Annotated in this window: 437 protein-coding genes, 1 tRNA gene, 2 pseudogenes and 1 riboswitch (1 of these 441 cut by a window edge); of the genes and pseudogenes, 246 read left to right on the plus strand and 194 right to left on the minus strand. The window is 65.4% G+C overall.

Features of this window, described 5'->3' with window-relative positions; all coding sequences use genetic code 11:
- The 3 genes from LKE06_RS04395 to LKE06_RS04405 all read right to left on the minus strand — a co-directional run.
- Positions 1–31, minus strand: partial view of a hypothetical protein gene (locus LKE06_RS04395; protein ID WP_227997321.1) — the 5' end (the start) only. Its footprint begins 254 nt before the window's first position; 31 of the gene's 285 nt are visible here — the first part of the coding sequence; it begins with the start codon at positions 29–31; its stop codon lies beyond the left edge, outside the window.
- Between the two features lie 27 nt (positions 32–58).
- Complete coding sequence (locus LKE06_RS04400; RefSeq protein WP_227997322.1) at positions 59–1,435, minus strand: inorganic phosphate transporter; 1,377 nt, start codon at positions 1,433–1,435, stop codon at positions 59–61.
- A gap of 120 nt (positions 1,436–1,555) precedes the next feature.
- Entirely contained in the window at positions 1,556–3,067 is a 1,512-nt protein-coding gene (locus LKE06_RS04405; protein ID WP_227997323.1) for an ATP-dependent DNA ligase, read from the minus strand.
- A gap of 93 nt (positions 3,068–3,160) precedes the next feature.
- Here LKE06_RS04405 and ramB point away from each other — a divergent pair, with 93 nt between their 5' ends.
- Positions 3,161–4,567, plus strand: coding sequence for an acetate metabolism transcriptional regulator RamB (gene ramB / locus LKE06_RS04410; RefSeq protein ID WP_227997324.1), 1,407 nt, complete (start codon positions 3,161–3,163; stop codon positions 4,565–4,567).
- Positions 4,568–4,605: 38 nt separating this feature from the next.
- Here ramB and LKE06_RS04415 read toward each other — a convergent pair whose 3' ends face one another.
- A complete protein-coding gene (locus tag LKE06_RS04415; protein ID WP_227997325.1) occupies positions 4,606–5,577 on the minus strand; it encodes a helix-turn-helix transcriptional regulator in 972 nt (323 codons plus the stop codon).
- A gap of 135 nt (positions 5,578–5,712) precedes the next feature.
- On the opposite strand from LKE06_RS04415, the gene LKE06_RS04420 reads away from it, so the two are divergent.
- Positions 5,713–6,108: a RidA family protein gene (locus LKE06_RS04420; RefSeq protein ID WP_227999277.1), complete on the plus strand. Its 396-nt coding sequence runs from the start codon at positions 5,713–5,715 to the stop codon at positions 6,106–6,108.
- A gap of 188 nt (positions 6,109–6,296) precedes the next feature.
- On the opposite strand, the gene LKE06_RS04425 is transcribed toward LKE06_RS04420, so the two are convergent.
- A complete protein-coding gene (locus LKE06_RS04425) occupies positions 6,297–8,126 on the minus strand; it encodes an acyl-CoA dehydrogenase (RefSeq protein ID WP_227997326.1) in 1,830 nt (609 codons plus the stop codon).
- A gap of 266 nt (positions 8,127–8,392) precedes the next feature.
- Positions 8,393–9,280, minus strand: coding sequence for a nuclease-related domain-containing protein (locus LKE06_RS04430; protein WP_227997327.1), 888 nt, complete (start codon positions 9,278–9,280; stop codon positions 8,393–8,395).
- 174 nt (positions 9,281–9,454) lie between these two features.
- On the opposite strand from LKE06_RS04430, the gene LKE06_RS04435 reads away from it, so the two are divergent.
- The 3 genes from LKE06_RS04435 to LKE06_RS04445 all read left to right on the plus strand — a co-directional run bounded on the left by LKE06_RS04435 (position 9,455) and on the right by LKE06_RS04445 (position 11,152).
- Positions 9,455–9,988 (plus strand): carboxymuconolactone decarboxylase family protein, encoded by a 534-nt coding sequence (locus tag LKE06_RS04435; RefSeq protein WP_227999278.1) that lies wholly within the window; start codon positions 9,455–9,457, stop codon positions 9,986–9,988.
- 66 nt (positions 9,989–10,054) lie between these two features.
- Complete coding sequence (locus LKE06_RS04440) at positions 10,055–10,471, plus strand: PPOX class F420-dependent oxidoreductase (RefSeq protein ID WP_227997328.1); 417 nt, start codon at positions 10,055–10,057, stop codon at positions 10,469–10,471.
- Positions 10,472–10,555: 84 nt separating this feature from the next.
- Entirely contained in the window at positions 10,556–11,152 is a 597-nt protein-coding gene (locus LKE06_RS04445; protein ID WP_227997329.1) for a Uma2 family endonuclease, read from the plus strand.
- Between the two features lie 106 nt (positions 11,153–11,258).
- Here LKE06_RS04445 and LKE06_RS04450 read toward each other — a convergent pair whose 3' ends face one another.
- From LKE06_RS04450 to LKE06_RS04460, 3 genes are all read right to left on the minus strand, one after another.
- Positions 11,259–11,966, minus strand: coding sequence for a polysaccharide deacetylase family protein (locus LKE06_RS04450; protein WP_227997330.1), 708 nt, complete (start codon positions 11,964–11,966; stop codon positions 11,259–11,261).
- 225 nt (positions 11,967–12,191) lie between these two features.
- Entirely contained in the window at positions 12,192–13,595 is a 1,404-nt protein-coding gene (lpdA, locus tag LKE06_RS04455; protein WP_227997331.1) for a dihydrolipoyl dehydrogenase, read from the minus strand.
- 489 nt (positions 13,596–14,084) lie between these two features.
- Positions 14,085–15,059, minus strand: coding sequence for a dipeptidase (locus LKE06_RS04460; protein ID WP_227997332.1), 975 nt, complete (start codon positions 15,057–15,059; stop codon positions 14,085–14,087).
- Between the two features lie 84 nt (positions 15,060–15,143).
- Between LKE06_RS04460 and LKE06_RS04465 the strand changes: the two genes are divergently transcribed.
- A complete protein-coding gene (locus tag LKE06_RS04465; protein WP_227997333.1) occupies positions 15,144–17,207 on the plus strand; it encodes a prolyl oligopeptidase family serine peptidase in 2,064 nt (687 codons plus the stop codon).
- Between the two features lie 3 nt (positions 17,208–17,210).
- On the opposite strand, the gene LKE06_RS04470 is transcribed toward LKE06_RS04465, so the two are convergent.
- Both LKE06_RS04470 and LKE06_RS04475 read right to left on the minus strand, forming a co-directional pair.
- Entirely contained in the window at positions 17,211–18,071 is an 861-nt protein-coding gene (locus tag LKE06_RS04470; protein WP_227997334.1) for an alpha/beta hydrolase family protein, read from the minus strand.
- Between the two features lie 876 nt (positions 18,072–18,947).
- The gene (locus LKE06_RS04475) at positions 18,948–19,580 is read right to left on the minus strand and encodes a TetR/AcrR family transcriptional regulator (protein WP_227997335.1); all 633 of its coding nucleotides are present in this window, start codon (positions 19,578–19,580) and stop codon (positions 18,948–18,950) included.
- Positions 19,581–19,687: 107 nt separating this feature from the next.
- On the opposite strand from LKE06_RS04475, the gene LKE06_RS04480 reads away from it, so the two are divergent.
- The 3 genes from LKE06_RS04480 to LKE06_RS04490 all read left to right on the plus strand — a co-directional run bounded on the left by LKE06_RS04480 (position 19,688) and on the right by LKE06_RS04490 (position 22,433).
- Positions 19,688–19,975, plus strand: coding sequence for a hypothetical protein (locus LKE06_RS04480; protein WP_227997336.1), 288 nt, complete (start codon positions 19,688–19,690; stop codon positions 19,973–19,975).
- A gap of 134 nt (positions 19,976–20,109) precedes the next feature.
- Entirely contained in the window at positions 20,110–21,426 is a 1,317-nt protein-coding gene (locus tag LKE06_RS04485; protein ID WP_227997337.1) for a PepSY-associated TM helix domain-containing protein, read from the plus strand.
- Positions 21,427–21,506: 80 nt separating this feature from the next.
- Positions 21,507–22,433 (plus strand): DUF6585 family protein, encoded by a 927-nt coding sequence (locus LKE06_RS04490; protein ID WP_227997338.1) that lies wholly within the window; start codon positions 21,507–21,509, stop codon positions 22,431–22,433.
- Positions 22,434–22,517: 84 nt separating this feature from the next.
- Here LKE06_RS04490 and groL read toward each other — a convergent pair whose 3' ends face one another.
- Positions 22,518–24,143: a chaperonin GroEL gene (gene groL, locus LKE06_RS04495; protein ID WP_227997339.1), complete on the minus strand. Its 1,626-nt coding sequence runs from the start codon at positions 24,141–24,143 to the stop codon at positions 22,518–22,520.
- Between the two features lie 209 nt (positions 24,144–24,352).
- Complete coding sequence (locus LKE06_RS04500; protein WP_227997340.1) at positions 24,353–24,646, minus strand: hypothetical protein; 294 nt, start codon at positions 24,644–24,646, stop codon at positions 24,353–24,355.
- A 250-nt stretch (positions 24,647–24,896) separates the two neighbouring features.
- Between LKE06_RS04500 and LKE06_RS04505 the strand changes: the two genes are divergently transcribed.
- The gene (locus tag LKE06_RS04505) at positions 24,897–26,957 is read left to right on the plus strand and encodes an NAD(+) synthase (protein ID WP_227997341.1); all 2,061 of its coding nucleotides are present in this window, start codon (positions 24,897–24,899) and stop codon (positions 26,955–26,957) included.
- Positions 26,958–26,967: 10 nt separating this feature from the next.
- Here LKE06_RS04505 and LKE06_RS04510 read toward each other — a convergent pair whose 3' ends face one another.
- The 4 genes from LKE06_RS04510 to LKE06_RS04525 form a co-directional block, all read right to left on the minus strand.
- The gene (locus LKE06_RS04510; protein ID WP_227997342.1) at positions 26,968–27,690 is read right to left on the minus strand and encodes a Clp protease N-terminal domain-containing protein; all 723 of its coding nucleotides are present in this window, start codon (positions 27,688–27,690) and stop codon (positions 26,968–26,970) included.
- A 203-nt stretch (positions 27,691–27,893) separates the two neighbouring features.
- Positions 27,894–28,796: a CDP-alcohol phosphatidyltransferase family protein gene (locus LKE06_RS04515; RefSeq protein ID WP_372477346.1), complete on the minus strand. Its 903-nt coding sequence runs from the start codon at positions 28,794–28,796 to the stop codon at positions 27,894–27,896.
- Positions 28,796–29,527 (minus strand): phosphatidylserine decarboxylase, encoded by a 732-nt coding sequence (locus LKE06_RS04520; protein WP_227997344.1) that lies wholly within the window; start codon positions 29,525–29,527, stop codon positions 28,796–28,798. The genes LKE06_RS04515 and LKE06_RS04520 overlap by 1 nt, the downstream gene beginning before the upstream one ends.
- A 169-nt stretch (positions 29,528–29,696) precedes the next feature.
- Positions 29,697–29,969 carry a GlsB/YeaQ/YmgE family stress response membrane protein gene (locus LKE06_RS04525; RefSeq protein ID WP_227999279.1) on the minus strand — a complete coding sequence of 91 codons (273 nt, stop codon included), beginning with the start codon at positions 29,967–29,969 and terminating at the stop codon, positions 29,697–29,699.
- Positions 29,970–30,193: 224 nt separating this feature from the next.
- On the opposite strand from LKE06_RS04525, the gene LKE06_RS04530 reads away from it, so the two are divergent.
- On the plus strand, positions 30,194–31,222 hold the full coding sequence (locus LKE06_RS04530; protein WP_227997345.1) for a beta-ketoacyl-ACP synthase III: 1,029 nt from the start codon (positions 30,194–30,196) through the stop codon (positions 31,220–31,222).
- Positions 31,223–31,237: 15 nt separating this feature from the next.
- Here LKE06_RS04530 and LKE06_RS04535 read toward each other — a convergent pair whose 3' ends face one another.
- Both LKE06_RS04535 and LKE06_RS04540 read right to left on the minus strand, forming a co-directional pair.
- Entirely contained in the window at positions 31,238–31,945 is a 708-nt protein-coding gene (locus LKE06_RS04535; RefSeq protein WP_227997346.1) for an SIMPL domain-containing protein, read from the minus strand.
- A 5-nt stretch (positions 31,946–31,950) separates the two neighbouring features.
- The gene (locus tag LKE06_RS04540; protein ID WP_227997347.1) at positions 31,951–32,406 is read right to left on the minus strand and encodes an SRPBCC family protein; all 456 of its coding nucleotides are present in this window, start codon (positions 32,404–32,406) and stop codon (positions 31,951–31,953) included.
- 217 nt (positions 32,407–32,623) lie between these two features.
- Here LKE06_RS04540 and LKE06_RS04545 point away from each other — a divergent pair, with 217 nt between their 5' ends.
- From LKE06_RS04545 to mnhG, 13 genes are all read left to right on the plus strand, one after another.
- A complete protein-coding gene (locus LKE06_RS04545) occupies positions 32,624–32,836 on the plus strand; it encodes a hypothetical protein (protein WP_227997348.1) in 213 nt (70 codons plus the stop codon).
- Positions 32,837–32,888: 52 nt separating this feature from the next.
- A complete protein-coding gene (locus tag LKE06_RS04550; RefSeq protein WP_227997349.1) occupies positions 32,889–34,556 on the plus strand; it encodes an NAD(P)/FAD-dependent oxidoreductase in 1,668 nt (555 codons plus the stop codon).
- 13 nt (positions 34,557–34,569) lie between these two features.
- Positions 34,570–36,093 carry an ATP-binding protein gene (locus LKE06_RS04555; RefSeq protein ID WP_227997350.1) on the plus strand — a complete coding sequence of 508 codons (1,524 nt, stop codon included), beginning with the start codon at positions 34,570–34,572 and terminating at the stop codon, positions 36,091–36,093.
- Positions 36,090–36,443, plus strand: coding sequence for a UBP-type zinc finger domain-containing protein (locus LKE06_RS04560; RefSeq protein WP_227997351.1), 354 nt, complete (start codon positions 36,090–36,092; stop codon positions 36,441–36,443). The genes LKE06_RS04555 and LKE06_RS04560 overlap by 4 nt, the downstream gene beginning before the upstream one ends.
- A 98-nt stretch (positions 36,444–36,541) precedes the next feature.
- On the plus strand, positions 36,542–37,015 hold the full coding sequence (locus LKE06_RS04565; RefSeq protein ID WP_227997352.1) for a hypothetical protein: 474 nt from the start codon (positions 36,542–36,544) through the stop codon (positions 37,013–37,015).
- 29 nt (positions 37,016–37,044) lie between these two features.
- A complete protein-coding gene (locus LKE06_RS04570; protein WP_227997353.1) occupies positions 37,045–39,282 on the plus strand; it encodes an AAA family ATPase in 2,238 nt (745 codons plus the stop codon).
- 148 nt (positions 39,283–39,430) lie between these two features.
- Entirely contained in the window at positions 39,431–40,738 is a 1,308-nt protein-coding gene (locus LKE06_RS04575) for a hypothetical protein (RefSeq protein WP_227997354.1), read from the plus strand.
- Between the two features lie 112 nt (positions 40,739–40,850).
- The gene (locus LKE06_RS04580) at positions 40,851–43,694 is read left to right on the plus strand and encodes a Na+/H+ antiporter subunit A (RefSeq protein WP_227997355.1); all 2,844 of its coding nucleotides are present in this window, start codon (positions 40,851–40,853) and stop codon (positions 43,692–43,694) included.
- On the plus strand, positions 43,691–44,074 hold the full coding sequence (locus LKE06_RS04585; RefSeq protein WP_227997356.1) for a Na(+)/H(+) antiporter subunit C: 384 nt from the start codon (positions 43,691–43,693) through the stop codon (positions 44,072–44,074). The genes LKE06_RS04580 and LKE06_RS04585 overlap by 4 nt, the downstream gene beginning before the upstream one ends.
- Entirely contained in the window at positions 44,071–45,687 is a 1,617-nt protein-coding gene (locus LKE06_RS04590) for a Na+/H+ antiporter subunit D (protein WP_227997357.1), read from the plus strand. Before LKE06_RS04585 ends, LKE06_RS04590 begins: the two co-directional genes overlap by 4 nt.
- A complete protein-coding gene (locus tag LKE06_RS04595) occupies positions 45,684–46,223 on the plus strand; it encodes a Na+/H+ antiporter subunit E (protein WP_227997358.1) in 540 nt (179 codons plus the stop codon). Before LKE06_RS04590 ends, LKE06_RS04595 begins: the two co-directional genes overlap by 4 nt.
- Positions 46,220–46,480, plus strand: a complete 261-nt coding sequence (locus LKE06_RS04600) for a monovalent cation/H+ antiporter complex subunit F (RefSeq protein WP_227997359.1) — start codon at positions 46,220–46,222, stop codon at positions 46,478–46,480. The genes LKE06_RS04595 and LKE06_RS04600 overlap by 4 nt, the downstream gene beginning before the upstream one ends.
- Positions 46,477–46,809: a monovalent cation/H(+) antiporter subunit G gene (gene mnhG, locus LKE06_RS04605; RefSeq protein WP_227997360.1), complete on the plus strand. Its 333-nt coding sequence runs from the start codon at positions 46,477–46,479 to the stop codon at positions 46,807–46,809. The genes LKE06_RS04600 and mnhG overlap by 4 nt, the downstream gene beginning before the upstream one ends.
- 3 nt (positions 46,810–46,812) lie before the next feature.
- Here mnhG and LKE06_RS04610 read toward each other — a convergent pair whose 3' ends face one another.
- The 5 genes from LKE06_RS04610 to napA all read right to left on the minus strand — a co-directional run bounded on the left by LKE06_RS04610 (position 46,813) and on the right by napA (position 51,148).
- The gene (locus tag LKE06_RS04610; protein WP_372477281.1) at positions 46,813–48,174 is read right to left on the minus strand and encodes a phosphatase PAP2 family protein; all 1,362 of its coding nucleotides are present in this window, start codon (positions 48,172–48,174) and stop codon (positions 46,813–46,815) included.
- 68 nt (positions 48,175–48,242) lie between these two features.
- Positions 48,243–49,388 (minus strand): glutamate--cysteine ligase, encoded by a 1,146-nt coding sequence (locus LKE06_RS04615; RefSeq protein ID WP_227997361.1) that lies wholly within the window; start codon positions 49,386–49,388, stop codon positions 48,243–48,245.
- Between the two features lie 13 nt (positions 49,389–49,401).
- Positions 49,402–50,085 (minus strand): superoxide dismutase[Cu-Zn], encoded by a 684-nt coding sequence (gene sodC, locus LKE06_RS04620; RefSeq protein WP_227997362.1) that lies wholly within the window; start codon positions 50,083–50,085, stop codon positions 49,402–49,404.
- Between the two features lie 129 nt (positions 50,086–50,214).
- A complete protein-coding gene (locus tag LKE06_RS04625) occupies positions 50,215–50,757 on the minus strand; it encodes a LytR C-terminal domain-containing protein (protein ID WP_227997363.1) in 543 nt (180 codons plus the stop codon).
- Positions 50,758–50,791: 34 nt separating this feature from the next.
- Positions 50,792–51,148, minus strand: coding sequence for a nucleoid-associated protein NapA (napA, locus tag LKE06_RS04630; RefSeq protein WP_227997364.1), 357 nt, complete (start codon positions 51,146–51,148; stop codon positions 50,792–50,794).
- 186 nt (positions 51,149–51,334) lie between these two features.
- Between napA and LKE06_RS04635 the strand changes: the two genes are divergently transcribed.
- The 6 genes from LKE06_RS04635 to thiC all read left to right on the plus strand — a co-directional run bounded on the left by LKE06_RS04635 (position 51,335) and on the right by thiC (position 57,150).
- Positions 51,335–51,925, plus strand: a complete 591-nt coding sequence (locus LKE06_RS04635) for a peptide deformylase (RefSeq protein ID WP_227997365.1) — start codon at positions 51,335–51,337, stop codon at positions 51,923–51,925.
- Entirely contained in the window at positions 51,915–52,922 is a 1,008-nt protein-coding gene (locus LKE06_RS04640; protein WP_227997366.1) for an N-acetylglutamate synthase, CG3035 family, read from the plus strand. Before LKE06_RS04635 ends, LKE06_RS04640 begins: the two co-directional genes overlap by 11 nt.
- 51 nt (positions 52,923–52,973) lie before the next feature.
- Positions 52,974–53,789 carry an exodeoxyribonuclease III gene (locus tag LKE06_RS04645; RefSeq protein ID WP_227997367.1) on the plus strand — a complete coding sequence of 272 codons (816 nt, stop codon included), beginning with the start codon at positions 52,974–52,976 and terminating at the stop codon, positions 53,787–53,789.
- Positions 53,790–53,917: 128 nt separating this feature from the next.
- Entirely contained in the window at positions 53,918–54,544 is a 627-nt protein-coding gene (locus LKE06_RS04650; RefSeq protein ID WP_227997368.1) for a TetR/AcrR family transcriptional regulator, read from the plus strand.
- 211 nt (positions 54,545–54,755) lie between these two features.
- Positions 54,756–55,238, plus strand: coding sequence for a VOC family protein (locus tag LKE06_RS04655; protein WP_227997369.1), 483 nt, complete (start codon positions 54,756–54,758; stop codon positions 55,236–55,238).
- Positions 55,239–55,521: 283 nt separating this feature from the next.
- Positions 55,522–57,150, plus strand: a complete 1,629-nt coding sequence (gene thiC / locus LKE06_RS04660; protein ID WP_227997370.1) for a phosphomethylpyrimidine synthase ThiC — start codon at positions 55,522–55,524, stop codon at positions 57,148–57,150.
- 67 nt (positions 57,151–57,217) lie between these two features.
- Here thiC and LKE06_RS04665 read toward each other — a convergent pair whose 3' ends face one another.
- Positions 57,218–57,775 carry a TetR/AcrR family transcriptional regulator gene (locus LKE06_RS04665; RefSeq protein WP_227997371.1) on the minus strand — a complete coding sequence of 186 codons (558 nt, stop codon included), beginning with the start codon at positions 57,773–57,775 and terminating at the stop codon, positions 57,218–57,220.
- Positions 57,776–57,847: 72 nt separating this feature from the next.
- On the opposite strand from LKE06_RS04665, the gene LKE06_RS04670 reads away from it, so the two are divergent.
- Positions 57,848–59,077 carry a KasA/KasB family beta-ketoacyl-ACP synthase gene (locus LKE06_RS04670; RefSeq protein ID WP_227997372.1) on the plus strand — a complete coding sequence of 410 codons (1,230 nt, stop codon included), beginning with the start codon at positions 57,848–57,850 and terminating at the stop codon, positions 59,075–59,077.
- A gap of 38 nt (positions 59,078–59,115) precedes the next feature.
- Positions 59,116–59,913, plus strand: a complete 798-nt coding sequence (locus LKE06_RS04675) for a thioesterase family protein (protein WP_227997373.1) — start codon at positions 59,116–59,118, stop codon at positions 59,911–59,913.
- Between the two features lie 107 nt (positions 59,914–60,020).
- On the opposite strand, the gene LKE06_RS04680 is transcribed toward LKE06_RS04675, so the two are convergent.
- Positions 60,021–61,169, minus strand: coding sequence for a GTP-binding protein (locus LKE06_RS04680; RefSeq protein WP_227997374.1), 1,149 nt, complete (start codon positions 61,167–61,169; stop codon positions 60,021–60,023).
- Positions 61,170–61,257: 88 nt separating this feature from the next.
- Here LKE06_RS04680 and thiD point away from each other — a divergent pair, with 88 nt between their 5' ends.
- Entirely contained in the window at positions 61,258–62,109 is an 852-nt protein-coding gene (thiD, locus tag LKE06_RS04685) for a bifunctional hydroxymethylpyrimidine kinase/phosphomethylpyrimidine kinase (protein ID WP_227997375.1), read from the plus strand.
- 196 nt (positions 62,110–62,305) lie between these two features.
- On the opposite strand, the gene LKE06_RS04690 is transcribed toward thiD, so the two are convergent.
- Positions 62,306–63,031 carry a TetR/AcrR family transcriptional regulator gene (locus tag LKE06_RS04690; protein WP_372477282.1) on the minus strand — a complete coding sequence of 242 codons (726 nt, stop codon included), beginning with the start codon at positions 63,029–63,031 and terminating at the stop codon, positions 62,306–62,308.
- A 67-nt stretch (positions 63,032–63,098) separates the two neighbouring features.
- Positions 63,099–63,854 (minus strand): SDR family oxidoreductase, encoded by a 756-nt coding sequence (locus LKE06_RS04695; protein ID WP_227997376.1) that lies wholly within the window; start codon positions 63,852–63,854, stop codon positions 63,099–63,101.
- A 190-nt stretch (positions 63,855–64,044) separates the two neighbouring features.
- Here LKE06_RS04695 and LKE06_RS04700 point away from each other — a divergent pair, with 190 nt between their 5' ends.
- The 4 genes from LKE06_RS04700 to LKE06_RS04715 all read left to right on the plus strand — a co-directional run bounded on the left by LKE06_RS04700 (position 64,045) and on the right by LKE06_RS04715 (position 69,051).
- Positions 64,045–64,698 (plus strand): SAM-dependent methyltransferase, encoded by a 654-nt coding sequence (locus LKE06_RS04700; protein ID WP_227997377.1) that lies wholly within the window; start codon positions 64,045–64,047, stop codon positions 64,696–64,698.
- 74 nt (positions 64,699–64,772) lie between these two features.
- Complete coding sequence (locus LKE06_RS04705; RefSeq protein ID WP_227997378.1) at positions 64,773–66,017, plus strand: bifunctional glycosyltransferase family 2/GtrA family protein; 1,245 nt, start codon at positions 64,773–64,775, stop codon at positions 66,015–66,017.
- The gene (locus tag LKE06_RS04710) at positions 66,014–67,984 is read left to right on the plus strand and encodes a glycosyltransferase family 39 protein (protein ID WP_227997379.1); all 1,971 of its coding nucleotides are present in this window, start codon (positions 66,014–66,016) and stop codon (positions 67,982–67,984) included. The genes LKE06_RS04705 and LKE06_RS04710 overlap by 4 nt, the downstream gene beginning before the upstream one ends.
- A gap of 191 nt (positions 67,985–68,175) precedes the next feature.
- Positions 68,176–69,051 (plus strand): glycosyltransferase family 2 protein, encoded by an 876-nt coding sequence (locus LKE06_RS04715; protein WP_227997380.1) that lies wholly within the window; start codon positions 68,176–68,178, stop codon positions 69,049–69,051.
- An 88-nt stretch (positions 69,052–69,139) separates the two neighbouring features.
- Here the strand turns inward: LKE06_RS04715 and LKE06_RS04720 are convergent, their stop codons facing one another.
- Together LKE06_RS04720 and LKE06_RS04725 are read right to left on the minus strand one after the other, a co-directional pair.
- On the minus strand, positions 69,140–69,565 hold the full coding sequence (locus LKE06_RS04720) for a GNAT family N-acetyltransferase (RefSeq protein ID WP_227997381.1): 426 nt from the start codon (positions 69,563–69,565) through the stop codon (positions 69,140–69,142).
- Positions 69,566–69,651: 86 nt separating this feature from the next.
- Positions 69,652–69,921, minus strand: a complete 270-nt coding sequence (locus tag LKE06_RS04725; RefSeq protein ID WP_227997382.1) for a type II toxin-antitoxin system TacA family antitoxin — start codon at positions 69,919–69,921, stop codon at positions 69,652–69,654.
- A 399-nt stretch (positions 69,922–70,320) separates the two neighbouring features.
- Between LKE06_RS04725 and LKE06_RS04730 the strand changes: the two genes are divergently transcribed.
- Positions 70,321–71,349: a hypothetical protein gene (locus LKE06_RS04730; RefSeq protein WP_227997383.1), complete on the plus strand. Its 1,029-nt coding sequence runs from the start codon at positions 70,321–70,323 to the stop codon at positions 71,347–71,349.
- 10 nt (positions 71,350–71,359) lie between these two features.
- Here LKE06_RS04730 and LKE06_RS04735 read toward each other — a convergent pair whose 3' ends face one another.
- The 7 genes from LKE06_RS04735 to LKE06_RS04765 form a co-directional block, all read right to left on the minus strand.
- Entirely contained in the window at positions 71,360–71,974 is a 615-nt protein-coding gene (locus LKE06_RS04735; RefSeq protein ID WP_227997384.1) for a TetR/AcrR family transcriptional regulator, read from the minus strand.
- A 5-nt stretch (positions 71,975–71,979) separates the two neighbouring features.
- The gene (locus LKE06_RS04740) at positions 71,980–72,762 is read right to left on the minus strand and encodes an enoyl-CoA hydratase family protein (protein WP_227997385.1); all 783 of its coding nucleotides are present in this window, start codon (positions 72,760–72,762) and stop codon (positions 71,980–71,982) included.
- A gap of 125 nt (positions 72,763–72,887) precedes the next feature.
- Positions 72,888–74,048, minus strand: a complete 1,161-nt coding sequence (locus tag LKE06_RS04745) for an acyl-CoA dehydrogenase family protein (RefSeq protein ID WP_227997386.1) — start codon at positions 74,046–74,048, stop codon at positions 72,888–72,890.
- Entirely contained in the window at positions 74,045–76,159 is a 2,115-nt protein-coding gene (locus LKE06_RS04750) for an acetyl/propionyl/methylcrotonyl-CoA carboxylase subunit alpha (protein WP_227997387.1), read from the minus strand. Before LKE06_RS04750 ends, LKE06_RS04745 begins: the two co-directional genes overlap by 4 nt.
- Before the next feature lie 8 nt (positions 76,160–76,167).
- Entirely contained in the window at positions 76,168–77,766 is a 1,599-nt protein-coding gene (locus LKE06_RS04755) for an acyl-CoA carboxylase subunit beta (protein ID WP_227997388.1), read from the minus strand.
- The gene (locus tag LKE06_RS04760; RefSeq protein ID WP_227999282.1) at positions 77,763–78,911 is read right to left on the minus strand and encodes an acyl-CoA dehydrogenase family protein; all 1,149 of its coding nucleotides are present in this window, start codon (positions 78,909–78,911) and stop codon (positions 77,763–77,765) included. The genes LKE06_RS04755 and LKE06_RS04760 overlap by 4 nt, the downstream gene beginning before the upstream one ends.
- Before the next feature lie 97 nt (positions 78,912–79,008).
- Positions 79,009–80,724 carry an acyclic terpene utilization AtuA family protein gene (locus tag LKE06_RS04765; RefSeq protein WP_227999283.1) on the minus strand — a complete coding sequence of 572 codons (1,716 nt, stop codon included), beginning with the start codon at positions 80,722–80,724 and terminating at the stop codon, positions 79,009–79,011.
- A gap of 177 nt (positions 80,725–80,901) precedes the next feature.
- Between LKE06_RS04765 and LKE06_RS33505 the strand changes: the two genes are divergently transcribed.
- Positions 80,902–81,045, plus strand: a complete 144-nt coding sequence (locus tag LKE06_RS33505; RefSeq protein WP_504787100.1) for a CG2302 family histidine operon protein — start codon at positions 80,902–80,904, stop codon at positions 81,043–81,045.
- Between the two features lie 384 nt (positions 81,046–81,429).
- On the opposite strand, the gene LKE06_RS04770 is transcribed toward LKE06_RS33505, so the two are convergent.
- The 5 genes from LKE06_RS04770 to thiO all read right to left on the minus strand — a co-directional run bounded on the left by LKE06_RS04770 (position 81,430) and on the right by thiO (position 85,433).
- Positions 81,430–82,191 (minus strand): ABC transporter permease, encoded by a 762-nt coding sequence (locus LKE06_RS04770; protein WP_227997389.1) that lies wholly within the window; start codon positions 82,189–82,191, stop codon positions 81,430–81,432.
- The gene (locus LKE06_RS04775) at positions 82,191–83,198 is read right to left on the minus strand and encodes an ABC transporter ATP-binding protein (protein WP_227997390.1); all 1,008 of its coding nucleotides are present in this window, start codon (positions 83,196–83,198) and stop codon (positions 82,191–82,193) included. Before LKE06_RS04775 ends, LKE06_RS04770 begins: the two co-directional genes overlap by 1 nt.
- A 144-nt stretch (positions 83,199–83,342) precedes the next feature.
- Entirely contained in the window at positions 83,343–84,098 is a 756-nt protein-coding gene (locus LKE06_RS04780) for a thiazole synthase (protein ID WP_227997391.1), read from the minus strand.
- Positions 84,091–84,309: a sulfur carrier protein ThiS gene (thiS, locus tag LKE06_RS04785; RefSeq protein ID WP_227997392.1), complete on the minus strand. Its 219-nt coding sequence runs from the start codon at positions 84,307–84,309 to the stop codon at positions 84,091–84,093. Before thiS ends, LKE06_RS04780 begins: the two co-directional genes overlap by 8 nt.
- Entirely contained in the window at positions 84,306–85,433 is a 1,128-nt protein-coding gene (gene thiO, locus LKE06_RS04790; RefSeq protein ID WP_227997393.1) for a glycine oxidase ThiO, read from the minus strand. Before thiO ends, thiS begins: the two co-directional genes overlap by 4 nt.
- Before the next feature lie 30 nt (positions 85,434–85,463).
- On the opposite strand from thiO, the gene thiE reads away from it, so the two are divergent.
- A complete protein-coding gene (thiE, locus tag LKE06_RS04795) occupies positions 85,464–86,162 on the plus strand; it encodes a thiamine phosphate synthase (RefSeq protein WP_227997394.1) in 699 nt (232 codons plus the stop codon).
- A gap of 41 nt (positions 86,163–86,203) precedes the next feature.
- Here the strand turns inward: thiE and LKE06_RS04800 are convergent, their stop codons facing one another.
- A complete protein-coding gene (locus LKE06_RS04800) occupies positions 86,204–86,974 on the minus strand; it encodes an NUDIX hydrolase (protein WP_227997395.1) in 771 nt (256 codons plus the stop codon).
- A 116-nt stretch (positions 86,975–87,090) separates the two neighbouring features.
- Here LKE06_RS04800 and LKE06_RS04805 point away from each other — a divergent pair, with 116 nt between their 5' ends.
- From LKE06_RS04805 to LKE06_RS04815, 3 genes are read left to right on the plus strand one after another with little or no spacing between them, the layout of a single operon-like run.
- Positions 87,091–88,461, plus strand: coding sequence for a GlnX family signal transduction membrane protein (locus tag LKE06_RS04805; protein WP_227997396.1), 1,371 nt, complete (start codon positions 87,091–87,093; stop codon positions 88,459–88,461).
- Positions 88,458–89,426: a glutamate ABC transporter substrate-binding protein gene (locus LKE06_RS04810; RefSeq protein ID WP_227997397.1), complete on the plus strand. Its 969-nt coding sequence runs from the start codon at positions 88,458–88,460 to the stop codon at positions 89,424–89,426. The genes LKE06_RS04805 and LKE06_RS04810 overlap by 4 nt, the downstream gene beginning before the upstream one ends.
- Positions 89,427–89,432: 6 nt before the next feature.
- Complete coding sequence (locus LKE06_RS04815; RefSeq protein WP_227997398.1) at positions 89,433–91,802, plus strand: serine/threonine-protein kinase PknG; 2,370 nt, start codon at positions 89,433–89,435, stop codon at positions 91,800–91,802.
- A gap of 42 nt (positions 91,803–91,844) precedes the next feature.
- On the opposite strand, the gene LKE06_RS04820 is transcribed toward LKE06_RS04815, so the two are convergent.
- Both LKE06_RS04820 and pta read right to left on the minus strand, forming a co-directional pair.
- Positions 91,845–93,056 (minus strand): acetate kinase, encoded by a 1,212-nt coding sequence (locus LKE06_RS04820; protein WP_227997399.1) that lies wholly within the window; start codon positions 93,054–93,056, stop codon positions 91,845–91,847.
- 29 nt (positions 93,057–93,085) lie between these two features.
- Positions 93,086–95,158, minus strand: a complete 2,073-nt coding sequence (pta, locus tag LKE06_RS04825) for a phosphate acetyltransferase (protein WP_227997400.1) — start codon at positions 95,156–95,158, stop codon at positions 93,086–93,088.
- A gap of 142 nt (positions 95,159–95,300) precedes the next feature.
- Here pta and LKE06_RS04830 point away from each other — a divergent pair, with 142 nt between their 5' ends.
- The gene (locus LKE06_RS04830) at positions 95,301–95,807 is read left to right on the plus strand and encodes a nitroreductase family deazaflavin-dependent oxidoreductase (RefSeq protein WP_227997401.1); all 507 of its coding nucleotides are present in this window, start codon (positions 95,301–95,303) and stop codon (positions 95,805–95,807) included.
- A gap of 31 nt (positions 95,808–95,838) precedes the next feature.
- Here the strand turns inward: LKE06_RS04830 and fgd are convergent, their stop codons facing one another.
- The gene (gene fgd, locus LKE06_RS04835; protein WP_227997402.1) at positions 95,839–96,849 is read right to left on the minus strand and encodes a glucose-6-phosphate dehydrogenase (coenzyme-F420); all 1,011 of its coding nucleotides are present in this window, start codon (positions 96,847–96,849) and stop codon (positions 95,839–95,841) included.
- 278 nt (positions 96,850–97,127) lie between these two features.
- On the opposite strand from fgd, the gene LKE06_RS04840 reads away from it, so the two are divergent.
- Positions 97,128–97,883 (plus strand): HAD-IIA family hydrolase, encoded by a 756-nt coding sequence (locus tag LKE06_RS04840; protein ID WP_255648816.1) that lies wholly within the window; start codon positions 97,128–97,130, stop codon positions 97,881–97,883.
- Positions 97,884–98,014: 131 nt separating this feature from the next.
- Here the strand turns inward: LKE06_RS04840 and LKE06_RS04845 are convergent, their stop codons facing one another.
- The 4 genes from LKE06_RS04845 to LKE06_RS04860 all read right to left on the minus strand — a co-directional run bounded on the left by LKE06_RS04845 (position 98,015) and on the right by LKE06_RS04860 (position 100,841).
- Positions 98,015–98,461: an RpiB/LacA/LacB family sugar-phosphate isomerase gene (locus LKE06_RS04845; protein ID WP_227997404.1), complete on the minus strand. Its 447-nt coding sequence runs from the start codon at positions 98,459–98,461 to the stop codon at positions 98,015–98,017.
- 113 nt (positions 98,462–98,574) lie between these two features.
- Entirely contained in the window at positions 98,575–99,789 is a 1,215-nt protein-coding gene (locus LKE06_RS04850) for an O-succinylhomoserine sulfhydrylase (RefSeq protein WP_227997405.1), read from the minus strand.
- Positions 99,786–100,202, minus strand: a complete 417-nt coding sequence (locus LKE06_RS04855) for a rhodanese-like domain-containing protein (protein WP_227997406.1) — start codon at positions 100,200–100,202, stop codon at positions 99,786–99,788. The genes LKE06_RS04850 and LKE06_RS04855 overlap by 4 nt, the downstream gene beginning before the upstream one ends.
- A 14-nt stretch (positions 100,203–100,216) precedes the next feature.
- A riboswitch (SAM riboswitch) is annotated at positions 100,217–100,333 on the minus strand.
- A 52-nt stretch (positions 100,334–100,385) separates the two neighbouring features.
- Complete coding sequence (locus LKE06_RS04860; protein ID WP_227997407.1) at positions 100,386–100,841, minus strand: Rv0361 family membrane protein; 456 nt, start codon at positions 100,839–100,841, stop codon at positions 100,386–100,388.
- 310 nt (positions 100,842–101,151) lie between these two features.
- Between LKE06_RS04860 and LKE06_RS04865 the strand changes: the two genes are divergently transcribed.
- The 3 genes from LKE06_RS04865 (at position 101,152) to LKE06_RS04875 (ending at position 105,204) form a co-directional block, all read left to right on the plus strand.
- Positions 101,152–102,567, plus strand: coding sequence for an FAD-dependent oxidoreductase (locus LKE06_RS04865; protein WP_227997408.1), 1,416 nt, complete (start codon positions 101,152–101,154; stop codon positions 102,565–102,567).
- 67 nt (positions 102,568–102,634) lie between these two features.
- A complete protein-coding gene (locus LKE06_RS04870) occupies positions 102,635–103,507 on the plus strand; it encodes an amidohydrolase family protein (RefSeq protein ID WP_227997409.1) in 873 nt (290 codons plus the stop codon).
- 707 nt (positions 103,508–104,214) lie between these two features.
- The gene (locus tag LKE06_RS04875) at positions 104,215–105,204 is read left to right on the plus strand and encodes an alpha/beta hydrolase (protein ID WP_227997410.1); all 990 of its coding nucleotides are present in this window, start codon (positions 104,215–104,217) and stop codon (positions 105,202–105,204) included.
- Positions 105,205–105,217: 13 nt separating this feature from the next.
- Here the strand turns inward: LKE06_RS04875 and LKE06_RS04880 are convergent, their stop codons facing one another.
- Positions 105,218–106,678: a wax ester/triacylglycerol synthase family O-acyltransferase gene (locus tag LKE06_RS04880; protein WP_227997411.1), complete on the minus strand. Its 1,461-nt coding sequence runs from the start codon at positions 106,676–106,678 to the stop codon at positions 105,218–105,220.
- A gap of 532 nt (positions 106,679–107,210) precedes the next feature.
- On the opposite strand from LKE06_RS04880, the gene LKE06_RS04885 reads away from it, so the two are divergent.
- From LKE06_RS04885 to LKE06_RS04905, 5 genes are all read left to right on the plus strand, one after another.
- Positions 107,211–107,444, plus strand: a complete 234-nt coding sequence (locus LKE06_RS04885; RefSeq protein ID WP_227997412.1) for a hypothetical protein — start codon at positions 107,211–107,213, stop codon at positions 107,442–107,444.
- A gap of 2 nt (positions 107,445–107,446) precedes the next feature.
- Positions 107,447–107,929, plus strand: a complete 483-nt coding sequence (locus LKE06_RS04890; RefSeq protein ID WP_227997413.1) for a Clp protease N-terminal domain-containing protein — start codon at positions 107,447–107,449, stop codon at positions 107,927–107,929.
- Positions 107,930–107,972: 43 nt separating this feature from the next.
- Positions 107,973–108,896, plus strand: coding sequence for an ABC transporter ATP-binding protein (locus LKE06_RS04895; RefSeq protein ID WP_227997414.1), 924 nt, complete (start codon positions 107,973–107,975; stop codon positions 108,894–108,896).
- A complete protein-coding gene (locus LKE06_RS04900; RefSeq protein ID WP_227997415.1) occupies positions 108,893–109,741 on the plus strand; it encodes an ABC transporter permease in 849 nt (282 codons plus the stop codon). The genes LKE06_RS04895 and LKE06_RS04900 overlap by 4 nt, the downstream gene beginning before the upstream one ends.
- A 380-nt stretch (positions 109,742–110,121) precedes the next feature.
- Positions 110,122–110,679, plus strand: coding sequence for a hypothetical protein (locus tag LKE06_RS04905; protein WP_227997416.1), 558 nt, complete (start codon positions 110,122–110,124; stop codon positions 110,677–110,679).
- Positions 110,680–110,720: 41 nt separating this feature from the next.
- Here the strand turns inward: LKE06_RS04905 and LKE06_RS04910 are convergent, their stop codons facing one another.
- Positions 110,721–111,458 carry a hypothetical protein gene (locus tag LKE06_RS04910; RefSeq protein ID WP_227997417.1) on the minus strand — a complete coding sequence of 246 codons (738 nt, stop codon included), beginning with the start codon at positions 111,456–111,458 and terminating at the stop codon, positions 110,721–110,723.
- 423 nt (positions 111,459–111,881) lie between these two features.
- Between LKE06_RS04910 and rsgA the strand changes: the two genes are divergently transcribed.
- The 4 genes from rsgA (at position 111,882) to LKE06_RS04930 (ending at position 115,280) form a co-directional block, all read left to right on the plus strand.
- Positions 111,882–112,958: a ribosome small subunit-dependent GTPase A gene (gene rsgA / locus LKE06_RS04915; protein WP_227997418.1), complete on the plus strand. Its 1,077-nt coding sequence runs from the start codon at positions 111,882–111,884 to the stop codon at positions 112,956–112,958.
- 114 nt (positions 112,959–113,072) lie between these two features.
- The gene (locus LKE06_RS04920) at positions 113,073–113,600 is read left to right on the plus strand and encodes a GNAT family N-acetyltransferase (protein ID WP_227997419.1); all 528 of its coding nucleotides are present in this window, start codon (positions 113,073–113,075) and stop codon (positions 113,598–113,600) included.
- Positions 113,601–113,709: 109 nt separating this feature from the next.
- A complete protein-coding gene (locus LKE06_RS04925) occupies positions 113,710–114,489 on the plus strand; it encodes a class I SAM-dependent methyltransferase (protein ID WP_227997420.1) in 780 nt (259 codons plus the stop codon).
- 212 nt (positions 114,490–114,701) lie between these two features.
- On the plus strand, positions 114,702–115,280 hold the full coding sequence (locus LKE06_RS04930; protein ID WP_227997421.1) for a recombinase family protein: 579 nt from the start codon (positions 114,702–114,704) through the stop codon (positions 115,278–115,280).
- Between the two features lie 33 nt (positions 115,281–115,313).
- Here LKE06_RS04930 and LKE06_RS04935 read toward each other — a convergent pair whose 3' ends face one another.
- Entirely contained in the window at positions 115,314–115,634 is a 321-nt protein-coding gene (locus tag LKE06_RS04935) for a hypothetical protein (protein ID WP_227997422.1), read from the minus strand.
- Between the two features lie 119 nt (positions 115,635–115,753).
- On the opposite strand from LKE06_RS04935, the gene LKE06_RS32465 reads away from it, so the two are divergent.
- Entirely contained in the window at positions 115,754–115,885 is a 132-nt protein-coding gene (locus tag LKE06_RS32465) for a hypothetical protein (RefSeq protein WP_255648427.1), read from the plus strand.
- 177 nt (positions 115,886–116,062) lie between these two features.
- On the opposite strand, the gene LKE06_RS04940 is transcribed toward LKE06_RS32465, so the two are convergent.
- Entirely contained in the window at positions 116,063–116,290 is a 228-nt protein-coding gene (locus LKE06_RS04940; protein ID WP_227997423.1) for a hypothetical protein, read from the minus strand.
- 74 nt (positions 116,291–116,364) lie between these two features.
- Between LKE06_RS04940 and LKE06_RS04945 the strand changes: the two genes are divergently transcribed.
- From LKE06_RS04945 to LKE06_RS04955, 3 genes are all read left to right on the plus strand, one after another.
- Positions 116,365–116,961, plus strand: coding sequence for a TetR/AcrR family transcriptional regulator (locus LKE06_RS04945; protein ID WP_227997424.1), 597 nt, complete (start codon positions 116,365–116,367; stop codon positions 116,959–116,961).
- A 339-nt stretch (positions 116,962–117,300) separates the two neighbouring features.
- Complete coding sequence (locus LKE06_RS04950) at positions 117,301–117,876, plus strand: DUF3558 domain-containing protein (RefSeq protein WP_227997425.1); 576 nt, start codon at positions 117,301–117,303, stop codon at positions 117,874–117,876.
- A gap of 25 nt (positions 117,877–117,901) precedes the next feature.
- Positions 117,902–118,375, plus strand: a complete 474-nt coding sequence (locus LKE06_RS04955) for a hypothetical protein (RefSeq protein ID WP_227997426.1) — start codon at positions 117,902–117,904, stop codon at positions 118,373–118,375.
- Positions 118,376–118,541: 166 nt separating this feature from the next.
- On the opposite strand, the gene LKE06_RS04960 is transcribed toward LKE06_RS04955, so the two are convergent.
- Entirely contained in the window at positions 118,542–118,745 is a 204-nt protein-coding gene (locus LKE06_RS04960; RefSeq protein ID WP_227997427.1) for a DUF397 domain-containing protein, read from the minus strand.
- Complete coding sequence (locus LKE06_RS04965) at positions 118,742–119,629, minus strand: Scr1 family TA system antitoxin-like transcriptional regulator (RefSeq protein ID WP_227997428.1); 888 nt, start codon at positions 119,627–119,629, stop codon at positions 118,742–118,744. Before LKE06_RS04965 ends, LKE06_RS04960 begins: the two co-directional genes overlap by 4 nt.
- A 214-nt stretch (positions 119,630–119,843) precedes the next feature.
- Between LKE06_RS04965 and LKE06_RS04970 the strand changes: the two genes are divergently transcribed.
- The 11 genes from LKE06_RS04970 to LKE06_RS05020 all read left to right on the plus strand — a co-directional run bounded on the left by LKE06_RS04970 (position 119,844) and on the right by LKE06_RS05020 (position 127,550).
- Entirely contained in the window at positions 119,844–120,227 is a 384-nt protein-coding gene (locus LKE06_RS04970; protein WP_227997429.1) for a hypothetical protein, read from the plus strand.
- On the plus strand, positions 120,227–120,562 hold the full coding sequence (locus LKE06_RS04975) for a hypothetical protein (protein WP_227997430.1): 336 nt from the start codon (positions 120,227–120,229) through the stop codon (positions 120,560–120,562). Before LKE06_RS04970 ends, LKE06_RS04975 begins: the two co-directional genes overlap by 1 nt.
- Before the next feature lie 7 nt (positions 120,563–120,569).
- On the plus strand, positions 120,570–120,905 hold the full coding sequence (locus LKE06_RS04980; RefSeq protein ID WP_227997431.1) for a hypothetical protein: 336 nt from the start codon (positions 120,570–120,572) through the stop codon (positions 120,903–120,905).
- 47 nt (positions 120,906–120,952) lie between these two features.
- Positions 120,953–121,663 (plus strand): ESX secretion-associated protein EspG, encoded by a 711-nt coding sequence (locus tag LKE06_RS04985; RefSeq protein WP_227997432.1) that lies wholly within the window; start codon positions 120,953–120,955, stop codon positions 121,661–121,663.
- Positions 121,664–121,995: 332 nt separating this feature from the next.
- Entirely contained in the window at positions 121,996–122,949 is a 954-nt protein-coding gene (locus LKE06_RS04990; protein ID WP_227997433.1) for a pentapeptide repeat-containing protein, read from the plus strand.
- Between the two features lie 29 nt (positions 122,950–122,978).
- On the plus strand, positions 122,979–123,218 hold the full coding sequence (locus LKE06_RS04995) for a tyrosine-type recombinase/integrase (RefSeq protein ID WP_227997434.1): 240 nt from the start codon (positions 122,979–122,981) through the stop codon (positions 123,216–123,218).
- A gap of 30 nt (positions 123,219–123,248) precedes the next feature.
- Positions 123,249–123,851, plus strand: a complete 603-nt coding sequence (locus LKE06_RS05000) for a hypothetical protein (RefSeq protein WP_227997435.1) — start codon at positions 123,249–123,251, stop codon at positions 123,849–123,851.
- A 271-nt stretch (positions 123,852–124,122) separates the two neighbouring features.
- Entirely contained in the window at positions 124,123–124,725 is a 603-nt protein-coding gene (locus LKE06_RS05005; protein WP_227997436.1) for a TetR/AcrR family transcriptional regulator, read from the plus strand.
- A gap of 77 nt (positions 124,726–124,802) precedes the next feature.
- A complete protein-coding gene (locus LKE06_RS05010) occupies positions 124,803–126,044 on the plus strand; it encodes an MFS transporter (protein ID WP_227997437.1) in 1,242 nt (413 codons plus the stop codon).
- 12 nt (positions 126,045–126,056) lie between these two features.
- Positions 126,057–126,299, plus strand: coding sequence for a hypothetical protein (locus tag LKE06_RS05015; RefSeq protein ID WP_227997438.1), 243 nt, complete (start codon positions 126,057–126,059; stop codon positions 126,297–126,299).
- A 150-nt stretch (positions 126,300–126,449) separates the two neighbouring features.
- Positions 126,450–127,550, plus strand: coding sequence for a CaiB/BaiF CoA transferase family protein (locus LKE06_RS05020; RefSeq protein WP_227997439.1), 1,101 nt, complete (start codon positions 126,450–126,452; stop codon positions 127,548–127,550).
- A 158-nt stretch (positions 127,551–127,708) separates the two neighbouring features.
- On the opposite strand, the gene LKE06_RS05025 is transcribed toward LKE06_RS05020, so the two are convergent.
- The gene (locus LKE06_RS05025; RefSeq protein WP_227997440.1) at positions 127,709–128,542 is read right to left on the minus strand and encodes an SDR family NAD(P)-dependent oxidoreductase; all 834 of its coding nucleotides are present in this window, start codon (positions 128,540–128,542) and stop codon (positions 127,709–127,711) included.
- Between the two features lie 135 nt (positions 128,543–128,677).
- On the opposite strand from LKE06_RS05025, the gene LKE06_RS05030 reads away from it, so the two are divergent.
- Positions 128,678–129,262 carry a TetR/AcrR family transcriptional regulator gene (locus LKE06_RS05030; protein WP_227997441.1) on the plus strand — a complete coding sequence of 195 codons (585 nt, stop codon included), beginning with the start codon at positions 128,678–128,680 and terminating at the stop codon, positions 129,260–129,262.
- 123 nt (positions 129,263–129,385) lie between these two features.
- Here LKE06_RS05030 and yczR read toward each other — a convergent pair whose 3' ends face one another.
- Positions 129,386–130,888 (minus strand): MocR-like transcription factor YczR, encoded by a 1,503-nt coding sequence (gene yczR / locus LKE06_RS05035; RefSeq protein ID WP_227997442.1) that lies wholly within the window; start codon positions 130,886–130,888, stop codon positions 129,386–129,388.
- Positions 130,889–130,950: 62 nt separating this feature from the next.
- On the opposite strand from yczR, the gene LKE06_RS05040 reads away from it, so the two are divergent.
- From LKE06_RS05040 to LKE06_RS05050, 3 genes are all read left to right on the plus strand, one after another.
- Positions 130,951–131,301, plus strand: coding sequence for a hypothetical protein (locus tag LKE06_RS05040; RefSeq protein ID WP_227997443.1), 351 nt, complete (start codon positions 130,951–130,953; stop codon positions 131,299–131,301).
- Positions 131,298–131,870 carry a methylated-DNA--[protein]-cysteine S-methyltransferase gene (locus tag LKE06_RS05045; RefSeq protein ID WP_227997444.1) on the plus strand — a complete coding sequence of 191 codons (573 nt, stop codon included), beginning with the start codon at positions 131,298–131,300 and terminating at the stop codon, positions 131,868–131,870. Before LKE06_RS05040 ends, LKE06_RS05045 begins: the two co-directional genes overlap by 4 nt.
- An 85-nt stretch (positions 131,871–131,955) precedes the next feature.
- Positions 131,956–132,789 (plus strand): alpha/beta fold hydrolase, encoded by an 834-nt coding sequence (locus tag LKE06_RS05050; protein WP_227997445.1) that lies wholly within the window; start codon positions 131,956–131,958, stop codon positions 132,787–132,789.
- Between the two features lie 38 nt (positions 132,790–132,827).
- Here the strand turns inward: LKE06_RS05050 and LKE06_RS05055 are convergent, their stop codons facing one another.
- Positions 132,828–135,431 (minus strand): helix-turn-helix transcriptional regulator, encoded by a 2,604-nt coding sequence (locus LKE06_RS05055; protein ID WP_227997446.1) that lies wholly within the window; start codon positions 135,429–135,431, stop codon positions 132,828–132,830.
- A gap of 73 nt (positions 135,432–135,504) precedes the next feature.
- Positions 135,505–136,794, minus strand: coding sequence for an adenylosuccinate synthase (locus tag LKE06_RS05060; protein ID WP_227997448.1), 1,290 nt, complete (start codon positions 136,792–136,794; stop codon positions 135,505–135,507).
- A 282-nt stretch (positions 136,795–137,076) separates the two neighbouring features.
- Here LKE06_RS05060 and LKE06_RS05065 point away from each other — a divergent pair, with 282 nt between their 5' ends.
- The 3 genes from LKE06_RS05065 to LKE06_RS05075 all read left to right on the plus strand — a co-directional run bounded on the left by LKE06_RS05065 (position 137,077) and on the right by LKE06_RS05075 (position 139,655).
- Positions 137,077–137,736: a hypothetical protein gene (locus tag LKE06_RS05065; RefSeq protein WP_227997449.1), complete on the plus strand. Its 660-nt coding sequence runs from the start codon at positions 137,077–137,079 to the stop codon at positions 137,734–137,736.
- On the plus strand, positions 137,733–138,521 hold the full coding sequence (locus LKE06_RS05070; RefSeq protein ID WP_227997450.1) for a site-2 protease family protein: 789 nt from the start codon (positions 137,733–137,735) through the stop codon (positions 138,519–138,521). Before LKE06_RS05065 ends, LKE06_RS05070 begins: the two co-directional genes overlap by 4 nt.
- A gap of 279 nt (positions 138,522–138,800) precedes the next feature.
- Complete coding sequence (locus LKE06_RS05075) at positions 138,801–139,655, plus strand: glycosyltransferase family 2 protein (protein WP_227997451.1); 855 nt, start codon at positions 138,801–138,803, stop codon at positions 139,653–139,655.
- A gap of 270 nt (positions 139,656–139,925) precedes the next feature.
- On the opposite strand, the gene LKE06_RS05080 is transcribed toward LKE06_RS05075, so the two are convergent.
- Both LKE06_RS05080 and LKE06_RS05085 read right to left on the minus strand, forming a co-directional pair.
- Positions 139,926–141,032 (minus strand): FUSC family protein, encoded by a 1,107-nt coding sequence (locus tag LKE06_RS05080; protein ID WP_227999284.1) that lies wholly within the window; start codon positions 141,030–141,032, stop codon positions 139,926–139,928.
- A gap of 116 nt (positions 141,033–141,148) precedes the next feature.
- Positions 141,149–141,598, minus strand: a complete 450-nt coding sequence (locus tag LKE06_RS05085) for a DUF3151 domain-containing protein (protein WP_227997452.1) — start codon at positions 141,596–141,598, stop codon at positions 141,149–141,151.
- 187 nt (positions 141,599–141,785) lie between these two features.
- Between LKE06_RS05085 and LKE06_RS05090 the strand changes: the two genes are divergently transcribed.
- Positions 141,786–143,891, plus strand: a complete 2,106-nt coding sequence (locus tag LKE06_RS05090) for an Rv0361 family membrane protein (protein ID WP_227997453.1) — start codon at positions 141,786–141,788, stop codon at positions 143,889–143,891.
- Between the two features lie 77 nt (positions 143,892–143,968).
- Positions 143,969–145,030: a fused (3R)-hydroxyacyl-ACP dehydratase subunits HadA/HadB gene (locus LKE06_RS05095; protein WP_227997454.1), complete on the plus strand. Its 1,062-nt coding sequence runs from the start codon at positions 143,969–143,971 to the stop codon at positions 145,028–145,030.
- 7 nt (positions 145,031–145,037) lie between these two features.
- On the opposite strand, the gene LKE06_RS05100 is transcribed toward LKE06_RS05095, so the two are convergent.
- Positions 145,038–146,516, minus strand: coding sequence for a glycoside hydrolase family 183 protein (locus LKE06_RS05100; RefSeq protein WP_227997455.1), 1,479 nt, complete (start codon positions 146,514–146,516; stop codon positions 145,038–145,040).
- Between the two features lie 131 nt (positions 146,517–146,647).
- Here LKE06_RS05100 and LKE06_RS32865 point away from each other — a divergent pair, with 131 nt between their 5' ends.
- Positions 146,648–146,977 carry an excalibur calcium-binding domain-containing protein gene (locus LKE06_RS32865; RefSeq protein ID WP_308188298.1) on the plus strand — a complete coding sequence of 110 codons (330 nt, stop codon included), beginning with the start codon at positions 146,648–146,650 and terminating at the stop codon, positions 146,975–146,977.
- Here the strand turns inward: LKE06_RS32865 and LKE06_RS05110 are convergent.
- Positions 146,971–148,089: a BTAD domain-containing putative transcriptional regulator gene (locus LKE06_RS05110; protein ID WP_227997456.1), complete on the minus strand. Its 1,119-nt coding sequence runs from the start codon at positions 148,087–148,089 to the stop codon at positions 146,971–146,973. The two genes, LKE06_RS32865 and LKE06_RS05110, sit on opposite strands and share 7 nt — an antisense overlap.
- A gap of 31 nt (positions 148,090–148,120) precedes the next feature.
- The gene (gene fbaA, locus LKE06_RS05115; protein WP_227999285.1) at positions 148,121–149,155 is read right to left on the minus strand and encodes a class II fructose-bisphosphate aldolase; all 1,035 of its coding nucleotides are present in this window, start codon (positions 149,153–149,155) and stop codon (positions 148,121–148,123) included.
- A 372-nt stretch (positions 149,156–149,527) separates the two neighbouring features.
- Here fbaA and LKE06_RS05120 point away from each other — a divergent pair, with 372 nt between their 5' ends.
- Positions 149,528–150,193: a DedA family protein gene (locus LKE06_RS05120; protein WP_227999286.1), complete on the plus strand. Its 666-nt coding sequence runs from the start codon at positions 149,528–149,530 to the stop codon at positions 150,191–150,193.
- Positions 150,194–150,197: 4 nt separating this feature from the next.
- Positions 150,198–150,896 (plus strand): DedA family protein, encoded by a 699-nt coding sequence (locus LKE06_RS05125; protein WP_227997457.1) that lies wholly within the window; start codon positions 150,198–150,200, stop codon positions 150,894–150,896.
- Positions 150,897–150,955: 59 nt separating this feature from the next.
- Here the strand turns inward: LKE06_RS05125 and LKE06_RS05130 are convergent, their stop codons facing one another.
- From LKE06_RS05130 to LKE06_RS05140, 3 genes are all read right to left on the minus strand, one after another.
- Complete coding sequence (locus LKE06_RS05130; RefSeq protein ID WP_308188363.1) at positions 150,956–152,041, minus strand: glycoside hydrolase family 76 protein; 1,086 nt, start codon at positions 152,039–152,041, stop codon at positions 150,956–150,958.
- A gap of 116 nt (positions 152,042–152,157) precedes the next feature.
- Positions 152,158–152,832 carry a TrmH family RNA methyltransferase gene (locus LKE06_RS05135; protein ID WP_227997459.1) on the minus strand — a complete coding sequence of 225 codons (675 nt, stop codon included), beginning with the start codon at positions 152,830–152,832 and terminating at the stop codon, positions 152,158–152,160.
- Positions 152,833–152,891: 59 nt separating this feature from the next.
- Positions 152,892–153,221 carry a DUF4190 domain-containing protein gene (locus LKE06_RS05140; protein ID WP_227997460.1) on the minus strand — a complete coding sequence of 110 codons (330 nt, stop codon included), beginning with the start codon at positions 153,219–153,221 and terminating at the stop codon, positions 152,892–152,894.
- A 93-nt stretch (positions 153,222–153,314) separates the two neighbouring features.
- Here LKE06_RS05140 and LKE06_RS05145 point away from each other — a divergent pair, with 93 nt between their 5' ends.
- The 3 genes from LKE06_RS05145 (at position 153,315) to LKE06_RS05155 (ending at position 156,015) form a co-directional block, all read left to right on the plus strand.
- Positions 153,315–154,688 carry a sensor histidine kinase gene (locus LKE06_RS05145; protein ID WP_227997461.1) on the plus strand — a complete coding sequence of 458 codons (1,374 nt, stop codon included), beginning with the start codon at positions 153,315–153,317 and terminating at the stop codon, positions 154,686–154,688.
- Positions 154,685–155,365: a LuxR C-terminal-related transcriptional regulator gene (locus LKE06_RS05150; RefSeq protein ID WP_227997462.1), complete on the plus strand. Its 681-nt coding sequence runs from the start codon at positions 154,685–154,687 to the stop codon at positions 155,363–155,365. Before LKE06_RS05145 ends, LKE06_RS05150 begins: the two co-directional genes overlap by 4 nt.
- Before the next feature lie 203 nt (positions 155,366–155,568).
- Positions 155,569–156,015, plus strand: coding sequence for a hypothetical protein (locus LKE06_RS05155; protein WP_227997463.1), 447 nt, complete (start codon positions 155,569–155,571; stop codon positions 156,013–156,015).
- 49 nt (positions 156,016–156,064) lie between these two features.
- On the opposite strand, the gene LKE06_RS05160 is transcribed toward LKE06_RS05155, so the two are convergent.
- The 8 genes from LKE06_RS05160 to clpB all read right to left on the minus strand — a co-directional run bounded on the left by LKE06_RS05160 (position 156,065) and on the right by clpB (position 164,857).
- Positions 156,065–156,448, minus strand: a complete 384-nt coding sequence (locus LKE06_RS05160; RefSeq protein WP_227997464.1) for an excalibur calcium-binding domain-containing protein — start codon at positions 156,446–156,448, stop codon at positions 156,065–156,067.
- Between the two features lie 283 nt (positions 156,449–156,731).
- A complete protein-coding gene (locus LKE06_RS05165; protein ID WP_227997465.1) occupies positions 156,732–157,451 on the minus strand; it encodes a lysoplasmalogenase in 720 nt (239 codons plus the stop codon).
- The gene (locus LKE06_RS05170) at positions 157,451–158,509 is read right to left on the minus strand and encodes a beta-ketoacyl-ACP synthase 3 (RefSeq protein ID WP_227997466.1); all 1,059 of its coding nucleotides are present in this window, start codon (positions 158,507–158,509) and stop codon (positions 157,451–157,453) included. The genes LKE06_RS05165 and LKE06_RS05170 overlap by 1 nt, the downstream gene beginning before the upstream one ends.
- A 287-nt stretch (positions 158,510–158,796) precedes the next feature.
- Positions 158,797–159,345, minus strand: a complete 549-nt coding sequence (gene pyrE / locus LKE06_RS05175) for an orotate phosphoribosyltransferase (protein WP_227997468.1) — start codon at positions 159,343–159,345, stop codon at positions 158,797–158,799.
- A gap of 2 nt (positions 159,346–159,347) precedes the next feature.
- A complete protein-coding gene (locus LKE06_RS05180) occupies positions 159,348–160,160 on the minus strand; it encodes an SDR family NAD(P)-dependent oxidoreductase (RefSeq protein ID WP_227997469.1) in 813 nt (270 codons plus the stop codon).
- Between the two features lie 46 nt (positions 160,161–160,206).
- Positions 160,207–161,391, minus strand: a complete 1,185-nt coding sequence (locus tag LKE06_RS05185) for a TtfA family protein (protein ID WP_227997471.1) — start codon at positions 161,389–161,391, stop codon at positions 160,207–160,209.
- Positions 161,392–161,459: 68 nt separating this feature from the next.
- Positions 161,460–162,269 (minus strand): DUF5666 domain-containing protein, encoded by an 810-nt coding sequence (locus LKE06_RS05190; RefSeq protein WP_227997473.1) that lies wholly within the window; start codon positions 162,267–162,269, stop codon positions 161,460–161,462.
- A 32-nt stretch (positions 162,270–162,301) separates the two neighbouring features.
- Positions 162,302–164,857 carry an ATP-dependent chaperone ClpB gene (clpB, locus tag LKE06_RS05195; RefSeq protein ID WP_227997474.1) on the minus strand — a complete coding sequence of 852 codons (2,556 nt, stop codon included), beginning with the start codon at positions 164,855–164,857 and terminating at the stop codon, positions 162,302–162,304.
- Positions 164,858–165,132: 275 nt separating this feature from the next.
- Between clpB and LKE06_RS05200 the strand changes: the two genes are divergently transcribed.
- The 4 genes from LKE06_RS05200 to LKE06_RS05215 all read left to right on the plus strand — a co-directional run bounded on the left by LKE06_RS05200 (position 165,133) and on the right by LKE06_RS05215 (position 169,087).
- Entirely contained in the window at positions 165,133–166,068 is a 936-nt protein-coding gene (locus LKE06_RS05200; RefSeq protein WP_227997476.1) for an NADP-dependent oxidoreductase, read from the plus strand.
- A 6-nt stretch (positions 166,069–166,074) separates the two neighbouring features.
- Positions 166,075–166,953 (plus strand): LLM class flavin-dependent oxidoreductase, encoded by an 879-nt coding sequence (locus tag LKE06_RS05205; RefSeq protein ID WP_227997477.1) that lies wholly within the window; start codon positions 166,075–166,077, stop codon positions 166,951–166,953.
- 188 nt (positions 166,954–167,141) lie between these two features.
- Positions 167,142–168,299 (plus strand): globin domain-containing protein, encoded by a 1,158-nt coding sequence (locus LKE06_RS05210; RefSeq protein WP_227997478.1) that lies wholly within the window; start codon positions 167,142–167,144, stop codon positions 168,297–168,299.
- Between the two features lie 14 nt (positions 168,300–168,313).
- Positions 168,314–169,087, plus strand: a complete 774-nt coding sequence (locus LKE06_RS05215) for an FAD-binding oxidoreductase (RefSeq protein ID WP_227997479.1) — start codon at positions 168,314–168,316, stop codon at positions 169,085–169,087.
- A 106-nt stretch (positions 169,088–169,193) separates the two neighbouring features.
- Here LKE06_RS05215 and LKE06_RS05220 read toward each other — a convergent pair whose 3' ends face one another.
- The 7 genes from LKE06_RS05220 to LKE06_RS05250 all read right to left on the minus strand — a co-directional run bounded on the left by LKE06_RS05220 (position 169,194) and on the right by LKE06_RS05250 (position 176,416).
- Positions 169,194–169,610, minus strand: coding sequence for a heat shock protein transcriptional repressor HspR (locus tag LKE06_RS05220; RefSeq protein ID WP_227997480.1), 417 nt, complete (start codon positions 169,608–169,610; stop codon positions 169,194–169,196).
- The gene (gene dnaJ, locus LKE06_RS05225) at positions 169,610–170,797 is read right to left on the minus strand and encodes a molecular chaperone DnaJ (RefSeq protein ID WP_227997481.1); all 1,188 of its coding nucleotides are present in this window, start codon (positions 170,795–170,797) and stop codon (positions 169,610–169,612) included. The genes LKE06_RS05220 and dnaJ overlap by 1 nt, the downstream gene beginning before the upstream one ends.
- Positions 170,798–170,875: 78 nt before the next feature.
- Complete coding sequence (grpE, locus tag LKE06_RS05230) at positions 170,876–171,538, minus strand: nucleotide exchange factor GrpE (protein WP_227997482.1); 663 nt, start codon at positions 171,536–171,538, stop codon at positions 170,876–170,878.
- A complete protein-coding gene (gene dnaK / locus LKE06_RS05235; RefSeq protein ID WP_227997483.1) occupies positions 171,535–173,385 on the minus strand; it encodes a molecular chaperone DnaK in 1,851 nt (616 codons plus the stop codon). The genes grpE and dnaK overlap by 4 nt, the downstream gene beginning before the upstream one ends.
- 558 nt (positions 173,386–173,943) lie before the next feature.
- The gene (locus LKE06_RS05240; RefSeq protein ID WP_227997484.1) at positions 173,944–174,477 is read right to left on the minus strand and encodes an NUDIX domain-containing protein; all 534 of its coding nucleotides are present in this window, start codon (positions 174,475–174,477) and stop codon (positions 173,944–173,946) included.
- Between the two features lie 185 nt (positions 174,478–174,662).
- The gene (locus LKE06_RS05245) at positions 174,663–175,313 is read right to left on the minus strand and encodes an endonuclease (protein ID WP_227997485.1); all 651 of its coding nucleotides are present in this window, start codon (positions 175,311–175,313) and stop codon (positions 174,663–174,665) included.
- 809 nt (positions 175,314–176,122) lie between these two features.
- The gene (locus LKE06_RS05250; RefSeq protein WP_227997486.1) at positions 176,123–176,416 is read right to left on the minus strand and encodes an IniB N-terminal domain-containing protein; all 294 of its coding nucleotides are present in this window, start codon (positions 176,414–176,416) and stop codon (positions 176,123–176,125) included.
- 125 nt (positions 176,417–176,541) lie between these two features.
- Between LKE06_RS05250 and LKE06_RS05255 the strand changes: the two genes are divergently transcribed.
- From LKE06_RS05255 to LKE06_RS05280, 6 genes are all read left to right on the plus strand, one after another.
- Entirely contained in the window at positions 176,542–177,192 is a 651-nt protein-coding gene (locus LKE06_RS05255) for a hypothetical protein (RefSeq protein ID WP_227997487.1), read from the plus strand.
- Positions 177,185–179,752 carry a LuxR C-terminal-related transcriptional regulator gene (locus tag LKE06_RS05260; protein WP_227997488.1) on the plus strand — a complete coding sequence of 856 codons (2,568 nt, stop codon included), beginning with the start codon at positions 177,185–177,187 and terminating at the stop codon, positions 179,750–179,752. The genes LKE06_RS05255 and LKE06_RS05260 overlap by 8 nt, the downstream gene beginning before the upstream one ends.
- Before the next feature lie 35 nt (positions 179,753–179,787).
- Positions 179,788–180,915 carry an Hsp70 family protein gene (locus LKE06_RS05265; protein ID WP_227997489.1) on the plus strand — a complete coding sequence of 376 codons (1,128 nt, stop codon included), beginning with the start codon at positions 179,788–179,790 and terminating at the stop codon, positions 180,913–180,915.
- Between the two features lie 181 nt (positions 180,916–181,096).
- The gene (locus LKE06_RS05270; protein ID WP_227997490.1) at positions 181,097–182,461 is read left to right on the plus strand and encodes a S1 family peptidase; all 1,365 of its coding nucleotides are present in this window, start codon (positions 181,097–181,099) and stop codon (positions 182,459–182,461) included.
- Between the two features lie 189 nt (positions 182,462–182,650).
- Entirely contained in the window at positions 182,651–183,895 is a 1,245-nt protein-coding gene (locus LKE06_RS05275) for a S1 family peptidase (RefSeq protein WP_227997491.1), read from the plus strand.
- Between the two features lie 129 nt (positions 183,896–184,024).
- Positions 184,025–184,909, plus strand: a complete 885-nt coding sequence (locus LKE06_RS05280) for an NRDE family protein (protein ID WP_227997492.1) — start codon at positions 184,025–184,027, stop codon at positions 184,907–184,909.
- Positions 184,910–184,974: 65 nt separating this feature from the next.
- Here the strand turns inward: LKE06_RS05280 and LKE06_RS05285 are convergent, their stop codons facing one another.
- Positions 184,975–185,658, minus strand: a complete 684-nt coding sequence (locus LKE06_RS05285; protein WP_227997493.1) for a DUF8020 domain-containing protein — start codon at positions 185,656–185,658, stop codon at positions 184,975–184,977.
- Between the two features lie 486 nt (positions 185,659–186,144).
- On the opposite strand from LKE06_RS05285, the gene LKE06_RS05290 reads away from it, so the two are divergent.
- Positions 186,145–189,213, plus strand: a complete 3,069-nt coding sequence (locus tag LKE06_RS05290; protein ID WP_227997494.1) for a heterodisulfide reductase-related iron-sulfur binding cluster — start codon at positions 186,145–186,147, stop codon at positions 189,211–189,213.
- 122 nt (positions 189,214–189,335) lie between these two features.
- Here the strand turns inward: LKE06_RS05290 and LKE06_RS05295 are convergent, their stop codons facing one another.
- The gene (locus tag LKE06_RS05295; protein ID WP_227997496.1) at positions 189,336–189,872 is read right to left on the minus strand and encodes a YdcF family protein; all 537 of its coding nucleotides are present in this window, start codon (positions 189,870–189,872) and stop codon (positions 189,336–189,338) included.
- Between the two features lie 148 nt (positions 189,873–190,020).
- Here LKE06_RS05295 and LKE06_RS05300 point away from each other — a divergent pair, with 148 nt between their 5' ends.
- Both LKE06_RS05300 and LKE06_RS05305 read left to right on the plus strand, forming a co-directional pair.
- Positions 190,021–191,343 carry a UDP-glucose dehydrogenase family protein gene (locus LKE06_RS05300; RefSeq protein ID WP_227997498.1) on the plus strand — a complete coding sequence of 441 codons (1,323 nt, stop codon included), beginning with the start codon at positions 190,021–190,023 and terminating at the stop codon, positions 191,341–191,343.
- Between the two features lie 242 nt (positions 191,344–191,585).
- On the plus strand, positions 191,586–192,902 hold the full coding sequence (locus LKE06_RS05305) for a DUF7159 family protein (RefSeq protein WP_227997499.1): 1,317 nt from the start codon (positions 191,586–191,588) through the stop codon (positions 192,900–192,902).
- A 15-nt stretch (positions 192,903–192,917) separates the two neighbouring features.
- Here the strand turns inward: LKE06_RS05305 and LKE06_RS05310 are convergent, their stop codons facing one another.
- The 3 genes from LKE06_RS05310 to LKE06_RS05320 form a co-directional block, all read right to left on the minus strand.
- Positions 192,918–194,192, minus strand: a complete 1,275-nt coding sequence (locus LKE06_RS05310) for a YibE/F family protein (RefSeq protein ID WP_227997500.1) — start codon at positions 194,190–194,192, stop codon at positions 192,918–192,920.
- Positions 194,193–194,555: 363 nt separating this feature from the next.
- Entirely contained in the window at positions 194,556–195,812 is a 1,257-nt protein-coding gene (locus LKE06_RS05315; protein ID WP_227997501.1) for a pyridoxal phosphate-dependent aminotransferase, read from the minus strand.
- A gap of 41 nt (positions 195,813–195,853) precedes the next feature.
- Positions 195,854–197,209 carry an NsdA family TPR-like regulatory protein gene (locus LKE06_RS05320; RefSeq protein WP_227997502.1) on the minus strand — a complete coding sequence of 452 codons (1,356 nt, stop codon included), beginning with the start codon at positions 197,207–197,209 and terminating at the stop codon, positions 195,854–195,856.
- A 389-nt stretch (positions 197,210–197,598) separates the two neighbouring features.
- Here LKE06_RS05320 and LKE06_RS05325 point away from each other — a divergent pair, with 389 nt between their 5' ends.
- Positions 197,599–198,042: a hypothetical protein gene (locus LKE06_RS05325; protein ID WP_227997503.1), complete on the plus strand. Its 444-nt coding sequence runs from the start codon at positions 197,599–197,601 to the stop codon at positions 198,040–198,042.
- A gap of 468 nt (positions 198,043–198,510) precedes the next feature.
- Here LKE06_RS05325 and dcd read toward each other — a convergent pair whose 3' ends face one another.
- The 3 genes from dcd to LKE06_RS05340 all read right to left on the minus strand — a co-directional run bounded on the left by dcd (position 198,511) and on the right by LKE06_RS05340 (position 200,871).
- Positions 198,511–199,086, minus strand: coding sequence for a dCTP deaminase (dcd, locus tag LKE06_RS05330; protein ID WP_227997504.1), 576 nt, complete (start codon positions 199,084–199,086; stop codon positions 198,511–198,513).
- A gap of 327 nt (positions 199,087–199,413) precedes the next feature.
- A complete protein-coding gene (locus tag LKE06_RS05335; RefSeq protein ID WP_227997505.1) occupies positions 199,414–200,208 on the minus strand; it encodes a thioesterase family protein in 795 nt (264 codons plus the stop codon).
- 69 nt (positions 200,209–200,277) lie between these two features.
- Entirely contained in the window at positions 200,278–200,871 is a 594-nt protein-coding gene (locus LKE06_RS05340; protein ID WP_227997506.1) for a TetR/AcrR family transcriptional regulator, read from the minus strand.
- A 143-nt stretch (positions 200,872–201,014) separates the two neighbouring features.
- Between LKE06_RS05340 and LKE06_RS05345 the strand changes: the two genes are divergently transcribed.
- Positions 201,015–201,716, plus strand: coding sequence for an SDR family oxidoreductase (locus LKE06_RS05345; RefSeq protein WP_227997507.1), 702 nt, complete (start codon positions 201,015–201,017; stop codon positions 201,714–201,716).
- A 27-nt stretch (positions 201,717–201,743) separates the two neighbouring features.
- Positions 201,744–202,166, plus strand: coding sequence for a tautomerase family protein (locus LKE06_RS05350; RefSeq protein WP_227997508.1), 423 nt, complete (start codon positions 201,744–201,746; stop codon positions 202,164–202,166).
- A gap of 187 nt (positions 202,167–202,353) precedes the next feature.
- On the opposite strand, the gene LKE06_RS05355 is transcribed toward LKE06_RS05350, so the two are convergent.
- Positions 202,354–203,154, minus strand: a complete 801-nt coding sequence (locus LKE06_RS05355) for a hypothetical protein (RefSeq protein WP_227997509.1) — start codon at positions 203,152–203,154, stop codon at positions 202,354–202,356.
- Between the two features lie 87 nt (positions 203,155–203,241).
- Entirely contained in the window at positions 203,242–203,496 is a 255-nt protein-coding gene (locus tag LKE06_RS05360; protein WP_227997510.1) for a hypothetical protein, read from the minus strand.
- A gap of 138 nt (positions 203,497–203,634) precedes the next feature.
- On the opposite strand from LKE06_RS05360, the gene LKE06_RS05365 reads away from it, so the two are divergent.
- From LKE06_RS05365 to LKE06_RS05395, 7 genes are all read left to right on the plus strand, one after another.
- Entirely contained in the window at positions 203,635–204,858 is a 1,224-nt protein-coding gene (locus LKE06_RS05365; RefSeq protein WP_227997511.1) for an acetyl-CoA C-acetyltransferase, read from the plus strand.
- The gene (pcaD, locus tag LKE06_RS05370; RefSeq protein WP_227997512.1) at positions 204,855–205,625 is read left to right on the plus strand and encodes a 3-oxoadipate enol-lactonase; all 771 of its coding nucleotides are present in this window, start codon (positions 204,855–204,857) and stop codon (positions 205,623–205,625) included. The genes LKE06_RS05365 and pcaD overlap by 4 nt, the downstream gene beginning before the upstream one ends.
- Complete coding sequence (locus LKE06_RS05375; protein WP_227997513.1) at positions 205,622–206,410, plus strand: CoA transferase subunit A; 789 nt, start codon at positions 205,622–205,624, stop codon at positions 206,408–206,410. Before pcaD ends, LKE06_RS05375 begins: the two co-directional genes overlap by 4 nt.
- A 9-nt stretch (positions 206,411–206,419) precedes the next feature.
- Positions 206,420–207,064 (plus strand): 3-oxoacid CoA-transferase subunit B, encoded by a 645-nt coding sequence (locus LKE06_RS05380; protein WP_227997514.1) that lies wholly within the window; start codon positions 206,420–206,422, stop codon positions 207,062–207,064.
- Positions 207,065–207,229: 165 nt separating this feature from the next.
- Positions 207,230–208,108, plus strand: coding sequence for a LysR substrate-binding domain-containing protein (locus tag LKE06_RS05385; protein WP_227997515.1), 879 nt, complete (start codon positions 207,230–207,232; stop codon positions 208,106–208,108).
- A gap of 144 nt (positions 208,109–208,252) precedes the next feature.
- Positions 208,253–208,909: a HEAT repeat domain-containing protein gene (locus tag LKE06_RS05390; protein WP_227997516.1), complete on the plus strand. Its 657-nt coding sequence runs from the start codon at positions 208,253–208,255 to the stop codon at positions 208,907–208,909.
- A gap of 15 nt (positions 208,910–208,924) precedes the next feature.
- Positions 208,925–209,959, plus strand: coding sequence for a MerR family transcriptional regulator (locus LKE06_RS05395; RefSeq protein ID WP_227997517.1), 1,035 nt, complete (start codon positions 208,925–208,927; stop codon positions 209,957–209,959).
- A 630-nt stretch (positions 209,960–210,589) separates the two neighbouring features.
- On the opposite strand, the gene LKE06_RS05400 is transcribed toward LKE06_RS05395, so the two are convergent.
- The 4 genes from LKE06_RS05400 to LKE06_RS05415 form a co-directional block, all read right to left on the minus strand.
- Positions 210,590–211,060, minus strand: coding sequence for a nucleotidyl transferase AbiEii/AbiGii toxin family protein (locus LKE06_RS05400; RefSeq protein WP_227997518.1), 471 nt, complete (start codon positions 211,058–211,060; stop codon positions 210,590–210,592).
- A gap of 160 nt (positions 211,061–211,220) precedes the next feature.
- Complete coding sequence (locus LKE06_RS05405; protein WP_227997519.1) at positions 211,221–211,550, minus strand: hypothetical protein; 330 nt, start codon at positions 211,548–211,550, stop codon at positions 211,221–211,223.
- Positions 211,551–211,719: 169 nt separating this feature from the next.
- The gene (locus LKE06_RS05410; RefSeq protein WP_227997520.1) at positions 211,720–211,953 is read right to left on the minus strand and encodes a metallothionein; all 234 of its coding nucleotides are present in this window, start codon (positions 211,951–211,953) and stop codon (positions 211,720–211,722) included.
- Between the two features lie 49 nt (positions 211,954–212,002).
- Positions 212,003–212,278: a hypothetical protein gene (locus LKE06_RS05415; protein WP_227997521.1), complete on the minus strand. Its 276-nt coding sequence runs from the start codon at positions 212,276–212,278 to the stop codon at positions 212,003–212,005.
- 119 nt (positions 212,279–212,397) lie between these two features.
- Here LKE06_RS05415 and LKE06_RS05420 point away from each other — a divergent pair, with 119 nt between their 5' ends.
- From LKE06_RS05420 to LKE06_RS05440, 5 genes are all read left to right on the plus strand, one after another.
- Positions 212,398–212,634 carry a hypothetical protein gene (locus tag LKE06_RS05420; protein WP_227997522.1) on the plus strand — a complete coding sequence of 79 codons (237 nt, stop codon included), beginning with the start codon at positions 212,398–212,400 and terminating at the stop codon, positions 212,632–212,634.
- A gap of 148 nt (positions 212,635–212,782) precedes the next feature.
- The gene (locus LKE06_RS05425) at positions 212,783–213,022 is read left to right on the plus strand and encodes a hypothetical protein (RefSeq protein WP_227997523.1); all 240 of its coding nucleotides are present in this window, start codon (positions 212,783–212,785) and stop codon (positions 213,020–213,022) included.
- A 184-nt stretch (positions 213,023–213,206) separates the two neighbouring features.
- Positions 213,207–213,476 (plus strand): hypothetical protein, encoded by a 270-nt coding sequence (locus tag LKE06_RS05430; protein WP_227997524.1) that lies wholly within the window; start codon positions 213,207–213,209, stop codon positions 213,474–213,476.
- 266 nt (positions 213,477–213,742) lie between these two features.
- Entirely contained in the window at positions 213,743–214,093 is a 351-nt protein-coding gene (locus LKE06_RS05435; RefSeq protein ID WP_227997525.1) for a hypothetical protein, read from the plus strand.
- Positions 214,094–214,249: 156 nt separating this feature from the next.
- Positions 214,250–215,089, plus strand: coding sequence for a hypothetical protein (locus LKE06_RS05440; RefSeq protein ID WP_227997526.1), 840 nt, complete (start codon positions 214,250–214,252; stop codon positions 215,087–215,089).
- Between the two features lie 85 nt (positions 215,090–215,174).
- Here the strand turns inward: LKE06_RS05440 and LKE06_RS05445 are convergent, their stop codons facing one another.
- Positions 215,175–215,540 (minus strand): DUF397 domain-containing protein, encoded by a 366-nt coding sequence (locus tag LKE06_RS05445; RefSeq protein ID WP_227997527.1) that lies wholly within the window; start codon positions 215,538–215,540, stop codon positions 215,175–215,177.
- Positions 215,541–215,676: 136 nt separating this feature from the next.
- Between LKE06_RS05445 and LKE06_RS05450 the strand changes: the two genes are divergently transcribed.
- The 5 genes from LKE06_RS05450 (at position 215,677) to LKE06_RS32475 (ending at position 218,440) form a co-directional block, all read left to right on the plus strand.
- Entirely contained in the window at positions 215,677–215,961 is a 285-nt protein-coding gene (locus LKE06_RS05450) for a DUF4254 domain-containing protein (RefSeq protein WP_227997528.1), read from the plus strand.
- 142 nt (positions 215,962–216,103) lie between these two features.
- On the plus strand, positions 216,104–216,451 hold the full coding sequence (locus LKE06_RS05455) for a hypothetical protein (RefSeq protein ID WP_227997529.1): 348 nt from the start codon (positions 216,104–216,106) through the stop codon (positions 216,449–216,451).
- 221 nt (positions 216,452–216,672) lie between these two features.
- Positions 216,673–216,795, plus strand: coding sequence for a hypothetical protein (locus tag LKE06_RS32470; protein ID WP_255648438.1), 123 nt, complete (start codon positions 216,673–216,675; stop codon positions 216,793–216,795).
- Positions 216,796–216,950: 155 nt separating this feature from the next.
- The gene (locus tag LKE06_RS05460; RefSeq protein WP_227997530.1) at positions 216,951–218,267 is read left to right on the plus strand and encodes a WXG100 family type VII secretion target; all 1,317 of its coding nucleotides are present in this window, start codon (positions 216,951–216,953) and stop codon (positions 218,265–218,267) included.
- Between the two features lie 38 nt (positions 218,268–218,305).
- Complete coding sequence (locus LKE06_RS32475; RefSeq protein ID WP_255648439.1) at positions 218,306–218,440, plus strand: hypothetical protein; 135 nt, start codon at positions 218,306–218,308, stop codon at positions 218,438–218,440.
- A 396-nt stretch (positions 218,441–218,836) separates the two neighbouring features.
- Here LKE06_RS32475 and LKE06_RS05465 read toward each other — a convergent pair whose 3' ends face one another.
- Together LKE06_RS05465 and LKE06_RS05470 are read right to left on the minus strand one after the other, a co-directional pair.
- Positions 218,837–220,378 carry a multicopper oxidase family protein gene (locus tag LKE06_RS05465; protein WP_227997531.1) on the minus strand — a complete coding sequence of 514 codons (1,542 nt, stop codon included), beginning with the start codon at positions 220,376–220,378 and terminating at the stop codon, positions 218,837–218,839.
- A 165-nt stretch (positions 220,379–220,543) separates the two neighbouring features.
- On the minus strand, positions 220,544–220,717 hold the full coding sequence (locus LKE06_RS05470; RefSeq protein WP_227997532.1) for a hypothetical protein: 174 nt from the start codon (positions 220,715–220,717) through the stop codon (positions 220,544–220,546).
- A gap of 281 nt (positions 220,718–220,998) precedes the next feature.
- Here LKE06_RS05470 and LKE06_RS05475 point away from each other — a divergent pair, with 281 nt between their 5' ends.
- A complete protein-coding gene (locus LKE06_RS05475) occupies positions 220,999–221,250 on the plus strand; it encodes a hypothetical protein (RefSeq protein ID WP_227997533.1) in 252 nt (83 codons plus the stop codon).
- Between the two features lie 64 nt (positions 221,251–221,314).
- Positions 221,315–223,687, plus strand: a complete 2,373-nt coding sequence (locus LKE06_RS05480) for a heavy metal translocating P-type ATPase (protein ID WP_227997534.1) — start codon at positions 221,315–221,317, stop codon at positions 223,685–223,687.
- A 51-nt stretch (positions 223,688–223,738) separates the two neighbouring features.
- On the opposite strand, the gene LKE06_RS05485 is transcribed toward LKE06_RS05480, so the two are convergent.
- From LKE06_RS05485 to LKE06_RS05505, 5 genes are read right to left on the minus strand one after another with little or no spacing between them, the layout of a single operon-like run.
- Entirely contained in the window at positions 223,739–224,020 is a 282-nt protein-coding gene (locus tag LKE06_RS05485; RefSeq protein WP_227997535.1) for a methyltransferase family protein, read from the minus strand.
- Positions 224,004–224,582, minus strand: a complete 579-nt coding sequence (gene pspAB / locus LKE06_RS05490) for a PspA-associated protein PspAB (protein ID WP_227997536.1) — start codon at positions 224,580–224,582, stop codon at positions 224,004–224,006. Before pspAB ends, LKE06_RS05485 begins: the two co-directional genes overlap by 17 nt.
- A gap of 6 nt (positions 224,583–224,588) precedes the next feature.
- A complete protein-coding gene (htpX, locus tag LKE06_RS05495) occupies positions 224,589–225,497 on the minus strand; it encodes a zinc metalloprotease HtpX (protein ID WP_227997537.1) in 909 nt (302 codons plus the stop codon).
- Between the two features lie 3 nt (positions 225,498–225,500).
- Positions 225,501–225,779, minus strand: coding sequence for a PspA-associated protein PspAA (gene pspAA / locus LKE06_RS05500; RefSeq protein ID WP_227997538.1), 279 nt, complete (start codon positions 225,777–225,779; stop codon positions 225,501–225,503).
- The gene (locus tag LKE06_RS05505; RefSeq protein WP_227997539.1) at positions 225,776–226,510 is read right to left on the minus strand and encodes a PspA/IM30 family protein; all 735 of its coding nucleotides are present in this window, start codon (positions 226,508–226,510) and stop codon (positions 225,776–225,778) included. Before LKE06_RS05505 ends, pspAA begins: the two co-directional genes overlap by 4 nt.
- Before the next feature lie 389 nt (positions 226,511–226,899).
- Between LKE06_RS05505 and LKE06_RS05510 the strand changes: the two genes are divergently transcribed.
- The 7 genes from LKE06_RS05510 (at position 226,900) to LKE06_RS05540 (ending at position 232,782) form a co-directional block, all read left to right on the plus strand.
- Positions 226,900–227,244 (plus strand): site-specific integrase, encoded by a 345-nt coding sequence (locus LKE06_RS05510; RefSeq protein ID WP_227997540.1) that lies wholly within the window; start codon positions 226,900–226,902, stop codon positions 227,242–227,244.
- Positions 227,245–227,364: 120 nt separating this feature from the next.
- Positions 227,365–227,438 (plus strand) — tRNA-Gly (locus LKE06_RS05515).
- A gap of 480 nt (positions 227,439–227,918) precedes the next feature.
- Positions 227,919–228,455, plus strand: a complete 537-nt coding sequence (locus LKE06_RS05520) for an NUDIX domain-containing protein (protein WP_227997541.1) — start codon at positions 227,919–227,921, stop codon at positions 228,453–228,455.
- Positions 228,456–228,882: 427 nt separating this feature from the next.
- The gene (locus tag LKE06_RS05525; RefSeq protein WP_227997542.1) at positions 228,883–229,044 is read left to right on the plus strand and encodes a hypothetical protein; all 162 of its coding nucleotides are present in this window, start codon (positions 228,883–228,885) and stop codon (positions 229,042–229,044) included.
- Positions 229,045–229,540: 496 nt separating this feature from the next.
- Complete coding sequence (locus LKE06_RS05530; protein WP_227997543.1) at positions 229,541–230,866, plus strand: IS630 family transposase; 1,326 nt, start codon at positions 229,541–229,543, stop codon at positions 230,864–230,866.
- Positions 230,867–230,937: 71 nt separating this feature from the next.
- The gene (locus LKE06_RS05535) at positions 230,938–232,362 is read left to right on the plus strand and encodes an alpha/beta hydrolase (RefSeq protein ID WP_227997544.1); all 1,425 of its coding nucleotides are present in this window, start codon (positions 230,938–230,940) and stop codon (positions 232,360–232,362) included.
- Between the two features lie 114 nt (positions 232,363–232,476).
- On the plus strand, positions 232,477–232,782 hold the full coding sequence (locus LKE06_RS05540; protein ID WP_227997545.1) for a DUF1905 domain-containing protein: 306 nt from the start codon (positions 232,477–232,479) through the stop codon (positions 232,780–232,782).
- Between the two features lie 9 nt (positions 232,783–232,791).
- Here LKE06_RS05540 and LKE06_RS05545 read toward each other — a convergent pair whose 3' ends face one another.
- A complete protein-coding gene (locus LKE06_RS05545; protein WP_227997546.1) occupies positions 232,792–233,118 on the minus strand; it encodes a hypothetical protein in 327 nt (108 codons plus the stop codon).
- A 450-nt stretch (positions 233,119–233,568) separates the two neighbouring features.
- Here LKE06_RS05545 and LKE06_RS05550 point away from each other — a divergent pair, with 450 nt between their 5' ends.
- Positions 233,569–234,360 (plus strand): alpha/beta fold hydrolase, encoded by a 792-nt coding sequence (locus LKE06_RS05550; protein WP_227997547.1) that lies wholly within the window; start codon positions 233,569–233,571, stop codon positions 234,358–234,360.
- 19 nt (positions 234,361–234,379) lie between these two features.
- Here LKE06_RS05550 and LKE06_RS05555 read toward each other — a convergent pair whose 3' ends face one another.
- The 3 genes and pseudogenes from LKE06_RS05555 to LKE06_RS05565 form a co-directional block, all read right to left on the minus strand.
- Complete coding sequence (locus LKE06_RS05555) at positions 234,380–235,021, minus strand: TetR/AcrR family transcriptional regulator (RefSeq protein ID WP_227997548.1); 642 nt, start codon at positions 235,019–235,021, stop codon at positions 234,380–234,382.
- 4 nt (positions 235,022–235,025) lie between these two features.
- On the minus strand, positions 235,026–235,790 hold the full coding sequence (locus tag LKE06_RS05560; protein WP_227997549.1) for a crotonase/enoyl-CoA hydratase family protein: 765 nt from the start codon (positions 235,788–235,790) through the stop codon (positions 235,026–235,028).
- A pseudogene (locus tag LKE06_RS05565) lies at positions 235,787–236,062 on the minus strand (hypothetical protein); the annotation flags it as partial. The gene LKE06_RS05560 and the pseudogene LKE06_RS05565, both read right to left, overlap by 4 nt.
- A 121-nt stretch (positions 236,063–236,183) precedes the next feature.
- Between LKE06_RS05565 and LKE06_RS05570 the strand changes: the two are divergent.
- The 4 genes from LKE06_RS05570 to LKE06_RS05585 all read left to right on the plus strand — a co-directional run bounded on the left by LKE06_RS05570 (position 236,184) and on the right by LKE06_RS05585 (position 240,519).
- On the plus strand, positions 236,184–236,945 hold the full coding sequence (locus LKE06_RS05570; RefSeq protein ID WP_227997551.1) for a crotonase/enoyl-CoA hydratase family protein: 762 nt from the start codon (positions 236,184–236,186) through the stop codon (positions 236,943–236,945).
- Between the two features lie 161 nt (positions 236,946–237,106).
- The gene (locus LKE06_RS05575; RefSeq protein WP_227997552.1) at positions 237,107–238,213 is read left to right on the plus strand and encodes a glycoside hydrolase family 183 protein; all 1,107 of its coding nucleotides are present in this window, start codon (positions 237,107–237,109) and stop codon (positions 238,211–238,213) included.
- A gap of 151 nt (positions 238,214–238,364) precedes the next feature.
- Complete coding sequence (locus LKE06_RS05580) at positions 238,365–239,630, plus strand: erythromycin esterase family protein (protein WP_227997553.1); 1,266 nt, start codon at positions 238,365–238,367, stop codon at positions 239,628–239,630.
- A 187-nt stretch (positions 239,631–239,817) separates the two neighbouring features.
- Complete coding sequence (locus tag LKE06_RS05585) at positions 239,818–240,519, plus strand: class I SAM-dependent methyltransferase (protein ID WP_227997554.1); 702 nt, start codon at positions 239,818–239,820, stop codon at positions 240,517–240,519.
- A 7-nt stretch (positions 240,520–240,526) separates the two neighbouring features.
- Here the strand turns inward: LKE06_RS05585 and LKE06_RS05590 are convergent, their stop codons facing one another.
- Entirely contained in the window at positions 240,527–241,132 is a 606-nt protein-coding gene (locus LKE06_RS05590) for an alpha/beta hydrolase family protein (protein ID WP_227997555.1), read from the minus strand.
- Between the two features lie 296 nt (positions 241,133–241,428).
- Between LKE06_RS05590 and LKE06_RS05595 the strand changes: the two genes are divergently transcribed.
- The gene (locus LKE06_RS05595; protein ID WP_227997556.1) at positions 241,429–243,264 is read left to right on the plus strand and encodes an acyl-CoA dehydrogenase; all 1,836 of its coding nucleotides are present in this window, start codon (positions 241,429–241,431) and stop codon (positions 243,262–243,264) included.
- A 112-nt stretch (positions 243,265–243,376) separates the two neighbouring features.
- Here LKE06_RS05595 and LKE06_RS05600 read toward each other — a convergent pair whose 3' ends face one another.
- Complete coding sequence (locus tag LKE06_RS05600; RefSeq protein WP_227997557.1) at positions 243,377–245,341, minus strand: VanW family protein; 1,965 nt, start codon at positions 245,339–245,341, stop codon at positions 243,377–243,379.
- Between the two features lie 330 nt (positions 245,342–245,671).
- Between LKE06_RS05600 and gnd the strand changes: the two genes are divergently transcribed.
- Positions 245,672–246,703 (plus strand): phosphogluconate dehydrogenase (NAD(+)-dependent, decarboxylating), encoded by a 1,032-nt coding sequence (gene gnd, locus LKE06_RS05605; RefSeq protein WP_227999287.1) that lies wholly within the window; start codon positions 245,672–245,674, stop codon positions 246,701–246,703.
- A gap of 111 nt (positions 246,704–246,814) precedes the next feature.
- Here the strand turns inward: gnd and LKE06_RS05610 are convergent, their stop codons facing one another.
- Both LKE06_RS05610 and LKE06_RS05615 read right to left on the minus strand, forming a co-directional pair.
- Positions 246,815–247,054 carry a glycine zipper domain-containing protein gene (locus tag LKE06_RS05610; RefSeq protein WP_227997558.1) on the minus strand — a complete coding sequence of 80 codons (240 nt, stop codon included), beginning with the start codon at positions 247,052–247,054 and terminating at the stop codon, positions 246,815–246,817.
- A 91-nt stretch (positions 247,055–247,145) separates the two neighbouring features.
- Positions 247,146–248,462 (minus strand): acetyl-CoA C-acetyltransferase, encoded by a 1,317-nt coding sequence (locus LKE06_RS05615; RefSeq protein WP_227997559.1) that lies wholly within the window; start codon positions 248,460–248,462, stop codon positions 247,146–247,148.
- Positions 248,463–248,703: 241 nt separating this feature from the next.
- On the opposite strand from LKE06_RS05615, the gene LKE06_RS05620 reads away from it, so the two are divergent.
- Both LKE06_RS05620 and LKE06_RS05625 read left to right on the plus strand, forming a co-directional pair.
- On the plus strand, positions 248,704–250,062 hold the full coding sequence (locus LKE06_RS05620; RefSeq protein ID WP_227997560.1) for a 3-oxoacyl-ACP reductase: 1,359 nt from the start codon (positions 248,704–248,706) through the stop codon (positions 250,060–250,062).
- Entirely contained in the window at positions 250,059–250,928 is an 870-nt protein-coding gene (locus LKE06_RS05625) for a MaoC/PaaZ C-terminal domain-containing protein (protein ID WP_227997561.1), read from the plus strand. Before LKE06_RS05620 ends, LKE06_RS05625 begins: the two co-directional genes overlap by 4 nt.
- A 189-nt stretch (positions 250,929–251,117) precedes the next feature.
- Here the strand turns inward: LKE06_RS05625 and LKE06_RS05630 are convergent, their stop codons facing one another.
- The 3 genes from LKE06_RS05630 to LKE06_RS05640 all read right to left on the minus strand — a co-directional run bounded on the left by LKE06_RS05630 (position 251,118) and on the right by LKE06_RS05640 (position 254,461).
- Positions 251,118–252,284 carry a DUF5685 family protein gene (locus LKE06_RS05630; protein ID WP_227997562.1) on the minus strand — a complete coding sequence of 389 codons (1,167 nt, stop codon included), beginning with the start codon at positions 252,282–252,284 and terminating at the stop codon, positions 251,118–251,120.
- Positions 252,285–252,331: 47 nt separating this feature from the next.
- Positions 252,332–252,931 (minus strand): TetR/AcrR family transcriptional regulator, encoded by a 600-nt coding sequence (locus LKE06_RS05635; RefSeq protein WP_227997563.1) that lies wholly within the window; start codon positions 252,929–252,931, stop codon positions 252,332–252,334.
- 351 nt (positions 252,932–253,282) lie between these two features.
- Entirely contained in the window at positions 253,283–254,461 is a 1,179-nt protein-coding gene (locus LKE06_RS05640) for a glycoside hydrolase family 3 N-terminal domain-containing protein (RefSeq protein ID WP_227997564.1), read from the minus strand.
- Positions 254,462–254,613: 152 nt separating this feature from the next.
- Between LKE06_RS05640 and LKE06_RS05645 the strand changes: the two genes are divergently transcribed.
- The 4 genes from LKE06_RS05645 to LKE06_RS05660 all read left to right on the plus strand — a co-directional run bounded on the left by LKE06_RS05645 (position 254,614) and on the right by LKE06_RS05660 (position 261,654).
- Positions 254,614–255,093 (plus strand): universal stress protein, encoded by a 480-nt coding sequence (locus LKE06_RS05645; protein WP_227997565.1) that lies wholly within the window; start codon positions 254,614–254,616, stop codon positions 255,091–255,093.
- A 788-nt stretch (positions 255,094–255,881) separates the two neighbouring features.
- The gene (locus LKE06_RS05650; RefSeq protein ID WP_227997566.1) at positions 255,882–256,970 is read left to right on the plus strand and encodes an isochorismate synthase; all 1,089 of its coding nucleotides are present in this window, start codon (positions 255,882–255,884) and stop codon (positions 256,968–256,970) included.
- Between the two features lie 93 nt (positions 256,971–257,063).
- Positions 257,064–257,234 carry a DUF2613 domain-containing protein gene (locus tag LKE06_RS05655; protein WP_227997567.1) on the plus strand — a complete coding sequence of 57 codons (171 nt, stop codon included), beginning with the start codon at positions 257,064–257,066 and terminating at the stop codon, positions 257,232–257,234.
- Positions 257,235–257,304: 70 nt separating this feature from the next.
- A complete protein-coding gene (locus LKE06_RS05660) occupies positions 257,305–261,654 on the plus strand; it encodes an alpha-(1->3)-arabinofuranosyltransferase (protein WP_227999288.1) in 4,350 nt (1,449 codons plus the stop codon).
- A gap of 625 nt (positions 261,655–262,279) precedes the next feature.
- On the opposite strand, the gene LKE06_RS05665 is transcribed toward LKE06_RS05660, so the two are convergent.
- A complete protein-coding gene (locus LKE06_RS05665; protein WP_227997568.1) occupies positions 262,280–263,458 on the minus strand; it encodes an acyltransferase family protein in 1,179 nt (392 codons plus the stop codon).
- 205 nt (positions 263,459–263,663) lie between these two features.
- On the opposite strand from LKE06_RS05665, the gene pgfA reads away from it, so the two are divergent.
- Positions 263,664–264,803: a cell envelope lipid trafficking protein PgfA gene (gene pgfA, locus LKE06_RS05670; RefSeq protein ID WP_227997569.1), complete on the plus strand. Its 1,140-nt coding sequence runs from the start codon at positions 263,664–263,666 to the stop codon at positions 264,801–264,803.
- An 84-nt stretch (positions 264,804–264,887) separates the two neighbouring features.
- On the opposite strand, the gene LKE06_RS05675 is transcribed toward pgfA, so the two are convergent.
- Together LKE06_RS05675 and LKE06_RS05680 are read right to left on the minus strand one after the other, a co-directional pair.
- A complete protein-coding gene (locus LKE06_RS05675) occupies positions 264,888–265,253 on the minus strand; it encodes a VOC family protein (protein ID WP_227997570.1) in 366 nt (121 codons plus the stop codon).
- A gap of 58 nt (positions 265,254–265,311) precedes the next feature.
- Positions 265,312–266,601 (minus strand): polysaccharide biosynthesis protein, encoded by a 1,290-nt coding sequence (locus LKE06_RS05680; RefSeq protein WP_227999289.1) that lies wholly within the window; start codon positions 266,599–266,601, stop codon positions 265,312–265,314.
- Between the two features lie 136 nt (positions 266,602–266,737).
- Between LKE06_RS05680 and LKE06_RS05685 the strand changes: the two genes are divergently transcribed.
- Together LKE06_RS05685 and LKE06_RS05690 are read left to right on the plus strand one after the other, a co-directional pair.
- Positions 266,738–266,893, plus strand: coding sequence for a hypothetical protein (locus LKE06_RS05685; protein WP_227997571.1), 156 nt, complete (start codon positions 266,738–266,740; stop codon positions 266,891–266,893).
- 179 nt (positions 266,894–267,072) lie between these two features.
- Positions 267,073–269,286 carry an MmpA family trehalose lipid delivery protein gene (locus tag LKE06_RS05690; protein WP_372477283.1) on the plus strand — a complete coding sequence of 738 codons (2,214 nt, stop codon included), beginning with the start codon at positions 267,073–267,075 and terminating at the stop codon, positions 269,284–269,286.
- A gap of 3 nt (positions 269,287–269,289) precedes the next feature.
- Here the strand turns inward: LKE06_RS05690 and LKE06_RS05695 are convergent, their stop codons facing one another.
- Positions 269,290–270,534 carry a glycosyltransferase family 4 protein gene (locus LKE06_RS05695; protein ID WP_227999291.1) on the minus strand — a complete coding sequence of 415 codons (1,245 nt, stop codon included), beginning with the start codon at positions 270,532–270,534 and terminating at the stop codon, positions 269,290–269,292.
- A 272-nt stretch (positions 270,535–270,806) separates the two neighbouring features.
- On the opposite strand from LKE06_RS05695, the gene LKE06_RS05700 reads away from it, so the two are divergent.
- Entirely contained in the window at positions 270,807–271,520 is a 714-nt protein-coding gene (locus tag LKE06_RS05700) for a class I SAM-dependent methyltransferase (RefSeq protein WP_227997572.1), read from the plus strand.
- Between the two features lie 2 nt (positions 271,521–271,522).
- Here LKE06_RS05700 and LKE06_RS05705 read toward each other — a convergent pair whose 3' ends face one another.
- Positions 271,523–271,816 (minus strand): hypothetical protein, encoded by a 294-nt coding sequence (locus LKE06_RS05705; protein ID WP_227997573.1) that lies wholly within the window; start codon positions 271,814–271,816, stop codon positions 271,523–271,525.
- 208 nt (positions 271,817–272,024) lie between these two features.
- Here LKE06_RS05705 and LKE06_RS05710 point away from each other — a divergent pair, with 208 nt between their 5' ends.
- A complete protein-coding gene (locus LKE06_RS05710; RefSeq protein ID WP_227997574.1) occupies positions 272,025–273,470 on the plus strand; it encodes an aldehyde dehydrogenase in 1,446 nt (481 codons plus the stop codon).
- On the opposite strand, the gene LKE06_RS05715 is transcribed toward LKE06_RS05710, so the two are convergent.
- Positions 273,471–273,665: a hypothetical protein gene (locus LKE06_RS05715; RefSeq protein ID WP_227997575.1), complete on the minus strand. Its 195-nt coding sequence runs from the start codon at positions 273,663–273,665 to the stop codon at positions 273,471–273,473.
- 194 nt (positions 273,666–273,859) lie between these two features.
- Positions 273,860–274,810 (minus strand): GlxA family transcriptional regulator, encoded by a 951-nt coding sequence (locus tag LKE06_RS05720; protein WP_227997576.1) that lies wholly within the window; start codon positions 274,808–274,810, stop codon positions 273,860–273,862.
- A gap of 112 nt (positions 274,811–274,922) precedes the next feature.
- On the opposite strand from LKE06_RS05720, the gene LKE06_RS05725 reads away from it, so the two are divergent.
- Entirely contained in the window at positions 274,923–275,675 is a 753-nt protein-coding gene (locus LKE06_RS05725; RefSeq protein ID WP_227997577.1) for an HD domain-containing protein, read from the plus strand.
- 148 nt (positions 275,676–275,823) lie between these two features.
- Here LKE06_RS05725 and LKE06_RS05730 read toward each other — a convergent pair whose 3' ends face one another.
- Both LKE06_RS05730 and LKE06_RS05735 read right to left on the minus strand, forming a co-directional pair.
- On the minus strand, positions 275,824–277,656 hold the full coding sequence (locus tag LKE06_RS05730; protein ID WP_227997578.1) for a phosphoenolpyruvate carboxykinase (GTP): 1,833 nt from the start codon (positions 277,654–277,656) through the stop codon (positions 275,824–275,826).
- 241 nt (positions 277,657–277,897) lie between these two features.
- Positions 277,898–279,289 carry a hypothetical protein gene (locus LKE06_RS05735; RefSeq protein ID WP_227997579.1) on the minus strand — a complete coding sequence of 464 codons (1,392 nt, stop codon included), beginning with the start codon at positions 279,287–279,289 and terminating at the stop codon, positions 277,898–277,900.
- Here LKE06_RS05735 and LKE06_RS05740 point away from each other — a divergent pair.
- Positions 279,261–279,737 carry a hypothetical protein gene (locus LKE06_RS05740; protein WP_227997580.1) on the plus strand — a complete coding sequence of 159 codons (477 nt, stop codon included), beginning with the start codon at positions 279,261–279,263 and terminating at the stop codon, positions 279,735–279,737. The two genes, LKE06_RS05735 and LKE06_RS05740, sit on opposite strands and share 29 nt — an antisense overlap.
- On the opposite strand, the gene LKE06_RS05745 is transcribed toward LKE06_RS05740, so the two are convergent.
- A complete protein-coding gene (locus tag LKE06_RS05745) occupies positions 279,738–280,901 on the minus strand; it encodes a hypothetical protein (RefSeq protein WP_227997581.1) in 1,164 nt (387 codons plus the stop codon).
- A gap of 66 nt (positions 280,902–280,967) precedes the next feature.
- Positions 280,968–281,750 (minus strand): SDR family oxidoreductase, encoded by a 783-nt coding sequence (locus tag LKE06_RS05750; protein WP_227997582.1) that lies wholly within the window; start codon positions 281,748–281,750, stop codon positions 280,968–280,970.
- 346 nt (positions 281,751–282,096) lie between these two features.
- On the opposite strand from LKE06_RS05750, the gene trmB reads away from it, so the two are divergent.
- From trmB to LKE06_RS05765, 3 genes are read left to right on the plus strand one after another with little or no spacing between them, the layout of a single operon-like run.
- Complete coding sequence (gene trmB, locus LKE06_RS05755; protein WP_227997583.1) at positions 282,097–282,906, plus strand: tRNA (guanosine(46)-N7)-methyltransferase TrmB; 810 nt, start codon at positions 282,097–282,099, stop codon at positions 282,904–282,906.
- Positions 282,906–283,634 carry an NYN domain-containing protein gene (locus tag LKE06_RS05760; RefSeq protein WP_227997584.1) on the plus strand — a complete coding sequence of 243 codons (729 nt, stop codon included), beginning with the start codon at positions 282,906–282,908 and terminating at the stop codon, positions 283,632–283,634. Before trmB ends, LKE06_RS05760 begins: the two co-directional genes overlap by 1 nt.
- Positions 283,634–286,615: an MMPL family transporter gene (locus LKE06_RS05765; RefSeq protein WP_227997585.1), complete on the plus strand. Its 2,982-nt coding sequence runs from the start codon at positions 283,634–283,636 to the stop codon at positions 286,613–286,615. Before LKE06_RS05760 ends, LKE06_RS05765 begins: the two co-directional genes overlap by 1 nt.
- 131 nt (positions 286,616–286,746) lie before the next feature.
- On the opposite strand, the gene LKE06_RS05770 is transcribed toward LKE06_RS05765, so the two are convergent.
- From LKE06_RS05770 to LKE06_RS05790, 5 genes are all read right to left on the minus strand, one after another.
- Entirely contained in the window at positions 286,747–288,657 is a 1,911-nt protein-coding gene (locus tag LKE06_RS05770) for a DUF2339 domain-containing protein (RefSeq protein WP_227997586.1), read from the minus strand.
- 138 nt (positions 288,658–288,795) lie between these two features.
- Complete coding sequence (locus tag LKE06_RS05775; protein ID WP_227997587.1) at positions 288,796–289,494, minus strand: DUF1707 SHOCT-like domain-containing protein; 699 nt, start codon at positions 289,492–289,494, stop codon at positions 288,796–288,798.
- Between the two features lie 135 nt (positions 289,495–289,629).
- Positions 289,630–290,262, minus strand: a complete 633-nt coding sequence (locus tag LKE06_RS05780) for a response regulator (protein ID WP_255648851.1) — start codon at positions 290,260–290,262, stop codon at positions 289,630–289,632.
- Between the two features lie 82 nt (positions 290,263–290,344).
- The gene (gene macS, locus LKE06_RS05785) at positions 290,345–291,523 is read right to left on the minus strand and encodes a MacS family sensor histidine kinase (RefSeq protein ID WP_227997589.1); all 1,179 of its coding nucleotides are present in this window, start codon (positions 291,521–291,523) and stop codon (positions 290,345–290,347) included.
- Positions 291,501–292,778, minus strand: a complete 1,278-nt coding sequence (locus LKE06_RS05790; protein ID WP_372477284.1) for an AI-2E family transporter — start codon at positions 292,776–292,778, stop codon at positions 291,501–291,503. Before LKE06_RS05790 ends, macS begins: the two co-directional genes overlap by 23 nt.
- Before the next feature lie 139 nt (positions 292,779–292,917).
- Here LKE06_RS05790 and LKE06_RS05795 point away from each other — a divergent pair, with 139 nt between their 5' ends.
- From LKE06_RS05795 to LKE06_RS05805, 3 genes are read left to right on the plus strand one after another with little or no spacing between them, the layout of a single operon-like run.
- Positions 292,918–294,438: an adenylate/guanylate cyclase domain-containing protein gene (locus tag LKE06_RS05795; RefSeq protein WP_227999293.1), complete on the plus strand. Its 1,521-nt coding sequence runs from the start codon at positions 292,918–292,920 to the stop codon at positions 294,436–294,438.
- Positions 294,439–294,442: 4 nt separating this feature from the next.
- On the plus strand, positions 294,443–295,537 hold the full coding sequence (locus tag LKE06_RS05800) for a lysylphosphatidylglycerol synthase transmembrane domain-containing protein (protein ID WP_227997590.1): 1,095 nt from the start codon (positions 294,443–294,445) through the stop codon (positions 295,535–295,537).
- Between the two features lie 47 nt (positions 295,538–295,584).
- Positions 295,585–295,956: a DUF3054 domain-containing protein gene (locus LKE06_RS05805; protein ID WP_227997591.1), complete on the plus strand. Its 372-nt coding sequence runs from the start codon at positions 295,585–295,587 to the stop codon at positions 295,954–295,956.
- Between the two features lie 10 nt (positions 295,957–295,966).
- Here LKE06_RS05805 and LKE06_RS05810 read toward each other — a convergent pair whose 3' ends face one another.
- Complete coding sequence (locus LKE06_RS05810) at positions 295,967–297,646, minus strand: NTF2-like N-terminal transpeptidase domain-containing protein (protein ID WP_227997592.1); 1,680 nt, start codon at positions 297,644–297,646, stop codon at positions 295,967–295,969.
- A 394-nt stretch (positions 297,647–298,040) separates the two neighbouring features.
- Between LKE06_RS05810 and abmR the strand changes: the two genes are divergently transcribed.
- Together abmR and aroQ are read left to right on the plus strand one after the other, a co-directional pair.
- Complete coding sequence (abmR, locus tag LKE06_RS05815; RefSeq protein WP_227997593.1) at positions 298,041–298,646, plus strand: ATP-binding transcription factor AbmR; 606 nt, start codon at positions 298,041–298,043, stop codon at positions 298,644–298,646.
- A 24-nt stretch (positions 298,647–298,670) separates the two neighbouring features.
- A complete protein-coding gene (aroQ, locus tag LKE06_RS05820; protein WP_227997594.1) occupies positions 298,671–299,108 on the plus strand; it encodes a type II 3-dehydroquinate dehydratase in 438 nt (145 codons plus the stop codon).
- Positions 299,109–299,165: 57 nt separating this feature from the next.
- Here aroQ and LKE06_RS05825 read toward each other — a convergent pair whose 3' ends face one another.
- Complete coding sequence (locus LKE06_RS05825) at positions 299,166–299,612, minus strand: nitroreductase/quinone reductase family protein (RefSeq protein ID WP_227997595.1); 447 nt, start codon at positions 299,610–299,612, stop codon at positions 299,166–299,168.
- A gap of 229 nt (positions 299,613–299,841) precedes the next feature.
- On the opposite strand from LKE06_RS05825, the gene LKE06_RS05830 reads away from it, so the two are divergent.
- Positions 299,842–300,177: a YnfA family protein gene (locus LKE06_RS05830; protein ID WP_227997596.1), complete on the plus strand. Its 336-nt coding sequence runs from the start codon at positions 299,842–299,844 to the stop codon at positions 300,175–300,177.
- 149 nt (positions 300,178–300,326) lie between these two features.
- On the plus strand, positions 300,327–300,746 hold the full coding sequence (locus tag LKE06_RS05835; protein WP_227997597.1) for a hypothetical protein: 420 nt from the start codon (positions 300,327–300,329) through the stop codon (positions 300,744–300,746).
- Between the two features lie 299 nt (positions 300,747–301,045).
- On the opposite strand, the gene LKE06_RS05840 is transcribed toward LKE06_RS05835, so the two are convergent.
- Positions 301,046–301,924: an NAD(P)-dependent oxidoreductase gene (locus tag LKE06_RS05840; RefSeq protein WP_227997598.1), complete on the minus strand. Its 879-nt coding sequence runs from the start codon at positions 301,922–301,924 to the stop codon at positions 301,046–301,048.
- A gap of 144 nt (positions 301,925–302,068) precedes the next feature.
- On the opposite strand from LKE06_RS05840, the gene LKE06_RS05845 reads away from it, so the two are divergent.
- On the plus strand, positions 302,069–302,419 hold the full coding sequence (locus LKE06_RS05845; protein ID WP_227997599.1) for a winged helix-turn-helix transcriptional regulator: 351 nt from the start codon (positions 302,069–302,071) through the stop codon (positions 302,417–302,419).
- Positions 302,420–302,483: 64 nt separating this feature from the next.
- Here LKE06_RS05845 and LKE06_RS05850 read toward each other — a convergent pair whose 3' ends face one another.
- The gene (locus LKE06_RS05850) at positions 302,484–303,599 is read right to left on the minus strand and encodes a glycerate kinase (protein ID WP_227997600.1); all 1,116 of its coding nucleotides are present in this window, start codon (positions 303,597–303,599) and stop codon (positions 302,484–302,486) included.
- A gap of 189 nt (positions 303,600–303,788) precedes the next feature.
- Positions 303,789–305,375, minus strand: coding sequence for an alpha/beta hydrolase (locus LKE06_RS05855; RefSeq protein WP_227997601.1), 1,587 nt, complete (start codon positions 305,373–305,375; stop codon positions 303,789–303,791).
- A gap of 161 nt (positions 305,376–305,536) precedes the next feature.
- On the opposite strand from LKE06_RS05855, the gene LKE06_RS05860 reads away from it, so the two are divergent.
- Positions 305,537–305,848 (plus strand): GNAT family N-acetyltransferase, encoded by a 312-nt coding sequence (locus tag LKE06_RS05860; RefSeq protein WP_227997602.1) that lies wholly within the window; start codon positions 305,537–305,539, stop codon positions 305,846–305,848.
- 16 nt (positions 305,849–305,864) lie between these two features.
- On the opposite strand, the gene LKE06_RS05865 is transcribed toward LKE06_RS05860, so the two are convergent.
- Positions 305,865–306,626 (minus strand): lysophospholipid acyltransferase family protein, encoded by a 762-nt coding sequence (locus LKE06_RS05865; protein WP_227997603.1) that lies wholly within the window; start codon positions 306,624–306,626, stop codon positions 305,865–305,867.
- A gap of 115 nt (positions 306,627–306,741) precedes the next feature.
- Here LKE06_RS05865 and LKE06_RS05870 point away from each other — a divergent pair, with 115 nt between their 5' ends.
- The 3 genes from LKE06_RS05870 (at position 306,742) to LKE06_RS05880 (ending at position 308,694) form a co-directional block, all read left to right on the plus strand.
- Positions 306,742–307,386 (plus strand): YqgE/AlgH family protein, encoded by a 645-nt coding sequence (locus LKE06_RS05870; RefSeq protein ID WP_227997604.1) that lies wholly within the window; start codon positions 306,742–306,744, stop codon positions 307,384–307,386.
- A gap of 64 nt (positions 307,387–307,450) precedes the next feature.
- Positions 307,451–307,984, plus strand: a complete 534-nt coding sequence (locus tag LKE06_RS05875; protein WP_227997605.1) for a sigma-70 family RNA polymerase sigma factor — start codon at positions 307,451–307,453, stop codon at positions 307,982–307,984.
- Positions 307,981–308,694, plus strand: a complete 714-nt coding sequence (locus LKE06_RS05880) for a zf-HC2 domain-containing protein (protein WP_227997606.1) — start codon at positions 307,981–307,983, stop codon at positions 308,692–308,694. Before LKE06_RS05875 ends, LKE06_RS05880 begins: the two co-directional genes overlap by 4 nt.
- Before the next feature lie 53 nt (positions 308,695–308,747).
- On the opposite strand, the gene LKE06_RS05885 is transcribed toward LKE06_RS05880, so the two are convergent.
- The 3 genes from LKE06_RS05885 to LKE06_RS05895 all read right to left on the minus strand — a co-directional run bounded on the left by LKE06_RS05885 (position 308,748) and on the right by LKE06_RS05895 (position 311,133).
- The gene (locus LKE06_RS05885) at positions 308,748–309,518 is read right to left on the minus strand and encodes an ABC transporter permease (RefSeq protein ID WP_227997607.1); all 771 of its coding nucleotides are present in this window, start codon (positions 309,516–309,518) and stop codon (positions 308,748–308,750) included.
- Positions 309,515–310,495, minus strand: coding sequence for an ATP-binding cassette domain-containing protein (locus LKE06_RS05890; protein ID WP_227997608.1), 981 nt, complete (start codon positions 310,493–310,495; stop codon positions 309,515–309,517). The genes LKE06_RS05885 and LKE06_RS05890 overlap by 4 nt, the downstream gene beginning before the upstream one ends.
- Before the next feature lie 119 nt (positions 310,496–310,614).
- Positions 310,615–311,133 carry an EXLDI protein gene (locus tag LKE06_RS05895; RefSeq protein WP_227997609.1) on the minus strand — a complete coding sequence of 173 codons (519 nt, stop codon included), beginning with the start codon at positions 311,131–311,133 and terminating at the stop codon, positions 310,615–310,617.
- Positions 311,134–311,288: 155 nt separating this feature from the next.
- Here LKE06_RS05895 and LKE06_RS05900 point away from each other — a divergent pair, with 155 nt between their 5' ends.
- From LKE06_RS05900 to LKE06_RS05915, 4 genes are read left to right on the plus strand one after another with little or no spacing between them, the layout of a single operon-like run.
- Complete coding sequence (locus tag LKE06_RS05900; protein WP_227997610.1) at positions 311,289–312,980, plus strand: thiamine pyrophosphate-binding protein; 1,692 nt, start codon at positions 311,289–311,291, stop codon at positions 312,978–312,980.
- On the plus strand, positions 312,977–313,639 hold the full coding sequence (locus tag LKE06_RS05905; protein WP_227997611.1) for an SRPBCC family protein: 663 nt from the start codon (positions 312,977–312,979) through the stop codon (positions 313,637–313,639). The genes LKE06_RS05900 and LKE06_RS05905 overlap by 4 nt, the downstream gene beginning before the upstream one ends.
- A gap of 10 nt (positions 313,640–313,649) precedes the next feature.
- Entirely contained in the window at positions 313,650–314,684 is a 1,035-nt protein-coding gene (locus LKE06_RS05910; RefSeq protein WP_227997612.1) for a 3-oxoacyl-ACP synthase III family protein, read from the plus strand.
- Positions 314,681–315,715 carry an aminotransferase class I/II-fold pyridoxal phosphate-dependent enzyme gene (locus LKE06_RS05915; RefSeq protein WP_227997613.1) on the plus strand — a complete coding sequence of 345 codons (1,035 nt, stop codon included), beginning with the start codon at positions 314,681–314,683 and terminating at the stop codon, positions 315,713–315,715. The genes LKE06_RS05910 and LKE06_RS05915 overlap by 4 nt, the downstream gene beginning before the upstream one ends.
- Before the next feature lie 28 nt (positions 315,716–315,743).
- Here LKE06_RS05915 and LKE06_RS05920 read toward each other — a convergent pair whose 3' ends face one another.
- Positions 315,744–316,151 (minus strand): SdpI family protein, encoded by a 408-nt coding sequence (locus LKE06_RS05920; protein ID WP_227997614.1) that lies wholly within the window; start codon positions 316,149–316,151, stop codon positions 315,744–315,746.
- A gap of 197 nt (positions 316,152–316,348) precedes the next feature.
- On the opposite strand from LKE06_RS05920, the gene leuS reads away from it, so the two are divergent.
- Positions 316,349–319,195 (plus strand): leucine--tRNA ligase, encoded by a 2,847-nt coding sequence (gene leuS / locus LKE06_RS05925; RefSeq protein WP_227997615.1) that lies wholly within the window; start codon positions 316,349–316,351, stop codon positions 319,193–319,195.
- A 34-nt stretch (positions 319,196–319,229) separates the two neighbouring features.
- On the opposite strand, the gene LKE06_RS05930 is transcribed toward leuS, so the two are convergent.
- Positions 319,230–319,928 carry an SDR family oxidoreductase gene (locus tag LKE06_RS05930; RefSeq protein ID WP_227997616.1) on the minus strand — a complete coding sequence of 233 codons (699 nt, stop codon included), beginning with the start codon at positions 319,926–319,928 and terminating at the stop codon, positions 319,230–319,232.
- A 95-nt stretch (positions 319,929–320,023) separates the two neighbouring features.
- On the opposite strand from LKE06_RS05930, the gene ggh reads away from it, so the two are divergent.
- Positions 320,024–321,361, plus strand: coding sequence for a glucosylglycerate hydrolase (gene ggh, locus LKE06_RS05935; protein WP_227997617.1), 1,338 nt, complete (start codon positions 320,024–320,026; stop codon positions 321,359–321,361).
- A 138-nt stretch (positions 321,362–321,499) separates the two neighbouring features.
- Entirely contained in the window at positions 321,500–322,246 is a 747-nt protein-coding gene (locus LKE06_RS05940) for a glycoside hydrolase family 25 protein (protein WP_227997618.1), read from the plus strand.
- Between the two features lie 78 nt (positions 322,247–322,324).
- On the opposite strand, the gene LKE06_RS05945 is transcribed toward LKE06_RS05940, so the two are convergent.
- From LKE06_RS05945 to LKE06_RS05960, 4 genes are all read right to left on the minus strand, one after another.
- Positions 322,325–324,388, minus strand: a complete 2,064-nt coding sequence (locus LKE06_RS05945; RefSeq protein ID WP_372477285.1) for a PhoX family protein — start codon at positions 324,386–324,388, stop codon at positions 322,325–322,327.
- A gap of 94 nt (positions 324,389–324,482) precedes the next feature.
- On the minus strand, positions 324,483–325,940 hold the full coding sequence (locus tag LKE06_RS05950; protein WP_227997619.1) for an NF041680 family putative transposase: 1,458 nt from the start codon (positions 325,938–325,940) through the stop codon (positions 324,483–324,485).
- A gap of 254 nt (positions 325,941–326,194) precedes the next feature.
- Positions 326,195–327,607: a sugar porter family MFS transporter gene (locus LKE06_RS05955; RefSeq protein ID WP_227997620.1), complete on the minus strand. Its 1,413-nt coding sequence runs from the start codon at positions 327,605–327,607 to the stop codon at positions 326,195–326,197.
- Positions 327,604–327,846 carry a hypothetical protein gene (locus LKE06_RS05960; protein ID WP_227997621.1) on the minus strand — a complete coding sequence of 81 codons (243 nt, stop codon included), beginning with the start codon at positions 327,844–327,846 and terminating at the stop codon, positions 327,604–327,606. Before LKE06_RS05960 ends, LKE06_RS05955 begins: the two co-directional genes overlap by 4 nt.
- A gap of 256 nt (positions 327,847–328,102) precedes the next feature.
- Between LKE06_RS05960 and LKE06_RS05965 the strand changes: the two genes are divergently transcribed.
- The 7 genes from LKE06_RS05965 (at position 328,103) to LKE06_RS05995 (ending at position 335,657) form a co-directional block, all read left to right on the plus strand.
- Complete coding sequence (locus LKE06_RS05965; RefSeq protein ID WP_227997622.1) at positions 328,103–329,182, plus strand: alcohol dehydrogenase catalytic domain-containing protein; 1,080 nt, start codon at positions 328,103–328,105, stop codon at positions 329,180–329,182.
- Positions 329,179–329,970, plus strand: coding sequence for an SDR family NAD(P)-dependent oxidoreductase (locus LKE06_RS05970; protein WP_227997623.1), 792 nt, complete (start codon positions 329,179–329,181; stop codon positions 329,968–329,970). The genes LKE06_RS05965 and LKE06_RS05970 overlap by 4 nt, the downstream gene beginning before the upstream one ends.
- A gap of 206 nt (positions 329,971–330,176) precedes the next feature.
- The gene (locus LKE06_RS05975; RefSeq protein WP_227997624.1) at positions 330,177–331,016 is read left to right on the plus strand and encodes a FadR/GntR family transcriptional regulator; all 840 of its coding nucleotides are present in this window, start codon (positions 330,177–330,179) and stop codon (positions 331,014–331,016) included.
- A gap of 158 nt (positions 331,017–331,174) precedes the next feature.
- Entirely contained in the window at positions 331,175–332,374 is a 1,200-nt protein-coding gene (locus tag LKE06_RS05980) for a mandelate racemase/muconate lactonizing enzyme family protein (protein WP_227997625.1), read from the plus strand.
- 31 nt (positions 332,375–332,405) lie between these two features.
- Positions 332,406–333,281: a fumarylacetoacetate hydrolase family protein gene (locus LKE06_RS05985; protein ID WP_227997626.1), complete on the plus strand. Its 876-nt coding sequence runs from the start codon at positions 332,406–332,408 to the stop codon at positions 333,279–333,281.
- Entirely contained in the window at positions 333,278–334,801 is a 1,524-nt protein-coding gene (locus tag LKE06_RS05990) for an aldehyde dehydrogenase (NADP(+)) (protein WP_227997627.1), read from the plus strand. The genes LKE06_RS05985 and LKE06_RS05990 overlap by 4 nt, the downstream gene beginning before the upstream one ends.
- Before the next feature lie 4 nt (positions 334,802–334,805).
- Entirely contained in the window at positions 334,806–335,657 is an 852-nt protein-coding gene (locus LKE06_RS05995; RefSeq protein WP_227997628.1) for an SMP-30/gluconolactonase/LRE family protein, read from the plus strand.
- Positions 335,658–335,960: 303 nt separating this feature from the next.
- On the opposite strand, the gene LKE06_RS06000 is transcribed toward LKE06_RS05995, so the two are convergent.
- Together LKE06_RS06000 and LKE06_RS06005 are read right to left on the minus strand one after the other, a co-directional pair.
- Positions 335,961–336,764: a hypothetical protein gene (locus LKE06_RS06000; protein ID WP_227997629.1), complete on the minus strand. Its 804-nt coding sequence runs from the start codon at positions 336,762–336,764 to the stop codon at positions 335,961–335,963.
- 114 nt (positions 336,765–336,878) lie between these two features.
- Positions 336,879–337,436 carry a lipoprotein LpqH gene (locus LKE06_RS06005; protein WP_227997630.1) on the minus strand — a complete coding sequence of 186 codons (558 nt, stop codon included), beginning with the start codon at positions 337,434–337,436 and terminating at the stop codon, positions 336,879–336,881.
- A gap of 127 nt (positions 337,437–337,563) precedes the next feature.
- On the opposite strand from LKE06_RS06005, the gene LKE06_RS06010 reads away from it, so the two are divergent.
- The 4 genes from LKE06_RS06010 to LKE06_RS06025 all read left to right on the plus strand — a co-directional run bounded on the left by LKE06_RS06010 (position 337,564) and on the right by LKE06_RS06025 (position 343,117).
- The gene (locus LKE06_RS06010; RefSeq protein ID WP_227997631.1) at positions 337,564–339,102 is read left to right on the plus strand and encodes a hypothetical protein; all 1,539 of its coding nucleotides are present in this window, start codon (positions 337,564–337,566) and stop codon (positions 339,100–339,102) included.
- Positions 339,102–340,181, plus strand: a complete 1,080-nt coding sequence (locus LKE06_RS06015; RefSeq protein ID WP_227997632.1) for a proline dehydrogenase family protein — start codon at positions 339,102–339,104, stop codon at positions 340,179–340,181. The genes LKE06_RS06010 and LKE06_RS06015 overlap by 1 nt, the downstream gene beginning before the upstream one ends.
- A 1-nt stretch (position 340,182) precedes the next feature.
- Positions 340,183–341,751 (plus strand): tetratricopeptide repeat protein, encoded by a 1,569-nt coding sequence (locus LKE06_RS06020; RefSeq protein WP_227997633.1) that lies wholly within the window; start codon positions 340,183–340,185, stop codon positions 341,749–341,751.
- Positions 341,752–341,854: 103 nt separating this feature from the next.
- A complete protein-coding gene (locus LKE06_RS06025) occupies positions 341,855–343,117 on the plus strand; it encodes a CHAT domain-containing protein (protein ID WP_227997634.1) in 1,263 nt (420 codons plus the stop codon).
- A gap of 72 nt (positions 343,118–343,189) precedes the next feature.
- On the opposite strand, the gene LKE06_RS06030 is transcribed toward LKE06_RS06025, so the two are convergent.
- The 5 genes from LKE06_RS06030 to LKE06_RS06050 all read right to left on the minus strand — a co-directional run bounded on the left by LKE06_RS06030 (position 343,190) and on the right by LKE06_RS06050 (position 348,809).
- Positions 343,190–344,029, minus strand: coding sequence for an alpha/beta fold hydrolase (locus LKE06_RS06030; protein ID WP_227997635.1), 840 nt, complete (start codon positions 344,027–344,029; stop codon positions 343,190–343,192).
- A gap of 101 nt (positions 344,030–344,130) precedes the next feature.
- Positions 344,131–344,856, minus strand: a complete 726-nt coding sequence (locus LKE06_RS06035) for an amino acid ABC transporter ATP-binding protein (RefSeq protein WP_227997636.1) — start codon at positions 344,854–344,856, stop codon at positions 344,131–344,133.
- 85 nt (positions 344,857–344,941) lie between these two features.
- A complete protein-coding gene (locus tag LKE06_RS06040; protein WP_227997637.1) occupies positions 344,942–346,732 on the minus strand; it encodes an ABC transporter substrate-binding protein/permease in 1,791 nt (596 codons plus the stop codon).
- Between the two features lie 263 nt (positions 346,733–346,995).
- Positions 346,996–347,790, minus strand: a complete 795-nt coding sequence (locus tag LKE06_RS06045; protein ID WP_227997638.1) for an LLM class F420-dependent oxidoreductase — start codon at positions 347,788–347,790, stop codon at positions 346,996–346,998.
- 71 nt (positions 347,791–347,861) lie between these two features.
- Positions 347,862–348,809: a helix-turn-helix transcriptional regulator gene (locus LKE06_RS06050; RefSeq protein WP_227997639.1), complete on the minus strand. Its 948-nt coding sequence runs from the start codon at positions 348,807–348,809 to the stop codon at positions 347,862–347,864.
- A 358-nt stretch (positions 348,810–349,167) separates the two neighbouring features.
- Between LKE06_RS06050 and LKE06_RS06055 the strand changes: the two genes are divergently transcribed.
- Positions 349,168–350,340 (plus strand): histidinol-phosphate transaminase, encoded by a 1,173-nt coding sequence (locus LKE06_RS06055; RefSeq protein ID WP_227997640.1) that lies wholly within the window; start codon positions 349,168–349,170, stop codon positions 350,338–350,340.
- A gap of 65 nt (positions 350,341–350,405) precedes the next feature.
- On the plus strand, positions 350,406–351,479 hold the full coding sequence (locus LKE06_RS06060; RefSeq protein WP_227997641.1) for an ABC transporter ATP-binding protein: 1,074 nt from the start codon (positions 350,406–350,408) through the stop codon (positions 351,477–351,479).
- Positions 351,480–351,605: 126 nt separating this feature from the next.
- Here the strand turns inward: LKE06_RS06060 and LKE06_RS33075 are convergent.
- The 4 genes and pseudogenes from LKE06_RS33075 to LKE06_RS06080 form a co-directional block, all read right to left on the minus strand.
- Positions 351,606–351,779: pseudogene (locus LKE06_RS33075) on the minus strand (DUF397 domain-containing protein); the annotation flags it as partial.
- Between the two features lie 211 nt (positions 351,780–351,990).
- Complete coding sequence (locus LKE06_RS06070) at positions 351,991–353,142, minus strand: alkane 1-monooxygenase (protein WP_227997642.1); 1,152 nt, start codon at positions 353,140–353,142, stop codon at positions 351,991–351,993.
- Between the two features lie 255 nt (positions 353,143–353,397).
- On the minus strand, positions 353,398–354,588 hold the full coding sequence (locus LKE06_RS06075; protein WP_227997643.1) for a lipase family protein: 1,191 nt from the start codon (positions 354,586–354,588) through the stop codon (positions 353,398–353,400).
- A 395-nt stretch (positions 354,589–354,983) separates the two neighbouring features.
- Complete coding sequence (locus LKE06_RS06080; protein WP_227997644.1) at positions 354,984–355,178, minus strand: hypothetical protein; 195 nt, start codon at positions 355,176–355,178, stop codon at positions 354,984–354,986.
- A gap of 24 nt (positions 355,179–355,202) precedes the next feature.
- Between LKE06_RS06080 and LKE06_RS06085 the strand changes: the two genes are divergently transcribed.
- On the plus strand, positions 355,203–356,201 hold the full coding sequence (locus LKE06_RS06085) for an o-succinylbenzoate synthase (RefSeq protein ID WP_227999295.1): 999 nt from the start codon (positions 355,203–355,205) through the stop codon (positions 356,199–356,201).
- A gap of 160 nt (positions 356,202–356,361) precedes the next feature.
- Here the strand turns inward: LKE06_RS06085 and LKE06_RS06090 are convergent, their stop codons facing one another.
- Both LKE06_RS06090 and LKE06_RS06095 read right to left on the minus strand, forming a co-directional pair.
- On the minus strand, positions 356,362–356,874 hold the full coding sequence (locus tag LKE06_RS06090; protein ID WP_227997645.1) for a TIGR04338 family metallohydrolase: 513 nt from the start codon (positions 356,872–356,874) through the stop codon (positions 356,362–356,364).
- Positions 356,871–357,716, minus strand: a complete 846-nt coding sequence (locus LKE06_RS06095) for a DUF2786 domain-containing protein (RefSeq protein WP_227997646.1) — start codon at positions 357,714–357,716, stop codon at positions 356,871–356,873. The genes LKE06_RS06090 and LKE06_RS06095 overlap by 4 nt, the downstream gene beginning before the upstream one ends.
- A 123-nt stretch (positions 357,717–357,839) precedes the next feature.
- Between LKE06_RS06095 and LKE06_RS06100 the strand changes: the two genes are divergently transcribed.
- The 7 genes from LKE06_RS06100 to LKE06_RS06130 all read left to right on the plus strand — a co-directional run bounded on the left by LKE06_RS06100 (position 357,840) and on the right by LKE06_RS06130 (position 365,762).
- Entirely contained in the window at positions 357,840–359,141 is a 1,302-nt protein-coding gene (locus tag LKE06_RS06100; RefSeq protein WP_227997647.1) for an ABC transporter substrate-binding protein, read from the plus strand.
- A 44-nt stretch (positions 359,142–359,185) separates the two neighbouring features.
- Entirely contained in the window at positions 359,186–360,229 is a 1,044-nt protein-coding gene (locus tag LKE06_RS06105; protein ID WP_372477286.1) for a carbohydrate ABC transporter permease, read from the plus strand.
- Positions 360,229–361,107, plus strand: a complete 879-nt coding sequence (locus LKE06_RS06110) for a carbohydrate ABC transporter permease (RefSeq protein ID WP_227997648.1) — start codon at positions 360,229–360,231, stop codon at positions 361,105–361,107. The genes LKE06_RS06105 and LKE06_RS06110 overlap by 1 nt, the downstream gene beginning before the upstream one ends.
- Before the next feature lie 152 nt (positions 361,108–361,259).
- Positions 361,260–363,632: a transglycosylase domain-containing protein gene (locus LKE06_RS06115; RefSeq protein ID WP_227997649.1), complete on the plus strand. Its 2,373-nt coding sequence runs from the start codon at positions 361,260–361,262 to the stop codon at positions 363,630–363,632.
- A gap of 237 nt (positions 363,633–363,869) precedes the next feature.
- Positions 363,870–364,328 (plus strand): GyrI-like domain-containing protein, encoded by a 459-nt coding sequence (locus tag LKE06_RS06120; protein ID WP_227997650.1) that lies wholly within the window; start codon positions 363,870–363,872, stop codon positions 364,326–364,328.
- A 9-nt stretch (positions 364,329–364,337) separates the two neighbouring features.
- On the plus strand, positions 364,338–364,763 hold the full coding sequence (locus LKE06_RS06125; protein ID WP_227997651.1) for a GyrI-like domain-containing protein: 426 nt from the start codon (positions 364,338–364,340) through the stop codon (positions 364,761–364,763).
- A gap of 162 nt (positions 364,764–364,925) precedes the next feature.
- On the plus strand, positions 364,926–365,762 hold the full coding sequence (locus LKE06_RS06130; RefSeq protein WP_227997652.1) for a hypothetical protein: 837 nt from the start codon (positions 364,926–364,928) through the stop codon (positions 365,760–365,762).
- Between the two features lie 33 nt (positions 365,763–365,795).
- Here LKE06_RS06130 and LKE06_RS06135 read toward each other — a convergent pair whose 3' ends face one another.
- From LKE06_RS06135 to LKE06_RS06155, 5 genes are all read right to left on the minus strand, one after another.
- A complete protein-coding gene (locus tag LKE06_RS06135; RefSeq protein WP_227997653.1) occupies positions 365,796–366,020 on the minus strand; it encodes a hypothetical protein in 225 nt (74 codons plus the stop codon).
- Between the two features lie 305 nt (positions 366,021–366,325).
- Positions 366,326–367,417 carry an inositol-3-phosphate synthase gene (locus LKE06_RS06140; RefSeq protein ID WP_227997654.1) on the minus strand — a complete coding sequence of 364 codons (1,092 nt, stop codon included), beginning with the start codon at positions 367,415–367,417 and terminating at the stop codon, positions 366,326–366,328.
- Positions 367,410–367,967 carry a PadR family transcriptional regulator gene (locus LKE06_RS06145; RefSeq protein ID WP_227997655.1) on the minus strand — a complete coding sequence of 186 codons (558 nt, stop codon included), beginning with the start codon at positions 367,965–367,967 and terminating at the stop codon, positions 367,410–367,412. The genes LKE06_RS06140 and LKE06_RS06145 overlap by 8 nt, the downstream gene beginning before the upstream one ends.
- A gap of 125 nt (positions 367,968–368,092) precedes the next feature.
- Positions 368,093–368,926, minus strand: a complete 834-nt coding sequence (locus tag LKE06_RS06150) for a DUF1707 SHOCT-like domain-containing protein (RefSeq protein WP_227997656.1) — start codon at positions 368,924–368,926, stop codon at positions 368,093–368,095.
- A 7-nt stretch (positions 368,927–368,933) separates the two neighbouring features.
- On the minus strand, positions 368,934–370,067 hold the full coding sequence (locus LKE06_RS06155; RefSeq protein ID WP_372477287.1) for a DUF1707 SHOCT-like domain-containing protein: 1,134 nt from the start codon (positions 370,065–370,067) through the stop codon (positions 368,934–368,936).
- A 111-nt stretch (positions 370,068–370,178) separates the two neighbouring features.
- Between LKE06_RS06155 and LKE06_RS06165 the strand changes: the two genes are divergently transcribed.
- The 3 genes from LKE06_RS06165 (at position 370,179) to LKE06_RS06175 (ending at position 375,233) form a co-directional block, all read left to right on the plus strand.
- Complete coding sequence (locus LKE06_RS06165) at positions 370,179–370,598, plus strand: DUF5318 domain-containing protein (RefSeq protein ID WP_227997657.1); 420 nt, start codon at positions 370,179–370,181, stop codon at positions 370,596–370,598.
- 691 nt (positions 370,599–371,289) lie between these two features.
- A complete protein-coding gene (locus tag LKE06_RS06170) occupies positions 371,290–373,494 on the plus strand; it encodes a transglycosylase domain-containing protein (RefSeq protein WP_227999298.1) in 2,205 nt (734 codons plus the stop codon).
- A 29-nt stretch (positions 373,495–373,523) separates the two neighbouring features.
- The gene (locus tag LKE06_RS06175; protein WP_372477347.1) at positions 373,524–375,233 is read left to right on the plus strand and encodes a glycosyltransferase family 87 protein; all 1,710 of its coding nucleotides are present in this window, start codon (positions 373,524–373,526) and stop codon (positions 375,231–375,233) included.
- 6 nt (positions 375,234–375,239) lie between these two features.
- Here LKE06_RS06175 and LKE06_RS06180 read toward each other — a convergent pair whose 3' ends face one another.
- Both LKE06_RS06180 and LKE06_RS06185 read right to left on the minus strand, forming a co-directional pair.
- Positions 375,240–376,862, minus strand: coding sequence for a TerD family protein (locus tag LKE06_RS06180; RefSeq protein ID WP_227997658.1), 1,623 nt, complete (start codon positions 376,860–376,862; stop codon positions 375,240–375,242).
- Positions 376,863–376,892: 30 nt separating this feature from the next.
- On the minus strand, positions 376,893–378,242 hold the full coding sequence (locus tag LKE06_RS06185; protein ID WP_227997659.1) for a TerD family protein: 1,350 nt from the start codon (positions 378,240–378,242) through the stop codon (positions 376,893–376,895).
- A 171-nt stretch (positions 378,243–378,413) separates the two neighbouring features.
- Between LKE06_RS06185 and LKE06_RS06190 the strand changes: the two genes are divergently transcribed.
- From LKE06_RS06190 to LKE06_RS06200, 3 genes are read left to right on the plus strand one after another with little or no spacing between them, the layout of a single operon-like run.
- Complete coding sequence (locus LKE06_RS06190) at positions 378,414–379,040, plus strand: AIM24 family protein (RefSeq protein ID WP_227997660.1); 627 nt, start codon at positions 378,414–378,416, stop codon at positions 379,038–379,040.
- A 10-nt stretch (positions 379,041–379,050) separates the two neighbouring features.
- The gene (locus LKE06_RS06195; RefSeq protein WP_227997661.1) at positions 379,051–379,746 is read left to right on the plus strand and encodes an AIM24 family protein; all 696 of its coding nucleotides are present in this window, start codon (positions 379,051–379,053) and stop codon (positions 379,744–379,746) included.
- A 3-nt stretch (positions 379,747–379,749) separates the two neighbouring features.
- Positions 379,750–380,514 (plus strand): AIM24 family protein, encoded by a 765-nt coding sequence (locus LKE06_RS06200; protein ID WP_227997662.1) that lies wholly within the window; start codon positions 379,750–379,752, stop codon positions 380,512–380,514.
- 98 nt (positions 380,515–380,612) lie between these two features.
- On the opposite strand, the gene LKE06_RS06205 is transcribed toward LKE06_RS06200, so the two are convergent.
- Complete coding sequence (locus LKE06_RS06205; protein WP_227997663.1) at positions 380,613–381,362, minus strand: IclR family transcriptional regulator; 750 nt, start codon at positions 381,360–381,362, stop codon at positions 380,613–380,615.
- 116 nt (positions 381,363–381,478) lie between these two features.
- On the opposite strand from LKE06_RS06205, the gene LKE06_RS06210 reads away from it, so the two are divergent.
- From LKE06_RS06210 to ptsP, 4 genes are read left to right on the plus strand one after another with little or no spacing between them, the layout of a single operon-like run.
- The gene (locus LKE06_RS06210) at positions 381,479–382,228 is read left to right on the plus strand and encodes an MIP/aquaporin family protein (protein ID WP_227997664.1); all 750 of its coding nucleotides are present in this window, start codon (positions 381,479–381,481) and stop codon (positions 382,226–382,228) included.
- 11 nt (positions 382,229–382,239) lie between these two features.
- Positions 382,240–383,241 (plus strand): dihydroxyacetone kinase subunit DhaK, encoded by a 1,002-nt coding sequence (gene dhaK / locus LKE06_RS06215; RefSeq protein ID WP_227997665.1) that lies wholly within the window; start codon positions 382,240–382,242, stop codon positions 383,239–383,241.
- A 2-nt stretch (positions 383,242–383,243) separates the two neighbouring features.
- Positions 383,244–383,858 carry a dihydroxyacetone kinase subunit DhaL gene (gene dhaL, locus LKE06_RS06220; RefSeq protein ID WP_227997666.1) on the plus strand — a complete coding sequence of 205 codons (615 nt, stop codon included), beginning with the start codon at positions 383,244–383,246 and terminating at the stop codon, positions 383,856–383,858.
- A complete protein-coding gene (gene ptsP, locus LKE06_RS06225; RefSeq protein WP_227997667.1) occupies positions 383,855–386,569 on the plus strand; it encodes a phosphoenolpyruvate--protein phosphotransferase in 2,715 nt (904 codons plus the stop codon). The genes dhaL and ptsP overlap by 4 nt, the downstream gene beginning before the upstream one ends.
- 84 nt (positions 386,570–386,653) lie before the next feature.
- Here the strand turns inward: ptsP and LKE06_RS06230 are convergent, their stop codons facing one another.
- Genes LKE06_RS06230 through LKE06_RS06245 form a run of 4 tightly spaced genes read right to left on the minus strand, consistent with a single transcriptional unit; the run spans position 386,654 to position 392,606 of the window.
- Positions 386,654–387,442 carry an HAD family hydrolase gene (locus tag LKE06_RS06230; protein WP_227999300.1) on the minus strand — a complete coding sequence of 263 codons (789 nt, stop codon included), beginning with the start codon at positions 387,440–387,442 and terminating at the stop codon, positions 386,654–386,656.
- A 47-nt stretch (positions 387,443–387,489) separates the two neighbouring features.
- Entirely contained in the window at positions 387,490–390,117 is a 2,628-nt protein-coding gene (locus LKE06_RS06235) for a phosphoribosyltransferase (protein ID WP_227997668.1), read from the minus strand.
- 46 nt (positions 390,118–390,163) lie between these two features.
- A complete protein-coding gene (locus tag LKE06_RS06240) occupies positions 390,164–391,375 on the minus strand; it encodes an HpcH/HpaI aldolase/citrate lyase family protein (RefSeq protein WP_372477288.1) in 1,212 nt (403 codons plus the stop codon).
- 19 nt (positions 391,376–391,394) lie between these two features.
- Positions 391,395–392,606, minus strand: coding sequence for a hypothetical protein (locus LKE06_RS06245; RefSeq protein WP_227997669.1), 1,212 nt, complete (start codon positions 392,604–392,606; stop codon positions 391,395–391,397).
- 206 nt (positions 392,607–392,812) lie between these two features.
- On the opposite strand from LKE06_RS06245, the gene LKE06_RS06250 reads away from it, so the two are divergent.
- The 3 genes from LKE06_RS06250 (at position 392,813) to LKE06_RS06260 (ending at position 395,397) form a co-directional block, all read left to right on the plus strand.
- Positions 392,813–393,388: a TerD family protein gene (locus tag LKE06_RS06250; RefSeq protein ID WP_227997670.1), complete on the plus strand. Its 576-nt coding sequence runs from the start codon at positions 392,813–392,815 to the stop codon at positions 393,386–393,388.
- Positions 393,389–393,574: 186 nt separating this feature from the next.
- Positions 393,575–394,681 (plus strand): DUF475 domain-containing protein, encoded by a 1,107-nt coding sequence (locus tag LKE06_RS06255; RefSeq protein WP_227997671.1) that lies wholly within the window; start codon positions 393,575–393,577, stop codon positions 394,679–394,681.
- A gap of 95 nt (positions 394,682–394,776) precedes the next feature.
- Positions 394,777–395,397, plus strand: a complete 621-nt coding sequence (locus tag LKE06_RS06260) for a TerD family protein (RefSeq protein WP_227997672.1) — start codon at positions 394,777–394,779, stop codon at positions 395,395–395,397.
- A 75-nt stretch (positions 395,398–395,472) separates the two neighbouring features.
- Here LKE06_RS06260 and LKE06_RS06265 read toward each other — a convergent pair whose 3' ends face one another.
- Positions 395,473–396,867 carry a glycosyltransferase family 87 protein gene (locus LKE06_RS06265; protein ID WP_227997673.1) on the minus strand — a complete coding sequence of 465 codons (1,395 nt, stop codon included), beginning with the start codon at positions 396,865–396,867 and terminating at the stop codon, positions 395,473–395,475.
- 169 nt (positions 396,868–397,036) lie between these two features.
- Between LKE06_RS06265 and rpsF the strand changes: the two genes are divergently transcribed.
- The 4 genes from rpsF to rplI all read left to right on the plus strand — a co-directional run bounded on the left by rpsF (position 397,037) and on the right by rplI (position 398,741).
- Entirely contained in the window at positions 397,037–397,324 is a 288-nt protein-coding gene (rpsF, locus tag LKE06_RS06270; RefSeq protein ID WP_227997674.1) for a 30S ribosomal protein S6, read from the plus strand.
- Between the two features lie 84 nt (positions 397,325–397,408).
- Positions 397,409–397,960 carry a single-stranded DNA-binding protein gene (locus tag LKE06_RS06275; RefSeq protein WP_227997675.1) on the plus strand — a complete coding sequence of 184 codons (552 nt, stop codon included), beginning with the start codon at positions 397,409–397,411 and terminating at the stop codon, positions 397,958–397,960.
- A gap of 60 nt (positions 397,961–398,020) precedes the next feature.
- Positions 398,021–398,272 carry a 30S ribosomal protein S18 gene (gene rpsR, locus LKE06_RS06280; protein ID WP_227997676.1) on the plus strand — a complete coding sequence of 84 codons (252 nt, stop codon included), beginning with the start codon at positions 398,021–398,023 and terminating at the stop codon, positions 398,270–398,272.
- Between the two features lie 16 nt (positions 398,273–398,288).
- Positions 398,289–398,741, plus strand: a complete 453-nt coding sequence (gene rplI, locus LKE06_RS06285) for a 50S ribosomal protein L9 (protein WP_227997677.1) — start codon at positions 398,289–398,291, stop codon at positions 398,739–398,741.
- A gap of 181 nt (positions 398,742–398,922) precedes the next feature.
- Here the strand turns inward: rplI and LKE06_RS06290 are convergent, their stop codons facing one another.
- A complete protein-coding gene (locus LKE06_RS06290; RefSeq protein ID WP_372477348.1) occupies positions 398,923–399,693 on the minus strand; it encodes an IclR family transcriptional regulator in 771 nt (256 codons plus the stop codon).
- A 182-nt stretch (positions 399,694–399,875) separates the two neighbouring features.
- Here LKE06_RS06290 and LKE06_RS06295 point away from each other — a divergent pair, with 182 nt between their 5' ends.
- From LKE06_RS06295 to LKE06_RS06335, 9 genes are all read left to right on the plus strand, one after another.
- Complete coding sequence (locus LKE06_RS06295; protein ID WP_227997679.1) at positions 399,876–400,625, plus strand: CoA transferase subunit A; 750 nt, start codon at positions 399,876–399,878, stop codon at positions 400,623–400,625.
- Positions 400,622–401,266: a CoA transferase subunit B gene (locus LKE06_RS06300; RefSeq protein WP_227997680.1), complete on the plus strand. Its 645-nt coding sequence runs from the start codon at positions 400,622–400,624 to the stop codon at positions 401,264–401,266. The genes LKE06_RS06295 and LKE06_RS06300 overlap by 4 nt, the downstream gene beginning before the upstream one ends.
- Positions 401,267–402,469 (plus strand): acetyl-CoA C-acetyltransferase, encoded by a 1,203-nt coding sequence (locus LKE06_RS06305; RefSeq protein ID WP_227997681.1) that lies wholly within the window; start codon positions 401,267–401,269, stop codon positions 402,467–402,469. It abuts the gene before it with no gap.
- 990 nt (positions 402,470–403,459) lie between these two features.
- Complete coding sequence (dnaB, locus tag LKE06_RS06310) at positions 403,460–404,839, plus strand: replicative DNA helicase (protein ID WP_227997682.1); 1,380 nt, start codon at positions 403,460–403,462, stop codon at positions 404,837–404,839.
- Positions 404,840–405,240: 401 nt separating this feature from the next.
- Positions 405,241–405,876 (plus strand): DUF3558 domain-containing protein, encoded by a 636-nt coding sequence (locus tag LKE06_RS06315; protein ID WP_227997683.1) that lies wholly within the window; start codon positions 405,241–405,243, stop codon positions 405,874–405,876.
- Between the two features lie 116 nt (positions 405,877–405,992).
- A complete protein-coding gene (locus LKE06_RS06320) occupies positions 405,993–407,255 on the plus strand; it encodes a hypothetical protein (RefSeq protein ID WP_227997684.1) in 1,263 nt (420 codons plus the stop codon).
- Positions 407,252–407,737, plus strand: a complete 486-nt coding sequence (locus tag LKE06_RS06325) for a hypothetical protein (protein ID WP_227997685.1) — start codon at positions 407,252–407,254, stop codon at positions 407,735–407,737. Before LKE06_RS06320 ends, LKE06_RS06325 begins: the two co-directional genes overlap by 4 nt.
- Positions 407,738–407,817: 80 nt before the next feature.
- Positions 407,818–408,348, plus strand: a complete 531-nt coding sequence (locus LKE06_RS06330; RefSeq protein ID WP_227997686.1) for a hypothetical protein — start codon at positions 407,818–407,820, stop codon at positions 408,346–408,348.
- Between the two features lie 163 nt (positions 408,349–408,511).
- Complete coding sequence (locus tag LKE06_RS06335; RefSeq protein ID WP_227997687.1) at positions 408,512–408,751, plus strand: hypothetical protein; 240 nt, start codon at positions 408,512–408,514, stop codon at positions 408,749–408,751.
- A 242-nt stretch (positions 408,752–408,993) separates the two neighbouring features.
- Here LKE06_RS06335 and LKE06_RS06340 read toward each other — a convergent pair whose 3' ends face one another.
- On the minus strand, positions 408,994–409,962 hold the full coding sequence (locus LKE06_RS06340; protein WP_227997688.1) for an esterase/lipase family protein: 969 nt from the start codon (positions 409,960–409,962) through the stop codon (positions 408,994–408,996).
- Positions 409,963–410,187: 225 nt separating this feature from the next.
- On the opposite strand from LKE06_RS06340, the gene LKE06_RS06345 reads away from it, so the two are divergent.
- The 5 genes from LKE06_RS06345 (at position 410,188) to LKE06_RS06365 (ending at position 415,999) form a co-directional block, all read left to right on the plus strand.
- The gene (locus LKE06_RS06345; RefSeq protein ID WP_227997689.1) at positions 410,188–411,867 is read left to right on the plus strand and encodes a cutinase family protein; all 1,680 of its coding nucleotides are present in this window, start codon (positions 410,188–410,190) and stop codon (positions 411,865–411,867) included.
- 944 nt (positions 411,868–412,811) lie between these two features.
- Positions 412,812–413,708, plus strand: a complete 897-nt coding sequence (locus LKE06_RS06350; RefSeq protein WP_227997690.1) for a DMT family transporter — start codon at positions 412,812–412,814, stop codon at positions 413,706–413,708.
- A 7-nt stretch (positions 413,709–413,715) separates the two neighbouring features.
- Positions 413,716–414,363, plus strand: coding sequence for a class I SAM-dependent methyltransferase (locus tag LKE06_RS06355; RefSeq protein ID WP_227997691.1), 648 nt, complete (start codon positions 413,716–413,718; stop codon positions 414,361–414,363).
- Between the two features lie 216 nt (positions 414,364–414,579).
- Positions 414,580–414,699, plus strand: a complete 120-nt coding sequence (locus tag LKE06_RS32480) for a hypothetical protein (RefSeq protein ID WP_372477349.1) — start codon at positions 414,580–414,582, stop codon at positions 414,697–414,699.
- Positions 414,700–414,880: 181 nt separating this feature from the next.
- Complete coding sequence (locus tag LKE06_RS06365) at positions 414,881–415,999, plus strand: nitronate monooxygenase (RefSeq protein ID WP_227997692.1); 1,119 nt, start codon at positions 414,881–414,883, stop codon at positions 415,997–415,999.
- Here LKE06_RS06365 and LKE06_RS06370 read toward each other — a convergent pair.
- Positions 415,989–416,960 carry a DUF5996 family protein gene (locus tag LKE06_RS06370; RefSeq protein WP_227997693.1) on the minus strand — a complete coding sequence of 324 codons (972 nt, stop codon included), beginning with the start codon at positions 416,958–416,960 and terminating at the stop codon, positions 415,989–415,991. The genes LKE06_RS06365 and LKE06_RS06370 overlap by 11 nt on opposite strands.
- A gap of 98 nt (positions 416,961–417,058) precedes the next feature.
- Positions 417,059–417,832 carry a GntR family transcriptional regulator gene (locus LKE06_RS06375; RefSeq protein WP_227997694.1) on the minus strand — a complete coding sequence of 258 codons (774 nt, stop codon included), beginning with the start codon at positions 417,830–417,832 and terminating at the stop codon, positions 417,059–417,061.
- A 211-nt stretch (positions 417,833–418,043) separates the two neighbouring features.
- Between LKE06_RS06375 and LKE06_RS06380 the strand changes: the two genes are divergently transcribed.
- The 3 genes from LKE06_RS06380 (at position 418,044) to LKE06_RS06390 (ending at position 420,154) form a co-directional block, all read left to right on the plus strand.
- On the plus strand, positions 418,044–418,358 hold the full coding sequence (locus LKE06_RS06380) for a hypothetical protein (protein ID WP_227997695.1): 315 nt from the start codon (positions 418,044–418,046) through the stop codon (positions 418,356–418,358).
- Positions 418,359–418,608: 250 nt separating this feature from the next.
- Entirely contained in the window at positions 418,609–419,394 is a 786-nt protein-coding gene (locus tag LKE06_RS06385; RefSeq protein WP_227997696.1) for a 2OG-Fe(II) oxygenase family protein, read from the plus strand.
- Positions 419,381–420,154: an SDR family NAD(P)-dependent oxidoreductase gene (locus tag LKE06_RS06390; protein WP_227997697.1), complete on the plus strand. Its 774-nt coding sequence runs from the start codon at positions 419,381–419,383 to the stop codon at positions 420,152–420,154. The genes LKE06_RS06385 and LKE06_RS06390 overlap by 14 nt, the downstream gene beginning before the upstream one ends.
- 11 nt (positions 420,155–420,165) lie before the next feature.
- Here LKE06_RS06390 and LKE06_RS06395 read toward each other — a convergent pair whose 3' ends face one another.
- Positions 420,166–421,029, minus strand: a complete 864-nt coding sequence (locus tag LKE06_RS06395) for an SDR family NAD(P)-dependent oxidoreductase (RefSeq protein ID WP_227997698.1) — start codon at positions 421,027–421,029, stop codon at positions 420,166–420,168.
- A 461-nt stretch (positions 421,030–421,490) separates the two neighbouring features.
- Here LKE06_RS06395 and LKE06_RS06400 point away from each other — a divergent pair, with 461 nt between their 5' ends.
- Positions 421,491–423,863, plus strand: a complete 2,373-nt coding sequence (locus tag LKE06_RS06400; protein WP_227997699.1) for a lysylphosphatidylglycerol synthase transmembrane domain-containing protein — start codon at positions 421,491–421,493, stop codon at positions 423,861–423,863.
- A gap of 5 nt (positions 423,864–423,868) precedes the next feature.
- Here LKE06_RS06400 and LKE06_RS06405 read toward each other — a convergent pair whose 3' ends face one another.
- Positions 423,869–424,579 (minus strand): methyltransferase domain-containing protein, encoded by a 711-nt coding sequence (locus LKE06_RS06405; protein ID WP_227997700.1) that lies wholly within the window; start codon positions 424,577–424,579, stop codon positions 423,869–423,871.
- A gap of 133 nt (positions 424,580–424,712) precedes the next feature.
- On the opposite strand from LKE06_RS06405, the gene LKE06_RS06410 reads away from it, so the two are divergent.
- Positions 424,713–425,276, plus strand: a complete 564-nt coding sequence (locus LKE06_RS06410) for a TetR/AcrR family transcriptional regulator (RefSeq protein ID WP_227997701.1) — start codon at positions 424,713–424,715, stop codon at positions 425,274–425,276.
- Between the two features lie 23 nt (positions 425,277–425,299).
- Here LKE06_RS06410 and LKE06_RS06415 read toward each other — a convergent pair whose 3' ends face one another.
- From LKE06_RS06415 to LKE06_RS06425, 3 genes are all read right to left on the minus strand, one after another.
- Positions 425,300–426,139, minus strand: coding sequence for a hypothetical protein (locus LKE06_RS06415; protein WP_227997702.1), 840 nt, complete (start codon positions 426,137–426,139; stop codon positions 425,300–425,302).
- Between the two features lie 152 nt (positions 426,140–426,291).
- Complete coding sequence (fadD5, locus tag LKE06_RS06420) at positions 426,292–427,863, minus strand: fatty-acid--CoA ligase FadD5 (RefSeq protein WP_227997703.1); 1,572 nt, start codon at positions 427,861–427,863, stop codon at positions 426,292–426,294.
- A 331-nt stretch (positions 427,864–428,194) separates the two neighbouring features.
- Positions 428,195–429,145, minus strand: a complete 951-nt coding sequence (locus tag LKE06_RS06425) for an MBL fold metallo-hydrolase (protein WP_227997704.1) — start codon at positions 429,143–429,145, stop codon at positions 428,195–428,197.
- A gap of 160 nt (positions 429,146–429,305) precedes the next feature.
- Here LKE06_RS06425 and LKE06_RS06430 point away from each other — a divergent pair, with 160 nt between their 5' ends.
- From LKE06_RS06430 to LKE06_RS06450, 5 genes are all read left to right on the plus strand, one after another.
- Positions 429,306–429,548: an acyl carrier protein gene (locus LKE06_RS06430; RefSeq protein WP_227997705.1), complete on the plus strand. Its 243-nt coding sequence runs from the start codon at positions 429,306–429,308 to the stop codon at positions 429,546–429,548.
- Positions 429,545–435,439 carry a type I polyketide synthase gene (locus tag LKE06_RS06435; RefSeq protein ID WP_227997706.1) on the plus strand — a complete coding sequence of 1,965 codons (5,895 nt, stop codon included), beginning with the start codon at positions 429,545–429,547 and terminating at the stop codon, positions 435,437–435,439. The genes LKE06_RS06430 and LKE06_RS06435 overlap by 4 nt, the downstream gene beginning before the upstream one ends.
- 67 nt (positions 435,440–435,506) lie before the next feature.
- Entirely contained in the window at positions 435,507–437,249 is a 1,743-nt protein-coding gene (locus LKE06_RS06440; protein WP_227997707.1) for a fatty acyl-AMP ligase, read from the plus strand.
- A 112-nt stretch (positions 437,250–437,361) separates the two neighbouring features.
- Complete coding sequence (locus LKE06_RS06445; RefSeq protein ID WP_227997708.1) at positions 437,362–437,751, plus strand: hypothetical protein; 390 nt, start codon at positions 437,362–437,364, stop codon at positions 437,749–437,751.
- Positions 437,748–438,890 (plus strand): cation:proton antiporter, encoded by a 1,143-nt coding sequence (locus LKE06_RS06450; protein ID WP_227997709.1) that lies wholly within the window; start codon positions 437,748–437,750, stop codon positions 438,888–438,890. The genes LKE06_RS06445 and LKE06_RS06450 overlap by 4 nt, the downstream gene beginning before the upstream one ends.
- 11 nt (positions 438,891–438,901) lie before the next feature.
- On the opposite strand, the gene LKE06_RS06455 is transcribed toward LKE06_RS06450, so the two are convergent.
- The 3 genes from LKE06_RS06455 to LKE06_RS06465 form a co-directional block, all read right to left on the minus strand.
- Positions 438,902–439,306 carry an RNA-binding S4 domain-containing protein gene (locus LKE06_RS06455; RefSeq protein ID WP_227997710.1) on the minus strand — a complete coding sequence of 135 codons (405 nt, stop codon included), beginning with the start codon at positions 439,304–439,306 and terminating at the stop codon, positions 438,902–438,904.
- Between the two features lie 20 nt (positions 439,307–439,326).
- A complete protein-coding gene (locus tag LKE06_RS06460; protein ID WP_227999302.1) occupies positions 439,327–439,911 on the minus strand; it encodes a C40 family peptidase in 585 nt (194 codons plus the stop codon).
- A 441-nt stretch (positions 439,912–440,352) separates the two neighbouring features.
- Positions 440,353–440,637: a hypothetical protein gene (locus LKE06_RS06465; protein ID WP_227997711.1), complete on the minus strand. Its 285-nt coding sequence runs from the start codon at positions 440,635–440,637 to the stop codon at positions 440,353–440,355.
- Between the two features lie 74 nt (positions 440,638–440,711).
- Between LKE06_RS06465 and LKE06_RS06470 the strand changes: the two genes are divergently transcribed.
- The 8 genes from LKE06_RS06470 (at position 440,712) to LKE06_RS06505 (ending at position 449,858) form a co-directional block, all read left to right on the plus strand.
- A complete protein-coding gene (locus LKE06_RS06470) occupies positions 440,712–441,893 on the plus strand; it encodes an ATP-binding protein (RefSeq protein ID WP_227997712.1) in 1,182 nt (393 codons plus the stop codon).
- A 130-nt stretch (positions 441,894–442,023) separates the two neighbouring features.
- Positions 442,024–443,985, plus strand: coding sequence for an acyl-CoA dehydrogenase family protein (locus LKE06_RS06475; RefSeq protein ID WP_227997713.1), 1,962 nt, complete (start codon positions 442,024–442,026; stop codon positions 443,983–443,985).
- Between the two features lie 267 nt (positions 443,986–444,252).
- On the plus strand, positions 444,253–445,218 hold the full coding sequence (locus tag LKE06_RS06480; RefSeq protein WP_227997714.1) for an alpha/beta fold hydrolase: 966 nt from the start codon (positions 444,253–444,255) through the stop codon (positions 445,216–445,218).
- 205 nt (positions 445,219–445,423) lie between these two features.
- Complete coding sequence (locus LKE06_RS06485) at positions 445,424–445,711, plus strand: Rv0250c family protein (RefSeq protein WP_227997715.1); 288 nt, start codon at positions 445,424–445,426, stop codon at positions 445,709–445,711.
- Between the two features lie 102 nt (positions 445,712–445,813).
- On the plus strand, positions 445,814–446,182 hold the full coding sequence (locus tag LKE06_RS06490) for a hypothetical protein (RefSeq protein WP_227997716.1): 369 nt from the start codon (positions 445,814–445,816) through the stop codon (positions 446,180–446,182).
- Between the two features lie 139 nt (positions 446,183–446,321).
- Positions 446,322–447,152: a succinate dehydrogenase subunit SdhC gene (sdhC, locus tag LKE06_RS06495; protein WP_227997717.1), complete on the plus strand. Its 831-nt coding sequence runs from the start codon at positions 446,322–446,324 to the stop codon at positions 447,150–447,152.
- A gap of 16 nt (positions 447,153–447,168) precedes the next feature.
- The gene (locus LKE06_RS06500; RefSeq protein ID WP_227997718.1) at positions 447,169–449,109 is read left to right on the plus strand and encodes a fumarate reductase/succinate dehydrogenase flavoprotein subunit; all 1,941 of its coding nucleotides are present in this window, start codon (positions 447,169–447,171) and stop codon (positions 449,107–449,109) included.
- 2 nt (positions 449,110–449,111) lie between these two features.
- Positions 449,112–449,858 carry a succinate dehydrogenase/fumarate reductase iron-sulfur subunit gene (locus LKE06_RS06505; protein ID WP_227997719.1) on the plus strand — a complete coding sequence of 249 codons (747 nt, stop codon included), beginning with the start codon at positions 449,112–449,114 and terminating at the stop codon, positions 449,856–449,858.
- Between the two features lie 64 nt (positions 449,859–449,922).
- Here LKE06_RS06505 and LKE06_RS06510 read toward each other — a convergent pair whose 3' ends face one another.
- The 4 genes from LKE06_RS06510 to LKE06_RS06525 form a co-directional block, all read right to left on the minus strand.
- Positions 449,923–450,060: a hypothetical protein gene (locus LKE06_RS06510; protein WP_227997720.1), complete on the minus strand. Its 138-nt coding sequence runs from the start codon at positions 450,058–450,060 to the stop codon at positions 449,923–449,925.
- Positions 450,061–450,242: 182 nt separating this feature from the next.
- The gene (locus LKE06_RS06515) at positions 450,243–450,467 is read right to left on the minus strand and encodes a DUF397 domain-containing protein (RefSeq protein WP_227997721.1); all 225 of its coding nucleotides are present in this window, start codon (positions 450,465–450,467) and stop codon (positions 450,243–450,245) included.
- A gap of 50 nt (positions 450,468–450,517) precedes the next feature.
- Positions 450,518–450,676: a DUF397 domain-containing protein gene (locus LKE06_RS06520; protein ID WP_308188306.1), complete on the minus strand. Its 159-nt coding sequence runs from the start codon at positions 450,674–450,676 to the stop codon at positions 450,518–450,520.
- Complete coding sequence (locus tag LKE06_RS06525; protein ID WP_227997722.1) at positions 450,673–451,581, minus strand: helix-turn-helix domain-containing protein; 909 nt, start codon at positions 451,579–451,581, stop codon at positions 450,673–450,675. Before LKE06_RS06525 ends, LKE06_RS06520 begins: the two co-directional genes overlap by 4 nt.
- 341 nt (positions 451,582–451,922) lie before the next feature.
- Between LKE06_RS06525 and LKE06_RS06530 the strand changes: the two genes are divergently transcribed.
- Positions 451,923–452,216, plus strand: coding sequence for a hypothetical protein (locus LKE06_RS06530; protein ID WP_308188307.1), 294 nt, complete (start codon positions 451,923–451,925; stop codon positions 452,214–452,216).
- On the plus strand, positions 452,216–452,422 hold the full coding sequence (locus tag LKE06_RS06535; RefSeq protein ID WP_227997724.1) for a hypothetical protein: 207 nt from the start codon (positions 452,216–452,218) through the stop codon (positions 452,420–452,422). Before LKE06_RS06530 ends, LKE06_RS06535 begins: the two co-directional genes overlap by 1 nt.
- Before the next feature lie 67 nt (positions 452,423–452,489).
- On the opposite strand, the gene LKE06_RS06540 is transcribed toward LKE06_RS06535, so the two are convergent.
- Positions 452,490–453,425 (minus strand): DNA-3-methyladenine glycosylase family protein, encoded by a 936-nt coding sequence (locus LKE06_RS06540; RefSeq protein WP_227999303.1) that lies wholly within the window; start codon positions 453,423–453,425, stop codon positions 452,490–452,492.
- Positions 453,426–453,945: 520 nt separating this feature from the next.
- A complete protein-coding gene (locus tag LKE06_RS06545; protein ID WP_227997725.1) occupies positions 453,946–456,804 on the minus strand; it encodes an FAD-binding and (Fe-S)-binding domain-containing protein in 2,859 nt (952 codons plus the stop codon).
- 435 nt (positions 456,805–457,239) lie between these two features.
- Between LKE06_RS06545 and LKE06_RS06550 the strand changes: the two genes are divergently transcribed.
- Positions 457,240–459,090, plus strand: coding sequence for an ABC transporter ATP-binding protein (locus LKE06_RS06550; protein ID WP_255648881.1), 1,851 nt, complete (start codon positions 457,240–457,242; stop codon positions 459,088–459,090).
- Positions 459,091–459,110: 20 nt separating this feature from the next.
- Here LKE06_RS06550 and LKE06_RS06555 read toward each other — a convergent pair whose 3' ends face one another.
- The 3 genes from LKE06_RS06555 to LKE06_RS06565 all read right to left on the minus strand — a co-directional run bounded on the left by LKE06_RS06555 (position 459,111) and on the right by LKE06_RS06565 (position 460,023).
- Positions 459,111–459,413, minus strand: coding sequence for a hypothetical protein (locus LKE06_RS06555; protein WP_227997727.1), 303 nt, complete (start codon positions 459,411–459,413; stop codon positions 459,111–459,113).
- 101 nt (positions 459,414–459,514) lie between these two features.
- Positions 459,515–459,826, minus strand: a complete 312-nt coding sequence (locus LKE06_RS06560; RefSeq protein ID WP_227997728.1) for a hypothetical protein — start codon at positions 459,824–459,826, stop codon at positions 459,515–459,517.
- Positions 459,823–460,023, minus strand: coding sequence for a hypothetical protein (locus tag LKE06_RS06565; protein WP_227997729.1), 201 nt, complete (start codon positions 460,021–460,023; stop codon positions 459,823–459,825). Before LKE06_RS06565 ends, LKE06_RS06560 begins: the two co-directional genes overlap by 4 nt.
- Positions 460,024–460,277: 254 nt before the next feature.
- Here LKE06_RS06565 and LKE06_RS06570 point away from each other — a divergent pair, with 254 nt between their 5' ends.
- Positions 460,278–461,159, plus strand: a complete 882-nt coding sequence (locus tag LKE06_RS06570) for a helix-turn-helix domain-containing protein (RefSeq protein ID WP_227997730.1) — start codon at positions 460,278–460,280, stop codon at positions 461,157–461,159.
- A 2-nt stretch (positions 461,160–461,161) separates the two neighbouring features.
- Positions 461,162–461,362 (plus strand): DUF397 domain-containing protein, encoded by a 201-nt coding sequence (locus LKE06_RS06575; protein WP_372477350.1) that lies wholly within the window; start codon positions 461,162–461,164, stop codon positions 461,360–461,362.
- The last annotated feature ends 11 nt before the right edge of the window (positions 461,363–461,373 follow it).

The raw sequence follows: 461,373 nt of genomic DNA on the forward strand, positions 1-461,373 counted from the left end.
GCGAGTTGAGATTCGTGATCAGAGTGTGCACGAGTGCTCCTCCTAGAGCCTGTCGAGGCTATCTGTTGAGCGAGTTGTTCCGCGTATCGTGCGTGTCGGTCGCGGCGGACCCCGCGGCCACGTCTCCGGGCGGCGACAGCCCGACGGTCCGCACACCGTCCCGTGTCTGCGAGGTGGTCGAACCCAGCACGCGGTCGTTGTTCGCCGAGCCGGGCGCGCCCACGGCATTCCTCGGTGGTCCGGCCCCATCCTGCGCAGGCGTACCCACCCCCGTCTCGCGCGCATCCCTCGTGGGTGGTGTCGTACCCGGCCATTCGTTGACGTTGCTGGTGTCCACCGGATCACGCCGTGACCGCAGATACATCACCGACGACAACACCACCAGGATCGCGAACACCACGAGCACCCCGGGCAGGCCACCGATGACGTGTGCGATCGCCCAGCACAGGGCGCCGGCCACGGCCGCCAACGGCAGCGTCAGCAGCCAGGCAACGCACATGCGGCCCATTACATTCCAGCGCACCTCCGCGCCCTTACCGAGACCGGTACCGAGAATCGAGCCGGTCGCCGTCTGCGTGGTCGACAGCGGTAGTCCGAAATGCGCGGAGGTGAGAATGATGGCGGCCGATGAGGATTCGGCGGCCAGCCCCTGGGGCGAATCGATCTCGACCAAGCCCTTGCCGAGTGTGCGAATAATCCGCCATCCGCCGAGGTAGGTGCCCGCCGCGATGGCGACGGCACAGGCCGCCATCACCCACAGCGGCATATCGTCGTTCTTGGTGAGGGTGCCGTGCGCGACCAGCGCCAAGAAGATGACGCCCATCGTTTTCTGTGCGTCATTGGTGCCGTGTGCCAGCGAGACCAGCGAGGCCGAGCCGATCTGCCCCCAGCGAAACCCGCCCTCGACCTTGTCCGGGTCCGACTTTCGGGTGATCCGGTAGACCGCCCAGGTGCCGATTGCCGAAATCAGCGCGGCCACGATCGGCGCGAGCACCGCGGGCAACACGATCTTGGTCAGCACACCGTCGGAACCCGACGCCCAGATCACGCCGCCCCAGCCGAGCGCGGCGATGGTGGCGCCGATCAGACCGCCGAACAATGCGTGCGAGGAACTCGACGGCAAGCCGAGCAGCCAGGTCAGCAGGTTCCACAGGATGCCGCCGACGAGGCCCGCGAACACGATGATCAACAGGTCTTGGCCGTGCACCGCATCGAGCTGGACGATGCCTTTGGCCACAGTGGCGGCAACGGCCACGGACAGAAACGCGCCAACAAGATTCAGCACCGCTGACAGCGCGACCGCGACCCGCGGTCTCAGCGCGCCGGTGGCAATGGAGGTCGCCATAGCGTTCGCGGTGTCGTGAAAGCCGTTGGTGAAATCAAATGCGAGTGCCGTCACGATGACGATCAAGAGAACCAATAATTCGACGGTCACCCCAATAGTGTGCGGCACCGGGGGCACGCATTTGCCAACTGGTTGTCGATTTCCAGACAACAATTCGGATGGGTTACCGTGGATCCTGCCGTCTATCCACCGTGGTATGCCCGCATCGACTCAGGGCAGCAGTGCGCGCACAGCGTCAATAGTGTCGGCGTCAGCAGGTTCCTTATCGGAACGGTAGCGCACGACGCGGGCGAAACGCAGCGCGACACCACCCGGGTAGCGGGTGCTCACTTGCACACCATCCAGCGCGATCTCTACGACGAGCTCCGGCCACAAGTACACGGCGCTCTGGTCGCGTGAGCGCTCATGGCGCGGGAATTCGGCGGTCTGCCAGTTCAATAACGCGTCGGTGAGGCCCTTGAAGGTCTTGCCGACCATGACCGGCTCGCCGGTTTCGGGATCGCGGGCGCCGAGGTGCAGGTTCGACAGGTAGCCGGTGCGGCGGCCGTATCCCCATTCGGCACCGAGCACCAATAGGTCGAGAGTGTGCGTCGGCTTGATCTTCTGCCAGGAGCGACCGCGTCGTCCAGCGGCGTAGGGCGCGGTCAGCGATTTGATCACCACACCCTCGTGTCCAGCGGCGAGCGCGCCGTCGAAGTATTCGGCGGCGGCTTCTTCGCCGGGCCGGATGAGGGCGGGAATCCTGTGTTCGGCAGCAACTTTCGTCAATGCGGTGCGGCGTTCTCGCAACGGGGCGTCGAGCAGGTCATGACCGTCCAGATGCAGGCAGTCGAAAAAGTACGGGTGCAGCATCAGCTCCCTGGTGGCGGACACCTCCGCGAAGCGGCTCATCGTCTCTTGGAACGGTCGCGGTCGCCCCGTATCGGTCAATGCCAGGGTTTCGCCGTCGAGCACCACGCTGGTGCATGGCAGGCCCGCGACCAGCTCCACCAATTCCGGCACACCGGCCGTGATGTCGCGCAGCGTCCTGGTGAACACCCACACCCGCGGCCCGTCCCGATGCACCTGGATACGGGCGCCGTCCAGCTTGTGCTCGACGCTCACCTCGCCGTCGAACTCGGCCATCGCCTCCTCCAGTGACGCGCCGGGCGAGGCGAGCATGGGCTGGATCGGGCGCCCCACCTCGAGACGGAACGCGCGTAGCGCGTCCGCTCCGCCGGTCCGGGCGGCGACCGCGGTGACGGGCAGCTGCCCGGACAGCATGTAGGCCCGACGCACCACCTCCACCGGCACATCGGCCGCCACCGCGACCGCCTCCACCACGATCGCGGTCAATGCTCCCTGTCGTAGCTCGCCGGTCAGCAGGCGGAGCAGAAAGGCCTGTTCGGCAGTGGTCGCAGCGGCCCACAGGGTCGAGAGCAGCTCTTTGCGCCGGTTTGCCGAACCGGCCCCCGAGACGGCCGCCAGCTCGGTCAGCGCATCGTCCACTGTCGAAACTTTCAGTGTTGCAACTGTATTCGGCACGTGTTCCATCGAAGACAGGGTGCGCCAGCCGGTACCTATACGCCCTTGCCGCAGCTCGCCGGAGGCCCACGCGACAACCGGCGCGAGCTCATCCGGCGCGGCGGCGGCCAGCAGCGCGGCCAGTTCGACGACCTTCGCCTTGCGGGACCGCGTCGCGCCGACCGCCGCCGAGGCGGTGACGACATCCGAGAACAACACCATCAAACGGTAACCCGAGGGTGTGACACATCACTCAGCACTGCTGCTAATCCCCCATTGGCATGGTTGCGAAATCACTCCTAAGCTGGGCGCATGGCCAAGACTTACGTCGGCGCGCGGCTTCGTCAGCTGCGAACCGAACGAGGACTGAGCCAGATCTCACTTGCCCAGAAGCTGGAGATCTCGGCGAGTTACCTCAATCAGATCGAACACGACGTGCGCCCGCTCACCGTGCCGGTATTGCTGCGGATCAGCGATGTATTCGGCGTCGACGCCACCTTCTTTTCCTCCCAAGACGACACTCGGCTCATCGCTGAGCTCCAAGAGGTCGTGCTCGACCAGGAGCTCGGCATCGAGGCCGACACCCACGAGATCGCGGACATGGTCTCCGCGCACCCGAGCATGGCGCGCGCACTGGTGAATATGCACAACCGCTACCGCAATACCTCCGCGCAGCTGGCAGCCGCGACCGAGGATCGGTTCGCCGACGGTTCCGGTAGCGCGACAATCAGCAAGCCGCACGAGGAAGTACGTGACTTCTTCTACCAGCGACAGAACTACATCCACGAATTAGACACTGCCGCAGAAGAACTCACTGCCCGTATTCGTTTCCACGGCGGCAATGTGAACAGCGAGATCGCGCGCAGGCTGCGCTCCTACGATGTACATATCGTCGAACGGATCGATCTCGGCGAAGGCGTATTGCACCGCTACGACGCCGAGACCCAACGCCTGGAAATCGCCCCGCACCTGTCGGGCGGACAGCGCACCTTCAAACTCGCCGCCGAGCTCGCCTACTTCGAATGCGGCGATCTGCTCGAAAGGCTCGTCGAAGAAGGCAATTTCACGTCCGAGGACGCACGGAAGCTCGCCATGCTCGGCCTGGCGAATTACTTCGCTGCGGCAACTGTATTGCCCTACACGCACTTTCACGAGGTCGCCGAGGATTTCCGCTACGACATCGAGCGCCTGTCCGCCTTTTTCACGCAGAGCTACGAAACCATCTGCCACCGGCTTTCGACACTCCAACGCCCCGAACTGCGCGGCGTATCGTTCTCCTTCGTCCGCGTCGATCGAGCGGGCAATATGTCGAAACGCCAGTCCGCCACCGGTTTTCACTTCTCGGCAAGCGGCGGCACCTGCCCACTGTGGAATGTCTACGAGACCTTCGCCTACCCCGGCAAGATCATGACCCAGATCGCCCAGATGCCCGACGGCCGCAAATACCTGTGGGTGGCCCGCACTGTAGAACGCCGCGCGACCCGATATGGCCAGCCCAGCAAGACATTCGCCATCGGACTCGGCTGCGAACTACGCCACGCGGGCCGCGTCGTCTACGCCGATGGCATCGACCTCAGCGAAGTAACCGCCACCCCCATCGGCGCAGGCTGCCGAGTATGCGAACGCGCCAACTGCCCCCAACGCGCCTTCCCACCCCTCGGCAAGGTCCTCGACATCAGCGAACACCGCAGCTCGGTGTCGCCGTACGTCCTCAAGTAGCGGCGTATCCGCCAACGCCCGCAGCAGGCGACCAACTTTCAGGATGAGTCTCCGTAGCGGGTGGCAATCGCGGCGGCGCGGTCGCGCAGGGAGGTGCGCAACGACTGCGGGGCCAGGGCTTCCGCGTCCGTGCTGAGCTGCCACAGCGCCCATTCGGCGTGTCGCAAATCTTGGAACGTCACCTCCAGCCGCAGCCAGCCGTCTGCGTCGGGTTCCTCTGCGCGGACGGCCACCGCGGTGCTCAGCAGGTTCTCCCGTTGCGTCGGGTTCACCCGCACCAGCACGGCGAAATGGTCGCTGGACAGAAACTGCGCGCAGCGTTCCCCCCAGACCCGGTCCAGATCGACCCGGTTTGGTCGATGTGCCGGTTCGGGGAGTTCCTCGGCTGCCAACACTCGCGACAGCCGGTAGGTGCGGTCCGCGCCCGATCTCGCGGCCAGCAAGTAGCCCCGGTCGCGTACGGTGACCAGGCCGATCGGGTCCACCGTGCGCCACTGTGGTGTCTGGCCCGTGGCCGCGTAGTGGATGCGGAGCCGGTGTCCGGTGAGCACCGCGCGCCGGACCTCGATCATTGTGGTGTCGGGCACCTCCTTTGTGACAAGCCGGCGTGAGAGCAGGTCGGTCTCCGGGTCGACGAGAAATCGCTGGGCCGCGTCGCTCGCGGTGGCCTGATGGCTTTCGGGCAGCGCGTCGACCACCTTGCGCATGGCCGAAGCGAGCGCCGAGCCGAGGCCGAATACCTGCTCGCCGCGCCCCGATCCGGCGGTAATCAAAGCAAGGGCCTCGTCGTGGTTCAGTCCGGTGAGCTCGGTCCGGAAACCGGGCAACAACGCGAAACCGCCATGCCGACCGCGTTCGGCGTAGACCGGGACACCGGCCGCGGACAGCGCCTCGATGTCGCGCAGCACGGTGCGGGTGGATACCTCCAGCTCGCGGGCGAGCGTGTCCGCAGTCAGCTGACCGCGCTGGCGCAGCAGCAGCACCAGCGAGACCAACCGGTCGGCGCGCATACGAGAAATCTATCTGAATACATGACCAAGGATGTCGTGATTTGTTGGGAGGCTCGTTGCCACGACGTCAGAGATGCGGCTACCGAGCCGATGGACGTACGTGGTCTCGATGAATCGAATGGAGCTGATGTGGCAGTGGAACGAACGGCAGTCAACCCGGTGACGTGGTCGGTGGAGATGGGATTCAATCAGGGTGAGGTCGTCTCCGGGCACACCCGGACCCTGTACTGCTCCGGGCAGACCGCGATGAGCGACGACGGCAAGCCCCAGCATGACGGTGACATGGCGGCGCAGTTGGCGCTGAGCCTCGACAACCTGGAGGGTGTGCTCGGCGCGGCCGGCATGTCCCTCTCGAACCTCGTCCGGCTCAACGTCTACACCACCGACATTGATCTACTGTTCCCGCACTACGGCGTGCTGGCGTCGCGGTTGGGTGCCGCCGGGGTGGCGCCGACCACCACGATGCTCGGGGTGACACGGCTGGCGCTCCCGGGCCAGATGGTCGAGCTCGAGGGGACCGCCGTCGCGTAATGCGACCTCGTCTCTGCTACTCGTGCAGGTTGAACCGGCACGAGTAGCAGCCGATGGGTGATTTTCGGTGCTCAGAACGGTGACAATCGGCATCTATGGCTTCGACGGCGAACCTTTCCGGCAACGACTGGTGCTCGAGCTGCTCGCCGACTGATACTCCGGCAACGACCGAGCTCGGCCATCGGAAATCAGAATGCCGCCTCGTCCATTTTCATGATGTCGGTATCGAGTGCGGCGATGACCGCCCGGACAGCAGTCAATTCCGGCAGCACATTCTTCGCGAAGAAGCTTGCGACAGCGACCTTTCCGGCATAGAAGGCCGCGTCCTTCTCGGGCGCTCCGGAAGCCGTTGCGGCGGCTGCGATCTCGGCCTGCGCCAGCAGTCGCCAGCCGATGAGCAGATCGCCGACGGCCAGTAGGAAGCGCACCGAACCGAGGCCGACCTTGTACAGCTCGGCCGGTTCTTCCTGCGCGGACATCAGATATCCGGTCAGCGACGCGGCCATCGCGCGCACGTCCGACAGCGCCGTGCGCAGCAACTCCCGCTCGACCTCGAAATGCCCGGTCTTCGCGTCGAGGAATGCGTCGATCTGCCCGGTGACGTGCCCGATTGCCACCCCCTTGTCGCGAATGATCTTACGGAAGAAGAAGTCCTGCGCCTGGACGGCAGTTGTGCCCTCGTAGAGCGAGTCGATCTTGGAGTCACGAATGTACTGCTCGATCGGATAGTCCTGCAGATACCCAGAGCCACCCAGCGTTTGCAGCGATTCCGTCAGCAGTTGGTAGGCCCGCTCGGAACCGACGCCCTTGACGATCGGCAGCAGCAAATCGTCTACCCGGTGGGCCAATTCGGCGTCTGCTCCCGAAACCAGTTGCGCCACATCAGGATTCTGATGCGCCGCTGTGTAGAGGTACACCGCGCGCAGCCCCTCGGCGTACGCCTTCTGCAATGCCAGCGAGCGCCGCACATCCGGGTGATGGGTAATGGTGACCCGTGGCGCGGCCTTGTCCGACATCCGGGTCAGGTCCGCCCCCTGGACTCGCTGCTTGGCGTAGTCCAGCACGTTCAGGTAGCCGGTGGACAGCGTGCCGGTGGACTTGATACCGACCACCATGCGCGCGTTCTCGATAACCCGGAACATCTGCGCGATCCCATTGTGCACCGCACCGACCAGCCAGCCCTTGGCCGGGATATCGGTGCCACCGAAGGTCAATTCACAGGTGGGCGAGGATTTCAGGCCCATTTTGTGCTCGACACCGGTCACGAACACGCCATTGCGGTCGCCCAGCTCGAGCGTCTCGTGATCGAAAAGGAACTTGGGCACATAGAACAGCGAAAGCCCCTTGGTGCCCGGTCCGGCGCCTTCCGGGCGGGCCAGCACGAGGTGGAAGACATTCTCGGCCGTCTCACCGACGTCACCGCCGGAGATGAACCGTTTGACGCCTTCGATATGCCAGGAGCCGTCCTCCTGCTCGATGGCCTTGGTACGGCCCGCACCCACATCGGAGCCGGCATCCGGTTCGGTCAGCACCATGGTGCCCGCCCAGCCGCGATCGTAACCTTTTGTGGCCCAGTCCTTCTGCTCATCAGTGCCGACGTTGTAGAGCACCGAGGCCAGCGCCGGGCCCATATTGAAGAAGCTGGCTGCGGGATTGGCGCAGGTAACCATTTCGTTGACCGCCCACACCACTGCGGCGGGCGCACGGGTGCCGCCCATACCCTCCGGCATACCGAGCCTGCTCCAGTCGGCCTCGCGCACCGCCGCCACGGTCCCACGCAGCGGCGCCGGTACCGAGATGGTGCAGGTGGCCGGGTCGTAGACGACCGGATCGCGGTCGGCCGCGACGAACGATTCCGCGATCGGCCCCTCGGCCAGCCGTTTCACCTCGGACAGAATCTCGCGCACAGTATCGGAGTCGAGGTCACCATAGGCGCCCGTGTCCAGGAGCTTGTCCAGCTGCAATACCTCGAACAGATTGAACTCGATATCCCGAACGTTCGCCTTGTAGTGTCCCACCGTGGTCCTCCTCGACTGTCAACTCCGCGGCCGGGTGCACCACGGGATCGGCTATCCGACGATGTACAGACCGAGCCTGCCGCACCGGATCGACGCTACGCAACCGTAGGCGGCGCAACACCGCGAGCAGTGTTCACTCAACGGTAACCACATAGGTTCACATCGCGGAAACATAGACAACGGCAGCCCCAGGGCCTACGCCCGCACGCCCGCCAGGCCCTCGATCTCACCGAACTCGCTCGCGCCGTGCGCGATTGACAATCGGCTCAGCAGTTCGGCTGGAACGGCCAGCATTCGACCGGTCGGTAGGACTTGGGCGAGGGGTCGACGCTGGTCGTCTGGGTGCCATTCGAACCGGGGTCCGGATGCCGCACGTCGTGCACAACGGCATCGACGATCACGCCGAGAATGAGCAGCAGCCCGATAATGGCGATGGCGAGAACCGTCCACGACGCGATGTTCTGCCGGCTGGACGGCGCACCGGGCATCGGCGCGACCTGTGGCTTGGGCTCCGGAGGTTGCGGCATATGTGGTTCCGGCCGCACGGCATCGAACCCGTCGGCGATGAGTTCAGCTCGGGAGGGCCCACTGGTTACGCCGAGTGCCTCGCAGGCGCCGAAGACGCGATCCGCGGTCCAACTGCGCGGTCCGGCCGAGAAGCTCTCCAGGTAGATGCGCAGTTCGGTGGCGTCGCGGGTGTTGGCGACCACGACGTCGATACCGGGACGCAGGTTGGTGCGAGCCGGCCGCACCACGGCGCCACGGAAGGGCAATAGCGCCACCGCGCCACACACATGGCCCGGATCGAGTAGACCGCGCTCCAGCCTGCTCTTGACCGCGTAGACCGCGTGTTCCAGCTGATCCACCGGGCCGACGCTACCCTCGTCATCGAAATCCACCGCCGCGTCGCTGATGGTCCACGGCCCGTCGGCAGGGACATCGAGTATCCCACTCTGACGCCGCCGGAAGCCCTTGACCTCGATGACCGTAATGCCGCGCGGTGTAATGAGCACCGCGTCGACCTGTCGAGATCCATTGTCGCTCACCGCCAGATCGACCAGTGCCAGACAGGTTGTCGGGAACAACCGCAGGCACTCGACGAACTCATGTTCCGCACCGGAAAGACTCGCTCCGGCCTCGATCTTCACCAGCATTGTGCGTTTCCCTGCCCGCCTGTTCCGGATCCAGCGCGGCCCGTCCCACCGCATAACCGCGCAGCTATTGATGATGACGCGCTATCGGTGCGAAAACCACCGGAAGCCGAGAAGGGCAGTGGGCTAGTACGCTCGGATCCCGGCGGAGAAGGAGGCGTAAGCATGGTTTCGGCGTTGCGACCACGTATTTCGCCCGGACGGTTCCGGGAGCTCGGGCCCATCAATTGGGTTGTCTGGCAAGTGCTTTCCCGCGCTGCGGGCACCGATGACGCGCACCTGTTCAGCACGCTCGGCCGCACCAGGGGCCTGTTCCGCGGCTGGCTGCACTTCTCGGGCAGGCTCATGCCGGGCGGACGGCTGCCCCGTCACGAATCGGAACTGGTGATCCTGCGCGTCGCGCACCTGCGCGACTGCGAGTACGAGATGGACCACCACATTCGCCTCGGCAAACGAGCCGGGGTCACCACCGAGATCCTCGACCGGGTCCGCAGCGGTCCGACCGCACCCGACTGGTCGGCCAAGCACCGCGCCCTGCTCACCGCCGTCGACCAACTCGTCGGGACCCGCGATATCGACGACACCGCATGGACCGCGCTCACCGCACACTACGACGAGCGCAGCCTCATCGAGATCGTCCTGCTCGCCAACCAATACGAGGGCCTGGCCTCCACCATCACCGCCCTGCGCATCCAACGCGACGGTGTCTGAGGCGCAGTCCCCCTACCACCGCGCCTAGTCGGGAACGCCCGGCGCCGGTGACCGGTTGAATAGGTCATGGAACTTTCCGCCGCAATCGATTTCGCCCGCACCACGCAGCGATCCGTCCTCACCACGATCCGCCGCAACGGCCGCCCCCAACTGTCCAATGTGCTGCACGTGATCGGCGACGACGGCGTCATCCGCATCTCCATCACCGCCGACCGCGCCAAGTACCGCAATCTGGTGCGTGACCCGTGGGCCGCCGTCCACGTCACCCGCGAAGACTTCTTCGCCTACGCCGTCCTCGAGGGCACCGTCGAGCTGACCCCCGTCGCCACCGCCCCCGACGACCCCACCGTCGAGGAACTCATCGCCTACTATCGCGCGGGCTCCGGCGAACACCCCGACTGGGACGACTACCGCAACGCCATGGTCCGAGACCGCCGCGCCCTCATCCGCCTCACTCCAACCCACGCCTACGGCATGCTCTGAACGATCGCGGCCGCTACTACCACCGACGGACGGAGCCATCAGCATACGATTGGTTCGACTGTTCCCCACGAGACCGAGGTGATTATGAGCGCGCTGCCTGCCTGGGCCGCCGACCCGGAGACATTGCTCATCACTGAGGAAGGGTATGACGCACTGCCCGTGGAGGTACAAAAGCAGATCGAGGTGCTGGACGGCCGAGTGATCTTCTGCCGCAGCGGCAGCGTCGAGCACAATATCGTCGCGCGGCGCTTGGCGAATGGTTTCGACGCCGCGCGTCCCGCCGAACCGTGCACCCAGGTCGTCACCGATTTCGAGATGCACTACCACAAGGTGCGTCCGCGAAGCCCCGGGTTCTCGTTCCGGCGACCCGACGTCGTCGTCCATCGCTGCTTCCCACGCGGACAGAAACTGACGACCGCGGACGCACTTCTGGTGGTCGAGGTCATTTCTCCCGGTTCCGAATACATCGACACGGTCGACAAGCGTGCGGAGTACGCGGGCGAGGGGATCCCGACCTACCTTGTGGTCCATCTCGATGGCGAACTCCGCGTAAAAATCGTGCAGGAATACCGGCTCGACTGGGCCAGTGGGAACTACCGCCTCGCGGAAACCCACCAGGAAGCCCTTGTCCTCAAAGACCCCTTCCCAGTCGAAATCTCCTTCGCCGACCTCGACGGCTGACAGCGACGTTCAGCTGGGCCGCAGTGACGAAGTAAGGCGGCCGACCGGCTGGATCACTCAGGCCGGAACCGGTCACCCACGCCAGACCGATAAGCGGCGGCGGTGATCAGTGGGACAGCAGATCAGTGACCGTGACGAAACGGTAACCCGCGCTGCGGAGTTCGGTGACGATGCGAGGGATAGCCGCCAGGGCGGTCGTGCCGGATTCGTGCATGACGTGCAGCAGAATGATGGAACCGGGGCGGACCTGGTAAACGGCATCGGCCACCAGCGAGTCGGTGGTGGCGTTCGCGGTCGAGTCGGGTTCCACGTCCCACATCACGGTGGTGCGGTCGTGGTCGGACAGGTACCTGGGTAGGCCGAACAGCTTCTTTCCGTAGGGCGGACGGAAGGTGATCGGGCCCTGGTAGCCGGTTTTCGCGATCTCGGCGTCGGTGCGTTCTATTTCGTCACCGATCGTGTCGGATGAAACCAAGATCATGCGGCGGTGACTGTAGGTATGGTTGCCGATCTCGTGGCCCGCCTCGGCAATCGCCCTACCCTCGACGGGGTGGGCGGCGAGATCGCGGCCGTTCAAGAAGAATGTTGCCGGAATATCCGCGTCCGCAAGCGCTTTCAGCACTTCGGGAGTTCGCCCCGTCGGCCCGTCGTCCAAGGTGAGCGCGACTACCTTATCGGCCGTCTCGACCCGATCCACCAACCGCCCGGCGACCTGGAACGACCGTGAGTTCATCAGGTAGTAACCGCCGACGGCAAGTGCGAGCACCACGACGAGCACCAGTGCCCCACTGAGCAACCATCTGCGTCGATTCATCGCGCCATCATCCGATCATCGAGAAACCACCAAGCGTCCGGCCGCCGCAGTCGACATGAAAAGCCTTGTCGCGCTGATGTTTACCGGAAAACACTGGTCAATGGTGACGCACCCGGGCTGTCGTGCGGAAAACAGTTCCGGCACTGCGCGCCCAGTCGCCGAAACGACGAAGGTGGCGGCGGATTCGCGCGAACGAACCTGCCGCCACCTTCGCGAGCGGTCGGATCAGAAGTTGATCATGTGGCCGGCCAGGCCGTGGAACGCCTCCTGCAACGCCTCGCTGAGCGTCGGGTGCGTGTGCACATTGCGGGTCAGCTCGTTGACCGTGAGGTCCCACTTCTGGGCCAACGTCAGCTCGGGGAGCAGCTCGGAGACGTCGGGGCCGATCAGGTGGCCGCCGAGCAGCTCGCCGTACTTGGCGTCGGCGATCAACTTGACGAAGCCGGTCGGGTCGCCGAGGCCGTGCGCCTTGCCGTTGGCGGTGAACGGGAAGTTGGCCACCTTCACGTCGTAGCCCTCGTCCCTGGCCTGCTGTTCGGTCAGCCCGAAGCTGGCGACCTGCGGCTGGCAGAAGGTGGCACGCGGCTGCATCCGGTAGTCCCCGAGGGTCACCGTCGGCGCACCGGCGATGGTCTCGGCGGCGACCACACCCTGTGCCTCCGCGACATGGGCGAGCTGCAGCTTCGCGGTGACGTCGCCGATGGCGTAGATGCTCGGCACGTTGGTGCGCATGTTGTCGTCGATCGCGATGGCGCCGCGGTCGGTCAACTGGACGCCGGTGTTCTCCAGACCGTAGCCCTCGACGCGGGGCGCGAAGCCGACGGCCTGTAGCACCTTGTCGACGGTGACGGTCTCGACCGAGCCGGACTTATTGTCCTTGATCGAGACGGTGACCTTGGTTCCGTTGTCATCGATGGACTGCACGGCGGCACCGGTGCTGATGGTGATGCCGAGCTTCTTATACGCCTTGGTGATTTCCTTGGAGACGTCGGCGTCCTCGTTCGGCAGGGCGCGGTCCAGGAACTCCACGATGCGCACGTCGACGCCGTAGTTCTTCAGGACGTAGCCGAACTCCATGCCGATCGCGCCCGCACCGACGATCAGGATCGAGCCGGGCAGGTCGCGGGTGAGGATCTGCTCCTCGTAGGTGACCACATTGGCGCTGAGCGCGGTGCCGGGCAGCAGCTTGGTGACGGCGCCGGTGGCGATGATCGCGTTGTCGAACGTGATCGACTCGGTTCCGCCCTTGGTCAGCTCGACCGACAGGGCGTTCGGGCCGGTGAAGGAGCCCTTACCGTCGAATTCATCGATCTTGTTCTTTTTCATCAGGAAGTGGACGCCCTTGACCCGGCCGTCCGCGACCTTGCGGCTGCGGTCGAACGCCGCGCCGAAATCGAAGTTCACCTCACCGGAGATACCGAAGGTCTTGGCCTCCTTGGTGAAGATGTGGGCCAGTTCGGCGTTGCGCAGCAGAGCCTTGGAAGGGATGCAGCCGACGTTGAGGCACACCCCGCCCCAATACTTCTGCTCGACGATCGCGGTTCGGAGGCCTAGCTGTGCCGCGCGGATGGCGGCGACGTAACCGCCTGGGCCGGCACCGAGAACGACAACGTCGTAATGGGAAGTCACGCCATCGAGCCTAACGCCGCCGCCCAGCCTTCCCCCACGGTCCCCCGCAATACCGAGCCGTAGGTCACACCGTGGGCGAGAGTTACCGAGTCAGCGGTCCGGCACCGGGGCGTCCACAACCCACCCGTCTCCGCGGAACCGCTCGCCGAACGCGAACCCGCTACCAGCGCTCTCGCTGACGATGAGGCCGCAAATCCCACGATCACCGCAGTTCACAACGGGCCTTCGACTCGCGTGATGCGTCCGTGCCGGGGAGGCGCACCTCGGCACCGAACAAAATGAACAGTCACGTCCGGTCGTTCCCATCGACGGGAAGCACTCTGTGTGAACACCGGCGGCGCCGCCCTCGTCCACTCATTTCCGATGGGCAGGTGACAGCCTGCGGACCGGGCACCACCGATCCACGCCCGCCACGAGGGCTGTGGGCAGGCAGTTAGCCGACCACCCGCGCCAAGTCGCGCCGAACCCGCTCGCCCTGGCACATCCGGCTCAATCGCGCCAGACCCGTTCGGCCGCTCGGGCGAAGTTGCCGCCGAATACCGCGGCTCGCTCGGCCGCGCTGAATCCCCGGCCCGCCAGCACCGCGTCGAGGCTGGGGACTTCGCCGAGCCCGAGTAGATCCTCGGGCGGAACCCATTGCAATGGGCCCCATTTCGTATACGCGTCGGAAAAGGCGGCCGGGTCATCGAGGAGCATGTGATTGAAGTCGGCGGCGTCGAAGGAATAGTCCGAGCCGATGCCGATATGGTCGATACCGACCAACTCGACGCCGTATTCGATGTGCGCGGCCATTGCCATCACCCGTTCGGCACGCGCACCGGGATTGTTGTGGCCGAGGAAGATTCCCACACCATTGATGCCGATCACGCCGCCGGTGGCAGCGCAAGCCAGCGCCTGTTCGTCGCTGATATTGCGTGGGTGATCCCAGAGCGCGGCGAAATTGGCGTGACTGTAGATCATCGGGACCCTGGTGTGCGCGGCCAGGTCGAGACCGGTACGGCGGGAGCAGTGCGCGCCGTCTACGAAAACGCCGATGTCGTTGAGTGCGCGGACCAGGTCACGGCCGTAGCCGGTCAGGCCGGTGTCCTCGGCGTCGAGACAGCCGCAGCCGGCCTGGTTGGCATGGTTATAGGTAGGCAGCAGTGAACGCAGACCGAGCTCGTGGAAACGTTCGACATTGTTCAGATCACCTCCCAGCGGCCCCGCGTCTTCGAGATCGAAGGCCAGCGCTATCGCGTCGTCGCCGCCGATATCGGCGAAACGCCGCACCAGACGGAATCGGCCATCCGCCAAGGCGTCCCGGCGAAACTGACGAGCCAATGCCAGCGAATCCGCGGTCGACTGCCGCGAATAGCCGATATTCACCGACAGATAAGACCCGAGCGGATATCGAGCCAACTCGGTGATATCCGCCGATGGCAACAGCGGCAGACAGCAATGCTGTTCCCACAGAAAGGGAGACACATTGAACTCCGTTCGGTCGGGCCGAAAGGCCGATACTACGGAGCCCGGGCGCCGCGGCCACCACTGCTCGGCAACAATATTGCTATGAGCGGCGTTGAACAGAACGTGACCGATCCTTACCTCTGGCTCGAAGAAGTGACAGGCGAGCGGGCCCTTGACTTCGCCCGCGCGCACAATGACCTGGTCGTGGCACGTTTCGCGTCGTCGGAGCGATTCAGCGACCTCGAACGCCGCATCCTCGACATGCTCGACACCGACACCAAGATCGCCTATCCGGGCCGGCGCGGGCCCTGGCTCTACAACTACTGGCGCGACGCCGAGCATCCGCGCGGGCTGTGGCGGCGCACCACCTTCACCGAATATGCCAAGGACGCGCCCGACTGGGACGTGCTGATCGATCTGGACGCGCTGGCCACCGCCGAGGACGAGAACTGGGTGTGGGGCGGCGCCGCGGTGTTGCGGCCGGAGCAATCACGCGCACTCATCAGCCTCTCGCGTGGCGGTGCCGACGCCAAGGTCGTGCGCGAATTCGATATCGAGAAGCGGGAATTCATCGAATCGGCGGACGGCGGTTTCTATCTGCCGGAAGCGAAGTCGGAGATCCGCTGGATCAATATCGATACGGTCTATGTCGGCACCGATTTCGGCCCCGGCGCACTGACCGACTCCGGCTACCCGCGTATCGCCAAGCGCTGGCGGCGCGGTACCGCGCTCACCGAGGCCGAGACGGTCTTCGAGGGCGAGGCAGGCGATGTCGCGGTGTCGGCGGGCTACGACCGAACACCGGGCTATGAACGGCATTTCATCGGCCGGGCCACCGACTTCTTCAACGAAGATGTGTATCTGATCGAGGCGGACGGCAGCCTGCGTTATCTCGACGTGCCCACCGATGCCAGCGAATCCTGGTACAAGGATTGGTTGCTGATCCGGCTCAAGTCGCCGTGGGAGTTGGGCGACACCACCTACCCCTCAGGTGCGTTGCTTGCCATCGACTTCGAGAAATTCCTTTCCGGCGCACGGGAATTCGAGGTGATATTCACCCCCGACGCGCACACCTCGCTGCACGGTTACGGCTGGACCGAGAACCATCTACTACTGATCACCCTCGAGGACGTCCAGACCAAGTTGTACGTGCTCACCCCGGGAGCCGACGGCTGGCGCACCGAGCCGCTGGCCGACACCCCGCCGATGGCCACCACCAGCGTGATGAACCTGGACCCGCTCGAGGGCGGTGACGAATTCATGTTGACCACAAGCGGATTCACCAATCCCGCGACGCTATTGGCCAGCGCGGTCGGTGGCCGGACCGAACAGCTCAAGCAGGAACCGGGATTCTTCGACGCCGATGGCATCGAGACCGAGCAGTTCTTCGCCGAATCCGAGGACGGAACCTCGGTGCCGTACTTCGTGATCCGCCATCGTGACCACAAGGGCGCTCCCGCTCCGACGGTGATGTCCGGCTACGGCGGCTTCGAGGTGTCGCGCACCCCCGCCTACAGTGGCGCGTCGGGCATGGGATGGCTGGAACGCGGCGGCACCTGGGTGATGACCAATATTCGCGGCGGCGGCGAGTACGGGCCCGAATGGCACACCTCCGTGCAGAAAGCCAACCGGCACAAGGCGTATGAGGACTTCGCCGCCATCGCCGAGGACCTCGTCGCGCGCGGCATCACCACCGCCGATCAACTCGGCGCGGTCGGTGGCAGCAATGGCGGCCTGCTCATGGGCGTCATGCTGACCCGGTATCCGGAACTGTTCGGCGCGATTGTCTGCCAGGTGCCGCTGCTGGATATGAAGCGCTACCACCTGCTGCTGGCCGGAGCGTCATGGATGGCCGAATACGGCGACCCGGACAAGCCGGAAGAATGGGAGTACATCAGCAAGTACTCGCCATACCAGAACGTTCGCGCCGAGCGCGACTACCCGCCGATCCTGCTGACCACCTCGACCCGCGACGATCGCGTCCATCCCGGTCACGCTCGCAAAATGGCCGCGCTGCTGGAGGAGCAGGGTCATAGGTTCTGGTATCACGAGAACATCGAGGGCGGCCATGGCGGCGCCGCCGACAATAGGCAATCGGCGTTCCAGGCGGGCCTCATCTACGAGTTCTTCACCCAGATGCTGATCGAGCGCAACACCTCCGGCTAGTCCCTATCGATCGCGCAGCCACTTCTCGATCCGATCGACGGTGCTGTGATAGCGGAGGATCCAGCCGTTGTGCCCCAACGGCTGCGGCTGGATCCAGGTCGTGAGTTCGGCCATGGGCATTTTCTCCAGCAGATGCTCGGCCGAGGAGGTGGGGGCGATGTCGTCGTCGGTCATGGTGATCGACAGCACCGGCAGTTTCAGCCGGGCGATCCGCTCCTCATAGTCGATGTCCGCACCGAACGGCACGAACCGGCCGGTGCGCGACAGTCGTGCCCAATCCGAGACCAGCACCTTCGACTGTCTGCCGAACCCGCCCACCGTGACTCGGTCACCGGGCCAGAATCCGGCGAGGTTGGCGGCCACCGAGATCGCCGCAGTGCCCATGAGCATGCCCGGACCCGAAAGTCCCCGGAAGCCACGGTAATACGGGGTTCCCGAGGCGATCAGGATGAGCCCGCCGAGCCTGCCGCGAATCCGCGAGGCATACAGCACCGCGAGCTGGCCGCCCATGCTGTGGCCGAGCAGATATGGCGTGCTTTCCGGGAAGCGGTCGCGCACCACCTGGAAGATCGCCGGGAAGTCCACAGAAACCAGCTCGTGGTAGCCATAATTGCTCGCGGAGCTCGGCCGTGGCCTGCTGTCGCCCTGGCCGCGCAGCTCACCGATCGCCACATCGAATCCGCGGGCCGCGAGTCCATCGGCGAACAGTTCGTAGTAGCCGCCGGGCACACCGAGCCCGGGCACCATCACCACGACCGGCCGGGGTGCGTCCGGGGTCACCGGATGGTTGTGCGCACCGCTGGCCGGAATCAGCCGCACCGGAACGGTACTGCCGTCAGGCATCTGGATCGGAACGGTCTCCATACTGCGAACGCTACCGGGCCAGCGCGGCCCGCGGCAGGAACAGCGAAGCCAACGCGGCGCACAACCCCAAACTACTCAGCACCGAACGGATACAGAAGCAGTCGGAGCCCCACCAGCCCCCGACGTGCCCACTCGCCACAACACCAACTTCCGAGCGAAGCGAGACCGGCCCTAAAGTTCGCAACACCAACGGCCAATAAACACCGCACCAAACCGGACTACCGCACTCCGGGTCCCACACCACCCCACATACGCACCCACTCGCCACGACACCAGTTTTCGAGCGAAGCGAGACCGAGCCCCCAACCGCCAAACCACGGCACCTATCTGTGTACAGAAACAGTCGGTGCCGCACGAGCCCACATGCGCACCCACTGGGCACGACACCAGTTTTCGAGCGAAGCGAGATCGAGCCCTAAAGTTCGCGGCCGGCTCGCGTCCGAGGGGCAAATACGATGCGACGAAGGAGCAAGTATTTGCCCCTCGGACGCGAGCCATAGGGGGCCGCGAACACGCCGCGCCAGCGGCCAATAAACACAGCAAACCTCACTGGACTACCCAAACCCCGAGTCCCCCGCAACCCCACCCACGCCCCACGCCACAACACAGTCTCGCAGCAAGATCCAGCCCCCTCAGCTACCGAACACAGGCACCCAACCGGGCACAGAAGCAGCCGGCGCCGCACCAACCCCCATACGCACCCACTCGCCACAACCACAGGTTCCGAGCGAAGCGAGACCGAGCACTAAAGTTCGCGGCCGGCTCACGTCCGAGGGGCAAATACGACGCGACGCAGGAGCAAGTATTTGCCCCTCGGACGCGAGCCAGAGGGGCCGCGAACACGCCGCACCAGCGGCCAAAAACACAGCCAAAAACTCAGGCGCCGACTGCTCCCATGATCACCCGGCTGAGCACCCGGATCACATCGTCGCGCGGCGGACGCGGGTCGGACCCGCTCCAGGAATCCACCACATAGTTCACGGCGCCGATGATCGCCAGGACGCGCATCTCGTAGTCACCTGTGGGGATTTCGCCTTGCATGGCCGCGTTCTCGGCGGCGCTCGCCAGCAGCGAGCCCCAGACCTTGCGCAACTCGAGCCGGAACTTCTCCACCTTCGGCCCCGCGCCAACCACCTCGACCAGCGCGACGCGCGCCTTTCGCGGATCGGACCCGATGGCTTCGACATACGCGCGCACGGCCGCATCGATAGTCTCGAGCGCGGACGCGTCGGAGCGTTTTTCGAGCGCGGCGGTGACCGCGTCGCGCGACTCGTTGTCGATCTGCTGATAGAGCTCGAGTAGGAGCGACTCGCGGCCGGTGAACTCCTCGTAGAACTGCCGCGAGGAGAGTCCGGCGTCCTTGCAGATAGCACCGACCGAGCTATTGGCGTAGCCGTCGCGTGTGAAGACCGTTAGGCCCGATTCCAGAAAACGCGCACGCCGCTGACGCTGCCGGTCCTCGACGGGTTGCCCGGCATACATTCGTCCCGTATTCGCATCCTGTGACATTGGGGCAGACAATACCCAAGGGCCCGATCCCCTCGTCATAGATCGGGCCCTTAGCTGAAACCTTCAGCCGAGCGAGGGTTAGCCGAAAGTTGGCGACCCTTTGCCGAATGGATAGATCGCTCGACGATTCGGTAGCAATTGCCTATCAACACATAGGTCACTGGCTGTTTGCCGAAACAGACGTTACCGAGCACGCAGCAGCAATTGAAGAGTTTTACAGGAATTTTCTAGAGTATTTACCGCCGGCCCGTCGCCACGATATCGATGCCTTCAGCTATCGCCGCGCGGTCGGCGGATCACGCCGAATGTCCGGCGTGCGAAGTTTCGGGTTCGCCGTGGCCGAGCATGAGCCGATGGCCCACGAGAACTACGCCGACGCGAGAACCAGATCGTGAATTTCGACCTCGATGGGCCGAGGTCGCGCGGCCGCTCGACTGGGTCCCGGACCCCCTCCTGTTCGCAGTCGTCCGGGTCGTTGGAATCTGAACCGACTAGCCACAAATAGATCATTTAGGTTAGCCTGCCCTTCATGACTAGCCTGGCTTCGAGCGAGGCGAGTGCGGTACCCGATGATGAACCGACCCGCTCGCCGGCAGGTCGCGACCCGAAGTCGCCACCCCGCGCCGCCCGCCGCCGCAATCGCAGGCCGATCCGGCGGGCGACGATCGTCGTCCACCGCTGGTCCGCACTGGTTCTGGGGTCGCTGCTCGTACTCCAGTGCACCTCGGGCGCGATCCTGCTCTACCACGGGGAGCTCTTCCGCATGAGCCACCGATCGTTCTATCAGCAGACCGCGAGCACGCCGGTAGTGACGACCGAACAAGCCGTCGACATCGTCCGCGCCGCGGACCCCGACTTCGATATCGGCTGGGTCGGCTCCGACGGTGGTGTCATTGCTGTCGGAGACCGCGGCTTCAGCACCGCCTACTCGGTGGACCCCGGTACCGGCCGCGTCAACGGCGAGGCCGGACTCACCGACGGCGCCCTCGGCTGGCTGGTCAACCTGCATGACTGCGCGTTGGGCTGCCCGCGCTACGTCGGCACGCTGTCCGCGCTCAATGAGCACGTGCCGGTCTTCGGTGTCACCTGGGCGCACCTGATACTCGGCACACTGGGATTGCTACTGGTACTGCTGGCCGTATCCGGCGCGGTCGTGTGGTGGCCGTCGCTGAAGCGTTGGCGCCACGGCTTTCGTGTCCGGACGAAGAAGGGCCGCTTCGCCCGCGACCGCGATCTGCACAACGTCATCGGCATCGTCTCCGTTCCTTTTCTGTTGATGTGGGGAATCACCGGCGCCGCCTTCGAATTCCCCGCAGTAGAACAGGCTTGGCTCGCCCTCACCGGCGGCAAGACCGTGACCGCGATGCCCGAGGACACCTTCACGCCGCGGTCGGCCGCGTCCCCGCGTGCACCGGTATCCATCGGTGACGCGAGTGCTATTGCGCAACAACAAGTCCAGGGTCGGCTTGCGTACCTGATGCTGCCCAGCGAGAATGCCGACTACTACCGAGCCGCGATGGCGGGCAGGTATTCGCCCCATGACAACCGCGCTTTCTACAGCGGCGATGTCTACGTTTACATCAACGCCGCCGACGGTTCCGACGTCAAAGTGGTGGACTCGAGTCATGACCGCCCGTTGGCGAACACCTTCTACGACAAAGTCTTCCAGCCCGCCCATTTCGGCTGGATGGTCAATGGCTGGTGGCGAATTCTCTGGCTGCTGCTCGGTCTGACACCATTGGCACTCGCGGTTACCGGCTTATCCACCTGGCTCACCAAGAATCGGACAAAACGAAACGCCCGCCGCGTACGCACGACATCGGCGGCCGACCCGGTCGACCGGTAGGTAGCCGCTGCTGGAGTGGCGACCTTCGGTCGAGTGGCATACGCTTCGCCGCGGAGGAAACCGCCTCATGGAGGGACAATTTGACCACTCCGAGCACGGTGACGCGTGGTGATTACGCACTGCCACAGCTGATCCACTTGATGGCCGAATACCAGAAGCTCGGCTCGCACCGCCAGAGTTTTCCGTCCGCACCCGCGAGCGATACCGTCGTACGCGGCTGCGAAATCGCCGCGGGCGGACTCGTCGCCGTCGGCGTCATCTGCGTGCTGGTCGGCGCATACCCCGGTGGGATCGCGGTCGGGCTGCTCGCCCTGATTCCGGCGGCGGTGGCGTTTTTCTGGACCCGCCGCAATCGGCGCAACCGCGCGGCCCGCCTCGATCTCTTCGAATTCGGCATGACGGTATACCGGTCTGGAGAAAAGGTTGCCGGATTCCGCTGGGACAGCGCCGAAGTGCGCCAGCAGGTGATTCCATTCCAGAACACCGTTACCACCGACTACGCCCTCGCCATGACCGGCCCCGACGGCACCCACAGCGCATTCGACAACACCCTGTTCATCGACGCGCGAGAATGGGGCAGGGCAATTCAGTCGGCGATCACCGCGACCCAGCTGTCGCGGGCGGTCACCGCCATCGATGCCGGTGAGACAGTGCGTTTCGGCGATATCGCCCTGCATCTGGACGCACTTACTTACGGCGGCAAGATATTTGCCTGGGAGCAAGTCCAATTGATCGACGCCCGTAGCGGTTTGGTCCGGATGAAGGTCGACGGCAACTGGGAATCCCTTACCCCGGTCGGCACCATCCCGAACTTCTATATCTTCAACGAACTCGCCGAGCGATTGCGAGTAGCCGCCGCCGATGAATTCACGGTCGAGCCGACGAATGTGCTGACGCCGCAACAAGAATCCGATGCGGCGAGCAGTGACGCGGCGACCGATCCACAGCGTGCCGTCACATGGCTGGAGCGGGCACGTCACACGACGACAGGCGCCTGGCAGGCATAGCGCCGCCCCAACCGAACGCCGAAGGCCGGCCCACCTGGCGGTGGACCGGCCTTCGATTCGAAACAGGTTGCCTGGTGGCAGGACTCAGAAGTCCATGCCGCCCATGCCACCGGTCGGGTCGCCGGCGGGAGCGGCGGTCTTCTCCGGCTTGTCGGCGACGACGGCCTCGGTGGTCAGGAACAGGGCCGCGATGGACGCCGCGTTCTGCAGCGCCGAGCGGGTGACCTTGACCGGGTCGGCAACGCCGGCGACCAGCAGATCCTCGTACACGCCCGAATCGGCGTTGAGGCCGTGGCCGGCCGGAAGGCTGGAGACCTTCTCGGCGACAACGCCCGGCTCGAGGCCGGCGTTGAAGGCGATCTGCTTCAGCGGAGCCGACAGCGCGACGCGCACGATGTTCGCGCCGGTCGCCTCGTCACCGGTGAGCGACAGGTCCTCCAGTGCCGGAGCCGACTGCAGCAGAGCCACGCCACCACCGGCGACAATGCCCTCTTCGACAGCGGCCTTGGCGTTGCGCACGGCATCTTCGATGCGGTGCTTGCGCTCCTTGAGCTCGACCTCGGTCGCGGCACCGGCCTTGATGACCGCAACACCGCCGGCCAGCTTGGCCAGACGCTCCTGCAGCTTCTCACGGTCGTAATCCGAGTCCGAGTTCTCGATCTCGGTGCGGATCTGCGCAACGCGGCCCTTGATGGCCTCCGCGTCGCCCGCGCCCTCGACGATGGTGGTCTCATCCTTGGTGATGACGACCTTGCGGGCCTGGCCGAGCAGCTCGATGCCCGCGGTCTCCAGCGAGAGGCCGACCTCTTCGCTGATGACCTCGCCACCGGTGAGGATGGCGATGTCGGCCAGCTGAGCCTTGCGGCGGTCACCGAAGCCGGGCGCCTTGACGGCGACGGACTTGAAGGTGCCGCGGATCTTGTTGACCACCAGGGTCGAGAGGGCTTCGCCCTCGACGTCCTCGGCGATGATCAGCAGCGGCTTGCCGGCCTGGATGACCTTCTCCAGCAGCGGAAGCAGGTCCTTGACGGTCGAGATCTTCGAGCCGACCAGCAGCAGGTAGGGATCCTCGAGGACCGCTTCCTGACGCTCCGGGTCGGTGACGAAGTAACCCGAGATGTAGCCCTTGTCGAAGCGCATACCCTCGGTGAGCTCCAGCTGGAGCCCGAAGGTGTTGCTCTCCTCGACGGTGATGACGCCTTCCTTGCCGACCTTGTCCATGGCCTCGGCGATCAGCTCACCGATGGACGAGTCGCCCGCAGAGATGCCCGCGGTAGCAGCGATCTGCTCCTTGGTGTCGATCTCCTTGGCGGTGTCGAGCAGCTTGGCGGTGACGGCCTCGACGGCCTTCTCGATGCCACGCTTCAGGCCGAGGGGGTTCGCACCGGCCGCGACGTTGCGCAGGCCCTCGCGCACCAGCGCCTGGGCGAGCACGGTGGCGGTGGTGGTGCCGTCGCCTGCGACGTCATCCGTCTTCTTGGCGACTTCCTTGACCAGCTCGGCGCCGATCTTCTCGTACGGGTCCTCCAGCTCGATCTCCTTGGCGATGGACACACCATCGTTGGTGATCGTGGGGGCGCCCCACTTCTTCTCCAGGACAACGTTGCGACCCTTCGGGCCCAGCGTCACCTTGACCGCGTCGGCGAGGGCGTTCAGACCCCGCTCGAGGCCGCGGCGAGCCTCTTCGTCGTACGCAATTGTCTTGGCCATGGCGTTGTTGAGATCCTCCATGTATATGGCTGACACACGAGACGACCGCAGGTTGGATCGCCCCATTACGCTGGCCAGGTTCGGTGCCCGCGACGGACGACCGAGGGTGTCGATGGAACCCGGTCTCACCGTCCCGACCTGGCACTCACCTATGGAGAGTGCCAATGCCCTTTTTAGCACTCGAGGATGCCGAGTGCAAGGTTCCTCGGTTACAGCCGATCATCGACACGCAGCACCAATGCCACGAAAGCATCGGTACGACGCTCCTCCGGCGTGCGCGGCTCACCGCCCTCGACCGTCACCAACTCTGCGTCGTGCAGCAACAGCTCCGCCTCCACCCGCATGACCGCCCGGATGAATGGCGGTGCCACCTCCGGGGGAAGGTCGCCATGGACGATGTACTCACCGTCCGGCCCCGACTCGGTGGACACAAACGACAGCGCGTGCATCAGGTCAGCGCGTCGTTCCCCTGCCACTAGGTCGGAATCCGCGTCATCCGCCATTGCTACAGCGTACCGGTCGGCGATCTTGACAGCCGTGCAGCGCGCCGCGCCGATAGGGCCCGCGAACGGGGGGTTCGCGAACCGATTCACGAAGGCCGCCAAATCCTTCCGAATCACACGGGCCACACCATCACGGCGAATGGGCCGATCGCCGCCGAGCACACCGATTCGACCGCGTTGGGGTGGTGGGCCGCACGGCCGGGAATAGCATGATCGAAAGTTCGATTCGACCGGCGAAGGAGAACGAACCGTGCCCGACCTGGCGTTCGATTCGCTCTATCGGCACGGGTTCGCGCGGGTAGCGGTCGCGGTCCCACGGGTCCGGGTCGCCGATCCCGCCTATAACGTCGAGGAAACGCTGCTGCTGGCGCGGCAGGCAGCGGCGGCCGGCGCAGTGCTGACGGTTTTCCCTGAGCTCGGACTGTCCAGCTACACCGCGGATGATCTCTTCCACCAGGACGCCCTGGACGATGCGGTGGACGCGGCGCTCGCGCAGCTCATCGCCGCGAGCGCGGAGATCGGCACCGTGCTGGTAGTCGGCGCGCCGGTGCGCACCCAGGGCAGGCTGTTCAACTGCGCGATCGTGGTGAACAACGGTGTGGTGCTCGGTGCCGCGCCGAAGAGCTATCTGCCCAACTATCGCGAATTCTATGAGAAGCGGCAGTTCGCGGCGGCACGGGAGAACCTCGCGGACCACATCACGATCGCCGGACAACAGGTACCCTTCGGCGCCGACCTGCTGTTCACCGCGGCCAACCTCGATGGGTTCGTCTTCCACGTGGAGATCTGTGAGGATGGCTGGGTTCCGTTGCCGCCCAGTGGATACGCCGCGCTGGCCGGGGCGACGGTGCTGGTCAACCTGTCGGCGAGCAATATCGTGATCGGCAAGGCCGACTACCGGCGCACGCTTTGCACCTCACATTCGTCACGCTATCTCGCCGCATACCTGTATTCCGCTGCGGGACACGGTGAATCGACCACCGATATGGCCTGGGACGGCCAGGCGCTGGTGTGCGAGAACGGCGATCTACTCGCCGAGGGCGCGCGCTTCGCCGATCATCCACAGTTGGTCACCGCCGATATCGACCTACAACGATTGGCGGCGGATCGGCTGCGCACCACCAGCTTCGCCGATAACGTGCACGATCATCGCGACCGACTGGTCCGGCTGCGCCGCGTCACCGTCGAACTGCCGGTACCCGCCACCACGGTAGTTCTGCAACGCGAAATATCCCGTTTCCCTTACGTTCCCGCCGATCCAGCGGCCCGCAACGAACGCTGCGCCGAGGTGCATCACATCCAGGTGGAGGGTCTGAGCACGCGACTGCGGGCAACCGGAATCGAACGTGTGGTCATCGGCGTCTCCGGCGGGCTCGACTCCACCCAGGCGCTGATCGTCGCGGCCAAGACGATGGACCGGCTCGGGCTGCCGCGAACAAATGTGCTGGCTTACACCATGCCCGGCTTCGCCACCGGCGCCAGGACCCGCACCGACGCGCACCGACTGATGCGCGCGCTCGGGGTGAGCGCACAGGAGATCGACATTCGCCCCTCGGCGACCCAGCTGCTGCGCGACCTGAATCACCCAGCCGCCGACGGTATTCCGCAATACGACGTCACCTACGAAAATGTGCAGGCAGGCGAGCGGACCTCACATCTTTTCCGGCTGGCCAACCAGCACGGCGCGCTCGTGGTCGGCACCGGTGATCTGAGCGAACTCGCTTTGGGCTGGTGCACTTTCGGCGTCGGTGACCACATGGCGCACTACAGCGTGAACGCCTCGGTGCCGAAGACGCTGATCAAGTATCTGATCGCCTGGGCGGTCGACACCGGTCAGTTCGGCGACGACGCCGGTAGCGTGCTGTCATCGATACTGCGGACCGAGATCTCGCCGGAGTTGGTGCCCGGCAACGAGTCCGACGCCACCGGCCCCGGCCAGAGTTCCGAAGCCACCGTGGGACCGTACGAGCTACAGGATCTGCACCTCTACTACCTGCTGCGCTTCGGATATCGCCCGAGCCGCATCGCCTACCTGGCCCGGCACGCCTGGTCGGATAAGACCACGGGCAGCTGGCCCGGCCTGCTGCCCGAGGACCAGCGCAATGCCTACGACCTACCGGCCATCAAGCACTGGCTCGGGGTATTCCTGCGCCGCTATATCCAGAGCCAGTTCAAACGCTCGACCCTGCCCAACGCGCCCAAGGTCGGCTCCGGCGGTTCGCTGTCCCCGCGCGGCGACTGGCGAGCCCCGAGCGATGCCTCTGCCGCGGCCTGGCTCGACGAACTCGCCCGCAACGTCCCCGACACCTGAGCGGTCAGAACTACTTGGCGACGATCGAGGCAAGCAATTCGACCAGATGGGCTTCGGCGGCCGACTTGTCGACGCCGAGACCCGAAAGCAGTCCGGAGCCGTTCTCCTGTTCGAGCAGGGCAAGCAGAATGTGTTCGGTCCCGATGTAGTTGTGGCCCAACCGAAGTGCCTCGCGGAAAGTCAGTTCGAGCGCCTTCTTGGCATCCGGGCCGAACGGGATGAGAGCGGGGATCTCGCCCTCGTCCGGCGTGATCCCCGCCGCCACGGCGGCACGGATCGCTTCCGGAGTTGCCCCCTGGGCGAGGAGTTCCTTCGCGGCGAGACCATCCGGCTCCGACAGCAGTCCGAGCACCAGGTGCCCGACCCCGATCTGCGCGTTACCCGTCGTGCGCGCGGCTTCCTGTGAAGCCATGACCACCGCACGAGCTCGCGGGGTGTACTTCGCGAATCCGGCGTTGGGGTCCATTGCCGTCGCATCGCCCGGCTCACCGGGCGCCTTCGGCACGAACCGCTTCTGGGCGGCCTGTTTGGAGACGCCCATGCTGGTGCCGATATCGGTCCACGAGGCGCCGGAACGACGGGCCTGGTCAACGAAGTGGCCGATCAGATGATCGGCCACTTCCCCGAGGTGACCCGCGGCGACCACCGCGTCGGACAGTTGGTCGAGTACGTCGTCGGGCCGGGCTTTTTTGATGGCGACGATCAGATCGTCGAGGCGGTACGAAGAAGTCATACGTCAACCATAGGTTGACGATTCGCTCGCGTCAACCACAGGTTGACGCTGAATCGAACGAGCGATCTTCCGTCCGCCCGCCGACCCGAAACCTGTGTGCCACCACAGGGATTCAGGGTCGGCTTCCCTGCCCGCCGCGCACGATCTGCGGAACCGGACCGCCCGCACCCACGCCGCACGGCCGGAACCGGGGCGGAGTACGGCTAGCGGGCCTGTAGATCGTCCGGTTGACGCCTGGCACCCGGCCTGCGCAGCCGCAACCGTGCCCCGCCGCGAATCGCCGGACGGCGAATCCCGGGACGGCGGCGTTGCGCGCGACGCTGAGCACGGCGTTCAGCAGGTTTGTGTTCCCAGGTTTCGGGGCGTGCCGCGACCCAGCGCCGCGAATACCAGGCAAATGGAATGTGGCCGATATACAGCCCGACCAGCACAAGCAGCAGCACGATCGGGTAGGTGACCAATGCCGCGGCCGCCACCGCGACCAGCACAAGCAGCCCGGCCGCGGCCTGCGGAGCCACCGACACCGACTTCATGGCCAGCGTCGGAATGGTGCTCACCGCGAGCGCGGCGGCGAACAGCGTCCACAGCGCGACCGCGTAGAAACTGACCCACCAGCCATCACCGAACTGCACATACAACGCGATCGGCACCAGCCCGATGAGCGCACTGGCCGGGGCGGGCACGCCGACGAAGTACTCCCGCGACCAATCCGGGCGGGTGTCGTCGTCCATCAGCGTGTTGAACCGAGCCAGTCGTAGCACGATGCTCACCGCGTATATCAGCGCGATGATCCAGCCCACGCTATTGCTGTCCAGCAACGCGATATAGAGCACCAGCGCGGGAGCGACACCGAAAGAGATTGCGTCCGAAAGCGAATCGAGCTCCGCGCCCATTTTGGTCGTCGCGGCGAGCATTCTGGCGAGACGACCGTCGAGGGTGTCGAGCACGGCCGCCGCACCGACCATCGCGAGCGAAATGTCGAGCATGCCGTCCAGAGCGAACTTCACCGCTGACAGTCCGGCGCACAGCGCCAGGATCGTCACAATGCTCGGCAGCAGTCGGATCGTCCGGCCACGCCGCTGCGGTGGGGATACGGCGTGCTCCATCATGACTCGGCGGTCGATGAGCCCAACACCGCAAGGACGGTTTCTGCCCCGATGGTGCGTTGTCCCGGCTCGACGAGCAGTTCGGTGCCCGCCGGGAAATACGTGTCGACGCGGGAGCCGAATCGAATCAGCCCATAGGTGTCACCGATGGTCAGCACATCGCCGACCTGGGCGTCGCAGACAATGCGGCGCGCGAGCAGCCCAGCGATCTGGACGACGACCAACCGCTGCCCGTTCTGGGTTTCCAAGACCATGCTGTTGCGTTCGTTCACCGCGCTGGCCTCGGGCAGATCCGCCGAGCGGAATTTGCCCGACTGATGCGAAACGGCAAGAACGGTGCCCGATACCGGTGTGCGCTGCACATGCACGTCGAGCACCGAAAGAAAAATGCTCACCCGCGGTAGCGGCTGGTCACCGAGGCCCAATTCCGGTGGCGGGCAAGCGGTGTCGACGAGCGCGACCTCGCCGTCGGCGGGGGCGACCACGACGCCTGCCCGATTCGGCGGTACTCGCTTCGGGTGACGGAAGAAAGTCGCGCAGGCCGCTGCGGCCAGCAATCCGCTCCGGCGCACCCATTTGCGGCGACCGCCGACTACCGCGACCGCGAGCGGTGCCGCGACAAACGGCAGGCCGGCGGGGTGCAGCGGGGGGATCGCGGCCCGAACCAGGTCGACGACATGGCCGATTCCGGTGGTTTCGGGCGTGCCGGGCGGGGTGGGACGGCGTGCCACAGGCTCCTCTTTCGTGCTCGGTGCATTGGATCGCGCCTCTCAACGATAGGACCGGGCGCGAGCGATCACACCTTAGTCGAAGCAGCCGGACACCGTCCGCCCTCAGACGCGCCGGGCGGAGCGAAGGCGAGGCAACCGCTTACGCGAAGCGGACTTGCGGCACTTATCGTCAGCGACCGGCTCGGCTACCGGTGAACAGTTTCACCAGGAACAACAGAATCACCGCTCCACCGAGACAGGTGAAGAAGCTGAACCAGAGGCCGCCGCCCTTGACATCGACACCGAGTAAGTTCAGCAGGAATCCGCCCAGAAAACCACCGATGATGCCGACCACGACATTGAGAATGATGCCTTGCTGAGCATCGGTTTTCATGAACTTGCTGGCGATCCAGCCGGCAAGTCCTCCGATGATGATCCATCCGATAATCCCGAGACCGAGCATGGCGTCCCTCACATCACTAGTTGGGTGCCCGCCGGCAAACATCCGGCGCGCTAGGAGGGGTATACCCGGCCAAAGTAGGAATACGCACGCGCACACGCCGACACAGGGGCTAATATGAGGGGGCCTCATGTCTACGGAAACGTAGGTGGTGGCGATGAGGGACTCATTGAGATGCTTCGGGGTACAACCCGGCGGCGCCGCCGCAGGTACATAGGAGACGCAAAATGGCTGCTCGAATCGCCCAGACAACAGGGGCAGAGCACACGGCGATCCTCGGGCTCGGCGTTTACCGCCCGGCGCGGATCGTCACGAACGACGAAGTAGCCGGTCCGATCGACTCGAGCGACGAGTGGATCAGGACCAGGTCGGGAATAAAGACCCGGCGATTCGCCTCGGACACGGAAACGATCCAGAGCATGAGCGTCGCGGCCGCGCGGGGAGCGCTCGAATCCGCGAGGATCGCGGTCGACCAGGTCGACTGTGTCATCGTCGCCACATCGACGCACCTGTTGCTCACGCCCGCGGCCGCACCGCGCATTGCCACCGAACTGGGTATGAACGACTCGGCGGCCTTCGATATCTCCGCCGGTTGCGCGGGCTTCTGCCACGCGCTCACGGTGGCATCGGATCTGGTGCGCGCCGGAACGGCCACCCACGTGCTGGTGATCGGCGTCGAGAAACTCACTGACACCGTCAACCCGACCGACCGCTCGACCGCTTTCCTATTCGCCGACGGCGCGGGCGCCGTGGTCGTCGGACCGTCGGACGAGGTCGGTATCGGGCCGACGGTGTGGGGTTCGGACGGCACCCAGCACCACGCGATCCGGCAGGACAAGAACTGGGTCGAGTTCTTCGCCGAGATCGAGGAGAAGGGGCTCGACGCGGTCCGCCCCTACCTCGCGATGGAGGGCACCGCGGTGTTCCGTTGGGCCGCACATTCTTTGGAGAAGGTCTGCCGCGACGCCATCGACCGGGCCGGGCTGTCCATCGAAGACATGGACGCTATGATCCCGCACCAGGCCAACGGCCGGATCATCGAGGTCATGGCCCGGGTGCTGAAACTCCCGGAAAGCTGCGCGCTGGCCAACGACATCGAGGAGACCGGCAATACATCGGCCGCCTCGATTCCGCTTGCCATGGAGGCACTGCTGCGCAACGGCGAGTCGAAGCCGGGTGACACCGCGCTACTCATCGCCTTCGGCGCGGGCCTCTCCTACGCCGCGCAGGTGGTTATCCTGCCGAACTGGCAATAATCGGTTCCAGCCCCGTCAGCCCAGACCCCAGGTGGCTTTCACAGTGAAAGTCACCGTCTGGGTGCCGGGTTCGAGCGCGAAGGAATCGGCGGCAGCCTCACGCGTCGAGTTCTTCGGATTCTCGTCACGGCTGCTCGCCTCGTTGATGGTGATGACATCGGTCAGCTTCGCCCCGGCCAGCACCGCGTACTGATCGGCGCGCGATCTGGCATCGGCGAAAGCGCGGGCGCGGGCGTCGGCGAGCAGTTGGGAATCGTCTTCGAGCGCGAACCGCACGCCGCGCAGCCTGGTCTCATTGCCACCGGCTTTGACCGCGCTGTCCAGGATTGCCGATGCCTTCGACAGGTCGCGCACCACCGCATGCACGGTGTTGGTGGCCTGGTAGCCGATAATGGCGCGGCCACCGGCGTCGGACGCGTACTGCGGCTGGATGGAGATATCGGTGGTGCGCACATCCTCGCGGGTGAGTCCGGCCGCGACCATGGCATCGGTCATCGCCTTGGACTTTTCGTTGGCGCCCGATATCGCCATAGACACGTTGTCGGCGTTCACCTCCACGCCCAGATCCGCATTCAGCGTGTCCGGGGCACCACGCACCTGACCGGTGCCGACGACCGTGACCTCGCGCCCGGTCGTCGAATCCGATTTGCCACAGCCCGCGAGCAGTCCCGTTGTTCCCGCGATGGCAGCGATTGCCACGACAGCACGCATAATTCGTCGCATATCTTCTATGCGCTCGCCTCGACTGCGGTCTTGACCTTGCCGAGGGTCTCGTTCATCCCGCGCACGAGCAACTCCTCGAACAGCTGCTCGCCGCCGAGCGCGGCGTCGATGCCCTTGCGGGAGATCCAGGTGGTGCCATTGGGGACGTCACGGCGCTCGGTCAGCCGGGTACCGGTCTCAGTCGGCTCCAGGGTGTAGCTCCACACGCTACGATTCTCGTTTATGCGGAACGCGAATGCCTGGTTGGGCTCGTACCGCACGATGCGCGAGGTGGTCGGCCAGTACTTCTTGCCGTCACGGTTCACGTTGATCGTCCAGGTGCCCGCCTTCGGCGTGCCGATCGGCTGCATGCGCACGCACTGCGGGCTGAACTCGGACATTCGCTTCAGATCAGAGATCACCGCCCAAACCTGTTCCGGCGGCGCGGATATATCGATCGCGACTTCTAGGGTTTTCGGCAACACTGCCTCCGGAGAACTGTGGCGGACGGACGCATTTCGGTCCGACTAGCACGATTTGACGATGACCCCACATCCTAGTCGGCGACAGTTGGAAGACAAACGCGTCACATTTTCGTGTTTTGTTTGCCGGGCCGTGTAATAGCCGGCGCACAATGATTGATAGACGAAGCATGAGCCACAGCCAACAGCATTTCCGTCCATCGTGAGGTGATCGGCCGTGAAACTGCGCTCCCTCCTACACCGTCGGCAAGCGGATCGGCTTCCCCTTCTTCCCACCACCGAATCCCCCGATACCACCAGCGAACCCGTCGCTGGCCAATTGGCAGGCACGTATTCCCCGCGTACCGCACGTCTCGTCGCACAGGAAGAACAGCTGGAGCGCCTGCTCACGCCCAGTGAACTGGATCTGGTGCGCGAGCATCGCGTGTGAGCGGAAACAAGCACCCACGACAGATGTCGTGCCGAAGACCCATACTCTGTAGGTGACTTCCCCCGCTGCTACGAAGCCGGCAATCCTCAGCGTGGACGACGATCCAGGGGTTTCCCGGGCCGTTGTTCGCGATCTGCGCCGCCGCTATGGCGCCGACTACCGGATTCTGCGCGCGGAATCGGGCGCTGCCGCGCTCGACGCACTTCGTGAGATGAAATTGCGTGGCCAGCCGGTCGCGGTCCTGATCGCCGATTATCGGATGCCGGGTATGGACGGCGTCGAATTCCTCGAGCAGGCAATGGACCTGCACCCCTTTGCTCGCCGTGTGCTGTTGACCGCTTACGCAGATACCAATGCGGCAATAGACGCCATCAATGTGGTCGACCTGGACCACTATCTGCTCAAGCCGTGGGATCCGCCGGAGGAAAAGCTGTATCCGGTGCTCGACGGACTGCTTGATGCCTGGCGCGGCAGCGAACACCGGCCGGTGACCGAAACCAAAGTGATCGGCAACCGCTGGTCGCCGCGGTCTTCGGCAGTGCGCGAGTTCCTCGCCCGCAACCAACTGCCCTATCGCTGGTACCTCGCAGACGAGCCGGAGGGCGCACGATTGCTCGAGGCCGCGGGCGCCGATCCGGAACGCTGCCCGGTGGTGATCACCGAGGCCGGGCACACCCTGGTGCAGCCCTCGGACGGTGAGCTGGCCCAGAGCGTCGGACTCAATACCGACCCGGCGGGTGATTTCTACGACCTCATCGTCGTCGGTGGTGGTCCGGCCGGTCTCGGTGCCGCGGTTTATGGCGCGTCCGAGGGACTTCGCACGGTCCTCGTCGAGCGCACGGCGACCGGTGGTCAGGCCGGACAGAGTTCGCGCATCGAGAACTACCTCGGGTTCCCGGACGGGCTCTCCGGTGCGCAGCTGGCCGATCGGGCCCGCCGCCAGGCCGCGAAATTCGGCGCCGAGGTGATCACTACCCGCGAGGTGGTCGGCCTGGAGGTGAACGGGTCCGCGCGCACAGTGCGTTTCGCCGACGGTGGCCGGCTGTGCGCGCACACCGTGATCATCGCGACCGGTGTCGACTATCGTCGCCATCCCGCGTCCGGAATCGACGATTTCACCGGACGCGGCGTGTATTACGGCTCGGCCATGACCGAGGCATCCGAGTGCGCCGACCACGACGTCTACATTGTCGGCGGCGCCAATTCGGCGGGTCAGGCGGCGATGTTCCTGTCCAGGAATGCCCGCACCGTGCATCTGGTGGTCCGCGCGGACTCGCTGGAGAAGTCCATGTCGCACTACTTGATCCAGCAGATCGCCGCGGTACCGAATATCGTCGTGCACACCCGTACCGAGGTGGTCGCCGCCGCCGGTGACGATCATCTGCAGCAGATCGTGCTGCGTGACAACGAGACAGGTGCCGAGGAGAAGACCGAGACAGAGCGGCTGTTCCTGTTCATCGGCGCGGCACCACAGACCGACTGGCTCGACGGCGTGGTCACCAGGGATGACGGCGGTTACGTGCTGGCCGGACCCGATCTGCTGATTGACGGCGTCCGCCCGCCGGGCTGGGAATTACCGAGGCCACCACACCACTTGGAAACGAGTGTGCCCGGGGTTTTCGTCGCCGGGGACGTGCACGCCGAGTCTGCCAAACGCGTGGCCTCGGCAGTCGGTGAAGGTGCCATGGCCGTCATGCTCGTGCACCGCTATCTCGCGTAATCAGGAGGCCGGAATGACTATCGATGGCACAGCCGCCCGCAGCGGCCGGTTGGTCTGCGACCCCGCGGAACTGCGCACCCTGTTCCTCTTCGAGAAGCTCACCGACGAGCAGCTCGACTGGCTGTGCGCCGATGGCCGGGTCGAGACGATAGACCCGGGCGTCGTCTACCGCGAAGGCGATCCCGCGACCCGCTTCTACGTGCTGATGGACGGCGAAGTGGTGTTGACCAAGCTCTCCGGCGGCGTCGATATCGAGATGGCGCGCACCGATCAGAAGGGCGTATACGCCGGCGCCTGGATGGCGTATCTGGGCGATAAGGCCGAGCAGAACTACAACGGATCGATGTCGGTGACGCGCAAGTCGCGGTTCTTCGTGCTGGATGAGGCCACTTTCGCCAGGATGATGCACGAATGGTTCCCGATGGCGGTGCACCTGCTGGAGGGCGCGTTCTTCGGCACTCGCAATTCTCACGAACGCATCGCCCAGCGCCAGCGCCTGCTCGCGCTCGGCTCGCTGTCCGCGGGGCTGACCCATGAGCTGAACAATCCCGCGGCCGCGGCGGTGCGCGCCACCGCCGGTTTGCGTGAGCGGATCGCGGGCATGCGGCACAAGCTGGCGATGATGGCCGAGGGCGAATTCGACACCGAATCCCTTGTCGCGTTAGTGCGGTTGCAGGAGGAGGCGGCAGCGCAGGTCGCGAAGGCGCCGGAACTGACCCCGATGGAGGCGGCCGACCGCGAGGACCTGCTCGGGGCATGGTTGGAGGAGCATGGCATCGCGGACGCCTGGAATCTGGCGCCGAACTATGTGCAGGCCGGCTTCGATGTCGACTGGCTCGAGCGCGTAGCGGCGACCCTCGATCGGTGCCCGGATCAGGTATTCGAGGGGGCGATCCGGTGGCTGAACTACACCATCGAGACCGAACTGCTGATGAACGAGATCGCCGACTCGACCACCCGCATCTCCTCACTTGTCGGTGCCGCCAAACAGTATTCGCAGATGGACCGGGCACCATTCCAGGTGATCGACATCCACGAGCTGCTCGACAGCACCCTGGTGATGCTCAACCGTAAAATCGGCGACGGCGTGCGGGTGGTCAAGGACTACGATCGAACCCTCCCCGAGGTCCCCTGCTACGCGGCGGAATTGAATCAGGTGTGGACGAACCTGATCGACAACGCGGTCTACGCGATGAACGGCCAGGGCACCCTGACGATTCGCACCCGGCACGAAAACGATTGCGCGGTAGTCGAAATCGGTGACACCGGGCCCGGCGTTCCGGCCGATGCGCGCAGCCGCATCTTCGAACCCTTCTTCACCACCAAACCAGTCGGCGATGGCACCGGCCTCGGCCTGGACATCTCGTTCCGGATCGTGGTGAACAAACACGGCGGTGACATTCAGTTCGACTCCGAACCGGGTGACACCCGGTTCACCGTGTGGCTACCGCTGCATCGTCCCGAACAAGATCAACCCGAAAGCGCGCCCGTCGACAATCAGATCACCCCGGAACCGACCCAGGAGAGTCAACGATGACACAGGAACTGGAAGGTATCGATCCCGCCGCCACCCCCACCGGATCGGGCTGCGCGGAATGCGAAGCGGCACAGGGCTGGTGGGTGCATCTGCGCCGGTGCGCCCAATGCGGACACGTCGGCTGCTGCGACACCTCACCCGAGCAGCACGCCTCCAAACACGCCACCGACAGCGGCCACCCGTTCATCCAGAGTTTCGAACCGGGCGAGGATTGGTTCTACGACTTCCGCTCCGAAGAGATGTACAGCGGCGGACCGGATTTGGCCCCGCCGACCAGTCATCCCGCCGACCAGCCGGTACCGGGTCCACGCGGCCGCGTGCCCGCCGATTGGCAGACCCGCATCCACTGACGTTGCGCGATCGATTGGGCAACGGCAACTCGCCCATCGCACAGTGGGTCGAGCAGTGCCGGCACCGAGCAGGCGCACGATCCACGGCGGAGCCTCCCATGAAGACATACCGATCCCACCCGGTACGCTGCACCGAACGCGCCGGAGGCTCCGGCGCCTCGACCCACCAGGAAAACCACGTGATGAAGCGAACGTCCACCGTCGCCCTGGCCGTAGGGGCGGCGGCTTTGCTGCTGACAGGCTGCGGCGGGTCGGATGAATCCACCGACGCGAACGACCTACGCGAGGGCAATACCGGCGCGAGCACCAGTGCCGCGCCGACCACACCCGCGAATACGGGTGGCGGCGGCAACGGCGGTGCCGTGTCGCAAACTACCTGCGCGCAGTGGCAGGCGCTCGACAGCAACGCGCAGATGACGCTGATCAACCAGATACTCGCGGAGAATCCGGACAGCCCATTCGCGGGTAGCCCGAATGTCGCGCTCGGCACCGCGAAGCTCGTCTGCTTGGCCCCGAATAACGCCGACAAGACGGTGGTCGAAGCCGCCGGAATCACCGAACAGGTGAAGTAGCCGTCACCACGCGCGGGCAGAATGGCACGGTGGCCGAACTAGCTCTCACCGCTCGACTGAATCCCTCCGCGGCCGACGCCCGCCGCGGCGTCGTCCGGCTACATCCGGAGGCGCTGACCGCGCTCGGATTGCGCGAATGGGATGGGATCGCACTGGTCGGATCGCGACGCACGGCGGCGGTCGTCGGGGTCGCACCGGCGGCCACACCCGCCGGGGTGGCCCTGCTGGATGACGTGACGCTGTCCAATGCCGGTTTGCGCGAGGACGCGACCGTGGTGGTGGCTCCCGCGACGGTATATGGCGCCAGGCAGATTTCGGTGAGCGGCTCGGTGCACGCGACCCGAACCATTCCGGCGGCGACGCTGCGCCAGGCGCTGCTCGGCAAGGTCGTCACCGTCGGCGACGCGGTCTCGCTGCTACCGCGCGACCTTGGACCCGATATCAGTTCTTCCGCTGCCACCCAAGCACTTTCACGGACCTTCGGTATCGCGTGGACCACTGAGTTACTCACCGTGACCGCCACCGACCCGAGCCAGGGACCGGTGAGCGTGCAACCGAACACCGCCGTGGAGTGGGGCGCGGGCGTGGTGGCTGCCCGTGATGCCGCCGATCGCGCGGCGGCCGGGGCGCCGAACTCCTCGCAACCGGTGGAGGCCATGCTCGCGACGAACGGTACGACCGGCGGACGCGTCGCGGCGGCCGATACACCCGCGATCCCGGTGGAAGATCTCGCCGGGGCGCACGGGCAGGCCGCGAAGCTCACCGAATGGCTGAGCCTCGCACTCGACGAACCGGAGTTGCTGAAGACGCTGGGCGCCACACCACATCTCGGAGTGCTGATCACTGGACCCGCAGGGGTCGGCAAGGCCGCTCTCGCGCGGGCGGTGACGGCGCCGCGGCGAATGGTCGAACTGGATGGTCCGACGGTCGGCGCGGCCGAGAGCGGCGCCCGACTGCGCGAGGTCGCCACCGCGGTGGCCGAGGTGAGTTCCGGTCGGGGCGGGATCCTGCTCATCACCGACATCGACGCCCTCCTGCCCGCCCAGGCCGAACCCGTGGCCACGCTGATCCTCGATCAACTGCGGGGAGCGGTCGCCGAACCGTGCGTGGCCTTCCTCGCGACCACCGCACATCCGGCCGGTATCGATGCGCGGCTGCGCGCGCCCGATCTGTGCGACCGCGAGCTCGCACTTGCGCTGCCGACCGCGACCGTGCGCAAGGCGCTGCTGGAGCAGTTACTGCGTAAGGTGCCGACCCATGAGTTGAAGCTCGACGACATCGGTGCCAGGACACCAGGTTTCGTGGTTTCCGATCTGGCATCGCTGTGCCGGGAGGCGGCACTGCGCGCGGCATCGCGTGCCAGCAAACAACATTCGGATCCACAGCTGACGCAGGAGGATCTGCTCGGCGCATTGGAGGTGATCCGTCCGCTATCGCGTTCCGGGATGGAGGAACTCACCGTCGGTAGCCTGAGCCTCGACGATGTCGGCGATATGGTCGAGACCAAGCAGGCGCTGACCGAGACCGTGCTCTGGCCGCTGCGCCATCCGGATTCCTTTGCTCGCTTGGGCGTCGAACCGCCGCGCGGCGTGCTGCTCTACGGCCCGCCCGGTTGCGGCAAGACCTATTTGGTGCGCGCGCTGGCCGGCACCGGACAACTCAGCGTGCACGCGGTGAAGGGCGCCGAGTTGATGGACAAGTGGGTCGGCGCATCCGAGCGCGCGGTGCGCGAATTGTTCCAGCGCGCACGCGATTCCGCGCCGTCGCTGATCTTCCTCGACGAGGTGGACGCGCTGGCGCCACGACGGGGGCAGAGCACCGACTCCGGTGTCGGCGATCGGGTGGTCGCCGCGTTGCTGACCGAACTCGATGGCGTGGAACCGCTGCGCGATGTGGTGGTGCTCGGGGCGACGAACCGTCCGGAGCTGATCGATCCCGCGTTGCTGCGCCCGGGCCGACTGGAGCGGTTGGTGTTCGTGCCGCCGCCGGACGCTGATGCGCGGCTCGCGATTCTGCGCACCGCGGGCCGGTCGGTGCCGCTGGCCGACGACGTCGACCTCGCCGCGCTCGCTACCGACTTGGCGGGCTATTCGGCCGCCGACTGCGCGGCCCTGCTGCGTGAGGCCGCGCTAGCCGCGATGCGACGGGATGTGGACGTCGCCGATGTCACCGCGGCCGATGTGGCGGCGGCTCGGACGGTGGTACGGGCATCGCTCGATCCGGAGCAGGTCGAGTCGCTGCGCCGCTACGCCGACGCCCGGGGCTAGTCCGGTATTTCGACCGTCGGCACCACTGCCACCAATCTGGCGAACAGTCCGTAATCAGTGTTTTCCTGGCATTTTCACCGCATTGTCGCAGTCGGGCAATAATTCGGTTATCACCAGTTCAACCCTCGTGCGCAGGTATGTTCGCATCGTGCGAAGGATCGGCGAATCGGTCGATACAGTCACGGCCTTTCTGGGGGCCGCGGTCGCCGGCGTGGCGCTGTTCCTGCCGATCACCTTCACCTGGGCAGGCCAGGGCACCTCCTATCGCATGGCCGGCCTGACCAATAGCGAGCCACGTGGGGCCGCGATCGGCGTGATCGTCGCCGTCGCCATCGCCGTCCTGGTGACCACGTCCGCACGCCCGGTGGTGGCGTGGGGGACCGCGCTGGGCGGGGTGTGCTGCATATTCGTCAATCACATTGCCGGACGACATGTTTCTTCCCCCGACACCCTGACAACCCAGAATTATCTGGATTCGATATTCGCCGGCGTATTAATGGGCGCGCTCGGCGCCGCCGTACTGCGCAGACCTGGTCCGGCTGTCGGCTTCGCGCTCGGTGGCGTGGGCTTCTTCGTGTTCGGCGACTTCGCCGAACTGCTGGAAATCACCAATAAGAACCCGTATATGGTCCTGGAAACGCCACCATGGTGGTTTATCGCCGTCGCGGCATTGTTGCTGTTGGTCAGCACATACCGCAACCGGTCGCGACCCGAACATGCGCCGCCACCAGCTATAGCGGTTGAGCTCCCGGTAACACCGATCCTGGCGGCCATGGTGCTCGCCCTAGTCGTTCTAGCGGTCACCGAATGGCTCGCTCGCCAATATCTGAGCGCGCCCGATGTCGGTCACCCGGTCGACGTCGGACTCGCGGTGCTCGCGACGGGCCTCGCCGCCACCGCCGCGGCCATGCTGCTGCCGGGCCGTGACGGCGCGGGCGTCTATCTGGCCGTGAGTCTGGTCGCCGTCGCCGATGCCCTTGGCTACGCGCCGCGGCCCGGCTGGAGCGTGCCGGTGATACTCGTGCTGACCGCTGTCGGCATCTTCATCGGAATCCGGCTGCCCGCTATGTGGTTGGCGGTCATGTTGATCGGCGGGCTCGCGGTGTTCGCCATGTCCACCGCCACCAACGACGGCGACACGGTACGTACGATCGGTAGCGCCGCTCTGGCGCTGACGGCGGGATATTGCTGTGGTACAGCCCGCCCGCACTACCCCCCTGGCGCGGTGCTCGCGATCGCGGCCCTCTATCTGCCCTCGATCATCACCGCGATGCCGCACCGAAATGGTGGCCAGCTGCCGCACGTGGTCGCGGCCCCGAACTCGACATCCAGCCGCACGGCACTTGCGATCACGATCTTCTCGGCCCTCGGTCTGGCGGCGCTGCACATGCTCCGGCCGCGCCGCCGCCCACAGTCGAATTCCTCGACCACGGACGAAACGGTTGCGGATATATAGCCAAGCCGACGCCGACATGGTGTGCGGCGCATTCGCACAAACCGCCATAATCCCAGGCTCCGCGTAGGATTTACCCGCATCGCCACGCCTCGCCGACCTGACGGAGTGAAGTTTGCTCGTAGTCCTGCTCGCACACGCCATTGCCGCGCTCGCGGCGCCGCTGGTCGTGCGGGCACTGGGGCGCAACGGATTCTATGTTCTCGCGCTGGTCTCGCTCGGTGGCCTCGGCTGGGTTATCGCGAATTGGGGTAGTACACAACAGGTTCGGATCGAGTGGGCACCGACCATCGAGATGAATATCGACCTGCGTTTCGATTCGCTCGCCGCGATCATGTCGGCATTGATACTCGGCATCGGGGCATTGATACTCGGTTACTGCGCCCGGTATTTCGAGGACGACGAACCTCGGCTCGGCGCGTTCGCGGCCGAACTCGTCGGGTTCGCGGGAGCGATGTTCGGCCTGGTCAGCAGCGATAATATGTTGCTGCTCTACATCTTCTGGGAAACGACGACGGTGCTGTCGTTCCTGCTGGTTGGCCATAACGGCGAGCGCGCGGCCAGCCGCCGAGCCGCGATCCAGGCGCTGCTGGTCACCGGCGCGGGCGGGCTGGCGATGCTGGTCGGCATCGTGATTCTCGGACAGACCAGCGGCAGTTTCCTGCTGTCGGATCTACTCGCGCGGGGCGCTCCGGACGGCGTCGCGGTGAATGTCGCTGTGGTGCTGCTGCTTATCGGAGCGTTGAGCAAATCGGCGATCGTACCGCTGCATTTCTGGTTGCCAGGCGCGATGGCGGCGCCCACCCCGGTCAGCGCGTATCTGCATGCCGCGGCAATGGTGAAGGCGGGTGTGTACCTGGTGGCCCGGCTGGCACCGGTATTCGCGACCAACCCGCTCTGGCATCCGATCGTGCTCCCCCTCGGCGTGGTGTCGATGCTGTTGGCCGGGCTGCGGTCGCTACAGGTGACCGATCTGAAGCTGGTGCTCGCCTTCGGCACCGTGAGCCAACTCGGGTTCCTGATCGTGCTTGTCGGCCTCGGCACACCGGATGCGGCGCTGGCCGGTGCCGCGCTCATCGTCGCGCACGCCATGTTCAAGGCGTGCCTTTTCATGGTGGTCGGGGTGATCGATCACGGCGCGGGGACTCGCGACCTGCGCCGGTTGTCCGGTCTCGGTCGGCGGGCGCCGGGGCTGTGCGGCGTCGCGATTCTCGCCGCGCTGAGCATGGCCGGGATTCCACCGATGATCGGATTCGTCAGCAAGGAGAGTGCGTTCGGGGCGATCCTCGACGCCGACAACCTGACCAGGCCCGCGGGAGTAGCACTCATCGTCGGTGTGGTCCTGGGCTCGATGCTGACCGTTGGCTACAGCATTCGGTTCGTCTGGGGTGCATTCGGAGACAAGAACATCCCTGCGGTTGCCGAGTCCGGCCATTGGCATGCGCCGGGCGCGCTGTTCATCGCGGCACCCGCGGTGCTCGCGGCGAGCAGTGTCGCGGCCGGGCTCGCCGCGCCGTGGCTGGACGGATTACTCGGCCCGTATGCGAAACCGCTTCCCGGAATACCGCATTCGCAGCTGTCGCTGTGGCACGGATTCAACGGACCGCTGGCGCTGACAATGCTGGTGATCGCGGTCGGCATCACCCTGTTCCTTGCCCGCGGCCGCGTCGTCGAATCCGCGCACCCCCGACTCGGCAATGCCGACCGCGCCTACGACGCCACGCTGCGGGCGATGGACCGGGTGTCGCTGCGAATGACCGGCGCCGTGCAGCGGGGTTCACTGCCGCTGAGCCAGGCCACCATCCTGGTGACCCTGATCATCCTGCCGACGGTGTTGCTCGCGATGGGCACCCGTACCGGTGTCGCGCTGCGGCTGTGGGATTCCCCGCTACAGGCGGCCATCGGGGCGATCATGGTCACCATGGCGCTCAGCGCGACCATGATGCGTAATCGGCTCTCCAGCGTGCTGGTCGTCGGCGTCACCGGCTACGGCTGCGGCGTGATCTTCGCGCTGCACGGCGCACCGGATCTGGCATTGACCCAATTCTTGGTCGAGACATTGACACTGGTGACCTTCGTGCTGGTGCTGCGGGCCTTCCCCGCCGAAATCGAAGAAAGCCGCACCACCGCATTCAAACTGCGTCGCGCTATCCTGGCCGCCGCCGTCGGCGCCACGGTCACGGTGCTGGCGGCCTTCGCCGTCGCCGCCCGCAGCACCGAGCCGATCTGGCATCTGATCCCCGCCGCCGCGTATGAATTCGGCGGCGGCAAGAACGCGGTCAACGTGATACTCGTCGATATCCGTGCATGGGACACCCTCGGTGAAATCTCCGTACTCGTGGTGGCCGCGACCGGTGTCGCGTCGCTGGTGTTCCGCAGCCGTCGCTTCGGTAGCGCGCCGCGCGCGGTGGATTCCCCGCATTACGACCCGGAGCTGGTGACCTGGCTGCCCGCCGGACGACTCGTCGCTCGGCGAGAACGGTCGATGGTCCTGCAGATCACCACCCGACTGGTCTTCCCGACCATCATGGTGCTGTCGGTGTATTTCTTCTTCGCCGGACACAACGCGCCCGGCGGTGGGTTCGCGGGCGGGCTCACCGCCGGGCTCGCTCTGACGCTGCGATACCTCGCTGGTGGCCGCTACGAACTCGGCGAGGCACTACCGGTCGACGCGGGACACCTGCTCGGCGCAGGGCTGACCCTGGCCGCGGGAACGGCCGCGAGTTCGCTACTGCTCGGCGCACCGCCGCTGTCGTCGGCGATTCTCGAGGTCACGCTGCCGGTGCTCGGGCACATCAAGCTGGTCACGGCCACCTTCTTCGATCTCGGTGTCTACCTGATCGTGGTCGGGCTGGTACTGGATGTGCTGCGCAGCCTCGGTGCCCGACTCGACAGCGAACTCGGATCGACCACAAGCGAATCCGGTACCGCCGATGCGCCGAACGGAGGATTCCGGTGACCGCGAACCTCACGCTACTGATCGTCATCGGGATCCATGTCGCCTGCGGGGTATACCTGATCCTCGAGCGAGCCGTATCGAAGATGCTGCTCGGCATGATCCTGTTCGGAAATGCGGTTAATCTGCTGATCCTCACCGTCGGCGGACCTGCCGGCCGAGCCCCGATCCGCGACGAGACCGATCGGGTACACACCGAAACCGCCGACCCATTGGCGCAGGCGATGGTGCTCACGGCCATCGTGATCACGATGGGACTCGCGGCCTTCGTCCTCGCACTCGCCTACCGGTCCTACATCCTCACCACCACCGAAAACGTCCAGAACGACCCGGAGGACGCCGATGTCGCCGCCCGGCGCGAGGGAGAGGACCCGGAGCATTGAGTCTGTCACCGGGGCTGCTGCCCGTACTCGCGCCGCTACCGGTCCTGGTGCCGTTGCTCGGCGCCGCTGTGACACTGATCTTCGGGCGCAATCCACGGACCCAGCGCACAGTGCTGCTTGTGGTGCTCGGCAGCGTCGTGGCGATCTGCGGGCTGCTGCTGTACCTGGTCGACCGTGATGGCACCACCGCACTACAGGTCGGCGGCTGGCAGACACCGATCGGCATCACGCTGGTAGTGGATCGGCTGTCGGCGGCGATGCTGCTGGTGTCGGCGATCGTGCTGTTGTGCGTAGCGATATACGGCTCGGGCCAGAACATTCGCGACGGTGACGAACGGCAGCCGACATCGATCTACCGGCCCACGTATTTGGTACTCACCGCCGGGATTTGCGTGGCCTTCCTGGCCGGGGATCTGTTCAACCTGTTCGTCGGCTTCGAAATCCTGCTCGCCGCATCCTTTGTGCTGTTGACCGTCGGCGCGACCGCGGACCGGGTCCGCGTGGGCGTCGGCTATGTGATGGTCTCGATGGTGTCGTCACTGATCTTCCTCACCGGCATCGGCCTGGCCTACGCGGCCACCGGGACACTCAATCTCGCGCAGTTGGCGATTCGAATGAGTGAGGTGCCCAACGGGATTCGCACCGCCATCTACGCGGTGTTGCTGGTGGCGTTCGGTATCAAGGCTGCGGTGTTCCCGCTGTCGAACTGGCTGCCGGATTCCTACCCCACCGCGCCCGCGCCGGTGACCGCGGTATTCGCGGGATTGCTGACGAAGGTCGGTGTGTACGCGATTATCCGGACGCACACCCTGTTGTTCCCGGACGGCGGATTCGATTCGGTGCTGATGGTGTGTGGCCTGCTGACCATGCTGGTCGGCATTTTCGGTGCCATCGCTCAGAGCGACATTCGGCGACTGCTGTCGTTCACACTGGTCAGCCACATCGGATACATGATCTTCGGCGTCGGAATCGCCACCGAGGCCGGGTTAGCGGGGGCGGTATTCTATGTGGCCCACCACATTCTGGTGCAGACGGCGCTGTTCCTTGTGGTCGGTCTGATCGAACGGCAGGCGGGTTCGGTATCCATGCGCCGGCTCGGCGGACTGGCGGCCGCGAGCCCGCTACTGGCGGTACTGTTCCTGGTTCCGGCTTTGAATCTCGGTGGCATACCGCCCTTTTCGGGATTCATCGGCAAGGTCACCCTGTTGGAGGCGGGCGCGGCCGACGGCAGTGTGCTGGCTTGGATACTTGTCGCCGGTGCGGTGGTGACCAGCCTGCTCACGCTGTATGTCGTGGCCAGGGTGTGGAGCAAGGCATTCTGGCGTGATCGCTCCGACGCCCCCGAGGGCCACCTCACTGCCGCGAAACCGCCTACCCTGGTGGAGGATTCGACCGTCGTGCGCTACGACGAACGCGTCGACCCGGGACGGATGCCGGTGCTGATGGTCACCTCGACGGCGGCGCTGATCGCGGTCGGGCTCAGCCTGACCGTGCTCGCCGGCCCCATTCTCGACATCGCCGATCGCGCCGCCGCGGACCTGCACAATCCGGCGGTATATATCGGTGCGGTGCTGGGCAATTCGGACCCCGACCGGCCCGGGCCCGCGCGATGAGCCGGGATTCGGTCGTCCGGGTCGGTGTGCTCGGCTGGCTCGCCGCCGTTTACCTCGCCCTGTGGGGCGATCTCAGCATCGCGAATCTACTGGCCGGGCTCGCCGTCGGCGCCATGATTATGTGGTCGCTGCCACTGCCCCGGGTGCCGATCGAAGGGTGGTTGCATCCGATATCGCTGATCGAACTCATCGTGGTCAGCGTGTATTACGCGCTCGAATCCAGCCTGCAGGTGGCCTGGTTCGCGATCCGTCCCGCACCACCACCGGTGTCGGGCGTGCTGCGCGTACGGCTGGACATCAAGTCGGATCTGGTGCTCGCGTTTTGCGCGGATGTGCTGAACCTGATTCCCGGCACCATGGTGCTCGAGATCGACGCGCTACGCCGCAACGTCTACGTCCACGTCCTGGACGTGGGTAGCGAGGCGGCGGTGGACAAGTTCTACCGGACCACCCGGCGGCTGGAGCGATTGTTGATCGCATCGTTCGAGCGCCCCACCGACTGGCATCCGACCCCGCCCCCGGAGGTGAAACCATGACCGTTGTCGCCATTATCGCGGCCGTGCTGTTGGTGGCCGCGGCCGTCATCACCAGCTTTCGCATACTCGCCGGGCCCAACACCCTCGACCGGGTCGTCGGCATCGATTCACTGGTCGCCGTCGCGGCCGCCGGGCTGGCGGTCTGGGCGGCCTACAGTGACGACACCGCGCTTGTCCCCGCCATTGTGGCGTTATCCCTGGTCGGGTTTCTCGGCTCGGCCGCTGTCGCTCGTTTCCGCGTTCGGGACGACCGATGACCGGGTGGCAGTGGGTGTCGGCCGTACTGATCCTGTTCGGCTCGGTGTTGGCGCTGACGGCGTCGATCGCCATCGTCCGCTTCCCCGATACCCTGACCCGTATGCACGCCGCCACCAAGCCTCAGGTGATCGGCCTGATCCTGGTCCTCGAGGGCGCCGCCATCGAGTTACGCGGCCACCGCAATGTCTGGATGCTCATGCTGGTCGGCCTGTTCACACTGCTCACCGCGCCCGTCATCGCCCACCTCATCGGCCGCACCGCTTACCGCGAACAGCGCCATCGCGATGGACTGCTCCGAGTCAACCAACTCGGCGACGAGATCGACTGAGCGTCAGGCCACCGACGGGGCGAGCGACTCGTCCGTTTGTGCGGGCCACTTGGCAAACCACGTCGCGTGGAAGGCCGCGGCCATCGCCGCCAGCAGCGCGAGCACAACAGTGCCAGCCAGCACCGGGTACTCGGCCATCGGGACGGCGAGGTAACGGTAGGAGATCAGTAGCCCAGTGAGGATCGCGACGCCGAAGGCAACCAACCGGACGCGCACCAGCCCCCAGCCGCGCTCGGGTTCGCGCAACGCCGATTCGACGGTGAGGCAGAGCACCGCACCCGCGACCAGATCGACGCCGTAGTGATAGCCGAAGCCGAGCGTCGCGGTCAACGTGGCGAGCAGCCAGAACGCGCCGCCCCAGCGCAACCAGACCGGGGCCCGCTCGCCGGTGATGTCGCGGCGGGTATGCAGGAATACCGACAGCGCCCACGCGGTATGCATGGACGGCATGCAATTGCGCGGGGTGAAGGCATCGAACGGCAGCGGCGCCGGATTGCGGTCGATCGGAGGCAGCACACCCGGCCAGAAATTGCCGACCTGTAGGCCGTGGCCGTCCGCGCCGAACGCGAACATCGGACCGACCACCGGGAAGATCACGTAGATGACCGGCCCGAGCAGACCGAGCATCAGAAACGTCCGCACCAGATAGTGACTCGGCCACTGCCCGGTAGGAACCACCCTGCGCAACTGCCACGCCGCGACGACAATCGCCGCGACCGGCAATTCGATATAAACCCAGTGCAGCACCGCGTACACCGCCGGTCCGAGCGCGTCGACCACCCGGCCCATCACCCACGACGGGTCGCCGAGGGCATGGTCGGCGAGGATCACGTACTCGTCGAACACCATCGGACGGGTCAGCACGGTGACATTCAGCCAGACGTCACCGACCTTGGTCGCCAAGATCAGCAACGCGCCCATGGCGGCGGCGTGCAATGCGTTGCGTCGCTCGGTTCCGCTCCAGCGCAGCCAGGCGAACAGCGCGAGACCGGTCAGCACGATCACTGGACCGTTACCGAGACCGAACGGCTCCCCGGCCAGCAGCCGCACACCCGCGCACACCACATCGATGGCCACGGCCGCGCCGAGGGCAATGACGCGGTGCCGCATCGAAATACCGACCAGGGCGAGTACCAAACCCGCCCACGGCACCGACATGGATTTCGGTGTCCCGGCGTAGTCGCTCCAGAGACTCTCCAGCGGCCCCTCGAACCCCTGACCGACGGCCACGATCTGGAGGGCGATCAGCAGGATCGGCACGGCGGCGACACCGAGTGCCACCCACACCCGGGCATGCCTGACACGCATCCGCGTTGGCGCATTTCCGACGCTGGCCCCCGGGTCTTCGACAAGCACGTCGACCATAGTAAACGGGGGATGAACGCCACCCCGCTGGCCAACTGAACGTCAGTCGACCTTCGGACGGTGAAAACCTACTGGTTCAGCTCCTTGACCAGCGAGTCAACCACCGCGATCAGGTCGCCGTTGGCCGCCGCCGCGACCTTGCGCTGGCGCTGATACGACGCACCTCGCTCCGGAATCTCCGCGACAAACCCGAGCTCGTCCGCGCACCTGAGCCGCCGGGCCGTCGGCTCCAAGCGGTTGAGCAGATCGGTCAGATCATCGATGACCAACCGCTCGTCGCCCTCCGCATCCACGATGACGATGGCGTCGAGCCCGTAACGGGCTGCCCGCCATTTGTTCTCCTGCACATGCCAGGGCGGCAGGGACGGCAGCAGCTCGCCGTTCTCGACGCGTTGATCGAGATCCACGATCAGGCAGTGGATGAACGCCGCCATCGCCGCCAGCTCCGCGCGGGTCGAAATACCGTCACATATCCGCACCTCGATGGTGCCCCACCTCGGTGCGGGCCGAATGTCCCAGTGCATCCCGCCGAGCTGCTCGAATACCCCGGTCTTCATCTGGTCGTGCACGAAATGCTCGAATTGCGCCCAGTTTTCGAATTGGAACGGCAGGCCCGCTGTCGGCAACTGCTGGAACATCAACGTCCGATTGCTGGCGTATCCGGTATCCGCACCGGCCCACATCGGCGAGGACGCTGACAGCGCGAGCAGATGCGGATACGCGAGCAGCATCGAGTTCAGGATCGGAAAGACCTTGTCCCGGTGGGAAACTCCGACGTGCACGTGCACGCCCCAGATCATCATCTGGCGTCCCCACCATTGGGTCCGCTCGATCAGCTCGTCGTAATGCGGCGAGCGAGTCAACTGCTGCGCCGACCACTGCGCGAACGGATGCGTACCGGCGCAAAACAGATCAACGCCCAACGGATCGGCGGCGCGGCGAACGGCATTCATGGTGCCGCTCAGATCGTCGACCGCCTCGGCGACAGTGTTGTGCACCCCGGTAACCAATTCGACGGTATTACGCAGCAACTCCTTGGTGACCTGCGGCGTGCCGTCGTAGGCGCGCAGATCGCCGACCGAATCGAACACAGCCGCAGCCGTATTCGACAGATCACGGGTCACCTTGTCGACTAGCGCGATCTCCCATTCGACGCCGATAGTCGGCCGGGGCGAACCTTCGAAGGGAACCCGCTCGATTCCTGCCCCGGCCATATCGGCACCGTGCCTACTGGATGACGGCGCAGGCGACGCGGCCGCCCGCGTCACCGGTTGCCAGCGTGGCCTCGTCCGGCCCGGCGGCGCCGTCGGCGCGGAGGTAGCGAGTGGGGATGTTGCCGAAGTTGTCGGCCCCGGCGTGAATCATCAGCGCCTTGTCCTTGATGTCGTCGAGCGACACCGTGTCGGTGGTGGTGACCAGCTTGGCGGTGCCATCGTTGCGTACCTCGAGCGAGGTCAGGTCACCGCTGGCCGGGTGCGAGGTCGCACCGCCGACCTGTAGGTGCCCGCCGGCGGAGAGGAAATCACCCGCCGGGCCACCGGTGGGTGCGACCGAGTTGGCCTCGCACTTGCCGACCTGGTGGAAGTGCAGACCGTGGAAGCCGGGCCGCAGGCCGTGCGCCTCGACGGTGATCTGCAGGTGGCTGCCGTCCTGGACGATATTGGCGGTGCCGACGGAGGAACCCACGGGATCCTTCAGGTCAACTTTCATGCCGGAGTTGCCCTCTGGGCTGCCGTGCTCGGTGCCGGATTCGCCTGCCGGAGCGGACGTACCGGTCCACACGGGCGGCGTTGTTCCCTGGACATCGCTCGCTTGCTCACTGTTGGAACATGCGGCGAGGCCGAAGACCGCGACCGCAAGCACCGGGGTAACAATCCGCCAGGACGGGCGACGAGTTGTAGACGAGGCCATCGTGGAACTCCTTTACGAGTACCGAGTTTACGAGTAAAGCTCGGTGGACAGGTTCGTTACCGGACAAGATGATGCCACGCCCGCGATGTCGCGGGAGTGACCGGGCCGGACAGCTGCCGGCCTCAGACCTCAGTTACCCGTGACAACAACGGTCACTCCGGAACCCGAGTCACCGGCTCCGGTACTGCGCGCCACCGCGGTGGCGCCGAGTTCCTCGGCGATCTCCGTTGCCGCCTCATGCTCACCGGGCGTACTGCCATAGAACACAGTCGTTTTCGCCACATTTTCGCCAGTGAAGTTCCCGACGCCCGCGATCGTCCAGCCGCTGTCGGTGAGCTGGTTCGCGGTCCGCGACGCCAAACCGACGACGAGGCTGTTGTTCAAAACCCGAACCGGCAGGTCGTGACTCGCCGCGGCCGTGGTGGTCGTCGGCGAGGTGGTGGTTGTGGTGGACGCGGTCGTCTCCTCAGTCGTGGTCTGGACCACGGTAGAGGTCGCCGACGGCAATGCTGTCGCCGTATTGGTGTCCGACCCGCTCGCGTCCGTTGTTTCGGCGTCGGAACTCGACAACGACATCGCACCGAGACCTGCGAAGACAATCGCCAGCGCGATCAACACCATCGCCAGCGCTCGCAGCGGCGCTCCGCCGGAGGTTGGATTCGGGTAGCTCACCTGCTCGACCCTAGTCTCAATTCCGGCGATGAGCTCATACTTGGAAGCCGAGCCGCCGCGCCGCCCTGGCCTTCTGTCTACTCGCCCGCAGCCTACGCAGCCGTTTCACCAGCATCGGATCAGCGGCAAGCGCCTCCGGCCGGTCCACTACCGCGTTGAGCACCTGGTAATACCTGGTCGGCGACAGGCCGAACAGTTCGCGAATTGCCTCTTCCTTGGCTCCGGCGTACTTCCACCACTTCCGCTCGAAGTCCAGGATCTCGCGTTCACGACGGCTGAGACCGTCACCGTCACCGTCGCCGCTGTGCGCCGAGTCTCCGACCGTCGCATCTTCGCTCGCGGAAGGGCTGCCCTGGATCGCGGAAAGATTTCGTGCCGCTGCGCCGTCCATCTTGCTCCCTCGCCGAGTAATCACCAGACGAAAAATGATGCTCATACGTCGCGGAATATTCAACCACGGGCTCTTGGGATTGCTGGATGTTCGTCACGGCGTGTTCGCTACCAGTCGGCAACGCGTGTCGGCCAGTGCATCACACCCTCACGTTCCGCCGTCCGGCCCGCCCGCAATAATTGGGCTATGGCAGTCCTTCCCATCGTGATCGTCGGCGACCCCGTTCTGCACAACCCGACCGAACGGGTCACCCAGTCGCCGGCCGAGCTGGCCGAGCTGATCGCGGACATGTACGAGACGCTCGACGCGGCCAATGGCGTCGGCCTCGCCGCCAACCAGGTGGGGGTGGGGCTGCGGCTATTCGTCTACGACTGCCCCGATGTCAGCGCGGACGGCAAGGCCACCCGCCGTAAGGGCGCGGTGGTCAACCCGGTGCTGGAAACCTCCGAGATTCCCGAAGGCATGCCGGATCCCGATGACGACGAAGAGGGTTGCCTGTCGGTGCCCGGGGAGCAGTTCCCCACCGGCCGGGCCGATTGGGCGCGCGTCACCGGCACCGATGAGCAGGGCGATCCGGTCGATATCGAGGGCAAGGGCTTCTTCGCGCGCATGCTGCAGCACGAGGTGGGCCATCTCGACGGGTTCCTCTACGTCGACGTGCTGGTCGGCCGCAATGCGCGTGCGGCAAAGAAGACGATCAAACGGCAGGGCTGGGGTGTGCCCGGCCTGAGCTGGATTCCCGGCACGGTTGCCGATCCGTTCGGACATGACGACTGATACGCAGCGGCCCGACGAGTCGGCGGCCCCGCTGCCGGACATCCCCCTCGGGCACCGCGTGGTGCTGCGGTATCGGCTTCCCTCGGGTTATCCACAGCCGTTGACCGATGTGATCGGCGAGCTCGTTTCGCTGGATCCGCCGACCGTGCGATCGGCGGACGGGCAGGTCGTTTCGGTCGCCGCGGATCGGGTGGTGGCGCTGAAACCGGTGGGGGCGAGGCCGATTCGCACCAGGGAGATCCGGGCGCTGGAAACCGCCGCGGCCAATGGCTGGCCGGGAATCGAACACGAGTGGATCGACGGCTGGCTGGTGCGTGCCGGACAGGGATACACCGGACGTGCGAATTCCGCTGTGCCGCTGGGTAATTCCGAGGGACCGGCCGCGCTCGACCCGGACACGCTGCGTCGCGTCGGCGAGTGGTTCACCGCGCATGGGCTGCCGCTGCAACTGCAATTGCCCGATCGTCTCGCGCCCGCACCGCCGGGCTGGCACACCTGGAACGAGACCATCGTGCTCGGCATCGATATCGATACCTTCGTGCTCCCGCAGGGACCGTCGATGGTGCGGGTGAGTTCCGCCCCGGACGCCGCCTGGTTGGAAATGCATCGTTTTCGTGGTGAAGACCCCGCAGCGCAACAGGTTTCGGCCCCGGTGCCGGTACCGGAGGTACTGACCGCCGTACAGGATGGCGAGCTCGGGTTCGCCTCACTCGGCCTGCCGCGTCCGATCGCGATCGGACGCGGCGCGCTGACCACCGCACCCGACGGCCGTCACTGGATCGGACTCACATGCGTCGCGGTCGGCGCGCAACACCGCAGGCACGGCCTCGGTTCGCTGGTCTGCGCGGAGCTGATCCGCTGGGGCCACACCCGTGGCGCGACACACGCCTACATCCAGGTCGAAGCCGGCAATACCGCGGCCCTCGCGATGTATCGCGAGCTCGGTTTCCTCGAACATCACAGCTATCGGTACGCCGCACCGGAGGGCATTCACTGAATCGATCGTCCTGCGGTACAACGGACCCACACCCATTGCGAAGGAAGAATCTTGCGTCTCGCGACCTGGAACATCAATTCGATCCGCTCCCGTCTCGATAGGGTCGCGGAGTTCCTCGATCGCCAGGACATCGACGTCTTGGCGATGCAGGAAACCAAGTGCCGCGACGATCAATTCCCGTTCGAGCGCTTCGACGAGCTCGGCTATGAGGTCGCCCACCTCGGGGTGAACCAGTGGAACGGGGTGGCGATCGCTTCGCGCGTCGGTCTGGAGAATGTGGAGCTCGCCTTCCCCGGCCAGCCCGGTTTCGACAAGGATGCTGGCGAGTCGCTGATCAGCACGCCCGTCGTCGAATCGCGTGCGCTCGGCGCTACCTGCGGCGGTATTCGGGTCTGGAGCCTATATGTCCCCAACGGCCGCGCGCTGACCGATCCGCATTACACCTACAAGCTGGAATGGCTTGCCGCCCTGCGCGATAACGGCGCCCGCTGGCTCGCCGATGATCCCGAGGCCCAGATCGCCCTGGTCGGCGACTGGAATATCGCCCCGACCGACGATGATGTCTGGTCGGTCGAATACTTCGCCGACAAGACCCACATCTCCCAACCGGAACGCGATGCGTTCGACGCCATAGTCGGCACCGGCTACACCGACGTCATGCGCCCCTTCGCCCCCGGTCCCGGCGTCTACACCTACTGGGACTACACCCAGCTGCGCTTCCCTCGGAAGGAAGGCATGCGCATCGACTTCATCCTGGCCTCCCCCGCGCTCTCCTCCCGCGCGCAAGACGCCGTGGTCGATCGGGAGGAACGAAAAGGCAAGGGCGCCAGCGACCACGCACCGGTCATCGCCGAATTCACCGATTGACCGACAGCGCCATCGGTTCGACGCGCGCGATCGGGCGGCACGGCCGACGCGCCGACGCGTAAACGAGATCACCTTTCGGCCCTAAGACCTGCGGGAACTCGGTTACCGCGCTGATATCGTTGCTGCTCATGGGTAGCGATTCGGCCGTGTGGCCACGGCAGCGGGCACAGCATCTCGGGCCCGAACGCCGCAGACCGCAGGTGCTCGACACCGCCCTGGCAATCGCCGTCGAGAGTGGGGTCGCCGCGGTCACGATGGCCGCCGTCGCGGACCGCATGAATGTGACCCGCCCGGTGGTGTACGCCTGCTTCGGCGATCGTGTCGAGCTGATCGAGACCCTGATCCAGCGCGAGGAGAAGCATCTGATCGGCGGCCTACAGGAGGTGCTGCCGCCCCGCGACGTCGATGCGGGCGAGACGGTATTCATCGACGGCTTCCGCGCGCTACTCGAGCAAGCCGCGCGACGCCCCGACGCCTGGCGGCTGCTCTATGGCAATCCCGATCCGGCCGTCTCTGATTCGTTCGGCCGCAGCCGCAGGCTGGCCATCGAACGCTGCACCACCTTGCTGCGACCGACCCTGCGCGCATGGGGTACCGACGATGCCGAGCGGAAGCTACCCGTCCTGGTGGAGCTGTGGGTGTCCGCGGGTGAAAGCGCGGTGCGCACCCTGCTCGAAGGCGCGAACGATTGGACACCGCAGGACCTGGGCGCCTTCGTCGGCTCGGCGGTACATCGCGCCCTTCGGCACGCCTGATCGCACCGACACCGGTATGCGCGGCGGCTGGTCGGCGGAAATGCGGCCGACCTATCCGCCGGAACTGAATATGACAGGGGCCGCGCTCGGGGCGCTGGGATTTCCGATCGGCCCACCCGAACGCTGACCGAGCCGCCTGCTTCGCGATGAATTCCCGGTTCCCGAATCGTCTGCATTGATGCAGGCAGCAGCAGCTACCGGAAGGACTCTCATGCAGAAGATCGTCACGAACCTCTGGTACGACACCCAGGCCGAAGAAGCCGCCGAGTTCTACTGTTCGCTGTTCGAGGACTCGAAGGTCACCAATGTCGTGCCGTACACCGAAGCCGGGCCGCGCGAAGCCGGAACAACCATGCTCGTCGACTTCGAACTAAACGGCCAAAAATTCACCGCGATCAACGGCGGCGGCGAATACAACTACACCCACGCCATGTCGCTACTGGTCAACTGCGATAGCCAGGACGAGGTAGATCGACTGTGGTCGGCGCTGCTCGCGGACGGCGGCGAGGAGGTTCAATGTGGTTGGCTCAACGACAAATACGGCGTCCCGTGGCAAATCTGGCCCGCCGAAGCCGACCAAATCCTGACGGGCCCCGACCGCGCGGCGGTAAACCGAGCGGCCGCCGCCATGTTCGCCATGAAGAAGATCGACCTGCGAGCAATGCGCGACGCCTACGACGGCAAGTCGGCCTGACGGGTCGTTGCCCGGCCTGTCGGACACGCAGTGTCGCGAACCGGATACCCGCAGTTGGGTCGGGTTCCGCCACCGGGTGTCCGACAGGTTCATGCGCCGAGGTAGTGGCACTCGCGCGGATCGGCGGGCTTTTGGGGTGGGCGGGTATGGTCGAGCGGGAAAAAATTCATACCGCCAACGGGGGCTCGCACCAGCGGGCTGAGAGGACGGCTAGCCATTCGTGGCGTCAGGGCCGTCGACCGTATGAACCTGACCGGGTAATGCCGGCGTAGGGAGGAATTCCATGACGACGACACCTGTCGAAACCGTGACCACCGGTCCCATCGAAGGCAGCGTCAAGCACTATCACGAGGTCGATGACCTGCGCATTCCGGTGCGCCGGGTCAACCTGACCAATGGTGACCACTTCGACGTGTACGACACTTCCGGTCCGTACACCGACGACACCGCCACCATCGACCTCGAGGTCGGGCTACCGAAGCTGCGCGACGGCTGGACCAAGCCCGCGCTCGACGGTCCACCGACCCAACTCGCCTGGGCACGCCAGGGCACCATCACCCCGGAGATGCGTTTCATCGCCGCACGCGAGGGCCTCGACGCGGAACTGGTGCGCGACGAGGTAGCCGCGGGCCGCGCGGTAATACCCGCCAACCATAAGCACCCGGAGTTGGAGCCGACGATCATCGGCAAAAAGTTCCTGGTGAAGATCAACGCGAATATCGGCAATTCGGCCGTATCCTCTTCCATCGCAGAGGAAGTCGAGAAAATGGTGTGGGCAACCCGCTGGGGCGCCGACACCATCATGGATCTGTCCACCGGCAAGAATATTCACGAGACACGTGAATGGATCCTGCGCAACTCCCCCGTCCCGGTCGGAACGGTGCCCATCTACCAGGCGCTGGAGAAGGTGAACGGCGATCCGACCGCGCTCACCTGGGAGATCTACCGCGACACCGTGATCGAGCAGTGCGAGCAGGGCGTCGACTATATGACCGTGCACGCGGGCGTGCTGCTGCGGTATGTCCCGCTGACCGCCAAGCGCGTCACCGGCATCGTCTCGCGCGGTGGTTCCATCATGGCCGCGTGGTGCCTGGCCCATCACCAGGAATCGTTCCTGTACACCAACTTTGCCGAACTCTGCGAGATTCTGGCGCGCTACGACGTGACCTTCTCCCTCGGCGACGGCCTGCGGCCAGGTTCCATCGCCGACGCCAATGACGAGGCCCAGTTCGCCGAACTGCGGACCCTCGGCGAGCTGACGAAGATCGCGAAATCCCATGGCGTACAGGTGATGATCGAAGGTCCAGGCCATGTGCCTATGCACAAGATCGTGGAGAACGTGCGGCTGGAAGAGGAGTTGTGCGAGGAGGCGCCGTTCTACACCCTCGGCCCGCTGGCCACCGATATCGCGCCCGCCTACGACCACATCACCTCGGCCATCGGCGCCGCGATCATCGCCCAGGCCGGCACAGCGATGCTCTGTTATGTCACTCCTAAAGAGCATCTGGGTCTGCCCAACCGCGATGACGTCAAGGTCGGCGTGATCACCTACAAGATCGCCGCACACGCCGCCGACCTGGCCAAGGGACACCCGCACGCGCAAGACCGCGACAACGAATTGTCCAAGGCGCGTTTCGAATTCCGCTGGCACGACCAGTTCGCGTTGTCATTGGATCCCGACACGGCTCGCGAATACCACGACGAAACCCTCCCCGCCGAGCCCGCGAAGACCGCACACTTCTGCTCCATGTGCGGCCCGAAATTCTGCTCGATGCGCATCTCGGCGGATGTCCGCGAGTACGCGGCAAAGCAGGGCCTCACCGACGTGGAGGCGATCGAGGCCGGTATGGCCGAGAAGTCCGCCGAGTTCGCCGACACCGGCAATAAGGTCTACCTGCCGGTGGTTTCCTAGGCTCGATCGACCCGCCGGGCTCCGACCCGGCGGGTCACAACGGCCGGATTCACAAGGCCGAGCCTTGTCAGCGCACGGCCTGTTCGATGAGGCGGTTGGCGGCGCGGTCGGTACGGTCGATGTCGCCGGTGATCAGGCGGTCCAGGATTATGCCGCGTAGGCCGGAAATCAACAGCGTGGCAACGGCTTCCGGGTCATCGATCGATTCGATGCGACGCAGTGCGTCGGCGAGTGCGCCGACGAATGTCGCGATGGCCGCGTTCGCGTAGTCGGCATACGGGCTGTGCGGGGCGCACGCGGCGGCGACGACCTGCAACATCACGCGCACGCTTGTCGCGGCCGGGCCCGAGATGTTCGCCATGGTGAACTCGCGCAACCGCGCGCGCAGCTCGACCGCATCGGACACCCCCGCGAATAGCTCCGCGATATCCGGGCGTTGGGTACTGAGCGCCTGAACGAGCATCTCCTCTTTGGTGCCGAAGTAGTAGATCAGCATGCGGGAGCTGGTGCCGAGTTCGGCGGCCAATGGGCGCAATGACAGGTCCGCCAGTCCGTAATCGGCGATGTATCGCACGACGTTGGCCAGGAGTTCGGCGCGTTTGGCGTGGTCGAGTGGGCGAGCCATGGGTTGACTGTAGCGATCGCTACAGGTATTCATAACATCGTGACTGTAACAATCGCTTCAGAAACTCGGGACATGTCCTCGGCTCGCGACTGCGTCGTGGTCACCGCCTATGCCGCGACCACCTCGCTCGCCGATGACGCCGACGCGACCTGGACCGAGCTGTTACGGGGTCACACCGGCATCGGCGTGCTCGACGACGACTTCGTCGCCGAATACGACCTGCCGGTGCGGATCGGCGGAAAGCTGAAGACACGCCCTGGCGCGCAACTGACGCGCGTCGAACAGCGGCGACTGTCCTATGTCGAGCAGATGGCCCTGGTACTCGGACGCCGGGTCTGGAGCGATGCGGGCGAGCCCGAAGTCGATAAACAACGGCTTGCCGTCGCGATCGGCACCGGCCTCGGCGGTGGTGACGCGTTGATCAACGCGGTCGACGCGATGCGCGGCGGCGGCTACCGCAAGGTGTCGCCGATGTCGGTGCCAATGGTGATGCCCAATGGGCCCGCCGCGACCGTCGGGCTCGAAATAGGCGCGCAGGCAGGGGTTTTCGCCCCGGTATCGGCGTGCTCGTCGGGCTCAGAGGCGATTGCGCACGCCTGGCGGCTGATCACCACCGGCGAGGCCGACATGGTCGTCGCCGGTGGCGTGGAGGGCCATATCCACGAGGTGCCGATCGCGAGTTTCGCGATGATGCGCGCACTGAGCACACGTAACGACGAACCGGAACGCGCGTCGCGGCCGTTCGATCGAGATCGCGACGGCTTTGTCTTCGGCGAGGCGGGGGCACTGATGGTGCTCGAATCCGAGCGGCACGCCCGAGCCCGAGGGGCGCACATCCACGGTCGGGTGCTCGGTGCCGGAATAACCTCGGATGCCTACCACATCGTCGCGTCGGACCCGGGAGGCATCGGTGCCGCGCGCGCTATGCGCAAGGCGATAGGCACTGCCGGACTCCAGGTTTCGGACATACAGCACGTCAATGCACACGCCACTTCGACATCGATCGGCGATGCGTCGGAGGCCAATGCCATTATGGCGGTCACCCCGGACGCCTCGGTGTACGCGCCGAAGTCCGCGCTGGGCCATTCGGTCGGCGCGGTCGGCGCGCTCGAATCAATCCTTACCCTGCTGACCCTGCGCGAACAGATCGTGCCGCCCACCTTGAATCTCGACAATCAGGATCTGGCCTTCGAGCTCGATGTTGTCGCGGGTTCGCCACGCACGCAACGGATCGACTACGCGCTCAACAACTCATTCGGTTTCGGCGGGCACAACGTCGCTCTCGCCTTCGGCCGGGCCTAGCGGGGCCCACGCGGCGGCCAGGGGTAGCGTCGGAGCACGTGGCCGATGCTTTCTACCTCCCGGATCCGAGCAACCCGGACCGGTTCGTCTCAACCGAACTCACCCGTGGCCCGTGGTCGCCGGACGCACAGCATGCCGGACCGCCATCGGCATTGCTCGGGCATGTCATCGAACGGTGCGAACCACGGGAGGGCTTTCAGGTCGGCCGGGTCGCAGTGGAGATCCTCGGTCCGATACCACTGGCACCTTTGACGGTCACCGCCCAGGTCACCCGGCCGGGGCGCAGCGTGGAACTCATCGAGGCGACGCTGTCGAGCGATCATGGCCCGGTCATGAAGGCCAATGCCTGGCGACTGCGGCGGGCCGAGCCGGAACTCGAATTGCCCGCGCAGATCGTTCCGTCGGGCAACCGCCCAGGCCCCGATCAGGCGGTGCCATCGGTGTTTCCGTCCGCGCAGGCGGTCGGCTTCCACACCGGAACCGAATATCGTTTCGTCACCGGCTCATTCACCGAGCCGGGCCCGGCCGTTTGCTGGATTCGGATCAAATATCCGATCGTCGCGGGCACCACCCCGAGCCCCTTGGAGCGCGCGCTGGCCGCCGCCGACTCCGGCAATGGGGTCAGCTCGGTGCTGGACTGGTCGCGCTATCTGTTCATCAATACCGACCTCACCGTCACCCTGCACCGCCAGCCGGTGGGCGAATGGGTCTGCCTGGACGCCAACACTCACCCCCAACCACACGGCATCGGCCTCGCGGAATCCGCACTATTCGATGACAAAGGACCGCTGGGCCGCAGCACCCAAACCCTCCTGTTGGCGCCGCGCGGGCGTTAGGTTCACTTCCGTCGCCACCGCCAGGCGAATTCGCCCGCAGCGGGAAGTGGCTGAACAGTCCCGCCCCCGCGCCCCGATTCCCGGAGTGCGGGGGCGTGGTGCGTCACTCAGGCGTGTTCGTGCACTGCGCCCCAGGCCGGGAAGGGATCGGGGTAGGCGACCCATTCCGATTGCCCCGCAGCGAGTTCGGTGTCGTTGAGCAGCGCGGCGTCGAGTAGTTCGCGAACCCGGGCGCTGTCGAGTTTCACGCCGATGAAGACGATCTCTTGTCCGGCGGGCACGTCCAGCGACGACCACCACGCCGCCGGTTCGAAGACCAGGTTCGGGCCGGCTTGCGACCAGATCGCGGCCAGTCCGGGGCGGCTGGCGATCCAGCAAAAGCCCTTGCTGCGCAACAAACCTCGCATCCGCTCCAGCGCGTCGGACAATCGTGCCGGATGGAAGGGACGGTCGGCGGTGTATGTCAGGCTGCGGATGCCGTACTCCTCCGCCTCGGGAGTGTGGCCGCCCGCCAACTCCTCCTCCCAGCCCTCGGCCTCGGCGGCGACCACCGGGTTGTAGCGGCCGGTACCGAGCACCTCGCCCAGCTCGACGCGGCCCTGTTCGATGCGCAGCACGTGTGCTCGCGGATTGAGCCGTCGCACTGTGGCTTCCACCGCGCCTGCGGAGGTGTCGCTCACCAGATCGGTTTTGTTGACCAACAGCACGTCGGCGAATTCCACCTGATCCACCAGCAGATCGGCGATGGTTCGTTCGTCGCCCGCACCCGCTTGCAGATTCCGGTCGGCCAGTGCCTGCCCCCGAGCGACCTCAGTGAGGAAGGTGGACGCGTCGACTACCGTCACCATGGTGTCCAGGCGCGCGATATCGCCGAGTTTGAACCCGTCCTCGAATTCCCAGTCGAAGCTCGCCGCCACGGGCATGGGCTCGGAGATGCCGGTGGACTCGATCACCAGCTGATCGAATCTGCCCTCGCGAGCGAGGCGGCCCACCGCTTCGATCAGGTCCTCTCGCAGCGTGCAGCAGATGCAGCCATTCGTCAGCTCGACGAGCTTCTCCTCGGTGCGATCGAGATGCCCTTGGCCCGCGACAAGGGCGGCGTCGATATTGACTTCGCTCATGTCGTTGACGATGACCGCGACGCGGCGCCCCTCCCGATTGGCCAGGATGTGGTTGAGCAGCGTGGTCTTTCCGGCGCCGAGGAAGCCGGATAGCACGGTAACGGGCAGCAATTCAGCGGACGAGGAAGTAGTCACGACTAAATGATAATGGTTTTCATTTACGAGAGGGGTTCCGGGTGTGCGTCCCGACTCGGCGCGGCCGCGACGTCGTAGGGTCTGGGATGTGAAATTGCTGCCGCTACCGCCCCAGGGACAGACTCCCGTGCGGGTACTCACCATTGCCGGGACCGACTCCGGCGGCGGTGCCGGAATCCAAGCCGACTCGCGCACGATGGCACTGTGCGGAGTACACGCGTGTGTCGCGGTGGCGGCGGTGACCGTGCAGAACTCGGTGGGGGTGAGCGGCTTCCACGAGATTCCGCCGCAGATCGTCGCCGACCAGGTGCGTTCGGTGGTCGGCGATATCGGTATCGACGCCGCCAAGACCGGGATGCTGGCCTCGACCGCCATCATCGAATCCGTCGCCCGGGTCTGCCGCGAAGTGGGCATCGGACGCGACGGGACCATTCCGCTGGTCGTCGACCCGGTGGCGGCATCCATGCACGGCGATCCGCTGTTGCACGCGGAGGCATTGGACGCGGTGCGGCACACGCTCATCCCTCTTGCCACGGTAGTGACGCCGAATCTCGACGAGGTCCGGCTGATTACCGGTATCACCGTGACTGACGACGGTTCGGCGCGTCGCGCCGCCGAGGCGTTGCACGCGCTCGGCGCGCAGTGGGCGATCGTCAAGGGCGGTCACCTGCGCGCCTCGGAAGTCAGCACCGATCTGCTGTTCGACGGCGAGCGATTCCTCGAATTCACCGCGCCTCGCATCGGCACGGGCAATGACCACGGCGGCGGTGACACCCTCGCCGCCGCCATCGCGTGCGCGCTGGCCAATGGCTATTCGGTGCCGGATGCCGTCGACTTCGCGAAGGAATGGACCTACCGCTGCCTGGCCGCGTCCTACGATCTCGGCGCCGGCCACGGTCCGGTGTCGCCGCTGTGGCGGCTCACCGACCGCGACGGCTGATCAGGGCGACCCGGGATGGCGTGATCGGCAAGCCTCCGGCGAGCGTTTCTGTCGGTGGGCCGGTTCATACTGAACCTGTCGCAAAACACGGTTGGCCTCGATGCGGCGGCCCGACTCGAACAGCGTGGTTCAGGTGAATGCGGCGGCCGACCGCAGCGGCGCGCACGCGGTCGGCGGCACCGATGGTCGCCGGAAGCTATGCGGTAGAAAAGGCAAGGTGCAGTGGTAGATCCGCTTCGATGACGATGCCATTGAGGCGAGCGTTGGCCTCGACGAGCGCCGAAATGATCTCGGCCAGGTACGCGACGAACTTTTCGATCGGCATGGCATTGGCCTCGACCCGGTTCGCGCCGAGCCACCAATCGGTGGCCGAGGCGACGGCACCGAAGACCGAGTAGTTGACCAGTTCGATGCTGGCCACCTCAACCGACTTGTCGTCCACCAGTCCGGCGAACAGGTCGGCCGCCCGCTTGGCCGATTGACGAGCCGATTGCAGCGCACGCTCGGAGTCATCGGCCTGCTGGGTGAAGTGACCATGCAGCATGAAGCGGAAGACATTGGGGTGCTCGGTCACCACAAGCACATACTCGGCCGCGCCGCGGCGCACCAGTTCACGCGCCGAGTCGTGGGTGAGGTCGATGCTGGAGATGATCCGCTCCCACAGCATGTCTCGGATCCGGTCGACGATGGCGTTGTAGAGATCGGTCTTGTGCTCGAAATGCCGGTACAGCTTGGGCTTTGCCGCGCCCGCTTCCTTCGCTATATCGCCCATGCTCACTTCGGGACCGAACTTGTCGAGCGCGCGGAAGGCCGCGTCGACGAACTCGTCGCGGACCTTCCTGCGATGCTCGCGCCACCGCTCGGTGCGAGCATCGACGCGCTTGGGCGGCGCCTCGTCCATCTTCCGGCCGCGTTGCGTCACGAAAACGACCGTACCAACCACCGACTCGCCGACCGACCGGATCGCGACGCCGTTAGACCGCGGTCGCTCACCCCAACTGCTCGACCAGGAAGTCTTCCCAGGTGCGCTTGCCCGTATCGGCTCCGAGATTCAGGTTGGCGCCCGAACGGTATGCCTTGCCGATCTTGCCCGGCACCCGCAGCGAAACCAGCGGACGGCTTTTCCCGGCGGCCCGCAGATAACCGCGCAGCAGCTCCGGCATCGCGTACACGGTCGGGCCCGCGAGGTCCGCGACCAGGCCGACCGGTCCACCATCGGCCAGTTCCACCAGCCGCGCGGCCACCTCGCGCGAGTCCACCGGCTGAAACCGGACTGTCTTCGGGGCCGGGATGATCGGCATCTTCGACATCGCTCGCGCGACGGTCAAAATCAAGTCGTGGAACTGGGCGGCACGCAGAATCGTGTGCGGCACACCGGATTCGATGACGGCCCGCTCCGCGCCGATGCGCGACCTGTAGTACCCCACCGGAATCGCGTCCGCGGCGATGACCGAGATGTGCACGAAGTGCGAGGTGCCAGCGCCTGCCGCGGCTCGCACCAGGTTGCGGGTCGCGACCTCATCGCCCTTGGGGCCGCCCGCGAGATGCACGATGGTGTCGACACCGGCAACCGCCTCGGCGACCGCCTCGTCCTTCAATAGATCACCGGTCACGTATTCGATGCCGGCGACACCGTCGCGCGCGCTACGGCTGAGTATCCGAACCCGGTGGCCCGCTTCGAGCAACAATGGCGTCACGTGGCTGCCCAGCGTGCCGGTGCCGCCGGTGAGCAGGATGTTCGACATGGCCTCTCCGATCGTTGCGGCCGGGGTCGGTCCCGGCTTCGGCTTGCTGCTTATACGACGATGCGCGCGAGAAATCTGTGACGGCGGTATGAAAATTTGCCGAAATGGCAACAAATCTTGCCAATCGGGCACCCGGGTGGCCATCATCGGCAACGGTGGATGACCGCGACAACGACAGGAGCCCGACGCGATGACCGAGACCTCCGAGTCCAGCACAGCCGCACACTATTGGGAGGAGTTCTATCGAGACCGTGACCAGATCTGGACCGGTAACCCCAACCCGCTGCTGGTACGCGAGGTCGCCGGGCTGACGCCGGGTAGCGCGCTCGACCTCGGTTGCGGGGAAGGCGGGGATGCCGTTTGGCTGGCCAGGCAGGGATGGCAGGTCACCGCGGTCGATGTCTCCGCAACGGCGCTGCACCGCGCCGCAAAACATGCGCGAGAAGCTGGTGTCGGGGATCGCATTACGTGGGCGGAACACGATCTCGCACATTCCTTTCCGAGTGGATCGTTCGATCTTGTCTCGGCACAGTTCTTCCACTCCCCCGTCGAGCGGAAAGACGAGCGGATCACGGCGCTGCGCCGGGCCGCGGCGGCGGTGGGGCCCGGCGGCGTGCTGGTGATCGGGTCACACGCGGGCTGGCCGAAGTTCGCCGAACATGTCGAGCACCCGCCGACCGATGTGCACTTTCCGACCATTCCGGAGGTCATCGATGGGCTCGAACTCGCTCCAGAAGCGTGGCAGGTCGAGACGGCGGATGAAGTAGAGCGGGAAATGACCGGACCGGAGGGACAGATCGGCAGCCGAAGCGACACCGTGCTGCGGATTCGGCGCGTCCGGTAGTCGCGGCGCGGTTCCCAGGAACCTCCCAGCTGGGCCCCAGCTGCACGCCAGCGCGGTTGCCGAAGGTGGTCATCATGACCGAAACCGCGACCGCCGCGCACCGGGCGGAACCGACCGATACGGTGACCACGCCCGTCCTGGATGTCGTGATTCCCGTATTCAACGAGGAAACCGACCTCGGGATGTGCGTGCGTCGCCTGCACGAATACCTTCGTGACGGGTTTTCGTTCCCGGCGCGCATCACCATCGCCGACAATGCGAGTACCGACGACACCATGCAGGTCGCGCGGCTACTCGCCGACGAACTGGACGACGTGCGAGTAGTGCACCTGGACGCCAAGGGGCGCGGCCGGGCGTTGCGCAACGTATGGGAGAGTTCCGATGCCCAGGTCGTCGCCTATATGGACGTCGACCTGTCCACCGACCTGAATGCGCTGCTGCCGCTGGTAGCACCGTTGATCACGGGTCATTCCGATCTGGCCATCGGCACCCGATTGAGTGCGTCGTCGCGGGTGGTGCGCGGACCCAAGCGCGAGATCATCTCCCGCTGCTACAACCTGCTGCTGAAAGCCTCACTACAGGCGCATTTTTCGGATGCGCAGTGCGGATTCAAGGCAATGCGCACCGAAGTGGCGCGCCGGCTGCTTCCGCTGGTTCGCGACGGCGAGTGGTTCTTCGATACCGAACTGCTGGTGCTCGCGGAACGGACCGGACTGCGAATTCACGAAGTGCCGGTCGACTGGATCGATGATCCCGACAGTCGCGTCGACATCGTCGATACCGCGCGTAAAGACCTGCGCGGCATCGGCAGGCTCGCTGGCGCGCTGGCCACCGGCGCGCTGCCGCTGGATGAGCTACGCCAGGCGCTCGGGCGCGAGCCGCTGGTGGCCGGGGTACCGCTCGGCATGGTCGGGCAGTTGGTGCGATTCGCCATTGTCGGGGTGTTGAGCACCCTGGCCTATCTGCTGCTTTATGTTGTCCTGCAATCGTTTCTGGGCGCACAACCCGCGAACTTCTTCGCGCTGTTGATTACCGCCGTGGGTAATACGGCGGCCAATCGGGCCTTCACCTTCGGTGTGCGCGGGTCCGGCGGTGTGGTGACACACCAGTTCCAGGGCCTGGTGATCTTCGGCACCGGGCTGGCGTTGACCAGCGGATCGCTTTTCGCGCTACATCATTGGGCGCCCGGCGCGGCGGTCCACCTCGAACTGTTCGTATTGGTGCTGGCAAATCTGATCGCGACGTCGATTCGGTTCGTCGGATTGCGCTGGGTCTTCCGCAATCCCGGCAGCCGCGCCGAGGCAGGAAAGCTTCGATGACGACCACACTGACCACCGCGCCGCCGGCGACATCTGCGCAGCCACCCCGCAAACGCGAAACCCGCTGGGAATACCCCGCGTTGGCGTTGCTTTTGATCGGCACCGCTGCCGCCTACCTGTGCGATCTCAGTTCGAGCGGCTGGGCGAATTCATTCTATTCCGCTGCGGTGCAAGCGGGTTCGCAGTCGTGGAAGGCATTCTTCTTCGGCTCGTCGGACGCGGCCAATTCGATCACCGTCGACAAACCGCCCGCGTCACTGTGGCTGATGGAGCTGTCGGTACGGGCCTTCGGGCTCAACAGCTGGAGCATTCTGGTGCCCGAGGTGCTGCTCGGGGTCGCGACGGTGGCGTTGCTGTGGGCGACGGTACGCAGGCCGTTCGGCCCGGCCGCCGGGCTACTGGCCGGGCTGGCGCTGGCGGTGACTCCGGTTGCGGCGCTGATGTTCCGGTTCAACAACCCCGACGCGCTGCTGGTGTTCCTGATGGTGGCCGCCGCGTGGGCGATGACGCGGGCGGTCGAAGACGGGCGCACACGATGGTTGGTGCTCACCGGTGTACTGATCGGATTCGGGTTCCTCACAAAACAATTGCAGGTGCTACTTGTGGTGCCGCCACTGGCGCTGACCTATCTGATCGCCGGTCCGCGGCAGCTCGGCAAACGAGTGTGGCAGTTGCTGGCGGCGGGGGCAGCCATGATCGTCGGAGCGGGTTGGTGGTTGCTGATCGTGGAGCTGTGGCCCGCGTCGTCGCGGCCGTGGATCGGTGGTTCGGCGAACAACTCGATTCTGGAGTTGACCCTCGGCTATAACGGGCTCGGCCGCTTGAACGGTCATGAGCACGGCAGTGTCGGCCGCGGTGGCGAACTACCGCCGGGTGGCAGTGGGATGTGGGGCAATACCGGCATCACCCGCATGTTCGAACCCGCGCAGGGTGGGCAGATCGCCTGGCTCATCCCCGCCGCTCTGGTGGCGCTCATGGCAGGAATTTTGCTGCGCGGCAAGGCTGTTCGTACCGATCGGCAACGTGCCGCGCTGATCCTCTGGGGCGGTTGGCTGCTGGTGGCCGGGCTGGTCTTCAGTTTCATGGCGGGCATTTTCCACCAGTACTACACGGTGGTGCTCGCCCCGGCCATTGCCGCGCTGGTCGGCGCGGGTGCGGTGCTGCTTTGGCGGGAGCGGCGGCGGTTGTGGGTGCGGCTGGCGTTCGCTCTCGCGGTGGGGTTGACCACCGCGACTGCGTGGATGTTGTTGTCGCGCAGCGCGAGTTTCGTGCCGTGGCTGCGGTGGGCGGTGCTGGTTGTCGGCGTGCTCGCGACGATCACACTGGCGTTTCCCGCGCCTCGGAGGGTTTCGGCGGTCGTCGCGTTGGCCGTCGCATGCACCGGTTTGGCCGGACCGGTCGCCTACACCATCAACACGATCGCCACCGGGCACGCGGGCGCGATCCCGACCGCCGGGCCGCACACCGGCGGAATGTTGGGGCATCGGCCGCCGGGAGGCGAGGGGGCGTTCTGGATGGGCGGGCCGCCCAATAGCGCGGGTGGTATGCCGGGCGGCAGCGCGAACGGCCGAGGCGGCGAAGACGGAATGCTGGGCGGAGCGGGCAATATGCTCATGGCCCGCAACCCGAGCGACCAGGTGGTGACGCTGCTGAAAACCAACAGCGCTGACTACACCTGGGCAGCCGCCGCCGTCGGCTCCAACAGCGCCGCCGGCTTCCAACTGGCCGCCCAACTACCCGTAATGCCCGTCGGCGGTTTCAACGGCAGCGACCCATCCCCCACCCTGGACCAGTTCAAACAGTATGTGGCCCAAGGGAAAATCCACTACTTCATCGGCGGCAGCCACAGCGGACCGGGCTCCTCCAGCACCTCGACCAGCGCGCAGATAACGCAGTGGATCCAGGAAACCTTCACCGCCACCGAGGTAGACGGTGTCACGCTCTACGACCTGACCCCGAAACACTGATCCACAGTCCCGCACAGCGATTCGCCCGGCTTCCACAGCCGGGCGAATCATGCTCTCCTGGAATGTTTTACGACATCAGGTTGCTGTGCACCGCGCGCACTGCGCACAAATCCGCGTGGTTGACCGCGCACGACGGTCGGTGCCGTCGCCGACAGCGCGGCGTGGCCCGAAGGGGTGATAGGTTCGCCGACATGCCCAGCTCGGATGAGAAGACGGTCGGCTTGGTCCTGGTCACCTACCAGAGCGCTGAGGATCTACCCGGATTCCTGGAGACCCTTCCGGCGGCAGTGGAGCCGTACGCCGTTGACGTGATCGGCATCGACAACGTCTCTACCGACCGCAGCGCCGATATCGTCGAAGAATTCGGCGGCCGAGTCATCCGCAACACTCAAAATGTCGGCCTGGCCGCAGCAATCAACCAGGGCGCCGCGGCGAGCAGCGCGGAGTGGATTCTGGTCGCCAATCCCGACACCGAACTCGCACCCGGCTCAATCGCGGCGTTGATCGAGACCGCGAATGCTGATGAACGGATCGGCATGATCGGGCCACGTATCGCGCGCCTGGACGGCGAGCCGTACCCGAGTGGACGACGGTTCCCCTCGCTGGCGGTCGGCATCGCTCACGCGCTGCTGGGTGGTATCTGGCCGGGCAATCCGGCGACGCGCCGTTACTTCGGCGAGTCGGTTACCGAAATCAGCGATGTGGACTGGATTTCCGGCTGCTGCATGTTGTTTCGACGCGAGGCATTCGACGCGGTGGGCGGCTTCGACGACCGCTACTTCCTCTACTTCGAGGAAACCAAGATGGCCCTCGATATGCACCGCGGTGGGTGGCGGGTCGTACTTGACCCGAACGTGGAGATCCGCCACCGCGAGGGCGGCAGTATGCGGTCCGCGCCGTTCCGGAAAGTCCGCTCGCACCACCGCAGTGCCCTGCGGTTCTACTGCGATTACCACAAGGGATCACCGTGGATCGTGTTCGCGCCGTTGGTAGCGGCCGGACTGATCGTTCGTGGTGTGGTGGCGGTGGCACGGACCGCGCTGCTCCAGCGGCTGAAGAACCGCTAGACGAACGGCTGCTCGTCCGGGTCGCCCCTTGGTCCACGCCTCCATTTCGTCAACATCGAACTCGAACTCGACTGGTTGGTCATGCGCGTCAGCGGCCAGACGTCACACCGAACGCGGACAGCGCGGTGGCCATCTTCATCACCAGTCGGTTCGGCGTCTTCTGAACAGGCTTGAACCCGTATCGGGCATAAAAGCTGGCCGCCGCCTCGTCGATCGCGTCGACAACGATCAGACGGCCACCCGAGGTCTGGGCCGCGCCCATCATCTTCGTGACCGCGTCCACGAGCAACTGCTCGCCGAGCCCCTGGCCATGTAGGGACTGATCGAGCGCGAATTTGGCGAGCAGAAACGCCGGAACGCTACTCATCCCAGAGGAGAGCGCCTGAGACAGCCCGTCGACGTCGCGCAACACGGTGGTCGGCGCGATCGCGTAGTAGGCACGCACCGTCGGGTCGGACTCGGTCACCCACACGTAAGTGCGGCTTGTCCAGCGCTGCTCGCTCTGCAACGCCATCCCGCACAACCAACCGTTCAACTCGAGCTTTCCGCAGTCGAACGAATCGAGTTTATGGTCGACAGTGATCGCCGTCGAAATCCAGCTCACCGGCGGACGAAGACACGAGGCTTGGTCGCGGCCTCGGCCAGGGCGGGAGCCTCATCCGCCACGTCGAGCGACGACATCATCGCGTCGAACTGGGCGGCGGGCATCAGCGTGCGGCTCGACAGCGCCAGGATACGATCCGCACGATCGTGAGCGGCGGTCCGGATGAACTCGCTGAGCCGTTCGTTGACGGCATCAGCAGCCGCCTGGATCTGGATCTGGAGATCCTTGTCCAGGCGTAGTTCGACTCGCTCAGTTTTCGCTGTCATCACGTTTGCCTCGTTGCTAGGTGTGGAACCAACCCGCGCGGCGGATGTTCGTGGTCGTTGATGATGATTTCAATGTACGGTGAATGTACGGTATGCGCCACCCCGATAGATGCGGTCGCGCCGGATCATCGACCACCAGGTCGGAGTTGCCAGGTTCATCGATGCCGATCCGAACAACGTGGTAGATCATGAATCCGGCACATAGGGTCTGAGAGTCCGGCCTGCTCTGGTCGCACCGAAACAGCTCGTAGCGGATCGGCGCGAAGTAGCTCGGGGGCTTGTCGGTGACACGCTCCGGCGGGCGCGGCCGGCCGGGGAGTCCAAGATTCGCACGGCATGATTCCTGGGTGGGGAGTGCACGGATCGACAAGGGGGGTTGGGGGCAATAGCGTGCTCGAGGTGACTGTTGGGGACGATCAATTGTTAAGTGCTGTTGCGGAATTCGAGCGTTCGGTGCGCGCGCAGGAGCCGGAGGAGATGACGGAGGCACACGGTGAGCTGCGTGTGCTGATCGGTGACGCGAGTGATGCGGCGCTGAAAGAGGCGGGGCCGCGGCTGGCCGCCGTGCTCGACGATGTGCCGCTTGGTGGCAGAGCGGATATCGGGGCGATGATCGGTTACTGCGTCGAGGTCGGCGCCGACCCGGTCGTATGCGCACCAGGGGTGCTGGCGAATCTCGCGAATGCGCTGGAAAACGCTCAGGGGTTGGTCGAGCAGTGGGCCACGACCATGGACTTCGACCTGCCCGACCCCACGGACATCGACAACGAGCACGAACTACTGGAGCCGATGATCGAAGCGTTCGGGTTCGAGGCGACCCTGTCCTGGCTGACGCTGTCCTCGTGGTTGACGGCCTCGCTGTCCATGTTGCAGCGCAAGGCGGTTCGCCAGCGCCTCAGCACACCCATCCGCGAACTGCTGACGCAGCGGTATCACAGCTACGCGCAGGCCACCGATTCCGATAGCAAGGACATCGACTACGCACTGCTGGTGCTGGACGACGAGCCGCTGATCGCCCTGGATCGCGAAACCGGTACCGGCTACCAGCTGCGTATCAGCGGGATCGCCGACAACTTCCAGCTGCAAACCCTGCTCGGCGACGCACTCGTCGGTGGCGGATATCTGCGCGGCGAGGCGCCGTCGGCCGAAGCGGTCGCGGTCTCTCGCGATGCCGACGGCCGAGAATCGACCGTCTGCTCATTCCTGTTTCACGCCCCCGACGGAACCAGGATCTGGAACGAGGCCGCGCCAGCCGATATCCCGGTCATCGACGACAATCGGGTACTCGTACTCGACGAGATGCCGTATCCACATCACTTCCCGGCGCTGCGGTACTACCCGAGCATGACCGCTGAACTGGTGCTGGAGCGGACACTGAGTCCGATGGAGTGCGTTGCCTGGTTCGAGCACGTGCGGCCCGTCGGGTAGTCGGTCCGAGTCAATTGGGTGCGTTCAGAGCGGTGTGTAGGGTGGCCGACCATTGCTGAATGATCTGTTCGCGGCGGGCCGAGTCGTCGGTGAGGACGTCGGCGAGGCCGAGGCCACGGGCCAGGTCGAGGGTGGCTTGGACGAGGTGGTGGGCGACGGGGTCGGAGTCGTCCACGCCAAGGGCTTCGACGGCGCGGCGGTGGGCGGTGCGTCCGAATTTGGCTTCCAGCGGAACAATTCGTTCGCGCAGGGCAGGGTCGGCGGCGGCGTGGGTCCACACCTGAAGGGCGGCCTTGAACAGCGGAGAGGTGTAGGACTCGACGAGACCGGCGACCACCGCACGGGTGCGCCCCGCCCCTTCGGCGACGGCCGCGACCGAAAGCGCTTCGATCTTGGCCTGATCCATGCGCGTATCGAACATGTACTCGAGGGCGGCGGTGATCAGGTCTTCTCTGGTCGGGAAGTGATGTTGCGCGGCACCGCGCGAAACCCCGGCTCGTTCGGCGACAACGGCGACTGTCGCGGCCGTCCAGCCGGTGTCGGCCAAGCAGTCGATGGTTGCCTCGAGCAGCCGCTGCCGGGTGGCCCGGCTGCGGTCCTGCTTGGGTTCGTGCGGTGTCGCCATGGCCGCTATTCTGCCCAGCTCGGTGGACGGCGCTGTAGGAAGGCCGTCATGCCCTCGTGTACCTCGGGGGTGCCGAAGAAGCTCGCCGAGCGTGCGGCGAGTTCTTCGGCTGAAGCATCGAACCCGGCGAGCAGGTCGGCGTTCACCAATTTCTTGGCCTCGGCCAAACCCTGCGGCGAGCCCTTGCGCAGCTCGGCAGACAGCCGCTCGACCTCGCCGGCCGGGTCGGCGGCTGTCACTGTGACGAGGCCGATCCGCTCGGCCACCTCGGCACCGAACTTCTCGCCGGTGAGGTAGTACCGGCTCGCCGCGCGAGCACTCAGGCGCGGGAGCAGAGTAAGCGAAATCATGAACGGCGCCAACCCGATTCGCACTTCGGTTAGAGCGAAGCTGCTGGCGGGACCGGCGACCACGATGTCACAGGCGGCGACGATGCCCATCCCGCCCGCCCGCACATTGCCGTCGATCTGCGCGATCACCGGCTTCGGCGTTTCCACCAGGCGACGCAGCACCCCGATCATCACGCGGGTGCGTTCATCGGCGGCCACCGCCGGGTCGACGTTGCCGGCCTCGCTCAGATCCGCACCGGCGCAGAAGGTATTTCCAGTGTGCGCGAGCACAATCGCGCGCACGGCCGGGTCGGCTGCGGCGGCGTCCAGACCCGCGAGCAGTTCGGCCACGAGCCTGGATGACAGCGCATTGCGGTTGTGCGGCGAATCGAAGGTCAGCGTGGCCAACCCGGCACGGATCTCGTACCGTACGTACGGCGATTCGGTGCTGTCGCTCATCGAGCCTCCTGTGTTATGCGGGAGCTCCCGCACCCCGTCTGATGTCTGCTCCGCGCATTGCCAGGCGTAAACCTTTGCAGTGCAACGCATCCGATGGGGCGGCAATGGCTGCCGGCCCGACCGGATCAGTACGACTTCGGCAAGCCGAGCGAGTACTGCGCGACGAAGTTCAGGATCATTTCGCGACTGACCGGTGCGACGCGGCTGATGCGCGCGGCGGCCAGCATGGCGGCCAACCCGTATTCCTTGGTGAGACCGGCACCGCCATGGGTTTGGATGGCCTGGTCGAGTGCCTTGATACTCGCTTCTGCCGCAGCGTATTTCGCCATATTCGCGGCTTCGGCGGCACCCATTTCGTCGCCCGCGTCATACAGGTACGCGGCCTTCTGCATCATCAGCTTGGCCTGTTCCAGTTCGATCTTCACCTGGGCGAGCGGATGCGCGATGCCCTGGTGCGCGCCGATCGGGGTCTTCCAGACCGTCCGCTCCTTGGCGTATTCGACGGCACGGTCGATGGCGTAGCGGCCGATGCCGACGGCCATGGACGCGCCCATGATGCGCTCCGGGTTCAGGCCGGAGAACAGCTGCATCAGCGCGGCGTCTTCCTTGCCTACCAACGCGGTCGATGGCAGCCGCACATCATCGAGGAACAGCGTGAACTGGTGATCCGGTTCGACGATGTCCATTTCCTGGGGCGTCTTCTGGAAGCCTTCGGCATCGGTCGGCACGATGAACAGCGCCGGCTTGAGCTTGCCCGTCTTGTGGTCCTCGGTGCGGGACACGATGAGCACGGCCTCGGCCTGATCCACGCCGGAGATGAAGATCTTGCGGCCGTTGAGGATCCAGTCATCACCGTCGCGGCGGGCGGTGGTGGAGATCTGGTGCGAGTTGGAGCCGGCGTCGGGCTCGGTGATACCGAAGACCATCTTGCTGCTGCCGTCGGCGAGTTTCGGCAGCCAGTACTGCTTCTGCTCATCGGTACCGTACTTGGTGAGGATGGTGCCGCAAATGGCCGGAGAGACCACCATGAGCAGCAGCCCGGCGCCATGGGCGGAAAGCTCCTCCATCACCAGCGCAAGCTCGTACATGCCCGCGCCACCGCCGCCGTACTGCTCAGGCAGGTTCACCCCGAGGAAGCCGAGTTTGCCTGCCTCGTCCCACAATTCCGACAACGGCTCGTGCTTGCGGGCCTTCGGCAGTACGTAGTCGCGGTAGTTGTATTTCGCGGCGAGCGCGGCAACCGCCGCGCGCAGTGCCTTCTGCTCTTCGGTTTCGATGAAGCTCATCGATTCTCCTGTTCTTCGTTGTCTTCGGCCGGATCGACGACCGCGAGAACGGCGCCAACGTCGACCTGCTGGCCGACGGTGACGTTGAGGGCACTGAGGACACCCGCGGCGGGAGCGGCGATGGTGTGTTCCATCTTCATCGCCTCCAGCCATAGGATCGGCTGCCCCTGTTCGACCGTGCTGCCGACCTCGGCGCCGAGCCGAATCACGCTGCCCGGCATGGGTGCGAGCAGTGATCCGGTCGCCACCTGATCGGCCGGATCGCTGAAGCGCGGCAGCCTGCGCACGCTGACCGGTCCGAGCGGCGAATCCACGCAGACCAGATCGCCATAGCGCACGACGGCGAAATGCCTTCGCACCGCGCCACGTTCGCCGGGTACCGCGAGCACGACGTGCTCCGGCGTCGCCTCGATGAGCTCGAGACCATCGTGGCCCTCCACCGTCACACCATCGCGAGTGAACAGGTAGTCGATGTCATGCGTACCGGTGGTGCGGCTTTCGTATGATTTGCGCTGCGCCTGCGAGGGCAGATTCCGCCAACCCGCCGGGATACCACCGTCTACCCGCGCGGAACGGCGGTTGGCCGCCGCCTCCGCGAACGCGGCGGCGACGATGGACAGTTCCTCGTCGGCATCCGAAACCGACGGCGCGGCAAGAGTATCCAGGCCGTGGGTGGCGAAGAATGCCGTATCCGTATCGCCCGCCAGGAAGGCCGGGTGGCGCAGTACCCGCACCAACAGGTCGCGGTTGGTGACCAGACCGTGAATCTTGGCGCGGTGCAAAGCCGTTGCCAAGAGCCGCGCCGCCTCGGCGCGGGTGTCGCCATATGAGATGACCTTGGCGAGCATCGGGTCGTAATGCACCCCGACGATCGAGCCGTCGACGACGCCGGTGTCCAGGCGCACGCCGGGTCGGTCGAGAATATCGAATTCGGTTGTTACCGAGGGAATATCGATGCGGTGCACGGTGCCGCTCTGTGGCTGCCAGTCATGCGCCGGGTCCTCGGCGTACAGGCGGACCTCGATGGAATGCCCGCGCAGCGGCGGAACCGTAGACGGCAACCGCTCGCCCGCAGCGATGTCGAGCTGCAAGCGCACCAGATCCAGTCCGGTGGTGCATTCGGTGACCGGATGTTCCACCTGGAGACGGGTATTCATCTCCAGGAAGAAGAACTCGCCACGCTCGTCGGCCAGGAATTCGACGGTGCCCGCACCTGCGTAGCCGATGGCGCCGGTGGCCAGGCGTGCCGCCTCGAAGAGTCGCTCCCGCATGGTCGGAGCATCGGCCCCGTTGGCGAGGCCCGCGTTCTCGGACCCCTGACCTCGCAGGGCGTCGATGCGTTCGACCAGTGGTGACGGCGCTTCCTCGATCACCTTCTGGTGGCGGCGCTGAATGGAGCATTCGCGCTCGCCGACTGCCCAGATAGCGCCGTGTGTATCCGCCATGACCTGTACCTCGATGTGCCTGCCGGTCTCCAGATAGCGTTCACAGAACACGGTCGGATCACCGAACGCGGATTCGGCTTCCCTGCGCGCGGCGGCGATTTGGGGCTCCAGGTCGGCAAGTTCGCGCACCACTCGCATGCCACGGCCACCGCCGCCCGCGGACGCCTTGATGAGCACCGGCAGATGTGCCTCGGTGACCTCGGCCGGATCGAGCTCGGCCAGCACCGGGACACCGGCCGCGTCCATCATCTTCTTCGAGGCGACCTTCGAGCCCATCTGCTCGATGGCCTCGACCGGCGGACCGACCCACACCAAACCGGCACCGAGCACGGCGCGCGCGAATTCCGCGTTCTCGGAAAGGAATCCGTAACCCGGGTGGATGGCGTCGGCGCCGGTGGCGAGCGCGGCTTCGATGATCAGCTCACCGCGCAGGTAAGTTTCGGCCGGGGTATCGCCGGGCAAACGAACCGCGGCGTCGGCCTCGGCCACATGCGGTGCGGCGGCGTCCGCGTCGGAGTACACCGCGACCGTGCCGATACCCATGCGACGGCAGGTGGCGAACACCCGTCGCGCGATCTCGCCGCGGTTGGCAACCAGAACATTCGTAATCGACCCACCCGGCACCGGGCCACCGCCGCTGGTCGAATCGCTTTGCGATGCACTCATGTTCGGCCTCACATTCGGAAGACGCCGAAGCCATCGGCGCCCTTGATCGGAGCATTGTGAATGGCCGACAGGGACATTCCCAACACCGTGCGGGTATCGCGGGGGTCGATGACACCGTCGTCGTAGAGGCGTCCGGACATGAACATCGCCAGCGACTCGGCCTCGATCTGGGCCTCGATCATCGCGCGCATGCCCGCGTCGGCGTTCTCGTCGAACGGCAGACCCTTCGCCTCGGCGGCAGCCCGCCCGACAATGGAGATCACGCCCGCCAGTTGCGCCCCACCCATGACGGCGGATTTCGCACTGGGCCACGCGAACACGAAACGGGGATCGTAGGCGCGGCCGCACATACCGTAATGGCCTGCGCCGTAGGAGGATCCCATCAGCACCGAGATGTGCGGGACCGTCGAGTTGGAGACCGCGTTGATCATCATCGCGCCGTGCTTGATGATGCCGCGCTGCTCGTATTCTTTGCCCACCATGTAGCCGGTGGTGTTGTGCAGGAACAACAGTGGCGTATTCGACTTATTGGCCAGCTGGATGAACTGGGTGGCCTTCTGCGATTCCTCGGAGAACAGCACGCCGCGCGCATTGGCGAGAATGCCGACCGGATAGCCGTGCAATTGCGCCCACCCGGTCACCAGGCTGCTGCCGTAGAGCGGCTTGAACTCGTCGAAATCGGATCCGTCGACGATGCGGGCGATAACCTCGCGCGGGTCGAAGGGGATCTTCAGATCCGGCGGAACGATGCCGAGCAGATCAGCGGGGTCATATAGCGGTTCGATCACCTCGGCGCGGGGCGCGGGACCCTGCTTGCGCCAGTTGAGCCGCTTGACGATGGAGCGTCCGATACGGATCGCGTCCTGCTCATCGAGTGCGTAGTAGTCCGCGAGACCCGAGACCCGCGCGTGCATATCGGCGCCGCCGAGCGATTCGTCGTCGGACTCCTCGCCGGTGGCCATCTTCACCAGCGGCGGACCACCGAGGAACACCTTGGAGCGTTCCTTGATCATCACCACGTGATCGGACATGCCGGGGATATAGGCACCACCGGCGGTCGAATTTCCGAAGACCAGTGCGATGGTCGGGATACCCGCCGCCGACGCCTGGGTGAGGTCGCGGAACATGCGACCACCCGGAACGAACACTTCCTTCTGCGTCGGCAGATCCGCGCCACCGGACTCCACCAGCGAAATCACCGGCAGCCGGTTTTCGCGCACAATGTCGTTGATGCGCAGCGTCTTTCGTAGCGTCCACGGATTCGAAGTGCCGCCACGCACGGTCGGATCGGGCGCGAGGATCATGCATTCGACGCCCTCGACCACACCGATACCCGCGATGGTGCTCGCACCGACGTGGAAGTCGCTGCCCCAGCCCGCGAGCGCGCACAACTCGAGGAACGGCGAGTCCTCGTCGAGCAGCAACTCGATGCGTTCGCGCGCGGTGAGCTTGCCGCGCTTGCGATGGCGGGCCAGCTTCTCCGGGCCGCCACCGGCGATGGCTTTGGCGAATTCGGCCTCCACCTCGGTGAGCTTGGTCGTCATCGCCTCGGCGGCGGCCTGGTAGTCCGGCGAACCGGTGTCCAAGGTGGTGCGCAGAGTGGTCATGCCTGATACCCCAATCGCTTCGCGGCCAGGCCGGTGAGTATTTCTGTTGTGCCGCCGCCGATTCCGAGGATGCGCATATCGCGGTACTGACGCTCGATCTCGGATTCGCGCATGTAGCCGAGGCCGCCGAACAGCTGCACGGCCTGATTCGCCACCCACTCACCGGCCTCGACAGCAGTGTTCTTCGCGAAGCACACTTCGGCGATGAGATCGGTTTCGCCCGCCGCGCTGCGGCCCACGACATCGCGGGCGTAGACCCTGGCCACGTCGATGCGCCGCGCCATTTCGGTGACGGTGTTCTGCACGGCCTGCCTGCTGATCAACGGGCGGCCGAAGGTCTCGCGGTCCCGGACCCACCGCAACGTGAGGTCGAGGCAGCGCTGTGCGCTCGAATACGCCTGCACCGCGAGGCCGACGCGCTCGCTCACGAACGCGCCCGCGATCTGATAGAAGCCGCTGTTCTCCGGTCCGACCAGATTCGCCGCCGGCACTCGGACATCCACGTAGGACAGTTCGGCGGTATCGGAGGCGAGCCAACCCATCTTCTCCAGCTTGCGGCTGACGGTGAATCCCGGCGTGCCCTTCTCCACGATCAGCAGCGAAATCCCGCTCGAGCCAGGGCCGCCCGTGCGCACCGCCGTGACGACGAAATCGGCACGCACGCCGGAGGTGATGTAGGTCTTCGCGCCATTGACGATGTAGTGATCGCCATCGCGACGCGCGGCGGTGGTGAGGTGGCCGACGTCGGAGCCGCCGCCGGGTTCGGTAATGGCCAGCGAACCGATCTTCGCACCGGCCAGCGTCGGCTTGGCGAAGCGCTCGATATGGTCGGCATTGCCGGAGGCGATAATGTGCGGCACCGAGATTCCGCAGGTGAACAGCGAGGCGAACAAGCCACCGGAGGCGCCGGCCTGGTGTAGTTCCTCGCAGACGATCATCGCGTCGATGGCGTCACCGCCGCAACCGCCCGCGGCTTCCGGGTATTGGATGCCGAGCAGACCGAGCGCACCGGCCTTCTCGTGTAGTTCGCGCGGGATCTCTCCGGCGCGTTCCCACTCGTCCATATGCGGCAGGATTTCCCGCTCGGTGAAACTCCGCACGGTGTCACGCAATTCGCGACGCTCAGGCGTTTTCCATGGGCTCACCGCGACACTCACAGGCCCGTCACCTCCAGACAAAACTCCCCGGTCGCCGATGCGGTCCTATCGATCGCTCGGGACGGGCTGGTCGGGTATCGCACGCTCATGGCAACAGCTCCAATGGAATTTCGAGGTAACGCGAGCGCAGCCATTCGCCGAGCCCTTTGGCCTGTGGGTCGAAGCGGGCCTGATAGGCCACGCCCTGCCCGAGCAGACCTTCGATAATGAAGTTCACCGCACGCAGATTCGGTAGCACGTGCCGGGTGACGGTCATCGCGGCGGCCTCGGGGAGCAGCTCTCGCAGCCGCTCGACGGTCAGCGTGTGGACCAGCCAGCGCCACTGCTCGTCGGTGCGCACCCACACTCCGATATTCGCGTTACCACCCTTGTCGCCGCTGCGGGCGAGCGCGATGGCACCCAGCGGCGCACGGCGAGTTTCCGTGGCGGACAAGGGTTCCGGTAGCTCGGGCGCAGCGACGTCGGACAATTCGAGTGTGTCGGAGGCGGGGGCGATCTCGACGCGGGTGCCGCCGGGAAGCACAGCGGCGTGCGGCACCTCGTTCGCGTCGACATAGCCCGGCGTATACACGCCGTACGGAGAACCGTTGCCCGGCAAGGAGGTAAAGCTCGCGCCCGGATAACTCGCCAGTGCCAGCTCGACGGCCACACTGGAGAACGCGCGCCCGACCTTGTTCGGATCCGGGTCACGGACCACGCAGCGCAGCAGCGCGCTGGCCTGTTCCTCGGTTTCGGCGTCCGGCCGATCCAGCCGGGCCAGCGTCCACGAAAGTTCGGCCGGTCGAACAGACAGCCATGATTCCAATTGACGTTGCGCCAGTGCGGCTTTCGCCTCGATATCGAGGCCCGTCAGCACGAACTCCATCTCGTTACGGAAGCCGCCGAGGGTATTGAGCGACACCTTGAGTCGCGGCGGCGGCGCCTCGCCGGTGACACCGCTGATGAGCACCCGGTCGGGACCGTCCTGAGCAAGCTCGATGGTGTCGAGGCGCGTGGTGACATCCGGGCCCGCGTATCGGGCGCTCTGAATCTCGTACATCAGCTGGGCTTCGACGGTATCGACGGTGGCCGCGCCGCCGGTGCCCTCGTGTTTGGTGATGACACTGCTGCCATCCCTGCGGATTTCGGCGATCGGGAAGCCGGGACGGCCGAGATCGGGCAGCTCGGTGAAGAACGCGAAGTTGCCGCCGGTCGCCTGAGTGCCGCACTCGATAACGTGCCCCGCCACCACCGCGCCCGCCAGCTGGTCGTAATCGGTACGCCCCCAACCGAAATGGGCGGCGCCCGGGGCGAGTACCACCGACGCGTCGGTGACCCGGCCGGTGACGACGATGTCGGCGCCCGCGTTCAGGCATTCGACAATGCCCCAGCCGCCGAGGTAAGCGTTCGCGGTGAGCGGCGCCCCGAGGCCGAGCTCGCCGGCCCGCGCGAGCAGATCGTCACCCTCGACGTGCGCGATCTTGGCCGCCAGGCCGAGATCCGCGGCGACCTTGCGCAGCCGATCGGCCAGTCCAGCGGGATTGAGCCCACCCGCGTTCGCGACGATCTGCACATTGCGCTCCAGCGCGAGGCCGAGACACTCCTCGATCTGCTTGACGAACGTCTTTGCGTAGCCGAGGCTCGGGTCCTTCATCCGGTCGCGACCGAGGATCAACATTGTCAGTTCAGCGAGATAGTCGCCGGTAAGCACATCGAGCTGCCCGCCCTCGAGCATCTCACGCATCGCGCTGAGGCGATCTCCGTAGAACCCGGAACAGTTGCCGATTCGGATCACATCCGGGTCGGCGGCCAGCACACTCATCAGCCGGAAGTCCCTCCTGTGCGGCGAACCGTCCCAGCGCAGCCACATCGCCGAACCGGTGAAGTCCGCGTACCAGGCACCAGCATCACACCAGTTCCCTAAAAAAGCAAGCACGCGTGCTTGTTAATCCTCGGCATCCCCACCAGCCCCCACCCCCCGCCAAATACACTCACCCCAATGTCCACCATCCTGCTACTCGCCCTCGCCGGATTCCTCATAGGCGGCGCCTACTCCACCTGGAAAACCCTCCGCCCCCTATCAATCGCCCTAGCAGTCTGCGCAGTGCTAGCAATAGCCGGCGCCATCGCATGGATGAACTGACCCCATCCCCCAGCCAAAAGCACCTACCTGGACACAAAACAGTAGGTGCCGCCCGCACAAACCCACTTACGTGCCCACTCGCCACGACACCAGTTTTCGAGCGAAGCGAGATCGAGCCCTAAAGTTCGCGGCCGGCTCGCGTCCGAGGGGCAAATACGATGCGACGAAGGAGCAAGTATTTGCCCCTCGGACGCGAGCCAGAGGGGGCCGCGAACACGCCGCGCCAGCGGCCAAAAAAACGACAACACCGGCCCGATGAGAATCATCGGACCGGTGGTCGCACCGACTTCCGGGCAGTGGCAGTCGGTGTGAAGGGGGGCGCGCATACCTCCCGACAAGGCGCGCACCCCACACCCGAGTGGCGAGGGAGGGCTACTCGGGTAGCTAGGCGTCGCGCTGGTTCACTGCGAACAGGGCCGCACCGAACACGATCGCAACGAAAGCGGTGAAGTAGATCAGGCTGCCCCAGGGACCCCAGTGCCAGTTGCCACTGCTTTCCGAGAGGGACAGGAAGTGCGAGGCGTTCTGGAAGGGCAGGAACGGCCCGACATTGCGACCGAAGCTGCCGAAGGCGCTCAGCAGCGGCTCGACCAGCAGGGACCAGAGCACCACGATCGAGATCGCCGCGGCCGATTGCCGCACCAGTGTGCCGATGCCGATGGCGAAGGCGATGTAGAGGAAGGCGTAGATCGGGATGCCGTAGATCGCGCGCCACTGGCCGTCGAGGGCCAGATCGACGCCGGGCGCGCCGTTACCGATCAGTTTGGCCACTCCGATGGCGAGAAACGCCAGGACCATGGTGAGCACGGCACCGTAGACACCGACCAGCGCGGTCTTCGTCAACAGCACCTTGGTGCGATTGGGGACGGCCTGGAAGGTTGTGCGGATAACGCCGAACCGGTATTCGCTGGTCACCGTCAGCGTCGCCATGATGGTCAGCACCATGACGCCGAAACCGGTGATACCGGCGGTCGCGGTGCTGATATCCAGCATCGGTGTCCCCTCGGCCGGGTTATCACCGGCGGCCTTCACTACCAGCGAAAACAGCGCGGAGAGCCCGATGGCCAGCACCACTACGACCGCCGAGCACCACCAGGGCGACTTGGTCGAGGTGAGCTTGATTCGTTCTGCTGCCAGCACGCCCATCAGAGCGCACCTCCCATCGCTGTGTATGACGCGGGGGCCTGCGTGGTTACGCGAGCTACCGCTTCCGAGCCCGTCGCTCCCGCCGAATCGAAGCCTTCACCGTGGTACTGCACCGCACCACCGGTCATCCGCATGAACGCCTCCTCGAGCGAAGCCCGTTGCGGCGCAAGCTCGAACAGCGTGATGTCGTTGGCGCCGGCGAGCTTGCCGATGTCGTCACTGGTCACTCCGGCGACGACCAGCGCGGGACCGTCGGTGCCCTCGCCGTCCTCACGCACGGTCATCCCGTTGGAGGTGAGCACGCTGCGCAACTGGTCGAGTTGCGGACTGCGTACCCGGACTGAGGCTTCCGAGGCGCGCTCGATGAATTCCTTGGTGGTCGAATCGGAGATCAGCTGTCCCTTGCCGATTACGACGAGATGTTCGGCGGTTTGCGCCATCTCCGAGAGCAAATGGCTGGAGACCAGCACGGTGCGGCCCTCGGCGGCCAGCCGCTGCATGAACCGGCGGATCCACAGGATGCCTTCCGGGTCCAGGCCGTTGACCGGCTCGTCGAACAGCAGCACCTGCGGGTCGCCGAGCAGGGCACCGGCCAGGCCGAGCCGCTGCGACATGCCGAGTGAGAAGCCGCCCGCGTTTTTGCCGGCCACCTCCGACAGGCCGACCAGGCGCAGTACCTCGTCTACCCGGGACATCGCAATGTCGTTGGAGGCGGCCATCCACTGCAGGTGGGCACGCGCTGAACGATTCGGATGCACCCACTTGGCATCCAGCAGCGCGCCGACGGCGCGCAACGGATGGTCCAGCTGGTGGTATGGCTTGCCGTTGATCAGCGCGGTGCCCGCAGTGGGCTTGTCCAGCCCGAGGATCATCCGCATAGTGGTCGATTTACCGGCGCCGTTGGGTCCAAGGAAACCCGTCACCAGTCCAGGACGAACTGTGAAGGTGAGATCCTGAACCGCAGCGGTCTGCCCGTAATGCTTGGTCAGGCCCCTCAGTTCGATCATGGCACCCAGCATTCCGGAAAATCTGTCCGAGCGCGTCAACAAAAAGTGGCGAGTTCGGTCATCCTCGAGGATGACCGAACCCGGTCCTGGCATATGGGGGACAACCCTGACCGCTGTTGCCGCGGTGTCAGCGGGCTGCCCGCGTCACAGGGCCGGGGAGGAGGCTTGTGCCCAGAAGCGCTTGGGGATGCGCCCGGCCTGCCGGGCCAGATGGCCGGCGCGCACGGCGTCCGCCATCGCGGTTGCCATGAGCGCGGGGTGTTTTGCCCTGGTCACGGCGGTGGCGAGCAGGACGGCGGCGCACCCGAGTTCCATGGCGAGCGCGGCGTCGCTCGCGGTTCCGATGCCCGCGTCGAGGATGACCGGGACGCCGGCGGCGGCGGCGATCATCTCGATATTGTGCGGATTGCCGATGCCGAGTCCGGTGCCGATGGGGGCGCCTAGCGGCATGACCGCGGCGCAGCCCGCGTCCTCCAGTCGGCGGGCCAGGATCGGATCGTCGGTGGTGTAGGGCAGCACGACGAAACCCGCGTCGACCAATTGTTCCGCGGCGGTCAGCAATTCGATGGAGTCGGGCAGCAGAGTGCGTTCGTCGGCGATAACTTCGAGCTTCACCCAGTTGGTGTCGAGCGCCTCGGCGGCCAGTCGCGCGGTGAGCACCGCCTCGGCCGCGGTTCGGCAGCCCGCCGTATTCGGCAGCGGCATGATGTCCAGACGCTTCAGCAGGTCGAGCACGCCGGTGCCGCCCGCCGAATCGACGCGGCGCATGGCGACCGTGGTCAATTCGGTGCCGGAGGCGAGGAGCGCCTCCTCGAGGACCGCCAGGTTGTCGGCGCCGCCGGTGCCCATGATCAGGCGGGAACCGAACTGCCTGCCGGCGATCTCCAGTGTGTCAGCCACCCTGGACCGCCGTAAGCACCTCGATGTTCCAGCCGCGGCCAACCGGTTCGTGCCAGCGCGACTTGGGGAAGACGGCACCGTCCACCGCGAGCGCCACGCCCCGCGACGGCAGCTCGAGACGTTCGAGCAACTCACGCACCGTGAGCGATTCGGCGAACTCGTGGTCCTCGCCGTTCACGGTGACGCCGATGGGGATTGATATCGCGGTCATCGAATTCCTCCTGCGGACGATAGCGACGGCGCACTCAGCGCCGAAAAACGTTGCGGGTCGGCGACTTTCGCGTCATCGAGCACCTCACCGGCGAGCAGACTCGACACCGCGTCGACGGTGAGCGGGACCGTGAGCATGCCATTGCGGCCATGCCCGGTGGCGACCACCAACCGGTCGGTGAGCCTGCCGATCAGCGGCAGGTTATCCGGTGAGCTCGGCCGGAAACCCACGCTGGACTCGGCCAATTCGTATTCGCCGATGCCGGGCACAATGGCCTCGGCGTCCGCGATCAGGTCGCGGACCCCGGCCACGGTCACCGTGGCGTCGAATCCCGCCTCGTATTGTGTCGCGCCGACGACGATTCCGCTGGCACGCGGCACCAGATAGACCGGCCTGCCATGTACACGAGCCCGGATCACCCGATCCGGTGGTGGCGCCGCGCCCGGCCGGTGGCGAAGTCGCAGGATCTCGCCCTTGACGGGCCGGACCGGCAGCCGCGGCCAGAGCCTGGGCGAGGCGGCACCGGCGGCGAGCACGATCTGATCGTGCGGCAGCGCGTCGATGTCCTCGACCGATTCCGCGCGCAACTCCACCCCGGCCGACCCACAGGCGGTGCGCAGCGCGTCGAGCAGTCGGCGATTATCGATGGCGGGCTCGGTGGGTGCGAGCAGTCCCGCGCGGACGGTACGCGACAGCGTGGGCTCCAGCGCGCGCACGCCCGCCCGGTCCAGCACGCGCAACTCGTGGCCGTGGCCGCCGACCCAGTCGGCGACGGTGCGCAGGTCAGCGGCGTCGGCGCTGTCCAACGCGACCGTCAGCGTCTGCTCGGCGACGAATACCTCCACCCCGGTCTCGACCCGGATGCGCTCGGCGAATTCGGGCCAGCGGGCCAGCGAGGCGGCACCGAATTCGAGGACGCGTTCCTCCCCCGGCCAGCCTTCCGACAGCGGTGCGAGCATGCCACCCGCGACCCAGGACGCACCGGATCCGGCAGCCGGGTCGAAGAGTGTCACCGACCATCCGGCCACCGCGCAACGCCATGCCACGGCGAGTCCGACGGCACCGGCGCCGACGACGGCCAGAGTCCGCACCCGATCCACCTCCAGACCACCTCCATATCGCATCCCCACGGTAGCGCGGCTACGGTCGAGGGCGTGCAACCCTCCCATCCGTACCGGTCCCTGTCCCCCAGGCAGCGCCTGGCGACCGCGCGGCTATATCTCTGCACCGATGCCCGCCGGGAGAAGGGCGATCTAGCCAAGTTCGCCGAGGCGGCGCTCGCGGGCGGTGTCGACATCATTCAGCTCAGGGACAAGGGCTCACCGGGCGAAGCGAAATTCGGTCCACTCGAGGCCAAGTCAGAGCTGGGCGCGCTGGCCGAACTCAAGGCGGCCGCGCGCAGACATGGCGCCCTGCTGGCGGTGAACGATCGCGCCGATCTGGCATTGGCGGCGGGCGCGGACGTGCTGCACGTCGGCCAGGGTGACCTGCCGCCCTGGTATGCCCGCCGGATCCTCGGGCCGGACGTGGTGATCGGGCGTTCCACCCACAATCGCGCGCAGGCGGGACTTGCCGCGATCGAGGAGCACACCGACTATTTCTGCACCGGACCGGTGTGGACGACCCCGACCAAACCGGGCCGCCAGGCCGCAGGTCTCGACCTGGTGCGCTCCACCGCGGACGCGCACCCCATTCGCCCGTGGTTCGCCATCGGTGGCATCGATATCGGACGGCTACCGGAGGTGCTGGCCGCAGGCGCCAACCGCGTGGTCGTCGTGCGGGCTATCACCGAGGCACGTGATCCCGAGGCGGCGGCGCGCGAACTCAAGTCCGCGCTGCTCGAAAACTCTTGATCTGCCGCGACATCGGCCGCCGCCATCCGGTCGTCGAACGGTCAGGACAGTACCTGCACGCGGGTGAGCGCGAGGATCGGATCGGCCGCCACGGCATCCGTGGGCTCAGCGCTGTGCGAGGGCTCAACACTGTCCGAGGGCTCAGCGCTATTCGATGGCTCAGCGCTATTCGATGGCTCAGCGCCCACTACGGTCGCCTCGACCGAAACCGGATCGACGATTCGCGCGCAACCGCCCGGCCCGCCGGGTTCGGTGTGCAGCCAGACGAAACCCTCGTCGGCCAGGTCGACGGTGCGCGGCAGCGCGGCGGCTATCGCGGTGATGTCCGCGATATCGTCCAGGCACACCCGGGCGGGTGCCGCGCGCAGCGACGGCCAGGAAGCGGCGAAGCCGGGATGCAACGAGCGGGCGGCGACCTCGTCTTCCGGCACCCAGGCCAGCGCGGTGCTTTCCCGGTTTCGGCTGGTCGGCAAGGCGATGACGGCATCGGCGACCACCGTGACGTAGGTCCAGCCGCTCACCGCGGACGCGGTAACCCGCTCGCCGCGCACGGTCACATCGGCGGCCTCGATACCGGCCTCCTCCCACGCCTCGCGCACCGCCGCGTGCACCGGGGTCTCGTGGCTGTCGCGGGCGCCGCCCGGCAGCGCCCAGGTGCCGCCCTGATGGCTCCATGGCGCGCGATGCTGCAACAACACCACGGAACCACCGCCCGCGAGCGGTGCTCGAAGCAACAACCCGGCGGCCCCGAAACGACCCCAATGCCGCACGCCATCCGGGTCGCGCGACCACCCGTCACCGTCACCACGCATCTGCCAACCCATCCTCATCCAGCCGTGGTGGGGTGTTTCACACGCCACGGCTCCGGTAAGACCACAATAAACTCCAACAAGGCGCGAACACCGCGTCCCAGAGCGGGAGGTTGGACATGGCTCGCACCGAGCAGGCGGCAGCCGAGCTGCCACCGCCGGTAGCCGACGAGCCGGTGCGAAAGCATGTCGGTGTCCCTCGTACTGCGGCGATACGTGAACGGCTCGACCCAGCCAACTTGCGGTCGTTCGTGTATTCCTCGCCGGGCAGGCTCATCGGCATCGGGCTGATTCTCATCGGTCTATGTCTGGCGGCGGGTTCGGTGACCGCGGAAACCGTCAGCGATCGCCAGCATGGACTCGATGTGCTGCTGGCCGACACCGAGCCGGACGCGCAATCCGCCCAGCGCCTCTACACCTCGCTTTCGGTCGCCGACGCCGCCGCGAGCACCGCGTTCATCGCGGGCGGCCTGGAGCCGGAGGCGGTGCGTAATAGATACAGTCAGGCGCTCGGTGAGGCCGCCGCGGAACTGGTGATCCAGTCGGGCAATGCCGACCAGACAACCGATCCCGACGCCAGGCTGCGCACGGGTATCGCCACCGGGCTGCCGGTGTACGCGGGCGTCATCGAAAGCGCGCGTGCGAACAATCGCATCGGATACCCGGTCGGCGCGGCGTATTTGAGCGAAGCTTCTAACCAGATGCAGACCTCATTGCTACTGATGGCCCAGGAACTCGAGGACCACCGCTCGGGGGCGGTTGACGCGGCGCAGCGTAACCACGTCCGGCCGCCGTGGCCCGCGGTCATGGTGCTGATGCTCGCCCTGGTCGCGTTGGTGTGGATGCAGGTCGAGCTGGCCAAGCGCTGGCATCGGGTGATCAATCCGGGACTGCTACTCGCCGCGAGCGCGATGCTGGTCCTGTTGGCGTGGACGGTGATTGCCGGATCGGTATCGGCGACATCGATGATCCGGGGCCGCGATGGCGCCGCGGTGCCCGCCTCGCGATTGACCGAGAGCCGGATTCTGACCCAGCAGGCCAGGTCCGCGGAAACACTGAAGCTGGTGCGCCGCGACGCGACCGGCGACTACGACCGAACCTACGACGACAGCGTCAACCGACTCGGCGAACTGCTCGACGGCTATCCGACGCACGCACCCGCCAGCACCGATGTCGCGACTGCCCGTGCCGCACTGGATCGTTGGCGAGCGGCGCACGAACGGATGAACGACAGCCTCGCACGCGGCGATTTCATCGGCGCGGGCACGGCGGCGACCGGTCCCGGCGCGGCGGATGCCGCGGCCCAGGTCGACGCGCTCGACACCGCGCTCGGCAATGCCCTCACCGAAACTCGGGCAACGTTGCGCGGCAATATTTCTCAGGCTGCCCGCGTACTCGACTTCCTGGCTCCGGGCGCGATGGTGCTCGGCATTCTGGCCGCGGGCGCGGTCGGGATCGGAATCTGGCCTCGGCTGCTGGAGTATAGATGAAATCGACCCGCGGCATTGTCGCCGCTTCGATCATTGCGCTGGTCTTCGCCGGCGGCTGTTCGAGCCAATCCGATTCGACGGCCGCTCCCGAGACGGTGCACTACACCGAGCCACCGCTGCCCGCGAAAGTGGTTCCGGTGCTACCGGATTCGCCGATAACACCGCAGGTCGAACCGCCGTGCGGCGATCCGACGGCCAGCCTGCGGCCGACCGGAGCGGGCGGGCCGAATATCGATTCGATCCGCGCCCGTGGCAGGCTATTGGTCGGATTGGATACCGGCAGCAACCTGTTCAGCTTCCGTGATCCGATCAGCGGCACCATCGTCGGCTTCGACGCCGATATCGCCCGCGAGGTCGCGCGCGACCTACTCGGCAGCCCCGACCTGGTCGAATACCGCAGCCTCGGTTCGGCCGATCGGGAGCAGGCGCTACAGGACCACACCGTCGACCTGGTGGCCAAGACCATGACCGTCACCTGCGAACGGCGGCAGCGGGTTTCGTTCTCAACGGTGTACCTGCGGGCCAATCAGCGGGTGCTCGCGGTAAAAGATTCGGGGATCAACGGCATCGGTGATCTGGCGGGCAAGCGGGTGTGCGTCGTGCGCGGCACCACCTCGCTGGACCGAATCCGCCATGACCAGCCCGCCGCAACCATTCTCACGGTGCCGACCTGGGCCGATTGCCTGGTGGTTCTGCAACAGCGACAGGTTGACGCGGTGAGCACCGACGACGCGATCCTCGCCGGACTCGCCGAACAGGACCCCTACACCGAACTGGTCGGCGGCAGCATCAGCGTCGAGCCCTATGGCATCGGAATCTCCAAGGGCAATGACGATCTGGTGCGCTTCGTGAACGGAACACTCGACCGGATCAGGGCCGATGGAACCTGGGATCACATCTACCAGCAGTGGCTGAGCGCCCTCGGCCCCTCGCCGGGGCCGCCCGCACCGACCTATCAGGACTGACCAGCGATGACCGCGCAGCACAGCGCCGACCATGACGATTCCGCCGATTCCGCCACGGCGGACGACGATTCGGGCACGCAACCCATCCCCCCGGTGAGCCAACCGCGGCCCGCGACCGATGAAAACCTGCCCCCGGAAACCACCGCGACGGCCACGGGCACCGCGGCGGCCGAATTCACCGTCGGAACCCGACGCCCGGACGCGGCGGCAACCTCCGGTGCCACGGTGCGCACCTCGGGTCGCAGCGTGCGCACTGTCCGCTCACGACCGACGGTGCGCAAGCTCGGTGCCGGTTTGGTCCCGATCCCGACGATCGCGCCCGCCGATCCGCTGGCCGCCGTGCTCACCGATCCGGTTGTCTCCGAGGGCAGGCGGTTTTGCTGGCGCTGCGGCAACCCGGTCGGACGGGCCACCGCCGTCTATCCGGCGACGACCAGCGGTACCTGCGAAACCTGCGGTGCTCCTTATGATTTCCGTCCCTCGCTACACCCCGGTGACCTGGTGTCGAACCAGTACGAGATCCAGGGGTGTCTTGCGCACGGCGGGCTCGGTTGGATCTATCTGGCGGTCGATCGCAATGTCAGCGACCGCTGGGTGGTGCTCAAAGGACTTCTGCACACCGGTGATGCCGAAGCCCAGGCAGTGGCGGTCGCCGAACGCCAATTCCTCGCCGAGGTAGCGCATCCCAGCATCGTCAAGATCCACAACTTCGTCGAGCACACCGGTCCGGACGGGGAGCCCACCGGCTACATCGTCATGGAGTACGTCGGGGGTCGCTCGTTGCGCGACATACTCGACACCTATCCACGCCCGCAGCGCATGCCGGTGCCCGAGGCGATCGCCTACCTGCTGGAAATCCTGCCCGCGCTGGAATACCTACATTCGATCGGGTTGACCTACAACGATCTCAAGCCCGACAACATCATGGTCACCGATGACCAGGTGAAGCTGATCGACCTCGGCGCGGTCGCGACCGTCGAAGCGTACGGAAACCTGTACGGCACCAGGGGTTTCCAGGCTCCTGAGATCCCCAGGACCGGACCGACCGTGGCGTCGGATATCTACACCGTCGGGCGGACACTCGCGGTGCTGACACTGAACATGCCGATGGACCAGGGCCGTTATCTCGATGGAATCCCCGATCCCGCCCAGCATCCCGTACTCGCCAGGCACGAGTTCTTCCACCGGCTGTTGCTCTCGGCGACCGACCCCGATCCCGCGCACCGATTCCCCTCCGCTCGTGCCATGTCCGCGCAGCTGGCGGGCGTGCTGCGGGAGATTCTGGCGATGGAGACCGGCGACGAACACCCGCAGCTGTCAACGGTATTCAGTCCACAGCGCGCCAGCTTCGGCACCGAGGAACTGATCAGCCAGACCGACGCCTATGCCGACGGCATCGCTCGCAGCAATCAACTACAAGCCGCTGATGTCGCTGCGGCACTACCGGTTCCGCTCATCGACCCGACCGATCAGTCCGCGCCGCTGCTCGCCGCGGCGACGCACCCGGACCCGAAACAGGTCATCGAAGCGCTCGACGACACGCGCGAGCGCGCCGCGACCGATCCCGACAACGCGCCGCGGACACTGGATCTGGAGTTGACCCTCGCCGAGGCGCGCGCCTGCCTGGACCTGGGTGATTGGGCGGCGGTCTTGCGACTGCTCTCGCAGGTGCACGCCGATCACGACTGGCGTGTCGACTGGTTCACCGGCCAGGCCAAGCTGCTCGAGCTGGAATACGAGCAGGCATTCGCCAGTTTCGACGAGGTGCTTCGGGTGCTGCCCGGTGAGATCGCGCCGAAACTCGCGCTCGCCGCTACCGCGGAACTGATTCTGCAACAATGGGATTCCGAGGCCCCGGACCAGTGGCATGCCTACTGCGAGACCTTCTACGACACCGTATGGCGCACCGATCGAGCGGTGGTGAGCGCCGCATTCGGGTTGGCCAGGCAGCTTTCCGCGGCCGACCGGGTCACCGAGGCAGTGCGCGCCCTCGACGAGGTGCCCGCCGCCGCGCGTAATTACACAACCGCACGCATGACGGCGGTGCTACTGCTGCTCACCGCCGCACCGGTGGCCGAACTCGACGAATCGACGCTGCACATCGCCGCATCCCGCGTATCCGCGCTGCCGAGCGGGGAAAGCCGCGCCGTCCAACTGCGCGTCCTCACCCTCGGCGCCGCACTGGCCTGGCTGCAAGCGGGCAACACTCCCGAACAGCCCGACGCCAGGCTCTTTGATGCCCCCTTCACCGAACGCGACCTGCGTGACGGCACCGAATCCGGCCTACGCGCACTGGCCCGCCACGCCCCCAACCGCAAACACCGCTACGCGCTGGTCGACCTCGCAAACGCCATCCGCGCCAAGACCTGGATCTGAGCGCCGACCGGCCCGCTCGGCTGCCGCGCGCAGCTGATCGCGCTACCCATCGGCGGCAACGATCCGGTGGGCGGCGCGCGCGATCGCCAGTTCCTCATTGGTCGGCACCACCAGCACCGCGATCTCGGAACCGGGTGTCGAAATATGCCGGGCTACACGGCTTTTCGCGGTGTTGAGCGCCGGATCTACCTCGATGCCGAAGCGGGAAAGGCCGGCGAGCGCGTCGGCGCGAACCTGCGGGCTGTTCTCGCCGACACCGGCGGTGAAAGTGATCGCGTCGACGCGGTCGAGTTCGATGAGGTAGGCGCCGAGGTAGCGGCGCAGGCGGTGAATGTAGACCTCGTATGCCAGCCGCGAGGCGTCGTCGCCCGCGTCGATGAGCCGTTGCAGTTCACGGAAGTCATTGACGCCAGAAAGTCCCTTGAGGCCCGAGTGCCGGTTCAACAGCTCGTCGACCTGGTCGATGTCCAGGTGAGCCGAGCGCATCAGATGGGGCACGATGCCGGGGTCGAGGTCGCCGGGCCTGGTCCCCATCACCAGCCCCTCCAGCGGGGTCAGTCCCATGGTGGTGTCGATGGGATGCCCGCCCCTGATCGCGGAGGCCGAGGCGCCGTTACCGAGGTGGAAGACAATCTGATTCACTTCCAGCCGATCACGATCGAGCAGCCGCGCGACCGCGCCCGCGACGTATTCGTGTGAGGTCCCGTGGAAACCGTATTTCCGAATACCCTGCGCGGCAGCAACTTTCGCATCGATGGCGTAGGTTTTGGCGGCGTCGGGCAGGCCATGGAAGAAGGCGGTATCGAATACCGCGACCTGCGGTACGTCCGGCAGCAACTTGCGCGCACTCACAATGCCCGCCACATTCGCCGGATTGTGCAGTGGTGCAAGCGAAGACAGCTCGGAGATCGCAGCCAGTACGGAGTCGTCGATGAGCGTCGGCCGATAGAACACCTCGCCACCGTGCACCACCCGGTGCCCGACCGCGCGCACGCCCGCACCGGCCAAGTCCTGCCCGGTTTCGGCGAACATATCGAAGACGAGTTTCAGCCCCGTGGTGTGGTCGGCGATCGGGCCATGGTGCTCGACGGTTCGCCCCTCGGCGTGATGCTCGATTCCCGAATTCGGTTCGCCGATCCGATCGACCATCCCGGAAGCCGCGATGGCACTCGACTCCGGGTCCAGCAGTTGATATTTGATCGACGACGAGCCGGAATTGATCACCAGCACCAGATCATCGCTCTTGCCGCTCATGACACCTCCTGCCATACCGACGCATCCCATCACTGCTCCTGCGCCTGAATCGCGGTGATCGCCACCGTATTGACGATATCGGCGACCAACGCACCGCGCGAAAGATCGTTGACCGGCTTGCGCAGCCCCTGTAGTACCGGACCGACCGCGACCGCGCCCGCGCTGCGCTGCACCGCCTTGTAAGTGTTGTTGCCGGTATTGAGATCGGGGAACACGAACACCGTCGCGCGACCGGCGACCTCGGAATCGGGGAGCTTGGTGGTCGCGACGGTCGGTTCGATGGCCGCGTCGTACTGAATCGGGCCCTCCACCAACAGTTCTGGTTCGCGTTCGCGGACCAATTTGGTCGCGACGCGCACCTTGTCCACATCCGCGCCACTGCCGGACGCACCGGTCGAATACGACAGCATCGCCACCCGTGGGTCGATGCCGAAGCGAGCCGCCGTGGCCGCCGAGGAGATCGCGATATCCGACAGTTGGTCCGACGTCGGATCGGGGACGACCGCGCAGTCTCCGTAGGCGAGCACCCGGTCAGCCAGGCACATCAGGAAAACGCTGGATACCGTGGAAACTCCCGGCGTGGTCTTGATGATCTCGAACGACGGCCGGATGGTGTGCGCGGTGGTGTGCGCGGCACCCGACACCATGCCGTCGGCGATCCCCCGGTGAACCATCATGGTGCCGAAATACGAGATGTCGGTCATGGTTTCGCGGGCACGCTCGACGGTCATCCCCTTGTGCGCGCGCAGTTGCGCGTATTCCTTCGCGAAATCATCGAGATAGCCCGACGTCACCGGGTCCAGTACCTGCGCGGCGGCGAGATCGACACCGAGTTCGGCGGCGCGAGCGCGAATGGTCGTCTCGTCGCCGAGGATGATCAGATCCGCGATCTTGCGCTGCAACACCCGTCCGGCCGCCCGCAGAATGCGATCGTCGCCGCCCTCGGGCAGCACGATGCGCTTGTGGTCGGCGCGCGCCCGCTCGATGAGCTGGTATTCGAACATCTGCGGCGTGACCACCGAGCTGCGCGGAACCTCGATGCGCCGCAACAACTCCACGGCATCGACCCGCTGCTCCATCAGAGCCAGCGCGGTGTCGACTTTGCGCGGACTACCCGCCGACATGCGCCCGCGGGTGCGGTAGGCGGCACTGGCGGTGTCGTAGGTGCCGAGCGCGGTGGTGAGAATCGGCAGCTTCGGCTTCAGCCCGTGCATCAGCCTGGCCACGGCGGGATGGGGCAGCATCCCGCCATTCATGATGATGCCCGACAGCGACGGAAATCCTTCCGCCTCATGCGCATTCACCACGCTGAGCAGCACGTCCGGACGGTCGCCCGGCGCGATCACCACGACGCCGTCCACGAGCCGCTCCAGAATGTGTTCGGCCGTCATGCCACCGACCATGATCTTCAGCGCCTCGCGGTGCAGCAATTCCGGGTCGCCGCTGTACATTTCGCCGTCTATCGCGGTACACAGTTCGGCCATGGTCGGCGCCATCAGCAGCGGCACCTCCGGCAGCGTCCAGGACGGTACATCGACCACCCGCAACGCATCGCCGACCTCGCCGAGGAGGTCCGGATCGCAGCGGTTAGCGATGATCGCGACCAGTTGCGCGTGCTCGAGGGCCAGTTCGTGCGCACACAGTTGCGCGAGATGACCTACCTCTTGCGGGGTGCGGCCCGAGCCGCGCACCACCAGCAGCACGGGTGCGCCGAGGTTGACCGCGATCCTGGCGTTGAAGCGCAGCTCGCTGGGGCTGGCCACATCGGTGTAGTCGCTGCCGACCACCACGACGATGTCGCACACCTTGGCGACCTCGTGGAATCGCATGACGATCTCGCTGATCGCCGCATCGGGATCGGCATGCACCTGCTCATAGGTGACGCCGATGGCCTGCGCGTAGTCGATATCGGCGGTGCTGTGCTCGAGCAGCAGCTCCAGAATGTAATCGGGCTCGATGGTGGAGCGGGTGATCGGCCGGAACACACCGACCCGAGCGGTGGTCGCGCACAACATCTGGAGCATGCCGAGTGCCACCGTCGATTTTCCGGTGTCCCCCTCCGGAGACGCGATGTACACAGCGGATGGTGCGGAATCGGCCATGACCGAGAGCTTAGTGAACAAGCGGCAACCGTAACCGGGTAGCGAGACCGTCATCACCGGTGAAATCTCGAGAAACGCTACCGCCGGGTAGCCATCGGCTCCGAAAGCCGATCAGGGCGGCGGCGCCCGATATAGTCCCGGCATGGCTGAGCAGTTCCCGAACCGGCAATGGGGTTCACGCACCAATTCTCTGTCCCGCGCGGCGAATAAGTTCGCCGCGACCAAGCCCGGTTCATGGCTCATCCGGACGATCACTCCGCTCGATCGCGCGCTGCTCGAGCGTACCGACGCGAAATACACGGTGCTCGGCCCGATCGGCGCACCCGTCATCCTGCTGACCACCACCGGCCGCAAAAGTGGCCAGCCCCGCACCCAGCCCCTGCTGTATGTGCACGACGGCGACACCCTCTACGTGATCGGCAGCAATTTCGGCCAGGCCAGGCACCCGGCCTGGACCGCCAACCTCCTGGCGACCCCATCGGCCACCGTCGCAATCGCGGGCGAACGCATCCCGGTCCAAGCGACCCCGATCCCGGCCGCCGAGAAGGACGCCGTCTTCGCCCGTTTCGTGGAAGTCACCGGGGCCTACGACGCCTACCGCTCCCGCACCACCCGCGACCTACGCATCTTCGCGCTGACCCGCGCCTGACCCCGCCCCGTGTGCCACTGGTCGGCGTGGGTTATGAGAGGGCGCGCAGGCGGGGGGCCAGATCGCGTTGGAACAGGTCGAGGAAGCGGCGCTGGTCGTGGCCGGGGGCATGGAAGACCAGGTGGTTGAGGCCGGCGTCGAGGTAGGGCTTGATGAGGTCGACGGCGGCGTCGGGGTCGCTGGCGACGATCCAACGCTTGGCGATCTGCTCGATAGGCAGCGCGTCGGCGGCGGCTTCCATTTCGATCGGGTCGGTGATGTCGTGCTTCTGTTCCGGGGTCAGCGACAGCGGGGCCCAGAAGCGAGTGTTCTGTAGCGCCAGTTCGGGATCGGTATCGTAGGAGATCTTGATTTCGATCATCCGGTCGATGTCGGTAACGGTGCGCCCCATCTTGGCCGCCCCCTCCGCGACCGCGGGCATCAGCTTCTCGGTATAGAGCTCCATGCCCTTACCGGAGGTGCAGATGAAACCGTCACCGGCGCGACCGGCGTAGCGGGCGACAACCGGTCCACCCGCGGCGATGTACACGGGGATGCCGGCCTTGGGTACGTCGTAGATCGAGGCGCCGACGGTGCGGTAGTACTGGCCGTCGTAGTCGACGCGATCACCGGTCCACAGGGCCCGCATCAACTCGACCGCCTCGCGCAGCCTGGCGAAACGCTCCTTGAAATCCGGCCATTCACCGGTGTAGCCGGTGGCGATCTCGTTGAGCGCCTCGCCGGTGCCGACGCCGAGCATGATCCGATCCGGGTACAGACAACCCATGGTGGCGAATGCCTGCGCGATGACGGCCGGGTTGTAGCGGAAGGTGGGGGTGAGCACCGAGGTGCCGAGTTGGATGCGCTTGGTGCGCTCACCGACCGCGGCCATCCACGCCAGCGAGAACGGTGCGTGGCCGCCTTCGTGGCGCCACGGCTGGAAATGGTCACTGACCGAGGCACTGTCGAGTCCGTGTTCTTCGGCGAGTACCGCGATTTCGACCAGTTCGCGCGGCCCGAATTGTTCTGCCGACGCCTTATATCCGAGCTTGAGATCACCCATATGCGTCTCTCCTGTCGCTTCGCTCAACGGACCCGTGCGGGAGTTCCGCACACCGTCGGCCGTATGAGGATCGCGACCGCACCTTCATGCAACCGAAACGGCGGCGCGGGCGTTCCCGCGCGCACTCCTCACACGGCCTCACCTCGACCATAGTCAGCGGCCCTCGACATGAGCACATGCACACGACGATTCGCACCGGAACCGACTGCGGGGCCGCGATAGCGGACAATTGTCTGGTGACCGCCAATAACGAACCGATCCTGTCTTACCTCACCGATATGGATGGGGTCTTGGTACACGAGGATCACCTGGTCCCTGGTGCCGATAAGTTCCTGGCCGAGTTGCGCGACAACGGGACACCGTTCCTGGTGCTCACCAACAACTCCATTCGCACCCCACGCGACCTACAGGCACGCCTGCGCCACACCGGGCTCGATATTCCCGAGGAGGCGATCTGGACCTCCGCGCTGGCCACCGCGACCTTCCTCAACGACCAGCGCCCCAATGGAACCGCCTATGTGGTCGGCGAATCCGGGCTCACCACCGCATTGCACGAAATCGGTTATGTGCTGACCGACAGCGACCCCGACTACGTGGTGCTCGGCGAGACCCGCACCTACTCCTTCGAGGCGATCACGACGGCGATCCGCCTGGTGGAGCGTGGCGCACGGTTCATTGCCACCAATCCCGACGCGACCGGCCCCTCGCGCGACGGTCTGCTTCCCGCGACCGGCTCGGTGGCCGCGCTGATCACCCGCGCGACCGGCAAGGACCCGTATTACGTCGGCAAACCGAACCCGCTGATGATGCGCTCGGCGCTGCGCCGGATCGGCGCGCATTCGCAATCGACGGTCATGATCGGCGATCGGATGGACACCGATGTCATCGCCGGCCTGGAGGCGGGTATGCGAACGGTGCTGGTAACCACCGGCATATCCACCCGCGAGTCCGTCGAGCAATTCCCTTATCGGCCAACGCTTGTGGTCGATTCTGTCGCCGATCTCGTCGGCCGGACCGGCACGCCGTTCGGCTGATCGCCACGAGCTACCTCCGAGATCTCACACGCAGCGCTCGCCTATTCGGCTACGCGCGACGCGATCCGCCGACCGCACCATCACCACCGCGGCCGTAGGCCTTTCACTTGTGGCCGGTATGCGGCGGTAGCTCAGTGGCCGCGCTCGATCTTCGACAGATGCGCGATATTGGCGCGGTCATCCGGTTCGACACTCGCTACCGCACCGAACCAGGCATCCAGAATTTCGGCCAGTACCGCGCCGGAGGTCGTACGCAGGCTCAGCGCGAGAACATTCGCGTCGTTCCACTTGCGAGCACCAGCGGCCGTGGCGGCATCCCCGCACAGCGCGGCCCTGACCCCGGCGACCTTGTTCGCCGCCATCGACGCCCCGGTCCCGGTCCAGCAGCACACGATCGCCTGATCAGCCCGTCCCTCGACGACATCACGCGCCGCGGCGGCACTGGCCCACGCCCAGTCATCGCGTTCGGTATCGGACAACGCACCGTGCGCGATCGTCTCGAAACCGCGCCGACGTAACTCCTTGACCAGCTTTTTCGCCACCCCGACGCACTCATCGGCAGCCACCGAAATCCGCATACACCCAGCGTAGACACCAACAGCCGGACACCGAAGGGGTCGATGCCGACCACCCGGGCAGGCATCGAGGCGGGCCGGATCGCGACGGTGTCACGACCTCGCCCGTCGGATGGTCAGCTCAGGGCGTGATCGAGGTCGCCGAGCAGGTCTTCCACGTCTTCGAGGCCGACCGAGACGCGGACCACGCCGTCGGACAAGCCGATGGTCGCGCGGCCTTCGGGGCCCATGGCACGGTGGGTTGTCGTGGCCGGGTGAGTGATGAGGGTTTTGGCGTCACCGAGGTTGTTGGAGATGTCGATGACGCGCAACCGGTTGAGCACCTCGAAGGCACGCTTCTTGCCCTCGTCGGCGGGCGCGTTCAACTCGAAGGTGACCACGGTGCCGCCACCGCTCATCTGGTCGGTGGCCAGCGCATACTGCGGATGTGATTGCAGGAAGGGGTATTTCACCCAACTGACCGACTTGTTGCCCTCGAGGAATTCCGCGATCCGTAACGCCGCCGCGGTCGAATGCCGGACCCGAAGCGGCATGGTTTCCAATCCCTTGAGCAGCGTCCACGCATTGAACGGGCTCAGCGCGGGACCGGTATGACGCATGAGGTTTTTCACCGGGCCGTCGATATAGTCCTGCGCGCCGAGGATGGCGCCACCGAGCACCCGGCCCTGGCCGTCGATGTGCTTGGTTCCCGAATACACCACCACATCGGCGCCGAGCTCGAAACCGCGCTGTAGTAGCGGGGTGGCAAAGACGTTGTCCAGCACCACTTTCGCGCCCGCGGCGTGGGCTAGTTCGGTGACCTTACGGACATCGACCAGCGTCTGCATGGGGTTGGCGGGCGTTTCGAAGAAGACGGCCTGGGTCGGCACCGACAGCGCCTGCTCCCACTGGTCCAGATCGTCACCGTCGACGAAAACGGTTTCGATACCCCAACGCGGCAGAATCTCGTTGCACACCACGAAGCATGAGCCGAATAGGCTGCGCGCGGCCACAAGTCGGTCACCGGCGCGCAGCAGCGCACCGAGAGCGGTGAATACCGCCGCCATTCCGCTGGCGGTCGCGAAACACGCTTCGGCTCCATCCATCAGGCGCAACCGCTCCTCGAACATGGCGACCGTCGGGTTGCCGTAACGGGAGTAGACGAAATGTTCGACTTCACCGGTGAACGCGGCCTCGGCGGCCTCGGCGCTCTCGTAGACGAACCCGGAGGTCAGATACAGCGCCTCGGAGGTTTCCTCGAAACCGGAGCGCCGCACGCCACCTCGCACACCGAGGGTCGCCGGGCCGACGTCCGGGGGCAGCGGCCGGTCGAAGGCGCCGCCGGTGATCATGACTGCCGCCAGGGCAGGCCGTGCGCGCGCCAGCCGGAGCCGCCGCGGTGACCGGACTCGTCGAGTCCGCCTTCGAAGCCATCGAGCACGTTGTACGACGGCTCGATCCCGAGGCCGGTCGCGATGGTCGCGGCGTTCGCCGAACGCTGACCCGAGCGACACAGGAAGACGACCGGCGCCGCCGGTTCACGGCCGTCCAGCGCCTCGCTGAGCTGTTCGCCGAACGCGCCGTTGCGGGCGCCATTGCTGTCGACCCACTCGATCAGCAGCGTCGGCCGGTCGATCGACGTCGTGTCCGGCACACCGACGAAGCGCCACTCCGCCTCGGTCCGCACGTCGACGAGAACGGCTGCGGGGTTGTCGCGCAACAACTCCCACGCCTGCTGCGGGGTGATGTCACCGGCATAACTCATGTGGACCTCCTGTGAATCCGCTCTTGCCACACCTGGGTTTCAGTGCGCGGCCAGGTCGTCACCCGGAGCACCCCGCCGCGGAGGAGGGTTGCCGACCAGCAAGCCGGGGCTTGACGCTGGTTCTCATGACCTGGTTCTGAGATTGCCTGGGTATGGGCCAACCTGTCAAACAATGAATTCGGCTCAGTTGCAGATGAGCCACCTGTCGTCGGATCGGGTCAGACTCCAGGTCCCGGTGGCCTCGTGGCCGTCGATTTTCGTGGTCACCGTCGCCTTGGCCCGGTCCCCGTCGACCATCGGATCCTTGACTTCGGTTATCTCGATTGCCTTTCCGGTTTCCAGGTCACCCACTTGCGGTGTCAGCGACGACTTGCGCTCGTCGAATCCGACGCACGCCACACCTGGCGGCGGCGAGACATCGGTGCGGCCGCGAGCGTCGGCGTAGTTACGCACCGCTGCCGCGATCTTGTCGGCTTCTGTGACATTTTTCTCAGCCGGTGACAGCACCCCGCCGAGGATCACCGCGACGAGCACGAGTGCCGCGACCACGGCGGCCACGATGAACGGCCACGCGGAGCGGGAGTCGGTCTGGTCGACGGTGATGACTTCGTCCTCGACGCCGGGTTGCTGATCGCTCATGCCACGATGATCCCTGGTCGGCGGCATTATCCGACGCGCGCCCCCGAACTCGGCGGTACTCAGCCCCGGATCGAGGCGCAGGCCTCGCGCACCACGGTTAGCCTGGACAGCGAGGTGGGTAGGCACTGGGTAGCGGCCAGTCGCGTCGGCGCCACCGGCGCGGAGACTCCCCTCACAGCACCGATAGAATCGCGAAACTACGGCGTGACTGTCATAGCCGATCTGGATGCAGTCACAGCGGTGCGTCGAGTTAGCCTAGGCTAAGACTGACGCCATTAATTGTTCTCGACCATAAGGGTGCGCGTAAGAGATGACCGAACAGAGTGCAGCATCAACTAGCGGTGTTCGCGAGCCCTCCGTCCGCCCGCTCCGCATCGCGATCGTGGGCGCCGGACCGGCCGGTATCTACGCGGCCGACGCGTTGATGAAGTCCGATGTGGAGGTGTCGATCGACCTGTTCGAGCGCATGCCCGCCCCCTTCGGGCTCATCCGCTACGGCGTCGCACCCGACCACCCCCGCATCAAGGGCATCATCACCGCCCTGCACAAGGTCCTCGACAAGCCACAGGTCCGTCTCCTCGGCAATATCGACTACGGCACCGATATCACCCTCGATGACCTGCGCACCTTCTACGACGCCATCATCTTCTCCACCGGCGCCAACGCCGACCGCGCGCTGGATATCCCCGGTATCGGCCTCGACCGCAGCTACGGCGCCGCCGACTTCGTCTCCTGGTACGACGGACACCCCGACGTCCCCCGCACCTGGCCGCTGGAAGCCGAGAAGGTCGCCGTGCTCGGTGTCGGCAACGTCGCCCTCGACGTCGCCCGGGTCCTCGCGAAAACCGGTGACGAACTCCTCCCCACCGAAATCCCGCCGAACGTCTACAACGGCCTCAAGGCCAACAAGGCGATCGAGGTGCACGTGTTCGGACGCCGTGGCCCCGCTCAGGCGAAGTTCACGCCCCTGGAACTGCGCGAACTCGACCACTCCCCCAATATCGAAGTCATCGTCAACCCCGAGGACATCGATTACGACGAAGGCTCCGAAGCCGCGCGCAGGCATTCCAAGCAGGTCGACATGGTCGCCAACACTCTCGAACAATGGGCGATCCGCGACGCGGGCGAGCGCCCCCACAAACTGTTCCTGCACTTCTTCGAGTCCCCGGCCGAAATCCTCGGCGAAGACGGCAAGGTCATCGGCCTGCGCACCGAGCGCACCCAGCTCGACGGCACCGGGAACGTCAAGGGCACCGGTGTGTTCAAGCAGTGGGACATCCAGGCCGTCTACCGCGCGGTTGGCTACCTGTCACAGAACCTGACCAGCCTGCCCTTCGACGACCAGGCCGGCACCGTGCCCAACGAGGCCGGCAGGGTGATCGGCGACGACAACGCCGATGGCGCGGCGCGCTACCTGCCCGCCACCTACGTCACCGGTTGGATCAAACGCGGCCCCGTCGGCCTGATCGGCCACACCAAGGGCGACGCCAACGAGACCGTCGCCTGCCTGCTCGACGACAGCGTGAACTTCACCCCGGCCGAGAAGCCGGAACTGGACGCGGTGACCGAGTTCCTCGAGGGCAAGGGCATCCCATTCACCACCTGGCAGGGCTGGTACCGCCTCGATGCGCATGAGCGCGCACTCGGCGAGCCAGAAGGCCGCGAGCGCGTCAAGGTCGTCGAGCGCGAAGACATGCTGCGGGCCAGCGAGCCACACAAGGTCTGACCGCGCAAGCTATGCCCGCGCCGGGTCTGCGACAGCGGGAAATCCAACACTGAGGCATTCTGTACAAGTGTTCGATGCCCATCTCCATATCTTCGACCCGCGGTTCCCGCTGGCCGAGAACGAGGGCCACCTGCCCGACGTGTTCACCATCGCCGACTATCGAAAGCGCATGTCGCGCTTCGAGGTCGGCGGCGGTGCCGTGGTCAGCGGTTCTTTCCAGGGCACCGATCAGAGCTACCTGGCGGCCGCGCTCGCCGAACTGGGCGAGGGCTGGGTGGGGGTGACCCGTCTCGATCTCGACGCGTCCGACGACGAGATCATCGAACTGGACCGTATCGGCGTGCGGGCGCTTCGCTTCAACCTCAAGCGCGCCGCCGCCGACATCACCGATATGACCCTGCAAGCGTTGCGCGCCTACGAATTGGTCGGCTGGCATGTCGAGGTCTACATCGACGGCCAGATGCTCGCTTCGCTCCAGCCGGTCATCTCCAAGCTCCCGGCCCTGTCCATCGATCATCTCGGCATGTCCGATGAGGGCCTGCCCTACCTCCTCGACCTCGTCGACCGCGGCGCCCGGGTCAAGGCGACGGGTTTCGGCCGCGTCTCGATGAATGTCGCGACCACGTTGCGCCGCATCCACGCGGTCAACCCCGAAGCCCTCATGTTCGGCACTGATCTGCCCGGCACCCGGGCCGGGCGGATGTTCAAAGACTCCGATGTCGAGCTCATCGGCGATGTGGTGGGCACCGACATCTTCAAGGTCCTCGAAGACAACGCGCGCGCCTTCTACCGCCTGCCCGCCCGGATCCGCGAAGTCCCCGCCGACCCGAATCCGACCATGCCGCTCGCGCGCACCGAATATCCCACGGCGCCACCGAGTCACGACGCGATCCCGAAACCCGAAGCGACAGATACGATTCCGTTTCCGATCATCGAGTAGTCCGCGCTAATCGACCACGGCGTCAGCCGTATCCGCCGCTGCCATGAATCACTTTCGAGCAGCGGCTATTTGGTCATGCCCATACCGAGTTCGGGGATATGTATGCCCGATTCGAGCCACGCGGCGAAGCGGCAACAATGGTTGCCAAATATTTGCTAAAAAGTGGTGGGGAACATTCATAGGAATCTCTTGCTAGAAAAGTGGACGCTTGATATGTTGCCTGCGTCACTATCTATACACGACCGTAACCTTCCTCGCGCCTGCGTATTTCGGCGGCCGAGGGGTGTTGAACATGCTCACTAAAGGAGATTCACAATGGGTTCGTTGAGCGACCTGATCGGTGCGTTGATTCCGGCCCTCGGCTCCGCCGTCGCGGGCGATGGCTTGTGGGATGTCTTCCTCGGCTCACTCGGAAACATTGTCAAGTAAGTATTGACCAAACGGTAGTTCGATACATCAAGAAATAGGAGAAACACATGGGATCGCTCATCGACATTCTGGGCCTGGGAACCGCGAGCGCCGGTTCGATCGGTACCACCATCATCAATTCGCTGATCACCCTCAGCGGCGGCACGCCCGCACCCGGCAAATAGTCCAATCATCATTGTTGGGGGTCATCCGGGTCTGCGGATGTGCCCCCCACATTGATGTCTTGACCACTCGAGCGATTTCAGGGGACTGATCTATTGCGCGGCATTGCATACCTGATGGCAGTCGTATCGGCATCGGCCATGCTCTTGGCTATCGCCGCGCCGACCGCGGCCGCGTCCGAGGCGCGACTGGTGAGCGAAACCCCGGGGCCCGGCCAACTGGTCGAGATCAGCGTGTATTCCCCCGCCATGGAACGCGATATCCGGCTACAGGTGCTGCGCCCCAAGAACACCCAGGTACCCGCTCCGACGTTGTATCTACTGAATGGCGCCGGCGGTGGCGAGGACGCGGCGACCTGGTTGGCTCGCACCGACGCGGCCGAGTTCTTCGCGGACAAACAGGTCAATATCGTCATCCCGATGGAAGGCGCGTTCAGCTACTACACCGATTGGCAGCAGGTCGACGAGGGCCTGGCCGCGAAGCTGGGCAACAACGGCAAGTACATGTGGTCGACCTTCCTCACCAAAGAGCTTCCGCCGGTGATTGATTCAGCGTTCGCGACGACCGGCGTCAACGCGCTGGCGGGCATATCGATGGCGGGTACCTCCGTACTCGATCTCGCGATCGAATCGCCCGAGCTGTATCGCGGCGTCGCCGCCTACAGCGGCTGCGCGATGACGAGTGATCCCATCGGGCAAGCGTTCATCACTCTCGTCATCAGCCTCGGCAAGGGAAACGCGAAGAATATGTGGGGCCCGACCGGCGGCGACGGATGGCGTGCGCACGACCCGTACCTGAACGCCGACCGCCTGCCGAACATTCCTATGTACATATCCAGCGGCAGCGGCCTGCCCGGCAGGCACGACACGCTGGCCGATCCCACCGTGGGTGCTGACGGCCGAATGCTCGCGAACCAGGTACTTCTCGGCGGTGGCATCGAATCCGCGACGAACTACTGCACCACCAAACTCGCCGAGCGGACCCGCGAACTCGGCCGCACCGATATCACCTACAACTTCCACGCCGAGGGCACCCATTCGTGGGGCTACTGGCAGGACGACCTGCACCGTTCGTGGCCGATGCTCGCCGCGGCGATCGGCTCCTGAACCGCGTCGCGCCTCAGTCGCGACGCGCGCGCAGCGCCGCCGCCAATTCCTGAAATGACCGCACCAGCAGCTCACCGTAATGCTCAGGGTCCGGCAGCATTTCGGCGTCGGCGCTGAAGGAGATCACCAGTTCGTCACCCTGCGAGGTGATCAGGTGGCGCAGTCCGTCGCCGTCCATGATCGGCAGCACCCCGATGGCGTTGACCACCGGCGCCCCCCGGAATTCGAGCCGGTCACCGGTCGGCGGCACGTTGCTGATCGTGGTGTTGGACAGCGGCACGGTGTCGGCATCATCGAAAACCCGCTGCGCCCTGGCCCAGCCCGCCAGCCGCAATAGCCACGCGGGCGAGGTCTGCATCCGGGATTCGCGGCGGATGACCGCGCTATCGGCATAACGCCGCTTTTCCCGCTGCGCCGACAATCGGATCTCGTGCAGGCGCTCGAGCGGATCGGTGCGGTCGGTATGCAGATCCACCGACATCTGGCAGAGCTGATTCACCGAATTCCATTGCGCGATACCGCGCATCGAGATGGGGACCATGGCGGCCAGCGACGCGGACGGTGTCTCCCCCTTCTCGGCGAGGTAGGTGGCGAGCGCGCCGGATACCACGGTCAACATGAGGTCGTTGACGGTAATGCGTTCGGCTGACCCGGTTTTCGCGTCGAGGACCGACCGCATTGGAATGGTCACCAGATCGAAGGCGAGGCCGGATCCGATGCGGCGATTGAAACGGGTGGCCGGCCGGTGCGCGATCGGTTCGCGAATCTCGTCCGCCGCGACACGCGCGGCCACTGTTTTCGCGGCCGAGCGGGTGCGAACCAACCCGGCACCGAAGCGCACGCACCGGTAGGGCAGGACGCCGACGGCGCGCAGCACGGCGGCCGGGGCCGACCATTCACGGTCGTCGATCACCGGTTCGGGCAATGGAAAATCGTTGCCGCCGAATAGCTTCAACTCGAGTTCACGGGTGGCCACGCCATCGCCGACGCTGTGGTGGAACCCGAGCACGACGACCGTCACGGCGGACTTGCCCGGATAGCCGGCGACCTGGTCGAAGATGTGTATCCCCCACGGCGGTCGCGAGAGATCCATGCGGGTGGCGGCGATCTCGGCGATCCGTCGTCGGACTTCGGACCACTCGCGCAGTTGCGGCCCGCCGACCGTCACGTGATCGCGGATATCGAACTCGCGGTCGGGAACCCAGTACGGAAGGTCGATATCGCCCGGGACCCGCTCGAGCCGTCGATGAAAAAGCTTCGAGTATCCGAGACGGTCCCGCACCCACGCGTACGCTTGCTCCGAACTCGTCGGCGTCGCTTCGGCGGCGGCCGCGTCGAAAACGTAGGCGGCGACAATATTCGACGGATGCCGCTCGAACTCGTCGTAGACGAAAACGGCGTCGCGGGGCGTCAATTGTTCGGCGGTGACCCGAAGTCCGGCCGCCTCGGCGGCAGGGACCACCTTTTGACTCATACTCGTGAACTCCTGATCGGGCCGAGACCGTGGCCGCGCGAGATTCGAGACCGGCAATTCGTCCTCGGCCCGGAGTCTACAGGCCGGTTGTCGGCCATAAGGACGGCTGCGGATATCTCGCGGGCAGGCACTTTTGAACTCACCCCTCCGCTATTCGGACGGCACTTTTCGGCGGTCGCCGGAAGACGGGCATCTACGAATCAGACTCCTCCGCACCCAATTGATGTCACAGTAGTAATACTGATTGCCTATCATTCTCGGGTTCACGTCGAGATGCTTCTGTTATTCACGCCCGAAATCAGCAAACTTTGTTTGCTGAGCCCCGATGGTGAATCCGCGTCCGGGCGGCAGAACGCACTGATCGAGCACGGCCACACCGCCTGACCATCGCGACACTGCGCCACCCGGCTCACTGACCCACAGCCCACACCAACGACGGTGAGCTATGTCATCAGGAGATGATCGGGCCCGCCAGGCCAAGCTAAGCAACTGATGTTGACTAATCCAGATTTAGTCAACTAAGGTTGCTTGCATGTCCGGTGTTGAGAATTCCGTTTCCCAAGGGGAGATCGCTGATGAGCTGGCGGCCGTGGCGGCGTTGCGGCGCCTGGCCGATCAGGTAGAGGACGCGGCAGTCGAGCGGGCGATGCGGGCCGACTGGGGCTGGCCGCAAGTCGCCGAGGCGCTCGGAGTGACGCGCCAAGCGGTCCACAAGAAACATGTCAGGCGGCTCATCGCCGCCGGTGTCGAGCTGAGAAGGCGTTGATGATGACCACATTCGACAAGTACTTGGAAACGATCATCGACTCGGGCGCAACCGAAGCCCAATCGGATGGATCGGCGACGATCGAGGCACACCATTTGCTGCTGGCGATCGCGGCTGGGCGCGAAGGTGTCACCTTTGAGGCGCTGTCGTCGGTCGGGCTCGATCATCGGGCGATCCGCAACGCGCTGGACCGGGAGTTCGAGCACAGCCTGAGCGCGGTCGGAGTGTCCCTTGCCGCCTTCGACCTGCCGCGGCCGAGCAGTGCCCACAAACGTCCGACGCAACTGGGGGCATCGGCCAAGCTCGGGATCGAGCGAAGCGTCGGATCCGTTGCACGCAAAAGAGATTTGCGGCCGGCGCATCTGCTGCTCGGGGTGTTGCAGGCACAGGTCGGCACCGTCTCGCGCGCGCTCACCCAGGCCGGTATCGATCAGGCCGACCTGAAGGCGCGCCTACAGCAGGCCCTCGCCGACCAGGCCGAGTAACGAACTTCCGCGGCTGCGGCCGTTTTCCGATCAAGGAGCGATGATGACGAGCGGGCAAGTGGTGCTCGATGTCGACGGGTTGCGCATGCGTTACGGCACGACCGACGTCCTGCATGATGTGACATTTCAGGTGGGCCATGGCGAGGTGCTAGCCCTGCTCGGACCGAACGGGGCAGGCAAAACCACCACGATCGAAATTCTGGAAGGTTTCCGGTTGCGGTCGGGCGGGCGGGTCGATGTGCTCGGCACCGATCCCGCGCACGGCGACGAGCGATGGCGGGCGCGGGTCGGGGTGGTTCTGCAGTCCTGGCGAGACCACGGCAAGTGGCGGGTGCGTGAACTACTCGCGCATCTGGGTTCCCACTACCGCAGTTACTCCACGGCGCTGATCGAACGGCCCTGGGACGCGGACGAACTCATCGCGGCGGTCGGTCTGACCGAGCAGGCGGACAAGAAGATCAGGATGCTGTCGGGTGGGCAGCGGCGCAGATTGGATGTTGCCGTCGGAATCGTGGGTCGGCCGGAACTGGTGTTCATGGATGAGCCGACAGCAGGTTTGGATCCGGTGGCACGGCGTGAGTTTCATGAACTCCTGCACGGCCTCACGGTGGAGGGCCGAACCACGATCCTGCTCACCACCCATAATCTGGACGAGGCCGAAAAACTCGCCGACCGCATCATGATCCTGCACGGTGGGCGGATCGTCGCGGACGGCACCGCAGCCGAACTCGCGCAGCGGATAGTCGGCCAGGACCAGGTGAGCTGGACTCGCGACGGACAGCGGTTCACGCAGTCGACTACCGAATCCACCAAGTTCGTCTTCGAATTGTTCACACAGCACGGCGAATCGATCGCCGATCTCGATGTCAGCCGGGCCTCGTTGGAGGACACCTACCTGTCCCTGGTGGGGCAGGCGGAATCCGATCGGCATTCGACAACGAAAGAATGGGACGAGGTGGCTCGATGAATCCGACCACGACGGCGTGGCAGGCAGGCTGGTCCCGCGGTCTGATCGAGCTGCGGCAATCGTTCACCAACGCCGGAGATCTGTTCAACCACTGCTTCTGGCCCGTGTTGATGTTGATCACCACGTTTTTCCTGCGCGACGTGTCCTTCAGGCAGACCGGATTTTCCCTCGGCACCCTCGTGCTGCCGAGCATCCTGGGCATGAACGCCTCGATGGCGATGGTCACCATGAGCCAATTGCTCACCGCCGACCGTGAAGACGGCGCTCTGTTGCGGGCGAAGGCGACACCGAACGGCATGCGCAGCTACCTAGTCGGCAAGATCATCTCCGTGTCCGGTGGCTTGATCGCCGACCTCGCCATCTTCCTGATTCCCGGCATGTTCATCATTTCCGGCCTTTCGGTCGGCGGCCTCGGGTCATGGCTGACCCTGATCTGGGTGCTGGCACTGGGTTTGGCGGCGACCCTGCCGATCGGCGCGGTGCTCGGATCGCTGTTCACCAGCGCTCGCAGCCAGGGATTGCTCACCTTGCCGATACTGGGCGTCATCGCAATCTCCGGGGTCTTCTACCCGATCACGGCGATGCCGCACTGGGTGCAATGGATCGCCCAGGTGTTCCCGATCTACTGGCTCGGCCTCGGCACACGGTCGGCACTGCTGCCGCACAGCGCAGTGAGCATCGAGATCGGTGACTCATGGCGGCACCTGGAAACCGTCGGGGTGCTGGGTGTTTGGGCCATCGCCGGCTTGCTCCTCACCCCGGTCGTGCTACAGCGGATGGCCCGCCGGGAGGCGGGGTCGAGCGTGGCCCAGCGTCGCGAGAAAGCCTTGCAACGGGTCCGATAGTGGTCGTTGTAACGCGCGCATCGCGGCAATATAGTGCGTTCGAGGGACTGAGCCGGATGCACTCTCAGATAGCTGATCAGCAGGAGACAGCCGGATGTGATCCACATCCCGTGAGCACGAAGACGAGTCCGAGCGCCGACAGCATCGCGCCGACCGATCTGGTGTACAACGAACCTCCCTGACCTCGATGAATATCTACCCACGAGAAATACCGCACAGCCGGTACAGGATGGGCGCGCCGGGCGGCAGCCCCAGGAATTCGGGGCGAGGTGGACATATCACCCGTGGGTACCCTGGACGTCACCGACGGAGCCCGGCATCGGGGGTCTGCCGTCAAACTCTGCGGTGCCCAGTCATTTTCGTCAGATCGGAGTACCCCCATGCGACTAGTGGGCCCACTCGCCCTCGCCGCCGCCGTGACACTCACCGCCGTCGCGTACGCCAACGCCGCCGGACCGGATACCACCACCGCCGCACCGGCGCCGACCGTCACCGTCGCACCGCCCACCACCACCGACGCGCCGCCGACCACCACGGTGGCGCCGCCGACCACGACCAGCACGCCACCCATGACGACCATCGAGCCTCCGACCACCACCTCACCGTTCCCGACCACGACGACCACCACGCCGCCCCCACCGCCACGCGTCGGCTTCTACTGCGGCAACGGATTTCGCGGATACGAGGTGCACGCGGACTTCATCCCGTGCGATACGGCCCGCCAGGTGACCGACGCCTACGGCGGCGAATACCCGCGCTGGGGCTCCGGCGTCGTGATCACCGTCTCGGCGGCCGGGGCGAGCTGGGATTGCAGGCAGCAGTTCGACCACTCCGAGACCTACCAGGAGTGCGTGAACAGCGAGCACCCGTCCCAGCGCGCGCTGCTGTACTCAGATTTCGGATTCGCCGGAGTGGGGACGGGTTCGTCGGGCCGATAACGACCACTGCCGCATTTCGGCACAGCGCGCCGCATTCACTGTCAGCCTCCGCTCAGTCCCCATTCATCGAGGCCGGTGTAGACGCGGGCAACTCGGAGCCCTGATGCGTCGAAGCATTCGGCCTCTCCGGTATGGATCGCGATCAGCGAATCCGGGCCTCGCCACCAGGTATCGGCCAGGCTGCGAATCTCGGTCACAGGTTCGAAGGTGCTCAACGGCAGCTCGTCGATCGCATCACCGCGAATCGTGCTGATCTGCGTAGCCCAGCGGGACGCATGGTGAGCCAACGCAACCGATTCGATCCATCCTTCGATGCTCGCGTGCAGGGGCACCCACCGATCGCCATCGATGCCGAACTCTCCTGCGGGACCGATCATGAACGCATAAGCCATCGACACTCGCTGCGCCCCTGCCTCGAACCACCCAATCCGCTCGGGCTCCCCGGTCGACAACTCGGCACGCAGCATCTTGGGCCCGCCCTCGTACTCCGGAGACGGCGGCAGAATCAAGCCACCCCATCGCCGCTGAAACTCGACGACACGGTCGACTTGCGTTGCCGGAATGCCGATTTCGAGCCAAGGGCCGATATGCTCCTGCAACTGAGGGCATTCGACGCGAATACATTGGGTCGAAATGAACCACTCGGCCCGGCGCGTGAGCCGCTCGGACGAATCGACAATCGGCTGCAGCGACCCGCCACGCATCCACATCCCCGGCCGCAGCCGAGCATTGTGATCGAGCAGGTCGAACACGTCGCCGCAATCCGCTGACCCCTTCACCGCCGGATCCATCCTGGACCGATCCGAACCATAGACAGGCCGTTCAGCGTTCCCCTCCACCATGCCCCTACTTCACCACAGCGCCGCTGCGGTCATGCAACGCACCGCGAAGCGCTCGAGCGATCTCCGCTGCAACTCCGGCCGCTCGCGTGGACTGCGTGGAGGAGAGCGATCAAATATCAATAGCGGGTACTGTCGTCTGGTGTTAGGGTCGTGCGTCTGAGTTCGACGTGGTGCGAGAGATTGGGAGGTGAGTTGATGATCGCGGTGAAGACCGCTGCCCTGGGCAGCGCCCGGACCATCCTCACGTCCCGGGCTCCGGTCTGACTGATTCCTATCGCCGATAGCGGCGCGAGCCGTGTCGGCTCGTAGCCGCGGTGGATTCGGTGTTCGAGCCGGGGCCCCTTTTCCAAGGGTCTCACTATGTATTCATCTTCTCCGTCCTCATTCGATTTGTCCGCGCTCGGTTGGGACGACTCGTTCGCAGCGATGTTCGTAGCGCATGCGGCCGACGGTCTGGTCCCGGCACGCGTCGTGCGGGTCGACCGCGGCCGCTGTGACACGTTGACCGCGTCAGGTCCCGTCCGCGCGGCCAGCGCGGCCGTGGCCTCCCTCGACCCCGCCCATACTGTGTGCACAGGCGACTGGGCAGCGCTGCGCCGACAACCGGAGCCGGAACTGGTGGCGCTGCTGCCACGACGCAGCGCGATCACCAGGGCCTCCTCGGATCGAACCTCCCACCAGCAGGTCTTGGCGGCGAACGTCGACACCGTCGCCATCGCTGTCTCGCTCACAGCACCGCTGAACGCGGGCCGGGTAGAGCGGCTACTGGCGCTGGCCTGGGACAGCGGTGCGAGGCCGGTCGTCGTACTCACCAAAGCCGACGTCACCGCAGATCTCGATGCAGCCTCGGCCGCTCTCACCTCGCTGGCACCCGGCGTGGACATCGTCACCACCAGCGCCATGACAGGTACGGGTCTAGACCTTCTGTCGGAGGTGGTGACCGGGACCACGGTCCTGCTCGGCCCGTCGGGTGCGGGAAAGTCCACCCTTGCCAACGCCCTGCTCGGTCGAGAGCATATGGATACCAACGAAGTTCGGGCCGGTGACGGCAAGGGCCGGCACACCACCGTGCACCGCGAGTTGCTGCCGCTACCCGGCGGCGGGGTACTCATCGACACTCCGGGCTTGCGAGGTATCGGCTTGCACGATGCCGCGGACGGGGTCGAGCGGGTCTTCGCCGAGATCGAGGCCTACGCCCGCGACTGCGCCTTCGGTGATTGTGAACATCGCAGTGAACCAGGCTGCGCGGTACAGGAAGCCGTGGTCGCCGGCATGTTGGATATGAGCAGGCTCGACCGGTACCGCAAGCTGTTGCGCGAAAGCGAGCGGGCAGCGGCCCGGGGAAACGCCCGGGATTCGGCCAAACGCAGCAAAACCAAGAAGGCGATCACGCGGGATCTGCGCGCGACCTACCGATTCCGAGATCGCCAGCACTAGCGCCGATCGTGGCACCACGCATCCGGGGGCCTCCCTGCTGCGCCCATCTGCCTGCGGCAGGCACTCCAGCCCGCAGACCCGCGGACGTCCTCCCCGTTCAACTCACCATCACAAATGGAGAAAACTGTTTTGAGCACTCACACCAACTGGATCACCTGCGCCGAGACCGCCGGCGACATCCCCGCGATCCGCAAGATCAACCTCGGCGCGTTCGACACGGCCGAGGAGGCCGACCTCGTCGACGCTCTGCGCGCCGATCCGGCGTGGATAGACAGCTTGTCCATCCTCAGCGCAGAACCCAACGGCAAGCCCGTCGGATACGCATTGCTGACTCGCTGTCACGTCGACGACACCCCGGCGCTATGCCTGGGGCCGTGCGCGGTGCTGCCCGAATACCAGAGGACCGGGGCCGGCTCCGCTGCCATCCGAGCCGCTCTCGAAGCCGCTGAACAGGCGGGCGAGCACTTCGTGATCGTTCTCGGACATCCGACCTACTACCCGAGGTTCGGGTTCACCCGCGCGTCGGAGTACGGCATCCGGATCAGTATCGATGTCCCCGATGAGGCATTGATGGCACTGAGCCTCGATTCCGAACAGCTGCCCAGCGGCACCGTCCGCTACGCAGCGCCCTTCGGCATCTAACCGAGCCGAAACACTCCGCTCCGCCTTATCTCGTCGTCCTGGGCTGGCTGCATGCATACGGGCAGCCAGCCCAGGACGCGCCGATATCCCTGCCGCCGAAGGATCCCGCATGACACAACCCCTCTCCAACCCCGTCACCGACGCCTTCTTCGCCCTGCACCACAACCTGCCCCGGCAAGGTCCCGGATCCGACGAGACCACCCGCCACCTGCTCCGTCTGGCCGGGCGCGGCCGGTCCCGCCCGGGGGTGCTCGACGTGGGTTGCGGGCCAGGGCGGGCCGCGCTGCTACTCGCCGCCGAAGCCGATGCGCACGTCGTTGCCGTGGACCTGCATCAACCGTTCCTCGACGAGCTCGCAGACACCGCAGCACAGCAGGACCTGAGCGAACGAATCTCGACGGTCAACTGCTCGATGGATCAGCTCCCGTTCCCCGACCACAGTTTCGAGATGATCTGGGCCGAGGGCTCGGTCTACAACATCGGTTTCGACACCGCCCTGCAGGCATGGCGTCGACTGCTGACCCCTGACGGTGTTCTGGTCGTCACCGAGATCGAGTGGTCCACCGGCACTCCAGCACCACCTACACGAGCCTTCTGGGCCAACTCCTACCCGCTGCGAACCACCGAGGAGAACACGGCCGCAGCACGGTCCGCCGGGTATCGGGTGAGCGCCCATTATTCGTTGCCCGAAAGCGACTGGTGGGACGAGTACTACACACCGCTGAGCGAACGTCTCGATGCCGCCGACCCGACCCGACCGGGCATGGCCGAGGCCATCTCCGCTCAGCGGGAAGAGATCACGTTGCGCCGCGAACACGGAGGTGACTACCGATACGCCGGCTACGTCCTGCACCCGGCCCATCCCGCCAACGCCACCCGAACCTACTGAGGGAAACCGCCAGGGTCCCGGAGTTTTTCCGGGACCCTCTTCATGTTTCGACCCACGAACTGTGTTCGGAAATCGACCGTCTTCCGAACGCCGATCCCGCCCCCTACGCCGAATGCGTTTCCTCAGGACCCAACGTTCGGAAACCCGTTCGTTTTTCGGTACCCTCCAACCCGGTTGTCGAACACGTTTACAGAACACTCGGAGGTCCTGAGATGGCGCTCGTCGGACTCGTGCGGGTCAGCACGAGTAAACAGGAGACCCAGCGACAGCACGACGACCTCGACCTGATCTGCGTACGGGTGTTCGATGAGAAGATCAGCGGCACACTCAAGGTCGCCGACCGGCCGGGCCTCCAAGCCGCCCTGGACTACATGCGCCCCGGCGACATGCTCACCGTCCAGGAAGCCGACCGCCTCGGCCGCAACCTCCTCGAAGGCCTGATCGTGCTCAACGACCTGTTCCAGCAAGGCGTCGCGGTCAAGATCCTGCACGGCATCGCCGCCGGCGAGCACACCGAGCGCAGCCTGATCCTGGACCTCGCCCTCGCACTGGCCGAAGACCGCCGCCGCGACATCGTCTGCAAAACCCGCGACGGCCTGGAGGCCGCCGGCCGCCGCGGACGCAAAGGCGGCCGACCGCGAGTAGTCGACGACGACAAACGCCGCGCCATCCTCGCCCGGCATGCCGAAGGCCAGTCCCTGCGTGAGATCTCCCGCGGTGTCGGCGTCAGCCTCGCCGTCGTGCACGGCGAAGTAAAGGCCGTCCAACAGGGCTCGGCGGAAGCCTCATAGCCGAGCGCCCCCTACGCGAGCTACGCCGGCCCGTCAGCTCACCAGATCGAAAGGGATCGCGAACTCGAAGTCCCGGTACTGGCTGTTCGGGACGAGTCGCTTACCCCCGTGAACCTTCCGCAGAAACTCTCCGACCGTTGCAGCGTCGTCCGCCGGGAGCCCGGCCTCACAACATGCGGTCTCGAACGCCTGCGGCGTGACCCGACCGGAAGCCCACCGCGCCGGCTCGTTCATCATGCTGGCCTTGATCTTGGCCTCCTCGTTCCACTTCATCGCCCCGCCGGACAGCTTGGCGTTGCGAGCCAGGAACTCGGCGATCTTCGCGATATCCGCGGGAAGCTCAGGACTGTTCATTCCCAGAGTCTCGCAGCCGAGGTCGCAGCACGTAACGACATCGAACCTGCTACTGACACCCCGTGTCGCCCGCTACTGACACAACTGTCGTATCCGCAGGTCAGGACACTGACATTCTCATGTCGTCTCTCACGCTGCTGGACGCGATACACGAATACGAGCAAGCAATGACCGATGAGGGCTTCCGCATGGTGCGGCTATCGGCGGCGAATGGGACACGGACACTCGGAGCCGACCCACTGCCTATCTGACCCATCGTTGCGTGGCCCGTGCGTGGTGCCACCGTAGCCAATTACGGTGGCACACACGCACATCGGCATTCGCCGCAGTGCCGGACGCACTGTCGGGCAACCGATCAGCTGTGACCGCCAGGGGCTAGCCCGTCAGTCCCCGGCGCACCGAACCCCGTACTCCGACAACGTCATCCGCTACCTCGCGCGCCGCTTCCGCCGCTCCAACTCGCCGATCGCCCCCACGCCGACGACGGTGACCACCAGCGGGCAGAGCCACAGCAGCATCCCGGCGGAGTCATCGAGAACCAACCCCCACATCCCACGGCCCCATCCGAAGATTGTGGCGACGAGGGGGATGGCTCCGAGTGTGATGCCCACGAATCCGATGACGGACTGCCAGGTGTCGATGGTTTTGGTTGCCACGGTGAACCTCCCGATTTCAATGCGATCGACTTGCCAAAAGTGTAGCAGTGCGATCGCATTGCTAAACTGACGCCATGCCCCGTCTGGTAGACCACCACGAGCGCAAGTCGGCGCTGGCGCATGCTGTCTGGACACTGGTCGCGCGCAATGGCCTCGAAGCCGTGTCGCTGCGCTCGGTCGCGGCCGAAGCCGGGGTGTCAATGGGGCGCGTGCAGTACTACTTCGCCACCAAGGACGAACTGCTCCTACACAGCCTCGAGTACGCACACCGCCAGATGGAGGCCCGCATCTCCGCTCGGCTGGCCGAAGCCGGGGGCGACGAGCGCGAGGTGCTCGTCACTGTCCTCGATGAGCTACTCGGCGAACACCCCGAGGCCAGAGACGCGATTCGCGTGCACGCCTTCTTCGCCGCCAGGGCGGCGGACAGCGAACGCATGGCGGCTGTGCTGACCGATGGCGACGACGAAATCCTCGCCCTCGCCATCCGGGTAGTCGCTCAGGCCAAAGCCGCAGGCCGCGTGGCCCCCGATGTCGATCCCGACCGGGACGGCTACGCCCTCTGGACCCTGGCCCGCGGCCTGGGCAACGACGTCGCCCTCTACGGCACCCCGATCGACAAAGCCCGCCAAACCCTCACTCACTGCGTTAACCGCGTCGCCCCGGCCGCATAGCCGTTTGATGATCGAGACTGTCTCGCCGGATTCCGTTCAGTTGGTCCCCAACCCCTTGTCGCTGGTCGCTTCGATGAGGTGACTGGCGGCGGATCGTCAGTTGAGGTGGGCGCCGCATTCCCACGTAAATCCGGGTCCCTCGCAAAACCGGGGAGGGTTGCTCCTCGGATTCGGGCTGGAACCGGGGTTGCGTGCCGTGGCGTGTGTGGAGCGGCCCACCGCGAGCGGGCGCACAGTCATGCGTGCGCTTGCCGCCGGGTTGACCCGCCGGTACCGTCGTTTCAGCTGAATAGGGGGCGGGGGATCCGGTCCGGCCCTGATGACGACCGGAAGGATCACATGACCCGCAAAGAGAACGCACTGGTCGGCGCGGTATTCGCGGTTGGTGCCGCTGTCCTGCTGTCCGGGTGTGGGTCATCGACCGATGGAAACGCAAAGCCCGCAACCGATTCGACCAGCACCGAGCCATCGATGGCAGCGGACGTGCCCAGAAGTTACAACCCGTGTACAGACATTCCGCAGAGCGTGCTGGACTCAGAGAAACTGCACGGCCAGCGAATTGTCCATAACGATGCGAGCGGTGGGGTCATGTGGCGGGGTTGTGGCTACGTGCGATCGGATGGCTATGGAGTGAGCATCAGCACCACCAACCTGACTGTCGACCTCACCCGCAGTCGCAACTTCCCCGAGGCCACCGAGTTCACCATCAACGGCAGGCACGCGATATCAACCCGCCAGTTCGACAGCCCTTACATCAAGGAAGCATGCACTGTGAACGTGGACATGAAGGGCGGCAGCCTCGACATAAACCTGAACAATCCACCGTCGAACCGAGACACCGGCAGCACCGACTCATGTGTGCTCGCACGGGGATTGGCGGAGAAGATTGTGCCGAGCCTCCCCGCCGCTTCTTGATCACTGATTCCTGGGAGGGACCGACATGGCAGACGACGACAAAACCCCACCGAGCCCGTTATCGAACTTGATCACCGACGCCCGCGAGGGCAGGCTGACAGTGCGGATGGATCTTGAGAAGTTCGTCTACGTCGACCGCGACTGCCAGTACTTCAAGGAACAGATCCGGCAGATCCAAACCCAAATGACCGATATCTCGAGGACGGAGACGTGGGGTCTCGGTGAGAGCTACCCCCAGCAAGGGGATCGAGACCTGATCTCCGCCAAGACGATGGTCCAGCGCTGGCGAGAAAAATCCCGAGGCTCGGAAAACGGCGTCTACGAAGTGATGGAGTCGCACTACAAAATCATCGAAGACTTCCAATCCCTGTTCCGCACCGTCCGCGAACGCATCACCAGTGTGGACGCCGAGCAAGCGGCGAAATACCAAGACCTGGAAGCGAATCTGCCCAAACAGGCACCCGCCAACCCCAAGATCTTCTCCTGGCCAGGACTCTAGGTTTACGGGTCACACTCGGCACAAGCACACATCGACTCCACGCCTGTCCGAAACCAGAAGCTCTGCGCGAGCAAGGATTTGGCCTAAGGGGCTGAAATAGACAGCCCCATCAAGACATTGGGCTCGTCAAGATGGGGCCGCGATGGTGCTCGATATTGCGCCAGGCTCAGGCGCGGCGGTCGAACTCTCCGTCAACGACGCCTGCGGTGAAGGCATCCCACTCACCGGGCGTGAAGACCAACGCCGGGCCGGTCACGTTCTTGCTATCGCGTATTCCGACCATCCCGTAGTCGAGGAAGGCGACCTCGACGCATTCCCCACCCTGTTGGCTGTGGCTACTCTTGAACCACTCGGCGTTCGAGATGCTCACCGAGGTAACTCCTTCGCAATCTTGGACAGGTAAGCGCGGGTCTTGGCTGCGCTCAACGTGGACCGTTCTATGTCGGCCCAGGATTGACGATACCGTGCCACTTGCTCAGGCTTCTGGAGGTACAGATTGCCGCTACCTGCGCCGGTTTCGACGTACGCAACCGGAGGTTCCGGATCGAGGTCCGGTGTCCCAGCGAATTCGAGGATGATGAAGGAGCCGACCTCGGTACCGCGGTAGATGCCGACATCGAAAGGCACGAGCCGGATACTGACATTGGACATCGTTGAGACTTCAGCGATCTGGCGAAGCTGACCAGCAGCGAGTTGAGAGTCACCAAGCGGCCGGCGAATCACGCTCTCGTCGAGTACCACATCCAACTTCGGCTTGGATTCGGTCAGCACAGCTTGTCGCCGCATCCTGACCTGGACATGACGCTCAACTTCCTCGGGTGTCAGGTCGGGGCTGGTGCGAAGCAGAGCGCGGGCGTAATCCTCGGTTTGCAGAAGACCGGGGATGCGGGCGCTCTGGTACATCGTGAGAGCGGTCGCGATTTCTTCGAGGGTGATGTAGACGTCCAACTTGTCGGCCGACACGACATCGTCGAAGTCGTACCACCACCCTCGCGCTGATTCAGCTTCTGCAGCAAGGGATTTCAGGTCCTTCCTGGTGCCGGATGTGGCGTTGTAGATGTCGCAGAGTTTGTCGATGTAGATCGGCTTCAGCTTGCAGGGATGCCCCTTGAGCATTTTCGTCACTGTGGTGTGGTGCAGGTTGACCTGTTCAGCCACATCCTTGATATAGAGCCCCGACTCTCGATGCAGCTTCGACAGGATCCGCGCCACCTGACGACGCGGGACAGACGGTGCGCTCGGCTGTGCGGGCATGAATGGTCTCCTCGTTCGACTGGGCAAACACCGATTGCAGCCTAGCGCACTCGTTTTTCCGAAGCGCGGAATTTCTGCTTAGAGATTGCGAATTCGCCTTCGTAGGTGTGAGCTGGAACATGTGTCCGGAGGTTGGCTATCAGATTCCCTAAGTCACGCGGCAATGCTCCGGACGCCCCACAATCCAGCACACCGACCAGGTTCCGGGGGAACCATGACACCTACGCAAACCATCGAGTCTCGGCACCCGACCGCTGCGAGCGACAAGCCGAAAGCCATTGGGTTCGTGCGCAATGACGTATCCGGGTCGGCGGCCCTACGCCATGCCACCGAGGTTCAGCGGCACGCTCACCTGCTCGGCTATCAGTATGTGTACACGATCCGGCCGCCGGTCGATGTCGACGATCCGGTCGCGTATGCGCTCGCGCTAGCGTCCGGCCTCGGCGTCCAAGTGATCGTCGTCTTCGCCCTCGAGCATGTGGACTGCCGGCCCGCGTTGATCTGTGACGAGGGGTTCGATCTGGAAACCGTTTGCCCACAAGGTACTTGGGCGCGCTCGGCTCAGTGCGTGCCGGGCGTCGGGATGGGGGCCGCGTGATGAACGACGGTGCTCTGCTGATTCCGCCGAACATCTGCGGCTTCGCCGAGGTCGAAGTGGCGCACACGCAGATGCGGCAACACCGTGCGTGCCGGATCGAGCGGTGCGTGTGGAAGCGCGCCGCGTACTACACGCTCATACGGCACGGCCGGATCACACCACCGACGTTGAGCCCGCGCGAACGCGCCCACCGGCGCGGTATCGAGTTCCCGACGGACACCGCCACCCCCTATCCGGCCGAAGGCATGCCCGAGCTCCGGATGTTCCAGCATGTACTCGACGGGCTCGCACAGCTGGCGCTACCGGCCTACCCGGGCAACGGACGCGGGCGGTGAAACCACCATGAGCGCATGGCAAGTGGTGCACGGCATCCTCGCGGCTGTCGGCGGTGGCGCGTTCGCGATGGTCGGGGTGGCGTGCGTGTGGCCGATCAACCAGCCGCGCCGCGACCGGCCCATCGGGCCTCGCTGCCGATTACGCCCGGTCGAATGGCCGAAGGCGTGGACGTGCGGCCCACCCGATCGGCCGTTCACCCTCGCCGACGCCCACGTGGCGATGCAACTGCATCGCGAGCACGACTGCGCGCGCAAGCACGCCGCGTTCGAAGCGCTGGTCGCGGCCGGACGCATCCACCCCGATTCGACACGACGCCATCGCCTCTGGGGCAAACCCTGGTGAATCACCACGACAACCACATTCTCACCACCATCGATCGGATTTGATAAATGCCCGAATGGACCTGGGAGCCAGACGATTTCGCCGCACTGTGGCTCAGCCCGACGAATGACCGCATCCCCCATCCCCTCCGCTTCACCAGCCGCTTCGCCTACCGCGACGACTTCGACGCCCACCCGGCCACCATGCGCGAGCGCTACTCCCGCGCCGAACTCGACAAGATCCAACTCGCCCTACACACCTTGACCACCTCGACGATGCGCATCGAAATCTTCGGCGGCACAACCCGATACGAGAACGCCGAGGGCGACGCCCGCGTCTACCGCATCGTCGGCGCACGCACCGACCGGCACGCGATGTCGCTGGACCAAACCACCTACGGCTACGCCAACGGCCCCATCCGCTGCCGCCTCTTCCCCACCGACCACCTGCCCGCGCGACTCGTCAGCTGCCTTCCGCCCTGTCGCCCCGGCACCCATCCACTGGCCACCGCCCGTGCCGACGAACCCAACAGCGCCGAACGCCACCGACGCCTCCTGCATCGCCCCGCCGACGGCGGCGGCTCCGCCGTGCTCTACACCGGCCCCGCCAACAGAGTCGACGAACCCCGCACCACCGTCCAATGGCACGACATCACCGGCGACGGCCGCTACACCGAACTCCACGGCCACACCGTCCACCCCACCACCCCGACCGACCTCGCCGCCCACTTCGCCACCTGGATCGACCGCGCCACCCGAAACCTATTCGAAGCCGAATAGATTTGCCGGTCGTCTCGGGGGTCGAGGAGCAAAAGCGTCGAATCCGGCGGTAGCACGAATCAACCTGGGCGTTTGGGTGGATTTTCGAAGTGAACCCTTGGAACCCCAGCAGCAGGGGCGGGAACTTACCGGTCGAACGTACTCGATCGTACCCAGATAGGCATGGCGCTCCGGCTACCGTAGGGAGACAACCGCTTTCGAGGAGATACCAAATGACCATGGGGGGCACACCACCGCGTCGGCGTTCGGCTGCAGGACGCGGACGCTCTCTTCGTCCACCCGCGCCATCACCACCCGCACGAGCGTTTCGAGTCGGGCGGGCATTACGCCGTGTGGCCGGATGGTCTGGCTGGACGCAACTAACGGCGCTGGCAACAACAATCGCCGCGGTCGGCGCGTTGTGGTTCACCAACCAGTCACTGCACGCCACAGACAACCAGTACGCCTTGTCTCAGCAAGTAGCGGTCACCGACCGTTTCCAGAAAGCAGTAGAACAGCTCGCGGATGACGACAAGCCTGATGTGCGACTAGCAGGTATTTACCTGCTAGAACGGCTCGCGAAAGACTCGCCGCAGGACCAGGAAACGATCTTCGCGGTGCTTTCCGCGTTCCTACGCATCCACACGAAAGCATCGGCATGCGAGAGCCAGAACCCTATCCCCGTTGATGTACAAGCTGTACTGACCGTGGCCGGACGGCGCAATGTAAACCAAGAGCGCGACGGAACCGACAGCAGCCTCGACTTTCGACAAACGTGTTTGGCGAGAGCGGACCTCACCCACGCGGACCTCACCTGGGCGGACCTCACCGGCGCGGACCTCACCGGCGCGAACCTCAACAGCGCGCACCTCAACAGCGCGCACCTCACCGGCGCGCACCTCACCGGCGCGCACCTCAACGGCGCGAACCTCAACAGCGCGAACCTCTTCGGCGCGGACCTACTCGGCGCGAGACTCTTCGGCGCGGACCTACTCGGCGCGAGACTCTTCGGCGCGGACCTCACCATCGCGGACCTCACCCGCGCGAACCTCAACAGCGCGAACCTCAACGGCGCGAACCTCAACGGCGCGAACCTCACCGGCGCGCACCTCACCGGCGCGCACCTCACCGGCGCGCACCTCAACGGCGCGCACCTCACCCGCGCGGACCTCACCCGCGCGGACCTCACCCGCGCGAACCTCACCGATGCGGACCTCACCGGCGCGAACCTCAAAGACATCTACTACGACAGCGATACGCGCTGGCCAGTTGCATTCACCCCACCACCAAGTCGCACCGAGCGGTAGCCCCTGGGGTAGCGATCGCTGTTGTCGGCTTGGACCACTACTCCGGGAGTCGGCGACGATCCGGCTCTGACACTCCCCACGCGGCTAGTCATCAACTCAGACACAGCAAGCTCACCCACGCCGCCGAGACCGGCGCGTCCACGCCGATGCTGATGGCGCTGTCCGGGCACTCCTCGGTGCGTAGCCTCGCGAAATACACCAGGGTGTCGGCCGAGGCGCTGGGGCGGTGGCAGGCCGAGACCGACCCGGCCTCCAAGCGTCGGCGATAGCTCGGCCTGTTCGGGTCTTACACTGACCGCATGGTGAACACGGCCCGACCGACGCGGCGGCGTGTGTTGGACTGCTACTGGGGGATCTGCCTGGTCGGGATAGTCGCGGTGATTTCCTACTTCGCGGTGGCGAAAAACGGATTGTCGGCACTGACGGTGGTGTTTCCGTGCTGTGTGGTGGTCGTGGGGGTGCTGACGTTTCCGCTGTTCCTATTGGAGTCGGACCGTGAGGCCCGTCGCCATATCGGCCTGGTCGGGATAGTCACTGTGGTTTCCTGCTTCGCGTTGGCGAACAACGATTCGGCGGCACTGACGGCGGTGTTTCCGTGCTGTGTGGTAGTCATGCTGACGTTTCCGTGGCTGTCTCGATTGGAGCCGGACCGTCAGGCCCGTCGCCATATTCTGTGGATCACTGCGGGGTTGTTGATCTCGGGCACAATGTGGTTCGGGGCGTGGTGGGGGCTGGGGATCTTCGCTGTACCTGCGTTTACCGCAGTACTATTCGGCTACGCCTTCGCGGCGAGGGCTGCGGTTTTGCAGGCCAGTCGCCCGTTCGACTTTGGTGACGAAGTGGGGAACGGTGACGAAGATCCGGGCCCCGGAATCCCGAAGCTGTCAGGAAGTGCGAAGTAGCCCAGGGGAATCCTGAAATTTCGGCATCCTGAATCGATCCTCTTTAGAACAGCTCGCGGATGACGATAAGCCTGATGTGCGACTAGCTGTTGCGGGGCAGGAGGTTGTTGACGGATCGGCCGCAACCAGAGGCAAGGCGCGGGTCGTACAGCGAACGGGTGATCGCATCTGCTCGAGGCAGACGAATCCTGGAGGTGCTACCGGCACCGCCCTCGACGCCGATGCGTCGGCGGATTTGGATCTGAATATCCAGAACAGCTAGAGTCTGCACATGGGCAGGCCACGGACGTTCGACGAGATCGCGGTGCTCGATGCCGCGGCTGCCGAGTTCCGGGTACACGGGTTTGCCGACACCTCGACCGAGCAGCTTTGTGGGGCAGCCGGCGTCCGGCGCAGTAGCCTCTACAACGCCTTCATCTCCAAGGACGAGCTGTTCGTGCGCGCCTTGGAGCACTACATCGACACGATCCGCGAGCGGCAGACCGCCCTCCTCGCCGATGACGGGCTCCGCGGCGCAGACCGGCTGCGGGCGCTGGTCGACCTCATCATCGCCGAGGAGCAGACGGCTGCCTGCCAGGGTCACGCCGCCGGCTGCATGGTGGTGCAGAGCTTCATGAATCCCGACCTACGCGAGCGGGATGAGCGCATCGCCCGCATTCTCGCTCGTGACCTGCGCGAGCGGAGTTCGCTTCTGGATGGGGCCATCCGTGCTGGTCAGGTCGACGGAAGCATTCCTGAGGACGTCGATCCGGATGACGGCGCGCTGCTGGTCAGCACCGTCATCTCCGGGATCCGGGTTACCGCACAGGCCGGCGTTGATGCCGAGACCCTTCGGCGGATCGCACTTGCCGGACTCCACGCCCTCTTGGGCTAGACCGCCACCCCGCCTCTCATGTCCGAAGGCTTTCTTACGCCCACGTTTTGGATTCTCAATCACAGAAAGCATTCGATATGACCACGCAAACAAGGCACACTCCTACAAGGGCAATCCCCTTAGCCGTCTACATCCTCGCTGCAGGCATCTTCGCGATGGTGACCAGCGAGTTCGCCGTCGCCGGACTCATGCCACAGCTCGCCGAGGGCCTGGGCACGGGAATCGAGCAGATCGGCTACCTTGTCACGATCTTCGCCGTCGCGATGACGGTCGGCGGGCCGCCCTTGACAATGTTGCTGTTGCGGTTCCCGCCGAAGAACGCGCTGTTGACGATCATCGCCGTCTTCCTCGTCGGCAACGTCATCGCGGCACTGGCGACGTCATACGCGGTCATGGTGGTCGCACGGATCATCAGTGGCGTCGCCTCGCAGGCGTTCTTCGGCATTGCGGTGTCACTGTCCGCACGACTGGTGGACGAACGGATGCGCGGCCGAGCGAACGGTGTCGCGATGAACGGCCTGATGCTCGGCACCCTGCTCGGACTGCCACTAGCGACGTTCGTCGGCGGACAACTGGGCTGGCAGGCTGCCTTTTGGACCATCTCACTGCTCACCGTGATCGCCGCGATCCTCACCCTCGCGTTCGTCCAGAACCCCGCCGACGACACTCCTGAAGAAGCGCCACGGTCGATGCGAGATGAGCTCACGGTCCTGCGAAGGCCGCAGCTCCAGCTGGCACTCATCTCCAGCACACTGATCATCGGGGCGACGTTCTCCATGTTCAGCTTCTTCACACCGATCTTCACCGAGATCGCAGGTTTTCCGGAGAGCCTGGTTCCGCTGCTCCTGCTCGCCTACGGCGCCGCGACCCTGGTCGGCAACATGGTCGTCGCCCGTCTGGCCGATCGGCACACCATCTCGACCCTGCTGGCCGGCACCGGCCTCAACGTCATCTTCCTGGCCGGACTCGGACTCTTCACCGATGTCCCGCCGCTAGCGCTGGTGTTCATGCTCGGCATCGGCCTGGTCGGCGTGACGATGAACCCCGCAATGGCCGTTCGGGTGCAGCGAGCCGGCAGCACCACACCTCTGGTCAACACGATCCACGCATCGTTCATCACCTTCGGCGTCATCCTTGGTTCCGCGATCGGATCGGCCCTGATCCCGGCCTACGGGCTCCGTGCCCCCATCGCCCTGGGCATCACCCTCGCCGTCCTTGCACTCCTGGCGATCCTGCCCGCCTTCACGACCGCGTACCTGCGCAGCGGACACCGCGAGCAAGTCCACGCCAGGGACGGCGAGGTGGTCGAGGCGCGATGACCCACGGGGGTGATGAATTGGCCGGACGCGGCTGACGATCTCGGCGACGAAAGGCATGAGTTGCACTGGAAGACGCGTCCACTGGTAGACAGGGCGGCGGGGCAATCGTTCATCTGGATCGACGACGAGATCGGCGAGTACGACCGGGAGTGGGTATCAGCCCATCACGACGGGCAGGCACTACTGCACCGCATCGACTCGCGTGTGGGCCTCACTCCCAACGACCTCATCGCCATCACCACCTGGCTGACTTGAAACCTCACGGACTACGGCTGGAGTACTAGCGGCGCCGTGACCGGTCTCATAACACGCGTTATTGTCATACTGTCAATACCTCGTCCGGGGCGCCCGGGGAGGCCGCGCCGCTCGACGGCGCACTGGATCAACGACGAACCGAGGTAGGGCGTGAGCACACCATCCACCGCCACCAGGCAGGGCCCGCTCGCGGGCGTCAAGGTCATCGAGCTGGCCGGTATCGGGCCGGGGCCGCATGCGGCGCTGCTGCTGGCCGATCTCGGCGCCGATGTGGTCCGGGTGCAGCGGCACAATCAGCTGCCCGGATTCATGGAGCGGCCGCAGTGGCGTGGGCGCACCATTGTCGAGGCGAATTTGAAGGACCCGGCCGATATCGAGAAGGTGCTCGGGCTGGTCGAGAAGGCTGATGTGCTGCTCGAGGGTTTCCGTCCCGGCGTCACCGAACGAATGGGCCTCGGACCGGATACGGCGCTGGAGCGCAACCCGCGACTGATCTACGGGCGGATGACCGGCTGGGGTCAGCACGGCCCGCTGGCCGACCGCGCGGGCCACGACATCAACTACATCTCGCTGACCGGTGTGCTCAATGCGATCGGCCGCAAGGGTGAGCGCCCGGTGCCACCGCTGAACATGGTCGGCGACTTCGGTGGCGGCTCGATGTTCCTGGTGTTCGGGATTCTGGCCGCTATCGTCGAGCGGCAGAACTCGGGCAAGGGCCAGGTCATCGACGCGGCGATGGTCGATGGGGCACTTGCCCTTTCGCACATGATCTGGGGCATGCGCGGCGTCGGCGGCTGGTCGGACGAGCGCGGCACCAACCTGCTCGATACCGGTATGGCGTTCTACGACACCTACGAGACCTCCGACGGCAAATACATGGCGGTCGGCGCGATCGAGCCGCAGTTCTACGCCGAACTGTTGCGGGGCCTCGACATCGACCCCGAAGGGCTGCCGAAGCAGCTCGACCCGAACGGTCAGGATCAGCTGAAGAAGCTGTTCACCGAGAAGTTCAAGACCAAGACCCGCGACGAATGGGCCGCCATCTTCGACGGCACCGATGCCTGCACCACCCCGGTCCTCACCTTCGCCGAGGCCGAACAGAACCCGCACATCGTCGCGCGCACCGGTCTGATCGAGATCGACGGCATCGTCCAGCACGCCCCGGCCCCGCGCTTCTCCCGCACCCCACCCAGCACCCCCACCCCGCCACCCACGGAAGCGACCCCCTTCGAATCCGTGTGGGCCGACTGAGTTTTCGATATCCGATCCGAACGGCACGCCAGGCAACCACATGTCGCCGAGCGTGCCGTTCGGTTTTACCCGGTATTGGTTCAGGGCTGGCACCAGCGGCCGACACCCCGCTACGCGACATTCCGGCTTGTGCCGGCCCGGCTTCTACCGGCGTTAGTTCAGGAGCGGGCGCCAGCAATCCGCGCCCCGCTATGCGATGTTCCGGCCTCGGCGACCGCGCGGGTGACCAGCTTGGCGATGCGGGCGACCAGGGTGCGGGGACGGCGCGGCATCAGGTGCGCGGCAGCAAAATTGGCGCGTCCGGGGACGACATAGCCCCTATCGCGTTCCACTGCGTGCAGCGCGGTGCGGACGACTTCCGCTGCGCTGCCGAACTTTCCGGTGACGGCGGCATCGCGAGTGCCGACGACATCGAAGAACGCGGTCTCGGTCGCGCCGGGGCAGACGGCGAGGACATTGATGCCGCGACCACGGTATTCACTCCACAGCGCCAGGCTGAAATTCAGCACGAACGCCTTACCGGCCGCGTAGGTCGCGAAGTACGGCGACGGTTGGAAGGACGCGGTAGACCCGACATTGATCACCTCGCCACCGCCGCGCGCCAGCATTCCGGGAATGAGCAGGTGCGTAAGCCCCGCCAGCGCGACGACATTGACCATGAGCTGGTCGTGATCCACTCCGGCCGGGATGTCCTCGAAGCGGCCCGCGCTCCCGAACCCCGCGTTATTGATCAGGAGATCAACGGAAAGCCCACGGGCAGTGAGTTGTTCGACAACGCGTGCGGCTGCATCGGCCTCGGTGAGGTCCTGGCCGATGACCTCGACGCGGATGCCGTGACGAGCACGAAGTTCGGTGGCGATGGACTCCATTCGGGCTACCGAACGGGCAACCAGCACGAGGTTGTCACCGCGAGCGGCCAAGGTGACGGCGAACTCGGCACCGATGCCGGAGGAAGCGCCGGTGATCAGGGCCGTCTTGCCAGTGCGGGTCATGTCCGACTCCTTCAATAGATTGCAACATTAGAGTAGCCATAACCTGATTATCTGCAACATCAGTGTCGCCGTTGATCTCAGAACAGCACCTTACCTGTATGATTTCCAGGTAATCCCAGCGACAAGGGGCCGCCCATGCCATCACCATCCGCGCGACCGCTGCGCGCCGACGCCGAGCGCACCGTCCGCGCGATCCTCGAGGCGGCAGAGCGCCTATTGAGCGAAAACCCCAGCGCCACACTGGAACAGATCGCCGAGGCGGCCGGAGTCGCGCGCACCACCGTGCATCGGCGCTTCGCCAGCCGCGAGGATCTGGTGCGCACCATGGCAATCGCCGCGTGGCGGCACATCGACACGGCGGTCGACGCCGCCCGACCGCAGACCGCACCGCCACTGGTCGCGCTACACCAGGCCACCGCCAATGTCATCGAAATCAAGTACGGCGCTTCATACGCGCTCGATCGAGTTGGCGAAGACGACCCGGAAGTCGCCGAGATCATGGCAGCGGTGTACGCGAAATGCGATGTGGTTTTCGCCCGTGCCCAAGCCGACGGGGTTATCGGAACCGATACCGATCCGGTCTGGGCACGCCGGGTCTACCTGGCCCTGATCTCCGAAACCGTGCACGGCAACACCGATTTGGACGGCACCACCGACCCGGACACCCTCGCCGGCCGCCTCATCGACACCCTCCTGCGCGGAATCGGGCAACGGCAATAGGCACGGCCGGCTGATGGATCGGCTGAATGTGCTGCGCGCACGAGCGAAAAAGCTGGCTACACCTCGGAATTCGACGCTCGAGTGAGGAACATGTGCACGCCGGAATCGTTTGTACGCGCGCCGTCAGTAGCAGGTGAGGGGTTGTAGCGGGCCGGTGGCGCTCGGGGTCAGCGCCTGGTAGGCGGCGGCGATCGATTTCACGGCGATACGCAGTTCCGGTTCCGGGTGGGTGAAGGGCAGGCGAAGGAAACGTTCGAACGCGCCCTGCACGCCGAATCTTGGTCCGGCGGCCAGTAATACGCCGTGGTTGGGGGCGGTAGCCGCGAGTGCGGTGGAGACCGGGGCGGGAAGCTGAGCCCACACGGACATGCCACCGGCATTGGTGGCGACGCCCCAGTCCGGCAGTTCTTCGGCGAGCGCCGATAACAGGGCGGCGCGCTGCGAGAGCAATTGGCCGCGACGGCGGGCGAGGATGACATCGGCCTGTTCGAGCAGGTAGGTGGTGGCCAGCTGGTCCATGACCGGGGTGCCGAGGTCGACCGTGGAACGGATGCCGAGCAGTTTGGTGATCAGCGTCTGGTTGGTGCGAATCCAGCCGACACGCAGGCCGCCCCAGAAGGACTTCGAGGCGGAGCCGATGGTGACGATCTCGGCGCCCTTGGCGAAGGCGGCGACCGGCGGAGGCTGGGTGGCGTCGGTCAGGTGCAGGTCCATCATCGACTCGTCGATCACCACGGTCATCCTGGTGTCGCGGGCGATGGCGGCCAGTTCGGCGCGTCCGTCCGCATCGAGCAGCAGCCCGGTCGGGTTGTTGAAATCGGGCACCAGGTAGGCCAGCGTGGCCGCGGTTTGCCTTGCGGCACTGCGGATTCCGTCGAGATCCCAGCTCGATTCCGGCGACTCCGGGCGCAGCGGAACCGGTACCGGGCGGGCACCGACGTCGCGAATGGCCTCGATGGCATTCGGATAGGTGGGATGGTCGATCAGTACCCGCGCCGCCGGCGCGGTGAGCACGTTGAGCAGCAGCCGTAAACCGTGTTGGGCGCCGAGGGTGATCAGAATCTGGTCCGGTCCGGTGGGCAGGCCGCGCTCGGTGTAGCGGCGCGCGACCGCCTCGCGCAGCGCGAGCACGCCGACCGGATCCATACCATGAGTCCGCAGATACGGCGGAAGTCCTTGCAGTGCAACCGAATACGCATCATGCATCTCCGGCGGCGCGGCCATCGCGGCATAGGTCATATCGATGGTCGGCAGTTCGGGCGCCGACATCATCGCGAGAATGCTCCTGGCCGGCTTGGTGCCGTCGTGCGGCACCGCGGGCGGTAGCGCCACCGTACTGCGCGAGCCCTGGCGGCTGATCAGGTAGCCGTGCTCGCGCAGCAGCGCGTAGGTGGAGGTGATGGTGGTGCGGCTGACGCCGATGGTGGTCGCGAGATCGCGTTCACTCGGCAGCGCGACCCCGAGCGGCGCCCGGCCGTCGTGGATGAGCAACCGGATTCCCTCCGCGAGGGCCAGATACGCCGGGCGGGCTGATCGACGCGGCTCACCGTCCCCGTTTTCGTCGATCCTGCGCCATTGGCCCAGGTCCCTGGCCAAGCTGGCGGCACCGATCACTCTAGTCGACATGAAGTCCAGTATTAGCCAAGTGGATATTTCTAGCAAGGCCAGTTGCGCGCACCCTCACCACTATGACCGCATTGGTGACACTCCTCGTTATCGCACTCGCTAGCTACCTCATGCACTATTTCGGGCCGAAGCGGTCCGAAAGAACCTTCGCCCCGCACCGGTTCCGCCCCTCGGGATCATTGACCGACCGGTCGCCGACTTACTACGACGAACAGCGGCGATACTCGGATCTGGCCGCTATCTACGGACGCGATTATCTCCCCGATCCCGATTTCGCCGGCCCCGGTGCACCCCGGCGCGCGGCGACCAGCTCACCGGGGAATCGAGTTCCGGAAGCCAAGACAGTCCAGTTACGGAAGACTGGCCTCATTGGTGCGAACGTGTCGGTCGCCGGGGGCACACTGGCGGTATGAATGAATCGGCTCGCGCCACCACCGGGGCGGCGCTGTTCGAGACCGCGATCGGCACCTGCGCAATCGCCTGGGTCGAGGACGCCGTCATCCGGTTCCAGCTACCGGAGGCCGACGAGTCGGCGACCCGCGCCCGAATCACCCACCGCCACAACGGCATTCCCGACAGCGCGCCGATTCCGGAGCTGACGCCGAGTGGCCCGGTCACCGAAGCGATCGCCCGCATTCGCGCCCATCTCGCGGGCGAGCTCGACGATCTGCGCTGGATCCCATTGGAGACCAGCACAATTCCCGATTTCCACCGCGCCGTCTACGAGGTGACCAGGGCCATCGACCCCGGGCACACCCTGACCTACGGCCAGGTGGCCGACCGCGTCAACGCGCCGGGTGCGGCCCAGGCCGTCGGACAGGCCCTCGGCCGTAACCCGATTCCACTGATCATCCCCTGCCACCGCGTCTTGGCCGCCGACAACGCGCTCACCGGCTTCTCCGCCCCGGGCGGCGTCTTCACCAAGCAGCAGTTGCTGGAGATCGAACGCACCCCGGGATTCGGCGAACCGACACTGTTTTGACCTCGTCCCCGGCCACCGATGAATTCTCCGCACCGGTCCCGTCTCTACCCATGATCAACAAGCACCACTACCAGGAGAAGAGACCATGGAGACTGTCACCTCTGCCGACGGCACCGTAATCGCATTCGATCGACTGGTGGGCGGCGACGCGGGCACCGTGATCCTGATCGGAGGCGCGTTCGGCTTCCGTAAGTTCTCCAAGATGGTCGAGCTCGCCGAGACCCTCGCCGACAAGTACGGGCTCACCGTTATCAACTATGACCGCCGCGGTCGCGGTGACAGCACGGATACGCCGGGCGTCTACAACGCCGACAACGAGATCGACGACATTGCCGCACTGATCCAGGCCGCGGGTGGCTCGGCGGCCCTGTTCGGCTGGTCCTCGGGGGCGGCGCTGGCGCTGCGCGCGGGCGAATCCGGGCGGGTCAGCGGCATCACCCGTATCGTCGCGTTCGAGCCGCCGTTCATCGTCGATCACGAAGGCCATGTCCCGCCCGCGGATTTGCATATCCGCCTGCACGAACTGGTCGCCGCCGACCGCCGCGCCGAGACCGCGCGGTTCTACATGACCAAGGCCATCGGGATACCAGCCTTCTTCGTGTCGATCATGCGGTTCACACCGTTCTGGAAGGACACGCTGGCCAACGCCAATTCGACACCGCACGACTGGGCGGTCATGGCGGAATTCATGCGCGGCGAAGCCATTCGCGCGCAGGACTGGTCGAATATCGACGTCCCGGTCCTGGTGATCTCCGGCGCGAAGAGCGGAGCGCTACTTCGTAAGGGCGCCAACGCAATCGCCACCGTTATCCCCCATGCCGAGCATCGCGAACTCGCCAAGCTCAGCCACAACCCCAACGTCGCGATTCTCGCACCGGCCGCGGGCGAATTCCTCACCCGCAGCCGCACCACCGCTTGATGGTCGGCAATCGGATGCGGTGCGGCGATAATCGCGGCTCACCGCGCCGACGACTCGCCTCGCATCAGCGCGCCGAGGGTCTCGCGATCGGTGACATCCATTTTGATGCAGGCGCGATAGAGATGGCCTTCGACCGTGCGGACCGAGACGGTGAGCCGATCGGCGATCTGACGGTTCGACAGCCCGGCCGCGACAAGATTCGCGATTTCGCGTTCGCGCACGGTCAGTGGCAGCGACTGCGCGGCCTGGCGTAACGCGGGCGTGCTCGCGCCACCGCAGGCGGCGGCGAGGCGGTTCGCGGCCGCGGCCGATTCGCGCAGGCGGCGGCGATCGCCCGCGCGCTCATGCGCGGATGCGGCCTGCGCGGCGGCATCGGCGGCCGAGAGCAACGCGCCGATCTGCTCGAATTCGGCGGCGGCCGCGTCGAGTCCCGGTCCGTCATGGGCGGCGAGAGCAACCGCGTGCCGCGCCTGGACCTGCACCAGATGTCCATCGATCTTGGCCGCGATATCGGCGAGCCGGCCGGCGGCCGAATGCCCGCCGAAACGGGCGGCGGTGTGCAGCGCCATCGCCTCGATCGCGTGCTGGTTCGAGCGGGCGGCGGCATCGGCGGCGCCCATCGCCAACCGGATGGCCGGGGTAACAGTGCCTTCGGCCGCCGCGACGCCTGCCTTGGCGATTTCCAGTTGCGGGTCGTACACCGCACTGTGCCTGCCGCCCCTCGCGGTGGCCTCCGCAATGGACTCGGCGGCCTCGGCGGAACGGCCGAGCGCCGAATATGCCTCCGCCAGACGGATTCTCGCCGGAATCATCCAGGCCGCCGCGCCCTCGGTGGCCAGCGCGGCCAGCGCCTGTTCGAGATGCTCGATCCCGTCCGGGAATCGGCCCTCGGCCACATCGACGGTGCCCTGCAAAATCTTCGACATACCCCACGCCAGATACTGGCCGGGCGCGGAATAGCCGAAATAGGCTGCCGCGCAACGCCGGGCGGCGGCCAGATCCCCGGTGAGGGTGAGCGCGAGCACCTCGGCGTGCGTCGACATGAATCGGTTGAGCCCGTCGATATGGGATTCCACCTGATGTCCGCGCGCGGCGTATTGCCGTGCCGCCGCACCCTTGCCCATCAGCGCCAACGCGAGCCCGCCACCGAAGGACGCCCACCACACCGCCCAAGCCGGTGAATCCTCGGCGGACATCACCGCCTCGGCGTCGGTGAACGCGTCGTCGATCCGGTTCTCGTTGACCGCGCACGCGGAGGCCAGCCCGGCGATGGTCGCCACGATCTTCGGATGCCGCACCCGCGCCCGGATCAGCGCCAGCACCTCGTCGGCGCGATCAGCATCCCCCATGGCCCACAACAGATTCGATACCCGGGTGCTACCCCAGCGGGCCAGCTGCACCTCGTTCAGCTGGTCGGGGTCGAAGCTGGCGAGGGTGCGTTCGGCCTCGATGCGGTGGCCCTGCCACAGCAGCGCCCGTGCGAGCAGATCCGCGGCCTCGACACCGCCCTGACGTTCCACCGCCGCCCTGGCGAACCGCTCACCCAATGGCAGGTTCGCCAACCCGATAGCGTCCGCGGCGGCGGCCTCGAACAGCTCGAGATCAGCGGATTTGTCGCTGTCCAAAGCCAATTCGGCCAATCGGATCCGATCGGCCGCGGAATTGATCGGCCGCTCCTTGAGCGAGGAGAACAGCCGTCCACGAAGTCGACGTGCCGAGGCGATGCCGAGCCTGCGCCGGATCACCTCACCGAACAGTGGATGGTTGTAGCGCACGGTCAATTGCTGAGAATTCTCGACAACCCTGATGACGCCACGGTTTTCGGCCGCCTCCACCGCCTCGTCACCGGCCAGCTCGGCCAACACATCCAGGCCGATCGGCTCGCAGAAGGTGAGCAGTTCCAACACCCGCAGCACCGGCTCGGGCAGTTGTTCGACCCGATCCTCCAGTAGCGCGGCCAATTCCGAGGTGACCGCGGCGCGACCGCGAAGCTGCCAGACGCCGTTCACCTGGCGCAGCGTGCCCGCCTCCAGCGCACCCTCCACCAAATGCCGCAGGAACAGGGCATTTCCGGCGGAGGACTCCCACATGAGATTGGCGGTGAATCCCTCCAGCTGGCCGCCGAGCATCGACTCGACCAAATCGACGCTTTGTTGCTGGGTAAAGGGATTCAGGTCGACCCGCAGTAGATGGCCGTCCTTCCACAGCGAGGTGACCGCGTCGGGCACCTGTACCCTGCTGCGGACGGTCGCCACTATGGTCGCGGCTTTGTCGATGGCCAGTTGCAGCAGCAACGTTGCCGACAGCTGGTCGAGCAGGTGCGCGTCATCGACGCCGATGATGGTGTGCCCGTCCGCGAGCAGCGCCTCACGCGCCGCGGACATGAACGTCACCGGATCATGGGCGGTATACACCCCGACCATGTGCGCGAATACGCCGAGCGGAATGGTGCGGGCCGATTCGGTACCCGCCACCCACCTGATATTCCCGCCGACGGCAGCTGTCGCCTGCCTCGCCAGCGTTGTCTTGCCAACTCCGGCGTCACCGGTGAGCACCGTCCCGACATATTCAGTGCCGTTGAGCGCTGCGCGAATCGCCTCGAACTCGGTCTCGCGCTCGATCATCGGCCAGTTCCGAGCCATGCGCCAACTGTAGTTCTTCACCGATCATGATCGAAAGATGAACAATGAACGGCATTAGCGGTTCAGCCGGTTCTCAACCCAACACATCGTGGCGGACGATGGTTTGGTCGCGGCCGGGACCGACGCCGATGCAGGAGATCCTGGCACCGGAGAGTTCTTCCAGCCGCAGTACGTAGGCCTGCGCGTTCGCGGGCAGTTCCTCGAAGGTGCGGGCGTGCGAGATGTCTTCCCACCAGCCCGGCATTTCTTCGAAAATCGGCTTGGCATGGTGGAATTCGGTCTGGGTGGTCGGCATCTGATCGACCCGCTCGCCGTCGATTTCATAGGCCACGCAGATCGGCACGCGGTCCAGGCCCGACAGCACGTCGAGCTTGGTGAGGAAGTAGTCGGTGACGCCGTTGACGCGGGTCGCGTAACGGGAAATCACCGCGTCGAACCAGCCGCAACGCCGGGCCCGGCCGGTGGTCACACCGACCTCGCCGCCCTGCTTGGCCAGGAACTCGCCGTGCTCGTCGAACAGCTCGGTCGGGAACGGACCCGACCCGACGCGGGTGGTGTAGCACTTGAGGATGCCGAGCACCGTGTCGATCTTGTTCGGCCCGACGCCCGCTCCGACGGCCGCGCCACCCGAGGTCGGGTTGGACGAGGTGACGAACGGGTAGGTGCCGTGGTCGACATCGAGCAGGGTGCCCTGCGAGCCTTCCAACAACACGATCTCACCGCGTTCGAGGGCCAGGTTCAGTTGCAGCCGAGTGTCGGCGATGCGGTGTTTGAAGGTCTCCGCCTGCGCCAGTATCTCGTCCACCACTTGCTGTGGCTCGAGTGCACGACGATTGTAGATTTTCACAAGGACCTGGTTTTTGAACTCCAGGGCCGCCTCGACCTTCTGGGTGAGGATCTTCTCGTCGAGCACGTCGGCGACGCGGACACCGACGCGGGCCACCTTGTCCTGGTAGCACGGGCCGATGCCACGACCGGTGGTGCCGATCTTCCTATTGCCGAGGAAGCGTTCGGTGACCTTATCGATCGCCACGTGATACGGCATGATCAGATGGGCGTCGGCCGAGATCAGCAGGCCCGAGGTATCGACACCGCGCTCTTCCAATCCGGCCAGTTCCTCCAGCAGCACACCGGGATCGACCACCACACCGTTGCCGATGACGTTGGTCACCCTGGGGGTGAGGATGCCCGATGGGATCAGGTGCAGCGCGAACCGGTCACCGTTGGGGAGCACCACGGTATGACCGGCGTTATTGCCGCCCTGGTACCGAACTACCCATTGCAACCTGCCACCGAGCAGATCGGTTGCTTTGCCCTTACCCTCGTCGCCCCATTGGGCGCCGATCAGGACGATTGCCGGCATTGTCGTGTCTCCTACGGTTCGACGTGCAACACCCAGGGGGATGGCAGCCGGCGAAGCCGGCGGGGCGGGTAAACACCAGTGTTGCAGCTACCTGCCGTATTGAGGCGGTGGCCGGAAGCACAGTCTAGTGGACGCGTCCACGGCGGCATCGATCCGGATCAAGCCGTAGGCTTGGCAACCGCGTGACCGGAACCGTGCGCGGCTATGGTGACCTACGAACGGACCAGCAGAGGGTTCGCGCAACCGTCCGCGTCAGCCGGACCGAGGAAGGTGTACGGCAGTTTGAGTACCCATGTTCTTCGATGCGGCGGCACACCCGTACCCATTGCCCTCGCGTCGTTGCCGAACTCGCCGACAAGCGCCATTCCGGACACCGATCAGATCGATGAACTGCTTCCGGTGCTCGCCGCCGACAGCCTGCCCCGGTTGATCGTGCTCGGCGAGGACGCCGGCCTCGCGGCGGTACTCACCCACCTGATGCGCACCGAACGACTGCATGTGGAGATCGGCTACGTGCCGACCGAAAAGACCTACGGCTCCCGCGCCTACCAGACCGGTACCGGCAATGCGGCGGCCAAACGGGCGCTGGAGGGCCGTGCCACCGAGACGCCGCTGATTCGCGACGACACCGGCACCGTACTGGTCGGGCACGCGGTGATCACCGGCCCGGGCGGGGACAAGCTCGAGGGTGAGGCGTATGTCGATGACACCATGCTGTTCACCGGCAGGGTCACCGAGATGCGCATCTCGCCCACCGCGGCCATGCCAGGCGTACGCGCCACCGTGCAAAAAGGCATGCGCAAGCGGCGCTGGCTCGAGGGCCGTGCGGCGCAACTCGGCACACCAGGCGCGGTGGTGACGCGTGACGGTGTCGCGAGCGATCGGGTGGTACCGCGTTCGACGTTCTACCGGCATCACGAACCCTGGTTCCTGGTCCTATGAGCGTGCAGTTCCCCCAGAATCGGCGCTCGGGCCGCGGGGCTGTCCGGCCGAGCCCGGTGTTTCTGCTCGTCATCGCCATCACCGCGGTCGGCGGGGTGCTGGCCTGGAATGCCGATCTCAATTCGACCCTGGCCAAGGTCGGCGTTTTCGTGCTCGTGGTGTTCGGCTGGATCATCACGCTGTGCCTGCACGAGTTCGCGCATGCCTTCACCGCGTGGCGGGCCGGTGACCGCGAGGTCGAACTGCGCGGCTATCTCACGTTGAATCCGCTGAAATACAGCCACCCGCTGCTGTCGATCGTGTTGCCGATGGTGTTCATCGCGCTCGGCGGCATCGGCCTGCCCGGTGGCGCGGTCTACGTGCATACCCATAGCGTCAGCGCGCGCATGCAGCGCGTCATCAGTGGCGCCGGGCCCGCGGTAAACGCGCTCTGCGCGGTGATATTGCTGATGATCGTGCGGTTCCTCGGCAGCGCGCAGGCGCATCCGGCGTTCTGGTTCGGCTTGAGTTTCCTTGCGTTCCTACAGGTTACGGCAGCGTTGTTGAATATTCTGCCGATCCCGGGACTGGATGGTTATGGAATTGTCGAGCCGTCGCTGAGTTATCAGACTCGGCGCGCGCTCGATCAGTTCAAGCCGTTCGGCATGTTGATCCTGTTCGCGCTGCTGTTCACACCGAGCATCAACAGCGTGTTCTTCGACGCGGTGTACTCGCTATACGAGCTGTCGGGCGTACCGTCCGATTGGTCGCGATTCGGCAGTTATCTGACCCGTTTCTGGATCTGATCCGCCCGCATCATTCCCACCATTGGTCAGCCACGGTTGCACTGATCCAACACGATGTCGATGATTGCCGATGCCCCCAAAACCGGGGTATGAAACATGGTTGATTAACTAATCGAGTTTCCATAGGCTCTTCGAATCACAGCACCCAAACACGCAACGTTGCCGCACAAAAGACCAGGTGCGCAACGCATTTCAGACTGAGGCGACCCGCGCCCAGCCATCAGTCCACCTCAGCACCAACGAGGACCAGCCTCCTCTCGCACACGGCCGAAGGCATCAATGAGCAACCCACATTCACCATCGACACTGTCGGTCGTAATCCCCGTTTTGAACGAGGCCACCGCGATCGTGCCGTGCCTGGAACGCCTGGTCGATCAGGACGCCATCGACGAAATAATTGTCGTCGACAATGGGAGCACGGACGGCACCGAAGCAGTGGTGCGGGAATACGCGCAAAGTCATCCGAAGATCGAACTCATCCACGAACCGCAACGCGGTCTCATTCCAGCGCGCAATACCGGAATAGATAAGGCACGCGGCGATTTCATCGCCCGGATCGATGCGGACACTCAGGTCGAATCCTATTGGGGCGCAGCGATTCGCGACCATATGATCGCCAATCCCGACACCGCCGCGACAACCGGCATATTCACCTACCATGATTCGCCGGTCAGCTTCTTCCTGGAGTTCGGCGTCTGGCTGATGTGCCGACTCGGCAAGCGCGGCGGACGGGTCGGCAATATCCATGGCGCGAATATGGCGGTACGCCGCACGGCGTGGGACAGCGTCAAGGACGCCACCACCGATCGGGCAGATCTGCACGAGGATCTCGACCTGGCGATCTGCCTGGCCGAGAACCGACTGCCCATGCAACAGTTGATCGATCAGCGGGTCCGCATCTCCGCCCGCCGTCGGCGCAGCAATCCGCGCGCCTTCTGGCATTACCAGCTCTGCGGCCTGCGGACCATCGCCCATCGCGGTTATCCGGTCCGGCGCGAACATCGGGTGGTTGTCAGCGCCGCCTGGATCGGCCACACCGTCCAATGGCCGATCTATCGGGTGTGGGATTTCGATCGCAGGCGGTTCACCTTGCGCGGCAGTCCGGCGCGTCTTTCACCGGTGGGCGGCGACTGATCGCGAACATGGTGGTCGCCCGGCCTCCGCGCGACCGGGCGACCCTTCGCGCGCTGAACGGTGCCACGCCCATCGTGCGAAGTGTTGGACCGCGACACCCCTCGTACCGCGGTCACTGCCCAAAGCTATGGCCAGGGTGAGCGCGGGACACGAGTAGCGCACTACGCGAATATCATCATTCGCACAATCGCTGCGCCACAGCCACACTCGCAGATCATTGGAGTGTCCGAAATCCGCTGAGTAGCGGGCCGATCCGCGGTGAACTACGCCTCATTCTTCTTCGGGTTTCACATGCGGGCGCGCAACAGTCGGCGGCAGCAGTGCCATGGCCGAGATGCGTCGCATGCCGCACACCTGCATCAGGTCCACCACCATCGAGCGGACCTGCGCGAATACCACATGGGCCGAAAGCCCCGCGCCATCAACGAGTTCCGGCCGCGTATTCTTGGCGACCGACCGCAACACCCGGGCCGCCTCCGCCTGGTCGGGTTGCTCCCCCGGGTCGGCGAGCATCATCCGGCGCACCACATCGACTGCCTTCGCGAGTTGCTCGACCACATCAATCAACCTGGGGTCGAGGATCTCGTCGTCCTGCACCAGGGTGAGCGAACGGCGAAACAGCACACGGGTATTGCGGACGGCGTTGTCGAGCGGGTCGGCGGTGGCGCGAATCCGTTCGAGGCGGTCGCGGGAATTCCAGTACAGCGGGGAGATTCGGCTGATCTCCCTACCGCCCTCCAGTGTCGAACGCAGTTGATCGATCTGTGGTTGCGTCGCGCGGGCGGCGGCGAGGGCAGTGCGAATCTTGTCGGAGTTCTGTTCGATCAGACCGTCCGCGCAGTCATTGAGTGATTTACCCATCACCTCGAGGACTCCCGCGGCCTGTTCACGCGCACGACGCACCGGATGCAATGGGATCGCGGCCACCACGACCACGCCGACCAAACCGCCGATCAGCGCGTCGATCATGCGAGAGAAGCCACCGCCCGCCGACGGTGGCATGAGCGTGGCGACAAGCACCGACGAGCTGGCGGCCTGCATGGAGATGATCGAGCCGCCGTCGAGGAATACGGCGCCCGCCATGGCGACCGCCACCACCAGGGCGATCTGCCAGACGCCGGTACCCGCGTGGGTGATGAACAGGTCACCGATACCGATGCCGACCGCGACACCGACCACCAACTCCACCGACCGGCGCAGCCGGGCGCCGAAAGAGATGCCGATCGACACCACCGCGGCGGTGGGCGCGAAGAACGGCTGCGGGTGACCGACGACGTGGTGGGCGAAGAACCAGGCCAGCGCCGCGCCGACCGCGCACTGGATGATCGGCAGCGCGGACCGGCGCAACCGCGCCCACGAGGTGCGCAGCCGGTCCATGCTGCTCGCCCGGGCGACGTCGACCCGTGCGTTCAGATCAAGCCCACCCGTCACCAGCTACTACCCCGCCTATTACCCCACGCGGAATCGCTACGTGATACTCCGAACACTCTGGCTCAGTCGAGACCGAGTTCGGTAGCGGCGCGCGGATCGCAGTCTTCGAGCAGGTCCAGGCAGCGGGCATACTCCTCGGTTTCGCCGATCGCCCTGGCGGCCTTGGCGAGCGCGCCGACGCAACGCAGGAAACCCTGATTGGGCTCATGGCTCCACGGCACCGGACCGAAGCCCTTCCAACCATTGCGGCGCAATAGATCCAGGCCACGGTGGTATCCGGTGCGAGCGAAGGCGTACGCGGCGATGGTGTCGTGATTCACAGTCCCCTCCGCACCATCACTATCGCCCCGAGCCAGCGACGCCTCCGCGAGGTAGGCCCAGGCGATCGAGGCCGCCGGATGGGCGGCCACGACCTGTACGGGGTCGGCCTTGTCGAGCAGAGCCTCCTCCGCATCGGAGTTTTCTGGCAGCAATACCGGTTGCGGTCCGAGCAGGTCACCGAACGAGGTCATGACGTTCATTGTGCACCGCGGCCATCCACACGGCGACACGGGAATCACCACCGGCGCCACGAGCGCGCCCACAGCATTCGCCACGGCGTCGGTGCGCCCGGCGCGAGCTGATGAACGGGCTCGTTGCGGCCGCGCCCATTAGGCTGACCGTCTAGTTCAACTGTTCCGCCTGACCGAAGGGTATTAGGTGTCCGACCCAAACGACGAGAAGAACCCGGCGCGCGAGCGCGCCACCGCCGACACGGCGGCCGCACCCGTGGAACGGACACCTGCGGCGAACGAGAGTGCGCGGACCGACGCCGCGCCCACCGAACCCATGCCCGCCTCGCCCGCCGATAAGCGGTCGGCCCCGAACAAAAAGACCCCTGCCGAAAAGGCGCCCACCGGTGCCGAAACGCGCACGTCGCCCGGCAAGCCCGCTGACACCCCGGAAACGACGCCGATCAAAGCCGGCGATATCGCAGACCGCGCCGCCTCCACCGGATCGGCCGGGGCACCCGCCGCGAAACCCGCGCCGATCGAGTCCGGCACGTCAAACGGCCAGGCCGCTCCCGGTTCGGGCGATCCCGCTGAATCCGGCGCAAACCCGCGGCAGGGCTCCGAAGAGCAATCGGCGCGCGAGGGCGGAACCCCTTCCGCCGGTACGGTTTCCGGCAAAGTCGCGGAATCCGACGCCCAGACCGCCGTCATACGACGCGACAATCCGGCAGATCGAACCGCGCCGAGTTCCACCGCCGCCTCCGGTAGCGCGGCAACCGCCGCGTCGAATCGAGACGCCGCGCCGAACAAGTCGGCCACCTCCGGCGCAGCCGCCGATGCTGACACCGCGAAACCCACGCCGGACACCCCCGCGCAGGCGGACAAGAACGCCGAAGCCAACGCGAAGCCAACGCCACCGAAGGTGGACAAACCGAACAAGGCCGGATCCGCAACCGAGCCGGTCTCGAAGCCGACCACCGAACCCGCCACCAAGGATCCGCAAGCCAAGGATCAATCCGGAACCGCGGCCGCCGACACGAAGACCGGTGCGGATTCGACCGCCGAGCCCACACCCGCCCCGTCGCAAGCCACCGACAAATCGCCGGCCGCCGACGCGAAGACGGTCGCGATGGGCACCGTGCCCGCCGTGGCGAAGGCACCCGAGGCGACGACAGCGAACCCGAAGAAGGCCGACGCGGATTCGACCACCGAGTCACCGCAACCCCCGAACGAATCCGACACCAGCACAGGTTCGCCCGGCGACACCGCACCCGAGACAACACCGGACGCCGAATCCGACATCGCGAACGCCGACGCGAAGACCGTCGCGATGCGCGCGGTGCCCGCCACCCCGAAGAAACCCGGGGCCGGGACGGACGAACCGAGCAAGTCGGGACCGGCAGGCGAGACGTCACCGAACCCGAACGAGCAGAACGCCGCCGCCGACGCGGAAACCGTGGCGATGCGGGTGGTTGACAACCCCGACGACGCCAAGACCACCGTGCTGCCGATCCAGAAACCGGCAGATCAGACGGGAGCGAAATCGCGTCCGGCACCGCTCTCCCGGCCGCCGAGCACACCGCGACCCGCGCCCGGTCCGAAACAGACTGCGCCGCGGGGCCCTTCGGGCCCGCAGCAGAACGCCCCCGGCGCACCGGTTGGGCCGCCCCAGCCGTCGCAGCCGCCCGCCAAACCGCGACAGGTCACCCCGGCGCCGTCACCGGCGGATATGCAGGCGACGCGGTCATTGACGGGCCAACCCGCGCCCCCACGGCCGCAGCAGCCGTACCAGATCGCGCAGCCGCAGCGCATCGCGCCGCCCGCGCAGACCCCGCCGACGCAGCGGCCCGCCGAGGCCACGGGACCCGGCCGCTCACGGCGCTGGCTGGCCGCGGTACTCGCCGCCGCGGTTGTCGTGGTCATCGCCCTCGTCACGTTGGCGGTTGTGCTGCTGAGCAGTTCCGGCGACGACACTCCGGAGGCACAGGTTCGTTCCGCCATCACCGACTACACCCGGGCTTTGAAGACCGGTGATCTGAACGCGCTACGCAACGCCACCTGCGGCCCGCTGCACGACTTCTATCGGGATGTCCCGGCCGACCAGTTCGCGAGCGTCCACCAATTGTCGGTGGAGCACAAGAACATCCCGGTGGTGGACAGTGTCGACACGGTCCAGATCACCGACACGACCGCCATCGCGCAGGCCTCCATTTATACCGACGCCGACCCCGGGAAGCGCACGGCACGGACCTTCGATTTGTCGAGCGCCGACGGCGGCTGGAAGGTATGTGATCCGTCCGCTACTCACCCGTAGCCAACCCATTCGAATGGGTCACGAACGTCACACATGTATGGTCCGGTGTCCGATTCGGCGGTAGCATTTTCTGGATCATGGGCACGGAACAGACAATCGCGCAGCCGGAATCGGATGCTGTGGTACAGACAGCAACCCCGGTGGGACGACGGTTCCGGATGCTCGACCACTACGACGTCGGCCGCGAGAAAGTCCGCGAGTTCGCGCGCGCGGTGCAGAACCAGCACGGGGCACACCAGTTCGAACCCGATGCGCGCCAACTCGGCTACGAGGGCATCATCGCGCCGCCGACATTCTCGTCGGTCATCGGTGTCACCGCGACCCGGGCACTGCTGGATTCGGTGCTCACCGACTACGACCTGTCCCAGATTTTGCAGACCGATCAAATCTTCGAGATCGGCCGCCCCATCCTCGCCGGTGATCAGCTGACCACCGAGGTGGTTATCGAATCGATCCGGCAGTTCGGCGACAACGATTTCATCCTGGTCAAATTCACCATGATCGACCAGCACGGCGAGGTCGTGCAGACCGGGTCGACGACGATCGTGGCTCGCCGCGGCGCCGAGGTCGACGTGAATATCGCCGACGCGGTGGAAAAAATCATGATGCAGCCGCAGCCGCCCGCCGATGTGGTGGTCAACACCAGCGCGCTCGTCCCCGTCGATGCCGAGGGCACCGACCCCGGTGAAGTGCCACAGCCGAGCGCGCTGGTGCACAGCCTCCCCGGCTTCGATCGACTATCGGTCGGCGATCGGCTGCCCGCCGGTAGCGCGGAGGTGACGCGCGGCGATCTGGCCAACTATGCGGGCGTTTCGGGCGACCCCAATCCGATTCACTTCAGTGATCAGGCCGCGACCATGGCCGGGCTGCCCACCGTGGTGGCGCACGGAATGTTGACCATGGGCCTGGCCTCGGGCTATCTCACCTCATGGGTCGGCGATCCGACCGCGATCGAGAAGTTCAGCGTCCGGTTCTCCGGGTTCGTTCCGGTGGCGCCCGATGCGCCGAGCACGATCGAATTCACCGGCAAGATCAAGTCGCTCGACCCACGGCGACGTACCGCGACGGTGATGATGACGGGCACTTCACAGGGCCGCAAACTCTTCGGCCGGGCCATCGCCGAGATTCGATTCACCTAGTTCTCGATCACTCCAGCCTCACGTGCGTCAGGTAGACGTTGTAGTCACTCCACGTCGAGACATTCAAGTATAGGTCCGAACCAGAGGACCACGGGTGTATGAATCCCCCGTACAGCTCCGGATAGTCGAGCACCGTCACGGTAGAACTACTTTCCGACCACACGCCCTGCGGTGTGTCCGATTCGCGGACGACGATTGCCCCCTTCGCGGTGTCCAGATAGCTCATCTGCCAGACATTGCGGGCGGCGTCGAAGCGCACCGATAGCTCACCGGCGGGCGCGTCGACAATCGGTGTGGCGGAACTGGATCCACCGACCGGTGTCCAGTTCCCTTCGCGCCAATACTGATACGCGGTGGTGTTGAGAATTTGATCCTTCGGCACCCTGGCGAGGCCGACGGCGCCGAGGCGGGTATTGGGCGTGCCGAACATGTACACGTACTCGCCGTGCGGAACCATCGCGGCCACTTGGAAATTCGCCAGGCCGAAGATGTTGTCCCAGCGGGCGTAGGGGTCTTTGGTCCAGGTCTGGCCGTGGTCGTCGGAGTAGGCGATGCCGCCGTAGTTGGTGTAGAAGGTCCCCGGAATGCTGTTCCAGGTGCGAATTGCCATGTAGCTCAGGTATTGCCGTTCCCCGATCGCGAATCCGGAGGTCGGAATCGTGGTCACCTCGATGTTGTCGAGCTTGCGGCTCGACAACAGTTCCGCCGCGTGACAACGGTCATCGGTCACCATCCGGTCGATGGTCATGCCGTCGGAGAGCTCCCGATCGGTACTGAAGGCAAGTACGTTGCTGCGCCAATCGCCGCCCATACCGCCGGGCGGGTGGAAGCCGCGTCCGACGGTGTCACCGAACACGGTCGCGATCTCCCCCGGCGCGCTTTCCCACATGATGCCGAGATCGGTCCCGTCGACCTGCCACCGCTTATCGGTGCGGTTGATCGAATTCGCGCCGGTCTCCTTGGCCACCTCACGTACCTCGCCGATCTGCGGCGCGGGTCGTGCAGCCGATTGCGCGGCCACCTCGGTAGGCGGCTCGACCGGCTCCGGCGGCGGCGCGAGCTGCCCCGGATCCGGGCCGGGGCCGGGAAGCCCGAAGTAGAAAGGCTTGGGGTTCAACAGGATTTCGGGAATCCCGAGCTGACTGGCGAGGCTCGGTGGCGGCACCGGTCCGTCGGTGAGATCCGGGCACGGATTGGTACACGGATTCGGCGGCAACTCCATCGCGGTACGGGTCGGCGCGGGCTCGGGTGGCCGCGGCGGCAAAACGGTGACCACCGGGTACGGAATAGGCACGTCCATGGTCTTCGGCACCAGCGGTTCGTGCGTCGCCGGCGGATCACTCACGCAGGGCCCGGCGCCGGGCGCCACCGCCACACCGCCGGATCCGCTCGTCTCGGGCGTCGCGCCCGCGGGCCGCGCGCCGCAAACCATCGCCGCGGCACCGAATCCGACAACACCGAGCACGATCGTCAACCGCATGGCCATCCGAAATCCCCTCGATATCCCAGGTACCCGCACCAGCGAACGACCCTACCGCCTACAGCCTGCGAAATTTCCGATTCGCCGGGGTCGAAACGCCCTGGCCCGGACCACCGGTGTCGGCGCACGATAGAAGCGTGAACATTTCAGTGATCCACCGCCACGGGCTCGCGGCGCTGAGCGCCGCCTGTCTCATGGCGGGCGCAATGGCGTCGGCGCCGACCGCCAGTGCCGATTCCCCCTCGGCAACCCGCTCCGGTCCGGACGATTCGCTCCCGATACCGAGCTACCGTCCGGGCCCCAAGGGCGATAACGTGCCACCCCCGGAGACAACCGAACAGGAACCGGCCTACTACACCAACTGCGACCAGGTGCGCGCCGAGGGCAAGCTGCCGCTGTACCTAGGCCAACCCGGCTACGCGCCCTACCTCGACCCAGACGGCGACGGGGTCGCCTGCGACTACTGAAGCGCCTGGAAGCTCAGCACGGTTACGCCGATCCGGATGACATCACCGTCGGCGAGCAGCGCACCGCTCTCGATCGGCTCCTCGTTGACGTAGACCCCGTTGGCCGAATGCAGGTCCTTGATGAGCAGACCGGCCCGGCTCGGCATGATGTGCGAGTGGTAGCGACTGGCCTTGGGATCGTCGAGGACGAGGTCGTTATCGGTCATTCGGCCGATACGCAGACCACCCTGGCCGATAACCAGCACTCGGCCGTCCGACATCCGCAGCTGTCCGGAACGCACCGCACGCGGCATCTCGGTGACAGTTTCGGTCATCGACGCCGCCAACCGCTCGCTGCGCTTGAATTCGACGGTGTTCAACGGTTCCTGGCGCAACACCCGCTGCTCGAGCTCGACGAGCGGCGGACTCGGATCGATGCCGAGTTCATCGGCGAGCACCGTGCGCACCCGCCGACAGGCGTCGAGCGCGTCCGCCTGCCGGCCCGACAAATACAGCGCGGTGATCAACTGCGCCCACAGCGGCTCCCGCAGCGGATGCTCATTGGTGATGGAGACCAGCTCGCCGATCACCGACGACGCTCGCCCGCAAGCGATTTCGGCGTCGATGCGGGCCGATGCGGCCAGCAGCCGTTCCTCGTCCATCGCGGTGGCGAAACCGTCGGCGAACTGCAATCCGGCCAGATCGGCCAGTGCGCGACCGCTCCACTCGCGCAACGCGTTTCCGAACAACTGCGACGCGCCAGCATGATCGCCGACCTCGGCGCAACGCACCCCCGCCGCGCGGGCCGCCTCGAACCGTCCGAGATCGCAAGCGTCGTCGGCGATTTCGAGCCGATAGCCCGACGATTCGGTGCGCAGCACAGTCGCCGGATCCACACCCGAATTACGCAGTGCCTTACGGATATTCGAGACGAATACCTGGAGGCTCGCGGCGTAGGAATCAGGTGGATCCTCGTTCCACACCATGTCGCCCAGCGCGGCCGATGCCACCGCGCGTCGCCGATTCACCGCCAACGCGGCAAGTAGGGCCCGCGGCTTGGGCCCGCCGACCGCCACCGGCTCACCGCCGACGAGCAGCTGGACAGGCCCCAGCACGCGCACATCAAGACTCATGAGCTCGAGCTCCCCCGAGGGGTTGAAAGGGTCAGACGCTGATCGACCGTCCCGCGGACCTCAGATCATTGCACGCCTCAACGACACGCGCCGCCATGGCCGACTCGGCCTTCTTCAGGTAGCTGCGCGGGTCGTAGACCTTCTTGTTGCCGACCTCGCCGTCGATCTTCAGCACGCCGTCGTAGTTACCGAACATGTGACCGGCGACCGGGCGGGTGAAGGCGTACTGGGTGTCGGTGTCGACGTTCATCTTGACCACGCCGAACCGCAGCGAGTCATCGATCTCCGACTTCAGCGAGCCCGATCCGCCGTGGAAGACGAAATCGAACGGCTGCGCGTCGGCGGCAAGGCCGAGCTTGGCGGCGGCGACCCGCTGCCCCTCGGCCAGCACGTCCGGCCGCAGCACCACGTTGCCGGGCTTGTAGACGCCGTGCACATTGCCGAAGGTGGCGGCGAGCAGGTACTTGCCGTTCTCACCGGCGCCGAGCGCGTCGATGGTCTTACGGAAGTCCTCGGTCGAGGTGTAGAGCTTGTCGTTGATCTCGGCCTCGACGCCATCTTCTTCGCCGCCGACAACGCCGATCTCCACCTCGAGGATGATGTTCGCCGCATTGGTCGCCTTCAGCAGCTCCTTGGCGATCTCGAGGTTCTCATTGATCGGTATGGCCGAACCGTCCCACATGTGTGACTGGAACAGCGGAGCGCGCCCCGCGTTCACCCGCTCCTGAGAAATGGCGATCAGCGGGCGCACGAAGGTGTCCAGCTTGTCCTTGGGGCAGTGGTCGGTGTGCAGCGCGATCGTCACGTCGTAGCGCGCGGCGACCACATGCGCGAACTCGGCCAGCGCGACCGCGCCGACGACCATGTCCTTGACACCCTGACCGGAGCCGAATTCCGCACCGCCGGTGGAGAACTGGATGATGCCGTCGCTGCCGGCGTCGGCGAAACCCTTGATGGCCGCGTTGACTGTCTCCGAGGATGTGCAGTTGATGGCCGGGAAGGCGAACGAGTTCGCTTTGGCCCGACCGAGCATCTCGGCGTAGACCTCCGGAGTCGCGATGGGCACTGTGAGGACCTCCGTGTTGTGCGGCAAAAGACAATCCTGTCAGGCCTCAGCGTAGGCCAGCGCCCTTTCGTCACGTTCATGGGCAACACAATCGCGGTAGGAGTTGGTTCCCGCCCCAAGACAACTATTAGCGAATCGTGCGAGGCCACAGGGGCCGCATGCCCTCCGGGGCGGCGATCGGGGCAGATTCGTCACAGCTTTCTCAGCTGAACCCGGTACTGTAGGCCGCGTAATTGCGCTGGCAGCTCCCGACGCGGTGACCAGAAACCCTCGACTCGACAAGTAGTGGGCCAGCCATACCCCCTGACAGGAGGCCGCGTGATTCTGCTCGCAGCGACAGAATCGGTAAGCAACGTTGCGCTGACCCAGCTGATGGATCCGATGTACCTGCTCACCGACACGTGGCTGAAGAACGCGGTGCTTCCAGCAATCCTGGTCATCGTCTTCATCGAGACCGGGCTGCTGTTCCCGATCCTGCCGGGTGATTCCCTGTTGTTCACCGGCGGTCTGCTGTCGGCCGGTGACAATGCGCCCGTCTCGATCTGGGTGCTGTTGCCCGCCGTGATGATCACGGCCTTCGCGGGAGATCAATGCGCGTATTGGATCGGCCGGGCGATCGGGCCCGCGCTGTTCCACAAGGAAGACACCCGCTTCTTCAAGAAGCATTACGTCACCGAGACACACGCGTTCTTCGAGAAACACGGGCCGAAGACCATCATCCTGGCCCGTTTCGTGCCGATCGTGCGCACATTCATGCCGGTGCTCGCGGGCGTGTCCAAGATGGACTACCGCAAGTTCGTCATTTTCGACATCGTCGGCGCGATCCTGTGGGGCGGCGGCATCACGGTCCTCGGCTACTTCCTCGGCGGAGTGGAATTCATCAAGAACCACGTCGAGGCGATCTTCCTGCTGATCGTCTTCGTGTCGATCCTGCCCGGCATCGTGACCGTGGCGAAGCGGCTGCTCAACCGTGGCTCCAGCGCGCAGGCCGCGCCGGAGACCGAGCTGGCCGCCTCAGCGAACGAGCCGACCCACTGAGCCAGTGTCCGTAGCGCCGTTTCACCTAGCAGTGGGCAATTTCGATCCACTGACCTCCGCGGGCCCAGCGCTCGTCTGGACGGTGGTGCTCGTCTTCGTCCTCATCGAATGCGCCCTGATCATCGGGCTGTTCCTGCCCGGCGACTCCATGCTGATCACCGCGGGCATCATGATGGCCGGGCATGCCTCCGGCGAGGCCCAGGTGTGGGCGCTGTCGGTGGGCACCATGATCGCCGCCGTCGCCGGTAATCAGGTGGGTTACGTCATCGGTCACCGCACTGGCCACCATTTAGTGGCCAGGAAGAATGGCCGCTACATCAATACCCGCAACCTGCAACGGGTTACCGAGCTGTTGCAGAAACACGGGTTCGTCGCGGTACTCATCGCCCGCTGGATTCCGTGGGTGCGCACCCTGTGCCCGATGGTCGCGGGCGCGGCCAAGATGGATCACCGCAAGTACACGTTGGCCAGCACGATCGGCGCGATTATCTGGGCGCCGGTACTGCTGCTGATCGGCTACTACGCGGGCAGCTTCCTGGATCGGGTGCCGTGGCTGATGCCCATGGTGGTCGGCACGCTGGTGGTCGGGCTGATCATCGGCACCGGGCTCGGGATCCGGCACTACCGGCAGGAGATGCGCAAGCCCGCCGAGGATTTCGATCTCGAGATCGCGCCGGCCGGCGCGCTCGAACCCGAGTGCTGATCGGCTCCAAGTGCTGATCGGCACAGCCCGGCGGAATCCGTAGCCAGCGCCGGGCCCCGTCAGAACCCGGCGGCCGCGACCTGGTAGGCGGCCTCCATCAGCATCCAGCCCGACAACTGCACCGACATATCGCGCTCAGGCACCCGTGACGAGGTCACTGAACCACCGGCCGTGAACTGCCCGGCACCCGAACGGCCGCCGGGCAGCTGGGCCGGGGAACTCCAGTCATGGCCGAACAGTGGCTCGCCCTCGACCTCGAGTCGATTCGACCAGGCGGCGGTGGCGGAGGCCTGGACGAGCCCCGCCGCCAAACGCCGATCCGCCACCTGCGCTCGATCCTCGCCCGGCAGCATGACCGCGACGACCGCGAGATATCGGGCCAGGATCCCATTGAACAGGCCACCGTCACCTCCGCCGCCGCCGTTGATCACGCCATGGGTGCTCAAGTGCTCCTGCACCGCTTCGAGCAACCGGTGCACGCGCTCGAAATGCCTGGCCTCGCCGGTGTGCACGGCGAGTTCCGCCTCTAGACCGAGCACAACGCCCTGGCAGTAGCTGAACACCGGGCGCTCGATCTCCCCGGACGGCAGGTGGATGCCGTCGAGGATCAGCCCGGTCTCCGTATCGCGTAGCGTCTCGTCGAGCCAGTCGGCCATCTCCTGAGCACGTGCGTGCCGTCCGAGCCGAGCCAACGCGATCGCGGCCGGACCGTTGGCGGGCGCGTTGAAATAGTCCGAGCCCTTACGCCACGGAATCGCGCCGCCGTGATCGGGATCCCGCGCCTCGTAGAGTTCCTTCTCCAACGCGACGAGTCCACCGCCCGCCGCCACACTCTGGGTTCGCTCCGCTCGTTCCAAAGCTATGGCGAGCCAAGCCATGTCGTCGTAGTAGTTGTTGGTCCAGCCGGTGATATTGCGAATGCGATGCGTGCGCGTTAGGACGCCGATTCGCTTGCGGCGCACCGGACTCGGCGCGCGGTTCGCGACGTCGATCGCGCAATCGATCAGATGCGCCTGCCACCAGTAATGCCAGGAAACGAACAGTCGCTCGCGCCTGGTGGCGGGCCAGCCGACCACACCCAATTCCGTTCCGGGACAAGCCCACAACGCCCGCAGGTGGCGGGAGACGATCGCGGATTCCGCCATGTCCGCTCGCTCCGACCATAGATCGGGGGTCGCAGTGGCGTCCTGCCCTGTGCCCGGGCTCCGCGAGGTCATAGGTCAATGGTGCCAGTTCGATCCCGAATCGCGCGCCCGAATTGTTACCAGGCCGTGGTCAAATCGGCATGTTGGCCGATCCACGCGTGCATGGCGATGCCAGCGGCCACGCCCGCGTTGATGCTGCGGGTCGAGCCGAACTGGGCAATCGAGACCGTCATCGCCGCCGCGTCCTTCGCGTGTTCGGTGACACCAGGTCCCTCCTGCCCGAAAAGCAGCAGGCAGTGGCGTGGCAGCACTGCGGTTTCCAGTGGCACCGAACCAGGTGTGTTGTCCACCGCGACCACGGTGAGGCCGGCCCCTGCGGCGAAAGCAAGCAACTCGGCGATATCGGTGTGATGTTCGATGTGCTGGTAGCGATCGGTAACCATGGCGCCGCGCCGATTCCACCTGCGCCTGCCGACAATGTGCACGGCCGCGGCGGCGAAGGCGTTCGCGGTGCGCACCACGGTGCCGATATTCGCGTCGTGCCCGAAGTTCTCGATGGCGACGTGGAAGGGATGCCTGCGCCGATCGATGTCGGCGATGATGGCCTCACGCGTCCAATAGCGATAGGCGTCGACCACATTGCGCCGGTCGCCGCCCGCGAGCAATTCCGGGTCCAGGCGCGGATCCGCCGGGGGCGGTTCGCCGTGTTCCTGTACCCACGGACCGACACCGTGCGGATGCTCGCCCCACTCGGTGGGACCGGGGAGAGCCGTCTCCGGGGTGTCATTCACCCGGACAATGCTAATTCCGGCCCTCAACGCGTCCCCGCCGAGGCGGGGACGTCGCGGTGTCAGTAGGTGGAGGAGGAAGAACCGGCGACGACACCGATGACGATGGCCGCGACGAAGACCACGATGCCGATGATGATCAGCACCGAGGAGATGATTCCGCAGACATAGCCGATCATCACGTTGCTGCGCCCGCCGATGGTGCCATTGGAGGCGTCGATCTCGTTGAGCGCCTTCCTACCCATCACCCACGCGAAAGGCCCGAGAATCTGGCAGAACACCAGGCCGAGGATGCCCAGGATAAGGATTGTGGTGGCCTGCGAATGGTCCTGCGGCGGACCGTAACCATAGGGTGAATAGCCGTATTGCGGCGGCGGAGGCGGGTAGCTCATGCGCAGGATGGTAGTTGGTGTAGCTAGCTACACCAGGTATTCGCCGGATAGCTCCATCGAATCCGACCACAACCGGAGACAAATATGGAGTTCATGACCGACACACACGCCGATCCGACCAGCGTGCTCGACGCACCGGCCGGGCCGCCCGGCCGATCCGCCCAGCGGGTACTGCGCGCGGTGCTACGGGCACCGGTCCAGGCCCGTACCTGGAAGGAATTGGCCTACGTATTCACGGTTTTCGCGCTCGGTTGCGTCGCGATCACCTATCTGTTCGCCGGTTTCCTCGTCGGGCTGTATGCCACGTTCGTCATCATCGGGCCGTGGGTGCTCGCGCTGGTGATCGTGGGTGGCAGGACCTGGGGCCGGATCTATCGCACACTGTGCCGAAATCTGCTCGGTACCATGGTGGTCGCGCCGCCACGGTTCGCGCCGAAACCGGGGCTGATCGGATTTCTGAAAAGCGCCTTCACCGATCGGGCCGGTTGGCGGGCGATCGCGTTCCTCATCGCACAGGCCGTACTGGGTATGGTGGTCGGCTATTTCGTGCTTATCGCAATCGTGATCGTGGTATTCACGGCGATCTCGCCGATTCCGTGGGTGCTGTTGCATCCGACGAATACCGACGACAACGGCGTCGAACACCATTCACTCGCCCAGTTCGGATCGATCTATATCGACTCCTGGCCAAGGGTGCTGCTCATGTCGGCGGTCGGCATCATCAGCTGCTTCGCCCTGCCGTGGCTGCTGCGCGGCATCTGCCTGCCGCACCGGGCACTGACGGTGGCATTGCTGTCGGCGACGGCGCGCGATACCCAACTGACCGAACTAAAGGCCAGCAGAAAGGCCGCGGTCGAGAATGCCGCGGACACGTTGCGCCGCGTCGAACGCGACCTGCACGACGGCACCCAAGCCCGCTTGGTCACCATCGCTATGGCGTTGGGCCGCGCCGAGGACCGGCTGGCGATCGACGGTGACGCAAGCGATCTGATCGCCGACGCACACGCCAGTTCCAAGGAAGCGCTCACCGAATTGCGTGAACTCGTGCGCGGAATCCATCCGCCCGCACTGGAACTCGGCGTTGGGCCAGCCCTGGAAACCCTGGCGGCGCGCTGCGCGGTTCCGGTAGAGCTGCGGGTGCTGCTGCCGCAGCGACCACACCCGGCGATCGAAGCGATCGCCTACTTCTCCGTCGCGGAGCTGCTCACCAATGTGGTCAAACACGCTCACGCGGAACGTATCTGGATATCGGTCGCGCCGACCGATATCAACACCATCGCGGTCACCGTGCGCGACAACGGAATCGGCGGTGTCTTACCACCCAACGAGGGGGCAACCGTCGCCGGAAGCGGGCTTTCGGGTCTTGCGGCGCGAGCCCGTGCCGTCGACGGCACCCTGACCGTGCAGAGCCCGACAGGCGGACCCACCGTGGTGACCATCCTGCTACCGAAGGCCGGGCCCCAATGAGCACACCCGCGACACCACCGCCCCCGACCACGCCGCTGCGCATTGTGATCGCCGAAGACAGCGCGATCCTGCGCGACGGCCTGGCCGGTCTGCTCACCGAGCGCGGCCATGAGGTGGTGGCCATGGTCGGCGACGCGAGCACGCTGAGCGACGTGGTCGGCGCCCATAACCCGGATGTCGCCGTGGTCGACGTGCGCATGCCACCATCCTTCACCGACGAGGGTCTGCTCGCCGCGATCGAGCTGCGCAGGAAATACCCGATGACCGGCGTGCTCGTGTTCTCCCAGTGGATCGAGACCCGCTATGCCACCGAACTCCTCGCCGGTGGCGCGAGCGGCGTCGGCTACCTGCTCAAGGATCGGGTAGCCGATGTCCGCGACTTCATCGATGCCTTGAATCGGGTGGCCACCGGCGGTACCGCCCTCGACCCGGAGGTTGTGAGTCAATTGATGGGTGCCGCGCGCCAACAAGATTCACTGGCCCGGCTCACCCCGCGCGAACGCGCGGTCCTCGAATTGATGGCGCAAGGGCTGACCAATAACTCGATAGCCACGACATTGACGGTTACCGAACGCGCCGTGGAAAAACACATCGGCAATATCTTCGCGAAACTCGATCTACCACCGTCGGATACGCACCATCGCAGGGTGCTCGCGGTGCTGCGTTTGAAGGGCTGAACCGCCATTGGCCCGGCCGCCCCCGTAACGACGCGGCACACAATGCTGACCTATCTGGGCTGCCGGGACAGCGTGCACGCTTCAGCGATCGTTGCGGTGTCCCAGTAGAACGGGTGGATCTCGGCGATTCGCGATGAGCGGGTTCGTGCGAGGCGCGGCCGAACTATCCTGGGAAGAGCAGGACAGTCTGGGTGGAGGCTGATATGGATCATGTGCGCGTGCTCCGCACGATACTCGGCGTGACCGCCGGGTATGTGGTCTTGCTCGGGCTGTGGCTCGGCTGGTTGCTACCGCACACGCCGCCGGGGACCGAGCCCTATCAGATCATCGCGCTCGTCGGACTGTTCGGATCGTGTGTCGGGCTCGGGATGTTGCTGGCCGTGCGGCCGAACCGGGCGGATCGGCGACTGTGGCGCCAGGGCCTGGAGGGTTGGGCGACCATCGAGGGCACCCACCCGCTCGAGCACACCGATCATCACACCGAGCTCACCGCATTGGATCTGGAGCTCACCGTGCCAGGCTCCGAAAGCTACCGGGGCACTATCGTTTTCGATGTAACCCCGGCCGACAAGCCACTGCTGGAGGTCGGCGAAACCATCTCGATCCGGGTGGATCCACACAATCGCGATCGCATCATCGTGGTGCTGTGACGATCACCGTCGCGTTCGATGGGGCCACACCTGCAGCAGTGGGCCTATCTCACTCGCAGGCGATCCCGTCATTGTCACGATCGAGGTGCGCCGCATAACCAGGCTCGCCCCGGTGCAGCGGAGCCTGACCGGCGTTACGGACCGCGTCACAGTTCTTGTAGTACACCCCGGGGTTCGGAGCCGGACTCGCCGGAACCGACGGAACCGGATTCGCCGGAACCGACGGAACCGGTTCCGACGGAACCGACGGTGCCGGAGCCGGAGCGGGCTGCGCCGGAGCCGGACACAGCTGCGCGGATCCGGAGTTGCACAGCAGATCGTTCAGTGGGTCCGCGCCGGCGAGCGGCGAGCCGAGTACCAATGTGGCAGCGGCGATCAGGCAGGCCGAACCGGCACCGAGTGTGCGCCGACGATTCAGCAGGAAGGTCTTCACGGTGGTTATCCCAGGGTTCATGGCATGGGGACGAGACTTCCATGCGCGCAACGAGTTCGAACACGCCAGGGACCATGTGAACCCTGACGAACGGCTACTCCCCCGACTGAGTCGTCGCAAGCGACACGCTAACAGGTCGAGCAGCGCAATCACGGCAAATTAGAGGAAAACAATCCTGCAAATATTTCGAGGCGATACAACAGTTCGACCCCGACAGACGCTTTCCTGCCGGCGCAGCCCGAGCAGAGGTGTCATCCCGCCTATCCGACGGCGTTGGGGAAGTTCAATCCGACGTACCGACAGGCACTTTCGCGTGTGCTCGTGGGTCGGCGAGCAAGAACTGGGCGGCGGCGTAGGTGGCCAGGATGACCCCCTCACTGACGCGACGAGACCGTTCCCCGTGCGCAAAAAGCCTGCGCAGCACGATCAGCCCATCGGAGATGGTGAACAGCAGCGCGCCCACGCCGAGCCTGCTACGCGGATCGTGATCGGGAATATTCACCCCCGCAATGTTTTTCGAGTCCGGCGCGAGGCCGGGATCGGACGCGAGTACCGCCGCGGTGCCGAGTGTCGCGCCGTAGGCGGTCAACGGCGCGGCGATATTCGGGGCTTTCGCCCGCATTAGCGCACCCGCACCGAGCCACGCGACCAACCGCGGCACTGCGATCGCGGCATGCGGACGCCCACCGCGCCGCCACCACAGCGCCGAATACCCGGTCTGCATCACCGCGAACGACGACGCGCCCGCAATCAGCCGACGATCGTCGTCCGGGGCGATCAAAAGAACGTCGCCGACCGTCGCGGCGCCGAGCGAACCGAGCAGCACGGTCCGATCGACTGGATCAATTGCCGCGCCCTCGACCACCACATCCGCCGCGAGCAATGGCATCATCAGTGGTTTGGCGACCCGCTGTAACCGCTCGCGGCCGGTGACCGCGCCGAATACCGTGACGGCCGCCGCTGCGAGAAACCCGGCTCGAAACGGCCGCGAAGGCGACACCATCAGAAGCTCGGCTCGTCGGGGGCGGGCGGCAGCGTGACCACCTGACCCGCGTAGCTCAGGCCCGCGCCGAAACCGAGCAGCAACGCCGTCTGGCCGCCCTTGGCTTTGCCGGTCACCAGCATCTCTTCCATGGCGAGCGGAATCGAAGCGGCGGAGGTGTTTCCGGTGTTCTCTATGTCGTTGGCCACCGGAATGTCGTCGGCCAGGCCGAGATTCTTCTTCATCAGGTCATTGATGCGGGCGTTGGCCTGATGCGGGATGAAGACCTCGATGTCCTCCTTGCACACCCCCGACACCTCCAGCGCGGTGGACAGTGCGCGCGGCAAAGTGACTGCGGCCCAACGGAATACCCGGGGCCCCTCCATCCGCAGCGACATCCTTCCGATCGGCTCGACGGCCGGGTCGGTACCCTGCATCGTCTGCGCCTTCTGCATGTATTCGAGAAAGTCGACGTCCTGCTCGATCGCGGACGCGTTCTTACCGTCGCTACCCCACACCGTCGGGGAAATACCGTTGTCCGCGCTCGGCCCAACCACCACCGCGCCCGCACCGTCACCGAAGATCATCGCGGTGCCGCGATCGGTCGGATCGAGGCCGACGGTCATCGTCTCGGCGCCGATCAGCAGCACATACTCGCTGGAGCCCGCCCGGATCAGGTCGGCGGCGACGCCGAGGCCGTAGCCGAAACCACCACAGCCCGACGTCAGATCGAACGCGGCGATCCCGTTCATTCCCAGGTCGTGGGCGACCTTGGGGGCGCCGTGCGGGGTCAGCGTCAGCCAGCTCGAGGTGGCCAGGATCAGTGTGCCGATCTTGGAACGGTCGATGCCGCTGTTGACGATCGCGCGTTCACCTGCGGCCGCAGCGATCGACTGCAGCGTCTCGTCGCCACTGATCCAACGGCGATTGCGGACACCGGTGCGCTCAAAGATCCACTCGGGGGTGGAGTCGAGAACCTCGCACACCTCTTCATTGCTGACCAGACGTTGGGGACGGTAAGCACCGATCCCGAGCATCGCGACGTTCTCACGACTCTTGTTGACTGCAATGCTCACCACAGGTAACTCACACGACCCTTCACTGTCTCCGACCGCCGCGCTGCGCTTGGCGCTTGCGTTCCCTATCGGGTCGCGCCGTCACCTCGTTTCGGTCGCCGACAGCTCCCATTACTGAAGTCCGGCCCCGACCCGGGCCCGCAAACGCAGCTTAACCGAGCACCGGCTCTATCAAGCCGAGTACCGGCTCTATCAAGCCCAGCACCAGCTCCACCAAGCCCGGCACCGGCTCCGCTAACCCAGCGCCAGTTCCGTCACGACCGGGCAGCGGCAGCTCAGCGCTGGCGTGCTCAACTCAGCTTCAGGTCCTTCAGGCCGAGGATCGACCGGTATTCCAGGCCCTCGGCCGCGATGATTTGGTCGGCTCCGGTCTCGCGGTCGACAACCGTGGCGACCCCGACCACGGTGGCACCGGCATCGCGCAACGCGCGCACGGCGGTGAGCGGTGAATTGCCGGTGGTGGTGGTGTCCTCGACCACGAGCACCCGCTTGCCGACGATATCCGGGCCCTCGATCTGGCGCTGCATACCGTGTGTCTTGGCCGCCTTGCGCACCACGAACGCGTCGATCGGGCGTCCGGGCGCGTGCATCACCGCGAGCGCGACCGGGTCGGCGCCCATAGTCAGCCCGCCGACGGAGTCGAAGTCCCAGTCCGCCACCAGTTCTCGCAGCAGTGTGCCGATCAGCGGCCCGGCGCTGTGGTGCAGGGTTGCGCGGCGTAGGTCGACGTAGTAGTCGGCCTCCTTGCCCGAGGACAACGTCACCTTGCCGTGCACCACCGCGAGCTCACGCACCAGCGTGGCCAGCTCGTCTCGGTCGGCAGTCACCTGGTCGATCATGTCTATGTCCTTCCGCGTGCGTTGAACAGGCCGCGATTGACTCGGGCCGCCAGGGTTCGCGGGATCATCCCGGCGACGGTGGTAAGCACTTTGTACTGCATACCGGGCACGCTGAGCACCCGGTTCTTCTCCAGATCACGCAGCGAACCGGCGACAACCTGTTCCACGCTCAGCCACAACGGTTTCGGTAGCGACGACATCTCGATACCGGCTCGCTCATGGAATTCGGTACGGACGAACCCGGGGCACAAAGCCTGGACCCGGACTCCGGTTCCGGCCAGTCCACCCGCCAAACCCTCGGAGAAGGATACGACGTACGCCTTGGACGCCGAATACGTCGAGCCGCGTCCGGGGATAAGGCCGGCGACGCTGGCTACATTGACGATCGAGCCTTTGGCCGCCGCGATCATCGCGGGCAGCGCCGCCCTGCTCAGCTGAAGCACCGAGGTGACATTGACATCCAGTTGCGCCTGCAGCTGCTCGGGCTCCAGCGTCCAGAACTCGCCGGAATGCGCGAATCCCGCGTTGTTTACCAGGAATTCGACGCCGGCGGCGGCCCGCACGGCAACACGGTCACGATCCGCGGTGTTCGCTAGATCGGCGACGAGCACCTCCGAGCGGGTGGCGTATTTCCGGTCGAGTTCGGCGGCGAGTTCGTTGAGGAGTTCGCTGTTCCTGGCCACCAGCACCAGGTCGTAGCCCAGTGACGCGAGTCGCAGCGCGTAGCCGCGCCCGATGCCGGAGGTCGGCCCGGTGACCAAGGCGAACGGACGGCTGGCGCCGGGCAGGCGCGCGGGAACATAGCTGTCGGTCATGTCCGCGCAATCCAGTTCGTCGCCTCGGCCCGACCGGCGCAGCCGGTCACTGCGGCACGGGTCCCTGGTATGGACGGAATCCCGGATGGAATGGACCACCGGGCGGCTCCGGGGTGTCATCGATCGGTGGCCAGTCGTCGTCGACCTCGGCGACGCCCCGCGGGGGCTGGTCGCGACGATCCGGCTTCGGCAGGTCGCCGTCGACGTCATCGCCGGACTCGCGCCACCCGGCCTCATCGTCGGACTCGCGCCGCTCGGCCTCATCGTCGGACTCGCGCCGCTCGTCGTCGGCCCTGCGCTGTTCCACCCGCGGACGGGTACGGGAATCGGGCACTACCGCGAGAGAGGGACGGCGCGGCGTTTCCTGTGCGATCGACGCCAGTGCGGCGGGCTTGTCGAGTTCCTCGTCGTATTCGGACGCGTCATAGGCCGAATCCTCGAAATCCGGCCCGTCGTAATCATCGGCGGTCTTCGGGGTGCTCGGCGTCTGCGGCCGGGACGCACCGATCGGGGCGTCGGACTCGTCATGCCGGTCATACTCGTCCGAATCGCCGCGCCGCGTACGCGCGCGTGGATGCGGGCGACCGGGATCGTGGTCACCACCATCGCCACCGAAGACGTCGCTGACCGGGGGCAGCACATGCAACAACCCCGACAGCCGCAGCACCGCGTCGATAGCGGTTTCCCAATCACGCGCGACCGTACCGACATTCAGCATGCCGAGCGTCCAGTTGCCCTCACTCCACAGCATCTGCACCGAATCGGACAGCGTCTCGATGAAGGCGACCATGCGCTGATCGACCGCATGCCTCGCGATCTCCGGATTGGTCGCGAAAACCACCCGATCGCCGATGGCGCCGAGCAACTCCAGATCGGCGTCCTTCGGCGGTGACGCGGTCTTCAGGCGCATATCGACATCGATGTCCGAGCCGATCTGCCTGCGCACCGCAACCAGCGTCGCCGCGTCTTCCAGGTCGAAGAGCACGAACTTCTCGCCCTTGCGAATGCCGGACACCACATCGACCGCGGAGAGGTAGCCGAGCTTGGCCAACGCACCCCGGCGCCAGGTCGACGCGAGTGCCGGTTCCACCGACACATACGTATATCCCTGGGCTTTCGCCCAGACCTGGCGCGCATGACCGGTCCGCTGTCGCTGAACCCGGTCGAAATAGAGCAGCACTATCGCACCAACCAGCGCGATCGCCGCCAACCCGAACCACATTGCCGTCATCGCCGTCTACCCTAACCAGCCGACGGATCGATTGCCCGTCACTGCCCACCCAGGAAGGTTCGGGTCGTTCATCTCGGCCCTCCCGGCAGCGATGTGCTGATAATGATCCTGGCCTGAATCGACCCGTCCGCGGCCTTGTCACCTTGGATGACAATCATGTCACCGACCGGCAGATCGGTGGCCTTCGCCGCCGACAACGAGATGACCTGGGTCTGGGCATCGGTGTGCACGGTGACCGCCGAACCCGACAGCGAATCGACGGTGAGCGTGCCGCCGTTGTTGGCGCTGATGGTGCCCATGGTCGCGCCGAGGCCGTCGATATCGCCGAGCCCGGGCAGGCTCGGAATCGTCGCGGTGGACTGGCCGGATTTCGGCGTCCCGGTCTCGCGGGCCGCGGGCGGCAACGTCACCGTGGCGGAGCTCGCCGCACTCGTCGACGACGAATCCTTACTACCGAGCAGCAGTCCCGCGACCACACCGGCGACCGCGATCAACGCGACGACACCGATCACGAGCGCCACCCACAAGCCAGTATTGCGTTTCGGCGGTGGGTATTGATCGACCGGCCCCGGCGGTCCGGGCGGGACACCGCCGCCGCCGGTGCCCGCGGGCATGGTCGTGTCAGCCCACTGCTCGCCGTAGGTGCTTTCGTAGCCGCCCCACTGGTTGTCGTACGGCGGTAATTCACGGGTGGCGTTCACCGGGGGCGGCGGCCACGGCTCCATCTGCTCGGTCGACGGATAGGCGGGCGCCGGTTCGTAGGTGTAGGTCTCGGTGGGGTCCGCGGGCTGATCGAATCCGGACTTTCCCGGCGTACCCAGATGCTCGGTCGGGGCATCCTCCGGCCGCCGCGCCCACGGATCGTTCGGATTCGTCATGGCCTCCAGGGTAGGTTGTCACACCTCGCGCGTCACCGACCGACGAGCAGGCTTTCGCCATTGGGCGTCACAGTGACCGTGACCGTGTCGCCGTCGAGGATCTCGCCCGCGAGCAGTTCCTTGGCGAGGGTATCGCCGATGGCCTGCTGGATCAGCCTGCGCAACGGCCGTGCGCCGTAGATCGGGTCGTAGCCGCGCACGGCCAGCCAGAACCGTGCCGAATCGCTGACGTCGAGCTTCAGCCGACGCTGCGAGAGCCGCTTCTGTAGCTGGTCGAGCTGGATATCGACGATCGATTCCAACTGCTCCTCATCGAGCGAATGGAACATGACCACGTCATCGAGCCGGTTGAGGAATTCCGGCTTGAAGGCCGCGCGCACGGCTTCCATCACGAACTCCCGATCGCCGCCCGCACCGAGGTTCGAGGTGAGGATCAGGATGGTGTTGCGGAAGTCGACCGTGCGCCCCTGACCGTCGGTCAGCCGTCCCTCGTCGAGCACGGCGAGCAGGATGTCGAATACATCCGGGTGCGCCTTCTCGATCTCGTCGAACAGCACGACCGTATAGGGCCGCCGCCGCACCGCCTCCGTGAGCTGACCGCCCTGGTCGTAACCGACGTATCCGGGCGGGGCACCGACGAGCCTGGCCACCGCATGCTTCTCGCTGTACTCGCTCATATCAATGCGGACCATGGCGCGCTCGTCGTCGAACAGGAAGTCCGCCAACGCTTTTGCCAGCTCGGTCTTACCGACACCGGTCGGGCCGACGAACAGGAACGAGCCGGTCGGGCGGTTCGGGTCGGCGACCCCCGCGCGCGCCCGGCGCACCGCGTCCGACACCGCCTGCACCGCCTCGGGCTGCCCGACGACGCGCTTGCCGAGCTCGTCCTCCATGCGCAGCAGTTTCTGAGTTTCGCCCTCCATCAGCCTGCCGACCGGGATCCCGGTCCACGCGCCGACGACCTCGGCGATATCGTCGGGTCCGACCTCCTCCTTGAGCATGACCTCGCCGTCACTCGCCACAGCGGAAGACTTTTCGGCCTCGGCGAGTTGCTTCTCCAGCGCCGGGATCTTGCCGTAGCGCAGCTCCGCGGCCTTGCCGAGATCACCGTCGCGCTCCGCGCGCTCGGACTCGCCGCGCAGTGCCTCCAGCTCCTCCTTGTAGACCCGGACCTGGTCGATGGCGCTCTTCTCGTTCTGCCAGCGGGTCATCAGCTGGTTGAGCTTCTCGCGATCATCGGCGAGTTCTTGGCGCAGCTTGTCCAGCCGCGCCTTCGACGCGTCGTCGGTCTCCTTGCTCAGCGCGACTTCCTCGATCTCGAGCCGTCGCACCGCGCGCTCCACCTCGTCGATTTCGACAGGGCGCGAGTCGATTTCCATGCGCAGCCGCGAGGCCGACTCGTCGACCAGGTCGATCGCCTTGTCCGGCAGGAACCGAGAGGTGATGTAGCGGTCGCTGAGGGTGGCGGCGGCGACCAGCGCGGAATCGGTGATCCGCACGCCGTGGTGCACCTCGTAGCGCTCCTTGATACCGCGCAGGATGCCGATGGTGTCCTCCACCGAGGGCTCGCCGACCAGCACCTGCTGGAAACGGCGTTCGAGTGCGGCGTCCTTCTCGATGAACTTGCGGTACTCATCCAGCGTGGTGGCGCCGACCAGCCGCAGCTCACCGCGAGCGAGCATCGGCTTGATCATGTTGCCCGCGTCCATGGCGGATTCGCCGGTCGCCCCGGCGCCGACAATGGTGTGCAACTCATCGATGAACGTAATGATCTGTCCCGCACTATTTTTGATGTCCTCGAGCACGGCCTTGAGCCGCTCCTCGAATTCACCGCGATACTTCGCGCCCGCGACCATCGCGCCGAGGTCCAGTGAGACAACGGACTTGCCGCGCAACGACTCCGGCACGTCACCGGCCACGATGCGCTGGGCGAGGCCCTCGACGATAGCGGTCTTGCCGACGCCGGGTTCGCCGATGAGCACCGGATTGTTCTTGGTGCGGCGGCTCAATACCTGGACGACACGGCGGATTTCGGTGTCTCGACCGATCACCGGGTCGAGCTTGCCCGAGCGGGCCGCGTCGGTGAGGTCGGTGGAGTACTTCTCCAGCGCCTGGTAGCTGCCCTCGGGGTCGGGGCTGGTGACCCGGGCGCTGCCGCGAACGGTGGTGAATGCCTCACGCAGCGCGTCGGCGGTGGCGCCGTATTTGACCAGCAGCATCGTCACGTCCGAGTCGCCGCCGGCCAAGCCGACCAGCACATGCTCGGTGGAGACGTATTCGTCGCCGAGCTCGGTGGCCAGATGCTGCGCAGCGGTGATCGCGGCCAGCGCCTCACGGCCGAGCTGCGGGGTGGTGGTCGCGCCGGTCGCCTGTGGCAGCCGGTCGACGATGTCCTGACTTTCACGACGAACTGTCGCTGGATCGACACCGACGGCCTTCAGCAGCGGTGCGGCGATGCCGTCGGTTTGATCCAGTAACGCCACCAGCAAGTGTGCCGGACGAATCTCCGGATTGCCCGCGGCCGACGCGGCCTGGAGGGCGGCGGTCAGGGCCGCCTGAGTCTTGGTGGTGGGATTGAACGAGTCCACGAGTCACCTTCCTAGTAGTCGATTCCGCGGCGCCCGAGTTCGCCTGATCGCGCGTGTGCCGCACGGCTCGGTACCGCTTCAAACCGTCCAACGCGGGGGAAGTTGAGTCTGTTCCGCTCAAGTTTGAAATTTTTGATTACCTCGACAAACGCTACGCCGTGACATCGTCGAATGCGATGAATCACGACGTCAGTGGTGTATGGATACCTACGACGGCCGTTGCCGTTTCGATGCTTCAGCCTCCAGAGCCGCCAGCCCGAATCAAGGAGCGAATGATGCGCGCGATCGTGGTACGGAATTTCGGAGCAGCACCCGAGTTGGCCGATATGCCGGTGCCCGAACCCGGCCCAGGTGCGGTGCGCGTACAACTAGAGGCAGCCGGTGTCAACCCGTTCGACCAGCGCATGGCCACCGGATTCCTGGATGGCAAACTGCCCCACGACTTTCCGATGATCCTCGGGGTCGACGGCGCGGGTGTCGTGTCCTCGATCGGCCCCGGCGTGAGCCGGTTCGCCGTCGGCGACCGCGTGGTCGGCACGTTCCTGACCCCACCCGTCGGCCACGGCAGTTTCGCCGACTACTCGGTGGCGCCGGAGGACGGCACCCTCGTTCACATCCCGGACGGCGTTCCAGCGGGCGCCGCCGCGGCGCTGCCGACCGCCGGACTCACCGCGCAGGACCTGGTCGACGCCAGCGAAATCGCGCCGGACCAAACGGTTCTGGTGATCGGTGCGACCGGAGGCGTCGGGTCCTTCCTGGTGCAACTGGCGAATACCGCAGGCGCGCAGGTCATCGCCACCGCGCGCGGCGATGCCGCCGATCAGATGACCCGGCTCGGTGCGGCCACGACGGTGGACTACACCGACGGCACGGTCATCGAGCAGGTCGCAGCCGCTTATCCGAACGGCATCGACGTCCTGTTCGACCTGGTCAGCCCGCCCGAACAGCTGGCGGCGGCGACCACGCTCGTACGCAAAGGCGGCACCGTCTACTCCACCATCTCGGCCGCCGACGAAGCCGCTTTACGCGAGCGCGGCATCAACGGCGGAAATTTCGAATCCACCGGCGGCGCACCGGAATTGACTCGCCTACTGCGACGCGTCGCCGCAGGCGACATCGTGGTCCCGATCGACGCGACCGTCCCGCTCGCCGAGGCCGCCACTGTCGTCGGCGCGTCGGGCGCGCGCGGCAAGACCGTACTTACCATCTGAGCGCCGATGAGCACCGTCGAATTCGGCCTGTTCCTCATCCCCGAGGCCGACAACTATCAGCAGCTCGCCGAGGTGACCGCCTACGCGGAAAGCGCCGGGCTCGATCTGATCGGCATCCAGGACCATCCCTACCAGCGAAGATTCTTCGACACCTGGACACTGATCACCAGTCTCGCCGTGCGAACCTCGCGGTTGAGGTTCTTCCCCGATGTCGCGAACCTGCCACTGCGCAATCCGGCCGTGCTCGCGAAATCTGTTGCTTCCCTTGACATCATCACCGATGGACGAATCCACCTCGGACTCGGCGCCGGAGCGTTCTGGGACGCGATAGCGGCATTGGGCGGACCGCACCTGAGCAAGGGCGAATCGGTTCGGGCGTTGAGCGAGGCCATCACCGTGATCCGGGCCATGTGGAGCGACGAGCGCTCGGTCCGAGTGCCCGGCACCTACCACTGGTTGGCCGGTGCCAATCCCGGTCCGACACCGCGCCACGACCCCGGTATCTGGCTCGGTGCGATGGGTCCGCGCATGCAGGTGCTTACCGGCCGACTCGCCGACGGCTGGTTGACCTCGGCGGCCTGGGCACCGCCGGAGTTCCTGACCGAGGCGGGCAAGCGCATCGATGGCGCCGCCGTGGCGGCGGGCCGTGACCCAGCCATGGTGCGCCGGATCTACAACGTCTCCGGCACCATCACCGACAACGGCGTCGACCACGGCTTCCTGGAGGGCCCGCCGCAGCGCTGGATCGATGACCTCGGCGCACTACACCGTGACCAACGCATCGACGCGTTCGTCTTCTGGCCGACCGAGGGCGATCCGGTCGAGCAAATCCACCGATACGCCGAGGTGGTGGCCCCCGCGGTCCGCGCCGAAGTCACCCGCTGAACGCCTGCGACAACCCTTGCGACAGGCCCACCGCGCCTGATGTTTGCCCACCGATTACCGTTGGCGCGGGTCGTGATGACCCATACCCACACGACCATGCGATTTTCGGGGATACTTGGCTGGCGGAGGACCGCCGGTTACGGATATGTCCCCGGGCAGAAATTCAGAGGGAAAGGAAGCTCCACGTCGTGGATGCGCGTTCGGCTGCGCTGGTCCGCGCCAACTTTCGTTCGGTGCTCGAATCGCCGGGCGGAGCCGAGCGGTTGATCAGTGCGTTTTACGGTCACCTGTTCGCCGAGAACCCTCGGTTACGTGAACTGTTCCCGCCTGCGATGCAGATGCAGGCCAAGCGGATGGTTACGGCGATCCAATACATGCTCGACCACCTGGAGGACTGGGAGCGGGCGCAGAAATTTCTCGAGCAGCTCGCCCGCGACCATCGGAAGTTCGGCGTACTGCCGAGCCACTATGACGCCGCCGGCCGTGCCCTGCTCGCCGCCTGCCGCTCCTACCACGGTCCGAACTGGAATCGGTCCCTGGACGAGGGCTGGCGCGACATCACCATCCTGATCTCCGCGTCCATGGCCATCGGCGCCAACTCCGATAAGTCGCCGCCGTCCTGGGAGGCGACCGTCGTCGGTCACCGCCGCGTGCTGGAGGATCTGGCGATCGTGCGGCTGCAGTCCGAAGAACCGGTCCCGTACCAGGCCGGGCAGTATGTGCCGATCGTGATCCCGCAGCGCCCGAAGCTGTGGCGCTATCTCTCGCCCGCGATTCCGGCGAATCCGTACGGCGAGGTCGAATTCCACGTCCGCAAGATTCGCGGCGGCTGGGTGAGTCCGGCGATCGTCAACGAAACCAAGGTCGGCGACAAATGGATGATCGCCAGTCCGCTCGGCGGCCTCCACATCGACCGCGATACCGATCGCGACGTGCTGCTGATCGGCGCGGGCACCGGCATCGCCCCGCTGCGGGCACAACTCATCGAAATGGGCCGGCGCGGTATCAACCCTCGCGTGCATTTCTTCATCGGCGGGCGCTATCCGTGCGACCTCTACGACGTGGAGAACATGTGGCAGCTCTCGCAGAGCAATCCGTGGCTGACCATCGTGCCGGTGTGTGAGCAGAAGACCAACCCGTGGTGGTATCCGCATCCGCCCGCCGACGCGCCCTACGGCATGCACCGGACGCTGATCGGAAACCTCGGTGCGGTGGTCGCCAGCTTCGGCGCCTGGGCGGACCGGCAGATTCAGGTCGCTGGGTCGGCGCGCATGATCGCCGACACCCGTCGCGCGCTGATCGCGGTCGGCACCCCCGAGTGGAACATCAGTTCGGATCCCGTGTGAAAGAGGAGGCCCCGTTGGGGACTAACGGCGCTGGGCCGCAAGCACATACGCCCGAATGGACTTCGACGGTCGTCGGCCACCACCGGTTGCGCCACGACCTCGCGGTGATCCGGCTGATCGGCGAGTTCGTCCCGTTCACCGCGGGCCAGTCGGTCGAGGTGCGGGTACCGCAGCAGCCGGGGGTGCGACGCAGACTCTCGCCCGCCCTGCCGCCCTCGCTGGACGGCAAGCTGGAATTCCATGTACGAACCATCCCGGGCGGCTGGCTCAGCGGGTCCATCGTCACCGATACCGCGCCGGGCGACGAATGGCACATCGCCGCGCCGCAGGGCGCGTTCGCGGTCGATCCCGACGGCGCGGAGGTGGTGATGATCGCGGGCGGCACCGGCCTGGCTCCGATGCGCGCGCAGATCCTCGACCTCGCCCGCCACGAGAACCCGCCGCCCACTTACCTTTTCATCGGCGGGCCATTCCCACGCGACCTGTACGCCGCCGACATGCTCCGGCTACTGACCGACGAATTACCCTGGCTCACCGTCATACCCGTGGTGGAAAGCCTCGACGACCCCCGACGGATCGACGAATGGTACGAACAGTCCCGCGTTGACATCGGATTCCCGGTCGACGACATGCTCCAGGGCACGCTCGCGGACGTGATCGGCTCGCACGGGGCTTTCGACAATCATCAGGTTCTCGTCTGCGGCTCCCCCGCCATGACCAGGGTGACCGTTGACCGTCTCCGCGAAACCGGAACCCCTGCCGAGCGAATCCAATTCGAGGGGATCTGAGCCCCCGGCGCGGCGCAATTTCGGAAATCCTGCCGCCGCAACGACTTCGGGCCTCGGCCCGGTTCATTTCGAACCGAGCCGAGGCCCGATGGTCGTCAACGGCGTATCAGCGCCGATTACGTGGCTGCCACACCACCAATGCGGTGCTGCGTTGCGGCGGTGACAGATCAGGACGGTAGCCCGCGTGCAACCGATCCACCTCGGCCGACAATTCGGCGACGCGTTCCTGCAATGCCGCGACATGGTTGGTTAGTTCGATAATGCGTTTGATGCCGGCCAGATTGACGCCCTCGTCCTGGGACAGCCGCTGCACCTCGCGCAGCAGCTCGACGTCCCTGGCCGAGTAACGCCGACCGCCACCCGAAGTCCGTTGTGGCGTAACCAGTCCCAAACGGTCATACGTGCGCAGTGTCTGCGCGTGCATGCCCGCGAGCTGAGCCGCCACCGAGATCATGAAGACCTGCGCCTCGGTGCGGCCCGTGTTGCTGGGTCCACCGGCCGCATTCTTCGGATCACCGGACATTACGCACCTGCCCATCCTGCACGTGGATCGAACCCGCTGGCTTTCTCCGCCTCCGCATAGCGCCGCAGCGCCTCGGCGGCATTGTCATCCAGCTTCTGTGGCACGGCGACCTTGACGGTGACCAGCAGATCACCGGCACCACCCGCGGCGCCACGCTTCGGCACGCCGCGACCACGCACCCGCAGTATGCGCCCGTCCGCGGTGCCCGGCGGCACCTTGACGCCGACGCGCCCTTCCAGAGTGGGCACCGAAACCGTTGTGCCCAACACCAATTCACTGTAACTGACCGGCAGGGCCAGGGTCAGGTCGTTGCCGTTTCGGCCGAAGACCTTGTCCTGGTTGACGTGCACGACGACAAAAAGGTCACCCGAGGGTGCGCCCCGAAGTCCCGCCTCGCCCTGACCGGCCAGCCGAATCTTCTGCCCGTCGGTGACGCCAGGGGGAATCCGCACCGTGATAGTGCGGGTCCGGTTCTGGACGCCATTGCCGTGGCAATCGACGCACGGGTCGTCGATGATCGAGCCGGTGCCCCGGCACTCATCGCACGGCTCGCTGAACCCGAACGCACCCTGGTTGCGGCTGATGACGCCGTTGCCATTGCAGACCGGGCACACTCGGGGACTCGTCCCGGGCTTGGCACCGCTGCCGTGACACGTCGTGCACGGTGACGGACTGGTCATCCGCAGCGGAACAGTGACACCCTGCGCGGCCTCGCGGAACCCGAGAGTCGTCTCGGTCTCCACATCCGCGCCGCGCCGAGGTCGGCTGGCCGACCTGGTCGTGCCACCCCGGTTGAACAGCCCACCCAGCAGGTCGCCGAGACCACCGTCGTTGGCATTCGCCTGACCGAAGATGTCGCCGATATTGAAATCCTGCGAGAAGCCGCCGCCCGCACCGGGATTGAACCCGCCGCGGCCGTACCCACCACCGCCGCCACCGACACCGCCGCCGGCGAACAGTTTGCGGGTCTCGTCGTACTCCTTGCGCTTAGCCGGATCCGACAGCACGGCATGCGCCTCGCTGACGGTCTTGAACCGCTCCTCGGCCTTGGTGTCGCCGGGGTTGGCGTCCGGATGCAAGTCACGAGCCAGCTTGCGGTACGCCTTCTTGATTTCGTCCTGTGAGGCGCTGGAGGAAACGCCCAGCTCCTTGTAGAAGTCCTTTTCGATCCACTCCCGTTGACTCACCGGGCATCTCCTCCTTCCATGCTGTATTCGCGACATCCCAGGGACCGTGGGTGGTCACGCTGCGCTCGCGCCGGGCTTCTATTGATTTGTTGTGCCGGCATCGGAACCAGCATTCGAGGCATCATCGGCCGACAGGTCGGACACTCCATCGGTTACCCCGACCATCGCGTGCCGAAGCACCCGATCGCCGAATCGATAGCCCTTGCGCATGACAACACCGATCACCGGATCGTGCCCGGAGCCCTCGTGCTGCACGGCCTCGTGCAGGGTCGGGTCGAAAGGCTCACCCTCCGAACCGAATTCCTCCAGACCCTGTTTGTTCAGCGCGTCGGTCAGCTTGTCGGCGACCGACTTGAGCGGCCCGGTATCGAGGTCACCGTGCGCCTTGGCGCGATCGAGATCGTCGAGTACACCGAGCAATTCGGTGACAACGGTGGCCTTCGCGGTGTCGATGGTGGCCTTGCGGTCACGCTCGACACGACGCCGGTAGTTGGCGTACTCCGCGGTCAGCCGCTGCAGGTCCGCGGTGCGCTCGGCCAGCTCATTGCTGATCGAATCGGCCAGTACCTCGGCACCGCCCGCCGCACCGTTGCCCGCTTCCGCGCCGGACCCGGCGTCGGCGCTTTCGGCCGCCGCCGCGTCCCTGATCTCACCCGTCTCCGGGTCGACCTTGCGGTTGTCGACAAAGGTGACCGGCTCTTTTTCGGAGCTGCTCGGAGCCCCCGAATCGCCGCGTGTCACTTCTTCTCCGTGTCGACAGGCTCGTCCACAACCTCCGCGTCGACGACCTGGTCGTCGTCGGCGGTGGCACCGGCGTCTCCGTTGCCCGAGGCCGCGGACTCGGCCGCCGACGCCTCATAGATGGCCTGGCCCAGCGCCTGCGACTCGGTCGCCAGCTTCTCGACCGCGGCCTTCACGACGGCGATGTCGGTGCCCTTCAGCGCCTCGTTCGCTTCGGCGATGGCCGCCTCGACCTTGGTCTTGGTCTCCGCGGGGACCTTGTCCTCGTTGTCCTTGATGAACTTCTCGGTCTGGTGCACCAGCGACTCGGCCTGGTTGCGGGTTTCGGCCTCTTCGCGGCGGGCCTTGTCCTCGGACGCGTGCTGCTCGGCGTCCTTGACCATGCGGTCGATCTCTTCCTTGGACAGACCGGAGCCGTCCTGGATCTTGATCGTGTTCTCCTTGCCGGTGCCCTTGTCCTTCGCGGTCACGTGCACGATGCCGTTGGCGTCGATGTCGAAGGTGACCTCGATCTGCGGCACGCCACGCGGGGCGGGCGGGATGCCCGTCAGCTCGAAGGAACCGAGCAGCTTGTTGTGCGAGGCGATCTCGCGCTCACCCTGGAACACCTGGATCTGCACCGACGGCTGGTTGTCATCGGCCGTGGTGAAGGTCTCCGAACGCTTGGTCGGGATGGTGGTGTTGCGCTCGATGAGCTTGGTCATCACGCCACCCTTGGTCTCGATACCCAGCGACAGCGGGGTCACATCGAGCAGCAGGACGTCCTTGACCTCACCCTTGAGCACACCGGCCTGCAGGGCGGCGCCGACGGCGACGACCTCATCCGGGTTCACACCCTTGTTGGGCTCCTGGCCACCGGTCAGTTCCTTGACCAGCTCGGTGACGGCAGGCATACGGGTGGAACCACCGACGAGCACGACGTGGTCGATGTCCTTGACCGAGATGCCCGCGTCCTTGATCACGGACTGGAACGGCGCACGGGTGCGGTCGAGCAGGTCCGAAGTGATCTTCTGGAACTCGGCGCGGGTCAGCTGCTCGTCGAGGAACAGCGGGTTCTTGTCCGCGTCGACGGTGATGTAGGGCAGGTTGATCGAGGTGCTCTGCGAGGAGCTCAGCTCGATCTTGGCCTTCTCAGCGGCCTCGCGCAGACGCTGCATGGCCATCTTGTCCTTGGTCAGGTCGATGCCCGCACTGGCCTTGAACTTGTCGACCAGCCAGGAGACGACGCGCTCGTCCCAGTCGTCGCCACCGAGGTGATTGTCACCGGAGGTCGCGCGGACCTCGACGACGCCCTCACCGATTTCCAGCAGCGAGACGTCGAAGGTGCCGCCACCGAGGTCGAAGACCAGGATGGTCTGTTCCTTGTCGCCCTTGTCCAGTCCGTACGCGAGCGCGGCGGCGGTGGGCTCGTTGACGATGCGCAGTACGTTCAGGCCCGCGATCTGACCGGCCTCTTTGGTGGCCTGGCGCTGCGAGTCCTCGAAGTAGGCGGGCACGGTGATCACCGCGTCGGTGATCTCCTCGCCCAGGTATGCCTCGGCGTCGCGCTTCAGCTTCATCAGCACGCGCGCGCTGATCTCCTGCGCGGTGTACTGCTTGGCGTCGATGTCGACGCTCCAGTCGGTGCCGATGTGGCGCTTGACCGAGCGGATGGTGCGGTCGACGTTCGTAACCGCCTGGTTCTTGGCCGGCTGACCGACCAGTACCTCGCCGTTTTTCGCGAACGCGACGACCGAAGGGGTGGTGCGCGATCCTTCCGAGTTGGCGACGACGACCGGCTCTCCGCCTTCGAGAACGGCGACGACCGAGTTCGTGGTCCCGAGGTCGATTCCGACCGCACGAGCCATGGTTTTCCTCCTAGTTGACGTAACAAACTGTGTTGGTGCTGGGCGAACGATCGCCCTGCGGCCGGGTTTCTCAGTGACACTTCCCTGGGACACTTCCCTGGGATCCGCCGGTGCCGCGAGACCTCGCCTCAGCACCTCACTGAGCACGATCCCAGCAACGCTGAGCGTGGTCCGCTCAATCTTGCACCCGACTACCTCCGGGAGTCAACTCAAACTTGAGTTGGATGCACTCAACATTGCGTAGGCCACAACCGGCGACCCGCGCGATCTATTCCCGATCCGGATTCACGGTCAGCCGTCTGCCATTCGTGCCAGCTCAGAACTCACCGGCGCGGATTGCGCGCGTCGGCACACCCGGGGTGAACACCGCCCACGGTCCCCAGTTGCCCGAGGTAGCACCCGGATTATGCGGCCACCAATCCACCGCACCTCGAGGCAGATTCACGGCCTGGCGACAGTCAACGGGATAGACCAGGATGCACACCCGGACGTAGACCGTCGTCGGCGACCGTCCGTCGCAGAAATTCGGCGACTTCAGCGGCTTGACCCGCGCGGCAGTCAGCCCAGGTGTTGGTCTCGGTCGCGTTGGCGGTCGAACCAGGCAGGGGTGGCGAGATCGGTGGTGGGGTGGACGAGGGCGGTTTTGCCGTCTTCGAGGTAGAAGGGCTGATTTTCGAGGCGGGCACGGAAGGCGTGCCAGATGCGGCAGGCCGGTCCCGGGATCATGAAGTCGTCGAGGGTGTCGACTCGGACCCATTGGTAGCGATCGATGTCGGTTGGCGGCAGTTCGATGGTGCTCTCGTCGCCGAGCGCGCCGCAGTCGAAGACATAATGGGTTTCGTCGCCGGTGCCCGCGGCGCTCGCCCAATCGTGGACCAGCAGCCGCTGCGGCGGACGGTCCAGACCGAGTTGCTCGCGAATCCGACGACGGCAGGCGGCGGTGGGCGATTCACCCGGATCGGCATAACCGCCCGGGATAGCCCATTCACCTCGATAGATCGTGTGTACGAGCAGCACCTCTTCGTCGCGCACGAACAACGCGCCCACGATCAGCCTCGCCCGGACGAAAGGAACCTCGGCACCGTTCGTCATACCTCACGACCTCCGCTCGCCGGGCCAGGAAATGCGGCGCATCCGGCCGAGCGCTACCCACAGCCGGAGCGGTGTCCATGCGACATCGAGCCGCCGCACGACCACTCCACCTTTACACCGACCCCACCCCGCCGTACAGCGAATCCTCTCCCCACCAGGTCAGCGCCCGCTGGGCCGAGCCCGGTTCAGACGTCTGTGGGGTGGGCGAGGACCTCATCGGCGACGTGTTCGTCGAGGGCGACTCGGACGAGGGCAGCTGCCAAGGTCGCGGTCTGGTCGTCGGGGGCAAGCGCAGCGAGAAGCTCGGGGTCGGGCGGGAGATTTATCCGCTCGGCACCGCGTCGAGCGCGTTCATCGAAATGGGGGCGGACCCAGGTCCAGACGTCTTGGATCTCGCGCAGGAAGATATCGCTACCGGTAGGTCCGATGCCCTGGAATTGTTGTAGCAGCCGCGCGGCGTGTTTCACGTCGTGGACGGATTCCTCGGCGAGCTTACGCAGGTCACCGCCATATTCGTCGAGGACGCGGCAGGCGTTGGCACCGAGCCGGGTTGCCGCGCTCTCGTCGTAGCGCTTGTAGTGGGCGCGGTCGAGCACGTCGACGAGTTCCTGCCAGTCGGCATCGGCGACGCGGCGCGGGGTGCGGTAGCCGGTGTCGATCAGTGCCCTGGTGGCGGCCACCGCGATGCGCGCGGTGATCCGGGTACTCAGTAACTCAGCCATCATGAGCAGCTGAAACAGCGGTGCGGGTCGATCAGCCAGCTTGATACCGGCCTCCGCGGCGTAGCCGGTACCCGCCCGGTCCAGCAATGCATTGACAACATCCTGTTGGCTCATTGCACACTCCCTGATCGGATATCTATCGCGTACCCGCAAAAGCGCGATCGACACCCGGGGGCGGATACCCGACGGTCACTAAAGATCCAGAGCCGGTCGACCGCTAGGACCCGTTGACAATCCTTGCTCGCGACCGCGCGTGCCGACGGAACTGTCGAGGCCGGAACCGCAGGTATTCGAGACATCCAGCGACGGCCAGGTATTCGCGGTCGAATCGATGGCCGAGGAGGCCACACCGGAGACCCGATCCCACGCCGCCGCCGAGGCTCGCCGCACCATGCGCGCCCGCATCAACCGAACCACCCACTCCCGCAGCCGATTCCACCCCGGGAATACACAGGCTCGCCGACCCCTGTGGACAACCTCCCAAGACCCGCAGCAGTACCAACCCCCGTCCCCAAACCTCACGTCACTGTTGATAGCGCCACCAAGCCCCGTGCCCAACTCATCCACAGCTCCTCACAGCCCTGTGGAAAGACCACTCCCCAATTCGGCACCGCCCCGAGCGCACCACCCGAGCCCTTGTGGACAAACTCGAATCCAGCCCACTGCCCACCGGCGCGCCACCACCGACACCACCGGTCAGCCCCCGTTTCCACACCCGTACCGAGACCCGCGACCGCCTGCGTACCAGCGCCGACAGCGCCATCAACACCTGTCCCCAACTGCGCCCCGCATCCACAACACCGTTAAGACCGGTAGACAAACCCGCACCAGCCACACCCGTCGACGCGCCAGTACCTACCCGTGTCGCGGCGGCGAGTGCGCCGTCCAGGCCGGTCGTGATGGTTCCGAGTTGTGCACCGGCGTCAACAACGCCCTGTAGACCTGTGGATAAGCTCGCGTCGCGGTCTGTGAGGGTTCGCGCGCCTGCGCCGATGGCCGCCCGCGAACCGGGTGGCCACGATCGATGACAACTGAGAGCCGCCGGTGACCAAGGCCGATTCGGCGACCATCGGGGCGACGGCTGCGATGTCCTCGGGTGTCACCGCCGACAAACCCGCCGCGGCCAATGCCTGTCCCGGGTTGGCGCAGTGCGCGACCGCCGCCTCATGGTGACGCAGCAGGTTGAGAATGAATTCCAGAATCGCATTGGGTGTCATCGAAATTTCCCCGTACCTTCCCCCGAATCGGTAACGGCGCCCGGCCAGCAACCGACAAAACTGACGATCGGTAATACCCACAACGCGTACCGGACCATCGAGCTTTCTCGAACGGGGTTTCTCCAATGACAGAGCGTCGGATGCTCGGCATCACGGTCGGAGCGTTGAATTCGGTCGCCGTGGCGACCATGGGGGACCCCGGTGACAGCGATGGCGGCTCCGCCACGGGCACGGTGGCCCGAACCCACCCGACCATCCTGCGCCTGACCACGGACGCCGCCCCCACCCGCGCCGAATCCACCGGCCGGCATTCCAGCGATGTCATCCTGGAGAGCTTCCTCGCGAGAGTCGGCGACCCGGTCGACATCCCACCATTGCGTAATACCGACGTGGCCGATGACGAATTCGATCTACTGACCATTCGCTACATCCCGGCTAACACGCTACGTGGAAAAGAATTCGATCCGTTCGATCCGGTGATCGAACGTGAATTGTCACAATTGCGTGATCGCCGCAGAAATGTGAAAGAGAATCTGTCCATAAATACCGCGACCGTGGTCCCGGTGCGCGTAGATCCCGCCGCTCAGCACGCCGACAACATCCGCCTGGTCCGCGACGAACTCGCGGACCTCTTACGCGGACCACTGCTGGGCTCCGCGACGACCGCGCCCGGCCTACCGAGCGACACCTCGAGCAACACCGGCGACACTGTCGGTGGCGTGGTCGGCACCGTGCTGCGGCTGCCCGGTCAGATCGTCGGAGGCGCCGGTGGCTGATATCGCGTTCGATACCCTGCCGTGCGCGCGAGAGATCTTCCGGGAACTGGATTCCGCCGACCAGCGACGGGCCGTCTATCTCATTCGAGGCCGCTCCGGAACCGGTAAGTCCACGCTGCTCTCGACGCTGCGAGCCCGGCTGCGAACCGCCGGAATTCCCCTGTCGGGCGATCCGACACCCAATGACCGGACCGGAGCCGTTCCCGCGCACTCCGGCAATGGATCTCACCCGTCATCGGTCGAACCGGCGATGATTATCGACGATGCCCACAGCCTGAGCGAATCTGATCTCGAAAGCCTGTGCACCAGTATCGAATCCGGTGATCGCACGGTCATCATCGCAACCCGGCCCCGTCCGCATGATCCGAGCCTGCGCCTCCTGACCGATACGGTGGCGCGCCACGGCCGAGTTGTCGACCTACGCCCCCTCGGCGTCACCGAAATCGCCCCGTTCGCCCGTGAACTCGGCATGGCGGTGCCACGTCCGGTGGCCAAGCACATCCACACGCAGACCGCCGGCATCCGTGGTGGCGTGGTCGCCGCACTCGCGGCCGCGTTCTCGGCCCGTCTGAACGCCGGTATCGACGCGGTTGACGATGCCGTGGCGAGTTGGGCACGCACCATGCTCGAGCGTCTCGAACCAGATCTGCTTGCGACCATGGTCGTTGCCGCGACCGGCGCGGGACTGGACGCGGGCGAACTCGCCGAGATACTCGATGTCGACGCGAAAACGGCCCAGGATCTCATCGACCAAGCCAGGGCAGGCGCGCTGGTGACCGATGCCGACCTGCTGCTGGCCCCGGCAGTCGGGCCGTTGCGCACCCTGCTCGGCGAGCGCCGGTTCGTCGCGGTGCAACTCGGGCTGCTCACGGCGCGGCTGGAGACGGGCCTCCTGCGCGAGCATACCGCGCTGATGCTCGCCGAGTCCGGTGTGCGAGACGCCAGGTTGGCCGAATTCCTTTGTGCCGCAGCGATAAAAGCGGGCGACGAGGCCGCCCGCTATTACGCTGCGGCCGCCGCAAGCGGCGCCGACCCCGACGTTATCGCCGTCCGCTGGGCCGAAGCGGCAGGCCGGATCGGTGACGGCGAGACGGCCATGCGGCTGGCCGAGCCCGTGCTGGCCCGATCAGGCGCGAATGGTCCGGAACTCGCTGCCGCAGTGCGAATCTGCGCGGCGGTACTGACCCGCCGTGGCCTGACCAGTCGCGCGGCTGCGCTCTACACCTGGCTCGGATCGCCTCGCGTGGGCGCGGATTGGGCCATCGGCGCCACCGTGCTGTATCTCGCGGGCGACCTGGCCGCCGCGACGGACATGTCCCGATCGGCGACGCGATGGCCACCAACCGAGACCAACGCGCCTGCCCGGCTGATCGCGACCGCGCTCGCGCAAACCATCAATGGATACGAAACCGATTCCACCGCAGCGGTATCCGTGCTCATCCAAGCTGCACAGACCGATTCCGGCGTGGACCGGTTCCTGCCGTGCACCGCCGCGTCGATCGCGACCCTGCTGTGCCTGAGTACCGGCGTGCCGCGACGCGCCGGTGAGGCGCTGGGCCGCGGCACCGGCAGCGGGCTGTGTTGCCAACAACTCCAGGTGCTCGCGGCCTTGACGGCGATGCTCGGCGGCGACGAGGCGACCGCATCGACCACAATTGCCGCGCTGCAACCGAATTCGCTCGACATCCGCGACCGGCTGCTCGTGCACAGTGTCGCGGTCGGCCTCGCCAGACGCGGCGGCGATCATGCCGCGCTCACCCACGCCTGGCAGGCCGCCTACCCGCTGTTCGACGATGTCGACGCCGATCTCCTCACAGTGCTGCCGATCGGCGAGCTGTGGCTGGCCGGCATCCGGCTGCACGACGAACGCCGCATAGCACCACTGGTGGACGCGACGCGCGCACTGTTGAAAAGACTGGATCACCCGCCAACCTGGGCCAACGCCTTCGATTGGTACGGCGTGCAGGCCGCCATCGCACACGAACGCCCCGATGAGCTGCTACCCCACGCCCGCAGGCTCGAGGCGGCGGCCGAGGCCGGCGACCGGCAGGCCACCGTGCTGGCCGACGCGGGACGCACCTGGGTGCTGGTGCTGCGTGGGCGGGTCGAGGTCGCGCAGGTGCAGGCGGCCGTTGCCGGACTCGGGGAGATCGGCCTGACCTGGGATGCCGCCCGGCTCGCCGGCGAGGCGGCACTCGCCGTCGCCGATTCGGCGACCGCGACGACGTTGTTGCGCCTGGCCCGCGCGGTCCGCAGTGACGCGCGCCCGCAGCAGCCCTCGATCCGACCGCCGGCGCCCGTCGTGGCATCGAACGGCCGAGGGACGCAAGCACACGATCAGGCAACCGGAACCGCGGCGGTCCTCAGCGAAAGGGAGCGCGAGGTCGCCGAACTGATGCTGCTAGGTTTGACCTACCGGGAGATCGGCGCGCGGCTGTTTATCTCCGCGAAGACCGTAGAACACCATGTCGCCCGCATCCGGCGCCGGATCGGTGCCAGTTCGCGTTCGGAGTTATTGTCGATGCTGCGCGCCATGGGACACGGCTCGCTGCTGGTGTGACCGATGGCGTGCACGATCGAAGCGAGGTATTGAGGATGGCCACAGGCGTGGGCCTGCGCATCGCCGAGAACGAGAGCACCGCGGCGATCGTGACCGACGCCGGTGAACCTCAGTTCATCGTCCGAGAATCAATCCTGCACATGTCCGACGACGGCGATACCGTCCTCGGCGGTCCCGCACCCGAGGACCACTCACATTCCATCACCGGCTACGTATCCCGTGTCGGCGACCCGGCGGGCATCACCGTCGATGACGGCGAGGCGTACCGCGCCGAGGACCTGGTCGCGACCGCGCTGTTCTGCCTGATCAATCTAGCCGCCGAGCACCTCAGCGGACCGGCCGAGTTCTACGCCACCCATCCCGCCGACTGGCCCGCCGAACATGTGCAGACACTGCGCGAGGCGCTGGACTACCTGGGGCTGCGCGCAGTGGTACTGGTTGACGAGGGCGACCTCCCCGGCAGCGATGTCGACGATCCTGAGACGGCCTTCGCCTACGACCCCGAGACGGCCTTCGCCTATGACGCCGCGCGTGCCGCGCTGGCCGCGGTGCTGTCAACCCCCGCCGGAGCCACACCGCCGGATCCGGGCAACGCCGAGAACTCGATGGTGGTCACGGACGTGATGCCGGCGGTGTCCGCGCTCGAATCCCAACAGCCGCAGGCATATTCGGCGGCGATCCCGATCGGCGCCGCCATCGTCGAGCAACCACCGACCGAGGCCGTCGCGGCGGGGGCGCCCGAACCGGCCGCCGAAGCCACCGAGCAGCGACGCCGTGCCACACCGCTGCTCATCGCGGCGGCGGCCCTGATCGGATTGATACTCGGCGGCTTCGGCGTGTCCATGCTGTTGCGTGACGACACCACCACCCCGGTGCCGCCACCGCGCGACGCCAAGTCCGACCAGGTCACGGTGAGCCCGACCGCGCCTGCCCCGCCGGTGGATTTCCCGACGATCCCGCTGACCACGCCCGCGCCGACCATCGAGCCGGAAACAACAACCGTCGAGCCGGAAACAACGACGCCCGCGCCGACGACAACGACGCCCGAAACCACAACCGCCGCTGAGCCGCCGACGATCACCCCGAGCACAACCACGACGCGGCCGACTCTCACCAATCCGTTCCGTTACAACCCACCCACGCCGTGGCGGCCGGCGTCTTAGATCCACCGACTCCCAGATTCGGTAACCACCAACTCGGGTTTGTGCCTTAAAGTGATGCGCTGATGCGTCTCGGCGAAATTTTGCCTGCGGACGGTAGTTGTTGGACGAGGACTGTGCGCCAACGGAATCATGCTGTGGCCCACGGATGTAACTGGCACACGGGTGCCGACGAAGGGACTTCATGCGCAAGTTGGTGGCGCGTCGCGCCGCGGTCAGGGCAGCCAGGATCGGATGTGCCGCGACCGTTTTTCTCGCCCCCTTGCTCGCCACCACCCCCGCATCGGCGGACCCGGCGACACCTTCGCAGCTGACCGCCGAGAACCTGCCCGCCGAACTCGCGCAGGCGATTTCGCGCGACCTGAAGATGACGCCCGCCGAATACCTCGAGCGTTCGGCGCTCGCCCAGCAGCTGAGCACCTACGCCAACGACTTCCGTTCCGAGCGTCCGGACGCCTTCGCCGGCGCCTGGATCGGCACCGACGGGCGCCCGGTCGTCGCGGTCACCTCGCTCGACGCCGCGCGGATCGCCTCCGGCGACGGCTATCAGACCCGGTTGGCCCCGGTCTCCGCGGATAATCTGGAAAACTCGCTGATGCAGCTGAACCAGTGGATCACCACGCTGCCGCGTGAGCTGTCCAATGCGATCAACTCGGTCGCGATCGACGTCCTCAACAGTCAGCTGGTCCTGAGTGTCGCGAACACCCCGGCGGGCCATGTCCTGAACCTGCCGACCCTGATCGCCAATATCAAGGTCATCCTGTTGCCGGGCAGCGGCGGGCCGGTCGAGCGGCGCCCGATGGCGGGTGACACCTACATCAGCGCCCCCGGCTCGTTGCGCGACGCCGCGCTCAAGAGCGTCGATGTCTGCTCGTTCGGCTTCAATAGCGTGGACGCCTCGGGCAACGCGCTCAACATCAGCGCCGGTCACTGCGATCCGAACCTCGGCACCACCGATCAGCAGGCCGGGGTGTACCTGCCCGATGTGAAGGACATTCCGAACAGTCCCGAGGTCGGCAGCTTCGTGCGCGCGCAACTGGGTGGCCAGAACGCGCTGGACTACTCGGTGATCAAGCTGAATGATCGCGCGGTGTCGGCTGGTATGGATCAACCGTCGGTGCGCGGCTCCAACGGCACCACGCTCACCATCACCGGTACCGCTGAGCCGGTAACCGGAGCCCCGGTCTGCAAATCGGGCCAGTCCTCCACCTTCACTTGCGGGTTCGTCGTCGCCGACCGGGTCGAGACGCAGCTCTACACCGCGGCCGGGGAGAGCAAGACCGTGCGCGGCTTCGCCAGCTCCGCCTGCACGCTCGGCGGCGACAGTGGCGGCGCCATCGTCACCGGCACGCTCGCGCTCGGCATCACCAGCGGTTCCAATGCCGCCGACGCACCGAATTGCAATGAGGCCAATATGGCGCTCGCACAGTACGGCGGCACCGCGACGCTCGGCATTCCGATCCGCGCGATCCTCGCCGACATCGACGCCTCCTCGGGCGGCGGGCTCGGCAGCGGTGTTGCCTTGCGGACCAAGCAGAACACCGGATAACGAGGCCGCACCTGAGGTCATGTCCGGTAGGTCGGAATCGGCGGATCCGCTCTCGGCGGATAAGTAGGCATACCGGCCCGGACCCCATATAGTCTGGGCATGCTCCTGCCACGTATAGGTCAATTCCGATCAGCCACGCGACAGAATCGGGTCCGAAAAACAGCGATCGCCGCCTCGGCGGCGATTCTGATGTTCGGACCGACAGCGGCAGTAGCGACGGCACAGCCGGATCCCAACGCCGGAATACCCGCCGAATTGGCAGCGGCCGTGGCACGCGATCTCAAGATTTCGCCGGAGGAGTACCTGCACCGCGCCGACCTGGCCCAGCAGGCCGCGGCGTTCGCCACCACCGCACAGCGCCAGTACCCCCAGGTTTTCGGTGGTTCGTGGCTCGATGACGCGGGCCGCGCGGTCGTCGCGCTTGCCCAGGGGCCCGGCGCTGACGAGGCACGCAAGGCCGCGGAGTCCGCCGGGTTCGAAGTACGTGACGTCGCCAAGAGCGAGGCCGCGCTGCGTGGTGAGAAGAGCGCGTTCGAACGGTGGCTCGAGTCGCAGCCCGCGGCCGTGTCCGGGCTGGTCCGCGGTGCCGTGATCGACACCGTCAACAACAGCGTCGCGGTGCGCGTCGACCAGGCGGGCCTGTCGTTGCCCAGCTTCATCGACCCCGCGCGGATCATCGTGATGGCGCCGCCGGTGGCAAGTGAGCCCGCGAACCTCCCGAAGGCCGATCCGATCGCCGGCGAACTCGGGCGCGGATCGCTTTCGGCGGGCGACGGGTTCGCGGCCGTCGCCGGCGACACTTCGCTGCGTTGCTCGCTCGGCTTCAACGGCACCGACCGCAATGGCAGCACCGTAAATATCACTGCGGGCCACTGCAACCCGGATCTGCCGTCGGCGGGCAGCAACAACGCGGCGGGCGTATACGAGCTGCAGGGCAGCGATCACCTCGGCGCCCAGCTCGGCACCTTCCAGAAGTCGGTGCTCGGCGCGCAGGACTACTCGATCGTGCGGATCAACGACCAGGCCAAGGAGCGCTTCGAGAACAACGGCGTGCGTGTGCCCGGCCGGGCACCGATCCTCGTCGACGGTGTGGCGACCCCGGTGGTCGGCGCCCCGGTCTGCAAGTCCGGTTCGCGTACCGGCTTCAGCTGCGGCATCGTCAATGCCGTCGATCAGAGCGTGCAGGTCGGCGATCGTGAACTCACCCAAAGCTTCTCCGCCAACATCTGCGCACTGCCCGGCGACAGCGGCGGCCCGATCGTGACCGGCCGGATGGCACTCGGCATCTCCAGCGCCTCCTCGGTCGCCGACTTCCCGATCTGCGAGATCCCCAACCTGATCGGCGCGCTCACCGGCAATGTGCCGCAGCTGTTCGCCCAGCCGGTCAGCGTGGTGCTCTCCGATAACCCAGGGCTGCGGATCCGCACCAACTGATCCCACGAAACGCGATAAAGGCCGGCAGCGTGCGCGCTGTCGGCCTTTTTGCTGTCAATACGCTGTCGGATACCCCGCTCGCCGCGCATTCCCTGTCGGTCCGGACCGGGTTGCGGCATTCTGGAATACATGTGTTTGGTGTTGATCGGCTGGCGGGCGCATCCGGAGTACAGACTGATCGTCGCGGCCAACCGGGACGAGTTCTACACCCGGCCGACCGAATCCATGCGGTGGTGGCCCGAGGTACCGGGTCTGCTCGCCGGGCGCGATCTCGGCGCCATCGGTAAACCCGAGGGCGATCCGCCCGGTACCTGGCTCGGCCAGCGGCGAGAAGCACCGGGCCGCAACCGTTTCGCCGCCGTCACCAATGTGCGCAACCCGAACGATGAACGCGCGCAGGCTCGTTCGCGCGGTGCGCTGCTGATGGATTATCTGACCGGCGGCGCGGACCAGCACTCCGGGGGCGAATTCCCCGGCCCCGAAAAGTACCTCTTCGACGTCGCTGCGGCACCGGACGACTACAACGGGTACAACCTACTGGTTTCGGACCTCGAATCGCTGTGGTGGCATTCCAACCGCAGCGCGACACCACCCCGGGAGCTGACACCCGGATTCCACGGCCTGTCCAACGGCAGCTTCGTCACCTCGGCCGCGCCTGGGCGTGACGCGGCTTTGGATGCGCCGCAACGCATCTGGCCGAAAGTCAACGACGGCGTACGCGGGCTGCGCGCGGTCGTGCAATCCGATCCCGGCGCCGTTGACCGCTACTTCGAGCTACTGGCCGATCGCGTCGAGGCGCCGGATGATCAATTACCGCACACCGGAGTTCCGCTACCGATGGAGCGTGCGGTTTCGGCCAGGTTCGTCGCGCACGCGCTGCACGGCACCCGCGCGAGCACGGTGCTGCTCGTGCGTGAGGACGGATCGTTCGAGATGGCCGAGCGGTCCTTCGGTCCGTCCGGACACCCCGATGACGCGGTCGCCTTCAGCGGCAAGCTCGAGTTGCCCGGCTGAATGCCGCCGAAAACCGAACCGGCCCGCTCTCACCAGGAGAACGGGCCGATCAGACGTATTTCGGACTACTTCGGAGCGTCTGCCGGCTTCGGCTTGTCGGCCCACTGGCTGGTGCCTTCCGGAGCCTGCATCACATTGATGAGCTCGATGCCCGCGGCGGCCAGCGTCGGGCCACCGACGGCGATGGTGCCGAGGATGCCGCCGACGCCCGCACCGGTCACCAGACCCGGCAGGCAGCCCAAGGGCAGGGTCGCGACGCAGCCGATGACCGCGCCGAGCGCGGTGCCGACGAAGCCGCCGATGGCGGTGCCGATGCCGAACTTGCTGGCGAAGTCGTTCTGCGCGCGCTGGTTCTCGACCGCCGAGGCGATCGGCTTGGCCGAGACGGCCGGCTTGATCGCGAGCGGCTGCGAGATCGAGAAGTTCGCAGGCTTCTCCGGGGTGATCTCGAGGACAGTGTTGTCCTTCTTCAGCTCCGGCTTGACCGGGATGTCGGTGCCCTCGATGTTGTACTCGAGCGGCATCGAGATGACCGTCGCGCCCTTGTCGTCCTTGATGTCGACCAGGGTGGTTTTCGGGTCTTCGGGGGTGGCCCCCTCCTCCTCGGTCAGCGAGAAGGTTCCACCTTTGAGGGAAGCGACAACGACCTTGTCTACCAGCTTGACGGAATAGCTGAGAGGCTGAGGTGCCGCAGGTGCAGGCTCAGCATGTGCGGTGCCGAGGCCAATAGTCATCGCGCCGATGACCATTGCCGAAGCCGCAGTAGTTCTGCGGAGGTTCATTCAGTTTCCAATCCATCATGAGGGTGTCGCATGCGTGCCGTAGTCCCTCACGCGAGATATCACTCGATTCGGCGCGATCACCACCGAATCCTCCCCGAGCGGTGTGGAGAAGGGCACAGCAAACAGAACGTAGTGAGCGTAATCGAACGAAGATCAAGAAGCGAGACGCATTGCCAATGTTGGGAACTAACCCTGCCCTTATCCCCGATACCGGACAAGTCGGCGTTTACGGTGGATATCGACGGAAATCAGGCAATACACGCTAAACATTGTGTGACATTCATCACGGATGAATCCTCGGTCAAGCCCCAGCAAGAAGGGGCAATGCCCAGCTACAGACCGTACGGTAGATAATGATTGTTACTGGCAAGTAACTTACCGGCAGTTAGTATACGAGCCAACCAGGGTGGCACCGCCGCCCGCACAGTGTTGCCTCGAAAGAAAGGTCGCGACATGAATGCCCTGACAGTGACGCTGGGCACGATTGGGGCGACGCTCAGCCTTTTGTGTTGGGCGTCGTTCATCGGCGGCGCATGGAATATCGGCCGCGCCGTGACGATCGGCCAGTCCGCGCCGGACCGCTGGCGCCCGTTCTTCCCGCGCTTCAAGCAGATGGTCATCGAATTCCTCGCCCACACTCGAATGGCGAAATTCCGCACCGTCGGCTGGGCGCACTGGCTGGTCATGATCGGCTTCATGGGCGGCGCGATGCTCTGGTTCGAAGCCTACGGCCAGACCTTCAACCCTGAGTTCCACTGGCCGATCATCGGCGCCTGGCCGATCTACCACCTTTGGGACGAGATCCTCGGTATCGGCACCGTGCTCGGTATCGGGACGCTGATCCTCATCCGTCAGCTGAACCATCCGCGCATTCCCGAGCGGCTGTCGCGGTTCGGCGGCTCGAAGTTCGGCCCCGCGTACATCATCGAGGCGATCGTGTTGATCGAGGGCCTCGGCATGATTTTCGTGAAGGCCGGCAAGATCGCCGCCTACGGCCACTCCGATCCGTGGACCGACTTTTTCACCATGCAGGTCGCCAAGCTTCTGCCGGCCAACACGACCATGGTCGCGATCTTCGCCTTCATCAAGCTGATGTCCGGCATGGCCTTCCTCTACCTGGTCGGTCGCAACATCACCTGGGGCGTCGCGTGGCACCGGTTCTCGGCGTTCCCGAACATCTACTTCAAACGTGAGGCCGATGGCGGCGTCGCACTGGGTGCCGCGAAGCCGATGATGTCGAAGGGGCAGCCCATCGATATGGAGACCGCCGACCCGGACAACGACACCTTCGGTGCGGGCCGGATCGAGGACTTCTCCTGGAAGGGCTGGCTGGACTTCACCACCTGCACCGAGTGCGGCCGCTGCCAGTCGCAGTGCCCGGCCTGGAACACCGGTAAGCCCCTGTCCCCCAAGCTGTTGATCATGTCGCTGCGTGACCACGGCTACGCGAAGGCGCCGTACCTGCTGGCGGGTGGCCGCAAGGATATGGGCGGCGACGAGGTCGGCCTCGTCGATGCCGACGGCAAGCCGAACGAGACCGCGCTGGCGAAGATCGCGGATGCGGCGAAGACCGAGGCCGAACGTCCGCTGGTCGGCGATGTCGAGGTCAACGGCATCATCGACCCCGAGGTGCTGTGGAGCTGCACCACCTGTGGCGCGTGCGTCGAGCAGTGCCCGGTGGATATCGAGCACGTCGACCACATCATCGATATGCGCCGCTACCAGGTGCTGATCGAATCGGAGTTCCCCTCCGAGCTGGCCGGGTTGTTCAAGAATCTGGAGAACAAGGGCAATCCGTGGGGCCAGAACTCCAAGGACCGGCTCAACTGGATCAATGAAATGGACTTCGATATCCCGGTATTCGGGCGCGAAGCCGACAGCTTCGACGGGTACGAGTACCTGTTCTGGGTGGGCTGCGCGGGCGCGTACGAGGACCGCGCCAAGAAGACCACCAAGGCCGTCGCCGAGCTGCTCGCGACCGCCGACGTGAAGTTCATGGTGCTCGGCGCCGAGGAAACCTGCACCGGCGACTCGGCTCGCCGCGCGGGCAACGAGTTCCTCTTCCAGCAGCTCGCCGCGCAGAACATCGAAATGCTGAATTCGGTGTTCGAGGGCGTGGAGCAGGCCAAGAAGAAGATCGTCGTCACCTGCGCGCACTGCTTCAACGCTCTGAACAATGAGTACCCGCAGGTCGGTGGCAACTACGAGGTCGTGCACCACACGCAGCTGCTCAATCGCCTGGTGCGGCAGAAGAAGCTGATCCCGGTCGCCTCGGTGTCGCAGAACATCACCTACCACGACCCCTGCTACCTGGGCCGCCACAACAAGATCTACGACGCGCCGCGTGAGCTGATGGCGGCATCGGGGTCCAACCTCGTCGAAATGCCACGCCACGGTGAACGATCCATGTGCTGTGGTGCGGGTGGCGCGCGTATGTGGATGGAGGAGCAGCTCGGCAAGCGCATCAATATCGACCGTGTCGACGAAGCGCTGTCGACCTCGCCCGCGAAGATCGCGACCGGCTGCCCGTTCTGCCGCGTCATGCTCACCGACGGTGTGACCGCCCGTCAGGAAAAGGGTGAGGGCGAAGGGGTCGAGGTCGTCGACGTCGCGCAGCTCATGCTCGACGCCATCGACCGGGTCGACGCCGCGAAGCTGACCGAGAACCTCACCGTGGTGCAGGAGCCGAAAGCCCTTGTGGTCGAGGAGGTTCCGGAGGCCGAGCCGGCGCCGGTCACCGAAGCGCCCGCACCGGCCAAGGCCGCGCCTTCGGGTGGCGGCTTGGCTATGAAGGGTCCGGCGAAGGCACCGGGCGGCCTCGGCATGAAGGGCGCGGCCAAAGCACCCGGCGGTGGTCTGTCGATGAAGGGCGCCGCAAAAGCACCCGGCGCCAAGGCCGAACCGGCTCCCGCCACCGAGGTCACACCCACTGCCGAAGCCGCACCCGCGGCGCCGGTCAAGGGGTTCGCCATGAAGGGCGGCGGCAAGGCCCCCGGCCTAGCCATGAAGGGCGCCGCCAAGGCGCCTGGCGCGAAGGCGGCGCCCGCCGAGGCCACCCCGGCCCCGGAAACGACTGCGGCCGAACCGGTTACGTCCGCTACCGAGGCCAAGCCGTCCGTCCCGGCCAAGGGCCTGGCCATGAAGTCCGGCCTCAAACGCCCCGGCCCGAAGGCCCCCGGCACCGCAGCGCCCGCCGAGTCTGCCGCGGCACCGAAAACGGCCGCCGCCGAACCGGTTTCGGCTCCCACCGAGGCCAAGCCTTCGGTCCCCGCCAAAGGCCTCGCCATGAAGTCCGGCCTCAAACGCCCCGGCCCCAAGGCCCCCGGCTCAGCCGCACCGGCCGAGGCCGCCCTCGAGGTACCCGCGGAGCCGACTCCGGAACCTGCTCTACCGGCGGTCGACTCAGCAGGCCCAGCCACCGAGTCGACCGGCAACGGCACTCCGGAGGTAGCCGCGCCGACCGCCAAGCCCGGCGGACTCGGCTTCAAATCCGGCGCGAAGGCCCCCGGCCGCAAGAACTGACCGGAACAACTGAACCAACAACCTCGACCCGGGTCCGCTTCGGACCCGGGTCGAGCTGTATTTGCTTGGTCGCGACATCGCGCACCGCACCTGGCGAGGACCTCGATCCGCCGACTCGACGATCAGCAGTCCTCGGCGAACGCCTTGATGTAGCCGACGGACTGGTAGGCATAGTCGTAGGCCCAACGGGCAACAGACAGACGAGGCCTCGGGTCGAGCATGACAAGCTCACCGCCCCAGCACTTTCCGAGAATGTAGCGAGCCCGGGAGATGTGCGGCGTGAAGGTTATGACGATGACTCGGCGCCAGCCGTTGGCCGCCGCTAGTTGCGCGAGCCGGCGGCCCTCGCCGCGGGTAGTGCGCGGGGACGGGTCGAAGCAGATGACCTCGAAGCTGTAGCCGCCGTGGCAGATTCGGTTCAGCAGGGGGCTGGTTTCGTAGGGGTTCGAGAAGAGTACGCGCGGGGCATAGCCTTCGTGGGCCAAGCGCAGGGCCAGTTGTTCGCGGCCATCGTGGGCGCCGCCGAGGACGAGGACGGCGTCGGCCTTCGCGGGGCGATCGACTTGGGGGCGAATGTAGACCGGCCAGAGTGCCGCTATGAAGACGACGACGGCGACAGCGAGGCCGAGTAGCACCCGAGTCCAGCGGTGGCGGCGCACACCGTCGATGGTAGCCGGGCGTCACGACAAGAAGTTCGCAGGTCAAAGGGGGTTCGGATGATTCATGTCGTCACATGTACATCTGCTGTTGCCACGACCCTTGCCTTGGTGACGTGGCGTGGCCATTGGCGGGGCCTATCAATCGACTATGCGATGCACAGTCTTCGGAACCGGGTACCTCGGGGCCACGCACGCAGCGTGTATGGCCGAACTCGGGCACGACGTAATCGGAGTGGACCTCGACCCGGGCAAGGTCGCGAAGCTGTCCGATGGGGTCGTGCCGTTCTATGAGCCTGGTCTGGAGGAGGTGCTGCGTCGGAACCTGGACGCGGGCCGTTTGCGATTCACCACCTCTTACCAGGAGGCGGTCGCGCACGCGGACGCGCATTTCCTCGGAGTCGGTACCCCGCAGAAGAAAGGGGAATACGCCGCGGACCTGAAATATGTTCACGCCGTGGTGGATACGCTGGCGCCGATGCTGCAGCGACCTTCGGTGATCATCGGCAAATCGACGGTTCCGGTGGGGACCGCGTCCGCGCTCGGCGCGCGTGCCCGCGCGCTGACTCGCACCGACGTCGAAGTCGCCTGGAACCCGGAGTTCCTGCGCGAGGGCTTCGCGGTGCGGGACACGCTGCGCCCGGATCGATTGGTACTCGGCGTCGACAACGCGCGCGACGCCGCGACCTGGGTCGAAGAGTTGGTGCGTGAGATCTACGCGGACCTGATCGCGGCCGAGGTCCCCTTCCTGCTGACCGACCTCGCCACTGCCGAACTGGTGAAGGCCTCGGCGAATGCCTTTCTGGCGACCAAGATTTCGTTCATCAATGCGGTCTCGGAGGTTTGCGAGGCGACCGGCGCGGACGTGACGATGCTCGCCGACGCGCTCGGCTACGACGCCCGCATCGGCCGTCGATTCCTCAATGCCGGACTGGGTTTCGGCGGCGGCTGCCTACCCAAGGACATCCGCGCGTTCATGGCCCGTGCCGGCGAACTCGGCGCCAACCATGCGGTGGCGTTTCTACGCGAGGTCGACAACATCAATATGCGCCGCCGCACCAAGATGGTTGATATGGCGGCGCGGGCCTGTGGCGGCTCACTGCTCGGCGCGAATGTTGCGGTGCTCGGCGCGGCGTTCAAACCGGAATCCGACGACGTCCGCGACTCTCCCGCGCTGAATGTCGCCGGGATGATTCAGTTGCACGGGGCGGTCGTGACCGTGTACGACCCCAAGGCACTGGAGAATTCGCGTCGAGTCTTCCCCACGCTGAACTACGCGACCTCGGTGACGGAGGCGTGCGAACGCGCCGACGTGGTGCTGGTGCTGACCGAATGGGACGAGTTCATCGCGTTGCATCCCCACGACCTCGATCCGATGGTCCGGACTCGCTCGATCATCGACGGCCGGAACTGTCTCGATCGTGCCACCTGGACCGATGCCGGATGGGTGTACGCCGGACTCGGCACGCCGTAGAGTTGGCGGACGACGCGAGCGACGGGCTCGGAGGAGGCAGCCCGCGCAACCACAAAGCCCCGTAGTTCCGTAATCGGGCACAGTTCCGTATCCGGACACAGTGGCGGGGGCGACTGCCTGACGACCAGTCCTGCCTCAGGAAGGGTCAGCGGTCGGCGGTAGGGTCCCCTGTGCGGGTCACCCAACCGGCGAGCGACGCAGGGGCTCGCATGTGGTGAAGTGTGAAACGAGATGGGCAGCTGATGAGTTCGGTTCTGGGAGTTTCGGTGGGGGCCGGTGCCGTCCGTATGGCGCGACCACACGCGGGACATGCCCACGACCAGATCGCGCCGCATTCCTTCGATTTCCAGTCCATTCCGGTGGGCGAGCAGCCGGTGGAAGAACTCGTCGCCGAGGCCATCGGTGTGACGCTGGAAGCCACGCCCGGCATCGAGGCCACCGCGATCGCCTATCGCACCGAGCAGCAGGCCAAAGCGATACGGGCCGCCATGGCACGCCAGCAGATCACCAATTACGAACTGGTACCCGAACTCGCCGCAGCGCTCGAATTCGCTCAGTACACCGGGGATATTCGCGGGATCTCCTCGCTGGTGGTCTACGACCTGGGTAGCTCGGGACTGTCGGTAAGCGTCGTCGACACCCAGACCCGCGAGATCCGCATCAGCGAGCGCACCAGCGATATCAGCGGCGACTACCTCGACTCGCTGATCCGGGAACAGCAGATCGCGTCGGGACGCATCGCGCATCCCGCGGACCCGACCGGGCTCGCAGAATTGGACTCGCACTGTCGTGAGGCCAAAGAGCAGCTGTCCGCAAATACCGCGGTCGCCCTGCCGAGCGAGCAGGGACTGGTGCTGTTAGCGCAGGAGAACTTCGAGGCATTGATCATGCTGGCGGTCGAATCGTCGGCGCGAATGACCCGCGATGTGATCGTGCGCTCGGACCGACCCGTGCATGGCGTGCTGTTGATCGGCGGGTGCGCGCGAATCCCGTTGATCGCCAAGGTGCTCGAGCGGTGGATGGGTGTGCCGGTCGTCGTGCCCGAGACCCCGGAAACGGTGATCGCTCGAGGTGCGGCACTGCTCGCGCGCCCCGTCCAGACGGTCCAGCAGGTGGCCGCCCCGATCTCGCCGCACGATTACGCCGATCTATCACCCGCGTGGCTGTCCGCCCCGCCCAAACGCCGCCGCAGCCGACGCGAGATCAACGCCGCCGTGCTGACCGTGAGCGCGTTGGCCGCGGTGGCCGCCATCGGCCTCGGACTCGGCTACGGCCCCCAGGTGCTCGAGCGCGATTCCCAGAGCAGCGATCGTCCCACCTCGAGCACACCGACCAGCGTCCCGAGCTCCACCGCCCTCGACCCGCAGATCACCGTCGCCCCCGCCACCACCGAGACCTCCCCGGAGGAGTCGGTCGCCGCGCCGCCACCGCGCTGGCAGCAGAGCAGCACATCGGCGGCTCCGACTCCGGGCCCCAATACGATTGTCGTTCCTGGGCTTCCGCCCATCGTGGTGCCGACGATCCCGCCCAACGTCTTCCCGTTTCCGCCGCCGCGCTGAGCATCGCCCCGCGACTCAGACCTTCGAGTGTCGTGCGCGCCGCGCGGGTGCGACCGATACCTGTTTCCCACCGAACGGACGCGCGAGCATGACCGCGATGGCGGTCGTCAGCGGCACCGAAAGCGCCAGTGCGATACCGCCGACAGCCGAACGCGCGATCTCGATCGCCACCGCGTCACCGGTCAGCACATCACTGATCGAGCGCCCCGCGACGCTGAACAACAGCAGTAGCGGCAGCGCACCACCGGCGTAGGCGAGCACAAGCGTGTAGACGGTACTGGCGATATGGTCGCGTCCGACGCGCATCGCGGCGGCGAAAATCTCACGGCGCGAGGCGGATTTGTCGAGAGCGGCCAGCTCGAACGCGGCCGAAGCCTGCGTGATAGTGACATCGTTGAGCACACCGAGCGAACCGATGATGAAGCCCGCCAACAACAGTCCGGTAATGCTGACATGCTCGATGTAGGTGGCGACGTTGGTGTTCTGTTCCTCCGACAATCCGGTCAGGTGCGTCATCTCGATCGCCACCCAGGACAGTAAGGCCGCGAACACCATCGAGGTCAGCGTGCCGAGCAGCGCCGAGCTGGTACGCAGATTCACCCCGTGCGCGAGATACAGCACGGCATAAAGAATCAGCGCACCCGAAACCAGCGCAACGGGAATCGCGGGCTTGCCGTCCAACAGCGCGGGCAGCAGGAACATCACCAGCACGGCGAAGGCGAAGACGAGACCGAGCAGTGCTCGCAGCCCACGCCAGCGCGCCACCACGACGATCACGACGACGAACACCACCACGATCAGGGTGAGCGGCAACCCGCGCGAGTAGTCCTCGAACGAATAGATCGTGGTGCCGTTCGGGTCGGTCTGGCGGACCAGCCGGATGTGGTCACCGGCATGCAGATCGGGTTGTCCTGGGCCGGGCGCGATTTCGAGCAACGTCTTATTGCCCTTATTGGGCCCGGAGTCCAGCGTGATCAGGCTGCGCTGGCATATGTAGGCGTTATTGCGCGGCGCCTCCGGCTGGTCGCTGAAGACCTTGCCGATGGACGGACTGCCGCACGGCCCAACGTCCTGCATGACGACCATGCCCGCCTCGGTCTGCACCGCGCCGCCACCCGCGTTCTGCATGGGCAGCGGAATATCGACGTGCTGACTGCTCGGCCACAGCACGATCGCGGCGATCACCACGAGGACGCCGATGGCGCTGAGTAAGCCGACCACGACGCGTGCGGCATTGGCGCCGATCGCGATGGGCTCGGAATGGTCGTGATGGTGGTGATGGTCGCTCACCGGGCGAGCTTAAAGGATTTGATTTTCAATACGGTGCCCCGGACCCGGATAGCGGCGGGGCTGTTGTTCGAAGAGTCTCGGGAGGGGGCGGCGGAGAGCAGGGGGATGTCTCCGCCGCCCGCAGGTTGGCGCCTAGGGGGGTAGGCGGCCGAACCCGAGGTCGGGTTTGTCCAGGGGGGGTAGACAACCCGACCGGGCGCTCGAAAGCGCCAAGAGCCACTGTACACAAAATGCCCCGTTTTGCGCTACCAAGTCTTAAAAATTCGCCCATAGCCCTACAGTGAGTCTGTTTTTAGCCCCGAAGCGGGGCGACCCTTTTGCCTCAGGGACGCTACGGCCTTTTTTACGGGCCCCGACGTGCGGCTACTGACGATAGCTCGACAAGAAGTTGCCGAAGCGTTCGATGGCCACCGCGAGATCCCTCGCCCAAGGCAGCGTGACGATCCGCAGATGATCATGATCGGGCCAGTTGAAGCCGGTCCCCTGCACCATCAAGATCTTCTCCTGCAGCAGCAGATCGAGGATCAGTTTCGAATCATCATGGATGTCATACACATTCGGGTCCAGCCGCGGGAAGGCATACAGCGCACCCTTCGGCTTCACACACGAGACACCGGGGATGATGTTCAGCCGTTCCCACGCGACGTCGCGCTGCTCGAGCAACCGCCCACCGGGCAGGATCAAATCCTCGATGCTCTGGTGGCCGCCCAGCGCCACCTGAATCGCGTGCTGCGCGGGCACATTCGGACAAAGGCGGGTCGAGGCGAGCAGATCGATACCCTCGAGGAATCCGGCGGCGTGGTCCTTCGGCCCGGTAATCGCCAGCCAGCCGGAGCGGTAACCGGCCACCCGGTATGCCTTCGACAATCCGTTGAACGTCAGGCACAACAGGTCGGGCGCCAGCGTGGCCAGCGAGATGTGCTTGGCGTCGTCGTAGAGGATCTTGTCGTAGATCTCGTCGGCGAGCAGCAGCAGCCGATGTTTGCGCGCCAGGTCGACCAGCTGTTGCAGGACCTCGGCCGAGTACACCGCACCGGTCGGGTTGTTCGGGTTGATCACCAGCAACGCCTTGGTCTTATCGGTGATCTTCGACTCGAGGTCCGCGATATCGGGCTGCCAGCCGTTGGTCTCGTCACACAGGTAATGCACCGGGGTACCGCCGGCCAGGCTGGTCATCGCGGTCCACAGCGGATAGTCCGGCGCCGGGATCAGCACCTCGTCGCCGTTGTCGAGCAGTGCCTGCATGGTGATGGTGATCAGCTCGGAAACGCCGTTACCCAGATAGATATCGTCGACGTCGAGCTCGGGGAAGCCTGGCACCAGTTCGTAGCGGGTCACGATGGCCCGGCGCGCGGACAGGATGCCCTTGGATTCCGAATACCCCTGGGCGTAGGGCAGCGCGGCGATGATGTCGCGCATGATCACATCGGGAGCCTCGAAACCGAACGGGGCCGGGTTGCCGATATTGAGCTTGAGGATGCGGTGCCCCTCGGACTCCAGCCGTGCCGCGTGCGCGTGAACCGGTCCACGGATCTCGTAGAGGACGTCCTGTAGCTTCGTCGACTGCTCCAGGACACGCGGCGGGTGATGCGGTAGATGGCTCGGGCTCACCCGTCCCATGGTGCCATCCGGCCGCAAGCACTTAATTCGAAGTGTCCACGTCAGCCCGGCGAACCGCCCGGCGCGATCCCCTTGGCGGCGGTGAGGCCGCAGAATTCCTCAATCTGTTCGTCCAGGTATCGAGCCGCTACCGCGTCGCGGAACTCCGGGCCCGCGATGCGCCTGCGCACTCCGGTGAGGCGTTCCTCCAGTTGGGCGATGCGCTTGTCCTCGGCGAGGGCGAGTACCGGATGCAGCGCCTCGGCCGCACCTTCGAGGCTGCCGTTGATCAGGTGTGCGGCGGCGTTATCCACCCGGGCCAGCGATTCGGCGCCGTAGGAGCGCTGCTCGGACGGACCGTTCGAATACAGCTCGATCGTGCGCTGGGTGGCGGCCAGCGCTGGAGCGGCCTGACCGAGGTGAATATAGGTGGCGCCCGAGTAGTAGCTGGCCTTGGCATCGTTGAACCCGAAGACCCCACCGACCTGGTCATGCAGGCTGTCGGTCGCGAGGTTCTGGCGCGCGACGTCCGCGGACCGGATGCAGCGTTCGGTCTCGTCGGCAGTGCCGAGCGAGGACCAGATCCTGGCCTCGATATTGAGCAGCCGCACCTTTGCCGTGGCCGAGTCCGCGAATTCCTGACCACTCTGTGCGAGCAGCACCGCGCGGCGCGGCCGATCGGACCAGTATTCGATGAGCGCGTGCATGCCGCGAGTCCAGGCTCGCAACCCGTTGTGCCCGCACAGCTCGGCGTAAGCCCATGCGGCCCTTGCCTGTTCGCCCGCCGCGTCGAGATAACCGAGGTCGGTGCTGGCATTGGCGAGCAATCCCGACAAACTGCCCGCCAGCAGATACAGGTGGCTGGTGTCGACAGGACGTTGATGCCCCTCGAGAAGCCGGTAGACCCGCCTGCGCACCCGCAACATCTCCACCATCATCGGTGCCGGCGGGATGTGCACATAGTCATTCGCGATCCGCGTGACGTCGGCGTCGAGCTGGTCCAAGGTGGTCACACCCACATTGGTGCTCTCGGCGTTTCCGGCGTGCTCGCTGGCCTCATGGGCAGCCGCCATGATCAGATCCCTCTCCGAAATCTCCGCTAACGCATCACCTCTCACAGCACCGGCGTCTATGAGAGCCAACAGATCCGCGTCGCTCGAATAATTGGTGCGCGCCGCGCCGCCGGCACACGTATCGAATCCGGGGACGCCACGCTGACCGACGGTCGTTTCGCCGACCACCGCCTGATCGATCAGCGCCGCAAACCGTGCCCGCACAACATCATCGGACCTGGCGAGGGACGTATCGAGTGCGGCTTGATTGAACGGGCGTGGATGAACTCCGGCGCCGCCGGCCTCCCACTTCGACACCAGGCGCTCGTGCACGCCCAAATGTGCCGCAAACTCCCGAATACTCATCCGCTTGGCATCACGAAGGGCCCGGGCCTCCCTACCTGACCATTGCCGGACCACACTGTCACCTCTTCGCACGAAATTCTTCTCCAGAGTACGAGTGGTCTATGACGGAGGCCACTGGTGAGAAAGATCCGCTATCGGATGCCGCGCGGGCCGATCACCGAACCGGCCGCGCACCGCGAGTCGTTCGACGTCCCACCCGCCGCGATATGCCCGCACCTCGAAGTGCTTGCAGGAAATGCATTTCCGTATCGAACTCGCGTCATTCGGCATGGCCACCGCTGACCGGATCCGGCAAGGGCAGCGCAAGGGCAGCAGAAGGCGGGCGCGGGGGCAATACCGGATCTGCGCACGTCGGGGGACCCTAGAAGCGAGGAGGTAAGGAGTTGGCCGTGAATGTGGACAATCTCAGCAGCGTCGGTGAATGGGTCGACTTCTACCGACGTGAATTCGGGCTACCGGTCACCGAGCGGGGCGGATTCGTCATGCTACCGATCACCAACCGGGTATGTGTGGTGCACCTGCCGACCGCCCGAGCCGAAAAGGTCAGGGCGACGCTGAAACAGCACGGAACCCGAGGCCCCATGCTCGCCAGGCAGATTCGCTGGAGCTTCCTCGCCGAGCCGGACAGTCGGCCAGGCACCCAGGTATTGGAGGTGCTCAACCGCCTCGATATCGGGATTCCCGGCATCGGCAGTGCCGTGATGTTGCCGACCGGGCTCGACCGCTGGACCCGGGAAGGGTGCTTCTGGGTCGAACCGCCGAGCCGCGCCGACACGCTCCCACGGCTTTCAGACGTGATCACCATGGCATTGGCGGTTGGAGCCAGCCGCTAGTGTTTGTGGCCGCTGGCGCGGCGTGTTCGCGCTGTGTTTTTGGCCGCTGGCGCGGCGTGTTCGCGGCCCCTAAGGCTCACGTCCGAGGGACAAATACTTGCTCCTTCGTCGCATCGTATTTGCCCCTCGGACGCGAGCCGGCCGCGAACTCTAGTGCTCGATCTCGCTTCGCTCGGAACCTGTTGTCGCGCCTAGTGGGTGCGCATGTGGGCTCGTGCGGCACCGACCGATTCTGCACACAGATAGGTGCCGTGGTTTAGCAGCCGAGAGACTCGATCTCGCTACGCTCGAAAACTGGTGTGGCGCCAAGCGAGCACGCAAGTGGGCTCGTACGGCACCGACCGTTTCTGTACACAGATAGGTGCCGTGCTTTGGCAGCCGAGAGACTCGATCTCGCTACGCTCGAAAACTGTTGTCGTGGCGGGTGGGCACGTAAGGGGGACGTGCTACATCCTGGGGTTGGCGATCCTATTGGGTCGGCAAGGGGAAATTCAGGTAGGACTTCGACGGTGTGGGGCCGCGCTGACCCTGATATTTCGAGCCTGTCGCGGCGCTGCCGTACGGGTGCTCGGCCGGACTGGTCAGTCGCAGCAGGCACAGCTGACCGATCTTCATCCCCGGCCACAGGGTGATGGGCAGGTTCGCCACATTCGACAGTTCGAGCGTGATGTGGCCGCTGAATCCGGGGTCGATGAAACCGGCGGTCGAGTGGGTCAAAAGGCCAAGCCTGCCCAGGCTCGATTTGCCTTCCAGCCGGCCGGCCAGATCGTTGGGCAGTGTGCACACCTCCAGCGTGGAGCCGAGCACGAACTCGCCGGGATGCAGCACGAATGGCTCACCCGCGGTCGGCTCGACCAGACTGGTCAGCTCGTCTTGACGGCGCGCGGGGTCGATGTGGGTGTACCTGGAATTGTCGAACACCCGGAACAGCCCATCGAGGCGCACGTCGATACTCGACGGCTGAATCAGGTCTTCCAGAAGTGGCTCGACGCCCAGACGCCCAGCGGCGATCTCCGCACGGATGTCACGATCGGAAAGCAGCACGCCGACGAGAGTAGCGCCTGTTCGACGCGGCTCATCAGCCGCACAGTGACAAACCGAAGCCGGTACTCTCTCAGCCGTTCGCCGCGCCGCCGCATCCGACTGCCCTCGGTTCGTCGAGACCGGTCTCGACGAACTCCGGCGACACCGTCATGATCGACGTCGGTCACAGCATGTTCTACGTACCAATGCGCAGCACCAATTTTCCTGTTGCGCAGCCAGATTCGATACGGCGGTGCGCCTCGGTCGCCGACCATGCGGACATGGAACGTGAGTAGCGTCCGGCAGCTCCTCGATGGAGGCTATTCGTGCTCACCGACCCCGCCTGAACTACCTTGCGGTCGCGCCGAGATCCACCTGGCGGCGAGCATTCGAAACCGCCGTGACAACGCAGGTGCCCAGTCGGCCGGACCGGTCGTAGAGTGTGGCCGTGCCCACGGCGATGCCGTCGGAGGCGACCTGGTCCTGGGCCTGCAGGCCGAGCTCCGGACCTTCCGGTAGGCGCGACAGAGTCAACGTCATGTCGGTGTTGATATAGCCGACGCCTTCGGTTCCCCAGTGGCAAACCATATTGGTGGAGTCACCGAACACTGCGGCCCGCTGGAACGGGGAGATCGGCTCCCCCTCCACCAGCGGTATCAGGTTCTGCCAGAGGACCTTTCGTCCCGCATTCTGCGCAGCGGCGAAGTCATCGGTCCACGCCGACTCACCGGATTTGAGCAATGGTGGCTCGCCATCCGGCGCCGCGAACCGCTGGCTCGGCGTGGGCAACCGCGGTTGCGGCCGCCAAAGCTCACCCGGCGGTTCCTGGCCGACAGCCAGAAAGACCACCGAGGCGCGCGCCCGCATCTCGCCGCGCTGAATGATCCAGGCATCGGCGACGCTGACTCGGTTGCCTTCTCGGATAACGGCGCTCTCGAGCGAAATCGGCTCGTTGAGTACGGGCTTGAACAGATCGACAGTCAGTCGCGCTGGAATGAAACCCGTTCCAGGACAGTGGGTTTCCAGCTTCCGCGCCAGCAAGGCGCAGACTGCGGGCCCGTTGACCTGCGCCGAGGACCACTGACTTATCCCGTACCCCTGTGCCACGTAGCGACCTTCGCGCATCGTGAAGAACGCGACCATCGAGACCAGCTCCCTTCCACGCTCAGAACCGAGTCCGATTAGAACACGTTTCAGGTGACACCATCACCGTCATTCACCGATGAGAAAGTCCCGCGCGGCGTCGAGGATCCGCTCCGAGAGATCGTCATTGGCGAGATCGTCGTCGGCGCTGGCCCTGGCGAGCATCAGCGCACCCGCCATTACCGACAGCTCGATGAGCACCGCACGTTCCTCGTCCGCGGGGCGCTCACCGAATTCGGCCAGCTTACCGATCATGTTGCGAATCCCGTCGGCGTACGCCGCCCGTAGCGGGCTGCCGGACTCGGTGCGCGCTACATCACCGGCCGTCGCGGCGATGCCGCAGCCGCGCCCGGCCGTGTCGCGATGCTTGACCGAGAGGTACCGCTCGATGAATGCGCGCCGCGCCGCCGGCCCATCCGGACTGCCCGCGCGGATCTCTTCCATTTCGCGGATCTTCTCGGCGTATGCGGCCGTACATGCCTGCGTGACCAGGTCCTCCTTGGATCGGAAGTGTCGATAGAAACCGCCGTGGGTCAGCCCGACGGCGGCCATCAGTTCCGGCACGGTCATCGCCCCAGCCCCGCGTTCGCGCACCTGCGCCGCCGCCGCTTCGAGGACTTGCTCGCGGTGCGCCTGCGCCTGCGCTCGGGATGCTCGCGGCATGCGACCCCCTTCCGTCGAACCATGCACGCCTCATGGCGCGCGATTAATAGTGACAGTCTTGCGCATCTTCTTAGATGATGATCATAATCTAAAAAGTCGGCGGGCGGCAGCGCCCGATCCATCCGACGCGAGAAGGGACAGACATGACCAGAATCGAGGGCGCGGTCGCGCTCGTGACCGGCGGCCAGCGCGGGCTCGGACACGCATTCGTCGAAGAATTGCTGAGGCGTGGCGCGACCAAGGTCTACGCGACCGCGCGTCAGCCGAAATCCAGCGCGGACCCCCGCGTCGAACCACTCGCATTGGACGTCACCGACCCCGACTCCGTCACCACCGTCGCGACCCAGGCCGAGGACGTCGATATCGTCGTCAACAACGCGGGCGTGCTCCTCCCGGCACCGCTACTCACAGCCGAAATGACCGACGTTGTAGCCACTTTCGAAACGAACGTCTTCGGCTCGCTGCGCGTCGCCCAGGCATTCGCGCCGATCCTGGCGGCCAACGGTGGCGGCGCTCTCATCGACATCCATTCGGTGCTGTCGTGGAGCGCGGGCGCGGCGGCCTACGGTGCGTCCAAGGCCGCGTTCTGGTCGCTTACCAACTCACTGCGGCTCGAACTCTCCGCACAGCACACCCAGGTGGTGGGTGTGCATCTCGGATTCGCCGACACCGACATGGTCAAGCGGCTCGCCGTCGACAAGATCGACCCGAGCCAGGTCGCCACGGCCGTCTTCGACGGCGTAGAGGCAGGCGAGCACGAAGTCCTTGTCGACGAGGTCACCAGGCAGCTGAAAGCGGCGCTGTCGGGGCCCGTCGAGGATCTCGCACTGCCCATCGCCCGCTGAACTCATCTCACTTCAGGAGGAACCACCATGCCACTGTGGCACATCTACCATCCCGCAAACACGTACTCCGACAAGGACAAACAGGATTTCGCACAGGACATCACCGACCTGTACACCAAGTTCGGCCTCCCAGAGTTCTATGTCGTAGTCCTGTTCAAGGAGATCGAGGAATCCTCGTACTTCGTCGGCGGAAAACCGGCGAACGACACCGTGCGAATCGTCGTCGAACACCTCGCCCGCCACCTCGACGACCCGGACCTACGCAAACGCTCGACCGAAAAACTCAACTCGATCATGGCCCCCTACACCGGAGACCGTGGACTGCACTGGGAATTCCACACCTATGAGTCCCCACGCGACCTATGGATGATCGCCGGACTGTTCCCACCCGGCCCCGGCACCGAAGCCGAACAAGCCTGGGTCCGCGAGAACAAGCCGGTCCCGTACTGATTCGATAGACAGTTGTCGGTGTTCGAAGTCATTTTCAGTAGTGCTCGAAGTCCTGTTCAGCTGGCGTTTTCCTGAGTTCCGCGCGGAGTCGGTGTTCGGCCGTCGAGTGACGGTTCAGGTGTGCCCGTGACAGATTCGGGCGTGCAGGATTTCGTCGGTACGTGATCACCGACGAGCAGCTGGAGAGTTAGTTGGTCTTCAGCCCGTCGAGGATCCGCTGGACTTGAGCTCGGGCGATGGCGTCGAGTTGGTCCGGGGTCACCTGGGGTTCGCCGAGTTGGCGCATGATCGGGATGCTCACCCGCACCGAGGCATTGCTGTCCTGTACGGCCACGAGGTAGGTCATTGCGCCGTAGTACTCCGCGTCGGTGACCCAGCTCGCCCAGTAGCCCTGCGTGCCGATACCGGTGACGTCTCCAGAGTCACGGCCCGGTTTGCCGGTGGCGGTGTCGGCGGGCTTCCACTCGTCGTAGGCCGGATCGGCTCCGGCCGCGGTGAACTCGACGTCGACGTCGATCGCCACCTGGTAGTAGTGGGTGTTATTGCTCGACAGGCTCTTATAGGTGAACTGGCAGGTCAGTTCGCCGGCGCCGCGAGTGCTCGGCGGGTACTCCGCGTGGAAGGGCGCTTTGTCCGGCGTGGACGACCACTGGTGCAGCGGTGTGGGGTCTACGAGATCACACGCGTTGGTGATGCCGCTCATCGAATAGATGCCCGGTGCCGGTTCCAGGAGCGCGCTCGTGGTGGACGCCGTCGTGGCGGAAGTGACCGGGGCGGTCGTCGAGGCCGGTATCGCGGCGGGCTCGCCGTCGCCGCTGTCGCCACCGGCGACAAAACCGATCGCCACACCGATGAGCAATACCACCACCAGCACGAGACCGCCGGCGACGATCAGACCGGTCTTGCTGTCACCGGTCGGCGGACCCGGTCGCCGCACACCGGAATCAGCGCTGCCGGGTATCCCCAGACCGTATTGCGAATCGGTCATCCCCCGTTGTCCCTTCGATCCACCACGACTGCGTGTCGGCCGTCGCGCCGAACCCGATCGTATTAGAGCCCACGCGAAAGGTGGCCGCTAGTTCTGGCGTAGACGGTCCAGCGTCATGCGCACCTGGGCCCTGGCGACGGTATCGAGGTCGTTCCGGCTGACTGCGGGACTCTCCTGTTCCCGGGTGAGATTGATCCGTACTCGCACCATCATGTTGCTGTCCTGCACCTCCATGTCGTAGGTCATTTCGGCAACGAGGTCACCGTAGGTTTCGGAGAACCAGCAGCCCCGGGTCCCGATGTCGGTGACCAGCCCCATTTCGATATCGCCGGAGGTGCGCATGGTGCAGAAGTGGCTGGGCGCCGACTCGTCGACCGGTGAATTCGGCCGCGACGAGCCGCCGCATTCAGACCATCGTCATATCAATCAGCCGTTTATATGTATTTCACACTATGACCGGCAGATTTTATCGTCAGATGTATGACCACCGCTTCCGATGTCGTCATTTGTTCGCCTCTCCGCACCCCGGTGGGGCGGATGGCCGGCGCGCTCGCCGGCCTGTCGGTCACCGACCTCGCCGCGGGTTTACTCAGGGAACTCATCGACCGGACCGGACTTTCCGGCGACGACATCGACGACGTGATCCTCGGACAGGGCTACGCCAACGGTGAGTCCCCGGCCATCGGCCGGATAGCCGCGCTGGACGCCGGTCTCGGCGTCAGCGTGCCGGGAATGCAGGTGGACCGGCGGTGCGGCTCGGGCCTGCAGGCTCTGCTGAACGCCGCGTCCGCGGTGGCCACCGGCGGCGCCGACCTCGTGGTCGCGGGCGGCGCGGAGTCGATGTCCACTGTCGAGCACTACGCGCTCGGGTTGCGCACAGGCATCCGTCAGGGTGGCGTGGAACTCCAGGATCGCCTCGACCGCGCACGGGCCACCGCCGGCGGATCATCGCACGTCATCGCCGGCGGCATGATCGAGACCGCCGAGAACCTGCGGGCCCGGTACAGCATCACCCGTAATGCGCAAGACCGCCTGGCGGCGCAGTCGCATCGACGGGCGATCGCCGCCCAACAAAGCGGTCGGTTCGACGACGAACTGGTCCCGGTCACGGTCCCCGGTAGGCGCGGAAAGCCGGACACGGTCGTGGACCGTGACGAACACCCGCGCGCGGATGCCGATCTCGAGAAGCTCACCGCACTCCGCCCGGTCCGCGGCCGCATCGATCCAAATTCGACGGTGACTGCCGGCAACTCCTCCGGGCAGAACGACGGTGCGGCCATGTGCGTCGTCACCACGATGCGGCAGGCCGAGCGTCGCGGGTTGACGCCGATGCTGGCGCTGCGGTCGTGGGCGGTCACCGCGTGCGAGCCGGAGACGATGGGAATCGGTCCGGTCACGGCCACCGCCGCGGCCCTCGGCCGGGCGAGCCTCACCCTCGACGACATCGACTTGATCGAGCTGAACGAGGCCTTCGCCGCGCAGGTCCTCGCGGTGCTCGCGGAGTGGGGGATCGATGCCGCCGATGAACGACTGAACCCCAACGGTTCCGGCATCTCACTCGGCCACCCGGTCGGCGCGACCGGCGCGCGGATCCTCGTGACGGCCGCCCATGAGGCGCGGCGCCGGGACGCGCGTCATGTGCTCGAAACCATGTGTATCGGTGGCGGACAAGGTCTCGCCGCGGTGTTCGAGGTGATCCGATGAGCGCCATCGAGGTACACGCGCAGGTGTCCGGCCGACCCGACGGTCCCACCGTGCTGCTGTCGAACTCGCTCGGATCGGACCATCGCATGTGGGACGCCCAGCTGGCCGACCTCGAGGCACGCTTCCGGGTGATCTGCTATGACACCAGGGGACACGGCGATTCGCCCATCCCATCGGGCCCCTGCTCGATCGACGATCTGGCCGACGACGTAATCGCCCTGCTCGACCGCCTGGACGTCACCTCATGTCATTTCGTCGGTCTGTCACTCGGCGGAATGACGGTGATGCGGATCGCGTCTCGTAATCCGGAGCGCGTCCAGCGGATGGCGGTGCTCTGCACCGGTGTTCAGCTGCCGCCGCGCTCGGGCTGGACCGATCGGGCGGCACTGGTCCGCAGCAGCGGGGCGGCCGCGGTGGCGGCGACCGTGGTCGGCCGGTGGTTCACCCCTGAGTACCTCGACACCCACCCGGATCGCCGGGCGTATTACGAGAAGATGGTGGCCGCCACGTCCGCCGAAGGCTATGCCGCCTGCTGCGAGGCGATCGCCGACCTCGACCTGCGACACGATCTCCCGTCGATCCAGGCGCCGACCCTGGCGATCGCTGGTGCCGACGACATCGCGACGCCCCCAGCGAAGCTGGAGGAGATCGTCGCCGGAGTGCCCGACGCGCGACTACTCGTCGTACCGAACTCCGCGCACCTGGCCAACGCCCAGCAGCCGCAGACCATCACCCCCGCGCTCATCGCCCATCTGGAGGCATCATGACCATCGACAAGCGGGCCGCGACACCGGAAATCGCGGTCGCCGGCATCGGTGACGGCGCGAGTATCGCCGTCGGCGGCTTCGGCCTCGCCGGCATCCCCTGGTTCCTCATCGACGCCCTGCTCGAACAAGGCGCCGGCGATCTGACCATCGTGTCGAACAACTGCGGCGTGGACGGCGCCGGGCTCGGCCGACTGCTCGAGGCCGGCCGGATCTCGACGGTGGTCGCGTCGTATATCGGCGAGAACAAGGAGTTCGGTCGCCAGTTCCTCGCTGGTGAGTTGACCGTCGAGCTCACTCCGCAAGGAACACTCGCCGAACGGCTTCGGGCCGGGGGCAGCGGGATCGGCGCCTTCTACACCCCGACCGGTGTCGGCACCGTCGTCGCTGACGGTGGCCTGACGTGGCGGTATCACCCCGACGGGTCGGTGGCCCTGGAGTCGCCACCGAAGGAGGTGCGCCGCTTCGGCGACAAAGAGATGGTGCTCGAGGAAGCCATCGTCACCGACTTCGCCCTCGTCCGCGCCGCGGTCGCCGACACCGCGGGCAACTGCCGGTTTCATGCGGCCGCGCGTAATTTCAACCCACCGGCGGCGATGTCGGGCCGGGTCACGATCGTGGAGGCCGAACGGGTCGTCGACGCGGGTGAACTCAGGCCCGACGACATCCACCTCTCCGGCATCTTCGTCCAGCACGTCGTGGAGCTGACCCCTGATCAGGCTGCCCACAAGGAGATCGAGAAACGCACCGTGCGCCACCGCGATCCGCAACCGGCCATCACTAACTAGGAGGATCCGATGAGTTGGACCCGCGACCAGATGGCCGCCCGGGCGGCGGCCGAGCTGACCGATGGCGATTACGTGAACCTCGGCATCGGCCTGCCCACATTGATCCCGAACCACCTGCCCCCCGGCTCCGGAGTGACCCTGCACGCGGAGAACGGCATCCTCGGTGTCGGCCCCTTTCCCTACGATGACGAGGTCGACCCGGACCTGATCAACGCGGGCAAGCAAACCGTCTCGGTGCTGCCCGGTGCGTCGTTCTTCGACTCGGCGACCAGCTTCGCGATGATCCGGGGCGGCCATGTCGACGTCGCGGTTCTGGGCGGCATGCAGGTCGGCGCCAACGGCGACCTCGCGAACTGGATGGTGCCCGGCGCGATGGTCAAAGGAATCGGCGGCGCCATGGATCTGGTCAATGGTACCGAGAAGGTCATCGTGCTCATGGAACACGTGAGCAAGAGCGGCGCGCCCAAACTGGTGGACACTTGTTCCCTGCCACTGACCGGACGAGGAGTGGTCGACCTCGTGATCACCGACCTCGGTGTCTTCGACGTCACCGGTCACGGGTTCGAGGTCATTGAACTCGCGCCGCACGTCGACATCGGCGACGTCGAGGCGAGAACAGCCGCACCGGTCACCGTCTCCTCGCACGTCGGTTAGCTCGGCGCCTGCGTCGGGGTGCTGTCGTAGCGCCCGCAAAGGTTCTCGATGGTCTGGATCAACCGCCGGCAATCGGGCGGGGTGCCCTGGTGGCACGACAAGGATCAGCAATTATAGTGCAACGAACACATATGGGCGCGATTGAGATGCTGCTAGTTTAGATCAATGGAGCTGCGCCACCTCCGGTACTTCCGCGCGGTCGCGGAGGAACTGCACTTCGGCCGCGCGGCCGAGCGTCTGCACATTGCCCAGCCGCCGTTATCGCAGCAGATCCGACAGCTGGAGGACGAGTTGGGCGTCCGCCTGCTCAACCGCTCGACACGACGGGTCGAACTCACCCCCGCCGGCATCGACTACCTCCAGCGCACCATCGCCATCCTCGACGCCGTGGATGCCGCAGGCCGGCACGCCCAACAGATCGCCGAGGGACGACGTGGCCAACTGACCATCGGCTGCGTCGGATCGGCGACGTACTCCCTATTACCGCGCCTGGTGCGTGCGCTGCGAGAACAGCTGCCCGGGGTCGATGTCGGTGTGCGCGGTGAGATGTCGGCGCCGGCGCAACTCACCGCCCTGCGTGTCGGCGAGATCGACCTCGCACTGCTGCGGCCTCCGGTGGAGGCCGCCGACGTGGAATTCGAGACCATCAGAAGCGACCGACTGATGATCGCGCTCCCTGACGGACACCCACTCAGCTCCTCGGAAACCGTCGATGTCGACGAGCTACGCGACGCCGACTTCATCACGCACGTCGGCCACGGCCGATCGGTGATGAACGGCGTCCTCGTCTCCCTATGTACCGCAGCCGGTTTCGTCCCGCGCATCCGCCACGAGGTCGAGGAGACCTCCACCCTCGTAACCCTCGTCGCCGCCGGCCTCGGCGTCGCGATCGTCCCGGAACCCACATCGGCGCTGGGCGTCGCCGGCGTCACCTACCGACCGCTGGACGCCGAACCCGCCGAGATCGATCTGCTTGCCGCCCGACTGCGAGACAGACACTCACCGATCACGACACAGGCACTCGACGTGTTGCGGCAGATATGACTCGTGCCGAGATCCCCAACCCCCGCTTTCCATCTCGGTGAACTGGGCGGCGCCGAGCGCTCCGGCGAGGATCGGCCGTGACTCCGCGGCTTGACCCTGACACTGTGACAAGGGCTTGTGTGGTCGACGAAGGAGGTGGTTGTCGTGAACACAACCAACCACGGCGAGCCGGATGCTCGCCTTGTCGACGCTCTTGCCGGGGCTGATTCGTCGATTCGACTGCGGGCGGCGCTCTCGGCCGGCACGCTTGGCGATCCTCGTCTCTCGGAGATCCTCGTCGCCCGGTGCGCTGTCGAACCGGACTTCTTCGTCCGGGACATGTTGACCTGGGCGTTGTGCCGGTTGCCGGCCGAGATCACGGTACCGAGGCTGCTCGCGGAGCTCGGGTCCGACACGACGCAGGCGCGTAGTCAGGCGCTGCACACCCTGTCCAAGATCGGCGACCGGAGTGCCTGGCCTGCGGTGTCGACACTGCTGCACGACGAACACGATGACATCGCGCTCAGCGCGTGGCGGGCCGCCGCGGTGCTCGTTCCGCCTGGCGAGGAGGGTGAGCTCGCCGCCGATATGGTGACCGCGCTCGGACGGGGTGACCACCATGTGCAGCTCAGCCTGAGCCGGGCATTGGCGGCACTCGGGCCGGCCGCCGCACCGGTTCTGGATGCCGCCATGGCGAGTTCCGATCCACGCGTTCGCGCTCATGCGGAGGCCACTGACAGGCTCCGTCGTGACCCCGACAGCGGGTTCACCCTCTCGTTCGAGATGGCCAAGCGCGTCGCTGTGACCGGTCTGGACGCATAGCAGGAAGGCGATGGGATGTTGATCGGTGAGGTTTCGCGGCGTTCGGGCGTCAGCACACGCATGTTGCGCCACTACGACGCGCTGGGGCTGGTGAAACCGACGGTCCGCACATCCAGCGGCTACCGTGAATACTCCGCCGACGACATCCGTCGCCTCTTCCAGGTCGAGTGCCTCAGGACCCTGGGGCTGTCGCTGCACGAAGCCAAGCGGGCGCTGGACGAGCCCGACTTCGCGCCGGCCGAATTGGTGGGAAAGCTCATCCGGCATACGCGAGCGCGGATCGCCGCCGAGGAAGAACTGCTCAGGAAGCTCGAGCGCGTCGAAGCGGCCGCGCCGGCGCAGTGGGGGGACGTCATGGGCATCGTCACACTGTTGCGCGCTCTCGAATCGGAGTCCGGAGCCCGCCGTCAACAAGCGGTGCTGGCACAGAACGAGGGCGCCGCGCTGCCCGTTGAAGCACTGGTCGAGGCAGCGCTATCGGAGGACGACCCGAATGTCGCCGGAGCGCTGCGGTGGTCGTTGGCGAAGGTAGCCGGCACGGGGTTGACGGATCTGGCCGTCGGCCTGGATTCGGCGGTGGTCGAGGTCCGGCGCCGTGCGACCGTCGCGATAGCGGCAGTGCCCGCCGCGGCAGCGACAGTGCTACTGAGGAGGGCTCTCAACGACCGCGACGTGACAGTGCGAGACCGTGCCGCCCTGGCTCTCGGCTCCCGGCGGGTCACCGAGGCGAAGCCCGCCCTTCTCGAGATGGTGGTCCAAGGGCGGTCCGATGTCGAGGCCGCCGAGGTGTTGGGATTATTGGCGGAGGCCGCGGTCGCGGCCGACGACATCGTCCGGGTCATGCGGGACACGCTCGAAACCACGGTCGACACCCCGACGCGTTCGCGGATCACGCAGGCGCTCGCCGAGATTCCGGGCGGTGCGGCACGCAAAGCCCTCGCCGCGCTGGCCGACGACGGCGACCGGACGATCGCCGCAACCGCGTCTGCGATCCTGCGCACTCGAGACCAGGGTTCCGGCACCGCCGACCGTCGCGTCATCCACCCCTGAGGCCACCGGCGCCAACACGAACTCCGCGTGGACCGGGCAAACTCACCGATATCCTGCGCACCAACACCATCCGAACGACTCTGAGTGTCAAACGAACTCGACGGTTATCGGACGTCGACCGCGGGACCAAAGCCAGCGGATAAGTCCGGCTGACGAACGGCGCGCACCAGGCCTAGCGCAATGTTTCAGGCGAGGAGACCAGATTTCTGAACAACGGCCGAGTTGCATATTGGGATCCGGCCACTGCGCCACGGTGCCAGCGCCGCCGACAAGCCTTTCACCAGCCCGACCTTCTCAGCGGTGCGGACCAACACAAAAGTCCCGGCCTGCGCCACCAGACCCGAACCTTCCCCGTCCACGGTCAGCCGCGGATACCACGTAGAATCCTTCACCAGAAAGGTGCGTCTCGACCTCGATCATTCAACCTTCAGCAAGCTGAATTATCACAGGTCAAGGCACGTTCCCCTATCTCAGAGCAGCCATCAACCCAACCGGCATGAATGCCCGAGGCTGGGGCGGATTCGCGCCTTCGTGGATCTGTCGGCCCGGTGGGTGGCGGCCGTCCGTGTCTTCAACCAACCGTTACGTGAGGCGCCCGTTTCCTCGGAGGGCTTTATCGCGCCCGAACGGTCAGCGTGTCAGTTCTGTTTCCCACTCGGCAAACCGCTGCCGCATTGCTGTCACGTCTGCCACGGCAACTTCGTAGGGTGTGAGGTCGCGATCCGGTATCCGGCGGAGATAGGACAGTGATTCGGCGAACATGGTTCGGTCGAAGCCGGGATTGTGTTCGGTGGCAATCGTGAGCAGTTTCTCGCGGGTGTAGTGCCCGCTGACCAGGATCGCGTCGACGTCCAGGTAGTCCCGGGGTGCCCAGCGGTTGAACAGCGCGTCCATTTTGCCGGCTACCGCATCGTCGGGGTGCAGTACTGGACCTACCTCCAGGAGAATGGGCGACCGGGATCGCCAGAACACGCCGAGGTCGACCTTGGCGGCGTGCCCGTCCAGGTAGGTGACCGTCATCTGTACCAGGTCGGGAGTCCGGCGCACCACATCGACGGCCATGCCGTTCTGTTCGAATGCGGCGATGACGTCGTCGGCCACCTCATCGGGCGTTCGCGTCGGTCGGAGAACAGATCGACATCTTCGGAGGGACGTGAGCCCATTCCGTGCAGTGCCACGGCGTGGCCGCCACCGAGCACGAATCCGCGGTTGCCCACGGTGCGTAGTGCAATACGTGCGAGTTCATGTTGGCGGGGATCCATCAGGAGGCGGCCCGCAGCTGCGGAAACTTGTTCTCCCACAGTGCCCGGACCGGACGTGCGGGTCGCATCTGCGACCAGATGGCGCTCAGAAGCCGGCCGCTGACCAGTTCACGCAGATGCCGCCTGGTCCCCTCTTCGAGGACGATTTTGTAGGCCGCGGTCTGGTCGTAGTCGTCGCTCAGGTCGAACTCGGTGCGGCCACTCCATGCCAGCTCGACCGGCAGGTGGAGCGTTCCGTGCTCGGGCCCGTGCAGTTCCGTCAGCGAGTCGACGACTTCGTAGGGTGTGACCTCTGCGAAGCTGAACGGTGTCTCGGTGTGGTCGGACATGCTCACAGTGTGCCGCATGCGTCGTGGCCAGGTAAATCAACCGGGCCGCGCTGCTGCTGTCCGGCGCGGTTGCATGCCGGTTTCCTCGGCGTGAGATGTGCTGGGAGCAACACCGTTTGTGGCAACCGGAATTACCGGAAGAACCGTCGGTCCCGGGACGACACCGCCCTCACACGTGGTCGACCAAACCTTTGGCACCCTCGGACATGGCGCAGTGCACGCAGCAGAAGAATCGACCATCCGCCTCCACACCATGGCCGATGATCTTGCAGTCGCAGTGCACGCAGATAGGTGCCATGCGGTGGATCGCACATTCGAAGCAGTCGAAGACATGCCGCATTCCCTGAGCCTCGACGACGATCGGCATAGCGTAATCGTTACCGCAAACCTCACATGCGTTCATGCAACCGTAGGCTACTCGGCGGAACCGGCACCATGCAGCTACTTTCGAGTTATGTGCGCATGACCGGGCCGACATTCGCGCTGGAGGTCATCGCCCCGAGTTCGGCACCGATGTCCGGGCCGTCGACACCCAGCCGCAGTGCCCGCACATTCGATACGACCCGGTTGACGAATTCGTGGTAGATCGGGGCCTCCACATAGATGCGCTCGATGCTGATCGATGGATTCGCAGTCCACGGCCGATGGCCGAATACGCCGTCGCCGCCTGCCTTGACTCGATCCGTCGCGGGCAGTCCCGGCGGCCGTCGGCAACGCTTCAGCAGCAACCGAATCGTCGTCTACATTTGGCCGCCGAAACCTCTGCCAACGACATTAGGGGCGCGCCCGCAGTGAACAGCCTGGCTAGCGTGTCGGGCGACCCCATCCACAACATAGGAGTTACACGATGAGCCGTGCCGCACTGAATGTCATTGTCGCCGCATCGATTGCGCTGACAGTAGGCGCGGGGGTGGCGAATGCGGCGCCCAGCGGAATTCCGTTGGAGCCCGCGCCGAGTAATCAGGTGGCGCCCGTCGGCGCGCAGGGTGATTCCATCGGCGTATCGCCCGGATCGAGCAGCGCCGCAGAGTTGGCCTGCCTGGTGCAGTCGATCTCCGCCGGCGCCAGGTACTGCATGAGCTGATATCGCGACGCCACTGCGGTCCAGGTGGCCGGACCCGAAGGTTCTCAGCCGCTGCAACCATGGGTGACTGTGTCGACGATGACTATCGCACCGGCGACGCCGTGAAATCCACAGCGTCGCCGCCGTTTCGGACCGGAAGAATCCTGGCATGGCATTGGAAATGGCGGCGGATCACATCCGCATAGCGAGAATCCAGCTCGACCGGCCGGGCGGCCGACCCGTGCCGGTGAGTGGTCCTCAGCGTGAAGCCTCCGTCACCGAAGAGATCGAGCACCAGCCCACACCTGCCACTCCCCGGTCGCTCGGTAACGGATCGCCGTGGGTGCACGATTGGTCGGTTATGTTTGATGCGGAGTTTCTCTTCTTCAGTCAGACATCCGACCGATAACCCCCGTTCGGGGAAATTCATTCGTCGCATACGTCTTTCGGCCACAGATACGGAGATATGAATAGTGGGAATGCTGCGGAGCGTTATTGGTACGGCGGTACTGGTTGCGAGTGCCGCGTCGATGATCGCGGTCGCGACTGGTTCGGCGTCGGCAGAGCCGCGGGACTGCGCGCTGGATCGATCGATGAGCGGCGCGGCGGCGCACTGCGGTGGCGATGGCACCTACATTCTGGAAGTCGATTGCTTCGGTGTGAATCTGGCCGGCGGGCCGGTGTTCGGGCCCTACTTCAAGTCGGTCACGGGATACGCAGACTCCCCTAACCATCCGTCGAGGGACTGCATGATGCCCACCACACTGGGCCAGATCGGAATAGCGACCGACGCGCGGATTACCTCGAACCCAACCCGCCCAGGTCTGCCGTCGAATGCGTACGAGTACGACCCGGGTCGGTAGGCGCCGAGCAACCCGACCCCGTTCCACGGCCATCGACTGTCCGGTCCATGAGTCGTTGCAGTTGCGGCGGTGGCCACCGCGCTCGCATCCGGATACCGTAATCCACTTGATACGCAACACATTCCGGCATGCGGCCCGACAGTACTGGGATGCAATGGGCAAAGACCTGCGGCCGGTCCACACCGCACCAACCGAGGCCGCCGCCAAGGAACGATAGCCTGCACTGCAGTGTCTACTACGGCAATTCGACGGGTGACAAATTTCCCATGAACACCGCCACGATGAGGGTGCGGGCCGATGTCATGGACGGTTCCGCCGCGCGAACGTACGACCATTGCAAACGCACCACCGCCGACCTCGCCGACAGCGGATCGGAGGTTACGTCCGGGGAGTTCACCGGAATCGGTACCCAGGGCTACTGGCAGTTCGAGGCCGACAACTTCGGTGGCATCGTGGACGCCGGATACGGGATGTGCGTATGGGACGGTGGTGTCGCGGTGCGGGTGGAGATCAACCTCTCCCGCGAGAAGGATTCCCCTACGGTGGGTCGCGACGAACTCGATTCGGTCGCCAGGTCCCAGGCCGGCAAGGTGCTGGGCGGACTGCGACAGAACTAGAAACCAGCCTGGTGAAGACGGTTCTGATGACTACTCGGCCAACGGCACAGTAGGATCGGCGCGGCATGGAAGGTCGGCGGGGAGCACGTCGAGGAATCGAAGGGCCGCGAGAGATGACAGACCCTCGACACGGACCCGACCAGCCGATCACGGGCGATGCCGATCCCACTGCGCGGCAACCACATTTCCCGAAAGGCGGCGAGACACCCCGACACCGGGTACGACCGGCCTGGTCAGGGATACCCGCCGCCGCCACCGAAGTTCATGTCCTCACCAACCGGTCACGGTAAGCCGGGCCTGATCGCCGCCGGTGTCGTAGGGCTGGTGGTAGTGCTGGCCGCGGGTGTGGTGATCGGTGTAATCATTGCCGGTGGCGGCAGTGAACGTCGGCCCGCCGCTGTCGCGGCGTCCTCCAGCGCCCCGGCGAGGCCATCCACTCTGGCCACGACTACTCCACTCCAAGAAGCGGCGCCGGGATTGTATTCGATGAACGGGATCGCCAATGCGTGCGACCTGGTCGATCCCACTCCGTTGCACAGGTGGTCCTCCACACCGGATCAAGCGCCTTACCATCACGAAACTCCGCCGAGTAATCACGACCCCGGCAGTCTGTCTTGCCAATTCAGCTACAAGAGCCAGTCAGGTGACGGCGTCCACTGGAATCAAGCGGCTATCGACCTTCGCGTCGAGTTCACGGCCGCCGGAGCCGCACCTGCCTATGACGAGTGGAAGCAAGAGGACACCACCGGGCCTGGAGCGAATTCCGGCGAGGTCGCCGGAATCGGCTCCCGGGGTTACTGGCACACCGCGACGTCGGACTCCAGCAATAGCACCGGGCTGGACTACGTCGTGGGCGTGGAGGACGACAATGTCTGGCTGCGAGTACGAATCCCCATCCTGCGCCAGCACGGCGAGCCCCCGCTAAACCCGGACGAGCTCCGAGTGATCGCCGGAAACCAAGCCAGGCAGGCCCTGGACGGACTGAGGCGGAAGTAACCAGCCCGCATGCCGCCGTTGCGGTGAACCCGCCGCGATGTGGCCACTCATTTTGAGACCCTACAACGGCGCTTACCAGCCGGTCTCAGACCGCCGCGAACTCTCCGTCGCGGACACCTGCGACAAACGCAACCCACTCGGCGGCCGTGTAAGTGAGCGCGGTGCCGTCGACGGCACGCACAGTCACTTCGCCAGAACCATCGCAAGTGATGATCGGCAGGTCACGCCACGCGTCCGGCTCCACCCCGTTTGCCGCTCGAAGGAATGCGTTCCAGTCCTCGGCCAAAACCGCAATCGTGGGCTGCGCTGCGGGATCGTTCGCCGGATCGCGGAGGTACTTGCTGTCACGGATGAGCACCGATCGCTCGCCGAAGGCGACCTGGACACACTGGCCACCGTTCGTTCCGCTATAGCTCGAGGTCCGCCACACCAGGCGGTCCTGGGAAGTCATTCATACTCCTACGCTCGCTCGAGGCGATCCACGCGCCCACGGATTACCTGGGCGGACTCCTCAACCGGCAAAGCCAGAGATTGGAGTCGATCTGCAATCATTTTATACATCGAGACTTGGTCCTGATCCTGATTGAGTGACCGCCGAGAGGCCACCGGCATATGACGCTGCGTACCTGCACACCGAGACCATCGGCATGGTGATCGATCGCCTCGCAGAGTTCTCGATCGACGCCCGCGCTGCCACCGAACCGAATACTCCTGCGCTGCAACGTCGCTCCCGCCACCATCGTCTCACCGAAATCGCTCTCGCCTACAGCGACCTCTGCTTCGAGATCGCGGCCGGAACCCGCCGACTGCCCGACTTCTTATTCCCCGCAGGCGGATTCAGCACGCGCGCATCCGACGCGGCCGGTTCGTAGACTGCCGCGCATGGGACAACAATGGCAGCCACTCGGGCCAACAACCGCATATCTCCGGGCCGTCTATGTTCTGGGGGTCGGCGGAGTCCTAATCGGGTTGTGGGCGCCAATGTTCGGGGCTGGAGAAGCAAAGGGGGTCTCGATGGTGGATCTCCAAGCAGACGGTGCTTGGGCCCTCATCGTGGGTGCGGTGCTGCTTGGGCTGGTCGCAATCGCCCCGATACCGCGCCAGTACCTGCCCATCGTCCTACCCTGCGTGGTGGGCCTGGCATTTGCCGAAACAATCGGCGCCGCAGCGATTGTCGCGTGCGGTCGGATGGTGATCGAGGACTTCGACTACGTCAGGTACATGCGCAAGGAGCATGGGGCACGGGTGGTCGAATTCCGTGCGGGTTTCATCTTCCTCGTCTTCGGTCTCGCAGCCATACTGACCGCAGCCTCGAGCTGGCTGATTCGGGAACTGATCGACCGATCACGTCCCGACCAGTGATAACGCCGTCGCTGATGACATCGCCGCACGATCGACCAGCTTCGTCGGCAGATTCGACACCGCACCGTTGCTCGCGATCTGCGGAATCGTTGTCGTCATCGACGGATTCGTCCTGTGATGGACTTCAGACCTCGATACTCGCGCCCACTCGGGATCGACGGGCCGCATGACCATCGGCTGATACCCTCGCACAACGAGCACATGACTGGGGTGAGGCAACCATGGTTGACGTCGACTACGGCCAGGCTGAGATAACGGCTTTCAATGCCGCTGCGGGTGCCGGGGTTATCCAATTCGATCCAGCAGCTGTCGCCGAGGCTGTAGCGCTGTACGACCGGATGTGATTGTCCCGATCGCGCTGCCGATACCCGGTGCGATCGATCCTGCGACCGTGCAGCAGACCACGAACACGCAACAGAGGGCCGGAGAAGCTCAAAGCCGCGTCAGCCAACGTGATTACGAACTAAATGATCTCGGTTTCGGGACCGCCCCTGATTTCGTGAGCATGATCGAGCACTTCGAGGGCATGACGCATGAAGCCATGTATCAGGCCGTCCACGGGCCAGGCGGGATGGACGCGGCAGGCCTGCGGACGCTGCAGCGGACGTGGTTCGCCAACTACTCCGACCTGGTGAACCTGTCCACGTTCAACCTGATGGGCATGAACCGGATTTTCGGCAACGGACTGTGGCAGGGTGTCAGCGGTGACGCGGCGCAGGCCGCGGCGCAGCGGTTCTCTCAGGCGGCCAATCAGATCGGGCGGGTCTTCGATTCGGTCGCCACCCGTTTGGATTCCCTCGCATGGTCGGCCGAGACCGTCCGTGCCGCGGTCCAGCCCCCGTCGACGTCGGTGGCGGCGCCGGACCCCAACAACCCCGCCGAGTCGATCCTGCCGGGCCTGATCAACCCCGAGTACGACGAACAGACCCGCACCGCTCAGGAACAGGCACGCCAAGCGGCTATCCGCGCGCTCAACAGCGTCTACACCCCGAACTTCCCGCCGTCCGGGACCGGGGTGCCCGCATATACGACCGTCCCGCAGATCGGCGGCACAGACAGCCCGAATACCGGCGCGGGCGGCAACACCGGGGCCAACGGACCAGGCAACGGGAATCCCCCGGATGACAGCACTGCGACCCAAAATCCCACCGGGTCGGGTACGGGGCCGGGTAGGGAATCGGACTCGTCAACCAACCCCGCTGGCCTAGGACTGCCCGAAGGCTTGCTCCCGGACATGAGCAACGCAGCCACAACCCCGGCCAACACCACACCCGCAGGAGTGAACCCGAACGCGCCCACCGCAACCGGGAGCCCCGGACCGAGTCCGAACAGCACGAGTCCCGGCGGGCCCGGCGGCTCGAGTTCCCAGCCCGGCGGGCCCGGTTCTACTCAGCCCGACACTCCGGGCACAAGCCCGGTTGGCGCCGGCGCCGCGAGCACCGGTGCACGTGGCGGAACCGGCACGACCGCAGGTCGGATGGGTCCGATGGCACCGGGAGCCGGAGCCCGCAAGAAGGACGACGACGAAGCCGAGCATTTCGCTCCCGACTATCTGCGGCGCGTGCATTCCGAGTGGACCGAAGGCATCGCGAGCCCGGACGGCGCGATCGGTGCTGACTCAGCGCCTGAATACGGTGCCGGTTTCCACAGTGAGGACATGAGCCTCGACTACACGGCCCCGCGCCCCACACCAGCTTCGAGCATGGATTCCGCGCCACCTGATCCGCCCGCACCCGTGGAATCGGCACCCACACCGCCGGTCACGTTCACCGGGGTCGGCCCTATGGACCCCACCCCTGAACCACCCGCACGGTAGACCCGGCACCCACGCCACCGTCTATCTGAGCTGGATCGATGTTCGCGACGACCACCCAGCCGCGGGTCGATATCTGGTCGATGTCAACGACAAACGACACCACCATGACCCCAGCCTCCGCCGACACCATCGCCGACGAACTGCACCGCAGGGCCGAACTCGACCACCTGTGAGTCACGAGATCGGTCGAATGACGAAGCGTTCCATCATCACTCGTCCGGAAGAGCGACAGCGTCCGCTGTGCCGCGTGCGATGAACCGACGCCGCCGATCGGCCTGTATTCAGCCCAAGACGCCCTTGCCATGTCAACGGCAGCCGAATAATCCGGGATCTGGCGCGAATTTGATGATGTGGTTGGCCGGGTTAGTCAGTCGCTCAGCAGGATTCGCTTCCGGAGAAGGTCTGGGTTCGCGCGCCCGAACATCTGGCGTTTGATCATCTTGATGCGGTTGACGTGCCCTTCGACCGGTCCGCTGCTCAGGGCAGTGACAGCTTGGTCAGCTTCGCCAGCAGCCCGCCCTCACCGGTCAGCTGCAATCCCTCCGCCCGCGCCTGAGCGACCAGAGCCCTCAGTGGGTGTAGGACAGTATGCTCATCATGCCTGCTTCGGCGTGGTAGGCGTTGTGGCAGTGGATCATCCATTGGCCGGGGTTGGTGGTGTCGAAGTCGGCTTCGATGGTTTGCATGGAGGCCACGGTGGCGGTGTCTTTGCGGGGTCCGGTTCCGGTTGGGGTGGTGAGTTGAACGGTGTGGCCGTGTAGGTGCATGGGGTGGAACATCATCGTCTGGTTGACGAATCTGAGCCGAACTCGTTGTCCGGCAGTGATATCCAGTGGGGTTCGCTGGTCGTAGACGCGGCCGTTGATGGTCCAGATGTATTTGTTCGAGTCCGCGCCCAGCGTGAGGTCGAGGGGCTTGTCGGGCTTGCGTTGTGGCAGTCGCACGGCGTCGGTGGCGGTGAGTTTGTCCACGGTCAGCGGTGGTGCCGCGAGTTCGGTGGGGCGCACGTCTGCCGGTGGTGGGTTTCCGCCGCCGGTGCGGATGAGCGTGAACCCTTGTCCTGTTTTGCCTTCGGCGACTGCGACGAGAGGGAAGACGCCGTCTGCGAGTTCGATGATCGCGTCGTAGCGTTCGCCCATCCCGATAAGCACGCAACTGGTTGTGACGGGTTGGACGGGGTAGCCGTCGGTGTGGGTGATGCGCAGTTGGTGGCCGCCGAGGGCGACGCGGAAGGCGGTGTCGGCGGCGGCGTTGATGATGCGCAGCCGCATTCGCTGGCCGGGTTTGCTGGACAAGGTGCTCGGGTCGGTGCCGATGCGTCCGTTGATCAGGTAGTACGGGTAGTCCTTGACGTCTCCGGTGTCGGCGCCGAGCCGGGTGTTCGGGTTGGTCGGCATCGACATGCCGCCCATGTTCATTCCGCTCATCCCGCCCATGTTCATTCCCGACATGCCGTTGGCTTGCAGGTGCCGCAACTGTTTGTCGGGGTCGCGGCCGTTGACCCCGTCGAGCCAGTCGTCGAGGACGATGACAGCTTCGGTGTCGTAATCGGCGCCGTCGGCGGGGTCTTCGACGATCAGAGGCGCGTACAGTCCGCGGTCGAGTTGGGTGCCCACGTGCGGGTGGAACCAGTAGGTGCCGGGGTCGGGCACGGTGAATTCGTAGCGGAATGCGGTGGCGGGGTTGATATGGGGTTGGGTGATCTCGGGTGTGCCGTCCATGTCGTTGCGCAGCGCGATGCCGTGCCAATGTATGGACGTGGGGGCGGGCAGCGCGTTGGTGATCTCGGCGCGCAGAACATCGCCGCGTGTCAGCCGGACCTGCTGTCCGGGCAGGCATCCGCCGTAGGTCCAGGTCTGCACCTGGACGCCGCCGAGATCGATGGTGGTGGGTTCCGCGCGCAACGTGACGTCCCGAATGTTCGCGGTGGCTGCGCGCCGCTGGTTCTCGGCCGCACGGACGGCATCGGAATCGGGCAGGACGAGATCACGTGAACTCGGCGCGCGGTTCGAACAGGCGGCCAGCGCGGCTGCTGCGGCGGTACTGGCGCTGAGTGCGAGGAAGCCGCGCCGGGGCATCGGCGCGTTGGAAGGAAACTGCTTGGGCGACATGGGTTCTCCCTGAATGGTGAGCTGTCGATGATGCGGATGGGCGAATGCCGCGTCTGGTCCCCGATGGGCCGCGACGCAGCAGACCTGTCAGATACGCAGAATCGACGGCTGCGACAGGGACGGCACTGTCCACGGCGGTGATCGTTCCCGCCGTCGACGCCGTGGTCAGGGGTCGAGACCAGGCGTGCCGGGGAGGCCGGCGCCCAGCCAGCTCAGCAGTACCAGGCCGATGACCAGTGTGGTTGCCGACAGCACGAACACGCACGGATGAGTGGTCACGTGATCGCGGTAGTGGTCGCCGTTGGTCGGGACGCCGGGGCCATCGTGGTCGGTGGGCATCACCATCACCTCCTCGACCACCAGCGCCCACTCCCCAACCCCATAGGGGTATGTCCATGCTGCCAGGGTAGCCGCGGACAGTTGCCCATCGGCAGATCGGATGGCCCTGCACGGAGGGGTCTTTCGGACCTGTGATGGGGACTCGATGGCCCTGGTGACAGGGGTGTGATCGGTCGATCGTTGGGGCAGGTTCGGGCTGGTCGGCCCACACAGTTGCACCCAGGTGGCGCCGTGCCAGATCGGTGGTCTCACCGACGAGTGAACTGGATTCGGCGCCGGAAATGGGATACCTGCGGATCGCTGCGATCACGTCACTGGGGACGTTGGAGCCCGAGTCCAGGTCGTCGGACTCTGCCGGTGTCGCTGGTTGCCGCAGGATCATCGGTATCGACACAGGGCTGCCGCGCTGGACACCCCGATTCGAGGAGTTGAATGTGATGGACATGAGCACGTCGCTGATGCAGGTGATGCACACGATCATGATGTGGCTGCACCAACAGGGAATCTGCCCGCCGATGATGATGCCGATGTGATCGGCGCCGAATCCGCTCGAGACCGGCGGACTCGGGCGCGATGATCGGTAAGGAAGCAAATCGGATGGATCAGCAGATCGGACGCAGCACCGCTGTCCTGGATGTCAGTGGGGTGCAGTGGGCCAGTGAGCAGAACGTTGTCACCGCGGTGCTCGGGCGTCGGTCCGGGGTGCTGGCGGTCGAGGTCAACCCGGTCGCGCAGACCGCGACCGTCGCCTACGACCCGCACCGCACGTCGGTGGCCGAGCTGGCCGGTTGGGTCCGCGACTGCGGCTTTCACTGCGGGGGCCAGTCGGTCCCGGCCCACGTCTGCGATGCCATGATCGAACCCGCCCACAACGGGCACGCCGGTCGCGCGGCGACCACGATCGCGCCTGCGCGCCGCATCGAGGCCGAACCGCCGCCGACACCTGCGCAGGCGATGGGTCATGGTGGGCGCGAGGGCGTGTCGATGGCGGCGATGGTCGCGGATATGCGTAACAGATTCCTTGTGGCGCTGCTGTTTTCGATCCCGATCATGTTGTGGTCGCCGATGGGATCGCAGATGTTCGGCCGTGATCTGCCGGTGCCGTTCGGGTTGCGCCAGGATGTGTTCGCGCTGCTGCTGAGTTTGCCGGTGATCTTCTACTCCTCCCGCATCTTCTTCGACGGCGCCGTCCGCGCGTTGCGGGCACGCACGCTGGACATGATGGTGCTGGTCGCTGTCGCGATCGGTGCCGGCTGGGGTTACTCGCTGGTGATCACCCTCGCTGGCGGCGGGGACGTGTTTTATGAGGCCGCGACGGTTTTGGCGTCGTTTGTGCTGCTGGGGCATTGGTTCGAGATGCGCGCCCGTGGCGGCGCCAACGACGCGATTCGCACGCTGCTCGATCTGGCACCGCCGAAAGCCGTGGTGCTGTGTGATGGCGTGGAGGTGGAGATCCCCACCGCGCAGGTGGCGGTCGGGGATCTGCTGCTGGTGCGGCCCGGCGCCAAGATCGCCGTCGACGGTCTCGTCGAAGACGGTGACAGTGAGGTCGACGAGTCGATGGTGACCGGGGAAAGTCTGCCGGTGCACAAGGCCGCGGGTTCGCAGGTGATCGGTGCGACCATCAACGTCAATGGCACGTTACGGGTGCGTGCGACCAGGGTCGGTGCCGATACCGCGCTCGCGCAGATCGTGAAACTCGTTCAGCAGGCCCAGAATTCGAAGGCTCCGGGGCAGAAGCTGGCCGATCGGGCGGCGTTCTGGCTGGTGTTCGTCGCGCTCATCGGCGGCGGGTTGACATTGGCGGCGTGGCTGCTGTTCTCGGATCGTGCGTCTAGTGCGGCGATCCTGTTCGCCATCACCGTCGTCGTGGTCACCTGCCCGGACGCGTTGGGTTTGGCGACACCGACCGCGATCATGGTCGGTACCGGGCTGGGCGCGAAACGCGGCGTGCTGTTCAAGAACGCCATGGCTTTGGAGACCTCGGCGCGGATCCAGGTCGTGGTGATGGACAAGACCGGCACCCTCACCAAGGGTGAACCCGAAGTCACCGACATCGTCACCGCTGACGGTCTCGACCAAGCCGAGGTGCTGCGACTGGTCGCCGCAGTGGAACGAGAATCCGAACACCCCCTCGCGGCGGCGATCGTGGCCCGCGCCGAATCCGTCGGTGTCGACGGTATACGGGCCGAAGGGTTCGACAGCGTTCCCGGGCATGGTGCGATCGCGACCGTGGCCGGGCACACGGTGGTTGTCGGGAACCGGCGATTGTTCGACCGTGAGGGGATTGCGGTGGGAGCTTTGACCGTCGAGCGTGACCGGCTGGCGGGCACCGGGCACACCGCCGTCCTGGCAGCGATCGACGGCAAGGTGGCGGCGTTGATCGCGATCGCCGACGCGCCACGGGAGTCCTCCGCGGCGGCGGTGCGTGAGTTGCATGATCTCGAAGTCGAGGTGGTCATGCTGACCGGCGACAATCAGGCCACCGCCGAACGTATCGCGGGCACGCTCGGCATCGACACCGTCATCGCCGAAGTGCTACCCGGTGACAAGTCCGCGAAAATCGCTGCGCTGCAACAGGATGGTCGCAAGATCGCGATGGTCGGTGACGGTGTCAACGACGCCCCCGCGCTGGCGCAGGCCGACCTCGGCATCGCGATCGGCGCGGGCACCGATGTGGCGATCGAAACCGCCGACGTGGTGCTCATGCGGTCGGACCCTCTCGACGTGCCGACCGCGCTGCGGATCGGGCGTGCCACGCTGCGCAAGATGCACCAAAACCTTTGGTGGGCCGTCGGTTACAACACTATTGCCCTGCCGATCGCGGCCGGGGTGTTCGCGCCCGCATTCGGTCTGACCTTGCGCCCTGAGATCGCCGCGCTATCGATGTCGGGATCGAGCCTGATCGTCGCGGTGAACGCGCTGTCACTGAAGGGGCTGCGGTTGCAGGCGCAGGCTGCGAATATCTGAGGCGCCGTGGCGGACGTACCAACCCTGGGCTTGTTCGGGCTTTGTCTGTGCTCATGCGGCCCGCCTGCGAGGGCCGGAGCCCATCGCGCGGCCACGGCGCGGTGCCTGGGACAGGTGCGGCACGAATACCGGTGTCCGCGCAGCACATTCGGTCCACTCGTCGCCGAAGCCAGCCGCGACCTCGCGCTCCTCGTTGCGGGCCAGTCGTGTGTAGACCCAGACCAGGATGGGGAACATGATCAGCGCCGGGATGGTCGGCCACTGCAACAGGAACCCGATCATCACCAACAGGAACCCGTCGTACGCGCCTTGGGGTTCAGGGCACAGGCGCATCCCACAGCGGGAACCAGCGATCGAGTTCCGGTTCGATCGGCAGTTCACCCGACAGCGCTGCGCGGGCCTGTAGTTCAAGGGTACTGTCGCGGCTGTGCGCACCGGTGGGGGCGAACGGGTAGATGGTGCCGCGTTTGAACAGGTAGACCAGCCCGAGCCGGTGCGCTGACGCACCGTCGTCAGAGGTGAATCCGATGACGGTGCACAGCAGGCTCGGGCCGAAACCGGTATCGGCCAGTGTGGCGTTGACGGCGTGCAGCGAAGTCAACAGCGCGGCGAGGTCGGTGACCTGCTGTCGGCAGGTTATCCAGGTGAATCCGAAACCGTCGCCGGTCACCGCCACGGCGAGAGTCGGTTCCAGGTGCAGCAATTCGAGGATCTCGTCTTCGGATTGTCGAGCGCCCGCCCCTTCGGCCTGCTTGAAGCACACAGCTCCGGCCCCGCTGGGTGTGACATCGAGTGCGGCCTGCAAGGTGTAGGCGGCCGGCGCAATGGCGAACAGCACATCGAGGTTCGGTTGCACCGGTGTGGTGCGGCCGAAGAGTGCGTCGAGGAATCCCATTGCCGCTCAGGCTTCCCGGCCGAGTTCGGTGGCAATCCTGGCGAGTTGGTCCAGGCGCTGCTCCAGGCTGGGATGTGTCGACAGCAGCGTGGACAGGCTCGTGTCGGCCCCAAGCGCCGGAGCGAAGAAAAACGCGTTGAACGCCTGGTCGGCACGCAGATCACGACTGGGGATCCGGGCGATGTCGCCGCTGATCTTCGTCAAGGCCGACGCCAGCGACGAGGGACGACCGGTCAGGATGGCACCGGCACGGTCGGCGGCCAATTCCCGATATCTCGACAACGCCCGGATGAGCAGGAAGCTGATCGCGTACACCGCCGCCGACACCGCCATCACCGCCAGGACGAGCAGGAACAGGCTGTCGCCGCGCCGATCCCGGCTGCCGCCGAACATACTGGAGTACAGCGTGAAACGGGCGACGAGTCCGGCGACCACACCCAGGAACGAGGCGGTGGTCATCACGACCACGTCTCGGTGTGCCACATGGGAAAGTTCGTGCGCCAGTACGCCATCCAATTCTTCGCCATTTAGCCGCTGTAGCAGTCCGGTGGTCACGCACAGCACCGCGCGGCGGGAGCTGCGACCGGCGGCGAAGGCATTCGGCATGTCAGTGTCCGCGATCGCCACGCGCGGTGGTGGCATGTTCGCGGTCGCGCACAGCCGGTCGATGATGCCGTGCAACTGTGGCGCCTCCTGCGGGGTAACGATGCGTGCGCGCATGGCGTACAAGGCGATTCGGTCGGAGAACCAGAACTGCGCCCACACGAGCGCGCCCACGATGAACACGATCACAACCACCGATTTGATGAGCACGACCAAGGCGGCGATGAACGCGACATACACCAGCCCCAGCAGGAACATCGTCAGCGTCATGCGGGCGGCGAGCTGGCGGTCCGGACGGAATCGGGTTTGCACAGCCTATCCCGGAATCAGGCCGTCGTCGGCCAGCATCGCCCGAACCTCGGTCAATGCTGTTCCGGCCGAAGGCAATACCAGATCGGAAACGACGAGCGTGTCCTCGGGAACAACGGTGCCGCGCTGGCACACGGTGTCGCGCAACCGATGCAGGATTTCGGCGAAACCGGCGGTGTCGTCGGCATCGGCCGCCTTCAGCAGCAAGTCGTCGAGTGTGTTGAGTTCGGCGATATCGGCGTCGGTCACCGAGTACTGCCCCTCGCCGAGAATCCGGATGATCATGACCCCGGCCTTCCTTGTGCCTCGATGGCCGGGGTGACCCGGCTTTTCAGCTGGGCGAGTTCGGTATCCACGCTGCTGCCCGCGCCGACGTCCAGGGCCGCCTGGATATCATCGTGACCTCCGGTGGACACCGTCGCGTCGTCGAGGGCACCGCTGGCGATGAGTTCGTCGAGCGCCTGGGCGCGCGAGGTCATCTGGGCCGTCTTGTCTTCCGCGCGCTGGATCGCCAAACCGACATCGCCCATCTCCTCGGAGATTCCGGTGACCGCCTCACCGATCTTGCTCTGCGCTTCGGCAGCGGTGTAGGTAGCCTTGATCGTCTCCTTGCGGGTGCGGAAAGCCTCGACCTTCGCCTGCAGGCGCTGCGACGCTGTTGTCAATTTCGCTTCCTGCGCGGCGAGTTCGTCGTGCTGCGGTCGCAGTTGCTCGAGCTGGGCCTGCACCGCCGCGCGGCGAGTCAGCGCCTCACGGGCCAGGTCGTCTCGGCTTTGGCCGACGGCCTGCGCTGCCTGGCTCTGTAGCCGATCGGCCGACTGCTGCAACTGATTCTCCTGCAGTTCGATCCGTTTGCGGCTGGTGGCGACGTCAGCCAGACCGCGCCGCACCTGGGCAAGCATTTCGAGCTGACGCTGATACGAATAATCCAGCACTTCCCGGGGATCCTCGCCGCGATCGAGCAGCTTGTTCGCCTTGACCCGGAACAGCAGGGCCAGACGTTTGGCGATACTCACGATGGTTCACTCCCTCCTACGGTTGGTGTCGATGCCTTCACCGTCGTCCACATGGATCGGGCGCGATAGGGCCCTATGTGCCCGATGTCGGGGCACTCGGTCAATTGCGACCCGATCCCGGCGCACACCGTCGGCCCACGTGCGTTCGACAGGGCCGAAAGACTGAACTCTCGCCGCCACGTCCGGGGGCTTCGGACCCCGCCGACTCGTCCGTCGCCAGCGCCGTGGCGGGCAGCCGATCGTGTGGTCGGGGAAGTTCGCGGCGGCACTGCCGGCGCCGGCCTGGTTTTCTACCGCATTCCCGTATGCGTTGTAGTTCAACGAGTTACGTCAAGCGTTGGTTACCGCCGTAACCGCGTGCGCACTGCTTGCACCGGTGAGTCGAAGTAGTGCTGAGGACGGCCGCAGTCGAGAAGCGGCCGACCCTGGTGGAACCTAGTACTCCAGGAGTAGAAGACCTGGTCTTCGCGTCCCGCGCGAAGACGATCCGCCACCCCAACAACGTCCACTCCTCGATCACCGACGCCCGCACCCGCGTGGGCCTGGTCGATCTCCCAATGAACCCCCACACCTACCGCAAGACCGTCGGCACCAAGATCGGCCAGAAAGACCCCGAGAAGGCAGCCTCGCAACTCGGGCACTCAACCAGCGAGGTCACTAAGCGGTTCTACATCCAACCCCGCCCACGACGCCGTCGATACTCGCGACTTCTTGGACGACTTCGCGGTCCCTGATTGAAAGTAAGGAGTAAATGAGGACCAGGCCCGTTCAGGGCCTGGTACCAGGGCCAACGCACTGAGACTTGCGCCGCATAGCGCCCGGTCTGGTAGGCTCGCGATCGCGCTCACGCGTAGGCCGATGTAGTTCAATGGTAGAACTTCTGCTTCCCAAGCAGACAGCGCGGGTTCGATTCCCGTCATCGGCTCCACGAAAGCCATTGCCTACCAGCAGCTTTCAGCAGGCGACCCTAGCCCAGAAGTCCGTGTGGCCAACACTATGGCCATCGGTTTCCATCAAACCCTCACTTCGGACACACCCTGTAGCCATTTGCCGCGTGCTAGCTATTACCTGCGCGAACCCCACCCATGTGCCACGATCGAGGGATGCGGCCGCTCTACACCGTAGACGGGCGCGTCGTCCCACCCGGCGTACTCGTGCAGACCGCGCACGGCTGGGTTGAGCCCGCGCCCACACGCTGCCCCAACGGCCACGTCTTCCGTCCAGGACACGTGACTGTCGGGTGGGTGCCCTGCATGACCGACACCCGATCAGGGCACCGCACGCACCAATGCGACGACTGCCTAGGCGTGGTGTACATGCCACCCCTCGACGATCAGTGCGTGTGTAACACCTGACCGAGGTCGCATAGTCATGGCTCCCCCGGTCGAGCCTGGGGTACGGTCGGGTCGTGACTCGTACCCAGTGGACGATTCACGGCGAACATGTCGTGGACGAGAATCGACACATCAAGCTCTCGACCGTCGATGTCGAACTGCCCGACGGGGTGAAGTTCACCCAATACATAGCCCGGATGCCGTGCTGCGCAATGACATTGGTACTCAACGACCACCGTGAAGCACTGCTGATGTACCGACACCGGTTCATCATCGACAAGTGGGTGTGGGAGCTGCCAGGCGGATACGTCGATCACTCCGAGGATATCGCCGAGGCGGCAGCCCGCGAAGTCGAAGAGGAAACCGGTTGGCGCCCACGGTCTATGGAACATTTGGTCACATACCAGCCAGCGATCGGCACCCTGGACCAGCCGCAGGCAATCTACCTGGCCCGCGGCGCTGACCTCACCGACACGACCCCGGACATAAACGAGGCCGAGAACATTCAATGGGTCCCGCTGAATCAGGCGGTGGCGATGATCGATCGCAGTGAAATCGTTGGCGCAGCAACGGTGATTGGCCTGTATCGGGCGCTCAGTCTGCCCGCTTAGTCACCGTAAGCACGCGCCTGCGGAACTCATGTACGTCGCTCAGGTCGTCGTACGGTGTCAGTCGGTGTCGGATCGCCCGCAGGTAGGAGAAACTGCGCCGCGACTCCAAACCACTGGCAAGGTCGAGTGCTTCGAGGCCAACCCCTCACCGCCTCCCGAAGATCCTCATCAGCTCGAGACGACGCCAGCAGGCACAGGTTGAAGGTGGGTTGGCCTGCGGCGGGCAGATCATCGAGACCGGCACTGAACGCTACCGCCTGATCCGCACCGTGCAAGTCGCCGGGCACACCATACCGGCGAAGGACACCACGAAGCAGCCGACGCCCAAACCGTCCAAACCCCAGCCCTGACCACCTGCCACTATCCCCGGGTGACGTCGATATTCGTCTGGACTTACCTGCTCACACCATGATTCGGGGTCATCCGGATGTCCCAGGACAGCAGCATCCGAATCAGTGATGCCACCGACCAGGATGCCCGCATCTGCCTGGACCGCTTCGCCGGACGCGCCTACGCCGCGCAATCCCTGCGCGCCGACCTCTACCGCTTCACAGTCGTCATACTCACCAACACCACCGAAATCGAATGACGCAGGACGACAACGATAACCACTGCGCAGATCGGCCATGCGAGCGAATTAGCGAGCGATCCAACCCGACGCGGCGCGGGTCGTACCAGCGGCGCGTCGCGCCATGCCAGTCACACCACCCAACCGACTTCCCGCGCGAAGGCCGCGCCTGGGCTGCCTTCGCGCACCTGATATCTCGTGGATGGATCAGGTTCAGTGGCGATAGCCCACCTTCACTGGCAACGGACAGCATCGATGCGGCCACACCAACGTCGATCATCTGGCTTTGGTCGCCGATCGACACCACCCGTCCGCGAATTTCGACACCACCCGACTCGGCAGCGGGGCATTACGGCGGGTCCTTCTTGGTCCGGATGCAGGGATTGGCGTTTCTCATCCCGCCGCCGAAAGACCCGCCCCTCAGCTCACACCCCGCCCGATGTCACCAACCTCATGCCCCACAACAACTAGTGTCCTGGTCCTGAAGTTTTCGCCATAATTCTCTATAGTGTTGTGGGTGGTGGGTTCTGGGTGTGTCGGTGAGTTCGTTCTCGATGACGGTGAGCGGGATCAGTTGGTGGCGTGGTCGTTGGGTTCGTCGCGGTTGGCGGTGCGGGCCAGGATCGTGCTCGCCTGCGCCGAGCCTGGGGTGGTTTACGCGCGGTTGGCGGCTGATCTCGGTGTGTCGGCGATGACGGTTATCAAGTGGCGCAAGCGATTTGCTGTATCACGGCTGGACGGGTTGCGTGACGGTGAGCGTGGAGGGCGGCCGAAGACCGCCCTGGTGTTGTCCGATGCCGAGCGTGAGCAGTTGACGCGTTGGTCGCGTCGCGCGAAGACCTCGCAGGTGTTGGCGTTGCGGTGCCGGATCGTACTCGCCTGCGCGCAGGGTGCGTCGAACAAACAGGTCGCTGCCGATCTGCGGGTGACCGAGTCCACGGTGGCCCGCTGGCGGGCGAGGTTCGTCGAGCAGCGTTTGGGAGGGCTGGTCGACGAGCCGCGTCCCGGACGGCCTCCCTCGATCCTGCTCGACCAGGTCGAAGACGTGGTGATCGCGACGCTGGAGCAGACGCCACCGAACGCGACGCACTGGTCACGGACCTCGATGGCCGAACGAACAGGGTTGTCGCGCACGACGATCGGACGTATCTGGGGAAAGTTCGAGCTCAAACCCCATCTGGTCGACGGGTTCAAACTGTCTACCGACCCGCGATTCGTGGACAAGGTCGTCGACGTCGTCGGTCTCTATCACAACCCACCGGAGAAGGCCGTGGTGCTGTGTGTCGACGAGAAATCCGGGATGCAGGCCCTGGACAGGTCCCAACCGGTACTGCCGATGATGCCCGGCATGCCCGAACGACGCACCCACGACTACGCCCGCCACGGTGTCAGCGACCTGTTCGCGGCATTCGACATCGCCGACGGCACGGTGATCTCGAAAATCTACCCGCAGCACCGCGCCGTCGAGTTCAAGGAATTCCTGATCGCGATCGACAAGACAGTGCCCGCCGAACTGGACGTGCATCTGGTGTGTGACAACCTCGCCACCCACAAGACCCCGGCCATCACAGCATGGCTGGACAAACACCCCCGTTTCCACATGCACTTCACCCCGACCGGCTCCTCATGGCTCAACCAGGTCGAACGCTGGTTCGGATTCCTCACCGACCAACTCCTACGCCGTGGCGTCCACAAAAGCGTTGCCGCACTGGAGAAAGACGTCCGCGACTGGATCACCAACTGGAACCAGAACCCGAAACCATTCACCTGGCGCAAGACCGCCGACGAAATCCTCGACTCCCTCACCAAATATATGGCGAAAATTTCAGGACCAGGACACTAGCACCGGGGAGTGAGTCGCAATCGGCCGCTGGGGTGATGTGGGTTGCCGTGCTTCGCGGTGACTATCTAGGTATGCATCTGCGTCGCAACATATTCTGTGTGCTGTCGGCGGCCGTGATGGTCGCACTGTCAGCTTGTGCCTCGTCGGCCGATCCGGTGCCGACGTTGGACTGGCAACCCTGTCGTGAGAATGCCGAATTCGATTGCGCGACAATCGCTGTACCGGTCGACTGGGCGCGGCCGCGGGGGGCGACGATCGATGTCGCGGTGGTGCGGGAACAAGCCGGTGATGTCGAACGCAAGGTGGGGACGCTGGTTTCGCTGCCGGGTGGGCCGGGATCGTCCGGGGTCGATGAGATTCTGCGGGGTGGGAAGTTCTCGCCGCAGCTGCGGGAGCGGTTCGATATCGTCAGCATCGACCCGCGTGGCGTGCAGCGTAGCCACCCGGTTCGCTGCGATAGCGGGCTGGTCGCGAGCCAGCCGAATATGGTACCGGACGCCGGTGGGCGGATCGAGGAAGTGCGTTCCTACGCAAGGGATCTCGCGGATAGCTGCCGAACCTACACCGGGCCGTTGATCGATCATCTCGACGCGGCGAGTGTGGCGCGGGACGTCGATGCGCTGCGCGCGGCGCTGGGCGAGGACCAGCTCACGCTCTACAGCCGGTCCTATGGCACCATGCCCGCCCAGGCCTATGCGGAGCTGTTTCCGAAGCGGTTGCGTGCCTCGCTGATGGACAGCGTCGACGATCACAGCCTGGATGGACGCGAGTTCCTTGCCTCCGAGGCACGCGCGGGTCAGGACACCTTCGACGAATTCGCCGCCTGGTGCGCGCGGGAGGAGCAATGCGTTTTGCACGGCGCCGACGTGCATCAGATCTACGGCGAGTTGTTCGCGAAGGCCGGACGCGACGAACTGCTGTTCGCGGACAAGCCACTTGGCTCGCTCGAATTGAGTCAGAAGGTCACCCAACGACTCTATGCGCCCGAATGGTCGCGGCTCGCAACGGATTTGAAGACGCTGATCGATCAACCGGCGAGCAGCCCCGTGCCGCCGACCCTGGCCCAGCGCTCCGGCGAGCCGACGCCGATGCCGCAGCTAGCGATGTGTTCGGACTGGCGATTCGATATCGAGGATCAGCAGGACTGGCTGCGACTCTGGCACGAACAGAACACCAATGCACCCACCTTGCGCGCCCATTTCGCTTGGGGTGCGGGCACTCTCTGCTCGGGCTGGCCGATCGCACCGCAAAACCCCCAGCACCACCCCGACATCCGCGATGGCGCACCGATTCTGGTCATGAACTCCCTGCACGACCCGGCGACACCGCACGAGTGGGCAACCCAGGTCGTCGCCGATACGCCCCGTGCCGCCCTGTTGACCTACGCGGGCTGGGGTCACGGGGTCTACAACCGCACCCGCTGCACCACCACCGCCGCTGACGAGTACTTCATCACTCTCACCCTCCCGGCCGAATCCAGCTGCGCACCCAGCTGACCAACCGGTAGCTCGCCGACATCCCGGAGTGCTGTGGCGAGCGCCGCGAACGTGGAAACGGTGCGCTCGTACCGACCCCGCGAATCTGTCAGTGCCCGACGTTAGAGTCACCTCGTGGCTGGTTCGCGGTACTCGTTTACGGCGCGGATGTGGGAGCACACCGGGCAGGGCTCGTGGCATTTCGTGGACCTGCCCGAGGGGATCGCCGATGAGATCGAGGAGATGTATAGGCATCGGGCCGGTGGGTTCGGGGCGGTGAGGGTGGAGGTGACCATTGGCGGGAGCCGCTGGTCGACCTCGCTGTTCCCCGATAAGTCCCGGTCCACCTATGTGCTTCCTGTCAAGAAGCCTGTGCGGATGGCCGAGGATCTCATTGCCGGGTCATCGGCGCGGATCGAGCTGGTTGTGATCGCGCGATGACCTCATGTCTCAGTTCGGCGTGAAGCAGTCGCTCACAACCTTGGAGGTGGCCTGGCGGGCCTTGTCCGCGTCTTCCTTGCTCATACCGAAGGACTCCGGATCGGCGGCCTTGGCGTCGTATTCGCCGCCGATCATGGTTCGCAGGCCGTCTTGCGAGATGCCCTGGTCCACATAGATTTTCGCCGCGCAGTCCGCGAACTTCTGATCCTGCAGGCCCTTGTCCTGCAGCGACTTCGACAGCGCCGCGGGTGTCACCGGCGCTGCCTCCTTGTCGCTACCGCATGCCGTGAGTACCGGCAGTGCGACGAGTGCTGTGGCAATCAGGATTATCCGCACCTGACTCCTCTTTTCGGTTCGATCGTGAGAGATATCGGCCGCCGCGCAGGCGCCGCAACGATAATGCCCCACCGCGGTAAGTCATGGCCGACCGAGTCGAATCCCGGTCCGGCGCAACAGGTCGCAAATCCATGGCCGCGCGCAACCCGGTGACGAGTCGTTCGAGCTCATCGGCGGCCATTTCGTCGACCCGTTCGGCCAGCCGGCCAGGATAGATGCGTCCGATATAGCCCGCCCGGACCCAGCCGTGCCGGTGCACGGTCACCGCGAGAATGTCCCGTGGTCCTCGTCTAGCATCTCGGCTGCGACGAGCCACTGCCGCGACGACTCATCGACCGATCTCGGCGATCCAGGGCCACCGACGGCCGCGGTGCGATCGCGAACTGATGGCTGGTGACTGCTGTTATTGTGATCGCATTCGGCCGAGCGCGAGAAGCGGGGATCCCCGGGATGACGACGCTGAACCACTACCGGACCGGCACCGGCGAACCGTTGGTGTTGGTGCACGGAATCGGCAGCCGGTGGCAGGTGTGGGAGCCAATCATCGACACCCTCGCCGAATCCTTCGACGTCATCGCGGTCGACCTGCCCGGGTTCGGCGACTCCACCGCCATCGCGCACACCACCGTCGACACGATCACCGACGCGCTGGCCGACTTCCTCGCCACCGCCGGTATCGAGCGACCACACCTGGCCGGTAATTCGATGGGCGGGCTCATCAGCCTGAATCTGGGCGCACGTGGACTCGCCCGATCGGTGACCGCATACTCCCCGATCGGATTCTGGGACACCCCCGGCCGCATCTGGTGCCAGCAGTCGCTCGGCAAGTCGAGGGCGCTGGCCGCCAGGATCCGGCCCGCGTTGCCTGCGATCTTCGGCACCGCCGCCGGCCGAACCACCTTCCTCGGCCTAGTTTTCGGCAAGCCGTGGTCGGTCTCCACGCAGATCGCCCTCGACACGGTAGGCGGCGCGGTCGACGCAGCGGGCTTCGATGACGCGCTCGCCTCGTTCGCCGAGGCCGAACTACACGAAATCGGTAGTCTCGCAGACGTGCCCGTCACCATCGCTTGGGGCAACCGCGATGTTCTGCTGACCTACGCGACCCAGAGTCGCCGCGCCCGCGCCGTGCTGCCGAATGCCGCGCACGTAACCCTGCGCGGCAGCGGCCACACGCCGTTCTACGACGACCCCACCGGCTGCGCGAAAGCCCTCCGGGACACCATCGCTCGCTGCCCGCAGTAGTGGCACGCTGAACTTTCGACTACCCCGGCGGCGGTTGCGTAAGAGTTCCGGGGTCCTGGCTTCCGAGCAGAATCGCGACCGCATTTCGCCAACGGTGCCGCAGAATTCGATTGCGGTCGATATCGCCGGTCAGCAATGCGCGCATGGCCATACCGGTCATGATTTCGATGGTGAATTCGGTGATCGTCGGAATGCGTGGGTCGTCGGGGAATTCCTGACGGAAGATATCGCGAATGCTGTTGTGCATCAGGTCGAACAGTCGATGCTCCAGCGGCAGGAATGCGGCGAGCAATTCCGGATCGGTGCGTGCCCCCACCCACATTTCCAGTGCGGCAAGGAAAGTGGGGCCGCTGAGCATCCGCATGGTGAGTTCCACCGCCGTCTCCAGCCGATCGGAACCGAGCTCAATCGCCTCGAATTCCCTTGTCAGCTGGCCGAATCGCTGGTTTGCGACGTGCTCGACGGCGCCGGCGAGCAGATCGGCCTTGGTCGGAAAGTGGTGCTGCAGTGTGCCGCGCGGGACGGCGGCTCGTCTCTGCACCTCCAGGGTGGTGGTGCCCGCGTAGCCGACCTCGATGAGGCTCTCGACCACCGCGTCCAGAAGTCGCGTTCGCATACGCGAGCGGCGCTGCGCCTGCGTCTCCCGGACGCGCTCGGTCATGACCTCAGCGCCCCTGCCACTGCGGTTCACGCTTCTGCGCGAAGGCCAGCGCCCCCTCGGCGGCATCTTTGGACAACAGTGCGGGCAGGGCGATTTCGCCCTGCTTGGCGAAGGACTCGGCGACCGTCCACTCGGGCGACTCATCGATGATCCGCTTGCTGGCCGCTACCGACAGTGGTGCGGCCGCAACGATTTCGGCGGCCAAATGCAGGGCACCCTCCAGCGCGGCGCCGGGTTCGGTGACGCGATTGACCAGGCCGAGCTGGTAGAGCCGTTCGGCGTCGATGCGCCCGCCGGTCAGCGCGAGTTCCGCCGCGATCGGCCGAGGCAGCCGCTGCGACAGCCGCAGCACACCACCGCCCGCGGCGACCAGTCCGCGCCGCACCTCGGGAATGCCGAACTGTGCGTCGCTCGCGGCGACGATCAGGTCGCCCGACAGCGCCAGCTCGAAACCACCGGCGAGCGCGAAACCCTCGACCGCCGAAATCATCGGCTTCAGCGGCGGTTTCGCGGCGATGCCGAGCGGCCCACGGCGCTGGGTCATCGGCATCTCACCCTTCGAGGCCGCGACGAGATCCATTCCGGCGCTGAAGGTTCCGCCCGCGCCGGTGAGCACGAGCACGCGCGCCGAGTCGTCGGCCTCGAACTCGTCGACGGCGGCCTCGATCGCCTGCGCGGTGGCCAGATTGATGGCATTGCGGGCCTCGGGGCGGTTGACGGTCAGCACGGTGACGGCGTCGCGCTGTTCGATCAGTACCAGGTCGGTCATCGGACGGTCCTCTCGGTGAGCAGGGTGAGTTGGTTGGCGGCAGTGATATCGACACCCGCGCCGAGCGGGTCACCATCGGTGAACACCGCGATGGTTTCGGCATCCGACGCACGCAACAGTATCCGCGCGCCAGCCGGGTTGAGCGCACTGACGATCACGGCGACCGGGAAGCAGGAGTACAGGTCGACGTGCGCGACGTCGTCGATGCCGATGCCGATGCCGATGCCCACGGCCGATAGCGCGGCCGCACCGGCTGCGGCGATGGCGGGCGAGGCGCCATCCCGCTGGCAGCATATGGTCCTCCGCTCGGCACATCCGGAGTTACCGTCAGCATTGACGGTAAGGCGCACAACGGCATCTGGACGCGAACTGACTCACGGATAAGATTTGATAATGGGCAGTGATATCGCGCTGCGACTCGACGGCAACCGCGCCTACGTCACGTTGGACCGGCCGGACAAGCACAACGGCCTGACCATCGACATGTTGCGCGGACTGATCGATACCGCGCACACCATCGCCGACCGCGAGGACATCCGCGCGGTCATCCTGTCCGGCAACGGCCCCAGCTTCAGCAGCGGGCTCGACATCGGCAAGACGACCGGCGACCCGCTGGCCATCGTGCGCAGCTTCTTCCCACTGCCCTGGCGCGGCACCAATACCTTCCAGGAAGCGTGCTGGGCCTGGCAGCGGTTGCGTGTGCCGGTGATCGCGGCGGTGCACGGCCGCTGCTACGGCGGCGGCCTGCAGATCGCGCTGGCCGCCGACTTCCGATTCGCGACACCCGACGCGGAATTCTCGGTGATGGAGGCCAAACACGGCCTGGTCCCGGACATGACCGGCGCCGCGACCCTCTCGCGCCTGATCGGCATCGACAAGGCTCTGCTGCTGACCATGACCGCCGACACCGTGGACGCGCCCTACGCCGAACGGATCGGCCTGGTCACCGAGGTGACCGCGGACCCGGTCGCGGCGGCGGAAAGGCTCGCCGATCGCATCGCGACCCGGTCGCCGCACGCCGTCGCCGGCGCCAAACGCCTCTTCGACCGCTCCTGGCAGGCCGGCGCGCGACGAACTTTCGCGATCGAGCGGGCGACGCAACTGCCGTTAATTCTGCGGCTGGCCGCCACGCGGGGCAAAAAGTCGGCGACGTAACATCCGACTTTCGAAGACCTGTGGTGCATGCCACCACCATTTCCCCGGATTCACTGTTAACATTTCCCACGATTTGCCAGCCAGTCGAAATATGGCACGAAACACACAAAAGGCATGTGTGTATCGGTCTATTTCGGCGAGAAACGGGAGGGCTCCAGACTTTGAACAAGACCGCATCGATCCTGCTGTCCACGCTGGCGGGAGCATCGGCCTTGCTCCTGGTGGCGACTACCCCCGCCTCGGCGAACCCAAACACCATCAACCCGATTCCGGTTCTCAACGGCACCAACGGGTTGCCCAACCTGGTCGGGCGCAGCCGAGCGGTATTCCAGGTCACCGGCATGGCCAGTCCGAACAACACCCAGGCATACAACATGCTCGGCACCGATCTCGGCATTATGTGGGACAACGGCAACGGCGAAATGCTGACGGCCTTCGGTGACACCGCGGGCCTCGGGCTTCCGAACCTGCTCGCAGGCAGCATGTGGGCATGGCGCAGCAATGTCCTGGTGCGTAGCCACACACAGGACCCGGCCAGCGGTATCTACTTCGACAGCGTTGTGCGCGACGTATTCGGCCAGGCCCGCGACCTGATTCCGAGCCCGAAAATCCCGTTCATCGAAATCAGCCGCATTCCGACCGCCGGTATCGCGGTCAACGGTGTTCAGTACATGAGCCTGATGTCGGTGAAGAGCTGGGACGACGCCGGTCAGTGGACCACCAACTTCTCCGGCATCGCCGCCTCGGGCGATAACGGCGAGACCTGGGCCGAGCTGCCATCGACCCGGCGCCCGAACGAGGGCGGCAACGCCAACTTCCAGATGAACTCCTACCTGAAGGACGGCGGATACCTCTACGTGTACGGCACTCCGTCGGGGCGCAATCACTCCGCCTACGTCTCCCGCGTACCCGAGGGCGATGTCGCCAACCTGGACGAGTACGAGTACTGGGACGGCGGCCGATGGCGCAAGAACGACGTCAACGCGGCCGCGCCGATCATGTTCGGCGTCGGTGAAATGTCGGTGATGTACAACTCCTACCTCGGGCAGTTCATCTCACTGACCACCGATCCGTTCGATTCGGTCGTCATGCGGCGTGCGCCCTCGCCGGCAGGCCCGTGGAGCGATCCCGAAGTTTTGATCGATACGCGCGAATTGCCCAGCGCGTACGCACCGTCGATCTTCCCGTACCAGACCGGCCGCGACCTGTACTTCCTCACGACTGTGCACTCCCAGTACAACGTCATCTTGATGCGCTCCACGCTGTAATCGGGGCATCGCGGTAGTTCCGCTTCGATTCGACGAGCCGGGATCCTGTGCTGGATCCCGGCTCTCGTCGTTCCGAGCACGGACGGCTTGACCTCAACAACACTTCATGTATGAGTCTTGCCTCATCAACCGTTCGACCTGGGAGGAAAACGTGGCTACCTCCGCCGCCGCATCCAGCAATATCAATGAATCAGCCGACGCCAGTGGACAATTGCGCGACTGGCTGCGCGCGAACGCGCGTCCGGTGACCGAAACCGATGCCGACTTCGCCGGACCGGATCTCACACCACTGACCGACCGGCTCGGCGTCGCGAAGATCGTCGGATTCGGCGAGTCGACCCGGTTCTCCCGGCAGGCCTTCGGGCTTCGTCAGCGCGCCTTCCGCGCACTTGTCGAACAGCACGGCTTCCGTGCGCTGGCGATTCAGGACAGCGCGCGTTCTGGTGAACGCTGGGACGACTACGTGCGTACCGGCGCAGGCGACCCCGAAACAGTGCTCGCCGACGCGTGGCGGCCGTGGCGATCAGCAGAGACGGTCGCCGTGCTGGAGTGGATCAGGGCGTTCAATCAGGCACACCCCGGCGATGAGGTCCGCGTCTTCGGCGTGCGGCCGCCACACGCGGAACCCGCCGACTACGACGCGGTGTCCGACTATGTGCGGCACGCGGCGCCGCAGTTGCTCGCCGCTCTCGAATCGCACTACGCCCCGATCCGCACCGCCCATCGGATCGACGAACACGTGCAGCGCCACCAGGGTATTCACCCCGGCCGCCGGTTCGTCGAGCACGCCGAGGACGCGGTCGCACTGCTCGAGGGAGTACCCGAATCCACCGCACGCACTACCGCGCTCACCCACGCCCGATCGATCCTCGCCTTCCATCGCGACAGCGTCGCCGGCCAGGGCAGCTTCGCCCGCGACGAACGCACCGCCGCCGACCGGATCATCAAATGGCATCGCGACACCGGCGCCAAGATCGCCTACTGGGACGGCATCGCGCACACCGCCGGGCTCGCCCTCGGCGTGGGCGGATCGAACGCGGGCGCGTTCCGGGGCCCGGGCAGCTACCTGCGTGCCCTGTTCGGCGATGACTACGTGTCGGTCGCGATCGGATTCCATCACGGCGATCTCGGCATGGCCATTGCCCCCGATCCGGCACCCGGCCTGATCGACGCGACGCTCGGCACCGTGGATCTGCCCGCGTTCTATGTGGACCTGCACGTCGACGGCCCGGATTCCGTGGACGACTGGCGGCGCGGTGCCGCCGAGGCCCGCACGATCAGCGGAATCTACGACCCGTCGAAGGACGCGGACGCGAAGATCGCCGTCACCTCGTTACTCGACGCATTCGATGTCCTCGTTCATATACGGGAAACGACACCGCTGCACTGGCTGCCGGAATTCGCCGCGCGGCAGTGACGTCCAGGTACAGACGAGCACCCCTATCGCAGCCGCGAACACCTTGGCGATGCCGGCACCGACGCCACACGCGCTTGCGATCGGTGAACTCCAGGGGGCGTGCCTACCTGACCCGACGACAGCCTCGGCCGTGCGGAACCGGCCATAGGCGGCGCGGGTGAGCGGCACAGGCCAATAGACTCGCGGTATGGAGGCGGCCGACTGGGACGCGCGGTATGCGCAGGGTGAATTGGTCTGGGGCGCACCGCCGAATAGCACGGTGGTGGAGCACGTTTACGGGCTGGAGCGGCGCATACCGCTGCGGCCCGATACCCCGGACAGCGCCGCGCCCGGCCTACCGCGCGCGCTCGACCTCGCCTGCGGCGAAGGACGCAACACATTATGGTTGGCGACCCACGGCTGGCAGGTGCACGCGGTCGACTATTCACAGGTCGGTATCGACAAGGGCCGTACGGTCGCGACCCGGCTGTCGCGGTCGGTGCGCGGCCGCATCGCCTGGCAGTGCGCCGATGTCACCGACCTCGACGCCGCCGACATCACCGGCCCATACGAACTCGTCCTCATGGTTTTCCTGCACCTGCCCGCCGACCAGCGCCGGATCCTGGTGCGTCGCACGGCCGACCTGCTTGCCCCCGACGGCACGCTGCTGATCCTCGGCCACGACGTCATCAATCGCACCGACGGTTACGGCGGGCCGCAGGACCCCGAAGTCCTCTTCACTCCCGATGACATCGTCGCCGATCTCGCCCCGGTTTCCGACCGCATCCGGGTCCACATCGCCGAACGCGTGCTGCGCCCCACCGAAAGCCGCGACGCCATCGACGCACTTGTGGTCGCGACCAGACCGGCCCCGGTCATGCCGAGAGCAGAACTCGAACCACCCGGCTGAGCCGCGCTCACCGGGGCAGATCGGCCCATCGGCGCAGCCACGGCGTCACGGCATCGGCGATTTCAGTGAACCCGCTGCGGAACGAATGCGGCTGCCCCGCAATCACTTCCAGCTGCGCCACGTCTGCGGCGGCCGGAATACCGAACGGATCTCTCGCCCCATTGATCACCAGCACCTCGATACCGCCGGTCGAGCGCAACTCATCGACTCTGGTCTTCTCGGGTTTGCCCGGTGGATGCAGCGGAAACGACAGCGCGACCACCCCACTCGCCGCCGCGACACGCGCGGTGCGGCACGCCACCCGCGCGCCATTGCTGCGCCCACCCTGGATCATGGGGACCTTTCGGACTCGCGCCCGCAGGTCCGCGACGATCTCGAGCCACGCCGCGTCCTGTTTCACGGCCGATCCCGGCGCGCGGCGACCGGCAACCCGGTACGGCTGCACTACCCGCGCGACGGCACCACCGAGTTCCAGTGCGCAATCCCGTACTGTCAGAAGGTCTTTCGCATCCACACCGCCGCCGGAGCCGTGCGTGAGCAGCAACAGGAAGGCGGGCTCAGGTGGTTTGTCGAACTCGATCTCGGCGGGTCCGGCGCTCGTCTCGATTCGCACAACTCAACGGTAGCGCTCCCGCAACCCGAAACACCGCTTGCGACGCGACGGGCGAGCGTCATCGACTCGACCGGGCACCCCCATCTCCCGCGCGCAAGCGTTCACCCCGACGGTCCCGGTGTTTTTCGCGTCACATTGCCCCTCGAGCCTTTGCCGACCCCTTACCGGCCGGTAATATGGCATATAAGTTACCCGTGAGTAGTATGCGGAAAACCCGATCGGCTACCCAGTGGCGACTACGGGCGGGAACGGCAAGCGACCGACCGCACCAACTCAACGGAGAGTGAGTAACAGACATGGGCCACTACAAGAGCAACGTCCGCGACCTGGAGTTCAACCTCTTCGAGGTGCTCGAACTCGGTTCACTGCTGGACGGCGACGCGTACGGCGATCTCGACACCGAGACCGTCAAAGAGATGCTCAACGAGGTGCGGCGCCTGGCCGAGGGGCCGCTGGCCGACTCCTTCGTCGACGGTGACCGCAATCCGCCGACCTTCGACCCCGAGACCCACACGGTCACCCTGCCCGAATCGTTCAAGAAGTCCTACCGCGCGCTCGAAGACGCCGGTTGGGCGAAGGTCGGCGTCCGCGAAGAGCTTGGTGGTCTGGCCGCGCCGAGCTCGGTCACCTGGGCGCTCTGCGAAATGATCCTCGGCGCCAACCCGCCCGCACAGATGTACGCCGCCGGCGCGGGCTTCGCGCAGGTCTTCTACAACAACGGCACCGATGAGCAGAAGCAGTGGGCCGCGAAGATCGCCGACCGCAACTGGGGCGCCACTATGGTGCTGACCGAGCCGGATGCCGGATCCGACGTCGGCGCCGGTCGCACCAAGGCGATCAAGCAGGAAGACGGCTCCTGGCACATCGAGGGTGTCAAGCGCTTCATCACCTCGGGTGACTCCGACGACCTGTTCGAAAACATCATGCACCTGGTGCTGGCCCGCCCCGAGGGCGCAGGCCCCGGCACCAAGGGGCTGTCGCTGTTCTACGTACCGAAGTGGCACTTCGACTTCGAGACCGAGACCCTGGGCGACCGCAACGGTGCCTTCGTCACCAATGTCGAGCACAAGATGGGCATCAAGGTTTCGGCCACCTGTGAGGTCACCTTCGGCGGCCACGGCGTGCCCGCCAAGGGCTGGCTGGTCGGCGAGGTGCACAACGGCATCGCGCAGATGTTCGACGTCATCGAGAACGCTCGAATGATGGTCGGCACCAAGGCCATCGCGACCCTGTCGACCGGTTACCTCAACGCGCTCGACTACGCCAAGCAGCGTGTCCAGGGTGCCGACCTGACCCAGATGGCCGACAAGGCCGCCCCCCGCGTCACCATCACCCACCACCCGGACGTGCGTCGTTCGCTGATCTTGCAGAAGGCGTATGCCGAGGGTCTGCGCGCGATCTACCTCTACACCGCCGCGCACCAGGACGAGGATGTCGCGCAGCTGGTTTCGGGTGCCGATAAGGACCTCGCCTTCCGCGTCAACGATCTGCTGCTGCCGATCGTCAAGGGCGTCGGCTCCGAGCGGGCCTACCAGTACCTGACCGAATCGCTACAGACCTTCGGCGGCTCGGGCTTCCTGCAGGACTACCCGATCGAGCAGTACATTCGCGACTCCAAGATCGACTCGCTCTACGAGGGCACCACCGCCATCCAGGCGCAGGACTTCTTCTTCCGCAAGATCGCCCGTGATCGCGGCGTCGCGCTGGCCCACGTGGCCGGTCAGGTGCAGAAGTTCATCGCCTCGGAGGCGGGCAACGGCCGACTCAAGGCCGAGCGCAAGCTGCTGGCCACCGCGCTGGAAGACATGCAGGCCATGGCCGCCTCCCTGACCGGGCACCTGATGGGCGCCCAGCAGGCCCCGCAGGAGCTCTACAAGGTCGGTCTCGGCTCGGTGCGTTTCCTGCTCTCGGTCGGTGACCTGCTCATCGGCTGGCAGCTGCTGCGGCAGGCCGAGATCGCGATCAAGGCCCTCGATGGCGGCGTGACCGGTGCCGACGAGGCGTTCTACACCGGCAAGGTCGGCGTCGCCCAGTTCTTCGCTCGTAACGTCCTGCCGGAGCTGACCGCGACTCGCGCGGTCCTCGCGAACCTGGACAACGACATCATGGAGCTCGACGAAGCCGCGTTCTAGGACGTGACGGCGGTAAACCATCGGATATGACGAGAGCGGCCCGGAGATATTCCGGGCCGCTCTCGTCACATCCGTAGCTCCACATCACCTGCCGCCGGACGAGATGAAACTCTCACTCGCACTTGACGATCGGGACCGGGTCGTACTTCACGGTCCTGGTGTGTCGGGAAACCTCGCGGCCGGTCTTGCGATCGGTGATGACGCGGGTGTCCGACGAGGTGAAGCCGGGGGCGCCCTCGGCGGCGATGCAATCCTTGCCCTTGGGGAGTTCGACCGTATTCGGCTCGGTCGGCTTGGTGCGTTCACCGGTAACGGATTCGACGTTCACGGTCTTGGTGCCCCATAGCCGGACGGTGATCTCCGAATCCGTTGCGGCGGTTTCGATGTAAATGCCGGTCGGGGTGTTGTTGCGGAAGCTCAGGTCGATGGCGCCGTCGAAGACCGTGGCCTCACGGGCCTCGGGATAGCGCGAGATGTAGTAGCTGTGCTCGGTGTGCCCGCCGTCTTCGAGACCGGCGAAGTAGGCGGCGTTGTAGAGCGTAGTGGCGAATTGGCTGATGCCGCCACCGACTGCGGTGCTGGGACGGCCGTGGTCGATGATGCCCGATTCGACGTAACCCTCGGCTGTGCCGCGCGGGCCGGTGAAGTCGTTGAGCGAGAACGTATCTCCCGGCTTGATGACCGCGCCGTTCACCTTCCTCGCGACGACGCGGATGTTCACACCGGACGGACCACTGAAGCCATTGGTGCTGAACTGGCCCATCACCTCGGTGACGCCGAGTCCTTGGGCGGCCTCGGTGGTGAGTTTGGGCTCGACCGGGTCGTAGATGGCCTGAGCTGTCCGTTGCTGTGGTGCCACAATCAGATTCGGCAATTGCTCGAGCGTCTTGCCCCAGTTGATCTTGTCGCCGACGATCGCGGGGACCACCTTCGGCGTGCTGCCGACAAGATCGAATGTCGCGTCCTTCGGTTCCACCTCGGAGGTGGCCAGCTGTGGGCCGAGCAATCCAGTCGCGGCCTCCTGGTTGAAGGTCGCCGCGAGCCCGCCCTTGCCATCCGGTGTGAAGGAAAGGATGCTCGCGATCTGATCCGGCTGCAAGGTCGCGTCAACGCCCTTGCCCGCGAACACGATCGGCGCGCGCACCGCGGGTTCGGCGATATCACGCAACGCCTGATCGACCGCTTCCGGCCGCACGGTCATCGGCGCGGCCGTCTCGGGAAGATCGACCGGAGCGCCGAGCGCCCAGTTGTCGATCAGCGCGCTACGGGCGGCCGGGCCGTCGAGCACCCGCCCAAGCACCGGCGGCACCGCGACCGGCTCGACGCCCTGGAAGCTGACAGTGCCCTCGACCGTCGGCCGGTCATGTGTGCGCAGCGCGGTGAGCTGGCGATCCAGCGCCGCATCGTCCACCGCGGTGGCCACCGGCACGACATGGGTGGTGAACAGCGAGGTAAGCCTGGTGAAGGGATTGAGCGGCTGGGAACCGACACGCGTCCAGGTAGTGTCCCAATCCACCTCCAGCCCAGCGGCATCGGGGATCAGCGTTGTCTGCATGTCGCCGATCCGCACTGGTAGTTCCTGCCCCGAGCGCGGGCCGAGCACCGCGCGCAGCCTGGCGTCCGCCGTCGAGGTATCGAGACCGCCGATGTCGACGCCCGCGACCTCGACTCCGCGCGGCACCTCTCCCGAAGACAGCAGCAGGTCGGCGACGTAAAACAGTCCAGCCGTGGCGACTACGGCACCGAGCCCGATACCGATTCGTTTGGCGAGGACCGGCTTGCGTGTCACGGGATTCGGTGGCTGCGCGTTGCCCGGACGCTGCGACCGTCGATCGGTCGCGGCCGTTGCGTCGCCGGGCCGCTCGAGCGGGCGGGGGCGGGCGGTCGCCCGCAATGGCTGGGTGAGTGCGGTGGCGTTGTCCGCGCCGGTGTCATCCGGCGTGGCTGCGGCGCCCCGTGGTGGTGCGGGGGTGTTCGGCTCCGGGGAGCGCGCCGCGTCGAGGAACTGCCGCAGTCCGCCTTCGCCGCCCTGACGGTGGCCGCGGCCACCACGGCCGGTGTTCGATTCGCGAGTCACGAACCGTCCTCCCCGCTTGGTAGAAATGGGACACGCACCGTGCGGGTCGCCGCCAACGATAACGGTCCGTACCGGCGGCGGCCGTAGTACGAGAGATGCCACACACCGCACGCAAGGACCGGCAAACCATACAAGGGCTCCGCGTAGTTGCCGGGTCGGGGGTCTGGCAACTACACGGAGCCGATTGGACTATCGGTCTCACGCGCCACGCGTTACACATGCACGGTAACGAGGGTTTTCCACGCCCGGCGCGAGACGATCCGACCGGCGCGGGACAATCGACGCGACTCTCGCCCCAAGGGCTCGAACACACGAGGGAGATGGATGGGTATGCAGCTGGGAATGATCGGACTCGGCCGGATGGGCGCCAATATCGTGCGCCGCATCGTGAAGGACGGGCACACAGCAGTCGGTTACGAGCGTAAACCCAAGCACATCGGCGAACTGACCGCCGAGCTGGGCAGCGACAAGTTCCAGGGCTCGACCGACCTGAAAGACTTCGTCAGCAAGCTGGCAGCGCCGCGCGTGGTGTGGGTGATGATTCCCGCTGGCGCCACCGGCGCGGTCATCGACCAGGTTGCCGAGGTGCTCGAGCCCGGTGACATCATCATCGACGGCGGCAACAGCCGCTACCACGAAGACATCAAGCGTGCCGAGCAGCTGCTGCCCAAGGGCATCCACTACCTCGATATCGGCACCTCCGGCGGCGTCTTCGGCCTCACCCGCGGCTACTGCCTGATGATCGGCGGCGAGACCGAACAGGTGAAGTACCTCGACCCGCTGCTGAAGTCCATCGCGCCCGGTGTGGCCGCCGCCGAACGGACACCTGGACGCACCGGAGAGCCGTCCACCTCGGAGCAGGGCTACCTGCACTGCGGTCCCGCGGGCGCGGGCCATTTCGTGAAGATGGTGCACAACGGCATCGAGTACGGCGCCATGCAGGCCTACGCCGAGGGACTGAACATCCTGCACAAGGCGAATATCGGAGCCGAGCACGACGCCAAGTTCTCCGCCGAGGAGACCCCGCTCGAGCACCCCGAGTACTACCAGTACGAGATCAACGTGCCCGAGGTGACCGAGGTGTGGCGCCGCGGCTCGGTGGTCGCGTCGTGGTTGCTCGACCTGACCGCGGGTGCCCTCTACGCCGATCCGACGCTGGAATCCTTCGGCGGCCGGGTCTCGGATTCCGGTGAGGGTCGCTGGACCATCGACGCCGCGATCGACACCGGGGTCCCCGTCCCGGTGCTTTCGGCCGCGTTGTTCGCGCGATTCTCCTCGCGCGGCGAATCGCTGTACGCCGACAAGATGCTCTCGGCCATGCGCAAGGCATTCGGTGGACACAACGAGCTGCCGTCCAAGTAGCAGGCGGACCGACGCGCGGGCTCGGCGATCCAGTCGATCGCCGAGCCCGCGCTGTCCTCGGCTCTACCGCCTTTGGAAACCGATCCGTCGGCGTATCCGGCGACCGTCGGGTCAGAGTTCGCCGTCGGCCGAGCGGTCGTCATCGATCTTCTTATCGGACTTGCCCGATGAGTCGAACACAATGCCGAACGCGACCCCGATCCCCATCCCCATCGCTATCCCCACAGCGAGGTTGTCGAACACCGCGAGCCCGAATACCACCCCGATTGACAGCCCCATGCACAGCCCGAGTGCCACCCCATTACCCGCCTTCTTGCCTCCGAGACGCTTGTTCTCACCGTTGGTACCCATGTCCGAATTATCCCCGAATATAAAAGGTGACATCCGGCCGCGCGATACGACCGGATGCCACCTTCGTCATGATTCGCGGCGAGCGGGAAATTCAGCGCTCCAGGATTGCGACGACGCCCTGGCCACCTGCGGCGCAGATGGAGATCAGGGCGCGGCCGGATCCCTTTTCCGCCAGCATCTTCGCGGTCGAGGCGACGATACGGCCGCCGGTCGCGGCGAACGGATGGCCTGCCGCCAGCGAGGAGCCGTTGACATTGAGCTTGCTGCGGTCGATCGAGCCGAGCGCGCCTTCGAGGCCGAGGCGCTCCTTGCAGTACGCGTCGGACTCCCACGCCTGTAGGGTCGCGAGCACCACGGAGGCGAACGCCTCGTGGATCTCGTAATAGTCGAAGTCCTGCAGCGTCAGGCCGTTGCGGGCAAGCATGCGCGGCACCGCGTAGGTGGGCGCCATCAGCAGGCCGTCGGGGCCATGGATGTAGTCGACCGCGGCGACCTCGCTGTCCACGAAGTGCGCCAGCACCGGCAGGTTGCGTTCGGCAGCCCATTCGTCGCTCGACAGCAACACTGCGGAAGCGCCGTCGGTCAGCGGGGTGGAGTTGCCGGCGGTCATGGTGGCCTCGCCCGCCTTCACTCCGAAGACCGGCTTCAGGGTGGCCAGCTTCTCGACGGTGGAGCCGGGACGCAGGTTGTCATCGCGGGTCAGGCCGAGGAACGGGGTGATCAGGTCGTCGAAGAAACCGCGGTCATAGGCGGCGGCCATATTCTTGTGTGACAGGTAGGCCAGCTCGTCCTGAGCTTCGCGAGCGATGCCGAATTCCTTGGCGGTGATCGCGGCATGCTCACCCATGGACAGGCCGGTGCGCGGTTCGGCATTGCGCGGGATCTCGATGCCGAGCATGCCCGGACGCAGCTGGCCGACCAGCTTCAGGCGGTCCTTGTTGGTCTTGGCGCGATTGGCCTGGAGCATCCACTCGCGCATGCCCTCGCTCACGCCGATCGGCGCGTCCGAAGTGGTGTCGGTGCCGCCGCCGATACCGGCGTCGAAGCGGCCTGCCGCGATGGCGTCACCGATATAGGCGATCGCCTGCAGGCCGGTGCCACAGGCGAGCTGCAGGTCGTGGGCCGGGGTGTAGGGGCTGAGCTTGCTGCCGAGCACGCTTTCGCGGATCATGCCGTGCTCGCCGACGCGCTTGAGCACCGCGCCACCGGCGACCATGCCGAGCCGCTCGCCCCGCAGGCCGAATCGGCTGACGAGACCATCCAACGCGGCGGTGAACATGTCCTGGTTGGAGGCGTGCGCGTAGGCCTTGTCGGAGCGGGCGAAGGGAATCCGGTTGCCGCCCACGATCGCAACCGGGCGCAGGGCCTTCTCAGCCGTGGTCTGCGCCGAACGGGCTTTGGTTGTCACTCGAGTCTCCAGGTCTCGTCGGGGTGTCCGGCGCCCCGTCAGCCATGCGGAGGTCTCCGCATGGATCGGCGCCCCGTCGTGTTGGTTTACATTAAACTTACTCTGGAGTAAGTTTAATGTCGACACCGTACCCGTGGATGTGCGGAAATTCGCCTCGGGACGTGCAGCGAACGAGCAAGCCGATCGGCCCCCTCACCGGTGGAGCCGAGTACCCATACGAGACACAGAAAAGGGAGAAACAGTGGCAGCCAGCAAGAGCAAGGGTGCTCCCAATCTCTACGGATCGTTTGTACACTCCGCTCCCGGCCAGTTCCTGGCGAGCAAGCTCGGCCTGCCACAGCCGCAGAACCTGCGCCGCTACGTCAGCGGTGAGCCGCCACTGCCTGGCCCGGTACTACTCGGCGGCAAGGGGCGGGTCGCCGAGCCGGTGCGAAACCTGTTGTCCGACTACACCTTCGCCGATGCGCCTAACCAGGGCACGAAATTCGGCGCGCTGGTTTTCGACGCGACCGGCATCGGTTCGGTCGAGGAGCTTTCGCAGCTGTTCGAGTTCTTCCAGCCGGCCATGCGCAGTATCGCCGCGTCCGGGCGCGTCGTGGTGATCGGCACGACGCCCGATCTCACCGCGAGCGTGGACGAGCAGATCGCCCAGCGCGCACTCGAGGGCTTCACCCGTAGCGTCGGCAAGGAACTGCGGCGCGGCGCCACCGCGCAACTGGTGTACCTCTCGCCGGAGGCGTCCGCATCGGCGTCCGGCCTGGAATCCACCCTGCGCTTCCTGCTCTCGGCCAAGTCCGCGTTCGTCGACGGTCAGGTCATCCGGGTCGGTAAGGCCGACGCCGTCGCCCCCACCAGCTGGGACAAGCCCCTCGAAGGCAAGACCGCCGTGGTCACCGGCGCCGCGCGCGGCATCGGCGCCACCATCGCCGAGGTGTTCGCTCGCGACGGCGCCACCGTGATCGTCGCGGATATCCCGGCCGCGGGTGACGCGCTGTCGGCTACCGCCAACAAGGTCGGCGCCACCGCCCTCGCACTCGATGTGACCGCGCCCGACGCCGCGGAGAAGCTGGCCACATTCGCGACCGAGCGCTTCGGCGGCATCGACATCATCGTGCATAACGCGGGCATCACCCGCGACAAGCTGCTCGCCAATATGGACGAGGGCCGCTGGAACTCGGTCATCAACGTGAATCTTGCTGCGCCGCACCGCATTACCGAGGGGCTCGTCGCGCGCGGCGCACTGAAGGAAGGCGGGCGGGTGATCGACGTGTCCTCCATCGCGGGCATCGCGGGCAACCGTGGCCAGACCAACTACGGCGCTTCCAAGGCCGGTGTCATCGGCATGGTCAATGCTGAGGCGCCGAAGCTGGCCGAGAAGGGCATCACCATCAATGCCGTCGCGCCCGGATTCATCGAGACCGCGATGACCGCGTCCATCCCGCTCGCCACCCGCGAAGCGGGCCGCCTGATGAGCTCACTGTTGCAGGGCGGCCAGACCGTCGATGTGGCCGAGACCATCGCCTACTTCGCCAGCCCCGCGTCGAATGCGGTGAGCGGCAACATTGTTCGAGTCTGCGGGCAGAGCCTGATAGGAGCATGATGTCGCAAACGATCACGCTCACCGAACCACCGAAGAACAGCAAACTGTTCGTCAAGGCCGCGCTCGGAGCGGTTCCGGTGCCACTGGTCTCGGCACGCAAGTCCACCCTGCCCGACCGGGTGGTGCGACTCGACGGCCTCCGGGTCGATCCGGACCAGCTGGCCGCGTACTGCCGGGCGACCGGACTGCGGTTCGGTGACGCGCTGCCATTGACCTACCCGTTCATCCTCAGCTTCCCGCTGGCCATGCAGCTGGTGGTGGCGCGCGACTTCCCATTCGTCGCCGTGGGTGCGGTGCACGCGCAGAACCTGATCGAGCGCACCCGCGATATCTCGGTCGGCGAGCCACTGGATTTCCAGACCCATATCGAGAACCTGCGCGAGCATCCGAAGGGTCTGCTCGTGGACGCGGTCACCGAGGTGAGCGTCGGCCGGGAACTGGTGTGGCGACAGGTCACCACCTTCCTGCACCAGCAGCGCACCTCGCTGTCGGGCGGCCCGAAGCCGGAGCCGAAGCCGGACGAGGTTCCGCCGCCACCGCTGCGCACCCTGCGGGTGAATCAGAAGACGATCACCCGGTACGCGGCAGCCTCCGGTGATCACAACCCGATCCACACCTCTACCCTGGGCGCCAAGGCATTCGGCTTCCCGAAGGCGATCGCACACGGCATGTGGTCGGCGGCGAATATCCTCGGCAATATCGAAGGTCGGATCCCCGAAAAGACCGCCTACGCGGTGAAGTTCGGCAAGCCGATTCTGCTGCCTTCCACGGTGAACGTGTACGCCGATCAGGTCGACAGCGGCTGGGATCTGGCGCTGCTCAACCCGAAGAAGGGCTACCCGCACCTCACCGCAACGCTGCGCTGAGGTGGCACGCGCTGCCTGAGTCCGGAGCCGCACCTCGAATTGGGGTGCGGCTCCGGCCTTTCCGGGTTCGAACGCATACCGATCCGTAGTGGCAGGCCATACCGAATTCACGAAGAGCCGATAGTTCCACGCGCATGGCACTACCCGACGTATCGGAGTCGAATTGGCGAGCTATCAACAGTCGCTACCTCAGTCGCAGCACAGATCCCCGCCGCAATCACAGCAATCACAGCAATTGCAGAAATCGACTCGCTTGCGCCACGCCTCTTTTCGTTTGCCGCTGCACGGCCTGCGGTGGTCGGCGCAGCAGGCGTAACCAGTGGGATACTGGCCGAGCAGCAATCCAATACCCTCCAGCAGGCTCGGTTTGCGCTCCGGTGGCCGACCGTAGGGCGGATAGGGATTCTGACCGGGGTACTGCGGGTAATGACTACTGCTGCCACATCGAATCGCACCACCCGCATGTCCCACTCTGCGCACGAGCCCCGCCAACGGGTCGAGCAGCATCCAGCGCACGGTCGGAACCTGGTCGAGCCGAATATCGGCAATAGCTTCGTTCAGCTCCGAATTATATTGGCGCAGTAGATCATAGGAATCCGCAATGGAGGTCTCGGTAGCGGCGAGCGGATTGAACCGATCGTGTGCGAGATCGTCGTCGAGGTCTTCGACGGCATCGAAGAGATGCGCGATTCTGCCGAAATTGCGACCCGCCACGCGCAACGGCTCGGCATTCTCGGGCCGCTGCGCCAGCACCGCGGTGTGCGCGAAGAATTCCGCCGCGCAGAGCTGAGCGGGTTCGGTCAGATCGTCGAGAGATACTGCGCCAGTGACGCTTTCGGCTGCCCGTTCGGGCTGTCCGGCGCGAGCTTCCACAGTGGCCTGCGAATCTATAGCGGCGACAAGTGGTTCCACATCGAACCCGATCAACTCCGCCTGCGCTCGCGCCCGATCCGCCCACCGGCTCGACACCTTCGCCATCGGCGCCCTGGTCAACACCGACCCATCACCGTCATCGATATGGTCGCGAATCTTCGCCGACCCCAACAATAGTGACGCTGTGGAAGCCAGTTGCACACCCGGCGAATCCGCCCCTACCACCGAGGCGCGACGCATACCGCGCAACGCACACGGCCCGGCCGTCGACCGCTGCTTCGAACCACCCAGCTGCGCCTCGGTCAGCATGCTCAACACGATCGCGTCGGTATTGGTCGCGGCCCGCGCCAGCTGACCGTGCCCATCGCGCAGACCCACACACAGCCCGCACATGTGCGCCTGCCACTCGGCCGGGTCTATCCCATGCTTCTCGGCGCTGTGCGAACACGGTCGCAGCATCCCGAACAATTTCGCCCCCCTCATGATCAACAGACTCGGCTCACCATTTCACTACGGTTGCCGCCCCCGCGCTACTCGGCCTTCTTACGCCCCGCCAGACCGCGCCAGGCCAGATCGTCGAGCAGGTCGACGGCCTCGGCCACATCAATGCGGCCGGTGGCGACCCGGTCGGCGATCGCCTCACCGGCACCGATAACGGCCGCGGCGACCACATCGAAATTGGTGCCGGGTTCCGCGTGCTTGGCGCTGGACTCGAGGAGTTTGGCGGTCAATTCGATGACACGTTCGCGGGCATTCTCGATTTCCGATGCGAAAGCTTGCTGGCCGATCGCCTGCCGATAGAGCACCTGCCAGGAGTTCCTATTGCTGTCGACGAACCCGAGAAATCCCTCTAGCGCGGTGCGGACCTGCTCGTGCGGGGAGAGTTGCGGATTGCCCGCAGGGGCCACCGATTCAATGAAACGCAGCCCTTCGCGCTGAATGCACGCGCGGAACAATTCGTCCTTGGAGCCGTAGTAGAGGTACAGCATCGGCTTCGATATTTTCGCCTCGGCAGCGATCGCGTCCATCGACGTATCGTGGAAACCCTTGCGCGAGAACACCTCGACCGCGGCATCGAGCATCTGTTGCTCACGGACCGCCCGAGGGAGCCGCTTCGTTCCGCCCGCCATCCACTCTCCTACCACATGTGAAATACCTATATTACTCCAAGGTAAGTTCCGTGGGTTGGATTTGCTCACCACCTCGCCCGAGATCGCGGTGATGAGTGGTCACAACGCGAGCGATCGACCGCCCCGGAGTCGGTCGGTCCGGGCGATCATGCCGGAATCCGCACGCGCCGTCACCTGACCCCGTATACCGCCCGCCTCGGCCACGGTCTCCGCATCCGACGGCGGTCGGTGCCAGGCCGGCTCCGCGCGGAGCCGGCACCGAAGAAATCGACCAGCCGCGCCGGTGCTGATGCCGCGATCAGCTACCTGCGGTCGCGCACGGGAGGGTGCTCGCCTGCGCCACAACTCGGGTCAGCAGGTCAACGCGCCCTTATAGCGACCGACACGCAGCACCGACGCGTCGACCCGGTCGGCGGGCAGCCGTCCGCTCGATACCGCCTGCTCGAGGCGATCGAGCACCTGGGGTACCGCGTCGGTGGTTATCCACAGCGCGTTGTCGGCGCCCGCGACCAGCGCGGCCTCGACCGCCTCCTCAATGCTCATCCGACTGGTAATGGCGGCCATACCACTGAGATCGTCAGTGAAGATGACGCCATCGAAGGGAGCCGCGCCGTATCCGGTGCCGTCGCGCAACAGCGACATAGCCTCCGGGCTGATGCTCGCGGGGACGCCAGGGGTGGTCAGTCCGGGCACGTCGAGATGGCCGACCATGACCGCGGAACCGGAGTTGATCAGGTTACGGAACGGGACCAGGTCGACGGTCTGCAACTGGTCGAGCGGCGGGGTATGCACCTCGCCGGTGTGCGAATCACCGGATCCGGAACCGTGACCCGGAAAATGCTTCATCACGGTGCCGAGACCGACCTCGTGCATGGCGCGAATGTAGGTATCGGCGTAGGCGGTCACCACGGCAGGATCATCGGAGAAGGATCGGTCACCGATGACGGAATCATCGGGCTGGCTGCTGACATCCACGTCCGGGGCGAAGTCGACCGTCACGCCCAGATCCTTCAACGCCTTACCCCTGATCAGCGTGGCGTCATGGAATTGCTCGGCAGTCATGGACTGCGCGGTCGCCCGCGCCGACGGCGCGGCACCGATGAGATCCTTGACCCGCGAGACCCGGCCGCCCTCCTCGTCGATGGTCACCATCAGCGGCACCTTGGCCGCGGCCTTGGGCTGACTGATCTGACCGCTGCCGAGCAGGCCGGGCTCGGTCCACCCGCCGATGAAGATGCCGCCCACCTGCTCGGTGCGCACCACGTTCTCGGCGTCCGCGGCACCGGTGACCCCGACGGTCAGCAGTTGCGCCAGCCTTTCCCGTGGCGTGAATTGCGCGAGATATGTTGCGTCGCAATTCGGTTCGGCCGACGAGGTAGCCGGCATCGAGGAGCCCGATTCGGGCGAACCGCCGGTCGGCTGGGCCGAGGAGGCAGCAGAGGTAGTGGCAGAGGTGGTGGTGTCGCCGCTGGAGCATGCGGTCGCGACAGCGGCGATGGCAGCGAGCAGAACGAGAGGCGTCTTTCGCATAAGTTCCCACGGTAATCCCCATCCGGCGCAATGGCACGTCTGGGTACGAGCGAAGGGGTCCAGCCGCGCCGCGCCGCGCGGCGACAGCTACGTCTCGGCGTGTCGGAGGTAACCTGGATCCGTAGCGTTGTGACTTCGACAAGGAGATCACCGTGCCCTGCGATCTGATGCTCATTGCGTATGACGGGTCGGAAAACGCCAAGCGGGCTATCGAATACGCCGGACGGTTCCTCGCCGCGAACCGGGCCATCGTGCTTACCGCCTGGGAACCGATGGTGCGCCAAGCCGCCCGCATATCCGGCCTATCGGGGGTGATGCAGCCGGAGTGGGTGTCCGACGAGGAAATCGAAGACGTCGCCTACGTCGACGCGCGCACTGTCAATACCGAAGGTGTCCGGCTAGCCAAGATCGCCGGTCTGAATGCCGAGGCACGCACCGCGGAATGCACCACGACGATATGGAACGCCATCGTCGAATGCGCCGACAATCTCGACGTCGACATCATCGTCGCGGGCACCCGCGGCGCCACCGGCGTGCGCGCCCTGCTGCACAGCAGTGTCGCTGATGCCGTCCTCAAGCACTGCCACCGACCGGTTCTCATGGTCCCGCCCGGCAAAGAACCCGGCGTTTGATAACAGCTGTGTTTTTGGCCGCTGGTGCGGCGTGTTCGCGGCCCCTTTGGCTCGCGTCCGAGGGACAAATACTTGCTCCTGCGTCGCTTCGTATTTGCCCCTCGGACGCGAGCCGGCCGCGAACTCTAGTGCTCGATCTCGCTTCGCTCGAAATCTGTGGTCGTGGCGAGTGGGCGCGCAGGTGGGGACACGGCACCTCAGGGTTTGACGACCCAGTCCAGCGCAGCGTCTATTGGCCACCCACCGCGAACGTTAGAGGCTCGATCTCGCTTCGCTGAAAACTGTGGTCGTGGCGAGTCGGCGCGCAGGTGGGGACACGTCACCTCAGGGTTTGACGACCCAGTCCAGCGCAGCGTCTATTGGCCACCCACCGCGAACGTTAGAGGCTCGATCTCGCTTCGCTGAAAACTGTGGTCGTGGCGAGTCGGCACGTAGGTGGGGACACGTCACCCCGGGGTTTGACGACCCAGTCCAGCGCAGCGTCTATTGGCCACCCACCGCGAACGTTAGAGGCTCGATCTCGCTTCGCTGAAAACTGTGGTCGTGGCGAGTGGGCACGTAGGTGGGGACACGGCACCCCGGGGTTTGGCGACCCAGTCCAGCGCAGCGTCTTTTGGCCGCTCACCGCGAACGTTAGGGGCTCGGTCTCGCTTCGCTCTGGGACTGGTGTCGTGGCGAGTGGGGACGTAGGTGGGTTGGTACGGGACCGGGGGGTGTGGTGAGTGGGCGCGTTCGGGGGGGACGTGCGGCAGCTCGGGGTTTGGCGATCCCGTTAGGGTCGAGGGATTATGAACGGTTTTCTGCTCGCCGCACCCGGTGGTGTCGTGCGTGCGTCCGGTATCCGGACCGCGTTCGACGAGCCGGCGCGCGCTGTGGCGGCCTTGCAGGCCGGGACCGCGGAGTTGATCGTCGGCGCCCTGCCGTTCGATCCGCGCGGGCCCGCCGCACTGAGCGCACCCGAGCGAGCAGCGCGGCTCGCGGGGCCGTGGCGACCGGCCGCGCTGCCCGAGCTGCCCCGGGTTTCGGTGGTCACCGAGGTACCGAGCCCCGCGGAACATGTGGCGCGGGTGACCAAACTTATCGAGCAATTGCAGGATGCCTCGCAACCGTTACGCAAGGTGGTCGCCGCGCGATCGGTGCTGGCCGAGGCGGAAAGCGTGCTCGATCCCGAGCTCGTCGCCGGGCATCTGCTGACCAGGCATCCGACCGCGAAGGTGTTCGCCGTCGACCTGACCGCGGCCGGGCGGCCCGGCGCGACGCTGGTCGGCGCGACACCGGAGGTGCTGGTCGCACGCCACGGTGACACCGTCACACTGCGTCCGCTCGCGGGCACCCTGCCCCGACTCACAGATCCGGACGCCGATGCGGCACAGGCCCGAGAACTGTTGTCCAGCACCAAGAATCGCGACGAACACGCGTTCGTAATCGATTGGATCCGGGAAATTCTCACCCCTGTGTGCGCGGAACTGGACATCCCGGACGGACCCGAACTGATCAGCACCCACGAGGTCTGGCATCTCGCGACACCGATCACCGGACGATTGCGCGATCCCGCGACGACCGCACTCGACCTGGCACTACTGCTGCACCCGACCCCCGCGGTGTGTGGAACACCGACCGGGGCCGCACTCGAAACCATCAGCCACCTGGAAGAGGACCGTGGTTTCTACGGTGGCGCGGTGGGCTGGTGCGATGGGAGCGGAGACGGCGAATGGGTCGTCGCGATCCGCTGTGCCGAACTCGGCGCGGACGGCCGGTCGGTGCACGCGTTCGCCGGCGGCGGCATCGTCGCCGCGTCGGACCCGGGCGCCGAACTCGACGAAACCACCGCCAAGCTGCGCACCCTGCTCGGCAGCCTGCGATGTGCGGGCTATTGATCGCATCGCTCGCCGGGCGCTGCGCACGTGAAGCGCGACGTTACTGCTAGGTTGACCCAGAATGTGCCTGCATCGACGTATTGGAGTAACGCGATGAAGTTTGCTGTCCCTGGTGTTGCGAGTGGTGTCGCCGGCGCGGTGCTGGGCGCGATCGCGGTGCTGATCATCACGGTGGCGGTGCAGCAGAACTCGCGCCCGGATATCGAACGCGGCGGAGATTCCGACTCCTCGCTGCTCAATAACGTTGAGTACGGCAGTCGCTGATCCGCTGACCTCCGCTTCACCCGCCGACTCGCTCGGTTCTGCCGGCGCGGCCTCGGGTCAGCACAACACGCTGAGTACCGCCCCGCTCGGCAAACGGTGGTTCGCCGGGACCGTTGTCGCGGCGTTCCTGCTGACCTTCCTGCAGGCGCCCGGCAACACGGTCGCCGACACCAAATACGACCTGGCGCAGAATCCGCTCGGTTTCCTCGAACGCGCCGCGCACCTGTGGAGCAGCCAGGCCCCGATGGGCCAGGTACAGAACCAGGCATACGGCTACTTCTTCCCGCACGGCGCGTTCTTCTCCGCTGGGCATCTGCTCGGCCTGCCCGCCTGGGCGACGCAGCGAATCTGGTGGGCGCTGCTGCTGCTCGCCGGGTTCTGGGGCATCATTCGGCTCTGCGAAATCATCGGCATCGGCAGCCGTGGATCGCGCATTATCGCGGCAGTCGCCTTCGCGCTGGCGCCACGCGTACTGACCACGCTCGGCTCGATTTCCTCGGAGACGCTGCCGATGATGCTCGCGCCATGGGTCCTGATCGCGCCCGCCGCACTCGGCACCGCGTATCGGCGCGGCAAACGCGGGGGCGCGGCCGCACCCGCCGGGAGTGCGCTCGCGCTGGCGCTGATGGGGTCGGTGAACGCGGTGGCGACCGTGGCCGCGTTCCTGCCCGCGCTGATCTGGTGGGCGGCCTATCGTCCGAACCTCGCGTGGTGGCGGTTCACGAGGGCGTGGATTCCGCTGCTCGTGCTCGCCACGTTCTGGTGGGCGGTGCCGCTGCTGTTACTCGGCAAGGTGAGCCCACCATTCCTCGACTACATCGAGTCCTCGGGGGTCACCACACAGTGGGCGTCGCTGGGTGAGGTACTGCGCGGCACCGACAGTTGGACGCCATTCGTGTCGCCGGAACGCATCGCGGGCGCGGTGCTTGTCACCCAGCCCGCTGCCGTGCTCGCCACCGGCCTGCTCGCCGCGGCCGGAATGGCGGGGCTGGCCATGCGATCCATGCCGTATCGGGGACGGCTCGCGCTGATCCTCATCATCGGGCTGGTCGGCATCTGCGCCGGATACGCGGGCGAATTGGGTGGACCGTTCGCGGAATCGGTGCGCACGTTCCTGGATTCCGGCGGGGCGCCGCTACGCAATGTGCACAAACTGGAACCGCTGATCCGCCTCCCGCTCGTGCTCGGTCTCGCGCATCTACTCAGCCGAGTGCCATTGCCCGCGTCGGTCGCGATGCCGGTGTGGCGCAGCGCATTCGCGCATCCCGAACGTGACAGGTCGGTCGCGCTCACCGCGTTGGTCCTCACCGCACTGATGTTGTCGACCTCGCTGGCATGGACCGGGAAACTGGCACCGCGCGGCGCCTACGACGAGGTGCCCGCGTATTGGCAGCAGACCGCGGATTGGCTGGCGCACAACGCCTCCGACACGCGCGCGCTCGTCGTGCCCGGCGCGCCGTTCGGTAGCCAGGTGTGGGGACTCACCCGAGACGAACCAATGCAGGCGCTGGCGAGCACACCGTGGGCGGTGCGCGATGCGGTGCCGTTGAATCCACCCGGCACTATCCGCGCCATGGATTCGGTGCAGCGGCTGATCACCGACGGCAGGCCGTCGACGGGCCTGGCCGCGACATTGCTCGGTCAGGGCATCGGAATCCTGGTGTTGCGCAACGATCTCGACCCGGAAACCTCGCGCTCGACTCGGCCCATGCTGGCACACCAGGCCCTGGACGGGTCACCGGGACTGTCCAAGGTGGCCGAATTCGGTAACCGCATCGGGACCAACCCGATGGCCGATGGCCTGGTCGCCGACGGCGATCTGCGGCCCGCGTATCCGGCGGTCGAGATCTATCGGGTGCGGGTGCCATCGCCCGGTACCCCGGCCGAGGTGCGCGCCGGCCCCGGCGCGCCGGGCTCCTTCCCCGGCGCATACACCGTCTCGTCGGCCACAACACCGATGGTTCAGGGCGGACCCGAGGTGCTGGAGCGGCTGCACCGGGATGCCGGAAACACTTATGCGCCAACAATTCTCGCAAGCGACGCCGCCCAGGCCGGGTTGCCGATCGGACCGCTGACGGTGACCGACACGCCGATGGCGAGAGAGGCCGACTTCGGCCGGGTCGACAATCACAATTCGGCGCTACTCGCTCCGGACGACGCCCGCCGCACCCACAACCTGGTGCCCGATTATCCGGTACCTGGCGCGCAATTAGTACGCGGCGAATGGTCCGGCGCAACCATCACCGCATCGAGTTCGGCCGCCGACGCCACCCAGTTGGGCGGGTCCGCACCGGGCAGTTCGACCGCCGCCGTCGTCGACAACGATCCATCCACGGCGTGGATCAGTAATGGCGCCGAACACGCACTCGGCCAATGGCTTCGGCTCGACCTCGACCATCCGATCAGCTCGGGACTACTTCGCCTGTCCACCAGCGCCGCCGCCATCGGCGACCCGGTGAAATGGGTGGAGGTGCAGACCGCAAACGGTAGCGTCTCCGCACGTATTCCCGAACCAGGTGCGCCGGTATCGATTTCGCTGCCAGCCGGTAAAACCGACTGGCTTTCGGTAACCGCGATCCGCACCGAAGACGGCACGCGCGGTGGCCAATTCGGCATCGGTGAACTGAGCCTGGACGATTACACCGTTCGCAATGCGCCGGTGCGGGTGGATATCCGCCATCGCACCGTACTGCCGCCCACTCCGCCGGGCGCGCAGGTTCGCGCGTGGGATCTCGGGCAGGAATTCCCCGGGCGCAGCGCGTGTTTCGATGCGCCCGACCGGGTGCGATGCAGCAAGGGACTGGCCTTGGCGCCGGAGGAACCGGGGGTATTCGAACGCACGCTCTCGGCGCCCGAACCGGTCACCATCACGCCCCAGCTGACCGTCCGCACCCGGCAGGGTCCGGCACTGGAGGCACTGATCACCGACCACACCCGGCCGGTCGCGCGAGCCAAATCCGATGTCGGCGATTTGCGCGGTTCCGCATTCGCGGCGACCGACGGCGATCCGCGAACCAGTTGGACCGCGCCGGAGGAGTCGGTGCGCAATCCGGCCGGCGGCAAGCCGACGTTGACCCTCGAACTGCCCGAGGCAACGCTGGTGACCGGGCTGGAGATCACCCCGTCGCTCGGTGGACTGCCCGCAGCGCCCACCGCAGTCGCGGTGAATATGGGAAACGGGCCGCAGGTGCGCGAAATCGAGCAGCGTGAACCGGGAACCCCCGCCCGAATCTCGTTGCACCCCACCGTGACCGACCGCATCGAACTGAGCCTGCAATCCTGGAAGCCGGTGTTCGATCGCACCGCCCTCGGCTTCGCCGTCACCCAACCGCCCGGCCTCGCCGAGATCTCGGTCCTCGGCCCGGACTACCCGGCGCCCGCCGGACCCGACCGGCTGATCACCGTTCCCTGTTCGGACGGACCGACCATTGCGCTCGGCGGACGATTTGTCCACACCACCATCACCGCAACTGCGGACGAACTGCGCTCCGGCGCACCGATTCCCGCCCGGGTGTGCACAGATCCCGAAGCATCCCAGTCGGATTCGCAGCCTCCCTCAGATTCGCAGCCTCCCTCGGGTTCGCAGCCCCCCTCAGGTTCTCGATCCCCCGACGAACTCGCGATTCCACAGGGTCGCGTCGACGTCACGGTCGCCCCCACCGACCTGTTCTTCGTCGACCGCCTACGCCTGGACCGCACCGCGACACCTCACGACGAACCGCAAGACCCGAACAGTCCCGGGCCCATCGATAGTCCACAGGCACAACAGGATTCACCCCTCGGTCCTCGGTTGCTGGTACTGCCACTGAGCAATAACATCGGCTGGCAGGCTCATACGGCTGACGGTCAGGCATTGAAACCCGTTGTCGTGGACGGCTGGCAACAGGGCTGGTTACTTCCGCCCGGTGCGACCGACCCCGTCACCATCGGGTTCCCCGCTGACCGCTGGTACCGCCTCGGGATCTTCGGCGGTCTGCTACTACTGCTCCCCCTCGCCCTACTCGCCATACCTCGTCGAATCCGCCGAACCTCGAAACCCAAAAGGCCGAAGCGGCCTTCCGAGACGACTGCGGCGGGTGACACCGTCGCCGGCGATCCCGCACCAGCACCGGCCACCTGGGGCACACGCCTAATCGGCGCACTCGGGCTCACCATCGCCGCCACCCTGATCGCGGGTCCTATCGGCACCGCACTAACCGTCGCAACACTCGCCGCAACTCGATTCTCCGGCCATGTCACATCGAAAACCCTTGCCGCAGTAGCGGGTCTCGGCACCGCCGCCTCGGCTGCCGCACTTTCCACCGGGCCATGGCGTGCTTCGGGCGGGTATATGGGTGGGTCATTATGGGTACAAGTTCCCGCGCTTATTGCTGTGATCGCCGTTGGGGTCGCTGCGCTTGCGTCGGCGCGCAAGGGGTAGCTGTGGGTAGTGCGAGGGTGCTGGAGGATGTGCGGCCGGGGTTCGGGTAGTCCATGTTTTTGGCTGCTGGCGGGCGTGTTCGTGGGCACTATGGTTGCGGGCTCTAGTGGTTGATCTCGTTCGGAATCTGGTGTGGCGAGTGGGTGCGTAGGTGGGGTCGTTCGGGACTCGGGGTTTGGGAAGTCCAGTGAGGTTTGCTGTGTTTTTGGCCGCTGGCGCGGCGTGTTCGCGGCCCCCTTTGGCTCGCGTCCGAGGGGCAAATACTTGCTCCTTCGTCGCATCGTATTTGCCCCTCGGACGCGAGCCGGCCGCGAACTTTAGTGCTCGATCTCGCTTCGCTCGAAAACTGTTGTCGTGGCGAGTGGGTGCGCAAGTGGGCTCGTGCGGGACCGACTGTTTCTGTACACAGATAGGTCTCGTGCGTTGGCAGTCGTGGGGCCCGGTGTCGCTGCGCTCGAAACTGGGGACCGGCTAGTGGGCACTTACGAGGGGTGATGCGGTATTGGGGGGTTGACGGCCAGTTCGGATTGGCGATTTGGTGGTGGACGCGGGCTTTGGGATGGTGGCCTGCTTCGATGCTTTCGCATGGTCGCGACGAAGGAGATGCGGCACGCGGTTCGCGGTGTCAACTCGCTTTCGCGGCAGCGGCTTTCGCGCGGTCGCGGTCGCGGGCGAAGCGGCGGGCCGGTTCTTCGACCAGTGCATAACTGGCGGCGGCGATGGGTAGGGTGAGGGCGATCGTGAGGATGAGTACGTAACCGAAATTGCCGTTGAACGGCAGGATTCCGAAGACCGGGAACACGACCGACAACAGCACGAGATGCCACAGGAAGATCCCGTAGGACCAGCGCCCGATGGTCGCGGCGACCCGGGATTCCAGCCAGCGATGCGGCCGGGTATTCGCCGCGCGAAATACCAGCGGCGCCAGCAGGGCGAAACCGATAATCGCCCCGAGTCCCATTTTCGCGGCGTATTGCCAAGGTTCGGCCCTGGCCAGCCCGGCAGGACCACCGAGATCGGTCGCGGAAAACAGTAGGGCGAGAAGCGCGATGGCCCACATCACCGGCTGATTGGCCGCGACCCGCCGCCATGCCGATAGCGAATTCGCATTCTCGACCAGCTCGGCCAGCAGCATGCCGACCGCGAACCACGGCAAATACCCTGGCAGCCAATTATCCGAATGAATGGCATCGGGCGTGGGCACCGGAAGGAAATTCCAGCCCAGGCTCACCACCGCCAGCCCGAGGATCGCCGGTACCCGCCAACGCGCCGCACCACCACGCAACCGCACCAGCGCGAATGCCAGCAGCGGCAGCACGAGATAGAAAGCGACTTCGACCGACAGACTCCACATTTGTGTGAGTCCGTCGGTCAGCGTGAGCGGCACGAACACTTGCAGCAAACCCAGATTCGACACCCACACCCGCAACCCAGCGGTACCCGCCGCGCTCGGCAACAGCACCAGCACCACGCACACCACTACCCAATAAGCTGGCAGAATGCGCGCCGCGCGATGGCGCAGATAGTGACCGACCGACGGCGCGGTACCGAGTCCACGCGCTGCGGTGGCGTGCGGTCGCCACAGTAGAAAGCCCGACAGCGCGAAGAAAACCGCGACCGCCATATCGAATCGTCCCCAGATCCGGCCGAGCACCGGCATCCCCGCCGCTCCGGTCTGGAAAGCGACGTGGGTAATAACGACTCCGAGCGCCGCCATTCCGCGCATGCCTTCCAGCGCGGGCACGAATGCCCGCCGCGACGCGGTCACCGAGTCGGCGATCGGCACGGGCCCGGTGGCGGTCATCGAACTCCAGTCTGCCGTGGTGCGTTGCCGAGGTAAGACCCGGCATTTCACACTTCGCGCTGAACTCGGGCGTTTTCCGGGTCGAATCCGGCCTCGCCACCGCATGCTACGACATCGGACTGTTAGTGTCGGGGCTCACGAGTGCCGTGGGGCGCCCGCAGCACTCGCTCGGAACGACCGCTGTTCTACAACGAGGAGAGTTTGCATGGCACTGAGTGCCGGAACCAGAAGGACGGTGGCCTGCCTGCTGGTGGGTCTCGGCGCGCTCCTGATTGTCGCCGCGGTGATGATCCCGACGTACACCGTCAGCAAACTGGCGAAGACTCCTCTCGATCTCGAGATCACCACCGTCGCGAGCAACGATCGTGGCTCCGAGAGCCTCGTACTCGACTCGAAGTCGCTCACCACGCCGGAGGGGTCGGCCAAGGTGGACACGGGCGTCAACCTGATCTCGCAGCGCTACCTCACGGTCGAAGATCCCTCCGATGCAAGCGAAATGACCATTCAGGCCGGTCAGACGTTGCGTCGGGTAGACAAGCAGGGTGACACCGGCCTGCTCACCGCGACCGTCGACCGGGTCACCATCGACCGCGTGAACGGTATGCCGGTCGACACGGATCCCAACGGCTCCATCGCGGTCACTGTCGACAAGAACGGCGACAGCATTGCCGACCCGGTCCAGCACACAGGCCTCCAGTACCGGTTCCCGATCGGCACTGAGCAGAAGACCTACCCGTACTTCGATATCAACGCGCGCAACACCTTCGACATCAACTACGTCGAAGAGACCGAGATCAACAACATGAAGGTCTACCACTTCCAGCAGAACATCCCGATGACGAACATGTGGGATGTAGTGCAGGCGCCGACGAACAAGATCACGCTGCCCGCCGCGAAGTGGGGCGTCGACGGTGGTGACGAGCCCGTCACCATGACCCGCTGGTACACCAACACCCGCGATGTGTGGGTCGAGCCGCAGACCGGCACGATCATCAAGGGCGGCGAGCAGATTCACCTGTACTACGCGCGCAGCGGCGACAAGCCGGAGGTCACCGCGCTGAAGTCGAACCTCATCTTCGACGAGCCCACCATCGAGTCGCAGATTTCCGTGGCCAAGGAGAACATCGACAAGCTGTCGCTCTACGGCCGCGTCCTGCCGATCGTCTTCGGGGTCCTCGGCGCGATCGCACTGATCGCCGGCCTGGTCCTCGGTATTCGTGGGGGTTCGCGCCCCGCACCCGCCACCCGCGGCGGCACTCCGGCCCAGCCTGACAGCGGGTCGGCAGCGAACCACGACGTCGACGACGCACCCACCGAGCAGATCAATATCAATAAACGCCCCTGACAGCGAAAATCGCTGACAGCGAGCATCTTACGAACTCGGCTCCCCGGCCATCCGCCGGGGAGCCGAGTTCGTTTCGCGAGTGGGTCAGGGCAGTGGCGAACCCAATGGGTAGGCGACCGGATGACGGGGTTCATACAGCAGCATGGTCGCGGCACCGGGAATCAACATATCGATGCAGCGCCCGAAGCTTCGCTGCGCGATCTCGCCCGCGAATTGCGCACCGCGCTCGGATAATTCGGCGATCGTGCGCTCCAGGTTGTCGCACATCAACGAAATCTCGTGGCGTGGTGGACCATCCGCCGGATGCACCCCGAGCTCACTCGGCCCGGTTCCGAAAATGAGCCAGCCGTCGTCGGCGTCCACATTCGGCCAGCACAGCACGTCGCGGAAGAAGGCGCGCGTGGCGTCCGGATCCTCCGCATAGACCAAGGTGTGCACCGCGGTGATCATGTGCGTGATGGTAGCCACCTCGTCGGCGATCGGTGATCGGATCGGAACTGTCGCCGGGTCAGCTCGGCGAGCGCTGTGGTTGATCGCGCCGGTTTTGCTCAGCGGTGCGCAGGACAACGGCGGCGACCGACAGGGTGGTCGCGGCGGCAACCACTACCGCGATGGTGATCAGGGCCGGCACTGTACGGGCCGAGGTGAGCATGACGGTTACCTCGATCGCCAGACCCAGCCAGGTGGTCGCGGCGGGTGCGGTGCGGTCGACCGCGATGGCCGAAAGCAGGGCGCCCTGCAACACCGCGAGGATGGCGCCCTGTAGCGCGAAAACCCACAGCAATCCTTGGATCGGCGCATAGTCCCTGCCGACGAATAACGGGGCGAGCGGTGCCGCGATCGCCGCGCCGATCACCGCGACGACACCGATTCCCGAGAGCACCGCGAGCGCGTCGCGAATGGCGCGCGCGGAGTGCGACGGCTGCGCCATCCGCGGATACAGCACCACCCCGACCGCCTGTGGCAGCCAGAATGCGATTTTCGCGGCAATGGCACCGAGGGCGTATCGACTCGCATCCTCGGTGTCCAGCACGATTCTGGCGACGATCAGGTCCGCCGAGGACAGTGCCATCAATGCCGCCTGAACCTGCGCGGCCCGCAATACCGGCAACACGCCGACGGCATTCGAGCGGACGGACAGCGCGGCGCAGTGGCGCAGGCCGGAGCCTGCCGACCTCGGTGACCACCCCGACAGCCTGGTAGCTGAACGCGAGCGGCGGCCCGACAACCAACGGGAACTCGTTTGCGATGGGTGAACGGGCGGGCCGGAGCTGTCGAAAGCGCGCATCCCGGCAACGCACCGCGCGAAAATCGCGGCCACCGCAATCCCGATCGCCGCTGCCCACAGTGCCGCCGCCGCGCCACCACCCATGGCGAGCACGGCGAGCGCGGGCGCGACGCGCGCTACCCCGGCCACGCCGAGAACAATCGCCAATGCCCGAAACCGTTTGCCGCCCTGGAGAATTCCCTGCTCACCCGAGAGCACGACCAGCGCGGGCGCTGCCCCGAGCGCGGCCGCGCATGCCGCCACCCCGACGTCGAGCACGACCGTCACCAACGGCACCAGCACCGCGGCGACAACCGCGACAATCACCGCGCACCGCCACTGCAACCCACGCAGCGCCGCAACACTCGCACCCCGCACCAGTTCCCTGGCCACCACGTTCTGCAACGCCAACGCGGGCACCGCACACAACAACTGCACCGCGAGCAGACTCGCGAACTCACTGAACCCAGCAACCCCCAGCCAGCGCCCCGCCAGCATCTGCAACAGATACCCCGCCACATTGGCGGTCATCGCCCCCACCGTCACCAACGTCAGATCCGCCACAACGGGAACGCGACCGACATCAGGCACGACGCAATAATCCCACCTCACCACCCACACCCCATGCCCACCCCGGACCCACGTCGCACAACACGCCACCGCTCGCATGGCATCGCAGCGAATCACGTCTTACCGCATCGCACAGCACGGCGTCAGCGACGGCACAGCGACGGCACGGCGACGACGACGGCACGGCCTCGGTGGCGTCGTCGGTGACGGCACGGCACGGCGCGGCGTCGGTGACGGCGACGGTTGGCGGTGACGGCATCGGTGCGACGACGACGGCGACGGTGCGACGACGGCGACGGCGACGGCATCGGCGGCGACGACGACGGTGGCAGCATCGGTGCGACCGCGGTGACGGTGACGGCCGGCGATGGGCGGCGGCGAAGATACGGCGGCATGGGGCGAATTCGCGGTCGGAACGTAGGGTCGTCAGACGTGGGTGATGGTAGGCAGGCTCGGCGCGACCGGTGGGTGCGGTTTGTCCCGGTCGGCTACAGCGCGCTGTTGGCGCTGGTCATTACCGGACCGCTGCTCGGTTCGGGGTATCTGCTGCTGCGCGATGCGGTGAGCACGCCTCGTTCCTATCTCACCGACGCCGCGCTCGGTCTCGGTGACGCCGCGCCGCGTGCGGTGCCGCAGGACGCTCTGCTCGCGGTGTTGTCACCGATCGTCGACGGCGGACTGATCGTCAAGGCGATTGTGCTGCTGGCGTTGTGGGCGGCCGGATATGGCGCGGCCGTGCTGGTGCGCGAATTGCTCGGTGTCTCGCTCGGGCCGCAGTTGGTAGCCGCCACCGTTGCGGTGTGGAACCCGTATGTGGCCGAGCGCCTATTGCAGGGTCATTGGAGCCTACTGGCCGGATACGCCGCACTGCCCTGGATCGCGCTGGCCGCCTATCGAATTCGCGTCGGATCCGACACCCGACGCCGCACCGATCCGGCCTCGGAACCCTCGGATAGCCCCGCACATCCAGGGAATGCCGCTCATCGCGACGATCATCCCGAATTCCACCGCGCGAATCGGCGGACCCCGCGACTCGCTACGACGGGTGCCTGGGCCGCGTTGGCCGGATGCTTCGCCGCGGCGGGATTGACACCGACCGGCGCGCTCCTGGCTGGATGCACCGCCGTGGTGCTCGTTGGCCGCCGAAATATCCTCCCAGCACTGATCCTGCTGCTCGCCGCATCCGCACCCTGGTTGACCGCGACCGCGCTCTCCGGCGCGGGCTCCGAGCCCTCCGACCCAGTCGGTATCACCGCCTTCGCCGCGCGGGCCGAACCCGGCCTCGGCACCCTCGGTAGCCTGGCCGGACTCGGTGGAATCTGGAATTCCGACGCTGTCCCCGACTCCCGGACCACCTCGCTAGCCTTCGTCGCAACCATCCTGCTGCTAGCGCTCGTCGCGACGGGTATCCGCGCGGTCGCCTGCACCCGATCCGACCATGCCGGCGCCGCGACCAGCACGAACACGACGCAGGCTCGCACAGTGAATCCCTTCGGCACCCTGCACCCACCCAGCATGGTGAACCACCCCGGCACCGTGAATCAACATTGCGCGGAGCATCACCCCGGCGCCACGTACCAACCCGACACAGCGCACCAACCTGACACGACAGCCCAACCTCGCGCAGCACACCAACCCAGCGCCACACACGAACCCGACACGACAGCCCAACCTCGCGCGGTGCGTCAGCACACTGCCGTGGCCGAGGGGGGCGAACAGATCGGCATCGCGGTTCGGCGCAGGTTGCTGATGTTGGCCGCCGTTGCCATCATTCTTCCCGCGCTCGGCGCGACCGGCTCGGGCATGGCGGTCATGGAATGGCTCGTCACGCGCGTGCCGGGAGCGGGGCTGCTGCGTGACACTCAGAAGTATGTCGCGTTGGCGATGCCCGCGTACGCGTTGTGTGTCGCGGCCGGATGCCGCGCCGTCGCTTCGTGGCTCGCGACCTCCACCGTCTCGAATTCCCCGCGTAACCAGCGGCGCACCGACTCGCGCACCCCTCTGATGTCGCTGACCGCAACGGTATTCATCGCACTGTTGACCTTGCCGCTATTCGATCTGGCCTGGGGCGTCGGCGGTGCGCTGCGCCCGGTGCATTATCCGATCGGGTGGCAACAGGTCGCGGAGAAGATCGACGGACCGGGTGATGTGGCCGTACTTCCCGGCGGCATGTTCCGCAAATTCCCCTATAGCGGCCACGCCCCGGTACTCGACCCCGCACCGCGAATGCTGCCCAACGACGTCCTGCAAACCGGCGAGCTTCCGGTCCGCGGACGTACCGTCGCCGGCGAAGGCACACGCGCGCGAGACGTGGAAAGCCTACTGCTACAAGGCGGTTCGGCCCAGGAACTGGCCGACCTCGGCGTCGGATGGGTACTGACCGAACGCACCACCCCCGGCCCACTCGGCGAGTCGAAAACCACACTCGCCCAATTGATTCCGATCTACATCGACACGGACCTAGCCCTGTACCGAGTCCCGGGCACCGTCAACCATCACAACGATTCCCCCGCCACGCACCGCCGAATCTCCAACGCCGCCCACTTGATATGGGCGGCCCTACTAATCAGCGCTCCCCTACTGGCCCCCGCCAACCAACGCACACTTAAAACCGCCGAGCGCTCGACCAGCGGTACATCAGCGTGAGGACTATTCGCATTTCGCCGCGGCCATGTAACACTCCTCGACCGGTCCACTTGGTAGTTGATATGTGGTGGTAGGGCGGGGTTGGGGGAACGGGGGGATGAGGCCGGAGGTGTGGCGGCCGGCGGCGGCGGCGGCCAGGACAGCGTGGACACCGTTTCCTGTTTGTTCCCACGAGAATTCGCTGGCGCGGGCGCGGGCTTTTTCGCCCATGACGGTCCGGGTCTCGTGGTCGTCGAGTAGGTCACCGACGGAGTCCGATAGTTGCGCGATGTCATCGACGATGATGCCGGTGACGCCGTCGACTATGGAATCGGTGAGCCCTCGTGAGCTGCGGTAGCCGATGGTCGGGACGCCGTGTTGTGCGGCCTCGATCACCGCGAGCCCCCACCCTTCCTTACGAGATGGCAGGACATGCACCCAGGCGGCGGCGAGCAGTTCGTGCTTGCGGCGTTCGTCGACGTGGCCGTGAAAGGTGACGGCGTCGGCGATGTCGAGGTCGTGCGCGCCTGCCTTCAGGTTGTCGGCCCACCAGCCGTCGCCGATGACATCGAGGTGCAGACCGGGGATACGTGGACGCAATCGCGCGACCGCCGCGAGCGCGTCTTCGATCTGCTTGTGCGGCACCAGCCGGGAGAGCACCACGATGCGCGGGTTCGCCGTGCGTGTCGCGGCGGCGCCGGTCGGCGCGCCCTCGGGGATGGGTTCGGCGCCATTGCGGACAACCGCGATTCGCGACCGGTCGACACCGAGGGTGGCGAGTTCCTCGGCCGAGGGCAGCGAGACGGTCAGGTACTGGTTGCGGCGGTGCGCGCGCGGCGAGAGTCGCGATTCGATCCACCAGCCGACGCGGCCGACGAGGCGACCGGCGACCGGCCACTGTTCGCGGTGTCCGTGATGTACGAGCACGACCGAAGGCGCGGCGGCCGCGACGGCCGCGAAGAACGGAATGCCGTTCTGTGTATCGATCACCGCGTCGGGTCGCACACCACGCAGTGGCCCGATGCCGAGTCTGCCGAGCGCGATCGCGGCCAAAGCCCGCGGATACACCGAATAGCGTCCACCGACCCGGCTGATATCGATACCGTCGACGCGCTCCCGCTTCGACGATCCCGGGTAGCGGGCGGTCCGCAGCGTCACCTTGATCCCGCGTGCGGCCAGTTGTGTGCCGACCTGCTCCAGATACCGTTCACTGCCGCCACCCTGCGGGTGCCCGGTGTCACGCCAGCACAGCATGAGGACTTCGCGCACGGTGAAGCTTCTCTCGGTCGGCAGATCCAATTAGGGATGTCGGATATTCGTCCAACACACTAATAGGCGCGGCGGCCCGCGGCCCGCGCCGGGCCGATCGCGCCACGGCCGGCCCAGTTTCTCGCCACCGGCAGCCCGGGGCTGCGAATGGCCACGGCACTTGTGCGAGACTCTGCGCCGTGCTTAGAGCTGAAACTACGCCAAGCCGGACAGTGGGCGCACGCAATCGCGGACGATCTCGGTTCGCGCGGCGGGCGAACCTGCGGCGGTCGATGCGTTTGCTCAGCAGCTTTCGGTTCGAGCAGTCCGATCCGGCGCTGTTCTATGGCGGTCTGGCCGCCGACAGCGCGGCAATGATCAGTGACTTCTACGCCGACATCACCGGCCAGGGGCTCGAAAACGCGACGATTCTCGATGTCGGCGGCGGTCCGGGATATTTCGCCGATGAGTTCGCCGGCACCGGCGCGCGCTATATCCCAGTGGAGCCGGACCCGTCGGAGATGCACGCCGCCGGATTATCGGTGCCAGGTGCCGTGCGCGGGTCGGGGATGGCGCTGCCGTTCCGGGACAACGCGGTTGATATTTGCTTCTCCTCGAATGTGGCCGAGCACGTACCGCACCCGTGGGTAATGGCCGATGAGATGGTGCGGGTGACGCGGCCTGGTGGATTGATCGTGTTGTCGTACACGGTGTGGCTCGGACCGTTCGGCGGCCACGAGACCGGGCCATGGCACTACGCGGGTGGGGAGTACGCCGCGCGCAGATATCGGCATAAGCATGGTCGCGAGCCGAAGAACCGGTTCGGCGAGTCGATGTTCGCGGTTACCGCGTCGGATGGGTTGCGGTGGGCGGCAACCACTCCCGCACAAATTCACACCGTCTTTCCGAGGTATCACCCACGCTGGGCGTGGTGGCTGGTCCGTATTCCGATGGTGCGCGAGCTTCTGGTCAGCAACCTGGTGGTGGTGGCCACCAAGACTGGGTAGAACTACCTCTGCAGCCAGCCCCTGCGCCAACCGCGCGTCCCGCACGCGGCCTCTGCCCATGGCGATTCCCGAATCGCGAGACCGACGGTTTCCAGCGTGGTCAGCGCGAGTAGATCAGCGAGCACCCCTACGGCCGCGACCGCCTCCGCGGCCTGTATAGCGGCGGTGGCTTGCTCGATTGTCAGGGTCCTGCCCGGTAAGAAGGAGACGACCCATCCGCCCGTACCCACGCACTTTGCTTGATGCTCGGTCTGATCGCTGGTCATCAACGACCGGCCGATCACTTGCACCGCCATGACTCTGACTCCCCAACTGCGGTATCGGTTCAGGTATCGAGCGAGCTGATCAGTAGATACAGCATCCTCTTTGCAACAACAGAACGCAATAGTGCGTTCTCCGAAAAGCGAACCGACAGGTTGGAATTCGACCTGTTCAGAGCTACGTCCGAGCAAAAAACTGGAACAGGTTACAGACAAGCGGGCGGGGAAACTGTAACGTGTTCTCATGCACTACGACAGCTTGTTCATCGGCGGCCGTTGGACCGCGCCAGCCAGCACCGAGCGCCTCCAGGTCATCTCGCCTGCCACGGTCGAGACGGTGGGCAGCGTCCCGGTGGTCGTCCGCGACGACGTCGACGCCGCGGTTGCCGCCGCCCGCCGTGCCTTCGATTCCGGGCCGTGGCCATCCACCCCACCGCAGGAGCGCGCCGAGGTCCTCAGCCGCGCCGCACGCCTGATCGAGGAACGCTCGGCCGACCTGCTGGCGACGCTCACCGCGGAAATGGGCGCGCCGGCGATGATCGCCATGACGCTCAACCAGATCCCCGCCGTCGCCGCCCTCGACGCCTACGCCGAACTGGCAAAATCCTTCCCCTGGAACGAAACTCGCACCGGCATCTTCGGCACCTCGCGTGTCTCGCGCGAGCCGCGCGGCGTAGTCGCGGCCGTAACCGCATGGAACGTCCCGCTTTTCCTCGCCGCCAACAAGCTCGCACCCGCACTGCTGGCCGGCTGCACGATCGTACTCAAGCCGGCCCCGCTGACCCCGTTGACCGCCAACAAGATTGCCGACATCTTCACCGAGGCCGGGCTGCCAGAGGGCGTGCTCTCGGTTCTGCCCGCCGACGCCGAGGCCGCCGAATACCTGGTTTCACACCCGGATGTCGACAAGGTCACCTTCACCGGCAGCACTGCGGTCGGCCGCAAGATCGGCGCCATCGCGACCGGCCAGCTCAAGAGCGTTTCGCTCGAGCTCGGCGGCAAGTCCGCGGCAATTCTCCTGCCGGACATGGACATCGCCGCGAACATCCCCGTCCTCGCCTTCTCCGGCCTGATGAACAGCGGACAGGCCTGCGCCGCCCAGACCCGAATCCTCGCGCCGCGCAGCCGCTACGACGAAATCCTCGACGCGCTGGTCGAACAGGTGCGCACCATGAAAGTCGGCGACCCGAACGACCCGACAGTGACACTGGGGCCGCTCATTTCCGAACGCCAGCGCGATCGTGTCGAGGGCTATATCGCCAAGGGCAAGCAGGAGGGCGCGCGGCTGGTGCTCGGCGGCGGGCGGCCCGCCGATCTGGACCGTGGCTGGTTCGTCGAGCCGACGATCTTCGCCGACGTCGACAATTCCTGGACCATCGCTCAGGAAGAAATCTTCGGCCCGGTGCTGTCGGTGATCCCCTACGACACCGAGGATGAGGCCGTAGCCATCGCCAACGATTCGGTCTACGGCCTGGCCGGATCTGTCTGGACCACCGATATCGAGCACGGCGCCGAAATCGCCGCGCGGGTTCGCACCGGCACCTATGCGATCAACTGGTACGCGTTCGACCCCACCTCGCCCTTCGGCGGATACAAGAACTCGGGCCTGGGGCGGGAGAACGGCCCCGAGGGACTTGACGCGTTCTGCGAGCAGAAGTCCCTGCTCATGCCGCTCGGTTGGACGGGATAGTCACTCTTCCGGCATAACTACCCGCAGCACGGGCTGGCAATCATGTCCGGGCGGCGCGTCGACGATGTCGACGCGCCAGCCCGGCGGTAGCGCCGCCTGTAGTCGGCCCGCGACCCGCCACAGCGGCGTGCTCGACAATGCCAAATCGATTCCGGCAATACTGGACACCTGCCCACCGGTCTCCACATCGGTCATGTGCCAACCGCCTCTCGCGCTTCGATCTCATCGCCTACCACGGTTTTTTCGCGGAGTGACGAGTCGATAGGGAAGTAGTTCAGTCGATCAGGTTGCAAACAAACTGGACAGCCATGAAAGGAGAATAGGAAAAGCATAAGGGACCGCGATTGCCTCAGCGGCCGAAGACACACTTCCGTTCGATAGCGCACCCACTAACGTCGCAGCGACCTGCGATACCCCGCGGGCGTGGCGCCCGTCACAGCGCGCAAATGCACCCGCAGCGCCGTCACGCTGCCGAATCCGGCCTGCGCCGCAACAACCTCCACGGGCAATTCGGTGGTTTCAAGCAGTTCGCGCGCTCGCGCGGTGCGCTGCGCCTCCAGCCAGCGCCGCGGCGTGGTGCCGACCTCGGTCTTGAATCGGCGAATCAAGGTGCGCTCGCTCATCAACGCGTGCGTCGCCAACGCCGAAACATCCGGCACGACCGCAGGATTCGCGGCGGCCCAGGACATGGTCGCGGCCAGGCCGCCGTCGAAACTGGACCGGCCCATTGTCTCCGGGATGTATTGAGCCTGTCCACCCTCCCGGTGCGGCGGTATCACATTCCAGCGCGCCAACTCCGCCGCCGCTGCCGCACCCAGTTCGCGGCGCACGATATGCACACACAGATCCAAGCTGGCCGACAACCCGGCGGAGGTCAGCACATCCCCGTCGTCGATGTACAACGCGGCGGGGTCCAGCCGCACCGCGGGAAACAGCTCGGCGAATTCATCGCAGTAAGCCCAGTGTGTCGTGGCCGGTCGCCCGTCCAGGAGCCCGGCCCATGCCAGCACGAATGCGCCGACACACACGCTGACCATGGTCGCGCCGCGGGCCGCCGCCGCTCGTAGCGCATCAAGCGCGGGCTCAGGCGGCGGTAGCGTCGGCAATCCGATGCCCGGCACCACCACGATGTCGGCGGTTTCCAGCGCGTCGAGCCCGTGTTCGATGTGCAGGTCGAATCCATTCGGTGTCCAGACCGGGCCCGGCCGCACCGTACACGTCCGCAGCTCGAATCCGACCGACGTGCCGAACTTTCCCGGGCCGTGCCGGAACGCCTGCACGATGCAGCCGAGATCATAGGTCATAACCCCCTCGAGCGCCAATGCGACAACCTTCCGCACCGCTCCATTTTGGCACAAATCCGAGCACTACTGGCATTCCCGCCACTAGTCGGATCGTCAGTGGCGCGATTGACTTGACCTCAGCGCACAGCTCGACCACAAAGGAGCCAACATGGCTGTACCGACCGACATCGATTGGGATTGGGCGAGACGAACCGGTGGCGTGTTGTCGGACGGGCAACGCCGGGCGCTCGGCCTGGAACTCGCCCGCACCATCCCGAAATTCGGTGGCGCACAAATCAAACGGGCACTCGGCCGCCGGGGTATCGGACGCCTGGAATTCGCGGGCCTGCGGCTACCCGATTCGAAACTCGCTCGCGCCGCGGAAAACGAAGCGCGCGAATGCCTTTCGACCGCCATCCTCGGTCACTCCTACCGCAGCTACTTCTTCGGCCGGGTCCTCGCCGATATCGACGGCGTCCGCTACGACGACGAGCTGGTCTACGTCTCATGCCTGCTGCACGACCTGCACCTCGAACATCCCACTCCGGGACGATGTTTCGCGGTGGTCGGTGGCGAACACGCCGCCGAATTCGCGGCTCGCGAAGGCGCCGACCCCGACCGCGCCGCCGCGATCGGCGCGGCCATTGCCGCACACATAACCCCCGGCGTCGCCAATGACCTGGGTGACCCGGGCGGCTTCGTCTCCGCCGGCGCCTCCGTGGACGTAATCGGCGCCCGCTTCGGCGAACTCGACCGCGCGTGGGTCGCGGAGCTACTGGAGCGTCACCCACGCGAGGACTGCAAAAAGCACCTGATCGCCGCCTTCACCGCGGAAGGAAAAGCCGTCCCGACGGGCCGGACCAAACTGCTCAACGACCGGGGCTTCCTACAGCTCGTCCGCATCGCTCCATTCTCCGAATAGCCACCGCGGACGCGGCGCCGCACCCGAAAGATTATGGGGGGCGGCTGAGCACAGGTTTCGAGCGAAGCGAGATCGAGCCCGAAAGTTCGCGGCCGGCCCGCGTCCGAGTGGACACGAGCCGGCCGCGAACACGCGTCGCCGGACTAGCTCAGCTCAAGCGCTCCTTCAGCGCCTCGAACTGATCGCGGACGCCGGAAGGCAGCTTGTCGCCGATGAACTCGAACCATTCCTCGATCAGCGGGATCTCCTTGCGCCACTCGTCGGGGTCGACATGCAGCGCCTCGTCGACATCGGCGGGCTCGACATCCAGACCCTCGAGGTCGATTTGCGCGGCGGTCGGCACATTGCCGATCGCGGTGGGCTCGGCGGCGGCGCTGCCATCGATGCGGCCGACGATCCACTCCAGTACGCGGGAGTTCTCACCGAATCCGGGCCACAGGAAGCGACCGTCGTCCCCGCGCCGGAACCAGTTGACGTAGAAGATCTTCGGCAGCTGGTTCGCGTCGGCGTTCTTGCCGACATTGATCCAGTGGTTGAGGTAGTCACCGACGTGGTAGCCCATGAACGGCAGCATCGCCATCGGGTCGCGGCGCACGGTGCCGACCTTGCCCTCGGCGGCCGCGGTCTGCTCGGAGGACAGGGTAGCGCCCATGAAAACGCCGTGCTGCCAGTCGAAGGACTCGGTCACCAGCGGGACCGTGGTCTTGCGGCGGCCACCGAACAGGATCGCCGAGATCGGCACGCCCTGCGGGTCGTCCCATTCGGGAGCCAGGATCGGGCACTGCGACATCGGCGTGCAGTAACGCGAGTTCGGGTGCGCGGCAAGCGTTTCGGTCTCCCGGAGGGTCCAGTCGTTGCCCTTCCAGTCGATCAGGTGATCGGGCTCGCCCTCCAGCCCCTCCCACCACACGTCGTTATCGTCAGTGAGCGCGACATTGGTGTAGACGGTGTTGCCCGCGTCCATGGTGGCCATGGCGTTGGGGTTGGAGCTGTGGTTGGTGCCGGGCGCGACACCGAAGAACCCGAACTCCGGGTTCACCGCGTACAAGCGGCCGTCCTTGCCGAAACGCATCCAGGCGATGTCATCGCCGAGGGTCTCGGCGCGCCAGCCGGGAACCGTCGGCTGGATCATCGCGAGATTGGTCTTACCGCAGGCGCTCGGGAAGGCCGCGGCGATGTAGTACGCCTTGTTCTCGGGGGAGATCAGCTTCAGGATGAGCATGTGCTCGGCCAGCCAGCCCTCGTCGTGGGCCATGGCCGATGCGATCCGCAGCGAGTAGCACTTCTTGCCGAGCAGTGCGTTGCCGCCGTAACCGGAGCCGTAGCTCCAGATCTCACGGTCCTCGGGGAAGTGGGTGATGTATTTGGTGTCGTTGCACGGCCACGGCACATCGGCCTGGCCCTCGGCCAGCGGCGCACCCACCGAGTGCAGCGCCTTCACGAACGGCTTGTCGGTGCCGAGCTTCTCCAGCGCGGCGGCGCCCATCCGGGTCATCACACGCATCGAAACGACCACGTATTCGGAGTCGGTGATCTCCACACCGAGCTTGGGGTCCTCGGCGCCGAGCGGACCCATGCAGAACGGCACCACAAACATGGTGCGGCCCTTCATCGAGCCGCGGTACAGCTCGGTCATGGTGGCGCGCATCTCGGCGGGGTCGACCCAGTTGTTGGTCGGGCCCGCGTCGGCCTCGGTCTTCGAACAGATGTAGGTGCGGGACTCGACCCGGGCGACATCGGAGGGGTCTGATAGTGCCAGGAAGGAATTCGGCCGCTTCTTCTCGTCGAGCCGCTTGAACGTGCCCGCCTCGACCAACTGGTTGGTCAGCCGGTCCCATTCGTCATCGGAACCGTCCGCCCACACCACACGCTCCGGCTGAGTGAGTTCCGCGACTTCCTGTACCCAGGCGAGTAGTTCGCTGTGCTCGGTCGGCGTCTTGCCGTCGGATCCACGAAGACCAGGAATGGTCGCTGAGGTCATGAAAACTCTCCTGAGATGGGCGGCTCCACGATGCTTCGCCGCCTGGCCGATAGGCCCATGACCAGCGCGAACACACCGAGCGCCACCGTTGGCGGGAAGGCACCCGCTACGACCGGCCGAAAGCGCGCCATGGATGGACGGCGTACAAGGACGAAGCGGACGCCCAGGTTCCTGATTAGAGGTTAACGCGATGTGACGACCGGTACGGAATCGGGTTCCCAATCAAGTACCCAACGGCTAACTATTTAACAGACGAGATTCGCCGATCGATGATCTTGATGTCACGTTCACAGGCGGCGAGCTGCCCGGGTTGTTCAGCGGCGCTACGGCGCAACCGGGCCTCCAATTCGGCCACCCGACGGTCGGTTTCGACCATGCGCGCGGTGCTCGCGCGCACCACCTGATCGGCCAGCGCGGTCTCCGCTTCCACCAGCGCGGTGGCCACCCGCTGCTCTAGCTGGGCTTTTACATTCACCACCACATCGGCGACCCACTGCCGGACGTGCGCGCGGTCGGCCATCTGACCACGCGTGCGCACCACCCACGCCGCCGCACCGATCCCGAGCAACAGCGTCACCGGCACGCTGGCGACGTCGAGCGCGGGCACCAGCGCGAGCGGCGAAACCACCAAACGGCCCAGTCCGACACCGGCCGAGGCCCCCAGCGCGATCATGAGGTGATCTTCGACACCCCGATGCCGTGGATCGGGATCCTCACCGACTCGGGGGGCGGGATCGCGTCGGGGCGGCGGCATGCCCCGATCACTGTTCGCCGCGCTGATCCGCGCCGCGAGATCGGCGAGTCGACGTTCGATCTGCGCGTCGATGACACCGGTCAACTCGGTTACCGCCTGCTGCAACCGTTCCGGATAGTCACCGAGTTGGGCTGGACGCGACCGATCCAGCTCGCCCCGAGCGGCGGTGTGCAGCGCGCGTACCTGTGCCCCCACATCGGTCATCAGGTCGACCCTGGCCAGGTGTAGTTGACCGCGCAGTGTCGACAGTGCGGTTGCTCGGCCGCCGTCACGGCCGGCGAGCAGCGTGGTCCGCTCCTCGCGCGCCCGGGCGAGTTCGGAGCCCGAACGCAGGCCGGCCACCTGATCCACCACCCGCTGACGTGTTTCGGCCAGTACCCGCGCGGTGACGGCGGCCAGACGCCCGTCGCCGGAGGTTTCGGCACCCGCGGTCGCCGCGGCCAGTTCGGCGTGCAGCGCACCCAGTCCCGAGCGATCCAGCAGGCTGGCGTCGCCACCCGCGCGTGCCGCCACCGCCAGTCGTGCCGACACCGGCACGATGTCCAGATCGGTCACGCCCTGCGCGGCGAGCAATTCGTGATCGTGCTCGCGCACCGAGCGCCAGTCCTGGTAGGCGTGAATCCCGTTCATGGCGAGCAAGATTCGAGTGCCGTCGGCACGCAGCCGCCGCACCAGCCGCAGCGTGTCGGAGCCGAGCGAGCTGCCCGCGTCGAGCAGGATCAGCGCGACCGCGGCGGGCTCGGCCCCCGACGACGACGTGGTCTCCACGGCCGCACTGGCATCCGCCATCGGATCGGATAGGTCGACGCGCGGTTCGAATCGCGCGAGTTCCGTACGCAATAGTGTCGTATTGGCGTCATCGGGTCCGATCAACCTCACCCCCGAAGCGGTCGAGGTACCGCCCCCCATCACCGCCCGCAACAGCGCCATCCCCTGCGGATTCCACCGCGCCACCACCGCCTCCACATCGGGCGTCAACGGCGCTACCGCTCCCGAATCCGACTGGGGCACAACCGAACCCACACCGCGCGGCCCAGCGCCAGCACCCGAGGTTGCCGAATCCTCGTTACCCACCGCAACACTCGCGCCCGTCGAGACCGAACTCGCACGAGGCTGCCTGGCTCCCCCGTCAGCCATAGCCGAATCCTCGCCGGGCACATCCGCGCTCACACTGCCCGACGCACTCGGCATCGACTGCTGTGCCGAACCCTCACTCGGCGGCGCTGTCTTCGCGGCAGACGGAACCGAAACCTGGCCGAGTGGCGCCGAATTCAGGCTCGGTGTGGTCGGATTCGAGGCAGGCGGCGTGGGTGTCACCCTCGGTTGATCAGAGTCCGGCACTGCTCATTCGCTCCCACTGCCGGATGTAGCCGTTGTGTACGCGCAGGGCCGCGCGGCGGGCAGCAGGTGGCATGTCGCTGGAGACAACCGCGCGCCAGCGGGCGGCGCGAGCCAAGGCGTCGTCGGCGTCGGCCGGTGCGGGGGCCGGGTATCCGGCGGCCAGGTGCGCGACCTCGGGGCAGGCGAGGCCGGCGCGCAGGCCCATCCACCGGGCATCGTCACCGAACAGATAATCCTCGAGGACATTGCGGGCATTGCCGCCGTCGCCGGGCAGTGCGCGCGCGGCCAAACGGTCGAGTTCGTCGAGCAACTCACCGCCGCGCAACGACGAGACCTGCTCGTAGCGGCGGTGCAACAACCCGTGCAGCGCGTCGATACCGCTGGCCGCGTGCAAGATTTGCAGCAGCGCGTGCGGAAGCAGTTCGGGATCGTGGCGCAGCGCGACGAGCGCCGAGGTCACCCCGTAGAGATCCCAGCGATGCAGCAATTGCTCGCGTTCGGTGACATCCGGCCCGGCCGACGGCGAGATGAACAACTCCGGTGAGAGCGTGAGCGCGGGATCCGCGGTGGCCGCCAGCCTGCGCAACGTCGCCATATCGGCATCGGTTATCGCACCCGCCCTGGTGCGTACCGCCAGCGACGCGACCACCGGCAGCGTGAGAATGCCCAGTTCCGCACGGTATTGCTCGGCCGCGATCACCGCATCGGCCCAACGCGATCCGATCGCGTCGGCCTTGTTCAACACCACCACGGTCCGCTCCGACGGCAATGTGGCGAGTATCCGCCGATCAGCGGGGAGCAGCGCACCCGATAGGACATAGACGACGATGTCCGCGTCGAGCACCGGATCGGCCACGTCCGGCTCGTCCACCGGCGCGGTCTCTACCGCCGACATGAGCGCCAGCGCGTGCAGGACGGTGCTGCGGCCCGCGTGCGCACGACCTGTCACCTGAATACGCGGCGGCCTGCGCCACTGTGCCGCGACGGCGCCGACCTGGCTCGCGACCCGCGGATCATCTCCGCCACCGGAACGCAGCACGGTGATCAGGTGGTCGAGTTGGTCAAGTTCCCGCGCGGGCGCCGTGCCCGCACGAGAGGTGGTCCCGCCCGGTCCGATTGTGGGTCCGCCTGATTCGGTGGCTGTCGACATGGCTGCACACCCCCTTTACGGTGCGCAATTCTGTCAGATGCCGGGCCGGAAGGCGGCGGTGACCGCTCAGCTGCCGCTGAAGAACTTGTTCGCGGTGCGCACCGCCCAGTTCGGTGCGTATTTCGCGGCGGTCGCCAGCGCCTTTGCCTGCGCCCCGATTTCGTAATGCACCTTCGGCAGCCAGCCACGCTTGCGGGTGGCGTTCCAGATTCCGGTCGCGACATCCTCGGCGGTGAGCCGCACCCCGAGCGATTTCGTCGATGCCGTCTCGACACCGTCCACCATCGCGGTCGCGACGAACAACGGCCACACCGCGATCACCCTGATGTCGTAGCGCTCCCATTCGAGATCCAATGCCTCGGTGAGCCCCTTGACCGCTGATTTGGTCGCACCATAGGTGGCGAGTTCGGGTTGGCCGTAGATCGCGGACGCCGAGCACAGATTCACCACCTGGGCACCCGGGGTGTCGCGCAGAAAGGCGAAGGCCGCATGGGTTCCGTAGATGACCCCACCGAGGTTGACGTCGACGAGCGCCTGATGCGTGGCGGGCTCGATCGACTCGAACGGGCCGGCGCGCAGGATGCCCGCGTTGTTGATCAGGATGTCCAGTCGGCCGGTATCGGCATGGAACTCCGCGAGCCGCTCGGCCCATTGCGTGGCGTTGGTCACATCGAGCAGACCGGTGCGGACACTGCCGCCCGCGCCGGTGATATCCGCGGCGAGCCTGGTCAGGCCGATTTCGTCGATGTCGTAGGCGCCAACGTGATATCCGTTCGCAGCGAACAACAGGGCGCTGGCCCGGCCGATACCGGCTGCCGCTCCGCTGATGAACACTGCCGGACCGTTCATGGGGGCAGTCTAGTGGCTGGGCGCGGCACGGCCGCACGGTCGATTTCGGCCCGCTCCACTTTGTCTGGCAATAGGTTTCAGCATGCCTATCGCGATACCTCGCCAGGTGCACAGCAACCACACAGCGACGTCCGCGATACCCGGGACGCGGTCGGCCACGAGCCATCCGACCCGACTCGGACGGTATCGGCGAGACGCCGCCCGCCACCGCTGGGATCGAGCCGGCCGCCGCGCCGCCTGACCCCAGCCCTGGCCCGCGCCCGAATCCCCCGCGTACGCGGGGTATGACGCCGATGGAAGACCTACCACGCAGTCGATTGCCGCGCTGATCCTCCAATGCTGGACAATGGACGCCGTGAACGACGTCGCGAACCACACTTCCGAGCCAGTTCCGGAACCGCCGTCCACACCATCGGAGCCGGTTGGGGACGAACGCCGCCGAGGCTCTGGCTCCCGCCTTTACCCGCGTGTCACGAGCTTCCGCTCGCGGCGCGGCGCACTGACCGCGACCCAGCAGCAATCGTGGCAACGCACCTGGCCGCGCATCGGTCGCGACGTCGCCGACGAACCACTGAACGCCACCGCGTGGTTCGGCCGCGAGGCACCTCTCGTCATCGAAATCGGGTGCGGCACAGGCACCGCCACCGCCGCCATGGCGCAGGCCGAACCACACCTGAACCTGATCGGCATCGAGGTATACAAGCCCGGCCTCGCCCAATTGGTGCATCGCGTCGAGCGGGAAAATATCGAAAACATCCGGCTACTGCGCGGCGACGCCGTCGATGTGCTGGAAAACATGATTGCCGAACAATCGCTGACCGGCGTCCGGGTCTTCTTCCCCGACCCGTGGCCCAAGGCAAGGCATCACAAGCGCCGGCTGTTGCAGCCGGCCACCCTCACCCTCATCGCCAGCCGCCTCCGCCCCGGCGGCGTGTTGCACGTCGCCACCGATCATGCCGACTACGCTGAGCACATCGCCGCCGTCGGCGCGGCAGAACCCCAGCTCATCGGCCTGAACGAGACGACAGGCGGAGTGAGCGCGGACCATCGGGAAACCGCGCCGATCGGCTTCGAACGACCCATCACCAAATTTGAAAGCAAGGCGCATCGCGCTGGCAGCGCGATCACCGAGTTCATATGGGGGAAGATCGAATAATGAGCCTCAGTGCGATGACCCCCGAGGTCGGAGATGTTGCCAGGGAGGTGCCCGGTACCGCGCCAGAGGTCCTCGGAAGCGCCACACCGAATGTGCGTCGGGTCCTGTTGGTGTGGGACGCCCCGAATCTGGATATGGGTCTCGGCGCGATCCTCGGTGGGCGGCCGACCGCCGCCTATCGTCCCAGGTTCGACGCGCTCGGCCGCTGGCTACTCGCACGGACCGCCGAACTGTCGGTCGGCTCCGCCTATCGGGTGGAACCCGAAGCCACCGTCTTCACCAATATCGCCAACGGCACCGCCGACGTGGTGCGCCCGTGGGTCGAGGCGCTGCGCAATGTCGGCTTCGCCGTATTCGCGAAACCCAAAATCGACGAGGACTCCGATGTCGACGCGGACATGCTCGCGCACATCGAATTACGCAGCCGCAGCGCCGGGCTGGCGGGAATCATGGTCGCATCCGCCGACGGCCAGGCATTCCGCGAGCCACTCGAAGAACTCGCCGCCCACGGAATCCCTGTTCAGGTGCTCGGCTTCCGCGAGCACGCGAGTTGGGCCGTAACTTCCGATAGTCTCGAGTTCATCGACCTCGAGGACATCCCTGGCGTGTTCCGTGAACCACTGCCCAGGGTCAGCCTCGACTCGCTGCCCGACGAGGGTGCCTGGCTGCAGCCATTCCGGCCGCTGTCGGCACTGCTCACCTCTCGCCCCTCGCAAGGAGTCGCTTAGTGTTCACACGCTGGGGCGAGCTGGCCTATCGGTTCCGCTTTGCCGTTATCGGCATGGTTGTGGCCGCGCTCTTGGCTTTGGGCGGATACGGCCTCGGCCTGGAAGGCCATCTCAGCTCCAGCGGGTGGGATGACCCCACGTCGGAATCGGCGGAGGCCGCGCGGTTGTCCGATCAGTCGTTCGGTCGTGATCACACGAGTGACGTGATCGTCCTCTATACCGCGCCCGACGGCACAACGATCGACGATCCCGCCTTCAAGCAGAAGATCGTCGACAGTCTCAACAGCTTGCCGCGCGAGCACCCTGACGAGATCACGAAGGTCAACGGGGCCTACTGGCAGACCGAGACCGGACCGGCGTCGCCGTCGACCTTCGGCTCGCAGGACAAAAAGCACACTTTCGCCTCGCTCGCGATCGTCGGTGACAACGACACCGATATGGTCCGCAACTTCCGGAAAGTGAAGGACACCTTCGACATTCCGGGCATCGACGTGCAGGTCGCCGGCCTGCAACCGGTGGCGGGCACCCTCAACGACACGATCGCCAGCGACACGAAGCGGATGGAGATACTCGCCATCCCCGCTGTCGCGGTGCTGCTGTTCTTCATCTTCGGTGGTGTCGTTGCCGCCGCGCTGCCGCTGATCGTCGGTGGTCTCACGGTAATCGGCGCCAACGGCATCGTCATGTTCATCACAAAGTTCACCGAGGTGAACTCGTTCGTATCCAGCGTCGTTTCCATGATCGGTCTCGGTCTGGCGATCGACTACGGACTGTTCATCGTCAGCCGATTCCGTGAGGAACTCGCCGAGGGCTACGACGTCCCGTCCGCAGTGCGGCGCTCGGTCATGACCGCGGGCCGCACCGTCGTGTTCTCCGCGACCATGATCATCGCCAGCCTCGGCGGCATGCTGCTGTTCCCGCAGGGCTTCCTCAAATCGATCGCCTACGGTTGCATCGCGACCGTCGCGCTGGCGGCACTGACCACCATCACCATCCTGCCCGCGATGCTCGGCATTCTCGGCAAGCGCGTGGACATGCTCGGGCTCAAGTGGTTCCGCAAAACCAAGACCGCCGAGGAAATCGAGAACGGCTTCTGGGGCAAGTCAACCCGGTGGGTGATGCGACATCCGCTCAAGATCGCCATCCCGATCTGCGTCGGCTTGTTGTTGCTGATCATCCCGGTCAAGAACCTCGCGTTCGGCGGCATCAACGAGCGATATTTGCCGCCGGACAATTCGACTCGGCTTGCCCAGGCCAAGTTCGACTCGATTTTCCCGCTCCGCAAATCCGATCCGATCCAGCTGGTCTTCGTCTCCGACGACAGCAACGCGGTCGGCAAGGTGTGGAAGGAAGCCGACCAGGCGCCCGGTCTCGCGGGCAAATTCGAAGTGCCGACCAAATCGAACACGAATCCGAACGTCTACCGCACCCCCGCGACGCTCGTGGACTCCGACAACGCCGATCCGACGATCGAATACCTGCGTTCCATCGAATTGCCCGACAACGTCGAGATGTACGTCGGCGGGCAGCCGACGATCCAGAAGGACAGCATCGACGCGCTGCTCGACCGAATGCCGGCGATGATCGCGCTGGTCTTGTTCGTGACCACGCTGCTGATGTTCCTCACCTTCGGCTCGCTGGTGCTGCCGATCAAGGCCGCGTTGATGAGCGCGCTCGGACTGGGTGCCACGCTCGGCATTTTGACGTGGATCTTCGTCGACGGGCACGGCGCCGGCCTACTGAATTTCACGCCGCAGCCGATCATGTCGCCGGTACTGGTGCTGATCATCGCGGTTATCTACGGTCTGTCGACCGACTATGAGGTATTCCTGTTATCACGCATGGTCGAAGCGCGCTCGCAGGGGGCCTCGACCACCGAAGCGGTACGCATCGGTACCGCGCAGACCGGCCGTATCATCACCGCGGCCGCGCTGATCCTGCTCGTCGTCACGGGTGCTTTCGCGTTCTCGGACCTGGTGATGATGCAGTACCTCGCCTACGGCATGATCGCCGCGCTGTTCATCGATGCCACGATTCTGCGCATGCTTTTGGTGCCGGCGACCATGAAGTTGCTCGGCGACGACTGCTGGTGGGCGCCGGCCTGGATGAAAAAGATCCAGGAGAAGGTCGGCCTCGGCGAGCCCACCCTGGACGACGAGCGCCCGGGCGGCGGCGATCTCGTCGACCTGGTCAAGACCACCCCGATCACCGACCCGGTCACCGTGCAGATGCCCGCGCTGGCCGAGGGCTCCAAGGTGCCGAAGTCGCCACGCCGCCCGCGCACGGTGGCCGAGATCGAGGCCGAGGCGCCGACACAGCGCATCGACGCCGTCGCGCCCGCCCCGCGGCGCACCGCACCGACTGCGCCGGATCCGACGCGGCCACGGGCGAACCCCGCACCGCACGAACCCGCTCGAACACAGGCCACGCCGCCTACCACAACCGAATCGGGTGAGTCGAGTACCTCCCACCCGACTCCGGCGCCCCGCCCGCACGACCCGACCCGACCGCGCGCCGCATCCGCCGAGCCGAACGCACCGTCGCTCGACCTACCCCAGCAGGGCACACCGTCGGTGGATCTTCCCGGACTTGGTGCGCTGTCTTCGGACCTCCCGCAGTCGGGTACGTCGCCGAACCAGAGTCCGTCGACGCAGCCCCTGGCCGACTCGAACACGCCGCGCCCGGTGCCGTCGGTGCAGGTACCGAACCCGCCTATCCGCCCGCGCTCGCTGGCGAGCACCCCGGAATCCGCACCGGCGACCGAGCCACCTGCCGACCACGCCGCCAATGGGAACCAGCCCGCTGCCCCCGAAGAACCCGACAACGGCCCGCCGACCACTCGTAGCACCATCGAAAGCTGGATGGCCGAACTGCGTTCTTCGCGCCGGGAAACCGTCAAGCCGGACGAGGGCCGCCACCACGGGGGCGATGGCCGCACTGTCAGCGTCAACGAACTGCTGCGCAGGCGCGAGCAGGAATAACCGTCGCGGGTTACGGATCGGATCGCCAGTAGGCCCGGTCATTTGGTGGTCGCGATCGCAGCTCGGGCTCGTCGGGCCCGCACGCCGGGCAGCACGTTACTTCCCGGACGCCGAGCCGCGACTGCGGCTGTTCAGCGCGGTGCGGTGCGGGGTGAATCATGGTTGGTAGCACCGGCTTCGGCGAAGACGCGGGCGTAGCGGGTGCCTGCCAGCAGGAGCAGGACGCCGACGACCAGGAATGCGGCGACGCGGAGCAGGCCGTCGAGGGTGGCTAGGTCGAAGAGGAAGAGTTTTACGAGGGCGGCGGCGGTCAGTAGGAGACCGGAGCCGAGCGCGAGTTTCGATATCGAGGCGGATCGGGCCAGGTTGCGCAGGCCGAACAGCAGTGCGGCGGTGGCCGCTGCCATCCATAGAATGGTGGCGACGCTGTGCCCGATGATGAAACCGTCGGGCAGCCGGGTGGCGACGCCGAGCGACACGGTTGCGGCCGTCAGTGCGTATAGGCCGACGACACCGGCGATGATCCATAGCAGCGACTGCGTTGTTTCACTACCGGTGGTGCCGGGAAGCCTGCGGACGCACCACACACCTACCGCGATCACCGTCAACATGAGGACTGCGGCCAGCGCCGTCGAGATCCCCAGCGTCTGCTCCGCAAGGTGTTGCGTGGCAAGCATTTCCGGATTCGCGGAATCGAATAGAACCAGGGTGCCCAGCGCCGCGAAAACTGTTGCGATACCGGCAGCGATCGGCAGGCGATGCTGGCCGGCGACACCGAGGAAGCCCACCGACACCAGCAGTAGCGCGATCGGCAGGGTCTGCGTTTCGGTCACCCCGACGCACGCTTCCAGCAGCGCGAACGAACCGGACGCGGCGGCAACGATGCCGACGTGGCCTGGAATCCTCACCAGCTCACCGAGTTTCGGCGCGGCGGACAGGGCTGCAACGGTCAACATCACGGCCGCGAACAGGCCCGCGATGATCGCGGCGATGTGCTCGGTGAAGAGAATCGGCACGACAAGCATCGGCGCCGCAGCCAGTCCGAGGGTCAGTGCGGCCATGACATCCCCGTAGCGTCGACGCACCACGAGCAGGCAGCCGACGAGTCCGATCACCGCGATGGCGATTGCGGCCGTGAATAGCCAGAACACCCGGTCCCGTGCGGGAGTATCGAAGGTGGCCAACGCAATCGCCAACACGGTTGCGAGCACGGCGGGCAGCGTCCGCACCACATGAAGCACCGGCCAGTCGCGCACCAATTGCACCGGCACACAGGCCAATTGCAGCACGATCAGGAACGCGAGCAGCACCAACTCCGTCGTCACCACCGGCGACAACACCGCGGCCCCCACCACGACCAACACCGCGAAGGGCTGCGACTGCCACCGCATTGCCAATGTCACGCCGCCCGCCGTCACCGCGAGCGCCACGGCAAGCCCGAGTGCCGGAGATAACCACTCGTAAATCGCCGTCACCGCAACGACATCCAAATAGGCACCAGCGATCCCGGTGGCCGCCAAACTGATTCCACCGACGCGCCCACCGGCCCGCCCGAACACGCGCACCCCAGCCCCGACCAGAGCCACCGAGAACACTACCCCGGCAACAACTCTCGGTACCGGCCCGAAGAACCCGGCCTGCGCCGCGAGCACCAGCAACATCACGACACCGATCAGCGTCACCCCGACACCGGCCGCCGCCAGCAGCCGGCTGATCATCCCATCCTGCTGCCACCACGGTGTACGCGGCGATACGGGTCCCCGCCGCACCGGCGGCCCCGGCGGCCGTGCCCCCGACTCAACCGGCGGCCACGTCGAGCCGACCGGCGGACGCACGCCCAACCCCGCCTGCGGCCACGTCCCCTGCACAACCGGCGCGCGCGACTCCCCCGATGCCGGAACCCCCGGCGCACCAGGCCAATCCGCAATAACCTGCGTCCGCAACAACTCCAGATCTTGCCCCAGCACCCCCAGCTGCGAGCCGAGCGTCGCGAACTCCTCCGACAACCGTCCGATCAGCGCCGGATCGATAGATCTAGTCATACCCCCATGCTGGGCTCCCCGCCGTGCCGGACCATGAGTAGAAACACCCGCTACTCACCCGATAACTACCCGACATCACCCGCCGGCAACACTCGCCACGTTTCGCCGAAGCGAACCAGCACATCCGATGTTGGTGCGTCAGCGGCCCATGAGCCGACGCCATTGCGACATCAGGGGGTGCTTGGCGGTGATAGAACCGAAACGGATGCGGCCGTGCACGACCACGTGCAGCGGGCCGGGCCGCGGCCCGGTACGCACCTTGTTGTTGACGCTGGAACCGACGAGATCGACGGCGTTGAGGTCGACGGTGGCTTCGGATGGAACGATCAGCGTCAACGAACTGAAGTAATCGTCGAGATGCAGTGCCACCACCTGGGTAGTCATGATCGCCTCGGTGAAATCGAGCGTGATGCCCGAGAGCCAATTGTTCAGGTGCAGCGTCGGCGCCACCTGCCATGGGCCACGACGGTTGACGTTGGACATGCGGCTGCGGATCAGGTTGCTCGGTGTTGCGGCCGATCCCACAGCGGCCACTGGCCGCTGCTTAACGAAGGATGGCGCGGCGTTCACGAATGTCGAGGACGGCGCGGCCGGCCGGCCGACAAGCCGGACACCGGGCAGGTCGATCAGTACCGAGTTGAGTTCACCGCGCGTCTTGGCGGCCAGCGCCGTGTCCATTCGCTCGGTGAACTCGCCGAGGGAAAGCATGCCGAGCCCCACGGCCCGCTGCAGCAGTTGACCGACATGTTCGCGTTCGGCGTCGGAGACGCGCAGTTCCCGGTCACCGACGACGTGACCGGAGCCGGCGCCATCAGATACCGATTCGGGTCCGCCCATGGTTTCGAGATTACCGACCCCCGGCCAAGGGCACATCAGGGCAATCCCGGATTTCGGGCGCAACCATGTCGATCGTAAGTCGGATTCTCGACCGCATGACGCGACGGCGATGTCTCCTTCCGCGTGCCGGTCGCGTTATTCGAGTCCCTGCTCGATCGCATAGCGGGTGAGCTCCACCCGATTCGCCAGCTGTAGCTTGCGCAATGTCGCCTGCACATGGTTCTCCACGGTCCGGTGACTGAGTCCGAGCCGGGCGGCGATCTGTTTGGCGGATAGCCCCTTCGCCACCATCCGCAGCACCTCGGTTTCCCGGTCGGTCAGTGCTGGGCGGTGCGGTTCGTCCGGTTCGGTGGGCGCGGTCGCCATACGCCGGTATTCGCCGAGGACCAGCCCGGCCAGCCCGGGGGTGAAGACCGGCTGCCCGGCGGCGGTCGCGCGGACCGCCTCGATCAGTTCGACCACCGACGCGCTCTTCACCAGATAGCCGCAAGCGCCCGCCTTGATCGCGTCGAGCACATCGTCGCGTTCGGCCGAGGCCGACAGCACAAGCACTCGGCTGTGTGGCGACACTCGCAATACCTCGGCGGTGGCCTGCACCCCGTTCCCATCGGGCAGCTGCATATCCATCAGCACGACGGCGGGCCGCACCGCCGCCGCCCGGCGGGTCGCCGATCCGACCCCGTCGGCGGTGGCGACCACCTGGAACCCGGTCTCGGTGAGATCCCGTGACACTCCGTCCCGCCACATCGGATGGTCGTCAACCACCATCACCGAAATCCCCTCGGTCGCATCAGTATCGGTCACCGCGCCTCCTGTGTGTAGCGGGCGCCAGCGGTTGCGTCGTCGCCGGTCATGACCGGGGCACCCGGAATTCCCATTCGGTCCCGAAGCCGACGCCACCGTCGGCTTCGGTGAGTAGATCCGCGCCGCCACCGAGTGCGGCGATCCGGCCGACGATCGAGCGCGACACCCCCATGCGTCCCTCCGCCTCCGCCTCGGCCAGCCGCCCTGCCGGTATACCGACGCCGTCATCGCGCACGCTGATGATCAACTCGTCACCCGTATCTTCCAGCAGCACATAGGCTTTGGCGCCCGCACCGGCATGCAGCGCGACATTGGACAACGCTGTCGACACCGCCGCCGCGATCTCCTGCGCGGCCCACCGCCCGACCGGCACCGACTGGCCTGGCGTTGAAACGAAAACCTTCGGCGTCGCCTGCACCGTCAGCAGTGGGCGCAGATCGATATCCACACCACCGGTATCCTCGCGCACCCCCTGTTCGGACAGCAATACCCGAAGCGCCACTTCCTGTTCCCCGGCGCGGCGCGCCAATTCCTCGGTGGGGCCTCCGATTTCGCTACCCCGTCGCTTTATGTAGCTCAACACCTGCAGTACACCGTCGTGCACCTCACGTGAAAGCCGTTCTCGCTCTTGCGTCGCCGCGGTCAGTCGCACCGCGCGTTCGAGCTGCCCCTGGGCGCGCCGGGCGGTGTTCGCGGCCAGTCCGAGCGCCAAGCCGATCGAAACCAGTACCGGCATGGTGGCATCCGCCCACACGTCCTGACCCCACTGTTGGCGAACCGTCACGATCACCGCGGCGATCAACAGCCCGGAGGCTACACCGGCGATCGGCCCGCGCAGGATAGCGGCCGAAATCACCGCGTTGGCGGCCCACAGCGTGGTCGGCAGCGTCTGATGTCCGTGGTACCAGTCATAATCGGCGACCAGCCGCGTCGAGGCGATCAGCGCGATAACCACCACCTGATCGCCTACGACCACCCATGTCCGCAGTCGTGCCACATCGGGAAAATGCCACGCCGACAACATCAGCGCCGACGCCCCCGACCAAACGGCCATCAGCGCGATCAGCACCCAGCTCAACCGCTGATTCTGGTAATAGGACACCGAGGCGATCTGCTGTCCCACCGCATAGAACAGGGTGACCAACCGAAACGCCTGCGCCGCCCGCCACAGCGGTGCGGTCGCCGCGTCGGCCGAACTCAGCTCAGCCGCTGGGTGCCGTGTCATCGGAATCGTCCCGCTGATCCTGGCGCGTATCGGTTTTCGCCTGATCGATAGCCTGTGCCAGCGTCGCGGCCACATCGAACCGGCTCGGATCCGGGTTTTCGTCGGGCTCCGCCGAGAACCGTCTACCCGGCTCGACGGCCTGTAACTCTTCGAGCATTTCATCCGGACTCTCGGCGAGCAGGGATCGGATCGCGGTGTTCATCACCGCGACGAACGGTACCGCCAGCAGACCGCCCGCGATGCCGCCGACCACGAGCCCCGCGGTAATGGCCAGCACGACCGCGAGCGGATGGATGCTTACCGCGCGGCCGAGCAGCAACGGCTGCAGCACGTGACTCTCCAGCTGCATCACCGCGATGATGATGCCGAGCACGATCAGCGCGGTCACCAGGCCCTTGGTGACCATCGCGATGAAAACGGCGACGGTCCCCGCGAGGAAAGCACCGATGATCGGAATGAACGCGCTGATGAATACCAGTGAGGCCAGCGGCAGTGCCAGCGGCACACCGAGAATCGCCAATCCCGCACCGATGCCGATGGCATCCACCGCCGCGACGGCCACCGTCGCACGCACGAATCCGACCAGCGTCCCGAACCCGAGCTGCCCGGCCGTACGCACCTTCTCGCGATGCGGCGTCGGCACGACCCGGGTGACGAACTCCCAGATCTGATCGCCGCCGTAGAGGAAGAAGATGAGAATGAACAGCGTCAGGAAGGTGCCGGTGAGTATGTGCCCGATCACCGTCGCGGTGGTCAGCGCGCCACTGGTGAGGCTGTCTTGATTGGACCGGATCGCCTTGACAATGGTGTCGCCGGCATTGCGGATCTGGTCATCGCTCATGTGCGCGGGGCCATTGATGAGCCAGTCCTGAATCTGATGGATACTGTGGGTGATCTCGTCGGACAGCTGCGGCACACCATCGACGAACTGCTCGACGACAAACGTCATGATGCCCGCGACCAAACCGAGCGAGCCCGCGAGCGCGACGAAGACCCCCACCGCTCGCGGCACGCCGAGCCGTTGCATCCAATCCACCAGCGGTGTCAGTAATCCAGCCGCAAGCAGGGCGATGGCGATCGGTATCACCACGGTCGCGAGCTTCTGCACAATCACGGCCAACGCGATCACGACCGCCAAAATGACCAACAGCCGCCACGACCACTCCGCGGTCATCCGAACGAGTGGGTGCACGGCGTCCGCGGCGGAGCGGGAAGCGTTATCCTTCCGCGGAGAACTTACCTTCGGGTCGGTCACCTTCGTGAGCCTAACGGGCGCGGCGGGAGTTGGAAGGTGCGGCGGCCGTCTCATACCGACCGCGCCCCGAACATGAGCACATGATCGAAACGCTAGATTGGTGATCGTGTCAGCGCCCTTGGAAGCGGTCAAACAGACCATGCGAACGCGCTGGCCGCTGTACCTGACATCGATGCTGCTGGCCAATGCCTTCGGCGCGGTTCTGGTGTGGGCGTTCATTCAATATGGACTTCCGGTGCCGGAGGGAGGATCGGTCGGTGCCAGGCGCGCCGGCCTACTGATCCCCGGCCTGGTCTTCGTGACCGGCGGGTTGCTCAGCCTTGCCGCCTCGGCTCTGATGCTGCGCCCGGTGATGCGGTGGCAGGTGCGTGGCGGACCGCCGAGCCGCCAAGAACAGATGGCCGCGCTGCATGCCCCATTGCGGCAGGCAATAGTGCATTTGGCGTTATGGCTGGTCGGCGGCGTTGTGCTGGCCGCAACGATCATTGTCGACGCGCCCGAGCTAGCGGGCGCGGTCATCGTTACCGAATGTATGGCCGCGACGATCGTATTCGGCTTCACCTACATGCTCGGCGAACGGATTCTGCGTCCAGTGGCCGCCCAAGCGCTCACCGAGGGCACCTTCGATCACACCCTGACCCCGGGCGTCGGCACCAGAATGGGCATGACCTGGGGCATGGGCACCTTCGCGCCCACCATCGCCATCGTGCTGCTGTGCGTCACCCAGATCTCCTCAGACGTGAAATTCTCCGCGCAGTCGCTGGCCATTTCGATCCTGCTGCTGTGTGGCGTGGTGATCATGCAGGCACTCGCGCTGTCGATGCTGACGGGCTCGAGCATCTCCGATCCGGTGCGCCAGCTCAGCCAGGCCATCGACCGGGTGCAGGAAGGTGCCCGCGACGTGCAGGTCGACGTGTTCGACGGCAGCGAAATCGGGCTGCTCCAGGTCGGCTTCAACCGCATGATGGAAGAGGCGGCCAAGCGCCGCCAGCTACAGGAATTGTTCGGTCAGCATGTGGGCGAAGAGGTCGCGCAGCGGGCGCTGGACTACGGCACCGAACTCGGTGGCGAAACCCGGTTCGTCGCGGTGCTGTTCGTCGATATGGTCGGTTCCACCGCGACCGCGGCCGAGCGACCGCCGACCGAGGTGGTCAGGCTGCTCAACGAGTTCTTCCGGATCGTCGTCGACGTCATCGACCGCCATCACGGCTTCGTAAACAAGTTCGTCGGCGATGCGGCGCTGGCCATCTTCGGCGCCCCGCTCGATCGGCCCGATGCTCCGACCGCCGCACTGGCCGCGGGCCGCGAGCTGCGGGAAGCCCTGCGGGAGGTTCCCGAACTCGATATCGGCATCGGCGTATCGGCGGGCCTCGCCGTCGCCGGAAATATCGGTGCCGCAAATCGATTTGAATACACGGTCATCGGGGACCCGGTCAATGAGGCGTCCCGGCTGACCGAACTGGCCAAAGATCAACCAGGGCGGGTCCTTGCCTCCAGCAGCGCGCTGTATTTCGCCGACGAGAGTGAGCAAGACCTTTGGGAAACCGGCGACGAAGTGCAGTTGCGCGGTCGGCGCAGAAAAACATTATTGGCCTGGCCATCAGACGGCGCGGGCCCGCACGTCGATGCAGACAGCGAAACAGCCGATTCGTTAGGGTGACCTCGTGACGGCCAACGGTGAACCAGCGGGCGAGCCAGCGCCGAAGCAGTCCGTACATAAGCCACAGCGCACCAGATTCTGGTGGGTCAAATGGGTTCTCGGCGCCGCTTTGCTGGCTTTGCTGATCGGCGAAGGTTTTTACCTGTGGCCACGGCTGCACGAATCCTGGCGCAATCTCACCGAAATTCACTGGGGTTGGGTCGCGGCCTGTATTTGGATGCAGGCACTGTCGATGAGCGGATTCGCAAGGCTGCAAAAGCAGTTACTTCATGCCGGTGGTGTCGAGGTCAGTCAGCGTAAATCGGTTGCGGTTGTCTACGGCGCGACCGCGATGTCGGTGTCTTTGCCCGCGGGACAAGTATTTTCCACTACCTTCACCTATCGGCAAACCCGCCGCTGGGGGGCGAATCCGATCGTCGCGTCTTGGCAGCTGGTGATCTCCGGTGTCGTGGCCACGGCCGGACTGGCGTTGCTCGGTGTCGGCGGCGCACTGCTGGTCGGCAATCGGATCGGGCCCTTCAAGCTGATTCTCTCGCTTGTCGGGGTGGTCGCGCTGGTGTGGGCGGGCAACTACGTGTCCAACAATCCCGGTGCGATCGAAGCGGTGCTGCGCCGGGTGCTCGCGCTGATCAACCGGCTGCGCAAACGCCCCGAAGACCTTGGCATGAACAAGGTCGCCGATGTGCTGAGCCAGCTGGAGTCCGTCGATCTCGGCAAGCGCGACGGCGCCATGGTCACCGGATGGGCGCTGGTGCACCGGTTCGCCGACGTGGCCTGTCTCGGCGCGGCCTGCTACGCGGTCGGCGGCGATCCGAAGCTGGCCGGTCTGCTCATCGCCTTCACCGCGGGCAAGGCCGTCGGTTCCATACCGTTCGCCCCCGGCGGGATCGTCTATGTCGACGCGACGCTCATCTATGGCCTCACCGCGGGCGCGGGCCTGCCCGCCGCGCAGGCGGTCGCCGCCGCGTTCGTATACCGGCTGGTGAGCTTCATTCTGGTGGCGGTCATCGGCTGGATCGTCTTCGCGTTCGTATTCCGGACCCCGCAGGACGACGACGCGGAATACGAGAAGGAATTCGAGCAGCGCCGGACCCTGTAGCGGCTGTCGGCGATGGCACGGTGAACACACCGATTACGCTGGCGAGAGTGAAGAAATTGGCGCCGTTGGTGGTCGACGCACTGCTGGTGATCCTGTTTTGTGCCATAGGCAGGCGCAGCCACGACGAGGCAGTACTGACCGGCCTGTTGAAGACGTTGTGGCCCTTCGCGGTCGGTCTGGTGATCGGGTGGGTGCTGGCTGTGGTGATCGCCGACCGGCTGCGCGGCGAACAGGACGGGTTCGATGGGACCGCCGTGTGGCCGACGGGAGTTGTGGTCTGGCTCGCCACCCTGGTCGGCGGCATGCTGTTGCGAGTGATCAGCGGTCAGGGCACGGCGTTCAGTTTCTTTCTGGTGGCTGCCACAGTGCTCGCGGTGTTCCTGCTTGGCTGGCGGGCAGCGCTCAGAGCGTTGCGCTAGCCGAAGAACCTCACGCCTCGGGTGTGGCGAGGGCTTGCAGCATCCTGGCCGCCATCCGCGCGGTCGCGTCGCCGCTGTCGACGTCATTGATGTGGATCGCGAAGGCGAGATCACCCATATTCGCGATCAGCCACCCGTCGGCTCCCGCTGTCGCGGTGAATCCGGTGACGTCGCGGTAGCCGCGCACGCTGGCGAATTCCGGTCGGCCCGCGCCGTCGCGCAGCAGGCCGCGCAGCCGATCGGTCATCTCCCGGGTCAGCTGGGGCAACTGCGCGTCCGTAGTGCTCGGACGCGCGACCTCGATCATCGGCGGTGGTACCGCGCCGCGCGTAATGGCCGCCGCGGCGATCGCCATGCCGAACGGGCTGGCCAGTACAGCATCGTTGCCGCCACCCTGGCGCACCTGCTCGGCGCTGCGGCCCGCGATCGCCAACCGCCCGGTCACCTCGTCGAGCCCAGGCACCTTGAAATCGACTCCGACGCCGAGGGTCGCGGCGGCGTCGGCCGCGTCCTGCACCGAAACATCCTGTGGCGCCTTGCCCTTCGCGACCGCGGCAATGGTGCGGAAAAGTTCGATATTCCCGCCAACCGGATACAGTCCCGTGAACGCGACGGAACCGTGCTCACTGGCCTGACTGTTCTGCGCCGCCGCAACCACCGCACCGGTGGACGGTTGAATCACCACAATGGATGCCTGGGTGGCCGCGCTGACCACCGCGTCCTCGGCCGCACGCTGTAGCCGCTGGTCGATCGTCCCGGCGATATCGGGCCCTGGGGGACCCTGCTGTCCCGCGATCTGGCTGACGAACCGCCCATCGGGCTCGAAAATCTGCACACCCCAGCCGGAATGCTCGTCCTGGCTGTCCTCCTGCACCTTGCGCAGCGCGTCCAGCAGGGGCGACCACACCCGGCGATCGGCGGCGATAAGGCGCGGCTGCTTCTCCATCACAACACCCTGGATGCGGGCCATATCCGGTTCCAGGATCTCGAAATCGGGGTCGCGCAGGTTCACCGCGACGATCGGCTTCCCCTCCGAGGTGGACAACTGCTGCATCAGCGCCGGTCCGGTGATCAGCGGCGCGACCGGCTCGATGGCCTTGGCGAGCGCATCGGAGGCGGCGACCGGGTCGGACATCTTGGCGGGGTCGAGCTTGATCACGTTGATCGTCTGCTCGGTCATCAGCGGTTGGCCGGCAATATCGTTGACGCGCGGCGCGGGCGTTGCCGTGGTACGCACCAGGCGCACAGTCCGGTTGTGCTCCAGCTGCGGCATGACAATGGCGGGGTCCCAGGAAATCCGCCAGCCGATGGCCAACTTCCGAATATTGCCCTGGAGACTGTACTTCCAGTTCCGGTCGCCGCCGAAGTTCCAGGCGACATCCAGGCTGAAGATGCCGGATTCGGCGTCGAGGCCGATGAATTGGGTCTTCTCGTAGTCGACCTTGCCCGGCGCGAGCCCGGCAAACATTTGCTTCAGCGTTGCCGAGGCCGCAGTGGGGTACGACGTCAGCTGTGATGCCGCCAAATAGTCCTGGTCGTCGAGCAACTCGGTGAAGCGCTCGACTACACCCTCGGCCTCACTGCCGCGCTGGTGGGATACGCACGATCCCATCGCGATAGCCAGCGCCGCCACCGCCGCGAGTGCGATTGCGCTGCGGACGCGAAAGCGGCGGGATCCCCACACATCCATGTCGCCCACTCTTCACTCTTGTCACTCCAGTAACAAGACCACCGTACCTGAATGTACTTACCCGCAACGCCCCCGTGACCGAGGACGATACCCACGCTCAGCATCTCAATTGTGCCCGAAACCTCGCATCCTGGGGGTCAATCAAGAACGCTGCGCAGTCACAAGGCGGCAACGGCCGCCGCTACCGTACCGGCCGGAACGGGAAGTTGGGCGATAACGGCCAACTTCGGCGTTTCGGAGCCAGACAAGCCTATCGACCAGCAGATCGGTCTCGCACAGGTACCCGGACAACCCGGCATGAACCCGTTCGCGCAGAGCGGAACCGTAGCAGCCTATTGCGACGTAATCTTGTAATCATAGCAATCAGCGCGGCACAGTAAGTAGGTGATTCCCAATGAGGCATGAACATCGGGGACGCGGTTTCGGACGACCGGGCGGCTGGCAGCAGGCCGATTTACCTGATCCCGCGGATGTCCCCGACTGGTTCGCCGGACGGTTGCCAAGCGACTGGTTCACCGGCGCTCCCGTGATCGAAATCGATCGGGACGAGATTGTGGTTATCGGCGAACTACCGATCCCGCAACCGGAAAAGTCGGCCGGATCCGAGGACGAGGCCGGCGCGCAGGCCCCCGCCGAGATCCCGAACGCGACGAAGGAGGGAGCGGTCGCCCGATTTCGCGAATCGACCCGCCCCGCTCGTATGCAGATCGCGGGCGAGGCGCAGCGGCGCTATGGGCGCAATGTCGCCTGGGGCGTATCGGTGGATGGTCAGCGCGTCATGTTCACCCATCTAGCGGTTCCCGTGATGACGCGACTGCGGCAGCCCGAACGCAAGGTACTCGACACGCTTGTCGACTCCGGCGTGGCTCGCTCACGCGCCGACGCACTGGCGTGGACGGTGAAACTCGCGGGCAAGCACGCGGAATCGTGGTTGGAAGAACTGCGTACCGCGATGCGCAAGGTAGACGACTTGCGTTCGGAAGGACCTAACGGCCTCTGATGGCTTCGGGCTAAGGTTGCCCACATGTCGACACCCGGTCCGATCCTGGTTCTCAACGGCCCGAACTTGAACATGCTCGGCATCCGTCAGCCCGAGATCTACGGATCGGCGACGCTCGACGACGTCGTCGAGCTGTGTAGGCAGACCGCCGCCCGGCACGGCCGCGAGATCGTCGCTTTCCAGTCGAATTCCGAGGGGACGCTGATCGATCGGATCCACCGGGCGCGCGGCGTCGAATCGGGCATTGTCATCAATCCCGGTGGACTCACCCACACCTCGGTGGCGCTGCGGGACGCGCTGGTAATTCCCGAGGTTCCGATTGTGGAGGTGCACATGAGCAATGTGCACGCCCGCGAGGAGTTCCGGCACCACTCCTACATCTCGCCGATCGCTACCGCGGTCGTCGCCGGCATGGGCGTCTACGGCTACGGCGCCGCCATCGAATTCCTTATCCACGGCTGATACTCGGGTCGGCCGAATACTCCACAGGTGCCCGCACCGGGTGCGGACACCTGTGGATCAAACGAGACGGAACACGGGGAAGCCGGGGGCGATCGCGGCGAGCTCGTCGTCGGTGGCGTCCTTGGTGACGCCTTCGAAGAACTTGCCGACCTCCCAGCCCCAACGCCGCAGGTAGAGACGCAGCAGCGGAACCTTGTCCGCGTCGGCGACCTCGGCGACGGTGAACTTCTCGACCCTGCGCCCCAGCCGCAACTCCCCCGTACCCGCCACGCGCAGGTTGCGCACCCATTGGGTGTGCCCGCGCGGAGCGACCAGATAGCGCGAACCATCCACATCCGTCAACAGGTTGACAATCGTGGTCCGCCATTCGCCGCTCTTACGACCTCGAACCGCGAGCAGCCGCGCCCCCATCACGCTGATCCCGAGCCGCGGCAGCGAGTTGAAGACCTTATTCATGATCGAACCCAGGCCGGTCGGACGGATGTAGCGAGTGCTGGCGTTCATGATGACTCCCATTTGTGAGCAGTGCTCTCTGTTGAGAACAAGTGTCACACCGTCCCGCCGACAAGTCAAGAGCAGTGCTCTCTAAATCCTCGATCGGTCCGGCATATCGGCCCACCGCCCGCCGTAACCCCTGACCAGCCTCGGTATTCTGACCGCTCACCAGAATTCGAGGAGCGGCATTGTTCACGGTCAACGAGTACTTTGACGGCAACGTCACCTCGATTGCGGCATGACCGCGCTGCGTTCGATACTGCTGTTCGCGCTCGCCGCGGTCGCCGAAATCGGCGGTGCGTGGCTGGTCTGGCAGGGTGTTCGCGAACATCGCGGGTGGGTGTGGATCGGCGCGGGCGTGATCGCGCTCGGGTTCTATGGGTTCGTGGCCACGCTGCAACCCGACGCCGACTTCGGTCGCATACTGGCCGCCTATGGCGGTGTCTTCGTCGCGGGCTCACTGGCCTGGGGCATGGTCCTCGACGGCTACCGACCGGACCGGTGGGACATCACGGGCGCATCGATCTGCCTACTCGGGGTCGCCGTCATCATGTACGCGCCGCGCATGAGCTGAATCGGCTGCGCGACGTGCGAGGATGCTGAGAGATTGTGCGGCATCGCAACATGCCCGATCGTCGATCGCGTTGGTGACACGAAAACGAACCGCACGCCCGCCTCGACATACGGCTGAATCCGACGAACTGATCGAAAGGACCCAAACTCTTGAAGCTTGGTATTTTCGCCGCCGGCATCACACTCGCCGCAGCCGCCATCTCCGTCGTCCCCGCCGTCGCCTCCGCCGATGCCCCGGAATTCCCCCGCAACGGCATCATCCCGCCGGGCACCTACCAGGTCAGCCGGAGCCCATCGAACATCGTCGGCTCCCCCATCGAGAACTGCGACCTGCAAGTTTTCGTCGACGGCAACACGGTGGTACTGGTCTGCGGTCAATCCAGCCGCACCGGTCGGCAGGCTCCGGTCGGCCCGGACGAGACCTATATCGCCTTCGACGGCCTCCCCATCGGCATCGACCTGCGCGACATCGACCCCCGCCAGGGCCTGTGGACCGGAACAGCCAACATCACCGGCACCTCCATCATCGCCCCATATCCACTGGCCGGCGTCTCCCTGATTCGCCGCTGAACCCGAGACACCGCCTGGCACGGCCGGTTCGAGCGGGTGCCGGTCAGACATGGACCCAGTTCGAATGGCTGAGCATAAGGGGCGCAATCACTGAGCCGGTTCCGGCGGAGCCTCGCCCGCCCCGAGCAGGGTTTTGAGGTTCGAGGTGTGCACTATCAGAGGATCGGATATCTGGTTTCGACTACTCCGTTCCCGCGACTCGGTTTGTGCGCCGAATCAGCTTGACCAACAGCTGAATTGGGCTCACACCGCCGTACCCGCCACGACATTCCGCGCGGATACGGCGGCGTTGGCCACGGTCAGGATTTTTCGCCGCGAATGATTTCGCGGGTGGATACCACCCTGCCTGCCTGCTCACTGGCGGCAATGGCCTTGCGCCAGAATGCTTGTGCGGTATGCGAGATCGTCGCGTCGACGCCGACCTCCTCGCTGGCGTCGATGACGTGCTGCACGCCGGCGTCCATCATGATCAAGCTGGCCAGGTCGAGCCAGGCCTTCTTTTTGGCGGCGGTGGACTCGGCCATGAAGTACGGGAACGCCGCGTTGGAGCGCACCGCGAATGGGATGAATCGGTCGATATCGTGGCCGGAGCGTTCGATGACGGCGATCGCCTGTTCGAAACCGATCAGCCAGGGATGCATGATGGTCAGCAGTGCCTGGTAGTAGATCTGGGCCAGACCGTCATCCGCGCCGAGGTACTCCTGGGGGCTCAGCGGACGCAGGAGTTCGGCATGCGCGTCGAAGACCTCGCGCGGGCCGCTGTAGAAGATGTAGGACGCGGGGTGGACGAGATTGTCGCCCGCCGACATGACGCCGCCCGAAATAAATTGCGCGCCATGCGAACGCACCCACCCAGCACCCACGCGAGTCTTCTCGGGCGAATCCGATGAGAGGTTGGCGATCACCTTGCCCGTCAGGTGATCGGCGGCCTGACCGAGCACGTCGTACATAGCGGCGTAGTGGGTGAGGCTGAGTACTGTCACCTCATTGGCGTCCAGCGCGGCAGCGACGGTTTCGGCGCGCTTGGCGCCGAGCTCGACCATGGCGTCGATCTTGGCGGTGCTGCGATTCCACACGGTCACCTCGAAGCCCGCCGCGAGGAAGGCCCGCACCATCGCCTGCCCCATCGGCCCCAGACCGATCACGGAAACGGAACGGGTGGTGTGCTGCTCGGACATTATGTGCCCCTTCGAATCTCGACTGAATGCTGGTCGGCGCCGGGTTCCATGGTCGTTGCCGCAGGTAATCTCGGGAAGACCGAACGTTCGGGTGGGGCTGCTTACCTCGAGGTTCGAAATAACGTCAGAAGGAGTGCGGCGGACATGAGTAGTGACATAGATCACGAGGTATGCGGAATGTCCCTCGCGATCGATGTGGTCGGCGGCAAGTGGAGACTGCACCTGATGTGGGTCCTGGGTGACGGGCCGAAGCGTTTCGGTGAGATACGTCGCCTACTGGAGGGCGTCAGCGAGAAGGTGCTCGCGGAGAACCTCCGTCACCTCGAGGCCGGCGGTGTGGTCGTGCGCGAGGTCTTCGCCGAAGTTCCGCCACGCGTCGAATACTCGCTGACCGCGTTGGGCGAAGACCTCAATGTCGCCCTGCGCCCATTGGAACTCTGGGGCGACAGGCACCGCGACCAACTCCACGAGAACCTTTGCGCCTCCGCGAGCTGACAGTCGGCCAGTTTCACACGGATGGCGATCGGTGTTCGCCCGCGCCGACAGTCGCACCGCATCGTCAGTGCAGGACCGTCGCGACCTGGGCGCCGATGCGCTCCAGCAGGTTGGCGGCATCGGCTATCGAGCGGTCCGGGTCGGGTTGCAGGGCGGTCAGGGAGTAGCAGGCGGTGAAGCCCGCTGCGCGGATGTCGGCTGGGGTGAGCGTTGTGCGGCCCACGACAGCGATCGTCGGGACGCCCGCCTCGCGTGCGGCCTCGCAGACGCCGATCGGGGCCTTGCCGTGCAGGCTTTGGGAGTCCAGCGAGCCTTCGCCGGTGACCACCAGGGACACACCATCGAGCAGGGCGGGGAAGTCGAGCAGAGCGAGCACCTCTTCGATGCCGCTGCGCACGTGCGCGCCGAGGACCGCGAGTGCCCCGAAGCCGGTTCCGCCCGCGGCGCCGGCACCCGCCCGATCCGCGAACTCCGGACCAACGATCCGCGCCCAATTCGCCAGTGCCGCTTCCAGAATCGGCAGATCGCCAGGATGAGCACCCTTCTGCGGCGCGTACACGGCGACCGCGCCCACCGGGCCGAGCAGCGGATTGTCGACATCGCAGGCCAGCGTGAACTCGGCGGTCGCGATACCTGGATGCAGGCCGGCCCGCTCGAATGTCCTCGCATGTGCCAAAGCTCCACCACCAGTGGATATTTCGCGGCCATCCTGGTCGAGAATGCGGGCGCCGAGGGCACGTAACATGCCGGCGCCGCCATCCGTGGACGCGCTACCACCGAGACCGAGGACGATATTCGTAGCGCCACGATCGAGGGCGTGCGCAATAACGACACCGAGCCCCTCGGTGCTTGCGCCAAGCGGATTCGGCACCGCGCCAGGCAGTTTCACGAATCCGACCACAGCGGCCAGCTCGATCACCGCGGTTTTCGCGCGCACCGCATAGGCGGCCGACACCGGTTGCCCGGTAGGACCGGGAGCGATCACCTCCACACGCTCCCACCCGGCGGCGAGGAACGCATCGACGGTGCCGTCTCCACCGTCGGCGACCGGCACCCGCCTGATATCGGCCTCCGGCACTATCCGCGCGATGCCGACAGCCAACGCCGCCGCCACCTGGGGCGCGCTCAGCGATCCTTTGAACTTGTCCGGAGCAAGCAACACCTTGGGCACGGACGTCATCCCCACATTGTCGGGGGTCGTCACGTCAGCCGCATATCCACCGGTCGCCTTCGCCGACCGGTGCATGAGGGCGGGCAGCAGCGCCACCGCTGGCGCACTTCATGTAGTCCGGAAGCAGTGCTACTCGAAGTGCGCAGCCGGTGTTGGCCGCACGGCGACACCGTCATCGGGTGCGGTATCCGCAGCAGGTCACCTGGCGGGTAGCGGGGCCTGTTCGGCTTCGCTGATTGTTACCTGGCCGGTGCTCAGGTAATTCATCACCGCATCGTCGAGTGCGGTATTGCCGCGACCGAAGGTGCCGTGGTCGCCGCCTTCTACCGTGATCAGGGAACCGCCGAGGGCGTGCGCCATCGCGGGGCCGCCCTCGTACTTGGTCAGCGCGTCGTGGCGGCTCTGCAACAGCAGCGGCGGTGTGGACAGATCGCCTCCGGTGATCGGTACCGGCTTGACCACCGGACGCCATGCGCCACAGGTCATTCCGGAGCGGACCAGATCAGCGCGCGCATCCAAGGCATTGCCACCGGAGGCGATGGTGCTCACCGCGGCGCCGAGCATTTCGGGCCTGCCGACAACCGCGTTCTCGTTGCAGGTGATGGCGGCGAAGACGAACTGTCCGGTCGGGTCGGTGCTGGTAGCACCCTCGATGGCGTGCAGGCGCTGCACATTCGCCGGATCGGCGTTCGCCTCGGCCATCGCCTTCGCGAAGACCGGCCAGTAGGTCCGGGTGTAAGTGGCCACCGCGGTCGCGCCAACCAGCGGAACCTGCGCGGACGCGCCACCGGAAATCAAGGTGCGCAATAGGTTCTGTACCTTGCCGGTCTGCTCTACGCCGCCGTTGAAACCGTCTCGGGCGATCTCGGCGAGCGGGTCGGGCAGGGGGCCTGGCAGGTCGGAGAAGCTCGCGGGCGGCGGAGTGAGGTTGGCGTACCAGCCACCGCCCTGAGCGGCGACCAGCCGTGCCCAGTTCTGGTAGACCTGCAAGGCAGTATCCCCGAGCCGGTATTCGCTGCTGTGTTCGGCGATCCACGCGAACAGGTCGTCGAGTCGCTGCTTGCCCGCGACCTGCTGCTGGGCGAATTCCTCGGTCCACACCCAATCCGGGTTGACGTTGGAGTCAAGCACCATGCGATCAACCCGGGTGGGGAACAGCGACGCGTACACCGCGCCGAGGTATGTGCCGTAGGAGGTGCCGAGGTAGCCGATGCGGTCGACACCGAGCGCTTCGCGCACCGCGTCCAGGTCGCGGGCCGTGGTCTCGGTGGTGATGGTGTCGAGGTAGCCGGGTTGGGCTGTGTCGCATGCCTTTTTGATGTCGCCGCGACTGCCACTGCCGAGCGAAACCTGCTCGCTGTCAGACGAATTCGGGTCCGCACCACAGGTCAGTGGTGTCGCCCACCGCAAACCGCGCGGCTGCACCCCGATCCGGTCGTAGTTGGCGTCGAGTTCGGCTGGCAGCGTGCCGATCCGGCTGGCCCAATAGTCCAATGTGTCCGCCCCGGGCCCGCCCGGATTGGCGAAGATGACGCCGCGGCGATCGCCGGTCGCGGCGATCCGGCTGACGGTCAGGTCGATGCGCGGGCCGTCGGGATCGGCGTAGTTCATCGGCACCGAGACCACCGCGCACCGCACTGCGCGATCGGCCGTGACCGAACCCTGTGGGCAGGCGCCGAAACTCGCGATGGGCTCGGCGTCCGCGAGACCAGTCGCGATCGATCCACTCAGCAGGCTCGCCGCGGCCAGGGCGGCCGCGATCCGCGAAATGCGCAGTGTCCTCATCATTGTTCGTACCTCCGCCGGTCGCGGGTGCTGTCGAAGCGGACGGCGCGACCAAGAGCATTCTGTTCGGCCGGGCAGGGCTAGACAAGTCGAGTGGGCGATTTCGCCGAGTTTGTGTCGCGGTGCATAAGGAAACCCGCGCGCCAGAGTAACGTCGAACCATGTCGACTGAGGTCCGCAAGAACACGACACTGGAACGTTTCGAGATCTACGTCGACGGCGCGATCGCTGGCTACGCCGAATGTCAGGACACCGCGACCGAGCGCGCCTTCGTGCACACCGAGATCTATCCGCGCCACAAGGGCCAGGGGTACGGCCGGGTGCTGCTCGAGTCGGCGCTCAACAGCACCCGCACCGAAGGCTTCGGGGTTCTTCCGATGTGCCCGATGGTGCGTCATTTCATCGAAACCCGGACCGAATACATCGCGATGGTGCCACAGTGGGCGCGCGAACGGCTCGGGCTACCTCAGTAGCAGCGCGGCAGTCGAATCAGTACGCGGCGACGGCGCCGTCGAGGGCTCGCTGCAGATCTGTACGGACGATCCGGGCGATTTCGGCAGGGCGGTTCGGCAGATCGGTGATCGGCGTGCCGAGGTAGAAGCTGGCTCCTATGGCCTCCTGCTTGGTCACCGGGATCGCCGAATCGGGGCGCGGGCCATAGCTCAGGCCCATGCTGACAAGTGCGGGCACGACACCCAGCTTCATGGCCCGGGAGGCGATATGCCCGATCCCGCTGCCGACGGCCTGCACCTGGGTCTGGTCGACGTCGTTGCAGGTGCCCTCGGGGAAGACCGCGATGCAGTCGCCATCGGCCATTCGTTCGGCGCAAATTTCCATCATGCGCTGAGCGGCCGCGTTCACCGCGCGCAAGCCGTGATCACGGCCGCGGAATACCGGAACCCCACCCATCATATCGACCTTGCGGCGCTGCACGGGATCGATGAACAGCTCGTCCTTCGCCAACACCCGCACCCGGCCGATCACCCGGCGTAGCCCGCTGCGCCAGGCCGCCGCGGAGACGGTGTAGGGATCGGATTCGGAAAGATGGTTGATCGAGATAAGCATCGGTCTGCCCTGGGCGATCAGCTGGTGTAATTGCTCGCGCGCCCCGTCGGCATAGCCGATCCGTGGATGGTATCGACGCCCGAGTATCGCGTAGGCAGCCCATGCTTTGAGCCGGTTCTGGCGGTGATCGCGGTAGAAATCGTAGACTGCGTCCGCGTTGTCGAGAAGAACCTCGGGCCGTTCCATGTGCCAACTCTAACCGGCGTGTCCGCGACCTCCGTGGCTTGCGTCGGCAGCCGCGTATCCGAATCCGTCGCCCTCTTGGCCGACGAACGGCCCGCGCCAGTGCGATGATGTCGGGGTGGCACGTGCAGATGACCCGGATGAGCGGCAGACTCGCGGCGGGCACAGCGACCGGCGGCGGCGCGATTCCCGGCACGGCGAGCAGGCGGTGCGCGCGGGCACCCTGCTGGTGTCCTCGACCGAGCTCGTCGAACCTACCTTCCGGCGCACCGTCGTCTACATCATCGAACACAACGAGGCGGGTAGTCTGGGTGTAGTGCTCAACCGTCCGAGCGATACCTCGGTGCACGATGTGCTGCCCAAATGGACCGAAGCCGCCGCGGCGCCACGCACCCTGTTCATCGGCGGCCCGGTCAAACGGGACGCCGCATTGTGTCTGGGCACACTGCGCGTCGGTGCCTCGATCGACGGAGTATCGGGCCTGCGTCGCATCGACGGCCGGGTGGTGCTTGTCGATCTCGACGCCGAACCGGACAAGGTCGGCCCGCTGATCGAGGGCATCCGGATTTTCGCGGGCTACGCTGGCTGGACCTTCGGCCAACTGGAGGGTGAGCTACAGAACGAGGACTGGATCGTGCTGTCGGCATTGCCGTCGGATCCGATCAGCAGCGGGCGCCCCGATCTGTGGGCGCATGTGCTGCGCCGTCAGCCATTGCCGCTGTCGCTGCTGGCCACACACCCGATTGAACTAGAACGCAACTGACAACGTGGTTCGGCATGAAGGAGTAAAGACCTACATGCGACGAAAAAGTTGAGTCGGCGGGTACATGGGTAACCCGCCGGGCCCGCCTGGCGAACACGCCCAGGACGAATTGTTGCGCGCGCTCTACGAGGAACACGCGCCGGCACTGTGGCGCTACACGCTCGGCTTCGTTCACGATCCCGGCCGAGCTGAGGACATTGTGCAGGAGACGTTGTTGCGGGCGTGGCAGCGCCCGAACGTGCTCGATCAGTCGACGATGTCGGCGCGAGCGTGGTTGTTCACGGTGGCCAGGCATCTGGCCGTGGACGAGCACCGCAGCGCGCGCAGCAGGCGCGAGTTCGGCACCGACAACCCCCCGGAGCAAGCCATCCCGGATCAGGCCGACCGGACGCTGGACGGTTGGCTGGTGGCGGACGCGTTGAGCAAGCTCAGCAGCGATCATCGGGAGGTGATCGTGCGCGCCTACTACCGAGGACTTTCTACGCACCAGATCGCCACGGACCTCGACGTTCCGGCGGGAACGGTGAAATCCCGTATGCACTACGGTATGCGGGCCCTACGGCTGGCACTACAGGAGATGGGGGTGACGAGCCAATGACGGATGTTGACGACGACTACGCCACCTGGGACGCCCCTTACGTGCTCGGCTCCCTGACCCGTACCGAGCGGCGGGAGTATGAGGATCATTTGGCCGGATGCCCGGCGTGCCAGGCGGCGGTGGCCGATCTCACCGGGTTGCCCGGCCTGCTCGGCCTGGTCGACACCGACGCGGCACTGACGATGATCACCGTGCCGGAAAGCCCGGTGACACAAGCGCATCCGCCGCTACCCGAACTGCTGCCCCAGCTCGCGGATACCGCGCGACGTCAGCGCACGCGGAGCCGGTGGGTGTCGGTCGGCGCCGCGGTGGCCGCGGCCGCCGCGGCGGTGGCGATCGCGATTCCGGTCATCGGTTCGATGCACACCTCGACTGAAACGACCACCTCGGCGGAGGTTTTCGCCGAACGCACGATGCAACCGTTGGAGCCGACTCCGGTCACGGCGGACGTGAAGCTCATTCGGGCCGATGACCGTACCCGCGTCGTGATGACGTGCAGTTACGGACCGACCAAACAGGCATACACCTGGACCTACCAACTGGTCGTCCAGCGCACCGACGGCCAGCAGGCCCTGCTTGGTCAGTGGCCCGCCGGACCCGGCACCGAGTTGACCATCGATCGGACGGTCGACGCGGCACCCGATCAGATCCACAGTGTCGAAATCCGTTCCGTAACAACGGGTAAGACGATCCTCGTCGGCACGATCTGAGCACGAGACGATCCCCCGGCCGGGGCGGCGGGGGATCGTTCATCGACGGGAACTCAGCGCGTTTGCTTGCGGAAGATCGACGTCGACCAGAAATATCCGACCGCAGCGAGCCCGACACACCAGGCGATGGAAATGATGCCGTTGTTGCCGATTTCGGTGCCCATGAGCAATCCGCGAATGGTCTCGGTCAGCGGCGTGAACGGCTGATACTCGGCGAACTGCCGCAGCCCGACCGGCATGGTGTCGGTGCCGACCAGTCCGCTGCCGAGGAACGGCAGCATGATCAGCGGGAACGGCATATTGCTCGCGCTCTCGGGATTCGGTGCGATCAAACCCATGCCGACCGCGAGCCAGGTGAGCGCGAAGACCAGCATGGCCAGCAGCCCGAACGCCGCGACCCACTCGACGATATTCGCCGAGGGCCGGAACCCGATGAGCAGTGCGACAACGACCATCGCGGCGATGCCGAGCATGGCCTGGATCAGCGCGCCGACCACATGACCTGTCAGCATCGACGATTGCGAAATCGCCATGGTGCGAAAGCGATTGACGATGCCCTTGGTGGTGTCGGTCGCGATGGACACCGCCACCGAGGCCGTAATATACGCCGGGATCATCAGCAACATGCCTGGCGTCAGATAGTCGATATAGTTGCCGCCCGACGACTTCTCCAGTGCGCCACCGAATACGAAGTTGAAGGTCAGCAGCAGCACAATCGGCATGAGGACGACACCGAAGGTCATGCTCGGGTATCGCTTGGCGTGCAACAGGTTACGTCGCAGCATTGTCGCCGAGTCGGCCATTGCGTAGGTCATCGTCGTCATCGTGCGACCGCCTTTTCCATGGTGGACGCTCCGGTGAGGGTGAGGAATACGTCGTCGAGGGTGGGGGTGTGCACCGAGAGCCCGGAGACCTCGATCTGTTCGTAATCGAGCCGGTCCAGCACCGCGCGCAGCGACGTGACGCCGCCGTCACTGGGAACCGCGAGGGTGAATTCCGCCTCGCCCGCATCGTCTACCGTCCGCGCGTCGAGACCATCCAGCGCCGTCGAGGCGGCATCACGGCCGCGCCGGTCGGCGAACTGCAGCCGGATGTGCCCGCCGGGCACGCGTCGCTTCAGCTCGCCGGCGGTGCCTTCGGCCACGATGCGGCCGTGGTCGAGCACTGCGATCCGGTCGGCCAGCTGATCGGCTTCCTCCAGGTACTGCGTGGTGAGGAATACGGTCACGTTGTAGTCCTCGACCAACCCGCGAATGATGTCCCAGATGGCCCGCCTGCTGCGCGGGTCGAGGCCGGTGGTCGGTTCGTCGAGGAAGATGATGCGCGGATCGCCGACCAGCGTCATCGCAAGGTCGAGGCGGCGGACCATACCGCCGGAGTAGGTGGACGCGGTTTTGTCGGCCGCGTCGACCAGGTCGAAGCGCTCCAGCAGGTCCGCGGCGAGGCGCTTGCTGTCGCGGCGCGGCAGATGGTGCAGATCGCCCATCAGGATCAGGTTCTCCCGGCCGGTCAGCAGGTCGTCGACGGCGGAGAACTGTCCGGTGACCCCGATGGCGCCGCGTACCGCGTCGGGATGGGTCGCCGGACTGTGCCCGTCGACCAGGATCTCGCCACCATCGGGGTGCATGAGCGTGGTGAGGATCTGCACCGTGGTGGTCTTGCCCGCCCCGTTGGGGCCGAGCATCGAATACACCGTGCCCTCGGAGACCGAAATGTCGATGCCGTCGAGCACCACTTGGTCTCCGAACGATTTACGGAGGCCCGTTGCCGAAATGGCCGGCCCGCGCTGACCGTTGTCCATCGATTTGCCTTTCATTAGATAGTGCGAATGAATGCATGAGTTACCCGCACCGCCACCGAGGTCGGTGCGGCGAGTTCTATTGAGCGAGTTACATTCGGTTGCCCGGGAGCGAGATTCGACTAGATGTCGAGCTCCTCCACCGGCGGGCGGTCCGCGATCTGAGCCACCCGGTCATAGAGCTTGTCCGGAATCTTCCCCTTCAGTTCGCCGAGCGAATCGACCACTTCATAGATGAAGTCGCCCCAGTCCTGATCACCGACGCCGAGCATGCGCCGCCAGTTCGTCAGATCCTTGAGCCAGTTGGAGTTGGACTGCGGGTATTCGTCCCAGTTCGAGTACTGGGCGTGCATAACGAACTTGCCTTTGCGGCTGCGATACACCTGAACATGCTCGAAGCGTTCATCGTTCATATCCCGAATCTCGCCGAGCAGGGCGCCGGAGAAACGGACCTGACGCACGCCGTTGTGGCCGACCCGAAGCACCACCTCGTCGTAGCCTTCCAGCCTGCCCTCCTCCAGTTCGATGAACCGCCGCAGCGCGGTAGTCACCGCCCCCGACAGATTGCCGCCGACTAGTTCCTGCGCGCGCTGGAACAGCGCCATGTCGTCGTCGGCAACGTAGATCGTCTTGTTGGGCATGATTCGACTATACGTAGATGTATACGTACACGCAAGACCTGGGCTCGAGAACCAGCATTGAACCGCTCGGCGGCCCGGCCCGTAGTTCACGGAGTACGCGATGCGCGACCGCTCGGGTGGCCGCACGCGGCCGGCCGCAGGGAGAAGGAGTGCCGATGCCGAACAGGGTGGCGGATTATCTGGTACGAGCGGTTTCGACGCAGGGTGTTCGACACATCTTCGGCGTAGACGGCGCGAACATCGAGGACCTCTACGACGCCATCTTCGACGCGCGGGTCGACATCACCGGCGTCGTCGCCAAGCACGAATTCTCCGCGGCCACCATGGCTGACGGATACGCCCGTTCCACCAGCGGGCTCGGTGTCGTATGCGCCACCTCGGGGGGCGGGACCATGAATCTCGTTGCCGGACTGGCCGAATCATTCGCATCGCGAGTTCCGGTGCTAGCCCTGATCGGGCAGCCGCCGACCGTGCTCGAGGGCCGCGGCGCCTTCCAGGACACCAGCGGCCAGCCGGGCACCATCGACGCGGTCGCGCTGCTGAGCCAGATCAGTCGCTACTGCGCGCGCGTCGAGTCCGGCGCCGAACTGCCCGATCAGCTGGTCAGGGCCGTCGCCGCCGCGCGCGGCGGCGGCCCGGCGGTGCTGCTGTTGCCCAAGGATGTGCAACAGTCCGAACTGACGGAGGTCGCGCCGCCGCGCTGGAGGCCCGCCGTCCACCGCGATGACGAGAGCGCGCTCGCGGCGGTCCGCGGCGCGCTGCGCACGGCGCGGCGTACCGGCAAGATCGTGATCCTCGCCGGTGATCAGGTAGCCCGCGACAATGCGCGCGGCGAATTATCTTGGCTGGCAACTACATTGGATGCACTCGTCGGCGTCGCACCAGACGCGAAGGACGTCTACGACAATGCCGACGCCGGGTTCTGCGGGGTCGCGGGGACCATGGGACATCAGGAACTCGGCGAGGCCATTCGTTCGGCGGCACTGTGCCTGATCGTCGGCACCCCGATGCCGATCACCGCACGAACCGGACTGGAGGAATTGCTGGGCAACCGCGTCGTCGCGAGTATCGGGGCCACCGCGCCCCATGTGTCCGCGATCCACGCCACCAGCACGAATCTGGCGTTGACGCTGTCCGAGCTTGCGGACGTATTCGCCGGTGCCGCACCGTCATCGTCTCGGGAGTCGCCCGCCTCGAATCCGCTGACACCGCTGGAGGTTCCGGAATCGGCAGGCCCCGGCCTGCGCTACCGGGAACTGGTCGAGGCAATCGGCGCGGCACTACCCGAAGGCACCGATGTCTTCGCTGACGCGGGCAATACCGGTGCCGCGGTGGTGCACCATCTGCGCGTGCCCAGCGGTGGCCGGTTCGTCGCCGCACTCGGCATGGGCGGCATGGGTTATGCGTTCGGTGCGGGTATCGGGTCGGCCTTCGCCCGCCACCGCGGACCCACCGGGTCGCGCCACACCGTGGTCATCGCGGGAGACGGCGCGTTCTTCATGCACGGCATGGAATTACACACCGCCATCGAGCACGAACTGCCGATCACGTTCATCGTCCTCAACAACAACGCGCACGCCATGTGCCTCACCCGCGAGCAGCTCTACTACCGAGATCGCCACAGCTTCAACAGGTTTCGACCCGCACATCTCGGTGCTGGTATCGACGCCATGTTCCCGGACCTGCCCACTCACTCGGTGCGTTCGCGGCACGAGCTCACCGCCGCGCTGGGTACGTGCCTCGAATCCAAAGGCCCGTCATTCATTTCGATCGATTGCGACCCCGACGAAGTTCCACCCTTCATACCGTTCTTGTCGACGTTGGAAGCCTCCAGGAGAACACCATGACCACCACCAGCCCCCTGCCCGCACTCAGCGATATACCGGCGGACGTCGTCCCCGCCGTGCTGCGAATCGAGAACTCCGACAAGGACGCCACCATGCCGGTCATCATGGATATGTTGCGGTCGGTGTACCCGCACGATCAGATCTTCGGTGAATACTGTCCGGTTCAGGCGTATATCGCCGCTCCACCGCAGCAGGTGTTCGAATACCTGGCCGACACTAGGTCACTGGAGGAATGGACCTACAGCCTGCGGGGTTTCACCGAAACCGAGGAACCCGGCCTATGGCTGGCCTATGACCGGCTCGGCTACGCCACCAAGATCTTCACTCGCACGGTGGCACACCGCGAGGGCATGACCGTCGACTATCACTGTGCCTGGGATCAGGCACAACACCTGTGGATGATCTACCTACTCCGGGTTGTCGATGCGCAGCAGGTGTTCAATAAGCCGGGTTCGGTAGTGCTGTGGGTCAACTGCAAACACCCTTTCTACGACGAGAATCCCTATCCCGAGACCACCCCCGCGAAACGGCCGGTGTGGGTGGGCGACTTCTGGGAGATGTTCTCCGCCGGACATCAATTGGAAATGGACAACCTCAAGGCGATCTGCGAATACCGCGCGGCACATGGTCTGCCGATCAAACCCGACTGGATGAAGTGAGGCACCGGCTATGGAACCCGATTTCTCTGGACTACCGACCGTCAGCCTGATCGACATTGCGAGTTATCTGCCCGGTGATCCGGTCGGCACCGAATATTTCACGCCATACAGCCGTTCGGATCGGATGGCGAAGAACGTCATGTTCCGCTCGCCGAGAGCCCGCCATCATGTGGGCCGCGACGAAACAGCGGTCGATATGGTCGAACGCGCCGTCGCCCCATTGATCGAACGCCGTGGCGCGCAATTACTTTCGAATATCGATGTACTGATCACCCACACCCAGCTACCGGACAACCCGGTGCTCGGATCAGGTCCGGAGGTCGCGCGCAGACTCGGTATGCGGCCCGGTTTCGTCTACGACGTACACAACGGCGGCTGCGCGGCTTTCATCCACATGATGTCGATGGCGCGAATGATCCTGCAAACTACTGACGCTCGCACCGCTCTTATCGCCGCGACGCAGAACACCGCCGGGCCGGTGTTCACCCAGTCCGATATCCGCGAGCTCGCGCAGGCACCGGTGCCCGGCGACGGTTGCGGTGTCGGGCTGCTGGTTAAGGACGACACCGCACCGATTCTCGATATCGAATGCCGGACCTATCCGGAATTCGCCGGTGACATGTCGTTTTCCACCAATGGTGATCGCAAATATTGGGAGCCTGGCGAAGGACAGGGCTGTGTGAGCTTCACCGAATCGAAGATCACCAAGGTGTTCGCCCGCGGCAACCGGCTCGTACCCGAGGTCGCGCTGGCGGTATGCGACCGGATCGGCGTGCGGGGTCGCGATATCGACACCTTCGTGACCAATCAGCCGAACCGGCTGTTCCTGCGCAACTGGCACGACGCGCTCGAACTGCCCGCGCAGCGCCATCCGGACACCTTCGATCAGTGCGGAAACCTTTTTGCCGCAGGCATTCCCGTCACTCTGGATGTGGAGAACCGGGCGGGCAGACTGCGTAACGGATCGGTGGTGCTGATGTCGGCGTTCGCGCACGCCGGTGATTTCGCGGGGGCGGCGGCAGTGCGCTGGGGCGCGGCGGTATGAGCATCCGGCTGACCGCTGAGACTCGGCGCTCGCGTCGGTACCGAACCGAACGGGTGCCTACCCGTTTCGATCTGAGCCTGAGCGAGAATCCGTTCCCGCCACTGCCTTCGGTATTGCTCGCGGTGAATACTGTACTGACGCACGCGAATCGGTATCCAGAGTTCCTGCCGCACCGCTTGCCGAAGCTGATCGCCGACCATATCGGCGCGCATTCGGATCAGGTGGTCGTCGGTTCCGGCGCGACCGGGGTGGCCATGCAGATCATTCAGGCCTTGACCAGGTGCGGCGATGAAATCGTCTACAGCACACCGACATTCGACGGCTATCCGATCATGGCGGAGATGGCCGGACTCGATGCCGCACCGGTGCCGCTGGACGCGGGCGGCAACCAGGATTTGCCAGGCATGGCACGGGCGATCAATAGGCGGACGGGGTTGGTGGTGGTCTGCCGTCCACACAATCCGACCGGCACCCTGCTCCCGATCGGCGCGTTGAAGGGATTCCTGCGCACGGTCCCGCGCCGAGTGCCGGTCATTCTCGACGAGGCATACGCCGAGTTCCTCAGCGGTGACGAGCGGATAGACACCCGCGCACTACTGCGGCGTCATCCGAATCTGCTTGTGCTGCGCACCTTTTCCAAAGCGTATGGGCTCGCCGGACTGCGCGTCGGCTATGTGTTCGGCAGCCGCGAGCTGATCGGCCGGGTGCACCGTCTACAGCTGCCGTTCGGGATGAGTTCGGCGGCGGTGGCCGCGGTAGCGGCGTCGTACGCGGCCGAACCCGAACTCAGCGCCCGCATCCTGCGCATCACCACCGAGCGGGAAATGCTACGCACCGCGCTGTGCCGCCGAGGTATCGCGGTACCGCACAGCCATGCCAACTTCCTCTATCTGCCGGGGCCGGGTATCGCGACGGCGCTACGCCGTGCTGGTATCGCCGCCAAGGCATACCCCGACGGCAGCGCCCGCATTGCGGTCGGTGACCCCGACGCCGGACTCGCCGTACTGGCGGCAGCGACAAGCATGCGGTAGAACCGACCGGGCCGGCATGAGCGCAAGCTCAGTTGGCGGGCGCGCAGGCGTCGCGCAGCGAGCAGGCCCCGCATGAGGACCCACAGCCGCCGACGGGCTCGGCGGGTACCAGCCCGGCCACGGCGCGTTCACCGAGGTTCGCACCGGCACCGAGGGTGAACAGGGCGATAAGTGCCGCGACCACCGCGACGACGAGGGCGACAATACCGCCCGACGCGAGGGCGATCAGACCGCTGGCGAAAAGCAGCGCACCGGCGGCCACCGAGGTGGGGGCGGCGACGCGGTTGGCGATGCGGAAGGTTTCGTCACTGTGCAGGGCGGCTTCGGTATGCACACCGACGAAGCGGTTGCGCGGCAGCCTGCCGGTCAGTCCCAGCACGCCAGTCGCGACGGCCACCATGGCCAGCACGAACAGGACTAGAGCGACAACGAACACCACAGCAGATTAACTCACCACCGCGAAACCACTACCGGCCACTCCCCGGCGATCGGCTGACGCACCGTAGGACGAACGCGCGAATCGGTGGCCGCGCCGGTGTGCACCCGGCCCGATTTTCGGTCCTCCGACCCGGACGTTCTACCCTGATAGACAGAGTTATGACCCGGGGATCGGCAAAACAAGAAGGCAGGACGATGCAGGACACTCGTGCGACCGACAGCGATGTACCCGAGCATCGGTACGACGCTGAGCTTGCCGGCCGCATCGAGCGCCGGTGGCAGCGGAACTGGGATGAGCGCGGAACCTTCCACGCACCGAACCCGGTAGGCCCGCTCGCGGGTGAAACACCGGCGGACAAGCTGTTCGTCCAGGACATGTTCCCCTACCCCTCGGGCGCGGGCCTGCACGTCGGGCATCCGCTCGGCTACATCGCCACCGACGTCTTCGCGCGCTACCACCGGATGCGCGGACGCAACGTTCTGCACGCGCTCGGCTATGACGCGTTCGGCCTGCCCGCCGAGCAGTACGCGGTGCAGACCGGCGCGCATCCACGGGTGACGACCGAATCGAATATCACCACCATGCAGCGGCAGCTGGACCGGCTCGGGCTCGGCCACGACCGGCGGCGCAGCTTCGCGACCACGGATCCGGAGTACTACCGCTGGACGCAGTGGATCTTCCTGCGCATCTACAACGCCTGGTACGACCAGGAAATGGATCGGGCGCGGCCGATCGCCGAGTTGGCTGCCCAATTCGCCGACGGCGCCCGCCCGGTGCCGGACGGACGCGAGTGGTCCGCGTGCAGCGATGCCGAGCGCGCCGCGCTGCTGGACTCCTATCGCCTTGTGTATCAGACCGATTCGGTGGTCAACTGGTGCCCCGGCCTCGGCACGGTGCTGTCCAACGAGGAGGTCACCGCCGAGGGCCGCAGCGAACGCGGCAACTTCCCGGTGTTCCGTAAGCGGCTGTGGCAGTGGATGATGCGCATCACCGCGTACTCCGACCGGCTGGTCGACGATCTGGACCGGCTGGATTGGCCGGACAACGTCAAGGCCATGCAGCGCAACTGGATCGGCCGATCGCGTGGCGCGCAGGTGAAGTTCGATGCCTCGGGACATCAGATCGAGGTGTTCACCACCCGGCCCGACACCCTGTTCGGCGCGACGTATGTCGTGCTGGCACCCGAGCACGAGCTGGTCGACAAGCTGACCGCCGCTGCCTGGCCGGTCGACACCGATCCGCGCTGGACCAACGACAATGCCGCCACGCCCGCGGATGCCGTTGCGGCGTACCGCAAGTCGATCGCGGCGAAATCGGATCTGGAGCGCCAGGAGAACAAGGAGAAGACCGGCGTCTTCCTCGGCGTCCACGCGACCAACCCGGCCAGCGGTGCGCCGGTGCCGGTATTCATAGCCGACTATGTGCTCAGCGGCTACGGCACCGGCGCGATCATGGCGGTGCCCGGCCACGACCACCGCGACTGGGATTTCGCGACCGCGCTCGGCCTGCCCATCGTCGAGGTCATCGCAGGCGGCGACGTCACCTCCGCCGCGCACGCGGGCGAGGGTGTACTGGTGAATTCCGATTACCTCGACGGTCTGTCCGTCGAGGATGCCAAGGCCACCATCATCGCGAGGCTGGAGACCGACGGCCACGGCAAGGGCACCATCCAATACAAGCTGCGCGACTGGCTGTTCGCCCGTCAGCGGTACTGGGGCGAGCCCTTCCCGATCGTCTACGACGAGGACGGCGCACCACACGCACTGCCGGATTCCATGCTGCCCGTGCGACTTCCCGAACTCGACGACTTCGCGCCGGTCACCTTCGATCCCGACGACGCGAACTCCGAGCCGTCCCCGCCGCTGGCCAAGGCCACCGACTGGGTCAATGTCGAACTGGACCTCGGTGACGGCCCGAAGCGCTACCGGCGCGACACCAACGTGATGCCCAACTGGGCGGGCAGTTCCTGGTACCAGCTGCGCTACGCCGACCCGACCAACTCGGAGTCGTTCTGCGCCAAGGAGAACGAGCAGTATTGGCTCGGCCCGCGCACCGGCGAGCACGGCCCGGACGATCCCGGCGGCGTCGACCTGTACGTCGGCGGCGTCGAGCACGCGGTGCTGCATCTGCTGTACGCGCGATTCTGGCAGAAGGTGCTGTTCGACCTGGGCGACGTCACCGGATTCGAGCCCTACCGCAGGCTTTTCAACCAGGGCTACATCCAGGACCACGCCTACACCGACGCGCGCGGCGCCTACGTGCCCGCGGCCGAGGTCGTCGAGCGCGACGGGCATTTCTTCTGGACCGACGCGACCGGCACCGAGGCCGAGGTTTTCCAGGAGTACGGCAAGATCGGTAAGTCGTTGAAGAACGCCATCTCTCCCGATGAGATGTGCGATCTGTACGGCGCCGACACCTTCCGCTTCTATGAGATGTCGATGGGTCCGCTGGACACCTCGCGCCCGTGGGCGACCAAGGACGTTGTCGGCGCGCACCGATTCCTGCAACGGGTATGGCGACTGGTGGTGAACGAGGAGACCGGCGCAACCCGGGTCACCGCCGCCGATCCCGCTGATGCCACGCTTCGCCTGCTGCACAAGACGATTGCCGGGGTGGACGAGGATCTGGCCGCGTTGCGCGACAACACGGCGGGCGCCAAGCTCATCGAGTTGACCAACCACCTCACCAAGGCATACCCGGACGGCGCGCCGCGCTCGGTGGTCGAACCGGTGGTGCTGATGCTGGCACCGCTGGCACCGCATATCGCCGAGGAACTCTGGGAACGCCTCGGCCACAACCACTCCCTGGCACACGGCCCGTTCCCGGCGGCGGATCCCGCACTGCTCGTCGACGAGTCGGTCGAGTACCCGATTCAAGTGAACGGCAAGGTGCGCAGCCGAATTCAGGTGCCCGCCGATGCCGACAAGGCGACCATCGAGTCGGCCACGCTGGCCGACGAGAAGATCGTGGCGCTGCTGGGCGGCGAGGCGCCGCGCAAGCTGATCGTGGTGCCGGGGCGGCTGGTCAATATCGTCGTCTGAGGCGACGACCGGCATCGCGCTCCGGCCACACCGGTCAGCGGTGCGGCCGGAGCACGATCTCGGTCGGGTGTCCGTCGCGGGGTGTCTCGACGGCGTTGCGGATCGCGATGGCGACCGTTTCGGCGGTGAGGAATTCCGCCGGGTTGTACTCGCGGCCCTCGTTGGCGATGAGTGCGCGCTGCATATCGGTGTCGATGCGGCCGGGATGGATCGAGGTCACTCGCAGCGCGGGTTCCTCGAGGCGCAAGGCATCACCGAACGCGCGCAGCCCGAACTTACTCGCGGCATACGACGCCCAGCCCGCGTTGGCGCGCAGTCCGGCGCCCGAATTGATCAGCACCACATGACCGTTGGCGGCACGCAGCGCCGGAAGCAGCAGCCTGGTCAGCTCGGCCACCGCAATAAGATTGGCCTCCAAGGTATTTCGCCACTGCTGCACAGACGATTCGGCAATGGTGTCCAGATCAGCGACGCCGGCGTTGTGCACCAACACATCCAACCGCTCGATCGGCGAAACCGCTTCGGCCAGAGCCGAATAGTCCGTCAGCTCGACGGGCCAGGCCACAGCGCCGGGAAGTTCGCTCAGAACCTCGCGCAATGAATCGGCCGAGCGTGCGCCGAGCAACAGTTCGTGCGTCGGTGCGAGTTCGCGGGCGACGGCGGCGCCGAGTCCGCGGCTGGCGCCGGTGATCAGCGCGGTCGGCTTCGGAGTGCTGGTCACGGCTGGGCTCATGGCACCCACCGTAATAGTTGGCCGGCTGGTCACACGCGGCTGGATACGGCCACGCTGTGCGGGCACATCGGCGAATGACATCGCAGAATAGAGGGATGGCACACCCGGGTTTCACCCCAACACAGCTCGCGGCCCGCGCCGCCTACCTGCTGCGGGGCAACGATCTGGGCACCATGACCAGCGCCGCCCCCCGGCTGTATCCGCACATGTGGAGCTGGGATGCCGCGTTCGTCGCGGTCGGCCTCGCACCATTGAGTGTCGAACGCGCGGTCATCGAATTGGACACACTGCTGTCCGCGCAGTGGAAGAACGGCATGATCCCGCACATCGTCTTCGCCAATGGTGTGGACGGCTATTTCCCCGGGCCCGCGTGGTGGGAGTGCCGGAAACTGGCCGTCAACGCACCCGACGGCCCAGACACCTCCGGGATTACCCAACCACCGGTGCATGCCATCGCGGTGCAGCGCATCCTCGACCATTCCCGCCGCCACGGCCGCGGCACCCGCGCGGTGGCGGAGGAATTCCTCAACCGCCGCTGGCCGGATCTGGTGCGCTGGCATCGGTGGCTCGCGCACGCCCGTGACCCCAAGGAAAGCGGCCGGATCACGTTGTATCACGGCTGGGAATCCGGCATGGATAACTCACCGCGCTGGGACCGGGCCTATGAGAACGTCGTTCCCGGCGTGCTGCCCTCCTATCGCCGCGAGGATGTGCTGGTGGTTTCGGATCCGTCACAGCGGCCATCGGATCGCGAATACGACCGCTATCTATGGCTGGTCGAGCAGATGCGCCGCGCGGGCTATGACGACTATCTGCTCGCCTCGACCATGAGTTTCGCGGTGGAGGACGTATTCGTCACCGCGATCTTCTCGCTGGCCTGCGACGTGCTGGCGAATATCGGCGAGGAGTACAAGCAACCGCACGCCGATGTTCGCGACCTGCGCGGCTGGGCGGACCGGTTTCGCGCGGGCGTGATCGAGACCTCCGATGCGCGCACGGGCGTGGCGAGGGATTTCGACCTGCGGCTGCAGCGGTCGATCGGCACCGAAACGCTGTCGATGTTCGCTCCGCTACTGTGCGGCGGCCTCCCCCGCGATACCGAACGTAGCCTGCTGCGCATGTTCGAAGGCCCACGCTTCTGCGGCCACCCCGACCTGCGCTACGCCCTACCGCCCTCGACATCACCGGTCTCCAAGGACTTCCGCCCCCGCGAATACTGGCGCGGCCCGGTCTGGCCGGTAATGACCTGGCTGTTCTCCTGGGCTTTCGCTCGCCGGGGCTGGGCCGAACGCGCGTACATGCTGCGCGCCGAGGGCCTACGCCAAGCCAGCGACGGCAGTTTCGCCGAATACTACGAACCCTTCACCGGCGAACCCCTCGGCAGCATGCAGCAGTCCTGGACCGCGGCCTCAGTCCTCGACTGGCTCGGCTGAATCCGGCCCGCCATACCCCTCGAACAGCCGCGCGACACCCGCTCGATGGACGGTCGACACAACCATTGGTGAATATTGCGCAAATGCCCCAATTGCAACACTGGTCACAGTCAATGCGAATGGCTATCGTCGAACAGCATGGATAGCACTCGTTGGAGATCGACCAGCATCATTGCGTTGTCTGTGATCACTCTGGGCGGCATCCTTACCGCAACCCTGCCAGGCAGCGCCGTCGCCGGACCGAGCGGGCCAGATGTTTCATCCTGGCAGCACGTCGACGGCAGATTTATCGACTGGTTCGCGGTGCGTCGCGCGGGGCACGAATTCGCGATGCTCAAGGCGACCGAGGGACTGAATTACCTCAACCCGTTCTTTGTGCAGGACAGCGTGCTGATGCGCACGGCCGGTGTCGCGCGCGGGACCTACCACTACGCGCGGCCGAATCTACCGCCCGAGCCGCAGGCCGCGATGTACGCGGCGGTGGTGCTCGGTCAGAACGGACCGCTCGATCTGCCGCCGGTGCTCGACATGGAAAACGCGGGCGGCCTGGATCCGGCTGGACTGATCGACTGGACCCACCGCTATCTGACTACGGTCCAGGCCCTGACCGGCCGGGTCCCGATCATCTACACCTATCCGAACTTCTGGAAAACAGCCATGGCCGATTCCAACCAGTTCACCCGCTATCCGCTCTGGATCGCGGACTATCGCGGCAACGATCAGCCCGAGGTACCCGGCGGCTGGCCGAACTGGACGTTCTGGCAGACCACCGACCGCGGCAGCGTGCCAGGCATCGGCGGCGGCACGGACTTGAACGTATACAGCGGCGCCCAAGGCGATTTCGCGCGGTACGCGAACAACGGTGGCCTGATGGGCAGCAGCTGACATCGACGCGGAAACGACGAAACCGCTACTCCCTGCAGGTTCGAGTAGCGGTTTCGCCGTTCACCTGACGGGTGGGCGCTAGGTGCCGATACGCCCGCCACCCTTCTTCCACACCGAAACCACGGCAGGTCTCGGCAGACTATCGCCACCATCGGGCCAATGCGAGGCGGGCTTCTCGGCGGTGGCGTCATCGCGCTCGCCCGGATGCTGGACGCAGACGGTGACCCGCTGCTCGGAGATGATCGGACCGCAGGTCTCGCCGCCGAAGGGAACCGTAAGGAACTGTTTGGTCTCACCGCGATTCGGTCCGTCGAGCACCACCGAGAACAGGCCGTCATTGGAGTCGGCCGCACGCGAGGAGTCGGTGGAGATCCAGAGGTTGCCGTACCCGTCGAAGGCGAGGTTGTCCGGGGCGGCGATCGGGCTGACCTTGGTTTTGTCGAATCCCGCGAAGTAGGTGTCGGCGGTCTTCGGATCACCACACAGCATCAGCACATTCCAGGTGAACTTGACACCTGCGTGCTCGTCGTCGATTTCGAGCACCTGCCCGAACTTATTGATATTGCGCGGATTCGCCTCGTCGACGCCGGGCTTGCCTGCCTTGCCACGCTGCTCGTTGTAGGTCAGCGCGACATACACCTTGCCGGATTTCGGGCTGGCCTCGAAATCCTCCGGACGGTCCATCTTGGTCGCGCCGACCTTGTCGGCCGCGAGCCTGGTGAACACCGCGACCTCTTCCGCGGTGAAGCCGTCCACCCGCGAGGTGGCCTTGCCGTCTTCGGCGGTGACCAGCAGCGGAATCCACTGCCCGGTCCCGGTGAAGCCCTGGTCGGAGGGCACCGCACCGGTACCGTCGATCTTGTCCGGGTGGTCGCCGGTGAATTTGGCGACATACAGCGTGCCGGCGTCCAGGATGGTCAGGTTGTGACGCATGCTGGCCTGGCCGGTGCCCGACTGAATTTTGCGCGAGGACACGAATTTGTACATGTAATCGAAGCGCTCGTCGTCACCCATGTAGGCGACTACAGTGCCGTCCGCGGCCACATGGATGGTCGCGGCCTCATGCTTGAACCGGCCGAGCGCGGTGTGCTTGATCGGCGGGGCGGACGCGTCCCACGGATCGACCTCGACAACCCAGCCGAACCGGTTGGCCTCGTTGGGTTCCTTCTCCAGATCGAAGCGGGGCTCGTACAGTTCCCACTTGCGCTCCGACGCGCCGGTCGGGAATCCGTAGCGCTGAAGCCTGCCTTTGGCCGACTCGTCGACCTTGTCCGCGTTGGCGAAGTACTGGTTGATGTTCTCCTCACCGGAAAGCACAGTGCCCCAGGGTGTCACGCCGCCGGAGCAGTTGTTCAGGGTGCCGAGCACCTTGGTGCCGGTGGGGTCGGCGTTGGTCTTCAGCAGGGCACTGCCCGCGGCCGGACCGGTGACGAGGAATTCGGTGGTGCCCGTGATCCGGCGATTGTACTTGCCGAATTCCGTTGTCAGCTTGCCCGTTCCGGATTCACCCTGCACCTGCACCACTGAAAGGCCATGTGCGGCAATGGCAGTCTGGTAATGCTCCAGTGACGGGTTTTCCTTGTTGTAGCCCTTGAACATCTGCGGCTCGGTGGTGTACTCGTGATTCACCACCAGCAGATAGCTGTTCGCCTGGCCTTCGATGGGCAGCAGTGCCGCGAAATCATTGTTGAAGCCGAACTGCACCGCCTGCGAAGCCGCCGACTGCTTGTCCGGATCGAAACTCGGCGCGTCCGCGAAAAGCGGGTCACCCCAGCGGATTACGATGGCGGTCTCGTAGCCCTCCGGGACGACCAGCGCGTCATCGGAATTCGGTGCGACGGGTGTGAAGTTGGTGCCGACCGGCACGCCGTCGACCAGCGAGCCACCGGCCTGTTCGCCGGTGGAGTCGGTACCGCAGGACGCGAGCACGCCTGCGGCGCCGATCGCGACAACGACACCGGCGCTGCCCTTCAACATGCCGCGTCGCGACAACGCCGCACGCACGATGTCGCCGAAGTATTCATTCCGCGAGGTGTTGGGCACCTCGTGGAAGCAGGCATTACCGCACTTGTACTGGCAGGTGATGGCCGAGCGTTTCGGCTGACCGTCCCGCTTGACGAACAGGGGCAGGGGCACGTTCACAATGTCTCCTGAGTTGTACCGACGCCGCACGGTAAACGCCACAGGCAATCCGCAGACAACTCCCAGATGAACGCACGGCCAATTAGCTTGTTCTTTATCCTCGGGTTACTCGTTCGGGCCTGGCCAGGGCGTGGCCAGCGGGTAGTCGGTTGGGTCGTTTGACGGTTTTGCCGACGTCGTAGCGGGTGGCGCGGTGGCGGTTGCGTTGTCCGGATGGCCTGCCGGGGCCCGGTCGGGAGGGTTTCGGCGCTCTGGCCGGACAGGCCAGTGCCGGGCGGAGGTTCCGAAACCACCGCCGCACGCGCGCCGGAGTCAATTGTGCAGGGGCTGCGGGCTTTTCCCAAGAGTGGCGCAGATCGGCGGTGAGAGGACGAGCGAGTCGCAACTGGGTGTGCGCGGTGATGAGCAGCCAGGTCCAGCGGTCGGCGGCTTCGGGCTCCCGCAGCCTGGGTCGGGTCCAGCTCAAAGTCTGCTTGAACAGCCGGAAGGTGTGTTCCAGGTCGAAGCGCCGTAAGAACGCCTGCCAGGCCCGATCGACATCAGTGCCGGCGGCGCCGGTTTTCGAGGACCACAGCCAGACCGGTGGCGCGTCACGGTCTCGGGACAGGTGGGCGACCTCGAGGCGGATCAGGGTGCCCTCGATGACCGGGAGTGCGCCGTCGTGGCCGAGCCAGGCGCTGCGATGAGTCAACCTGGGGTGGACCCGATCCCATGCCTGGGTGAGGGCCTTGCCGTAGTTGCTGGTCGCGGTGATCGTGGTGACCGCGGGCTCCGGCCAGGACCCAGGGTCGGTGAACCGGAACTGCGGCCCGTGTTTGGGTGGGCGCCCGTTGGTGCCGGGTGCCCGGACTGGTTTGGGTAGCTGCATCACCCGGTCCGAGCGCAGCCGCCCGACCAGCTCGACCGGCAGATCGGCCAGCACCCATCCCAGCCGGCACACGTCGTAGCCGGCGTCGGCCACGATCAGGATGTCGGGGTCACCGTCGCGCCACTGGCCCGCAGCGATCAGCCGCTGCACCACCTGCCGCAGTTGGGCGGCGGTGACCGCGGTCGCGTCGTCTTCGGGACCGAGGCGCACCGCGTCCAGGATCTGCGTCCAGGATGAAGCGCCGGGTTCGAGGACCGCGACGAACGAGTACGGCCAGCCCGGGATGAACTGCGATGCCGATTTCGCTCGTCCGTAGACGTGGCAGAACAGCCGATCCGGCGAACACGCCGCATCCGAACGCAGCCACGCCGACACATCCACCGCCAACACCAGGCGACCCTCCGGAAACCTGGGTAACTTGGTGCGGGACAACAGATTCCGCAATCGATCAACATCGATACGACCGGCATTCAAGCCGTCGTAGAGCGCCCCGTGCCCGCGGCGATGCTCGGGCGTCAATGTCAACTCCGGAATCGACCGCACCGCCCCCTGCGCACATAGCATCGCGTCGGTGAGCTCGAACAACTCATCGCCGCGCACGGTCAGACACGCGTAGAACTCGCCGCGCATACGTGACAGTTCCGCGAACGCTTCCCCCGCCTCACCAGCGACCGGCAGACTCATCCCCACGGCCTTCGTTCTGATTCACGTGATTCCTTGGTCGGAGCACATGATCAGGCGAAGGCCGCCCGCTTGTCCCGGGAATCATCAAGCAAGCCAAACAGTCTGGTCCACGAGGATAAAGAACAAGATTAGAGCGTGTCTCCTGATTGCCAAGGCGCTCGAGCCAGGCGCACACGGCCGATAGAAGCACGCCGGCTCGGTAGGTGCGGGCTCATGCTCAACCCGTATCTGCGTACCGGGTCGAGCCCGAATCGCTACCCCATTTCCTCGAGCGTCTTGCCCTGGGTCTCCGGAACGAACCGGAGCACGAACAATATCGACAGGCCCGCGAAGATCGCGTAGATCACGTAGGCGCCGGACAGGTTCCAGTCCGACAGCGAGGGAAAGGTCGCGGTGACGACCCAGTTGGCGATCCATAGCACGGAGGCGGCCAAGCCGAGAGCGGCCGCACGAATCCTGTTCGGGAACATCTCCCCGAGCATCACCCACACCACCACACCCCAGGACAGGCCGAAGAACAGCACGAACGAATGCGCCGAGATCAGCGCGACCATGCCCTGAGCGTGCGGGAGCGACGCGGTGGCGCCGGACCCGGTTTTTGCGGAGAACGCCCAGGCATCCAGCGCCAGCGAAACGGTCATGCCGATTGAGCCGATAAGCGCCAACGGTTTTCGGCCGATCCGGTCCACCAGTGCCATGGCGATGACCGTGCCGATGATGTTGATGATCGAGGTGGTGAACGAAAACAGGAACGAGCTCGACGGGTCGATGCCCACCGACTGCCACAGCGTGGCCGAATAGTAGAACGCCACATTGATGCCGACCAGCTGCTGGAAGACAGCAAGCCCGATGCCGATCCACACCACGGGCAGGAATCCGAATCGACCACCGAGCAGGTCTTTGAAGGTGGACTTGTGTTCGCTGCGCATCGCCTGGTGGATTTCGGCGACTCGCGCGTCCAGATCGATATTCTCGCCTTCCACGTCGGCGAGCACTTTCTTCGCCTCGGCGGTGCGGTCCACCGAAATCAGGTAGCGCGGTGACTCGGGAATCGTGAACGAAACCAGCCCGTATAGCAGAGCTGGCACCGCCATCACACCCAGCATCCATTGCCAGGCCTCCAGTCCGGCGATAGTGCCGCGCTGCTCGCCGCCGGCGATCTGCAGAATCGCATAGTTGACCAGCTGCGAGAGTGCGATACCGAAAATGATCGCCGCCTGCTGGAACGAACCGAGCCGTCCGCGATATGCCGGCGGCGCTACCTCGGCGATGTAGGCGGGTCCGATCACCGACGCCATTCCGATCCCGATGCCGCCGATAATTCGCCACATCGCCAGATCCCACAGCGTGAAGGGCAATGCCGACCCGAATGCGCTCACCAGGAACAGCCCCGCCGCGATCCGCATGACGTGAATTCGCCCGATGCGGTCCGCCAGTCGGCCCGCCGTGGCCGCGCCGATCGCCGACCCGATCAGCGCGACGGCGACCACCTGAGCCAAGGCACCCGACCCGATGCTGTATCGGTCACGGATGGCCGCGACCGCGCCGTTGATAACCGCGCTGTCGTAACCGAACAGAAAGCCGCCCATGGCGGCGGCCGCGGTAATGAAGATGACGCGCCTGATCTGATCGGACGCCTGCCTTGTTTGCAGTCCGGTCGTGCTCACCGACGGGCTCCCGTCTCGCGTGCTCGATTCCGGTCGACCTCCACAAGGTGCTGGACGCCGTCATGCCAGGTAAGCCTGGACCACGGTGCGGCCTGCTGATCGACGATCTGGCCGGCATCGACGCGAAGCATCGGGAAATCCGGCACGTCGAGGGCCGCAGGATCGATACCGCTGTGCGTGACCGACACATCGCCCCCGGAACTCGCCGAGTCCTGCATGGTTTTGGTTGCTGAGTTCACTAAGGCCCTCCACGGCTCTTGTCGGTGATCGGACAGCACTTTCGTCCTTCCATCAGCCGCCGCTCTCGGGCCGAGTCGAGAAGGATGCGGCAGCCTCCCGACACAACTGGTATGACCGGTCATGCCGGAAAGTATGACTATGTCGAAACTCGACCGTCAAGGGTTTCGGATGACCAATTCGAAACTGGTCAAACCGGTGTGACCGGTATACGATCCGGTCCTTGAACCAGCCAGCTCGCTGCTCGCAGTGATCTGCATGAGTGCATTTCAGGAGGGATATTCGATGCTCGCGGCTCGATGGCATCGTCGCGCTGACGTCCGACTCGAAGAAGTCCAGCCGCGCCCACGGCGCGACGACGAGCTCTTGGTCAAGGTCCACTGGTGCGGCATTTGCGGAACCGATTTGGAAGAGTTCCGCGATGGACCACTCATCATTCCGGTGGACGATCCGCACCCCCTCAGTGGGCGCACGGCGCCGCTGACCCTGGGGCATGAGGTCGTCGGCGAAGTCGTCGAAGCCGCACGCGACGGCAGCGGGCCACCAGTCGGCACGATGGTGGTACCCGATGTGGTGAACGGCTGCGGCACCTGCTGGTGGTGTCTGCGGCACGAGGACGGCCTGTGCCCGAACCTGTCTGTTCTCGGGCAACAGGACGACGGTGGTCTGGCCGAGTTCATGGTCGCGCGGGCCCGGACCTGCGTTCCCCTTCCGCCCGGTCTGAGCGCCGATGACGCCGTTCTGGCCGAGCCGGCCGCAGTGGCGGTCCGTGCGGTTCGCAAGGCCCCCGATCCGATCGGTTCGACCGCGGTCGTCATCGGCGGCGGCACTATCGGCCAGTTGACCGCTCAGGCGGCGCTGGCTCTGGGCGCTGCGAACTGCTGGATCGTGGACCCGGGCCGGTTCCGCCGAGCCTTCGCCCAAAGCCATTCGGCCGTGCGAGCGCTGGCGCCCGAGGAGCTGGACATGCTGATCGAGGACCTCGACGATCCCGGCGTCGACGTCATTTATGAATGCAGCGGGGCGCCCGGGCAGATCGAGCGATCCCTCGCCCTGGTTCGACCAGGAGGCACCGTCGTGGCCGTCGGTCTCGGCGCGCAGCCCCAGCCGCTTGCGCTCTCCCCGGTGGTGTTGGGCGAACGCCGACTGATCGGGTCCGCGGCTCACCTGTGGGATGTGGACGTCGCCCAAGCGGTGCGAATGCTCGCCGACGGCCGACTCCAGGCAAAAGAACTGATCACGCACCGCGTTCCACTGCCGGAGTTGGTGACAGTCGCGCTGCCTCTGCTCGCCGCGCCGGACGCGGAGGTCCTGAAGGTCGCGGTGGACTGCCGATGAGCACCGGAGACTCCGATCAGCAACACCACGACGCGCTCGATCTGCCGAGGCATACTGTCCTGCTCACTGGTGGCCTAGGCGGCCTGGGGCCGGCCATCGTCCGCCGCCTGGCAGAACATGGCGCGACCGTCGGGGTAGTAGACACCGCCGAGGACGGCGCCAAGATCCCCTCGCATCCCCGTGTCCGCTACCACCGCTGCGATGTCACCGATCCGGTCGCCGTCCGCGAAATGGTCACCCAGTCCGAGGAATGGCTGGGAGGTCGGCCGACGATCGTGTGCTGCCACGCAGGAGTGGTCGGCGACGCCTACCCCGTCCAGGAATTTCCCTTGGACGCCTTCCGCCGGATCCAAGATGTGAACACCACAGGCAGCTTCCTGGTCGCCCGCGCCGCGGCCGCACTGTGGCGAGAACACCACGAGCCCGGGCATCTGATCTTCACCACGAGTTGGGTCTCCGACGTGCCCTGGCCGGGCATCGCCCCCTACAGCGCCTCCAAAGCCGCCATCAAATCCCTGATGCGCAGCTTCGCCCGAGAGCTGGCGCCGTACGGGATCCGCAGCAACGCGCTCTCGCCGGGCATCGTGGCCGTCGGCATGGCCAAACACCAGTGGGACACCGACCCGGACTACCGCGCTCGGGCCGAACGTGCCGTCCCACTGGGATCACTGCAGACCGCGGAGTCGGTTGCCGACGCCTTCCTGTTTCTATGCTCGGACCTCGCCTCGTATATGACAGGTTCCACACTCCTGGTCGACGGCGGCGCAAGCCTCTATCCGCTCGACTGAAGCCAGCCCGGCAGCACTGAGCACCGCATCGGCGCGGCTCTCCCAGGGTGGGCGCGGTTGGACGGTATTCGATCCGGCCGTCGCCACGACAGTGTGATCGGGGCTGCAACCATCGGCTGCCCTCTTGAATGGCGGTAGTGCAGATCACCACGGAGAGCGATCGAAGCATTTGACGGTCGGGTTTCGAGGCTGCCATACTTACTGGTATGACCGGTCATGCCAGTTATGGTGATCCAGCAACCCCGCCGTCCGGCGCAGATCTCGCGACGATGCTCGAGGAGCGCCTCGTGGCGGGAGAGTGGCCGCCTGGGTCGCGAATGCCATCGGAGCGGGTGCTGGCCCAGCAGTACACGGTGAGCCGTCCGGTGATCCGGGAGGCGCTGCGGTCTCTACAGGAGCGCGGCTTGATCAGTGTGGCTGCGGGTCGCGGGAGTTTCGTCCGCCAGATACGGCCAACCAGCGACGGCGGAGATCCGCTACTACTGGTACGTCGTGGTGAGGTCACCGCGCGGCATCTAGTCGTCGCACGCGCGATGCTCGAGGGGCAAGCGGCGGCACTCGCCGCGGAGCATAGGTCCGAAGACGATCTGGCGGATATGCGCCGCATCCTCGACGCGCTGGACCATCAGAGCGCGCTGTCGGCCCGCGCGGATCTGGATGTGGCGTTCCACGAGGCGATCGCCATCGCCTCGCGGAACCCGGTCATTCAGATCATGTTCGGCTCGATCCGACCGCTGACCCACGGAGTCATGTTGCGTAGCCTCACCGACCGCGCGGTTACCGGGGCGGCACTGCCATTGCACAACGTGATCCTCGAAGCGATCGCGAGCAAGAACCCCGATGCCGCGCGGGTGGCGATGACCGAGCACATCGAAGCCGCCCAGCACTTCTACGGTACCGACCTCGACGTCGCCTTGTCCGATGTACTCAACCGCCGCGCGGCGGGAGCACCCAACATCGCCGCACTGCTCAACGATGTCAGCCGGTCGATCGCGGATCTGCCCACCGACGTCCAAGCCGACGGCCCACCACCCGAATCCAACTGAGCGGACCGGGCACATCTGACCTGGCGGGAATTGTCATTGGGGCGTGGTCGACACAGTCGCGATCCCCCTTTGATCCATGTTCGTTCGCGCACGCACCGCCGGTGCGCGAGGGCGGGACTCACGCGCTCCCCACGTATACGAAAGGCATGTGATTCAGAGTGCATATTGTCGCATTGGAGACGCTGCGGCCCCGATTCCAGAACAACCTGTGCGTCCTCGTCCTGCACACCGACGAGGGCCTAGTCGGGCTCGGCGATACGTTTCTGCAGTCAGCCGCGGTCGAGGCGTACCTGCATTCCCACGTCGCCCCACTGCTACTCGGCCTCGACGAGCCGACACCGGAAGCGGTGTCACTCCTGCTCACCCCGTATGTCGGTTTCCAGGGCGGCGGAGTCGAGATGCGCGCCAACGGCGCGGTGGACATCGCACTCTGGGACCTGCTGGGCAGGCAAAGTGGACAGACTGTGGCGCGCCTGCTCGGCGGTCCGGTCCGCGACACAATCGGCGTCTACAACACTTGCGCCGGCCCAGGCTACATCCAGGACACTTCGCGGCAGTCCTCGTCCAACTGGGGGCACAGCCAAGGCGAGTACGAAGACTTGGACGCGTTTCTTACCAAACCCGCCAGATTGGCCAAGGAGCTCTACGCCGAGGGCCTGCGCGGGATGAAGGTCTGGCCTTTCGACCGCGCCGCCGAGAAGTCCGGGGGCAACCGGATCACATCGGCGGACCTGGATGCGGCGATGACCGTGATCCGGGAGATCCGCGACGCGGTCGGCATGGACATGGACCTCATGGTGGAGTTGCACGGACAGTGGTCGCGCCGCGCCGCCGTCGACATCTGCCGGGCATTGGAGCCCTACCAGCCATTCTGGGTGGAGGACCCCATCCGCCCCGACGCCGTCGACGCCCTCGGCGCGCTGGCCAACGAAGTCGGCGTGCCGATCGCGACCGGCGAGACCGCACTCGGACGCCGCGGCTTCCTGCCGCTGCTCGAGCAGGGCCGCATCGCCTACGCCACCGTCGATGTCCAGTGGACCGGTGGCCTAACCGAAGCACGGAAAGTCGCCAACCTCGCCGATGCGTTCTCGATACCGGTCGCCCCACACGACTGCACCGGCCCGATCACCCTGGCCGCCTGCTTCCACCTGACCATGACGCAGCCCAACGCCCTGATCCAGGAAACCGTACGAGCCTTCCTGCGCACCTGGTACCCGCGCGTGGTCACCGGCTTGCCCGAGATCCACAACGGAGTTGCGGCCCTCTCACCCGAGCCTGGTCTGGGGTTGCAGATCACAGCCGGCCTGAGAGAAGACCCGGACACAGTTCGTCGGGTCACCAGCATCGAAACGTCATGACCGAGACGACCTGGCGAGCAAAGGACCACCGATGAACCTTGTCCGATTCCTCGACGACGACGGCAGAGCGAAACTGGGCGTGCTCGACCCGGCCGGTATCCATCCGCTACCGCTGCCTGACATGGCGACCCTGCTGCGACACAGTGCGGCCGAGATCAGGGAACTCACCGAGCAGGCGATCGAGACCGGCGCCATCCGGTCACTCGCTCGAACACCGCTGCTGGCACCGATCGACGGGCTTACCGAGGTCTGGGGCGCCGGTGTCACCTATCTGTTGTCCCGATCCGCCAGAATGGAGGAGTCGCGGCACGATTTGGTGTATCAGGACGTCTACGACGCGCAACGACCGGAACTGTTCTTCAAGTCCGCCGCCTGGCGGGTGCGCACCGATGGTGAGCAGGCTGGGATCCGCCCCGACTGCCCTGACAGCGTTCCAGAGCCGGAGCTGTGCCTGGTCCTCAACCGGCACGCCGAGATTATCGGAGCGCTGGTCGGCAACGACGTCACCGCCCGCGGAATCGAGGCCGAAAACCCCATCTACCTGCCGCAGGCCAAGCTTTATGCCGGTAGTTGCGCGCTCTCGGCGCGGATCGTCCCGTGGTGGTCGATCACCGCCCCGGAAGATCTCGGCATCAAGATGACGATCCAGCGTGGTCAGGAAACAGCATTCAGCGGCGAGACCCGGACCTCGTCGATGAAACGCGGTTACGCCGAACTGATCGAATGGCTGTTCCAAGCCAACGAGTTCCCCGATGGCGTCGTGCTGTCCACCGGGACCGGCATCGTCCCCCCACTGGGCGAGGGTCTGCACGACGGCGACGTAGTCACTGTGTGCATCGACCAGGTCGGCGTTCTAACAAACACAATTGCGCAGATCCAGCGCACGGAAGGAGCCCTCGCGCGATGACTGTCATCAGCCTGAACCCGACGGATGCAAGCGTGAACGGCTCCGTCGAGGACACCACACCAGAGCAGTTACACACCATTTTGACCGCCGCGGCGGCAGCAGCACCCGCGGTCGCCTCAACATCAGCAGCAACGCGCGCGGACTGGATGCGAGCGGTCGCCAATGCGCTCGACGAGCGCGCCGACGAACTGGTGGCCTTGGCCGACCGGGAGACCGCCCTGGGATTCCCGCGGCTGACCGGCGAGCTGGCCCGCGCAACCGGTCAACTACGGCTGCTGGCATCCCACGCCGAGACCGGCCAACCCTTCGACCCGACGATTGACACCGCCGACCCGGCATGGACTCCCACACCACGTCCGGATCTGCGTTCGATTCGTGTCGGTATCGGCCCGGTCCTGGTGTTCGCCGCCAGCAACTTCCCCTTCGCTTTCAGCGTCGCTGGTGGCGACACCGCCAGCGCGTGGGCTGCCGGTTGCCCGGTAATCGTCAAAGCCCACCCCGGACATCCGCTGCTGTCGGCCGCGGTCGCCGACACCATCACGGCTACCCTTGCCGAAAATGGAGCACCTGCAGGGATATTCGCACTCATCCACGGGTACAGCACCGGCACGGCGGCCCTTGCCGCCCCTGAGATCGCCGCGGCAGCTTTCACCGGATCCACGGTCGGTGGCCGCGCCCTGCACGACATCGCGGCCGCCCGCGAGAACCCGATCCCATTCTTCGGGGAACTGGGCGGCATCAACACAGTCGTCGTCACCGGGCGCGCGAACTCGGAGCGCCCCGAGGAGATCGCCGCGGGACTGAGCCAGTCCTTCCTGCTCGGCGCCGGCCAGTTCTGCACAAAGCCCGGACTGGTCCTGCTACCGGCCGACAGCGATGTACCGGCCCGCCTCGCGACACTGATCGCCGACCTCCCCGCGCCGGTGATGCTCGGCATCGACCTGCGCGACCAGTACCGGGGACGGCTCCGAGACTTCCTCGCGCACAAACCCGTGCAACAAGTGGCGGCCGGGCTGGAGCCGACAGATCAGACCGGAGCCCACGAACGGATCACCGTCGCGCAGACCACGACTGACGCCCTGCTGGCCGACGTCGAGGGGCTCACCGAGGAGCATTTCGGACCCACCACCCTGCTGGTCACCTACGACTCGCCCGAAGAACTGTGGCAGGCGGTCACAGTGTTGCCCGGTTCGCTGACTGCCGGCGTGCAGCGGGCGGCCGGTGAGGATGTCACCGATCTGGTCGCGGCGCTGGCCAGGCGAGCCGGGCGGGTGTTGGTCGACGACTGGCCGACCGGGGTTGCGGTCAGTTGGGCGCAGTTCCACGGCGGGCCGTATCCGGCCACCACCGATCCCCGACACACCGCCGTCGGCACCGCAGCGATCGACCGCTTCCTGCGCACAGTCGCCTACCAACACGTCCCCGAAGACGCACTGCCCCCGTGGCTGCACGACAGCAACCCCGATCGAATCCTCCGGCGCATCAACGGAACCCTCACCACAGAGCCGGTAAAGCAGTGAACCGATGAAGACCTCGACAGCCCAACAGTTCACCGGTGTTGTGACCCATCACGGTGAAGGGCCGGTGTGGCTGAACGGCCAGGGCCTCGTCGTGCTCGACATGCTCGCTGGCGACATCGTCCTGCTCGACGGAGCCGGCAAGGTCTCTCGGCGGGTCAACGTCGGACCGGTGGTCGCCGCCCTGCGCCCGCGACGTGGCGGCGGTTTCGTTGCCGGGATCGAACGTGGCTTTGCCCTGCTCGACAACCACTGGACGGTTACCGACACCATCGAATGCTGGACCGATCCCTCCATCCGCATGAACGATGGAACCTGCGATCCGGATGGCCGGTTCTGGTGCGGGTCCATGTCCTACGACTTGGCCCCGGGCGCCGGTGCGCTGTGGCAGCTACACCCCGACGGCGCCACCACCATAGCCGCGTCCGGCGTCGGCTGCTCGAATGGTCTGGCATGGACTCAGACCGGCACTCACGCCTATTACGTCGACAGCCTTACCAGCCGGATCGACATGATCACTCTGGGGTCCGACGGGAACATCCTGAGCAGGACGCCCTTCCTGGACACCGCCGATCTGGGTTTCCCCGACGGCCTCGCCGTCGATCGGGCCGACGGCGTCTGGCTCGCTCTCTTCGATGCGGGCCGCCTGGTCCACGCCGACCGTCATGGCCGCCTCGACGCCGAAATCACCATTCCAGCAAGACAAGTCACCGCCTGCACTTTCGGTGGCCCCCGATTCGACCAGCTCTACATCACCACATCCCGATATCAGCTCACCGAGCCGGAACAAGGGGCCGGAGCCGTGTACATCGCCGAGCCGCCGATCGGCGGATTCAGACCGTTCGCATTCCGCAGCTGAATATCGGGGTCACCGGGCCGGTGGTGCCCGGCCTCGATCAGGTTGCCGATCACGGTGCGCAGCTGCTGTTGGGCGGTGATCGTGGCGGCGTCGTCACCGGGTGCCAGCCGCACCGCATCCAAAGGTGCGGTCCAGAAACTGCGGCCGGTCTCCAGGGCACAGACCGCAGCCAACTGGTGATGTCCACCGCCGGCACCAATCTGCCGGGGCGAGCCGTACGGAAGGCGAGGGCGCGGACAGCCGACAACGCGAATATTGCTCTCGTTCAGTGAATCGAACGAGAGCAACATTCGTTTTGCGGGGCTAGGCATTGACTGGCAGGGCGATGACGACCTCCTGCTCATTTTCGGGCAGATAGTGGACCCGCAGTATCCGACCGACCTGCACGTTGGCTATCGCGGCCGGGGGCAGGAACTTTTCGGCGCGGGTACTGAATGTTGTCCCGTTGGGGCGGGTTACCGCGAGACCGAGTTCGATCTTCGTGTGGCCGTCGCGAATTTCACCCGGCACCGAGAGCGATTGCACCACAGCCTGAGTCGCGATTCCACGGGCGGCGATGTCGAGCTTTCCTCTGGTGGTGAAGCCTTTTCGAATCATGGACTCGTTCATGGCTCGTTGAGCGGCGGCAGGGTCGCCGGAACGATCGACCTCGACCTTGTCGGTTCGATCAGGCAGATAGCGCACGGGAAGCACGACACCTGGCTGCAGTAGCGCGAGTTCGGTGAGCGGGACGATCATCTTCGCGGCGGAATCGAAGATCTTGCCGTCCATGCCTTCGACACTGAATTCGATGCGCACCTGCGGCTGATCGTTGACCGTCAGCCCGGTCTGACGGAACGACTTGATGGTGCCGATACCGATGCGGCCATTGCGGAAGGCCGAGCTATTGGCGCCGTTGAAGGCCTGCATGATGCCGTCGCCGCTGAAGGCGAAAACGATGGGGACCACGGTGAGTGCGATGATCGGCAGCGCCATCTGCGGGCCGACCCAGGCGAGAACACCGTCGTCGAAGGGGCCGGACGGGGTATAGGTGAGGCCGTGCCAGAGGTAGTAACCGACCGACAGGACTCCGAATGCGGCGGCAAGCCACCGGGCGATGGACTTCATGATGTTCCTCGAGGTTCGAAAGAGGCTGGTGGACAGATAGATCCGCGCACGCCCCGATCGAGGGATTTCAGGGCGTGCTCGAGCGTGAGCGGATCAGTGGGATACGGATCGGGCTCAGCCGCCGACGACGGTCGAGCAGGTGAAGGTGATGTCGAACTTCGCGGTGGTAGGGCCCGCCATCGGGTTGGACATATCGCCGCTGACCCCCTCACCGGTGACCTTGTAGGTGTTGCCGTCTTTCACGACCTTGGCCGAACCGCCGGGCATGCCGTTGCCGAAGCCGATCGCGTAGGGCAGACCGTTGGAACCACCCTTGCTGCCCGCGACCGCCACCGCGTCGACGGTGTCGGTGCCGGAGATGGCAGCGCTGACGCTGAGGGTGCCGTAGGTCGCGTTGTTCGTGTCACTGAGTGCGAGCGCCAACTGGCCGCCCTGCTTGGCGCAGGTGGTTTCGAACTTTCCATCGAGCGCCTTGCCGTCGACCGAGGCCGTGGACGCGCCACCCGAGGCCGGGACCGACGGTGCCGCCGAGGAGCCCGCGGCAGTCGAGGTGGCCGAGGACGCGGCCGACGAGCCGCTCGAATCATCGCTGCAGCCCGTGACGAACAGGGCGAGCGCAGCGGCGGAGACGGTGAGAGCGGCGGCGTAGACGCGGACCGGCTTGGTGTTCATGGTTGGTTCCTTTGCTTCGTTCGGCCCCGGTGTGGAGCCGATACGAGAAAGGTAGGAACCGATCGCGCCCTACCGATCCCAGGTTTCCCGGGGTCTCGAACGGGCAAAACTCCGCTAGCCTGGTCGAATGCGACGACCGCGCGCCCTGGTGCTCGACGAAGTCTGGCGCGGGCTCGACGGCGTCGAACCGCTGAGCGGACCGCAGGGCGGACCACTTCGGCGGACGGTGAAGCTCATCCTGGACCCGCTGGTGATCCGCCCGGTGCAGCACCCGCAGTGCGCCGGCCCCATCGTGACGCCGGACGGGGCGAGGCTGCTCGCCACCCGCGTACACGCCGCCACCGATGTGCTTCGCGCGACGGCCGCATGGTTCACCCTGCTCAAACAGGTACGCCGGACATTGCGAATCACCGAGGGCAACCCGCAGGATCTCTACTTCCAGCGCTGTTACGAGCTGGCGACCACGATGGGCATGCCGGACCCCGCACAGGGTCGAGCGACCGCCGAGGCCACCCTGCGCGACGTGCACGAATTCGCGGCCGGGCGCACCACAACGGCATTGAAGGAGTACATCACCGAGGGTTCGCAGATTCGGGAGTTGGTTGGACTGATCGATGTCGCATGGCGACGCAGGCCAGCGGGTGCGACCACCGCCGACCACCGCGCGCAGTTCACCGCGCTGCTGGACGCATGTGCGGCCGCCCGTCTCGGTCAGCACCGCGATCGAGACGACAATGGGCAAGCGGGTTTCGATCGACTGGTCAAGACCAACGCCGGAACCCACAGCGGTATCGAACTCTGGCACCAGGATTGCGTGCCATCGGCCCACCAACTCGGCCTCACCGTCCGGCCGGCACCGCAACCGCCCGCGCTGGGCACATCCGCGTCGACATCAACCCTCGGCCTCCCCTTCGACCGGACCATCTACGAACGCGTTTTCACAGCCCTACAGGCATCAAGCGACCGCGCCGAACTACCCCCCATCCCGGACCTCGTCACCATCGAGATTGCCCGAAGCTGTTCTCCCTGGGCACTTTTGGACGAATCCCTACGCGTCGCAGCCGCAGCCGGCACGGAACTCGCCCTTGGCCTTTCCCCAATCGGCGACCCAGCGCAACGGACTGATTTCAACCAGCCGACCCAGGCGACGCAACCGGATGACCGCGCGCGGCCGAACCACTCCGCACAGCCGGACCATAGTTCGCAGCCGGATCATTCGGCACGGCCCGATAGCGAAACGCAGCCCCACAGCCCCGCACAACCTGTCGTCGCCGACGTGGCCGACGGGCGGCCGCGCGACAATCAGTCGCCCGCGCAAACTGCGGCGCATCGCGTTATCAATGGGCGTTGGCAGCGTGAGGCGTATGTTTTACAGGCGCGGCGACTGGTGGTGAGCGCCGCTGGCGCGGGTTCGCGGGCCGGGCCGTTGGCCGATATCGCGGCCGAACTTCGCACACCGTGGCGTCCGTATCTGCGGCGGCTCTGGGTGCGGCTGCATGGTCGCGATGTGCGGGAGACCGCAGTGTATGACCCGAATGAACTGTGGGACCTTCTCGATGGCGTGGCCAGGTCGGTCATGCTCGATCACCGAATGCGGGTCAAACAGGCACTCAGCCTGAGTTCCCGTGCGCCCGAAGCGGACTCGACCGAATCGAGGGCGAGCTGATGACCGATACGGTGACCATCAGAGCGGCGGGGGACGGGATCTGGGTCATTGCCCCCGAGGGCGCGCCGACTGTATTGGACGGCGCCGCGGGTATCGATGTCACGGTGCTCGAGGTGCACGGCGGCCACCTGTCATGGAGTGTGCTCGCCGCAGAGCCGATTCCGGCGGCGGTCATCGATGACCTCGATGCCGCGCAGGAGTGGATTTGGGCTATCTACGGCGAGCCGGTCGCGCTCGCCATCGCCGACTTCGGTAGTGCCGCAATCGCACTCACGGCGGATCCGAAGCTACCGCAGCTCGCCGCGGACGTGTGGCGGCTGGGATTCGCGCAGTGGGCGGCCCGGTGGTGGCCCGCGTCGAGCATAGACGCGATCGCGACGCTCGACGAGCACCTACTCGCCGAGGAGATCGTCACGCTGACCGAGGCATGCGAGCTGCTCGTGGACGACGACGGGCTCGTTACATCCGAGGAAGCTACCGCCGCCGAGTTACCTGCTCGCGCTGAGGATTACGCTCTCGCGGCAGGTCCCGGAGCAAACGCGACGCAGGGTGCGCTGGTCCTGGGACAGGGCACCTGCGGATGGGATTGGCGCGGGTGTCCGCCGGGGCTCATCGATGCTTCCGAGCGTGCCGTGTCGTGGGAATTGGTTCGCGAATCCGGCGCCACAACCATTCGGGTGCATGTCGTTGCCGCACCGCAATTGGGTGCCGACGTGCCGCCGCACCTGCGACCGTTGGCGTTGATCAGCACTCCGGCGGGGGTCGTGACCGCCGAGCTGAATCTCGAAGGCGATACCTGGCAGGCAAGCGCGCACTGCACCGCCGAAGCGGTTCTCGCAGTTGACATCCACGTCCCCGGTATCGGTGCGCGGGCAGCTACCGGCCTCGGCGGTGCGGGCATCCAACAAGGAAGCATCGGTGCGTTGAGGGCTGACGACATCGGCGGGGCGAACATCCGCCAACGAATCCGTGAGCTTGCCGCCGCGCGCCTGGCGAACGCGACAAGCACACTCAGCGTTGCCTTCGAAGCCCCGCTGCTATCCGAAATCGTTGCAGCGGCGAATGATTCGGACTTCTGACATGCATCCCGACGACGGTAGCAAGCTACTCGCGGAAGGCGCTGCGGCATACGGTCGCGGTGATGTCGCCGAGGCGTTGCGTCAGTTCGAGGACATCGCGCGCACGTCGACCGGCGGACTGCGGGTGAGTGCATTGATCAACGCGGCCAGCATGTGCGACGAACTCGGCGACCACACCGGCGCGATCACCCGGTTCCGCGAGGGCCTGGCCGAAATGCCGCAGGACGCCATCGAGAAGCGGCCCGCGGCACTGATCAATCTCTCCCAGGCGCTTCAGCATGTCGGCGATCTCGACGGAGCACAGGCGGCGCTCGAGCAGGCGCACACCATCCTCACCAGCAACGACGACCAGACCATGACGCGGGTGGCCTGCCTGCTTTCATTGACAGCCGTCGCCTTCCACCGCCAGCAATGGGCATACGCGATCGAGATCGCGACCGAATCATTGGATGCGGCAATGCGTTTCGCTCCGCATCTGGCGGGTCACCCGCTCTCGACACTGTCCGGCATCCACTTCGAAACCGGCCGCCGCGAGCTGGGGCTCGACTTCGCCGGGCAGGCGCTGGCGGCGTTCGAGGCGGCGGGTGATACCAATGCCGTCGCGGAGACCGAACAGAACCTCGCCGTCATGTACGTCAGGGCCGACCGATTGGACGAAGCGGAGGAACTACTGCGGTCCTCCCAGGAGTACTTCGAGCGGTCCGGACTGGGCTATCGGGCCGGGGTCGGCCTCGAGACCATGGGATTCCTGGCCGAGGGCCGCGACGACGACGCTCGGGCCGATGAGCTCTACGGCCGCGCCCTGGCCGATTTCCGTGCCTCCGGCGCGGTACTCGACGCCGCCGACGTGCAGGTTCGCCTCGCTTCTGTGGCCTATTCGACCGGACGCTTCGACGAGGGCGAGGACCTACTCGCCGCCGCATTCAATACCTACGCCGAGCGCGGTCTCGGATTACACTGCGCCCAAATAGATTTCTGGCACGCCGCACTGTACGAGTCAGTCATCGAGGCCACGCCGCAGCCGGATCCTGAATTGCTCTCCTGCGCAGTCGATCTCGCTGTCGCCTCCGCACTCGCCATCGACGCCGTCCGCCACACCCTCCCCAACGGCAACCAACGCGAGCAATGGAACCGCCAGATCGCCGACCCCGCGATGCGATTGGCCTTTCGCTTCGCCTACCTCTCCGGCGACGGCCGACTCATCGACGATCTCATCGAAACCCAATGCGCAGGTACCACATTGAATATCGATAGATCCGAATCCCAACCACCCACCCGGCTCCCCCTCGACCTACTGCCGGCCCCCGAAGATCCGCCCACCGTCACCAACTCGGACGCCGCATCCGCTCCCCGCACAGCCCAGCCTCCCGGCAACCCGCCCGATCACGGGCCGGTACTGCACCTCGGTGCCGCGTTGGCCAGTGTCGCGGCGAGTGCCGGTCTGCCGGTTGCGCCCCCGCCGCGTATCGCTGTCGCGCCCGATGGACATATCGCGCTGGCGGGGTATATCGCCGCTGCCGAACAGCGTTACGGGCGTCCCGTTCGCGACAGTCGGGTGTTGCGAGCATGAGGAGTGAGGTGTGCGCCGAACGGTTCCGAGCACGTAGACATCGTGAGTTCCCCTGGTGTCATATGCGTTTCGGCGGGCACCCGGCGCATGTTGGGCGCTCGATATGAGTACGGAGCAGCAGCCGACCGTTGTGGTTCGGATGGCGGATGCGGGTGATCTGTATATGTCCTGGCGGTGGGAGGCGGATACCTATCCGCCGGGTGCGAGCATGCTGCCGGTGGCCGATATCGACGACGCGCTACGGCAATTGGCCGACGCGCTGCCGAATCTTGCCGAGCCCGGCGGGCTCGGACGCGCGCTGACCACCGGCGCGTTCGCGTCCTACGAGTCCGAATATTCAGTGGCACAGAGACTTTCGCAAGCGCTGCTGCCTTATGGCCTCGCCGCCCAACTGTACGACCTGCATGTGCGCGGCATTCGCCCCCACATCCGGCTGCAACCGTCGCCTCGGGTCGCGCAGGTCCCATGGGAGATCATTGCTCCGGATCCCGCGCTGCGTCTCATCGATATCGCCGATGTCAGCCTGCTCGCCCCGGCGAGCATTGCGCAGAGTCCGGGTCGAATAGCACAGCGCTGGAACGATATTCGAAATCTGCCGGTGGTTGCGGTGCTGGACCCGCGCATCCCCGGCTACCGCGCGGATTCCACGCTGGGCTCGGTGCTCGGTCGCATGGATGCCGACACCCCGCTTTCCCGGCGCATCGCCGAGTACCAGGCGCAAGACCGCCTGCTGCCCACCGTCGAAGATCCGACCGACGCTTTTCGGCGCACCGACGTAGACCGCGCTTGGCTGGGAAAAGTCCTGCGCGACGGTGCTAGTCGCTTGATCTACGTCGGCCATGTGACCGCGGCAGCACCCGAATCCGGCCAAAGCGAGAACGCCGAGCTGCATCTGGCCTGTACGGCCGACACAGTCGGCTTCGCCACCTCCACTCGTGCCCATCGCCCACTGTCAGCCAAAGACCTCCTGCTCGGCACCTACACTCTGACACCCGAACCGGAAGGCGGACAACAGCTCTGGCCAATGCCGAGCCGAGTCGCGCTGATCGCCTGCGAAAGCGGCGGCGACATGCGCTTCAGCGAGGCCCTCGGCCTGGTCGCCGCCATGATCAGTGGCGGCGCCGAACTGGTCACCGCCAGTCGATGGGCGCTGCCTACCGATCTCGCCTTCCAGAAGTTGGCCGACGCCGTCGACGCCCACCCCCTCCAAGACGCTATCTGCGCAATCGACGCCGCGCACGAACAGCCGGACCCGGTGAAAGCCCTCGCCGACTGGCAACGAGCCCGCCTCACCGCCTGGCGCCGCGACCGAACAATCGAACATTCCCCCATCCTCTGGGCCGCCTTCGCCACGGTCCGCACCTAGACCGAGACCGGCCGAACGGGAGCGATGTCCATGATCGGCGCCGGTGTCGGAAACTGTTCGGCGGAACATGCGTTAAATACGGTGCGCAAGAAGGTGTTCCATGATCAAACGGGTAAGCGCCTCCGGCGCCTGTTCCGGGATCCAGTGCGAAATGTCCTCGAGCATTTCGAACCGATATGGCCCGGTGACGTGCTGCTCGGTGCCCAGCGCCGCCGTGGAGCCGACCGTGCTGTCCTCGGTGCTCCACACATAAAGCGTCGGCACCGACACCGGACCGGTGGGCTCCGCCAAATGCATTGCGCGGTACCAATTCAGGGCGGCGGTCAGCGCTTCGGGCTGGGTCAATCGGTGGATGTAGTCTTCGACACGCTCCTCGGGGACCTTCCATTCGAAGATCTGACGCAAGGCTGCCGCATCGTTGGCGAGCAGAACGCGCTCGGCCACTCGGGGCCGCCGTAGCGTTGCGAAATATGCCGAGCGTTGCGCCTGGTCCTCGTCCTCGGTCAACGCCCGCAGGAAGGCCGCCGGGTGCGGTAGCGAAACCGCTGTCCAGGTGCGAATCCGTTCCGGCATACTCGCCGCCGCCGCCCACCCGACGTAGGCGCCCCAGTCGTGACCGACCAGATCGAATCGCTCCCAACCCAATTCGTCGGCAATGGCCGCGACATCGCCCACCAACTCCTCGACCCGATAGTCGGCGACATTCCCCGGCCGCACCCCCGACGAATAACCACGCTGATCAGGTGCGACAACATGACATCCACCATTACCGAGCGCACCGAGCTGAAACTCCCACTCGATCGCCGCCTCCGGAAACCCATGCAAGAGCATCACTTCACGCCCCCCGCCCTCCCCACAGGACAACGCGTCGAACGTACCCACCCCGGTAGGAATCTCGATTACCTCGATCACCCGCCGACTCTAAACGCCCCCCACATCCCCGCCGCCGAGTGGTACATGGCTGCGGCGAATGCCGACCAGCCCTCTCCATGATGTGCCACTCGGCGGCTGGATTACAGCACCTGGGAGAGGAAGCGCTGTAGACGTGGGGTCTGGGGGGAGTCGAACAAGGACTCCGGCGTACCGGTCTCCACCACCTGACCCGCGTCCATGAAGACGACGCTGTCGGAAACGCTGCGAGCGAATCCCATTTCGTGGGTCACCACGATCATCGACATACCACCAGAGGCCAGGTCGGACATCACCGCGAGGATGCCCTTCACCAGTTCCGGGTCCAGCGCGGAGGTGGCCTCGTCGAAGAACATGATCTCCGGTTTCATGGCCAGCGCGCGGGCGATCGCGACCCGCTGCTGCTGCCCGCCGGACAGGTTCGCCGGCCGTGAATCGGCCTTTTCGGCTAGGCCGACGACCTCGAGCTGTTCGATAGCCAGCGCCCGCGCCCGCTCCTTGGACAGCCCACGCAGCTTGCGCGGCCCCAGCGCCACATTATCGGCGACCGTCTTGTGCGGAAACAGATTGAAGTGCTGGAACACCATGCCGATGCGCTGACGCAGCCGGTCGGGGTCTTCGGTGAGCACCGATGCCCCATCGAGCAGCACGTCGCCCTGGTCCGGCTCGCGCAGCCGGTTCAGTACCCGCAGCAGTGTCGACTTGCCCGAACCCGACGGTCCGATGACGGTGGTAGTTCTTCCCGCGTCGACGTGAATGTCAATACCGCGAAGCACATGGTTGCTGCCGAGCCTCAGGTGTAGGCCGGTACCGGTGAGGGAAGCACTCATGCCTCCACCTCGCTGGCGCTCGGTTCCGGCCTGACCGCTCCTAGCGCTGTGTTCTCGATTCGCTCGCTGCGCTCGCTCATGTGACCTACCCACGCCCTTCCGTGATCGTGGCGGCCTCGATCTCGTCGATGGGTTGATCGGGCCGGCCGGTACGCATGCGACGGTCGATGTAATTCACCAGGTGGGTGAGCGGAATGGTCAGCAGCAGGTAGACCAGTCCCGCCGCGACCAGCGGGGAGAGGTTTCCGGTCTGCGCGTTCAGGTCTCGGCCGACCGCGAACAGCTCACGCTGGGTGGCAAGCAGGCCGAGGAAGTAGATCAGTGAGGAATCCTTGATCAACGCGATGAACTGGTTCATCAGCGCGGGCAGCACCCGCCGCACGCCCTGGGGGATGACCACAAGCACCATCGATTGCCGATAACCGAACCCGATGGCGCGCGCCGCCTCCAGTTGGCCCGGCTCGACCGACTGGATACCGGAGCGAAAAATCTCACCGATATAGGCCGAGGCCAGCAATGCCAATGCGATGGCACCGAGCCAGTACGGATTGTTCCCGGTGATATCGCCGACCACCGGGCCGATGCCGAGCCCGATGATCAGGATGATCACCACGGCGGGCAGGCCACGGAAAATATCGGTGTAAACCCGTGCCGGCCAACGTAACCAGCGCGTCCTGGAGATTCCGGCGACCGCGAGGAGCATCCCGAGAACCGTGCCCAGCACACCCGAAACCAGCGCCAGGATAATGGTATTCGGCAGACCGGTCTTGAACAGATCAGGAAAGGCTTTACGGTACAGCGACCAGTCGAAAAACGTGTCCTTCAACTGCTGCACAGTGGATTTCGGGGCGTTCTGCGCATGATCGGCGGGCTGCTTCTCGGCAGCGATGGCTGCGAAGTCCGGAAGTTGCGGTACCGGTGCGGCTTTCGAGCCCGGTTTCCATCCCGGTGGCAACTGCCTCGGCACCCAATCGGTGTAGAGCCGCGCGTAAGTACCGTCCGCGATCACCGCGTCGAGACCGCTGTTGAGCGCGTCGATCAGCGGCTGGTTTTCCTTGGCGACCGCGTAGCCGACGAAGTTGTCCAGGCTGAAGGTGTTCTGAATGATCGAGGTCGCGTCACCCGGCTTCACCAGCCCCTCGGCCTGCGCCGATGGCGCTACCCACGCGTCGACCTGACCGGACTTCAGATTCGCGTACGCGGTGGCGTAGTCAGGAAACTTCACCGGGTCCAGGTGCAGCTGGTTGACCACGTAATCGTCCTGCACGGTGCCCTGGACGACGGCGATCCTGGTGCCCGCCCCAAGGTCCGAGAAGCCTTTGATGGCACTACCATTCGAGACGACCAGCGAGAAATAGCCGAAGTCGTAACCGTTGGTGAACCCGACGCGTTCGCGCCGCTGCGCGGTGGTGGTGATATTCGACGAGCCGACATCGAAACGCCCACCGGAGACCTGAGAGAGCAGCGGCGCGAACTCGGTGCCCGAAAACTCCACTTGCAGACCGAGTTTCGCGCCGATAGCGCGCAACAGCTCGTTGTCCATGCCGGTGAAGGCGCCGGTCGAGTTCAGGCAGATGCTCGGCGGCGCGTCCGAGAGCGTACCGACGCTGAGCTTGCCGGGCGTAATGAGCCGCAGCTTGCTGGTGTCGATCGACTCCAGCGGCGCGGTGGTCGGTGTGGTGTATCGATCCGCACCCGCTGTCGCCGCCGAGGCCAGGTTCGTCGGCGCCGCCGACGCGGCACTCACCCCCGGCGGGGAGCATTGATCACTGGAGGAAGAATCGTCGCCGGAACCGCATGCCGTCGCCGCGAGGCCGACTGCAAGCAGCATCACGGCGGTTAACGCACGAAACCGCACAGCGGGCAGACCAGCCATGGTCGACAACCATAGACCGGAACCACCGCAAATTTGCAGTTACACCGCGGCCGATCCGACACGGACGGCGACGGCGTGGTCCGGCTACGGCAGTGCGGAAGCCCGACCCGCGACGCCGTATCCGCCTACGGCGATGCGGGATCGAGCCTCCACATTGTCGGGGCCAACAGCGGCGGATCGGGTCCATACTCGGGCCGCCCCGGGTTTAGATCATCGTGATTCGAACCCCGTATCGACGGACCGCTCCCACCCGGCAATCCCGCTCAGGCGAGCCCGCCGACCGGCTCCGGGTTGATCTCGTCACGCCAGTTGATCGCCCGCCGCACCTCGCCGAGGTCATAGTCCGGGCCGCCGATACCGACGGTGAACAACGTGACACCCGCCTCGTGCAGCGCGACTGCCTGCTCGGCACCCGGCCACTGCACCGAGCGCTCGATGTGCTCCTCGTCAGTGCCGACCGTCGCGCAATGCTGCGCGAGCACCCTGTTCTTGTGTGCCAGCACGTCGAGATCGGCGAAGGTGTGCCAGATATCGGCGTACTGGGCGACCAGAGGCAACGTCTTCTTCTCACCGCCGCCGCCGATGAGGATCGGGATATCGCGGGTCGGCTGCGGATTCAGCTTCTTCAGGCGCGCGTCGATGCGGGCCAGATGCCTCTTGAGAAGGTCCAATCGCGTTCCCGCACTACCGAATTCGTAGCCGTACTCGTCATAGTCACGCTGAAACCAGCCCGCACCGATCCCCAGGATCAACCGTCCATCACTGATGTGGTCGACGGTGCGCGCCATATCGGCGAGCAGGTCCGGATTGCGGTAGCCGCCACCGGTGACCAGCGCGCCGAGTTCCACGCGCTCGGTCTGCTCGGCGACCGCACCCAGCATCGTCCAGCATTCGAAGTGCGCGCCGTTCGGATCACCCGTCAATGGGAAGAAGTGATCCCAGTTGAAAACGATGTCGACACCCGCGTCCTCGGCCCGTAAAACGGCATCGCGGATAAGTCCGTAATTCGGTGCGTGCTGCGGCTGTAGCTGAACTCCGATACGAACCGGTCGGGTCATTCCATGCTCCTCGTCGCTGGTATCTGACCCCCCGACCGAGGCTACCGGCGATACCGGAATTTTGTTGACTGTCAGCCGTGGCGGATATCGCGGGGGCTGGCACCGAACCGCTGACGCACAGCTGTACTGAAAGCACTCACCGAACCGAAACCAAGCCGCAACGCAATCTCGGTGATACTCCAACCGCTATACGCGGGACTACGTAACCGCGCATATGCCACCTGTAACCGTTCTTCCTTGATCAACCGGCTCGGCGTGGTCCCCGTACTCCGAAGCGCAAGCTGAACCTGCCGCAAAGACCAACCCGAAGCATGCGCGACCACAGCCCCACTGAGATCTGGATCCTCGACATGAGCACGCACATAGCGCCGCACAGCCGCTTCGACATCAGCGAGATGACCAGACTCTGTCGGCAGATCACCAACCACATGCATACACAACAGTTCAACCAGCCGATCAGAAACAACATCGAACTGGTGCGTCGAGAGATTCCCACCCTCAGCGAAAAGCCCGGCCGCCAGATCAACAGCCACCCGCCCCAGCCCAGCACTCAAATCCATCGGCCAACCCGGCCGCCCGGCACGATCGAGCCGATGATCCACCTCACGCCGCGGAATAGTCATGAACAATCCGACGGTGCCGTCGGCGACCGCGAAGGCGGATGGCTGATCGAGGGTCACCAGACATCCGACGCCCGGTAGCAGGACCGCGTGCTGATCACGCTGCCAGAGGGCCATATGTCCGGAGACAGGTAACAACAATCGATAGTCGTCGTCGGAATCGCCGCGCACCTGTCCGGGCGTGCGGTAGTAGGTCACTGCCTCGGAATGCCATCTGACGATCTGATAGTTGCTCGTGCGTCGTACCGTGGTGCGCCCATAGAAGTCGGCGGGACGCGCAAAAGCGTAGCCCAACTGGCGTTGGTAGGAGTTGATCAGCTCTGACCAGTAGTCCGCGCGTTCGCGCGGCGCGACCTCACGTGTCGTGGCCGACTCGGCGATGACGGTATTGTCCTTCACCCGCATCACATCCCCTGCTTCCCTACGATCACGTCCGAGCCCACCGAGCCACCGAATCGCGCGGATAGGCGCTGGACAGGAACCGAGCATATCGGTAAGCGAGTGAAAGTTTGCGCGTGTCCACAACTTTGCTACGCGTACCGACAACCAGGGTGCGCGCACGACTCTTACGGTGATTGATGCATACCGCGGGACCAAGTGGACTACGACACCCAATCCCACAGTCAGTCCGACCGCGGCTGACATCGACCGCCATGAGGGACGGCCGATCCAAGCCCTGGTGCCGAATCCAGGCCGTGTCAATGTTAGCGAGAACAAAATGGCGGCACATAACAGTGAGGTCGTTAACACGCGACCGATGGGTGCATCGGTGACCATTTCCGACCTGCCTATCCGGAAGCGGTTGCACAACCAGAAGCCTTATACCGCACCGCAATTGACCGCGCCGGTGCGATTGAACGTAAACGAGAGCCCCTTTCCGCCATCACAGAAACTCATAGACGATATTTCCAGTTCCGTGCGATCCGCACTTGATTCACTACACCGCTATCCGGACCGAGAAGCATTTGCCCTACGCTCCGAACTCGCCCACTATGTAACCGCCCAGTCAGGCGTGGATGTCGGACTCGAGAATATATTGGCAGCCAATGGTTCACTCGAGAGCTTGCAGCAAATCATGCAGGTCTTCGGTGGCCCCGACCGCAGTGCACTGAGCTTCGCACCGAGTTATGCGATGTACAAGATCATCGCAACGACCGCGGAGACCGAATGGCTGGACGGCGGTCGCCGCACGGATCTGACGTTGGATATCGATCATGCGGTCGCGGTGATCAGCGCGGTCCGCCCCGACATCATTTTCCTGACGAACCCGCACAACCCATCTGGTCAGACTCTCGCCACTGCCGACCTCGAGCGAATACTGGAAGCCGCGCCGGCCGTCGTCGTGGTGGATGAGGCCTACAGCGAGTTTTCGTTGTCCCCCAGCGCAATAAACTTGATCGACCGGTTCCCGGCAAAACTGATTATCACCAGGACGATGAGTAAGGCATTGGCCTTCGCTGGTGGACGGCTCGGCTACGTGGTCGCCGCGCCGGCCGTAATCGCGGCCATGAGATTGGTTCGGTTGCCCTATCACCTCTCGACGGTGACCCAGGCCGCGGCGCTGGCCGCGCTACGTCACGCCGACGACACCCTGTCACAGGTCTCCGAGCTGATCCGGGAGCGAACGCGAGTCGCAGTGATCCTGCGCGACATGGGATTCGAGGTCATCGATAGTGATGCGAACTTCTTTCTGTTCGGCCGGTTCGCCGACACCGCACGCTCCTGGCAGCACTACCTCGACCACGGTGTCCTCATCCGTGATCTGGGCATACCTCATTACCTTCGCGTGACCGTCGGCCAGGTCGCGGAGAACAACAGATTTCTGGAAGTCAGCGAGAAACTATCCGCGCTGGCAACAGGTGGAACAGACCGCGGATGCTTTCATGACCGAACTCGAGCATCCAGCGTGCCGATCGCGCACACCCAGTAGACTCCCGGATTCCACCCTCTACTCGGATCGTCCGGCACGTTCCTGCCGGTGAAGGGAGAATCGCCGTGGCTACGGTGACTTTCGATAGCGCTACCAGGCTCTACCCCGGTAGCACCACACCCGCTGTCGACCAGCTCGATCTGGAGATCGCCGATGGTGAATTCCTTGTTCTGGTCGGCCCGTCCGGCTGCGGGAAGTCGACCTCGCTGCGCATGCTCGCTGGGCTCGAAGAGGTCAATGGCGGTCGAATCCTGATCGGCGCCAACGACGTTACGCACGCGGAGCCCAAGGAACGCGATATCGCGATGGTGTTCCAGAACTACGCTTTGTACCCGCATATGACCGTCGCCGAGAATATGGGCTTCGCGCTCAAACTCGCCAAGGTCGCCAAGGCGGAGAAGGAAAAGCGGGTGCTGGAGGCGGCGAAGCTGCTCGACCTGGAGCCCTACTTGGACCGCAAGCCGAAGGCGCTGTCGGGCGGTCAACGCCAGCGCGTCGCCATGGGCCGCGCCATCGTCCGCCAGCCGCAGGTGTTCCTCATGGACGAGCCGCTGTCGAACCTGGACGCCAAACTGCGCGTGCAGACCCGCACCCAGATCGCCCAGTTGCAACGCCGGCTCGGCACCACCACGGTGTATGTCACCCACGACCAGGTCGAGGCCATGACCATGGGCGACCGCGTCGCGGTACTGAAAGATGGTCTGCTGCAACAATGCGCGACACCGCGCGACCTCTACCGCGACCCGGCGAACGTATTCGTAGCCGGCTTCATGGGCTCCCCCGCCATGAACCTGTTCACCCTGCCCGTAGCCGACGGCGCGGTATCGCTCAACGGCCACCCGCTGCCGGTGCCACGCTCGGTCGCCGGCGCGGCCGAAGGTTCCGTCGTTGTCGGCATCCGCCCCGAACACTTCGAACTCGGCGGCGACGGCGCGGGCATCGAACTGGAGGTCGACGTCGTCGAGGAACTCGGCTCCGACGCCTATATCTACGGCCGCGCCGCAGACAAAGGCGCCGAAACCATTGTCGCGCGCGCAGATTGGCGCAACCCACCGGCCAAGGGCGACCGAGTCCAACTGTCCACCGCCGCCGAAAGCACCTACTTCTTCTCCGTCGAAGACGGCCGCCGCCTGAACTGAGCACACAAGCCCCGCCTTCGAATCATCAACGAGGGCGGGGCTTTTGGCTGTGCGGGCCAGGGTCGGTCGAGCACGCCGCTCACAAACACCGGCGGTGAAAGCGGTCCACCCACCCGGGTTGAAAACCAAGGCAGGACCGGTGGGATTCTTGGAGTCACGAACGCCGACCAGGCCATAGGAATCGCGCAATTCTGTTACGAGGCGGCGTTGCCATGCCCGACTGATGATGCCGTGGGTCAGCCGTCGGGTGGTGCGCGGTCTGGCCATGATCTGCGCGGCGAGGTCCAAGGCTCGCGGCATCAAGTCGGGCTAGGCAATGTGAATACGTTCTATTCCATTGCACGGCAACAGCTTGCAACCCGAACTATTCGATGCCGGAGCATTTCGCCAATGACACGTCCACCACCACCTATCGCAAGCAATCGATATGAGTCACGACGCAGCCAAATGTATGTATTCTGTTCTGCCCGTTACGTAACCGAAACCAGCCTTCAACGCACGGTCAGTGGGACTATCCGGTCGCACCTCGGATGAAGTGGCGACGCTTGGGCGGCGGTTTGGTGTTAACGAGCATGAGGTCGCCGCCGTAGTGGGCCAGGACCCGGCGATCCATCACCGCACGCCAGAGCGGAGGCACTACGGCAAGGATGATCATGCTGGCGTAGCCGAGTGGAAGCTGCGGCGCCTGCTCCAAGCTGCGCAAAGTCTGGTAGCGGCGGCCCGGATTCGCGTGGTGGTCGCTGTGACGTTGCAGATGGAACAGGAACACGTTCGTGACCAGGCGGTCGCTGTTCCAGCTGTCGCGCGGTGCGCATCGTACGTAAAGGCCGTTGGCACGCCGCGGACGAAGCAGCCCATAATGCTCGACGTAGTTCACCGTCTCCAGCAACCCCACGCCGATCAGCGCTTGCAGCGCCAGGAACGGGATCACGAGGGGGCCGAAGATCAGGATCATCGTGCCGAACAACGCGATGCTCATCGACCAGGCTTGTAACAGATGGTTGTCCCGACTGAACCAACGTTTCCCTCTGCGGGACAGGCGTTCGCGCTCCAAAGCGAGTGCCGAGGAGAGGCCGCCGAGTATGCTGCGCGGCAGGAACTCCCACAGTGATTCGCCGAATCGTGCGCTGGCGGGGTCCTCGGGCGTCGCGACGCGCACATGATGGCCGCGGTTGTGCTCGACGAAAAAGTGCCCATACCCGGACTGCGCCAGTGCGATCTTCGCCAGCCAACGCTCCAGGTGCTCGGCTCGATGGCCGAGTTCGTGGGCGGCGTTGATCCCGATGCCCGACACAACCCCAAGCGTCACGGCAAGGCCCAGCTTATCGACCAAGCTCAGTTCAGTTCTGGACCACAGGTAGCCCGCGATAAGCAAACCAATGAATTGCATCGGCAGGAAAAGGTAGGTGCACCACCGGTAGTAGCGGTCATTGGACAACGCTTCATAATCCGCGTCACGCGGGTTGCTCCCGTCATCTCCCACCGCCCAATCCAACAGCGGGATCGCCACGAACACGATGATCGGACCGATCCACCAAAACACCTCCAGTCCAGTATGAACCACTAATTGAGAGGGAAGTAGCGCGCAAGCTGGTGCGATCAACCCCAGCACCCAGAGGTAACGTTTGGGGTCGCGAGCTTGCGAATGTTCGAAGATCGCCATAGACGTCTCGCTATCCAGAAGAAAAACACCGGATTGAGAGTGTGGCCGCGGTATTCGGTTTCGCTTGTCCGATAGCTATTCAGCGTAGCGGTTTTTCCGACACAAGCCAGCGAACCGTCAAAACCACTGCCTGACCGGAAGAGTGCCCGCTGCTGTCCTAGTCGGCGTTTTGGAATAACGGGCCGCACCGAGAAAGAACCCGACGCCGTCTATCCGACTGGATAGACGGCATCAGAATTAGCTATGCGTCCACGACTAAGGCAGCATGGCGCAGTTGGTCGGAGCGGGCTGGTCTGCGAGCCGATCGGTCATCCATGCCTGCGAGGCTGCCAATGACGGAAAAAATGCCAGGTCGTGGGTGCCCACAACTCCGGCGATGGTGGGAATCTCCGCATTCGCCTCCAGCTGAACCGGCACGCCGCTACCGCACCAACCGGCGGCCATATCGCGGATGGGCGGAAATGGCGCTCCCTCATCGTTCCTGGCCGAGGAGATGAGTACCGGCACCGCCGGGGTGCCGGCGCCGACACGCTGTTCGTCGAATGCTTGTTTCAAAACCGGGTTCTGACTGATCACGGTGGTGAGAGGTTGTCCGCTGGTGGTCAATTGGGATGTTTGCCGCTGTTGGTTGGACACTGAGACCGCAATGGCGCATTTGCCTAGGCCGTCGTTCAGGAGCGCCTTGCCTGCGTCGTTGAGTTCAGCGTCGAGCACCGGGCGGGTGTCGGGATAGTCGGCGGCAATACCGTTGAGAATGAAGGCGACGGCCGGTCCGATGCTGGCTTGGCCGTCGTTGTACCCGATGAAGTACTCGGGGTCCACCACGGGCCCGCCGATGTAGGCGCCGCGAACGTTCAGATCGGGGGCGTAGCTCGGTTGCAGTTCAGCCGCTCCGGCCGAGGCCATGCCCCCCTGGGAGTACCCGTAGAGCATGACCGGCGACCCGGAGCCGAGGCCGGTACCTGGCAACTGTAGCGCGGCACGGGCGGAGTCCAATACCGCGTAGGCCTGTGCTTTGCGGTTGAGGTAGTCGTGAACTTCGGGCGTGCCCAGGCCGTGATAATCGGTCACAACTACCGCCATACCGCGCGACAGCAGCGAATAGAGCGCCATCACGTCGTATTCGGCTATTACGTCGAGCGGAGGCTGGTATTGGACCGGCTGCGGTAGCAGCTTCGAGGGCGCGCACTGGTCACCTTGCCCCTGCGTGCCGACCCCGTACGCGACCAGCGGACGTTCGCCCGGGCCAGTCCACGGCAAGGTCGGCTGCAGATACGTCCCCACCACCGCGGTCGGTGCGCCGTGCGTATCACTGCTCAGGTACATCATCCGCGTCGACATCGCCGGGACGATGCCGGGCTGGCCGGGGCCTGACAGCACCAGCCCCGACGGTTCGGCGCGCATGACCATACCCGGCGCTCCCTGCGGTAGCGGCGCCGGAGGCATGTAGAAATCATCGGCGGCGGCCTCCACGGGTGGTTGTGCCGATGCGTGTGGCGCGGATATCGCTCCGCCTCCGACTAGAATGAAAGATCCCGTCAAGATTGCGGCCAAACTGCGTATCCGGCTCCTCACGAATTCGATCCTTCCTGCGATTTGGGGATGCCTATGGATCAACAATCGGATGCTGACAGTACTGCTAACGGGTATCGGTTATCGGCGAATCGAGATGATAATCGGCGTGTCTATGAAACTGGGCTGTAAATCGCGACCACTTCGTTAGCTGAACAAGATTCGAGGAGGTCGCCGGGAGCGCGCTTGGCGCCCGCGTACTGGGCAGGCGGTGCCGAGAACCCGCGAGTGAATGCCGCCCTTCGCGCTGTGCTCGAATGGCAAGCCGCTCAGCCAGATTTTGCGGCTTTCGAGGATCGCAGTGTCGGCACGTATTCCGGATTGAGCCGGATGCCGAGCTCTTCCAGTACGACCTCAGTTCCCGCATCGCTGGTCACGCGGACCCGCACCGGTGATCCGGCCGCCTCATCGACCAGCAGCAGCGGCGCGGGCCCCGTTTGCAGGTAGGCGTCACCCCACTGCATGAGGCTGCCGTCCGTAGGGTGGCGATGGTGACCACCGCCGACAGCGACGCCATCACCGAGACCATCGTCTACGCCATACCGATGCGAACCCGCTTTCGTGGCATCACGGTGCGCGAGGGGATGCTGTTGCGTGGGCCGCTCGGGTGGGGTGAGTTCTGTCCGTTCCCCGAGTACGACGATCGGGAGGCGGCGGGATGGCTGGCGACCGCGATCGAACAGGTGAGCTCTGGGTGGCCGGAGCCGGTGCGCCACCGGATTCCGATCAATTGCACGGTGCCCGCCGTCGATCCGGCGCGCGCGCACCGGATCGTCGCGGCGTCCGGCTGCCGCACGGCGAAGGTCAAGGTCGCCGACCACCCCGATTCGCTGCCCGAGGACCTGGCCCGCGTTGCGGCGGTGCGGGACGCGCTCGGCCCCGACGGGGCCGTTCGCATCGACGCCAACGCCGTCTGGGATGTGCCGACCGCGATCGCCCACATCAATCAGATCGACAGCGCGGCAGGCGGTTTGCAGTACGTCGAGCAACCGTGTCGCACCATCGAGGAACTCGCCGAGGTCCGCCGCGCGGTCGAGGTTCGCATTGCCGCCGACGAGTCCATTCGGCGCGCCGAGGACCCGCTGCGAGTCGCGGTCGCCGGTGCCGCCGATATCGCGGTGCTCAAATGCACTCCGCTGGGCGGTGTTCGGCGCGCACTGCGGGTCGCCGAACAGGCCGGGTTGCCGAATGTGGTGTCCTCCGCATTGGAGACCAGCGTCGGCTTGGCGGCCCAGCTCGCGCTGGCGGGCGCCCTGCCGGAACTCGAATTCGCCTGCGGGCTCGGCACCATCTCGCTGTTCGAAGGTGACGTCGTCACCGAATCCCTTCGCCCCGTCGACGGCTACCTCCCGGTACCTCGCACTCCGCCCAATCCGGACCTCGCACTACTAGAGCGATACCGGCAAAGCGACACCGACCGGGTGCGGTGGTGGCAACAGCGTTTCGACCGAGTGCGCAAGTTGGCCGACTCCCCGAGCATGCTCTGACAAGCGATTTTCGCGGCCCAGCCGCGCAATCCACGGGCACGCGATGGCGGCGTCGAGCAGGGCACGCGCCTGTCGGTGGGGCGGGCGGGCTGATATCGCGGTCGGTGAGCGCCTTGCCGCAGCCTCGGTTGCCGGACGAACACGCTCGCCGACGCGATTATCAGCCCAACCGCACTCCGCAACCGGCCATCGTTGTCCGCAATAGCAGCGCCGCTTCCGGGCCGATCACGCCGTCGACCAGTTCGACATAGCGCAGGCAGAATTCCGGCCCGTGTGGCGCGACCGATTCCGGGTCCGATTCCAGATGATGGGTAAGTTCGTGCAGCACAACGAGTTCGCGTAACGCCCACGCGGACCCACCGGTGTGCAGCGGTACCGCGAGGACCGCGTCAGCGGCCTCGTAGTGTGCCGCACTCGCCCCGGCCCGAGAGCGGACACGCACCGGCGCTAACGCTCGATCCCATTGTTCGCGAACCCAATTGAGCCCGAGCACCTTCTCGGCATAGGTCTGCACCGAGCCGACCGAGGCGAAGCGGCGCTCGATCGGGAGGGTGAGGTGCGAACCGTAGAGTTCCACCGTACGGTTGCCGTGCTCGTCGGCCCGGTCGAATACGCCGCGCACCAGCTGTTCGGCGTCATAGACCTTGGCGCGCTGCGTGTCTCGCGGACTCACGACACGCCGTCCCCGCCCGTCAATTGCCCGCGCGCGGCGCCGAGTTCCGGCGAGGTACCCAGCCTGGCGGCCCGCCCAGCCCGGTCACCCGCCCGCCGCGCCGCCGCCGAATGCCCGGCCGATGCCTGCGGGCCGCGCCAGGTTCCGCGCGCCTCGGAGGTCTTCGAGTAGAAATCGGTGAGTTCTATTTCCTTGTCGCGCAGCGCAAGCCCGGTGCCCGCGGCCGCGGATTCGGGAACCACCTCGGCCTCGACCTCCGCTTTCACCTCGGCCAGCCTGCGTCCGATGCGGGCCGCGAAGGCCATCTGAAAATTCAGCCGTGCCGTCACCGGGGCGACCGCCGCCTGCACCCGACGCTGTACCTGCCTGCCCCACCGTTTCTCGGTGACCACCTTCGCCACCGTAGCCGAGCGATACTGCCCGGATTTGATGTACTGATCCGAGGCACGCACCATCTGCACGAGCAGGCTGCTGTACAACGCCTCACACGTATCGATATCGGAATCGAAACCGTAGGCGTAGACCTGAGTGGAGGTTCGCGCAACATCGCAGCGCACATCATTCGCCGCCGCGATCGCGACGAACAATTGCACGTAGGTGCGCAATCCCTTCTTGCCCGGCGCGCCGATCGGAATCATCCGCTGCACCGGCGCCGGCCTGCGTTCACGCCCGGCGACGTGCGCACGAGCAACCGTCAGGTCGATGGATGATCGAGTCGCCAACCGCTGAGCCGCGGCGAGGAACGCCTCGGCCTCGTGCTCGTTATCGGTGGATTCGGCCTGGCGCAGTAGCCCGCCGATCCGCGTCAGCATCCGGTCGGGAACCGCATTCGGCGAAGTCATCCCCGTCAGCCTAGCGATCGGATTACCGGCACAATCAGGCGTCGCTCGTGAACACCATGTATCTTGCGTTGTGCATTAGTTTTGGTGTGCTGCTGCTCACGTCTCGACCATGGAGTGTCCGCAATGGCTTTGAAAAAGGTGTCGTCCCGACGTTCGTCGCTCATGCCGCGAGCGGCGTTGGCCGCCGCTTCGGTGGCGCTGCTGACGGCAACATTCACTGCCTCGTGCTCGAGCGACAGCGGTGGCAGTCCGACCTCCCAGAACCTCAGCGGTCGTGGCCCGATCACCTATGTCGAGGGCAAAGACACCACCGAGACCGGCGCGGTCAAGCAGCTGATCGAACGCTGGAACGCCTCGCACCCCGACGAGCAAGTGACATTCAAGGAGCAGTCGAACGACGCCTCCCAGCAGTACGACGACCTGGTCGAGCACATGCGCTCCAAGCAGTCGGACTACGACGTGTTCGCTATGGACGTGCCATGGACCGCCGAGTTCGCCGCCAAGGGCTGGATCCAGCCGCTCAAGGACAACTTCTCCATCGACACCTCGACCCTGCTCTCGCCGCCGGTAGCCAGCGCCACCTACAACAACGTGCTCTACGCCGCGCCCCGCAACACCAACGGCGGTTTGCTGTTCTACCGCAAGGACCTGGTGCCCAACGCGCCGAAGACCTGGACCGAGATGCTCGCCCAGTGCGCGACCGCCAAGCAGAACAACATCGGCTGCTACGCGGGTCAGCTCGCGCCCTACGAGGGTCTGACGGTGAACACCGCCGAGGTGATCAACGCCTTCGGCGGCACCTTCGTCGGCGCCGACGGCAAAACCCCGACGGTCAACAGCCCACAGTCCCGCGCCGGGCTCGAGCAGCTGGTGAGCGCCTACAAGAACGGCGATATCCCCAAGGAAGCGATCACCTTCAAGGAACCCGAGAGCGGCGCCGCCTTCACCCAGGGCAAGCTGATGTTCCTGCGCGGCTGGCCCTCGACCTATGGTGACGCCGGCTCCGAAGCTTCCGTGGTGAAGGACAAATTCGCGGTCGCGCCACTGCCCGGCGAGAACGGTGTCGGCGCCTCGACGCTCGGCGGCTACAACGCGGCAATTAGCGCGTTCTCCAAGAACAAGGCCACCTCGCTCGACTTCCTGCGCTTCCTGATCAGCGAAGATGCTCAGCACATCGTCGCCGCAGGCGCGCTGCCGTCGGTGCGCGCGTCGATGTATGACGACCCGGCGCTCATCGCGAAGATGCCGTACCTGCCCGCACTCAAGGATTCGATCTCCAGCGCGGTGCCCCGCCCGGTGACCCCGTTCTACCCGGCGGTGTCGAAGGCCATCCAGGACAACGCTTATGCTGCGTTGAACGGAAACAAGTCCGTCGACGACGCGATCACCGGTATGCAAAAGGGCATCGAGACGGCCGGATCGTAGCTCTGGTTGCAGCGGACCCGACGAGCCCGTAGGAGAGAGAAACGGTGTCGGATCCTTCGGGAACGGCCACACTCGTGTCGAACGATGGCGATCAGGCGGAGCAATCCGCCACGCCGAACAAGCACGGCTTTGGTTCGACGGTGGCAAGGGAAATACGACGTTCCGGTAGGGCATGGCTTTTCGTCACGCCGGTACTGATCACCCTGGCGGTGATCATCGGCTATCCGGTATTCCGCGCAGTCTGGATGTCATTTCAGAAGGACTCCGGGCTCGATCCGGCGACCGGAATGTTCGTGGAGGGCGGCAGTGCGGGCATCTCCAACTACACGCACTGGCTGGCGCAACAATGCCAGATGCCAACCGGCGAGATGGTTTCCTGCCCGACTGGCAACCTCGGTTCACAATTCTGGCTCGCGATCGGTGTCACGCTGTTCCTCACCGTTGTCACGGTGACCCTCGAGGTCACCTTCGGCCTCGGCATGGCGATGGTGATGGGCAAGACGTTCCGTGGCCGGGCCCTGCTACGTGCCGCGGTGCTGATTCCGTGGGCGATTCCGACCGCCGTGACCGCGCGGCTGTGGGAGTTCATGTTCCAGTACGACGGGGTGGTCAACCGGGTGCTCGGCACGGGCATTCTGTGGACCTCCGACGAGTGGCCCGCGCGATTCGCGGTGATCGCCGCCGACGTATGGAAGACCACGCCGTTCATGGCGTTGCTGCTGCTGGCCGGACTACAGGTGATCCCATCGGATGTGTACGAGGCCGCGCGGGTCGACGGCGCGTCGGCGTGGCAGCGATTCACCAACATCACACTGCCGCTGCTGAAGCCGGCACTGCTGGTCGCGGTGCTGTTCCGCACCATGGACGCGTTGCGCATGTACGACCTGCCCGCGATCATGACCAACAACAATCCGGCGACCCGCACCATCTCGATTCTGGTGGTCGACCAGGTTCGCCAGGGCCCCAATAGCGCCGCCGCGCTGTCGACGATCACCTTCCTGTTGATCTTCGCGGTCGCGTTCCTGTTGGTAAAGGTCTTGGGCGCCAACGCGGTCCGGACCCAGGAACAGCAGCGGGAGGCGCACTGATGGCGACCGTGACTACCGAAAAGTCTGCCGCGCAAAACATTCCGTGGACAAAACGACTCGGCTCGGTCCGGCTCTACCTCGGTGCGTTCATCGTGCTGGTGTGGGGGTTGGCCCCGTTCTATTGGATGGCGGTCACCGCGTTCCGCGACGCGGACTACACCTTCGACAACACCCCGTGGCCGACGCACGTCACGCTGGAGAACTTCCGCAACGCCTTCGACACCAGCCGCGGCAACGACTTCGGTAAGGCGCTGATCAACAGTGTCATCATCGGCACGGCCACCACTGTGGTCGCACTCGTGGTCGGCGTGCTCGCCGCCTACGCGCTGGCCCGACTCACCTTCAAGGGCAAGTACCTGGTGTCGGGGCTGATACTGAGCGCATCGATGTTCCCGGTGGTCGTGCTGGTCACGCCGCTGTTCCAGCTGTTCACCAATCTCGGCTGGATCGGCCAATACCAGGCGATGATCATCCCGAACATTTCGTTCGTGCTGCCGATGACCGTCTATATCCTCGCCTCGTTCTTCGCCGAACTGCCATGGGAGCTCGAGGAGGCCGCGCGCATCGACGGCGCGACCAAGCTGCAGGCGTTCCGGCTGGTAATGCTGCCGCTGGCCGCGCCAGCGGTATTCACCACCGCCATTCTCGCGTTCATCGCCGCGGTCAACGAATACCTATTGGCGCGTTTGCTTTCCAGCGGCAAGACCGAACCGGTGACCGTCGCGATCGCGCGCTTCTCCGGCAACAATCCGCTAGTGCAGCCATACGCCGCCATTATGGCCGCGGGCACGATAGTGACCATTCCGCTGGTGATCATGGTGCTGCTGTTCCAGCGCCGCATCATCTCCGGTCTTACGGCGGGCGGCGTCAAGAGCTGAACCCGGCCGAGAGCTCCCCGCACGACGGTTTTCCGCCTTAACCCGGTGATACGAACGCGGGCCGATTCGACGCGTTAGAGTCGAGTTCGTCGAAAGACCCGGTTTCCGATCGTTGGCAATGCAGGTGAGTTTGACCGACGCTCCGGGAGGAGATGATCGTGAGCTCGTTCGGCAGGTGGCGAAAACGCGGTGGCCCTCGGCGCGATAGGCAGCGCAAAGCCTCCGCCCCCTATGCCTCTGTCGCCGGATGGAACGAGCGGGTAACCACCTCGGCGAGCAAGCGCACCACCCGGTTCACGAATTCGCGCCGCGCCGCGCGAGTGTTGCGGGCCAAGAACCGCGCAGCGCAGGTAGCCGACCCCAACGCTCGGCCGCGACGCAGTCGCGGCCAGCGATTCCGTCGCCTGGTGCTCGCGCTGTTCATCATCTTCGTCGTGGTGCCCTCGGTGTTGTTCGTCCTCGCCTACTGGAGTGCCGAGATTCCCGATCCGGACTCGATGCAGACCAATCAGATCGCCACCATCCTCGCCTCGGATGGCACCACCGTTGTCGCCAAGGTCATTCCGCCCGAGGGCAATCGGATTCCGGTACCCCTCAGTGACGTGCCGCAGCAGGTACGCAACGCGGTTCTCTCGGCCGAAGATCGCAATTTCTACACCAACCCCGGCTACTCGACCAGCGGTTTCCTACGAGCGGCCCGCGACAACCTGCTCGGGCGCGACGACGCGGGTGGCGGTTCCACCATCACCCAGCAGTACGTGAAAAACGCGTTCCTCGGCTCCGAGCGCACCCCGACCAGGAAAATGCGCGAGCTGGTTATCGCCGCGAAGATGGCACGGCAGTGGAGTAAGGACGACATTCTCGCCGCCTACCTGAACACCATTTACTACGGCCGGGGCACCTACGGCATCGAGGCGGCCGCGAAGGCGTATTTCGACAAGCCGGTGCCGAGCCTGAGCCTGGCCGAGGGCGCGGTACTCGCCGCGGTGGTCCGCAGCCCGTCGATCCTGGCCCCGGAAACCCACCTCACCGAGCTGAAGGATCGTTGGAAGTACGTGCTCAACGGCATGGTCGAGATGGGGGTGCTGGCGCCGGGCGATCGCGACGCGACGGCCTTTCCTTCGATCATCCCGCTCACCGCGCTGCCCGACGAAAACGTCGCCCGCGGCCCCGAGGGGCTGATCCGGGCACAGGTGGTTCGGGAACTGCGCGATTCCGGGATCAGTGAACAGGAACTCAATAGCGGCGCGCTACAGATCACCAGCACCATCGACGCGCGTGCCCAGCAGTCCGCCGTCAGCGCGGTCCACGACCGGCTCGATCCGCAGCCGCCGCAGCTGCGCAGCGCGGTGGTCTCGATCGACCCGCGTTCCGGTGCGGTGCGCGCCTACTACGGCGGCAACGACGGCCTCGGTTTCGACTTCGCGCAGGCGCCGTTGCAGACCGGGTCGGCGTTCAAGGTCTTCGCGGTGATCGCCGCACTGCAGCAGAACATTCCGCTCTCGCGCACGTTCGACAGTTCCCCGGTGGTCGATCGCGGAACCACCATTACCAATGTCGACGGTGAGTCGTGCGGCAACTGCAGCATCGCCGAGGCACTGAAGCGCTCACTCAACACCAGCTTCTACCGGCTGACGACCTCGATGTTCGATGGTCCGCAGGCGATCGCCGACGCGGCCCATCAGGCCGGCATCCCGGAGCACATCCCCGGCGTCGCGGGCATCACCCTCACCGAGGACGGCGCACCGCCGTACAACGGAATCGTGTTGGGGCAATATCAGGTTCGGCCCATCGATATGGCGTCGGCCTACGCGACGATCGCCAATTCCGGCGTCTATCACCAGCCGTATTTCGTGCAGCGAGTGGTGACCGGCGACGGGCGGGTGCTGCTGGATCGCGGCGCGCCCGAGGAGCGGGTCGGCAAACAGCTGCCGCCGGGGCAGCATCGTATCCCCGCCGCGATCGCCGACAAGACCACCCAGGCGATGACGCCCATCGCCGGGTACTCCAACGGCCACAACCTGTCCGAGGGCCGCCCGTCGGCCGCCAAGACCGGCACCACCCAACTCGGCGAAACGCAGCAGAACAAGGATGCCTGGACGATCGGCTTCACCCCGTCGCTGTCGACCGCGGTATGGATCGGCACCGAACAGCCGCAGCCGATCCATACCGCGCGCGGCGGCGACATCTACGGTTCGGGGCTGCCCGCCGATATCTGGAAGCAGACGATGGACGGCGCGCTGGAGGGGTCGCCGGTCGAACAGTTCGCCGGGACGCCGACGGCACCCGAGGTCGGCAAACCCTCCGGTGGGCCCTACGACATCCTGAACCCGCCGAAGAGCCCGCCACCGCCACAAGCACCGGTCATCGTGATCCCGCCTGCGCCCGCCACAACTGCTCCGGCTCCGGCTCCGGCTCCACCGCCCGCTCCGCCCGCGCCCGAGCCACCGGCACCACCAGCACCACCGCCGCCGCCGACTCAGATCGAGATATTTCCCGGATTGAGCATCCCGGTGCCCGGATAGAGGCAGATGTGCGACCACTACCACCCAAGGAACCGATGACATGGCAGCATCGTTTCTACACAGAGAGCCAAAAGCGAGGGTGGCAACACCGGCCGCGAGATCAATGCGGAAGGATAAGTGCTCGAACAACGACGACGCGGCAAGAGCGACAGGCCGGTGGACATCAGCCTGCCAGGCCACGCCTACGCCCGGGAGCGCCGCGAATTGAAGACAAACTAAGACATAGGGGCTACGCCGGTGGATTTCAATGTCGTTGACCGTCCCGAGACGCTGGTGGCGGGAACAGTACTTCGCAGCCCAGCGCTCGCGGTCGAAGGACCGCGCCGCACCAGGGTCGAAGAAGCGTGGAAGCGCAATCTGGCTCGCTCGCTGCCCGGGCCGCCGACGACCGCGTATGTCGACCACGCACCCGAAATCAACTCTTATCTCACCCATATCGTCGGCTACCGCTGCCGCGCCCTCGCCGACCTGCTGCCGGGTGATGTGCTGGCGCGGGTGCCCGCGGGCCGGTTCGCCCGTTTCACCGCGAGCGGCGACAACCTCGGTGACACCATCGTCAGCATTTGGCGCGCCGTGTGGGACGCGGAGGCCGCCGGACGATTCGTGCGCGCCTACACGGGGGATTCGGAGCACTATCCGGACGCGCGCACCGTCGAAGTCTTCGTGGCACTGGCAACCGATCAGGTCGACGAGTAGGAACAGGCTGTGGACTTCGAGATAGTCACATTGGACGAGAGCCTCGTCGCCGGGCTAACCGTGCCGCTAGTCGGGCGCGAGGTGGCCGCACGCGACCTGGACCTGGTGAATTTCACCTGGGACCGCTACCTCGCGCGGGAGAAGTCGGCGCCGCGTGTCGCCGCGTACATCGGCCAGAACGATCACGCCGTCGCGGTGCTCGGCTACGAGGTCGGCTCGATGGACGACATGGACGCGGGCGACGTGGTGACCCGCGTCCCGAACGGTCGCTACGCGAAATTCGTTGTCTCCGATAAGCCCTACGATCTGCTGCGCACCGCATGGGCCCAGGTCCGCAAGGCCGAGAGCGCGGGCACCATCACTCGCTCCCACACAGCCGAAATCGAGCGCTACACCGGCCCGACCTCCGTCGAGGTCTACGTCTCGCTGGACTGACCCCGACGGACCTCCGATTCCGCTAACTGTCAAGCGGCGGAGCGTTCCGTCGGTGTGGCGGCGAATTGTCCGAAGGCCCTGGTAGATCGAAGGTTTGGCGGGTTTGCGGGCAGTGGCAAGAGCTGGCCGAGCATCTTGTTGGACTTCGGTTAGCATGCATCCATGTCATTGGATCCGACTGCTGGTTCTCCGGCACAGCGATTGACCGAGCTGGCTCGCAGCGCGGCGGAGCTGCTCCGAGTGAACGGGCTCGCCTGGGGGCCGGCGGTGGCCACCGGCACTCAACTCACCTTCGGTGGCGCGCTCGCCAGGACAGCAGAGGTCCCAGGGGATGCGTACATCGTCGAGGATGTGTTCTCGTGGTGCTCGGGGCGCGGGTCGGTGCTGCCGAACGCGTTCGCCCCTGGTGCTGAGGAGGCTCACGTCGATTATCTTGCGCGGCTCGAGATCACCGACGCCCACTTACTCGATCAGTTCGGCACCGGCTGGGAACAGGTGCTCGACCTGAACACCGAGATCAACTCGATCCCGTTCGAGACGTGGTTTTCCCGTGCCGCGATGCTCATACCGGTGGATACCGAGCAACGCAATCACGCCTGGGCGGCCGTACGCGACCATACACAGCAGCAGGGGCGGTATCGGCAATGGCGAGACACCATCGAACTGGCCACCCTCTATTTCCAGACCTGCCTGAGCTCCCCTGACCAGGGTCGCCCCGCGGACCCGCACGCATTTGCGGCAGCCCAAACGATCGGTCGAGACGCCATGGCGGTCATCGCCCTCGGTGAACGCGCCCCCGACGCCACGCTCACCGCGCACCTGGACCGGCTGATCGCGCCGTGGCACGCGCTGGCCGGATCGGAGGACGACCGGATCGCCTACGCCGCAGCCGCCCGACAGTCCGGCGCCATCGCCAGCGATCTACCGGCACCTGACTCCTACGACCCCGAACTCGACGACTACGACCTCAGTCTGGAAGACGCTGTCATCGATGACTGATTACCGATAGACCCGTCCGATTTCGCTGAAGAGTCAAGCCGCAGCGGGTTCGGGCGGCTGAGCGAGGGGTCGGCCGAATGCTTTGAGCGGGTCGTAGGACTGGCCGGCTCGCAGGCAGTGGTAGAGCTGGGAGCGTCGCAGCCCTTCGTCGGACACACGCACATATCTGGCGAGGCTGCGCACCGATGTGTGCCCTGACAGCTTCATCAACACCTCCTCGGCGCGCGCCGAGGATTCATACAGCAGATGCCACAACACACGACACAGTTTCGCAGCAAGATCGAGCCCTCGCAGCTAACCAAAGCACAGGCACCCAACTGAGCACAGAATTAGCCGGTGCCGCACGAGCCCCCCCATACGCACCCACTCGCCACGACAACAGCTTCCGAGCGAAGCGAGATCGAGCACTAAAGTTCGCGGCCGGCTCGCGTCCGAGGGGCAAATGCGACTTTTGCGACGAAGTCGCGAGCATTTGCCCCTCGGACGCGAGCCATAGGGGCCGCGAACACGCCGCGCCAGCGGCCAAAAATCAAGCCCTGCGAGGCCACCGCACCACCAACCAACTACTCCCCCCCGATAATGAACGCCTCCAACTGATTACGAGCAACATCATCCGCCAGCTGCTTAGGCGGCGACTTCATCAGGTAGGCCGAAGCCGGAAGCACCGGTCCACCGACGCCACGATCGAGGGCGATCTTGGCCGCGCGCACGGCGTCGATGATGATGCCCGCGGAGTTGGGCGAGTCCCACACCTCGAGCTTGTATTCCAGGTTCAGCGGCACATCACCGAAGGCGCGGCCTTCGAGCCGGACGTAGGCCCATTTGCGGTCGTCGAGCCAGCCGACGTGATCGGACGGGCCGATGTGCACGTCGCCCGCGCCGAGTTCCTTCTTCAGGTTGCTGGTGACGGCCTGAGTCTTGGAGATCTTCTTCGACTCGAGGCGCTCGCGCTCCAGCATGTTCTTGAAGTCCATATTGCCGCCGACATTCAGCTGCATGGTGCGGTCGAGCTGCACGCCGCGGTCCTCGAACAGCTTCGCCATCACACGGTGGGTGATGGTCGCGCCGACCTGACTCTTGATGTCGTCGCCGACGATCGGGACGCCGGCTTCGGTGAACTTGGCGGCCCATTCCGGGTCGGAGGCGATGAACACCGGCAGCGCGTTGACGAACGCGACGCCCGCGTCGATGGCGCACTGGGCGTAGAACTTGTCGGCCTGCTCGGAGCCAACCGGCAGGTAGGACACCAGGACGTCGACCTTGTTGTCCTTCAGCGCCTTGACCACGTCGACCGGCTCGGCCTCGGACAGTTCGATGGTCTCGGCGTAGTACTTGCCGATGCCGTCGAGAGTCGGACCGCGCTGCACGACAACATCGCTCGGCGGTACGTCGGAGATCTTGATGGTGTTGTTCTCGCTGGCGAAGATCGCCTCGGACAGATCGAAGCCGACCTTCTTCGCGTCGACGTCGAACGCGGCGACGAATTTGACATCGCGGACGTGGTACTTGCCGAATCGGACGTGCATGAGGCCGGGCACGGTCGCGGATTCGTCGGCGTCCTTGTAGTACTGCACGCCCTGGACCAAGGAAGAAGCGCAGTTGCCCACGCCCACGATGGCCACGCGAACTGTGTCAGCCTGGTTCGTTTCAGTCATGGCCGATGTTTCCCTCTTTCTGTGGTGCCGCATTCGTCGATTGCTCCGCGGCAATCAATTCGTTGAGCCAGCGCACTTCGCGCTCGCTTGATTCCAGACCGAGTTGGTGCAGCTGCCGGGTGTAGCGATCCAGCGACCCGCTGGCCTTCTTGATCGCCTCCCGTAGTCCCTCTCGGCGCTCCTCGACTTGCCTGCGCCTGCCTTCCAGAATCCGCATCCGCGCTTCCGCGGGGGTGCGGCTGAAAAATGCCAGGTGGACGCCAAAGCCGTCATCGGTGTAGTTCTGCGGTCCGGTGTCGGCGAGGAGTTCGGTGAACCGCTCCCGCCCTTCCGGTGTCAGTTGGTAGACCCGCCGCGCGCGGCGCATTGTGACGCCCGCGGCGTTTTCCTCCGCGATCAACCCGTCGGTCTGCATTCGGCGCAGCGTCGGGTAGAGCGACCCGTAGGAGAAGGCCCGAAACGGCCCGAGCAAACCCGTCAGCCGTTTGCGTAGCTCGTACCCGTGCATGGGCGATTCCAGGAGCAGCCCGAGGATTGCCAATTCGAGCATCGGGCTTCACCTCCTGACATGTTTTACAGACCTAACCGCTGGATGCGACTTCTCACTATATCGGAGCGATATAACCATAGACAGACTACCGCGATAGACACAGCATTTGCGCAGGTGCGAGAGTTTCAGCTAGGCACAGAGACCCGCAAGGGTTCCCCGGTGGAGGTCGTGACGAGGATTCCTGAGGCGCCCGCTTGGTTTTTGGTAGAAATTTCGACGGTCGGGCCCGCGTCGGCGGCGGAGTCGGATTCGAACTCGATTTCGACCAGGCTTATCGCACCGTCGGATACCTTCGTCGACTGCGGCGCACCGGCCAGCAACCCGGCGAGCGCGGGGAGATTCAAGGCGGTGAGATCGAAGGAACGCACTGTCTGTTCCCGCCCCGTGCTGATGGTCGGATCGTCGAAATCTCCGTCGTAGTGATAGCGGGCGGTCGCGGTCGGGTCGCCCGTCACCGCACGAGAGAACGTCACAGAATCGGGATACAGGGTGACCGCATCGACCGTGGTATCGCCGAATTGGGCACGATATTCGGCGATGAAGTACGCCATACCCGCGCCGGTGGTGAGCACCGGGACGTTTTCGGAAGATTTGGCGTGGCCCGACGATGCCTTCGAGGCCGACGGCGCCGCGGCATTCGTGATTCCCCGGGTTATCCCGCCGACCGCGGCCCCGGTCACCGCCGCCGCGACAACGACAGCCAACGGCGCCAGCCAGCGTCGCGGTTGACGACGATCGACACGCACTACGGGGGCATCCACCAGATCGTCCGGAATCTGTAGATCACCGAAGACCGCGTCCAGCTCGCCGAAGGTCTTGGCGCGCATAGCCGCCGCGGTTCGGGAGGCGTGTTCGTCACCGGTGAGCTGACCATCCGCCAGCGCCGCGTCGAGTAGTCCGCAAACATCCGCACGGTCGGTGTCGCGGGCTCGTATTCCGCTGTAGCGGGTTGCTGCCATTGCTCGGTTACCCTTCGAACGGCCAGGCATGCAGTACCTCGCCCGACGGTGTCAGCATTACGTGGCCCCCCTCGTTGAACTTGTTGCTCGCGAAAATCTCGACGAACCAGTCGTTCCTGGCAACGCCGTAATGGCTGTATGTGCCGGTATCGTCCACCTCGAGGCGCATATGCGTGACCGCCCCATCCGGTACTCGAAGTAGCGCGACCGCACCGGCCCGCGCGTCGGAAATGGCGGCGATATTCAGGGTGGCCAGATCGACGACGGGTCGATCGGCCCGGCGGGTGGTAATCGTGCCGCGCTGTTTGAATCCACCTCGATACTCGTAGTCGACCTGGCGATTCGGCTGGCCGGGCACCATTCGGGTGATGTTGGCGTCCTCATCGAAAATCGTCAGCTCGTCGGCTTGCAGATCGCCGAACTTCTCTTGGTAGCGCTGTAGGAACAGCGTAAGTCCGTCGCGGGTAAGCAGATTCGGTGTCGCCACGACCACCGGTCGCACGGGCTCGAGGTCGGGCACCGGCGGTGCGACCGGCGCGGGCGCGGCGGCCGGCGTTGGCGGCGGTTCGGGCTGCGTGGTTCGGCTGGTCGCGCCGAACGCGATAACAGCAGCGCACGCCGCGGCGGCGGCAACGCCGATCCGAAACCAACGATGGCGATTCGAGTGCGGCGGTTGCGGCAGGGACGACGCATCCGGCGGCCGCTGCAGATCATCGACCAACTCGGCCAGCTCACCAAGCGTCTTGGCTTCCGCGGCGAGTTCGGTGAGGGCCTGGTGTTCGTCTTCGGTCAGTTGGCCGTCACGACGGGCGATATCCAGCAGCACGATCGTTGTGACCCGATCGCGCTCACGCGCCCGAGTGTGATGGGAGTAACCATCGGCAGTCTTGGCGCGGCGCAATGGGTTACGCGGCGGCGCAGGCGGCGCTGGCACCAAATCGCGTACCGCCGTTGGCACTTGCAGATCGCCGACAACGCGCTCCAGCTCGCCGAGGGTCTTCGCCGCTGTGGCCTGCGCCGTTCTATCGTGATACTCGTCCGCGCCGAGTTGTCCCTCGGCATAGGCGGCATCCAGCACGCTGCAGGTATTAGCGCGGTCGAGGTCACGCGCACGCGTGCGCCCTGATGCTGCTGTGGACACCCGCCGAATAATAGCCTCCGAGGCCGACGTCGCTGTTCAGCCAGTGTTACCAGCCGGTCAATCCGTCCCGGCCCGGCGCGGCGCATTTGCATCACCGCTACTCTGGTTCTCGTGCGAATTCAGCGGCAAGTGGTCGACTATGCGCTACGGCGCCGGTCGCTGCTGGCTGACGTCTATGCGGGCCGTGTCGATGTCGCCGAGGTATGTGATGCCAACCCCTACCTACTGCGCGCGGCGAAGTTCCACGGTCGGGGGAGCGAGGTCACATGCCCTATCTGCCGGAAAGAACAGCTCACGCTCGTATCCTGGGTCTACGGCGACGGCCTTGGACAGATGGCTGGTTCGGCTCGCACACCGGAGGAATTGATACGCCTCGCCGAGACTCGGGAGGAGTTCTCGGTTCATGTCGTCGAGGTATGCCGCAGCTGCAGCTGGAATCATCTGGTGCAGTCGTATGTGCTCGGAACCGCTCCGGCGCCCCCGCGCCGTCGCACAGGTTCCCGAGCCAACCGACGTACCGCAGCCGAATAATAATCCTGGTCATCCGCCCGTCGGGTGACATGCGGTGCCCGCGCGGGTCCGCCGCGGTGCATACGACCGCACCGAGCCACGCAGACCATTACGAGTTATGGAGATCTTGTCAGTGAATTCGCCCTACGAGACTTCCCCCTACGGCGACGAACCGCACGGCGGCCGCACTCAGCGCAGTTCACAACCTCCGTATCCGAATCAACGTCCGTCCGGTCCCCCGCCCGGACCCCGGCCCGGCCCGCCGCAGGGCGGACCGCGACCGCAGCCGCAGGGTGGACCGCGTGCCGGTGACCCGCGTGGCCCGCAGCCGCCGCGTCGTCCCGGACCACCCCAGCAGCGACCGCCGCAGGGCCGTCCCCAGCCCGGTGGCGCACCCAATCCCGTCCAGCCGACCCAGCGCATCCGGCGCGAAGGCGAAGCCGATAGACGACCCGGCTCGCTGACCGAGGCGGTCGCCGAACGCAACCGTCGATCATCGGCGACCGGTTCGCGCCCCGTGACCGGTCCCCGTCCGGCCACCGATCGGTCCCGTCAGGGCGCGGGCACCACCGGTGAGCGCCGGGCGACGCGATCCGCGGGCGGACCGCCGAGCGGTCCGCCACCGCGCCGCGGTGGTGGCAGTGGTGGTGGAGACGGCGGGTCCGATGGCCCTGGCAAGCGGCCGGGCGCGAAGAAGAAGTCGCCGTGGCGGATCGTGCGCCGGACCATCTATGTCCTGCTGGCACTGGCCATCGTGGTGCCGAGTGCGGTCTTCCTGGTGGCCTACTCGACCGTCTCGGTGCCGAAGCCGGGCGATCTGGAGACCAAACAGGTCGCGACGATCTACGCCGCCGACGGCACCTCGGTGCTCACCAAGGTCGTGCCGCCCGAAGGCAACCGCACCGACGTGACCATCGATCAAATTCCGCCGCATGTGCGCAACGCGGTGATCGCGGCGGAGGACCGGGATTTCTACACCAACCCCGGCTTCTCTATCTCGGGTTTCGCGCGTGCCGCGAGGGACAACGTCCTCGGTAAGGAAAGCGCGGGCGGTGGCTCCACGATCACCCAGCAGTATGTGAAAAACGCGCTGGTCGGTGACGAACACTCACTCACGCGCAAGATGCACGAGTTGGTCATCTCGGCGAAGATGGCGCGGCAGTGGAGCAAGGATGAGATCCTCGCCGCCTACCTGAACACCATCTACTTCGGCCGTGGCGCCTACGGCATCGACGCCGCCGCGAAGGCGTATTTCGGTAAGCCGGTGCAGGAACTGACGATCGCTGAGGGCGCGGTGCTGGCCGCGACGATCCAGCAGCCCTCGGGCCTCGATCCGGAAAAGAACCCGAACGGCGCGAAGACCCGCTGGAGTTATGTGCTCGACGGCATGGTCGCCGGTGGCAATCTGAAACCGGAAGAACGCCAGAGCCAGCAGTTCCCGCAGGTGGTTCCGGTAGCGTCGACCAACGACAAGAGCCTCGACACCGGCCCGGAGGGCTTGATCAAGAATCAGGTACTCGAGGAGATGGCGGCCGCCGGCATCAGCGAGCAACAGTTGAACACCGCCGGACTGCAGATCACCACAACCATCGACCCGCAGGCGCAGCAGGCAGCCGTCGAGGCCGCCAACAAGACGATGGACGGTGAGCCCGACCAACTGCGCACCTCGGTGGTCTCGGTGGATCCACGCAGCGGCGCGGTCCGGGCCTACTTCGGCGGTAACGACGGGCAGGGCTACGACTTCGCGAATGCCGGTCTGCAGCCGGGTTCGTCGTTCAAGGTGTTCGGTCTCGCAGAGAATCTCGAGCTCGGCATCCCGCTGTCGCAGATGTATGACAGCTCGCCGATCACCGTCAACGGCATCAAGATCACCAACGTCGAGGGCGAGTCCTGCGGCACGTGCACCATCGCCGAGGCACTGAAGCGGTCACTGAACACCAGCTTCTACCGCATGCAGATGGATATGCAGAACGGACCGCAGAAGATCGCCGACATGGCGCACAAGCTCGGCATCCCGGAGGAAATTCCAGGTGTCGGTAAGTCGCTGACAGAACCGGACGGCTCCGGTCCGAACAACGGCATCGTGCTCGGCCAGTACCAGGCCAGGGCGCTCGATATGGCCTCGGCCTACGCGACGCTCGCGGCGTCGGGTATGTATCACGCACCCCACTTCGTGGAGAAGGTCGTGACCGCGGACGGTCAGGTGCTGCTCGACCGCGGCCAGGTGGCCGGCGAGCGGCGTGTCTCGGAGGCGGTCGCCGACAACGCGACCGCGGCGATGAAGCCGATCGCGGCCTGGTCGCGCAACCACAACCTGGCCGGTGGCCGTGAGTCGGCGGCCAAGACCGGTACTGCCCAGCTCGGCGACACCGGCGAGAACAAGGACGCCTGGATGGTCGGCTACACCCCGTCGCTCTCGACCGCGGTGTGGGTCGGCTCCATCGACAACTCGCCGCTGCGGAACTACAGCGGCGGCATGATCTACGGCTCCGGTCTGCCATCTGATATCTGGAAGGCCACCATGGACGGTGCCCTGCAGGGCACCACCAACGAGACCTTCCCGAAACCGGCCCCGATCAAGGGGCAGGCGGGTGTGCCGGAGTGGAGTGCGCCCTACACCGCACCCTCGACCAGCGAGTCGCCACTGCTGCCGCCGGTGCAGGTGGTGCCGAGCCAAGTGGAGATCCTGCCCGGTATCACGATCCCGGTGCCCGGGATCCAGCCGCAGCCACAGCAGCAGCGACAGCAGCAGCAACAACAACAACAACCGGAGTCGGGCGCGGGGCCGCTGCCAGGGCAGCCGATGGCGACCGAGGGTTCCTCGCCCTCTGCCACCGGATCGCCGCGCGCCAATGGCGGAAACTCGACTGACCAAGGTGAGGGAGCGAACGGAGCCCAGCCCACACGCTCCCGGTAACGTCACTATTCGTGACCGATCAGCAACTGGTGGACGAGGCGACGATTGGGAATGCGCCGCAGTCCGGCGGGGGGCAGGCCGGTGGGACCAACTACACCGCCCCTGCCCCGCTCGCACCGGATCTGCGATCGGCCGACGGCCGGGACAAGCCCAGCCGCAATGATTCTCTGACCGCACAGCTGTGCACCACGATCGGTGGACCGGTCGGTGATCACGCGCTGATCGGCCGGGTGCGGTTCTGGACGCCGATGCGGGTGCTACTCGCCATCGCGCTGGTATTCCTCGCCCTCGGCTGGACCAGCAAGGCACCGTGCATCCAGCAGACCACCGCGGCCGACGGCTCACTCACCCTGGACTGGAACAACGGCCGCCAATACGTGGCGATGTGCTACTCGGACACCGTGCCGCTGTACGGCGCCGAGCGATTGAACGAGGGCGCGTTCCCCTATAAGAAGTCGTGGACAGAACAGTCACCCGATGGCAAGGGCACCGAGACCAGGTACATGGAGTATCCGGTGCTTTCGGGCCTGTACCAGTACGTCTCGATGGAGATCGCGAAAACCTGGGACACCTTGCCGCTGCCGGGCGCGCTTCAGGTGGTGATCTACTTCAATGTCATCGCCGTGGGTTTGGCGATGGCGTGGCTGATCACGGTGTGGGCGTCGGCGAAACTGGCCGGGCGCCGGATCTGGGATGCGGCGATCATCGCGTGTTCCCCGCTGGTGATCGTGCACGCTTTCACCAATTTCGATGCGCTGGCAACGGCTTTCGCGGCCACCGGCCTGCTCGCGTGGGCCCGCAGGCGACCGATGCTCGCCGGGGTACTGCTGGGTCTCGGCGGTGCCGCGAAGCTGTATCCATTGTTGCTGCTCGGACCGATTGTGGTGCTGTGCCTGCGCACCGACCCGATGCACCGGGTCCTGAGCGCGCACATCAGCGTCCAAGCCCGCGAGATCAATAGCTGGCCGAAACTGCGCACCTGGGTACGCGAACGCCTGGGGTTGCTCGAGGCACGCCCGCTCGGGGCCGCCGCCGTCGCGGTCGCCGCGGCGCTGGGTACCTGGCTGGCGGTGAACCTGCCGATCGCACTGCTGTACCCGAGCGGCTGGCGAGAGTTCTTCCGGCTCAACACCGCCCGGCATGCCGACCCGGATTCGATCTACAACGTGATCACCTCGTTCACCGGCTGGCCCGGCTTCGACGGCGATATCGACCACACCCAGCAGCCGACCATCCTCAACCTGGTATCGCTGCTCGTGTTCGTCGGCGCGTGCTTGCTGATCGGCTACATCGCGCTCACCGCTCCACGCCGCCCCCGGCTCGCCCAGCTGTGCTTCCTCGTTGTCGCGGCGTTCCTGCTGACGAACAAGGTGTGGAGCCCGCAGTATTCGCTGTGGCTGGTTCCGCTCGCCGCGCTGGCGCTGCCGCACCGGCGAATCCTCTTGGCCTGGATGACGATCGACGCGCTGGTCTGGGTGCCGCGAATGTTCTACTATCTCGGCCTCGACAACAAGGGCCTGCCCGAACAGTGGTTCACCGGAACGGTCATCCTGCGCGATCTCGCCGTGATCGCGCTGTGCGCCTTGATCGTTCGCCAGATCTACCGGCCCGAGGAAGACCTGGTACGCCGCGACTTCGTCGATGACCCGGTCGGCGGCATCGTCGATCGAGCACCCGACCCGCTGCTGGCCTGGCTGCCCGAACTGCTGCGGCCACGGGTTGCGCTGGCCCGCAACTGAACCGGATCAGTGGTTGGTACGCAGGTATCGTGCCTGCCGCTGCGGTTCCTGCGGTAGCAGATCAAGATCCAGCTGCCACGGGCTGCCGGTCCACGGATCGAACAGCGGGGTGCTCTCAATAGTCGGCAGGTGCCTGCAGGATTGCGACAGTGTCGCAACCGCCGGGTCGGTGGAATCGGATTCGTCGGTGCCGACGATCATGGTGGACAGCCCGATCAGGTCGCCACGGATCATCAGTGATCCGATCCGGGCCGCGTCGGCTGCCTGATATCCATGCGGAAAGTCCGCGGCGAGTAGTACGCGATGCTCGGCCGGTGGCGTGAAAACTCCACTGTTGTAGGCCATCTCGGCCAGTTCGGCGGCATCGACCAGGGCTTGCAGACGTGCCGAAATATCGGAGTGATCGGTGATCGGCGGACCGTTGAGCACCGGGGCCAGCGGGTCGACGAGTCCGCGGAAGGCTCCGGTCAGGTCGATCATATCGACGAGCACCCGCCGATCGGGGTCGGCCGCGAGTAGCCGGGCGAGCAGCGCACCGACGACAGGTGCTGCCGCACTGGAGGATTCGGTGTCGATCCACAGCGGTCGATGCAGTGGTATCGGCACGCAGTAGGGCACCCGCAGCTCGCCGCGCTCGGCAGCGTACAGCTCACCCAGCCGAATGCCATCGCTCGGTATCGGCGGCCCGTCCCATGCCGGTGAGTCCCAGGATGCCAACGACGGCGGCAGCAGCCGATCCGCCTCGGCGAGTTCACTGATCAGCTGCCCGCTGTCACGCCGATGGCTTTCCTCGGCGGTGACGATGAGCTCGTCGCTGCGGCGTTGCGCGGCCTGACGCGCCGCGTCGGCGTCCGGGGTGTTCCGGGTGGCGGGATCCGATACCGCCGTGGACAATTCGTTGTCCAGCCGCTGCGCGGCGTAGTCACGGGCCGAGATGAGCGCGGCGGCGGAGCGTGCGGCGTCCTCGAAGATCATCCACAACCGGTTGAGCCCGTGTGCGACCTCGAGTGGTTGCGGATCGGCGGCGTCGGCGGGCCGACCGGTCGTGAGACCTTGGCCGCTGGAATGCCCTGGCGCGCTGTAGGTTCCAGCGCTATAGCCACCGCCCGGTGCGACACCCGCTGCCGAACCGGCGTTATCCGGCGCCTCGTCGACCTCGACGCCGTGCGCGTTCAACAGCACCGTGAGTCCGCCCGCGTATCCCTGGCCGACCGCACGCAGCTTCCACCCGGCGCCGCGTCGATACACCTCCATACAGATCAGCGCGGTTTCCCCGGCAGCGGGGGTGATCGCGAATTCTGCTGTGGCCACGTCTTTTTCGAATAGGCTCGCACTCACCGCGCCGAGACCGCCCGACTGGGCGAGCACAGTCGGATCCACGCTGACGACCAGTAGCACCGCATTCGCGTCGGCTCGCACGTCGGCGAGACGCACGGTCACTCCGTCCTGAGCCAGCGTCACCCCCGGCGCGACGGGCTGGTTGTAGAACACGAAGTCCTCGGCGCCGGAAGCCCGCAGGTTCGCCGCCACCACCAGCGCCGAAACATCGAGGGCTGCACCAGCTTTCGCGATGAACCGCACTACATCGCCGGTCAGCGGGATATTCTGACCGGCCTTCAGTTGAATCACGTTGTCTACCCGCTGTCCCCGCCCGATCGCTTACTTGGCCCCGAGGAACCGGCCGAGCTGCGGAACCGCCTCACCGGGATGTTTGGCTTGGAAGCCCTCGCCGAGCGCCTCCATCTTCCAGTCGCTGCCGACGCGGTAGACCATCGCCATCGCCATCGCGGTGAACCGCATGCCGCCGGCCATGGTGTACCTGGCCAGCTCCGCGCTATTGGTGCCGTCGACCAGGCGGCAGAACGCATTCTGAATCTGCTCGAAGGTATGGCCCTTGTAGGAGGTCACCATGAACAGCAGGCTGGTGACGTGCGCCGGAATCCGGGTCAGATCGACCAGGATCACCTCGTCATCGCCTTCGCCCTCGCCGGTGAGGTTGTCGCCCTGATGCCGGATCGAGCCATCTTTCGAGGTCAGCTGCCCGTAATACGCGACATCGACAATGTTCATCTCGGCGAACATCGCGACCGACGCGTCGAGGTCGACATCGACGGTCCGGTTACCGAACATGCCACGGCTTCGCACTGGGTCCCACCCGAGGCCCATCTTGACGAAGGTCAGTGCGGCCCCACCTTCCTTGCGCAGCGTGACCCGTTGCCCCTTTTGCAGGCTGACCGGGCGATCCTTGCTCAGGCTGATCTCGGCGGGCGCCTGCTGCGGCGCGGCCTGCTGGGTGGGCGGCGGATATCCCTGCCCAACCGCGGGCGGCGGCGGATAGCCGGCGGCAGGCGGCGGATAGCCGGGTCCCGGCGGCGGCGGGTAGCCCGATCCCGGCGGCGCGGCCTGCGGAGCCTGCTGGGTCGGGTAGGCGGGCGTGGTCGGCGGCGGGTAGTTCGGCGGCTGAGCCGGGTAGGCGGGCGGCTGTGGTGCCGCGGCGGTGCCAGTGGCGGGCGCCTCGTCGACGGTCACGCCGTGATCGGTCACCAATGCCTCGAATCCGCCCGCGTACCCCTGCCCGACCGCGCGCACCTTCCATGCGCCCTGTCTCCGGTACAGCTCCAGCGCGATCACGATCGACTCGCTCTGCAAACCATCGATCTGGTACTCGTACAACCGATTACCGGCCGAATCCGACACGATCGCGGTTGGCGCGGGAAACCGGCCGAAGCTGCTGTTCGCATCGTCGAGGGTGATCACCGCGCGGATCTGCTCGATATCGGCGGGCACCCCGTTCAGCGAAACCGCCAGCGACGCGGGCTGCCCGGGCAATAGGTTCACTCCGGGGCCACTCGGCTGGTTGAAGAAGACGAAATCCGCGTCGGAGCGAACCTTGCCCCGCTCGGTGACCAGCAACGCGGACAGATCCGCTGGTGCTGTGAGCTGGATGGAGATCACCACATCGTTGGTGGCCAGTGGGCCATTCTGGCCCTTGGCGAGTGTTGCGGACAAGGTCGACCCTTCGCTTGTCGGTGCGTACGGTTGCCACTCTACGAGAAACGCACCGGCCTGTGCCCGCAGGCGCCTCGGCAGGCGCGAGCACATCGGTTAAGGTGACCGCACGCAGGTGGAATGTGGCAACCAAACCCATGTTCCCGATCCCGACGGCAGGCAAACCCTCATATGGCGCAACTGTTCGAGCACTCGAAAAAGGTGATCGAAGCCCACCTGGTCGGCACGAGTATTCGGGCGATTTCCGGGTCGATGATCGCCTACGAAGGAAATGTGCAGTTCAAAACGGCCGGATTCGGCGGTGGTGACGGTGTGCTCGCCGGGCTCAAGCGCCGTGCCACCGGCGAGAAACTGTCGCTGATGGAATGCAATGGGCACGGCCGCGTCTTCTTCGCGGTCAACGGCCAGCACGTCACGGTTGTCGATCTCGCCGACGAAACGCTGCAGGTCGAATCGCAACAACTGCTTGCCTTCGCCGGAAATCTGCGCACCGACGTGCGTTTCGCGGGAGTCGGGAGCGGTGCTGCCACCGGCGCCGGACTTTTCACCACCACCGTCACCGGTCAAGGTCAGGTCGCGCTGCTGTCGGCGGGCGGGCCACTGATTCATCTCGAAGTGTCGCCGCAGTATCCGCTGGTCGTCGATCCGGATGCTTTCGTCGCCGCGCACGGCAATATCAATCATTCGTTCGTCACCGATGTTTCGTGGCGCAGCTTCGTCGGACAGGACGCGGGCGAGGCGTTTTCGCTGCGGTGGGATGGCCAGGGCGTCGTATTGATCCAGCCGGCCGAACGGTAAGGGGCGGGAGTTGTTCGAAAAGGTCAACGACAAGGTCGTGAAGGTCGATGTCGGCGGGTCGGGCGGCGTGGTGGCGCGAAACGGCGCGATGCTGTTCTATACCGGCGATGTTTCGTTTGCGCCGCACCAGATTCCGGGCGGTCAGGGCATGGGTGGCGGCGGTGGGTTGATGCGAATGGCCGGCCGCGTGATGGCCGATGAGCATGAGCGAACCATGCTGGCGCAGGGCACCGGGGAGGTGCATTACGGATTCGCCGGACTGGAAGTGCATGTGGTCCAGATGCAGCCCGGGGCGACATTGCGGGTGGAAGGATCTCGGCTGCTGGCCAATACCGCCGGATTGCAGAGTTCGGTTGTGTCCGTGATGAGTTCGGGTGGCGGCAGCAGCGGCGGCCTGATGGGTGCGCTGCGCGGTGCCGCGTCCGGCGCGCTGACCGGGCAGGGCTTGTTCACCACACAGTTGTCGGGCCATGGTGCGGCGGTCTTGCTCGGGCACGGCGGATTTCTGGAACTTCAAGTGGGCGGACCGAATCCGATCGTGGTCGATCCGCAGGCGTTCGTCGCCGCGTACGGAAATGTGCAAACCGAGCTGAAGACGGCGGTCAGCTGGCGCGACGCGGTGGGCCGCGGTTCCGGCGAAGCCATGCAATTGCAGTGCACCGGACAGGGTGTCGTGTACGCGCAAGCATCCGAGGAGAAGTTGTAGTCGATGACCGATATCCTCAATCCCGCGAAACTCGGTGATAGCGACAATATTCCGGGCAATAGCTACGCGTACTGCATCGACCTGAACAAGCCATGGTTCATGCGTAAGGGGGCGATGATCGCCTATTACGGCGATATGCGCTTCCAGATGCTGACCCATGGCCTGCAGGGCGGGCTACTGCACATGGTGTCGCAACAGTTTTCGGCGCCGCTTTTCACCAGCGACTATGTGGTCGCCGAGGGGAGCGGAAAGCTGATCATCGGCGACCGCGGTTACGACATCAATTCCTACGACCTCGAAGACAACGGCAACCTCACCATCCGCGCCGCGAACCTGCTCGCGTTCGAACCGGGCCTGTCGTTGAACCAGTCCATCGTCCCCGGGTTTCTGACCCTCATTGGCACCGGCAAGTTCCTCGCCTCCTCCAACGGCCCGGTGATCTTCGCCGAACCACCACTGCGCGTAGACCCGGAATCCCTTGTCGGCTGGGCGGATTGCCCAGCCCCGAGTCATCACTATGACCAGCGCTGGGTCACCGATTTCCTCTCGGCGGGCGCCGCTCGATTCGGCGTGAACTCCGGCGAGGAACGTCAGTTCGATTTCACCGGCGCCGGAACGGTTTTGATCCAATCCAGCGAAAAGCTGCTCAGCGATTCCGCGCTCGTGCGCACCATCGAGGGCCAACTACAAAGCGGCATGACCGTCGGCGGTCTGCAACGCCTACATGGCGTCATCGCCCAGCAATTGAGCAGTCAGCAACACGGCTGATCACGGAATTCCCGGCACATTTCGACGCGCGAGGCTGCTTCCCGCAATTTGCCGCCGCCGGTGATCGTCGCGGATATGGAAGTGCCGGTGGGGAGCGGTCATTTGGCCCGTCCGGCCGGCCAACGCGCGGAGCCCAGTTCGCGGGAGATGGTGCGGGCAGTGGTCCGGACGGCCTCAACGGTCGCGTCATCGGCGGGCCAGTCGGGAGTGGGGATGACGACGCCTACCGCGCCGACGGCGTCGCCGGAACGGTCGAAAATCGCTCCGGCTACGCAAGATTCGCCGAGCACCGCCTCGTCGCATTCGTAGGCGAGACCTGATGCGGCCACCGTGCGCAGGTGTTCGCGGAAGCCTTCGGGCGAGGTGATTGTTTCGCCTGTCATGCTGCGCAGCGGGTTGTCGTAGTCGACAGGGGGCAGGAAAGCCAGCACTGCTTTGCCTAAAGCACTTGCATGGGAAGGAATTTCGATTCCCACCTCGGGCATTTGACGGCTGCCGTCCGGGCGAGGCTCGTGGTGGATGATGACCACGTCATCACCGAAGAGCACCCCGACCCGCACGGCGAGCCCGGTGGTTCTGGCTAGTTCGTGCGACCAAGTCAGGGCCCTCGCGCGCAGGTCGAGCGTGTCGAGATAGACGTTGCCAAGGCGCAATACGGCCGGACCGAGCTGATAGCGCCCGCCGCCGTGTTCCTGGACGACGACACCATGGGCAGCCAGCGTGCGGACGATGCCATGCACCGTTGTCGCCGCGAGCCCGAGTTCCGCCGCGAGTTCGGACAGGGTCATTCGGCGCGCGCCCTGCAGCGCGAACAGTATGCGAACGGCTCGGTCGACCGACTGGATCACGCGACTTCCTCCATCAGATCTCCCACCAACTCTTGTGACCTACGCAACATCCACGTACTCTACGAACATCATTCGACATTGTCGAATCTCGTTCGAAACAATCTCGGGAGTCCCCCATGGATGGACTGCGTACGCCGCAGAAACTCGCGGCGGAAGTGCTCGGCACGGCGTTCCTCGTCTTCATCGGCGTCGGATCAGTGCCCGCCACGCACATGGTGAACGGTGACGCACCCTTCACCATGGCCGACCTCGGCGTGATCTCGCTGGCATTCGGCACGGTGGTGCTGGCCACCATGTACGCCTTCGGGCACGTCTCGGGAAACCACATCAATCCGGCCGTAACCCTGTCGCTCGCGATCACCGGCCAGTTCCCGTGGCGACAGGTCCCCGCATACCTCGCCGCCCAGGTCACGGGTGGGATACTCGGCGCGTTCGCCATCATCGGCGTGCTCGGCGACCGCGCCAGCGAGGTCGGTCTCGGCGTTGCCGCGTACAGCGCGGACGTCGGCGCGGGCCAAGCGTTCATCGCCGAGTTCATCGGCACCTTCATTCTGGTACTGACTGTGCTGCTGGTGGTGCACCGGGCCGCGGCGCCTGGCTTCGCGGGCGTCGCCATCGGGCTCGTGGTTTTCGCGGTGATCATCCCGGTCGCCCCGGCCACCGGCGCGTCCATCAACCCCGCGCGCACGCTCGGTCCGATGCTGGTGCAGCAGGTGTGGGGCGCGGAGGTGGCCTGGAGTCAAGCCCCGGTCTATCTCGCCGCCGAGTTGCTCGCCGGCGTCGCCGCCGCATTCACATCTCATGCCCTGACCCGCACCAAGAACCCGGCTCGCACAAATCACGACGCGCTCGAAACCGCCGCATAACAGGAGAACTGATGAAGAAACTGATCAACGATCCGGCCGATGTCGTCGGTGATGCGCTGTCGGGTATGGCCGTGGCGCACCCCGAACTTCGCGTCGACATCGAGAACAAGACAGTGTTTCGTGCGGGCGGGCCGATCCCGGGCAAAGTAGCGCTGCTCTCGGGCGGCGGCTCCGGGCACGAACCGCTGCACGGTGGTTTCGTCGGCACGGGCATGCTCGACGCCGCATGCGCCGGGGAGGTGTTCACCTCGCCGGTCCCCGACCAGATACTCGCCGCCACCGGCGCCGTCGACTCCGGCGCGGGGGTGCTGCATATCGTCAAGAACTACACCGGCGACATCATGAACTTCGAGATGGCCGCCGAGCTCGCCGCCGCGGAATCCGGGGTCGAGGTGACCGCGGTCGTGGTGAATGACGATGTGGCCGTTCAGGACAGCCTCTACACGGCGGGACGGCGGGGCGTCGGCGCGACCGTGGTGTTGGAGAAGATCGCGGGTGCCGCCGCCGAAGCAGGCCGCGCGCTGGCCGAGGTCGCCGAGGTCGCGCGCACCGTGAACGCCAACTCACGCAGCATGGGGATGGCGCTGAGCTCCTGTACCGTGCCCACCGCGGGCAAGCCGACATTCGAACTCGGGGAGACCGAAATGGAGATCGGGGTCGGCATCCACGGCGAACCCGGACGCCATAGCGTCCCGCTGGCCCCCGCGCGCGAGGTCGCCGCGATGCTGGTCGAACCCATCCTCGCCGATCTGCCGTTCATCAAGGGCGACAACGTGATCTGTTTCGTCAACGGCATGGGTGGCACGCCGCTGCTCGAGCTGTATCTCATGTACAACGAGGTGGCCCGCATCCTCGCCGGTCATGGCATCGGGATCGCCCGCTCACTGGTCGGCCCGTACATCACTTCGCTGGAGATGGCCGGGTGTTCGGTGACATTGACCAAGCTCGACGACGACCTTCTGAATCTGTGGGATGCGCCGGTGCGCACGCCCGCACTGCGCTGGGGAGTGTGACGATGATCGATCCGATCCAATGGGTGCGTTGCTTCGCCGAGCTGATCGACGAGCACACCGATGAACTCACCGAACTCGACGCGGCCATCGGCGATGCCGACCACGGCAGCAATATGCGGCGCGGCACCGCCGCGGTCGTCGACGCACTCGCCGAATCCGCACCGCCGACACCGGCAGCGGCGCTGAAACAGGTTGGTATGACGCTGATTCGGACGATCGGCGGTGCGAGCGGACCGCTCTACGGCACGTTCTTCCTGCGCTGTGCCGCCGCGGCGGGCGATTCCGACTTCGACGCGGCCAACTTCGCGAAGGCATTTCGGGCCGGACTGGACGGGATCGTCACGCGCGGTAAGGCGGAATCCGGTGACAAGACGATGTTCGACGCATTGGCGCCCGCCGCCGACGCGCTCGACCAGCGCCTTGCCGATGGGGATTCACTCGCCGACGCGCTCGATGCCGCTGTCGTCGCGGCCGAGGCGGGCCGTGACGCGACGATCCCGATGCTCGCACGCAAGGGCCGCGCCTCCTACCTGGGCGAACGTAGTGTCGGACATCAGGATCCCGGTGCGACCAGTGCGACGCTGCTGGTGCTCGCCGCGCGACAGGCCATCGGATGATCGGCATCGTCGCGGTCTCACACAGTCATGCTCTCGCAACGGCGGCTGTCGCATTGGCCACCGAAATGCTGCATAACCAGCCGGTTCGTATCGAGGTAGCGGCGGGGCTCGATACGGAGACGCTCGGCACCGACGCCGTCGCGGTCGCGGATGCCATCTCGGCCGCCGACTCCGGTGACGGCGCGCTGGTATTGATGGACCTCGGCAGCGCCGTGCTATCGGCCGAACTCGCGGTGGATCTACTGGATTCGCCACATGAGGTCCGGCTGTGTGCGGCACCGTTCGTGGAGGGCCTGATCGCCGCCGCCGTCTCGGCCGCAGGCGGAGCCGACCTGGAGGAGGCGGCGAGTGAGGCCGAAAATGCGCTGGCCGGCAAGCACACTCACCTCGGCGTCCCGACCGCGACACCACCGGACGCCTCCGCCGCCCAGGTACCGAACCCATTGAATCCCGAGACCGAATCGGCAGGACGCGACGTCGGGCCGACTGCCACCGGCACCTTTATCGTCACGAATGATCATGGACTGCACGCCCGTCCGGCGACCCGCCTCGTCGCCGAGGTCCGCGACCTCCCCGCGACCGTCCGCCTCAGCAACCTCACCACCGGCGTCGGTCCCGCGTCCGGACGAAGCCTGAGCCGTATCGCCGCGCTCGGCGCACTGTCAGGACATGAAATCGAGGTGGCGGCAACGGGTTCGGGTGCGGCCGAAGCCGTTGATCGCGTACTCGCCCTCGCCGCGCATCGGTTCGGGGAGTCACCCACTACAGCGACGGAAATTCCTCCATCCCCCGGCCGGGGTACAGGCGCAAACCGCATCACGGCGGCGAACGAAGGCTCCGGCTCCAACATCGGAGCCGCCGACGACAGCATCCGGCTCACGCTCAGTGCCGACGCCGACGACGCTCGTCTCACACCTGCCGATCGACAAGCAGGCCCGAACCACATCTCAACCGGCCCGGGCTCTCCGATCGAACCCACCGACGCCGGCCACCTGTTCACCGCCGTCAGCGACAGCGCTCGGCCCACACCCAGCGGCGAAGATGTCGGCGCGGATACCTCGTCGGTCAGGTCGAGCGCAGGACCGCTCGGCGCGTCAGCGGGCATTGGCATCGGCCCGGTCTGGCGGCTCGGGCATGCCGAGTTCGTTGTTCCCGAAACTGCCACTGGCCCAACGGCACTCGAGCGGCACCTACTGGATCTCGCGATTGCGGCAGTGCGAGCCGATATCGAGCGCACCCGCGCCGACGCCGGGCCGGAAGCCGATATCTTCGAGGCTCATCTGTTTCTGCTCGATGACGACGAACTGATCGAAGCGGTCCAGGCGGGCATCGACACCGGTCTTACCGCCGCATCCGCGTGGGATCGCGTACTGGAATCCGCTGCCGCACAACTGGATCGACTCACCGATGACTATCAGCGAGCCCGCGCCGCCGATCTGCGCGCGGTGCGCGACCAGGTACTCGGCGCGCTACTCGGCGAGTCCACCGAGATAATCAGCCGCGCGGGCATTCTCGTCGCCGCCGATCTGACCCCCGCGCAGGCGGCCGGGCTCGATCGAGACGTCGTCACGGGAATCGTACTGGCCCAGGGCAGTCCGACATCGCACAGCGCCATCCTTGCCCGCTCGCGCGGTATCCCGACCGTGGTCGGAGCGGGCGTGCCGGTGTTGGCCATACCGGAGGGCACCCTGGTCGTATTGGACGGTGCCGAAGGCAGACTCGTGATCGCCCCAGACGCGGCTGTGCTCGCCGAATTCACCGGACTGGCGACCTGGCAACGCGAACAACGCCGAACCGCCGAAGCCGAGGCCGGCAAACCGGCGATCACCCGCGACGGCACCGTCATTCATGTCGCGGCCAATATCGGTGCCGAACTGGACGCAGCCGAATCCGTCCGCAACGGTGCCGACCTGGCCGGGCTGGTACGCACCGAGTTCCTGTTCCTCGGCCGCGACCACGCGCCCTCCATCGATGAGCAGGAGCAGGCGTATCGAGCGGTTGCCGAAGCATTCGGCGGGCGGCGGATTGTGCTGCGCACCCTCGATGTCGGTGGCGACAAACCACTTCCATATATCGATCAACCGACCGAAGCCAACCCGTTCCTCGGCGTCCGCGGCATCCGATTGGCGCTGGCTCGCCCCGGACTGCTGCGGGACCAACTGACCGCCATCGGCCGAGTCGCCGCCGACCATCCGGTGAGCGTGATGTTCCCCATGGTCACCCAGCTGGAAGAACTACTCGCGGCCCGCCGCATACTCGACGAGGTGCTGCCCGCCGGTGTCACCCCCGACGTGGGCATCATGGTGGAAGTGCCTGCGGCAGCGGCGAAAACAGCGATATTCGCCGAGCACGTGGACTTCTTCAGCATCGGAACCAACGACCTGACCCAGTACACGCTGGCCGCCGAACGCGGCAACGACGCCCTCAGCACACTCGCCGACCCCCTCGACCCCGGCGTGCTCCGCCTGATCGCCATGGTGTGCGAGGCCGCCGGAACGGCCCGAGTAGCGGTGTGCGGTGAAGCCGCCGCAGACCCGATCGCCGCCGCACTACTACTGGGGCTGGGCGTCCACGAACTCAGCGTGGCACCCCCCGCCATCCCGCTGATCAAAGCCGCCATCCGAACCCTGGACCTCACCGAATGCCGTACGGCGGCAACGCGAGCCCTGCACAGTGCCTCCGCCACCGCCGTACGCGCGATCCTCGCCTGAAGCAAGACGCATTCTCCGGGCCTATCGGTCACCGCTCCGCAGCCGGTGTCGTCGCGCAAATCGCCGGAGACCGACCGACTGCCGTCACACATCCTGCGGTGGCGCCGCCTTGATGAACCAGTTGATGATTTCCTCTCCGGCCAGAATGCCCGAGGCGCGGGTGATGGTGAGGTTGGGGTGGGTGAAGTTCAGTTGTTCGAGTTCGCCGTGGCGCGGGCGAATAGCGCAGTCGGCGGTGCGCAGCATCTCGGCGTCAAGTGCGCCGTCGCCCGCGGCGAGGGTCATCGAGTCATGGGACAGCTCACCGTTTTCCCACAGGCGGCGGCGAACCTCCTGAACGGCACGGCTTTTGCAGACGGCCACCGGCATGGTGTAGATCTTGCGGCCCTGCCTGGAGGCGGACCACCCGCGCGGGCGACACCACTCACCCCATTCCGAGAGGAAACCTTCGGGAACCTCCTTCGGCCGCACGACCAGATAGTTGAAGAGATGGTCCGCGACACGGAATTTGGTGACCCAGGATTCGGCGATGCGGGAGCGCAGTTCCGCGTTGACCTCCGATAGGGTCGCGCCACCCGCCCGGACCTGGGCATCGATGTCGATACGCCAGCGCATATCCGGGACGCCGTCGACCAGGATATTGCCGCCATTGCTGGTGATCGCGTAACGCCATGGTGCGCCGGGAAGTTGGATGCGCTCGAACTGTTTGATGGTGCGAGTCGTGGTCGGGATGACCGCGGCCGGTTCGGTCAGTGTCTGCATGCGTAGGGCGGCGGCGGTCGTCATGAACGACAGCGGCGCGCCCTCGAGGTGTTCCACACAGACTGTCGGCACGTCTCGGGGAGCGCTGAATGCGTTGCGCGAGTAGATCATCGTTCGGTCGAGATCGGTGGCTACGAGCGTCTGTCTTCGTTGATCTTTCACTGCTGCTGCACGTCCTTGATCAATCCCATACACGAGTAGGCGAGGTCGGGCACGACCTCAACCGGAACATTGCGGGCCGCGGCGAGCATCCGAATGTGGGCATGCTCGGGTGCGTCCGCTTCACGAATCAGCACCCGCCACGGCACCCGGCGCAATAGCACCCGAGTCGTCTCGCCGACACCAGGTTTGACGAAGTTCGCACTCGCTATTCCATAGCTGATGCGGACCTTTTCGACCGATGCCCACCCGGCCCAGGTCGGCGTGCGATCGCCGTCGATAACGGCGGCGAGTTCGGCGGGCACTCGGTCACCGATCGTCGGAAAAGCGTCGCTCACGGCGTCGAGGAGGCGGCCGGACACATCGTCACCCGCGAGCTCCCGGTAGTACTTCGCGCCATGGAAATCATCCGGGCCGATCAGGTCGTCGTTCAATACGGTGCGTGAAATAAGGCCGGACACCGTCGAATTCAGACACGCCGACGCGATGAGGAAGTCGTCGCGAGTGCCATATGTGCGCGCGCAATGCCCAGGATCGGCGAGCACGGCGAGTTCGCCGTTGAATCGGGCACCACCGGCGGCGTGGTAGGCATCCAGCGCTTCGGCGAGTTCGCGGGTAATCGCCCCCTTGCCCGTCCAACCATCGACGAATACCACCGACGCTGGATCATGGTGCTGGGCAAGGTAATCCAACGCCGTTGCGTCGATGCCGCGATCACGCACGATGGAGACCGCGTAATGCGGCACGTCGAGACTCGGCAGATCCGCGGCGCGCCCCGACCGCAGCCAACGCCGCATCAGGATTCCGATCGGCGTGCCCGCACGCGCGAGCGAGACCAGCACGATGTCGTTGCCACGTTCGGCGACAACGAGTTCCGATACCGTCGCGACGGCGAGCGCGAGGCGGCCGGCACTATCGGCGAGCACATCATCGAACAACGACCGGTAGGCCGAATCCGGTTGATACTCGATCGGCAGCGACTCCGCGTAATGTGCCGCCCCGGCCTGAATTCGCCGCTCGCGTTCCGCGATGTCGGCCTCCAGGTCGATATCGGAGAGATCCTTCAGCAGCCAGGAAACCTCCTCGGCCGCATACGATCCGAACTCAGGACCATGCAGCGGCCAGGGCAGCTCCGGTGCCGCCACCGATTGCGTTCCAACGGCCACCGTCTTCGACTCACGACCGGGTTTCGTTTCCGCACGCTGACCGGATTCGACGCGGTCGGCGCGCAGCAGACGCGGATCAGCACCCGGCACAACAGCGACCATCACATCGGCACCGGACGCGGTCAATACGTCGACCAGCCCACCATCCGCGACGAGCGCCGTCGTGTCCGCGGGCGAATCGATAACGACAAGCAGGACCGGATCATCTTCGAAGGGATCCTCCGGTAGTGCCGCGACGTCGTTGCCGATACCACTGAATCGATCGGGCGACGGCAGCGCACGCGCACCGGAAAACTCCTCGGCCCAGTGCGCGTTATACAGGTAGCGCGGCTGCTGCTGACCGACTTCCGGTGCGAGAAAACGGAATCCACGACGCAGCGGATACCCGGGATGATCCAGCACATAGGCCGGTGAGCGGGTGGTGGTTTGATAACGCGTCGGAATGCCTGAATCGGCGAGTGCCGCCGCCATCCGCAATGGCAGATACATCAGCTCCTCGTGCGCGAGCACGATAACGGGCCGACCGGGGAAGTCTGTGCGCAGCCACGACCGCACCGACTCGGTCGCCGCGGTGACGGCGGTATCGAATGCCGCGGTATCCGAGCGCAGGGTCCCGTGACGTCCGCCCTCCGGCACCGAAGCGGGCCAAGGTAATTCGACGCGAGTACACGAACCCGGTCGTGCGGCGATCGGATTGAGTGCTGGTTCGGGCAGCTCGGCGACCGCGTCCACCAGACCGGCAGGCAGCTCGGTCCGGCCCGAGGCCAGGCACACGGTGTCGATGCTCGCCCCGATCTGCCCTGCCGCCGCGGCGAAGGCGACGCGATCGGCATCGGAGCGCATATCCACCAGGGATGCCAGCACGTAGTGGGGTCGCGGCGCGAACGCGTGCAACGCACGGATGGCATCCAATGCCGTCGCGCCGGTGGATATTTCATCGTCGACCAGGACCAGTGGCAGCTCGTTGGCGAAAATCTCGGCGGGCATGGGTTGCAGCTGGTGCGAGGTGGCGTGCGAATGGCCCTCCTCGAATCCGGTGAGCGTCCGCGCCCGCGCGACGGCTCGGCGGGTCGAATGCAGATAGCAGCCCGCATCGATTCGCGCCGCGACACAATGGCCGAGTCCCGTCGCGGTTTCAGCGAATCCGAGTACCACCGCGTCCCGCTCGCCGAGCACCCCGCGCACCAGGTCACCGAGCCGGTTGCCGCCATCGAGCACAACCCGGGGGTCGGTCGGCACATGTTTGCCGAGCACCGTGGAGACCAACAGGTGCGCGCGGCGCGGATTGCGCCGCAGCCCCGGCTGAATCAGCGATGCGATCGTCAGTTCGGCGGGCAGCGCACTGGTCGGCGCGCCGGAATCATCCGAGCCGTGGGCGGCACCATGAAACAGCTCTAATCCGAGAGTTCTTGTTGCCCAAGGGATCACACTGTCGGACTGTTCGGTCAACGCATCGCTCATGTTCGCGTGCCGTCGATACCATCGCGCCGATACCCGATTCGCTCGCTCACATCATCACCAAAGCGCTCAGCAGATCCACGAATGACACACCCTTTTTGGCCACACCGAACACCCGTGCCCGCAGCAGCGTCTGCCGCGCCCAACTGCGGTGCGGCCGCATCTCGTTCATCTTGTTGCGATATTCCGACGCCGCCACGCCACCCACATCGACCTGCAGGATATTCAGTGCGTCCGAATACTCCTCGTGCGTCACCACCGAAAGTGCGTGCACCACAGCAACATGCGAAGGATGGATCACCGTTTTGCCCTGAATGCCATTGGCCCGGTCCAGCGTGATCTCCCGCAGCAAACCGTCCAGATCCCGGCTCACCAAATACTGCCGGAACGGCACCGCGTCGGATTCGGCGAACGGCGCGGTGCGCAGCAACGGCCGGAACATTCGCTCGTGGTCGGCGAAGTACTCCCACACCGGCCCGGTGATCACGAAGCCCGTACCGTCCGCGCGCCCTAGGTAATTCACGATGTCGGCAATTACGTCCGCGACCACCCGAACGTCATAGATCGTCAAATCACGGTCGCGCCGGATACCGAAGGTCGAGCACATATCGGTCGCGCCGACCCGCACCGCGAGCACCCGCTCCCGATGCTCGGCAAGTAGCGCCGCCATCTGCGTCAGCTCGTGGTCGCGGGTCTGCCGATGCACCAGCGCCGCCGATTCCAGCACCGGCATCCCGTATATCGGGCGGTCCAGCCGCTCGGCGGCCCGCTCAAGCGCATCCAGATATTTCGGCCCGGTCAGGCTGTCGAATTTCGGGAGGACGAATCCGGTCAGCACCGCGGTCCCGGAGCCGAGCTGTTCGACGATCTCGCCGATCGCGTCCGCATCACGTACCCGGACAAACAGCAGTGGGTTCGGATCCTGGCTCGCGGCAAGCAGATCCAGCGTCGCCACCGCCTGCTGTTTGGCGAATTCCAGCTCGTGATCGGCGACGGCGTCCTCGAGATCGATCACCATCGAACACACCCCGCGCTCAGCGCGTTTGGCGATTGTCATGGCGAGATCGGGCCGGGTCGCGGGCGCGTACAGGGTGGCGCCGAGCGCGACCGCCAGCAATTCACGATCGGCGTGCTCACCGAACGGTTCCGGTTGCCGATGAAACAACCGTCGCGCCTCCGGTCCGTACAGCTGCCGGAAGTGACACAGCGGCAAGCGCTTCCGCAAGGACACCGGCTGCGGGACGGCGATGCATGCGGTCACCGTTGCCCCCTCCTCATGCTCATCGTTGTCCTACCTGTTTTCTCATTCGATCCACTACCCCCGCGATGAATTCCGCGACGGAATCCAATTCGGTCACATACGCCCAGTAGTCGGGGTGGCGCCCCGACAGGGATTCAGCGATTCGGTCGATCCGATCCACCTGTGCGTCGAGCACAGACCCCCATTCGGCGACGAGCCCCCGGCTCACCGCGAGCATTTGTGCGTCTCGCAATCGAAATCGTACGACCTTGGCCTTGTCTTGCGGATTGTCGCGAACCTCACGCAACATCGTCAGCCGTTTCGCGACAGCGTCGACCTGCGCCTCGGCCGCTGTCAAAAACCCACGCGCGGAAGTAGTCAGATCAAGTGCGGACTCCGGATGGTTCTGGGCCAATGCCACTCGCGCCCGCACCAGGGCAGCGTCCGCGGCATCCATGGCCTGTCGGCTTTCTCGCTCATTGTTAGCCAAATCCGCGGAACTCGCGGCATTGAACTCACGCAGCAGTGCCGAGAAGGCCGGCGCCACCCCTTCCGAACGGGTGCGCACTGCCGCCAGCCTGGTGCTCGCGGACCCGATCGCGGTGGTAGCGGTCTGCTGTCGTGAAGGGGCCTGCGCCAACACTTCCGCCAGTTCCTTGGTCACCGCGTCCAGGCGGTTGGCGGCATCACGCACGGCCGCCGCCGACCCGCCGGAACTCGCGGCCTCCAATGTGATAATGGCCTCATCCACCGCGGCGCTGGCCGCACGTACCGAGGGGTACTCGGAGTACTCGGATTCGGCCGCCTGCCCGCGCACGCCCGCCGCCGTGACCCGCACCTGCCGCGCCAGCTGCGGCACCGTATCGAACACCGCGACGGCGTGCTCGAGCTGCGCCTGATTGCCTCGATAGAACTCGTCGACGGCGCGGGCCGCATCGCTGAGCTGCCGGACCAGCGCATCAACGCGGGGCTGCCCCTGCGCGATCGCGGTGCCGTCGCGCTCGGCGGTGTCCAGCTCGTCATTCAAGGTCAGATAGGCCCCGGCCGCGTCATAGCACCGACTGCGAACCGGCTCCCAGCGCGCGGCCATCCGCCGGTCCGGGAATACCTGATCGGAAGCGGCCACGGCCGCCTCGGCCGCGCTCTGGCGCCGATCCATATCGAGGAACGCGGAGGTCAGCGTCGGTCGGGCCTGCGCAACCCATTCATTGTTCCGGGATGAGCGGAACCATCCACGCCTACGGCCAGCCACGTCCCGATGGTAAGCGGTGGACTCTCTCGCACTCGTCCAAGCGCGGGCTGACTCCGTCCGGCCGCGCCCCATCGGGGGATCTTCCTGTTCGCCGGGGCTGACAGCGGTTCCTACGCAAGATCGCCGAAACCTACTACTGTCGTAAGTCGTACCCGGCGATTCGGACATGCTGGGAACCTCATACGTCTATTGAAAGGGTATTCCGCATGGGTGTCAGTTTGTCCAAGGGCGGCAACGTCTCGCTGACCAAGGCGGCGCCGAACCTGACCGCTGTCGCGGTCGGCCTGGGGTGGGATATTCGTACCACCACCGGTACCGACTTCGACCTGGACGCGAGCGCCATTGCGACGGGGGCGGACAAGAAGGTGCTGTCCGACCAGCACTTCGTGTTCTTCAACAACCTCAAGTCGCCCGAAGGTGCGATCGAGCACACCGGTGACAACACCACCGGTGAAGGCGAGGGCGACGACGAGGTCATCAACGTGGACCTGGCCGCGACGCCGCCGACCATCGAGAGCATCTTCTTCCCGGTCTCGATCTACGACGGGGAGGGTCGCCAGCAGTCCTTCGGTCAGGTTCGCAACGCCTACATTCGCGTCGTCGACCGCGCCAACGGCACCGAACTCGCCCGCTACGACCTCTCCGAGGACGCCTCGACCGAGACCGCTATGGTCTTCGGCGAGCTGTACCGCAATGGGGCCGAGTGGAAGTTCCGCGCCATCGGCCAGGGCTACGCCTCCGGCCTGTCCGGTATCGCCCGCGATTACGGCGTCAACGTCTGAGATGACTTACTGATCAGGGGGCTCGGCGACGGGCCCCCTGATCGTGCGGTATCTCTGCGGCCGCGCGTGATCAGCGTGCGCGCCACCATTGAACAACCAGCGGTTCAGCGTCCACGCTGAAACATAGCTTCACGACCCACATGTGCTCGGACAGACGTCCGGGGCGCCGAATAGGAAGGTCCCCGCGTGATCCTGCGCATTTACGGCATGTCCTTCGTCGTCACAGTGATCGCACTCATCGTGGCGTTCCTGTACGGCGGACCGACCGCGCTCGCGCTCGCGGCGATCCTCGGTGTACTCGAGGTGTCGCTGTCATTCGACAACGCGGTCATCAACGCGACCGTGCTGGAACGAATGAACGAGTTCTGGCAGAAGATCTTCCTCACCGTCGGTGTGCTGATCGCCGTTTTCGGTATGCGGCTGATCTTCCCGCTGGCGATCGTGTGGGTCACCGCGGGCCTGAGTCCGGCCAAGGCCTTAGATCTGGCGCTCAACCCGCCCGCGGACGGCGCGGCCACCTTCCCGGATGGCAGCAAGAGTTACGAGACGCTGCTCACCGACGCGCACCCGCAGATCGCGGCGTTCGGTGGCATGTTCCTGCTGATGCTGTTCCTGAACTTCATCTTCGAAGAGCGCGAAATCACCTGGCTGTCCTGGCTGGAACGGCCGCTGGCCCGGCTCGGCAAGCTCGACATGCTCTCGGTGGTCACCGCGGGCATCGCGCTGATACTGACCGCGGAATTCATCGCGAGCGATGACCAACGTGCCACTGTCCTGGTCGCGGGCCTGCTCGGCATGATCACCTACATCGCGGTCGATGGACTCGGCTCGATGTTCCACACCGAGGGACACGAAGAGAACTCTGGCGGCCCATCGGAATTGGCCAAGGCCGCGGGCAAGGCCGGCTTCTTCCTGTTCCTGTACCTCGAGGTGCTCGACGCGTCGTTCTCCTTCGACGGTGTCATCAGTGCCTTCGCCATCACCTCCGATCCGATCATCATCGCGCTCGGCCTCGGCCTGATCGGTGCCATGTTCGTCCGCTCGATCACGGTGTACCTGGTGCGCAAGGGCACGCTGTCGGAGTACGTGTACCTGGAGCATGGCGCGCACTGGGCGATCGGCGCGCTGGCGATCATCCTGTTCATTTCGATCGGCGTGCATATCAACGAAGTCGTCACCGGCCTCATCGGTGTCGCGTTCATCGGTGCGGCGTTCATTACCAGCATCATTCGCAATCGGCGTACCGATGCCGACGAAGTCGAGAGCGAACGCGAGCCGACCCCGGTAGGCTGATTTCGGCATACAGCCGAAGACCAGAGCGGCAACGGCGGTGCCCCATTGCGGGGCCCGGCCGTTGCCGCTTTCTTTACGAGGGGGATATAGCGCCGATGGCGAACGACAACACTCCCGGCGTCAACCTGTCCAAGGTGACCCTGTCGAAGGCGACACCAACCATCACCCTCACCAAACCCGGTGACCAGCAAGGGGTTATGCGGGTGAACCTGAATTGGTCGTCGGGGCCGAAAGGGTTCTTCCGCAGGTCCAAGGCCGTCGACCTGGATCTGGGCTGCCTGTATGAGCTGTCCAATGGCGCCAAGGGCGTGGTACAGGCGGTCGGCGATAATTTCGGCAAATTGAATTCCGAGCCGTATATCCAACTCGACAGTGACGACCGCAGCGGCGCCGCGGCGGGCGGCGAGAACATGCACATCAATCTCGCTCGCCCCGAACTGTTCCGGCGCATCCTGATCTTCGCCTTCATCTACGAGGGCGTGCCGAACTGGGCCGCGGCCGATGGCGTAGTCACCCTGTTCCCGACCTCCGGCCCGCAGATCGAGGTCCGACTCGACTCGCCGGTGAGTGGCGCCCGCTCGTGCGCCATCGCTCTGTTGCAAAACCAAGGCACCGGTATCACCGTGCAACGAGAAGTGAATTACATCAACGGTTCTCAGCGTGCCATCGATGAGGCCTACCGGTGGGGCATGGAATGGCACTCCGCGTGTAAGTAGTTCACCGCACCGCTATCGCTTCGACCGACGGCGCGAGGGGCGGTGCGCCCGCGGGATGCGACTCCGCGCGTTGGTCTAGGCCACCGGCACCAGGTCGTCGGAATCGAACCGCCGAATCGGTGGCGGTGCGGGCGCTAATCCGCGTGGAACCGCACGGACGAAAACGAAGAAGAACGCCACCAGCAGCGCCGCCCTGCCCCAGACCCCGAACTCGACCACGCGCTCGATCACATCCACCGAGGCGCCCGAACCGAGCGAATAGAAGTAGCGGAACACCCCGATACCGATGGCGGCATCGGCAAGCAGATATCCGCCGATCAGCGTCCATGGCACCTCGAGCAACACCAGGAACGGCACCAGCCACAGCGTGTATTGCGGCGAATGCACCTTGTGGAACAACAGGAACCCGCACAGCATCGCACCGCTGACACCCACCCACGGGAAGGTGCCGGTCGCGCGAAATCGCCTCCAGCCCAACCAGATTGCGAGCGCGAACGCCACCAGTACAAGCGTCGGCGAAGCCACGGTGACCGCGTTCTGAAATGACAACTCGTCGTCGGCATTCGGACCGAATATCGGCCGAAGTCCCCAGTACCAAATGGAATTCGTGGTGATATCGGCCTGACGCAACTGCTGGAAAGTGATCGATGCCCGCCAGCCCTCATATCCGGTCAGCGCGAAAGGCAGGTTCACCGCCACCACCGTGCCGATCGCCGAAGCACCGGTCAGCAGCGCGCCGCGCACATCGAAGCCCGGTTCGTCGCGCCGGTCGGAGCCACGCCCGGTGCCACCAGTGAGCACATAAGCCATCAGCGGCAACACGAAAATCCCCGGATACAGCTTGAGGCAGAACCCAAGCCCGAGCAGCACTGCGGCCAGAATTCCCCTGGTACGCAACGAATATCGACTCAGCGCGGTGACCACATACACGGCCGCGACCGCCATGCACACCACCGGCAGTTCCCAATTGTGGAACCCATACAGCACCAGCGGCGGCCCCGCTGCCCACAGCAGCGCCGCGCGTCCCGCCAGCCGTGCCAGCAGCCACGCGGTCAGCAGTGCGAACGGCGCGAGCAAGATCGCGGAATGCAACAGGAATTCGGCGTCGTTATCGGCACCGAGCGCGCCTGCCCACATCAAGGCGCCGCTGAGCACCGGATATTCGACCGCGCCACCCACCAGCGCCCCGTCTGCGGTGATCCCGCCCGAAATGTAAGGAAATACGTGTTCGTTGATATCGCGACCCAGCCACAGGAATTGAATGTCGGAGTAACAGACATCCGAATCCTTGATCACATCGAACGCCGCGCTACGACCGTCCTCGTCGAACGGCGCGCCCGCGCAACGGGCCTTGTTCAGATACGCCAGCGCCAGGGTGAGCCCGCACAGCAACACCACCACCGCGCCAAGCGCTGCGGTACGCGTCACGCGGCCGGCGATCCTTTCGCTGGCCGCCGGTCCGGTCGGCATGAGAACCACCCTATGTGGCCGGGCCCGAGCACGCCTCCGTTCCCCCGCCAACGGGGGAGTTTCAGTGCTGACCGGGGGCTCATGTAGCCTTGTCGGGTTGCTGACGCGACGACCCTCCTGCCACGGAAAGTCCGTGGCCGTTTCCTAGTCCACAGGAGGTGATTGGTCCGTGCGTCATTACGAAGTGATGGTTATCCTCGATCCAAGCCTGGACGAGCGCACCGTTGGTCCGTCTCTGGAGAACATGCTCAGCGTTGTTCGTACCGAGGGCGGCAAGGTCGACAAGGTCGACATCTGGGGCCGCCGCCGGCTCGCCTACGAGATCGCCAAGCAGGCTGAAGGCATCTACGCGGTGGTCGATCTGACCGCCGAGCCCGCCACCGTGAGCGAACTCGACCGCCAGCTGGGCCTCAACGAATCGGTGCTGCGCACCAAGGTTCTGCGCCACGGCAAGTGACCCTCGATCGCGTCGGTGCCTGTCTCTAGGCTCTAGCGCGATAGCGAGTGCACTGCGGACTGCATACCGAGCAGGAGGAACCACATGGCAGGCGACACGGTCATCACCGTCATCGGAAACTTGACGGCCGACCCCGAGCTTCGATTCACGCCCGCGGGCGCAGCGGTGGCGAACTTCACCGTCGCTTCGACTCCCCGCGTGTTCGACCGTAATTCGAATGAATGGAAAGACGGCGAAGCGCTTTTCTTGCGCTGCAATATCTGGCGCGAAGCTGCGGAAAATGTCGCCGAAAGCCTGACCCGGGGTTCACGTGTCATCGTGAGCGGACGGCTCAAGCAGCGCTCCTACGAAACCCGCGAGGGCGAGAAGCGCACAGTTGTGGAACTCGAGGTCGACGAAGTCGGTCCCTCGCTCCGCTACGCAACCGCGAAGGTCGCCAAGGCCAGTCGCGGCGGCGGCGGAGGCGGCGGATTCGGGTCCGGCGGCAGCGGTGGTGGCGGTGGCAACTTCGCCTCCTCTTCTGGCGGTAGTGGTGGTGGACGTTCCGGCGGGGCCGGAGACGATCCTTGGGGCAGCGCGCCTGCGGCGGGTTCCTTCGGGGGCAACAGCCGCGTAGACGACGAACCGCCGTTCTGACCAACGGCATTAATCGGCCCATTTCCACTTGGGCCATCAATGATTACGGAGTAAGAGACCATGCCTAAAGCGCCAGCGCGCGAAAAGGTGCTGAAGAAGAAGGCTTGCACCTTCTGCAAGGAAGCCAAGACCGGCACCGTCAACATCGATTACAAGGACACCGCACTGCTGCGGAAGTACGTCAGTGATCGCGGCAAGATCCGCGCTCGCCGGGTCACCGGTAACTGCGTGCAGCATCAGCGCGACGTCGCCGTTGCCGTGAAGAACTCGCGTGAGGTTGCGCTGCTGCCTTACGTGTCCACGGCTCGCTGAGAACGGGAGGCACGCAATGAAGTTGATTCTGACAGCTGATGTGGACAACCTCGGTGCTCCCGGCGACACCGTGGAGGTCAAGGACGGCTACGGCCGGAACTACCTGCTGCCGCGCGGCCTGGCGATCGTTGCCAGTCGTGGTGCCGAGAAGCAGGTCGCGGGTATCCGCCGGGCGCAGGACGCCCGCAAGGTTCGCGACCTCGACCACGCCAACGAACTGAAGCAGGCCATCGAGGGCCTGGAGTCGGTGTCGCTTTCGGTGAAGACCGCGGGCACCGGCAAACTGTTCGGCTCGGTGACCCAGACCGACGTTGCCGCGGCCATCAAGTCAGCAGGCGGTCCGGTGGTCGACAAGCGCAGCATCGAGCTGCCGAAGTCGCACATCAAGTCGATCGGTAAGCACGACGTCGTGGTGCACCTGCACCCCGACGTGGTCGCCAAGTTCGACCTCGAGGTCGCCGCGAACTGAGTTCGCCCCGAAGGCCACTCTCGTGTTCGGCACGAGGGTGGCCTTCTTCGGGTAGGTAGACGGCTTGCGCACCGGCCAGATCGGCTTGTGATCGTTCGGCCGTTGCTGCGGCCGGGCGTGTCCCGGATCCCCGTACACCCCGCACCCCACTGGGCTACGAAACCGACTGACCCGAATCAAGCTAGAGCATGGCTCGCGACTTGAGCCGCCCGGACAGAAGGTGTGCGTGTTCGAGGAGTAGCGTGCCCAACTCGGCATGTCGCGCGACCCGGAAACGGGTCTCGACACCAGTCAGACTCAGCGCCCACGCTGGGCGTCCGCCGCGATCGAAGACGGCGGCTCCGATGCCCCAACTTCCCTCGACAACAAGTGCCGGGTTGACCGCGTATCCGGTGATGCGGGTCGAATCGATACGTTCACGGATGGATGCCTCGCGGTGCGCGTCGCCCCATGCCGGCCTGAGATCGGTGCGGGCGAAATAGTCGTCGACTTCGCGGGCTGGCAGATGGCTCAATATGGCTAATCCTGCCGATGCGACACCCAGCGGGAAGCGTTTGCCTTCATGAAGGACGTGTGACCGTAGCGGAAAGCTGCCCTCCTGGCTCAGGATGCAGACCGTTTCGTCGCCCCGACGTGCCGAGAGGAACGCGCTTTCGCCGGTTGTGCGGGAGAGTTGGTCGAGAACGTCGCGAGCCTGGTCGGTGACATCGTAACGGTTCCCTGCTGCTGCGCCGAGTAGATACAGCTCGGGTCCGAGCGACCAACGTCCGGTCCGCGTGTCCCGATCGATCAGCCCTTCCGCGGCCAATGAGGTGAGCAGTCTGTGAACAGTGGGGCGCGCGAGGCCCGACCGCTTTCCCAGTTCCGTCGTGGATGCGCCGGTGGGCTCGAACGCGCTGACGGCACGCAGCAGGCTTGCCGCTCGCTCGACTACATGGGAACCCTGCTGCATTCGTTCAGCCACGTCACCAGCATAAGCGTTCATTAAATGGACACATTCTCGAAGTCTGATCGAGCGTCGAGCATTCTCTGACCAACTGGGCACGAAGCCTTTCGGCGGGGGGCCTGTGCGTTGTTCACTGGCAAGCAGATCAATCAACGTTCGATCAGTGAACGAAAGAGCAGGGAGGTTCGGTGACAACAAAGGTGTACAGATCCGCGGCGGAGGCGGTCGCCGACATTGTCGACGGGTCGTCGCTCGCGGTCGGTGGGTTCGGTCTGTGCGGCATCCCGACCGAGCTGATCGGTGGTATCGCCGAGAGCGGTGTGTCGAGTCTCGACGTGTTCTCCAACAACTGCGGCGTGGACGACTATGGTCTGGGAATTCTGTTGTCGGCCGGTCAGATTCGTCGGGTGACGGCGTCGTATGTCGGTGAGAACAAGGAGTTCGCGCGGCAGTACCTCTCGGGTGAGCTGGAGGTGGAGCTGACGCCGCAGGGCACGCTGGCCGAACGGTTGCGGGCCGGTGGCGCCGGTATCCCCGCGTTCTACACTCCGGCCGGAGTCGGCACCCCAGTGTCCGAGGGCGGGCTGCCGTGGCGCTATAACGCCGACGGCTCCGTCGCGATCGCATCGCCGCCCAAAGAGACGCGGACCTTCGGTGGCAAGACCTTCGTGCTCGAGGAGTCGATCGTCGCCGACTACGCGCTCGTCCACGCCGAGATCGGTGACACCGAGGGCAACTTGGTGTTCAACAAGACCGCGATGAATTTCAACCCGCTGGCCGCGATGGCCGGCCGGGTCACCATCGCGCAGGTCGAGAAGCTGGTCGAGCCGGGCGAACTCGATCCCGCGCAGGTCCACCTGCCGGGCGTGTTCGTGCAGCGGGTGGTGCATACGGGTGCGGTGGACAAGCGAATCGAGAAGCGGACGGTGTCGGCATGAGCTGGTCACGTGAGCAGATGGCCGCGCGCGCCGCGGCCGAGATGATCGACGGCGAGTACGTCAACCTGGGGATCGGCCTACCGACCTTGATCCCCAACTACCTTCCCGACGGGGTGAAGGTGGTTCTCCACTCGGAGAACGGCATCCTCGGCACCGGTCCCTACCCGACGGAGAACAAGGTTGATCCCGACCTGATCAACGCGGGCAAAGAGACCGTGACGGTGAACCCGGGTGCCGCGTTCTTCGATTCGGCGTTGTCGTTCGGCATGATTCGCGGTGGACACATCGACACCGCGGTGCTCGGTGGCATGCAGGTCTCCCGCAACGGGGACCTCGCCAACTGGATGGTTCCGGGCAAAATGGTCAAGGGCATGGGCGGCGCCATGGATCTGGTGCACGGTGCCCGGCGCGTCATCGTGGTCATGGAGCACACCGACCGAGACGGTGGCGCGAAGATCGTGGACGAGTGCACATTGCCGTTGACCGGCAGGGGTGTAGTGCGGCGCATCATCACCAACCTCGCGGTCATCGATGTCGAGGACGGCACGCTGATGCTGCGTGAAATCGCGCCCGACGTCACCGTGGAGCAAGTGCGGGAATCGACTGGCGCAGAACTGGTCATCGATCTGGAGGAGCGGTAAATGTCGAGTGCCCGGATATCTGTCATCGTGGCCGGGGCCCGGACCCCCGTCGGACGGCTGCTCGGATCCTTGAAGGATCTTTCGGGATCCGACCTCGGCGGTGTAGCGATCAAGGGCGCGTTGGAGAAGGCCGGTGTGGCGCCCGAGCAGGTCGAGTACGTGATCATGGGTCAGGTCCTCACCGCCGGCGCGGGCCAGATGCCGGCACGCCAGGCAGCCGTGGCCGCAGGCATCCCGATGAGTGTTCCCGCTCTGACCGTCAACAAGGTGTGCCTATCGGGCGTCGACGCGATCGCGCTGGCCGACCAGTTGATCCGAGCCGGCGAGTTCGACGTCGTCGTGGCCGGTGGCCAGGAGTCGATGTCCCGCGCGCCCCACATGCTCGAGAAGAGCCGTGCGGGCTTCAAGTATGGCGATGTCACGTTGCGCGACCACATGGCCTACGACGGCCTGCACGACATCTTCACCGATCAGCCGATGGGTTACCTCACCGAGCGGCGCAACCAGGACGACGACCAGCGCATCACCCGTGAGGAGCAGGACGCATTCGCGGCCGCCTCGCACCAAAATGCCGCCCGCGCATGGAAGGACGGGCTGTTCGCCGACGAGGTCGTGCCGGTGACCATCCCGCAGCGTCGTGGTGAGCCGATCGTCGTGACCGAGGACGAGGGCGTCCGCGCCGACACCACCGTCGACTCGCTGGGCAAGCTGCGTCCGGCCTTCGTCAAGGACGGCTCGATTACCGCTGGCACCGCGTCGCAGATCTCCGACGGTGCCGCCGCAGTGGTCGTGATGAGTAAGACCAAGGCCGAGGAGCTCGGACTCGAGTGGATCGCGGAGATCGGCGCGCACGGCGTCGTCGCGGGTCCCGATTCGACCCTGCAGTCCCAGCCGGCCCGAGCGATCGCCCGCGCCTGCGAGCGTGAGGGCATCGTGCCGAAGGACCTCGACGTCGTCGAGATCAATGAGGCGTTCGCCGCCGTGGGCATCGCGTCCACCCGTGAGCTGGGTATCGACGCCGCGAAGGTGAATGTCAACGGTGGCGCGATCGCGATCGGCCACCCGCTCGGCATGTCCGGCGCCCGCATCGCGCTGCACCTCGTCCTCGAGCTCCAGCGTCGGGGTGGCGGCATCGGAGCCGCCGCGCTGTGCGGTGGCGGCGGACAGGGCGACGCCCTGATTGTCCGGGTGCCGAAGAAATAGCTGCGTACCCCTCGGCGGCACCCCGCGGTCGACCCCTTCCACGACGGATCGTTCCAGACCATCGAGGACGTCACCATGGAATGCAGTCGGCTGGTCATCACCAGCCGACTGCACAGCCGACTCGGGTACGTCACCCCCGACGAGTACGAGGCCGATCACTACTCTCTGCATGGCCTCGTAACTCGCCGAAGCCACACTGAACACTGCATCAAGCCCGGTCCGGTCCGAGGCTCGAGTCGTGCACCCTCGCGCTGCACGCATTCCCACGGTGTGGATCGGGCAGAACCACCATTACCGAACGACAAATAGGACGGACCTCTGGCAACCAGTCGACCGATTGCCCTGGAAAACGTCATCTAAATCCGGAACCCGCACTTCGCATGTGCCGAGTCGATCGGCGGACCAACTGTCGCGAATAGCCGATTATTTGCCATCGCTACTGTGACGTGATTCGGGTCATTCTTGGCTTTGCATGCTATCGGCTCCACCTTCGGTTATATCACTGGCGAATCGCCAAGAAACCAACCGGACGAAATGTGACGCGTGCCATATCTAGGACCGCACTGTTTACCCAACACTCCCGACTGTTCAACTGAGCCGACACGCCGGAATCTAATTGATCCACACGTACACAGATTCGGAAATCTATGTCTATCTGCGCATCTGAACGCAGCGACCAGGGTTTTCCCCAAGTAGTACACAGGGGGTGCACACGGTTAGGTAAACAGTCCCCAGGTTATCCACAGATGTGTGCACAGCGCGGTTTGGCGAGGGCCTATCCGGTCGCCTAGGTTCATCGCAAAGTCATACTCGGACCGCCAAGTACGGCATGATGCGGCACCCGCCACAGCGGTTGCTGGAACCCGCAGGTAGCGCCCTCGAACGGTGTCGGCCGCACCCTAGGGCCGCCGCGAACGTGTCGGTACCCCGGCGTACAACGAGTCATCGATAGTGTGAATCCCGGTCGTGGGGGAAAGGACGGTCGAGTCGGTGGCAGTCGTCGACGACCGCGGACATGCGGAGTATTCCGAACCACCCGGTGAAGACTTCGGCAGGCAGCCTCCGCACGACATGGCGGCCGAGCAGTCGGTGCTCGGTGGCATGCTGCTCAGCAAGGACGCCATCGCCGACGTCATCGAAGCGCTGCGCCCCGGCGATTTCTACCGTCCCGCCCATCAGGCCATTTTCGACACGATCCTCGACCTCTACGGTCGCGGCGAGCCCGCCGACCCTGTAACCGTCGCCGCCGGCCTCGACCGCCGCGGCGAGCTCAAGCGCATCGGCGGCGCCCCATACATCGTCACCCTGACCCAGACCGTCCCCACCGCCGCCAACGCCGGCTACTACGCCGAGATCGTCGCCGAGAAGGCCATCCTGCGCCGCCTCGTCGAGGCAGGCACCCGCATCGTCCAGTACGGCTACGCGGGCGCCGACGGCCAAGACATCGCCGAGGTCGTCGACCGCGCCCAAGCTGAGGTCTACGAGGTCACCGAACGCCGCACCACCGAAGACTTCCTCCCCCTCGAGGAACTCCTCCAGCCCACGATGGACGAAATCGACTCCATTGCCAGCCGCGGCGGCATCTCCCTCGGCGTCCCCACCGGCTTCACCGAACTCGACGAAGTGACCAACGGCCTGCACCCGGGCCAGATGATCATCGTCGCGGCTCGTCCTGGTGTCGGTAAATCGACTCTGGGAATGGATTTCATGCGCAGCTGCTCCATCAAGCATGGGCTGCCGAGTGTGATCTTCTCCTTGGAGATGAGCCGCACCGAGATCGTAATGCGCCTGCTATCTGCCGAGGCGAAAATCAAACTGGGTGACATGCGTTCCGGTCGGATGAGCGATGACGACTGGACGAAATTGGCACGGCGTATGAGTGAGATCAGCGAGGCGCCATTGTTCGTGGACGATTCGCCGAACTTGACCATGATGGAGATCCGAGCGAAGGCGCGACGGCTGAAGCAACGCCACGACCTGAAACTCGTAGTGGTCGACTACCTACAGCTGATGACCTCCGGCAAGAAAGTCGAATCCCGCCAGCAGGAAGTCTCGGATTTCTCGCGAAATCTGAAGCTACTCGCCAAGGAACTCGAAGTTCCGGTAGTCGCAATCAGTCAGCTGAACCGTGGTCCCGAACAACGAACCGACAAGCGCCCCATGGTGTCTGACCTGCGCGAATCCGGCTCGCTCGAACAAGATGCCGATATGGTCATCCTGCTGCATCGTCCCGACGCGATCGAGCGAGACGACCCACGCGGCGGCGAAGCCGACCTGATTCTCGGCAAGCATCGAAATGGCCCCACCGCCACCATCACTGTCGCGCACCAACTGCATCTCAGCCGGTTCGTGGACATGGCCCGGGGTTGAGCGAGGTTCTGGATTCTCACTTCGAGCTTCATAATCTCAGAGCTGACTTCGCGTCAACCTCACATATGAAGCCCAAGTGAGACAAGCTGTTTGAAACGGCTACACCATCTTCTCTTGGGTGGCACGCCGTCCTGAGCGAACCGCGTAGGAATCGGTGGCGAATGAGCGCGAGATCGAATTTTGAGACGGCCGTCGTCGCCGTGCGCCACGCACGCAACAACGTTGAAGAGATCCCAGGTCGCCGACCGGAGCCGGGACCAATCGGTGCCGCATTCTTCGCAGCGGAGTGCTGTTGCATTCGGACCGAGCGGTTCGGCTCGCTTGCGTTCTGCAATGATCACGGATGACTAGTGACCGTCCCGCTGGGATAGGCGGCGACCTCAACGATCAGGGTTTCGATGATGAGAAGAAGCTTCGCCGCTGGTTGCCTGGTGGCGAGTGCGACGACGCTGGTCGCCTGTGCCGGTAATTCCACCGATCAGGGTGCTAACACGGTGGTTTCGGCGACGGCCTCGCCCGCGACGTCTGCCGAGGCGACCGCCTCCGTGCAGGTGAGCGTCCCACCGGCGCCGGTGCAGACCGGCGCCGAACAGGTTCGGTTCGATCCATGTGTGGATGTGGGCGACGACCTGGTGACCCGGGCCGGATTCGACCCGGCGACTCGCGAAAGAGCCACAGCCGAAGGCGTTTCCACGCTTTTCACGACAATCGGCTGCCAATTCTGGCGTGAGACACTCGTTGATGGCGAGAAGTACCCCACTGGCGCGGTGTCGGTGACGTCGAGCGACTTGACCCTTGATGATTTCCGGAAGAACCCGGGCCACAGCATATTCAACTCTGACCCGATCGGCGGGCGCGAGGCCGTGCTGTACCGGACTCCACAGCTGGACGGCGCTTGCACGGCGTCGATCAAATCATCCGACGGGACTTTCACGGTTGGCCTGATTGTGCCCCCCGGTCCAGTTGCCGTGCCACCGCCATGTGACCAGATCCGTCAGATCGCCGAAACCTTCAGCGAATCACTCGGCACCGACTAGTGCCTCCATTTGACGGACCATGCCCGCACACATAATGTCGCGAGGCACGAGTCTGGCGGTGGGGCAACGATGTTCGGCTCCACTTCGGGGAAAGTACAGAGTTAGGGCATTAACGGATGGCCGAGACATTCGCGGCGAATCCCAGCGAAATTGCTGGTCTGAGTAATCTTGTCGCCTCGATAGCTGGTGATGCCCTGCTGGCGTCCAACTTCGTGGCGAAGGAGGGGAAGGCGGCGGATTGGCTCCACGGGCCGATCATCGACACGCTGGTGGCCCCGATAAATGATGCGGCCGACTGGATGTCCAAGCGCCACGCGGTGCTCGCGAATACCACCCTGGGCACTGGTACCGAGCTCAATAAGGCCGCCTGGATGTATCACAGCCAGGATCAGAAATCCTACGCCGCGTTGAACGCACATACCGAATCGAATCTCCCGGTGAATGACAGCGCCGAGGAGACCGGCGTGACCGCGCAATACGAAGGTGCCGCGACTTACCCGAAGCCGGAGTCTTTCAAACTCGAAGCGCCGGCGGCGAACAAAGAGGAGCTCGCAGGCCTCATCGCCGAAGTTTTCCCGGTGCTCGGCAGTGTGAACGAGTCCATCAAGAGCATCACTCGCGCGGCGGGAACCGAATATGATCCGCTGGTAACATGTTTGGAGCCGATTCCGGGAAACTGGTCCGAAATTCGCAGGCTCGGTGAGGTTTACAAGGCAGCCGGCAACGGGCTCGAGGCATGCGGTAAGAATCTCGAATCCGGAGTGAAGCGGATCGACGGTAGCACGGACGGCAAACCCAATTGGGACGGTAAAGCCTCCGTAGCCTTCAGCGACTGGGCGACCAAGCAGGTCGCGGCAATGAAATGGGAAGGCCCGGTCGGCCGGATCGTCAGTGATTGTGCGGGCAAGGTCTCCGACGAGATCAGGAACGGCATCAAATTCATCCTCGAAAAGCTGTGGGGGATGCTCAACAAGTATGTCGATTTCGACGACATCAAGGGCGCGCTCAAGTCGGTCGCCAATATCTTGTCCGCGGCAGTCCCGGGTCTCGGAGCTGCCCGCATCGCCAAGCTGGTCGTTGACATCGGTTTCCTCATCAAGGCCGCCATCGATGTGGTCGACAAGATCAAAGAGCTTGCCGATGCCTTCAACAAGCTCCTCGACATCATCAAGGATCCGGCAGGCCAGTTGAAGGAGAACGCGAAACAGAAGCTGGACGAGGCCATCGCGCCGGTAACCAAGAAAATTGACGACGCGACCCGTAAGGCGGCCCTCGCCAAGGATATCGAACAAATTTCCCATTACGGCGACACCGTGAACCGCCCCACACAGTCGTATGACGCCGGGTCCGGCACCGCACCGTGGGAGAGCGCGGTATGACGAGACCACAATGGGGCAGCATGCGGGAGCCCGACCTCGACCCTGAGGTGGAGGCCATCGCCCGGAAGGTCATGGACGCGGTAGACAATCTACGCACCGCCACGATCCGACTGTCCAACATAGACATTGACGAACTCTTCGACGGTCCCACCGAGGTGACCGAGGAATTCATCTCGATGGTCGCCGGTATGGACACCGCGTCCCCGGCACTAGCGGCATACGCCGAACGAGTCAGTAACGGTGAATGCCGTTGGTGCGACATCGAAACCCTCGCCCACCCGGTACCACCGGAAGTCGCCGAGATGAAGAGCTCGCCGCTGTTCATCTGGAAGTGGACCCCGGAACCCCCGCAAGCGCCCACACTGCCTCCGGCCCCCACCGAACCTCCCATCCGTCGTCCGCGACCAGGCGAAACCGTGGTCGGCCCCAGCGACTGGCCGGATGACTTCGAGGATCACCCCGATGACCGGCGCTGGCGCTGAGACGCATTGTGCGGTGATTTCGCGTTTCGCGGTGCCGTTACAGTCGGTGGACTACTGCCGGTTTTCTCGAGGAGTTGGATATGGGGCGGTCCGGGAAAATGATCGGCCCGATGTCGCTGGTGTGGACGCTGGGTGTCCCGGTAGCGGCGGTGGCCTTCATGGCGGGCGCGCTGAACCTGGGTGCCGCGATAGTCCGTTCGACCGGTTCGCAAGTCGCCATGGCGCTGGTTCTTCCGGTGAGCGCATTGCTGGGCATGGGTGCGTGGATGCTCGTGCTAGCCGCCGCATGGCGGCTGCGCCGAAATTACCTGCGGCGGGCCGGGATCGCGATGTCTGCGGTGGTGGTCGAGTCGGATCTGCGATACAAGTACCGTTCGGGCACGCTCAACTTTGATTTGTGGCGGGTGCAGGTCGAGGCCCAGTTCCCGCACCCGGACTCGGGTGCGGATGCCCACGTGCAGAAGCAGTACCTCTACCCTCAATTCCGCGAGGTCAAAGCGCGAGCACTGGCCGAGCGACTGAGCGTCGGCTCCGCGGTTCCCGTTGTGGTCGGCAAGAATTCCGCATTGTTCGACATTCCCAAACGGCCCGTATGGGCCGATATCTGGTGACCGTCGCCGACTTCGGTTGTTGCCCTGTCATTTTCGGTTGTGGTCACTGTGTGGTCGTAGACCGACGCGATCAGGAGGCGAGTATTCATCGTGCTCAGGGATTTTCCTACGACACACCACGGCCCTACGCATACCTGCGGCGGTGCGGGATGGATCATGAGAAATGACGCGCGTCGGGCCGGTTGAATCGGACCGACGCGCGTTACTGCATCCTTACCGGGCAGAGCCGGTGGACAACGCCTCGGCGAGTGCGATCCACAGCTGCATTACGGGGCTGCAGGGCAGTTGCGGCGGCGCGCACCCGATGCCCGCAGACCCGCTGGATCCGCCCGACCCGCTCGAAGCCACCCCGCCCATAGTCGGCGCGGGTGCGGCGGACGCCGACGTCGCGCTGACGAGCTGACCGGGAATGAGAAATGCGCAGGCAAAGGCAACGCCGGCAATCGAACGCCTCATAGGACCTTCTTTCATGACCCAGGAGGCGAGGGCCTCCTCTGGTTCCGAACGCTATCGGTCGAGAGATTTGCTTCGTAGACCCGAATTCCGGGGGACGAGCGGGTCTGGGCATCTTGTCGGACAAGCACCACTTTTAAGCCTGGGCTGTTTATTGGACCCGTCGCGTGCGGTATCGGCCTGATCCGTCCGTCAGAACTCCGGCCCGCTCCCACACTCCGCCGGCACCGGCTGCCCGGGATCCAGCGCGTTCAGGATCATCGAGTCCACGCTCGGGTCGTAGGCCAGGCCGCTGTGCCCGACCAGGTCGTCCCGGCACTGGTCCTGGACGACGATGTCGGTGACGCCACGCTCGTCTATGGCCGCGGCGGAGGGCGGGGACACCGTTGAGTCATGCACCGACACGATGGTGGTGTAGCGAATGCCGGGCCGGGCGATCGGGCCGTCGTGCAGCCGGGCCAGCGCGGCCGAGCCGGGGGAGACGTCCTCACAGATCCCGCATATGCCCGCGACTACCCCGCGTAGCCCGAGCCGTGTCGCGCTGCCGACCAGTCCGCCGGTGACTCCGTGTGTGGGTGGCGCCAAGGCGACGACCGTACCGATCCGGTCAGCCGCTGCGGGGTCGGACTTCGCGAGGTAAAGCGAAACGAACGCGCCACCGGAATGCCCGACGAGGTCGACCTCGGCGGCGCCGGTCTCGGCACGCACCCTGTCGATGAAGGTGGATACCTGCGGCACGGACACGGACACCCCGGCGATGCCGCCGTCGAAGGCGTTGGTCCCGCCATAATTCAGGGAGTACACGCAGTACCCGGCATTCGCCAGTTTCGGCCCGATATGCGCGAACGCGTTGTACTGATTGGCGGGCAAGCCGTGCACGAGCACCACCGGCCGCGGATGGGCCGCCGACGGTGTGCACGGCACGTTCACGCCAGGCGGCGATTGCGCGGGGTCCTGCCCGGACGTCACGAACCAAACTTCGCGGGCGATCATCTCCTCGAAAGTCGCCTCCGGTTGCGGACCGGCGGCTGCGGCAGTGCCGGGCGCGACCGCGTTCGGTCCCAAGGCAATCAAGATGGCGGCGAGGATGGGGCCAACGTATCCGTGTGTTCCCATATCGAACTCCCAGGAACGAACGAACTTTTCTCTAAGTTTAGTCATATAAAATCCTCCGAGCTGGGGGGTGCTCGTTCGAGGAGCCCGCTACCGCCAGTCGGCGGTCGGCCTGAACATGATCATGATCGCGCTCATCCATTTCGTGATCAACGAGCAGGCCCCGGAGCCTCCACGTAACGCTCAGCTATCCAACCGCGACGTCCTTGGTGACATATGGCCCGTCGGGGGGCTTGTCCGTCCACTTATCGGTTATTGGAATGGGATCAGGACATGGCTCTTCGCGAGTTTTTTGCGCGGCATCGTATTGCCTCGACCGTCGCCGCGCCAGCGGTATTGGGAGTAGCGGCCGTCGTTGCCGCTTCCTTTGCACTGACATCGACGCCGCAATCAGTGGACACACGGCTCAAGTCGTCGGTCACCGAATGCCACGACATGGTGTCGATTTCGGTAGCCGGCCGCAATGATTCGCCGAATGCGGAGACCACGAAAATGCTGGTCGGACCCAATGGTGAGGAATTGCCTGCCGCGCTATCGGACGATTATCACAGCACCTGGGTCGATCCGGTCGTCAACGCACCGGCCGATGACGTCGATCCAGGTTCCTATGCGGCCGTCTACATTGCTTATCCGGCCGATATGGCCACCTACGAGGACGCCGTCAACACCGGTGTCGCCAATACCGAACAGGTGATGCGGGAGATCACACAAGCCTGCCCCGACACCAAGTTCTCGATCGTCGGTTACAGCGAGGGCGCCGACGTCGTCCGCCGCGTCGCGATGACAATCGGTAATCAGGACGCCGACAAGGACGGCGGATACGGGATCGTCGATCCGGCCGATATCGTCGGTGTCGTCATCCTCGCCGACGCGGGTCGCTCGACGGGTGAGGGGCCCTTCCCTGGCGCGAAGGACCCGAATCATCCCGACGGATTCGACCAGCAATATCAGAACGGCGGGAAACCGGCTCCCGGCCAGGGTGCGCTGCCCGGAACCAGCGGTGACTTCGGTGCGCTGAACGGCAAGATCGCGTCGTTCTGCTCCGACGGTGATCTCACTTGCGCCGCACCGCAGAACATTTCGCTGCTCCAGTTGGCGGTGAATGTGGGCAGGCAGGTGAATATCGACGCGCTCCAACGAGACGGGCTCACGCCCGCGACCGGGCAGGATGTCGCGGTTGCCCTCAGCCGTATCGCGTTTGCGGCGTTCACCGATGTTCAGTCGCAGCCGAATTGGATGCAGAGCGACGAGACTTTTCTCCAGGTGCTGCTGAGGGTGTCGGATCCGGCATACAAGCCTGGTGAGGCGCCGAAGACACCAGTGCAGGCGGATTCGATCTCGACCAACGATATGTCGCCGCTGGCTTATCTGCCGCAGAAGGTGCTCAACGAGTTCATCGGTCTCATTGTGACCAACCAGAATACGATTCCGGTGATCATGAGCGACCCGTATCAGCTCACGCTCGGACCGAATGGCACCGGACATCATTTCGACTACTGGCGTGACTCCGACTCCGCCAACGGTAAGCCACTGACCTCCGCCGAATACGCGGCCGCCTGGCTCACGCATTTGGCGAAGCAGGCGCAGGCAGGGCAGCCGGTCGACACGACGTCCAAGCCGGAGGCCGCGGACCTCGCCGCCGCGTACGAGGCGGCCACCACCTCAGCGACGCCGACGGGCACACCATCGAAGACCGCGTCACCGACAACCACAAGTGCTGCCCCGACCAAAACCGCTGAACCGACGACCACGCCGCCGTCGACTTCAGTGACGCCGTCGACTTCAGTGACGCCATCCGAAACACCCAGCGCGACAGTCACTCCGGAGGTGACAACCCCACCGGCCCGCTCTTCGGTCGCAGCACCAGTCGAGACCACGAAGCCGACCACAACCACCGAATCGACCACCACGACAACACAATCCGCAGCGCCGACCACCACCGATGCGAAATGAGTTAGGTGCTGGGTTGTTTGGCAGCGCCTGCGGCGCCGCGTGTTCGCGGCCCCCTATGGCTCGCGTCCGAGGGACAAATACTTGCTCCTGCGTCGCATCGTATTTGCCCCTCGGACGCGAGCCGGCCGCGAACTCTAGTGCTCGATCTCGCTACGCTCGAAAACTGGTGTCGCGCCCAGTGGGTGCGCAAGTGGGCTCGTGCGGCACCGACCGATTCTGTACACAGTTGGGCACCTGTGCTCGGTAGCCGCGAGGACTGGATCTTGCTGCGAGACTGTGTCGTGGCGGGGCGCGTGGGCCTGGTCGCGGGGGGACCCGGGGTTTGGGTAGTCCAGTGAGGTTTGCTGTGTTTATTGGCCGCTGGCGCGGCGTGTTCGCGGCCCCTAAGGCTCACGTCCGAGGGACAAATACTTGCTCCTGCGTCGCATCGTATTTGCCCCTCGGACGCGAGCCGGCCGCGAACTCTAGTGCTCGATCTCGCTTCGCTCGAAAACTGGTGTCGTGGCGAGTGGGTGCGCAAGTGGGCTCGTGCGGCACCGACCGATTCTGTACACAGATAGGTGCCTGTGTTTTGGTAGCTGAGGGGGCTCGATCTTGCTGCGAAACTGTGTCGTGGCGAGTGGGTGCGTATGGGTGGGCTCGTGCGGCACCGACTGTTTCTGTACACAGTTAGGTCGGGTTCGCTGCTTGGGCGTCTGGGGGCATGTCTCGCAACGCTGTCAGCGGCGACAGGGAGTCGGCACGAGCCGGTCCAGCTGTGGTTGCTCGGGCTGAGTTCGGGAACCCTCGCATTGACCGGCGCTGCGACCTTCGATTTCGGTTGGGCCGCAAGAACATGCGCCCGTTGAGATGATCGGGTGCCCGGTCGTTGTTGTTATCCGCACAGGGCTCCCGATCGAGCGAAAAGTGAGCGATGTCGTGCCTGTTGGAAGAGTGGCAACTCGGTGACCAGGCGTGGGTGGACGCTGTTTCTTGCGATGGGTGTCATCTGGGGTGTGCCGTACGCGATGATTCACGTCGCGGTGCGAGATTTCGATCCGATGGTGGTGGCATTCGGGCGGACGTTCATCGGCGCGCTGATCCTGTTGCCGATCGCGGTGTACAGCAAAACGCTCGCCCCGGTCTTTCGGCGGTGGCGTCCGCTGCTGCTGTACACGCTGGTCGAGATCACCGGGCCGTGGTTTCTGATCGGGTATGCGGAGACCACGTTGAACAGTTCTACGGTCGGGCTGTTGATCGCGGCGGTGCCGTTGATCGCGGTGGTCATCGTCACCAAGCTCGGCCACGACCGCTTCGACCGACGCCGGACCGGCGGGCTGATCATCGGGTTCGCGGGGGTGGCGGCGCTGGTTGGACTCGATGTCGATCTGGCGCATCCGGCGGCGATCGGCGCGATCGCATTGACCACGATCGGCTACGCGGTCGGCCCGATCGTGGTCAACCGCGCGCTGGCCGGTCTACCGCCGCTCGGCGTGGTCACCGCGTCGCTGCTGCTCGCGACCGCGATCTACGCACCGTTCGCGGGACTGCTCTGGCCCGCGCGGATCACCGCCGACGCTGCCTGGTCGGTGCTTGGTCTGGCCGTAATCTGCACGGCGGCGGCGTTCTTGGTGTTCTTCGCGCTGATCGGCGAGGTCGGTCCGGCCCGGGCGACGGTGGTCACCTACATCAATCCGGCCGTCGCAATCCTGCTCGGGGTCACGGCTCTCGACGAACCGTTGACCATCGGTATGGCGATCGGATTCCCGCTGGTCATCCTCGGTTCAGTGCTCGGCACCGCACGTACTCGCGATGCCGATGCGAAGCTCGCCGATCCCCCTGAGCCGATCGGATGTGGATGATGGTCGGATGGACACCATCATTCCCGCCGATGTCGATCAGACCCGTAGCGCCTATGACGACGTTGCTGTCGTCTACACCGAACTCTTCAAGGACATTCTCGCGACGATGCCGTTCGATCGGGCAATGCTCGCCGCGTTCGCGGATTTGGTGCGGGCGAATGGTGGCGGTCCGGTGGCCGATATCGGTTGTGGGCCGGGGCGGATTACCGCGCATCTGGCGAAGCTCGAGCTCGATCCGTTCGGGATCGATCTATCCCTGCGGATGATCGAGTTGGCGCGCCAGGCGTACCCGCAGCTGCGGTTCGACACGGGGTCTATGGAGAGTCTCGCGATCGACGATGCCAAGCTCGCGGGGATCGTGGCCTGGTATTCGCTCATTCATTTGCCTCCCGAGCGCGTGCCCGGGGTGTTGACCGAGTTCTATCGGGTACTCGAACCGGGAGGGTACGCGCTGCTGGGCTTTTTTGCCGCGGACGCTTCGGATGCGGTGGAAGCGTTCGACCACAAGGTGACTCGCGCCTACCGATGGTCGCCGCAACGGCTGTCCGGACTGCTGGATGCGGCCGGATTCGCGACAGTGGCGCAGCTGGTTCGTCGCCCGGAGGACGGAGAGCGATTCCTACAGGGCTCCCTGCTGGTAGTAAAGGACCGGTGATTCGGCGAACTCGGGCCAACCGGCCCGGGTAAGTTGAGCAGATCGCGTCGGATTCCGCACTGATCGACGGCGTCCCGCATTCCGCCGAGCCCCGGACTTCGTGGAATCCGCCCCGGTCCGGCCGCGCGCGCGAGGAGCTCGCCGCAGTCGGATTACGACGATCAGGATGTCAACGGCAACAGGGTGGGCGCGATCCTGTGCAACCTGGCCACCGACGTGGCCGACCCGACCGAACGGCTGCGTGTGGTCAGCGAATCGATGCGGCGTAGACGGCCGTCTACAACTCACTGTCGGGCGCCGCGCTATATAAAACGAGGGCTATCCCAGCAAAACTAGAACGTGTTACTGTCTGAATATGGTGCACTCACCTGTCAATGAGGCCGCTGCCGCGCACTGGCGATACTCGCGGTATGCGGCCCATTCGGCCGGTTCAGGCAGCTGCGCGCCGCGCCGGATTCGAACACGGTGGGGCAACTTTGCAACCCGTTCTATCGCCCCGTAGGGAGACAAGCAGGCCATGCGTACCGAAATCTGCGACCGGCTGGGGATCGAGTTCCCCATCTTCGCGTTCACCCATTGCCGCGACGTGGCGGCCGCGGTCAGCAATGCCGGCGGAATCGGCGTACTCGGTGCGGTCGGCTTCACCCCTGAGCAGCTAGAGGTCGAACTGGCGTGGCTCGACGAGCACGTGCACGGCGTCTACGGCGTCGACCTTGTCATCCCCTCCCAGTACGAGGGCAAGGGCATCGACGGCCTCAGCCCTGAGGAGCTGGAAGCCAAACTGGCGGAAATGGTTCCGCAGGGCCACCGTGATTTCGCGGAGCGGATTCTCACCGATCACCATGTTCCGGAACTGCCCGACAGTGAGCACCACAATCAGTTGCTCGGCTGGACCGCGACCACGGTCGCGCCCCAGATCGAGGTGATCCTGCGCCACCCCAAGGCCAAGCTGGTGGCCAATGCGCTCGGCACGCCGCCGCCGGATGTGATCGAGCAGATCCAGAGTTCCGGCAGGCTCATCGGCGCGCTGTGCGGCTCGGTGAAACACGCGCTCAATCACAAGCGTGCGGGCCTGGATTTCGTTGTCTGCCAGGGCACCGAGGGCGGCGGCCACTGCGGCGAAATCTCCTCGATGGTGCTGTGGCCACAGGTGGTCGACGCGATCGGCGATATGCCGATGCTGGCCGCGGGCGGTATCGGCAACGGCCGTCAGGTCGCCGCGGCGATGGCCATGGGCGCGGCAGGCGCGTGGACCGGCTCGCTGTGGCTGACCGTCGAGGAAGCGAATGTGCCACCCGCGCAGATGCAGACCTACATCGATGCCTCCAGCCACGACACCGTGCGCTCCAGGTCGTGGACCGGCAAGCCGTGCCGAATGCTGAAGAACGACTGGACCGAAGCGTGGGAATCGGCCGAGACTCCCGACCCGCTGCCCATGCCACTTCAGATGATGGTGGCACTCGACGGCGTCAAGCGCGGCCATCGCTACCCCGAGGCCGCCAAGGACGTGAACTTCAATCCGGTCGGCCAGGTGGTCGGCATGATGAACAAGGTGGAACGCTCCGCCGACGTGGTCGCGCGACTTATTGAGGAGTACGTGGAGTCCTGCGACCGCCTCAACAAGCTCAATAGCTGAGGTAGGCCCAGTTCGGTCCCGAACTCTCCTGCACCGGATCGGTGATGCCGCCCCAGCAGGCCAGCTGGGCGGGATCCCATCCGGCCAGTTCGGATCCATTCTCGTAGACGGACTGGAGGAATTCGAGGGCGGCACCGAGCGGGTCCGGGGCCGAGCGGGCCTGGTCGTAGGGGTAGTACGCGGCGTGGCCCGACCCGGACGTGACCCAGTGTGCGCCCAGCGGAAGCGGCCGATCGGCCATTCCGTCCGGCTCGGGCGCGATGTAGGAGTAGAACGTCGGCTCGGGCACCTTGTCGTCACCGAACCAGAAACCCGCGCTGATGACCTCCCGCGAGTACGCCTCGCGGGTCACCGAGTCTACCGTCGCGGGTAGGGCGATCTTCCGCTCGGAGAAACGTTGCACCGCGAGATCGAAAGTGTGCCAGAACAATTGCACCGGGCTGATCTTGCCGGAATAGGTGGCGCTGAACTCCTCCAGCACCCGCCCGACCTGGCTCAGCACGCGAAATGCCCGCTGCGCGTTGGCGGGGTCGTAGTCGGCATGCTCGGTGTCGTCGGCGAACCGGCGTCCCGCGTCCGGCAGATCGAATGGATGTGGGTGCGGCAGTACAACTTCGATGCCGAGCTCACCCAGCCCCGCCATGACGTCGCGGTAGAACGTCGCGACGGACTGCTCCCGCAGCTCGATCGTGACTTCGGTGCCATGATCGGTCGCGATTCGCAGCACATGATCGAAGAAATCGAACGCGCAACTGAATACCGGTCCGTTGCGGGCAGTGCCGAGGGGCACCGTGGTCCAGCCGCGCGGGGTGAGCCGATAGGTCATATGCCACCAGTGGTTGCGGCGAATGCCCTTGGCGAGGGCGACCTTGCCGACAACCTGGGCGAACCGGTGCAGCGTCTCCTTGGTGGGCCGCCAGCATTCCAGCGGCAGAGCGGGAAATGGTTCGACAGCGTCCATACCGAAACGGTACGAGCTTGCGGCACAGTTTGGCTACGAATGAGCAATTCCGGCCCAGACAGCGGGGATCGGACTGGTGGAGACAGCGCGGCGGATCGTCAGGCGGTCGCCGAGTGCCCCTCTTCCGCCGCACCGGCGACGTCGAGCAACTCCGTGAACCGATTGATCACCTTCTCGTGATACATCCCGAAAAGATCCTCGAACAGCGCCAGCTGCGCATCCGACGGTCCAGACCCCGAGTCCCACACCGCCACCAGCGCCCGCCAGATCAGCACATGCAGATCCGCGGCACCCGCGAAGTACGCCTCGATCGCTTCGGGCACCTCGAGCACCATCTCGCCGATGGAGTTCAGGATCGCCCGTTGCATGCTAAACCCGAGCGAGGTCAGCAACTTGCGCACCAGCGCGACCTCGATGGCCAGAATCTGACGAAATTCCGGAACCTCCAGCCGGGCAAGCGATTCCAGCTCGTCTATGGTGGCCTTCAACTCGGCCGGATCGATGTCGCGCCCGCTGCCGGTGTAGGCAAGCAGCGCCTCCATTACGATCCCGCGTTCGACCTCGACGATGTCGCGGAACATGTCGATCGCGATATCGGGCATCGCGGCGGAAAACCGGAACAGGTGGCGGTATACATCGATGCCGCCCGCCTCGCGGACATCACGGATCGTGAACCCCTTGCCGCGCCGCGCCTCGACAAAGCCGTAGGACTCCAGCCGGCCGAGGGTCAACTGGGCAGTCGCGCGATTCATCTCGAATTCGTCGGCGACCTGCCGGACCGACGGCATCAGCTCCCCCGGCTGGTATTCCCCTGCGGCAACCCTGCGCGCCAGCTCGTCGGCAACGTCGGCGACTACCGTTTGGGATCCCATCGATGCCACCCATTCAACTCGATATCCAACACGTCCCAGACAGTCTAGGCGCTGCTGTGTCAGACTGCACGGTGTAAGACCGATCGACGCCGAGGCACTATCGGCCATCGCGACACCATGCATCGAACCGTTCTGGCACGAGAACTATCCGATCTCCACACCGTGGTTACGCAAACAGGTTCTGCGCGTGCGGAATCCGCGACTGTCGAACATGCTGCGGCAGATGACGATGCCCGATCGTCGCACGCCGTTCGCGCGGTCGATGCTCACCTCGAGCGTGGCGCTCGGCCAGCTCGAAACCGAAGGGCCGATTCGCTATGAGGTCGGCCGCGGGCAATCGGTGCCGCACGAACAGGTCCGGCCGAACGATGACGACGGCGCGCATCCAGTCGACCCGACCGCCGTGCGGAGGGAACGAGAGCCGCGCGGGCGCGACAGATCTCCGTCGGCTGACCCGGCCGCCGCCGGAATCGACGACACCGCAGGGTCGACGCCCGACACACGCGTGTCCCAGACGCGCGTGTAGCGGTCGGCGATGGACCTCATGTCGGCAACTCCGACGTCTCCGCAGAGCCACGCGCAACGGATTATCGAGGCGGTGGCATCGGCCTGGGCTTTCCGCCGGTATACCTGGAAGCGTTCACGCCGAAACAACAGCATCGTTCTCGCGACGGGTCTCCCGGCAAGTGACCGCAGCTCGTAGCGTCGGGCCGACCACCGCGCGAGCGCGCGGGGTGACGCAATAGGATCTCGGGTGGTTCATCCGGGAGGGATTGATGTTGACAGGGGAATCGGTACGCGACGCGGCCCCGCAGTGGTTCGTCGAATTGTTCGCCCACCGACGCTGGATCCGTCGCACGGATCCGTTTCCGCACGTGTACGCCAGGGACGTGTTCGTGCCCGAGTTCTATCGGCGGCTCGCCGAGGAGTTCGGACGGGTACGCACGCAGCGGCCGGAGGCGTTCACGCCCGTCTCCGAGAAGTACAGCGCGACCGGGGTGCGGTTGAGCGCACTGCGGGATGGTCCGCTGGCATTGTTCCTGTCCAGGGAGTGGCACGACCTGATCGCGGGGGTCGCCGGAGTTACCGCGACCGGAGACGTGGAGGGGTCACTGCACCACCATGCCGCGGACAGTCCACAGGGCTGGCCGCACAACGATCTGGCCCCGGCCTGGTTCGGCGGAACCACCCCTGGTCCCGCCGAGGTTCGTACGGCCGATCCCGCGGTAGACCTGAAGACCGGCACGCGGGCTGGTTCGGTTACCGCAAGGGAGACCGTGCGCGCGGTAGCGGTGCTGTTCTATCTCGGCAATCCCGACTGGAAGCCGGGCGACGGCGGCGAGACCGCGCTATATGAAAACACCGCGGGCAATAATCCGGCGCCGTCGCTGACCATTCCGCCGCTGGACAATTCGATGGTGCTCTTCGAATGCACGCCGAGGTCGTGGCATACCTACGTCGGCAACAACGCCGCCGCGCGCAATTGCGTGGTGATGTGGCTGCACCGTCCGAAAGACGAAGTGGTGCAACGCTGGGGAGGAGACAAAATTGAGCAGTGGTGAAAGCTCACGGCGGGTCTGCCTGCTCACCGGCGCGGGCGGCAGGCTGGGCGACGCCTTCTGCCGCGGTGCGTACACCGACTACGACATTGTCGCGGTGTGCCGCAATCGCGTTCCGGCCGCACCGTCGCAGCACGAATGGTTCGTCGATCCGTTCGAACCGGAAAAGCCAGTGCCGGAAAATGATTCGAGAATCTTCATGATCCGCGCCGACCTCAGCGAGAAGGGGGAGATAGAGCGGGTCGTCGACCTCGCGCTCGCCCGGTTCGGCCGGGTGGACCTGCTGGTCAACAATGCGGCGAGCATGAGCCTACATCCGCGCGGTATTGTCGACGGCGACGCCGCGCTCGATGAGTTCGACGCACTGTTCTCGGTCAATGTCGGTGTGCCACTGCGCTTATCGACTCGTCTGGCCCAACGGGCCTGGGTACACGCCGGGGACGAGAATCGCGCACATAACCGGAATATCGTGAACGTCTCGAGCCTTTCCGGTTCGGAGGTGTACCCCGGCGGGCAGGCCCTCTACGCGGCATCCAAGGCCGCGCTCAATCACCTGACCCGCCATCTCGCCACTGAATTCGCCGAGTTCGGTGTCCGCGCGAATGCCATTGCTCCCGATGCCTTTCCCGCGTCCGTCGCCACCGAGCAGGTGGTGCGCTCGATCGTCGAACTCGACATCGGTACGGTGACCGGCGGGGTGTTCAGCGTCGGCGCACAACCCCCGAACTCGGCCGGAGGCAGACATACCCAACGACCCAGCTGAATTCGAGCGAGCTATTCGGTCGAAGCCGTTGCGGTACCGGTGATTTCCTCCGACATCTTCCACAGCCGCCGCGCCAGCTCCGGGTCCGATGCCAGTTTGTTGCGCAGCGCTTCCAGCTTGAAACGATGGAAGTACATGCCGTTGATCGAGGACGCGTCCGGCGTTGTCGCCAAGCGCGCCAACGGATCCGCACCCTGTTCGGGCCGGATGAAGAACGGACGCGACAGTGGGGAACGGATCAACCGGCCGAGACCGAGCGGGGCATTGTCGTAGACGTGGGTGGCTACCGCGCCGGGATGGAACGCACCGGTGACCAGGCCGGTGTCCTCGGTGCGGCGGGCGAGCTCACGAGTGAACAGAATGTTCGCGAGCTTCGAGGCGGCGTAGGCGCCCATCTGGGTATACGAACCGGTCGAGGCGTTCACGGTATCGAGGTTCAACCGTGCCATCCGGTAGGTCATACTCGAAGTGTTGATCACCCGCGCCTTCGATTGCACCAGCCGATCCAGCAGCAGCGAGGTGAGCAGGAATCCGGACAGGTGATTGACCTGGAAGGTGAGCTCATTGCCATCGTCGGTGACGATGCGCTTGGCCCAAGCGCCGCCCGCGTTATTGGCCAGCACGTCGATGCGCGGGTAACGATCGAGTAGTTGGCCGGCGAGCTTGCGCACCTCCTCGAAGCTCGCGAAGTCCGCGATGAACGGCTCCGCGCCGATCTTCGAGGCCACTTCTGCCGTTCGCTGTGGCGAGCGGCCGACGACCGCGACTGTGGCGCCGCGCGCCGCGAGCTTCGCCGCCGCCTCCGCGCCGAGACCGGAACTCGCCCCGGTCACGACGATGGTCTTACCCGCTAGATCATTGTCTTGCACTGCCATAACAACCTTCCGAGCGTCGGGGACGACGCTCGGGCGGGGCCGCCCGGCCGTCGCCTAGTCGCCATGATGGTGATCGGATCGCGCGCTTTCGGCAAGCCCCGAAGTGTGCGAGTCCCATTCTCGAACCATCACATAGATGTGAGGGTCAAGCGCAGGTGCATGAGATCGAGCACACCGCGACGAAGGGAGCCTATGCGAACCCGCGGGCTGCTGGAATCCAGGCTGCCCACACAACCGCGACGCCATCGCCGAATACCTCGAGGCGGTGCGGGAGTACTCCGCGCACTGACCCGCGCCGGATCGGCCGCAGCGGCAACGGGCTGCCGGTGTGTATCGTCCCCGCAGACGCAAACACTGACCTTGTACCAGCACTCAGCCCTGCCATGAACCACCGGCCCGCAACGGTACGTTATCCACACCCGACGACCGGCAAAGACGCGGAAAGGCGGAAGAACTCTCACATGCGAGTTGACAGGCGGGAAATCCCGGTAACGGGCAGCCTGCTGCAACCGCTCATCCGGCGGACAAGTGACATCATCCGTGTCGTCCTCGCGGCGCTGTGGGTCAGCATTGTCGTCGCGGCCTCGGTCATCACCCGGCCGGAGTGGTTGCAGCTGGAACGTTCGGTGTCCAACATCGTCGGGTTCCTCAATCCGGACCAGTCGAATCTGGTGTACCTGATCTACGGCATGGCCATTCTGGCGTTGCCGTTCGCGATCCTCATCGAGTTGATCATCGGCAGGCAATGGAAGCTGCTGGCCGGGTACGCGGCGGCGGGGCTGGTCGCCGGACTGCTGTTATCGATCACCGGGACCGGGCTGTCCGCGCCGAAATGGCATCTGCAGGTGCCCGACCGGCTCGACACTTTCCTGTCCCAGTTCCTCGACGATCCGCGCTGGATCGCCATGCTGGCCGCGGTGCTGACGGTGTCGAGCCCATGGCTGCCGACCCGGCCGCGACGCTGGCTGTGGTTGCTGCTGCTGGCGTTCGCGCCGATTCATCTGGTGGTCAGCGCGGTGGTGCCTGCCAGGGCGATGTTCGGGCTCGCGGTCGGATGGCTGGTCGGCGCGGTAATCGTGCTGGTAGTCGGCACCCCGGCGCTGGAGGTGCCGCTCGATGCCGCGGTTCGGGTGCTGGCCAGGCGCGGGTACACGGTTACCGCGTTCACCGTGATGCATCCGGCCGGGCGCGGTCCACTGATCCTCGCCGCCGCCGTCGGGGGGCCCGAACGCGAACTGATCGTCGAGATGTACGGCAAGAACCAGCGCAGCTTCGGCGCACTGCGCCAACTGTGGCGGTGGATCACCTTCCGCGCCAGTGAAACCGCGGCCATGCACGGATCCATGCATCGCGCCGTCGAGCACCGGGCGCTGATGTCGCTGGCCGCGGGGGATCTGGGATTGTCGGCCGTCACCCCGCTCGCGGTCACCGCATTGGATCGCGGCTGGATGCTGTACACGCACACGGTCGCGCGTGGCACACCGATCGCAGCACTGTCCGGCGACGTCCTCACGGGCGTCTGGACCTCTCTGGAAACCCTGCATCGCGGCCAGATCTCGCATGGCGACCTACAGCCGGGCGAAATCCGCATCGACAACGGCGACACCCTGTTCAGCGGATTCGCGAGTGCCGAATACGGCGCTTCCGAGGCGCAGCGGCAATCCGATGTCGCACAGCTGCTGGTATCGACCACGAGCGTGTTCGGCAAGGAAGCGGCCGTGCGGGCCGGCATCGAAGCCCTTGGCGAACAAGGGATTTTGACTGCGGCCAGCCGACTGACCAAGTCCGCCATGCCATCCGGAATCAAGAAGTGGATCCCGGATTGGAAAGGCGTGCTTTCGGCAACGCGCGACGAAGTACGCAAGCAGACCGGGCACGACAAAATCCAGTCCGAACAGATCACCCGGTTCAGCCGCAACCAGATCATCCAGCTCGTATTGCTGATCGGGCTGGTGTACGTCGCCTACCCGTTCATCAGCGCGGTGCCAACGTTCTTCACACAGCTGACGACGGCCAATTGGTGGTGGGCGCTGCTCGGTCTGCTCGCCTCGACCCTGACGTATGTCGGTGCGGCAGCCGCACTGTGGGCGTGTGCGTCCGGATTGGTCAGCTTCCGCAATCTGGTAATCATGCAGTTGGCCAACACCTTTGCCGCGACGACCACCCCGGCCGGGGTCGGAGGTTTGGCCCTGAGTGTGCGATTCCTACAGCAGGGCGGGCTGGGCGCCGTCCGCGCCACCGCCGCCGTGGCGTTGCAGCAGACGGTCCAGGTGATCACCCACGTCGGCCTGTTGATCCTTTTCAGTATCGTGGCGGGCACCTCGGCGGACCTGTCGCATTTCGTACCTGATGCGACGGTGTTGTATCTGCTGGCCGGTGTCGGCGTCGGCATTATCGGCGCGTTCATGTTCGTGCCGAAACTGCGGCACTGGCTCAATAATTCGATCCGGCCACAATTGCAGGAGGTACTCGGCGAGCTCGCCGATCTGGCCCGCGATCCGAAGCGTTTCTCGATCATCGTCCTCGGCTGCGCGGCGCTCACGCTGGGCATGGCGCTGGCACTGTGGGCCAGCGTGGAGGCATTCGGCGGCGGCACCACCTTCGTCACCGTCACCATCGTGACGATGATCGGCGGCACCCTCGCGGCGGCGGCGCCGACTCCCGGTGGCGTCGGCGCCGTCGAGGCCGCATTGATCGGTGGACTCGCGGCCTTCGGGCTGCCCGCGAACATCGCCGTGCCATCGGTGCTGCTCTACCGCGTGCTCACCTGCTGGCTGCCGGTGTTCTGCGGGTGGCCGACAATGCGCTGGCTCGCCGCGAAAGATATGATCTGACAGCTCTATTCGGGTTTGATCGCGAGCAACGCGCCGGTCACCGGTTTGGCGGTGTGGAACTCCGTTGTCCGGAAACCGGTGTCGTACAAGGTTTCTCGATAGCGGCGGATATCAACGGCTGCCATCGGATCGGCAGGATGCCCGGTCGCGGCGTCATCATGGCGGTGCCGCGCCATGTAGCGAGCCATTGCCTTGACGACCGAAGGCGCCAACCGGCCGGTCAGGTAGGTGTCGGCAAGCAGCAGGCGACCGCCGGGACGCAATACGCGAAACATCTGGCCGATGGCCGTGTCACGCTGCGCCTCTGGAATGTGATGCATGACGAACGTGCAGGTCACGATATCGATCGAGGCGTCGGGCAGGCGCAGTGACTGAGCGGGACCGAGCTCGAACCGGCAGTTCGGCAAGGCGCTGGAGTGCGCGGTCGCGTAGTCGATCATCGGTGGCGATGGGTCCACACCGGTCACCGCGCCGCTCGGGCCGACCCGCCTGGCCAGCGCTCGGACGAGGTCACCGGGCCCGCTGCCGATGTCGAGCACGCGATCACCGGACCCCGCTCCGCTCAGCGCGACCAGCCTCGCATTCAGTGCCCTGTCCCGGCCGAGTATGAGAGCGGACTTCAAGGCGCGGTACTGGCGCGGCTGGGTCAGCACGATGCCGATGTCGGTGTCGCCATGATCGGCGGTGGTGGCAGACTGATGTTCATTTCGGGTCATATGTTCATGATCTGAACGAACAGCCTGATCGACCAGAACCAAAGTGGCGCAATTTGTTCCGTTCGGGACGAATCGCCGAATTCTGTTCGGGAAGACCATGCGTCAAGGAGACCCTCATGTACGGAACGAAGCTATGAGCGAGACCGCGGATCGTCGCGTACGGCGGACCACGAGCCTGCTGCACCGCGCACTGATCGAGCTGATGCTCGAACAGCGCTATGACCGGATCACCGTGCGTGACATCCTGCAGCGGGCCGATGTCGGCCGCTCCACGTTCTACGCGCACTTCCGCGATAAAGACGATCTACTGCTGGTCAGCAGCACCGAATACCTGCGTGAAGCGGTCGGCGCGTGCCGCACCGGGCCCGATTCCGCACCACTGGCGCCGGTATTCACGCTGCTGCGCCTGGCCGCGGAGAATCCCGAAGTGTATCGGGCCCTGCTCGGCCGTAAGAGCAGTGCGGTGCTGCTGCACGCGACCAGGAGCATGGTCGCGGGGATTCTCACCGAACAATTGCGGGCTCGACTCGATATGGCCGAAAGCGAATTCGCCGACACCGTGACCTTCCTGTCCTGGGGCGTCGTCGGTTTACTCGGCGCGATCGCCGACGCCGACCCGCCCTTGACCGCCGAGGACACCTACCAGCGCCTGGAACGGCTGATCGGCCCCGGCCTGGCGCTGCGAATCAACGAATAACAACCGCTGAAGGTCGTCGTTTGTCAGTTCGCGCGCAGGCCGATGACCAGGCCGTCCTTCGAGCAGATCGATGGCGTCGTCGCATCCGGTTGCGCGTTGCATTGCCAACCGTCGACGGTCATCACATCCGAATCGCTGATCGTGGTCGCATATGTGGTCGCCACATTGATTGCCTCGGTACAGCCGACCCGGCCCGCCGTGGTGCCGACGGCGATAACCGTGCGGGTGCCACCGCCCGCATCGGTGACCGGTCCGCAATTCACGTCTTCAACGGTGTCACCGGGATTCGGCGCGGGTGGCTCGTCGTTGTGGACCGGAGCGGGGGTCTGGCTCGGGTCGACGGTGCGAACGGGTGTGGGCGCGGGCGGTGGCGGGGTGGCCGGGCCCGCATTGCCGCGAAGGCCGATCGTCAAGCCCTGGTTGAGGCAAATGTGCGGTACACCGGTATCGGGTTGCGGCTCACAAGTCCAGCCGTCGACGGTGGTCGCGTCGGCGGCCCGCGGAATACTCACATAGTCGGATGCGACGGTGATCGCCTCGGTGCAGCCGGCCCGGCCCGCGGCGGAGGCAAAGGCGATGACGTGCGCGGTAGCGCCGTTGGAACCATTGATGGTGCCGCAATCGACATCGGCCAGCGGGGTGGGCGCTGGGGCCGGGGGCTGAGTCGGGCTCGGCGGTGGCAGCGGGGCGGCGCTCGGCCCGACCAGGTTGGGCGCCTTGGTTATCGCGGCCGCGGATGTGGCCGAATGGGCCGTGGAGCCTGCCGACGCCGAGTCCGTCTTCCCGTCCTTACCGCATCCGGCCATCATCGCGACGACCGTGAGAGATGTTGCTGCGAGGACCGCGAGATGAGTGGATTTCACCGAAGTTTCTCCTGATCTCGAACCGAACCAGCGGAATCGGACCGGGCCCACCAATATTCGAGCGGTAGCTGACCCATTGCCAGTGTCATTCAATCACAATGGCGATCACAGGTTCGGTTTTCGAGTCGAGTCGCGTCCGGCCCGCAACCATCTCAGGACGAATAATCCTTGCGCAGTTGCAATTTCACCACCTTGCCGCTGGCATTGCGCGGCAACTCGGCCACCAACACCAGATCCTTGGGATGCTTGTAGCGCGCCAGATTCTCGGTGAGGATAGGTTCCAGCTCCGCCAGTGTGAGCTCCGCATCCGGATCCAACAGCGCGACAATGGCTACCGGGATCTCGCCCCACTTCTCGTGCGCGCGACCGACCACCGCGGCCTCGCGAATCTTCGGGTGCGCGAACAGTACGTTCTCCACCTCGGCGCAGTAGATGTTCTCGCCGCCGGAAATGATCATGTCCTTCTTGCGGTCCACGACATAGAGGAAACCCTCGTCGTCGGCGCGGACCAGGTCGCCGGAGCGGAACCAGCCGCCCGTGAACGCGGCGGCCGTCGCCTCGGGCCGGTTCCAGTAGCCCTGCATGAGAGTCGGTCCACGGTAGACGATTTCGCCGATCTCACCCCGCGCCACATCGTTCATTTCATCGTCGACGACGCGGGCCTGGATGGTCGCGATGGGCTTGCCGACCGAGCCGAGCTTGCGGATCGCGTCTTTGCCCTCCAGCACGCAGGTGATCGGTGACATCTCGGTCTGCCCGAACACCGCGACATTGGTGGCGTCGGGGAAGCACTCGGCCATCGCCTTCAGCACCGTGTCCGACGCGGGCGCGGCGCCCCAGCTGAGCATCCGCAATGCCAGTTTGCGGTCCTTGACCGTCGGCTCCTCGCAGATCATCTGCCATTGCGCGGGGACGCAGAACGCGGTGGTGGCCTGCTCCCGCTCGACCGCGTCGAGAAAATCGGTCGGGTCGAACGCGCCGAGCGGATGCAGCACAATCTTGCCGCCGAGCATGAAATATGGTGCCAGGCTGCCGATTCCGGCGATGTGGAACAGCGGCGTGGTACAGAACCCGATGGATTCCGGGCCGATATCCATGGCCCGGATACAGGTCAAGGACTGGCTGTTCATATTCGCGTGCGAGAGCACCGCTCCCTTCGGGCTGCCGGTGGTGCCCGAGGTGTACATGATCAGCGACGCGGTGTCCTCGGGGATATCCAGCGGGGTGTGCGGCGTGCCGCCCTCGGCGAGCACATCGTCGTAGCCGAGCACGCCGTCGGCGGTCTCGCCGCCGATCACGATGCAGGTCTCCAGCGTGGGCGCCTGCCGACGGACCGCGACGGCCAGCGGTTGCAACAGCGCATCGGTGACGATCGCCTTCGCACCACTGTCGCCGACGATGAAGGCGACCTCGGGCGGGGTGAGCCGGAAGTTCACCGGCACCGCGATGGCGCCGAGCGCAGTTATGCCGAAGACAGCCTCGAGATATTCGGGGTCGTTGAGCGCGAGGATGAGCACTCGGTCACCGAAACCGACGCCGCGGCGGGCGAGCGCGTCGGCGAATTTCAGCGAACGCTCGTTGAGCTGGTGCCAGGTGGTGTCCACGCCACGGAATCGGATCGCGACCGCGTCCGGTCGCATCTGCGCGTGCGAGGCGATCTGATTGTTCCAGTGGTTACGCCGCGACCTGATCGGCTCGTCGAGCGCCTGTGCACCGGTGGTCATGCCACGAACTCCTCCCGGACCGTCAGGTGTCCGCCGGGATGTCCGACAGCGATGACGGGCTGAACCGAGCTCAGAATAACAACTAACTTCTTAGTCTGACAAGAAATCCAGATGATGAACCGTCGTTAATCGACCTGAACTGACGCTGAACGCGCGAAAAGGCATACCAACTGGGCATACACCGACTCTCACTGCCACTTCGGCACGACTCAATCGAGGAAATCTGAACTCAATCATGCGAATCGTGACTCACTTATGAGTTGAAGGCAAGACGATTCTCATGTCACCACCTTGCTGATGGCCGACCGCCCCAGCAGCGGTGACGGCGTGACTACCTTGCGGCCAGCGCCGCGACGGCCGCGTGGTCGTGTGCCGCGATGATGTCGATGCCGGTCGGGAGGGCGTGCAGGCGGTGGATCGTCGCGAAGGTGGCGTCGCGGTCCTCGTCGAACAGTTCGCCGGGCAGCGGCGCCTTTTCCCTGATCAACTCGACCTGCAATTTGTTCCACACCGCGTCACCTGCAAGCAGTACCCGGGTGCCGTCGTTCACCGCGAGCAGCACCCCGATGCTGCCCGGCGTATGGCCGGCCAGATCGACCAGCAGCACCGAGCCGTCGTCGAACAGGTCAAGGCTGCGCGGGAAGGTCAGTACCGGCGGGCCATCGAGTTCGAACGTATCGAAGGTCCGGCCACGCAGCGGGCCGCGCGCCACCCCGATCGGCGCGTGGTCACCGCCGAGTGCCCAGTCGTGTTCGATCGCGGGAACCCGGATGGCCACGGAATCGGGCAGTTCCAACAGCCCGGCCACATGGTCCCAGTGCAGGTGGGTAGGCATGACGAAGTCGATCGAGGAACCGTCGATATCCCGGGCGGCCAGCGCATCGGATAGGCCGAGGACCGGTCTATCCGGGGCGACCAGCAGCGGGATCGGGAAGGGTAGCTCGGGCATCACCCGCTCGTGCACGCCGGAGCACAGCGCCGGGTCCACCAGAAACCGGGCCTTCGGGTGCTCGATCAGGTAAGCCGCCATGGTCATCGGCAGTTCGCGCAGGCTTCGCACGCCTTCGACGACGATCGTCGTCGGCGCCGACAGCGTCGCCTGCATAAGCACGGTGACGCCGACCGTCGCCCTGGCCTGTGGAAGCGGGGCCGCCTCCAGGCTCGCCAGCAACCGGGCGTCGGGGCGACGTGGCCGCAGCAGCCGACCTGGTGTCGCCGCCAATGCGGCGGTGCTGCGCAACACGGCCGATAGGGTTGGCGTCCGGTCGCTGGCTGGAGGCATTGTCCCACCGTAAGTGATCGAGCGGGTCGGTGAAACCCATGGGGTGTCAGCGCAATAGCTCGTGGATATCTGTCCTTGCCTCGCTCGATTTCTACGGCATAATTTCTGGGGTACAGGCTGTGGTGGGCTGCGGCCTCGGACGAGGGGGAGGGGAGGTCGGATGGCGCTGGATCGACGAACCGCACTCACCACGGCGGCCGTGACCGCGGTCGCTGGGTTACTCGGCATCGAGGCCGCCACCGTCCGCACCGACACGCCATTCAGCGATCTCGGCCTCAGCTCCATTCAGCTGGCCCGGCTCACGGCGCATCTGGAAGATGCTATGGGAGTGGAGGTTTCACTCACCGCCCTCTTTGACCACCCGGATATCGAACAACTGGTCGAGCACCTCGCGATGCGATGACTACTACCCACACCCCACCCGTATCCATCGTCGGTATCGGCTGCCGAGTACCGGGGGCCTCCGGCGTGACCGAGTTCTGGCGCATGCTCCTGAACGGCAATGACGCCACCGCGCCGCCACCGCCCGGACGGCTCGGTACGCGGCGCGGCGGATACCTCGACGACGTCGAATCGTTCGACAACGACTGGTTCGCCATCTCTCGCCGTGAGGCCGCGCTGATGGATCCCCAGCAACGCCTCGCACTCGAAGTCGCCATCGAAGCTCTTGATGACGCTGGAATCGGCTATCGCACAAAAGGTTCCGATACGGCGGTTATCGTCGGCGCCTGTACCTACGAACACGGCATCAGCGTGCTCGGCCGTGGCGGGCACGACGCACCCTATGCGGTGACCGGCTCCGCGCTGAGCATTATCGCCAACCGGCTGTCCTACGTTCTAGACCTGCGCGGACCGAGCCTGGTGGTGGACAGCGCCTGCTCCTCATCCCTGGTGGCCGTCGATACGGCGATGCGGCTGCTCCGCGACGATACGGTGCCATTCGCCATCGTTGGCGGGGTCAACCTCAGCCTGCTGCCCCATACCTCCGACTACTTGGCGCAGGGAGGATTCCTCGCACCCGACGGACGATGCAAACCATTCGACGCCGCCGCTGACGGCTACACCCGCGGTGACGGCTGCTCGGTAGTGATATTGCAGCGCACCGCGGACGCGCAGCGTGAAGGCAACCGGATCTATGCGGAAATCGTCGGCTCGGCGGTCGGCTCGGACGGGCGCTCAAATGGACTGTACGCACCGAACGGCCGCGCCCAGCAGCACACACTGCGGACCGCGTGGGCCCGATCCGGCCTCGAGCCGCACACCAGTGGTTATATCGAATGTCACGGTACCGGAACACCTTTGGGTGACGCCGTTGAAGTCGGCGCACTCGCCGCCGTGCTGGCGGGCGGCGATCCGACCTGGATCGGCTCGATCAAATCCAATATCGGTCACCTCGAAGCGGCGGCGGGTGTCACCGGCCTCATCAAGACGGCGCTATCCATCCAGCGCGGCGTAATCGTCCCAACCATCAACTCGCACACCGAGAACCCTCTATTGAAGCTCGCCGATCACGGCCTGCGCGTCCCAACCGTACCGATTGATTGGACCGCGACCCCGATTACGCGGCGCCGAGCCGGCGTGAGCTCCTTCGGCTTCGGTGGTACCAACGCCCACGTCGTCCTACGCGGCGTCACGCCGATCCCCACCACCCGAGGTGAGGAACCACCCGTCCTCATCCCCATCACCGGCCGCGACATCGCCGAATTACGTTCGCGCGCAAAACAATGGGCGGCCCTACTCGACCCTGCCGTCGAACCAACAACCCCCACCAACCACACCTCAGAACCCCAGCCAACGCAACCTCCCGGGCCACCCCGAACCGACGTCCTTCCTCGGTATACCAACGCGACACAAACATCCGAACCGGGCAATCTCACCGAACCTATTTCGGACATGAACACCGCATTCAACGCGGCAGCACAATCCCAACCCAACGATGGGATCGGAGTAGCGGGCGAGACGGATGACAGTTTTGCCGAGTACCCCGGACCGGACCCGTTCGTCGGCGACGTGCGGGGTGCTCACGCGGCCGGCGAAGGCGAACCATCATTGCGCCAATTCGGCATTGCCGCATCACGTTTGATGCCTGAACGTATACGGGCAGCTGTTATCGCGCGCGATAAAGAGGAGGCCGCGCAGCGGCTGCGGGGGCTCGCGCGCGGGGAAACGGGTGCGCGGGTGATCGCGGCTGGTTCGGTGCGGCGGCGGGGTAGTGTGCTGTTTCTGTTCTCCGGGCAGGGGGGCCAGCATTCAAGGATGGGCCGAGCGTTAGCGGCGCGGTATCCAGTGTTCGCGCGGGCGGTTACCGATGCGGCGGATGCCATTGTTGCGGCGGGTGGTCCGCGAGTATGGACTCCCCGCAATGGGTTTGCGCTCTCGGCGAGCGCCGCCGTAACCCATAGGGAAGCTACCGAATTCGTGCAGCCGGCGATATTCGCCTTCCAGATGGCGATGACCGAGCTGTTGTCCTCGTGGGGCGTGACGCCCGACGCGGTCGTCGGCCACAGCCTGGGTGAGGTGGCCGCGGCGGCGGTGGGTGGCGCGCTATCGCTGTCGGACGCGGCGCGAGTTATTGTGGCGCGCAGCCGAATTCTGGCCGATCTGGATGGGCGCGGCGCGATGGCGGCGCTGGAAGCGACCCAGGAAGAAGCCGCGAGCCTGGTGAATCCAGTGCGTGCCATGGTTGGCATCGCGGCCGTCAACGGACCACGTTCTGTCGTGATCTCCGGCGAGCCCCGTTACGTCGATGCCGTGGTGCGTCGTGCGAAGCGCCGCGATCTCTTCGCGCAACGGATCGCCGTCGATTTCGCCGCGCACAGCCCGCAGGTTGTTCCGCTCGTGCCCGAGTTCCTCGAAACGCTCAGCGATCTCGCGCCGCAGGCCCCACACTGCCCCATCTATTCCACCGCACACTCCGCCCGCACCATCACCACACCCACGATGGACGCGCGATACTGGGCCGATAATGCTTCGGGCACAGTCGAACTCGACGCCGCACTTCGTCGGGCGGCTACCGATGGCCTGTCCACCATCGTGGAGATAGCACCGCATCCGATCCTCGTGCCCGCCGTTCGCGAATATCCGGCTTTCCGCGACGCCACCCACGCAGCGACCACCCGCGACGACGAGGCCACCGCCTTCCTCGCCTGCCTGGCCAACCTCCACACCCACGGCTACTCCATAACCTGGTCCGCCAACGGCCCCTTCACCACCGCACCTCCAACCCGCCAATGGACCAAACACCACTTCCCACTGATCACCCCCACACACCCCTCCCCACCCCCTGCCACGCCTGCCAGGCACCCGAACAACCACGCAGCCAGCAACCACCCGGATGCCCCCACGCCGCCCGACACCGAACTCGCCACCCGGACCGAACTGAATGCCGGATCCCATCCAGGAACCGGACCCGGCGTAGATGCCGGACACGAACTCACCACCCGAACCGACGTCGATACAAGTTCCGAACCGGCTAACCGAATCGGTCGCGATGCCGGGGCCGGACGGGCCGACACCGGGGCGGGGGCGCGGGGCGCCAGTAGTGGCTGGGTCGCCGGGGGCGGCACATCGGACGGCAGTGGGGTATCCGGGCGGGACCATACGGCACCCTGGTCGGAGGGTGACGGCGGGTCGATTGTTGGCGAATCCGCTTTTGTCAGTGATGATCTCGCCGATCACGTGGTGCAAGGGATGCCGACCGTACCCGCGGTGTTCTGGTTGCTCGGATTGTCGCGGTTGGCGAATACGTCGAGCGCGGCATCTGTGGTTACCGATTTCAATGTGCATATACGGAGCGATCCGGCAGTGCTGCCGACCGTCACCTATCGGCGCGATGCCATGGGAAGTGGTGTGCTGGCGGAATCCGGGAATGCCGTGGTGCTGGCCTCGGCTCGGGTCGCAGGTAACCCGACACCCGCGGACATTGTCGCGTGGATGCGGACAGTCGACACGAATCGGGCTGCGCGACACCAGATGCGAGTGCTGGAGGCCGACGCGTTCTATGACGATCTGCGTGCGGGAGGTCTCGAATACGGACCCGGTTTCCGCACCGTTCGCGGCATCCAGGTCGGAAGTGACTGCGCGGTCGGCACTTTCGACTTCGCGCCGCTGTCGCGAGCTGCGACGCTCGATGGTGGTCTGCATCTACTCGCCGCGGCCCGCTACGACGACCTGCCACCCGATTCGGTGCCACTGCCGATCGGCATCGAAACGGCGTGGTTGTCGACCGAACCGCACCGTGTGGTGCTCGAGGTGCATGCCTTCGTACGGCGGCGTACCCGCACCGGTTTGACCGGCGATGTCATCGGCACCGATCAGCACGGCGCACCGGTGTTTGCCCTCGCGGGTGTCGAGGTCAGGTTCGTCGCCTCCGCCCAGCAATCCGATCTCGAATCAGACTCTCCGATAACGGCTTTTCGGCACGAGATTTGGCAACCGATCGCGGTGGCTCCGACCGGTACTTCGAACATCGGGCCTTCCAGCGCACCGGTGAACCACCCAGTTCGCGTCACGGATTCACCCGTGTCCGGCACCACCGATCACTATGCCGACACCCAATCGGCAACAACGGCGCCCGGGTCGGTCCAGGCAAAACGAGCCCTCGTGATCGGGGAGTCACCGCTTGCGATCCGCCTGACCAGGGAGCTCGACCGCACCTTGCCAACCGAGCGGGTCGCTCGCGAGCCCGATCTCGCGGGCCCGATCGTCTCGGCCGTACTCGCGGGACGAACGTCGGCATCTCGCACGGCGGTCGTGCTGGTGTGGCCGCACGACGCCGCCACCTCGAATACCACCCCCGAACCGGACGACGTCCTCGCAACCACCGCGCGGGTACTCGACCTGATCCAGCGCATCCAATCAGCCGATGCCACCGCATCTTTGACGGTCCTTCTCCCCGATCATTGTCTGCCCACACCGGCACCCCCCGGAGGCCAACGGTCAGATACGCGAGCGATGGCGGCAATCGACCACTCGATGCCGATGGCTCTCGCAGGATTGATCCGCTGCCTACAGCTCGAATCGGGTCGTGCAATCCGACTGGTGTGGACCGACGCGACCAGCGACAGCACCCGGGCACTACGCGAAATAATCATCGAGGCCCCGCTCGACCCGTCCCCAAGAGCATGCGCAGTCCCCGGCGAACTACGAATCTCACTGGGCGCACAGATGATTCGCAGATTTACGACCGCGCATCCGAAATTGTCTGTTGCCCAGCCTATCGACGCGTGTGGCACGTACGTAGTCACCGGCGGGCTCGGCGCACTCGGCGCGGTAGCGGTGCGATGGCTACTCGATGCGGGCGCCCGGGATGTCGTGGTGCTGACCCGGTCACCCCGGCCGATTCCCGCGCTGCTCGATGGCCTGGAGGACCGTATCGTCGTGGTTCGCTGCGACGCCGCCGACCGCGATGACCTCGCCAACGCGCTCAACGACATTCGCGAATGCGGCTCCACCATTCGCGGAATCGTGCATGCCGCGGGCACCTTGGAGGACGCCGCATTCGAGGCCGTAACCGGTCGACAGCTGATCCGGATGTTCGCACCGAAATACCTCGCCGCCCGCAACCTGATCGAACTCACCGCTGCGGACCCGACCGGTTTCGTGGTGCTGTTCTCCTCCGCCACCGGCGCGCTCGGCGCCCCCGGCCAAGCCGCCTACGCCAGCGCCAATACCGCGATGGACGCCCTCGCCCTGACATACCCCGACCGGCACATAACAAGCGTCGGCTGGGGCGTGTGGGCCTCGGGCCTCGCCGAAACCGCCGGTGGCGCGGCACATATGCGACGTGCGGGGGTCTCGGCATTCTCCGTCGCTCGCGGCGCGGAGCTGCTTACGCAGGCCCTGCGATATGACGACCCGTATCTGCTCGCACTCGATTACACCCCAACCGCGGATTCCTCGCCGATCGGCGCACGACTGCGCGATCTACTCGCGCACACCATATTCCCGTCCAACGGCCGAGGAATTCCGTCGATCGACCTCGATCGCTCCGACGCACCGACCTCAACTCGAACCGTGCCGGACCAAGACGGCCGGCCCGAACAGCTCGCCGACACAATTCGCACAGTACTTGCCGCGACGCTCGATTCGGCCTCCGAATATATCGACCCTACAGCTGATTTCAATGATCTCGGCCTCAGCTCCCTGCTCGGTATAGAGATGCGCCGCAACCTGGAAACCCGACTCGGTATCCGAATCTCCACCGCCGAGCTCTTCCGGCATCCCACTGTCGATGCCCTCACCGAAGCGCTCGCCGATCGGGTCGCGGCTACGAAATCCGGAGAAGTGCGATGACTTACCGAACGGACTGTCGTCATCGAAGCCCGCATGACCGCACTCCGCGAAACCCCGATGAGGTCCCGTGACGCCAACCGAGCCCACACCGTCGCATAACCTACTTGCCGCTCGGGTCACCGAGTGGGCGCGCATCAAGCCCGACGCCGCCGCCTACACCGAATTGCGTTATCGCGGAGCCGAATGCAATCCACGCACCCTGACGTACAGCGAATTACACAGTGCCACAGACATATTGGCACTACGGATTGCCGCGTTATCCGATCCTGGCGATCGGGTGGCGATTCTATGCGCGCATGGCTTGGACTACGTCGTGGCCTTCTTGGCATGTCTTGCCAGCGATCGCATTGCCGTCCCGCTCCATCCCGCAGCGGGTGCCCGCAATAGCGCCCGACTGGAGACCGCAATTGCGAACGCGCGCCCCGCTATCGGGCTGATATCCGCGTCCGATCGAACGACGGCCGACCTGTTCGGCCCGGCACTCGGTCGCGTACTCACACTTCCGCCCGATCCCTGCACCGTCGAAATTTCGAACCGCACCATGGACCCCCCGTTCCATCCGCCATCCACCTCCGGCACGAATCTCGCCTACCTGCAATACACTTCCGGATCGACCAGGGTGCCCGCCGGAGTGCAAGTCACTCACGCGAATCTCACTGCGGCACTCGATCAATTGTGGTCAGCCATTCCGTCTTCACGTTCGAAACCGATTGTGACTTGGCTGCCGTTCTTCCACGATATGGGCCTCGTGTTCGCCCTCGCCCTGCCGCTCTACGCGGGTGTACACGGGATCACGCTGGCGCCCGCAGAATTCGTCAAGCGGCCGATCCGCTGGCTGCGCGCGTGCAGCGACTATCGCGCCGGATCCACCGGCGGCCCGAATTTCGGTCTGGCCCTGACAGTCTCGGCAACAACACCCGAGGAACGCGCCGGACTCGACCTCACGAACCTCGAAGTACTACTGAACGGCGCCGAACCCATCCGTGAACAGACGCTCACCGATTTCACCGAAGCCTTCGCTGTCCACGGCTTCCGGCACCATGCTCACCTGCCCGGCTATGGCCTCGCCGAAGCCACTCTCCCGGTGACGATCGCCGCGCCGGCCGAAGATCCCGTCACGGAGCGATTCGATCGCAACGCCCTGGCACATGGTCGCGCGGTCGCAACACCCGAGGGCGTCGCTCTCATCGGCTGCGGCGCGCCCGTTGACCAGCGGGTCGCCGTCGTCGATCCGGCCGAGGGCCTCGAGGTCGGTGCGGCCGATGTCGGAGAAATCTGGGTCGCCGGGCCCAATGTCTGCGCGGGCTACTTCGACAACCCCACCGCCACCACCGCGCGTTTCGGCGCCACCGTCCCCGGCAGGCCCGAATCCTGGTTGCGCACCGGCGATCTCGGTTTCTGGCACAATGGGCAGCTCTTCGTCGCGGGCCGACTCGATGACCTCATCGTCATCGACGGCCGCAACCACTATCCGGCCGATATCGAAACGACCGTCGCCGCCTGCGCGCCCGAGGTACGCACCGGTCGTGTCGCCGCATTCGGCCACGACGACGGTCTTCGCCAGGAGTTGGTGGTTGTTGCCGAACTGGTGACCACCGATACCAACGACGAACTGGCCACGCTCACGCGTCGGATTCGCACCGCCATCGCCGGCACGCACGACATCGCGCCGGGCGCCGTCGTCCTGGTCGAAGCGGGTGCCATCCCCAAAACCTCCAGCGGAAAACTGCGCCGCCGCGAATGCCGCACCAGATACGCCGCCGGTGAGCTGACCGTTACCGCCGCCGATTTTCGGCAGTCACGCCCCTAATTGTCGAATCCCATCCGTCCGGTGCACATCCCGGTTCCGCACTGTGGAGTAGGAGTCCGAAACACCCCGCGAATGCCGCTGATCAGGTGCTCGGGCGGCGATGATGGGCGCCATGACGACCGAAACGATAACCGTGACCTGGAAACATCAACCCGACGAGCACGACTACCCCGCCGCGGCGGATTACCTCGAACTACTGGCCGAATCGGCGATTGTCGACGCGGTGGTGGCGGGCCTGCGCACGGCCCCGATCGTGTACAAGAAGGCCAAGGACATTCTGCGCGCCGCCCAGTTGGAATTGCTCAGCGCGGAGGATCCGCATGTTCGTCGCGATTTGATCAAGATCAATAGCGGCACCGCGCTCTCACCGATCCTGCTGGTGCGCGGCGACTTCCGCACCAGCGTCCCGATGGTGATCGCCGACGGCTACCACCGAGTGTGTGCCATCAACTATGCCGATGCGAACATTGCGATCCCGGCGAAAATCGCCGCCCTCCCGTGACCTTCTCGACCCTTGCTCTGATCGTCGTGCTCGGGCTGTGCGGCCCGCTGCTCGCGCTGCGGATGTCCTGGCATGTACCGGTCATACTCGGCGAATTGATCGCTGGAATTGGCTTCGGCGCAACCGGTTTCGGCGTGCTGGACGCCTCGGACCCGCTGTTCGTCTTTCTGGCGGATATGGGATTCGCGGTGGTGATGTTCGTTGCGGGCACCCATGTCCCGGTGCGTGATCCGGCCGTCTGCTCCGCGCTCGGGGTCGGCGCCGTGCGGGCTGTGATTGTCGGCCTGCTCGCGACGGTAGCGGGATTCGGTGCCGCCCATTGGTTCAGCACCACCCATGGCGCGATCTATGCGGTGCTGATGGCGTCCTCGTCCGCGGCGCTGGTGCTACCGATCATCGATTCGCTCGGGTTATCCGGCCAGCCGGTGCTCGCCCTGACAGCTCAGGTCGCCATCGCGGATACCGCGTGTGTCATCGCATTGCCTTTGGTCATCGACCCGGGCAACGCAGGCCGCACCGCGCTCGGTGCGGTCGCTGTCGCGGCGGCCGCGGGCGCGCTGTTCCTGATCCTGCGTCAGCTGGAGCGGTCGGGACGACGGCGGCGGGTGCATCGGCTCTCGGAGGACCGCGCGTTCGCGCTGGAACTTCGCGTGAGTCTCGCGGCGCTTTTCGCGCTGTGCGCGGTGGCCACCCAGACGCATGTATCGATTATGTTGGCGGGCTTCGCCGCCGGGCTCGCCGTCGCCGGTGTAGGTGAGCCGCGCCGAGTTGCCCGCCAGCTCTTCGCGATCAACGACGGCTTTCTCGGTCCGCTGTTTTTCGTCTGGCTCGGAGCTCGGCTCAACCTGCGTGAATTCGGCGAGCGCCCTGAACTCATCGGATTGGGGCTATTGCTCGGTGCGGGCGCGATTCTGGTGCATCTCGCGATCAAGGCCATCGGCCAGCCGATGGCCTTCGGCGCACTCGCGGCCGCGCAGATCGGAGTGCCGGTCGCGGCCGTCACGGTCGGCACCCAACTGCACGTGCTGGTCCCGGGTGAATCGTCGGCCCTGATGTTGGGCGCGTTGTCCACGATCGCCGTAGCCGCGTTCGCCGCCAGTCGAACGGCGGCCCGAAAATCCAAGACCGCCGAGCGATAGACGAGTAATTCTCAGCCCTCGTCGCGGCCGAGCAGGCGATCGGTCTCGCGGCGCTCACGTTTCGTCGGTCGACCGGCGCCACGGTCGCGACGTGGCATGGTCGCGAGAATCTCGCGCGGCGGTGGGGGTGGGCTGCGGTCGATCAAGCATTGGGCCGCGACCGGGGGACCGACCCGTTTGGTGATGATCCGCTCCACGATCACGATCCGCTCGACACCACCGGTACGGATTCGAATTTCGTCACCGGGATGTACGGGATGCGCGGGTTTAGCCGCAGCACCATTTACGCGGACGTGCCCGCCACGGCAAGCGGCCGCAGCCGCCGTTCGTGTCTTGAACAAGCGCACAGCCCACGTCCATGAATCGACGCGGGCTTGTGTCGCGGTATTCCGAGTGCCGGATTGGGCGGGTGCCACGCGTTAGACGATACGACGGATCAGGCGATCCGGCGTGCCGTCACAATCATGTCCGGGTTCAGCGAGGTGTAGCTCACCGGATCGCCCGACTGGACGGCGTTGAGCAGCTTGCCGTCGCCCGCATACATTCCGACGTGGCCGCCGCCGTTCGTCACGACGATGTCACCCGGCTGCAGGTTCTCGAAGGCCACCGGAGCGCCGACATGCGACTGCTCGAAGCTGGTACGCGGCAGATCGATTCCTGCCTGACGGTAGGCCCACTGGACCAGACCCGAGCAGTCGAAAGTGGACGGACCGGCAGCACCCCAGGAGTACATAGCGCCGACCTTGGTTTTGGCCGCGTCCAACGCGATGTTGGCCGGGCCGGCCGGGGCGGCGAACATGCCTTGGAAGTTCGGCATGCCGGCCTGCGGAGCAGCCATCGGGGCCTGCGGCGCTGCGGGGGCGGCGAGGGCTTGCTGGATCTGCTGGTTCAGCTGCTGAACGGGCTGCTCGTACTCTTGCGGAACCGGTACGTCGAAGTCGCCGAGACCGGGAATGTTGATGGTGGCGGCCATGGCCGGAATCGCGGGCATCGCACCTGTTGTTGCGGCCACAGCGCCCATGACGATGGCACCCTTGACGGAATTCGGTAGCCGGGAATCCCGTTGCAAACTATGTTTACCCACCGAGCTGAGTCTCCGATCTTCCTTGCTCTCCCGCCGACCGGATCAGCTCATGGGTTCGGACCGAAATCAGCCCTACTTCCCAGACAAACCTTGGGTCCCCGGCACGGCAGCCGAGAACGATTGGCCCCGACAGCCGATTAGGCGGTGACTTCCTGGCGCCGTTTCTCTTACGAAGCGACAGACTCCATGAAGTCACGAAGAGATTACGATGCGGGCGCGGCGTTGTCCAGCCCACAGCCCAGCGCGTTCTCGCCTACCGCCAAATTCCCTGCACGAACGGCCGAAATAGCGACACGCCCGACTGATCACGACACGATATCGAGGGACTTCGAGCGCGTTACCGAAACGAGAGTCCGGCACGGAATCTACAGCGCTCTATCAGGATTCGGACAAATCGCGCGTGCCGTGGTCGGCACGACCGGCCAGTGCCCGCTCGAGCTCATCAATGCGGCGCAGTGCGGCCGACAACCCGACCTCTAGCTGCCCAAGCGCCATCACCAGCGGCCCGACCGCGAGGTCCGCGACGAGCTGCGGATCGTCGAAGCCCCCCTCGACCGCAATCACGATGTTCGAACGAATACGTTCGGCCACCGTCGCCCCGTCCGGAACGTTCCAGGATTCGACCACCTCGACGGTGGTGCTGGGAGTGGGTTCCTCGGCCATGCCGATAACCCTATCTAGGACACACCATAGATATGGGCAGAATCGCATGACATAACGCGCTACGGTGTCTGGGCATGGACCCCGTGCGGAATCCGTATGCTCCCGGAGCCGGACAGCGCCCACCCGAATTGGCCGGGCGCGACAAGCAACTCACGGCCTTCGATGTGGTGCTGGAACGAATCGCGCGCGGCAGGCCGGAGCGCAGCGTGATGCTCACTGGGCTGCGGGGCGTCGGAAAGACGGTGCTGCTCAACCAACTTCGCTCCGCCGCGGTCTCGCGTGGTTGGGGCACCGGCAAAATCGAGGCGCGCCCGGATCAGGAGTTGCGCCGTCCGCTGTCCTCCGCGCTGCATATGTCGGTCCGAGCGATCGCGATGGCGCACCGCAACCCCGAGTGCGTCGACGACTTCCTCGGCATCCTCAAGGCTTTCGCGCTACGTTCCACCGCCGACAAGGGCATGCGGGAACGCTGGCAGCCAGGCATAGACGTACCCGCGGTGACCGGTCGCGCCGATTCCGGCGATATCGAAATCGACCTGATCGAGTTGCTCAAGGAGGCAGCCGGGCTGGCAAGCGATATCGGGGTCGGTATCGCGATTTTCATCGACGAGATGCAAGATCTCGGTCCCGCCGATATCTCGGCGATCTGCGGCGCCTGTCACGAGTTGAGCCAGGACGCGGCGCCGCTCATCGTGGTCGGCGCCGGTCTGCCGCATCTGCCTGCGGTGTTGTCCGCGTCCAAGAGCTATTCCGAGCGGCTGTTCAGCTATCACCGCATTGATCGGCTCGACCGGGAATCCGCTGATCAGGCACTCATCGCGCCCGCCGAACGCGAGGAGGTGAAGTTCACCGACGAAGCCCTGGACGCCTTGTACCAGAGGGCGGATGGCTATCCGTACTTCGTGCAGGCATACGGCAAGGCGGCCTGGGACCAGGCCCCTGAGAGCCCGATCGGTGTCGAGGACGTCGAGGTGGCCTCGCCGACCGCGGAAGAGGAACTGGCTGTCGGCTTCTTCGGCTCCCGATATGAGCGCGCCACCCCGGCCGAGCGCGAATACATGCGGGCCATGGCGGATTTGGCGGGCGACGACGGTCCCGTCGCTACGTCGGCGGTCGCCACGGAGCTGGGTCGCAAGCCCGCGTCACTGTCCCCGGCCCGCGACGGACTCATCAAGAAGGGCCTGATTTATTCGGCAGAACGCGGCACCATCGGGTTCACCGTGCCACATTTCGGCCGCTATTTGCGAAGCGTCTGATTGCTGCATATTCGCACGTCTATCAAGATCATTAGATATCAATAGAAATATCTCCACCAATAGACCTACCGGTGGGTAACAAAAGTTCCTACACTCGAATGTGATCGCGATCACGTCCGAGGAGGACATCATGGCGACTACCGCGAAAGTCGACGCCACCGAAGAACAAGCCCGCGCCCTGGTCGAGGAATCCCGCGAAACCAGTTGGGCCAAACCATCATTCGCCAAGGAGATGTTTCTCGGGCGGTTCCGGCTCGATTTGATCCACCCCTACCCGCAGCCCGGACCGGAGGATGCCGCGCGCACCGAGGCATACCTCAACCGCATCCGGCCGTTCTGTGAATCGATCGATGGGAGCGTCATCGAGGCGAATGCGCGAATCCCGGACGAGTGCGTCCAGGGCCTCGCAGAGCTCGGTTGCTTCGGTCTCAAGATTCCGGAACCCTATGGTGGACAAGGCCTTTCCCAATCCGGTTACAACCGGGCACTGATGCTGGTCGGCTCGGCACACCCCAGCCTGGGCGTGCTGCTCTCGGCGCATCAGTCCATCGGCGTGCCCGAACCGCTGAAGCTCGCGGGCACCGCCGAGCAGAAGGCCGAGTTCCTGCCCCGCTGCGCCGCTGGCGCGGTCAGCGCGTTCCTACTCACCGAGCCCGACGTCGGCTCCGACCCCGCCAGGATGGCCAGTTCCGCCACCCCGACCGAGGACGGCGAGGCCTACGAACTCAATGGCGTCAAGCTATGGACGACCAACGGTGTTGTCGCCGAATTGCTGGTGGTGATGGCGCGGGTGCCCAAGAGCGAGGGCCATCGCGGCGGTATTTCGGCGTTCGTCGTCGAGGCCGATTCGCCGGGTATCACCGTAGAGCGACGAAATTCGTTCATGGGCCTGCGCGGTATCGAGAACGGCGTGACCCGGATGCACAACGTCCGCGTTCCCAAGCGCAATCTCATCGGCCGCGAGGGTGACGGCCTGAAGATCGCGCTCACCACGCTGAACGCAGGCCGCCTCGCCATACCGGCGCTGTGTACGGCGACGGCGAAGTGGTCATTGAAGATCGTCAGGGAGTGGAGCACGCAGCGGGTGCAGTGGGGCAGGCCGGTCGGCGAGCACGCCGCTGTCGCATCGAAAATCTCCTTCATCGCCGCCACCACCTTCGCACTGGAGGCGGCCCTTGATCTGTCGGCGACGATGTGCGACGAGGATCGTAATGACATCCGCATCGAAGCGGCGCTGACAAAACTCTGGGCCAGCGAGATGAGCTGCCAGATCGCCGACGAGCTGGTGCAGATCCGCGGCGGTCGCGGCTACGAGACGGCGGCCTCGCTGCAAGCGCGTGGCGAACGCGCGGTCGGCGCCGAGCAAGTGCTGCGTGATTTGCGGATCAACCGCATTTTCGAAGGTTCAAGCGAAATCATGCGACTGCTGATCGCCAGGGAGATGGCCGACGCACATATGTCCGCCGCGGGCGCGCTGGTCGATCGCAATGCCGAATTCAAGGCCAAGGCCAAGGCCGCCGTCGGTGCGGCCGGGTTCTACGCCAAATGGTTCCCGCAGCTCGCGGTCGGCGCGGGCACGACCCCGGCGACCTACGCCGAATTCGGTCCGCTGGCAAGGCATCTGCGGTTCATCGAGCGCAGTTCACGCAAGCAGGCCAGGTCGTTGATGTATGCGATGGGTCGCTGGCAGGCGGGCCTGGAGTACCGGCAGAGCTTCCTCGGACGGGTCGTCGATATCGGCGCCGAGCTGTTCGCAATGTCGGCGGCCTGTGTGCGGGCCCAGGCCGCACGCGTCGCGGACGCGCCGGAGGCCGAGGCGGCCGAGGAACTTGCCGACACCTTCTGCAGGCAATCACGTATCCGGGTGCGCAGGCTGTTCGACGCGCTGTGGGACAACACCGACGACGACGATCGCGCCCTGGCACGCGGCGTCCTCGACAGCCGCTACGCCTGGCTGGAGGGCGGCGTGCTGGATCCGAGCGAAGGCACCGGTCCGTGGATCGCGGAATGGCAGATTGGGCCATCGACCGAGGCGAACCTACTGCGACCGTTCCTCCCTTCGACGCGCACGCAAGTCGGGAGTGAAATCTAGGAGACTCTAGTAAATTCGATCGATCGGCAGATACTTGGCAACCAAGGCTGCCGATCATCGCTATCTATGGATGTCTAGCGTCTGGGCTAGGGATCCATAGATTCACCTGGCAAGACGGCAGGAGCGACGACAAGGACGCTGCACGGCATCAGTTGGACAACTTGTACATAACGGCAGGTATAGCCGGTTAACGTCCCGGAAACTACTACCGACAACCGGGCAAGAACGCTCCGCCCACGGGTGACCAGATGACCCAAGGAGGACTTCATGTCGACGACTATCGCTTGCTTCGCCGCCGATAATGACGGTCACCGTGTCACCGTGTCGGCCGACGACGGCATCCCGATCTCGGTCCGCACCTTCGGGGCCGATAACGCGCCGGTGACCGTCGTGTTCGTGCACGGGCACTGCCTACGCACCGAATCGTGGACGTTCCTGCGCGACCAGCTGTTACGTCAGTGGGGATCCGAAACCCGGATGGTCTTCTACGACCACCGCGGCCACGGCGAATCGGGGCTGGCCGATCCGTCCAGCTACACCATCGACCAACTCGGCCACGACCTCGACGCGGTGCTGCGCGCGGTGGTCCCGACCGGGCCGATCATCCTGGTCGGACATTCGATGGGCGCCATGGTCACCCTCGCCTACGCCCGGTTGTTCCCCAACGCGGTCGGCACCCGCATCGCGGGAGTCGGCCTGATCGCGGGCGCGGCCAATGGGATCACCGAGGTGGGACTCGGCCGATTCCTGCACCGGCGGGCCGTGAGCTCGCTACAGATCGCGGTGACGCGAGCGCCGCGGGTCATGCGGGTGTCCAAGCGACTGTCGCGCCGGATATGTGAGCCGATCATTCGGGAGGCGAATTTCGGTACCCGGAAGGTCAATCCGCGGATGGTCGCAGTAGCCACCGCGATGCTCAACGACACGCCGTTGCTCACCATGTCGAGCTTCCTCACCTCACTGGTCGCGTTCGACGAGACCGCGACGCTGCGTCGACTCGGCACAATTCCCGCACTCGTGCTCGCCGGGTCCGCCGACATCGTGGTTCCGTTCGCACACTCGGTGGTACTCGCGTCGCAGTTGGCGGGGTCGGAGTTGGTTCGCGTCGAGGGCGCGGGGCACAGCGTGATTCTGGAGCGCGCAGAGGAGGTGGCGATGTCCATCGTCGGGCTGGTCGACCGAGTCGCCGCGTCTACCCAAGACCAAGGACCGACGTACGCCGCTGTCAGCTGAGCCTCTCAGGCAACCCATTTAGGCAACATTCAAGCAAACCGCGCAAATCGACTTACACGAGCCAAAACGCAATTCCTCACGTAATGTGTTAGAGATCACGTTGTGTGGTGAGTCACACAGCTTGGTGCAGCACATTCCGAGGCAGACCCTGGATAACCGCTGTCCACCGAGTTCGTTTGTCCGCCAAGGAACCCAGGAGGTAACGATGACACGCAGCGATATTGCGGAACTCCGCTACGCCGTCGCCCAGCTCCGGCAATCCATCGGCGCACTGCGCTCTCACTACGGCGACGCAAACACCGTGCGACGGCTGGAGAACGACCTCGAGCGGCTCGCCATCGATGCCGACGAACTCGAGCAGTCACCGCCGCCGGAACTCACCCGCCGCCCCGAGGACACCATCTATGTCCCCGACAGCAAGTCCGATGAGGCCGCCTGGATGGGCGCGCAGGACGAAGGTCTCGGCTTCCACTCCCGGCCCCGCACGAAGTAGCGCTCGAGCGCGGTGCCGCCCCGGGCGACGGCTCGGACCGACACCGTCGAAGCGCGCGCGAAGGTGCCGTTGGCGCGAGCACGTTCGTGCAGCTTCGTGGTCATGATCCGCAGACCGGAGCCGCACCGAGAGTCGCTGTTCCGCAATCACATCTGGCGAGGCCCAGACCACCAGATATGCCATGGGCGCCGGGCCGAGCCCTTCGGGCCGATCCTCGGCGACGACCAAGCACACCGCGCCGTTACGGTGCGCTCATATGCCGGTCGCGACGACGCCACACCTCCCGTCACTACCCATTTCGGCCGCACCGTTCGCGGCATCATCGCCGCGGTGATCACCGCCTGGAGCCCTGCCGCAGCGGCGGTCGGCCAGAGCGCCGGGAACCGCGTTCCGTTCGAGTCGAGTTCGATCGGTAGCGGTCTGTTCACTGCCCGCGCAGAATTCGCCGGCTCGCCGATCAATGTGGCGTAAATCACTGACATTACGGCGGGTCGGGATCGCCGGGACCGCGCTCACCAGGTAGCCGCCGTGTCGTATGGTGCTCAGCATCACATTCGATTGCGGAGGTAATGATGACCACCCGCACAGCAGATCAGCGAGGCATCCACCTGTGAGTGCCGCACCGACCGCCACCCCGGAAACGGAAACGGGCGTCTTCAGCAAGACCAGGGCTCGAATCTCGCAGCGCACGCTACGCACCGATCGATGGTGGGTGCCACCACTCACCACAGCGCTCGGCCTGGCCGCGTTCGTTATCTACGCGACCACCAGATCGTATGTGCGAACGGCATATTGGGTTCCGGACTACCACTACCTGACGCCGTTCTATTCGCCGTGCCTGAGCACCTCGTGCGTTGAGGGTTCGAGCCATTTCGGTACGCCGTTCGGCGATCTACCCGTGATTTTGCCGCTTGGTTTCGTGGTGCTGCCGTTCCTGCTCGGCTTCCGCTTGACCTGCTATTACTACCGCAAGGCGTATTACCGCGCGGTGTGGTTCTCGCCGCCTGCCTGTGCCGTCGCCGAGCCGCACGCCAAGTACACCGGTGAGACCCGGTTGCCACTGATCATCCAGAACGTGCACCGCTACTTCTTCTATGTGGCCATTGTCGTTTCGCTGATCAATACCTATGACGCGGTGATTGCCTTCCATGGCAAGACCGGCGGTTTCGGATTCGGCCTCGGCAATATCGTGTTGCTGATCAACGTCATCCTGCTCTGGGCATACACAGTGTCGTGCCATTCCTGCAGGCATATCGCGGGCGGACGGCTGAAGCATTTCTCCGCGCATCCGGTGCGTTACTGGTTCTGGACCCAGGTCTCCAAGCTGAACACCCGCCATATGGCGCTGGCCTGGACAACTCTCGGCACCCTGGTGTTGACCGACTTCTATGTGATGTTGGTTGCCAGCGAGACGATTTCGGACCTGCGGTTCATCAACTGAAGGAGTATTCGCGGCCATGCCAGAAGTGGAACGGCACAACTACGACGTCGTCGTTATCGGTGCCGGCGGCGCCGGACTGCGCGCGGTAATCGAAGCGCGAGAACACGGCCTATCCGTCGCGGTGGTGTGCAAGTCATTGTTCGGCAAGGCGCACACCGTGATGGCCGAAGGCGGTTGCGCGGCCTCGATGGGCAATGCCAACGAAAAGGACAACTGGCAAACCCATTTCAAGGACACCATGCGCGGTGGCAAGTTCCTCAACAACTGGCGCATGGCCGAACTACACGCCCAGGAGGCACCCGACCGGGTGTGGGAACTGGAAACCTACGGAGCGCTGTTCGATCGGACTCCCGATGGCCGAATCAGCCAGCGCAACTTCGGTGGTCACACCTACCCACGGTTGGCGCATGTCGGTGACCGCACCGGATTGGAACTCATTCGAACCATGCAGCAGAAGATCGTGTCGCTGCAGCAGGAGGATTTCGCGGAGTCGGGCGATTACGAGGCCCGCATCAAGGTCTTCCACGAATGCACCATCACGGAGTTACTCAAGGATGGCGACCGGATCGCCGGAGCCTTCGGATACTGGCGTGAATCCGGGCGGTTCGTGCTGTTCGAGGCGCCCGCAGTGGTGCTCGCGACCGGCGGAATCGGCAAGTCCTACAAGGTGACGTCGAATTCCTGGGAGTACACCGGCGACGGACACGCGCTGGCGCTGCGGGCGGGCGCGACGCTGATCAATATGGAGTTCCTGCAGTTCCACCCGACCGGCATGGTCTGGCCGCCGAGCGTGAAGGGCATCCTGGTCACCGAGGGCGTGCGCGGCGACGGTGGGGTGCTGAAGAACTCCGAGGGCGACCGTTTCATGTTCGATTACATCCCCCCGGTCTTCAAAGGGCAGTATGCCGAAACCGAGGAAGAAGCCGATCAGTGGTTGCGCGACAACGATTCCGCGCGGCGCACGCCCGATCTGCTACCCCGCGACGAGGTAGCCCGCGCGATCAACTCGGAGGTGAAGGCCGGCCGCGGCACCGAGCACGGCGGCGTATTCCTCGATATCGCCTCGCGGCTGCCCGCCGAGGAAATCCGGCGGCGACTGCCATCTATGCACCATCAGTTCAAAGAGCTCGCAGACGTGGATATTACGAAGGAACCGATGGAGGTCGGACCGACGTGCCACTACGTGATGGGCGGGATCGAGGTCGACCCGGATACCGGCGCCGCGACGGTGCCGGGCCTGTTCGCGGCGGGCGAGTGTTCGGGTGGCATGCACGGCTCGAACCGGCTCGGTGGTAACTCGCTGTCGGACCTGCTCGTATTCGGTCGCCGCGCCGGACTTGGCGCGGCGACCTATGTCGAGCAACTGAGCGGGCGGCCGGTGGTGGCCGACGCGGATCTCACAGCGGCATCGAAAGCCGCTGTGGCACCGTTCGACCCGCCCACCGAGGGCGCGGGGGAGAACCCCTACACCTTGCATACCGATCTCCAGCAGGCGATGAACGATCTGGTCGGGATCATCCGCAGGGAACACGAACTCCAGCAGGCCATCGAGCGACTCGGCGAGCTACGTACCCGCTTCGCCGGGGTATTGGTGGAGGGACACCGGCAGTTCAATCCCGGCTGGCATCTCGCGCTCGATCTGCGAAACATGTTGCTGGTCAGCGAATGTGTCGCTCAGGCGGCGCTATTGCGCACCGAGAGCCGGGGCGGGCATACCCGCGAAGACCATCCGACCATGGACGCGGACTGGCGGAACAAGCTGCTGGTTTGTTCGATCGACCCCGCCGACGCGAGCGAGGCCGTCCCGGCAGTGGTCGTCATGCCTGAGGACCAGGTCCCGATGCGCGATGACCTGCTCGCGCTTTTCGATCTGGCCGAGCTCGAAAAGTATTACAACTCAGCCGATATCGCCGACCATCCGAGCGGTTCGGCTTCGGCTACGAAAGACGGGGCGTAGCAATGGATTACGACGCCAAATTCCGTGTCTGGCGCGGCGACAACGACGGTGGCGAGCTACAGGACTTCACCGTGACGGTGCACGAGGGCGAGGTGGTGCTCGACATCATCCACCGGCTACAGGCCACCCAGGCGCCCGATCTCGCGGTGCGATGGAATTGCAAGGCGGGCAAGTGCGGTTCCTGCTCGGCCGAGGTCAATGGGCGACCACGACTGTTGTGCATGACCCGGATGTCGACATTCCAGCCCGAAGAACTGATCACCGTCACGCCGATGCGGGCCTTCCCGGTGATCAGGGATCTGGTGACCGACGTGTCCTTCAACTACCAGAAGGCCAGGGAAATACCGTCTTTCACGCCTCCGGCGGATCTGAAGCCCGGTGACTACCGGATGAAGCAGGTCGATGTGGAGCGCTCGCAGGAGTTCCGCAAGTGCATCGAATGCTTCCTCTGTCAGGACACCTGTCACGTCGTCCGCGACCACGAGGAGAACAAGTCGTCCTTCGCGGGCCCACGCTTCCTGATGCGAATCGCCGAGCTGGAAATGCATCCGCTCGATGTGGCCGATCGGCGCGATCTCGCTCAGGACGAGCAGGGCCTCGGGCTGTGCAACATCACCAAATGCTGCACCGAGGTGTGCCCGGAACACATCAAGATCACCGACAATGCCCTGATTCCGATGAAGGAACGAGTGGCAGATAAGAAGTACGACCCGCTGGTGTGGTTGGGCAACAAGCTCTTCCGACGCTGAGCTGTTCGCACACGCAGTCCTTGCCGTGACCGCCGGCCGGGGTCACACCGGCCGGTCGGCACCCCTACAACATGGCAACTACCCCGATAGCGACAACCCACACCAGCACACCGACAAAAAGTGCCGACAGCAACGATCCGGTGAGGACGAAAACTCCTACCGCTGACACTACGAAAAGCAGCGCAACGATCAGCCATTCCACCCAATCCCCCGGCTGCAACCTCTTGTACCGGGGGTGGGTATTTTTGATCCCACGGTCCACAAGTTGTTATCTACCCGGTATTTGGTCGAGGCAAACACAGTTCGTTGCCGAAACTCTGCCATTTCGTGACCAACTAGGTTCGACGCGGCCCGGCGAAGAACCCGTACGCCGGGCCCGCCTGGCTACTCCGGGCGATCGAACTCGCCGTCATGCACGCCCGCGGTGAAGGCGGCCCATTCACCGGGGGTGAAGATCAATACATCGCCGTCAGGGTTCTTGCCGTCGCGTAGGCCGACATGCCCATCCGCCAGCAGCGCTACCTCCACGCTGTCCTTGCCGGGGCCCTCGCCGGCCTTGCGCCAGACCGCCCCGGTCAGATCGACGTTCGCGCCGCTATTGATGCTCACGATTCGGACTCCTTCAGAACTCGCCACTGGTCACGCTTGCGGTGAAGCTGTCATTCTCCGGTGTCGAACACCAGGGCACCACCACCGGGGTTCTTGCTGCCTCGAACGCCGACCTGGCCGCTGCCGAGGAATGCGACTTCTACGCAGTCCTTACCGGCACCGCCGCGCGTGTCCTTGAACCATTGCGCGCCAACCAGATCCGTACTCATGCCACATACTCCTTCGCTACCTGTCGCAACAGGTCTCTACTGGATTGAATTTCCAGCGCGCTGCGCTGGAGGCACTCGTAGGCCCGATCGTACCGCCGCACATCAGCATGTCGCTCGAGGTAGAGATCCCCGGTGAAACCCTCCGCGTACACCACCGGCGGTTCGATCGGCTGGCCCTTGCCATCGGTTCCGAACTCCAGAACCGTGAACGGTCCGGTGGAAACTCCGAGCGGGACACCGGCCGCGAACGGCAGGATACGCAGCGAAACATTGTTACAGGTACTCAAATCGGCAAGATGACGTAGCTGCGTCGCCATTACTTTGGCGCCACCGACCACCCGGCGCAGGACCGATTCGTGCAGCACCACATCGACCGTGGCCGGCGCGACCCTTCGGGTGATCAATGCCTGTCGTTGCAGCCGCAGTTGCACGCGCCGCTGTAGTTCCGCGTCGGAATCGGCCGGGTAGCCCAGCCGATTGAGTGCCGAGGCGTACTCGGCGGTCTGTAAAAGCCCGAGCACCAGCTCGGACTGGTAGGAGGTGAGTTGTTTGGCCGATGCCTCCAAACCGACGTACACGTCGAAGTTTTCGGGTATGAGATCGCCGTAGGCATGCCACCAACTTTTGACCGCCGCCTGCTGAGCCAGGCCCTTGAGACCGTCGGCGAGCCCATCAGGAATGCCGTAGATGCGGCACAGCTCTTGAATGTCGATGGTGCGAATGCGATCGGCCTGGCCTTTCTCCAAGCGCTGCAACGTACTCGCGCCCCACTCCATGAGCTTGGATGCCTCGGCTATGGTGAGGCCCGCCTGGGTGCGCCAATCACGTAGGTATCTGCCCAGCTGCCGTCTGGGCAGGGTGGATGAAGCACTATCGGTTGACGCTCCTGCCGAACTCGATGACACAGCACGCTCCGTTCCGCGTTTGATCGCTCGGATGCTCCGCAAAGACGGTCCAGGGCAATCCCACAAGCTCGTTTCCCCGTGACTTTGCTTGGGCAGAGGGATCTTTCGTCCACTATGGACAATCCTGCCCTCCCTGCTGGATGTCGTGCTGGGAATTCGCCCGAAATTTTTAGATATCCACCAAGGACGTCGCTGGGCGCTTGCCCAAGTGGTGTGCTGGAAGTGTGCCTGGAGCCGAGCGGACCCCCTTTTCCCTCCTTCTGCGAAACCTTCGGGCGCGCAAACTGAATCGCACGTAGGAACGAGGAGTCATGGCTGTACACGTCATAGCGTCGTCCTTGATGACCAGCGATTTGACCCCGCATCGAGCGCGCAGCGTCGGTGCGCGGGGATGGGTGGTGTCCTATCTGCCCGGACGCACCCTTACCTGCGCGCAAGCCGTTGCCGCACTGCGGGTAGCTGAAGTTGTGCCAACGCTTCTCGACGCCGTCGGCGAACTAGCCGACGAGGTCGGTCTCACCGCACTCGAAGCAGTCGGCATGGCCGTTCGGCAATCGCCGTGGAACGAGCGCCCGGCCACTACTCGAGCTTCGCGCCGGCCCCGCGCCGACCGACGCCGGGTTGGGGTCGCGTGATGCAACTGCCCAATCTGAATATGCATGCCGCCGGACTGCTGGTCTGTGGCCGCGATCCGGGCATCATGACAACCGAACAGGCCCACGCCGCAATGCAATTGCACATTGAGTGCACGGTTGATCACTGCCGGGTCCGCCGCCGGGCCAGGACCACGCTGGTGGAAGAGGGCAAGTGCGTGCTGGACGATCGCGCGCTGCCATGTTGAGCCGGCCCTGAATCCGCGTGGCGTCCGATTGGCATCGTCGCTCATAGGCGCAACCGGTAGCCGCAGCTCAATGCCAGGTGTGGTCGGTGAGTGGTGTGCGCGGGCCGAACTTCGGCTTGCGCGCCTGGCCGCTGATCTCCAACAGCCGAATGGCTCGGTAGCGGTGCGGGCGCAGAGGTTCCAGGTATTCGACCATGGCGTCGTCATCGATCGAGTGACCGAGCAGGGTCCAGCCGACGATCGCGGCGAGATGGAAGTCTCCTACCGATAGTGCGTCCGCGTCACCGAAGGCCCGTTGCGCGATCTCGGCGACGGTCCAGATACCGATGCCGGGAACCGTTCGCAGTCGACAGGCCGCCTCGGCGGGGTTGTGCGCGCTCGCCCGCTCCAGCGCATCCGCCAACCGGGCGGCACGAACGATGGTTTGGGAACGTTGCGGGCCGACGTTCGCGCGGTGGAAGGCCCACGACGGAATGCGACGCCAGGTGTCCGCGTCGGGCGGCAGCATCATGCCATCCGGCGCAGGACCGGGCGCGGGGGTTCCGTACTGGCACACCAGCTTTCGCCACGAGGCGAAGGCGGAAGCGGTGTGCACCTTCTGTTCCAGCACCGCCGGCACCAGGGCTTCGAACACCAGGCCGGTGCATAGCATTCGGAGTCCGGGGAAGCGGCGATGCGCCTCGGCGATCTTGGGGTGTTCAGGTACGAAATCGGACATATCCTCGTCCAGACACAGCATGTGGTGCAGTCCATCGAGGAACTCGTCCGCACCTTGCCCCCATGCTCGACCCTGTACCGAGCGGTCGCCCGACTGGACGAGCCGGTAGGTGACCGGGCCGGTCGGCATGCGCGAGGCGTGCCATTGCGCGCCGTCGGCTGTCACGTGATGGCACGGGTCCCCGCGCCCGCGCGACAGTGGCGCGACGGTGTGCGCGAGATCGATCGGGTGATCCGACCTCACCGTCCGGGTCAGCCCGGTCGGGCTCACTCCCGATTCGGCCATCTGTCTGCGCACCGGTTCATTGTGCGCGTCGCGAAATTCCGGCGGTCGGGTGGAGCCTTGACTTGTATTGCCGACCCGCCCGCTGGACGCAGGTCTGCTGCGGTACACAACGCACGTTCTGGTCAGCGCCCTTCCAGTTCAGCGCACCTGGTGGGCATGTGCTCATGACCCGACCGGCGCGGGCACGCCGCGCGCGTTTTCGTAGTGGTGACCGAGCCCTGCCTTGATTGTGACAAGTGCCGGAAATGTCCCGCGATAATACGTGGAATGTCACATTCTGGCGGTGTTTGGTAACGCGGCGATTGAGGAGGACGATATCTATGCCGATCAGCAAATGGTCAGCAGATGCCACGATGGAGGATTTCGAATGATCACCGATGTGCTCAACTGGTTGCTCAATGCCTGGGGTGGCGTTTCCGCGGGTAGCTCGGGCTACCAGATTCCGCCCGGCACGCTGCCTTTCGGCAGCTGACGCGCGTTGCGCGCTCGCCGCCACTGCCGCGGCGAGTGCGCGAAAGCCTCACTCGCCCATGAGGAATTGGGCCATGTGCACGCTTTTCCAGTCGGCGAGTTGTGCAGCCTGGGTGCGACACGAGAAGCCGTCGGCGATCAAGATCGAATCGTCGGCCGCGTCTCGCAATGCGGGCAAAAGGCCATTCTCGGCGACCGCGACCGAAATGTCGTAATGGCCGGATTGCATTCCGAAATTTCCGGCCAGACCGCAACAGCCGGCAACCTCTGTCACGTCTATTCCCATACGGGCAAATATCTGGCGATCCGCATCGAATCCGAGAATCGCATGCTGATGACAATGCGGTTGCACCACAACCGACCGGCCCACTCGTCGCGGCGGAGTCCACTGCGGATGCTCGGCGAGAAACTCGGCCAAGGTGCGGATCGCGGCGGCCGTCGGTGCCGAACGGGGATCGTCGGGTAGCAGTTCAGGCAGGTCCGAGCGCAGCACGGCAGTGCACGACGGTTCGAGACCGACAACCACGCCCCCGCCGCGCACATGCTCATCCAGCTCGGTCAATGCCGCACGCAAGCGCGCTCGGGCGCCGTCGAGCTGACCGGTGCTGATCCAGCTCAGCCCGCAGCACACTCGCCGCGCCGGTATTCGAACTCGATAGCCGAGCGATTCCACGAGTCGCACTGCGGCAAGCGCGATCTCGGGCGCGAACGCGTCGGTGAACGTATCGATCCACAGCATCACTTCCGGCGCGGCGGCACCGCTGCGGGGCTCGACACTCGGCACAGCGTCGGCCGGCAGTGATTCGTTGCCCGACACCCGCGACGGGATTTCGACCCGCCGTGCTTCGATTTGCGCGTCGCGCCAGCTGCGGCGGAAGCTGCGGTCGGCGAGTCGGGGCAGGTCGCGGCGGGGGTCGATGCCTGCGGCGCGCAGGCTGGTTCGGCGAAGCCATCGAATGTCGGCGAGTGCGTTGATGATTCGTGGTATTCGAGTGGCGGGTGATAGCCAGCGTGGTAACCAGCCGAGTACGTAGTGGTCGATTGGGCGGACACGATGGCGATAGCGCTGGTAGAGGGCTTCGGATTTGTAGGTCGCCATATCGACCCCGGCCGGGCAGTCGGAGCGGCACGCCTTGCAGGACAGGCACAGGTCCAGCGATTCGGCGACAGCGGGGCTCGACCAGGGCAGCGCGCCACGCACCACCTCCTGCAGCACTCGAGCACGGCCGCGGGTGCTGTCTTTTTCCTCGGCGGTCGCCAGAAAAGACGGGCACATAAATCCGCCGGTGGCGCGAGTATCCGCGCGACACTTGCCGATTCCAACGCAACGGTGCACGGCGGTGCCGATTTCGCCGCTGTCGTCGGGGTAGGCGAAACCCGTCGCATCGCCGATCGTGGGGAGTTCGGCCAAACGCAGGTCGGTGTCGACGGGGCGTGGCGCTACGAGAACACCCGGGTTCAACACGTTGCCGGGATCGAAAAGCGCCTTGTAGCCGGTGAATACGTCGAGCACGGCCGGCGAGTACATGATCGAGAGCAGTTCCGAGCGAGCCCGGCCGTCACCGTGTTCACCCGACAGTGAGCCGCCGTAGCGAACCACGAGTTCGGCCGCCTCGAATAGGAACGCTCGAAAGCGTTGCGGCGCATCGGCAATCGGCAGGTCGAGACGGACGTGGATACAGCCGTCGCCGATATGGCCGTAGAGCAGGCCCTGGACATGATGGTCGCGAGTCAGATCGGTGAAGTCGCGCAGGTACGCGCCGAGATGCCGCGGCGGTACAGCGGCGTCTTCCCAACCGGGCCAAGCGGGGTGCCCATCGGGGGTGCGCCCCGCCAGACCTGCGCCGTCGGCGCGTATTCGCCAAAGTGCCGCTGCCGCACTCGAATCGGTGACAATCCGCGAGTCGAGCGCACCGGCCGATCGGCACAGCATTTCGGCGGCAGCATACGCCTCATCCGTGGTTTCGCCCGCGGTTTCCACGAAAAGCCATCCGCCGCCGCGCGGTAAGTCGGGCACAGCGCCGCGGTGGGTGCGAACGATGTCGACGAGCTGTGCGTCGATGCCTTCCACCGCGATCGGACTACCCGCCATTACGGCAGCGACATCGTCCGCGGCGGTTGCGATATCGGGATACCCCAACACAGTCAGCACCGTTGCCTGCGGCAATGTGACCAGCTCTACCGTCGCCTCCAGCAGCACACCGCAGGTCCCCTCGGTACCGACGAAGGCCTTCGCTATCGACGAACCATGCTCGGGCAGTAGATGTTCGAGCCCATACCCGGAGGCTTGCCGATCGAAGCGGCCCAGATCGGTGCGAAACACCGCGAGATTCGTCCTGGTGAACTCGGCGAGCCCGGGCACTACGGACGGATCGTTGGCGAGCAGCCGCTCGGCACCCGCGCCGTCGAGTATTCGCAGTTCGCGCACATTATCCGAGGTGCGGCCCCATGCGACGGCATGCGGTCCGCACGCATTGTTGCCGATCATCCCACCGAGCGTGCACCGATTCTGTGTCGAGGGATCGGGCCCGAATCGCAATCGGTGTGGACGCGCCAACGTTTGCAGCTCCGATAGCACGACACCGGGCTGCACCCGCGCTGATCGCTGCTGCGGATCAAGGTCCAGCACGGCGTTCATGTGTCTGCTGAAATCCAACACAATGCCGGGACCGATCGCATTGCCCGCCACCGACGTTCCGCCACCTCGGGCGGTCACCGAAAGTCCATTGTCCCTGGCGAATCCGAGGGTCGCGGCCACGTCCTCTTCGACGCGGGGAAACACGACCACGGCTGGTCGCACACGATAGTTCGACGCATCCGAGGAATACTCGGCACGAGCGCGCTCGGACGCGTCCACCTCACCCGCGATCCTGCCGCGCAGCGCCTTCGCGATCCGGTCGTCGGTCACACCGCCAGCCTAGGTCCACCAATCTTCGCCAGTGCGCCGACCTCGCTGAATACCACGATTACCTGTGGTTACGCAGTTGATGCCGCATCGCTCGGGGTTTGCAGGGTCGCGAGTCCCATACGTGAGCCGTTGTGCCACTCGAGCTCGATGTGAACATCCTCGAATCCGAAGGGTGTGCGTCGAGGTTTGTCGGCGGTGTCCGACATAGCGACGACGCTAGTGGGATCGGAGGGCAGACGAGGAGTTGGCGCGAACCCAGCCCGCTCGCGTGCTGATCGAGGAGTTGATTTCGCTGGGCGCGGAATCCGGTGGTGGGGATGAAATCGACTTGCTCTCAACCATTGTTGAGGTCTTAGTGTCGGTGGCCTGGAGTTGGATGGGCGGGGAGCGAGAGGGAGTGTGTACGTGAGCATCGAATCGGTGGCTTACAGCCAGATGTACCGGCGGGCGAACGCGCCGGAGGAGCAGCGGCCGTTCCGGCTGGCGACAGCCAAGCGGATCCTGCGGTTCGCCGGGCCGCATCGGCGCCGGATCGGCGCGTTCCTGCTGTTCAGCGTGATGTCGGCGCTGCTGGCGGTGGCGACGCCGGTGCTGGCCGGGCGGGTGGTCAATGACATCGTCGGCGGTTCGGCACCACGTACCGTTGTCATCCTCGCGCTCATTATCGGCGGTCTCGCGATCGCGGACGCGGCGCTAGGGGTGGTGGTGCGATGGCTGTCGTCGCGGATCGGTGAGGGGCTGATCCTGGATCTGCGCACAGCCGTGTTCGACCATGTGCAGAAGATGCCGGTGGCGTTCTTCACACGAACCAGGACCGGCGCGCTGGTCAGCCGACTGAACAGCGATGTGATCGGCGCACAACGCGCATTCAGCGACACCCTGTCGGGAGTGGTGACCAACCTGGTGACCCTCGTGCTGACACTCGCGGTAATGGTGCGTATCTCCTGGCAGATCACGCTGCTCGCGCTGGTACTGCTGCCGGTGTTCGTTTTTCCCGCGCGGCGTATGGGCAATCGGCTCGCGGCTCTGCAACGCGAAGCCGCCGGACTCAATGCGGCCATGAGCACCCAGATGACGGAGCGATTCTCCGCGCCGGGTGCGACGTTGGTGAAACTGTTCGGCCGTCCGCGACAGGAGTCCGACGAGTTCGAGCTGCGGGCACGGCGGGTGCGTGACATCGGGGTGCGCACTGCGATGCTCCAAACCGTCTTCGTCACCTCGCTCACCCTGGTTTCGGCGCTGGCGCTCGCGCTGGTCTACGGGCTCGGCGGCTGGTATGCGCTGCGCGGGCAACTGGACGCGGGCTCGGTCGTATCGCTTTCACTGCTGCTGACCAGGCTCTACACACCGCTGACCGCGCTGGCCAGCGCCCGGATGGAGATCATGTCGGCGCTGGTGAGCTTCGAGCGGGTGTTCGAGGTGCTCGACCTGAAACCGCTGATCGAGGACGCGCCCGACGCGGTCGCTGTGCCCGCGGGGCCGGTCGCGGTCGAACTGGACGATGTCACCTTCGGCTACCCTTCGGCCGACAAGGTGTCGCTGGCCTCCCTGGAGGCTGTCGCGACGCTGGATACTCGCGGTGGCGTCGAGGTGCTGCACAATGTGTCGCTGCGGGCCGAGCCCGGTCAACTCGTCGCGCTGGTCGGTTCGTCGGGTGCCGGCAAATCGACAATCGCACAGCTGGTTTCCCGCCTCTATGACGTGGATGGTGGCGCGGTACGCCTCAACGGGACCGATGTGCGCGACCTGACCACCACCTCGATCCGCGACACCGTCGGCCTGGTCACCCAGGACGGACACCTCTTCCACGACACGATTCGCGCGAATCTGCTGCTGGCCAGGCCCGAAGCCACGCAGGACGAGCTGTGGGACGCGTTGGAGCGGGCGCGGTTGGGCAACCTGGTGACGTCGCTGCAAGACGGTCTCGACACCGTGGTCGGCGAACGCGGCTACCGCCTCTCCGGCGGCGAGCGCCAACGGCTCACCATCGCGCGCCTACTGCTGAAGCAACCGAGGGTGGTGATCCTGGACGAGGCGACCGCATCGCTCGACTCGACCTCGGAAGCCGCTGTCCAGGAGGCACTTTCCGAGGCGCTGGACGGTCGTACCGCCCTGGTGATCGCCCACCGCCTGTCCACGGTTCGCGCCGCCGACCAGATCTTGGTGTTGGAGGACGGCCGAATTGTGGAGCGCGGCACCCATACTGAGCTACTCGATGCCGATGGGCGCTACGCGGAGCTGTATCGCACGCAGTTCGCGGACGAGCCCGTCACCACTGCCGCATGATCATCCAGCCGCCACGAGCGTCAGAAGAAGTAGGCGGACCCCGACGAACTCCCGGTCCCGTACCCCAGGCTCACGAGCCAATTCCGGAAGGCGATCAATGCTCCGCCAACCGGCCCCGGATCGGAGCACGAACCGCCGACCGAAGAGAACGTGCAACCGTCATTCGCGACCGGTGACGCGATGTCCGCACCGGTGACGACCTGACCATTGTCGGCCGAAGCCGTGGCTACCGGCCCGGACAGCACACCCGCGACTACCGCACCGGCCAACACCAGGCCACTGATCCCACGTTTCCACCGCACACTGCCGTTCGAAGTCCGCATGTGTGCGAACGTACCGCACCCAAGGTCAAGGATCCCGACGCGCTCGAAGACACGGCGGCGCTGCCGTGCCTTCGAGTCGGTCGCACCCAGATTCACCAACGTCATCTCTCGGCGTCAGCGGGTAGATCGGCCATATTCAATAGCGCTGCCCAGTATTCCTCGCGGACCGCGTTCCACAGGGTTTCGTGTTTGGGGAACCACTCGCGGACCTGGGCCAGGTCCGGGAGGCGCTCGTCGTCGAAGAACACCGAGCCCGGTTGGGCGGTCGGGAGCGGCCTTCCCGGGTATTGGTAGGCCTGAGACGAGTCGGTCGCTATTCGCAGCCGCACCACCCGGACGTTACGGTCGACCAAGCGCCACTGGGCCAGCTTCCCGTCTCGGGTTTCAGTGGTGCGCAACGTATATCGGCTCATTGTGATCCCTGTCGGTGGAACTTCCCGGTGCCGGAGGGCTGGACACCCCGGCACCCGGAAGATCGTTCGGCTTCGCTCAGCGCCCACGCGCGCAACCCGGCCGTGACCGCGCACACGACATCGACTTGCAGCGGCGGGAAGGGCCCCGGGACACCGAGCCCGTCCGGTATTCGTTGCGGCAGTTCTGGACTCGACATGGGTCCTCCCCGTTTCTCTAGCGTTCGAAGTTGAGTGCGCGACACCCGGTACTTGCGGCCCACCGCTGGTGGGTTTGCTCCCTGCCGCACCGCAATGCCGCGCGCCAATAACGACACCACCGGCCCTGACCAGGCACAACGATGACGCGGAATCCCGTGTGAGATCTTCTATTTCGCCAGACAACGTTCCGCGAACCGTGTAAAACTGGTTTCGCTCCCTGCCGTCGCTATGTTCCGTCTACGAAGGAAACGAGATGGCTGACGAAGACAGCACACTGCCCCGACGACAGTTGGGGCGGCAGTTACGGCAGTACCGAGATGAAATGGGCCTGACACTGGCCAAAGCGGCGCGGCTGGTCGAAGTGGGCACGACTACGTTGCATCGGCTCGAAAAGGGCCAGGCCGCAAAGGTACGGGTTCGCATTATTGCGCACTTGTGTGAGATTTACGAACGGTCCGCTGAGGAGACCGAGGCGGTTCGGCTCCTTGCCGCGCAGGCTGCGGTCAAGAGCTGGCACGCTGAGTACAACGATCTGCTACCCGACAACTTCGACAACTATGTCGGCCTCGAAGCAGCTGCCCAGCAACTTTTTTCGTATCAAGAGCTGGTGCCTGGGTTGCTCCAGACCGAGGACTATGCCCGAACCATGATCGGCATGTACTTCACGGAGGAGACGGATCGAGAGATAGACCGCCGAGTCAAACTTCGAATGAAGCGGCAATCCATCATCAAACGGAAGACCGAGCCGGTCACACTCAACGTGGTTCTGCACGAATCCGCTCTACATCGCGCAGTGGGTAGCCCCCGGATCATGGCCATCCAATTGCGTCATCTGGCCGATGCCAGCACGTGGCCGAATGTCTCCGTGCGGCTGTTGCCGTTCTCAGCGGGCATGCCGATGGGGCTGTTGCCAGGGCCCTTCGTGATCCTGAATTTCGGAATCGACGGCAAAGGGCGACCAGTGGAACCAACCGTGGTCTACGTCGAGAGTGTGGTCACCGCAAACATCTACCTCGAGAAGCACGGAGACGTCGCCCGCTATCGTGCGGTATCGGCGGCTTTACACGATGCCGCGCTGGGCGATGCAGAGAGCAGAGCGCTGCTGAGGAAGATAGCGAAGGAGTATCAATTGTGAACGTGAACCTTGCTGACGCTGAGTGGTTCAAGAGCAGCCGAAGCCAGGGCGGCTCGGAGTGCGTAGAGGTGGCCTTCCTCAACGGCGGACACGTCGGCGTCCGCGACTCCAAAAACCCCACCAGCCCGGCTCTAGTCTTCACCCCAGGAGAGTGGTCCGCCTTCGTAACCCACACCCGTGCAGGAGAATTCGGACACCAGTAGAGACGAGAGCC

It is taken from the genome of Nocardia australiensis (assembly GCF_020733705.1).
Classification (GTDB): domain Bacteria; phylum Actinomycetota; class Actinomycetes; order Mycobacteriales; family Mycobacteriaceae; genus Nocardia; species Nocardia australiensis.

Bases quoted from the DNA above. Each gene is read 5' to 3' on its own strand.
- macS (WP_227997589.1), bottom strand. From the start codon at position 291,523: ATGACACGGCACCCAGCGGCTGAGCTGAGTTCGGCCGACGCGGCGACC.
- LKE06_RS04975 (WP_227997430.1), top strand. From the start codon at position 120,227: ATGAACGACGGTGCTCTGCTGATTCCGCCGAACATCTGCGGCTTCGCC.
- LKE06_RS04640 (WP_227997366.1), top strand. From the start codon at position 51,915: ATGACGACTGATACGCAGCGGCCCGACGAGTCGGCGGCCCCGCTGCCG.
- LKE06_RS04595 (WP_227997358.1), top strand. From the start codon at position 45,684: ATGAGCCGGGATTCGGTCGTCCGGGTCGGTGTGCTCGGCTGGCTCGCC.
- LKE06_RS05360 (WP_227997510.1), bottom strand. From the start codon at position 203,496: ATGCGCACCTCCGGCGATATCGAAATGGGGCTGGTCACCGACATCGGG.
- LKE06_RS06250 (WP_227997670.1), top strand. From the start codon at position 392,813: ATGGGTGTCAGTTTGTCCAAGGGCGGCAACGTCTCGCTGACCAAGGCG.
- LKE06_RS04965 (WP_227997428.1), bottom strand. From the start codon at position 119,629: ATGCCCGCACAGCCGAGCGCACCGTCTGTCCCGCGTCGTCAGGTGGCG.
- LKE06_RS04715 (WP_227997380.1), top strand. From the start codon at position 68,176: ATGCCCAGCTCGGATGAGAAGACGGTCGGCTTGGTCCTGGTCACCTAC.
- fgd (WP_227997402.1), bottom strand. From the start codon at position 96,849: ATGGGTGATCTCAAGCTCGGATATAAGGCGTCGGCAGAACAATTCGGG.
- LKE06_RS04465 (WP_227997333.1), top strand. From the start codon at position 15,144: ATGAGCGGCGTTGAACAGAACGTGACCGATCCTTACCTCTGGCTCGAA.
- LKE06_RS05930 (WP_227997616.1), bottom strand. From the start codon at position 319,928: ATGAGCCCAGCCGTGACCAGCACTCCGAAGCCGACCGCGCTGATCACC.
- LKE06_RS05905 (WP_227997611.1), top strand. From the start codon at position 312,977: ATGACCACCACCAGCCCCCTGCCCGCACTCAGCGATATACCGGCGGAC.
- LKE06_RS06570 (WP_227997730.1), top strand. From the start codon at position 460,278: ATGGCTGACGAAGACAGCACACTGCCCCGACGACAGTTGGGGCGGCAG.
- LKE06_RS05610 (WP_227997558.1), bottom strand. From the start codon at position 247,054: ATGGGTACCAACGGTGAGAACAAGCGTCTCGGAGGCAAGAAGGCGGGT.
- LKE06_RS05010 (WP_227997437.1), top strand. From the start codon at position 124,803: ATGACCACGCAAACAAGGCACACTCCTACAAGGGCAATCCCCTTAGCC.
- LKE06_RS06145 (WP_227997655.1), bottom strand. From the start codon at position 367,967: ATGCTCGAATTGGCAATCCTCGGGCTGCTCCTGGAATCGCCCATGCAC.
- LKE06_RS05975 (WP_227997624.1), top strand. From the start codon at position 330,177: ATGACCGGTCATGCCAGTTATGGTGATCCAGCAACCCCGCCGTCCGGC.
- LKE06_RS05220 (WP_227997480.1), bottom strand. From the start codon at position 169,610: ATGTCCGGTGATCCGAAGAATGCGGCCGGTGGACCCAGCAACACGGGC.
- LKE06_RS04555 (WP_227997350.1), top strand. From the start codon at position 34,570: ATGACTATCGATGGCACAGCCGCCCGCAGCGGCCGGTTGGTCTGCGAC.
- LKE06_RS06375 (WP_227997694.1), bottom strand. From the start codon at position 417,832: ATGGGATCCCAAACGGTAGTCGCCGACGTTGCCGACGAGCTGGCGCGC.
- LKE06_RS06045 (WP_227997638.1), bottom strand. From the start codon at position 347,790: ATGACCCGACCGGTTCGTATCGGAGTTCAGCTACAGCCGCAGCACGCA.
- LKE06_RS05190 (WP_227997473.1), bottom strand. From the start codon at position 162,269: ATGACGAATCCGAACGATCCGTGGGCGCGGCGGCCGGAGGATGCCCCG.
- LKE06_RS05630 (WP_227997562.1), bottom strand. From the start codon at position 252,284: ATGAGGGGGGCGAAATTGTTCGGGATGCTGCGACCGTGTTCGCACAGC.
- LKE06_RS05265 (WP_227997489.1), top strand. From the start codon at position 179,788: ATGGCCACAGGCGTGGGCCTGCGCATCGCCGAGAACGAGAGCACCGCG.
- LKE06_RS06300 (WP_227997680.1), top strand. From the start codon at position 400,622: ATGAGCTGGTCACGTGAGCAGATGGCCGCGCGCGCCGCGGCCGAGATG.
- LKE06_RS05480 (WP_227997534.1), top strand. From the start codon at position 221,315: ATGGATCAGCAGATCGGACGCAGCACCGCTGTCCTGGATGTCAGTGGG.
- LKE06_RS04670 (WP_227997372.1), top strand. From the start codon at position 57,848: ATGTCCTCGGCTCGCGACTGCGTCGTGGTCACCGCCTATGCCGCGACC.
- LKE06_RS04515 (WP_372477346.1), bottom strand. From the start codon at position 28,796: ATGGAGCACGCCGTATCCCCACCGCAGCGGCGTGGCCGGACGATCCGA.
- LKE06_RS06095 (WP_227997646.1), bottom strand. From the start codon at position 357,716: ATGACTTCGCCGAATGCGGTTCCCGACCGGATGCTGACGCGGATCGGC.
- LKE06_RS05965 (WP_227997622.1), top strand. From the start codon at position 328,103: ATGAGTGCATTTCAGGAGGGATATTCGATGCTCGCGGCTCGATGGCAT.
- LKE06_RS06560 (WP_227997728.1), bottom strand. From the start codon at position 459,826: ATGAGCCGATATACGTTGCGCACCACTGAAACCCGAGACGGGAAGCTG.
- LKE06_RS06115 (WP_227997649.1), top strand. From the start codon at position 361,260: ATGATCGTGAGCTCGTTCGGCAGGTGGCGAAAACGCGGTGGCCCTCGG.
- LKE06_RS05165 (WP_227997465.1), bottom strand. From the start codon at position 157,451: ATGGTGTCGCCTTCGCGGCCGTTTCGAGCCGGGTTTCTCGCAGCGGCG.
- LKE06_RS05250 (WP_227997486.1), bottom strand. From the start codon at position 176,416: ATGACACCCAATGCGATTCTGGAATTCATTCTCAACCTGCTGCGTCAC.
- LKE06_RS05335 (WP_227997505.1), bottom strand. From the start codon at position 200,208: ATGGTCGCGTTCTTCACGATGCGCGAAGGTCGCTACGTGGCACAGGGG.
- LKE06_RS06435 (WP_227997706.1), top strand. From the start codon at position 429,545: ATGACTACTACCCACACCCCACCCGTATCCATCGTCGGTATCGGCTGC.
- LKE06_RS05155 (WP_227997463.1), top strand. From the start codon at position 155,569: ATGGATCATGTGCGCGTGCTCCGCACGATACTCGGCGTGACCGCCGGG.
- LKE06_RS06410 (WP_227997701.1), top strand. From the start codon at position 424,713: ATGAGCGAGACCGCGGATCGTCGCGTACGGCGGACCACGAGCCTGCTG.
- LKE06_RS05915 (WP_227997613.1), top strand. From the start codon at position 314,681: ATGAGCATCCGGCTGACCGCTGAGACTCGGCGCTCGCGTCGGTACCGA.
- LKE06_RS06200 (WP_227997662.1), top strand. From the start codon at position 379,750: ATGACCGATATCCTCAATCCCGCGAAACTCGGTGATAGCGACAATATT.
- LKE06_RS05655 (WP_227997567.1), top strand. From the start codon at position 257,064: ATGAAGTTTGCTGTCCCTGGTGTTGCGAGTGGTGTCGCCGGCGCGGTG.
- LKE06_RS04765 (WP_227999283.1), bottom strand. From the start codon at position 80,724: ATGAGTGTGCTGGCCGCCGACCCGGATGTGATCCGAATCGGCAACTGT.
- LKE06_RS06505 (WP_227997719.1), top strand. From the start codon at position 449,112: ATGGATTACGACGCCAAATTCCGTGTCTGGCGCGGCGACAACGACGGT.
- pta (WP_227997400.1), bottom strand. From the start codon at position 95,158: ATGGCCGATTCCGCACCATCCGCTGTGTACATCGCGTCTCCGGAGGGG.
- LKE06_RS05750 (WP_227997582.1), bottom strand. From the start codon at position 281,750: ATGAACGGTCCGGCAGTGTTCATCAGCGGAGCGGCAGCCGGTATCGGC.
- LKE06_RS05385 (WP_227997515.1), top strand. From the start codon at position 207,230: ATGGAGCTGCGCCACCTCCGGTACTTCCGCGCGGTCGCGGAGGAACTG.
- LKE06_RS05345 (WP_227997507.1), top strand. From the start codon at position 201,015: ATGACCAGAATCGAGGGCGCGGTCGCGCTCGTGACCGGCGGCCAGCGC.
- LKE06_RS05395 (WP_227997517.1), top strand. From the start codon at position 208,925: ATGTTGATCGGTGAGGTTTCGCGGCGTTCGGGCGTCAGCACACGCATG.
- LKE06_RS04500 (WP_227997340.1), bottom strand. From the start codon at position 24,646: ATGGCGGATGACGCGGATTCCGACCTAGTGGCAGGGGAACGACGCGCT.
- LKE06_RS04440 (WP_227997328.1), top strand. From the start codon at position 10,055: ATGGAACTTTCCGCCGCAATCGATTTCGCCCGCACCACGCAGCGATCC.
- LKE06_RS04805 (WP_227997396.1), top strand. From the start codon at position 87,091: ATGGCTCGCACCGAGCAGGCGGCAGCCGAGCTGCCACCGCCGGTAGCC.
- LKE06_RS04450 (WP_227997330.1), bottom strand. From the start codon at position 11,966: ATGAATCGACGCAGATGGTTGCTCAGTGGGGCACTGGTGCTCGTCGTG.
- LKE06_RS04770 (WP_227997389.1), bottom strand. From the start codon at position 82,191: ATGGGCGTGCTGGCAGCAGAACGAATCAAGCTCACCTCGACCAAGTCG.
- LKE06_RS06400 (WP_227997699.1), top strand. From the start codon at position 421,491: ATGCGAGTTGACAGGCGGGAAATCCCGGTAACGGGCAGCCTGCTGCAA.
- LKE06_RS06265 (WP_227997673.1), bottom strand. From the start codon at position 396,867: ATGCCGACCGGACCGGCGGCCAGCGAAAGGATCGCCGGCCGCGTGACG.
- mnhG (WP_227997360.1), top strand. From the start codon at position 46,477: ATGACCGGGTGGCAGTGGGTGTCGGCCGTACTGATCCTGTTCGGCTCG.
- LKE06_RS05455 (WP_227997529.1), top strand. From the start codon at position 216,104: ATGGTGGATCTCCAAGCAGACGGTGCTTGGGCCCTCATCGTGGGTGCG.
- LKE06_RS06405 (WP_227997700.1), bottom strand. From the start codon at position 424,579: ATGACCCGAAATGAACATCAGTCTGCCACCACCGCCGATCATGGCGAC.
- LKE06_RS06385 (WP_227997696.1), top strand. From the start codon at position 418,609: ATGTTGACAGGGGAATCGGTACGCGACGCGGCCCCGCAGTGGTTCGTC.
- LKE06_RS06355 (WP_227997691.1), top strand. From the start codon at position 413,716: ATGGACACCATCATTCCCGCCGATGTCGATCAGACCCGTAGCGCCTAT.
- LKE06_RS04840 (WP_255648816.1), top strand. From the start codon at position 97,128: ATGGATGGGGTCTTGGTACACGAGGATCACCTGGTCCCTGGTGCCGAT.
- rpsR (WP_227997676.1), top strand. From the start codon at position 398,021: ATGCCTAAAGCGCCAGCGCGCGAAAAGGTGCTGAAGAAGAAGGCTTGC.
- LKE06_RS05100 (WP_227997455.1), bottom strand. From the start codon at position 146,516: ATGGCCATGCGGTTGACGATCGTGCTCGGTGTTGTCGGATTCGGTGCC.
- LKE06_RS04480 (WP_227997336.1), top strand. From the start codon at position 19,688: ATGGATAGATCGCTCGACGATTCGGTAGCAATTGCCTATCAACACATA.
- LKE06_RS05275 (WP_227997491.1), top strand. From the start codon at position 182,651: ATGTTCGGACCGACAGCGGCAGTAGCGACGGCACAGCCGGATCCCAAC.
- LKE06_RS05140 (WP_227997460.1), bottom strand. From the start codon at position 153,221: ATGAGCTACCCGCCTCCGCCGCCGCAATACGGCTATTCACCCTATGGT.
- LKE06_RS05095 (WP_227997454.1), top strand. From the start codon at position 143,969: ATGGGCACGGAACAGACAATCGCGCAGCCGGAATCGGATGCTGTGGTA.
- LKE06_RS05760 (WP_227997584.1), top strand. From the start codon at position 282,906: ATGAGCCTCAGTGCGATGACCCCCGAGGTCGGAGATGTTGCCAGGGAG.
- LKE06_RS05995 (WP_227997628.1), top strand. From the start codon at position 334,806: ATGAAGACCTCGACAGCCCAACAGTTCACCGGTGTTGTGACCCATCAC.
- LKE06_RS05890 (WP_227997608.1), bottom strand. From the start codon at position 310,495: ATGGACAACGGTCAGCGCGGGCCGGCCATTTCGGCAACGGGCCTCCGT.
- LKE06_RS04775 (WP_227997390.1), bottom strand. From the start codon at position 83,198: ATGATCGAACTGAGGGGCCTGACCAAGCATTACGGGCAGACCGCTGCG.
- LKE06_RS05270 (WP_227997490.1), top strand. From the start codon at position 181,097: ATGCGCAAGTTGGTGGCGCGTCGCGCCGCGGTCAGGGCAGCCAGGATC.
- LKE06_RS04890 (WP_227997413.1), top strand. From the start codon at position 107,447: ATGACCACATTCGACAAGTACTTGGAAACGATCATCGACTCGGGCGCA.
- LKE06_RS04895 (WP_227997414.1), top strand. From the start codon at position 107,973: ATGACGAGCGGGCAAGTGGTGCTCGATGTCGACGGGTTGCGCATGCGT.
- LKE06_RS05845 (WP_227997599.1), top strand. From the start codon at position 302,069: ATGAGTAGTGACATAGATCACGAGGTATGCGGAATGTCCCTCGCGATC.
- LKE06_RS05030 (WP_227997441.1), top strand. From the start codon at position 128,678: ATGCCATCACCATCCGCGCGACCGCTGCGCGCCGACGCCGAGCGCACC.
- LKE06_RS05825 (WP_227997595.1), bottom strand. From the start codon at position 299,612: ATGAACGCCAGCACTCGCTACATCCGTCCGACCGGCCTGGGTTCGATC.
- LKE06_RS06000 (WP_227997629.1), bottom strand. From the start codon at position 336,764: ATGAAGTCCATCGCCCGGTGGCTTGCCGCCGCATTCGGAGTCCTGTCG.
- napA (WP_227997364.1), bottom strand. From the start codon at position 51,148: ATGGACGGCGCAGCGGCACGAAATCTTTCCGCGATCCAGGGCAGCCCT.
- LKE06_RS05725 (WP_227997577.1), top strand. From the start codon at position 274,923: ATGGCTGTACCGACCGACATCGATTGGGATTGGGCGAGACGAACCGGT.
- LKE06_RS05970 (WP_227997623.1), top strand. From the start codon at position 329,179: ATGAGCACCGGAGACTCCGATCAGCAACACCACGACGCGCTCGATCTG.
- LKE06_RS04980 (WP_227997431.1), top strand. From the start codon at position 120,570: ATGAGCGCATGGCAAGTGGTGCACGGCATCCTCGCGGCTGTCGGCGGT.
- LKE06_RS05320 (WP_227997502.1), bottom strand. From the start codon at position 197,209: ATGAGTATTCGGGAGTTTGCGGCACATTTGGGCGTGCACGAGCGCCTG.
- LKE06_RS05080 (WP_227999284.1), bottom strand. From the start codon at position 141,032: ATGGACCGGCTGCGCACCTCGTGGGCGCGGTTGCGCCGGTCCGCGCTG.
- LKE06_RS04865 (WP_227997408.1), top strand. From the start codon at position 101,152: ATGACCGAACAGAGTGCAGCATCAACTAGCGGTGTTCGCGAGCCCTCC.
- LKE06_RS05075 (WP_227997451.1), top strand. From the start codon at position 138,801: ATGAGCAACCCACATTCACCATCGACACTGTCGGTCGTAATCCCCGTT.
- LKE06_RS06010 (WP_227997631.1), top strand. From the start codon at position 337,564: ATGCGACGACCGCGCGCCCTGGTGCTCGACGAAGTCTGGCGCGGGCTC.
- LKE06_RS05050 (WP_227997445.1), top strand. From the start codon at position 131,956: ATGGAGACTGTCACCTCTGCCGACGGCACCGTAATCGCATTCGATCGA.
- LKE06_RS05665 (WP_227997568.1), bottom strand. From the start codon at position 263,458: ATGACCGCCACCGGGCCCGTGCCGATCGCCGACTCGGTGACCGCGTCG.
- LKE06_RS06480 (WP_227997714.1), top strand. From the start codon at position 444,253: ATGTCGACGACTATCGCTTGCTTCGCCGCCGATAATGACGGTCACCGT.
- LKE06_RS05410 (WP_227997520.1), bottom strand. From the start codon at position 211,953: ATGAACGCATGTGAGGTTTGCGGTAACGATTACGCTATGCCGATCGTC.
- LKE06_RS05445 (WP_227997527.1), bottom strand. From the start codon at position 215,540: ATGACTTCCCAGGACCGCCTGGTGTGGCGGACCTCGAGCTATAGCGGA.
- leuS (WP_227997615.1), top strand. From the start codon at position 316,349: ATGCAGGACACTCGTGCGACCGACAGCGATGTACCCGAGCATCGGTAC.
- LKE06_RS05150 (WP_227997462.1), top strand. From the start codon at position 154,685: ATGAGCACACCCGCGACACCACCGCCCCCGACCACGCCGCTGCGCATT.
- LKE06_RS06370 (WP_227997693.1), bottom strand. From the start codon at position 416,960: ATGGACGCTGTCGAACCATTTCCCGCTCTGCCGCTGGAATGCTGGCGG.
- LKE06_RS04470 (WP_227997334.1), bottom strand. From the start codon at position 18,071: ATGGAGACCGTTCCGATCCAGATGCCTGACGGCAGTACCGTTCCGGTG.
- LKE06_RS06035 (WP_227997636.1), bottom strand. From the start codon at position 344,856: ATGAGTGCTTCCCTCACCGGTACCGGCCTACACCTGAGGCTCGGCAGC.
- LKE06_RS05060 (WP_227997448.1), bottom strand. From the start codon at position 136,794: ATGCCGGCAATCGTCCTGATCGGCGCCCAATGGGGCGACGAGGGTAAG.
- ptsP (WP_227997667.1), top strand. From the start codon at position 383,855: ATGATCGGCATCGTCGCGGTCTCACACAGTCATGCTCTCGCAACGGCG.
- LKE06_RS06150 (WP_227997656.1), bottom strand. From the start codon at position 368,926: ATGGCAGCAACCCGCTACAGCGGAATACGAGCCCGCGACACCGACCGT.
- LKE06_RS05875 (WP_227997605.1), top strand. From the start codon at position 307,451: ATGGGTAACCCGCCGGGCCCGCCTGGCGAACACGCCCAGGACGAATTG.
- LKE06_RS06555 (WP_227997727.1), bottom strand. From the start codon at position 459,413: ATGCGGACTTCGAACGGCAGTGTGCGGTGGAAACGTGGGATCAGTGGC.
- LKE06_RS06070 (WP_227997642.1), bottom strand. From the start codon at position 353,142: ATGGCGATCTTCGAACATTCGCAAGCTCGCGACCCCAAACGTTACCTC.
- LKE06_RS04485 (WP_227997337.1), top strand. From the start codon at position 20,110: ATGACTAGCCTGGCTTCGAGCGAGGCGAGTGCGGTACCCGATGATGAA.
- LKE06_RS04635 (WP_227997365.1), top strand. From the start codon at position 51,335: ATGGCAGTCCTTCCCATCGTGATCGTCGGCGACCCCGTTCTGCACAAC.
- pspAA (WP_227997538.1), bottom strand. From the start codon at position 225,779: ATGATCATCCGGATTCTCGGCGAGGGGCAGTACTCGGTGACCGACGCC.
- LKE06_RS05730 (WP_227997578.1), bottom strand. From the start codon at position 277,656: ATGACCTCAGCGACCATTCCTGGTCTTCGTGGATCCGACGGCAAGACG.
- LKE06_RS05485 (WP_227997535.1), bottom strand. From the start codon at position 224,020: ATGCGCCTGTGCCCTGAACCCCAAGGCGCGTACGACGGGTTCCTGTTG.
- LKE06_RS04845 (WP_227997404.1), bottom strand. From the start codon at position 98,461: ATGCGGATTTCGGTGGCTGCCGATGAGTGCGTCGGGGTGGCGAAAAAG.
- LKE06_RS06140 (WP_227997654.1), bottom strand. From the start codon at position 367,417: ATGACTGAAACGAACCAGGCTGACACAGTTCGCGTGGCCATCGTGGGC.
- LKE06_RS04880 (WP_227997411.1), bottom strand. From the start codon at position 106,678: ATGAGTCAAAAGGTGGTCCCTGCCGCCGAGGCGGCCGGACTTCGGGTC.
- LKE06_RS04695 (WP_227997376.1), bottom strand. From the start codon at position 63,854: ATGTCGAACATCCTGCTCACCGGCGGCACCGGCACGCTGGGCAGCCAC.
- LKE06_RS06475 (WP_227997713.1), top strand. From the start codon at position 442,024: ATGGCGACTACCGCGAAAGTCGACGCCACCGAAGAACAAGCCCGCGCC.
- LKE06_RS32475 (WP_255648439.1), top strand. From the start codon at position 218,306: ATGTTCGCGACGACCACCCAGCCGCGGGTCGATATCTGGTCGATGTCA.
- LKE06_RS04750 (WP_227997387.1), bottom strand. From the start codon at position 76,159: ATGAGTGCATCGCAAAGCGATTCGACCAGCGGCGGTGGCCCGGTGCCG.
- LKE06_RS05440 (WP_227997526.1), top strand. From the start codon at position 214,250: ATGCCGATCCCACTGCGCGGCAACCACATTTCCCGAAAGGCGGCGAGA.
- LKE06_RS04930 (WP_227997421.1), top strand. From the start codon at position 114,702: ATGGCGCTCGTCGGACTCGTGCGGGTCAGCACGAGTAAACAGGAGACC.
- LKE06_RS04810 (WP_227997397.1), top strand. From the start codon at position 88,458: ATGAAATCGACCCGCGGCATTGTCGCCGCTTCGATCATTGCGCTGGTC.
- LKE06_RS06085 (WP_227999295.1), top strand. From the start codon at position 355,203: ATGGTGACCACCGCCGACAGCGACGCCATCACCGAGACCATCGTCTAC.
- LKE06_RS04755 (WP_227997388.1), bottom strand. From the start codon at position 77,766: ATGACCACTCTGCGCACCACCTTGGACACCGGTTCGCCGGACTACCAG.
- LKE06_RS06190 (WP_227997660.1), top strand. From the start codon at position 378,414: ATGGCGCAACTGTTCGAGCACTCGAAAAAGGTGATCGAAGCCCACCTG.
- thiS (WP_227997392.1), bottom strand. From the start codon at position 84,309: ATGACCGCGATATCAATCCCCATCGGCGTCACCGTGAACGGCGAGGAC.
- LKE06_RS04610 (WP_372477281.1), bottom strand. From the start codon at position 48,174: ATGGTCGACGTGCTTGTCGAAGACCCGGGGGCCAGCGTCGGAAATGCG.
- LKE06_RS05775 (WP_227997587.1), bottom strand. From the start codon at position 289,494: ATGGGCGGACCCGAATCGGTATCTGATGGCGCCGGCTCCGGTCACGTC.
- LKE06_RS06345 (WP_227997689.1), top strand. From the start codon at position 410,188: ATGGCTCTTCGCGAGTTTTTTGCGCGGCATCGTATTGCCTCGACCGTC.
- LKE06_RS05900 (WP_227997610.1), top strand. From the start codon at position 311,289: ATGCCGAACAGGGTGGCGGATTATCTGGTACGAGCGGTTTCGACGCAG.
- LKE06_RS04800 (WP_227997395.1), bottom strand. From the start codon at position 86,974: ATGCGTGGTGACGGTGACGGGTGGTCGCGCGACCCGGATGGCGTGCGG.
- dhaK (WP_227997665.1), top strand. From the start codon at position 382,240: ATGAAGAAACTGATCAACGATCCGGCCGATGTCGTCGGTGATGCGCTG.
- LKE06_RS05855 (WP_227997601.1), bottom strand. From the start codon at position 305,375: ATGAGGACACTGCGCATTTCGCGGATCGCGGCCGCCCTGGCCGCGGCG.
- LKE06_RS04415 (WP_227997325.1), bottom strand. From the start codon at position 5,577: ATGCGCGCCGACCGGTTGGTCTCGCTGGTGCTGCTGCTGCGCCAGCGC.
- LKE06_RS04970 (WP_227997429.1), top strand. From the start codon at position 119,844: ATGACACCTACGCAAACCATCGAGTCTCGGCACCCGACCGCTGCGAGC.
- LKE06_RS32470 (WP_255648438.1), top strand. From the start codon at position 216,673: ATGGTTGACGTCGACTACGGCCAGGCTGAGATAACGGCTTTCAATGCC.
- LKE06_RS05675 (WP_227997570.1), bottom strand. From the start codon at position 265,253: ATGATCACCGCGGTGCACACCTTGGTCTATGCGGAGGATCCGGACGCC.
- groL (WP_227997339.1), bottom strand. From the start codon at position 24,143: ATGGCCAAGACAATTGCGTACGACGAAGAGGCTCGCCGCGGCCTCGAG.
- LKE06_RS05640 (WP_227997564.1), bottom strand. From the start codon at position 254,461: ATGCGAAAGACGCCTCTCGTTCTGCTCGCTGCCATCGCCGCTGTCGCG.
- LKE06_RS04720 (WP_227997381.1), bottom strand. From the start codon at position 69,565: ATGGCGTTGCAGAGCGAGCAGCGCTGGACAAGCCGCACTTACGTGTGG.
- LKE06_RS04905 (WP_227997416.1), top strand. From the start codon at position 110,122: ATGCGACTAGTGGGCCCACTCGCCCTCGCCGCCGCCGTGACACTCACC.
- LKE06_RS06520 (WP_308188306.1), bottom strand. From the start codon at position 450,676: ATGAGTACGGATCTGGTTGGCGCGCAATGGTTCAAGGACACGCGCGGC.
- LKE06_RS05005 (WP_227997436.1), top strand. From the start codon at position 124,123: ATGGGCAGGCCACGGACGTTCGACGAGATCGCGGTGCTCGATGCCGCG.
- LKE06_RS06305 (WP_227997681.1), top strand. From the start codon at position 401,267: ATGTCGAGTGCCCGGATATCTGTCATCGTGGCCGGGGCCCGGACCCCC.
- LKE06_RS32465 (WP_255648427.1), top strand. From the start codon at position 115,754: ATGTCGTCTCTCACGCTGCTGGACGCGATACACGAATACGAGCAAGCA.
- LKE06_RS05380 (WP_227997514.1), top strand. From the start codon at position 206,420: ATGAGTTGGACCCGCGACCAGATGGCCGCCCGGGCGGCGGCCGAGCTG.
- LKE06_RS06290 (WP_372477348.1), bottom strand. From the start codon at position 399,693: ATGCAGCAGGGTTCCCATGTAGTCGAGCGAGCGGCAAGCCTGCTGCGT.
- LKE06_RS05025 (WP_227997440.1), bottom strand. From the start codon at position 128,542: ATGACCCGCACTGGCAAGACGGCCCTGATCACCGGCGCTTCCTCCGGC.
- LKE06_RS04955 (WP_227997426.1), top strand. From the start codon at position 117,902: ATGGCAGACGACGACAAAACCCCACCGAGCCCGTTATCGAACTTGATC.
- LKE06_RS04855 (WP_227997406.1), bottom strand. From the start codon at position 100,202: ATGAGTTATGCCGGTGACATCACCCCGCAGCAGGCGTGGGAGTTGTTG.
- LKE06_RS04945 (WP_227997424.1), top strand. From the start codon at position 116,365: ATGCCCCGTCTGGTAGACCACCACGAGCGCAAGTCGGCGCTGGCGCAT.
- LKE06_RS05180 (WP_227997469.1), bottom strand. From the start codon at position 160,160: ATGACCGACAGCTATGTTCCCGCGCGCCTGCCCGGCGCCAGCCGTCCG.
- LKE06_RS04885 (WP_227997412.1), top strand. From the start codon at position 107,211: ATGTCCGGTGTTGAGAATTCCGTTTCCCAAGGGGAGATCGCTGATGAG.
- LKE06_RS05990 (WP_227997627.1), top strand. From the start codon at position 333,278: ATGACTGTCATCAGCCTGAACCCGACGGATGCAAGCGTGAACGGCTCC.
- LKE06_RS06320 (WP_227997684.1), top strand. From the start codon at position 405,993: ATGGCCGAGACATTCGCGGCGAATCCCAGCGAAATTGCTGGTCTGAGT.
- thiC (WP_227997370.1), top strand. From the start codon at position 55,522: ATGACGACGACACCTGTCGAAACCGTGACCACCGGTCCCATCGAAGGC.
- LKE06_RS05705 (WP_227997573.1), bottom strand. From the start codon at position 271,816: ATGGCGGTGCAAGTGATCGGCCGGTCGTTGATGACCAGCGATCAGACC.
- LKE06_RS04875 (WP_227997410.1), top strand. From the start codon at position 104,215: ATGGCAGTCGTATCGGCATCGGCCATGCTCTTGGCTATCGCCGCGCCG.
- LKE06_RS04710 (WP_227997379.1), top strand. From the start codon at position 66,014: ATGACGACCACACTGACCACCGCGCCGCCGGCGACATCTGCGCAGCCA.
- LKE06_RS05525 (WP_227997542.1), top strand. From the start codon at position 228,883: ATGTCCCAGGACAGCAGCATCCGAATCAGTGATGCCACCGACCAGGAT.
- LKE06_RS06100 (WP_227997647.1), top strand. From the start codon at position 357,840: ATGGCTTTGAAAAAGGTGTCGTCCCGACGTTCGTCGCTCATGCCGCGA.
- LKE06_RS04815 (WP_227997398.1), top strand. From the start codon at position 89,433: ATGACCGCGCAGCACAGCGCCGACCATGACGATTCCGCCGATTCCGCC.
- LKE06_RS05795 (WP_227999293.1), top strand. From the start codon at position 292,918: ATGCGAACGCGCTGGCCGCTGTACCTGACATCGATGCTGCTGGCCAAT.
- LKE06_RS05110 (WP_227997456.1), bottom strand. From the start codon at position 148,089: ATGAGTCTTGATGTGCGCGTGCTGGGGCCTGTCCAGCTGCTCGTCGGC.
- LKE06_RS05130 (WP_308188363.1), bottom strand. From the start codon at position 152,041: ATGGCGGAATCCGCGATCGTCTCCCGCCACCTGCGGGCGTTGTGGGCT.
- LKE06_RS05205 (WP_227997477.1), top strand. From the start codon at position 166,075: ATGAGCACCGTCGAATTCGGCCTGTTCCTCATCCCCGAGGCCGACAAC.
- fadD5 (WP_227997703.1), bottom strand. From the start codon at position 427,863: ATGACCACCGGTGCACAGGCGCTCGACGAGCCGATCAGGTCGCGGCGT.
- LKE06_RS06020 (WP_227997633.1), top strand. From the start codon at position 340,183: ATGCATCCCGACGACGGTAGCAAGCTACTCGCGGAAGGCGCTGCGGCA.
- LKE06_RS04530 (WP_227997345.1), top strand. From the start codon at position 30,194: ATGGCTGCTCGAATCGCCCAGACAACAGGGGCAGAGCACACGGCGATC.
- LKE06_RS06425 (WP_227997704.1), bottom strand. From the start codon at position 429,145: ATGCCTCCAGCCAGCGACCGGACGCCAACCCTATCGGCCGTGTTGCGC.
- LKE06_RS04700 (WP_227997377.1), top strand. From the start codon at position 64,045: ATGACCGAGACCTCCGAGTCCAGCACAGCCGCACACTATTGGGAGGAG.
- LKE06_RS05015 (WP_227997438.1), top strand. From the start codon at position 126,057: ATGAATTGGCCGGACGCGGCTGACGATCTCGGCGACGAAAGGCATGAG.
- LKE06_RS04740 (WP_227997385.1), bottom strand. From the start codon at position 72,762: ATGAGCGACAGCACCGAATCGCCGTACGTACGGTACGAGATCCGTGCC.
- LKE06_RS04985 (WP_227997432.1), top strand. From the start codon at position 120,953: ATGCCCGAATGGACCTGGGAGCCAGACGATTTCGCCGCACTGTGGCTC.
- LKE06_RS05280 (WP_227997492.1), top strand. From the start codon at position 184,025: ATGTGTTTGGTGTTGATCGGCTGGCGGGCGCATCCGGAGTACAGACTG.
- LKE06_RS05255 (WP_227997487.1), top strand. From the start codon at position 176,542: ATGACAGAGCGTCGGATGCTCGGCATCACGGTCGGAGCGTTGAATTCG.
- LKE06_RS05985 (WP_227997626.1), top strand. From the start codon at position 332,406: ATGAACCTTGTCCGATTCCTCGACGACGACGGCAGAGCGAAACTGGGC.
- LKE06_RS05770 (WP_227997586.1), bottom strand. From the start codon at position 288,657: ATGACTAGATCTATCGATCCGGCGCTGATCGGACGGTTGTCGGAGGAG.
- LKE06_RS05745 (WP_227997581.1), bottom strand. From the start codon at position 280,901: ATGTCGACAGCCACCGAATCAGGCGGACCCACAATCGGACCGGGCGGG.
- LKE06_RS05635 (WP_227997563.1), bottom strand. From the start codon at position 252,931: ATGGCGGGCGGAACGAAGCGGCTCCCTCGGGCGGTCCGTGAGCAACAG.
- LKE06_RS05145 (WP_227997461.1), top strand. From the start codon at position 153,315: ATGACCGACACACACGCCGATCCGACCAGCGTGCTCGACGCACCGGCC.
- LKE06_RS06460 (WP_227999302.1), bottom strand. From the start codon at position 439,911: ATGGGCGCTGTGGCCGCAACAACAGGTGCGATGCCCGCGATTCCGGCC.
- pyrE (WP_227997468.1), bottom strand. From the start codon at position 159,345: ATGATCGACCAGGTGACTGCCGACCGAGACGAGCTGGCCACGCTGGTG.
- LKE06_RS06490 (WP_227997716.1), top strand. From the start codon at position 445,814: ATGATCCGCAGACCGGAGCCGCACCGAGAGTCGCTGTTCCGCAATCAC.
- LKE06_RS06365 (WP_227997692.1), top strand. From the start codon at position 414,881: ATGCGTACCGAAATCTGCGACCGGCTGGGGATCGAGTTCCCCATCTTC.
- LKE06_RS06015 (WP_227997632.1), top strand. From the start codon at position 339,102: ATGACCGATACGGTGACCATCAGAGCGGCGGGGGACGGGATCTGGGTC.
- LKE06_RS04510 (WP_227997342.1), bottom strand. From the start codon at position 27,690: ATGACTTCTTCGTACCGCCTCGACGATCTGATCGTCGCCATCAAAAAA.
- LKE06_RS06485 (WP_227997715.1), top strand. From the start codon at position 445,424: ATGACACGCAGCGATATTGCGGAACTCCGCTACGCCGTCGCCCAGCTC.
- LKE06_RS06465 (WP_227997711.1), bottom strand. From the start codon at position 440,637: ATGGCCGAGGAACCCACTCCCAGCACCACCGTCGAGGTGGTCGAATCC.
- LKE06_RS05055 (WP_227997446.1), bottom strand. From the start codon at position 135,431: ATGGCTCGGAACTGGCCGATGATCGAGCGCGAGACCGAGTTCGAGGCG.
- LKE06_RS06330 (WP_227997686.1), top strand. From the start codon at position 407,818: ATGGGGCGGTCCGGGAAAATGATCGGCCCGATGTCGCTGGTGTGGACG.
- LKE06_RS04935 (WP_227997422.1), bottom strand. From the start codon at position 115,634: ATGAACAGTCCTGAGCTTCCCGCGGATATCGCGAAGATCGCCGAGTTC.
- LKE06_RS06470 (WP_227997712.1), top strand. From the start codon at position 440,712: ATGGACCCCGTGCGGAATCCGTATGCTCCCGGAGCCGGACAGCGCCCA.
- LKE06_RS05880 (WP_227997606.1), top strand. From the start codon at position 307,981: ATGACGGATGTTGACGACGACTACGCCACCTGGGACGCCCCTTACGTG.
- LKE06_RS04525 (WP_227999279.1), bottom strand. From the start codon at position 29,969: ATGCTCGGTCTCGGGATTATCGGATGGATCATCATCGGAGGACTTGCC.
- gnd (WP_227999287.1), top strand. From the start codon at position 245,672: ATGCAGCTGGGAATGATCGGACTCGGCCGGATGGGCGCCAATATCGTG.
- LKE06_RS05375 (WP_227997513.1), top strand. From the start codon at position 205,622: ATGACCATCGACAAGCGGGCCGCGACACCGGAAATCGCGGTCGCCGGC.
- LKE06_RS05715 (WP_227997575.1), bottom strand. From the start codon at position 273,665: ATGACCGATGTGGAGACCGGTGGGCAGGTGTCCAGTATTGCCGGAATC.
- LKE06_RS05550 (WP_227997547.1), top strand. From the start codon at position 233,569: ATGACGACGCTGAACCACTACCGGACCGGCACCGGCGAACCGTTGGTG.
- LKE06_RS05560 (WP_227997549.1), bottom strand. From the start codon at position 235,790: ATGACCGACCTGGTACTGATCGAACAGCGCGACGCCGTCACCGTGCTG.
- LKE06_RS05240 (WP_227997484.1), bottom strand. From the start codon at position 174,477: ATGACGAACGGTGCCGAGGTTCCTTTCGTCCGGGCGAGGCTGATCGTG.
- LKE06_RS04925 (WP_227997420.1), top strand. From the start codon at position 113,710: ATGACACAACCCCTCTCCAACCCCGTCACCGACGCCTTCTTCGCCCTG.
- LKE06_RS05405 (WP_227997519.1), bottom strand. From the start codon at position 211,550: ATGTCCGACCACACCGAGACACCGTTCAGCTTCGCAGAGGTCACACCC.
- LKE06_RS06110 (WP_227997648.1), top strand. From the start codon at position 360,229: ATGGCGACCGTGACTACCGAAAAGTCTGCCGCGCAAAACATTCCGTGG.
- LKE06_RS04920 (WP_227997419.1), top strand. From the start codon at position 113,073: ATGGAGAAAACTGTTTTGAGCACTCACACCAACTGGATCACCTGCGCC.
- LKE06_RS06380 (WP_227997695.1), top strand. From the start codon at position 418,044: ATGCTGCGGCAGATGACGATGCCCGATCGTCGCACGCCGTTCGCGCGG.
- LKE06_RS05425 (WP_227997523.1), top strand. From the start codon at position 212,783: ATGGCATTGGAAATGGCGGCGGATCACATCCGCATAGCGAGAATCCAG.
- LKE06_RS05315 (WP_227997501.1), bottom strand. From the start codon at position 195,812: ATGGGACGGGTGAGCCCGAGCCATCTACCGCATCACCCGCCGCGTGTC.
- LKE06_RS05950 (WP_227997619.1), bottom strand. From the start codon at position 325,940: ATGAGTCTGCCGGTCGCTGGTGAGGCGGGGGAAGCGTTCGCGGAACTG.
- LKE06_RS05940 (WP_227997618.1), top strand. From the start codon at position 321,500: ATGGATAGCACTCGTTGGAGATCGACCAGCATCATTGCGTTGTCTGTG.
- LKE06_RS05245 (WP_227997485.1), bottom strand. From the start codon at position 175,313: ATGAGCCAACAGGATGTTGTCAATGCATTGCTGGACCGGGCGGGTACC.
- LKE06_RS05685 (WP_227997571.1), top strand. From the start codon at position 266,738: ATGGCATCGCAGCGAATCACGTCTTACCGCATCGCACAGCACGGCGTC.
- LKE06_RS05865 (WP_227997603.1), bottom strand. From the start codon at position 306,626: ATGGAACGGCCCGAGGTTCTTCTCGACAACGCGGACGCAGTCTACGAT.
- abmR (WP_227997593.1), top strand. From the start codon at position 298,041: ATGAGGCATGAACATCGGGGACGCGGTTTCGGACGACCGGGCGGCTGG.
- LKE06_RS05285 (WP_227997493.1), bottom strand. From the start codon at position 185,658: ATGGTCATCGGCGCGATGACTATTGGCCTCGGCACCGCACATGCTGAG.
- LKE06_RS05305 (WP_227997499.1), top strand. From the start codon at position 191,586: ATGAGTTCGGTTCTGGGAGTTTCGGTGGGGGCCGGTGCCGTCCGTATG.
- LKE06_RS05475 (WP_227997533.1), top strand. From the start codon at position 220,999: ATGGGATACCTGCGGATCGCTGCGATCACGTCACTGGGGACGTTGGAG.
- LKE06_RS05650 (WP_227997566.1), top strand. From the start codon at position 255,882: ATGAACGGTTTTCTGCTCGCCGCACCCGGTGGTGTCGTGCGTGCGTCC.
- LKE06_RS05885 (WP_227997607.1), bottom strand. From the start codon at position 309,518: ATGACGACGATGACCTACGCAATGGCCGACTCGGCGACAATGCTGCGA.
- LKE06_RS04745 (WP_227997386.1), bottom strand. From the start codon at position 74,048: ATGAGCTTCATCGAAACCGAAGAGCAGAAGGCACTGCGCGCGGCGGTT.
- yczR (WP_227997442.1), bottom strand. From the start codon at position 130,888: ATGTCGACTAGAGTGATCGGTGCCGCCAGCTTGGCCAGGGACCTGGGC.
- LKE06_RS06315 (WP_227997683.1), top strand. From the start codon at position 405,241: ATGAGAAGAAGCTTCGCCGCTGGTTGCCTGGTGGCGAGTGCGACGACG.
- LKE06_RS06550 (WP_255648881.1), top strand. From the start codon at position 457,240: ATGTACCGGCGGGCGAACGCGCCGGAGGAGCAGCGGCCGTTCCGGCTG.
- LKE06_RS05470 (WP_227997532.1), bottom strand. From the start codon at position 220,717: ATGCCCACCGACCACGATGGCCCCGGCGTCCCGACCAACGGCGACCAC.
- LKE06_RS05365 (WP_227997511.1), top strand. From the start codon at position 203,635: ATGACCACCGCTTCCGATGTCGTCATTTGTTCGCCTCTCCGCACCCCG.
- LKE06_RS05290 (WP_227997494.1), top strand. From the start codon at position 186,145: ATGAATGCCCTGACAGTGACGCTGGGCACGATTGGGGCGACGCTCAGC.
- LKE06_RS05340 (WP_227997506.1), bottom strand. From the start codon at position 200,871: ATGCCGCGAGCATCCCGAGCGCAGGCGCAGGCGCACCGCGAGCAAGTC.
- LKE06_RS05350 (WP_227997508.1), top strand. From the start codon at position 201,744: ATGCCACTGTGGCACATCTACCATCCCGCAAACACGTACTCCGACAAG.
- LKE06_RS04615 (WP_227997361.1), bottom strand. From the start codon at position 49,388: ATGGCCGGGGCAGGAATCGAGCGGGTTCCCTTCGAAGGTTCGCCCCGG.
- LKE06_RS06055 (WP_227997640.1), top strand. From the start codon at position 349,168: ATGGGTGCATCGGTGACCATTTCCGACCTGCCTATCCGGAAGCGGTTG.
- LKE06_RS06340 (WP_227997688.1), bottom strand. From the start codon at position 409,962: ATGACTAAACTTAGAGAAAAGTTCGTTCGTTCCTGGGAGTTCGATATG.
- LKE06_RS04475 (WP_227997335.1), bottom strand. From the start codon at position 19,580: ATGTCACAGGATGCGAATACGGGACGAATGTATGCCGGGCAACCCGTC.
- LKE06_RS06445 (WP_227997708.1), top strand. From the start codon at position 437,362: ATGACGACCGAAACGATAACCGTGACCTGGAAACATCAACCCGACGAG.
- thiO (WP_227997393.1), bottom strand. From the start codon at position 85,433: ATGCGATATGGAGGTGGTCTGGAGGTGGATCGGGTGCGGACTCTGGCC.
- LKE06_RS06500 (WP_227997718.1), top strand. From the start codon at position 447,169: ATGCCAGAAGTGGAACGGCACAACTACGACGTCGTCGTTATCGGTGCC.
- LKE06_RS06565 (WP_227997729.1), bottom strand. From the start codon at position 460,023: ATGTCGAGTCCAGAACTGCCGCAACGAATACCGGACGGGCTCGGTGTC.
- LKE06_RS05830 (WP_227997596.1), top strand. From the start codon at position 299,842: ATGACCGCGCTGCGTTCGATACTGCTGTTCGCGCTCGCCGCGGTCGCC.
- LKE06_RS06335 (WP_227997687.1), top strand. From the start codon at position 408,512: ATGACGCGCGTCGGGCCGGTTGAATCGGACCGACGCGCGTTACTGCAT.
- LKE06_RS06075 (WP_227997643.1), bottom strand. From the start codon at position 354,588: ATGCCTCCGGCGCCGCTACCGCAGGGAGCGCCGGGTATGGTCATGCGC.
- LKE06_RS04665 (WP_227997371.1), bottom strand. From the start codon at position 57,775: ATGGCTCGCCCACTCGACCACGCCAAACGCGCCGAACTCCTGGCCAAC.
- LKE06_RS06275 (WP_227997675.1), top strand. From the start codon at position 397,409: ATGGCAGGCGACACGGTCATCACCGTCATCGGAAACTTGACGGCCGAC.
- LKE06_RS05910 (WP_227997612.1), top strand. From the start codon at position 313,650: ATGGAACCCGATTTCTCTGGACTACCGACCGTCAGCCTGATCGACATT.
- pgfA (WP_227997569.1), top strand. From the start codon at position 263,664: ATGGCACTGAGTGCCGGAACCAGAAGGACGGTGGCCTGCCTGCTGGTG.
- LKE06_RS04900 (WP_227997415.1), top strand. From the start codon at position 108,893: ATGAATCCGACCACGACGGCGTGGCAGGCAGGCTGGTCCCGCGGTCTG.
- LKE06_RS05595 (WP_227997556.1), top strand. From the start codon at position 241,429: ATGGGCCACTACAAGAGCAACGTCCGCGACCTGGAGTTCAACCTCTTC.
- LKE06_RS04560 (WP_227997351.1), top strand. From the start codon at position 36,090: ATGACACAGGAACTGGAAGGTATCGATCCCGCCGCCACCCCCACCGGA.
- LKE06_RS05700 (WP_227997572.1), top strand. From the start codon at position 270,807: ATGCGTTTGCTCAGCAGCTTTCGGTTCGAGCAGTCCGATCCGGCGCTG.
- LKE06_RS05300 (WP_227997498.1), top strand. From the start codon at position 190,021: ATGCGATGCACAGTCTTCGGAACCGGGTACCTCGGGGCCACGCACGCA.
- LKE06_RS05120 (WP_227999286.1), top strand. From the start codon at position 149,528: ATGGATCCGATGTACCTGCTCACCGACACGTGGCTGAAGAACGCGGTG.
- LKE06_RS04600 (WP_227997359.1), top strand. From the start codon at position 46,220: ATGACCGTTGTCGCCATTATCGCGGCCGTGCTGTTGGTGGCCGCGGCC.
- LKE06_RS04850 (WP_227997405.1), bottom strand. From the start codon at position 99,789: ATGATCACCGGCGGCGCCTTCGACCGGCCGCTGCCCCCGGACGTCGGC.
- LKE06_RS05040 (WP_227997443.1), top strand. From the start codon at position 130,951: ATGACCGCATTGGTGACACTCCTCGTTATCGCACTCGCTAGCTACCTC.
- LKE06_RS04650 (WP_227997368.1), top strand. From the start codon at position 53,918: ATGGGTAGCGATTCGGCCGTGTGGCCACGGCAGCGGGCACAGCATCTC.
- ggh (WP_227997617.1), top strand. From the start codon at position 320,024: ATGGCACACCCGGGTTTCACCCCAACACAGCTCGCGGCCCGCGCCGCC.
- LKE06_RS04705 (WP_227997378.1), top strand. From the start codon at position 64,773: ATGACCGAAACCGCGACCGCCGCGCACCGGGCGGAACCGACCGATACG.
- LKE06_RS06230 (WP_227999300.1), bottom strand. From the start codon at position 387,442: ATGATCTACTCGCGCAACGCATTCAGCGCTCCCCGAGACGTGCCGACA.
- LKE06_RS05185 (WP_227997471.1), bottom strand. From the start codon at position 161,391: ATGACGGCAATGTGGTTCGGGTTGGCGGCGATCGCGCTGGTTGGTGCG.
- LKE06_RS06395 (WP_227997698.1), bottom strand. From the start codon at position 421,029: ATGGCAGTGCAAGACAATGATCTAGCGGGTAAGACCATCGTCGTGACC.
- LKE06_RS05625 (WP_227997561.1), top strand. From the start codon at position 250,059: ATGATGTCGCAAACGATCACGCTCACCGAACCACCGAAGAACAGCAAA.
- LKE06_RS05000 (WP_227997435.1), top strand. From the start codon at position 123,249: ATGGTGAACACGGCCCGACCGACGCGGCGGCGTGTGTTGGACTGCTAC.
- trmB (WP_227997583.1), top strand. From the start codon at position 282,097: ATGGACGCCGTGAACGACGTCGCGAACCACACTTCCGAGCCAGTTCCG.
- rplI (WP_227997677.1), top strand. From the start codon at position 398,289: ATGAAGTTGATTCTGACAGCTGATGTGGACAACCTCGGTGCTCCCGGC.
- rsgA (WP_227997418.1), top strand. From the start codon at position 111,882: ATGTATTCATCTTCTCCGTCCTCATTCGATTTGTCCGCGCTCGGTTGG.
- LKE06_RS06005 (WP_227997630.1), bottom strand. From the start codon at position 337,436: ATGAACACCAAGCCGGTCCGCGTCTACGCCGCCGCTCTCACCGTCTCC.
- LKE06_RS05420 (WP_227997522.1), top strand. From the start codon at position 212,398: ATGAGCCGTGCCGCACTGAATGTCATTGTCGCCGCATCGATTGCGCTG.
- dhaL (WP_227997666.1), top strand. From the start codon at position 383,244: ATGATCGATCCGATCCAATGGGTGCGTTGCTTCGCCGAGCTGATCGAC.
- LKE06_RS05465 (WP_227997531.1), bottom strand. From the start codon at position 220,378: ATGTCGCCCAAGCAGTTTCCTTCCAACGCGCCGATGCCCCGGCGCGGC.
- pcaD (WP_227997512.1), top strand. From the start codon at position 204,855: ATGAGCGCCATCGAGGTACACGCGCAGGTGTCCGGCCGACCCGACGGT.
- LKE06_RS04655 (WP_227997369.1), top strand. From the start codon at position 54,756: ATGCAGAAGATCGTCACGAACCTCTGGTACGACACCCAGGCCGAAGAA.
- LKE06_RS06430 (WP_227997705.1), top strand. From the start codon at position 429,306: ATGGCGCTGGATCGACGAACCGCACTCACCACGGCGGCCGTGACCGCG.
- aroQ (WP_227997594.1), top strand. From the start codon at position 298,671: ATGTCGACACCCGGTCCGATCCTGGTTCTCAACGGCCCGAACTTGAAC.
- LKE06_RS05840 (WP_227997598.1), bottom strand. From the start codon at position 301,924: ATGTCCGAGCAGCACACCACCCGTTCCGTTTCCGTGATCGGTCTGGGG.
- dnaK (WP_227997483.1), bottom strand. From the start codon at position 173,385: ATGGCTCGTGCGGTCGGAATCGACCTCGGGACCACGAACTCGGTCGTC.
- LKE06_RS06530 (WP_308188307.1), top strand. From the start codon at position 451,923: ATGACCAGCGATTTGACCCCGCATCGAGCGCGCAGCGTCGGTGCGCGG.
- LKE06_RS06540 (WP_227999303.1), bottom strand. From the start codon at position 453,425: ATGGCCGAATCGGGAGTGAGCCCGACCGGGCTGACCCGGACGGTGAGG.
- LKE06_RS06325 (WP_227997685.1), top strand. From the start codon at position 407,252: ATGACGAGACCACAATGGGGCAGCATGCGGGAGCCCGACCTCGACCCT.
- LKE06_RS04445 (WP_227997329.1), top strand. From the start codon at position 10,556: ATGAGCGCGCTGCCTGCCTGGGCCGCCGACCCGGAGACATTGCTCATC.
- LKE06_RS04430 (WP_227997327.1), bottom strand. From the start codon at position 9,280: ATGCTGGTGAAGATCGAGGCCGGAGCGAGTCTTTCCGGTGCGGAACAT.
- LKE06_RS04535 (WP_227997346.1), bottom strand. From the start codon at position 31,945: ATGCGACGAATTATGCGTGCTGTCGTGGCAATCGCTGCCATCGCGGGA.
- LKE06_RS05570 (WP_227997551.1), top strand. From the start codon at position 236,184: ATGGGCAGTGATATCGCGCTGCGACTCGACGGCAACCGCGCCTACGTC.
- LKE06_RS05850 (WP_227997600.1), bottom strand. From the start codon at position 303,599: ATGACGTCCGTGCCCAAGGTGTTGCTTGCTCCGGACAAGTTCAAAGGA.
- LKE06_RS04735 (WP_227997384.1), bottom strand. From the start codon at position 71,974: ATGGCGACACCGCACGAACCCAAGCAGGACCGCAGCCGGGCCACCCGG.
- LKE06_RS04565 (WP_227997352.1), top strand. From the start codon at position 36,542: ATGAAGACATACCGATCCCACCCGGTACGCTGCACCGAACGCGCCGGA.
- LKE06_RS05810 (WP_227997592.1), bottom strand. From the start codon at position 297,646: ATGGATGTGTGGGGATCCCGCCGCTTTCGCGTCCGCAGCGCAATCGCA.
- LKE06_RS05355 (WP_227997509.1), bottom strand. From the start codon at position 203,154: ATGACCGATTCGCAATACGGTCTGGGGATACCCGGCAGCGCTGATTCC.
- LKE06_RS04725 (WP_227997382.1), bottom strand. From the start codon at position 69,921: ATGACAGCGAAAACTGAGCGAGTCGAACTACGCCTGGACAAGGATCTC.
- LKE06_RS05555 (WP_227997548.1), bottom strand. From the start codon at position 235,021: ATGACCGAGCGCGTCCGGGAGACGCAGGCGCAGCGCCGCTCGCGTATG.
- LKE06_RS05585 (WP_227997554.1), top strand. From the start codon at position 239,818: ATGGAGGCGGCCGACTGGGACGCGCGGTATGCGCAGGGTGAATTGGTC.
- LKE06_RS04820 (WP_227997399.1), bottom strand. From the start codon at position 93,056: ATGAGCGGCAAGAGCGATGATCTGGTGCTGGTGATCAATTCCGGCTCG.
- LKE06_RS05680 (WP_227999289.1), bottom strand. From the start codon at position 266,601: ATGACCGCCAATGTGGCGGGGTATCTGTTGCAGATGCTGGCGGGGCGC.
- pspAB (WP_227997536.1), bottom strand. From the start codon at position 224,582: ATGGGATTCCTCGACGCACTCTTCGGCCGCACCACACCGGTGCAACCG.
- LKE06_RS05070 (WP_227997450.1), top strand. From the start codon at position 137,733: ATGAGCGTGCAGTTCCCCCAGAATCGGCGCTCGGGCCGCGGGGCTGTC.
- LKE06_RS06210 (WP_227997664.1), top strand. From the start codon at position 381,479: ATGGATGGACTGCGTACGCCGCAGAAACTCGCGGCGGAAGTGCTCGGC.
- LKE06_RS05435 (WP_227997525.1), top strand. From the start codon at position 213,743: ATGAACACCGCCACGATGAGGGTGCGGGCCGATGTCATGGACGGTTCC.
- LKE06_RS04860 (WP_227997407.1), bottom strand. From the start codon at position 100,841: ATGAGCGATCAGCAACCCGGCGTCGAGGACGAAGTCATCACCGTCGAC.
- LKE06_RS05045 (WP_227997444.1), top strand. From the start codon at position 131,298: ATGAATGAATCGGCTCGCGCCACCACCGGGGCGGCGCTGTTCGAGACC.
- LKE06_RS05860 (WP_227997602.1), top strand. From the start codon at position 305,537: ATGTCGACTGAGGTCCGCAAGAACACGACACTGGAACGTTTCGAGATC.
- LKE06_RS06535 (WP_227997724.1), top strand. From the start codon at position 452,216: ATGCAACTGCCCAATCTGAATATGCATGCCGCCGGACTGCTGGTCTGT.
- LKE06_RS05535 (WP_227997544.1), top strand. From the start codon at position 230,938: ATGCATCTGCGTCGCAACATATTCTGTGTGCTGTCGGCGGCCGTGATG.
- LKE06_RS33505 (WP_504787100.1), top strand. From the start codon at position 80,902: ATGTCCACCATCCTGCTACTCGCCCTCGCCGGATTCCTCATAGGCGGC.
- LKE06_RS05780 (WP_255648851.1), bottom strand. From the start codon at position 290,262: ATGGTGGTTGACGACCATCCGATGTGGCGGGACGGAGTGTCACGGGAT.
- LKE06_RS06025 (WP_227997634.1), top strand. From the start codon at position 341,855: ATGAGTACGGAGCAGCAGCCGACCGTTGTGGTTCGGATGGCGGATGCG.
- LKE06_RS06130 (WP_227997652.1), top strand. From the start codon at position 364,926: ATGTCATTGGATCCGACTGCTGGTTCTCCGGCACAGCGATTGACCGAG.
- LKE06_RS05895 (WP_227997609.1), bottom strand. From the start codon at position 311,133: ATGCCCAACAAGACGATCTACGTTGCCGACGACGACATGGCGCTGTTC.
- LKE06_RS04950 (WP_227997425.1), top strand. From the start codon at position 117,301: ATGACCCGCAAAGAGAACGCACTGGTCGGCGCGGTATTCGCGGTTGGT.
- LKE06_RS04830 (WP_227997401.1), top strand. From the start codon at position 95,301: ATGGCTGAGCAGTTCCCGAACCGGCAATGGGGTTCACGCACCAATTCT.
- LKE06_RS05085 (WP_227997452.1), bottom strand. From the start codon at position 141,598: ATGACCTCGTTCGGTGACCTGCTCGGACCGCAACCGGTATTGCTGCCA.
- LKE06_RS06040 (WP_227997637.1), bottom strand. From the start codon at position 346,732: ATGGCTGGTCTGCCCGCTGTGCGGTTTCGTGCGTTAACCGCCGTGATG.
- sodC (WP_227997362.1), bottom strand. From the start codon at position 50,085: ATGGCCTCGTCTACAACTCGTCGCCCGTCCTGGCGGATTGTTACCCCG.
- LKE06_RS06235 (WP_227997668.1), bottom strand. From the start codon at position 390,117: ATGAGCGATGCGTTGACCGAACAGTCCGACAGTGTGATCCCTTGGGCA.
- ramB (WP_227997324.1), top strand. From the start codon at position 3,161: ATGGCCAAGACTTACGTCGGCGCGCGGCTTCGTCAGCTGCGAACCGAA.
- LKE06_RS06080 (WP_227997644.1), bottom strand. From the start codon at position 355,178: ATGCAGTGGGGTGACGCCTACCTGCAAACGGGGCCCGCGCCGCTGCTG.
- LKE06_RS05200 (WP_227997476.1), top strand. From the start codon at position 165,133: ATGCGCGCGATCGTGGTACGGAATTTCGGAGCAGCACCCGAGTTGGCC.
- LKE06_RS05710 (WP_227997574.1), top strand. From the start codon at position 272,025: ATGCACTACGACAGCTTGTTCATCGGCGGCCGTTGGACCGCGCCAGCC.
- LKE06_RS05430 (WP_227997524.1), top strand. From the start codon at position 213,207: ATGAGCGGCGCGGCGGCGCACTGCGGTGGCGATGGCACCTACATTCTG.
- LKE06_RS06260 (WP_227997672.1), top strand. From the start codon at position 394,777: ATGGCGAACGACAACACTCCCGGCGTCAACCTGTCCAAGGTGACCCTG.